The sequence below is a fragment of the Neobittarella massiliensis (ex Bilen et al. 2018) genome, assembly GCF_014269355.1.
GTDB lineage: Bacteria > Bacillota > Clostridia > Oscillospirales > Ruminococcaceae > Neobittarella > Neobittarella massiliensis.
In genome coordinates this window covers 1,207,694-1,669,066 of sequence record NZ_JACOGI010000001.1, presented here as the reverse complement: position 1 = coordinate 1,669,066, position 461,373 = coordinate 1,207,694, and the positions used below count along the sequence as shown (strand labels likewise).

The following is a 461,373-nucleotide window of genomic DNA, read 5'->3' as shown; positions in this document are numbered from 1 at the left end:
GGTCAGTCGCTGCAAATGGGTGGATGGTGCGGCGTTGAGATGGGTGAGTTTATTGAGGTGGAGAGGTAGGGGCACAGGTGGTTTTGCTGTATGGTCTTGTGCGGGAAGTGGCGACTTTTGGTGTGGGGAGAAAGGGCTCATGGGGACTTACTGATTGTGTGTGGTGGGGGAGAGCTGGGCTAGGTATCGGTGTTGTCGATGGCCTGAGAGTATGGGGCTAGCGGTCGTGGACGGGTGCGCGGTGGGGCTGGGGGGATACCGGTCGGTGCTGAGGGTCTGGAGAGTATGGGGCCAGTGGCCGTAGATGGGGGAGGGGCACGACGCTGGAGTGCGGGTGGTTCATTGTTTGTGTGTAGCGGGAAAGCAGTTGGATCGAGCGCTGGGATTGCCAGTGGTCGGAATAATTAGAGGAGTAGCGGCTGATTGGCGGGAATGGCAGAACAAGAGGGTGGCAGTTTCTTGGGATGGTAAGATAAGGCGGTGTGTGAGGGGCTATGTTGTTTATGCGCGATGGGAGAGAACTGGGCTGTAGTTGGCGCTGATAGTCTGAGGATATGGGGTCAGTAGCTGCAAATGGGTGAAAGGTGCGGCGTTGAGATGGGTGAGTTTATTGAGGCAGAGAGGTAGGGGCACAGGTGGTTTTGCTGTATGGCCCTGTGCGGAAAGTGGTGACTTTTGGTGTGGGGAGAAAGGGTTATATGGGCACTATACTGCTTGTGTGCGGTGGGAAAGAACGGGGCTGGGTAACGGTGTTGCTGATGGCCTGGGAGTATGGGGCTAGTGATCGCGGACGGGTGCGCGGTGGGCCTTGGCGTGAGAGTGGCTTATTGGGAGAGAGGTGGTTCTGATGGTGTGAGAATATATGGTTGACGGCGACTATTGAGGTGGGGATGGGAGCTCTGTTACTTGTGCGCGGTAGGAGGATAAGCCGAATGCTGGTTAGCGCCGATGGCCTGGGGATATGGGTTCAGTAGCTGCAAATGGGCGGTTGGTGCGGCATTTGTGTGGGTGGGCTTATTAAGGTGATAAGGTAGGGGCACAGGCGATTTTGCTGTATGGGTCCTGTGCGGTCGGTGGTGACTTTTGGTGTGGAGAGAAAGGGTTATATGGGGACTATACTGCTTGTGTACAGTGGGGGAGAGCTGGGCTAGGTACCGGTGTTGCTGATGGCCTGGGAATATGGGGTTGGTGGTCGCGGACGGGTGCGCGGTGGGGCGTTGGGGTGCGAGTGGTTTATTGGGGTGGAGAGGTAGGGGCACAGGTGGTTTGGCTGTATGGTCTTGTGCGGGAAGTGGTGACTTTTGGTGTGGGGAGAAAGGCCTATGTGGGAACTATACTGCTTGCGCGTGGTGGGAGAGCGGCTGGATCGGGTGCCGGGGTCGCTGGTGGTGTGGTGGTCTGGTGGCCTGGTGGCCTGGTGGCCGGGGCGGTTGGAACAAATGGCGGCGGACCGGCAGGAATGGCAGAATAGGGGTGTGGTGGTTTATGGGGGTAGAGGGATAAGGGGCACAGGTGATGGGGCTGTGTTGCTTTATGTGCGGTGGGGGAAAAACGACCGGTCGATGCGGATGATCTGGGGATATGAGGACAGTGGTTGCGGATAGGTCGGTGTGGCGGATTTAGGGGAGAACTATTTAGATTGATAAATAGGGGGATGGGGATTTGTGGGATGAGTTTGACCGGAGAGTGCGGTTGAAGGTCGTGGTGGAAATATGGCGAGAGTTGAAACATGGGGACCGATAGCAGAAGAACAGGCGATCGTTTGGGACGGCTATCTGCTGCGGGCGGTACAAAAAATGGGGCGGGTGAGGAAAGCTGACAGGCGGCTGTCAACTTTGGGGGTGTATACTGAGAGCAGAAAGGATGGGTGGTACAGATGGAGAAGGTGGATTTTAAGAAATTGGAAAAGGCGTTTTACCTGCCGGGGAGAGAGCCCGAACAGATAAAGCTGCCGCAGATGCCCTACATAGCGGTGGACGGCACCGGCGCGCCGGACGGGGAGAGCTACCAGCAGGCCATGGAGCTGCTTTACGGGCTGAGCTTTACCATTAAGATGAGCCGTATGGGCAGCTGGCAGCCGGCGGGATATTACGATTACGTAGTGCCGCCGCTGGAGGGGATGTGGTACGCCGACAGCATGGCGCTGGAGCGGGAGCAGTGGCGCTGGACCTCGATGATACGGCAGCCGGAGTTTGTGGACCAGGCGGTGTTTACATGGGCGGCGGCACATCTGGCGGCCAAAAAGCCGCAGCTGCCGGTGGCGCGGGCGCGCTTTTTGTACCACAGCGACGGGCTGTGCGTGCAGATGATGCACCGGGGCAGCTATGCCAGCGAGGGGAAGAGCTTTGCCGCCATGACCGCTTTTATGCAGGAGCGCGGGCTGGTGCAGCGGGAGAGCTGGCACCGGGAGATCTACCTGGGGGACCCGCGGCGGACCCGGGAGGAGAACCTGCGCACAGTGCTGCGGCTGCCGGTGCGGCAGGTGTAAAATAGCAGATACGATAATGGTTTATATCGATAAAAACGCGCCGGACCGCGAGAGCCGGCGCGTTTTTTGGCATTTTAAATGTGAAATACCAGGCTTTATAAAGTGGGGGTGTTGGCGGCGAAGAGCGGACAAAAGATACCGGTCGGGATACTGCCCCTGTCCCTGTCTGTTTGGGCTGGGCGGGTGTGGGTGGGAGCGGGCGGCGGACCGGGGGCCTTGTCGGTAGCGGCGTGGTGGGTAAAGCTGTTATGCGGCAATTTTTCTCTTGCGGCGGTGCCCCGGAGCGGACTGTACAACTGACGACCGGGAGCGGTAATGACCCTGCCGGCTTTGCCCTGCTGGGCGCTGGGCGGGGGACTTGACGTAACTATATGCGGGTGTTGCGGCGACATGAGACAGCTGGGAGCGGGTGGTGTGGATGCGGCACGGATACAGCGCGATCTGGCGGCTGAAGTGACTGGCTTTTACTAGTATGGCCGTTTGGTGACGGTACAGTTGGGACAGCGGAGCGGGCGACTTTATTTTGCGGTGGTTCGCATTACCGGTGATTGGGAAAGCGTTGCTGGCGGCTTTAGCCGCGGCGGGCAACCGGTGGAAAGAGTGGCCCAGTGACGGGCGACTGGTTGGTGACAGCCTACAGCCGGTGCTGGGACCGCTGCTGGCGGCTGTGGGGCAGCGGCTGTAGAAACTCGTATGCAGAGAGGAGGCCCGGTGGGAGATAAAACAGCCCACTGAAACGTGGGAGGTGTGTGCTGTAAAAATTGGCGCTGCTGATGGAAAAGATAGCTTTTGGTGCGGTGGTGACCGTACTGGCGGCGTGTGGTTTGACCGGGTGCTTGCAGTGGGAGAGCTGGCTTTGACAGGTGCTGGTGGAGATGGTGGCGGTGTCTGCTTGGCGACCGGAACGCCAGCGGTTTGGACAGTTCCCCCAGTACGCAGGGGGCGGCAGTGCGGCACTGGGGTGCGAGCACGGCCGCCGAGGACTTTGCCTACCAGAGCGACTGCCTGCTGGCCGGTACCCAGCGGGAGGACTTTGGGTGCTGGGTGGCTGTTCGACAGCAAGATGGGTGATTTTGTGGCGGGCGGGGGCTGTTTACTGACGAGATGCAGTGGCAGCTGGATACCGGACAGGTCCGCTCTGGGCAGGGAGATCTGAAGTTGGTGTTGACTATGATGAGCCGGTACAGTGTTTGCATTTGACTGTGCAGCGGCTGCCGGTGAAATGACCGGCAGCCAGTGGCGCCGTGGGTGGCGGTCATACGGCGTTCAGTTTTAAAACAGAGACTGGGAGTGCGGCGCTGCGGACAGAAAAAAGAGAGCCCCCTGTGCTGGGGGGCTCTCTTTTTTGGACGGCTGGAGCCGGGATGTCAGTACTCCTCTTTGCGGCGCTGGCGGCGCAGGCTGTCGCGGCGCAGGGCGGCCTGAAACTCGGCCTGTTCCTCGGTGGTCTCGCACAGCAGGGCGGGGACCGGGGTGGGTCGCCCCTGCTTATCCAGCGCCACCAGCACCAGATAGGCGGTGTTGATGCGCTGGCGGTCGCCGGCCAGCGACTCGACAAAGCTGTCGACCCGGACCTCCATAGAGGTGCGGCCGGTGTAGGTGACTTTAGCGGTGAGCAGTACCGTGTCGTTTTGCACGGCGGCCCGGTGGAACTGCAGGTTGTCGACCGAGGCGGTGGTGACGTCGCACCCGCTGTGGCGGCGGCCGGCCACGGCGGCAATGACATCGATCCACTGCATGAGCGTGCCGCCAAAAAGGCGGCCGGAGCCGTTGATGTGGCTGGCCATGACGATACAGGTCTGCTCGGTATAGGAGAGCCGGGCGGGCTTTTGCGCGACGGCGGGGGTGCTGGGCGTTTGTGGGGACATACTTTACCTCCTGTATGCTGTATGCAAAATAGGGCAGCGGCCCTGTTTTTTAGTATGAGCTGATCTACTCTATGATAGCACACCCCGGGCTGCGGGAAAAGCCCCGGCCGCGAAAAGAGCGCCGTCACGGTGGCGGTCTGAAAGCTGGGACAGCCGGTCGGGGCGGCAGCTCGGCGGCGCGGGCAGTGTTGGGGGACTGCACGGTCTTGTGCGGGGCTGCAGCGGCGGTGTGGGGATGGGCCATCGGGGCGTTAGAACGCTGTAATACTAAAATACCGGCGTTACCGGCGGGGCTGGCGGTACAAGCGGCAGCGGGGGGCGACCGGGCAGACAGCAGCGCCGGTAACTGATGGACTGGTGCACCGGTGGACTGGCGGACTGGTGGAGCGGGGAGAATGGGGCAAACTGTGCAGCTGTGCCAGAGTGGGGCTTTGCCCGGGGGCAAAAAGCGGCCAAATGAGAGAAAATGGCCGCGCAGGCCCCCATTTTTGTGCGGATAGCGGTATAATGGGAGATGGATATACACAGGAGGCGAGAGACTTTGAAACAGAAAAAGACGGTGCGCGCAGTGGCACTGGGCCTGGCGGTACTGCTGGGTTTGGGGGCGCTGGTGGGCGCGCTGCTGCCGCTGATCTACTAGGCGGACACATACAGCACGGCCGGAGCGGGCCCGGGGCCGGCTGCCGGGGGAGAGAGACGAGAGGGAGGTACGCGGTGATCAAACTGATCGTGACGGATATGGACGGCAGTCTGCTGGACGACGACAAAAACCTGCCGGTGGGCTTTATGGACACGCTGGAGGAGCTGCGGCGGCGGGGCGTACATTTTGTGGTGGCCAGCGGCCGCTCTTACGTGAGTTTGCAGCACTACTTTTCGCACATGGAGCACCCGCCGGTGTGCATTTGCGACAACGGCGGGTGTATGGTGTACCGCGGCGAGGTGGTGCGCGCGCGGCTGCTGCCGGAGCAAAAGGTGCAGAAGATACTGGCGCTGCGGCGGCGGTTGCCGGGGCTGCGCATGACTCTGTGTTGCGAAAACGGCACCTTTTACGAGTCGGCCGGGCCGGTGCACGACGAGCGGATGCACTTTTTCTACCCCAACGCCACGGCGGTAGAGGACCTGGAGCAGGTGCGCGATCGGGCCTATAAGATCGGCATGAGCGATGAGCTGGAGCCGGAAAAAAACTCGATGCCGGTGCTGCACGAGATGTTTGGCGACAGCTTGAGCTTTGCCATGTCGGGCGAGCGGTGGGTGGACATTGCCGACGCCGGGGTGTGCAAAGGGGAGGCGGTGGCGCTGCTGCAGCGCCACTGGGGCATCTCGCGGGAAGAGACCATGGCTTTTGGCGACCATTTTAACGACCTGAGCCTGCTTGAGAGAGCCCATTACGGCTATGCTATGGAAAATGCGGTGCCGCCGCTTTTGGCGGCGGCGCGGTACACCGCCCCCAGCAACCAGGTGGGCGGCGTGCAGCAGGTCATCTGCCAGCGGGTGCTGCAGACCGGCGCTGTGCGGAGCGTGGCTGCCGGCGGCGAGTAGGTGCGCGGGCGCTGCCCGGTGCCAAGAAGATGAGATGAGCAGGATAGAGAGCCACTGTGCCCTATGATGGCACAGTGGCTCTTTTGCGCAGAAAGCTAAAAGGACCATAGCGCAGAATATGGCCGGCCTGTGCCGAGAAGGGCGCGGCGGTGGGCGGCCGGAAAAAGGGGCATAAAAAAACGGGCCGGCATGGAGCCGGGCCCGTTTTTTATGTGGACAGAGACCGCTTTTAGTAGATGACGATCTGGGAATCTTTGATGTGGCTGGAGCCCTCTTCGGTCTTCCAGACGCTGCCCTCAAAGGCGCGGAACGCGGGGATGCCGGTGAGCTCGCTGAGGAAACCGGCGATGAAGTTAAAGTGCACGTGCTGCAGCATGGGCTTGACCCAGTCGACATCGGCCTCGGGCAGGCTGAGCACATGGGCGCCGGCGGGGAAGATGGCGGGATCGGCGTCGGTGACGACGAACGGATCGCGGCCGATGTTGACCATGGTGCCGATGACTTCCAGCGTGCGGGACATGGACTGGGAATCTTTGTCGATGATGACGAAGGTGCCGATCTTCTCGGGCTCGTTAATGAAGTAGTTGATGTGGCACCAGTCCTCACAGTCGTCGATGGAGTTGCAGGCGCCGATGAGCTCGACGAGTTTAGCAGCCCCGAAGTGGCTGGTGGCGGCGGACAGGCCGTCGGCTACGAAATCGAAAGCCTTTTTGTCTTTGAGGGCCAGCGCGGCCTGATAGGAGGCATCTTCGATCTCCTCCATCTTGGCGGCTACGGCGTCGCAGTAGTCGGTGATGTGTTTTTCGAAGGTGGAGGTGTACTCGAGCGTGTGCAGGCCGCGGACGATGCCGATGCGGTTGGCCAGGCACATGAGGGCCAGCGTGGAGGCCACATAGGAGCAGACGCCGGCGCAGGGCTCGAGCTGGGGCATATCCAGTGCCAGCGTGTGCGCGGCGGCCTGACCGACGATGCTCTCGGGGTGGTCGGTGATGGCCAGCGTGTTGGCGCCGTGTTTGGCGGCGCGGGTGAGGGCCTCGGCCACGCGGCTGACGGTGCCGGAAATGGAGATGCCGATGACCAGCGGCTTGGGATCGGTGCCGAAGGCCTTGGCGTCCATATGGCGGGCCAGCTCGGAGCATTTGGTGGGCACGCACTCGACGCCGGACAGGGTCTCGAACGCCTTTTTGGCGGCCACGCCGGCCAGGTAGGAGTCGCCGCAGCCGGTGATGTAGACCCGTTTGATGCTCAGCAGTTCTTCCATCGAGATGCAGTCGATGAATTTTTGCAGGGTCATGCCGGCGAGGATCTTTTTGCCGAACTCGGCGGTGTAGCGGGCCTGACGAGCCATGGCGCAGTCTAAGTTTGCTCTTTCCATAGTGTTTTGCCTCCTATTTTGTGGGTTGGGTGAAGTGGTGGGTAGACGAATTTATCAGTATGCGCTCGGGTGCGCATGACGGCGGTGAGAGTGGGCCGCTTGGGGTCGATTTGTCACCGCGGCGGCTGACCCTGGGCGATGTACTGCTTGGCCAGCTGGTCGTACTGGGTATGTACCATCTGCCGCACCTCGGCCATGAGCTCGGGCGAGAAATCCTGCACCGGGCCGTATTGGCGGACGTTGAAGTGGGCGGCCACCGAGCCCATGACCCCGCACATGAGCGGGTCGTGCCCCTCGCAGAAACCGACCATGGAGGCCGAGGTGGAGGAGTTGCCGCAGCCGGTGGGATCTTGTACTTTGCCTTCGTAGCGCAGGCAGGGCACGAAGAAGTGCTTGCCGCCGGAGATGGCGTAGAGACCGCGGTCGCCCACCCGGAAGAGGACGAAGGGCAAATTTAGGGATTTGAGTTTATCGATGCACTGCTGCTCGGTCTCGAGGCCGAACAGGCGCTTGGTCTCGGGCAGGTTGATGGAGAACATGTCGACGTACTGCAGCACGTTCATCACCCGGTCGAGCCGGTCGGGGAAGGTGTCCATGTGGATGACTTCGTACATGATCTGGAAGCCGTAGCGCTGTTTGAGGGCGTAGAGCTCGCGCCAGAATACCGGGTCGGTGCCCAGGGCCACGTACAGGCCTTTGAGCCCGTCGGCGTAGGGGGCCACGTTGCGGTGGTCGGGAGTCATGACGCCGAAGTTGAAGCGGAACTCGTCATAGCTCTCGCCGTGGCCGGGGATCTCTTCGTAGGTGCCGTCGGCGGCGTAGCGCACGATGTCGTAGATGGTGTACTCGCCCACCGTGGCGATACCCGCCCGGGGGATGCGGTTGCGGTCCATCCAGGGGCCGTAGTCCCGCTCAAAATCGTCACCCACGTTGCCAAACAGCTGGCAGCTCTCGTCGTAAAAGCGGATGCCCTCCAGGCCGTAGACGGTGCCGCCCATGATGCCGTCGATCTGGCTGCCGTCGGTAAAGTCGATGCGGTTGGTGATGATACAGCCAACAGCTCCGTAACGCATAACAAGTCCTCCTCAGCTCGCATATTTGGGCCGGACAGAGCCGGCGCTCACACAACTGTATTATACCATGGTACCCCTTTTTGCGGACGACAAACTTTGTGCCGGTTTTTTGGAGAAGCTCGATAATTTTCGATTTTTGATTTGGGCAAAATCGGGAGAAAAACCGGTAAGATACACGAAATGTGATGTGATATTTTAGGAATATCGACATGTGTAAAACAGCGGCGGGGCAGGTTGTATATCCTGCGGGGGGAGGGGTGCGGTATTGGCGGGAGCACCGGGGCGCAAAAAGACCGCCGCACGGGTGGGTGCGGCGGCCGGGTAATGCGCTGCAGCTAGTACAGTGTTTGCTGGACGGCGCCTTCGTCGGCGGGGAGAAACAGGTTCTCGACGGCCAGGCCGTGCTTTTTGGCCAGGCCGACGGTGTAGGCGGTGCCACCTTTTTTGCCCGAGTAGTAGCAGATGAGCAGGCTGGAGTGGCTGATGAGGTAGCGGTTGCGCACGTGCAGGCAGCCGGTGTAGTAGCGGGGGGAGAGCACCACCCGCTGCCAGGCGTTTTGACAGAGGTGATCGAAATCTGCCTGGCCCTGGGCGGCCCAGCAGCTGCTCTGCCCGGCGTAGGGCAGCACGCAGACCAGCCGCAGCGGCAGGCCGGTGCTTTTTTTGGCGCGCAGCACGGCCATGCCGCAGGCGGTGTCGAAGCCCTGGGCCATGCCGCAGAGAAAGGTGTCTTTGCCGTGCATGACCGCGAAGAGGATGGCCTGGTCGAGATCCTGCAGGATGCGGTGGTAGGCGGCGTGGCCGGGGGAGAAGGGGAAACCGAATTTTTCGGGCCGGTAGCCGGAAAAGCTGACCGACTTTTGCGGGTCGATGGGCTGGCCGGCGCCGGGGCCCTGAAACTGGGGGTAGCCGGCCAAAAAGTCTGTTTTGGCGGACACGGATACCGCCTCCTTTTTTGGGGATGAGAGCGCCTTTAGAGATAGATGTTGGGGGAGGCCCGGCGGCTGCGCGCGGCCGGGGCGGAAAAGACCTGAGACAGTGGCGCGCCGGCCAAGTAGTTCTCGATAGGGCCAGACAGCGTGTGCAGCCGATTTTGCAGCACGGTGGGGCTGACCCCGAAACGGGGGGCCAGCGACAGAGCCAGCGCGGCCGGATCTTGCCGGTAGGCGGCTTTTTGCCGGCGCACCAGCGGCAGCAGCTGCTGGTAGGGGACCAGCAGCTGGGCGGCGCCCTGATTGGCCTGCCACTCGTCGTTTTCGGTGCGGGCGCTGGCCGGGCGGCCGGCATGCAGAGAGAAGTGCACCAGCTCGTGGGCCAGCGAAAAGCGCTGGGAGGCCGGCGGCTGGGAGGCGTTGACGATGATACACTGCCCCTCTAAGAGCAGAGCGCCGAGCTTTTTGCTGTCGAACCGGTGAAAGTGCACCGGGCAGATGGCACCGGCGGTGATGAGCAGGTCGCCGGGCGGGAGACAGCGCTGCAGCTCGCGCAGCTGCCGGTACAGGGCAGGCAGCGATCTACCGCTCATCTTCGCGTTTGCGGCGGGCGATCTTCTGCGCCATGGAGGTGAGAAAAGCCACGTCGTCCTCGGAGAGGTCGAGCTCTTGCAGGGTGGTCTTGAGTTGGTAGTAGGTGTCGGACTCCTTTTCCTCCCACCCCATGAGGTAGCCGGGAGAGACCTGCAGCGCTTTGGCCAGTGCGTCGACCTTATCCAGCCCGACGCTGCGGGTGGCCTCGGTCTCGTAGCGGTAGACGGTGCTTTTGGCGACACCGATCTGGCGGGCCACGTCTTCCAGCGACATGTGCAGCTCGAGCCGGCGCTGTTTGATCTTCTCCCCGATGTTTTGCGGCGTGTTGCTATTCATAGTGGGTCCTGCCTTTCTGCGCGGATTTCTATATGTGATATCAGTATACCACGACAATTTTATTTAAGCAACGAATTTTTAAAATATTTTGCAAAAACGTTGACAAAATGAAACGATAGTGTTAGACTGGGTTGCAACAAGTGAACGTTTGTTTTTTTGAGACAGTGGGCGGACGGATCAGGGTCCGGAGGGGAAAAACAGGCAGCAGACCGGCAGAGTAAGCGGATCTGGCGGCCATTTGTTGGCCGGGGATCGTCTCCGGGCGGGCGAAGGGTCTGCTTTTGGTTTAAAAGATACAGGTTTTGAGACCGAGTTCAGGACAGGCTTTATGCTGGAGAGTAGACAGAGGGGAGAAGAGACCGGAGGATGCACCGAAGCGGGACGGAGGAGATGTACTCTTTTTTTACATCTATCGTTTTGAAAACGAAACGACTGTGGTGTGTGGTGTGGGAGAGATGGCGGAGCAGTGCGCAGTTATCATGCACTGTGTGCTGTATACAGTATACAGTGCGCAATGGGCAGCGAGGGGAGAAAGTGGTTTGCGGCGTTGAGGTAGGGACGGCGGATGTGCTTATTGTGGCGGGGGGCAGGCGGCCGCCGGCAGCTGACGGATGTGTGGTTTTGTAAAGGCGGACAAGACGCTGTAGACAGGCGGCCAGACAAGGTGGTGTACAGCAGGGTAGAGGTGGCAGCCGACAGCTGGCAGTGCCGGAATGGGGACAGCAGGGGGGAACAGAGGAGATGGTAACGCTTGGCGTTTGAGAGATCGGGTGGACCTTTTGGGGGCGGGAAGTGAGACATTCTGATAGGGGAGCGGGTATGAAGTAGCTTAGCTGGTGCGGCGTGGCTTGGGGGGGTGGCCTGGTGTAGTACGACTCGGTGTGGTGCGGCTTGGCGTGGTGTGGAGGAATAAGGGGACTGGTGCGGGGCTGGATGGGGGATGTAGTTGGAGACGGGGACAGATGGGTGTTTGTGGTGCTGGGATGCTGGGTAGTTTTTGGGGGAATTGCGGTGAACGGTAGGTGCGGCCTGGTGTGTGTGCGGGGAGACTGGTGCGGGGCTGGATGGGGGTGTAGTTAGAGATGGGGACAGATGGGTATTTGTGGTGTTGAGATGCTGGGTAGTTTTTTGGGGAATTGCGGTGAACGGTAGATGTGGCCTGGTGTGTGGGAAGCGGGGAGACTAGTGCAGGGATTGGATGGGGAATGTAGTTGGAGATGAGGGCAGATAAGTGTTTGTGGAACTGGGGAGTTGGACAGTATTTTTGGAAGTTACGGCGGACAGTTGGTGTGGTGCGGCTTGGCTTATGGGGAACGGGGGACTGTCGTGAGGGCTGGTTGGGGGATGTAGTTGGAGACGGGGACAAATGGGTGTTTGTGGTGCTGGGATGCTGGGTAGTTTTTTGGGGAATTGCGGTGAACGGTAGGTGCGGCCTGGTGTGTGGGAAGCGGGGAGACTAGTGCAGGGATTGGATGGGGAATGTAGTTGGAGATGAGGGCAGATGGGTGTTTGTGGGGCTGGAGAGTTGGCGGTATTTTTGGGAGCTGCGGCGGGCGGTTGGTGTGGTGCGGCTTGGTATGTGGGGGAACGGGAGACTGGTGCTGAGGTTAGATGGGGGATGTAGTTGGAGACGGGGACTGATGGGTGTTTGTGGTGTTGGGATGCTGGGGCTTTTTGGGAGTTACGGCGGACGGTGGGTGTGGCGTGGTCTGGTGTGTGTGCGGGGAGACTGGCGCGGGGGGCTGGGCGGAGAGGGCAGCAGGTGGCTTTTGACTGGTGGGCGGGCGGTGCGGCTGTGCAGCAGTGAGGAGCTACCGAACAGAGAGATGGGGACAAGGCGCTGCTGACGCGCCGGAAAAGAGGGAGAGAGATGGCTTTAAAGAGAGAGCGGAGCTGGCGGGAGCTGCCCATTGCCGGGCTGCGGATGTTGGGGATGAGCTGCGGGGAGATCGGCGCTTTGACGGGGCTGCCGCCGCGGGTACTGGCCCGGCGCATAAAGGAGGAGCCGGAGCTGGGTGGGGCCATGGATATGGAGCCGCAGATCGCGGCGGGGCAGGCCATGGAGCACCTGTTGCGACAGGCGGCGGGATATGTGCAGCCGGTCGTGCGGCCCATAAAGGTGAAGGAGACGGTATTTGGCGAGGACGGGCGCAAGCAGAGCGAGAGCGAGCGGGTGGTGGAGGCGGTGGAGGAAAAATACTGCCCGCCCAGCGCCACGGCAGCGGCGTACCTGCTAAAGATACTGGGCCGGCAGTGCGCAGAGAAGCAGGAGACATCGGTGCAGATCGTCCACCACCTGGCCCGGCCGGAGGGGGAAAGTGGCGCAGTTTGAACTGGATTACCAGCCCACGGCCAAGCAGCAGCTCTTTCACGCCAGCGGGGCGTATGAGCTGCTGTACGGCGGGGCGGCGGGTGGCGGCAAGAGCCGGGCGGTGGTGATGGAGGCGGTGGTGGACGCGCTGGAACACCCGGGGGTACACAGCTACCTGTTTCGCCGCAGCTACCCCCAGCTGCGGGACACGCTGATCCGCGAGGCGCTGACGGTGCTGCCGCGGGGGCTCTACCAGTACCGGCAGCAGACCCACGACCTGTTTTTGCCGGGGGGCTCGGTGCTGCATTTTCGCAGCTGCCGCGGGCCGCAGGACGCCTACCAGTATCAGGGCAGTGAGTTCAACCGCCTATTTATCGACGAGCTGACCCAGTTTGAAAAAGAGACCTATGACTACTTAAAGACCCGGGTGCGGGCCAAAAAGGCGCTGGGGGTGCGGCCGTTCATACGCTGCACGGCCAACCCGGGCGGGCTGGGACACGGATGGGTGAAGGCCTATTTTATCGACGCGCTGGAGCCGTATGTGGTGCGGGCGTTTTCCACCTATTCACAGCTGTTGGGGGAAAACACCGTGCAGACCCGCCAGTACATACCGGCCACCGCCAGAGATAACCCCCACCTGCACCCGGGCTACATCGCCGAGCTGGAGCAAAAGCCCGAGGCGCTGCGGCGGGCGCTTTTGCTGGGGGACTGGAACGTGTTTGACGGGCAGGTGTTCGGCGAGTTTTGCGACGACGCCAGCGGGTATGAGAGCCGGGAGCTGACCCACGTGATACGGCCCTTTTCGATACCGGAGGACTTTACCATTTACCGCGGCTTTGACTGGGGCTACACCCGGCCCTACGCGGTGGGGTACTGGGCTAAATCGCCCGACGACGTTTTGTACCGCTTTGCCGAGATCTACGGCTGTGAGCCGGGACAGGCCGACCGGGGGCTGCGCCAGGACCCCCGTACGGTGGCCCGGCGGGTGGCGGACTTTGAGCGCCGGGAGCTGCCGGGGAGAAAGATACTGGGCATTGCCGACCCCAGCATTTTTGACGAGAGCCGGGGCGAGGACGGGTGCATCGCCGCTATTTTTGCCAGGGAGGGGCTGTACTTTGCGCCGGGGGACAACCGGCGGCTGTCGGGCAAGATGCAGCTGCACACCCGGCTGCGCTTTGACCAAAACGGGCGGCCGGGACTGTATGTGTTTTCGAGCTGTACCGAGTTTATACGCACGCTGCCGGCGCTGGTGTACGACCGGCAGGCCCCCGAGGACGTGGACACCCGCGGCGAGGACCACATTTACGACGAGAGCCGCTACGTGTGTATGGCCTGCCCGATGGTAAACCCGCCCCCGCCGCCGCGGGCGCTGCGCCCGCCAAAGGACGACCCGCTGGAACTGGCGCCGGCGCGGCCGAGACCCCAAAACCCCTATGACCGGGCGCTGTTTGCCAGCGGACCGTGACAGAAGATAAGGAGCGAGCGAATGGAAAAACTGGAGAAGATGCGCGCGGCGCTGGCGCGCTACCGGGAGGGGCTGCGCCGGGCCCACAGCGAGGCGATAGAGTGGGAGGACTACTTTAAGGGGGCGCACTGGAAGTACATGAAACAGGCGCCGCTCTCGGGGCGCGAGCCGCACACGCCGTTTTTGCTTAATGCGGTGTGGAACAAGCACGCCGACGCCATGGACGCCTGCCCCAGCCCGGTGTTTTTGCCCCGTCAGCCCCAAGACGAGCGGGGGGCCGAGCTGCTGGGGCGGGTGGTGCCGGTGCTGCTGGACAAGCTGGATTTTGAGCAGGTGTACAGCGACCTGTGGTGGAAGAAGCTGAAGGTGGGAGCGGGCTGTTACGGGGTGTTTTGGGACCCGGCGGCCGGCGAGATACAGGTGCAGCTGGTGGACCTGATGCGGCTCTACTTTGCGCCCGGCTGCGGCGATATACAGCGCTCGCCCTATGTGTTTTGCCTGTCACTGCAGCCGGTGGAGGATATGCGGCGCAGGTGGCCGCAGGTGCCTTTTACCGCCGACAGCCTGACGGTGCGCGACAGCTTTCGCGACTTTGGGGCCGACGAGCTGGCGGGCAAGGTGTGCCTGTGCGACTGCTATTACAAAAAGCAGGTGGGCGGCCGGCAGGTGGTGCACCTGTGCAAGTTTTGGAACGAGCACCTGCTCTATGACAGCGAGGCCGACCCGGCCTATGCCGGGCGGGGCATCTACGACCACGGACAGTACCCCTTTGTGCTGGATGTGCTGCTGCCCAAGGAGGGCTCGCCTTTGGGGATGGGGCTGTGCGAGGTGGGGGCCTCGTGTCAGGGGTACATCGACCGGCTGGACTACCTGATCGAGGAGAATGCGCTGATCGCCGGGCGGCAGCGGTTCCTGGTAAAAAACGGGGCCGGGGTGGACATGGGGCAGCTGGCCGACCTGCGGCAGAATTTTGTGCAGTGCGACCTGTCGGTGGACGACAGCGCGGTGCGCCCGTTGCAGGCGGCGCCGCTGCCGGGATTCGTGCAGACCCACCGGGACCAGAAGATCGCCGAGCTCAAGGACATATTGGGCAACAAGGACTTTATGACCGGCGGGGTGACCGGCGGCGTGACGGCCTACGGGGCCATTGTGGCGCTGCAGGAGGCGGGCAACAAGCTGAGCCGGGACATTATTGCCGGCAGCTACCGCGCCTTTAAGCAGGTGACCTGCCAGCTGGTGTGGCTGATCAAGCAGTTTTACCGCCAGGAGCGCACCTTTTATGCCGACGGGGAGTTTTTGCAGCTGGGCCGGGAGGACATTACCCCGCACCTGGATATTCGGGTGATCGCCCAGAAGAAAAACCCCTTTACCACCGCCGCCCACAACCAGCTGGTGCTGGACCTGTACAAGCAGGGTGCCTTTGCTGCGGACGGCGCCGAGGCGGCGGCGCGCTGCGTGCAGGCCATGGTGCTGGAGGGCAAAGAGGAGATACTGAAGATGCTGCAGACCGCGGGCGGCGGGCCGGGCCCGACAGAGGAGAGGGACGGTGTGCCGGCGGGAGAGAGCGGGCACACCGGGACAGTGCCGCCGGAAGTGGCGGCGAGAGGGGGCATATGAGATGCAGGAGAGCGAACAGGTGGCAAAAGAGCTGCCGGCGGCAGAGGCGGACACAGAGGTACAGCCGCCGGTCGAGGAGCAGCCAGAGACGGCGGCGGAGCCGGGGCCGCCGGATGACTGGAGGGCAAAAGAACAGCGGCTGAAGGAGCACTTTGGGGTGGAGGAGATCGAGGAGCTGTTTGACATGCCCAACCCCCATTTGGTGGAGCAGGTGCAGGAGAACCTGCGCCAGCCGCTGGCGGCGCTGGCCGCCGAGTACCCCCAGCTTTTGGGGGAGGTGCAGGCCGGAGAGCTGGCTGCCGACCGCGGCTATGTGCAGCTGTTGGCGGCGGGGTACAGCCCGCTGTCGGCCTATCTGTGCCGGTACACCGACCGCTGTATGCAAGCGATACAGGCGGCGGGACGGCCGGTGGAGAGCGCCATGCAGCGGGGCGGCGGGCTTATTGGCGAGGACGTGCAGAATTTTACCGACGAGCAGCTGCTGCGCATTCGCGAGGCGGTGCGCCGGGGCGAACGGGTCGTTTTGTGAGCGGCGGTAAAAGCAGAGATGGAGCCGGTGCAGACACCGGCAGAGGGAGGACATGATGGAAGTAAACACCACCAGCCAGAGCGGACAGGGACAGGAGATACTGTCGGCCCAGATGAAGACCTATTACGACAAGGAGCTGATCCGCAATGCCAAGCCGCGGCTGGTACACGACCAGTTCGCGCAGAAAAAGCCCATCCCCCCCAACCGGGGAAAGACGGTGGAATTTCGCAAGCTGAGCCCTTTTGCGCCGGCCACCGAGCCGCTGCAGGAGGGGGTGACCCCGGCGGGCAAAAAACTGGACTGGAGCACCCTCAGCGCCACGGTGAGCCAGTACGGCGACTATGTGAGCGTATCGGACATGCTGGAGATGACGGCCATCGACCACAACCTGCTGGAGGCCCAGGAGATACTGGGCGACCAGGCCGGGCGCACCCTGGACACGGTGACCAGGGAGATCATCAGCGCCGGGACCAACGTGATGTTTGCAAATAAAAAGCTGGCCCGGCATACACTGACAGGTGGCGGCGGGCAGGAGGGCGATTTTTTGCGGGTGGAGGACATCAAGCGGGCGGCCACCTGCCTGAAAAACAATCTGGCCACCCCTATCGGCGGCAGCTATGTGGCCATCATCCACCCCAACGTGGCCCACGACCTGACGGCAGACCCGCTGTGGGAGGCGGTGAAGAGCTACGACCCCAAGGACCTGTACGACGGCGAGATCGGGCGGCTGTTTGGGGTGCGGTTCATCGAGACCTCGGAGGCCAAGGTGTTTAGGGCGCAGCCGTTCGGCGCGTTTGGCACGCTGCACGTGGCTGGCGCCAGCGGCACCGCTTTGACGGTGAAAGAGGCGGTGGAAGGGCAGGACCTGGAGGGGCGGATGCTGCTCATCGACGGGCAGGTATACACGGTGACCGCCCAGGCCGGCAAGGTGCTGACTTTGGACGAGAGCTGTGCGGCGGCTGCGGACGCGGTGATCTATGACGGGGGCGCCGGGGCGGCCGGGGCCGACGTGTACGCCACGCTGGTGTTTGGCCAAAATGCCTACGGGGTGACCGAGATCGAGGGCGGCGGGCTGCAGACCATCATCAAGCAGCTGGGCAGCGCCGGCAGCTCGGACCCGCTGGACCAGCGGGCCACGGTGGGCTGGAAGGCCACCCGCACGGCGGCGATCTTGTCGGAGCCGTTTATGGTGCGGCTGGAGAGCTGCTCGAGCGCGGTGGGCGAAGGGGGGATGCTGTGATGCGCAGAGACCCCCTGTTACAGCCGGTGACGGTGACGCTGTTTCGCGACGAGGGGCGCTACCGGGACGACTGCGCGGTGATCGTAAACGGGCGCAGCTGGGTGATACGCCGCGGCGTGCAGGTAAAGCTGCCCCGCTATGTGGCGCTGGCGCTGCAGCACGCCGAGAACCAGCGCCGCTACGCCCAGCGGCTGTGCGAGCAGTACCGCGGCTGAGCGGCGGCGAGCGCACATATACGGGCCGGCGGCGGGCGCTGATGAGCGCGCCGCCGGGCAGAGAGGGGGTGGACCCCGATGCGGCGGCCCGCTGCGGGCGGGCCGGTAAGGAGGAAGAGATGACCGGAAAAGATATGATCGCGCGGGTGCGGGAGGGCTATGACACCCCTTTGCCGGAGAGCACGCTGTACCAGTTTTTAGAGGAGGCCGAGGCCGAGATGGTGGCCGACGACCCGCTGCAGCGCACCACTGCGGTGCTGCCGGTGGGAGAGGACGGCAAGATCGCGTTGCCGGAGCGGGTATACCCCTACATGGTACTGGCGGTACAGGGCTACAAGATGGGCCTGGGCCTGCCGCTGCCGGGGGTGGCGGGCAAGTGCGCCGCCGGGGTGTTTTTGCCCCCGGCGGGGCGGCCGGAGCAGGTGGCGGTGACCTTTCGCACCCCGGCGCCCAAGGTGGGGCCGGATACCGTATTGACCGCCGGTGAGGGGCACAGCGGCTGCTATTTGTACTACCTGCTGGCCAAGCTGGAGCTGCTGCAGGGAAACATCGGCGGGTACAACAACTTTGCCGCGCTGCTGGAATCGGCCCGACAGAGCTACCGGCGGCAGGCGGTGGGCGGCGCGGCGGCAGAGCGCTTTCACAGCGAGCTGCGCCCGCTTTAGGGGGCACCGGTATGCGCTATGTGCGGCTTTACCGGCCCGGCGGACAGCAGGTGCAGACCGGGCGCTTTTACGGCCTGAGCGGACTGGAGCCCCGGCTGGGCTATTACGACCGCGGCGTGGGCTGCGAGATAGACCCCCAGGGACACCTGGTGGGAGCCAGAGCGCCGGCAGAGGTGCTGCGCCGCCCCGGCCTGCGCCAGTACGGCGACGGCTGGACCATTGAGGGGGACGGCTTTTACGTGGGCGGCGTGAAAAAGGGGACTTTGAGCGCGGGGGAGAAGTGTGTGGTGCGCTTTGGCGACAAGTGGCTGATCTTCCCCGACCGGATGGCCTATGACCGGGTAAAAAACACCTTTGCCGGCTTTACCGCCCCGGCGGGCATGCAGCGGGCGGTGGTGTTTGGCAACCGGGTATTCGGCATCGTGGGGGGGCTGCTGCGGGCCTCGGCGCTGGGGGACGAGGGGGACTGGGAGAGCTACCAGAACCCCGACGGCTCGCCCAAAGAGAGCGGCAGCTACCGGGTGGCGGTGGCCGGGGGCAGCTTTACGGCCATCACCGCCTTTTTAAACCACGTGACGGTGTTTACAGACGAGGCCATCTACGAGCTGTACGGCAACCGGCCCTCGAACTTTACTTTGACCCAGTGCGCCACCCTGGGGGTGACGGGGCCGGGACAGGCCGGCTGCTTTGACAAGACGCTGTGGTTTTTTGCCCGCCAGAGCCTGTACAGCTACCGCGGCGGCGCGGTGCGCGACGAGCTAGCGGCGCTGGGGATCACCTTTGCCGATATGCAGCTGTGCTGTACCCAGCGGGGAGCCTATTTTTTGGCCGACGGCGGGGTGTACCGCTTTGACGGGGCGCTGGTGCAGCTGGGGGCGGGGGACTACACCGCCCTGACTACCTTTGGCGGGACGGTGTACGCCACTGCCGCCGACGGCGCCTGCTACGCGCTGGAGCGCGGGGCGCGGCAGGGCTTTTGCGTGCAGCTGCGGGGCGGGCTGGGCGGCGGCAACCTGCAGCAGTATGAGCTACTGTACAGGGGCAGCATCGCCGCCTACCAAAACGGGCGGCTGCTGGGCAAAAAACAGAGCCGGGAGCTGGACCGGATGCGCTGTTATGTGCAGCTGGGCGGCCGGCAGCCGCGGCCTTTGCAGCTGCGGCTGGGACCCGACAGCGCGCTGTGCGGGCTGCGCTACAGTTTATACGGGGGTGATGACAGATGATGATGGCGGGGGTGCCCGACTTACAGGGCCAGACGACAGAGGAGAAGGTAGAGACGCTGACTGACTACGTGATACGGCTGCAAAAGGAGCTGGACTGGCTGCTGCAGAACCTGGACAGCGGCAACTTGAGCGCCGCCTTTGCCGCCAGTATCGGCAGCGGCAGCGGCGGCGGGGACACCGGCGAGCTGGCCGGACAGATCGCGGCGCTGCAGCAGCTGCTGAGCAGCGACAAGGTGACCTTGAACGGGGCCGGGCTGGCGGTGCACGCCGGCTCGCTGCGGGCCTATGACGAGGAGGGGCAGCTGGCGCTGTGGTTTGACGGCGGGCTGCAGCTGGCGCCCCGGCAGAGCTACACCGGCAGCTTTCAGTGTGGAAACCTGCTGGTGCGGGTGCAGGGGGGCATCGTCAGGGGGGTGGAACCGAACTTTGAGCTATCGTGACGACCTGCAGGCGGTGCTGCGGCAGCTGCGGGAGAAGAAATTCACCTACCGGGTAGACGAGGACGCCGGCTACCAGAGAGAAAAGGGGCGCGACGCCCAGCAGACCGCCGGGCGGCAGGACGACTACCGGGCGGCGGCCGCGGCGCTGGTGGGGGGACAGCAGTCGAGCTATGGGGAGGCGGCGCGGCAGTACTTGCAGCGGCAGATGACCCAGCGCGACGAGGACCGCCGCCAGCAGTACACCGACGCGGCCTACAGCAGCTACCAGAAAGAGACAAAGGCGTTAGAGCGCCAGCGGGAGAGCCTGCAGACCAAGGTGGAGCGCGAGGAGCGCCAGCGACAGCAGGCCGAGGAGCGGGCCCGCAAAGAGCGCCAGCGGGAGCTGGAGAGACAGCAGAAGGCGCTGTTAAAGGCGCAGCAGCAGAGCCGCACGGCCGGCAGCGGCGGCAGCGCCCGCCGCAGTGGGAGCACGGGCAGCGGCAGCGGGGGCGACAGCGGCAAGGCGGCGGGGCAGACGGCGGCTTTTGACGAGAAGAACAAGGATTTTCGCGCGATCGCCGCCCAGTCGCGGCAGTACTACACCATGGGGCACAGCCGCGGTGTGAGCGAGACCAAGAAAAAAGACGGCAGCTATAACCGGGTGTACGCCGAGGGGCAGGCCTACCGCCAACAGGCGCGGTACTTGTACGGCGCGGTGGACGGCGACATGCAGAAGGTATACGCGCTGGCGGCCTATTTGGGCATACCGGCGTACTACACCTCAAGCGACGTGCTGCACTTTATGAAGTAGGGGGAAGGGACATGCAGTACGTGTTGACACTGGGGGAAAACAAGCAGCTGACGGCGGCGCAGGACGGCGGCGAACCGGTGTTGGTGGCGGGGGAAAAAGGGGTGGACAGCCTGCTTTTTTGCCTGCCGGCCATCTACCGCGGCCTGGATATGACCGGCTTTAGCTTTTATCTGAACGCCGAGACGCCGACCGGCAGCCACAAGCTGGCGCTTTCCCGGGAGGACGCGCCGGGCCGGGTGTGCGCCCGACTGGATTTTGACGGCAGCAGCACCGGGCTGTGCGGGCCGGTGGCCATAAGTCTGGAGGCCCGCGACGCCAGCCGGGTGCTGTGCAGCCGCCAGTACATGCTGCAGGTGTACCCGGCCCCCGACCTGAGCGAGGTGTACCGGGCGGGGCAGAGCCTATTTGACACGCTGTTTAACCAGGTGAACATTTTGCACGGCGAGACGCGGGGCTACAGCGAGGCGGCGGCGACCAGCGCCACGGCCGCCGCCCAGAGCGCGGATGCGGCCAAAGAACAGGTGGTGGCGGTGCAAAACAGCGCCCAGCTGGCTGTGGACGCTAAGGGAGCCGCCCAGCAGATCGCGGAGCGGGTGAACGTACAGCTGGCGGCGGCGCAGGACGCGGCCACGGTGAGCCAGGGGGCCAGCGACCTGGCCGCGCGCGCGGCACAGACCGCCGCCGAACAGGCCGACCGGGCCCACAGTGAGGCCGACCGGGCGGAAAACGCCGGTGGCGGCACGGACAGCGGCGCGGTAGAGGACCTGTTTTTGGGCACCGGCACGCTGGGGCCCAATTTGCTCAAAGACCCCAGTTTTGAGGGCAGCGGCAGCTATATCGGCGGGGCGCACCGGGTATTTGCCGACGCGCTGCACGGGCGGCAGGGCATGCAGGTGAGCCGGGTGGCGCCGCTGGTGAGCAGCTATAGCGTGCAGCTGACGGCCGGGCAGAAATACCTGTTTTGTATGGTGGCGCGGGGGCGGGACACGGTGGTGCTGGCGGTGGGGGACGAGCAGTTTGCGCTGGCCCAGCCGCTGGTAAACGGGCAGCCCATGGCCCGGCACCTGCTGCTGTTTGCCCCGGCGGGGGACTGCAGCGGGCCGCTGACGGTGCGCAGCGGGGCCCAGTTATATGTGGACTGCATGCTGCTGCTGGCGGTGCCCGACAGCTTGGCGGCGGTGGACGAGGCGGGGTGGCTGGCGCTGCTGGCGCGCTACCCCTACACCTGGGGGGCGCACCCCCAGCCGCCGGCGGTGGCGGCGGCCCGACAGGCCGACACGCTGCGGCCGGACTTGGAGGGGCTGGCGGTATTTCACGGCGGCGTGCCGGTGGCGGCAGTGCCGGACGTCGACTACCCGGCTGCCCAGTACAGCCGCTATACCGGACTGGCGGCGGTGGGCGACTGGCTGGAGATGGGGGCGGCCAACCTGGCTTTTTGCTACAAGCTGGGACGGCTGGTGCACCTGGACGGGGTGCTGGACTTTGTGCCCCGGGGCGCCGGGGACTGCCTGTTTGGCGGGTTGCCCTACCCGCCGGCGGGGCTGGTGGCCGGGCCGGCGTGCCACGGCGAGGGGCTGCCGCCGGGCTTTGGCGACCTGGCGCTGTGCAGTGCCGGCGAGGGGGCGCTGCAGTTTGGGCTGTACGGCACCGCTGCCGACGGGCATCGCCGACTGCTGACGGCGCAGGACCTGCCGGCCGACGGCTGCCGGGTGATATTCTCGGTAGATTATATTGCGGTGTGAGGGCGGTATTTTACCGTGGGGCCGGGCGTGTACCGTAGCTTGCGGCATAGAAAAAGAGCGGTGCGCGGGGGCGCACGGCTCTTTTTTGATCGGCCCTTTGACCGGGGCGGACAGCGGCGGAGAAGGGAAAAAGACGGTGGGATGGGGGGCGCTGCGCGCGGGGCAAATAGGGCGATGTGGTTGTGGACTATGGGCGATGCCGGGGCGATACGCCGCGGTATCGGCCGACAGGCAGCGCGGGGCGCGCGGCGATAAGGGCGGCAGCAGAGCGCACGGGACTAGCCCAGCACCTGCAGCGGGCCGGAGGCGGCGTTGCCCGCCTTATCGCCGACTTGTAGAGTGTATCGGCCCGGCGGCAGCGCAAAGCGGGCGGTGCCGGTGCCATCGTCGACAGATACGGGGCGGTAGAGCTGGCCGACAGAGCTGCTCACCGATAGAGTGGACCAATCGATGCCGGTATCTTGATCGACGACGGTGAGCAGGGTGTCGCCCCCATCGCGGCAGACCGCTGTGAGCTGGGGGGCAGCAGTGTCGAGCCCCTGCACGGTGAGGGGGCGGGTGACTACTTTTTGACCGGCGGCGGCCTCGACGAGATAGCCGCCGTTTTGGCTGACCGCGGCGGTGTAGCGGCCATCGCGCCGGCGGACAAAAGGCTGCCTACGCCCCTGGGGGCCAACGAGGGTGAGCGAGTCGGCGGTGCGGCCGGAGAGCGAGACCTCGACCGCGGCGGTGTTGGCCGGGTACTGGGCCAGCACGCGGGCGGTGCGGATGGTGGGGGACTGGGCCGACCAGACGGCGGCGGTGAGCAGGACCGTAGAGGCCACGGCGGCCGCGGCGACTTTTTGCCGCCAAGGAGGGGAGAGCGGGGGCTTTTGGGCACTGCGCAGCACAGCGCCCAGGGGCAGCACGGCCAGCAGCCCGCCGCCCAGCGACCGGCGCAGCGCGGCGTGCGCGTCTCGCAGCAGGCGCTGGACGGTGCTGCGGGAGCACTGCATACTGTGGGCGACCTGATCGAGCTTTTGGCGCTGGTAGTAGCGCAGCTGTACCGCCTGGCGCTGGCGGGGCGACAGCTCGGCGAGAGCCGCCTGTAGGCGGTGGCGGCGGTCGGCGGTGAGGACCTGCTCTTCGGGGCCGTTTTCGGGGGCATCGGGCAGCGCGAACAGGTCGGTATCCTCTTCGGGGGGGCGCTTTTCGCGGCGCAACAGGGCCAGGCTGGCGTAGTGGGTGGTCTTGTTGAGATAGGCCACCACCGCCTGGCTGGACTGGATACGGCCCATGGAGCGGTAAAAGGAGAGATAGCTGTCCTGCACCGCCTCGCGGGCCAGCTCGGGGTCTTTTACAACGGCCAGGGCCTGGCTGTACTGGGCGGGCGCGGTGGCGTCGTAGAGCGCGCGAAAGGCCCGCTCGTCGCCCCGGCGGGCCTGCTCCAGCCACTGGGCCAGCTGCTGGTGTGATACCTTTTTCATGTGTGTTGCCCCCTGCTTTCGACAGCTTTACTTTTCTGCCTATTATAGCAAAAATAAATTTATTTTCAATTTGACCACTTTCCGATCTCCTGTGCATCTTAACTAATGGAGTTTGTCAAAATCCGCACTGCAGTGCCCTGTGTGGGAGGGCAGACCAATTTGCGTGTGGCGGAAAATGACTGCCCTGGAAAAGTTTACATATAGAGGAGGAGCGCGTTTTGAAACACGAAAAATTGCGTGCAAGACTGGGGGCATGGGGGCTGGCAGTCTCTCTGCTTATTGGGACATTATCGGGCAGCGGACAGGAGATCCTGCCGGAGCAGGAGGTAGAGACGCCGGTCCAGACGACAGACTTCAACCAGATCTTTACTGAGCAGCAGGACCCCGCGCGCAACTGGGGAAACCCGCTGCACATCGAGGGAAACTATATGCGGCTGGCCGATGGCGGGCACCAGCAGAAGGTCGATGCAGACTATATCTCTGCCAGCGCGGTCATAAGCAAGCAGCCCATATCGACCAGCTCAGATTGGGAGATACTGGCGGATTTTACGGTGGATGACTTCGGTTTTGACTGCTGCAATTACGGCGGCTATTCCATCACCAATGGGCGCACGAATGAGTACTACAACTTTACGACGGGGTATAACGGGAGAGCGCTCGGCCTTATGGTGCGCACGGGCTTTACCAAGGACCCGATAGTTGCCATGGGAGATAAAAAGTACGGTTACGGCCAGAAGCGGTTATACCTGCGCTACCGCGCCCAAAACAGGATGTTTTATTTTTCCATTTCTGATCTGCGCGATGTAGACGAAAACGGCTACCCCGATGCGCAAAAGACACCGGATAGGGGAGGCAGCTATTTTGAACTCTCGTTTGCCAACCCCATACCCAGCGGCGATGATCTCTATTTGGGCATTACTGCCGGGGTGGATAGCGGACAGCAGGATGTGCGCCTTGATGCAAATAAAAAAGTTGAGGCGACTTTTATAAAGGCGTCTTATCTGGACTACCGCCCCCATTTTATCGAGACCAAACTGCTGGATGAAAATGGGGACCCGTTCCCCGCCGATGCCGAAATAAAAGAGGGGGACATCGTCACCGTTCAGGCGCGGGTCAAAAATAACCAGCAGGACGGCGGCGCAGTGCTGAGCCATCTGATGATCTCGGATGACAGCGAGACATACCCCACCTCGGGCCTGGACTTTGACCCCGAGAACTGGGACGGCACCCGGCAGGAGGTGACCGTTGACGGCCGGGTAGTAGACGCTGTCAATATCACCGGTGGGGGCATCCCCTTTAGCTGCTCGCCCACCGAGACGGTGATCACCTACCGGGCGATGGTGAAAAACCCCAACGGCGGAGCGGTGACAGTAGGGCAGATGATGGTGGACGACTTGTTTCAGTCTAAGCGGCATTCTGGCGCCGAGCTGATACCGCCGGTAGAGCTGGTAGCCGCCGACCCTCAAAAGCCGCTGGAGGAGCAGGGCAACGCGGGGACAGACTACCACTTTACCCGCACCCCCGCCAACGAAAACGGCTGGAACCGGGAACCGGTACAGGTGACCTTTTACCCGGGGGATTTTGACCGTTTCAACGTGCAGGAGGACGGAGTCCCGGCCGACACGCTGAAAGCAGACAAGCCCCAGCGGGTATACCCCGACGAGACGGTGGGACTGGCCGCCGCCTACCAGGCGCAAAACAGCGAGACGAAGAAGGTGTCGAACAAGGTGGCGGACACGGTGAAGATAGACCGCACCCCGCCGACGCTGGCGACGGCGGAGGATGGCGCACTGACTTTGCACGACGGGCTTTCGGGGGTGTGGAAACTGGAGCGGTCTGACCCGGACAGCGGTACGTGGGGCGCGGTACAGACCTATGACCTGAACGACGGAAACGGTGCTGCCAGCCAGGCGGCAACGACAGACCAAAACGGCAAGTACCACACCGTAGACGCGGCGGGCAATGTGTCGACACCGCTGGCAGTTACAGTAAACAGTGCCCCGGACGTGGCGCCCACCGACCCAGCCGACACGCTGCCCCCACCAGAGCAGCAGATCGACCAGAACGCGCTGGCCCACGCAGTGGTGTACGACAGCATGCAGGAGCACCTGGATGCGGCCGACCCGCTGTACGGCGGTCACTTTACTGCCGAGGATGCACAAAAGCTGTTTGAGGAGCGCTACGGATTTACTTCTAATGTGGGCCGGGACGACAAGTTGACCTATGTGTATACCATCAGCCGAGACGGCGTGGATGTGACCGCCCAGGGGGTAGACAGCACCAAAGCCGGCAGCTTTACGGTAACCTGTGTGGCCACCGACGCCGACGGTAACACCACCACAGTGGTGCTCGCCGACACGCTGATCGACCGCGACCAACCGCCGACGGTGGTGTGGGGCGAGGACCCCGAGCCGCCGGTGGGACCCCCGTTTGACCCGCTGGCACCGGCGCCGCGCCCCACTGTAAAAGACGACCCCGAGACTGGGAGAAAGCACGCCTACGTGTACGATGCGATCACCGAGCCGGTAAAAGACCCGGCAGTTTACGGCGGCCGGTTCACGGCAGAAACGGCTGCGCAGATACTGGCCGGGCGCTACCAGATACACACCGCCCAGGGTGACGACGTGCTGGTGTGCGGGCCGGTGCAGGTGACGGTAGACGGAAAAGAGGTGGGGGCCGGGGGCTTTGATACCACCAGGCCCGGCAGCTGCCTGATCGCCCAGACGGTGACCGACAGTCGGGGCAACAAGACCACCATCTACCTGACCTATACCCTGATAAGCAGCGGCGGTGCGCCGGCGGTGGGCTACGACCCCGGCAACGACACGGTACAGCCCGGCGAGAAGCTGGCCGACCCCGAGGTGATCACCGACTGGCAGAGCGGGAACCAATACGCCACGGTGCGAGACCGGCTGGTGCAGCCGGTGAGCGACCCGCCGCTGTACGGCGGCAGCCTGGACCTGGCCGGCGTGCGGGCGCTGATCGGCGGCCGGTACCGCTTTACCTCGGCCCAGGCGGACGGGGAGCTGCGCGAGGTGCGGCTGACGATAGAGAGCGGCGGCGAGCCGGTGACGGCCATCGACACCACCCGCGCGGGGCAGTACCTCATCACCTATACGGTAGAGGACAGCGCCGGAAATCGCACCACCCTGTTTTTGCAGTATATTTTGACCCCGGGCGGTGCGGGCGGGCTGTACCCCGAGGAGGAAAACGGACAGCCGCCTGCCGGTGAGAGCCCGTACACCGGCGCCGACGGCGCCGGTATCGACGGCAGCTGCCGGATACATTGGCTGGCGCTGCTGGGCGCGCTGATGACGGCACTTTACTGCCTGTGGGCGAGAGCGCGCCGCGCTGCCGGGTCCCGTCCCGGCTGGGGCGGGGTGTTGGTACTGAGCCTGTTGGGAGCGGCGGCGGTATCGCTGTGGTATACGCGCTGCTGTGCGCTAGACGCCCCGCTGCTGTGGTGCTGGGCGGCGGTGCTCGCCGCCGGTCTGGGGCAGTTTATGGCCCCGGGCAAAGAGGAGCGGACGGACTGACGGGTGCGGTTATACTGCCCGGTAGGAGAAACACGCAAAAAGAGAGAGGCTATCGGGCCTCTCTCTTTTTTAGGCGGGACATATGCGTTTGGGGCAGCGGGAGCGAGTGGCTCGGGGGATGTGCGCACGGTACGGTGTACAGAATGCAGTGTACTGTGTACTGTGTACTGTACACTATGTACTGGTTACTGGGGGTAGTGCTCTGTGCACAGGGCGGAAAAACAGGGCTTGCGCGGGTAGGAGACCGGCGGCGACAGAGGGGGCGGCGAGAATGGTGGCGGTGCACCGCCGGTGATACCAGTTGTGCGTGCGTACTATCGGGCAGCGGGGGCAGGTGGCCCGGGGAATATGTGCGCGGTACGGTGTACAGAATGCAGTGTACTGTGTACTGTGTACTGTGTACTGTACACTATGTACTGGTTACTGAGGGTAGTGCTCTGCGCACAGGGCGGGAAAACAGGGCTTGTGCAGGTGGGAGACCGGCGGCGACAGAGGGGGCGGCGAGAATGGTGGCGGTGCACCGCCGGTGATACCGGTTGTGCGTGCGTACTATCGGGCAGCGGGGGCAGGTGGCCCGGGGAATATGTGCGCGGTACGGTGTACAGTATGCAGTGTACTGTGTACTGTACACTATGTACTGGCTACTGAGGGTAGTGCTCTGTGCACAGGGCGGGAAAACAGGGCTTGCGCGGGTGGGAGACCGGCGGCGGAGACGGAGGGGGCGGCGAGAATGGTGGCGGTGCACCGCCGGGCGGCTGACCCGGAAAAGTGAGCGGTGGGCCGGGTAGGGCGGCGTGGGCAAAAAAACACCGCGCCGAGCGGGTGCTCGACGCGGTGAGATAGCCAGGCAGGGGTACAGATCATTTTTTGTCGGGGACCAGCTCGATGGGGGACTGGGTCTTAAACTTGTTGACCGCCACGGTGGCTTTGTTAATGGGCTGCAGGGTGCCGGCGCCGGCGACGCAGCCGCCCACGCAGGCCATGCCCTCCAGCAGGTAGCCCTCGCGCTTGCCGGCCTTGGCCAGCGCCAACATCTTTTTGCAGTTTTGTAGTCCCTCAGCTTTATCCATCTTTACATCGACATGGGGATAGAGCTTGTGCACCGCGCTGGCGATGGCCTGAGCCACGCCGCCGGACACGCCGTAGCCGCGGCCCTCCTCGGCGGCGTCGCACATGGGCAGGCCCTCGATCTGGCCAAAGTCGGTGCCTTTGGCCACGAAGATGCCCATCAGCTCCTCGAAGGTGATGACGTAGTCGACGTCGCTGCGGATAGAGCGGCGCATGGCCTCGAGCTTTTTGGCTGAGCAGGGGCCGATGAAGCAGACCTTGGCCTTCTCGTCTTTTTTCTTGATCTCGCGGGCGGTGGCCACCATGGGGGTGAGCGCCTGCGACATGTACTCGCCGATCTCGGGGAAGGTGTTTTTGGCCATGACCGACCAGGCCGGGCAGCAGGAAGTGGCCAGGAAGCGGGCCTCGCCGGTAGAGACCTCTTTGGCGTAGTGGTGCGCCTCTTCTAGGGTGCCGATATCGGCGCCGACAGCCACCTCGACCACGTCGGCAAAGCCGACCTCTTTCAGGGCCGCCTTGACCTTTTCGGGGGTGGCGGCGGGGCCGAACTGGCCGACAAAGGCGGGGGCCACCTCGGCGATGATGTTCTCGCCATTTTTGAGGGCGCAGGCCAGCTGGAACAGCTGCGACTTGTCGGAGATGGCGCCGAAGGGACAGCTGACGATGCACTGGCCGCAGGCCACGCATTTCTCGGGGTCGATCTTGGCGCGGCCCAGGTGGTCGCTGCCGATGGCGTTTACGCCGCAGGCGGCGGCGCAGGGGCGCTCGTACTTGACGATGGCGCTGTAGGGGCAGGCGTCGCGGCAGCGGCCGCACTTGAGACACTTTTCTTTGTCGATGACGGTGCGGTCGCTCTGGAAGCTGATGGCCCCCACCGGGCAGACCGACACGCAGGGGTGAGCCAGGCAGTGGCGGCAGTTGTCGGTGACCATGAAGCTGGTCTCGTCGCAGGCGTTGCAGGCGAAAGGAATGACATTGACCAGCGGCATCTCGTAGGTCTGGTTGATGAGCATGTCGTCGTCGAGCCCCTTGGATACGGGGGCGTTCTCGTTGACGTCGCGCAGCGGCAGGCCCATGGCCAGACGGATGCGCTCGCCGACGATGGCGCGCTCTTTAAAGATGCTGTCGCGGTACTGGGGCACCTCGCCAGTGATGATCTTGTAGGGCAGCTCCTCTACCTTGTCGTGGTCCCAGCCCTCGAAAGCGAGGCGGGCGATCTCGGAGAAGACCTGACGGCGGATTTTGGTGACGGGCGTATAGATACCTCTCACAGATGGCTCACTTCCTTATAATTGACAGAATTTTGGACATGACTTGCTCGTTGGTGGCTCTCTCGATGACCTCGCCGTCGATCTTGACCACGGGACAGGAGGCGGTGTGATCGTGCTCGGTGTGCAGCACCTCGGTGTCGACGCCGATCTTGGCGTTGTGGCGGATCTCGTACTTGAGTTTCTTCAGGCTCTCGACGCTCTCGATGATATCCATGGCGCCGTTCATGATGCAGTGGGTGCAGACACATACCGTTACTTTGATGGACTTCAAAGCGATCACTCCTGTTTACGCAGATTTTTTTCGCCCCCGGTGGCCGCGCGCCAAAAAATGGCGGTGGGTAGCGGCCGTGCTGAAATTGGGTGCTCTGGTTGTGAGAAGGGCGGTCTTGTCAATTCGTTAACAATCCTATTTATTATACTATGTGCTACAGCCAGAAATCAATAGTATTCTTCGACAGTTTAGGAGAAAATTTTTAGGTGCCGGCAGTGGGCGGTTGGGGGTGTTTTGCGGCGGGCAAATGCATTATAATATAGTGGGACCGGTATGGGGAGCACCCGCCGGACCCGACGCCAGGACAGCTGCGACCCAGGCGGCCGGTCCAGTTTGGCGGCCGACAGCACCCGAGTGAGCGCCGGATGGGCGCGCTGCGGCAGTGAGAGAATGCGCTGCATATTTGCAGATAAAGGAGACGATTCCATGGTAGAAGTGACGGTATGTGTGGGCAGCAGTTGCCACATGAAGGGTTCGTACCAGGTGATACAGACCTTTCAGCAGATCATCAAGGAGCGGGGGCTGGAAAACAAGGTGGCACTGAAGGCCTCGTTTTGCATGGGGCGCTGCCTGACCGGCATCTCGATGGCGGTGGACGGCGAGCCCATCGAACACGTGGGCTTTGCCAACGCCGCCGATGTTTTTTACGAGCACGTACTGCCCAAGATAGAGGAGGACTAGCCCCATGAGCAGCATCATCAAGTTAAATGAAGAGGGATGCCAGAACTGTTATAAGTGCATCCGCCACTGCCCCATCAAGGCCATCAGCTTTCAAAACGGCCGGGTGCAGATCATAGAGGACCAATGCGTTTTGTGCGGCACCTGTGTGGAGGTGTGCCCGCAAAACGCCCGCTTTACCAAAGACCACCGCCCCAAGGTGCTGGAACTGCTCGCCGGCAGCGAGCCGGTATATGCGACCATCGCCCCGTCGTACAAGGGATTTTTTGAGGACATGACCTTTGAGCAGATCTCGGCCGCCCTGAAAGCGGTGGGCTTTGCCGGGGTAGAGGAGACGGCGGTAGGGGCCTACGAGACCTCTCGCAGCTATGAGCAGCACCTGCTGGAGGGCAAAATGGAGAACATCATCACCACCGCCTGCCCCTCGGTGGTGATGATGATCGAGCGGCACTACCCGGCGCTCACCTCGCAGCTGGCGCCCAGCTACTCGCCCATGATGGCCCACGCCAAGATGATGAAACAAAAATACGGCCAGAACATCCACGTGGTGTTCATCGGCCCCTGCCTGGCTAAAAAGGCCGAGGCGCAGGACCCTCTGGCCGGCGGCGACGTGGATTACGCGTTGAGCTTTCAGGCGCTGCGGGCGCTCATCGAGAACGTGCCCCACGACGTGATCGACGAGCAGGCGCTGGGCACCTTACATACCGAGAGCCGGCTGTACCCCAAGCCCAGCGGCATTTTAAAGACCATCGAGCCGGCGAGCTACGGCAGATACAAAAAGGTGTGCGTGGACGGGATCGAAAACTGCATGGAGCTGTTTGACTGGATGGAGAAAGAGCGGCCCACCGGCCTGTTCGTCGAGGCCAACATGTGCGCCGGCGCCTGCATGGGCGGGCCGGTGATGCGGTCGGAGAAGAAGTCGAGCTTTAAGGGGCGGATGTTCATCGACGACGCCCGCAAGCCCCGCGACGAGCGGCCGGCGCCCAGCGCCAGCTGTGAGATTCTGCACGACCGGGTGTACCGCTCGGCCCCCAAGGCGCTGCCGCTGCCCACCGAGGAGCAGATCCGGGCGATCTTGTCGCAGATCGGCAAGAACGACCCCAGCCAGGAGCTCAACTGCGGCGGCTGCGGGTACGACACCTGCCGGCAGAAGGCCATCGCCGTATTTCAGGGCAAAGCCGATGTGAACATGTGCCTGCCGTTTTTGCGCGAGAAGGCGGAGAACACCTCGGCGGCGGTGCTGCAGCACTCGCCCAACGGGACCATCGCCCTGAGCGCGGACATGGAGATACTGGACATCAACCCGGCGGCGGAAGCGATGCTGGGCATGGAGCGCAGCCAGGCGGTGGGCGAAGTGATGCCCGAGTTTTACGGCGACGACACCTTTGACACGGCCCGGGAGAGCGGCAAGCCGGCCATGAAGCGCGGCGTGCAGTTTGCCGGCGACCTGACGGTGGAGGAGACGGTGGTACACATCCCCGAGAGCCAGATGTACGTGGTGTTCTTAAAGGATATGACCGAGGATTACAAGAACAAAGAGCGGCTGGAAGAGATGCGCATGCAGACGGTGGACACTGCCCAGAAGGTCATCGACAAGCAGATGCGGGTGGCCCAGGAGATCGCCAGTTTGCTGGGCGAGACCACTGCCGAGACCAAGGTGGCGCTGACCAGCCTGAAAAAGTCGATGGAGCGGGAGGACTTGTAATGAGCATTTTTGCAGACGCCGCTTACGAGAGCATCAACCACTACGGCGAGGAGCTCTGCGGCGACACGGTGGAAATGACCCGCGACGACAAGGGCTTTTACCTGGTGCTGGCCGACGGGCTGGGCAGCGGGGTGAAGGCCAACATCCTCTCGACGCTGACGGCCAAGATCATTGTGACCATGATGTCGGAGGGGGCGAGTTTGACCGAGTCGGTGGAGACCATCGCCTCGACGCTGCCCAAGTGCTCGGAGCGGGGGCTGGCCTACTCCACCTTTACCATCGTGCGGGTGGAAAACGACGGCGGCATCACCACCGCCGAATTCGATAACCCCATGCTCATCTACTTCCGCGACGGCAAGCGCATGGACATACCCCGCGGCGAGGTGGAGGTAGACGGCAAGAAGATCTACGTCTCGAAGTTTCGCGCCCAGGTAGACGATATGCTCATTACCTTTTCTGACGGGGTGGTGCACGCCGGGGTGGGCTCGCTTTTGGACCTGGGGTGGCAGTACGACAACATCGTCAAATTTATCGAGGAGGCCATGGAAAAGGACATCTCCCCCCGGGTGATGGCCAAAAAAGTGGTGTCGACGGTAAACACGCTGTACATGAACAAGCCCGGCGACGACTCCACCGTGTGCGCGCTGCGACTGCGGGAGAGCAAGGTGGCCACGGTGATGGTGGGCCCGCCGGTAAACCCCGATTTAGACCAGACGGTGGTCAACAAGCTGATGTACGCCAAGGGCCTGAAGGTGGTGTGCGGCGGCACCACCAGCCAGATCGTGAGCCGGGTGACTGGGCGCGAGGTGAAGGTGCTTTTGGACTATGAGAACCCGGCCCTGCCCCCCACGGCGCAGATACCGGGGGTGGACCTGGTGACCGAGGGTGTGCTGACGCTGCGCAAGGCACTGGAGAATATCCGCCAGATGAACGAGGTGGACGGCGGCAACGAGGTGGTCAACTACCGCAAAAAAGACGGCGCCACCCGCATTACCCGCCTGCTTTTGGAGGACTGCACCGAGGTGCATTTTCTGGTGGGGCAGGCGCTCAACGAGGCGCACCAGAACCCGGGCATGCCGGTGAGCTTGGGGCTGAAGCTCAACTTGATCAAAGAGCTGGCCGCCGAGCTGCAAAAGACCGGCAAGCGGGTGACGGTGGAGTATTTTTAGTGACTGTAGCAGTGTACGAAGAGACACGGTACTAAAAAAATAGAGCAGTGAGATGCCCGGCGGGTCGTTTGGCCTGCCGGGCATTGTTGACGGCTACTTTTCAGGGCGATGATGGTGAGATATTACTGGAAATGAGACGATACGATATATAGGATCATGTGATTTTGGGGATATTTGTGATTTATCTCAAAAAAGTGATCAGTGAATACTATTATAAATATTTACATAGAATTACTTTACAAATTGTAAGAAATCTAGTAAAATATATACAATATAAGGGAAAGTGTAAGTCCAATGAATATTGTAAGGAGCTTGCACAATGAGAGAACTGAATAGCAGCTGTGTAAGCTAATCGAGCGCACGCAGAGAAACCTGGATGTTTAGAACTTTTCTAAAAAGAGAAAAGGAGGACATTATAAACGGTTTTTGGCGCTGCTCTGTGCAGTGGGTATGTTTCTGGTGGTCGTAGTGCCGGCGGCAGCGGAGTCGTATTCGGCATCGGTAAATGGAACTTCGGCTTATACTCGTTTGACAAATGGCAGTTATGGTGCAGCAACGGTGTCGGGCAGTAACTCTCCACAGTCCGGTAAAATGAGATATTATGGTTATAGTACAAACAATGGGTATACAGATACAGGAACTGCCTGGGCTGGTGAAAACTTCTCCAGATACTATCAGGGTAGTGGACAATGGCGCGCCCATGCGGAGCGCAATGCCAACTACCCGGTATATGGAATAGTAACAATTACAGCGTGATAAAACGGTATAGACCTTAGAGTGGGTAAAGGCGGGCGGGAGCTCGCCTTTACCTGTAATAGGAGACTGGGAGAACATGGGGGTGTGGGGTATGCGGCTGCTGAAGAAAAACATACAGATATTTTGTGGCAGTGCGGTGACGGTGCTGGAGCTGGGAACGGTGCTGGTGCTTTTTACTTTAAACAACGCCCAGATCATGACCCGCTATGTGGACACCATCCGCTGTGTGACCAAGATGCTGGCCCCCCAGGTGGCGGTGTTCGTGGCCTTTTTGTTTATGAGCTACGAGTTCTTTTTTAAGATAAACGATACGGGGGCGGGAGAATTTTTACAGAGCCTGCCCGGCGGCCGCGCCAGACAGCTGCTGAGCGGCCTGGCGGTGATGGCGCTGGCGGTGGGGCTGGTGTTTTTAGACTTTTTGGGCTTTGGCCTGGCGGCGATGGGCCGGGAGGGTATTTTGTACAGCGGCGTGATGGCCCGGCATGTTGCGGCGGTGTTTTTTCTGGACATTTTTTTGGTGGGCTTTTTTGCCTGTGTGCTGGGGTGTTTGGTAGCCCAGTTTCAGCGGCGCATTACCGGGTACAGCCTGCTGTTTGGCTGCTGTATGCTGTTTACGCCGTTTTTGCAGCAGATACTCTCCTCCCTCTCTAACGAAAAGCTGCCGATCATCAACTTGGGAGATCTGTTTGAGCTGAAATACCCCCTGACCCTGGAGATGTTTGAGCCGGTATACGGCTTTGCCAACGAACCGGAGCGGTGGGGGCGGATGGTGTTTTGGCTGTTGCTGGCGCTGGCGGCGCTGCTGGTGTACATGCTGTGGCGGCACCTGCTGCGGCTGCGCTGGCTGCCAGCGGCAGCGGTGTGCGCGGTGCTGGCGGGGTGGGGCCTTTTGACCTATGCCCAGGGCGGCTGCGTGATGTATATGGGCGAAAACAACCTGCGCGGGAGAGACGAGGACACGACCTTTTCGGGGTCTTCTTACTACGAGTATAACAAGGGCTTTATAAAAGACGAGCCGGAAAGTTTTGCGGTGACCGACTACCAGATGCGGCTGCGGCTAGATAACCAGCTGGAGGCGGAGGTGACCATGGCACTGGCGGGCACCGAGGGCCGCAGCGAAGAGTGCTACCGCTTTACGTTGTACCGGGGCTTTACGGTGACAGAAGTGCGCGACGAGACGGGGCGGGCGCTGCCGTTTTACCGGGAGAGCGACTATTTGGATATAGAGACCGAGCAGCCGCTGTCGGCGGTGACCATCTGCTACCGAGGGTACAGCGGCAAGTTTTACAGCAACCGCCAGGCAGTGAAGCTGCCGGCGTTCTTCCCGTACTACCCCATGGCGGGGTACCGGCCGCTGGTGCTGCGGGAGAGAGGGATGGAATATATCAATACCTGCCCGGAGGGAGAGCGCTTTTTTGACATTACCATACAGGGCGGGCCGGAGGCGCTGTACTGCAACCTGCCGGGTGAGGACGGCCATTTTTACGGCGTGGCGGAGGGCCCCTCGCTGCTGGGGGGGCTGGTGGAAAAAAAAGAGATCGACGGTATTCAGGTGGTCTACCCCATTTCGCAGCGGTTTTTGTACACGATGACATACGGGTACGAGAACACGCGGGTGGACGCGCAGCTGCCCATGGGCCAGGCACGGGCGCAGTATGACCGGCTGTGCGAGCAGGTGGGACAAACCCCACAGAGGCTGGCGGAAAAGACGGTGTTTTGCTGGTATAGCAGCAGTAGTATGACGGTGGGAAATGAGACGGTAGCCAGCTTTGCCGACCATGTGTTGCTGGAGATATGGTCGCTCTCTCCGGAAAAGATGGCGGCGTATCTGTTGGCCGGCGAGCTGCAGGACAAGATGACGGATGATTATCCGCTTTTGCGCAGTACCTTTACGGTATCGTATTTGTCGGATAAGAGCATTTTTAACAGGAGCGCCCGCAGCGCACTGAAGGACATACGGCAAAACCCCGACACGATCAGCGGCAGGGAGGAGACGGTGTACCTTTACCAGGCAGCTGAGAGGTGGGGAGACCAGGCGGTGAGCCGGGCGGTGTACGAATTTTTGCGCGACCGCAGCGACCAGCGGCCAGCGGCGGAGTTTTTAAAACAGCTCGTAGAGGAGGGACCGGCATGATCGAGGTAAAGGGACTGAAAAAGCGCTTTGGGATAAAGACGGCGCTGGACGCGGTGGAGGTGACCTTTGACAGCGGGATCTACGGCTTGCTGGGACCCAACGGCGCGGGCAAGACCACCCTGCTGCGCACGCTGCTGGGGCTGTACCCCATTCAGTCGGGCGATGTTTTTTACGATGGAAAGAGCCTGCGCAAGAGCAATGATCTGGCGCAGAATGCCGGCTACCTGCCCCAGCGCTTCGGCATGTTTTACGAGCTGACGGTGCAGGGAGTGATGGCGTATATCGGCACCATGAAAAAAATGCCAATGGCACAGGTGCGGCAGGAGACGGAGCGCTGCCTGGCGCGGACCAACCTGAGCGAGCTGAAAGACCGCAAGGTGGGCGCTCTCTCCGGCGGAATGCTGCGGCGGCTGGGCATCGCGCAGACGCTGCTGGGGGACCCGGATGTGCTGATCTTCGACGAGCCCACGGCGGGGCTGGACCCGGAGGAGCGGATGCGCTTTAAAAATATCGTGGCGGATATCCGCCGGGACCACACGGTGATCATCTCGACGCATATCGTGGACGATGTGGATGCGCTGTGCGACCAGGTGGTGGTGATGATGGCCGGCAAGGTGGCGTTTACGGGCACCCGCCAGCAACTGAAAGCGGTGGCGGAGAAAAAGGTCTACGAGATACCGGTGGAAAAGCAGGCGCTTTTGAGCCCGGGAGCTTTTCTGGGCAACCGCTTTGAGCGGGAAGGTACCGACTATATACGCATACTGAGCACTGTGCCCCAGCCGGCAGGCGTTTTGGTGCCGCCCAACATCGAAGACGGGTACCTGTGCATAACGAAGGGGATGTGAGCGATGGCGGCGAGAGCGCGGTTGCTGCTGCGGCAGTTTCGCAACATGGGCTGGAAGTACTTTGTGCCCTGGGTGCTGCTATTTGGCCTGATACCGCTGCTCACCTGGCGGTATATACAATCTTCCGGTCTTACGCCGGACGTATATGATTATATGCGGCCGGGCGTGTACAACGATTTTGAGCGGTATATTCCCATGGCGCTGGTGTGGTATTTGGTGCTGCTCTTTTACGAGTTTGTGGACAACCCCGCCTGCGAACTGCTGTACGCCTATGACGGGGTAAAAAAGACGAGGCTGATCGATCTGCTGGCGGTACATCTGCACATCGTCTTGATGGCGGCGCTGCTGCTTTTTGGCTACCAGTTTATTTTGCCGGGACTGTGGCAGGAGTTTGGCCGGCTGTGTATCATTTTGCTGGTGTACAGCTGTACCATGTACGGGCTGATGTATTTGGCAAAATCTACCCTGTTTGCGGCGATGGCAGTGGTGATCTACCATTTGCTGGGGGCTTTTATGTGGTCTGATGGGGCACTGTTCGACCTGTTTTCGGAGATGCGTATTGACGGTACCCAGCCGCTCCCGACCAATTACACGCCTTTTTTGCTGTGGGCGGCCATATTGTTGGGGCTGGGCGTATTTTTGAACCGGCGCTATGTGAAGTGAGGTGAGCGGACGTGGAGATGCTGCGGGAGTTTTGGTATGGGAAATACCGCAAGTGGCTGCTGCTGTTGCTGGTGATCTTCGCGGTGGCGGTGGGGGCGGTGCTCACGGTGTATATGGGGGACAAAAAGACCACGTACAAGCTCTCGGAGGGCAAGACGCTGGCGCAGGAGCAGATGCGGGAGCTGGGCTTTTCGTTTGCGGAGGACAGCGAGGAGTATTACTACTACGCTGAGCGGGGTGCGGCAGGTCTATATGCACGGGAAGAGTATTTAATGGCGGAGGATCTGTCGGTGCTTCACCGGGAAGACGCGAAGAGCACCTATTTACGGACGTGGTACTGGACCCACAGCTATATGCTGTTTAAAGAGCCGGAGATGAAAGATTGGGATATGCAGCCGTACTGGGACCAGTCCTACCATACTTTATCGTCTGCCTGTTACGAGCAGCAGCCCATCAAGTGGTATACGGCGAAGAGCGACCACACCTATTTTCGCCAGGAGCTGTGCCAGGAGGCGGCGAGGCTTGGATATGAGGGGCAGCGGCAGTTTTACCGGGAACAGGTGCTGAACCTGCCCTTTGAGACGCTGGAAAACCGGGCGCTGGAGGCGCTGAAAGAGGCCCAGATCGAGCTGCCGGATGATGGGCAGGGAATGTGGGAGCAGTATACGCTGGACAGGGCCCAGGTATATGTGCTGGCAGACCTGACGGTGGCGCAGCGGCTGGAGATACTGGAGTGGGCGCGGGTGTGCTACACGGTGCTGCGGGCGCAGCAGCTGGGGATAGACTGCCCGGACATGGAGCAGCTGCGGGGGCTGGCCTGCGAGCAGGTGGAGGAGCAGCTGGCGCCAGCCATTGAGCAGATAAACGCCACAGAGAGCCAGAAACAGATCAACGCGGGCTATGAAAATGCCTATGCCCATTTGGGGATATGGCCGGCGGAGCTGATGAACAAATAGGCGGATACCGGTGCGGCCTGATGGGGCGGCGCCGGTATTTTTTTACAGGGGGCAGGTGGGGAGCGGCACTAGGCAGGAGCGGGGGCGGGGTGGTATAGTAGAGGTGACTGTTTTTAGGAGGTGTGCGCGGTGGAGCGGATACTGGTGATCGAGGACGACCGGACCATTAAAGAGGAGCTGTGTGCGCTGCTGACTGTCAGCGGCTACCTGCCGGTGGAGGAGGAGCCCTGCGACTTGGCGCTGCTGGACGTGAGCTTGCCGGGGGAGAGCGGGCTCACGATCTGCCGGCGGCTGCGCCAGCACTCGGACGTGCCGGTGATCTTTTTGACGGCGCGGGTGTCGCCGGAGGACGAGCTGCTGGGCTTTGGTGTGGGGGCGGACGACTATATCCGCAAGCCGTACAACTCGTCGGTGCTGCTGGCGCGCATTGCCCGGCTGCTGCACCGGCGCCCGGGCACGGTGTTGACGGTGCGGCAGCTGACGCTGGACCTGGCCAGCATGACGGTATATTTTGGCGGCGCCAGCCGGGAGCTGACCAAAAATGAGACCCGCATTTTGGCCTGTCTGATGCAAAAAGAGCTGTGCACCCGGCAGGAGATCATCGAGGACCTGTGGCAAAACAGCCTGTATATCGACGAGAGTACCTTGTATGTGAACATCGCCCGGCTGCGGGACAAGCTGCGCCAGCTGGGGGCGGGCGACTACATCCGCACGGTGCGGGGCGTGGGGTACCGGCTATGAGCTTTGGGGAGTACGTGCGCTCGCAGGGGGTGACGCTGTGCTTTTTGGGCATCGGTGGGCTGCTGCTGGCGGTGTTTTTGCTGTTTGGCGGGGCGGAGATCGCGCTGCTGGCGGCGGCTGAGGGCTGCTTTTTGCTGGTAGTGCTGTGCTGGCTGGCGGGCAGCTTTTGCGCGGCATGCCGCCAGCTGTTGCAGTTACAGCAGCTAAAACAGGGGCTGGAGGACGCCTATTTACTGGGGGAGCTGCTGCCGCCGCCGACCGGGGCGGTGCAGCGGCAGTACTACCGGGTGATGCGCGCCGTGTCGCGGTCGGCCATCGACCGGGTACAGGCGGCCCAGAGAGAAAAAGAGGACTACTGCCAGTATGTGGAGAGCTGGGTGCACGAGATGAAGACCCCGCTGACGGCCTGCTCGCTGATCTTGGCCAACGGCGGTGACCGGGACAAGCTGCGGCGGGAACTGCGGCGGGCGGACAACCTGACCGAGAGCATTCTGTATTACGCCCGGCTGCGCAGCGCCGACCGGGACCGGGTGGTGCGCCCCTTTTCGGTGGCGGCGGTGATGGGAGAGGCGGTGAAGAGCCAGATGGAGCTGCTGATCGCCGCCGGCATCAGCGTGACGGTGCAGGGCGATTTTACCGCCCACGGCGACGACAAACAGCTGACTTTTGTGCTGGGGCAGCTGCTCGTCAACTGCGCCAAGTACTGCCCGGGGGGAAAGGTGGCGCTGACGGCGGCAGCGGGCACCGTTACGGTGCGCGATAACGGGCCGGGCATTGCCGACTACGAGCTGCGGCGGGTGACCGAGCGCGGCTTTACCGGCCGCGCCGGACGGGCGCTGGGCGGCAGCACCGGCATGGGGCTGTACATCGCCGACCAGCTGTGCCGGCAATCGGATATGCAGCTGACGGTATCCTCCCGCCTGGGGGAAGGAACGTCGGTGCGCATCACCTACAGCAACCTGACAAAACTGTAAGGGAAGGCGCCGACTGGCGTTAGAACAGGTCTCTTCGTCTCGTGGTATAGTGGTCAGCGAGATGGGGGGCCTTTTTTAGGGCGGCCGTTTAGAGCGCACGGCGCCAGCAGCGCCGCCGTGGCCCCGAAGATACCTACAGAGGAGCTGACTTTTATGGATCGACAACTGTTAGAGGTGCGGCAGGTCACCAAGTATTTTGGCAGCGGCAGCGTGGTCACCAAAGCGCTGGACGGTATTTCGCTCTCGGTGCAGCGGGGGGACTTCACCGCCATTATGGGGGCCTCGGGTTCGGGCAAGAGCACGCTGCTGAATGTGATCGCCACCATCGAGCAGCCCAGTTCGGGCGATATTTGGGTGGCGGGGCAGAACATCGCCGAGATGCGCGAGCGGCAGCTGGCCGACTTTCGCCGCGACCAGCTGGGCTTTGTGTTTCAGGAGTATAACCTGCTGGACACCCTGAAGGTGGGGGAGAACATCACCTTGCCGCTGGAGCTGCGCCGGACCGGCCGCGCCGAGATGCGCCGGGAACTGCGGCGGGTGGCCCAGACGCTGGGCATACAGGACCAGCTGGACAAGTACCCGCGGAAGCTTTCGGGCGGGCAGCGGCAGCGGGTGGCCTGCGCCAGAGCACTGATCGCCGGGCCGGCGCTGATCTTGGCTGACGAGCCCACCGGGGCGCTGGACTCGGCCAACTCACGGGGGCTGATGCAGACCTTTGTGCAGATGAACGAGCAGCTGGACTCGACCATTTTGATGGTGACCCACGACGCGGTAGTGGGCTCGTACGCGCGGCGAGTGCTGTTTTTAAAAGACGGCCGCATATGGAGCGAGGTGGACCGGGGCAGCCGCGACCGGCGGGATATGTACCGGGAGATCTTGGCGGTGATGGCGGCGCTGGGGGGTGAGCGGGATGTATGGTAAGCTGGCACTGCGCAACGTGCGGCGGCAGGTGGGGAGCTACCTGATCTACTTTATCACCGTATCGCTGACGGTGGCCATGATGTTTGGCCTGCACAACGTGCTGTACAGCCCGCAGCTGCAGGAATTTGCCCGCACGGTGGACTCGATGCGCACCGGGCTGCTGGTGCTATCGATCTGCATAGCGCTGGTGGTGGCCTTTGTGCTGGGGTACGCCACCTCGTTTATGCTGCGGCTGCGCAAGCGGGAGTTTGGCACCTACCTGACTTTGGGCATGACCCGGGGCAGCATCCTGCGCATTTTTGTGACCGAGACCATGCTGCTGGGCGCGGCGGCGCTGGCGGTGGGGCTGCTGTTGGGCCTGTTTTTATACCAGGGAATGATGATGGTGCTCTCGGCTTTGATGGAGCTGCCGTTTGCTCTGGCCAGCTACTCGGCCAGAGGGCTGTGGCTGACGGTGGGGCTGGTGGGCGGCATTTTTGCGCTGTCGGCCCTGACCTCGGCGCTGTACCTGAAGCGGGTGCGCATCGGCGCGCTCATCCACGGCGACCAGGTGGTGGCCAAAGAGGTGCGGCACCCGTTTTTATGGCTGGCGGTGGCGCTGGCGGCGCTGGGGACCATGGGGTATGCCTGCTTGGCGTTTACCCGGCAGGTGCAGTACGAGTTGACCGCCAGCGGCGAGCCGGCCGGCAGCATGGTGGTGAGTTTGACGCTGCTGGCGGCGGGGATGGTGCTCTTTCACATTGCGGCGGCCCGCAGCCTGACCCAGCTCATTTTGCGGCGGGGCCAGCGCCGGGGCGGCCGCGGCACCAGCACCTTTTTGCTGCGGCAGCTGGCGGCCAAGCTGGGCAGCAGCGCCGTGATGGCCGGGGCGCTGGCCTTTTTGATGACCTTTGCGGTGATCGGGGCCAACAGCTCGTTTATGCAGAAGGTGGCCGAACAGCTGTCGCTGCAGCAGCAGTACCCCTTCGATATCGCCGCCAGCCTGGACGCCGGCGAGCAGGTGCCCTACGACCTGGAGGCGGCGCTGGAGATCATTGGCCGGTACGCAGAGGTGCGGCAGGTGCTGCCCTACCAGCTGTACGACAGCGGCGGCCGGGCGCTGCAAAAGAGCGATTACCTGGAGCGAAACGACGGTGTGATGCCGCTGAGCCAGTTTAACGCGCTGCTGGCCGAGCTGGGGGAGCCGCCGCTGACACTGACAGAAGACGCGTTTTATGTGTGCCTGGGCGCGGAAGTATACCAGAAAGGCGAGCGGGAGCTACAGCCGGTGGAGCTGGTATTGGGGGGAAAGACCTACCGCTTTGCCGGGGCCACCGACCGGCTGCCCATGCTGCAGGACATCTTTTCGTTTGCGGTGGTGCCCGACGCGGCGGTGACCGGGCTGCCGGTGCTGGCCGACTGCGCGGCCATACAGCTAAAACAGGAGAAGTACGACGCCCGGGGCCTGCACCAGGCGCTGACCTATACCAGCCGCAGCGGCATCTACGAATTTGAGCGCTGCGACTACCGCATTCGGGAGTACAGCCGCATGGAGCGCGGCAGCACCACGGCGATCTTGGTGGAGGGGGCGCTTTACATGGCGGTGGTGTTCGTGTGCCTGGGGCTGGCAATGCTGGCACTGAAGGTACTGGCCGAGCTGGATCAGGACCGGCAGCGGTATGCGGTCCTCTTTCGCCTGGGGGCCAGCCGGCGGCAGCAGCAAAAGACGCTGTTTGGACAGATATTTTCCTTTTTCATCTTTCCCTTTTTGCTGCCGGTGGGCATGAGCGTGCCGGTGGCGGCTATCTGCGGCAAGATCATGAGCCTGGGCGGCTATCCCGCGCAGCGGGGGATCGTCTACCGCACCGCCGGGGCGGTGGCGCTGGTGCTGACGGCCATCTATATCCTGTACTTTTCCGCCACCTACCTCATCGCCAAAAAGAATATTCTGCCGCCCAGACAGTGAGCGGCCAAGGGACCTCGCTGGAGAGGTCCCTTTTTTGATGGGGAGGATGGGGGCGCCGGGGGGAGTATAGGAGCGCGCGGCGTGGCAGTGGCGGCGTGGGCCCGTCGGTGTTTGGAGAGGCGGCGGTACTGGGGCGCCGGGTGCTGGATGCTGGATACCGGGGGGCGAGCGGGCGGGCGCGAGCGGCCGGGCGGGCTGGGGCTGTGTGCTGGAGCGCAGCGGGGCGCCGGGGGCGCGAGCGGTAGAAAAGCGGCGCGGCGTGCGCAGATGTTCGGTGTTTCGACGGGTTTTTTGCTTTTTCTGGCTTAAGCGATTGACTTTTTGGCCCCGCTGCTGCTACAGTCTTTATTATAGAGAAGAGACAGGAGGTCGTGACGCGATGGAAGAGATGTACGGCGAGGGGAGCCGCTTTGACGAGCAGAATATCGTGCTGGTAGACGCCCAGAACATCGTGCGGGCGGCGCGGGAAGTAAAGCAGTCGAAAGAGGCCTTTGCGGCGCTTTTGGAGCAGGCTGAGCTGGGGGATACGGCGGTCCAGTACGATCTGGGGCGGCGCTATGCCGGCGGCGACGGCGTAGAGACCGATTACGAGCGCGCCTTTTACTGGTTTTCGCGGGCGGCCGAGGACGGCGACCTGCGGGCCATAGAGGCGCTGGGGCGCTGCTACCAGGAGGGCCACGGCGTGGAGCGAGACGAGCAGCGGGCGCTGGACCTGTTTCGGCAGGCGGCCGACCAGGACAGCTGCTCGGCCCAGTGCGAGGTGGGCCTGTGCTACGAGTACGGCAAGGGGTGCGACCGCGACCTGGGCGCGGCGGTAGAGTGGTATCGCACCGCCGCCCAGCAGGACTATGCCCCGGCCCAGTGTAACCTGGGCTACTGCTATCTGTGCGGCATCGGCTGCCCGGAAGACGCCCAGCAGGCCGTGTACTGGTTTAGGGCCGCGGCCGAACAGGACTACCCGCGGGCGCTGGACCTGCTGGGGAGCTGTTACCTGCGCGGCAGCGGCGCCGAGCGCGACCCCCAGCAGGCGGTGGCGCTTTTTGCGCGGGTGGCGGAGCAGGGATACCTGCCGGCCATCTGCGACCTGGGGCTGTGCTGCGAAAACGGCGACGGGGTGGAAAAAGACCCCGTGAGAGCGGTGCACTACTACCGGCAGGCGGCGGAGCGGGGCTTTGTATCGGCCCAGTGCAACCTGGGCTTTTGCTATATGGAGGGCATCGGCTGTGCGGTAGACGGCGAGCAGGCGGTGTACTGGCTGGAGCTGGCCGCCGACCAGAACTACCCGCGGGCACTGTCGCTGCTGGCCTGTTGCTACCGGGACGGGACCGGCGTAGAGGTGGACTTGAAAAGGACGATCGCCCTGCTGGAGCAGGCGGCAGAGCAGGACTACGCGCCGGCGCTCTGCGACCTGGGGCTCTGCTATGAGGTGGGCAACGGGGTGGAGCAGGACCGGGAACAGGCGGTGCGCTACTACCTGCGCTCGGCCGAGCTGGGCAACAGTACCGCCCAGTGTAACCTGGGGTGCTGCTACCTGCGGGGCATTGGCTGCCAGCGGGACCCCAAACAGGCGCTGCCCTGGCTGAAAAAGGCCATAGAGCAGGGGCACCCGCGGGCCATGGGCCTTTTGGGCGACTGCTATTTTTACGGCGACGGGGTAGAGAGAGACCGGGAGCGGGGGGCCGATTACTACCGGCAGGCCGCCGAGCTGGGCTACGCCCCGGCCATCTGCGACCTGGGGCTGTGCTATGAAAACGGCACCGGGGTAGAGATGGACAAGGCCAGAGCGGTGGAGCTGTACGCCCGCGCCGCCGAGCGGGGCAGCTTAGACGCCCGGTGCAATTTGGGCTACTGCTACTTAAAGGGCATCGGCTGTGCGGTGGACTACCCGCGGGCGCTGCCGGAACTGGAGCAGGCCGCCGAGCAGGGGCACCCGCGGGCGCTGGACCTGCTGGGCGACTGCTACCTGCACGGTGAAGGGGTGGAGAAAGACGAGCGCCGGGCGGCCGACTATTACCAGCGGGCGGCCGACCTGGACTACGCGGTGGCCATCTGCGACCTGGGGCTGTGCTATGAGTACGGCACCGGGGTGGAACCCGACAAGGATAAGGCGCTGCAGCTGTACCGGCGGGCAGCCGAGATGGGCAACGTGCTGGCCCAGTGCAACCTGGCTTACTGCTACCTGAGCGGTATCGGCTGCCAGGAGCAGCCGCAGGAGGCGGTAGTGTGGCTGGAGCGGGCGGCCGAGCAGGGGCACCCGCGGGCGCTGTACCTGTTGGGGGATTGCTACCTGTACGGCACCGGCGTGGAGCGCGACGAGGCGCGGGGGGCCGACTACTACCGGCAGGCCGCCGACCTGGGCTACGCGGCGGCGGTGTGTGACCTGGGGCTGTGCTACGAAAACGGCACCGGGGTGGAGATGGACAAAGAGAAGGCGGTGGAGCTGTATGCCCGCGCCGGCGAGATGGGCAACGCCGGGGCCCAGTGTAACCTGGCCTTTTGCTACTTAAACGGTATCGGCTGCCAAAAGGAGCCGCAGCGGGCGATCCCATGGCTGGAGCGGGCGGTAGAGCGGGGCCACCCCCGGGCCATGGACCTGCTGGGGGACTGCTACCTGTACGGCGAAGGGGTGGCGGTAGACCAGCAGCGGGGGGCCGACTACTACCGGCAGGCCGCCGACCTGGACTACGCGGTGGCGGTGTGCGATCTGGGGCTGTGCTATGAAAACGGCACCGGGGTAGAGATGGACAAGCGGCGGGCGGTGGAGCTGTACGCCCGAGCCAGCGAGCTCGGCAACCTGGATGCACTGTGCAACCTGGGCTACTGCTATTTGAGGGGGATCGGCTGCAAGCCGGCACCCAAAAAAGCGGTGACCTATTTGGAGCGGGCGGCCGAGAGGAACCACCCGCGGGCTCTGGACCTGCTGGGGCTGTGCTGTGAAAACGGCGACGGCGTAGAGGAGGACGCCGCCCGGGCGGTGGCATACTACACCCGCGCTGCCGAGCTGGGTCGTGCGGCGGCCCAGTGCAATTTGGGCTACTGCTACCTGGTGGGTATTGGCTGTGAGCGGTCGCCCGAGCGCGCGGTGCCTTGGCTGGAGCGGTCGGCCGCCCAGGGCTATCCCCGGGCCATGGACCTGCTGGGCGACTGCTACCGCAAGGGCTGGGGCGTGGAAACCGACGGCGCGCGGGCGGTGGACTATTACCAGCAGGCGGCCCAGCAGGGCTACCTGACGGCTATGGTGGACCTGGCCCAGTGCTATGAGCGGGGCATCGGCGTGGCGGCGGATATGGGCCGCGCCGCCCAGCTGTGTACCGAGGCGGCCCAGCGCGGCAGCGCCAGCGCCATGCTGTGGCTGGGCCGGTGGCACCGGGATCACAAGCCGGAGCGCGACAGCCGCAAAAAAGCCCGCTACTGGCTGCAGCAGGCGGCCGATCAGGGCAGTAAACAGGCCCAAAAGGAGCTAAAGGAGCTGGGCGGATCGGCCCTGCAAAAGTTGGCCGGCCTGTTTCGGCGCTCATAGGACTGTCGGCGCGCACAGGCAGCGCCGCGGCAGAAGGACAGAGATAGAAAGAAGAGACCGCGGCGGCGGTCTCTTCTTTTGCGTTTATGTGTACGGAGGGGGATAGCGCCGGGCGGTGGCGGCGCCAAGGCGGCCGGGGCGGTGGCGCTGGGGATGCGGGGGCGACCCCACACTGGCCGGGGCGCTACAGCCGGTCGCTGCGGCGCTTGTGGTGAAAGGCGAAGATGGCGGCAGCCAGCACCGCCACCGCCCAGCAGAGCACCACCGCCAGGTGGGGCCAGATGGCGGCGTAATCGCCCCGCAGCGCGGCGCGGCCCATGTCGACGGCGTGGGCGAACGGCAGCAGATAGGCCGCGCTCTTAAACCAGCCGCCCACCAGGTCCAGATCGAACCAGGTGCCGCTGAGCCAAGCCGAGAGGTTGGTGAGCAGCGCGCCGCACACCCCGCCCACCTGTTTGTCGGTCAGCAGGCTGCCGCACAGCAGGCCGATGCCGATGAACAGCAGGCAGCAGGGCAGCATGAGCAGCAGCAATATGAGCAGCCGTGGGCTGAGAGACAGCCCCAGCGGCACCGACGCCGCCAGGCAGACGGCACACTGTACCAGGGCCATGGGTACCAGCGGCAGCGTGTAGCCGCCGATAAAAGAGGAGGCCGAAAGCGGCGAGGCCAGCAGCCGCACCAGGAAGGAACTGCTGCGGTCTTTGGCGATGAGCGTGCCGGAAAACAGAGCCACGAACGACAGGCCAAACACCACAATGCCCGGCGCCAGCTGCTCGATAGCAAACAGCTCTACCGGCACGTTGGCCTGAATGGCCGAGAGCAAAAACAGCACCACTAGCGGAAAGCCCAGGCCAAAGGCCAGATTTAGCGGATCGCGGAGCATCTCTTTGGTGTTGCGCGCGGCAAAGGCGTTCAAATCGCCACCTCCTCGGGTGCGGCCAGGGCCACAAAGGCGTCTTCAAAACGGGTGGTACCGGTCTGGGCCATCAGCTGGCCGGGGGTGCCCACTGCCGTGAGACGGCCGCCGGCCATGATGCCGATGCGGTCGGAGAGAGTTTGGGCCTCCTCCATGTAGTGGGTGGTGAGCACCACCGTGACGCTGCCCTTGAGCGACTGGATGAGCGCCCACAGCTGGCGGCGGGCCAGCACGTCGAGGCCCAGGGTGGGCTCGTCTAAAAAGAGGATCTGCGGGCCGGAGATGAGCGCCATACCGATGCTCAGCCGCCGCTGCATGCCGCCCGAGAGCGTTTTGGCGAGGCTTTTTTGCACCGGCTGCAGCGACAGGCGGCAGAGAATGTCGCCGGTGCGCGCGGCGGCCTGCGCGCTGTCGGCGCCGTAGATACGGGCCATCATCTGCAGGTTCTCGGCCACCGTCAGGTTGGGGGCCACAGCGGTCTCCTGCGGGGAGAGGCCCAGCTTTTGTTTGGCGCGCTGAGGGTGCTCGACGATGCTGTCTCCCAGCAGCCAGGCATTGCCGCCGGTGGGTGCCGTGAGACCGCAGAGCATTTTGATGGTGGTGGTCTTGCCGGCGCCGTTGACCCCCAGCAGCGAGAACAGCTCGCCGGGAAAAACGGTGAGCGACAGCCGGTCTACGGCCAGCGCCTGCCGGTAGCGCTTGGTGAGCGCCGCGGTCTTTATAGCCTCCATATCACGCCTCCTCGGGTGGGGACTGCTGGGCCTCGAAGATGGCGCCGGCAAAATTGAGATAGTCCTCGTTGCGGACGATGGCGATGCCCTGCTCTACGTCGGCCAGCAGGAGCAGCGTGTCGCCGGGCTTTATGTCAAACAGCTCGCGGGCGCCTTTGGGGATGACGATCTGCCCCTTTTCGCCCACCTTGACGGTGGAGATGAATTTGCCTTTGGGGACCTGGATACCCATGTAGATACCTCCTCTGCACAATAAAATAGGTCATACAAAGTAAGAAAAGTATAACTTGTATAACTAATTATACGACAGTGGCGGCGGATGTCAAGCGGTGGAGGCAGGTTTGTGACCGGGCGCCGCCGATGGGAGAGTAAAGACGGCACCGGCGGGGAAACGTGTTACCGGGGCCATAATGTGCCGCACTGTGCGGTCAGGTGGTGGTATACTGCCGGTGCCGGGGTCAGTCTGGGACCAGCATGGAGAGCCGGGCTGGGGCTTGATCTGGGGCGGGTGTGGGGCCGGAACTGGACTGCGTTTGGACTGGATCTGGCCGAGTTGGAGCCGGGTGTGGGCCAGGTTTAGGCAGGGTTTGGGCAGGGTTTGGGCAGGGTTGGGGCCGGTGCTGTGGGCCGAAAATGGCGGGGTCGGGGATGGTACTGGCCGACCTTGGTACACGCAAAAAAATTTTGCCGGCGGGCGTGACCTTTGTGGGGGGCCAGCCGTCTAAATAGACAGGGCCGGCCGGTGACAGCCGCCGCCCGACCGCACACAGAAAATAAAACCGAGTAAACAGCACAGGAAAAAGAGGACGGCGATATGGCCTTTAGCGATCTTGCATTTTTATTTCTATTTTTGCCGGTGGTGCTGGCGGGCATCTACCTGCTGCCCAGACGGTACCAGGACGGGCTGCTGCTGGCAGCCAGCTTGATATTTTACGCGCTGGGGGTGCGGCAGCGGCCCTGGGCCATAGCGCTGTTTTTGGGGCTGTGTTGGCTGTGCTGGTTTGGCGGCCGCCTGTTGGGGGCCGCCACCCGCTACCGCCGCCAGCTGTTGTGGATGGCCGTGGCGGTGCCGGTGGGCTGCCTGCTGGGCTTTAAATACGCCGGTATCTTTACCGGCACGGCGGTGTGGTTGCCGCTGGGCATGAGCTTTTACACCTTCTCGATGGTGGGGTATCTGTTCGACGTGTACCGGGGCAAGGTGGATGCCGAGCGCTCGCTGGGCCGCTTTTTTACCGCTCAGTGCATGTTTCCCAAGCTGATATCCGGCCCGCTGACGCCGTACGGGCAGATCGCCCCCCAGCTGGGGCGGCGGCGCCTGGACCTGCGTCAGCTGGACACCGGGCTGCGCACCTTTATTTTGGGACTGGGCATGAAGGTGCTGCTGGCCGACCGCATCGGCGGGCTGTGGCGTCAGTTGGGGGCCATTGGGTACCAGAGCATATCCGGCCCGCTGGCCTGGATGGGGCTGGTGGCCTTTTCGCTGCAGCTGTATTTTGACTTCCACGGCTACTCGACCATGGCGGTGGGGCTGGGGCAGATGCTGGGCCTGTCGCTGCCCCAAAACTTTGCGCACCCCTACGCGGCCAAGTCGATGACTGATTTTTGGCGGCGCTGGCACATCACCCTGAGCAGCTGGTTTCGCGACTATGTGTACATCCCGCTGGGGGGCAGCCGCCGGGGGCGGCCGCGGCAGATATGCAACCTGCTGGCGGTGTGGGTGCTCACCGGCATGTGGCACGGCTCGACGGTGAACTTTTTGCTGTGGGGACTGTTTTTGTTTTTGCTGCTGGCGGCCGAAAAGCTCTGGCTCTACGAGCGGCTGCAGCACAGCCGGGTGTGGGGCCACCTGTATATGGCGCTGTGTATCCCGCTGAGCTGGATGCTGTTTGCCATTCCTGATCTGGGCCAGCTGGGGGCATACGCGCAGCGGCTGTGGGGCGGGTTTTCGGCGGCGGCGCTGGCCGGGAGCGACTTTGTGCGCTACGGCGGCCAGTACGGCCTGCTGCTGGTGCTCGGGCTCATCCTGTGTATGCCGGGCCCGGCCCGGCTGTGGCGGCGGGTGCGGCACACGCCGCTGGCCACCGGCTTTTTGCTGGTGGTGTTTTGGGCCTGCTGTTACTGCCTGTCGGCGGGGCTCAACGACCCGTTTATGTACTTTAGCTTTTAGAAAAGAGGTCTATCGATGAGGCGATCATCCCCCCGAGCACTGCTGTGCTACCTGCTCATCTCGGCGGTGGCGGTGAACCTGACCGGGCTGGTGTTGCAGAGGACCGTCTGCCGCGCCACCGGCCAGCTGCAGGATAAATTGCCGGTGGCGGTGCCGTTTTTGCTGCTGCAAGACCCCACCTTGTTGCAGGTGGGAAAGGCAGGCGAAAACGGCGGCCCCAAGGCCCCACCGCCGGGCGGCGCCGACAGCCAGGGCCCGGCCCAGCAGGAGGGCGACGCCGGCAGCGACAGCTCCCAGCTGCAGCCGGCACCCAGCCCGTTTCACCAGGTGGAGCCCAGCTATTTTGACGACGCGCTGTTTATCGGCGACTCGCGCACCGAGGGGCTGTGGGAGTACGGGCGGCTGGGGGCGGCCGACTACTTTTGCGGCTCGGGCATGACGGTGTTCAATGTGTTTGAGCAGCAGAGCTACGTGGACAGCGCCGGCGGCCGCACCGACCTGTTGAGCCTGCTGGCGGCGCGGACATACGGCAAGGTGTACCTGATGCTGGGCATCAACGAGCTGGGGTACGACTTTGACCGGCTGATGGAGCGCTATCAGGCGCTGCTGGGCGAGGTGCGGCGGCTGCAGCCGTCGGCCAAGGTGTTTTTGTGCGGCAACTTACATGTGAGCCGCGAAAAGGTGCAGCGGGTGCAGTGGCTGCACCCGAGCAACATTGAGAACCTGAACGCCCATATCGCCGCGCTGGCCGACGGGCAGCAGGTGTTTTATTTAGACGTAAACCCCGAGTTTTGCGACGGTGAGGGCTATTTGCGGCCCGAGCTGACCGGCGACGGCACCCACCCATTTGCCGCCATCTACCAGGTGTGGGCCCAGTGGCTGTGTAAAAACGGCGTGTAGCGCTGTGACTGACGGCGCCGAAATAACGACATCAAAAGAGGCGCTGGCCCCGACGGGTCAGGCGCCTTTTTTGGCGCCTGTGCGCTGACAAAATTTACAGAATGCCCGAAATTTGGCGACAAACGACACTGTACAAACTGCCCGCCGGTGGAGTATACTAAATAGACATAAGGGCCGCTGCCGAGCGGCGGACCACACGCGGCAAAATACAGAAAAAAGCGCGCGAGAAATGAGGGATAAGCATGAGTTTGCAGGATACACCCCGGGCCAACCGGCTGCATATCGGCATTTTTGGCCGCCGCAACGCCGGCAAGTCCTCACTGCTCAACGCCATAACCGGGCAGCAGCACGCTATCGTCTCGGAGGTGGCGGGCACCACCGCCGACGCGGTGTACAAATCGATGGAGATACACGGGCTGGGGCCCTGCGTGCTCATCGATACTGCCGGTTTCGACGATGAGGGAGAGCTGGGCCAGCTGCGGGTACAGGAGACCGAGAAGGCCGCCTTAAAGACCGACGTGGCGCTGCTGGTATTTGCCCCCGGGCAGGACCTGGCGCTGGAAAAGGCGTGGCTGGAAAAGCTGCTGGGGCACGGCATCCCGGTGATCCCGGTGCTCAACAAGGCCGATATCGCCATGGGCGGCCCCGCCCAAGAGGCGGCCCGGGCCAAAAAAGAGCTGGGCCTGTCGCCGGTGCTGGTGAGCGCCGGCACCGGGGCGGGCATCTCGCAGCTGCGCCAGCAGATCATTCGCGTGCTGCCCGAGGACTACGAGCAGCCCAGCATCACCGGTGAGCTGGTGGAGCCCGGCGACCGGGTGCTGCTGGTGATGCCCCAGGATATCCAGGCACCCAAGGGGCGGCTGATACTGCCCCAGGTACAGGTGACCCGCGACCTGCTGGACCGGGGCTGCGTGATCGTGAGCGCCACCGCAGACCTGCTGGACGCGGCGCTGGCGGCGATGGCCGCCCCGCCGGACCTGATCATCACCGACTCACAGGTGTTTCCGCTGGTGTACCAGAAAAAGCCGCCCGAGAGCCGGCTGACCTCGTTCTCGGTGCTGATGGCCGGCTACAAAGGGGATATAAACACCTTTGTTGAGGGGGCGGCCGCCATTGAGGCGCTGACGGAGAAGAGCCGGGTACTCATTGCCGAGGCCTGCGCCCACGCCCCGCTGGCCGAGGATATCGGCCGCGAAAAGCTGCCCCGCATGCTGCGGCAAAAGGCGGGCCAGGGGCTGGCGGTAGACTTTGTGCGCGGGGGCGACTTCCCCGAAGACCTGACCGGCTACGATCTGGTGCTGCACTGCGGCGCCTGCATGTTCAATCGGCGGCTGGTGCTGGAGCGCATCCGCCAGGCGAGAGAGCAAAAAGTGCCCATCACCAATTACGGGGTGGCGCTGGCGGCGCTGGCCGGTATTTTGGATAAGATCTGCTACTGACCGGCGCGCGGCCTACCGGCTGCACGGCGCCGACAAAAAAAGAGAGAGGACCGCTGCCCGCCGGGGCCGGTCCTCTCTCTTTTTTATGGTGGTGCTGGCGGCGCTGCCGGACCTGTGGGGGGCAGAGCACCGCTGAGGTGCGCCGGATGCCGCCGCCTTTCGCGGTAAAAAATACCGTGTTGGGGGAAAGCCCCCCTCCCGACCGGGTAGCGGTGGCCGCCGCCGGGGAGATGCGCCCGGCGGCGCTAGTCCAGCTCGCCGGCGCGAAACAGCTCGATGAGCCGGTTGCCGATAGAGATGTCGGAGGTGCTGGGGGGAATATCGGCGCGGGCAAACCAGCGGGCATCGGTGAGCTCCTCCTCCTGCAGGGTGATCACATCGGGCCCGTCGAGGTGGGCGACGAAACCGACCATCTCGGTCTCGGAGAAGGGCCAGGGCTGGCTGCCGATATAGCGGATGTCTTTGACGGAGAGGCCCACCTCTTCTCTGGCCTCGCGGGCGACGGTCTGTTCGAATGTCTCGCCGAACTCGACAAATCCGGCCACCAGCGCCCAGTTTGGATAGCTGCTGCGGTCGTTTTTGACCATCAGCAGACGGTCGCCGTCGGTGATGGCGGTGATGACGGCGGGGGAGATCTTGGGGTACTCTACCTGGTGGCAGTTGGGGCACACCATACAGCGCTCCCAATCGCCGCCGCGCATGGGGCTGCCACAGCTGCCGCAAAAGCGGTGGCTGTGCTTCCACCGGTACAGCTGGCCAGCGGTGATGCCGGCAAAGGCCAGGTGCCCCGGCTGCAGGGTGCGAAACTGCAGGGTGGAGCAGGCGCTCAGCGCACCGCTGTACACACCGGGCTTGGCGAGGAGGTAGACGCCCTGATCGTCGATATCGAACAGATGGTCGGCCCCCTGCGCGGCGACGGGGGAAAAGTCGGCGAAGGTGGGCAGGGTGAGCCCGTTTTCGCCGGACTTGAGCAGCACCTGGTCGGGGGCGGGAAAAAACAGCGCAATGTCGCCGGGGACGGGGTCGCGGCGCACAAAGTCGTTGCAGAAGACGTGGGGGTAGATATCCTGGAGCATGAAGAAGGCCTCTTTTCCTGTAACAGTTTAAAAGAGCCCGCGCGGGGCCGGTACGGCATCGGTGGCAAAGAGAATACCGCTTGCCTGCAGGCAAGGCTCGGGCCTGAGCGCGCGGCGGGGCGCGGACAGACGGCTTACAGCGGCGGCTGGGCCATGGCCAGCGTGTCGCCGGTGGGGCGGGCGGTGAGCTCGACCCAGGCGGGGCCAAAACCGGCCCGCAGCGCATTTTTTACCGAGGGGATGTTGGACCAGGCGGCGCAGTAAAAAGGCACCTTGCCGCGGGACAGGATCTCCTGCGACAGCAGGTGGGTCAGCGCGGCGGCGACACCTCTTCGCCGGTAGCCGGGCTGCACGTCGATGCCGATCTGCCACATCGTGTCGCAGTCGGCCGAGCAGCCGGCCAGACCGATGAGATGGGGGCCGTCATAGGCGCCGACGGCCAGCACGTCGAGCTCCCGCCTGGCGTCGCACAGTGCGTTGGGCCAGCGGCCGCCGTGCAGCGGCGCCAACTGTGCAGCTGTCAGCAGCCGCACCGGGTAGGGGCACCCGGCCGGGGCTGAGGCCGAGAGCTGCGGCAAAAAGTATGCGGCCATAAAACAGGGCAGCTGGCCGCGGGGCGCCAGCAGTTGGGTGAGCCGGTGCAGCTGCGGCGTCTCAAAGCAGTGCTCGGGCGGGCAGCTGTTTATGTACTGGCGCACCGGCTGCTCTACCGCCGGGTCGACCGAGGCGACGATGCCGCCGCCGTAAGAGACCAGCTGGCAGTAAAAGGGCAGCTGCAGGTAGCGCCGCGCCCGGGGATGGGGCCGGGAGCGCACCACCGTGTTTTGCCCGCTGACAAGGTCCTCCGGGCGGCAGCCCAGTTCAGTGGCCGACTGGTACAAAGCCGTGTTGAGCAGCTCCTGTTGGGTCACAGAAATACCTCCCCTAAAAGCTGGTGGGCGGGCGTATACACCTATTGTAGCACGAAACAGGTGGGGAATAAAGTGGCGCCGACGGGCACTTGTAAGGCGGCGGGTTTTGCAGTAAACTGAAGGGGTTATAAACGATAAGACGAGGGAGGTGGCGCGAATTGAAGATCATCGACGCGCACATGCACGACTATCAAAACAGCCCCTATTTTGACCAGATCGCCCGCGACGCGGGACACGAGAACTCGGAAGAACACCTGCGGCAGGTATACCGGCAGCTGGGCATTGTCGGCGGGGTGGTGATGGGCAACGGCGGGCTGTCGCTGCAGGAGCACTGTTACCCCGACTTTTTGCACTACTGCATCGGCCTGGACAGCAGCTGCTTTGCCGACGGCCGCCTGCCCGACTGCGCCGACCTGGTAGAGGCGCATCTGCAGCGCCAAAACTGTGTGGGCATCAAGTTGTACCCGGGCTACAGCTACTACTATGTGTTCGACAAGGTGTACGACCCGTTTTACAGGTTGGCCCAGAAGTACCAAAAGCCGGTGGCCATCCACACCGGCGACACCTCGATGGAGACGGCTATTTTAAAGTACGCCCACCCGTTGACTTTAGACGAGGCGGCGGTGCGCTGGCCCAAGGTGCAGTTTGTGATGTGCCACTTTGGCAACCCCTGGCTGACCGACGCGGCTGAGGTAGTGGCCAAAAACCCCAACGTGGCGGCCGATCTCTCGGGCTGGGCGGTGGGGCGCTTTTCGCTGGGCGATTTTGCCGACCAGTACAGCGGCTACCTGCAGCAGCTGCGCACCTGGACGGGGTATGTGGGCGACTACAGCCAGCTGATGTTCGGCACCGACTGGCCGCTGGTGAACCTGTCGGATTACATCGATCTCATCCGCTACCTCATTCCCGAGCGGGCGCAGGAACAGGTGTTTTTTGAAAATGCCAACCGCATCTGGGCACTGGGGCTGTAGAGCGGCGGCACAGGACCCGGGCGGGCGAAAAAAGTGGGCGGCGCGATAGAGAGCGCCGCCCACTTTTTTGCCGTTGGCCGTCAGGTGATCTTAAACCGTTTCCAGCGGCCGGAGCGGTAGCGCCACACCACGAACAGGCAGGCGATGACCCAGGCCGGCGGCATACTGACGTAATAGCAGCGAAAACCCACGGCGGTGCCGGCCAGCGCAAAGGAGAGCGCCAGCCGGATGCCCAGGCTGATAAATCCCGATGCGGCGGGGACCTTTACGTCGCCGGCGCCCTGCAAAAAGCCGCAGGTGATGGTGGAGATGGTACTGACCCAGATAAAGAGCATGAGCAAATCGAGGTGTTCTTTGCCCCGCAGCAGAGCCTGGCCGCTGATGCCGAACATGCAGAGCAGTCTGCGGTCGAGCAGGATGATGAGCACCGCCAGTACCGCACTGATGCAAACGCCCATCTGCACGGTGACGCGATAGCCCTTTTTGGCCCGATCGACCTGACCGGCACCGATATTTTGCCCCACAAAGCTGGCCATGGCGGCACTAAAGCTCTCGGAGGGAATATGGGCCAGCTGTTCGATGCGCTGCAGGGCCGAGAAGCCCTCGATGCTGGCGGTGCCGAAGGAGTTGACCAGCCGCTGCAACACGATAAAGCCCATCGAGCTGACCATGCCCTGAAACATGATGGGCACGCTCAGGCGGGTGAGCTGCCACGACCGCCGCCGCCAGCTGCGCAAAAAAAGCCGGCCGGGCAGCAGGTCGGGGAACAGGCGGCGCAGGTAGAGGATGCTGGCGACAGCCGAACCGGCCTGCGAGATGACGGTGGCCGCTGCCGCCCCCACCACCCCCCAGTGCAGAGCGATGACGAACAGGCAGTCGAGCGCGACGTTGAGCACGGCCGAGATGAGCAAAAACAGCAGCGCCCCCTTGGAGTTGCCATAGGCCCGCAGCGCCCCGTAGGTGACGTTATACAGCAGCTGAAAGATGAGCCCGCCGCAGTAGACCAGGTAGTAGCCCAAGCTGTTTTGCCGCATGGCCGCCGGCGTTTTCATAAAGCCCCAGATGAGCGGCTTGGCGGTGAGCGCACAGAGCAGCGTAACGGCGATACCGGCGGCTGCGGCCAGCAGATAGGCGGCGGTGATGACTTCGCGCATCTCGCGCTGGCGGCGGGCGCCAAAATACTGGGAGATAGCGATACAGGTGCCCGAGCCCAGACCGGTGCCCACCGCGCCCAGCAGCCAAGCCATAGGGGCGGTGAGCCCCACTGCCCCCAGCGCTGACGAGCTGACGAAGTTGCCCACGATGATGCTGTCGACCAGATTGTAGAGCACCTGCAGCAAGCTGGCCCCCATAATGGGCAGCGAGAACAGCAGGATGGTCCTGCGCGCGGGGCCGGTGGTCATATCGCTGTGCATACGCGTCTCCCCTTTTTTACGAGAGATCTCCCGTTTCTATAGGTGTTTCTGTACACATTGTACGCGGTCATGGCGGAGTTGTCAATTGCTAACTGCATGCGGGAGCGGCGTGCAGCCGACGAAGGAGGAGCTGCGCGGCTGGGGGCGAGGTGAAGCTGCCGCCGCAGACGGACCGGTGGAGCTCTCTGTTGGTGCCTGGTGGGGGGCTGCCGGGCCGGTGAAACGGGTGTAACGAGCCTGGGGCGGGACAGCGAGTAATGGCCCGGCACCGGCAGACGCCCGGCGACAGCAGGCTGACAGTCGCCGACGGTGCGCGATAGGTCGGCCCGCTGGCGGCCGCGCGCTGATGTGTGGTTGGTGTGCGGCCGGGTCTTGGGCGCAGCTGCACGGTAGGAGCAGCGGTGGCCGGGCCTTTTTGGGAGAGGAACGCCGGTGTACCCACTGTAGACGAGAAGGCGGGTCCTGTGATAAAATAGAGCAAAAGGTGTAGATTTATAGGATAAAGGAGGGGTCGTGGTGAACAAGATACAGGTCTATCACAGCTCCGACACCAACATTTTGGTGTGGGATATGCTGGTGAGCGTGCTGGTGCTCACCTTGGCGCTGTCGCAGTTCACTGCGCTGCACACCGCTTTTTGCCTGCTCATCGCCATCAGTATTACGGTGGTCATCGTGGCCGTGTGGCACACGCGGGTGGGGTTTTGGCTGGTGTCGGCGGTGTTCAGCGCCTTTTGGGGCGGCTTGGCTTACGGCATCACCGCCCTGTTTACCGAGGACGCGATCTGGCAGTGGATGGTGTTTGGACTGGCGGTGCTGGTGGCGCTGGGCAGCCACCTGTTGGCCCGGCGTTACACCCAGAATATCGAGGAGGTATAGCGGGCCCCGGGCGCCAGACCTCACCGGCCCAGTGCCGGCAGAGAGAAAAACAGAGGACTACACAGCCGATCGGCTGCGCGGTCCTCTGTTTGATTTTGCCTGTTGTGCCCCGAGCAGCGCTTGGCACCGGCACCGCCGGGGCCGTTTGCGGATCATTTGGGTCCCAGAACGCCGCACCGATCACTGGAAAGCTGCCGCCAGCAATCAGAGTTTGGCGGCGATACCGGCGGACGGCTGTCGGGGCAAAAGCCCCGCCGGCAGTGTACAGGCGCTGCCCAAAACGGCGTCAGACCGGCCGTCTTATTGGTGCAGGCGGGTAAAGATACCAGCTGCCGAAAACGCACCTCACCGATGGATAGCGAGGACCGGCGCGCCGCCGCGATACCGGCCGCCCATCATCGCACCGCCACGGCAGCGGCAGCACGTGGCACAGCGGCAATGAGCGCGGCAGCGGCCAAGCTGACGGAGGTCTGGCCGCTGCCGTTTACACCATACAGCAGATATGCTGCTGTAAACGGGGGCGAAAACAGCGGCGGCTCCCGCCAGACAGGTTCGGGTGATACCGCCGGGCCGGTGGCGCACAGACGCATCTCCTGGGCGGCAGCGGGGCGGATCGGTGCTGCCGGGCTACTGTTCGGGCGGGCTCTCGGGGGTGCTACCGGGGGCGGAGGCCGCCCCATGCTCGGCCCGCGTGGCAGCCGGCAGGTGGGCGCTGTGCCACTGGGCGATCTGCTCCATGCGCTGTGCTACCTTTTTTTCGCTGCCCTGGTCGGTGGGGCGGTAGTACTGCCGCCCCTGCAGGTCGTCGGGCAGGCACTGCATGTCGGTGAGCTTGGCGGCGCTGTCGTGGGCGTACTGGTAGCCGGCGCCGTAGCCCAGGTCTTTCATCAGGCCGGTGGGGGCGTTGCGTATCTGCAGCGGTACCGGTTGCGCCAGCCGCTGCAGCGCGTCTTTTTTGGCCGACTCGTAGGCCGTATACAGGGCGTTTGACTTGGGTGCCAGAGACAGATAGGTCACCGCATGGGTCAGGTGGACGCTGCACTCGGGCATGCCGATAAAGTGGCAGGCCTGGTAGGCGGCCACCGTGACTTCCAGCGCGCGGCTGTCGGCCATACCCACATCCTCGCTGGCAAAGCGCACCAGCCGCCGGGCCACGTACAGCGGGTCCTCGCCGGCCTCCAGCATGCGGGCCAGCCAGTACACCGCCGCTTGCACGTCGCTGTTGCGCATCGACTTGTGCAGGGCCGAGATGAGGTTGTAGTGCTCCTCGCCGTTTTTGTCGTACAGCAGCGACTTTTTGCCGATACATTGGCCCAGGCTCTGCGGGGTGACGACCGTTTTATCCTGGGTGCGCTGGCCGTTGAGCACCGCCATCTCCAATGTGTTGAGGGCCACCCGTGCGTCGCCGTTTGCAAACTGGGCGATGGCGGAGATGCAGTCGTCGCTGATCTCGATATTCTGGCGGCCAAAGCCCCGCTCATCGGCCAGCGCCCGGCGCAGCAGGCCGGATAGGTCTTCGGCGGTCAGCGGCTCGAGCACGAACACCTTGCACCGCGACAGCAGCGCGGCGTTTATCTCGAACGACGGGTTTTCGGTGGTGGCGCCGATGAGGATGATGCTCCCCTTTTCTACAAATGGCAAAAAAGCGTCTTGCTGGGCCTTGTTGAAGCGGTGTATCTCGTCGACGAAGAGGATGGTCTTTTCGCCCATGCGGCGGCTCTGCTCGGCGCTCTGCATGACGGTGCGGATCTCTTTGATGCCGCTGGTCACGGCGCTGAAGTCGACGAACTCGGCCTGGGTGCGGGCGGCGATGATGCGCGCCAGCGTGGTCTTGCCCACCCCCGGCGGGCCCCAGAAGATCATGGAGCACACCTGGTCGCGCTCGATGAGCTGCCGCAGCACCTTGCCCGGCCCCAGCAGCTGCCTTTGGCCCAGGTACTCGTCGAGGTCGCGCGGGCGCAGCTTGCTGGCCAGCGGGTCGTGCAGCTGGCGGTCGTCAAACAGAGACTGCTGAGACATGAAATTCACCCCTTAAAAAATAAACATCTGTTTTTATTGTAGGGCTGTCGGCGCCGCCCGTCAAGCGGCTGCGCTCAAATAAAAAGGCGCCCGGCCCAGCAGGGTCGGGCGCCGGTAGCGCGCCTTTGGGTATTAGACCACGGCGATCTCGTCCTGCCCGGTGACCGGCAGGCCCTGCGCCTTTTGTAGACAGGCCTGGTATTGGCCCATGGGCATGGGGCGGGCGCAGTAGTAGCCCTGGATGTAGTCGGCCTGCATGGTGTGCAGCAGGTCGTACTGGTCTTTTTGCTCGACCCCCTCTACAACGACTGCCAGCCCCAGCGAGCGAAACAGGGCCAAGCTGTTTTTGAGGATGAGCCGGGTCTTTTCGTCGTCGACCAGGTGGTCGACCATGCTCTTATCGATCTTCACCGCGTCGATGGGCATGGTACAGACCGACCCCACCGACGAGAAGCCGGAGCCGAAGTCGTCCATGAGGATCTGCACCCCGTGGCGGCGAAAGCGGCCCAGGCTCTGGGCCAGAATGTCGCGGTTTTCAAAGAGGGCCGTCTCGGTCAGCTCGATCTGGATCAGGTCGTGGGGGAGGTGATAGCGGTCGATCACCGCCAGATAGCGGTCGACAAAGTCGAGCCGGTACAGGTGCAGCTGCGAGGCGTTGACCGAGATGGGGCCGGGCTGCAGCCCGGCGTCGAGCCAGCGGCGCATCTGCCGGCACACCGCGGCGAACACTCGGCGGTCGAGGTCGATGATGCCGCCGTTTTGCTCTAAAACGGGGATGAACGCGCCGGGCGAGATCCACCCATTTTGCGGCGAGTGCCAGCGCACCAGCGCCTCGGCCCCGTGAAAACTGCCGGCATGCAGGTCGTATTTGGGCTGAAAGTACAGCTGCAGCTGGCCGCTCTCCAGCGCCCCGTCAAAGTGGTTGGCGAGCTCCTGCTGCCGCACCAGCTGCCGGCGCAGTGCGCCGTCGTACAGGCCGCAGGGCTGGCTGGCGTTTTGGCGGCTGTGGTCCATGGCCAGCTTGGCCCGGTCGATCATCCCCTCGAGGGTGAGCGTACGGTCCTGCACGGGGTACACGCCCGCCCGCAGCCGCACCTGGTAGATGAGATCGCCGTCGCGCTTGTCGGCCCGGGCCTGCACCTTGTGCAGCAGCTCGGTCACCCGGTTTTGCAGCAGCTGTACATCGCGGCAGTGCAGCAGCAGAACAAATAGGTCGGCCTGCATGCGGGCGGCATACTCGCCCCCGGCAATGTTTTCGCCGATGCACTCGGCCACGGTGCGCAGCACGGCGTTACCCTCGTCGTAGCCGTAGAGGTCGTTTATATACTGGAACTTTTTCACGTTGAGGCACACCAGCGCATAGGGGGTGCGGTCTTTGCCGCCAAACAGCGCCGCGGCGTCGAGACGAAACTTGGCAAACGAGCCCTGGCCGGTGACCTCGTCGACCATCACCAGCTGTTCCACCCGGTCGCGGTAACCGCGGTACATGGCGACGATGCGCCAGATGAGGTAGCAAAACAGCAGCACGCTGCCCAAAAGCAGCAGGTAAGTGGGCACCAGCGTGCCGTTTATCGACTTGTCGATCACCTCGGAGGGGACCACGCTGAGTAGATACCAGTCGCCCACCTCCAGCGGCTGGTAGTACAGGTAGCGCTGGGTGCCGTCCTCCCGGTCAAACAGCATCACCCCCTGCTCGCCGTTTTGCACCGCCTCCTGCAGCCGCTGTACCTTCTCCTCGTTTTGCCGAGAATAGGCGGCGGTGGCGCTGTAAAAGTTGCTGAACTGCTGGCTGAGAAGGTTGGTAGAGCCGCTGATGCAGTCGCCGTTTTGACGGATGATGTAGGAGTAGCCGGCCCCCTTAAAAGAGGAGACCGACAGCAGATTTTTATAGTACTGAGTAGAGTAGGTGCCAAACAGCACGCAGCGGCTGCCGTCGGCAAAGGTGAGCGGTGTGCTGTACACGGTGACGCTCTCGCCATCGACCAGGTCGCGCACGGTGTTGGTGACCGAGGTCTGCCCTTCCATGGCGCTGGCAAAGCGGGCGTAGCCCTCGTCGTCGAGCACCACGTCTTTATGGTCGGTCGAATAGGAGGTGTGGTCGGGCAGCACGATGCCCATGCGCTTAAAGTTGTTCTCTTTATCCACCGGGATGAGTTTTTGCAACAGTGTGGGCGGGTCGAGCGTCTCCTCCTGTCCCAGCAGCACGGCCAGATTTACCAGCAGCGTCTTGTTGCGGGAGATCTCTTTTTGCATCACTTCCACGCTCTGGCTGGAGATCTCGGACAGCGTGGTGAGCACCCGCTCGCGGGAGTCTTTTTGCACCTGAAACGAAAAAAAGGCAGCAAAAAGAACGACGATCAGCACCGTGAGACCGACGTCGAAGTATATTTTTTTAACGCTTTTCGTGCGGGGCTGCATAGAGGCACCGTCCTGTACGGCCAGCGGCACTGTTTGGGCAGTGAGTGCTTTTGTGCACACCAGCATATAGTCTGTTTAAAAACAGTATAGCATCAGTGCCGCCAAAAGTCGACTGTTTTTGTGCGTTGTACAGCGCCCCGGCACTGCGCCCGGTCGCCGTGCCGCCCGCGGCGCTTGCAGCAGCACACGGCGGCTCGCCCCGCGGCCCCTGTATGCCGGTTGCGAGCAGAGACCGAGCGGCGGCTCGGCCGCCCGGCACATACAAAAAGCCCCCACCGTGCGGTAGGGGCTTTTTGCGTAAAAACAGAAAATAGGAAAATAGGATACCCACAGTGTAAAATGAACAGTATAAAACACTGTGCGCAGGTCTTTTAGCAACTCCAGTATAGTACAGCCGGCAGCCTGTTGTAAATATCTAAACGACACGTATTTTCTGTAAAAATTTTAGATATATCGCTGGTTATAAATCGTCGGCGTCCTGGACCGGGCGTTCGTTGGGGTCGGCGGGGACGCCGGTGTACGAGCCCTGGGGATCGGTGACGATGTGGTCGTCAAAGTTGGCGATCGTATCCGGGCCCAGCTGGCCGGCCCGCGGCGACTTTTTGCTGTGGCGGCTCTGGCCGCCCTGACGGTGACAGTTTTGCATGGTGTGCCTCCTCGCTGTGTGCGGCCGGGACAGGAGCCCGGCCTGTGGATATAAAAATTACCGGTGTTTTTAGTGTGCCCGCCGGCGCGAAAATATTGTGACCGCACCGGATTTTTGCCGGTGACAAATTGCCGCCGGCGCTGGATTTATGGGCGCAGATACGCTATACTGGGGACGTTAGACAAATTGTGCGCACCTGCGACGATTTTTTTGAGGAGGAGACCCGGTCATGGACATACAGAAGATGGATCTTGCCGGCAGCTTTGCCGACGCCGCCCAGCGCATCCAGGGGCAGCTGGCGGCGCTGCCCAGCGCGGCACTCGACGACTTTGACCCCCAGGAGACGGTTTTGGCGGTCATCGATATGAACAACGGCTTTGCCAAAGGCGGCGCGCTGTACAGCCCCTATGTAGAGGCCATCATCCCCGCGGTGCGGGCGCTCACCACCCGCTGCCGGGAGAAGAATATCCTCTCGGTGCTGTACACCGACTGCCACGGCCCCCAGTCGCCGGAGTTTGCCAGCTTTCCGCCCCACTGTGTGCGGGGCAGCGGCGAGGAGCAGATCATCGACGAGCTGCGCGATATCGAGGGCGTGCAGATCGTGGAGAAAGCCAGCACCAACGGCTTTTACAACTGGTACATCAAAGAGCTGCTGGACACCTACGAGATCAAAAAGCTCATCGTCTGCGGCTGTGTCACCGATATCTGCGTGTACCAGTTCTGCCAGGCGGTAAAGACCTACTGCACCCAAAACGACCGGGAGCTTGCCGTGGTGGTGCCGCTGGATTGCGTCGACACCTACGACATTCCCGGCGTACACGGGCGCGACTTTGCCAACGCGGCCGCCTGCGCCTCGCTGCTGGCCGGTGGCATCACGCTGGTGCGGCACATCGACTGATCGGCTGCGCGACCCAAGGAGGATAGAGAAGAGATGGAGAAAAAGATCGCCCCGGCCCCCAAGCGGCGGGGCCCGTTTTACGGCTGGGTGGTGGTGGGCGCCGCCTTTGTGCTGATGGCGGCGGCCATGGGCATCACTTATAACTGCAACAGCGTGTTCATCAAGCCCATCTGTGCGGACATGGGCTACACCCGTCCCCAGGCGGCCATGATCCAGACCATCATGTCGGTGGGTATGGTGGCGGTGTCGCTGTTTGCCGGCAAGCTGTTCGAAAAGTTTTCGCTGCTGGCGCTCATGCGCATAAGCAGCGTGGTGGTGGGCGCGGCCTACTTCTGCTACGCCTTTGCCCAAAACCTGGTGCTGTATTACGCGCTGGCGGTGGTGGTGGCGGTGAGCTCCACGCTGCTGACGATACTGCCGCTGTCGATCATCATCAACAACTGGTTTTACGAGCGCAAAGGGCTGGCTATCGGGCTGGCCTTTATGGGCAGCGGCGTGGGCGGCATGCTGTTCAACTCACTGGCCGGGCTGTGGATCGAGCAGCTGGGCTGGCGTGCCGCCTACCAGATACTGGGCGTCATCATGCTGGTGCTGCTGGTGCCCTGCACCTTTTTTGTCATCAAGGTGCACCCGCGCGATATGGGGCTTTCCCCGCTGGGTGCCGAGACCGAGGCCGGTCAGCCGGCGCGGCCCGAGCAGCCGGCCCTGGGCGCCCCCTTTAAGCGCCCGGCCTTTTGGGGGGTGTGCATTGCCGCCTGTGTAATGGCGGTGGGCGGCAATACGATGGTGCAGATCGTGGCGCCCCACTACTCCGACGCGGGCTACTCGGCCACCTTTGCCGCCAATCTGTCGGCGGCGGCGCTGGGGGCGCTGGCAGTGGGCAAGCTCATCGTGGGGCAGATGTTTGACCGTCTGGGCCCCAAAAAGACCACCATCATCTGCAGTGTCGCCACCGTTATCGGCCTGGGGTCGCTGTTTTTGCCGCGGTTCGCCCCGGCCATCGGCGGGCTGATGCTGGGGGTGGGGCTGGGCAGCGCTTTTGGCTCGGTGGGCATCCCCATCCTCACCCATTTTGCCTTTGGCCAGCGTCGCTACCAGGCGTCGTATGCCATCGTCAACGCCTTCAACTCGGTGGGTGGGGTCATCGCCCCCATCCTCACCAACGCCATTTTCGACGTCAGCGGCGGGTATGACCTGTCGTTTTGGGTGTGTATCATCTTTGCGGTGTTCTCGGGCGCGGTGTATACCCGTGTGCTGAGCGGCCGCGCGCAAGAGAGCTAGTTTCTTATTTCGTTTATCGCCGGCGGTACCACTTGTGTGCCGCCGGCTATTTTTTTGTAAAATGCTGTAATGAAACCATCTATTTTTGCACCAACAGGTATAGGAGGTGAAGAGGTGCCGGATTTTTTAGAGCTGTACACCCGGTATTACCGGCAGGTATATGCCTGGTGCATGGCGCTGTGCCGCGACCCGCATCAGGCACAGGACCTGACCCAGGAGGCCTTTTGTCGGGCGATGCAGGCCATGGGCAGTTTTCGCGGCGACTGTACGGTGGCGACCTGGCTGCGGGGTATCGCCAAAAACTGCTACCGGGAACAGCAGCGGCGGCAGGAGAGCACCGCCGCCCAACTGCCGGAGATGGCCGACCCCGGTCGGGGGCCGGAACAGTCGCTGTGCGACGGCGACGGTGCAGTGGAGGTGTACCGCATCCTGCACCGGCTGTCCCAGCCCTATCAGGAGGTGTTTTATCTGCGCGTTTGCGGTGAGCTGTCCTTTGCGGACATCGGCCGCATATTTGAAATGAGCCCCAACTGGGCCCGGGTCACCTTTTACCGGGCTCGCCAGAAGATAGCGGAGAGGATGAGTAGAGATGGATCAAGTGAGCTGTGAAGTGGTGGCCGACTTGCTGCCACTGTACGCCGACGGCGCCTGCAGCGGCGGCAGTCGAGCGCTGGTAGAGAGCCATTTGGCCGGCTGCGCACAATGCGCCCGCAAGCTGGCCGAGATGGGGGATGATCGGGCCGAGCAGCTGGTGGAGGCGGATGCCCAAAGACAGCTGAAAGAGCTGGCGAGGAGACATACTCGGCGGCGGGTATCGGTGCTGGCGGCGCTGGTGGTGTTGGTGGGGCTTTTGTGCACCATGTGGGTATTTTACCGCCGTGCCGAAGCCGAGGCGGCCAGCTTTAGCTGCCAGATATCGCGCAGCAGCACCTATGACCAGATTATGGATGGGCTGCTGGAGGGGATGCATCCCCGATTGCCCAAAAAGGGGCGTTACCGGCTGCGCATCAGGGCCGGTGCCAGCAGCGGGGCAATACGGGTGGCGCTGACCTCCGGTACCGGGTACAAGACCTACTACACCGTTTCCGGCAGCCAACTGGATGAGGAACAGACACTGCAACTGGATGAGGGAAGCTATGTGCTGGCGATTTATCTGGATGGAGATACCGCCGGTTCTGCGGTGGATTATGCGGTGACGCTGGAGGCCGTGGGGAAAAAATGACCCCGCAGCCGGGGAAAAAGGTCGGTGATACAGCAAAAAAGGCAGGCGGCGAAAAGACCGTCTGCCTTTTTGGGTGCATGCTTGTATATGTCACGGATAGGGAAAAGGCGTGTTAGATGCGCCACTCCTGGCTGTCGTCGGGGCTCTGGATGTGCAGCTGGGGCGGCTGGATGCGCACCTTGGCGTCACTGGGGATCGAGCGGGTGATAAAGGCGTTGCCGCCGATCACCGCATTTTGGCCAATGACCGTGTCGCCGCCCAATATCGTGCAGCCGCAGTAGATAGTCACCCCGTCCTGCACGGTGGGGTGGCGCTTTTTGCCCCGCAGGCTCTGCCCGCCGCGGGTCGAGAGCGCCCCCAGCGTCACCCCCTGATACAGTTTTACCCCGGTGCCGATCTGGCAGGTCTCGCCGATGACGATGCCGGTGCCGTGATCGATGCAGAAGTAGGGTCCGATCTGCGCCCCGGCATGGATGTCGATGCCGGTCTTCTGGTGGGCGTACTCGGTCATGATGCGGGGGATCAGCGGCACCTGCAGCGCGTAAAGCTGGTGGGCCAATCGGTAGATGGAGATGGCGAATATCCCGGGGTAGCACAAGAGGATCTGGGCCTGGCTCTCGGCGGCGGGGTCGCCGTCAAAGGTGGCCTGCACATCGGTGAGGATGGTGTCGCGGATCTGCGGCAGCTGGGCCAAAAAGGCGGCGGTGCGCTCGTCGGCCTGCGGCTGTAGCTGAGCGGCCGGGCGGCCGTCCTGTTGCGCCAGCGCCAGTGCGATCTGGGCCGATAGCTTTTCGGCCAGCTCGGCCAGCGTGTTCTCGGGCCGGTCCGACACCGCCGACAGCCGGGGGTACAGGCAGGGGAACAGCAGATGGCGCAGCCCGGTGACGATCTGGACCACCGCCGCCTTTTGCGGCAGGGCAGACATGGCATCACAGAGCACGCCCTGACCACCGGCCCCCAGCCGGCAGCCGGTATCCAGCGCGCCGGCGGCCTGCAGTGCAGCTTCTCTCAGGTCAGTCATCCTGGTCCACCCCCTCTATATCAAACAGCGGGGTCGAGAGGTAGCGCTCGCCGGTATCCGGCAGCAGCGCCACGATGGTCTTGCCGGCGTTCTGCGGCTCGGCAGCCAGCTCTAGCGCCGCATACAGCGCCGCCCCGCTCGAGATACCGGCCAGTATCCCTTCGCTGCGGGCCAAGTCGTGGGCGGCCTGCATGGCGCTGTCGCCGGTCACCTGCACCACCCGGTCCACCGCGCTGCGGTCGTAGTTGCCGGGGATAAAGCCGGCGCCGATGCCCTGGATCTTGTGGGGGCCGGGCTTACCGCCCGAGAGCACCGGCGAGTCGCTGGGCTCAACGGCCACCACCTGCACGCCGGGCTTTTTGGCCTTCAGCGCGCGGCCAACGCCGCTGACGGTGCCGCCGGTACCCACCCCGGCCACAAAAATGTCCACTTCGCCGTCGGTGTCGCGCCAGATCTCCTCGCCGGTGGTCTGCAGGTGGGCGGCGGGGTTGGCCGGATTTTCAAACTGCTGGGGGATGATCGACCCCGGTATCTGCCGCTGCAGCTCCTTTGCTTTGGCGATCGCGCCGTTCATGCCCTGCGCGCCGGGGGTCAGCACCAGCTCGGCGCCGTAAAAGGCGATGAGCTTGCGCCGCTCGATGCTCATGGTGTCGGGCATGACGATGATGAGCCGCAGCCCCAGCGCGGCGCTGGCCATAGCCAGGCCGATACCGGTGTTGCCGCTGGTGGGCTCGATGAGCGTGGTGCCCGCCGGCAGCCGCCCCTCTTTTTGAAAGGTGCGGATCATGTTCAGCGCCACCCGGTCCTTGACCGAGCCGCCGGGGTTGCGGCTCTCTACCTTTACCAGCACGCGGGCGCCGGCGCCTTTGGCGGCGGCCAAGCGGTCCACCGCCACCAGCGGGGTGTTGCCTATGGTCTCGAGAATGTTTTTAGAGATATTTTTCACAGTTGGTTCCTGCCTTTCTGCATGTCGGGGCACAAAAATAGCCCCGGCTGATCGTTTTCTGCTTACAGTGTGTGCCCCTATAGGGGGCAGGTATGCGCACAAAAAACAGCCGCGGCGGCAAAAAGACGAGAAATAGACACCCGATGCGGTGCTAGCGGGGGGCTGCCCCGGCTGCCGCACAAATGCCGTGACCCGTCGGGCCGATCGCGCGGTGGTGCGCGGTCAGCATACATCGCCAGGCCCAGTTGTAACGCCCGTGGTAAGGGGCATGTTGTCTATACAGCATAGCCGTCACTTCTCCTACTAGTTTTGTATGAGTATGCTGGATGTGCGTCCAAATGTCAACCGACTTGGTGGATATTCGTGGGTTTGCCCAAAGTCGGGGCGGCGCGGGGCAAAAAACAGCAGCAGTTGTACCAGCCCGGCAGTACGCCGCTCCACCGGATCACCAGTTCCCGGCGGGGCGACCGGCAGCTCGCCGGCGGATACCGCACCGGGGCGGATGGGGCCGCTGCCGACGGGCCCGGCCTTTAAACTGTGCGCCAGCTGCACACAGAAGGCGCCGGGCATCCCCGGCGGCCAGATGGGGTGACAGCCGCCGGCCTTCTGTGCTACACTGGTAAAAATACGGATAGGGGGGAATGTGCTATGAACGGCGTCTTTGCCCAGGAAAAGACCCTTACCGGCCTGCACTGCAGCGGCGAGACCTTTGCCGACTGCGAGTGGACCGACTGCACCTTTGTGCGCTGTACCTTTGAAAACTGTCAGCTGCAAAACTGCCAGCTGACCGACTGTACCTTTACCGGCTGCCGGGTGCGCGAGCTCACGGCCCGCTACAGCCAGCTGCGTGAGGCCGTCTTTGATAACTGCGACCTGTTGGGGGTAAACTGGGGGGACCTGGTGCCCAGCGGCCGCTTTGCCGCCCCCATCGCCGCGCTGCGGGGCTGCCGGCTCAAGTACAATACCTTTACGGCTATGGAGCTCGATCGCTTTTGCTTTGATGAGTCGGCTATCACCAGCTCGCTGTTTGCCGAGTGCCGCCTGGCCGGCAGCGATCTGAGCGGCTGTCAGCTGGATGAGACCGAGTTTTTCAAATGCGATCTGCGCCGGGCCGACCTGCGCCGGGCTGTGGGTTACCGGGTCGATATCATGAGCTGCCAGCTCAAAGGGGCCCGCTTCACCCACCCGCAGGTGCTCTCCCTGCTGGAGGCACTGGAGATCGAGGTGGAGTGACCGCCTCGCCGCCCGCCCGGCAGGACCGGGATACACGACAAAAAAGAGCGCCGGCCCTGGTGTGGGGCCGGCGCTCGATCTATTTGCCGGATGGCCTCTAGCAGTCGATGACCTTTACGTCGTACGAGCGGTGGCGGGGGCCGTCGAACTCGGCGAAAAAGATGCCCTGCGAGTGGCTGAGCACCATCTCACCACCGGAGATGGGCACCGTTACGCTCACGCCCACGATGGCCGATTTCACGTGGCCGGAGGCGTCGGACGGGGAGTCCTGATGCAGCATGTTCACCCGGGTGGGCACCAGCCGGTCGAGTTCCTGCATGATCTCGATGTGGCCCTTCACGTCCCAGTGTGAGGTGCACAGCAGCGCGGCGGTGGTGTGCGAGATGTGCACCACTACAATGCCTTCCTGCACGCCGCTCTCGGCCACGATGGCCTTGATCTCGGGGGTGATATTGACGATATCGTCTTTTTTAGTCTGTAGATTGCGTACTACCATGGGTCTGCCCATTTTCTGTTCCTCCTTGTTTGCAGCGGGGTCTGTACCGGCGCGGCCTCCCGCCCAAAGACCCGGTGGCCGGTGCCGGTTATCTGCCACCAAATATGGTACACGATTCGCCGTTGCCGCACAACCGGTTTGGCCTGCTGCCCGCCAAAATCCAGAGATGCGCACAATTCGCCGCTGTAAAAAATGGCGAAACTGCTGCTATAAAAGTAGCGCTGCCGCTAAATATTTGACGGCGCAGCGACAGTGCTGCGCTGCGGGCATACCGTGTGCCGCCGGTTCATACAGTTTTTAGAAGGGCCGCCGCCACTGCTCACCGGGTGCAGTAGTGGTAGCTCGATGGGAAAAGACAGAACCGCCGGCAGCTTTTAGGCAGTCTGCGCGGAAAAAAAGAGTAAGGCCGGGCCGTATTGGCCGGCAGGCGGCCAAAGTGGCAGAACGGTGGCGCGGCAGTCGGGCGGATACGCGGCGGCCGGCGCCTGCTTTTAAACAGGGGAGGAGATACAGAGGTGACAGAGTGGCTGCGCGCGGCGGGAAAAGCCGTAGACGGATTTGTGTGGGGGCCGGCCATGCTGGTGGCCATGATCGGTATCGGGCTGTATTTTACCTTGGGCACCCGGGGGCTGCAGCTGCGCCGCTTTGGCTACATGCTGCGCCACACGGTAGGCAGCTTGTTCGGCGGCGCCAAAAAAGGGCGCGACCGCAGGCAGGTGAGCCCCTTTGGCGCCATGACCACCGCGCTGGCCGGCACGATGGGGGTGGGCAACATCGCCGGGGTGGCCACCGCCATGACCCTGGGGGGCCCCGGCGCCATTTTTTGGATGTGGGTATCGGCCCTGGGGGGTATGATGACCAAATACGCCGAGGTGCTGCTGGCCGTGCACTACCGCGAAAAAACGCCGGACGGCTACCGCGGCGGCCCCATGTACTACATGAAAAAGGGGCTGCACAGCCGCCTGCTGCCGGTGCTGTTTTGCCTGCTGTGTGCCTGCGCCTCGTTTGGCATCGGCAACATGACCCAGTCCAACACCATCGCTCAGTCGCTGCAGCAGTGCTTTGGCCTGCACCCGGCCATCACCGGGGTGGCGGTGATGGCCGTGGTGGCCATGGTGGTGCTGGGCGGCATCTCGCGTATCGCCGCCTTTACCGAAAAACTGGTGCCGCTGATGAGCCTGTTTTATATGGGGGCGGCCATCTGGGTGTTGGCCGTCTGCTGGCGGCAGCTGCCGGCGGCGCTGGGCAGCATTTTTAAAGACGCCTTTTCGGCCGCTGCGCTGGGCGGTGGCGTGGTCGGTTTTTTCACCAGCCGGGCGGTGCGCTTTGGCATCGCCCGCGGCGTGTTCACCAACGAGGCCGGCCTGGGCTCGGCCCCCATCGCCCACGCCAGCGCCGATACCGCCAGTCCGGTGCAGCAGGGCCTGTGGGGCATGTTCGAGGTGTTTGCCGATACCTTTGTCAGCTGCACGCTCACCGCGCTGGTGATCCTGTGCACCGGCGCTTTAGATACCGGGCTCGACGGCGCCGCCCTGACTACCGCCGCCTTTGGCCGGGTGCTGGGCAGCTGGGCGCCGCCGTTCATCGCCATCTCCATCCTGTTTTTTGCCGTATCCTCCATGTTGGGCTGGTGCTTTTACGGCGAGAGCGCTCTGCGCTACCTGAGCGGCGGCCGCAGCTGGGCGGTGTGGAGCTACCGGATCTTGTTTTTGGTGCTGGTGATGGTGGGGGCCACGGTGCAGCTGCAGCGGGTGTGGCAGCTGGCCGACACGCTCAACGGACTCATGGCAGTACCCAACCTCATCGCGCTGGCCGCGCTCTCGGGCACTGTATTTCGATTGACAAAAGACTTCTTTCGGCGATAGAATGAATCTAGACGAGACGACTGCCGGCCGGGCCCTGCCTGTGGCGCCGCCGGCCAGACCAGATAGAGGAGGTCAATCATGAACGAAGTGCTGCAAAACATGCTCACTCGGCGCAGTGTACGGGCCTTTGCCGATACCCCGGTCGAGAGCGAAAAGCTAAAGACCATCCTGCAGGCGGCCACCTATGCCCCCAGCGGAATGGGCAAACAGAGCTGGCAATTCACAGTGGTACAGAAAAAAGAGCAGATCCAGAAGCTGGCTGCCGTCATGGCCGAGGCACTGCAAAAGCCGGAGTACGATCTGTACCGGCCGGCCTGCATGATCCTGGTCTCGGGCGAAAAAGAAAACGGCAATCACCTGGCCGATACCGGCTGCGCTATGGAAAACATCATGCTCATGGCCCATGCGCTGGGTCTGGGCAGCTGCTGGGTCAACCAGCTCAAAGAGCTCTCTGACGTGCCGGCGGTACGGGCGGTGCTCGACGGCTTTGGAGTGCCCCAAGATCACGGGGTGTACGCGATCGCGGTGCTGGGTTATCCGGCCGGCGACCTGCCCCAGCCCAAGCCCAGAAGAGAAGGCGTCGTCCACTACGCCTGACGCCGACGCGCAGACAGAAATTAAAAAGGGGAGCACCGGCGCAAACAGCCGGTGCTCTTTTTTCTTCTGCCTGCCGGTCGCCGATACTTTTGGCCGAGCGTGTGTACCGGCCTGCCACATTTTTTGCATGGGTGATCGGTGTACCATTTATATACAATTCTGTTGGCGATCGGTGTGTTCTCGCCTGTTTTTTTACCCCCGCTCGCCAGCTGTCGCCGGCAGCTTACGGTTTTGTCATATTGGTCACATCTTGTTGACAAACGCGGGGGCATACACTACACTAAAGTAACAGAGATGTACGGTGCGGTGCCAATCAGTGGTGCCGCACTTTGTCAGGAGGTCACACCCCATGCAGAACACACAGTATACCGGCGAGCGCTGCGCCCACTGCGGGGCGGCTGTCGCTCCGGGGCAAAACTTCTGCCCCGCCTGTGGGTCCTTTCTAAAAGGCACCCAGATCCAGCAGAAGAAAAAGTCCACCAAAACGGTGGTCATCGCGCTGGCCGCCGCCTGGGGCGTGGTGCTGCTGCTCATCATTGGCGTGTGGGCGGCGGCAGCGCCCAGCTTGGCCTCGCACGTGCAAGACTTTTTCCGCTCCCGGGCCGACCGCTACCGCTACCGCTACAACCACGGCAGCCAGTCACAGCAGATAGAGCCCGGCGACGCCGGCGACTGGTTCGACAACGAGCAGCCGCCCGATGAGACAGTCTACCAAAAAGACGAGACTGCCTTTTTCGGCGACTTCGCCTTTACCCTTAAAGACGTAAGGCCCGGCAGCGACTACGGCATCAAGGACGATGCCGACGAGCAGACGGTGGTGGTGCTCTTAGAGGTAGAGAACACCGGCGACGAGAACGTCTATATCGAGGGCTCACGCCTGATGGCCTATAGCGGCGGCGATTTTGCCACCTACGAGGACAGCGATATCAGCAGCTCGATCTATGCCCGGTCTGAGGCGGTGCCGCTGGACGAAGACGAGCGCTTAAAGCTCACCCCCGGCCAGACGCAGGTGGTGCTGCTGCAGTACCAGTTCGATCTCGACGAGGGCGACCCCGCCCAGCGCGAACTCCACTATTGGGACCCCACCTATGCCCAAAACCCGCGGGTGATCTTCTCGCTGGCCCAGTAATATATCAATAAAAGAGCCCGGCCACCGGCGTCTAACGCTGGGCCGCCCGGCTCTTTTTTTGCTGTTTTATCTCCGGGACAGCCACCCACCCGCGCCCCAAATGTTGCCGGGCCCCACCGCCATCTGGCCGGTACCCGGCGGCAGTCGCCCGCCGCTTTCCGGGCGCCAGAGAGCCGGCCACCCCGCCGTCGGCCGGCCCGGTACTGGCTTCGGCTCCCGCTATTTACCGCCGTTCACAAATTTCTCATGAAAAGAGCCGGCGGATGCGCTATACTTATCTATATATAGAACTGTGTGCTGCCCACCGGCCCTATCGCGGCCACCGGCGCCCGCACAGGCAGGAGGAATCGATCGCATTGAACAGCTTTGTGCAATTTCGGGACGTGATGAAACGCTATAAGATGGGTGAGGTGACCATCGCCGCCGCCAACGGTATCACCTTCGAGATAGAAAAAGGGGAATTTTGTGTCATCGTGGGCCCCTCAGGGGCGGGTAAGACCACTGTGCTCAATATGCTGGGGGGGATGGATACCTGTGACGGCGGCGAGATCATCGTCGACGGCAAAGTAGTCAGCGCCTTTAACCGCCGCCAGATGATCGACTACCGCCGGTACGATATCGGCTTTGTATTTCAGTTTTATAACCTGGTGCAAAACCTTACCGCCACCGAGAACGTAGAGCTGGCCGCACAGATCTGCCGCGACCCGCAAGACGCCGCCGAGGTGCTGCGCCAGGTGGGGCTGGGCGAGCGGCTCTCGAACTTTCCCGCCCAGCTCTCGGGCGGCGAGCAGCAGCGGGTAGCCATCGCTCGGGCTCTGGCCAAGCGGCCCAAACTGCTGCTCTGCGACGAGCCCACCGGCGCCCTGGATTACCAGACCGGTAAAGAGGTGCTGGCCCTGCTGCAAAACACCTGCCGCGAGACCGGTACCACGGTGGTGGTCATCACCCACAACACCGCGCTCACCCCCATGGCCGACCGGGTCATCAAGATCAAAAATAGCCAGGTGCGCTCGATGGTTGAAAATCCGTCCCCCACCCCGGTCGAGGAAATCGAGTGGTGAGCGGGCAGCAGGGGCCCCAGGCCAAAAAGCGCCGGCGCTCGCTTTTTGGCCCGCTGGCCAAAGATACTCTGCGGGAGATCAAAAAGACCCGCAGCCGTTTTTTGTCCATCTTTCTCATCGTGGCGCTGGGGGCCGGCTTTTTTGCCGGTATCAAGGCCACCGGGCCGGATATGAAACTCACCGGCGACACCTATTTCGACGATCAGGATCTCATGGATGCCAAGGCGCTTTCCACCTACGGCATCAACGGCGACGACCTGGCTGCCCTGCGCGCGGCCGAAGGGGTCAAAACGGTGCAGCCGGGCTACTCGCTGGATGTCATCGTGAAAATGGGCGGCAAAGACACCGTCGTCAAGGCCCTCTCTTACGACCCCGGCGATACCCTCAACCGGCCGCTCGTCGTCGAGGGGCGGCTGCCCCAAAACAGCGGCGAATGCGCCATCAACGCCACCGAGATGTTCGGCGACGGCTACCAGATCGGCGACAAGCTGGTGCTGCAGTCCGACTCGGGCAACACCCAGGTGGAGGATAACCTGCGCACCGCCGAATACACCATCGTCGGCCGGGTGCAGAGCCCGCTGTATGTCACCTACGAGCTGGGCTCCTCCTCCATCGGCAGCGGCAAGGTGTCCGACTATCTCTATATCCCCGCCGACGATTTCACCACCGAGGTGTACACCGAGGCCTACATCACCTTTACCGGCGCCAAGGCGCTCGACTGCTTTTCCGATGCGTACAAGACCCTGCGCGACGACGGGGTAAAAACGCTGGAGGCGGTGGGTGAGGAGCGGGCGCAGATCCGCTACGACGAGGTGTTCGGCGAGGCTGAGAAACAGCTCGACGACGCCCAGAAAGAACTCGACGACGGCCGGGTAGCCGGCGAGGCCGAGCTGGGGGCCGCCAGGCAAAAGCTCGACGACGCCTATGCCCAGCTGGAGTCGGGCCGCCAGCAGCTGGCCGAGAACCGCCAGCTCTACGAGTCCGGGATCACCCAGGGTCAGGCGCAGATCGACGAGGTCAAAAAGACCCGTGACGACCTGCAGGTAAAATACGACCAGCTGGCCGCCGCCGTGGCCCAGATGGGCCCCAAAGTAGAGGGGCTCAAGGCGCAGATCGACGCCATGGGCGACCCGGCGGCACTGCCGGCCGAGCAGCAGGCGCTCTACGCCCAGCTGACGGCCCAGTACGACCAGCTGCAGCCCCAGTATGCGCAGCTGCAGCAAAACGCCGCCCAGGTAAAGGGCTATCTCGACCAGGCGGCCTCCGGCTACGCCCAGGCAAAAGCCCAGTTTGACCAGCAAAAGGCAGAAGGCGAGGCGCAGCTGCAGCAGGCCGCCCAGCAGATCGACCAGGGCCAAGCCGAGTACGATCAGGGCATGGCCGACTACCAGGTGGCGTTGGCGGACTTTGAGCAGCAGATGCGCGACGGCCAGCAGAAGATCGACGACGGCCGTGCCGAGCTGCAGAAGATCAAGGTGCCGGTGTGGTACATCAACTCCCGCCAGCAAAACACCGGCTATGCCGGTTTCGAGCAGGACGCCGACCGCATCAACAACATCTCGCTGGTGTTCCCGGTGTTCTTTATCCTGGTGGCGGCGTTGGTGTGCATCACTACCATGACCCGCATGGTAGAGGAGCAGCGCACCCAGGCCGGCACCATCAAGGCGCTGGGTTACGGCTCCTGGGCCACCGCCGCCAAGTACCTGGTGTACGCGGTGTCGGCGGCGGTGCTGGGCGCAGTGGTGGGGCTGCTCATCGGCTTTAAGCTGTTCCCCGGCATCATCTTCGGCGCCTACGGCATCATGTACCGCATGATCGACGTCGTCGCCCCGTTCCGCTGGAACTACGCTCTGTGGATCACGCTGGGGGCGGCGGCCTGTGCGGGGCTGTCGGTCATCTCGGTCTGCCTGGGCGAGCTGCGCGAGCAGCCCAGTCAGCTGATGCGCCCCAAGGCGCCCAAAGCCGGCAAGCGGGTGCTGCTCGAGCGGGTGAACTTCATCTGGCGGCGCCTCAGCTTTACCGGCAAAGTGACCGCCCGCAACCTGTTTCGCTATAAAAAGCGCATCTTCATGACGGTGCTGGGCATCGCCGGCTGTACCGCGCTCATGCTCACCGGCTTTGGGGTAAAAGACTCTATCTCCGGCATCGTCAAAAATCAGTTCGGCACGCTCACCCGGCAGGACACCACCATCGTCTTCGACGAGGATCAGGTCAAAGGCGACCGGGCCCGCTTTGCCGATATGCTGCAGGGCCGCGACGAGCTGCAAAAAAGTCTGCTGGTGCGGCAGAAAAACAGCACCGTGGGCCACGGCAGCCGCGAGTACGACGCCTACCTCTTCGTGCCTGAAAAGGTCGAGCAGCTCTCTGATTACGTGCTGCTGCGCCACCGCAGCGACAAAAAACCCTATGCGCTGGGCGACGACGGCGCCGTCATCGACGAGAAGCTGGCTCAGCTGCTGCACGTCTCAGCCGGCGACGAGATCTACCTGGTGGGCGACGAGAACGTGCGCTACACCTTAAAGATCGCCGACATCACCGAAAACTACGCCGGCCACTACCTGTACATGAGCCCCAGTTACTACATGAAGGTGTTCGGTGCCGCCCCGGCCTACAACGCGGCGCTAGGTATTTTGCAGCAAAACGGCGGCCAGCAGGCCGAAGAGAGCCTGTCGGCATACCTGCTGGCGCAGGACGGCGTGCTCACCGTCAGCTACACCTCCGGCATCGAGGACAATTTCGACGACACCATCGGCTCGCTCAACTACGTGGTCATCGTGCTCATCGTCTGTGCCGGGCTGCTGGCCTTTGTGGTGCTCTACAACCTCACCAACATCAATGTGGGCGAGCGCATCCGCGAGATCGCCACCATCAAGGTGCTGGGCTTTACCGACCGCGAGGTCTCGGCCTATATTTACCGGGAAAATATCTTCCTCACCGTATTTGGGGTGGCCGCCGGGCTGCTGGTGGGCATCGCTCTGCACCGGTTCGTCATCACCACCGCCGAGATCGATTCCATCATGTTCGGCCGCGATATCAGCGCCCTGAGCTACCTGCTGGCTGCGCTGCTGACGGTGGTATTTTCGCTGCTGGTAAATTTCGCCATGCACTATAAGCTCAAAAAAGTGGATATGGTAGAGTCGCTCAAGTCGGTGGAGTAAACCCCCTGTACTGTCTCTATCGGTCCTCAAAAAGCAGGGCCCGCACCGTGCTCGGTGCGGGCCCTGCTCTTATTTTACCGGGGCGGCCGGCGGCGATGGGGCCGCTGCGCTCACCGGCCCAGCAGCGCCTGCAGGTCCTGCTGGGGGGTGGTGATGGGGGCGATGTGGTAGTGCTTTACCAGGTACTGCAAAATGCCGGGGGAGAGGAAAGCCGGCAGCGTGGGCCCCAGGCGGATGTTTTGCACCCCCAGGTGCAAAAGCGTCAGCAGTATGCAGACCGCCTTTTGCTCGTACCAGGAGAGCACCATCGACAGCGGCAGGTCGTTGACGCCGCAGCCCAGCGCCTCGGCCAGCGCCAGCGCCACCTGGATGGCGCTGTAGGCGTCGTTACACTGGCCCATATCCATGATCCGGGGCAGCCCCGCCACCTGTCCCAGGTCCAGGTCGTTAAAGCGAAACTTGCCGCAGGCCAGCGTGAGTACCAGCGTGTCCGGCGGGGTCTGCTGTACAAATTCGGTGTAGTAGCTGCGGCCGGGCCGGGCGCCGTCGCAGCCGCCCACCAAAAAGATGTGGCGGATATCCCCGCGGGAGATGGCCGCCAGCACCTCGTCGGCGTGGGCCAGCACTGCGTCGCGGCCAAAGCCGGTGGTCAGCTTGCTGCCGCCGTTTATGCCGGTAAAGGTGTGGGGCTGCGCATAGCCGCCCAGCTGCTTGGCCCGTGCGATGAGCGGCGTAAAGTCGCGCTCGGGGCCAATGTGCGCTGCCCCGGCAAACGACACCACGCCGGTGGTGAACACCCGGTCGGCATAGCTCGACTTAGGCGGCATGATGCAGTTGGTGGTGAACAGGATGGGCGCCGGCAGATCGGCGAACTCCCGCTGCTGGTTCTGCCAGGCGGTGCCCAGGTGCCCCTTCAGCTGGGGGTAGGCATGCAGGGCCGGGTAGGCGTGGGCCGGCAGCATCTCGCCGTGGGTGTAGACCGATACCCCGGTCCCCACCGTCTGCTCCAGCAGCAGTTTCAGGTCGTGCAGGTCGTGGCCCGATATCACGATAAACGGCCCCGGCTGCACCGTCATGGTCACCTCGGTGGGTACCGGTGCGCCGTAGGCGCCGGTATTGGCCCCGTCTAAAAGCCCCATGCAGCGCAGGTTCACCTCTCCCAGCTGCAGCGCCAAAGGCAGCAGCTGGGGCACCGTCAGGTCCTCGCCCAGCGCGTACAGCGCCCGGTAAAAAAAGGTGTTTACCTGCTCGTCGCTGTGTCCCAGCGCCCGCGCGTGGTGGGCGTAGGCGGCCATGCCCCGCAGCCCGAATAAAATAAGCGATTTCAGCGAGCGCACATCTTCATCCGGCCCGCCCCACAGCGCGGCCAGATCATAATTTTCCACCTTGCCGCAAGGGGCGGCGCAGCCGGCACAGCCGGGCTGCAGCCGCTCTTTTTCGCGCTCTGCCCGCGCGAGCAGCTGCTCTAGCGCCCGGTCGTCAAAAGAGACGTTGGTCAAGGTGGCAAACAGCCCCTCGATGATCAGGCGGTCGGTATCGCTGTCGGCGCCGCCATCCATGGCCGCCCGCGCCAGCCCGCACAGCGCCCCGGTCAGCGCGTCCTGCAGCTGGGCGGTGGCAGCGGTCTTACCGCACACCCCGGCGCTGCCGGTGCAGCCGGCACAGCCGGCGGTCTGCTCACACTGAAAACAAAACATCTTGGTATCCATCTCGCGTTCCTCCTTACGGCGCGGCGCGCACGCCGCGTCTGGCGCCGGCCGGCTCATGTGACCGCCCGATGCATTGACTTGGTGTTTTTAGGGTACTATAATAAAACAAACAAGTATGTTGTTTATCCAACAAAAGGAGCGCTTATGCAGCCAGATATCACCCCTTATTTTCCCATCGTCCAAAAGTCGGTGCTGTTTTCCGGTGTACAGGCCGACGAGGTCGCCGCCATGCTCGGCTGTCTGGGGGCCCGTGCCGCAGCCTTCGCCAAAGGTGATTTCATCCTGCGGCCGGGCGAGCGGGCCACCGCGCTGGGCCTGCTGCTGGGAGGCACCGCCCACATCGCCCAGGAGGATTTTTGGGGCAACCGCAACATTCTCTCCCGGGTACAGCCCGGCCAGCTGTTTGCCGAGTCTTTTGCCTGCACCCCCGGCGCGGTGCTGGATATCGGGGTGGTTGCCGACAGCCCCGCCACGGTGCTGTTTTTAGAGGTGGGGCGGGTGCTCACCACCTGCAGCGCCGCCTGCGGCTTTCACAGCCGGGTGGTGCGCAATCTGCTGGCCGATATGGCCGGCAAAAATCTGCGCTTTCACGAAAAGCTCACCCACATGGCCCAGCGCACCACCCGCCAAAAGCTGCTCTCTTATCTCTCGGCCGAGTCGGGGCGTCAGGGCAGCGCCCAGTTCGATATCCCCTTCGACCGGCAGCAGCTGGCCGATTACCTGTCGGTCGACCGCAGTGCCATGTCTGCCGAGTTGAGTCGCCTGCGCCGCGAAGGTGTGCTCGATTACTGCCGCAACCACTTCACCCTGCTGCAACCGCCCCCGGCCTGATCTTCTCCCGGCCGCCAAGCTCCCGCCCCGCAAAAAGAGAGGTCCTCTGCACGCAGAAGACCTCTCTTTTTTTAGTTTAGCCCGTTTGGTTTTACCGTCTAACGGCCCTCGAGCGGCTGGCCCGCTTTTTGCCGGTCCTTGTCGCGGTACATCTGCCGGTCGGCGATCTCCAGCAGCTGATCGATGGTCAGCTGGGGAAAGGTGCGGCTGCTGGCGCTGCCCATAGCGATCGTAAAGGCCGGCTGGGGCAGCTGGCGGTTGTGGTCGGCCACCGCTTTTTGCAGCAGCCGGGCATAGTGGCTGCGGGGGTGGCGGGCGTCCTGCAAAATGGCCACGAACTCGTCGCCGCCGATGCGGTACAGCGTGCCCAGGCCCCCCAGCACCGCGCGGATGATGTCGGCCGCGTCGCGAATGACCTGATCTCCGGCCTGGTGCCCCTGCTCGTCGTTGACCGATTTCAGGCCGTTGATGTCAAACATGTACACCTCCAGTGGCGGCTGGTCCGGCCCGCCAGCCCGCCGCTCCTCCAAAAAGGTCTCGAAGGCGATGCGGTTTTGGGTGTGGGTCATCACGTCGGTATAGGCCAGCTTGCGGTACAGCACCATCTCGGTGTGGCTGCCCTGCAGGGTAAACAGCCACCGCACCGAACTGTAGCACAGTATGAGGATGAACACCATCAGCCCCAGGCAGAATACGGTGCTCTTGTCCAGCGACAGATCGATATAAAACATGGCCAGGCTCACCAGTGCCGACGCGCCAAGAAAGCCCAGCGCCAGCAGCATATCCCGCGCATAGGGGGAGCGCTGCCGCCGCACCTGCCGCACCAGCAGCCAGGTCATATACCCGGCGCTGAAAAGCAGCAGCAGGTGGGTGACGGGCAGCAGTACCGGGTAGTCCACTACATTGAACAGGTACAGCGCCGTCTGCACCAGTATGTTGCCCAGTATCAGGTCCTGCAGCAGATGGGTATAGCGTTTGGCGCTGGGGCAGGTGGTGCCCACCATGCCCAAAAGCGGCGCCGGCAGCAGCATAAAGCTGAAAAACGAGACCAGGCACACCCCCACGCTGTTTGAAAAGGCGAGCTGCCCCAGCAAACTGTCGCTCCACACCCATACCGCCGCCAGCAGCACAAAACAGCCCAGGTACAGCAGGTTCTTGTAGCTCGATACCGCCTTTTTACACAGCTGCAGCACATAGCCCGCGCACAGCGCGACGCCCACCAGCAAAAAGATAGAGATACACAGGATCTTGGGCAGTTCCTTTTGCAGCAGGTAGCTGTACAGCGTGCCCTGCTGGTCGAGGTACATCTCCGCAAGCCCCGCCCGGTTGGGATACCGGCCGTCCAGCTCCAGCCGCAGCGTCAGCGTGTGCCCGCTGTGCCCCGGCGCCAGCGGCACCTGGCACAGCACGTCTCCCAGCAGAGCGCCCAGCGGCGCTGGTTGGCTGTAGCCGTAGTCCAGCAGCACCTGCCCCTCTACCGATACCTGTACCTTCTGAAAGCGGCTGGGGAACAAGAGCATGTCCCCGGCCTTTAGCTGGGGCAGCTCGATCTTGAGGAGCACCTCGTCGCCGTCCACTTCCAGCGGCAGCGCCGCCGGCCAGCTGTCGCCGTCGCGCACCAGCCGCCAGCCGCTGCTTAGCGTGTGCGGCGCCGGCGCCGACAGCTTCATCCCCGGCAGCTGTGAGCGCGCTCCCACATATGCCAGCAGCCCCACCAGCGCCACCGCCACCGCCGTGTAGAGGACCGGCAGCAGGCGGCTGGTCAGGGTGCGCGGTCTCTCTTTTTCCATCCCTGCTCTCCTCTCTGCTCCCGGTGTCGTCCGGCGCCGTCTACAGCTTTTGGCCGCCGCTGGCGATCACCTGCTGGTACCAGTAATAGCTGTCTTTTTTTATGCGGTCCAGCGTGCGCAGGTCCTCTTCGCCCCGGTCTACATACACAAAGCCATAGCGCTTCTGGTAGCCATTTTCGGTGCTGAGCAGGTCCATGAACGACCAGGGGTTGTACGAGAGCACCTCCACCCCGTAGTGCATGGCCCGCTGTACCGCCCGGATGTGGCTGCGCAGATAGTCTATGCGGTAGTCGTCGTGAACAGTCCCGTCGTCCTCCAGCTTGTCAAAAAAGCCCAGGCCGTTCTCGGTGATCATCAGCGGCTTGCCGTAGCGGGTGTAGATGTCGCGCAGCAGGCACTCCAGCCCGGTGGGGTCAATGGCCCAGTCCCAGTCGGTGGTGTCGCAGTTGGGGTTGCGCACGATCTGGAAAAAGTCGGGCATCGTCTCGTACGAGTCGATCTCGCCCTTTTTGCCGGTGTAGTTGACCCCGCTCTCGGTGCGCTGGGCGTCCGGCGGGGGGAACTTGGCGCAGTCGCTGGAGTAGTAGTTGAGGGCCAAAAAGTCCGAGTATCCCTCCCGAAACAGCTCCAGGTCGCCCGGCTCTATCTTGGGGGCCACTCCCATCTCCTCCAGGTAGATGAAGGCGGCTTTGTTGTACTGGCCCTTAAAGTACACGTCCAGGTAAAACAGGTTGCGCACGTCCAGCGCGTTCTGGGCGGCCATCACGTCGCAGGGGGTGCTGGTCAGCGGGTAGATGGGGGCGGTGTTGATGGCCGCCCCCACCATGCCGCCCGGCACCAGCTGGTGCACCAGCTTGCAGGCGGTGGCGTGGGCCAGGTTCATGTGGTGGTTGATCTGGTAGCGCACCTGCGGGTCATCCAGGTATTTCTCGGGGATCAGGTTCTTCTTGGTCCAGTACTGCACGATGATCGACTGCTCGTTGATGGTCAGCCAGTACTTTACCTTGCTGCCGTACTCCCGCAGCACAAATTCGGTGTAGTAGGCAAAGTCGGCCACGCTCTGCCGGTCTATCCAGCCGTCGTATTTTTCCACCAGCGCCAGCGGCATGTCGTAGTGGTACAGCGTCACGATGGGGGTGATGCCGGCCTTTTGCAGCTCGTCGAGCAGGTGGTGGTAAAACTGTACTCCCTGCGGGTTGGGGTCGCCCACCCCGTCGGGGAAGATGCGCGCCCAGGCCAAAGAAAAGCGGTACGAGCGCAGCCCCAGCTCTTTCATCAGGGCCACATCCTCTTTATAGCGGTGGTAGTGGTCGCTGGCCACCTCGGCGTCGGCCACGCCGGGGCGGCGGTTGATCACATCCTGCTGCGAGAGCTTTTTGCCCTCCAGCTGGGCAGCCCCCTCCACCTGATAGGCGCTGGTGGCGGCCCCCCACAAAAAGTCTTTCGGAAATGGTCTCAGCGTTTTCATTCAGCAGTCCTCCAACTCGTCTATCTGCGCGGCGATACGCGCAAAATCCAGTTTATCCAGGTCGGTGGCGTCCACCACCAGCCGGCGCCCCACGCAAAATTCCCGCGAGCCCCAGCTCTCTACCATGTCAAAAAACTGGTCTCGCTGCATCAGCGGCGCGTCGGGCTTTTTCTTCTGTCCGCCGGGGGCGGGGTAGCAGTCGGGTATCGCGTGGGCCGGGTGCCGGTCGGGGCTCAGGTCCCGCCGGCACACCCGCTCAAATACCGCGTCCAGGTCGCCGTCAAACAGCACCGTCACCGGGCGGTAGCCGTATCGGTCGCACAGCGCCTGCACGTCCGGCACGTCGGCCCGGGTAAAATTGCTCTCGATCATCACGTCGCCGCCGGTCTGCATCTGGGCGGCAGCGGCGTAGTAGAGCAGCTGGGTGCTGGCCACGTCCAGCTTTTGTTTGGCCGCCGGCGAGGCAAAGCCCACCGTGTCGAACAAGAGCTCCTTCATGGCGTCTTTGCAAAATAGCGGCATGTGCCGCTGCCGGGCAAAATGGGTAGAAAAAGTGGTCTTTCCAGTGCCGGGCATACCGGCGATAAGGTAGATGGTGTGCATAGCAGGCCTCCTGTGCCGGGCGCGCATTTTAGCGGGCCCGATAAAACCGACATATATACTTCATTTTAACACAGTTGCCGCCCGGCCACAATGCGTATCTGCCGCCGCCGGCCAAAAAAGGGCCGCTCCACAGCTGTGGGACGGCCCTTTTTTGGCTAGGTCTTTTTTATAAATTTGTGCTGGCACTTGGGGCAGGTGATCTCTATCTTGCCGCGCCCCCTGGGCAGGCGCAGCTTCTGGCGGCACTTAGGGCAGGTAAAGTAGCGGTAATTGGCCCGGTCGGCCGCCTTTTTCTGCGCCTGCTGCTGTTTGCGCTGCCACCAGCTGCCCGCGCTCTGCACGGTGCCCTGCGCCCGATCTTTAAAGCCGGGGAACCATGACAAAAACCAGTCGTTCTCCCGCTTGCGGGCGTCGATATTGCGCGACAGAAAGCGCAGCAATATGATCAGCGGAAAGATCAGGATGAGCAGCGCGTACACCGCCGAGTGCCAAAACGCCCCGATCATCGAGAGCACCATATAGAGCACCAGCAGGGCTATACCCAGCGGGTCTACGCCGTAGCGCCCGTACATAAATCTCTGCAGCCAGTTCACGGTATCGTTGCCTCCTTTATGGGGTCGTCGCCACCGGCAGCCAGCCGGCGCTGTATCTGGTCGTATTGGTGGTAGTAGCCGCCCAGCACACCGCGGTAGCCGGGCTTCCAGGGTTTGTTTTTGCCAAAGTAGTGGATGATGACCCCGTGCCGGCGCACCCAGTCGGCGTCAAAGCGGCGCCGGCGGTTTTGCGGGTTTAAGTTGTAAAGGCGCAGGTAGCGGTCGCTCACGTTGTATGCCCGGCCGTCCAGCTCTTTGATCTCGCCGCCGTAAAGCACCGCCAGCAGGTCCTGGTCGGGCAGCCACAGCCGCCACCGGCCCAGTCGGGCCATGGCCGCGTACACCTGCGGCGGCGTCTTTTCGGCCCCGGCGCGCAGCGCGTCCAGGTCCATGAGCAGCACGCCCGAGTTCAGGTACGGCACGTCGCGCCCCAGGCCCAGCCGCAGCTGATTTATGCGGGTAAAAAAGCGGTGCAGGTGCCCGGCCGCCGCCAGCGGGCAGCCGCCCATATCCATGCGGTAAAGCGGGCCCAGCGGGCCGATCACCACCGTGTCGGGGTCCAGGTACAGCACCCGGTGCACCGCCGGCGGCAGGTACTGGGCGGCAAACAGCCGGTAGTACATCTCCTTGGGGTAGCGCTTTTGGGTGGGTGCCCCGGCAAACAGCGCCGGGTCCAGGCAAACGGGCAGCAGCTGCAGCCGCTGCCGGTCAAAACCGCGGGCGATCGCGGCAAAGTCGCTGTCGGTCAGCCCGGTGTGGGCAATGTGCACCGCCAGCTCGCCCGGCTCGTTTTGCAGCGCCGAGCACAGCATCACCCGCAGCTGGGGAATGTAGCCGCGGTCCAGGCAGCACAGCAGGTGGATGGCAGACATAGCGGGCACCTCACTTTTTTAAAGTTGGGTCACCTGGCCGGCTGCGGCCCGGTCTTGGGGCTGTGCAGGCTGGGGTCGTTGCGGGCCAGTATCTTTTTAAACTGCACCGAAAAGGTGATGACGGTGGTCAAAGTGGCGATGATGTCGGCCACCGGCTCGGCAAAGAACACCGCAAACACCTTGTCAGACAGCAGCGCCGGCATGATGTAGATGAGCGGGATGAGCAAAAAGATCTTGCGCAGCAGCGCCAAAAACAGCGAGATCTTGGCCTGCCCCACGGCGATAAAGGTCTGCTGGCAGGCGATCTGCGCCCCCAGGATGAACCCGGCCCCCAGGTATACCCGCAGGGCCGACACGGTGGCCGCCGCCAGCGCCTTATCGCTGGTAAAGATGGCGATGAACGGCTTGGGCGCCAGCATCATCAGCCCCCAAAACAACACCGCGTACCCCATCGAGCTGATGAGCAGCAGCTTAAAGGCCTTTTTCACCCGGTCGTTTTGCTGGGCGCCGTAGTTAAAGCCGATGATGGGCTGGGCCCCCTGCGTCAGGCCGGTCAGCGGCAGCATCAGCACCTGCATCAGGCTCGAGAGGATGGCCATCGAGCCCACGGCGATGTCGCCGCCGTAGCGCTGCAGCGACGAGTTGAGCGATACCGATACCATGCTCTCGGTGGCCTGCATGATAAACGGCGAGCAGCCCAGCGCCAGCACCGGCAGCAAGATCTTGGCCCTGGGTTTTAAGCTGTGCGGGCGGATGCGCAGCTTCGAGCGCCTGCTCGACAAGAACCACACCACCCAAACAGCCGATACTGCCTGCGAGATGATGGTGGCCAGCGCCGCCCCCTGCACGCCCATGTCCAGCCCAAAAATAAGGATGGGGTCGAGCACGATGTTGGTCACCGCACCGATGACCACCGTCAGCATGCCGGTGGTGGCAAAGCCCTGGGTGGTGATAAAGGGGTTGAGCCCCAGTGCCAGCTGCACGAACACGGTGCCGCAGATGTAGATGTCCATGTACCCCAGCGCATAGGGCAGCGTCACGCTGCTGGCGCCAAAGAGCAGCAGCAGTTTTTCTTTAAAGAAGAAGAAAAATACCGTCAGCACCACCGAGATGAACAGCAGCCCGGTCACGCAGTTGCCCAGAATGTTCTCGGCCTCGTCGTCGCGCTTTTGACCCATCTTGATCGAGGCCCGCGGCGCGCCGCCCATACCGATGAGCGACGAAAAGGCCGAGATGATCATAATGATGGGGAAGGTGACCCCCACCCCGGTCAGGGCGGTGGCCCCCACTCCGGCCATGTGGCCGATGTAGATGCGGTCGACGATGTTATAGAGCATGTTCACCAGCTGGGCGGTGATGGCGGGCACGGCCAGCTTAAAAAGCAGCCGGCCCACACTGTCGCGGCCCAGATCATTTTGCGTTTTTGCCATAAAGTCTATTCCTCCTGCTCTCCTGTTTTCCTCTTTTGGGGTGCTCCCCCCGCACGGGGGCGGCGCGCCGTCAACTGCGGCGCAAAATATCCATGAACTCCTCGCCGGTAATGGTCTCCCGCTCCAGCAGGTAGTGGGCCAGCTGGTGCAGCTTGTCGCTGTTTTGCTTGAGGATGTCGATGGCTTTCTGGTGCGCGCTGCGAATGATCGCCAGCACCTCGGCGTCGATCTCGGCGGCCGTCTGGGCCGAGCACAATAAGCTGCCGTCGCCCCCCAGGTACTGGCTGCCGCCGGTCTCCAGGGCCATCATGTCAAACCGCTCGCTCATGCCCAGCCGGGTCACCATGGCCCGGGCCAGCTTGGTGGCCTGCTCAATGTCGTTGGATGCACCGGAGGTGGGGCTGCCGAATATCAGCTCCTCAGCGGCCCGCCCGCCGGTAAAGGTGGCGATCTTGTTAAAGGCCTCCTCCTTGGTGGTCAAAAAAGTCTCCTCCTGGGCCACCTGCATGGTGTAGCCCAGCGCGCCGGAGGTGCGGGGCACGATGGTGATCTTGTGCACCGGGGCCGACTCGGTCTGCATGGCCGCCACCAGCGCATGGCCGATCTCGTGGTAGGCCACGATCTCCTTTTCGCGCGGCGAGATAACGGCGCCTTTGCGCTGGTAGCCGGCGATCACCACCTCTACCGCCTCTTCCAGGTCCGACTGCGACACCGCCCGGCGGCCCAGGCGCACCGCCCGCAGCGCGGCCTCGTTTACGATGTTGGCCAGCTCCGCGCCCGAGGCGCCCGAGGTCGCCCGGGCAACAGCGGCAAAGTCGATGTCCGGCCCACAGCTCACGTTTTTGGCGTGCACCTGCAAAATAGCTATGCGCCCCTGCAGGTCGGGCAGCTCCACCGGTATGCGCCGGTCAAAGCGCCCGGGCCGCAGCAGCGCCGGGTCCAGCGTCTCCGGCCGGTTGGTGGCCGCCAGGATCACCACCCCTTTTTGCCCGTCAAAACCGTCCATCTCGGTCAGCAGCTGGTTGAGGGTCTGCTCCCGCTCGTCGTTGCCGCCGATGCCGGCGCCGTCCCGCCGCTTGCCGATGGTGTCTATCTCGTCGATGAACACGATGCAGGGGGCCTTCTCCTGGGCCTGCTTAAACAGGTCGCGCACCTTGGCCGCACCGGCGCCCACAAACATCTCCACGAACTCCGAGCCCGAGATCGAGAAAAACGGCACGCTGGCCTCACCGGCCACCGCCTTGGCCAGCAGCGTCTTGCCGGTCCCCGGCGGCCCCACCAGCAGCGCGCCTTTGGGCAGGTTGGCGCCGATCTGGGCGTACTTCTGCGGGTCGTGCAAAAAGTCCACGATCTCGCTCAGCGCCTCCTTGGCCTCCTCCTGCCCGGCCACATCGGCAAAGGTCTTGCCAGTCTGCGACTGCACGTACACCTTGGCGTTAGATTTGCCAAAGCTCATGGCGCCCGGCCCGCCGCCGGCCCGCTTGCTCATGGCGCGAAACAGCAAAATGCCCGGCAGCACCAGCAGCAGCGTGGGCAGCACCCAGGTCAGCAAAAAGTTTACCAGGGGCGAGTTCTCCTTGGGCACCACCCGGTCAAAGGTGATGTCTTTCTGGCTGTGCAGCCGCTCGGTCAGCTGGGGGTCGTCCATGCGGCCGGTCACGTACACCAGCTTTTCGCCGTCCTGTTTTGTCAAAAAGGCGATCTGGTCGTCATCCACCTCCACCCGGCTGATCTCGCCGCTTTCCACCATATCTAAAAAGGTGCCGTAATCCACCTCCTTGGTGCGGCTCTGGCGCAGTGCCGGCACCACCAGTGCATTGAATAAAAGCAGCATCAGCAAAGCCAGCACAGCGTAGTAGATCAGCGGCTTTTTAGGCGTCTTTTTCACTTCAGTCACGGCGCGGCCTCCTCTAAAGACGGGATGCGCAGCGCATCCAGGTCATCGGGCATGGGCAGTGCCCGTATCTCGTCCAGCAGCGCGTCCAGCGCCCGCAGCCCGTCCACGATGGTCTGCAGCGTGCCGGGATCTACCCGGTATAAGAGCGGGCCGTACACCCCCTGCAGCAGCGACTCGATGGCGTCTATGGTGTCGCGTCCCTTCTGCGACAGGTCGATCTGCACCACCCGCTCGTCCTCCCGGCTGCGCCGCCGCTCCAGCAGCCCCAGCCCGGCGATCTTTTTGGCCAGGGCCGAGCCGTTGGCGCCGGCCATGCCCATGCGCTCACTCAGCTGTCCCACGCTCAGCGGCCCGGTCTGGCGCAGGGTCATCAGCAAAAACACCTGCATGGCCGTCAGCCCGTAGTGGCTGTACAGCGGCTGTAGCGCCCGGTCCATGCTGTCGCGCATGCTGCGGTCCAGGTCCCACACGATCTGCTTAAACTGGGTAAATTCCATGGCGGCACCTCCAATTACCTATACTACATATATATTATTCAGGATAGATAAATGCGTCAAGAGCCAATTTGTAAACAATTCTAAAAAACTGTATCTGTTTTTGGGCCAGTTCACAAAGTCATCCACCTTCCCGTATAGCGGCGTGTCTCATCGGCCAGATCATGCGCCTCAAAAAAAGAGGTGCCGGGCCCCACCCGCCCCGCACCTCATTTATAAAACGGGCCCCGCCGGGTCCCCCTCGCTGCGCCGCCACCGCCCGCGTCCTGCATCCGCTGCAGCACCACCAGCCCTCTTTTCTGCCGGTCGCCTGTCCCGATGAGTCCGCCGCCGTCTCACACCACCTGCATACGCCCGTCTCCCGGGTCCTATGGGGCAGCCCGTCTCACCGCTATCGGGCTGGCTAAAAAACAGTGGCCCCACCAACAGGCAGGGCCACTATGTGGTCAGACTGATCCCAAGCAGGGGCGGGGAGACCGTGTCATCAGGTCACCGGGTCACAGGCAGCTCTCTAAAAAGGCGCGCACGTCCGCATATACCTCCTGCCGGTTTATCTCGTTGAGCATCTCGTGGCGGCCGCCGGGGTACAGTTTCAGCTCTACCCGCCGCAGGCCGGCTCTCTGCAGCCGGTCATATACCGCCTTCACCCCCTGCCCGTAATCGCCCACCGGGTCCTCTTCGCCGGCAAATAGCAGCACTGGCAGCTCCTTGGGCACACAGCCGGCCCACTCCGGCTGCGACACCCGCCGCAGCACGGTAAACAGGTCTAAATATCCCCGTGCGGTAAACATAAAGTTGCAGTACGCATCGGCTATATAGGCGTCCACCACCGCCTCATCACGGCTCAGCCAGTCGTAGCGGGTGCGCTTTTCAAAGCGCTTGTTGTAGCTGCCAAAAGCCATAGCCGTCAGCAGCCGGCTGGGTCTTTTACCGCCGGTCAAAAAGATCAGCGCCTTGGCCACCGCAATGCCCAGCCCGGCCAGCGAGTTGCCGCCGCTGGTGCCGCTGATCAGCGCCCCCTGCAGCTTGTAGCCGTACTTGGCCAAAAAGTCGCGGGCCACGAACGAGCCCATGCTGTGCCCCAGCAAAAAGTAGGGCAGGTCGGCAAAGCGGCTGCGCATCAGGTCACACAGCAGGTTCAGGTTCTCGGTCAAAAACAGGTGGCCGCTCTTTTCACCTAACAGCCCCAGCGCGCTCTTATCCGGTGCGGTCTGGCCGTGGCCCAGATGGTCGGCCCCGCACACCACAAAGCCCGCTTGGGCCAAAAATTGGCAGAACGGCTCGTAGCGGAGGATGTACTCGCACATGCCGTGGCTGATCTGCACCACCCCGCGGTAGGGGCGCTGCGGCGGCAGATACACATAGGCGGCCACCGGCTGGTGGTCCTGATAGGAGGGAAAGCTAAACTGTTCGCGGGTCACTTCCATAAGCGCGCTCCTTCGCACATTTTTTCACATACCGGCCCGCCCCGCACACCGGCGGAGCAGTTTCACCTCTATCTTACCAGATTTCCGAGAAACTGCAAGCCGTATGCGCCCCACAGCGCCAAAAGCACAAAAAAGTCAACTCGGTCCCGCTCAGTCCAGCCCAACTCAGCCCAACTCAGCCGCTGTCACGTCTTCCCAACGCATTAGAAGCTTAGCTCTTTATCAAAGTGGTATGTACCGTGTTTTTATGAGCAGCTGCCGTTGCCCAGTTGATCGTCCTCATTTTTAAAAATAAAAATGGGACGGCGGGCAATGTGCTGGCCCTGATCACCGGCCAGCCTTACATGTCCTCTGCATGGACATCAGCGACCTAGTAGACACGAAACGTGCTCGGGCGTGTTTTCCGGTAGGTAGAAATAGCGAGACATCTAGCGCTGTCTTGCACAGAAGATCGCTGTGACCTGTCGACCAGCCCCAGTAATGGGAGGTGGGTATCCAGGTATTAAGAGATCTTCTCCAAAACACAGATCACCGCCACTATACCGATCGCCGACTCATCGGCAACAACAGTCCAATAGCAGTCTATATTAAAAAGCTACATGTAAAAAAGGTCGCTCAAACGAGCGACCTTTTTCGTGATGTTTTGTACTCAGCGCTTGATGTTCATGTCGATATTGCCATTTAGGCCGGGTACCTGGCCCTCACTGCTGTACTGCCAATAGGTGTAGTTGACATTGATAGAGGGCTTGCTCGTATCATAATGGGCGACCCACACCTGGTGTTCCCCAACGATATTGGGATCGATATAGCTGTTGTAAAAACTGGATGAGGCATAGATCATCGGCGTATAGCCCTTGGCGCGAACAGCATCGCAGAAGATCTTGGCATTCTGCGAAATGACAGCCTTAGTGGGGACGAACCCTGCCTTGTCCCATACATCGTTGAGCTCAATATCGTATACGACCGGCATGTCCATGGGCCGTCCATCGATCGCCTTCAAAAAGGTCTGAACCTCAGCAGTGGCCTCTTTGGCCGTTGTTGCATAGCTAAAATGATAGGCGCCAACTTTCAAGCCAACAGCTTTTGCTGTCTCATAGTTTTTATTAAAATTAACGTCTTTTTGTTCGTACAGATCATTGGGATCGTTTAGATCATCCATCCAACCGTAACTGGCACGGATGAAGACAAAGCTCAGGCCACTATTCTTTGCCTCTGTCAGCATGTCTTTATTTATAGTCCCCTGATGTTTAGAGATATCGATCCCTCTCTCACTGCCACTTGTCACATGGATCAGACAGGATGTGGTGAGACCAGTGCTGCTCTCTACAAAGATGGTGGCGGTACCGGAGGAGAGCGCCGTGATCTTTAATTTTGTACCGCTGGGCTCTAATTTTAAAACACTGTTGTTGTTGGTGTACCAGCGCTTTACGGTCATGGCCCCGGCAGGGGTGATATAGGCGTTAAAAGTGCGGGTCTCACCGACTGCTAATGTACTCACGTAGGAATCGATGCTAATGGAGGAAGAACTATTTTTCACCTCAAAATCGATCCATTGGCCGACCTCTTTTCCGTTTTGCATAGATACGACCCGGAAGGAATACTTGCCGTCAGATAAAGTGCTGGCAACGATCCAAGATACGGTGTTCTCCCCGGCATTGTACGAGGTGTCGATGGTCGCGTAATCTACTAGCCCGGTAGAACTCCATATCTGCACAGAGCATACGGCAAGCTTATTCAGAGTAAAGGTACAATAAATTTTTTCACCAGGATTGACAGGGTTGGCACTCACAGAACCATTTGATATGATCAGGCTGCTGTTTTTGGCCGTGAAATCCATCCATCTGTCAGCAGATTCTTTCCCGTTTTCCATAGCGACAACGCGGAACGAATACTTACCGTCGACAAGATTTTGAGGCACGCTCCAGGATACAGAATTGCTGCCGGCCTTAAAGTTGCCGTTGGTAACGACATAACCGACTAGACCAGTGGCGTTCCACACCTGCACAGAGCAGGTAGCAGCTTTGTTCAAAGTAAAATTGCAAGATACAGAGCCACCTTTAGAGGGGTCAACGGTCGTTGTACTGAGCGAACCACCAGTAACGGCAAGAGATTCTATTTTAGCGGTAAAATCTACCCAGCGATCAGCGACCTCGCGGCCGTTTTCAATGGCTACGATGCGAAAAGAGTACTTGCCGTTGGCGAGGTTTTGGGGTATGTTCCAGGCCACCGAGTTGTTGCCGGCCGAAAAGCTCCGGTTGCCAGAGGCATAGCCGACTAGTCCGGTAGAGCTCCACACCTGTACTGCACAGGTAGCAGCCTGGTTGAGCGTGAAATTACAGGTGAGCTTGCCGCCTTTAGAGGGGTCGATGGTGGTCGCACTGACCGAACCGGCGGTGATGGCCACCTGGTTTTTCTGGGCGGTAAAATCTACCCAGCGATCAGCGACCTCGCGGCCGTTTTCAATGGCTACGATGCGGAAAGAGTACTTGCCGTTGGCGAGGTTTTGGGGTATGTTCCAGGCTACCGAGTTGTTGCCGGCCGAAAAGCTCCGGTTTCCAGAGGCATAGCCGACCAGTCCGGTAGAGCTCCAAACCTGTACTGCACAGGTAGCAGCCTGGTTGAGCGTGAAATTACAGGTGAGCTTGCCGCCTTTAGAGGGGTCGATGGTGGTCGCGCTGACCGAACCGGCGGTGATGGCCACCTGGTTTTTCTGGGCGGTAAAATCGACCCAGCGATCAGCGACCTCGCGGCCGTTTTCGATGGCTACGATGCGGAAAGAGTACTTGCCGTTGGCGAGGTTTTGGGGTATACTCCAGGCCACCGAGTTGTTGCCGGCCGAAAAGTTTCGGTTGCCGGAAGCATAGCCGACCAGTCCGGTAGAGCTCCACACCTGTACTGCACAGGTGGCAGCCTGATTGAGCGTGAAATTACAGGTGAGCTTGCCGCCTTTAGAGGGGTCGATGGTGGTCGCACTGACCGAACCGGCGGTGATGGCCACCTGGTTTTTCTGGGCGGTAAAATCGACCCAGCGATCAGCGACCTCGCGGCCGTTTTCGATGGCTACGATGCGGAAAGAGTACTTGCCGTTGGCGAGGTTTTGGAGGATACTCCAGGCCACCGAGTTGTTGCCGGCCGAAAAGCTCCGGTTACCGGAGGCATAGCCGACTAGTCCGGTAGAGCTCCAAACCTGTACTGCACAGGTAGCAGCCTGGTTGAGCGTAAAATTACAGGTGAGCTTGCCGCCTTTAGAGGGGTCGATGGTGGTCGCGCTGACCGAACCGGCGGTGATGGCCACAGCTGACCTCTTTACAACAAAATCTGCCCACTTGTCGGTAGCTTCTTTTCCGTTTTCAATAGAGACGACACGGAAAGAGTACTTGCCATCAGCAAGGCTTTGGGGGACATCCCAGGAAATGGTCTGGTCACCGGCTTTATACGGTGTGTTTATCGTTATTTGACTGACGAGTCCCGTGGTGCTCCAAACTTGTACGGTGCAATTAGCATCGCGAGAAAGCGCGAACCGAAAAGTCAATTTGGGTTTGGCGACAGGGTCCACCTCGGTTTGACTGAGAGAAACTCCAGTAAACAGATCAGCGGTACCCGCATACAGTGCGGGTTCAGATGCATTCTGTGAAACAGACGGTTCGTTGAGAGGTTCCTCTGCGTATGCCGGTGAGAGAAAACCGGCCATACAGCTACTGGCCAATATGGCAGCAGAGAGGAAGAGCGAAATGATTTTTTTCATAGACATACTCCTCGATATGAACATTTTATATACGTGATTTATGTTTCAGCAGGCACACCACATAGCGCACACAATTCCAGCTGTAATGCGCTGGAGATACCGGCCATCGGTAGTGGCAGCAAATGCTCCTGCTTATATTTAAAAAACTGAAGATAGAGTTTTTTTTCAGTTTCGACAGAGCTCTCCTGATAGGGTTTTTGCAGGCGTTCCAGCGCAGAGTCACAGCCAAATTTATATAGCAGACACCAGTTCTCCCAAACTTCACCAAGACCTTTCAAGTCGTCATCACCGCGGTCTGGAAAGACAGGTTCCTGAAAAACAGAATGGTCGCTTATATATACCGCACGATACTGATTAGATCGCAATCTTATAGATAAATCGATCATTGACCGATATTGGGGAAAATGTTGGTCGTCAAATCCACCGAGCTCTGTAAAGATCGAGCTCTTAAATACCAAACAACTGTCCGATATACAAGAGATCGTACCAGTTTCGGCATCAAAGTCGTGCTGAGCGCCCCATGGGATCGTGCGCACCTCAGCGCAGGCTACATCAGGATCGGTAAGCCAGCCCGGCAGCAGCAGAAAAAAATCTGCTGGAAAAACGGTGATCGCGGAGCAGAAGACCAGATGATCAACCTGCACATTCTGCGCTGCTAGATTATATATCTGGGCATTTGAAACGGTACTGGAAAACTTATATTTTATATCGATCCAGTCATATGATTGTGTTGACGCCACACGAGCTGCCGGCACCTGCGCGCGCGAACAGTCGCTCATGCATACATCCACCTGTACCAGCATGCCTTGGTCGTGCGCAAATTCTACTGCCCGATCTAACGAGGAGAGCATGCGTTCTACCTGCCGAGAGTCCCCGTCAGCCAAGACGATCTGCACCAAAACAGATGCTTTTCTCATAGCCAATCACCTCCTATCCCCGCGCAATTTAAAGCGGGAAAAGAAACTTTTTTTATTTACCGGGGGTGGGGGATCGCTACAAAGTGGCAGGTCGGTTGGTCTAGTTTCAGTTTCAGCTTCAGGTCCAGTCTTTTCTACTGACGGCGGCGAATCTTCCTTAATGCCTTCTTCTGCAGCCATGTGTTCTGCCCACTGGCACAGCTCGTCACTAAGCGGCTCTATGCGACAAGTGAGCTCCACTTTTATTGGTGTACCGATCACCAGGTCCTCAGGAAAAAGGAGCTGCGGATCTGGTTGCGTAAATATAAAGACACTCTCTTCCGATAAAAATGCACCGTTGCTTTTGAGCGCAGCAGCAGTAATAATTCGGTCTTCCCCCTGTGCATAGTGCAAAATGACACAGGGCTCCCACACGCCGACATTTCCGTCCTCACCGGGATCTATGCGCAGGTGGATTAGCGGGGAACGCTGTGGGAGAGGAAAGATAAAGCGCAGGAGATCGGCCTCTATTTTACCACTGCTGTCCACAACACATTTTTCAGAAAAACCATGTCCCAAGTCGTAGTACAGGCGGGAAAAGTACTGGCTGTCGGGTTCAAACGAAAAAAGCTGCCCTGGTTTGGCGACCAGCACCTGCTGCTCGATCAGACTCTTCATCACAAATTGTCTGTTTTCATCCCATTCACGCCTAGAGTGCGCATTACGAGAGCTGTCAGCTTGCCAGAGGCGGTAGATCGAGGTACAGCGATCACTGTCGACGACTCCGCATATAAAGACCGCCCGCATCAAAAGCTCCCAATCTTCATTGGTGGTGAGGTCTTCGCAAAAGCGCAGTCCACATTGGGAGAAGATGAATGCGGGTATGGCATAAACGGTAGTGGGCGAATTGTTGATCCGCAAATGTTCCACTAGATTAAAGGGGACACAGTGTCCATCCTCTAACGGGCCCACGGCGATAAGCCCCATCCGGCCACATTCTCCCAGTGCCACCTCTCTCCACGGCTGCGCATAGCCGTAACAGTGCAGGATGGCCCCCGGGTTTTGCTTGGCCAGATCATAAAAAGTCTCTACCCAGTCAGAGGTGACCAGGTCATCGTCGTCGAGCGTACAGATATAAGCGCCGCCTGCCGCAGTATAGCCCACATTGAGCGGGGTGGTGCGGTTCCCATACGATACCTCGATCAGACGAATACGCGACTGCAGCCAACCCGGCTGCCGTTCGATCAGCGCCTGTGTATGCTGCCTGCCCGTCTCGTCCATCTTGTGGCCGATGAGCAGCACCTCAAAATCCGTACAGGTCTGGGCGCTCAAGCACAAAAGCACCTCTGCCAGCTTGGCCGGGCGTGTCCCCTGGGTGCGCATGACGATCGACAAAAACGGCGAAACGACAGCCTTATCTTTTAGTGCGTACGGCGCAGCGGGGCGACACATCCAGCAAAACTGCTCAGTATACAGCTCCTGGTCGCTCACCGCTTTTAGCTTTTCTATAAATGAGAAAGCGTCGCTGCCCGGCGATAGAAAAATGCTGTCGGATGCAGTGAGACGCGCCCGCTCACTCTCGCGGTCAAAGGTCAGCCCACTTTTTTCTTCACAGGTGAACCCGCAGGCAGCTAAAAGATCCAGCAGCGCTTTTTCTGAAAACCCTCTTAAGCAGTAGCGGTCTTCTTCGCTGAGCCGACCGTCAAGTAGGCGGGCAGCGGTGAACAGATTACCGGCATTGGGGGTGCCGATCAGCAGCACGGTATCGCGGCAGAGGACATGTTCAGAAAATATTTTTAGCAGGGGACTTATCCAGTCGTCCTCCGCCAACAGGGGTTCTACATAAATCACCGCTATCGGCTTACCGCCGGTAGCTTCGCCCAATAGATCAGCATCTTCAAAAAACTGGGCGCAGTCGATACACCCCTTATTGCCGCCGGGGGCTACAGCTAAATAGTGCAGGCCAAAAGACGCCGCCAACTCTGCCTGCGACATGCTCTCCCGGGTGTAAAGCTGCATAAAAAAATCGCCTTTCTCAAGAGGTACACTCTCTAAAAAAGACTCAAATATCGCTTGTCCACCACCGGTCAATGCCGCCATTTGCTATCCTCCGTGCCGCAAACAGAAGGTATTTCTGCACAACATTCTTACATGTACAGTATATAGAAGTAGGTACACAAAGTCAATTTGTGACAAATAATTTGTGACTCTTAAATAGGAAGTAATAACTGGAAACAGCCATAACGAAAAAGAGCATAGAGGCGTACTTTGCCGCTCTTTTGGTACGGGCGTTGTCAAGAGCTGCTGGCAGTGTCTGTTAAGATCTCCCAAAACTGTACCCCGGCAAGCCGCGCTGAATGGCCCCTCTAAGAAGTCGCAACAGCAAAAGCATACCCGGCCTTTGACCGAAACATGTCGTATGCCTGCGGACACATATATTTTAAGCCGTACCGACCAAACGCCCCGCCCCAAACACAGGCACAAAATACAGCGCGACCTAGCACACCGAAACCCTCAACGGTGCTTGTGTCTATAAAAATAAATATCCGTTTCGCGCTGGCAAAAAGAAAACGCACCCCACAAAGTGAGGTGCGCGTCTTGCATGCAGGCTCACCCTGCTGAGAAACGTTGACAAAAAAGATACCCTCGAATCTAAAAGAAAACGTTCAGTCTTTAATGCTCCCCAGTATTTGAGTTTGAAAAACGCTTTAGTCCGCATAAACACTGGATTTTCTGTGCATCCAAACGCCCTCAAACGCCGCCCCAAACGGCATAATACGAAAACTTTTTTGCCTATGCCTATATTTCTAATAAAATAGGCATATGATCTGAGTAATCGAGCCACGATCGACTATGCAGGACCTGATAGTTCTTTATTCGATCTTCTTTTATAAAACAATGATCAATATGGTATCCCTTATCCAAGTGCCGATATAAGAAAAATGTGGGTTGTTTTTCCTCACCCTGTTTTTCATGGTAGATATAATGATAAGCGGAGGTTAAGTTTTTTCTTTCCAGCTCTTTTACGACATGCGTATGATTTTTCACACTATGTGTTTTGTCCCATATTTTATTGCTGTTAAAATCTCCGATTATAATTGTTTTGTCATTAAATTTCTCTATATGCATACATTGATAGGCATAATATTCTCGAATATAGGGTTTACAGGCCCAAACTCCAAGCAAATCAAAATCCTGATTTACTTTAACGGAAAGAAAAATTCTTAAGCAATTGGACTCCCAACCATTACGCTCGATTGAGATATTTTCTTTTGCAAAAATACCCAAACCCTTATTTTTTTCACCATTCCAGATATAGTTCTTGGCAAAGTCGCTATACGCAGTGTCAATGTAATTCTGCGGGTTTTCGCATTCTTGAATGACATATATATCTGCATTCCATTCTTTTATTTTCTTAAATTTCTCACGAAACTTGCCGTTGCAGTTCCAACTTATGATTCTCATAAATAATTCCTTGTTCTCGCGGCAGAGAGGGGAAAGCCGTTGTAAAAAAATCACCGCAAACAACGTTTGCGGTGATTTGGGTTTGCGCTACAAAAAAGATACCCCAAAAAGGAAAGTTTCTAATTTAAATATAGATAGCTTTCCTTTTGGTATTAAGATTTTTGGGTGGTAGAGATATATGTATTGTTCTCTTAAAGAAGATATAAACATTACTCTGCTTTATTACGAAGGAATAAAGCCTTTGTGAGCATTACCTTCGTGGTTGAATTCTACATAGTTATATTGATAGCCATATTTGATATCTTTATTCTCAAATATAATGACTTGATGCAGGCAATCTTCTTCCAAAATATCTTCAACCATTTTCTTTTCCATATAGTCATCAATCCATTCACCACTTTCATCCTTCTTGCGCTCCTTTAAAGAGACAAGCGGTGAATCTAGTATAACAAATCCGGGATGTAGGCGATTGTTCTTAAAGCAATAGCGCATTAAGCCGATGACCATGGCAGATAGAATGAATGCTCGATAGCCTTTTCCCCAATCAGAGCGAGCTTTTCCATCAATCGATAGATCCAGCGTTTCAGCATCAAAAGTCACATCTACATTTTCCGGAAATCCCCACTTCTTTAAAACGCTTTCAATTTCACTGCAATAATCGTCATAAAGAGATGAAACAGACTTGTTCTTTGATTCCTTTGATTTCCTGACTTTTTCGCTATACGCAATAATATCAAGTTCAACGGAAGATAAATCTTGCTGATAAATTTCAAGGGATTTTTTCATTGCATCGAGTTGTCTAATTGTTGCAATATTCCTGTTAAGCTTGGACAATGATGCTTGTTTTTCAGCAATCGTCTCCGATAATTGCTTGTTTTCTTCTAGTAAGCGTCTGATTGACTCTTTGTTGCTTTCAAGTCGCTCTTTGATGTCATTTATGGAGTATGTTAGATCTTGAATTTTACTTTTTAGTTGAACAGCATGATCTTTAAAATATTCAAATAGAGCTTTACTACTATCTGAGTCTATTACACCTGCTGTAATTAGCTGGTGACAAACTGGACAGTCCAAGTGCGGAAGCTGCTCAAGGAAATCAGTATATGTTGAAACCATACTGTTTCGTTTCAGTTCTTCCGCATAATGTTGTTTTAGTATTTCAAATTCGGCAATTTTGGCATCATCTTCGAAGCACAGCTTTTTTAATTCATCAACTTTAGTTTGATTTTGAGTTATCTGTGCACTTAAAAAAGATATACTATTTCTCAGTTGACTTATCTCCTCAACCATCAACTGCGTTGTCTCAGCTTTAGTATATAGTTGATAGTTCGAGTCTTCTTTTATTTCTGTAATTTTTCTTTTTAATATATCTTTTTTCTTTACAAGGAACTGTACAACACCTGCTCGCCGAATGTTTTCGTTTTCTACATCATCAATTTCCTCAATGTTTTGATCATCTGAGCCGGTTATTATATATTTGAGAATAGATTTTCTGGCGGTTTTTTCTGTGTATTGAATCGACTGAAACGATGACCCCTCTGCAATAATATCTGTTTCATCAACTGTTATTAAATGAACTATATCGCGAAACGAAAGTGTACGCTTTTGTTTCTGCTTATTCTTTATCAAGTGAGCATTCTCAGAATGACCTTGTAACAATTGCAGTAGATACCTAGAAAGGTTCTTAGTGTTTGCGGGGTCATGCTTATAAGGCATTATTAGGTGTTCACCATTGTGCACAATGCAAACTTTACTTGAGCCAATCGTTCTTTCAATTCTGTATAATTCATCATTGATAGTGAACTCCAAGGTAATCGCATTATAATCTTTGGCTTCAGTAATATTCTTGGGGGGATTTTCACCACCTAGTATATAATTGATACATTGAAAGGCAAATGTTTTACCTGTGTCGGAATCACCAGTAATTACATTTAAACCTCTTTCGAAGGTCAAGACAGCATCTTTTTTTCCAACTCCTGAGAGAGTTAGTTTTGTAAGTATCATTCTTCTCATAACAGATACCCTCGTACTTTCTCACACAGTTCTCGTGCATATATATTTGTCTGACAAACCGTGTTAAAAAAGTATCGTCCGAATTCTGTGATCTCGTAACACACATTTTGTTTGTCATCAATATGAGCAGAAATAATACCATGAGACACAAGGTCTGCAGTTGCGACAAGTGGTGACAATTTTGAAATTTTCTCTTGCTTACAAATTTGCTCAATAGTATCGAGGGTCAATGTATTTGGGTGCGTGAAAAAAATCATTCCAACAACCATGTGTTCAAAAATCAGGTCGGAAATATGCTCTAGTTTGTATTCGCCCATACGATATCACTTCTTTCATTAGCTAACTGATGACATATTCCCTGCCTGTCTTGCGGGTGGACTAAATCATACTTTGACAAAAGATTATGTTTTAAATCTATCCGGACTACTTGTGCCATAACATCATTTAGACGCTCGTAGCCATCAATATAGAGTTTCCCAAGCAAATCATATATTCCGTAATAAATATCGTCAGCCAAGTCCTTGAAATAGTCATTAGTTAATAAATGCTTAGATGCAAATGTTTTTAAGTTTTCAGCTGAATAAAAGCGCTCTCGCTGAACTTTTAAATTCGCCATGTATTTTGGGAATTTTTGTGCTAACTCTGAAACAGTATCAATAGACACCTTTTCTCTTTCAGAAACTGCGGAAAGATATTTTTGGATATATATTGTTTCGTGTTTTTCTATTACATCGGGTACGGTGATATGTCTATCTCGTGTTACTGTTAATCCTCCGCCAAAACGAAATGCATAAAATGCGGTAGATCTATGTTCTTCAATTACTTCCAGCATGGATTTTGTCTTTATAATACTAAAGTCGAAACTTTCGATATACGACTTCAATTCTGGGCTGAGATCTATTGGCTCTTTGGTAATCTTAGTACGACAATTGCTACCCCATTTTTCAATGAGCATTATGTTTATGCTAGATGGGGTATCAATTAAGTCATTAAGCTTAGCCCCAATATCCATTGGAGCTAAAATATAGTATTCGTGCGGGAGAGGAATCTCTCCGGAGTATGTGTAATAAACCAGCTTGCCGAACTCTGGCAACATATCACTGGGAGTTAAAGGATGATCATAGTGCTTACATTGATAATATGAGTAGTGATTGTCTTCGTCTTTGGCTACAACATCACGACCTTTATCACCTGCACCCCCGAAACCTCGAACTTGATATCTACTTTTTATCGATACAACCCATTCCCGTATAAACAATTCAAATTCCTTATCATCATAACTTTTTACTCGTTCGTAAGGAACTCGTGTGTCGCCATCTACATCTTTAATGATAACCTTTTCTGGGGCAGGGAACGGAGTTAAACATTCAAAACTCATATTTTTACCCCCTATATTTCGAGGAGCACGAATTTAATTTAAAAGCATCTTTTACAACTTGTTTATTTTTAAAATTATATCACAAATTAATCAATTTCTCAACGAAAAAAGCAGGTACAGAGAAACACCGACAGCACATGGTCTGCCAACATTTCTCTACACCTGCTTCTTAGCGAAGTGGCTGTGTGATCTCAAATCCCTGCACTCCTTGTGTTACCATGTCCCTATAAAACACACGAGGAGGTAACCCCATGAAATACACCAAAGAAGAGAAGATAGCCTTCGTCAAACGCTACCAGGACGGAGAAACAGTAATTTCAATTTGCAATGAGAGTAAAATTCCCCGCAGCACTTTCTATCACTGGATGCAAGAATACCAACAAACTGTGACCAATACGGGCACAGTAGTTACTCCACAGGAGTTCCTATACTTAAAAAGAAGAATCAGCAAATTAGAGGATATGATTCAGGTCTTGAAGACGGTCAGTTGTACTGTTTCCTCGCCTTTGCAGGAAAAGCTCAAGGCTATGGAGTCGCTTTACGGGCAATTTAGCGTTCATACCCTGTGTGACGCACTGGAGGTCTCACGTGGCACTTTCTACAACCATATTTTCCGCAATAAGAAAGGCGACACACTTGCGGCTAAGCGGCGGGCAGAGTTAAAAACGCAGATTCAAAGCATTTATGACGATAGCGGACAAATCTATGGGGCGGGCAAGATCACCGCTATCCTCCAAAATCAAGGGGTCAAAACCAGTAAAAAATATGTTTCTCAGCTTATGAAGGAGTTGGGAATCAGCAGTGTCAGCACTACGGCAAAGAAAGAATACAAAAAATGGGAGAAAGGACAGAATAGAAATTTCCTGCAGCAGCAGTTCCAAACCGAACGGCCGAATCAAGTCTGGGTTAGTGATATCACCGTTTTTAAATTCCATAATAAGTATTATTATCTCTGCGTCATCATAGACCTGTTTTCACGGAAGGTAATTTCCTATCGAATCTCGCACAAAAGCAGCACCCAACTGCTTACAAAAACTTTTAAACAGGCCTACGCAGATAGGCAACCAAAGGCAGAGCTCATGTTCCATAGTGATCGTGGAACGCAGTATATGTCCCATACGTTCGTTCACCTATTGGAGGATTTTGGGGTAGAACAGTCTTTTTCCCGGACAGCGTGCCCCCATGACAATGCAGTCTCCGAAGCGTTCTTCTCCGTTTTAAAAAAAGAAGAACTATACCGCAGGCATTATACGTCGGAGACAGATATGATAAAGGGAATCGCCCGTTTTATTGCCTTCTATAATACCGAACGTCCTCATTCTACCCTGAAATATAAAACTCCGGAACAGGCAGAGCAGGATTACTGGATAAAAGAAAAGGAATCCTCAAGCATGTGAGAATTCCGGGTTCGGATTTGATCTTTTTTCATTTTTACATTGCGATTTTTCGATTTTTGCTTTTGGATGTCCCATTTCTACAAAAGAGGGCAATCACGAAAACGTGGCTTGAATCCTCGGCTTTCGGCATAGAAAAAGAGGCCGAAATCTGGATGTCTCATTTTTGAGTTCCAAATTTCGACCTCTGTTCACATGGTGCCGGTGGCCGGACTCGAACCGGCACGGTATCACTACCGGTGGATTTTGAGTCCACTACGTCTGCCAATTCCATCACACCGGCGTCTGGTGCATTGATAGTATACACAATCCACAGCCAAAATGCAACCCTCTGCCGCCGCCTTTTTTCTCGCCGCAATACCCGCACCCGACGCCGTCCCCACTACCCGCCGAACACCCGCCAGATACCGCCCTTCACTACAAGTCACAGTATAAGGCAAAGTGATAAAAAGCAGAGTAAAATAAAACCTATCACCACAAAAAGTACAATACAGCTTGTTTTATATGCCAAAAAATTATATAGTAGATACAAAACAGTCTGTATCGCTCCTACTCGCACCGTATGGCCGGCAGCGGCTCTGCCTCTTCGCCGCCGCATCCACGGCGCAGCCAGTATCAGCCCATAATGGCCGGCAGCACGGCTCTCCATGCTGCCGGCCCGTACAGCGCCAACACCAGAGAGCACAGAGGGGTCTCCCATGAAAAAGCAGTGGATAAAACGCCTGACCGCGCTCGCACTGTGCGCAGCGATGCTGCTCGCCGGCAGCGCCACCACCTGGGCCGAAAGCGCCGGCGATCTACCCGCCGCGGCCGAAGAGTCCGAGATGTTCTCGGTCTCCGCCTACGGCGACGGGGTCCGTATCGACAGCTTCAGCAGCGCCTATATCCAGTCGCTCACCGCTGCCGAGCGGCAGCATATCGCGGTGGTCATCCCGGCCACCTACCGCGGCCGGCCGGTGCGGGCCATCGGGCGCAAGGCGTTCTCCACCTTCAGCTCTCCCTTCGCCTTTTACGAAGATGTCAACTTCACCTCGCTGGATATGTCCGCCGCCACCGAGCTGCGCCACATCGAGGACTATGCCTTCTACTCCTCCAAAGGCGCCGCCGGCTTTCAGGGGCCGCTGGTCCTGCCGGCCGGCCTGGAGTCCACCGGCTCGTTTTGCTTTGCCTTCTGTTCCGGCTTCACCGGCGACCTGCTGCTGCCCAACAGTCTCACCGACATGGGCGGCTCCACCTTTTACGGTTGCAGCGGCCTAAATGGGGCGCTGCGCCTGCCGCAAGACCCGTCCTTTACCACCGTGGCCGACCAGCTGTTCGACGGCTGCGCCTTTACCGGGCCGCTGGTCATCCCCAGCACCGTCACCAGTATAAAAAAGCACGCCTTTTTGGGCAACCACTTCAGCGGTGCCCTGCAGCTGCCCGCCGGTCTCACCGAGATCGGCGCCGCCGCCTTTTCCGGCTGTAGTTACCTGACCGGCGCGCTGGTGCTGCCGGAAAGTCTCACCGCCGTGGGCGACCAGGCTTTTCAGGATTGCCGCGGTCTTGGCGGTGTGCTGCACCTGCCCGATGCACTGGTGCAGATCGGCAGTCAGGCCTTTTACGGCACCGGCGTGCAAACGGTGTATCTGCCCAATAACGCTGCCACCCAGCTCACAAACGGCGGCTCGGCCTTCAACTCCTGCAGCGCGCTCACCGCCATCGTCTCACCGCCCGACCTCTACACCGCCTACCGCGAAAAGATCACCGCCTCGGCGCCCGGCAAGCTGCTGTCCTACCCGCTGCAGGTGCAGTTCGATACCGGCGCCGCCCCGGTCTCCTGCCTGTTCGGCCGCCCCCTCAATTACCGTCTCGACCCCGCCACCGGCATGTGGGGCCCCGACAGCAGCTATACGCTGCCCTCGGCCGGCGCCGATCCGGCCCCCGGCTACAAAATGGGCTGGCGCTTCGAGCAGAGCAGTGTGCCCGACCGCGACGCCGTCACCCCCAACACGCTGGTCACCGGCGCCACCCTGTACGCCCAGCAGCTCTACAGCTGGCCGTCCATCACCCAGCAGCAGGCCGATATCGACCAGGTCTACGACGGCCAGCCGGTCAAAATGACGATGCAGGCCAGCGGCAGCGCCCCCAGCCCCTACCGGGTGCTCTACTGCTGGTACCGCTTGCAGAGCGACTACACCCTCAAAAACATCAAAAACAGCACCGCCACCAGCTACCCGCTGCAAGAGCCCGGCGACAGCGGCACCTATGTGGTGTACCCCCGCGCCTACGACACCAGCACCGGCAAGATCGGCAAAGTGCTGGGTGAGTTCGAGTTCCGGGTGCAGATCCGCAAGCGCCCCGCCGACCTGCACCCCAGCTGCAGCGCCCGCGGCCAGCTGGAAGACGGCCTGCCCGCCCTGTCTCTGGTCGAGTCGGATACCGCCGGCACCATCAGCTGGGACCCGGACCAGACCCCCGCGCTGGGCAAAAACAGCTACCGCTGGACCTTTACGCCCAGCGACCCGCAGCACGACGAAGGTGCTGCCGGCCAGCTGGAAGTCGAGCTGGTGCAGACCCGCACCATCACCGCCACCGCCGGCGACCACGGCAGCATCAGCCCCGCCGGCCCCAGCGAGGTGGACCTGGGGCAGAGCGGCAGCTACACCTTTTGGCCCGACCCGGGCTACCGGGTAGACAAACTGCTGGTAGACGGCGCGGCGGTGCCAGCGGCAAACAGCTACACCTTTACCGATGTGCAGGCCCACCACACCATCGCCGTGTTTTTCGCCCCGCTGCAAAAACAAGAGGTACAGCAGATGATCGAGGAGCTGCCCCAGCTGCCGCCCGACGCCACGCCCCAGCAGCAGGCCCAGGCCACAAAACAGGTGCTGGAGGCCAAAGTCGCCTATGAAGGGATCTCTGACGGGGGAGGGGAGCTGTCCGACGAGCACACCCAAAAACTCTGTCAGGCGCTGGCCGCGCTGCCCCAGGTGGAGGTGGTGCTCGAGCAGAGCGAGACCGTGCTCTCGTCCCCCAACGCCCCGCTGCTGCTGCGCGCCATGACCGCACAGGAGGCCCGCGCACTGCAGAGCGGCGAGATCACCCACTACCAGGTGGCGCTGGTGGTGGGCCAGCCGTCGGTCGACAGCGCCCAGCAGCAGGCCATCACCCAGGCGCTGGGCAGCTACCGTGAGGGCAGCCGCTACGGCGTCACCGTGCACAAGCGGATGTATAAAAACGACCTGCTGCAGACCGAGCAGATCTCGTCCCTGCCGGCCCCCATACAGCTGGTGCTGGCAGTGCCCGAGCAGCTGCAGGCGCCCCAACAGGTGGGGCGGCAGTTCGCCGTGCTGCGGGTGCACCAGCTGCCCGGCGGCAGCTATACCGCCCAGCTTTTGCCGGCGCACGCCGTCGACGGGCAGCAGATCGCCGTGTATACCGACCGCTTCTCCACCTACAGTCTGGTCTACCGCGACGACCCGCAGCTCTGTCAGGTCACCTTCGTCACCGGCGGTAGCCACATCCCCGGGCAAACGGTGGCCTACGGCGCCAACATCCCCCGCCCGCAGTCCCCGGTGCGCAGCGGCTGGCAGTTTACCGGCTGGTACACCGATCAGGCCGGTACCCGCCGGTGGGATTTTGATGCCGATACCGTCAACGGCGACACGGTGCTCTACGCCGGCTGGACCCAGCAGGCCGCCCCGGCCCCAGATGGCCCTGCACCGGCCGAGCCCGGCAGCCGTCCCGCCGCCACCGGCGACCGCTGTGCCCACCCCATTCTGCCGCTGCTACTGGCGGCACTCGCCGCCCCGCTGTTCGCCGTCTGTCGCCGCCGCTCTGTCCGGTAGCGGCGCCAAAGCGGTAGCCCTGAGTTCCCCCAAAATACAGGCAGCCCTCTCTTGGCAGAGGGCTGCTTTTTTGTCCTAATATTCCGCCGCCCCACTGCCGCCGCCCGGCCGCCTGTCGGCAGGCCCGTCGATCTGCTCTCTGCCGACCGCCAAATGTGCAAGATATGTCGCAAAACGCACAAATATCGCTTTACACCTGCCCGCCCGGTGTGCTATACTAAAAAGGTCTGAAAAGAGACTTTTGTTATAAGGTGTTGCCCTGGCGGGGCTGAGGGCCGCCGGTAGCACTTTCTATTTTTTTGCCTGCCGCCTTTCGGGCCGGCAGCGCGCGCACCACAAAAGAGGAGGAATGTGACCGTGCTCAAATTAAAAGACAAGATCATCACCGACCGCGGCTTTTACAAGGCGCTCATGGCCGTGGCCATCCCCATCGCGCTGCAAAACCTCATCGGCTTTGGCGTCAACATGATGGATACCATCATGCTCGGCCAGCTGGGCCAGGTGCAGCTGTCGGCATCGTCGCTGGCCAACCAGCCGTTTTTCGTGTTCAGCATGTTCTCTTTCGGCTTTGCCGCCGGCGGCTCGGTAATGATCAGCCAGTACTGGGGCAAAGGCGATACCGACGCCATCAGCAAGATCATGGCCATCGGGCTCAAGTTCGTGGCGGTGCTGTCGCTGGTGGTCACCGCGCTGGTGGCCCTTTTTCCCAGCCAGATCATGGGCCTTTTCACCGCCGATAAACAGGTCATCGCCGAAGGGGTGCGCTATTTAAAGATCATCGCCTACTCCTACTTTTTCTACGGGGTCTCCAACTGCTACATCACCTCACTGCGCGGGGTAGAGCAGGTCAAGATCTCGGTGGCCATCTACGGCACCTCGTTTTTTGTCAATGTCATCATCAACTATATCTTCATCTTCGGCAAGTTCGGTGCCCCGGCCATGGGGGTGGCCGGCGCCGCCATCGGTACGCTGGCCGCCCGCGTGTCCGAGCTGGCCATGAGCGTGGTGTACATGGAGTTCTTCGAAAAGCGCACCGGCTTTCGCTTTAAGCACCTCTTTGCCCCCATGGATAAGGCCCTGCTGGGCGACTACGTCAAGACCAGCCTGCCGGTGGCCTTTAACGAGATCGCCTGGGGCTTTTCCACCTCGGTGCACGCGGCCATCCTGGGCCGTATGGGCGCCGCAGTGGTGGCGGCCAACAGCATCGTCAACGTGGTCACCCAGCTGGCGTTCGTGTTCCTGTTCGGTATCGCCAACGCCACCGCCGTACAGATCGGCAAAGCCGTCAGCTCCAAGAGCGAGCACTATGTGCGCCGCATGGCCCACACCATGCAGCTCACCTCGGTGGGCATCGGCATCCTGGGGGCGGCCATCGTGCTGCTCATCAAAAATCCGGTCATCGGGCTGTATAACATCCCCGCCGCCACCGCCAAAATGACCGGGCAGATGATGAGCGCCGCCGCAGTCATGGTGTTCCTCATCTCGCTGGAGGTCATCTCCACCATGGGCGTGCTGCGCGGCGGCGGCGACACCAAGTTCGTCTTTTTTATCGACGTGTTCTTTATCTGGGTGGTCGCCACCCCGCTGGGGGCCTATTTTGGCCTGGTGGCCAAGGTGGCCGCCCCCATCATCTACCTGCTGCTGCGGGTCGATTCGCCCATCAAGGGCATCATCGCCTTTTTCCGCATACGCAGCGGCGCCTGGATGAACAACGTCACCCGCGACCGCAGCGAGGTGCTGGAGCAGTAGCGCCCGGCCCCGGAGCCACCCGCCCTGCCGATATCTAAAAAAGAGGAGCAGTCCCACCAGTTGGGACTGCTCCTCTTTTTCCGCGTTTAAGCAGCGGCTCACCCAACCGCCCGGCGTCCAGACCAGCGCCGAAAACATCTGCCGCCCGATACGGACGCAGCCGCCTTAGCCGCTCGCCCCAGGCGGCAGATGTCCGCCCGGCCCTGCCGGTCACCGCCAAAGGCGTACCACTGTGCGCCCCAAACAGCCCGCGCGTCAAGGCCGCTATAGTCGGTGGCCCGCATGCGCACACAGCGTGGCTGCCGCCGGTCATCGGTAAAGGCGTATCACTGTGTGCCCCAAACAGCCCGCGCGTCAAAACCACTATAGTCGGTGGCCCGCATGCACACACAGCGTGACTGCCGCCAGCCACCGCCAAAGGCATACCACCGGCGTCCCAAGGGGCCCGCGCGTCAAGGCCGCTATAGTTGGTGGTCTGCATGCGCACACAGCGTGACTGCCGCCGACAAGTAGCCCCTTATCGGCGATCCGGGCTCCTTTCCGCCATCGCCGAGAGAGAACTCCCCATCGGCCGCCCCCACTGCTGCCGGTCATCGGCAAAGGCGTATCACTGTGCGCCCCAAACAGCCCGCGCGTCAAGGCCGCTATAGTCGGCGGCCCGCATGCACACACAGCGTGACGGTCGCCGACAAGCAGCCTCTCATCGGCGACCTGGGCTCCTTTCCGCCGTCGCCGGGAGAGAACTCCCCACCGGCCACCCCCACTGCCGCCGGCCACCGCCAAAGGCGTACAACCGGCGCCCCAAACAGCCCGCGCGTCAAGGCCGCTATAGGCGGTGGTCCGCATGCACACACAGCGTGGCTGCCGCCGGCAACCGCCAAAGGCGTACCACTGTGCGCCCCAAAGAGCCTGCGCGTCAAGGCTGCTATAGTCGGTGGCCCGCATGTGTACGCAACGTGGCTGCCGCCGGCAAGCGGCCCTCATCGACGACCTGGGCTCCTGTCCGCCGTCGCCGGGAGAGACCCCCCCACCGGCCGCCCCCACTGCCGCCGGCCACCGGCAAAGGTATACCACTATGCGCCCCAAACAGCCCGCGCGTCAAGACCGCTATAGTCGGTGGCCCGCATGCGCACGCAGCGTGGCTGCCGCCGGCAATCAGCTCCCTATCGGCGATCCGGGCTCCTTTCCGCCGTCGCCGGGAGAGAACTCCCCACCGGCCACCCCCACTGCCGCCGGCCACCAGCAAAGGCGTACCACCGGCGCCCCAAACAGCCCGCGCGTCAAGGCCGCTATAGTCGGTGGTTCGCATGCACACACAGCGTGGCTACCGCCGGCAATCAGCTCCCTATCGGCGACCTGGGCTCCTCTCCGCCGTTGCCGGGGGAGAGCCCTCACCGGCCGCCCCCACTGCCGCCGACCACTTTTTTCAAGGCGTACACGTCTCTCAAAACAGCAGGGCCCGCCGGCGCAAACGCGCGGCGGGCCCTGCTATCATTATTTTGCGGCATGCGATCATTAAGTCACGCAGTCAGCGCCCTTTTTTGCCGTCCGGCGCGGCGTGACCAGCCAGTGGGCAGCTGCCGCAGCTGCACCCCCGGCACCCCTGTGTACGCCGTTTTATCTTGCGGTAGATCACCAGACAGGCATACCCCAGCAGCAAGGCGAGGATCAGCAGTTCCATCTCTCTTACCTCCCCATCACCAGCGCCGCTACCTGGTATACCACAAAGGTCACCGCCCAGGCGGTGCCCAGCTGAAAGGCAGCTACCTGCCACATGCGCTTAAAGCTGCCCATCTCTTTTTTCACCGTGGCCAACGTGGCCGCGCAGGGGATGTACAGCAGGCAAAACAGCATCATGCAAAAGGCGTTGAGCGGCCCAAAGCCGATCTGCCCCAGCGCCGCCGTAAGCGCCGCGCTCTCGGCCGCCGTGGCCGTGCCCTGAATGCCAAAGAGGACGATAAAGCTCGACACCACCACCTCTTTGGCCGAGATCCCGGCGATGAGCGCCACCACCACCTGCCAAAAGCCCAACCCCACCGGGGCCAGCACCGGCACCAGCAGCCGCCCCAAATAGGCGGCAAAACTGACGGTGGCGTCGGCAGTGTAGCCGCTGGGGCCAAAGTTACACAAAAACCACAGCGCGATCGAGGCCACAAAAATGGTGGTCCCCGCCTTGGTCAGGTAGTCTTTCACCTTTTCCCACACGTATATGCGCACCGTGCGGGCGCTGGGCAGCTTGTATTCTGGCAGCTCGATGAGCAGCATGTCAGACTTGGGGGCGCGGTCCCACTTACTCAGTACAAAAGCCACCAAAATGGCCACCAAAATACCGATGAGGTACATCGAGTAGGCCACCAGCATGGCGCAGTCGGGAAAAAATAGACCCGAAAACAGGATGTAGATGGGCAGCCGCGCCGAGCACGACATAAACGGCGTGATGAGCATGGTGCGGTAGCGGTCCTTCTGGCTCTCCAGCACCCGCGAAGCCATCAGCGCCGGTACCGTGCAGCCAAACCCCAAGATCATGGGGATAAAAGCCCGCCCCGAAAGGCCCAGCTTGCCCATCAGGCCGTTCATCACGTAGGTCACCCGCGACATGTAGCCGCTGTCCTCCAAAAAGGCCAGCGCCAAAAACAAGATGAAGATGTTGGGCAAAAACGACAGGATACCGCCCACCCCGGCGATCACCCCATCCACCACCAGCGAGATGACCGTCGGGCTCACCCGCAGCGCGCCCAGACCGGCCGCCGCCCCGTCCGACAGCCATCCCACCGCCATCTCAAAGTAGCCCTTCATCCAGTCACCGATGGTAAAAGTCAAAAAGAACACCAGCGCCATAATGCCCAAAAAGGCCGGTATGGCCCAGATGTTGTGCAGCAGCACCCGGTCTATCTTGTCGGTCAGGGCGGCCTGCTTTTGCTTGCCCATCAGCACCTCGGCGATGATCTCCTCAATAAAGTCGTATTTCTGGTTGATGATGTCGCTCTCATAGCTGCGGTCCAGCACCTGCGGCATATCCAGCGGGTAGCTCTCGGTGATCTCCCGGTCCCGCTCCAGCAGTTTGATGGCGTGCCAGCGGAAGTTTTCTATCTGGGGGTAGCGCGCTTTGAGCGCATCGCTCACCGCGGCGATCTTCTCCTCCAGCTCGTCGCTGTACACCATCGCGTACTGCTCGTGCAGGTGCGAAAATCTGCCGGCGCGGTGGTGGTGCTGCAGCGGCTCCCGCGGCCCGCCGTCCCGGTGATGGGCGATGGTATGGATGAGGATATCCAGCCCGGTGCGCTTCTGGGCCGATACCGGTATCACCGGTACCCCCAGCATCTCCGGCAGCCGGTGCAGGTCTATCTCCATGCCCCGCTTCTGCACGATGTCCATCATGTTGAGCGCCACCACCACCGGCTTGCCCAGTTCCAGCAGCTGCAGAGTCAAATACAGGTTGCGCTCCAGCGAAGAGGCGTCCACCACGTCTACCACCACGTCCACGTCGTCGCTGAGTATGTACCGCCGCGCCACCTGCTCCTCCATGGTGTAAGAAGTCAGACTGTAGGTGCCCGGCAGGTCCACCAGCTGGTAGGTGTGGTCGTGGTAGCGCATGGCGCCCTCCACCTTTTCCACCGTCACCCCCGGCCAGTTGGCCACCTTTAAATGCGCGCCGGTAAAGGCGTTAAACAGGGTGGTCTTGCCGCAGTTGGGGTTGCCGATAAACCCCACTTTCATCTCCTGTTCCATTTTAGCGGGCCTCCTTTACCGTGATCTTGGTGGTGATGTCGCGCCCCACGGCAAAGCGGGTGCCGCGCAGCTCCATCACCGCAGTGCCGCTGCGCTTTTTGCGCAGCAGCGTCACCAGCGTGCCCCGGGTCATGCCCAGCGCCTCCATGCGCTTGTCTATCCCCGTGGGCAGGTCCGCGCGCTCCACCGTGTAAGGCCTCCCTATGGTCCCCTCATCCAGCGTCATATACAAAACTCCTTTTTACACCTGTCCCGCTGTCAAATAGCCCCGCCGGTACCTCTGGCCCCGCCGAGACAAAATGTTAACGACAGCTAACTGTTTTGATTATAGCAGCATTTCAAAAAAAAATAAACTCTAAACAGACAAAATTTTGCGCCCCCATAACTGCACCGCCCGCCCCACCACTTTCTGCCACGCCCCTATATATAAAGAAAGATACCCCCGCGCCCCGCCCAAATAGGGGAGCCCCCCCTGAAAAAGATACATCTGTGTTCCCCCCGACCCCCCCAAGTCCCCAATCCACCCAAGTCCCCGACCCACCCAAGTCCCCAGCCTACCCAAGCCCCCGACCCATCCAATCCCCCAACCCATCCAAGCCCCCAACCCACCCAAGTCCCCAACCCACCCAAGTCCCTGACCCACCCAAGTCCCCAACCTACCCGAGTCCCCAACCCATCCAAGCCCCCAACCTACCCAAGTCCCCAACCCACCTAGTCCCCAACCCACCCAAGTTCCCAGCCCATCCAAGCCCCCGACCCATCCAAGCCCCCAACCTACCCAAGTCCCCGACCCATCCAAGTCCCCAACCCATCCAAGTCCCCGACCCATCTAAGTCCCCAACCCACCCAAGTCCCCAACCCATCCAAGACCCCAACCCACCCAAGTTCCCAGCCCATTCAAGTCCCCAACCCATCCAAGTCCCCGACCCATCTAAGTCCCCAACCCACCCAAGTCCCCAACCCATCCAAGTCCCCAACCCACCCAAGTTCCCAGCCCATTCAAGTCCCCAACCCACCCAAGTCCCCAGCCTACCCAAGCCCCCAATCCACCCAAGACCCCAACCCACCCAAGACCCCAACCCACCCAAGTCCCCAATCCACCCAAGCCCCTGACCCACCCAAGTCTCCAATCCACCTAGGCCCCAACCCACCCAAGCTCCCAATCCATCCAAGTCCCCAACCTATCCAAGGCCCCAACCCACCCAAGACCCCAACCCACCCAAGCTCCCAATCCATCCAAGTCCTCAACCCACCCAAGGCCCCAACCCACCCAAGACCCCAACCCACCCAAGCTCCCAATCCATCCAAGTCCTCAACCCACCCAAGTCCCCAACCTACCCGAGTCCCCAATCCATCCAAGTCCCCAGCCTACCCAAGCCCCCAACCCACCCAAGTCCCCAATCTACCCAAGACCCCGATCCATCCAAGTCCCCGACCCATCCAAGTCCCCGACCCATCCAAGTCCCCGACCCATCCAAGTCCCCGACCCACCCAAGTCCCCAACCCATTCAAGTCCCCGTCCCACCCAAGTAACCTACCCGAGTCCCCAACCCATCCAAGCCCCCGACCAGTTCATACCCCCAACGCATCCAATTTCCAATACGCTACCCATCTGGCAGTACCTGTCAGCATTCGGCATTGCCTGTGCACTTTGTCTCCAAAGTCCGCCCGTACCGTCCGCAATTGCCCATTTTGGGCCTGAATTTACAATTTCGTAACATTTTCAGACCCGCTCAAATAGCGCGGTCCGGCCCATTTTGCTGCCGCTTTTACCACCGCCGCACAAATTTTCTGCACAGCCGGTGATGATCGCCATCCACCGCCCGCCGCACCACTGCGCAGAGGCGACAAATATCCGTGATTTTCAGCAAAAGATACAATTTTTAAAATCAAAAAACGCTCTTGACAGAACAGGTTTTATAATGTACGATGATATCGTCGACAGCAGATGCGGAGAATCAGTCTATGGCACCAGTGCAAAAAGCGTTTACCACCCAGCAGGAGGCATCGCTTTTCTATGCCGCCCGGCAGGGCAGCAGCAAGGCGATGGATCAGCTCATCAGCAGCTATATGCCGCTGGCGGTCTTTCTGGCTAGCCGCATCTCTGGGGTAGAGCGCGACGACCTGGTACAAGAAGGTCTGGTCGCCCTGCTGTCTGCTGTGCGCGGTTTCGACGAGGGGCGGGGCATCCGCTTTGCCACCTACGCCGGCCACTGCATCGAAAATGCCATGATCACCGCGCAGCGCCGCCAACTGGCCAAAAAGCGGGATGGCGACGGCCATCTGTCTTTTGACGATGCCGAGACCAGTCAGGCCGCGCTCGCCCAGCCCGATGTGGGCGACCCGCAGCAGATCGTCGACCAAAAAGAGCACATCCGCCTGCTCATGCAGCAGGTAGATACCCAGTTATCACCGCTGGAAAAACAGGTGGTCCTACTTCGCCTGGATGGGTACAGTTATAAAGCTATTTCCGACATGTTGGAAAAACCGGAAAAGTCTATCGATAACGCCCTGACCCGAGTGCGGAAAAAATTGAGATATGCCCAGTAGCTCAGGGTGAGCGTTTAGACATCTAAAAAGATCGGTTCAATTCCGGTACGGGGCCAAACAATTCATTTTTATTTTCCAAAGTGAGGTACCAACATGTTCGAAGACAAGACCTTAGTGTGCAAAGAGTGTGGCAACGAGTTCGTGTTCACCGCCGGTGAGCAGGAGTTCTACGCAGAGAAAGGCTTCGAGAACGAGCCCCAGCGCTGCAAAGATTGCCGCGACGCCAGAAAGAAAAACCTGAGAGGCCCCAGAGAGATGTTCGACGCCGTTTGCGCTTCCTGCGGTGCAGAGTGCAAAGTTCCCTTCCAGCCCCGCGAGGACCGTCCTGTCTACTGCAGCGATTGTTTCGCCCGCATGAGAGGCGAGCAGTAAGCTCTATCTGAGACGACCAAAAGACCTGCCCACCGGGCAGGTCTTTTTTTGATCTGGTAGAGTTTCATATATGAGCGTTTCTCCTGTTTCGCTTATACCTCAAAGCGGTGCTTTGACAAAAGCCCGGCTTTCTGGTATAGTAGAGAGACCATACAGTTCTAGAGCGTGTGACTTTTGCTGAAAAGCGGCCCAATGGCCGTACAGGATAAGACAGTTTGGCGGGAACGGCGTGTACGTTCCCGCCTTTTTATGCCCATTGCCGGGCAGGCTGAAAACAGGAGCGGGCCCTAAGTGCCCGCAGTCTGTGCCGGCGCGGTTGGGGGCACCTTGCTGTCTTTTGCGCGCTGTAGCACACAAAAGACAGTGAAACGAGGTTTTTATGAACGAGATTTTATTTGCCGACCTGGGCCTTTCGCCCGAAGTACTGCGCGCCGTCGAGGAGATGGGCTTTACCGCCGCCACCGACATTCAGGCCCAGTCCATACCGCTGCTGCTGGCTGGCCGCGACGTGATCGGCCGCTCCCAGACCGGCACCGGTAAAACGGCCGCCTTCGCCATCCCCGCCATCGAGCAGATCGAGACAACCGGCGAGCTGGCCACCGCCGTACAGGTGCTCATTTTATGCCCCACCCGCGAGCTGGCCATGCAGGCCTGCCAAGAGGTGGAGAAGCTGGCCGTACACAAGCCGGGCGTGCGCCCGGTAGCGGTGTACGGTGGCGCTCCCATCGAGCGGCAGATCGTAAAGCTCAAGCGGGCCAACATGGTCATCGGCACCCCCGGCCGGGTGATGGACCACATCCGCCGCCGCACCCTGAAGCTCCAAAACATCCGCACCGTAGTGCTCGACGAGGCCGACGAGATGCTCAACATGGGCTTTCGCGAAGACATCGAGGAGATCCTGCAGTACGTGCCCGAGCAGCGGCAGACGGTGCTGTTTTCCGCCACTATGCCCCCGCCCATCCTCGAGCTGACCGGCCGCTTTCAAAACGACCCGCAGATGGTGCAGATCAACAAAAAGCAGGTCACGCTCGACAGCATCAAGCAGCTGTTTTTCGAGGTGCCCATGGGCCGCAAGCAGGATGCGCTCAATCTGGTGCTGCGCTACTACGCGCCCCGCAGCACCATCGTGTTTTGCAACACCAAGCGCATGGTCGACGAGCTGGTAGAGTACTTAAACGACCACGGCTTTAAGGCGGTGGGCCTGCACGGCGACATGAAGCAGTCCCAGCGCACCCAGGTGATGGAGCAGTTCAAAAAGGGCCGCAGCACGCTGCTCATCGCCACCGATGTGGCCGCCCGCGGCATCGATGTCGACGACCTCGACGCGGTGGTCAACTACGATCTGCCCCAGCAGAGCGAGTATTATGTGCACCGCATCGGCCGCACCGGCCGTGCCGGCAAAAGAGGTAAGGCCTTCTCCATCGTCAGCGGCCGGCGCCAGGTGTTCGCCCTAAAAGATATCGCCCGCGCCACCCGCTCGCAGATCGAGCAGCGCCCGGTGCCCACCCCCGAAGAGATCGGCGAGGCCCGCCGTGAAAAGCAGCTCAAAAAGATCGAAAAGCGGCTGGCCGCCCCCGAGGAGCGCACCATGCTGCCGGTAGTCGAGCAGCTCGTCGAGCACGGCTACGAGTTGAGCGATATCGCCGCCGTGGCGCTCGAGATGCTCTTTAGCAAAGACAAGCGGGTGCTGCCCCAGGTGGTGCGCAGCGGTATGCCCGGCCCCGGCCGCGACATTAAGGGCGGCGACCGCCGCCCAGTGGGCCGCATCGCCATCGATATCGGCCGCGACGCCCATATCGCCCCCAACTTTTTGGTGGGTGCCATCGCCGAGCGCACCGGCCTCATCGGCAAAGAGATCGGCAAGATCGAGATATTCGATTCCCGCTCGGTAGTCGAGGTGCCGCTGGCCCGGCTCGACGAAGTAGTCGAGCAGATGCAGGGCTGTAAGATCGCCGGCCGCGCCACCCACACCCGGGTGTATACCGACCGCCCCCGCAAAGACCGCCCCCGTTTCGACGACCGGCGCAGCCCCCGCCCCCGCAGCCGCGGCAGCCGGCAGGGTTTTGTCCCCAAAAAGAAATAGCGGCCTCTCAAAACTAAAAAAAGAGCACCTGCCCGCCGCACGGCGAGCAGGTGCTCTTATATTTCTCTATGCCGGTTTTCTCTGCCTATTCCCAAAAAGCAGTGGGGGAGACCACCCCGGCAGATACTGCTGTGCATACCAGTACGGCGCCGCATAGTCCGGCGGTTGGGCCAGCAGCGGCGCTGCGGCCTACAGCGAGGCGCGGTAGATAGCCAAAATGTCCTCGTAGCGCAGCGGCACAAAGGTCCCTGTAGCCAGCAGCGGCGCTGCCTTGTGGGCCATCTCTTCCAATCTGCTCCCGTCGATGCCCACCTCGCCCAGCGTGCCGGGCAGACCCAGGTCCTCTTTAAAAAAGCGGCGGGTGTTGTCGATCGCCATCCGGGCAATGTCCGCCTGGGGCAGATCCCGGTCGATGCCCCACACCTCGGTGCCGTAGACGGCCAGCGCGTCGGCCCGGCCGCTGCGCAGCACGTGCTCCATCCAGGTCGGGGTCAGGATGGCCAGCCCCGCTCCGTGGGTGATATCGTAAAAGGCGCTCAGCTCGTGCTCCATAGCATGTACCGACCAGGCCACCTCGGCCCCGTACGAGAGCAGGTTGTTGATGGCCAGGCTCGAGGTCCACATCAAATTGGCGCGGGCCTCGTAGTCGTCCGGCTGGGCCAGCGCTATCGGCCCGTAGTGGATGCAGCTGCGCAGCAGTCCCTCACAAAAACGCGCCTGTACAAACGCGCCCTGCACACCGGTAAAGTAGCTCTCTAAAATATGGCTCATAATGTCGGCAGTGCCGCAGGCGGTCTGCCACTTCGATACGGTGTAGGTGTAGGTGGGGTCGAGCACCGAGAACTTGGGCCGCATATCCGGGTGGTGGGTGCCCAGTTTTTCGTGGGTCTGCAGGTTGGTGATCACCGCGCCGCAGTCCATCTCCGACCCGGTAGCCGCCAGCGTCAGCACCGAGGCCACTGGCAGCACATGCACGATCTTTGTCGCATCCAGCACGATATCCCAGGTGTCGCCGGGGTAACTCACACCGGCGGCCACCACCTTGGCGCAGTCGATCACGCTGCCGCCGCCCACTGCCAGCACCGCCTGAATGTCGCCGGCGCGGCACAGCTCCACGCCCCGCTTCACCGACTCGATGCGGGGGTTGGGCTCAATGCCCGCAAGTTCGGTCACGGCGATACCGGCCTGCTGCAGCTGCTCGAGCACCTGCTGGTACAGGCCGCTCTTTTTAATGCTGCCGCCGTAGCACAACAGTACCCGGCTTCCCAGCGCGCGCATCTGCGCCCCCAGATTCTGTATCTGCCCCCGCCCAAACAAAATGGTCGTGGGGATAGAGTAGGTAAAGTTTTGCACAATAAGTCCCTCCTTCGATCGGGTCCAAATGATCTGTCCACTGCCAGTATAGCAGAATCGTGGCCGCCGTAAAAGGTACCTGGGCCACCATCTGTTTGCGCGCAGTTGCCCACTTGGGGAAAAGTTAAATTTTACACAGCTTTTACCTGTTCTTGATAGCGGCCATACCAGCCGCTTTTATCCGCTTGCTATACTGAAGGTACAGACGAGACGGCACACCGCCGGCTCGTGCCACCAGAGGAGGAAAGACCTATGCGCCCCAAAACGAGGATCCGCTACACCACCCGCGGCGACATCGTGCGGGTGGATCAGATCGATGGCCGGCACTATCCGGTGCTGGCGTTCTGCACTGCCGACGGCCGGCAGATCACCAGTCGGGTGCGCACCTCACTGCCGCTCGAGCAGGTGCTTAATCCGCGGTTGACCCAGCGCTTTCTGCAGCGCCCGCTGCCTATTTGTAACGTGCTGGTGCGCTACTGCCCCGGCGACCCCTGGGACTTCTACGCCGCCTATCTGTAAGGCGGGCGCCCAGTGGTAGTCCTTCTAAAAAACAGGCCAAACATAAAACGAGACGGCAGTGCCGTCTCTTCTCATAAACCACAAGCGGGCAGGCCCGGCGGATCGATCCGCCGGGCCTGCCCGCTTTATACCGTTTGGTATGTAGGGCCGCGCTGCCGCACAGGCCCGTTACAGGCTGTCAATGTACTGCTGCACCCAGTCGATGTACTTGGCCACATGGTACCCGGCCATCAGCGCGTGACTCACCTGGACCGAAAAGGGCAGCAGCGTGCGCCCGTTCTGCACAAAATATTTGCCCCACGATACCTGCGGCACACAGCTCTCGGGGTCCAGCGAGATGGTGTGCCCCAGATCGGTAAACGAGATCCAGGGCAGGCAGGTGATGAATATCATGTCGTCCGGCTCCGGTTCCCGGGGCAGCATCTGCTGTTGGCTGGCCGAGGCCTCTTTGGCCCGGCGGCAAAACTGCTCCATACTCAGGCCGTGATGGCCCACCGAGCGGACCATCTTAAAAAGCCCGCCCTCGCCGGCAACATCGGTAAAGCCGGGATGCAGGTAGTCGTGGACGATGACCCGGTCCGGACCCCGGGTGCGGTAGCGAAACTCCTCGATCTCGTCGGTGCCCCGCATGGCCGCGTAGATCATAGCGGGGTAGAAGGGGAGGCCCCGCTCTTTGGTGTACCGCAAAAAGTGGGTCACATCGATGTTGACGCAGATGTGAAACATCTGAAAGTCCATCTGCCGAAAAAAGCGGTAGTGTTCCTGAAAGGGCCAGCTCGCCAGGTCCAATTCACGCATAACATGTCCTGCCTTTCCTGTTTTTCTGTGAGGTCTGCCGCCTCATCGCGGCAAAGAGCCGCGGCCGGGTATTCTGCCCGCTGCCGCGGCTCTCTCTTGTCTTTTTGGTCTGTCGCCGATCGGCGTCTTTCCGGCGGTGCCCATGCGGCGCCGGCGTCGATATAGGCGATTAAACGCCCTGCCTGTACCGCGCTCTTTTGGGCCTGCACACGCCGGCAGCCGAGCCGTTAGCCCAGCTTTTTCAGGGCGTCGGTGAGCAGGTCCACATAGGCCTGCCGGTCCACTTTGGTGACTACGTAGCAGTTTTTCACAAACTCTTTGTGTTGGGTCTGATAGTAGCGGGAGATCGAGCCCTCGTTGGTGCGCATATCGGCCACCGTCTGCCCGCGGGTAAACTGCCCCACCAGATCCACCTCCACATAGGTGTGGAAAGTCTCGTAGATAGAGGGATCGATCAAGTAGGCCACCGCATGGGCGTCACAGATATTGTAGCTGCTAAAGCCCCGATCTTTCGAGCTCAGCTTGTAAAAATCCATCAGTTCACCGGCAAAGTTGCCGGCATTGGTGCCCAGCTCGCGCCATACCTGAATGTCGTCATCACTCACCCGGGCCGAGCCGGTCGAGCCGATGGAGTGCATGATCACCGGTATCCCGCTGGAAAACACCACCTGGGCGCTCTCGGGGTCTACAAAGATGTTGTATTCGGCGCTGGGGGTCACGTTGCCCGAAAATACCGACCCACCCATGATGGAGATGCGCTCGATCTTTTGGGTCAGCTCGGGATAGCACAAAATAAAGGCGGCGATGTTACACAGCGGGCCCAGCGGCGCCAGCGTCACTTTCTCTTCGCTCTCCCGCACGATCTTGGCCATCAGGTCCACTGCGTGCATCTCTACCGGCTGGCAGGCCGGCGGGCCAAACACCGGGCCGTCAAGACCCGATTCGCCGTGTACCTTGATGCCGCCGCTGCGGTCCAGCGGCTGCAGCATGGGCTTGCCGATACCTTTGGCCACCGGTATGTCGGTGCGGCCCAGCAGGGTTAGAATGTTCAGGGCGTTTTGAGTGGTGTTTTCCACCGTGGAGTTGCCGCACACGGTGGTGATGGCCTTTACGTCCAGCTTGTCGCTCGAGAGCGCCAACATAATGGCAAAGGCGTCGTCATGGCCGGGGTCGGTATCGATAATGAGCGGTATCTTGCGCATAAAACTTTACTCCTTTCAGTGCCCGCAGTGGGGCCGGACGGGCCTAGCCGCAGTAGTGGGTAAACATCTCTCTGAACATCTCGAAGAACAGCACCCGGTCGGAGGTGATGGCCACCTTTACCTTGGGCCGCTCGTCGCCGTCGCCAAAATAGCGGTAGGAGCCGTTTTTGTCGCAGATGGTAGCGCCCCAGGTCAGCGGGGAGCGGGTCTCGATCTCCACGCCGTACTCGGCCCACTCGGCAAAGCGGTCATCCATAATGGCCGCCACCGTCACCGCGTCGCAGAAGGGGTACCCGCCGCGAAATTCCACCAGATCAGTGCACACCGCGCGCACGTCGCTGTCCAGGCACTCGGGCATCAGCTTGAGCATATCCTCTTTGGTCATGGCGCAGGGGGCCAACGCATTGAGGCCTACCATCACGATGGGGATGCCGGTGTCAAATACGATCTTGGCTGCGTGGGGGTCGTGATAGATGTTGGCCTCGCCAAACGGGGACATGTTGCCCTCTTCGGTGGTGCCGCCCATCACCGTGATCTGTTTGATCATCCCCTTTAAGTCGGGGTATTTAAAAAAGGCGATGCCCAGATTGGTGAGCGGGCCCACCGCAATGAGCTCCAGCTCGCCGCCGGCCTTAACTGCCTCCTGGTAGATCACGTCCCAGGCGCGGTACTCGTCGAGCTCTACGCCGGTGGTGTCCAGAGTGATGTTGCCAAGTCCGGTGGGGCCGTGGCCGCTGTGGATATCCAGCGCCTTGATCATGTGCCGGGGCGAGCCCTGGGCCAGCCGCACCCCGTGCATGTTAAACAGCTTGTAGATGCCTTTGGCGTTGCGGGTCACCGCCTCCAGCGTCTGGTTGCCGGGCACGGTGGTCACCGCCTTGATGTCAAACTGGTCGCTCGCGTTTAAGAGCATCCAGGCAAAGAAATCGTCTACGCCGGGGTCGGTGTCAAAGATCACGGGTCGCTTGTTCATTAACTGCACCTCCAAATGTACACAGAAAAAGCGGCTGGCCGCCCCGGCTCTCTCTGCGGGGAGGCGGCTGTTCGCTCTGCCAATATACCCCTATCATATCACAGTTTTTTTGGGACTTCATTATATAAAAGACAGAAAAAAGCAGCAAACGCCTGTGTAAAACGCATAGACACTGGCGGGCAGGCAGCAGGTGGGCAGTCTGCCGACACGCTGGCGGATCACCGGACCGGCGCCAAATGCGGACGAGCAGGCATAACCGGCGGTGGCCTTTTCATAAGATGGGGTATGGACACGCTGTGGGCGCAGCCCTACAGTGCAGAAACTAGGGAAGCCCGGTAGGCCGGGTATAAAATGGAGGGACAGTCATGATCGCATCGAGGAGCTACCTGAACCGGGGCCTCACGCCTCAGCAGGTGTCTGCGTCCCGGCAGAAATACGGCGGGAACACCTTGACCGAGATGAGCCGCAAAGGCTTTTTCGGCCAATTTATCCAGAGCTTCGGCGACCCCATCATCAAGGTGTTGCTGGCGGCGCTGTGCATCAACGTGGTGTTTTTGTTCCGGGATTTCGACTGGTACGAGACCGTGGGGATCGCTATCGCCATCTTTTTAGCCACCTTTGTCTCCACCTTGTCCGAGTACGGCAGCGAGTCGGCGTTCGTCAAGCTGCAGCAAGATGCCGCCAAGATCAGCTGCCGGGTGCGCCGGGCGGGTATGGTCGTCGAGGTGCCCATCGGCGAAGTGGTGGTGGGCGACATCGTGCTGCTGCAGGCCGGCGAGCGGCTGCCGGCCGACGGGGTGCTGATCACCGGCAAGCTGCAGGTCGATCAGTCGGCCCTAAACGGCGAGAGCAAAGAGGCCGAAAAGCTGCCCATCACCGGCGGCTACACCTGGTCGCAGCAGGTCGACTTTTTAGATAAGGGGCGGCTGTTTCGCGGCAGCATCGTCACCTCTGGCGAGGGCTGTATGGAGGTCCGCGCCGTGGGCGACAGCACCTTCTACGGCAGCATGGCCCGCGAGGTGCAGGAGGAGACTCGCGAGAGCCCGCTGCGGCTGCGGCTGGGCAAGCTGGCCGGTATCCTCTCCCGGCTGGGCTACTGTGCGGCGGCGCTGGTGGCCACCGCCGATTTGTTCAACGCCTTTGTGCTCGACAATAACTTCTACTGGCCCGAGATCTTGCAGACGCTGCAGTCTCCCCATCTGGTAGTGGCCCACCTGCTGCACGCGATCACGCTGGCCATCACCGTGGTGGTGGTGGCGGTGCCCGAGGGGCTGCCCATGATGATTACCGTCGTGCTCTCCTCCAATATGCGGCGCATGCTGGGTGACCACGTGCTGGTGCGCAAGCTGGTGGGCATCGAGACTTCCGGCAGTCTCAACATCCTTTTCACCGACAAGACCGGCACTCTCACCAAGGGTCAGCTGGAGGTGGTGCGCTTTTTGGCCGGCGACGGCGAGGAGTACACCAGCGCCGCTGCCCTGCAGGGCCAGACCGGCCTGTGGGAGCTGGTGCGGCTGTGCGCCGGCTACAACACCGGCAGTCAGCTCTCGGGCGGCCGGGCACTGGGGGGCAACGCCACCGATCGGGCGCTGCTGGATTTTATCGCTGCCCAGGGCCCGCAAAAGGGGTATACCCGCAGCGCGGTCGTGCCGTTCGACAGCGCCCGCAAATACGCCGCCTGTAGGGTCAGCGGCCCTAAAAACCTGTATCTCGTCAAAGGTGCGCCCGAAAAATTGCTGGCAAACTGCACCCGCTACTACGATGCCACCGGTACCGCCCAGCCGCTGCGCCGCGAGAGCACGCTGCGCCTGCGCATCGGCGAGATGACCAGGCGGGCGGTACGGGTACTGGCTCTGGCCACCTCCGACGCCCCGGTGGACGAGAGCGGCGTGCCGTCTGGACTCACGCTCATCGGCCTGGTGGGTATCCGCGATGAGGTGCGCCCCGAGGCCAAAACGGCGGTGCGCCAAATACAGCGGGCCGGGGTGCAGGTGGTCATGATCACCGGCGACAACCGCGACACCGCTGCCGCCATCGCCGCCGAGGCCGGTCTGCTGGGCAAAAGCGAGGCCGACACCGCCGTGATCGACAGCGCCCAGCTGGCGGCCATGAGCGACAGCGAGGTCAAGCGCCGGCTGCCGGGGCTGCGGGTGGTGGCCCGGGCCCTGCCCACCGACAAGAGCCGGCTGGTACAGCTGGCCCAGTCCTGCGGGCTGGTGGCCGGTATGACCGGCGACGGCATCAACGACGCCCCAGCCCTCAAGCGGGCCGATGTGGGCTTTGCCATGGGCAGCGGCACCGAGGTGGCCAAAGAGGCGGGGGACATCGTCATTCTCAACGACAACATCGCCTCTATCGGCCGGGCCATCCTCTACGGGCGCACCATTTTCGAGAGCATCCGCAAGTTCATCGTCTTTCAGCTCACCATGAACCTGTGTGCGGTGGGGGTGTCTATCATCGGGCCGTTCATCGGTATCGACACCCCGGTAACGGTGATGCAGATGCTGTGGATCAATATCATTATGGATACGCTGGCCGGTCTGGCCTTTGCCGGCGAGCCGCCGCTGGATGAGTATATGGAGCAGCCGCCCAAGCGCCGCGACGAGCCCATCCTGAACCGCGCTATGGCCGGGCAGATCCTGTGGATGGGGCTCTATACCGTCGGCCTGTGCGTGGCCTTTTTAAAGGTGGAGCGGGTGCGGCCGCTGTTTCGCTTCGCCACCGACCCCATCTACTTCCTCACCGCCTTTTTTGCCCTGTTCATCTTCTCGGGCATCGCCAACTCCTTTAATGCCCGCACCCACCGCCTCAACCTCACCGCCCATCTGGGCAAGAACCCGGCTTTTATCACCATCATGGCCGCGGTGTGCGCCATACAGATGCTGCTCATCTACTTCGGCGGCAGCATGTTTCGGGTGGCCGGCCTGCAGTTTAAAGAGCTGGTGAGCATTTTGCTGCTGGCCCTGACGGTGGTGCCGGTAGACATGCTGCGCAAGCTGCTGGTCCGCGCCGCCCGCCGCCGGTCTGCCCGCAACTGATCTTTCCTGCGGGCCTCTATCTCCCTGCAAAGAGCAGAAGAGACGGCACAAATTGCCGCCTCTTCTGCTCTTTGTGGCGGATACCTCTGTAAAGGATACAGAGCCCACCTCTTTTATATTGCCAAACGCCCCCGACTCCTGTAGGATAGAAAAGAGCAAACGAGGGGAGCTTTTTATCATGCGCACCATGCACACCGCATTTATCATCAATCCCGTCGCGGGCCGGCAAAACGCCACCGAGCACATCCGGCAGATGATCGCCAGCGAGGGGTTGGACCCGGCTGCCGTCAAGCTGTACATCACCCGCCGATCCGGCGACGCGCAGGAGATCACCGCCCGTCTGGGCCAGCGGGGAGAGCCCTGCCTGGTGTTTGCCTGCGGCGGCGACGGCACGCTCAACGAAGTGGTGAACGGCGCTTTTGGCTACCCGTGTCTCACGGTGGGGGTGCTGCCTTTTGGCACCGGCAACGACTTTATCGCCGCCTTTACCAGCCTGGACGCCGCCCGCGACCTGGGCCGCCAGCTGGCCGGTGAGGACCGCCTGGTCGACCTCATCCAGGTAAATGGCCGGGTGGCCTGCAACCTGTGTTCCTGCGGGTTCGATGCCGATGTGGCCTATCAGGTGGGGGCGTTCAAACGCCTGCCCTTCGTCGGGGGCGCTATGGCCTATATCCTGTCGGTACTGTGGCGCCTGCTGCGCAAAATGCCTATGCAGGTCCAGTGCACCGTCGACGGCCGGCAGGTGTTCTCCGGCAGCTGTACACTGGCGGCCATCGCCAACGGCCGCAGTTACGGCGGCGGTTTTTTGGCCGCGCCCCACGCCGATCTTGCCGACGGCCAGCTGGAGCTGGTGCTGGTAAAAAAGGTGGGGCGGCTCAAATTTTTGCAGCTGGTGGGCAGCTACCGCAAAGGGCTGCACATCCAAAACGGGCAGGTGGGAAAAGAATACGCCCAGCTGGTCGAGGCCCACAGCGCCCGCAGCTGCACCATCACCGCCAGCACGAAAATGCCGTTCGTGCTCAATATCGACGGCGAATGCGCCCCGGTGACCGAGGCCACTTTTCAGGTGCTGCCGGGGGCGCTGCGGGTGCGGGTGCCGGCCCGCTAGTATAGGCGTGCACACCGGGTTATGTAAAGGGCCGCGCGCACGGCCCCTTTTTGTGTGTTCCCGCTCTCTACTCAAATTTGGGCGGTTTGCCGGCCACCTGGCTCAGGTCGCTCTGGGGAGATGGCTCCGACATGCTAAAATACATCTTCGCCGCCTTGGTGGTGCCAAAATCCCGGTTGGAGCCGGTATCCTGCACCTTGTTGAAGGCCTCCCTGAACATGGCGTTGTGGGCCTCTTCGCGATTGAGTAGAAAATCGATGGTCTCGCGCACCTTTTTGTCCTCGATCTGGCGGTACAGGTACTCGTATACCACCTTGGCCCGCTGTTCCGAAGCGATATTCGAGAGCAGATCGGCGCACAGATCGCCGGTCACCGTCACGTAGTCGCCGGTCCAGGAGTAGCCCGAGGCGTTGATAAGGCCCGGGTTGAGCCCCAATATCACGTGCGACTGGATCTCGCCAGCGCCCACCGCGGCATAGTCTACATCGTGGCCGTTGAGCATGCTGATCGTCGTCGCCACCATCTCCATGTGGCCCAGCTCCTCGGCTGCGATGTCCAAAAACAGGTCTTTGATCTCGGGGTCCTTGATGCGAAAGCTCTGGGACATGTACTGCATAGCCGCTTTCAACTCGCCGTTACCGCCGCCCAGCTGCTCCTGCAGCAGAACTGCGTACTGGGGATTGGGCTTTTCCACCTGTACCGGGTGAAAGAGCATCTTTTCGTGTTTGAACATTGCGGTCGCCTCCATTTATATTTGAGTATACCTAAATTGTGCCCACGGTCCTCAAAACCCATACGCCGGGCAGCAAATTTGCCCACCGACCGCCCTTCTAAACGCCGCTATGCGGGTATTTTTGTATAAATTGTTAATTTTTTTGACTTTCTCTGATTTTTACTTGATTTTTTCTGAAAACTGTATAAAATGATTATTAGCACTCGGGGTTACAGAGTGCTAAAACACAAAGGAGGAATTATCCATGACAATCAAACCCTTAGCAGATCGTGTTCTGATTAAAATGACCGAGCCCGAAGAGACCACTTCTAACGGCATCATCCTGCCGGGCGCAGCAAAAGAAAAACCCCAGGTAGCCGAGGTGCTGGCCGTGGGTCCCGGCGGCGTGGTCGATGGTAACGAAGTCGAGATGATCCTCAAGGTGGGCGACAAAGTCATCGCCAGCAAATATGCCGGTACCGAGGTCAAGGTAGACGGCGAGGAATGCGTACTGGTCCGTCAGTCTGACGTGCTGGCCGTCGTCGAGTAACAGCCATCTCTCCGGGGCGCCGCCCCGCTTTCACCATACATCTTAACGATTCGGGCCGGCCCTACTGCGCCGGGCCCAACAGCCGCATAACAGGAGGTTTTACACATGGCAAAAGAGATCAAATTCGCTGAGGAGGCCAGACAGGCCCTGCAGTCGGGTATCGATCAGCTGGCCGATACCGTCAAAGTCACTCTGGGCCCCAAGGGCCGCAACGTCGTGCTCGACAAAAAGTACGGTGCCCCGCTGATCACCAACGACGGCGTCACCATCGCCAAGGAGATCGAGCTGGAAGACCCGTTTGAGAACATGGGCGCCCAGCTGGTCAAAGAGGTCGCCACCAAGACCAACGACGCTGCCGGTGACGGCACCACCACCGCTACCGTACTGGCTCAGGCGCTGGTGCGTGAGGGAATGAAAAACGTGGCTGCCGGCGCCAATCCCATGGGCGTGCGCCGCGGTATCCAAAAAGCGGTCGACGCAGCAGTCGACTACATCGTCGAGAACGCCCGCCAGGTAGACGGCTCGGCCGATATCGCCCGCGTCGCCTCCATCTCTGCCGGCGACGATTTCGTGGGCCAGCTGATCGCCGACACCATGGAGAAGGTATCCTCCGACGGCGTTATCACCATCGAGGAGTCCAAGACCGCCGACACCTATTCCGAGGTCGTCGAGGGCATGCAGTTCGACCGCGGCTATATCTCCCCCTACATGGTCACCGACACCGACAAGATGGAGGCCGTGCTGGACGACCCCTACATCCTCATCACCGACAAAAAGATCTCCAACATCCAGGATGTACTGCCGCTGCTGGAGCAGATCGTACAGTCGGGCAAAAAGCTGCTGATCATCGCCGAGGACATCGAGGGCGAGGCGCTGACCACCCTGCTGGTCAACAAACTGCGCGGCACCTTCAACTGCGTGGGCGTCAAAGCTCCCGGTTTCGGTGACCGCCGCAAAGAGATGCTGCGCGATATCGCCATCCTCACCGGCGGCGAGGTCATCAGCGACGAGCTGGGTCTCGACTTAAAAGAGACCACCATCGACCAGCTGGGCACTGCCAAGCAGGTCAAGGTGATGAAAGAGAACACCATCATCGTCGACGGTGCCGGCGACAGCCAGGCCATCAAAGACCGGGTCGCCCAGATCAGAAACGAGATCGCCAATTCCACCTCCGACTTCGATCGCGAGCGGCTGGAGGAACGGCTGGGCAAACTGGCCGGCGGCGTAGCGGTCATCAAAGTGGGCGCTGCCACCGAGATCGAGATGAAAGAGAAGAAGCTGCGCATCGAGGACGCCCTGTCTGCCGCTAAGGCCGCTGTAGCCGAAGGCATCGTGGCCGGCGGCGGTACCGCTTTCTTAAATGCCACCAACGCCGTCACCAAACTGGTGAGCGCCACCTCCGGCGACGAGAAGACCGGCGTCAACATCGTGCTCAAAGCGCTGGAGGAGCCCATCCGCCAGATCGCTGCCAACGCCGGCTTAGAGGGCTCGGTCATCATCGATAAGATCCGCCGCTCCAGAAAAGTGGGCTACGGTTTCGACGCCTACAACGAGCAGTACCTGGATATGATCGAGGGCGGTATCGTCGACCCGACCATCGTCAGCCGCAGCGCGCTGCAGAACGCCGCTTCGGTCGCCGCTATGGTACTGACCACCGAGAGCCTGGTCGCCGACAAAAAAGACGAAAACGAGCCTGCCATGCCCATGAACCCCGGTATGGGCGGCATGATGTAACCCCGAAAAAATAAGAGCCGTGATCGAGTCGCGGCCCCCCGCACCGGATCGGTGCTGTACCGCGTGGAGCAGATATGCCCCACGCGGTATATTTTTTGTCCCAAAGTACGGTCCTCAGCTGGCGCTGCCGCTATATTTTTGCCAATTGCGCACTGCCTGTGCTATAAGCTATAATAAAAGTAGAAGTCGGGCCGCGGTGTGGTAACTTTGTCCGGCAGTCCGGCACCCCGGCTCCGGTCTAAACGCCGGCGATCGACAGATATGGATAGGGGAGATAGCTGTGTTTCACGCCCGCGCGTATAAGATCGGCTTTGACTGTGGGGGCCTGCTCCTGTTCGCGGCAGTCATGGCGCCCAACTTTATCTGGTTTGTCGTCCCGGCCCCCCGCGATATCCTGCGCCACACATCGGCCACACCGGCGGTGGACACTGCTGCCGCCGTCTTTCAGGTCATCATGGTGGCGACTCTCTGTGGGATCAAAAATATTGAGGGGTCAAAGTCGATTCGTCGGGCGCTGCTGGTCGGCATCGCCGCACTGGTGGCGCTCTACTATGGCGGGTGGTCGCTCTACTACACAGGCACTACCGGCACAGCGGTCATTTTGGACCTGTGTATCGCCCCTTGCCTGGCGTTTTTGCTCTATGCAGTCGCGCGGAAAAATGCCCCTGCGCTCGTAGCTGCCGGTCTCTTTACCGCCAGCCACCTTCTATCCAGTGCCGTCAACTTTATCTTTTAAAGGCGACAATTGCTGTCGTGCCGCCTGCCGATGTTTTTCGGTGAACATGCGTGTCAGCGATCACCGGCGGTCGATTTATCTGGTAGGACCTGTGTTTTAAAAATACAATAAAAAATAGCCGCTCTGCGGCTTGCCGCGGCTGGCGCCGCTCTCCCTGTATGGAGCCAAGTCCCCATACAGGATATTTTTTGAAAACGCCGGTAGCTGGCTGCCGCCAGCTGTGCTGACGCACCCAAGATCTGGCGATTTTGGACCGGCTATTATAAAAAATAGCCGCTCTGCGGCTTGTCGCGGCTGGCGCCGCTCTCCCTGTATGGATCCAAGCCCCCATACAGGATATTTTTTGAAAACGCCGGCAGCTGGCTGCCGCCAGCTGTGCTGACGCACCCAAGATCTGGCGATTTTGGACCGACTATTATAAAAAATAGCCGCTCTGCGGCTTGCCGCGGCTGGCGCCGCTCTCCCTGTATGGATCCAAGCCCCCATACAGGATATTTTTTGAAAACGCCGGTAGCTGGCTGTCGTCAGCTGTGCTGACGCACCCAAGATTTGGCGATTTAGGGCCGGCTATTATAAAAAATAGCCGCTCTGCCGCTCATCTGCCGTAATTGCGGCAGGTAGATGTACAGCAGCCGGCGGCGCCAAGGCACTTTAAAATAGAATATAAAAACAACAGAGGTGACAGGTGTGGAAGACAAGCTCTTTTGGGCGGCGATCGCGCTATTGGCGCTGGTCATTTTGTGGGCGGCGTGGCGGTACTGGCGCTTTTATCAGCGCGAGCACTTCGTCTGCCCGCAGTGCGGCCACCGCTGGAAACCGCCGCTGGGGCAGATGGTATTTTCGGTCAATGCAGTCGAGGGCAAAGTACTGCGCTGCCCCCACTGCGGTGAAAAGGTGTACGTAGAACCGGTAAAAGACAGGTAGGTGCCGCGGTCTGTCGATCTTATACCCAGTACAGCTCATAGCTGCCGGCTGCGCACCCCGTCGGCCAGCCGCCGCAGCGCATCCGGGTCTACCAGCAAAAAGCGCCCCCGCCCCGCCCGCTGCAGCAGTCCGCGCTCTACCATCTGGCTCAGGCAGCGCAGCAGGTGCCGGTAGCTGACGCCCATGATCAGCGCCAGCCGCGACAGGTTCTGGCAGTATATCCCGTCTTTTTGCCCGGCCAGCAGCTTGCCCGCCAGCCGCTGCGGCAGAGGCAACAGCAAGTTCTGGGTGCTGCTCTGGGCGGTGGCTGCCAACTTGTGGGCCAGATTCTGGCAGATCAGCCGCAGCATCGCCTGGTCCTGCCGCACCGTATCGCGGTAAACACCCAGATCGATGCGCAGACAGCGGGTGCGGCAGGTCGCCTGCATCTGGGCCATGCAGCACCCCCCGCTAATGAGCTCCAGTTCGCCGGCCATATCGCCCGGCCCGCACGAGAGGTACGATACCGCCCCGCCGCTCGGCGCTGCGATACTGCCCATCAGCTGGCCCAAAGTTACAATATATAGGTAGGGCAGGGGCTGCTGCTGGCCGCACACCACCTCTCCTCTATAAAAGGTACAGAGTACCGGCTGGTAGCTGTCGATATGCGGCAGCTGGGCGCGCAGTCCAATACGCGCGATCTGGGCCTGTATCTCTTTTTGATCTCGGGTGCACTGCACAGCGATCCCCCATCTCCATCTGGCCGCTCTCGCGGCATATTTTTGTAAGATCATGACACATGTCATTATAGCGCACCGTGCCCCGGCGGTACAATAGGGGCGTAGAACAGCGGCGGTACCGCATACAGGGAGGTATAGATACAATGACAGAAAATACAGCGGGCAGCATCTTATCCATCGGCAACATCAGCGTCGACGTCATCATCCCCTACGGCCGCGCCAAACAGGCCTTGGCCGCTGTCGAGCGGGGCGAGAGCACCGGTCAGGCCGACAGTCTCTATGCCACCATGCAGCCGGGCGGCACGGCCTCCAACTCAGCGGCCACCATGGCCCAGCTGGGCTGCCCGGTGGTGCTGGGGGGTACCATCGGCGGCGATATGTACGGCGATTTTCTCATTCGCGCCATGCAGCAGCGGGGGGTAGACTGCCGCCACGTGGGCCGGCAGGGGGGCACCTTTCTCTGCCTCACCGTGCTCGACGAGGAAGGTGAGCGGGTGATGTTACCGCTGCAGGTGCCGGGGCAGCAGTCCGGCTGGGATCTGCCGGTCGATATTCCCCCCACCGGCTGGTCCTGGGTATTTGTAAACGGCGTGGGCAGCGAGGACCGGGGCTTTGCCCAAAAGGTGGGGCCGTTCGTGCGCGCCTGCCGGCAGGCTGGGGCCAAGGTGGCGCTCGATCTCAACTTGCGGGCCGAGCTGTTTGGCTATAGCGCCCAGCGGCGGGCCATCTTCGAGGAGCTGATACAGCTCAGCGATGTGGTGTTTGGTTCCGGCAGCGATGAGGTGTGCACCGTCACCGGTCAAAAAACGCTGGCTGCCGCCGCGCTGGCACTGGCCCAAAACGGCGGCGCCGCAGTGGTGCGCGACGGCACCGGTCCGGTGCTGCTGGCCCAAAACGACACGCTGGAGCAGTTTGCCGTGCAGCCGGTGCAGCAGGTGCGCAACAAAGTGGGGGCCGGCGACTGTTTCGACGGCGCCTTTTTGGCGGCGCTGTACCACGGCCGTACTCTAAAGCAGGCCGTGGCTTGGGGCAACGACTGCGCTGCCGACGCTATCAGCCGCCCGGGCTACCTGAATATACGCCGGCCGGAGTAGACAGTAACAGCACCGCCGAGAGAAAAGATAGGCCGGTACACGGTGCTCATTGCCCGTGTACCGGCCTATCTCTTTTTTTATCGCACTCTCTGTACCCCCTACAGCGGTGCCGCCCGCTCCAGAATGCGCTGCAGGGGGCGGTACAGCACCAGACACAGCACCGCGTTGCCCGCACAGTGGGCGATATCGTAGGGGATGCCGGTCACAAAATAGCCAAAGGCGGCCCCCGGCCCGCCGGCTACCAGATAGGGCAGAGCACAAAGCGCCCCAAAACACAGGCCAAACGCCCCGTTGATCAGCGCCCAAAACACCGGTGACCGGGTCCTCAGCAGCAGTGCCAAAAAGGCGGGGATAGCCCAAATATACAGGTAGCTCACCCACCAGATACCAAACCCGAAAAACAGCCCCTCCAACAGCACGAACAGATAGATGGGGAAAAACGCTTTCTTGCCCCACACCTGTACGTACAGCACTACCAGCAGCGTCACCAGCTCAATGTTGGGCAAAAAAGATAGCCCCACCTGTGCGGCAAACAAAATAGCCGCGCCAAATGCCAGCGTACACAGCGCCTTGATCTGTATGTTCGGCCGCCCCTGCCGCGGCCGCTGGGGGCCGGTCAATACCCCTCGGTCAGGGTCAGCTCAAAGGTGTCGCCGTCGGCAATGGGCGTCTGGTCGGCCGAGGTGTTCACCTGCTCCCCGCCTTTGGTCAGACACCACCACTGCTGGCGGCTCTGGTCGGCCGCCACCCCGTCCACAGTGGTGATAAACAGGCCGTAGGCGCCTTCTTCTCCCGCCACCAGGTGATTGGCGGTCAAAACAGCGCCCAAATAGGCCTCATCGGTGCGGTAGGTGTGGCTGTCCCGGTCGCCGTCCAGCTGTATCACCTGCACCGTTATCTGTTTGTCGCCGGTCTGGCCCTGGGGGGCGTATCGCCGGTACAGCAGCCAGCCGCCCACACAGGCGGCCAACAAAATAAAGGCGCTCACGGCCAGTATCAGCTTTTGTCTGAGCGTATGTTTCAAAGTGTCCTCCCTCTAATATCGAAAACAGGTCTAATCGGCTCTATCGGCAGTGCACCCGGGTCATGGCATATTTCCGCTGTTCGGGGCTGGCCCGCCGAATCTGTCATAAAAAGCACCGCAGCAGGCAGCCAAAAAGGCAAAAACTGTGGTAAAAGGTATTTGGCAGCCGCCGCAAAGGGGTCCTGCTGCCCGGGTCCTCTCCCGAAAATCCCATCTGCCGCCGCACAGCGCCTACAGTCGGCCAGCAGCCGTTTTTTATAGTAGCACAGCGCTCGATTTGGTGTCAACACAGCGGCTCTGTCGGGCACTGTCAGATCAGCCTCCCACAGCGGCAGTTGACAAAATAAGGCAGACCGTATATACTATAAAGGTACAATATTAGACTAAAAGAAAGAGGGAGATACCCGCCGACAGGAGCACTGCGCTCCGTGTGCTGGGCGGGGCACAGAGGTATATGCAAAATAATAATAGGTCTATAAACAGCTGCGCATCAGCTGCCCACAAAAAAGGCAGTGGCGCCCCGGTGCCGGCAGATGTGCGCCGCAGCCACACTGCGGGCGGCGACTTGCAGGCAGCGCCGTCCCGCGATACCAGGCGGCTGTTTTTTCAAAATGTGTTACCGGCCATGTTGGCGTTTGCCTTTTCCGGGGTGTACGCGATCGTGGACGGGCTTTTTATCGGCCAAAATGTGGGGGACATCGGTCTGGCGGCCATCAATGTGGCCTACCCCATTACCGCTTTTATCCAGGCGGTGGGCACCGGTGTGGGCATGAGTGGGGCCATCTGGGTCTCTACCGCCATGGGCCAAAAAGATACCGCTGCCCAGCGCCGATACCTGGGCGGCGCGCTGCAGCTGCTACTGGTGTGCTGTGCGGCGGTGACAGCGCTCACCAGCCTGTTGGCAGTGCCGCTGCTGCAGATGTTCGGTGCCAGCGGGTCTATGCTCGCGCTGGCCCAGCAGTATATCCGGGTCATCGCTCTGGGGGCCAGTTTCCAACTGCTGGCCACCGGCATGGTGCCGCTCTGCCGCTGCTTTAATGGTGCTGGGGTGGCCATGGGCGCCATGATCGCCGGCTTTCTCACCAACACCGTGCTCGACTGGCTGTTCGTCTCGGTGTATAGCTGGGGCATGACCGGCGCCGCTGTGGCCACCGTTCTCGGTCAGGGGGTCACGGTGCTGCCCTGCCTGTGGCACCTGGCCCGCAAAAAGGCCCTAAAGGCGCTGGCAGTGCGCCCCCAGCCCGGGGCGGTGTGGCTGCGGCTGGGGCACGTGGGGCTCTCGCCGTTTGGGCTCACCATGTCGCCCAATATCGTCATCATCATCATGAACCGCGCGGCCCTGCATTATGGCGGCAGCGAGGCAGTGGCCTGTTACGCCGTGGTCAGCTATGTGGCCTGCGTGGTGCAGCTGCTCCTGCAGGGGATAGGCGACGGCTGCCAGCCGCTCATCAGCCGCAGCAGCGGCGCCGGCGATCACCATTCGGTGGTGTCTTTAAGAGGCATGGTCTACCGCTTTTCCTGCCTGGTAGCGGTGCTGGGGGCGCTGGCGGTATTTTTGCTGCGCCGCCAGCTGCCGGCCCTGTTCGGGGTGTCGGGCGGTCTGGCGCCCCAGGTGGCGTCGGTGCTGTCGGTGTTCTGCCTGGGCTTTTTGCCCATGGCCCTGTTGCGGGTCAGCACCTCCTACTTTTATGCCGTACAGCAAAACCGCAGCGCCTACCTGCTCATCTACAGCGAGCCAGTCCTGCTGGCATTGCTGGCCGGCCTGCTGCTGCCCGGGCTGTTGGGTCTGGGGCTCACCGGCGTCTGGTGGTCCATTCCCGCCGAGCAGCTGCTATTGGCAGCGCTGGGCCTGTGGCTGGTATATCGCCGGCAGGTCCTGTCAGGGCAGCAGTGATCTGCCGGCAAAAGAGCTGTGCGTTAAGCACAGCTCTTTTTGTATGCCTTCACACGCGGATAAACAGGTCCAGCACTACTACACTCGGTTTTATGCACCCTGACGTGAACTGCCCATCGTTCGTTGTAAAAAGCGCCAAAGGCCTATCCCGGCAGGCAAAGTTGTGCAATCCTGACAAAGTTGCCCCCTACGGCAGGCGCCCCGCCACCCCCAGAACACCGCCGCAGACAAAAGACATACGGATTTTGTGCGGGGGGTACAGAGAATTTTGGGCAATAATGACAAGCCTCATTTAACGAAGTCGATAAAAATGCCTTGTTCCACCTGTAGCCGGCCCACACAAAACCACCCCCTAAAACCGTCTAAAACCGCATAGATATGCGGCTGTGTCGGCTTGCTCGGCCCATTGGCTGGGGCGCCGCTGTTGTGCAATACGCCAAAAATAGGGGTCCATAAAAAACATGATTTGTCAAATACAACTGTGGTCTCCTTGACAGAAACGGTGGTCCATTGTACAATTGTTAATGGGAATATGCACCCAAAGTGTACATTGTGCACAAATGCAGTGTGAAAATTTTGTTAGGAGGCAAATTATGAACAAGAAGGACTTTGACAATGCTCTTCGGCAGGAAGTCTATGACTTGCTGGACATGGCAGCAGCACTGGCGGAGCAAGACGACGGGGACCTGCGCATGGCCCTGTCCACCCCTGAGCTGTTCGCGTCCAGAAAGGCGATTTTGACCGGATGCGGCGACTCCTACTGTGCTGCTTTGGCGGCCAGACCCGTGTTCGAGAAACTGGGCCACATCGGCACCTCGGCGCTGCCGGCCATCGAGGCCGCCCGCCACTTAGACAGCAGCGTGCTGGGCGGCGAGCCCCACAACCCGCTGCTCTACTGCATCTCGGTATCCGGCACCGTATCGCGGATGATCGAGATCGCCAAGCGCGGCAACGAGACCGGGGTGGGCGCCCACACGGTAGCCGTCACCGGCAACCCCGACTCGCCCCTGGCGCAGGAGTGCCAGACTACCATGGCTGTTCCCATGCCTCCGTACACCAACAATTTCGACGAGCACTCGCCGGGCCTGCGCAGCTACTACGCCTCTATCTACGCGCTGATGACCTCGGCCATCCGCATGGGCGAAGTCAAGATGCACTACCCCATGAGTCAGGCCGGCCAGTACCGCAAAGATATCGTCGATTACATCGAGTCTTACAAAGACTGCATCGACGCCATGGACGAGCAGATGTTCGCTCTGGCCGAGGAGTGGAAAGATATCGACAGCTTCGAGTTCGTGGCCGCCGGCGACGACATGGTCACCGCCTGGTTCGATTCGGCCAAGATCTACGAGGCGACCGGCGACGTGTGCACTTACGAGAACGTGGAGGACTGGTGCCACATCAACTTCTTCGCCCGCGACTACAAAGGCATCGCCACCGTGCTCATCGCCGAGAAAAACAACCCCGCCATGCCCCGCATCATCGAAGCGGCAGGCGTCATGGCCCGCATCGGCCGCCCCTGCATCGTCTTCACCGACGCCGACGAGAGCCTGTTCCCCGCCGGCATGAAAGTATGCAAGCTGCCCAGCGCAGCCCACAGCTGGATCACTCCCGCCGGCAACTACATCCCCTTCGCACTGTTTGCCGGCTACCTGGCCAAGTTTAAAAACGTAGGCATGTTCCGCCAAGGTATGGAGGCTTTCGCCGTACAGGACGGCAACAAGATCAAGACCAGCAAGATCGAAATCGTTTGATGTGCGAAAGGAGCGCTTGCAATGAAGTTTTATGAGACCAAGATAGACTGCCAGAAAAACGGCGTCCACCAGATCACCGACTGGGTGCGCCAATGCATCGCCGACAGCGGTGTAAAGAGCGGTATCGCCGTGATCTCCGCCCCCCACACCACCTCCGGCATCTCGCTGACGCCCTACATGCTCCACGACTACGACCTGCAGGACGTGCAGATCCAGCTGGACGTGATCGTCCCCCAGAGAGTCGACTACACCCACCAGTTCGACACCCCCGCCGACGCTGCCGGCCACACCAAATCGGCCATGATGGGCACCAACACCACCCTCATCGTGGAAGACGGCAAGCCGGTGCTGGGCCACAGCCAAGGCATCTTCTTCTACGAGTTCGACGGCCCGAGACTGCAAAAGTGCTACCTCTCGGTGTACAGCGACTAACTCACAACCCGTGATTTTTGTATTGAAATGGAGGATTTCCTTATGAATCAGGCAGTGGACAATGCTGTGATCCGGCAGTCTCTCAGCTTAGTAGACCTGGCCAGGCCCCTTATCGGCGACCTGCAGAAAAAAATAGATGCGCTCTTCACCAAAGAGGAGATCTGCGCGTTCGACAAACTCATCCTCACCGGCTGCGGCGACTCGTACATAGCCGGTGTTGCCGCCAAGCCCGCCTTCCAAAAGCTCGCTGGCCTGGCTGTCGACGCTCTGCCCGCCCCCGAAGTGGCGTACAATTACAACAACAGCAAATTTAACTACGGCAAAACGCTGTGCATCGGCATCTCTATCTCCGGTAAAGTCGCCGCCACCGCCGCCGCCATGGAGGCCGTGCACCCCTACGGCGCCTTTACCCTGGGCATCACCGAGAATCTCGAGGCCCCGCTGGCCCAGCACGTAGACCGCGTGCTCAAACACGACAGCCCCGAGGCTGAGTTGGCCCCCGGCACCGCCACCTACTTCACCAGCGTCATGACCCTTCTGCTGCTGGCCATCAAGATGGGCGAAGTCAAGGGCCGCATCTGCGCCGAGCAGGCAGAAGCTTACCGTGAGGGCCTGGCCGCCTACTGCGAGGCTTTCCGCCCCCACATCGACGAGATCATCGCCAAGGCCGAGAGCCTGGGCAAAAAGCTGGCCCCCTGCACCCATTACGACTGTGTGGGTTCCGGCCTCGACTACGCCTCGGCCTGGTTTGCCAGAGCCAAACTGTACGAGGCGATCGGCAAAGTCACCGCCGTCGAGAATACCGAGGACTGGTGCCACGTCAACTACTTTGCCAGAAATCCGCAGAATATCGGCACCATCGTCTACGTCACCGCCTCCAGCCCGGCCAAGTACCGCTGCATCGAGGCCATGCAGAACATGGCGCGCCTGGGCCGCCCCACCGTCGCCATCACCGACGTGTGCCAAAGCGAGATCCCCGCAGGTATCGAGGTCGTCTCTATCCCCACCGCCGCCGAGAGCTGGATGGCCCCGCTGATGCAGTTCATGCCCCTCACGCTGCTGTGCGGCTACCTGCAAAACGAGCTGGGCGAGACCCCGCTGCGCGGCATCACCGAGTCGCCCTGGGGCGACGGCGACCGCAACTGCATCTACGCCGACCAGAGCCACCAGATCGAGATCGTGATGGACAGAGAGAAGGAGGGCAAATAATATGTTTGAAGTCATCAAGCTGCAAACTCAGCACAACAGAGCCATCGATGTCACCCCCAAGATCAAAGAGATCATCGCCGGCGCCGGCGTCACCGACGGCATCCTCACCGTGTCCATCCCCCACACCGATGCGGGCCTGGTCATCCACTCTTTCTGGGACCCCAAGGGCTGGGACGACTCGATGGAGGAGATCCGCCGCGCTTTCCCCTCTAAGGTAGACTACGAGCAGCGCACCAACAATGCGCACGAGGCCGCCGCGCACTCCAAAGCCGCTTTTGTGGGCAATGTAATGTCGCTCATCATCAAAGATGGCGAGCTGCTGTTCGGCAATTCGCAGGGCATCCTGTTCTGCGAGTTCAACGGCCCCAAAAACGACCGTGAAGTACACGTCAACATCATGTAGGGAAGAGGAGGGAAAGCGCTATGTATGAAGTGATCAAGCTGAAAACCGACTATATGACCGTCACCGACGTGACCGATAAAGTCAAAGCTATCGTGAAAAAAAGCGGCGTGAAAAACGGCATCTGTGTCATCTTTAACGCCCATACCACCGCCGCTGTGGGCATCGCCACCAAAGAGGAGGCCGCCCAGAGAGACTTCCAGGCCGACCTGGACCGCATCTTCCCGCTGCGCGCCAACTACAACCACGTCGAGACCCCGTTCGACGCTGCCGGCCACGTAAAATGCGTGGTGGTGGGCGTGGATGTCACCCCCATCATCAAAGACGGCGAGCTGGACCTGGGCGACGATCAGGCCATCCTGTTCTACGAGTTCGACGGCCCCCGCCCCCGCGAGCTGCACGTAAAGTGCTACGGCAAATAAAAAGCGGCCGGCATAGCCATCACCGCATATCCACATAGGCAAAGCGCGGCAGATCCGCCCCACAAAAGGGCAGGTCTGCCGCGCTTTTTGCTTTTTCGCGCAGCTCGGGGCGGCGCGGTAGATGCTCAGTTTCACAACAGCCCCACCAGCGGGGCGTTTATGCGGTGGAGCAGAGAACCCTCTCCAGCCCCCCGCACCGAACACATCGGAAGTATCGAAAATAGGGGAGCGGACACCTGCCACCATCTACCTTCTCAGCGAGCTGCCTTTAGGACCGATAGGATCCACTGAAAGAAGAACTCGTTGTCGGCGCCGTAGGCAAAGCGGCAGTTTTTCTCCTGGGGCGCATCATATTTATAGTTGCGGTCGATCACCGTCTCGCCATAGCAGTAGCCGCGCCCCAGGTCTACATGGCAGCTGACCTGCCTTACATCCGTCAGCACCTCGGGGTGCAGGGCGGCACACATCGCCAGCGCGTCGTGTATGGGCTCTCCTGTCGAGAGTCCATGTACCGCTTCAAAATCGACGCTCGCATCCAGTCGCTGGTCGATAAGGTCGGCGATCAGCTGCGCCGGGGGCGTCCCCACCTGGCGAATTTCGGCGGCCTGCTCGCGGGTGAGCGCCGCGAATACCGTGGCGTCAAAAGGCACCATCGTGACCGGCGCCCCGCTTTGCAAAACGATCTCCAGCGCCTCCGGGTCACACCACACGTTGAATTCGGCGGCCTGGGTGGGGTCGATGACCCGGTCGGAACCGCCCATCATCACTATCTCGCGGATCTTGGGGATGATCCGCGGATCGGCCTTTAGGGCGATGGCGATGTTGGTGATGGGCCCGACCGGCACCAGCGTAATGCTGTGGTCCTCGGCCGCCAGCAGCGTCTCGATCAGCCATACGGTGGCACATTGTGGCCTGGCGGTAATGCGCGGTGCCGGCAGCGGCAGGTGCTCGGGGTGAAAATCCAGTGTCAGCTCGCGGACCCCTTCCTTGCGGCACAGCAGCTCAGCCTGCAGCCCCCACGGCACCAGGGTCGAGGCCAGCGGCGAGGCGCTGCCCACATATACCCCCACATCTTCCCGCCCGCAGCACTGTACCACCCGCAGTGTGTTGTCCGTTACATTTGCCAGCGGCAGGTTTCCCCCCACCGTGCAGATCCCCAGCACATCACACGCACTGCTCAACAGTGCACAGGTGATCGCCACCGCATCGTCACTGCCGGTATCCACATCTAAAATAATCTTTTTGCGCTCGTCCATCACAAGTAGGCCCCTTTCAAAAACAGCCGGTATCTCTACCGGACCACACGGCAAAGCAGTGCGCTCATCAGTTTATCAGCGTATCACAGCGGCTGCCGCCGGGCAAAAAGTAACAGGTGTAAAGTGATCGATACCCAAATTTTACGCTCTGATGTAAAACTCTGTCAAGCGCTGTAACTGCCCTGCCGACGGTGTCCTCGGCAGCGCCATCCCGCCGGCACGGCTGTTCTGGCTGTGCTCGTGCTCACGCCGGCCAGATGCTCCCTCCAGCATCGAAGTACCCAATACCTTGATCCGCCCGCAGATCTTTGTCCCTTTACCGCTCTGCCCCTTGTCGTCGGTTGACGCTGAGCGTACAATGGGTACAGCAGAGATAAAAACACAGCCCGGTCGGTAGTCCGGGCGCGGCCCAGTGCCGTCAGTAACCTGCCTCCTTGGTTGTCCGTTCTCTGCGGGACCATTTTTAAGGAGGAGTCTGCTATGGACCGTATCGAATGTACCTTCACCGTGTTTTTTGAGGACTCATTTTGGGTCGGCGTCTACCAGCGCCAGTACCGGGGCCGGTATCAGGTGTGCAAAGTCACCTTTGGCGCCCAGCCCAAAGACTATCAGGTGTACGACTACCTGCTCAAAAACTGGCACCGCCTGGCCTTTAGCGCGCCCAGCGCGCAGCAGGGTCCGGACGAGCGCCGGCAAAATCCCAAGCGGGTGCAGCGGGCCATCGCCCGCCAGCTCGAGCAGACCGGGGTAGGTACCAAGGCACAGCAGGCGCTGCAGGCCCAGTACCAGCAGCAAAAGAGACAGCGCGAAAAACAGCAGCGCTGCCGGCGCCAATGTGCACAGCAGCGGCAGTTTGCGCTGCGGCAGCAAAAGCGCCGCGAAAAGCACCGGGGGCACTAGCGCCACACTCCGCCCCCAAAAAAGGGAGGGGACCGGCATCTGCCCGGTCCTCTCCCTTTTTATAGCGCTTTAGCGCGCATCCAGGCGCCGGCCGTCGGCAGGTCAGCCGCGCTGCCGGTCAGTTTGCCGTCTCTGCCAGCTTTTGCAGCTTATCCGCCGTCAGCCGGTAGGTCGACCACTCGTCCATCGACACTGCGCCCATCCCCCGGTAAAAGGCGATAGAGGGCTGGTTCCAGTCAAGGCACACCCACTCCATGCGGCCGCAGCCCTCTTCCACCGCGATCTTGGCCAAGGTGGCAAAAATCGCTTTGCCCAGCCCTTTACCCCGGTACGGGGGGTACACGAACAGGTCCTCCAAATAGAGACCCGAGCGCCCCAAAAAGGTCGAGTAGTTGTAAAAATACAGCGCAAAGGCCACCGGCTGGCCCTCCAGCTCACCAATGAGCACCTTGGCGCGCCCCTGCTCGAACACCGAGCGGCGCACCGAGTCCACGGTGGCCACCACCTCGTCCGACATCTTTTCGTATGCAGCCAGCGCCTTAATAAACTGCAGCACCAGCGGCACGTCATCCTCGGTGGCGGCGCGCAGTGAAAAGCCGGGAACGGTCGTCGTGTAGATCATGGCAGGTCCTCCTGTAACAGTTGGGTATCGGTCTGTGGCCCCTGGGGGCCAACATCTGCCATTTTACCACAACTGCCCGCCCGCGAAAACCCCCGTCTCTCCCTGCGCCGCTGTGTCAGCCCGGTATCCCGCTAACCGCAGATAGCGGCCACCAGCTCATCGCTGATCTTCTGCACCGCCTCAAAGTCGATGGCCGGGCGGTACAGCGCCTCGGCCGCATCGTGGTGGGCAGCCGCCTCTTTTTCCACCTTTACTGCCTCGGCCAGCAGCTCCTTGGCCGCCTTTTTGTTGAACGAGAGCCGGTTGCGGTAGGCGTACAGGCCATCCAGGTCCAAAAAGCGGCGGCTGTAGATGTGGCGGTACGGCCGTGGCAGTTCCCGCGACAGCGTGTTTTGCCGCTCCTGGCTCACAAAGGCCAGCCCCAGCTCGGGCACCAGCAGGTGCTCCAGCTTGTCATACGGCGATAGCGGCCAGTAGCAGCAGGTCACATCGTATCCGGCGGCCAGAGCGCTCTCGGCCAGGATCTTCAAAAAGGCGGGTGCCACCGCGCGGTTGGCGTCCTCGATCAGGTAGATGTCGGGGCACAGTGCCCGCACCGTGTCGGTAAAGGTACGCGGTCCCTTTTGCCCAATGGTCGAGAGCATGCGGCAGCTGCGCACCCCGGCCCGGCCGCCGGGCTTTTCGGCAAAGTGCCGCCGGGCCACCGACTGGGCGTACCGCTGCAATTTGGGCCAATCGGTGTAGCGCGATACGATGGCCCGGTCGTCGGCCAGCAGTGAGGCCGCCGCCGAGAGGAACTTGCAGGTGCGCGCGTGGCAGGCGGTAGCGGCGTCCAGGTGGGCGACGATGTCATCGCGCACCGGCTGCAGCGCCCGGGCGTCTATACAGCCGTATAAGCTGATCACCTGTTCGTGGGCCCCGGGGTATTTGGGATCCTGCAGGTGCGGGGCGGTGGCGTCCATCACCGCCACCCCTTTTTCCCGGCACACCACCGCGTCCAGCGAGTCCGGGTCGCTGGAACAGTGGATGAATTCCACGGTGTGCCCCGCGTCGACGAGCGCGTCGCCCACCGCCTGCAGTATGGTGGATTTGCCGCCTCCCGGAGCCCCTTTGATGAGGTAGGGCCGGTAGCCCGAACCGGTGGCGGTGAGGTGGCCAAAATAACTGGCAAAGCCGGTGGGGCTGCTGGCCGACATAAAGTAGCAGAGCCTTTTCGCTGTTGACATACAAGTTCCCCCTGTCTTTTTTCGCTGTGTTACACCAATGTATTCGGCAGCGGGTCTTTTTGTCACCCCCGCCGGGCAAAAGCGGCCTGTTTGCCGCCAAAAGCAGCGCCGTCTCGTCCGGCGGACAAAATAGCCCCAGCCCCTGCCCGGTACGGCAGCTTCACCGCTTCACCAGTGCTCCGGCGCGCCCGCCGGCGTTTGCCCCCTTGAAAACGCGGGCAAATGTTGGTACAATGAAAACGGCCCGGGAGGGCCGGCTCGTCCGGCGCTGCCGGCAGCCAGTCACACAGTGTTTGGAGGCGTTTTATTGGCCGGTAAAAATATGCGCGTGCGCCGCTACAAGAGCGGCAAAAACTACTTTTGGCGGCGGGTGCTGGTGGCCGTGTTGGCGCTGGCCCTGCTGGCCGCGCTCATCGTCGGCGCAGTGGCGCTCATCCGCCACTTTTCCAGCGGCGGCGACCGGGGCGGCGCCTCCAGCACCAGCACCAACACCAGCACACCGCCCTCCTCAAGTGCGGCTGCGGCGGGCGGCTCTGCCGCCGGCAGCTCTTCCCAGACCGCCAGCGCCCCCACCATCGACAAGAGCGATTGGCGCCTGCTTTTGGTCGGCCCAAACGACCCGCTGCCCAGCGGCTACGTGCCCCAGGTAGTCGATACCGACTACGAGGGCTATCAGTTCGACAGCCGGGCCGTCGACGCCTTTAACCAGATGATGGCCGATGCCGCCGCCAGCGGCAATCGTTTCTGGGTGGTCTCCAGCTACCGCACCGTGGCCCGCTCCAAAGAGCTCTATGAGGGCAAGGTGCAGGAGTATGTCGACCAGGGCTACAGCCAGCAGGAGGCCGAAGAAGAGGCCGCCCAGTGGATCGCTCCGCCGGGCACCAGCGAGCACAATGCCGGCCTCTCGGCCGACCTGGTGCCGGCGGCCTACTTCGACGGCGTCGGCCTGGAGCAGGTGCTGGAAGATGAGCCGGAATACCAGTGGCTGTGGAGCCACTGCGCCGACTACGGCTTTATCCTGCGTTTCCCCAAGGGGAAAGAAGATGTCACCGGCATCCACTACGAGCCGTGGCACTTTCGATATGTGGGCGTAGAACACGCCAGAGAGATCACCCGCCGGGGCATCACCCTGGAGGAGTATCTGGCCCAGGCGTGATCGATGGAAGTACCGGGCCTGTGCCCGGTCCAGCCGCGCGGCCGGTAGCCGCGCGAATGCAGAGTATGGAGGATATTTAAAATGGCAAAATTTTTAGTTGAGACTTCTGCCCGCCACGTACACCTGTCCCCGGCGGACCTCGAGACCCTGTTCGGCAAAGGCGCCGAGCTGACGGTAAAAAAAGAGCTCTCGCAGCCCGGTCAGTACGCCTGTGAGGAGCGGGTCGACGTGGTGGGCCCCAAAGGCACGCTGCCCCGGGTCTCCATCCTGGGCCCCACCCGCCCCTCCACCCAGATCGAGGTAGCCGCTACCGAGGCCCGCAAACTGGGCGTGGCCGCGCCGGTGCGCGAGTCGGGCGATATCGCCGGCAGCGCCGGCTGCAAGCTGGTCGGCCCCTGCGGCGAGGTAGAGCTCTCTGAGGGCGTCATCATCGCCAAGCGCCACGTACATATGACCCCCGAAGACGCCGCCAAATTCGGTGTGGCCGACAAAGAGATCGTCGGCGTCAAGGTCGAGACCGCCGACCGCTCGCTCATCTTCGGCGACGTGGTCATCCGCGTCAGCGACAAATTTGCCACCGCCATGCACATCGATACCGACGAGTCAAACGCCGCCGGCGGCCCCACCGAGGGCGAGTTCGTCAAGTTCTAAAAACACATACTATCTATAAGCGTGCGCAGCAGTGGGCGGTGACCTGCCGCTGCGCATTTTTCTGCCCCGCCCCAACCGTGGGCGCAGAACTTAGGCAGAACTGAAAGGGAGAGGAGCGCACAGCATATGGCCAGATTTGTTACGGAGATCGCCACCGGCAACCCCGATGACATGATCCGCTTTATCGCCGAAGACTTTTTTGCCAAAGAGGGCTTTGTCCTCACCAGCGACGGCGGCCAGATGGTCTGGAAAAAGGGGAGCGGTTTCTTTACCGCCCCCCAGTATATCCAGATGTACTTTCAAAACGGGGTGGTCCACCTGGAGGCCTGGCTAAAATTCGCCATCCTGCCCGGTGTGTACGCCGGTGAGATGGGCCTCACCGGCTTCTGGGGCTTTGCCGTCAAACAGCAGCTCAAGGGCCGGGTCGATATGCTGCTCTACCTGCTGCAGCAGCCTAACCCCGCCGTGGCTGCCACTGCCGCCGCCAGCTCGCCGGGCTGGGGCCAGCAGGCGCCGGGGGCAGCACCCGCCGTGCCAGCCGACCGACCGGCGGCCCCGCAGCCCATTCCCGTGCGGGTACACGACCCTGTAGACAAAGCCAAGCTGGCCCTGGTCACCGGCATCTTCTCGCTCGCCGCCGCCTGGTTCATACCGCTGGCGGGCGTCGTGCTGGGGGTGGTGGCCATACCCGCCGGCAATGTGGGCCGCAAGTCCAGCGCTCAAAATATCGGTCTGGCCGGCTTTATCTGCGGTATCGCCGGCACGGCGCTGTCGCTCATCATCTGGCTCGCACGCCTGATCAGCATGTTCAGTTACCTGTAGCGTATAGCGGGCAGCCGGCAACTGCGCTGTGCGCTATGCGCTATGCCGTTTAAAGGCAGCTGTCCTGAGCAGGAGCAGCACGTATGCTGTTTTTTATGGAACGGACTGTCTATCAAAAATAAGGGAGCAGCAGCCCGCTGTCCGACGGCGGGCTGCTGCTCCCTTATCTTATCGTCAACGGGGCCTCTGGCAGCGGGGGCCGGTCCCGTCAGTCAAACTCCTCATGTACCACCACTCGCCGCTGTACTGCATTGCCGGCCAGATCAGCAGCGTGCAGCTGGTAGTCTCCCGCCGGCAAAGAAAAGCCGTACTGGCAGCCCTCCTGCCAGACAGGAGCAAATACCCGGCCATCGGCCCCCACACAGCTGATCTGGTCTACGCCGCTGCCCCCGTCGTCGACGGTGAGCACGGTATCCCGTCCCCGCACGCCCACCTCACTCAGCACCGGGGGCTGTGTGTCGATGCAGTCCACCTGCAGCGCAGCGCTCCGGCTGCGCCCACTGGCGGCGGTAGCCGTTACGGTATAGTGGCCATTCTGTGCGATCTGCAGTAAAAAACGGCCGTCTGAAACCTGTTGCAGCGGCATGATCTGCCCGCAGCTGTCGGTCGCCACCACCGTTTGGGCCGCTATCGGCCCCGATATCTGTATCTGCGCTGTGAGCGGCGTGTTGCGCAGCAAGGTGCTGTCGGTCTCCATCTGTACTCGAGGGCTGCCTGCGAAGTACAGCCCAGCAGCAGAGAGCGCCGCCGCCCCGGCCACAGCTGCCAGTACTTTGGCCGGGTCAAAGTGAAAGTGCCGCCGGCCGCCGAACGGGCCCCCTGCGCTTATACCAGATCGCCGCAGCCCCAATCCCAACAGCCCGGCGGGTACCACTGCTCCCAGCTGCCCGCGCAGCTTTTTGAGTGCCGCCCGCAGCGTGCGCTTAACGGTGCTCTCAGATAGGTGGGTCGCTGCGGATATCTCCCGCACCGTCAGTCGCCGGTCGTAGCGCAGCAGGATGAGCAGCCGCTGCTGGCTCTCCAGTGCGGCGCAGGCCTCCCGCAGCCGTCGGTAGGTATCGCGCTGTTCAGCCTGCTGCTCGGGCAGGCTCACGCCCGCGTCCGCCTCCTGCCACTGTCTGTCCAAGATCGCCTCACACAGCGGTACGGCGGACCGGCGACGGGCTCGGTCTACATGCTGGTAACACTGCAGCTGGGCGGTGCGGTTCAGCCAGGCGACCACCGTCTCGGGGCGCTGCAGCCCGTCCAGCTTTTGCCACAGCAGCAAATAGGTCTGCTGTACGATGTCCTGCGCTGCCTCCTTGTCCCCCAAAAAAGACAGCGTGCGGTAATACAGCGGCAGTACAGTGGCGTGATACAGCGCCTCAAAGGCGGCGCGGTCGCCCTGCCTGGCCCGGCGTACCAGTTCGCCCAGCTCCTGATGTGACTGTGTCGATGACATAGAGATCCCCCCGGTAACGGCCGCCTGATTTATACGGCCTAACTCACAAGTAAGTATACCATCCCCGCTATCGACAAAAAAGGGCAAAATTTGGTGACCCGTTTTGCCCCCTGAGCGGACTTAATGATAAGGCTTCTTGTAAGCTGTGCTGACACAACACAAAAAAGGAGAGGATAGTCACCATGAGACACAAAAAAGTCCGCCATCAGCGGCCGCCGCGGCAGCTGATGTGCGCAGTGTTGGCGGCAGTGCTGTTGTGGGGCAGCCTGTCGGCGGTACCGCTCATAACGAACGAGGTGCGGGCGGCGGCCGCCGTCACGCAGCTGGAGGATCTCTTTACCCTGCGCGAGACGATCGGCTCGCCCACCCAGGTAAAGGGCAATCAACTCACTCTGGCGCGCATCGACACGCTGCCCCATTATGTAGAAAATGGTCTTACCAACAGCTCGGTAGGCGGGGTGATCACCAAAAAAGCCATCCCCCTCACCGCCGACTGGCAGTTTACCGGCACCTATCAGGTAAATGTGCCCCCGTCAGCCGCCTCGGTCGATACCGGTCTGGCCCTCACGCTGATGAAGTCCCCGCAGGCCAACGAGGGGTTTACCGCCGCCATCTCGCCGGCTGTTCGCAACGCCGAAGGTATAAGCGGCGAGGGCAGCCTCCTGCGCTTTGCCTACCACACCGACTTTGCCACCGGCATCTACGATGAGTGGGATCGGCAGGAGATAGAGCCGTCCGCCTTTGCCCCGCAGGGCGATCTCATCATCACCTATACGGCGGTCGACCGCACGCTCACCATCACCTGTGCCGGTAAGACCATGTCCTCCAGCATCGACCATCAGGGCAGAAAACTCGAGGACGAGGCCTACCTCTATTTCTGGGGCGTCACCCATGTCAGTCTGGACGTGCCCCCCGCCGCCGATAACGCGCGGGTAGAGGCAGAATTTAAAAATTTTGGCTTTTCCAAATACGATCCCGGATTTTTAAAAATGCAGGTCACTGCACCGGCGTCTGGAGAGGTGCTCAGCGGCCAGGTGGCCCCCGGCACACTGGTCAGGGTAGAGACCACTGTGCGCAATAATTTCCAAAATGGCGCCGGCGGAGATCCGGTCGACTGCCATCTGCAGATCAGTGCCCTTAACGGCCTCGACTACCTCACCGGGGCCCAGGGCCAACAGGTGACGGTGGGCGGCGCGGTCTACAGCGGCGATCCGGCCGCGCTCATCGCCCCGGGCGGTATCCCGGTCACCTGCCCGCAGGCACCCGGCACCAAGGTCACCTTTTTGGCCAGAGTAAGCAGCCGCGTACAGGGTAAGGCCAGCCTCACCCAGCAGCTCACCGACGACTTTTTTGGCGCCGCCAAAGAGGAGAGCATCCAGCTGGCTTTCGCCCCCAAAGAGCCGGTGGCCGGTGACCCGGATAATCCTGCGGCCCCCTGTGACTACCGCATGAATCCCCTGGGTGAAAACGGCTGGTACAGCGGCGACCGCCCGGCCGGGCTCACCTTTTATCCCAGTGCCGATTACGACCGCTTCTATGTCGAGGATGCGCTGCTCCCCGGTACCAACAGCTGGCGCGATGATGCACAGACATCCGGTAAGAGCATATCGCTGCAGGCCGGCCACAGCGACTCCAATAAGCCGGTATCGGCTATCGTGCAACAGCAGTATCGGCAAGACAGTCAGCCCCCCACCGCCTCTCTCACCGCCGATCACAGAGGTATCGCGGCGGCGGACGAGCGCTCCGGCCTGTGGCGTATACAGCGCAGAAATACCGCCGGTATCTTTGATGACTGGCAGGTATTCGCGCTGCAGGATGGGGTCGGCCCATCCGGGCAAACAGTCTTTCTCCCCAACGGTATTTACCGCGTACTCGACGCGGCGGGCAACGCCGGCGGCCAGCTCTCCGTCAGCGGCACCCGTCCGCCCGCTGTACAGCGCCCCGACCCCGGCTCGGTCGGTCCCGCCGGCCCACTGTACGATCCCACCGTATCACCGGTCCCGGCGCCCGCTCTCACCGTCGACCCCAATACGGCGCTCTGCCACGACACAGTGTACGAAAAGGTGCGCCAGCGCACCAGCCGTTCAGACCCGCCTTTTGGCGGACATCTCACCGCTGCCGGTGCGCAGCAGATGATTTACTACCGCTATCAGATCACCGCACAAACGCAAGACGGCGCCATCAGCGGCAAGCTGGTGCTGCTCGACGGGTTGGGCCGCGACATCACTACGGCCGGTTTCGACACCGTCCAGCCCGGCCGCTGTACCATCCTGTATCGAGCTGCCGACAGTCAGGGCAACACCACCACCATCCAGCTGGATTATCAGCTGCTGCCCAGCGATATCCCGGTAGTCGACTACCCCGAGGACGGCGTCGATTTTGGCCCGGAATTGCCCGAAAATGCGGTGGTGCCGACCCCCGGCATCCAGGTAGACCCCGACACCGGCGCCCAGCACGGAACACTGCGTGACACAGTCACCGAGTCGGTGGCCACCCCGCCTCTCTATGGCGGCCACATCAGTGCCCAAACAGCCCGGCAGCTGCTTCACAGCCGCTACCGTTTCACCTCTCTGCTGCCCGATGGCTCGCTCACCTTTTCGGCGGTGACCATACTCGACGAGCGCGGCGCCGACATCACCGCCACCGGTATCGATACCACCCGCCCGGGCCGCTATTTTCTGTTGTGTACGGCGACCGATTCTGCCGGCAACAGCCTTACGGTATCCCTCGCCTACACCTTAAAGCAGGGCACCATCACTGCCGAGGGGGAGACCGGCGGCCAAGGACCCGGCGATGCACCGACCTATAAAAAAGGCGGCAGCCAGGCTCCCAACACCGCCGACAGCGCGTTCTCAGCACCTGCGGGCAGCTGCCGGGTGCAGTTCTACCTCTGGCTGCTGGCGGCCCTGGCCGCCCTCTTCACCGTCCTGCGGCTGTGTCAGCTGCACGGCAGAGGTGCCGCCCGGCGCACGAAAACTGCCATAGGGGCAACTGACCTGCTCTTTTATGGCAGTGTGCTGCTGGCCGCAGGCCTGCTCTTGGCCGCCGGGATCTGCAGCTATGACCTGCCCGCTTTTCTGGCGGTGCTCACCGCCTGCGCCGGCGGTGCAGCGGCACTGGCAGCTGCCGGCCGCCGCGCCGCCGGCCGATAGGCCAATCCCATAAAAATAGCAGCTCCTGGGTAAAACAGGGCGGCGTGGTGATCTGCCACGCCGCCCTGTTTTTAAAAAGTCTTGACTGCACACGAATGTAGAGGTAGTATTTAGTCAGTCAGTTGACTGACTAAATACAGGATAAACAGATAAACAGGGAGAGAGGTCGGCAGAAATGAGGAAACAATTGGCTCTGAGCAGGACCGTTATGCTGGGTATGCGGGAGTACCGCGCCCTGCTGTACGGCGAAGCGCCTGTGCAAAACGGCTTTATCGTGGGGCTTGCCTACAACAACTTGCAGCCCGATCTGGGCGATATCGACTGGGTCCGGGTAAATTTGTACGAGCGCGAATTTTTGGCCAAGTACGGCGATGCGGGCACACAGAGGGTCAAAACGACGATAAATATCCGGGCAGATGTGTCCGCGGGGCTGGAGACCCTGCGCGCAGCACTGATCGAGGAGAACATTTTCGGCACCGCGCGGATATATCTGCCCTTTGTGATAAAGCTTTTGATCCTGGGGGCGCTGCTGCAGGCCAAAGGCGCGCTGCCGCTCAAGGCAGATGGCCGGCACCCAGGTGCTGCCCAGCCGTCTGGACGGGCGAAAGAATAGAGTGCTCTCACCTTTGTGGGGCGGACGGGGGGGGGGCAACTTATGACCTATGTGATGTCGGACGTACACGGCTTTTATGACAGGTATTCAGCCTTTTTGCGCGGCGTCTCTTTCTGTGGCGCAGATAGGCTCTACATCGTCGGCGACCTGCTCAACAGGGGGAGCGACGGCATACGGCTCCTGCAGGACGTAATGGGGCGAAAAAATGTGACCGCCATTTTGGGCAACCACGAGTACATGCTCCTGCCCACTTTGCAGGAGCTCTCATGCAGCGACCCGCAGTCACAGAGGGCGGTCATCAAAAGCGAGCTGTCCACCATGCCCATCGGCCAGGAGGACACCCTGCTGGATTTTTGCCGCCAGGACCGGACCGAGCAGCTGAAGCTCCTCGCGTATATCCGCTCCCTGCCGCTGTATCAAAAAATAGAGGTGTGCGGCAAAAAGTACCTGCTGGTCCACGGCGGCCTGCCGGATTTTAGCGATATGGATATGCACTACTACACCAGGGAAGAGCTGCTTTTTGGGCCCCATGACTTCTGTGCCGGCCACTTTTCTGGCACCACCACCGTTGTCGGCCATTTGCCCACCCGCTTTATTCCCGGGGCACAGCCGGACGAGATCTTCTGGGCAAACGACAGCATCGCGGTGGATTGCGGCCTGGGCTTTGGCGGGCGGCTGGGCGTTTTGTGCTTAGAGACAGAAGGGGCGCTCTACTTTTGACTGCCGTCGGTCGGGTCCGGATCGGCGGGCAAAAACCCGCCTCTGGGGCTTGTGTTTTGGGGACAGATATGCTAAACTATCACTGTTATGTAAGGCAGGGCAAACGCGCACCTCGATATGCGAGCATGCGGGTCCTGTGCGACAGGGCACCGTGAACCATGTCAGGCGGGGAACCGAGCAGCATTAAGCGGAATTCTCTGTGTGCCGCAGATCAACCTGTATGCCCGCATATCTAGCTGCGCGTGGCCCTGTCTTTTTTGTACCCATTTGTCAAAAAACACCGCCCCCGCCGGGGCGCCGAGAGAGGGGAGAACACGCCCGTGTACCTGGCACTCTACCGCAAATATCGCCCCCGCACCTTCGACGACGTGGTGGGCCAAGAGCACATCGTCACCACACTCAAACACCAGGTGCAGACCGGCAAGCTCTCCCACGCCTACCTGTTTACCGGCTCCCGTGGCACCGGCAAGACCACCTGCTCCAAAATACTGGCCAAGGCCATCAACTGCCCCCACGTGCACGACGGCCAGCCCTGCGGCGTGTGCGATATCTGCACCGGTATCGACGGCGACTCCATCACCGACGTGGTCGAGCTCGATGCCGCCAGCAACAACGGCGTCGACAACATCCGCACCCTGCGCGAAGAGGCCTACTTTGTGCCCACCCAGTGCAAAAAGCGGGTGTACATCATCGACGAGGTGCACATGCTGTCCATCTCCGCCTTCAACGCCCTGCTCAAGATCATGGAGGAGCCGCCGGAGCACGTGGTGTTCATCCTCGCCACCACCGAGATCCACAAGCTGCCGGTCACCATCCTCTCCCGCTGCCAGCGGTTCGACTTTAACCGTATCACCGCCCAGCAGATCGCCGACCGCCTGCAGTACATCGCCCAAAAAGAAGGGGTCGCACTGCCGTCCGATGCCGCTATGCTGCTGGGCCGCCTGGCCGACGGCGGCATGCGCGACGGCGTCTCGCTGCTGGATAAATGCATCTCCACCGGCGAAGAGATCACCCTGCAGCTGGTCAAAGACCTCTGCGGCGTGGCCGACAAGAGCCACGTGTTCGATCTGTACGACTGTGTGCTCGCCGGCGACGTGTCCGGCGCCATCCATCTGCTCGACGATCTGGCCGCCCACTCGGCCGATATGGGTCGCCTGGCGCAGGAGATGCTCTCTCACAGCCGCGACCTGATGCTCTGCAAGGTGATGGCCGATTTCGATACCGTCACCGCCTGCGCCCCCGACGAGCGCGACCGCTATCTGCAGCAGGCAGCCGGTATCGCCCCCGAGCAGATGCTCAGCTTAGTACAGGCGGTGGCCGGTGGCTGCGAGCAGGTCGGCCGCGCGCAGGACCCGCGCATTGCCCTGGAAATGCTGCTCATCTCTCTGTGTACGGCAGGGGGGCAGTTCGGCAGCCAACAGTCGGTCCCCGCCGTTTCGTCGCGCCCGGTCACTGCCGCGCAAAATACCGCCCCCGCCGCCAGCCCGGCCCCGGCTGCTCCCGCGCAAAAATCGGTGTCATCGGCTCCGGCATCTACAGCGACTGCTCCGGCACCCACCGCACAGGCCGCCCCGTCGCCCGAGCCGGACGACTGGCAGGGCATCATGAGCGCCGCCCCGCCCCCGTCCGAGGAGGAGATGGTTGCCCCGCCGGTTGCCGCCGCGCCCCCGGCCCGCCCGTCACCGGATGTAGAGGCCCCAACCCCTCCGGCTGCTGTCCCCGACAGTGCGGCGGATGGGGCGCTCACCGCTTTCGAGCCCTGGTCCCAGGTGCTCGCTGCTCTGGGCGACTGCAACAAGCTGGCGTACACGGCGCTGCAGGGCTCTCAGGCCTATCTGTCCGGCGACGCGCTGCTGCTCATCGACTCGAAAAACGAGCTGTTTTTAACACTGATGCGCTCCAGCACCCAGACCAAAAAAGATATCCGCCAGGCATTGGTCCAGGTGACCGGCCAAAACTACCGCCTGGGCCCCTACCGCAGCGAGTCCCGGCAGCAGCCCACGGGCAATCCCCAATTAGAAAAGTTTATCGAGCACACCCGCGCACAGGGAATACCAGTAGAGATCAAGGAGTAAAGAGATTATGAAAGCCAGACTGCCTAAGGGCTACGGCCCCCAGAACATGAATCAGATGATGAAACAGGCTCAAAAGGTGCAGGAGGAGATGTCCCGTATCCAGCAGGAAGTCGAGGAGACCGAGTTTGAGGTCGCCACCGGCGGCGGCATGATCAGCCTGTCGATCAACGGCAAAAAAGAGATCACCAAACTCGAGATAGCCCCCGAAGTGGTGGACCCCGACGACATCGAGATGCTGCAGGACCTGCTCATCGCCGCCTTTAACGAAGGGGTGCGCCGGGTCGAGGACGAGACCAATACTCGGGTGCAGGCAGTCACCGGCGGCATGAATTTGCCCGGCTTTAATCTGTAAGCCCCCATGTCCTACCACATCACCGCCCTGGACGAGCTGGTAGAGCAGTTTGAAAAGCTGCCCGGCATCGGCCACAAAACTGCCCAGCGGCTGGCCTTTTACGTGCTGGGCATGGACCTGACCGACGCCCAGCTCTTTGCCGATACGATGGTACGGGCCAAAAAGACCATCAAGCGCTGCCAGGTCTGCCAAAACCTCAGCGACAGCGATACCTGCGCCATCTGTGCCGACACGACCCGCGACAAGTCCACCATCTGCGTGGTGGAGGACCCGCGCGATGTGTTTGCCTTCGAGCGCACCAAAGAGTATTTTGGTTCCTACCACATCCTGGGGGGGCTGCTCTCGCCCATGGATGGCATCGGCCCCGAGCAGCTGTTTATCAAACAGCTGCTGGCCCGCCTGTCCAGCGGCCAGGTAAAAGAGGTCATTATGGCCACCCCGCCCACCGTGGAGGGGGAGGCAACCGCCATGTACATCTCGCGGCTGATCAAACCGCTGGGGGTCAAGGTGACCCGGCTGGCATACGGTATCCCCGTCGGGGGCACACTGGAATATGCCGACGAGGTCACGCTGTACCGGGCCCTGGAGGGCCGCAACGAGCTGTAAAGTTGCTTCAAAAGCGCAAAAAAGGGGCGTTTTTACAGTTTGTTCACAATTTGAACAACGCGAAAAGAGGTGACAGCGGTGGAGCAGAAAAAACAGCTGCGGACCATAGCACAGAACAAAAAAGCCCGGCACGACTACTTCGTCATCGAGAGTATCGAGGCCGGCATATCACTGGCCGGGACCGAGGTGAAGAGCCTGCGGGCCGGCAACGTGAACCTGAAAGACAGTTGGTGCGATATCTACAAAGGCGAGGTCTTTTTGCGCGGCATGCACATAAGCCCCTACGAAAAGGGAAATATCTTTAACCGCGACCCGGTGCGCGAGCGCAAGCTGCTGCTGCACAAGCGCGAGATCTACCGCCTTTTGGGCCAGATCAAACAGGAGGGCCTTACCCTCATCCCGCTGTCGCTCTACTTTAAGGGCCAGCACGTCAAGGTGCAGTTGGGGCTCTGTAAAGGCAAAAAACTCTACGACAAGCGGGCCGATATGGCAAATAAGGCCGCCAAACGCGATATCCAGCGCGCTTTAAAAGAGCGCAGCCGATAGCGGAAAAATTGTATAGTGGCATTTTATCAGCCGCTGTGGTATACTAATAAGTGAGTGGGCAGCTGGTGCCAAAAGCTGCCGCTGTACCGTCTTTACGGGGGCGTATTTGGCGTTCGACGGGGACTGTGCAGTACGGGAAGCGAGTAGCGGCGCGGGACCGCTTCAACAATCCGCACCTTAAATTTAAACGCAGATTCTAACGATTACTGCTTAGCGGCTTAAGCCGCTCATCCTCTGTCGGGGGACCACGACCGGCTGTAGGGTGTCACTTTAGTGGTGCACATGTATACGCGAGGGCTTCGTAGCGTATCAGGTATACGAAGATACTGGTTTTTTGAGCTTGGCCATCAGCGCCTGAAACCGGGAATGTAAATGACGGCCTGCACTCGGAGATGCCCGTATGAATCGGTTTTCGGACAGGGGTTCGACCCCCCTCGCCTCCACCAAAAACACCGCATAGATAAGCCATCTATGCGGTGTTTCTTTATGTGCCCACAACTTTTGTCGGCACAACCCCTCATTTGCCCGCGTACATGGTCAAACACCTCCCGGTGCGGATACTTATAGAAAGGATCAAACAGGCTTTTGACGGTCAAAAGCCGCATGCTAAGAGGAGGAGCTAAAATGTACGGGTACACAGAGGACAAGCAGGACAAAAAGGAACAGCAGATACAGGATTTTATTTACGAACACAATTTATCTTCCCTGAGCGAAAAAGATGCCGCTACTGCGCAGGAGATCATCAAAAACCTATCGGGTATCGGCACCTTAGGTCACTTGAACTCTCTTTTGTCGGGAAAATTTGAAGATGTGGCTAAAATCGCTTACCTGCGGGCTATATCAGAACAAAACTGGATCATCATCAATCAACTGGACCGCCTTAACAAAAAACTACTGAAAGCCTTTGATCTGGAAGAGGAGGAGACCCCCGTTTTTGTAAAGCCGGTCACGGTCATAGCCAAAGGTGGGGACTTCACCGATACAACGCTCCTCATCGGCAAAAATCTAGAGCCGGGCAACTATACCATCACTGGCAGCGGCCAAGTCACTTTATATGGTGTAGCCGGTACGGCGCTCTCCAAATCCAATTTATCTGCTGCTCCGGTGAGCATGGCGCTGCGCTCCGAGCAAAAGATTGAGTGTATCGGGCACATGACTCTTCAAAAATAGCGCGCCCAGAAGTACACGAGTCTCCCCTTAGATCGCTTAGTTGGAGCAGATCAAATAGCTGATGATCTGTACAGATATGGTCGTTCCCGCAAAGCTGCGGGAAAGCTCTTTTACATAGAATACGTCGAAGGATAAAGGAACTATTATACAGTTTTCGACAGACTGTGACAATCGCCAACAGAAATTGTAAAATATTGGTAATAATAAGGGTAGTCACAGGCATCTGTCTGCTGTAAAATAAAGATGCGTTTTATGAGTGTATTGTCACCTGATATAGCAAGTTCAAAAGATACAGCTTTATACGTGTACAGTACCCAAATATTAAAAACAACAGACAACAGCACTCAAACGGCAATCTATGTATACCAAGGAGGACACCGTGCGAGGAATCGAACTGAAAGACTATAAGCACCGGCCGGCAGAGGATCTGGTGAGCGCTATGGAGCGCGCGCTGGGCCAGCCTTTAGATGATAAAATGCAGCAGGTCTTTTTAAACTGCGCCCAGGCGCTGCTCGGCGCATACCATCAGGGCGTGCGCGACGGCCAAGAGCAGAGCCGTACCAAAAATTGTTGATCGACGGCGTCATCGGCTGTCATCGTGGCCGGGGTAGGTACTGCTTGCCCCGGCCACACTTTATATCACGGCGGCAAAACGGCACTTTTCCCTTACAACCCGGCAATCGGGCAAAAATGCCCCGTATTTACACTTTAGTAACAACTTTGTTGACACGCCTATGCCCCTTATTTTATCATAAATAGAGTGTGTTGGCCGGCGCTCGCCTGGCCATGACCGCACCCAAAAATGCTGTGCATACATGCTGATAATTGCTTACTGGAAGGGGAGATGTGCCATGTCGAGTACCGTAGTGGGCCGCTTCGCCCCCACCCCCAGCGGCAGGCTCCACCTGGGCAACCTGTTTTGCTCACTGCTGGCGTGGCTCTCGGCCAAAAGTCAAAATGGGCGGGTGTTGCTGCGCATAGAGGATCTCGATACCCAGCGCACCAGCGAGCACTACACCCGTCAGCTGCAGCGCGATCTGCATTTCTTGGGGCTCGACTGGGATGAGGGCGGCGACTTGGGTGGCCCCAATGGCCCCTACTGGCAGTCACAGCGCAGCAGTTACTACCAGCAGTGTCTCGATACATTGTCATCTATGGAGCTTACCTATCCCTGTTTTTGCAGCCGCGCCCAGCTGCATGCCGCGCAGGCCCCCCACCTGGACGATGGGCAGGTACTATACCCCGGCACCTGCCGGGACCTTACACCTCAGCAGATCGCGCGGCGTACGCAGCAGCGCCCACCGGCAGTGCGGCTGCAGGTGCCAGATCGCACGATCTCATTTACCGACGGCCATTACGGAAAGGTCCATCAGCACCTACCCACCCAGTGCGGCGACTTTATCCTGCGCCGGTCTGACGGGGTATTCGCCTATCAGCTGGCAGTGGCTGCCGACGATGGCGCCATGGGGGTGACCGAGGTGGTGCGGGGGCGAGACCTGCTCTCGTCCACACCGCGCCAGCTGTGGCTGCTAAAACTGCTGGGCTTTCCCGCGCCCCGTTACGCCCACACGCCGCTACTGCTGGCCCCGGATGGGCGGCGGCTGTCAAAACGCGACGGCGACGTGAGCTTGTCCGCCCTGCAAAAAAAGGGCTATACGGCAGCTGATATCATAGGCCGGCTGGCTTGGCTGGCCGGGCTACAACCAAGGCCTCAGCCGGTTCTGCCCGCGCAGCTGGCAAAAGATTTCAGCTGGGACAAGGTGCCGCACGAAGACATCCTGCTGCCGCCTGACCTGTTTTAGCGCCGACGCCACAGCTGCCAAAATACAGCTAAAATAGTCGGCAGCCGATTATCCATCCGGCCCAGTATGTACCAGCACATGCCCTATAGGACCGGTAGTGCCTTTTAACCGCATCATATCTCGGAGTCAGAGCCAAAAGGGGAGAAATATGAGCATGACCTGCCCAACAGAGCTATATGATAAATTGTCCGCCGGCGCATATGATCGGCAGTTGGCCACACTGTACGGCCCGCAAAAGAGCAGCGCGGCACGCAAACGAAGTCGTTCCCGTGCCCGGCAGGTGGTAAATGGATTTTTACGGCTGTGGCCCCAGCTGGCTGGTGTTCCTGCTGCTCTTTTTAGCTCGCCTGGCCGCACCGAGCTGGGCGGCAATCACACCGACCACCAGGGCGGGCGGGTGCTGTGCGCCAGCGTCGATATGGATATGCTGGCCTGTGCGGCCCCCAACGGCACGAATACAGTAGAGCTGTACGCCGAGGGGTACGGTCATTTTTCGGTCGACCTGTCTGATCTGTCTCCACGCCGGGAAGAGCTGGGGACGACCGCTGCTCTGGTGCGTGGAATGGCAGCCGGATTTGTCCAGGGTGGCCACCCCGTACAGGGGTATTGTGCCTACGTTACCTCCAACGTCCCAGCGGGTTCAGGTCTCTCTTCCTCGGCGGCTTTAGAGGTCCTGCTGGGCGTGATACAAAACCACTTGTTCTGCAATGACATTTTGTCTAATACCCGTTTGGCGGTGCTGGGCCAGGCGACAGAAAATCGCTATTTTGGCAAGCCCTGCGGGTTGATGGACCAGATAGGCTGTGCGGTGGGCGGTACCATAGCTATCGATCTTGGTGACCCAGAGCTGCCGCGCATCCGGCAGATAGATTTTGATTACACAGCCAGCGGCTACCAGCTGTATATCATCGATACCGGCTCGGATCACCGCGACCTGACCGATGCCTACGCCGCCATCCCCGCAGAGATGGGGCAGGTGGCAGCCTTTTTTGGTCAGCAGGTGTTGAGCCGGGTGGAGAGAGACGTATTCTGGCAGTCTATCCCCATTCTGCGGGCAAAAGTGGGCGACCGGGCGGTGCTGCGGGCCATACACTTTTTTGAGGAGAATGCCCGCGTGTGCCTACAGACGGCGGCACTGTCCGCTGGTGACTTTGAGGTGTTTTTAAAGCTGTGCCGGCAGTCCGGTCGCTCCTCGGCTATGTATTTGCAAAACAGTACCGTCCCGGTCGCCCCGCGGCATCAGGCAGTGATGCTGGCGCGGGCAGTGGTGCAAACGCTGCTCGGTGATCGAGGTGCCGTGCGGGTACATGGCGGCGGGTTTGCCGGCACGGTGCAGGCCTTTGTACCTATTGATATAGAAGATACTTTCACCCGCACCGTTCAGTCGGTATTCGGTTCGCACAGCTGCCGTCTGCTGCATATCCGCTCGCAGGGCGGTTGTGTGGTGGTATGATCGGCTGATGAGAATGTGGCCCTAAATGAGTGGCTGTATTGCCGCCCGTCCGCTGTAGTGCCGATAAGATGGGGATACAAAAAGATGTGTAGAAGGAGGACTGCAAGCATGAACAAGGTAAAGATCACTGTACTCAAAACCACATTAGATGGTGAATTGGCCGCCCAGTACGGGGTACCGGGGCTCTCGGCTTGTCCCATGCTAAAAGCTGGCCAGGTGTTTTACGCCGACTACGCCAAACCAGACGGCCTGTGCGACGAGGCGTGGAAGGCGATCTATCAGTACGTTTTTGCTCTGGCTCACGGTGCTGGAGAAACGCTGTTTTATTACGGCGACTGGATCAAAGAGCCCGGGGTGGCCATCTGCAGCTGCAACGACGGGCTGCGCCCGGTCATCTTCAAACTGGAAGCCACCGCTCTGCCGGCGCAGATGACCTACCAGCCGGTGCGGTAATTATATTTTGGGAAAGCTGGCAAAACAGTGCGGCAAATGCCGGATCGCCACTGCCGCCGGTGCGCCGGAGCTGCCAAAATAAAAAGCCGGGCCTGTCTGTTATGCAGACAGGCCCGGCTATGATCTTCATCATTCACTCGTGTGGTCGAGCCCCATGTTGAGGATCTGACACACGTGGTCGTCATCCAGCGAGTAGAAGATGTTTTTTCCCTCCCGCCGGCTGCGCACCAATTTGGCGCTCTTGAGGATCTTTAGCTGGTGCGACACCGCCGATTTGGTCATGTTCAGCAGCACCGCCAAGTCGCACACGCACATCTCGCTGATCTCCAGCGCCCACAGCAGGCGTATGCGGGTGCCGTCGCCCATCACCTTAAAAAAGTCCGACAGACCGGTCAGCTTTTCCGCAGCGGGCATGTGCGGTGCCACGCGCTGTATCGTATCGGGGAAGATGGCCACACAGTCGGTCTCTCGTGCTTTCATGGGGGCAGCTCCTTTTTTGTCGCGGGCCGCGGGTACGGTCCCGGCCCAAGTCGTGTATCCTATATTGTAGTAGCAGCGGGCGGCAGTTGTCAAGTGCCCGGGGCAACTGGGCCGTGCGTGCGGCCCGCCATGTGGCGCATATCGGCACGCATGCGCTGCCTTGATGTCATGGCAGGGGAGAGGCTTTCTCGGCGAGTAGCTATTGTCGGCAGCTTTTGGTGCACTCTGGCCAAATATTTACAGTGCAACCCCCTGATCCGTTGCCTTTTTGCTCATTTACCAGTATAATCATAAATAGGTAAAACGTACAGAATACGCGCTGCACATCGCGCCAGTAAGGGCTGTTATGCGGCAATTTGCGCCCAGCTACAGCGCCCGGTTACAGCGGTGACGGCACTGCGGCTAACAGAGTCGGGATAAAGGAGACAGTGCGATGAGCGGCCAACAGTATAAAACGCCGGATGGGCGGGGCCAAAAGGTATATTTCAGCGAGCGGTTAAGCAGCGCACTGCACCAGCAGGCCAGGCAGGAATGTATGGCCTTTTTAACCGAAAACCTGCCCGGTGGGATGATGGGCGGCTACATAGAGCCGGGCTTTCCGCTGTATTTTATCAATCAGCCCATGCTCGATTATCTGGGTTATAGTGACGCCGACGAATTTGCCGAAGATATCGGCGGTCTGGTGCTCGGCTGTATGCACCCCGACGACCGTCAGCGGGTCGACCGCGAGGTGGACAGCGCTATGGCCGCCGGCAGCAGCTACGAAGTGGCCTACCGCATGCGCAAAAAAGACGGCTCCTATATGTGGGTGTACGACCGGGGCATGCGCACCCAGTCGCCTGACGGGCAGGCGGTCATCGTCAGTGTGTGTCTGGATATCACCGGCCAGATCGAGGCCGAGCAGGAGCTGCAGGCTATTGCCCAGGGAGATCTGGGCGGTGTGTTCAGCGCCCAGCTGGACGCGGGCTTTACCGTCCAGTACGCCAACGACCACTACTTTGCCATCCACGGCTACACCCGCCAGCAGATGCACGACGAGCTGGGCGATCGGGCGGCGCTGCTGGTCTGCCCTGAAGACATGCCGCGCCTGAGCCGGCAGATCGAAGAGGTCATCGCCGCCGGCGGCGGCCGGGTCAGCAGCGAGTACCGGGTGCGCTGCCGCGACGGCAGTGTGCGCTGGCTGCACGTCAGCGCCGCTGTCAGCCACGACCCTACTGCCAGCAAGATCAGCGGTCTCGTCATCGACATCACCACCGAAAAAGAGGTCCAACAGCAGCTGGTCTACAGTGAGCAGCGCTACCGCATCGCCCTGAAACAGACCGGTATCAACGTGTGGGAGTACGATATTGCCCGCCGCGAGCTGATACTGGATAAGGAGTACGCCGACCGAAATGGGCTGGACACGGTCATTCCCGACATCCCTCAGCGGCTGCTGGATATCGGCTATATCCCCGCCACCAGCGCCGACGCGCTGCGCGAGCTGTACCGCAGCATCCATCGGGGTGATCCCACTGCCCACTGCACGCTGGAGGTCCGTGCCGCCGACGGCAGCTACCAGTGGGAAAAGGTCCACTACACCACCCTGTTTGACGACCGGAGCCAGCCGGTGCGGGCCGTGGCGGTATCTGAAAACGTCACCGCCCAAAAAGAGGCCGAATACCGGGTGATGCAGGAGGAACAGCTGCGGCAGATGCTCTCGGTCGACACTTTGGCTGTGGGCCAGGTGGATCTGACGGCCGGCATCATCAGTCAGCTGTGGCTCAAGGGCCGCCCCGGCAGCTGGGAAGGGGCCGGATACGAGAATTTTCTCGACCAGCTCGTCGCCATGATGTCTGGCCGCACCTATCAAAAGCAGTGCCGCGAGCAGATGGACCGTAAAAATCTGCTGGCGCTGTACCGCCGCGGCCAGCGGCAGATGACGTTTGAGTACCGGGGCCAAAACGGCGAGGGGCAGATCCACTGGATCGCCGCCACGCTCACTTTATCGCCCGACCCCGCCACCGGTCACGTGCACATGACCGGTTATATCCGCGATATCGACGAGCGCAAAAAGACCGAGCTGGCCCTCAAAGAGCGGGTAGAGCGCGATGTGATCACCGGTATCTACAACAAGCAGACCGCGCGCCTGATGATCGAGGAGACGCTGAAAAACAGCACGCCCCGCTCGCTGTGTGCGCTGCTGATGATCGATCTGGACAACTTTAAACAGGTAAACGACACCTATGGCCACCTGTATGGCGACTACGTGCTGGGCGAGGTGGGCAAGCTGCTGCAGTCGACCTTTGCCGCCGGCAGCATCGTCGGGCGCTTTGGCGGCGACGAGCTCATAGTGCTGCTCACCGGCGTCACCGACCGCCAGCGGGTGGTCGATCAGGTGCAGGACTTTTGCCAGCAGGTGGCGGGCTTTTATCTGGCCGGCAACCGCCGGCTGCAGGTCTCCTGCTCGGTGGGGGTGGCCTTTGCGCTGCAGATGGGCAGTGACTTCGAGCGCCTTTACGACCAGGCGGATATCGCCCTCTACCGGGCCAAGGCGCAGGGCAAAAACCGCTGTGCCGTGTACAGTTCCCAAATGCAGGCCCAAAAGCGCTCTCTGCAAGAGATCGCCGGCGAATGTGTGGCCAAAGAACAGCTGCACCAGAGCTGCCTGATGGATGTGATAGACGACCCCATGTACGTCATCGATACCCAGAACTACGAGCTCCTGTACATGAACCCGGCGGCCAGGCGGGCTTTTTGTGCGCCAGAGGAGGGATTTGCCGGAAAGAAGTGTTACCAGCTGATCCAAGGCTTTTCGCGCCCCTGCATCTTCTGTAAAAACCACATCCCCACCGCCGAATATTTCCAGCTGTGGAAAAATCAAAACGCCAAAAATGGCCGCCGCTATCTGCTGCGCGACAAGTTGGTGGTGTGGGGCGGCCGACCGGCCCGCATGGAGATAGCCACCGATCTGACCGGCAGCGAGGACACGCTTTCAGGCGAAAATGGTGCCGATCAGGTGCTGCTGCACTGCGTGAGCGCGCTGCTGGCCGCCAAAGACGATACAGAGGCGCTGGCTGCCGTCACCGGTGCAGTGCGCCGCTTTTACGGCGCTGACCGCGCCTACGTCACCACCATAGATAAAGACGGCGGCTGGACCGTGTCCCATCAAGACCACCGCGAAGGCGCCGAGCCGGTGCCCCCAAAAGGTATGGCAGACATAAGCAGCAACTACACCGACTGGGTGCAGCGCTCTTTTACCGGGCGGGAGGTCATCGCCGTCAAAGGCGTGCAGGACCTGGCTGAACGCGTGCCCGAGGCTAAAAATATGCTGCTGCGCGGGGTGCAGACGGTATACTGTGCAGCTATGGTACAGCACGAGCAGATCACCGGCCATCTGGTGGTCGAAAATCCGCGCCAACACCTGGGCGACAGCGACCTGCTGGGCTCACTGTCCTACTTTTTGACGGGGGAACTGGTCCGCCGCCACCTTTTGGAGAAGCAGCGCTATCTGGCCGTACACGACGAGCTGACCGGCCTGCGCAACCGCACCAGCTTTATCAAGTACCTGCGCGGCTTTAAGCCCGATGCTGTCTCCTCGCTGGGGGTGCTCACCGCCGATATCGACGGTCTGTCGCTGCTCAACCAGAAGTTGGGCTACGACCGCGGCGATCAGGCCGTACAGGAGGTGGGCGACCTGCTGCGCACAGTGTTCAGCGCCGACCGCGCCTACCGCCTTGCGGGCGACGAATTTTTGGTGCTGTGTCAAGATGTCACCTACCAGCACTTTATGGAGATGACCTACGAGACGCAGTACCGCGCCGCCGGTCTCAAAGACTGCCCGGTGTACATGGGCTTTAGCTGGGCCGATGCCGATATCGATATCGCCCGCATGATACGCCATGCCGACGAGATGCTGGCGGTGCAAAAAGAGCAGGGCAAACGCGATGGAAATTCGCTCGATCAAAAGCGCCGCCTTCGCGCCCAGGTGCGCCGCGACGTGGAAAACGGCCTGCAGCAGGGGCGGTTCACCGTCTACCTGCAGCCCAAGGCCTGTTTGCGCACCGGGGCTATTGCCGGGGCCGAGGCGCTGGTGCGCTGCTTTGACGACCGGCAAAAGCTCATAGCGCCCGCCCAATTTATCCCTCATCTGGAGCGCGAGAACCTGGTGGCCCTGATCGACTTTTTTGTGCTCGAACAGGTGTGCCGCATACTGCGCGACTGGGAGCGGGCGGGCTACCGGCTGTTCCCCATATCGCTCAACTTTTCCCGCTCGACTGTACTGGAGCAAGAGCTGGTAGAACACATCGACCGAGTGTGCGACACCTATGGCGTCGCCCACCACCTCATCGAGATCGAGATCACCGAGAGCATGGGCGAGCTGGAGCGCCGCACGCTCACCGATATCGGCGAGCGCATCCGCGCCGGTGGGTACCGGCTGTCACTCGACGACTTCGGCGCCCAGTACAGCAACATCTACCTGCTCTCCAGCCTGCCGCTCGATGCCCTCAAGCTCGACAAGAGCGTCATAAGCGACCTCTACGCCAGCCAGAGCGCGCAGGCCATCGTGCAAAACCTGGTCGACCTGTGCAAAAAATTGGGGGTACAGAGCGTGGCGGAAGGTGTGGAAACGGTGCAACAGCAGCAGATATTGGCGGCCATGGGCTGCGACTTTGTGCAGGGGTATTACTACAATAAGCCTATCCCAGTACCCGATTTCGTCGCCAAATACATGCAGGGCCCCGCCCCGCTGTCGGCACAGCAGTGACCGCGGGCAGACCGCAAAATCGTTGTTGAGAAGCGCTGCCGGATCATTCCGGCGGCGCTTTCTTTGTAAAATACCCGCCTGACCGGCACCTGGGCCCGGCCCCGGCCTTCATTTATTTGGTTACCCCGCCGCTCGGTCGCCCATACTCTAAACAAGAGGCGCTGGTGCGCAGACGGTGAGGAGGCGGTAAAGTGGATCGTGGAGCGGTGGTGCTCTGGTGGGCGCTGGCAGCGGCGGCGCTGACCGGTACGTTGCTGGTGCTGTGGATATCGCGGCAGCGCGCCCGGCGGCAGGCGGAGGCACTGGCCTTCGAAGACCCGGTCACCGGCGGCGACAGCGCGGCCAAATTTGCCCTGTTGTGCCGGCACTTGGTGTTTCGTGCGCCGCCGGGCAGCTACGTGCTGGTCTCACTGCACATCGATGATTTTGACCTGATCGACGAGTTCCTGGGCAGCTTGCAGGGCGACAGAGTGCTGCGCCAGCTATACGACTGCCTGCACGCACAGCTCGAGCCGGGCGAGCTGTGCGCCCGGGCGGCGGGGGAGCACTTTCAGCTGTTGCTGCACTGGCGGGGGATGGGGGCGCTGCGCGCCCGCCTGGCGCGCGCTGCCATACGGCTCGGCAGCGGTACCCCCAGCTGGTACCCCCCCTGGCCGCTGTCGCTCAGCGCCGGCGCCTATCCGCTGGGCGATCTGCGCTGCGGGGTGGTCACCGCGCAGGACCGTGCCGCTGCTGCCTGCCGCGCCGCAGCCAAACTGCCCCGCACGGCAGATAGCTGCCGCTGTGCGCTGTATGCACCACAGGATCTGGCGCAGGCGCTGGCGCGCAAGCAAAAACTCGATCGGGCTGCCGCAGCTCTGGCAGCGGGGGAGTTTCGGGTGTATCTGCAACCCAAAGCCGACCTGCAGACCGGAAAGATCTGTGGGGCCGAGGCACTGGTGCGCTGGCAGTTGGGAGAAAAGCTGCTGCCGCCGAGCGACTTTATCGAGCTGTTTGAGCGCAGCGGTTTTATTGCCCAACTGGACCGCTGGGTGTTTTGCCGGGTCTGCGCGCTGCTGTGCAGCTGGCGACAAAACGGATGGCCGCTCTTGCCGATATCGGTCAATCTCTCGCGGCGCCAGCTGACCGAACCCGATTTTTTGCAGCCCTACCTGCAGATGCTGCAGCGTAGCGGGCTGCCGCCGAGCTGTACACAGATCGAGCTTACCGAGACTGCCGCCCAGGATATGGACGCGCTGTGTCGCGCCGCCGCCGCGATCCGACAGGCCGGTCTGGGTCTGGCTATCGACGACTTTGGCGCCGGCTACTCCTCGCTGGCATCGCTGCGCCGGTTGCCGGCAGACACACTCAAGCTCGACCGGGCCTTTTTTGTGGGCGGCGACCATCGGCGGGGCGAGCAGGTGGCCCACTGGGCCGTACAACTGGCGGCCCAACTGGGCATGTCCACCGTGGCCGAAGGGGTAGACACAGCCGCACAGGCCCGCAAACTGCGCGGCTGGGGCTGTACCGAGCTGCAGAGCTATCTGCTCTCGCCGCCGGTACCGCCGCCGGTCTTTGAGCAGATGGCCTTTACCGCCCCCAGGAAGCTGGTGCTGTGAGCAAAAGAGATATCGCCCGTCCCGCTAGTGCGGGACGGGCTTTTTTGTGTGGCCGCTTTCATACCGCCGCCGATACTGGTATAATCGGTATGGGCGCCGTACAGCGGGGCAAAACGTCGGGGACATTTTGCCCCGCCGGCGCATAGGATGGCAGGTACGGCCGCGGTATGGTTCTGGCCGCACCGGCAGCCCAGCCGCTGTCAGCTGCAAAAATGGGGGCTTATCCCTTACTACTTTCTGGGCCGTCGTACCGGCCCCGGCGCGCAGCAGTGCCCGGCTGCGCCCACCCGAGATTTGGGCATGGGGAGGAATTCGTCCTTGATCATTCAAATTCTCTTGTTTTCGGTCTCTATCTGTACCGATGCTTTTGTGGCCAGTCTGGCCTATGGTGCGGGCGGTATCCGCATCCCGCTGCGCTCGGCGGCGGTCATAGGCGGGGTGGGCAGCTGCGTGCTGGGGGTGGCGGTGGCCGGCTCCGGGCTCATCGCCCGCATTTTGCCGCCGGGCGTTCCGGCGGCGTTGGGGGCGATTTTGCTGCTGCTCATCGGTGCGGTCACCCTGTGCGAGAGCACCGTAAAGCGCTACCTCGAAAAGCGGCAGCAAAAAAAACGGCTGCGATTTAAGCTGGCCGGCATCCAGTTCATGTTGGAAGTCTACCTCGACGAGACGCGGGCTGACCGCGATCAGTCCAAGGCGCTCAGCGCCAAAGAGGCGCTGTATCTGGCGGCGGCCCTGTCGGTCGATTCGCTGGGGGCCGGGTTGGGGCTGGGGCTTTTATCGGTGCCGCTGCTGCCGCTGATGGGCGCCGCCTTTTTACTGGGCTGCGCCGCCGTACTGGGCGGTCACTGGCTGGGCGGCCGGGTGCAGAAGATCAGTGGGCGCGACCTGTCGTGGCTCAGCGGCGCTATCCTCATCCTGCTGGGGGCGCTGCGCCTGCTGGCCTGGGCTTAGAGCCTGCCTGTGGTAACACAAAACATGTGCGCCGAAAAAACAGCGGTAGACCGGTGCTTTTTTAGGGCATTGTGCCAGCTGGCCGGGTCTCATATTGTACATATTGCGAAAGTTCATAAAATTGTAAACTTTTATTGCTGTCCTTTTTAGGGGATATTTGCTATAGTAGAATAGCCGTATGGGGGACCTGTACCAGGTCCCCGTCGGTATTTTCACCCGCCCCGCGCCGGGGCAACTGATCAAAATAAAAAGGAAACGGTGCGCATATTGAAACGAGTCAGGAAGTATCTGCGGCGCTTTCAAAACGCCCGAAAACAAAATACCACCCGGCACCGGCGGGCAGGCATGGTCTTGCTGGCCTTGTTCCCGCTGTTTGCAGTGCTGATAACCGAGTGCAATCAGGCCCAACACCTGGGCGATTTTATCGACTTTGTGGTGCAGCGGCCCGGCATTTTGGCGTTCGATGTGCTGCTGGTATCGCTCTTTTTCTGGGGCTTTACCCTGCTGGTGCGCCGCGGCTGGATATCGGTATTCCTCACCGCCGGTACGCTGTATGCCTTCTCCTGCGTAGAGTTCTTTAAGTGCTCCACCAGCGGCACCCATTTTTTGCTCTCCGACCTGGTGATGACCGCCAACGCCTCCGACATCGCCAAGTTCGCCTATATCAAGATCACCTGGCCGCTGGCGCTGTGCCTGTTGGCAGTGCTGCTCTATTTCGGGGCCGTATTTTGGCTCAATCCCAAGATCGGCGGTCGCTGGTACGTGAGCGCGGGGGTCGGGGCGGTCATGTTGGGTCTGTTCGTGGGTTTCTTTTTCATGTCGGGGGTCAATACCGCCATCCTGCGCACCTTCGGGGTGGATGTCGAGACCTCCTATAACACCTTTAAGACCAACGAGAAATTTGCCCACAACCAGATGATCGCCAATGTGGTCGAGAACGCCGTCTCTAAAGCGCCGGGCAAAAAAGAGCGCGCCGGCGACTACGAGACCTACGACGTACAGCCGCAGGACGTCTCCTCCTACAAACAGAGCGCGGGGGACTTCGTCCGCCCCAACGTCATTATGATCATGAACGAGTCGTTTGCCGATTTCCGCATCTTTGAGCAGCTGGGCATCTCTGATGAGGTGTACCAGAACTTCGACCGCATCGGCAGCGAGGGATATAAAGGCACGACCGTGGTGCCCACCTTTGGCGGATTTACCGTCAAGACCGAGTTCGAGCTTAATTTTGGCCTGCCCATGCGCGGCCTCAAAGACGAGCCCACCCCGCAAAAACTGCTCAAGGACCGCGAGCAGGATACCTTTGCCTATTTTTATAAAGATCTGGGGTACGAGACCAGCTATATCCACCCCTTCAGCGCCACTTTTTACGGCCGCAACCAGACCTATTCCCGTTTCGGCTACGACAACCTGGTGTTCGAGGGCGACTTTACCGTCCCCACCTACGACTATAACGCCTACATAGACGACGACGTGGTGTACACCCAGATCGAGCGCATGCTGCGCGAGCAGGATAAGCCCGCCTATATCTACACCACCACCATGCAAAACCACCAGCCTTACAAGTTCCCCGAGACCGGCATGACCGAGCTGGAGTACTACCTGAGTGAAGTGCAGCACTCCGACCAGGCGCTGGGCCGCTTTATCGAGAGCATCAAAAAACTCGATGAACCCACCATCGTCTTTTTTGTGGGCGACCACTTCCCATTTTTCTCGGCCGAAGACGATCTGTATGAGTCGCTGGGTATCAGCAGCGAAAACTGTGCCAAACTCTATCAGCAGAGCTATTTGGTATGGGCCAACTACGATGCCGACCTGAACGTCATCCCCCAAAAGCCCATTTCGGCTTTTTACATCCCCTATGTGCTGGCCGACGTGATACACGCCCCGCTAGACCCGGTGCGCAGCGCGGTGTTGGGCCTGATGCAGACCACGCCGGTATACTCGTATAACGCCAGCCAGCCGGTCCCCGAGAACCAGTACCTGAATATGCTCACCTACGATATCGTCGAGGGCGACCAGCGGCTCACCGCCACGCCCCGCCACCGGGAGACCGAGCAAAAAGAAAAGACCCAGCAAGAAACCGATGACGACGACAGCTAGGGAATATCACCTGTACCGAAAAAGAGCGCCCATAGGGGCGCTCTTTTTAATGCGCGATGTTGGGGGCCCGCCGCAAACACCCGGCGGTCCGGTCTTTTGGTACCGGCAGGGCTCCGCTTTATCTGCCCCTGCCAAATACTGCAAAACAGCACACGGCACAGGTCAAAAGTCTTGCTGGCGCAGTGCTCTATACAGTGCTCTGGCGGCGGGGCTCAGCGATCGGCGCGGGTCGGTCAGCAGCCACACCTGGCGCCGGGGCAGCGGTTGGGCCAGCGGTATGCGGACCACCTGCCCGCTCTGCAGTGCCGGCCGGGCGATCGGCAGCGGCACAAAGCCGATCCCCAGGTCATGGGCGATGGCCGGCAGCACCAGGTCCGAGGTGGACAGCTGCACGTCAGGGGAAAAGTCCAGGGCGCTCTCGGCGTAGATATCGCGGTAAAAGGCATAGGTGACAGTGTCGCTAGACAGACCCACCAGCGGGTACTGGGTCAGTTGGGACAGCGTGTGGCTGCCGCTGGCCAGTGCCGCAAAGCGGGGACCGCCCACCATGACCTCTTCAAAATCGCCCAGCGCCGTGCGGCGCAGCCCGGCCGGCAGCTGGGCGGGAGTGGTAATGGTGGCCATGTCTACGCTGCCCGCCTGCAGCGCCCGTATGGCCTGCGGGGTCGAGTAATCAGATATGCGCAGCCGTATGCCCGGAAAGGCGGTGCAAAAGGCCCGCAGCCGGTGCAGCAGCAGGCAGTGCAGGGCCATGCCGGTGGTGCCCAGATAGGCAGCCCCCTGCGACAAACTCAGCGCCCCGGCGATCTCCTCCTCGGCCCGCACGATGCTCTCGTAAGCGGGGGCGATACGGCTGTAGAGCAGCTGGCCCTCAGCTGTCAGCTGTACCCCGCGCCCCGAGCGCACAAACAGCCGGCAGCCCAGCTCGCTCTCTAGGTTCTGCATGGCCCGGGTCACCGATGGCTGGCTCGAGAGCAGCACCTCGGCCGCCCGGGTAAAATTTTGGTACTTGGCCACGTGATAAAAGATGCGGTACAGGTCGAGATCTGCAGCCACGGCGATAACCTCTCCTTTTTCTGCCATGCGATTTTAACATGACAGGCATATCAATAAATCATTTTCCAAATCTCTCGTCTCCTAGTATACTGATATTGCCGAGAAGATACAAGAGCCCTGAAAATGGGTGTTTGCCAAAAGGCAGGGGAGGGAAGACAGATGGAGAACAGGCGACAGATGGCCCAGTCACTGCGCACCGGTGTGCTGCTGGCCGCAGTGGGCGGATTTTTAGAGTCCTACACCTATCTGGCCCGGGGCGGCGTGTTCGCCAACTGCCAGACCGGCAATCTGGTGCTGCTGGTACTGTCGCTGGCCCAGGGCAATATGGCCGCCGTGTGGAAGTATCTGGTGCCGGTAGCCGCCTTTTTTGTGGGCAGCTTGCTGGCACTGGAACTGCGCCGCCGGGGTGACAGCTTGTTTTTACACTGGCGGCAGGGCCTGCTCTGTGCCGAGGCAGTCTGTTTGGCGGGGGTGGCTCTGTTGCCCCAGGGCAGCGGCGACATGGCCGCCACCACACTGGTCTCTTTTGTGTGTGCACTGCAGGCCAGCGGCTTTCGCGTCCTGCACGGCAAGACCTATGCCAGCACGATGTGTACCGGCAATCTCCGCTCGCTCGCCGACTGCACGCACCGCCTTTTACACGGCGGCAGCAGTGAGGATCGCCGCAGTGCGCTCCGGTACGCAGCCATCGTGCTCTGCTTTATGGGTGGCGCCGTGTTGGGGGCGGCGCTCAGCTGGTGGCTGGGGCGGCTGGCAGTGCTGTTTAGTTGTGTTTTGCTGGCGCTGGCCTTTGTGGCGATGGCTGCCGGCACGGTCAGCCAGCCGCCAGCTGCTGCCCGGCCCGAGTGATCGCGGCTGATCTGTGTAAAAAGCTCTCCTTTCAGGGCGCTGGCGGCAGCAGTTTAAAGCGTGCCGATCAGGGGACCCTTTATTTATAGATGGCGCACTGCGCACGCCTATCTGCGAGCGGGCGTGCCGGGTAAGTCGCCAGCTGCGGCCCAGTAGAGACTGCACGCTGGGCACCGTCAAAAGAGAGCGGACCGATCTTGATCGGTCCGCTCTCTTTTGACAGTTTCACCGGTGTATGCTGCCACTCGTCCGTAAAATTTTTGGACTGGGCAAAAGTTTAGTTGACACACAGCTGTCTGGTATAGACTGCTATACTGGACCCACACCCAATAAAAACAGATAAAGGAGCACAAGTATGCAACAGAAATTTTGCCAGAGCTGCGGTATGCCTATGACCGACGATCTGTACGGGACTGAATGCGACGGCAGCAAGAGCACCGACTACTGCCACTACTGCTACCAAAACGGCACTTTTGCCCAAGACTGCACTATGGAGGAGATGATCGAGGCCTGTATCCAGCCCATGGTAAAAGCCGACAGCCACATCACCCCGCAGCAGGCCCGTACGGCAATGACTCAGTTTTTCCCCACGCTCCGGCGCTGGCACAAGTAGCCCCACAATATTTGCCGGCACAAAAAAGCAGTTCTCCGCTATCTGCGACCGGCGGGGAACTGCTTTTATCTTGTAGAAAAAAGAAATGGGGAGACGCAAAAACAACGAAAGCCGCGATATGTAAGTAGTGGTCAGTGGATAAGCAGTGGCAAGTTACGACCTGGCCGGCTCCTCGATATCCACCAGCGAGCACACTGCGTGTTGCAGCTTGGTGTCAGAGGAGGCAGGCACTTTTTGGTAGAACTCCTTCTGGATGCGGGCGGCGATGTGGCCGGCATCCTCACTGCTGGCGCCGATGGCCATAATGAGGAACTGGCAGCTGCTGTAGCGGGTGAACACATCTCCTGCCCGCAGCGACAGCGATACGGTCTCCTGCAACAGGTCCATCTCCCGCTGGCGGCGGGGCAGCGGCGCCAGATCGCCCTGCCCGTCGGTCAGGGTGATGAGCAGTATACAGCAGTGGCGGTGTGTCCGCTGCAGGCCCCGCTCCACAAAGCGGTATATGCTCTGAAAGGTCTGGTAGTCCTGGCAGTACGCACCCGGCAGGCGCTTTTGTTCCCGCAGGTCCTGCCGCACCTTGTGGATATCGGCGTCCAGCCCCTGTACCGGGACTAAGGGCCCGCTGGGGGGCGACCGCCTCCGCTTGCGGCGCAGCAGCTGCTGGTCGGTGCGGTCAAACAAAGTGAGGTAGTCATCACCCGGCTGGGCCGCACTGCCCGCCACCGATACCGACAGGTAGACCCCGCTGTCAGGCTGTATCGGCACGGCCGCCAACCGGTCACGCACCCGGCGCACCGCGGATGGCACAAAATCAGGGCCTTTTTTACCCGGGAAATACAACACAAATTCGTCGCCGCCAATGCGCCCCACCACCGGCTCCTCCACCAAAAACAGCAGCCCCAGTACCTGGCCGATCTGCTGTAGCAGCCGGTCGCCGGCCAGGTGGCCGTACTGGTCGTTCACCTGCTTAAAGCCGTCGACGTCCAGCACCAAAAGGGCCCCATCGCCGGTCTGGCGCAACAGTTGTTCCACCTTTTCCTGGGTGGCGCCCCGGTTGTACAGCCCGGTCAGGTAGTCGTGCTGGGCGAGCTGCAACAGCCGGGCATTCTCTCTCTCAAGTGATCTGACGCGGTCCAATGGTATCCCCCTCTTCGCTCGTAACACTGCCGCCCGGGCCGGCGTCCGGCAAAACAGCTGTGCGCTCTATTCGTACTTTTATTATAGAGGAAACAGCCCTCGCTGCCTAGTATAAGAATGGTCAAAATTTCCACCTCTCTTTTTGTACAGGCGTCAGGTACCGGCCGCCAATAGACCGGCTGCCGCCAGAAAAAGCAAGTTCCCGGCACTGGTAACCTCCAGTGCCGGGGACTCATGGCGAGCGTATCGATATTTTATACGGTGCGCGTGCGGCGGCCAAACAGGTGGGTCAGCTGCCGGCCCAGTCGGCCGGCGGGACGTTTGGGTGCTGGTCCCTGGCGGCGGAACTGCCGTCCACAGCGGCCGGTGCGCCGGGCACTGCGCACGCTCAAAGGGGCATGTCTGCTTTCCATACGGGCACTCCTTTTACATAGTGGTCAAAATTACAGGGCCTCACTCGCTGCGCAGCGCCTCCACGGGGTCTTTCTTGGCCGCCAGCCGGGCGGGGATCATGCCCCCCAGCATGGTCAGCGCTACGCTTACGACCACCAGCAAGATCGCGTGCACCGGGTTGAGCTGTGCCACGTTCGAAAGGTCGGTCAGATTCTTGAGGATGTGGTTGACCGGGAAGGTGAGCAGGTAGGCGATGCCAATACCCATCAGCCCCGAGCAGGCGCCGATGATAAAGGTCTCGGCGTTAAACACCCGGGTGATATCCTTCTTGCGGGCGCCCAGCGCGCGCAATACGCCGATCTCGCGGGTGCGCTCCAGCACCGATATGTAGGTGATGATACCGATCATGATCAGCGACACCACCAGCGACACCGCCGCAAAGGCCACCAGTACCAGTGTTATGGCGTCCATGATACCGCCTGAGAGCGAGGTGAAGGTGGCGGCCATATCGGTGTAGATGACCTGGTCGGCACTGTCGCGGCCCTGGTTGTAATCGGCCAGATAGGTGGTCACCTTTTCCTTGGCAGCAAAATCTACCGGGTACAGGGCGATCATATATGGGGTGCTGTCACCGCCCAGGGCGGCGAGTATCTGCTCTTTGGTGGCGGCATTCTGGCTGCCGCCGTGATTGCCGGCTGCGGCCGCATCGTCAAAGCGCTGGCCGGTGAGCACGTTGTAATCTGCTTCCTGCTGGGCCTTTACGATGGCCGAGTCTTGGGCGCTATCGATAAAGCGCTGGGTCAACTTATCCGAGTAGGCTACCCCCGCCGAGAGCACCTGCAGCTTGGTATCCTGATCGGCGCGCAGGATACCGGCGATCTTCACCGTGATGCAGTCCTCGCTGTCATAAATCTGGCGCAGGTGCTCGGCGCTGCTATCCACCGTGAACCAGCTACCTATCTGGGTGTAGTACAGGTCGTTGGGGGCGATCTTAAAGGTCTTGCCCACAATGTCGTCAAAATCTACCGGCCCGCTGCTGTCTATCCCCAGCTGGGTCAAAATATTCTGGTCGATCTGGTTGTAGCTGTCGACGATGAGCACCAGGTCGGTATCCTCCTGGGGATAGCTGCCGGCCAGCAGGTCATAGCTCGACTGCAGGTAGTCCTCGCCGCCTTCCTTGAGAGAGGTGGGGTAGGCGGCAAAATTCAGATTAGAGGTGCTGGCCGCCGTCACGTCGCCGCTGTCGTCCTGATGCAGCAGGTTCATGTTCACCGTGCGGGTGTACGAGATGCCCGACAGCAGCGACCCGTCGATGTGCTCCACGTAATCCAGGTACTCCTGGGTAAAGGTGTTCTGGTGGACCATGCTGTTTTGCGCCGGGTCATAGGGCAGAACCTGTTTTTTATCCGGGTACTCGTCCGGCCGTTTTTGACTGCCCATCATCTGGCTGTGCTGCTCGATCATGGTGTCCATGTCCATCTCCACCGCCTGCTGGGTGATCATCACCGGAAAGCCCGACAGCGTATCCGACTCGAATAAGCTGATCTGCTTGTCAAACCCGTTAGACAGCGACAGCACCAGCGCGATGCCGATGATACCGATGCTGGAGGCAAAGGCGGTCAGGGCCGTGCGCCCCTTTTTGGTAGAGATGTTTTTGCCCGACAGCTTGAGCGCGGTCAAAAAGTTCATACTGGTCTTTTTCAGCGTGTAACCGCGCTCGCTCTCGCCGGTGTGCACCACCGGGTCAGAGTCGGCGATCACCTGTCCGTCGCGAAACTGCACGATGCGGTCGGCGTAATCTTCGGCCAGCTGCGGGTTGTGGGTGACCATGATGACCAGCTTGTCTTTGGCGATCTCGCGGATGAGCTCCATGATCTGTACGCTGGTGTGAGTGTCCAGCGCACCGGTGGGCTCGTCGGCCAAAATGATGTCCGGGTCACCCGCCAAAGCTCGGGCGATGGCCACCCGCTGCATCTGTCCGCCCGAGAGCTGCCCCGGCCGCTTGTGCAGGTGATCGGCCAGGCCTACCCGCTTTAGCGCCTCGGTGGCTTTCTGGTGTTTTTCAGCCCGCGACACACCGCTCAGCGTAAGGCCCATCTCCACGTTGTCCACAATGCTCAAATGGCCGATGAGATTGTAGCTCTGAAAGATAAAGCCCACGCTGTTGTTGCGGTAGGCGTCCCAGTCGCGGTCTTTAAAATCTTTGGTGGAGCGGCCGTTGATGACCAGGTCGCCGCTGTCGTACTGGTCCAGCCCGCCGATGATGTTTAAAAAGGTGGTCTTACCCGAGCCGCTGGGCCCCAGCACCGCCACGAATTCCGACGGGCGAAACTCTAGGTCGATACCGTCCAGCGCGGTCTGGGTAAAGGTGCCGGTGGTGTAGCGTTTGGTAATTTTTTTCAGCTGTAACATAAAGTCTCCTCTGTGGTGGCTTTTAGGCGTTTTTCACACCAGGGCAAAACCCCGGCGCACCAGTTCCAGCCGGTGCAGGTACTGGCGGCGGATCTCTTCGCAGCGGTCGATATCGCGGAAGATATGGGTCATGGCGTCTTTGGTGAGCAGCGCCATGATCTCGATCATCTCGTAAATGTCGTCACGGGTGCGCACCCGCAAGGTCTGCCAGTTCACACCGTCGGCCAGCGCCTCCAAGATCTCCTGGGGCAGGTGTTCTTCCGGTGGGGCCAGTACAAAGCCGCATCCCAACTTGGCGTCGGCGAACAGGTTCTTGCAAAATCCGTAGGTCTTGGGGTCGGTGCCGAACTGGATGCAGAAGTCCAACATGCCGGCAAACAGCACGAACAGATCGCCGTCTCCGTCCTGCAGGCTGCACAGCACGTGGCGGGTCATCTGTTGCCGGTAGTCGTCCAGCACGTACAAAAGCATATCCCGCTTATCGCTGAAGTACTGGTAAAAGCTCCCCCGCGAGATACCGGCGTTCTGCACGATCTGGTTGATCGAGACCTGCTCGAACGGCACGCGGGCAAATTCGTCGACGATGGCGGCGGTCAGCCGGGCCCGCTTGGGGGCGGGCAGATTGTAAAAAGTAGTAGTGGGCATAGCGCTCCTCGCACAGCAGTCAAGTGACAGTATGTCATATATGGGTGAAAACGCTTTTTATCATACCGGTGCACCCCCCGCCATACAAGGTCCAAAAGCTGAATAAACCGTGAACAAATTGCGAATACCGGCAAAAGTACAGAAGATCTGGGTACCGGCTGCTGCCGCTTTCACCGGTATGGTCTGCGCCGCCGCAAAGGTGCCCACTGGTTTCTTGCCCCGTGTCACGGTCCCGCCTTGCCGGCCACCGGCAAAAATATCATTTACCGTGGGGGCGGCACCCCTTTACAAAATAAAAAAGGCGCTGCACACATCGGTGTGTACAGCGCCTTTTTAAACGGCGATCGGCCGCACGGCTACAGCTGCTCGAGCAACTGCCGGTAATCGGTAATGGCGATGTCGGCGGTCCGCTCAATGGCCGGCCAGTCCAATTTCGAGGTGTCGTCGTAAATGCCGCAGACGGTAAACCCGGCGGCTTTCGCGGTTTTTACAGCGTAATAGGCGTCCTCAAACACGGTGCAGTCAGCCGGGTCCAGACCCAGTTTTTCACAGCACTGAAAGTAGATATCCGGCTCGTGCTTGCTTTTACCTGCCTCGGGCACGGTGATGATAAATTCAAACAGGTCCCACAGCCCCAATCGTCTCAGTACCGTCTCGGCCTGAGGGCGGTCGGTCATGGTGGCGATGCACATCTTTATCCCCCGCGCCTTTAAGGCGTGCAGGTACTCGGGCACCAGCGGTTTAGGGGCGATCACCGTGCGGTACGCCTGCCAAACCATCTCCTCCCAGTTCTCCATGATCTTTTCCGGCTCCAGGTGGGGCAGGTAATTGCTCGAGAGATATTCGGCGGCCTGCTGTGAGTTCATGGTCACGATCTTTTGGCCCAGATCCTCGGGTACGGGCACACCGTTATCGATTAGTATCTGCTCGTCGAGCCCCCGCCACATCCACATCGAGTCCAGCAGTGTGCCGTCCATATCAAAGATCGCGCCCCGCATCACAGCACCTCCGCAATAGCCGCCGCCGTAGAAGAGAGGTCCGCCGGCATAGCCTGAGCTAAAAAGCCCACGCCATTGATGCCGCAGCCATGCAGGGCGGCAATGTCCTTCGGCTCATAGGCCACCACCGGAATACCCACCGCCGCACAGATGGCCTTTAACGTCTCTAAGCCGGTACGCTGTACCGGTACGCCCAGATAGTCGGCCCCCGCTTTTTGCGCCTCTTTGGCCTCGCCGGCACCAAACACAGTGCAGCCTACGATCGCCTTGGCGCCCAGCTTTTGCCGCATGTCGGCGACCATGTCTACAGTGGGCAGGTACGCCCCGTCGCCGTCGCCAAATTGGGTGACGCAGGGGAGACCGTGCTCGATCGCCACCTGCTGTACAGCGGCGATACGGTCTTGGTCACTGCCCAAAATATCCAAACAGGTGACACCTTGCTCTACGGCTTGCCGGCAGCGCTGCGCAAGCTCACCGGTAGTCCAGCTCTCGTCGATGACCAGATAAAAGGCCAGGTGTTTTTTGATCTCGCTCATAGTCGTTGCTCCCCTCTATCGCGCGCCGCCAGTTTAGCAGATATTTCGGCAGCGAATATCACACATATATTAAATGTACAGGCCCCAGCGCCATAAGTCAAGAGATGTATCCTATCAGCAGCGCTTTTGGCAAAGAGATCTCTATAGCAGTGCTCGATAATTAAGTTTGACTCACATAAATAAGTAAATGCTTATATTTTTACAGCCGAGACAAATCTACTGGAAGATTAAAAATCGATTGAAGCAGATTGACAAATTTTCGCTATTTTGCCGTGTTTTTAAAAAATATTTTATGAAAAATGCTGGTTTTTCTCGAGATTCTTTGGCACCTATTGGCCGGCAAACCGCTCTGTTTTTGGTTGCGGGGGGCCAAAGATAGATGGTATAATTAAACAAAGTGCGGCCCGTCTGCGGTGTAGGCGCCATGTGAAGCCTGCGCGCCCGCAGTGATCGGGTATGCTCTTATGAGGGATAAAAAATCTGCGTACGTATCGCTGTACCCATTAAAATAAGTCGGGCGTCCGCCCGACATCATCCATGGTGCCAAAGGCACCATGCAGAGAGATTTCAAAGAGAGAGTACCCAGAGCAAGGCAAGCAGGCGAAGCCTGCGCGCCCGCAGCGATTGGGTATGCTCTTTTGAGGTAATAAAACACCTGTTTTACACAATAAGGAGGACATCATCATGATCGTTCAGCTGTATTCCATCAAATCCCCCGAAGAGGCCCTGAAAGTCATCGAGCTGGGCTGCGACTATCTGGGGGTCTCCCCGGTGTCGGGCGCCAACCTGCCCAACGAGCTCAGCTACGACGAGATCAAAGAGATTTTTGCCACCATCAAGGGCAAAGGTAACGGCGTGCTCATCTCTATCGACGACCCCGAGGACCTGGTGGTCGAGCGGGTGCGTGAGCTCAAACCCGATGTGATCCACATGTGCGGCGGCGAGGTGTTCTCCACCCCTGAGCTGGCTAAGCGCATCAAAGAAGCCAACCCCACCACCCGCCTGGAGCAGGCTGTCGGCGTGTCCGGCCCCGAGTCCATCGAAGAGGCCAAAATGTACGCCGAGTGGTGCGATATCCTCATCCTCGACTCGGTCACCGAAAACATCCCCGGTGTGGGCGCCGCCGGTGTCCCCCACGACTGGAATATCGACGCCGAGATCGTCAAAGCCGTCGCCGGCAAAGCCGATGTCATCCTGGCCGGTGGTCTCACCCCCGAGAACGTGGCCGAGGCGGTGCGCATCGTCAAACCCTGGGGCGTCGACTCGCTGACCCACACCAACAAGTTCCTGCCCGATGGCACCCGCATCAAAGATCTCGAGAAAGTCGAAAAATTCTGCCGTGAAGCCAGGAGTGTAAAGTTCTAATGAAAAGTTTAAAGACCGATAAGGCCATCTTGTGCCTGGGCGATATCAACCCCGACATCATCATCCCCTACGGCGAATCCCGCCAGATCATGGACGCGATCGCCCGCGGCGAAGAGGTGGACAACACCTATCGCCCCGACCCCACCATCCAGTCCGGCGGCGCCACCGCCAATACCGCGTCCGGTCTGGCGCGCTTGGGCATGCCCGTCTACTTTGCCGGCAAAGCGGGCAAAGATTACTACAGCGACTTCTTAAAAGAGGATTTTCACAAAGACGGCGTCATGACCGACTACATGGCCTGTGACCCGGCCATCTCCACCGTGGCAGTATTCGCCGTGGTGTCGGAAGATAAAAACCGCATCCTGTACGCCTTCCCGCCGGTGCACCCCAGCCACCTGCAGCTGGTGCCTGAAGACCTGCCCGACGAGCTGATGGACAAGATCGGCTGGGTACAGACCACCGGTTTCATGCTGCGCGAGAACCCCGCCGCCGACACAGTCATCGGCTTTTTAGAGAAGTGTAAGGCCCACGGCGGCATCACCATCTCCTTTGACCTCAACCTGCGCATCGAAGTCTCTCCCTTTACCGACGAGTTCAAGGCCCGCGTAAACCGCTGCGTAGAGCTGGCCGACGTGCTGCTGGGCTCGGGCAAAGAGGAGTATGTGCCGCTCAGCGGTAAGGCCACCCCCGAGGAGGCCTGCAAGTACTATGCCGATCAGGGTAAAGTCGTCATCTGCCGCGCCGGTGCTGCCGGGGTAGATTACTACCAGGGCAATGAGCACGGCTTCCTGCCCACCTTCGATGTGGAGGTGGTCGACACCGTGGGCGCCGGCGACGCCTTCAACGCCGGTTTTATCGCCTCGGTGGCCCGCGGCCTCGACTTGCACGACGCCGTCATGCACGGCAACGCCGCCGCCTGCTACGCCATCGGCAAAGTGGGCGCCCGCACCGTCCCGTCCTGGGATGTGGTGGAGGAGTTCATCGAGAAGACCCCGCTCATCGGGCAAAAATAAATACATACAGTAAAAGGGGCCCGAGGCCCGGCTCAGTACCGCCCAGACGGTCAGCCGGTGCCTCTGGCCCCTTTTGGCACCTGTAACTGCGCAGCGCCCTCAAACGGGCGGCGGTGCGGTCCCGTGTGCCGTCAAAGCGAGAGGAGAGATCTGTTTGCTCATCAAAAATTGCCTGCTGGAAAATGCCGTCACCCCCACCGATATCCGGGTGCAAAACGGCCTGTTTGCCGAGATCGCCCCCGACCTGCAACCCACCCCCGGCGAAGAGGTGCTCGACTGTACCGGCAAATTGGTGCTTCCCCCCTTTATCGAGAGCCACGTCCACCTCGACACCTGTCTCACTGCCGGCGACCCGGTATGGAACATGTCGGGCACCCTGTTTGAGGGCATCGCCTGTTGGGGTAAGCGCAAAGAGAAACTGTCCCCCCAAGATGTAAAGGACCGGGCCCGCCGGGCCTGTAAGATGTACGCAGCCAACGGCGTACAGCATATCCGCACCCACGTAGACGTCACCGAGCCCACTCTGGCGGGTATGAAAGGCATGCTGGAGCTCAAGGAGGAGCTACGCGACCTGATCGATATCCAGATCGTGGCTTTCCCCCAGGACGGCATCCTAAGCGTACCCCACGGCAAAGAACTGGTGGAGGAGGCGGTGAAGATGGGCGCCGACTGCGTGGGCGCGATCCCCCACTTCGAGTTCACCCGCGAGTACGCCGTAGAGAGCGTCAATTTCTGTATGCAGCTGGCCGAGAAATACGATAAGCTGGTGGATGTGCACTGCGACGAGATCGACGACGAGCAGTCCCGTGGGCTGGAGGTGCTGGCCTGCCGGGCGCTGGAGAGCGGTCTCTCCGACCGGGTCACCGCCAGCCACACCACCGCCATGCACAGCTACAACAACGCCTACTGCGGCAAACTGTTTCGCCTGCTCTCTATGAGCGGCATCAACTTTATCTGCAATCCGCTGGTCAACACCCATTTGCAGGGCCGGTTCGACACCTACCCCAAGCGCCGGGGCGTGACCAGAGTAAAAGAGCTGTTGGCCAACGGCTGCAACGTGTCTATGGGCCACGACGACATCTTCGATCCCTGGTATCCGCTGGGAAACGGCAACATGCGCACGGTGGTGCACATGGGCCTGCACGTCTGCCAGATGATGGGCTACCAGGAGATCATGGACAGCTACCGGCTCATCACCCACAACGCTGCCCGCACCCTGCACCTGGGCAAAGATTACGGCATCGAACCCGGCCGACCAGCCAGCTTTATCGTGCTGGACGCCGCCAACTTCTACGACGCCCTCAACCGGCAGAGCGCCGTGCTCTACAGCTATAACCGCGGCCGCCTGCTGGCAGCCACCCAGCCGGCCAAGACCGAAGTGCTGCTTTGACCGCAGTCAAAAAAGGGGAGGAGTGCCACATGCGCGCGGCCAAACTGCTGGCGGTGGCAGTGGCGCTGACCGCCCTGCTTGGCGGGTGCAGCCACGCCAGTGAAGGTGCAAAAAAACTGACAGCACCCTCAAAAAAACCGGCCCCGCCCAGCTACGGCAGTCAGCTGTCCTATCAGGACAACAAGTATCAAAACAGCCGGGTGCGCCGGGGCGCCGACAATACCTATGTCTGCAGCTACCACGAGATCTATCAGATAGATGCGCAGGGGGCTGTTAAAGTGCTGGTCTCCATGCCCGATACACAGCTGTATGGCCTGCGTCTGTATCGGGAAGATCTGCTTTTGTTTACCAGCCGCGACATGACGCCGCGCGGTGATGCGCTGTTTGCCCTGGGCTTTTGGAGCTGCGACCTGCACACTGGCGCCTTGCAACAACAGCCGTTTTTTCCGCAGTATTACGAGATCATCGGCGATGTGCTCTACACCGCAGAGGGGGGGCAAGACATGCTGCGGGCAAACGGTGCCGATACCTACAGTCTCCCCGATCTAAAGCCGCTGAAAAACGGTGTCGTATGCCCGCTGTCGGCTGTGTACACCGGGTTGGGGGCGCTGGATCTCGACAGCGGCATTTATGCCGCTGCCGAAAACCACGAGGTATTGGGCTATGAGCCCCAGGTGACGGTGCGGCAGGATATCGTGCTGTCACAGCTCGGCGGCGGTGAGAGCCAGCACATCTGCACCTACACCGGCACCATGTACGACGGATGGCTGGCCACCCATCGCGGCGTCTATTACCAGCAGGCCGATGCGCTGTGGGTGGCGGATTACCAGAGTAAAGATCCGGTGCAGCTGTGTGCCAAACTGCCCGAAGGCATGCGCCTTTTCACCTACGACGAAAACTGGCTGTACCTGATAGACAGCGACAGCTATCAGACGATGGCGCGGGTACACAGCCAGACCGGCCGGATAGAGACCCTGCCTTTCACTGTAAAAGACGATCCCTTCGCCAGTCCTCTGGACACCTGCGGCGGTTATCTGTATTTTACTGGCCCCGACGATCTGCTGTACCGCTGCCCGCAGAGCGACCCCTCGGCCATACAGGTCGAGCCGTTTGACGGGTAGAGCGCAGAACGATAAAACGGCCCCCTCAGCTTTAGCTGAGGGGGCCGTTTTGGCACCATCACGGGTACATGATATCCGAGATGATCTTCATGATCTTATCGTGGCAGCCACCGCAGCCGGTAGAGCAGTGGGTGATCTTCTGCACACCTTCAAACTGCTGTTCTACAGCGGTCATGGTGGGCAGCTGATGCAGCGCGTTCTCAATGTCGGCGTAGGTCACCTTTTTGCAGTTGCATACCAGCACGTTTTCCATAGATTCCATGGTGGGCATCCCCTTTCTAAACGAGTATGTGGGCAGTTCCTGTCCCCATTATAAAGTCTGTTTTATCAGAATGCAAGTACAGCCGGGCGGCTGTACGGCATCTCCGGCAGCAGCCATAAAAGCTGCCGCTACCTCCTATCCAGCCTGCCGGCCAACAGCAGCATCATGGGGCGGCGCAGCTCATCTTGCATACCGGGCAGGTCCATCATCGATGGGTCGGGCCGCGGCTCAACAAAGTCGGTCAGCACAAAACCATTTTGCAACAGCCCCTGTACAAAGCTGGTGGCGGTGTGGTGGTATTTCTGTACCGGATGGCCCAAAAATATCGCCTGGCGCTCCCCCTCGATATAGTAGCCGTCCACTGGCCAGTGCAAAATCTTCCCCTGCTCGTCGCGGTACCAGTCCTGGCTGCCGTAGGCGGTAAATACCGGGTGCTCCACCGACAGGATAAACTGCCCGCCCACCGTCAAGCAGCCGGCCACCCGGCGGCAGATATCCTGAAAATCGGGCAGATAGTGCAGCGCCAGCGAACTCAGTACCACGTCAAAGCTGTCGGCGGCAAAATCGATCTCGTCTATCGACTGACAGCGGTACTCCACCTGGTCAAATCGGTTTTTCTCCCGTGCCACCTGCAGCATCTTCTCCGAAATATCCAAGCCCAGCACGTAGCTGGCGCCGCCCTGGGCGGCATACTGGCAGTGCCAGCCGTACCCACAGCCCAGGTCCAGCACGCGCTTACCGGCAAGATCGGGAAGCAGCTCTCTGAGCGCATACCACTCGCCGGCCCCAGCCAGCCCTTGGGTCGAGCGCCCCATCTGGCTGTAGGCCTCAAAAAATTGGGGGTCGTCATAGGGGTTGTTCTTGCACATGCTTTACACTCCTTTTTATATTCGGCACATACCGCTCGCAGCGGGTCCCGTCGGTCTCATCTGTTTTTTGCGCTGTCGGCGGCAGGGGTCGGTGCGCTGTTTTGCCGCCGGCCGCGCCACCACTCGCCGCCAAAGGCGGCGCCCAATATCAGCGCCGCCCCCGCCAGCTGCCACAGTCCGGGCTGCTCGCCCAAAAACAGCGCCGAAAAAAAGATGGCCGATACCGGGTCGATATAGCAAAAGGTGGCAGCAGTCTGCCAGCTTAGGGCCGGCAGCGCCGAGAAGTACAGCCAGTAGCCAACGCCGGTGTGCACCACTGCCACCAGCAGCGCCAAAAGCAGGCTGCCGGTCCCCGCAGACGCGATGTCCAACCCGTCGGTAGCCAGCACATAGGGAAACAGCACCACCGCCGCCACCGCCAGCTGTATCAGCGTGCTCTCCAGCCCGGTCAGCCCGTGCACAAAACGTCCCAGCAGCATCACACAGGCATACAGCGCCGCCGCGCCCAATCCAAAACCCAGGCCCAGTGCAGCGCGGGGCTGCCCGGCGGCCGATGGCCCGGCCCCCGCCACCAAAGCCATACCGGCAACGGCGGCCAATGTGCACGCCACCGCCGACAGCTGCAACCGCTCTCTCAGCACCGCCGGGGCCAGCAGCATCACCAGCACCGGGGCGCAGTAGTAGCTCAGGGTGGCCGCCGCTATGGTGGTGTAGCGATAGCTCTCGAACAGCAGGATCCAGTTAAAGCCGATAGCCGCCCCCGAGCAGAGCAGCACCTTCCAGTTTCGGCGCACCGCCGACATCCGGGGCCGCCGCCCGCTCAGAAAGCTCACGGCCAGCAGCACCGCACTGCCCACCACCGCCCGCACCAGCGCCAGTTGGCCCGAGGTCAGGCTGATGTGCCGCACAAACACGCCCAGGCTGCCAAAAAGCAGCATGGCCGCGATCATCTGTACCTTGGCCCGCATCGCTCTTTCCCCCCTATTCACACACTGTTTTATCACCATAGCGCAGCGCGCGCAAAATGTCAATGTGCCACCGCCGTGCAGACTGTGCGCTGCACACACAGGTCTTTTGCGCAACAGATGCAGCCCAGCCCAACAAAAAAAGAGCCCGCCCCGTATATCCTGCCCGGGGCGGGCTCTTGGCCCGTTATCTGTGGTGTGCGCTAGAGGCGGCGCTCATTTTTTTTGCCCCCTAAAAAGGCGGCGCCGCCCAGGGCCGCGGCGGCTGTAAACACAACGGCCAGCCGTATGCCGTGGTCGCCGGTGTAGGCGATAGTCCCGGTCAGCTCGCCGTCCTCCGGCCGGCTGGGGTTTTGGTGTCCGTCGTCAGAGTCGCTGTCCACGCCTAGCTGCGGTGCTTTCAGCGTGTAGTCCAGCAAGATGGTCGTGGTGTTGCCCAAACTGTCGGTGGCGGTGATCGACAGTAGGTAGCTCCCGGGCTGTGTCAGGTCCACGCGCTCTAGCAGTGCGCCGCCTTTAAATATGGTGGCGGCCGAGTAGGTCAGCAGCCCGTCAGGCAAGACCGAGCTGATCTGGTAGCGCTCTCGGAGCAGCTGCGCCACCTCGATTCGCGACAGGCTGCCGCTGGGCTGTACGTTTACCGTTACCGCGTCGGTGATCGTAGCGTGCACGGTGCCGTCCGGCTCGGTGCTGACGGCATCGGGGACCAGGTATTCGGGCTGGGTGCCACCGGGGTCGCTTCCGCCACCGGTATCTTGCTCCTCGCCGGGGCGCACCTGCGGCGCTTGCCGCTGGCGAATAACGATCTGGATAGGGGAGTAGGTGATCGCGTAGTTCTGTCTGGCCAGTGCAGTGCTGTCGGGAAAATCCACCGCCAGCACATAGGTCCCGGCCGCCGGGTTGCCCCGGTCCAGTTCTATATCTCCTGCCCGGCAGCTGTACACCGGGGCACCCAGTGTATCTTCTACGCGGTCGCCGCCCGCCAACATGCTCCCCCAGCTGCCGTCGGGGTCGTAGCCGGTGACGCTGTGCCCGTATGTATCTGCCAGCGGCACACCGGCCCAGCTGTCCGTCACGGCAAAGGTGGGGCAGACCGCCAGCGGCCGCGGGGTGATGGTCCCCGGTACCGTCACCTTTCCATCTGTCAGGCCGGTCAGCACATAGTCGCCGGCATCTTCGCCGGTCAGCGCCACCTCGGTAAGGGTTATGGTATCGGCCTCGGCCACATTTTTGCTGTTGTAGGTGGCAGTGCAGCTCAGGCCGACCTTGGCCCCCTCGGGCAGCCCGCTCAGCACAAAACCGCCGCTGTAGTCTGTGCCGCCGTCATAGATCTTGGTATAGGCCTGTCCATCTGTATCGGCGGGGGCCACGCTCAGCTCTATCGGCAACACCGAAAACGTGTCGCTGTCGCCGTTATACCCCTCCTTGACAGACTCTACCCGGTACTCTCCCACGTGGGTCGGCAGCCCTTCAACAGGTGCCCAGGTGCCGTCGGGGTCCCGCTCATAATAGACATGGGTCACCGCGTCTACCTGGCTGCCGTTGGCCTTGCTGCTCACCTCGGGCTGCTGCCCCACAAAAATGTCTTTGGCGCTGGTAGACAGGCTCTTTCCGGTGGGGTCGAGGTTGACGTCGACGACCGAAAACCCGCTGCCGCCGCCATCGGTGACCGGCTTGTCGCCGGGCATGCCGCCGTACTCGATGATATAGCCGGCCTTCACTGCCGGGGTCCCGTCATTCCAGGTGCCGATCAGGTCCGAAGTGCCCCACATGTGCAGGCAGTACTCGGTCCCTTTGTTCTGCCCGTTGTTGGGCTCTCCGCCGTTCCAGTTGCTGTAGATCACTGTACTGCTGGGGTTATTGGCCTGCGACTGGCTAAAAGCGCCCTGCCAAAACAGGGAGGGGGCAAAGTTCCCCGCGCTGTCCAGGCTCTCGGGCCCGGTCACCCAGTAGTACTTTCCGTACGATATCGTGTAGCCGGCGGCGTCACCGGTATAGTCGGGGTGGCAGGTGCCGCCCATCCAGGTGTTTTGCTTCACCAGCGAGGTGATGATGTCGTTTTCATGCTTGCTGGTCACCGTCACCAAGTAGCCCTGCATGCCCATATAGGTGGCGTCGGCCGCCTCGGTGAGCGCCTGCGCCCACACGATCTCGTCCTTTACCGCCTGGTAGTAGTGCCCGCTTTCAGCGTCGTAGTCGTAGATGTCGGTGGTCTCTTCGTAGCTGGCTACCAGCCGCAGCTTTTTCATATCGTCGCCGGCCAGCTTCACCTTCAGGTTTTCGCGCAGATACCGGCTCCAGTCGTCGCAGCTCTTGCCGCTGGCATTGATCGATACGTTCACCTCTTTGCTGCCGCTCAACCTGGTAAAATCCCCCAAAGTGGGCAGCGTTATCGTGTCGGCAGCCTCTACGACGCTGGTAAACTGCACCGTCACGCTCTTGACCTCCTGCCCGGCAGGTGCGTGCACCTGCAAGTCGGGAAAGGTAAAGTTGCCGTCGCCGCCTCTGACCGCGGCGCCGGTATCGATATACAGCGCCGTCTCTTCGGCAGCCGCTACCTGTCTTGGCGGCAGCAGCACCGCCGACAGAGTCATAGCCGCCGCCAGCAGCAGCGCCGAGCACCTGCTGCCGGCTCTCCTCTTGTGTCCCATATAGTCCAGCCCTCCCAATCGTGATGTAAATGCCTTCGCTCCAGGTGCCAGATACTGCGCATCTAGGCGATGGGCTACTTAATAATTGGCATCTTTTGCAGAAATGGGTCACATTTTGCCGAAAAATTTTTTCCACTTGTCGCCATTTATACGGTCGTGCTATAGTGGCTAGAGATATGGCGACAAAAATGTCGCAAAAAGGGGCGATATTATGCCGTATACCCACCGCCAGCTGGGCCAGCTCGCCCAGCGCGCTGCCGCCGGAGACCGCACCGCCTTTGATGCGCTGTATGCCGCCACTGCCCGGTTTCAGTACTACCGCATCCTGCACCTGGTGGCCAGCCCCCAGGTGGCGGAGGACCTGCTGCAGCAGACATACCTGCACCTCTGGCAAAAAATAGATACCGTCGATCCCCCCGAGCTAGTGGCGGCGTATCTCAGCGGGATCAGCCGCAACCTGTGCCTGCAGTATCTGCGCCGCCAGCGGCAAACGCCGGCTGACCTGTCGCTGGATGACAGCGCCGCCGGCGATCTGGCCGATACCGCGCCCACACCCCAGCAGATGATCGATCGAAAGAGCGACCGCGAGCGCCTGCGCACCGCTCTGGCCGCGCTGCCGCCCGACGAGCGTGAGGCGGTGCTGCTGCGCTACGGCCAGCGGCTCAAAATACGCGATATCGCCATCGTCATGGCCCGGTCCGAGAGCACGGTCAAGCGCCTGCTAAAGCGGGCCCTCGGCAAGCTGCGGAGCCAGATGGGCCTTGGCAGCCTGCTGGTGTGGCCGCTGGGGCCGCGTATCGAGCAAACAGCCGAGCAGAGCTGGCGGCAGCGGCTGGCGGCAGAGAGCGGCTCCGGCCGCTCCCACCGCCGCCGTCCCCTGCGCCTGCTCACCGCCGTATCGGCAATTTGCGCGCTGCTGCTGTTGGGGGCGGCCACCGCCGCCCCGGTCGCGATCGTCGACGCACGGTGGCCGCAGACGGCGCCCCAGGCCCAGCCGGTCACCCTACAGGCGCAGGTCGTCTGCCCGGCAGGCGTGCGGGAGGTCTATCTGCAGGGGGAGGAGGATCGCTGGCCGCTGGAATACAGGGACGGCGCCTACGCAGTCAGCGTGCCCCACAGCGGTGTGTACACGCTCGTTGCGCGGGGCAAAAACGGCAGTGTCGCCCGGCGCCGGCTGGTGGTGAGCTGCATCGACGATCAGCCCCCTTCGCTGCAGAACAGTACTGTAGAGGGGGGCTGCACCGTGTTCACCTTTGCCGACCCCAGCGGCGTGGCCGAGATGTACTGCGTCGACGCCGCCGGCACGCGCATCGACCCGCTGCTAAAAGATCTCGCCGCCGGCCGCTTTGTTTTTGCCCTGCCTCCCGGCAGCTACACCACCTGTGTGCGCGATGCGCTGGGCAACACCGGATCGGGCTGTACACAGGTCTACGAAAAATAGCATCTCTTGCCGGTATCCCGGCGGCCGCGGGTGTTCGCTGTCGACCCCCGCCGGCCGCCTTTTTTGCCGTTCCCGGTCTTTTTCTTTTGCCGCTCAAGGTGTATAATGGCGGGGAGAGGTAAACTACCGATGAGGAGGAGCGACCATGAGACCCTTTGTATTTGACAGCCACACCCATTCCCAGTATTCGCCCGACGCCGATACCGACCTGCGCGAGATGTGCGAGTATGCCATCGCCCACGGTATCGACGGCTTTTGCGTCACCGACCACTGCGACTGCAACCACGACCGGCCGGAGCAGGAGGCCCGTATGGCCGCCTGCCGGCAGGAGGTCCAGCAGCTGCGGGAGGAGTACAGAGGCCGCCTGCTGCTCTGTTACGGCATGGAGCTGGCCCAGCAGAATTTCGACCCGGCCATCGTGGCGCGCATCTACGGCTCGTTCGAGGGCGATTTCATGATCGGCTCGATGCACAGAGCCGACAACCAGCCCGATTTCAGCGTCATCGACTTCTCCACCATTGAGTTCGAGCCGCTGCTGGAAAAGTACTACCACGAGCTGCTCGAGACCGCCCAGATCAATAAGCTCGATATCCTGGCCCACATCACCTACCCCCTGCGCTACGCCGGGGCCGAGCGGCTTGCCGGGATGGACCTGCACAAATACGACGACATCACCGACGAGATCTTCAGGACCCTCATCCAAAACGGTAAAGGGATAGAGATAAACGTCTCCGGCCTGCGCCAGCCCTACGGCAAGCCGTTTCCCACCGGCGAGTACCTAAAGCGCTTTCACGATCTGGGCGGCGAGATCGTCACCATCGGCTCCGACGCCCATTTCCCCCAGCACGTGGGCGCCAACTTCGCCGACGGGGTGGCCATCTTAAAAGCGGCGGGCTTTGACCACTACTGCTACTTTGTCGAGCGCAAGCCCCGCTATGTAGATATCTGATGGCTGCCCTGTTTGACAGCCATACCCACTCGGTCTACTCCCACGACTGCGACACGCCGCTGCAGGAAAATCTGGCGGCCGCCGCCAAACAGGGGCTTTTGGGCCTCTGCACCACCGACCACTGCGAGGTCAACTGTTTCGACGCAGTCTGGCTCCAGCGGCTGCAGAGCGGCCGGCAGCAGCTGGCGGCGCTGCGGCCGCAGTGGGCGGGGCAGCTGGTGCTCACGCAGGGCATCGAGCTCGCCTATCCCCAGGCCGACCCGGTGCTGGCCCGGCAGATCATCGCCGCCGCCCCGTACGATTTTGTGCTGGGCTCTATGCACGGCTCGCCGGCGAAAAAGGGAATGTTCGACCCCGCTACCGGTCCCCGCCGCTTTGCCCAGATCCTGCGCACCTATTTCGGCGAGCTGCTGCAGGTGGTGCAGCTAGACTGCTTCGACGTGCTGGCCCACCTCACCTATCCGCTGCGCTACGCCTCACCGCAAACGGCCGCCGCACTCGACCTGTTGGCTTTTGACCGCCAGATCGATGAAATATTTGCGGTGCTCATAAAAAACGGGCGCGGGCTGGAGCTCAATGTCTCCGGGCTGTATCAGTCCTACGGCAAGCCGTTTCCCACCGTCGGCTATCTCAGGCGTTTTTACCAGCTGGGCGGTCGCATCGTCACGCTGGGCTCCGACGCGCATCACAGCGCCGATATCGGCCGTCAGCTGGCGGCCGGGGCGCAGCTGTTGCGGCAGGCCGGCTTTACTGCCTACTGCTATTTTCGCGGCCGCCGGCCGGTATTTTTAGATCTGTAACAGAGCTCATATCTGCGAGGAACATCTATGCGACAAGTTACCCTTTATACGCAGCACGACTGGGTCGACCCCGCTGCGGTCACCGGCCAGTGGGCGGTAGTCATCGACACCTTTCGCGCCACCACCACCATCACCGCCGCCCTGCAAAACGGCTGTCTCAAAGTGCTGCCGGTCATGCACACACCCGACGGGCTGGCCCTCAAACAACAGCTGCTCACCAAAGATCCCGGCACCCCGGTGCTGCTGGGCGGTGAGCGCCACACCCAGATCATCCCCGGTTACGACTGCGGCAACTCCCCGCTGGAGTACACGCCGGCGGTAGTGGGCGGCAAGGTGCTGGTGCTCTCCACCACCAACGGCACCAAGGCCGCCCTCAAAGCCGTCCGTGCCGGTCGGGTGTTTTTGGCCTGCCTCAATAACTGCACGGCAGTGGCGCAAAAATTGCTGGGCGGCAGCGCCGATATCTCCTTTATCTGCGCCGGCACCCGGGGCAAGTTCTCGCTGGAAGACGTGATCACCGCCGGCGGTGTGCTGCACGCGCTCTCCCGTATGGGTGGGCGCTTTCACCCCGACGATGCCGCGTATATGGCGCAAAAGATGTTCGTGGCCTACAGCGCCGATATCGATGCGCTGCTCTGCCAAACCGCCCACTATAATACGATGCGCAGCCACGGTCTCACCGGCGATCTGGCCTACTGCCAGCAGATCGACAGCACCGCGGCTGTGCCGGTGTACAGCGGCGGTGCCATCCAGCTGGCTGCCGATACATAATCGCCCCGCCCCAAACATCTATCCTGTAAATAAAAAGACAGAGCCCGCCACTCGGCAGGCTCTGTCTTTTTATCAAGAGAGAAAAAAAACATATTTGACCGGGCAGGCGGCGCCCCATTTGGCAGTCGGTGCTAAAGTGCCGGCTGCTACCAGCAGGTGAGGTCCAGCAGTGCTGTGGGCAGCGGGTACAGCAGCGCCCAAAATACCCGTAGCACCTCCCAAATGATCTGGCGGCAGGCACGCAGCGCGTCTGGTGTTCCCGGCGCGCCGCAGGTCATCTGGCGGCGGCAGTCGGTGGCGGCGCGCTCATTCGGCGGGTGTTTTGCCACCGTCACCGCGCTCATAGCCGGGGTGGGGGCCCGGTGCGCAGTGGTCGGTACCGGGACAGGCGCGGCCTGCTGCCAACACAACAGCAGCACCACACATATCGCCCACACCCATTTTCTGCCCACCGTAGACGCGCCTCCTCCTGCATTTCGACAGTTTTTGCGAACAGGTACAGTGTAACACGATAGCAATTATTTTGCAATTAAAATAGATTGCAAAATAATTCTATATTAAAATAAATTGTTCGTGCATACTAGGACCAGGAGGTGTGCCGCGATGTTAAAGATACAAAAGGGTTATGACTCCGAGAGCAAGACCTTCCGCCTGCCCACCGATATGGTCAGCAGGCTCAGCGATCTGGCGGCCAAAAACAAGCTGTCGCTCAATCAGCTGGTCATCCAGTGCCTGCAGTACGCACTGGACAATCTAGAAGAAGACGAAAAGGCGTGATACACCGCCCATTTTATAAAAAAGGGGAGGGGCGCGGTCCGGCATGGCCGGTCGCGTCCCTCCCTGTTTTTGTCGGCGCGCTAGCAGCCGGCGCCGTAATCGGTCTGGTAACCGCGGTCCACCGTGATCACACAGTACAGGTGCGGGTCGGTCTTTTGCACCTGCTCCTCGATCTGGTGGCACAGCTCGGTATTTTGCAGCGGGCAGTCGATGGGCACCGCCACGTCAAAGATCAGGTTCGAATGGCTCTCGCCCAGCACCGCGCGAAAGTCGTGTACGCTGCAGGCGGCATACACCTGGCGGGCGCTCTCTAATACCAGCTGGCGCAGCGCGTTGATGCGCGCGTCGTTGACCACCAGAGGGTCGAGATGCGCTACGAGGAAGATCCCTTTTTTCTGCGCAAAGTCGCGCTCAATGTTGTCGATGCGGTCGTGGCTGACCAGTATGTCCACCGAAGACGATACCTCCACATGTACCGAGGCGAAAATGCGCCCCGGCCCGTAGTTGTGCACCACCAGGTCGTGCAGCCCCAGCACCCCCTCATAGCCCAGTATCGTGCGAGAGATATCGTTTACCAGCGCCGTGTCCGGGGCCTGCCCCAGCAGCGGGTCCAGGGTGTCTTTCACCACCCCAATGCCCGAGTACAGGATAAAAGCGGCCACCAAAAGGCCCATCCAGCCGTCCAGCTCCAGCGGCGTCAGGGCCGATACCACCGTGGCCACCAGCACCGCCGCCGTGGCAACTACATCGTTTAGGCTGTCCTGCGCCGTGGCCAAGATCGCCGGCGACTGGATGCGCCGCCCCACCTGGCGGTTGAAGCGAAACAGCCACAGCTTCATCAGGATAGAGAAAAACAAAATGCCCACCGCCAGCCAACCGGCATTTACCGGCTCGGGGTGCAACACCTTCTGCAAGCTGCTCATCCCCAGCTGCACACCCAACAGCATGATCAAAAACGCCACGATCAGCCCGGCCACGTACTCGGTGCGGCCGTGGCCGAACGGGTGGTCCTTGTCGGCGGGTTTTTCGGCCAGCTTAAAGCCCAGCAGCGAGATGACCGAGCTCCCCGCATCCGACAGGTTGTTGATGGCGTCGGCCATGATGGCCACACTGCCCGAGAGCAGGCCGGCCAGCAGCTTGCCGGCAAACAGCAGCACATTCACGCCAATGCCCACCCCGCCCGAGAGCGCTCCATAGCGGGTGCGCACCCGGTGGTCCTGGGTATCTTCGCTCTGGGGCACAAAGTGCCGGATCAAAAAATCAGTCAAGTCCCATACACCTCTTTTTGTATGCGGGCGGTACCGCCTGTGCGGCGCGCCCGGGTAGATAACGCCTATTATAGCAGCCTTTGCCGTCTTTTTCCAGTGCCGCCGCCCCCGGTGCGTAGACAGCCGTCCCGCTGGGCGGTATACTATTTAAGAATAGCGGTCCGCCCGGGCCGATATAACTAGAGTATCCGCCGCTCTGCCGGCTGGTTTTCAGCGGGCGGTAACGGGCGGGCGATAGGGGAGGGGCACAACCATGAGTACAGAAAAAGAGCGCGGCGGTACCGCCGCGGGCGCACCGCAGTGTTTTTGGCGCCGCTACGGCGCGCTGGCTGCCGCTGTCGCACTCTACCTGCTCTCTGCTGTCTCGCTCTACGTGCTGCAGGTGTACGGCTTTGGCGGCGGGCTCAAAACAGGCTTTGGCCTGGTCGCACTGCTGCCGCCGCTGTACGGCTGCTGTTGGCTGCTGGCCGACCGCCGCCAGCCCCCGGCCAAGCCCCGCCGCAAAACAGATCTTTTAAATGGGTTGCTGCTGGCAGCCCTCACGGTGCTCGTCGCGGTGTTTTTGCTGCAAGATCGCTATCTGCTGCGCTGTTGGCAGTATTTTGGGGTGCTTTTGGGGCTGGGTGGCCTTATGCTGTACCAGCGCCGCCATCCGGTCAACAAGCTGTCGGCAGTGGCTGTCGCCTCCTTTTTGGGGCTGCTGCTCAGTACCGGCCTCTACTTTGCCGTACTGCGGCCCACCACCCTGCCCGGCGCCCGGGCCCTGCTGGCCGCGCAGGGCTACCGCAACTTGCAATTTGGCACCCACTGTATGGCCGCGCTGGCCGACCAGGTAGACTATACCGGCGGGCAACAGACCACAGGAAAACAAGACGAGGCACTGGGCCTGTACCTGTTCACCGCCCGCCGCGGCAGTCAGCAGTACGGTGTGTTTGTCAGCGTGGCCCACGGCCGGCCGGTCGGCAGTTATCTGCGAAAAAACAACCCGGCGATGGATTATTTCGAGCGCCAAGGCGTGCGCTGGCGCTAATGGGAAGGAGGAGACAGACATGCCCCACCCCAAAAAGAAGAGGCGCCGCCGTTGGCTCGCAGCGGCAGCACTGCTGGTGTTGGCTGTGGCGGTGTGGTACGGCGGCACCTTTTGGCTAAAGACCACCGAGGTACAGCTGTACAGCGGCAAGATAGCCGATCCGGTGCGCATCGTGCAGCTGACCGACTTGCACGGCTCCCGCTTTGGCGCCGATAACGACCGCCTGGTCCAAAAGGTGCGCCGGGCCGAGCCCGACCTGGTGGTCTGTACCGGCGACATGTACACCAGCGGCGACGAGCAGGGCCGCCAGGTGGCGCTGGATCTGCTCACCCGCCTGGCCCAGAGCTGGCCGGTGTACTTTGTCAACGGCGAGCACGATGACGACGGCGGTTTTGCCGTGGAACTGCAGGAGAGCGGCGTGCAGGTGATGGATTACGAGCAGTGCATCGTCACTGTGGGTAGTACCCGCCTGTGCCTGTACGGTATCAACAATCAGTACTACTCCGCCACCTTCGATCTGCACAATGCCTTCACGCTGGATACCGGCTGCTATACCATCCTGCTGGCCCACAGCCAAAACCTGGCCGCTTTTGCCGAGTTCGGCGTCGACCTGGCCCTGTGCGGCGACTCCCACGGCGGACAGGTGCGGCTGCCCGGCGTCGGCGCCCTGCAAAATCAGGGCATCTGGTTCCCCGAGATCGCCGGCCCCGACTCGGTGCGCTACACCAAGGGCCTGTACCGGCAGGGCAATACAGATCTGTTTATCTCCAGTGGTCTGGGCAACTACCCAGTCCCCATACGCTTTCTAAACCGGCCCGAAATAGCGGTGATCGAGCTGCTGTCCCCGACATGATCGCCCGCCCAAAAGCGTATTTAAATGGTGCCTATGTACTGTATAAAAAGTGCGAAGGTGCTGCTGTTCACGAAAACAGCAGCACCTTCGCGCGGCAAAACACCTGTTTGGCCGCTTTTAAACGTTACAATAAAGAGCCCAGCCCAGCCTAGCTTAGCCCAGGCCGAATTTGTCCACTGCCAGGTCCGGTTTGGTCGCCCACGGGTAGCCCCTCGGCCGAGGGGCTCTGGGCGCCTTGACTTATTTCGCCGTACGCGCGCTGAAGTGCATCCTCTTTATCAAGGCGGATTTCACAGCACACAGCACACAGCATACAGAACACAGCACGCAACATGCAGCACAGAGCATATTCAAAACCGGTCCCGGCCGTTTTGCCCGGGCCGATCGGTACCTTTATACCGCAGTTATCCATTCTACTGTGGATGCTATCGCTGCCTGGCGGTGTGCTCTTTTTGGACAGTTTTTTGGCCTTAAAAGCGCGGTGATGGGTCGAAAAAACTTCTAGCCGCTCCTGATCGGTGGTGCCTATACGAAAAGACATGACAGATCGCGGGTGCCCTGCCGTTCGTTTTGCCCCTATCGAATTAAATAGCCTGCAGTGCCAGACTATACTTTCAGCTCGACTGGCCCGACACATCGCAGCAAAATATCCCCCAGGCGCAGTCCCGCCATAGACGTCGCTGTGGTGGTCCATGCCTAAACGCCGTCACTCTTTTCTAAAAGCAGTACAGGACGGCAAGCGGTGCGGGTCGCCACACTGCTGGGCACGCTGTATCGACGGCCCGATATGCCCATTTGCTAGATCTGCTCTGGATCAAACGCGCGGTGGCCGGCCGCGACGAGCTCCCGGTCAAAATCGGCCCGCGCGCGTTTCATGGCGTCTTCCATGTTGCCCTGTACTACCGTAAACGGCACGCCAAAGTACAGGTTCAGCGGCAGCCCGCGGTCCTCGATCACATAGCAGTTTTCATCTGCCCAACGCCCCTCGGCACTGCGGTGCTTAGCGGCCGAAAAGCGCTCGACCAGGGGCCGGATATCTGTCAAAAAGGCGTAGCAGCGCAGGCCCAGCGCCCAGGCTGCCCCGCACTCAAAAGCAGTGCCCGAGTCCGGCTCCTGCCCGCGCCGAAAGTCGTTCAGGTTGGCAATGATCATGTCCGAGCGGTAGATCTGGTTCATGTCGTGGGTAAAGATCTTTTTTTCCAGCTCCTCTTGCGAGTTGTCTTGCGGCGTGTACTCGCGGTACTGGTCCTCGCGGGCCGGGTCGGGCGGAAAAATGCCGTCGATGCCGTAGCGGTGGCTCATCTCAACATACCCGGCGCCGATCTCCATACCGTCCGGCCAAAACATATCCGGCCCCGCCAAATAGGCTACCGGCCGGCGCACGATCCCGTTTTTGTCAATAAACATCTACCGCACCCCCTCTAGGTCTTGTTTGGCCCGCCGCAGTGCATCGGCAAATCCGCCCTGCACCATAATGCCGTGGGCCGACATCATCAGGTTCAGCGGCCCGTTTTCCAAAACGATACCGTCCCGGTCGCGCCATCCTTTCGAAACAGTGCCTTTTTTCTGGTTCTGGGGGTCGGTTATGTCCATCTGCTCCCGGTCCTGGTCGGGGTATTTCTCCTCGGTGAATTTCTCCACGCAGCTGCGCAGATCGTCCAGGTAGAGGTAGATCTTTTTGCCCCACACATACCCGGCGCCCAGCGCAAAACAGGCGCCCGAATCGGGCTCCCAGCCCCTGAAGTTATTCATATCGGCGATCAGCAGATCGCAGCCGCGCACGGCGTCCATCAGGGCGGTAAAATCCGCGCTGTTGTCAGTGCCGCCCAGCGGTGCCTCCAACAGCAAAAAACCCTGTTCGCGGCAAGCGTCCCGGCAGGCGGCGAGCTGCGCCTCCCAGTTCGGTGCATACCGCTGCGGGGTACACAGGCAGACCTTTGGTGTCGACATATCCCTGCTCCTCTCTGTGTCAAACGTTTCTGTCCCGCACCGCCCCCAAGGCTCTCTGTCGGCGGCGCCTGGTTTCAGTATAGACGATTGCCCTCAAGGCGTAAAGGCGCAAAACAGCCAAAGGCATACCGGCGCCTTTGGCAGCTGACACAAGAATGTCCCCACTGCCTTGACGCCCCCTATCTTCTCCGATATAGTGGGCTGGAAACACTTTTTACCGGTATCTTTTATCAGGCCTTTTGCCCCGTCCCAACAGCCATAGAAAAAAGCAGGACAGTCTTAAACTGTCCTGCTTTTTTCTTATTTGTCCTGCTCCGGCTCCTAGCGTTCTCCTCTCACCGCAAGAACAGCGCCGCCGCGTATGCGGCGCGAGGAGCAGCGCTCCGAGAGTGGTTCTTGCCCTTTTTGCGCTGCTCAGTGGGGACCAGAGATAGACCATTTTTGACCAAGCCCCACTGACCTTTTGCGCATGGGCTCTACAAAAGTCTCTCTCTCACCGCAAGAACAGCGCCGCCGCGCATGCGGCGCGAGGAGCAGCGCTCCGAGAGTGGTTCTTGCCCTTTTTGCGCTACCTGGTGGGGACCAGAGATAGACCACTTTTGACCAAGCCCAACTGACTATTTGCGCATGGGCTCTACAAAAGTCTCTCTCCTACCGCAAGAACAGCGCCGCCGCGCATGCGGCGCGAGGAGCAGCGCTCCGAGAGTGGTTCTTGCCCTTTTTGCGCTGCTCATTGGGGACCAGAGATAACCCATTTTTCACCAAGCCCAACTGACCTTTTGCGCATGGGCTCTACAAAAGTCTTTCTCCTACCGCAAGAACAGCGCCGCCGCGCATGCGGCGCGAGGAGCTGTGCTCCGAGAGCGGTTCTTGCCCTTTTTGCGCTGCTCATTGGGGACCAGAGATAACCCATTTTTCACCAAGCCCCACTGGCCATTTGCGCGAAAAGCTATGCTCTTTCCGACCTGGCCATCGCCGCCTTGATGATGCCCACAAATTTTTCCCGATCGGCGTTCAGCGCCACCGCGGCGTTGCGCACCGCTTTTTTGTCGCGGAAGTTCACGTCGCAAACGGTCATGCCGTCAGCAGACCCACCCGAAAAATCTACGTCCACATGCAGCTGGCGCACGTCTTTGAGCACGGTGGGATCGATGATGGCGGCCACTGCCAGCGCATCGTGGATGGGGCCCCAATCGTCCTGCTCCATGGGCTGGAACACCCGGTAGCCCTTGATGCGATAGCGGGCAAATTCCGAGGTGGCCAGCGCCGCCTTGGTGCCCATTGCGTCCAGCTCGTCACACTCCGCCAGCGAGATGCAGGCCCGGTGGGTGGCGTCCAGCGGGATGAGCGTGATCTTGGCCCCACAGTCCATCACGATCTTGGCCGCCTCCGGATCGATCCAGATATTAAATTCCGAGGTGGCGGTGATGTTGCCGTACTCGTACGCGCCGCCCATGATCACGATCTCCTTGATCTTGTCGGCGATGGCCGGCTCAATGCGCAGCGCCACGGCCAGGTTGGTCAGCGGGCCCACCGGCACCAGCGTAATGTCACCGTCCGAGGCCATCAGTGTGTCGATCAGCCAGGTGATAGCATTTTGCTTCTGCGGTTTGATGGTGGCCGGCGGCAGGTAGTCCAGATAGTCGCTGTGCACGTTCTCCTCCGGGTCCTCCTGGCCGATAAACGGCATATGGGGGCGGCGGCCCGGCTGCAGACTGCTCACCAGCGGCATGGCACAGCCCTTAAACACCGGCACGTCGCTGCCCAGGTATTCCACCACCCGCAGCGTGTTCTCGGTGGTCATCTCAATGCAGCGGTTTCCGTTTACCGTGCAGATGCCCAGCACCTCCAGCTCGGGCGAGAGCAGAGCGGTCATAATGGCTACAGCGTCATCCGACCCGGTGTCCACGTCTAAAATGATCTTGGTCTTCTCCATAACAGCAAGTCCTTTCTCATCACAGGTGTACAGTTTTTTACCGTCACACATATCCAAATCTATTGTACCTGCTGCAAAGCACCGGGTAAAGAGGCGCTCGCTTTTTCTGCGGCCTGTACAATCCGAGCGGGCAAACATTGGGCAGTTTACCGGCGGCTCGGGCGGTATCAGAGCGTTAGGTACCCCCGGTTTCCAGCCCACGGCTCTGGGGCGTTCAGATCACCTGGCAAACCGCCGCCAACTGCTTTAAAGCTGCCCGCCGGTGCAAAACGCGTCGAAAATTAAGGGTTTCTTCATGGCATTTTGTCACCGCCACCGCTATACTATGTTATAGGGGGGACAACCTCCCGGCCTTAAACCGGCCCTGGAGCAGCTGCCAAACCAGCTGTCAAACCATAAAAAGTGAGGGATCTACCTTTGACGATACTCTTTACTCTGCCCAAGCCCCGCCGCCGCTCTCCCGCTGCAAAGCCCCGGCCGCGCACCCGGCCCCGCAGCGCTGCTGGCCGCCGCCCACCGCGCCCGGGCAAACGCCGCCCGGGCAAAAACTTTTTTCACACGCCGGCCGGCCGCCGCACACTGCTGGCGCTCATATTGGTAGTGCTGGTGGCGGCCATGGCCGGGGTCAGCTGGTGGCGCTATAACGGCAAAAATAAAGAGCCCAGCCAACCCGATGAGGTATTGGGCGTCCCGGTACACACCGATTACCTGCCCGAGGGGATCGAGGGCCGCCCGGGCATCCAGCGTCAGGTCAAGTGGGTGGTCATCCACGAGACCGGCAACCCCGCCGCCGGCTCCAACGCCGCTGCCCACAACACCTACATACACAAAAAGGCCCAGACCGACAGTCTCTCCTGGCACTACACCGTCGACGAGAGCGAGATCTACCACCATCTGCCCGATAACGAGGTCGCCTGGCATGCCGGCGATAAGCTCACCAAAAACGGCGGTAACCTGAACGGTATCGGCATCGAGATCTGCATCAACGAAGATGGCAATTACGATCAGGCGGTCGACAACGCCGCCAAGCTCACCGCCTACCTGCTGCACTACTATAAATTGGGGACCGACCATATCAAGCAGCACGGCGACTTTATCAGCAAAAACTGCCCCGAGATCATGCGCAATGCGGGGGCGTTCCCCGCTTTCGTGCAAAAGGTGCAGGGGTATCTCGATCAAATGTAGCCCACTGGGCGGCCCCGATCAGGGCCGCTCTTTTCTTTTGTATAAAAAAGTGGTATACTTTTTGTATACAATAGCAAACGGATAAACCGCTGCCGGGGTCGCCTGGTAGGGCAGCAGTGGTGCGCCGTGCGCGTTAAAAATGTGGCCCGCCCGCCGCAGTCGGCGCGGCAGCGGCCCCGTAGGCCCGGCCGGGGCAGCTTTGCCGCCGGGCCATTAGCAGGGAGTTTTCTTTATGGAAGTTATCAGAGATCAGCACCGCAACCTGAGCATGCTCACCGACTTTTACGAGCTGACCATGTCCAACGGCTTTTTAGAGAACCACATGCAGAACAAAGTCGGCGTGTTCGATATGTTCTTTCGCAAGATACCCGACGGCGGCGGTTTCGCCATCTTTGCCGGCCTGCAGCAGCTGGTAGACTATCTCAGCGAGCTCAAGTTCACCCAGCAGGATATCGACTACCTGCGCACCAAGGGCCTGTTCTGCGAGGAGTTCTTGCAGTATCTGCTCGATTTTGATTTTGCCTGTGACGTGTGGGCCGCCAAAGAGGGGACCCCCATCTTCCCCGGCGAGCCGGTGGTCATCGTGCGCGGCCCCATCATCCAGGCTCAGCTGGTCGAGACGATGGTGCTGCTCACCATCAACCACCAGTCGCTCTTGGCCACCAAGGCCAACCGGGTGGTGCGCGCCGCCGACGGCCGCAGCGTTATGGAATTCGGCTCCCGCCGCGCCCAGAGCTACGACGGCGCCATCCTGGGGGCCCGGGCGGCCTACATCGGCGGCTGCGACGCCACCGCCTGCGCGATCGCCGACCGCGACTACCAGATACCGGCGGTGGGCACGATGGCCCACAGCTGGGTGCAGATGTTCGACTCCGAGTACGAGGCCTTTAAAAAGTACGCCGAGATCTACCCCGACAGCTGCACGCTGCTGGTAGACACTTACAACGTGCTAAAATCCGGTATCCCCAACGCCATCAAGGTGTTTAACGAAGTCATCGTCCCCCAGGGCCATCGCCCCAAAGGCATCCGCATCGACTCGGGCGATATCGCCTACCTCTCTAAAAAGGCGCGCAAAATGCTCGACGCCGCCGGCTTTGCCGACGTGGGCATCGTGGCCTCCAACTCGCTGGACGAGTACATCATCCGCGACCTGCTCACACAGGGTGCCAAGATCAACTCCTTCGGCGTGGGCGAAAACCTCATCACCAGCAAGTCCGATCCGGTGTTCGGCGGGGTGTACAAGCTGGTGGCGCTGCAAGAAGGGGATACCTACATCCCCAAGATCAAGATCAGTGAAACGGTAGAGAAGATCACCAACCCCGGCTTTAAGATGGTCTACCGCCTGTACGACTGCGACACCCACCAGCCCATCGCCGACTATGTCACCTGCCACGACGAGCAGATCAATGTGCGCGACGGCATCACCATCTTCGACCCCAACGCCACCTGGAAGAAAAAGCACCTCACCGGCGTGTACGCCGAGCCCATCCTGCACCAGGTGTTCAGGGGCGGCAAGTCGCTGCACCAGCCGCTGCCCCTAAAAGAGATACAGGCCTACTGTCTCCAGCAGGTCGACAATTTGTGGGATGAAGTCAAGCGGTTCGAGTACCCCCACCGCTATTATGTAGACCTCTCGCCCAAACTGTGGCAGATCAAACACGATCTGCTCGAGGAAGTGTCCAAGTTTTAGTTCGCCGCGCAAATGTCCGGCCCGCGTGCCGGCGGCAAAACATACCCGGCAGCGCCCGCTCTCTGGCGGGCGCTGCCTTTGCCTTGCATCTTGCCGGTATTTTTGCTAAAATTATGCTTATACATGCCATCTGCTGTGCCGGGTGGCGCCTTACCGCCTTTTATACAGTGACCCGCGCGCAGGCGGCGCGCACAGTGATTTGCCGACAATACTTTCACTTTGCGAAAAAGCAGACCGCTTTTTGATTGTGCTGGTAAATTGGGACGGATGTAGGATCCACTCTATTTACGGGACGGGGGAGAGCCCCTCTTCTGTACATGATCAAAAAAGTGAGGGAACGTTTTGTCTACAAAATTAGCGAGCAACAAAAAACTCTTCAACGCCATCATCTACCTGGCCTCTTTCGTGTCCGGCAGCTGTCTGGCCGCCCATCAGGCCATGGTGGGTAAGATCTGCGCCGACTTTGGCGCCTCCAGCACGGTCATGGGCACCGTCATCGGCGCGCTGTACACCGGCAGCTTTCTCATGGTGGTCATTTTCGGCGAGCTCAGCGAAAAGATCGGCAAAAAGCGGGTGGTGCTCATCACCGGCCTGGCGGTCTCTACCGGTGCGCTCACGGTGGCGCTGGCCCCCTCGGTGACGGTGGTCACAGTGGGCTACTTCCTATACGGCTGCGGGGTAGGCGCTTTCGAGAGCACCATCTACGCCGCCTTTACCGACGCCAACCCCGAAAATTCAAACCGCTACATGTGTATCGCCCAGGCCATCTACTCGCTGGGCGCGGTGGTCAGCCCCATCCTGGTGGGCCAGTTCTTCCTGGGCCAGCCCTTCGCCTGGAAAAACGCCTACATCGTCATCGTGGCGGCGTTCGTCTGTTCCACTACGCTGGTGTTCACCCGCAAAAATATCACCAACCAGGTCAGCCCGGCCGCCAAGGGCGAAAAGCTGGTCTTTTTAAAGCTGCTGCGCTCGCCCACGCTGGTGGTATACATGTTGGTGATGCTGTGCTACCTGGGCTTCGAGAGCGGCATCACCTACTGGGCCGTCAACTACTTCGACGAGCTGGGCGCCTCCGAGCTGGGCACCTATGCCATCTCGGCCTACTGGCTGGTCAGCATTGCCGGCCGGGTGGTCGGCAGCTTTATTAAACGCGAGCGCGAGGCGCTGTGTCTCTCGCTGGGCATCGCGGCGGTGGGTATGGGCCTCACCGCATTGGCCCCCTCACCGGTGATCAAGCTGGTGGGCATCGGCATCGTCGGTCTCGGTTTTGCACCGGCTTATCCCACGCTGCTGGGAGCCGGTGTGCGGCAGTTCCCGCAGTTTTCGGGGGCTACCTTCTCGGTGATGACCTTCTCCGGCGCTCTGGGCGGGTCGCTGTTCCAGCCGCTGTTCGGCTCACTGGTGGCGGCCACCTCCACTCAATTCGTGTACACAGCTATCTTTGTGGGCATCATCGTCATGGCGGTGGCGCTCACCATCAATGTAAAGTGCGAGGACCGGCTGCTGGCCCGGCGGGCAGCGGAATGCGCACTGGAAAAATAACCCCCATACGGGGCGGAGAGTGACATATGGAACTGGAAAACAGGTTTGCAGTGCTCATCGACGCGGACAACGTGTCGGGCAAGTACATCAAGTACATTTTAGACGAGATATCCACCGACGGGGTGGCCACCTACAAGCGCATCTACGGCGACTGGACCAGCCCCAGCCTGGGCAACTGGAAAACGGTGCTGCTGGATAACTCCATCGTCCCCATCCAGCAGTACAGCTACACCACCGGCAAAAACGCCACCGACTCGGCCATGATCATCGACGCCATGGATATCCTCTACTCCGGCAATGTCGACGGTTTCTGCATCGTCTCGTCCGACAGCGACTTCACCCGGCTGGCCACCCGCCTGCGCGAGTCGGGCATGATGGTGGTGGGCATGGGCGAAAAGAAAACGCCGCAGCCCTTTATCTCGGCCTGCAATAAGTTTCGCTATCTCGAGATCCTGGCCAAATCCGACGCCGCCACCGATACCGTCGCCGCCAAGACCGGCGGCAAGACCCATGCGGCTACCGTGGCCAAAGAGATGACCAAGCTCACCACCATCAAAAAGGCCATCCGCCTCATCATCGAAGAGATCTCCGACGAGGACGGCTGGGCCTCTGCCGGCGATATCGGCAACCTGCTCAGCAAGCGCTACCCCGATTTCGACGTGCGCAACTTCGGTCACAAAAAACTCACCCCGTTTTTAAAATCGCTCAACATCCTCGAGCTCAACCCCATCCGCAATTCCGACGGCTCCAGCCGCGTGGTGTATGTGCGGGTGAAGTGAGATACATTTGTGGGTTGCGTTCAAAAGGGGGGTGTCAATCGCGGCGGACTCACTGCGTTCGCCTTGCTCTGACACCCCCCTCTTTGCATTCTCCCGCATGGAGGTAACAACGCGCCCAAGCCGCATTGTTACCTCCATGATAGGAGCCGGGCGTGCGCCCGGCGGAATTTTAACGGGTCCAGTGGCACGTGGGTAGTTGTTTACCGTGCTCAAAAGAGGACAGCCAGCCGCGGCGGACTCACTGCGTTCGCCTTGCTCTGACATCCCCCTCTTTGCGATCCCCCCGCATGGAGGCAACAACGCGCCCGAGCTGCATTGTTACCTCCATGATAGGAGCCGGGCGTGTGCCCGACGGGATTTTAACGGGTCCAGTGGCACGTGGGTAGTTGTTTACCATGTTCAAAAGCGGGCAGCCAGCAGCGGCGGACTCACTGCGTTCGCCTTGCTCTGACATCCCCCTCTTTGCGATCCCCCACATTGCGGGAACTATGCACCCGAGCCGCATGTTTCCTGCAACGATAGGAGCCGGGCGTGCGCCCGGCACGATCTCAATGACTCCAGAAACACGCGATCAGTTGTCGGCCGCGTTCAAAATAGGGCGGCCAACCGCGGCAAAGCAGCGCCCCCGATAGCGGCGGTCTCCTGCGCAAAATGCGGCAGCTGCCGGCCTGTATAGAGGGCCATCTTTGTGCAACATAGCCTTTGCCGGCCGCGGCAAAAAAGGTATACTCAATATACAGCGTGTGGCCTAACGGCATAAGTCCAGTTGGGGCCGCACGCTGTTTTTTTGCGCTCAGTCGGCCCCATCCGTACCGGCTGCGCCCGCCAGTCTCCGCACATCTCTAAAAAGGGGAGAGGTCTCGCCCCGCCTGTTTACCGGCCGGGGCGCCTTTTGCCGGCAGCCGGCGGCGACAATTAAAGAGTTCCGGCCTGAAAAATTCCCCCGGGACGGGCAGGTAAAACAGTGTGTAGCCAGGAAGCGGCGTAAATCCAGCTCCCGGCCGCGCGCTGTTTTTTTGTGACAGAGGAGGTCACCCGCATATATGCAAGAGAGATCCAATACCTTTTTAGAGACCGAGAAGATCAGCCGCCTCATGTGCCGGTACGCCGTGCCGTGCATCATCTCGCTGCTGGTGGCGGCACTCTACAACATCGTCGACCAGATCTTCATCGCCAACGCCAGTTATCTGGGCTCATACGGCAACGCCGCCAATACGGTAGTGTTTCCCCTCACTGTGGTGGCGCTGGCACTGGCAGTCATGATCGGCGACGGCTGCTGTGCCTTTGTCAGCATCAGTCTCGGCGCCGGGCAAAAAGAGCGCGCCCACCGCAGCATCGGCAGCGCCGTGGTGCTCTGTGTGCTCTGTAGCCTGGCGCTCACCGCCGTCTACTTCGCCTTTTCCCGCCAGCTCCTCACCGCCTTTGGCGGCCAGGTCAACCGCCAGACCTATAGCTGCGCCAAAGAGTACTTCACCTACATCACCGCCGGCCTGCCGTTTTACATGTTCGGTCAAGCTATGAACCCCATCATCCGCTCCGACGGCAGCCCCAAATTCGCCATGGTCTCTACACTGGCCGGGGCGGCGGTCAACATCGTGCTCGATCCGCTGTTCATCTTCGGCTTTCGCCTGGGCATGATGGGCGCCGCCGTGGCCACCGTGCTGGGGCAAATGCTCACCGCCGGTCTGGCGGTGTGGTACCTGTGCCACATGCGCACAGTCAAGCTGCAGCGGCAGAGCTTTGCGCTGCGTCCCAAGTTGATGGCGGGGTATCTGCCGCTGGGCGTCTGCAGCTTTCTATCGCAAATATCGCTGGTGGCGGCCATGGCCGCCATCAACAACATGATGACCAGGTACGGCGCGCGCGACCCGGTGTTCAGCCAGGCCCCCTACGCCCAGATCCCCATGGCCGTGGTGGGCATCGTCATGAAGTTTTTCCAGATCGTCATCTCGGCGGCGGTGGGCATGGCCGCCGGCTGTATCCCCATCGTCGGCTACAACATCGGCGCCGGCCGGCGCGACCGGGCCCGCGCGCTCTTTGGCCGCCTGCTGGCCGCCGAGGCCATTCTGGGCGCGCTGGCCACTATGGTCGTGGAGCTCTTTCCCCGGCAGCTCATCGCCGCATTCGGCGCCGCCGGCGAGAGCAGCTACTACACCGCCTTTGCCGTCAAGTCCTTTCGCATCTACCTGTGTATGATGGTGCTGGCCTGTGTCAATAAGGCCACCTTCATCTATCTGCAATCACTGGGCAAGGCGCTGCTCTCCACACTGCTGTCCATGGTGCGCGAGGTGGTGTTCGGCGTCGGCTTCGCGGTGCTGCTGCCGGTCTGGTGGGGCCTCGACGGCGTGCTCTGGTCCATGCCGGTATCCGATCTGCTCACATTTGTGATCTCGGCGGCAGTCATCGCCTATACCCTGAAAATGCTCACTCGAAAGGAGCGCCCATAATGGATAAACACATCCTCACCGTCAGCCGCGAATTCGGCAGCGGCGGCCGCAGTATCGGCCGCGCCGTGGCCGAGCAGCTGCACATCCCCTACTACGACAAAGAGGTCATCCGGCAGGTGGCCCAAAAAACCGGGTTCGACGAGCAGTTCGTGGCCGAAAACGGCGAATACGCCCCCGGCAAGACCACGCTCTCCTACATCTTCAAGGCGCTTGGCCGGCCCGAGGCACTGGGCCGCGCCGACGCGATGGATGGCCTCAGCACCACCGATTTTCTCTGGGTCATCCAGCATCAGGTCATTGCCAATCTGGCCGATCACGGCCCCTGTGTCATCGTCGGCTGCTGCAGCGACTTTATCTTAAAAGACCGGGACGACTGCCTGCACACCTTCATCCACGCCAGCCAGCAGTACCGCGCCCAGCGCATACTGCGCCTGTATGGGGAGGGGGAGAAGTCCCCTCAGCAGCGCCTGGCCGATAAAGACGGCCGCCGCCGGGCCAACTACAAGTACTTTACCGGGCGCGACTGGGGCCGCTGCCAAAACTACCACCTGTCGCTCGACAGCGGCACACTGGGCGAGGCGCGCTGCGCCGAGCTGCTCGCCTCGCTGCTCACCGCCCCCGGGCGGTAGAACAGCTGTTAAAAAATGCTCCCGCCGGGCCACCGGCGCCGCTATCTGCCCCTGATGTGCAAAAAAGGGACCGGTAGTTTTCTGCCGGTCCCTTTTGTCGCCGCTACAGCCGCTCAAACGCCACCAACCCACACAGGTAGGGATGGTCCAGATACACCGCGTCGGCCGTCTGCGGTCGGTAGCGCCACAGCTCCAGCAAAATACACAGGTCTCCGCCCCCGGCCAGGATCATCAGTGCCCCCATCAAAAACAGCGGCAGCCACCCGGTCACCACCGCCATCGCCGCCGGCAGCACGCCCAAAAGCAGGGTGGGCATCAGCGCCCCCACCGCGTACGGCATCCGCCCCAACGGCTGTTTGCAGCAGCAATACGGGGTCAGGTACTGCACCATCAGCCCAAATTCTATGGCCCTAAACCGGTCCGGAGCCACCAGGCCCCAAAACAGGCCGTGGATCAGCTCATGTACCACCACCAGCACCAAAAAAAGCGCCAAAAATACCAACAGACCCTGCGGGGCAAAGTGGCCCGGCCACGGCCCCCGCACCAAAAAGGCCAGCCCCAGCACCAGTACCACCGGCAGGCCCAACACCAGCGCCATCATGTTGGCGTAGCCCACCGATATCGTCAGGTCGGTCTCGCGGTATCCGGCCTGCAGCAGCGCCTGCCGCTGCTGTAAAAACTGCTAGTAGCGGCGCTGCTCGGCGCCGGTCAGCCGCCGGTCCCGCTCGCTGTCGGGCACCCGCTTACCCATGGGATACGCTCCCCGGGCCCTGCTCGATCGCCTGCAGCGCGGCGGCGATATCTCTTCTGATCAGCGGCTGCATGCTGTCGGCGTATTGGCGCCAGTCGGCCGCCCGCAGCGCCGCACAAATGCGGCCGGCCAGGTGGGGCTTGGCCGCCGCCACGGTCGGCAGCGCCTGAATGCACTGCCGCGCAGCGGTGGGCTTGTCGTCGGTTATGTGCAGAAGATAGCGCTCCAGCACCGCGTCCAGCTTTCCCGCCCGGTCCCAGCGGGCGTTGTCGGCCAGCAGCAGTAGCCCCCGCACCCGCACATACGCGCTGCGGTCTGCCAGCATCTCGACAAAGTCCCCGTAAAAACCATACACCTCGTCGCCCGCGGCGCTCAGCTGCCGCAGCTGCTTTAAGCAGCTGTAGGCGTAAACGGCGTCTTTGTCCCGCAACCCGGTTACCAGTGTCTCGGTCGCCCCCATATCTTTGCCACCTCTCTGTATTTCAAATGGTCTCGTCGTCCACTCTAATCATACTGCATCGCCGCCGCGCCGTAAAGGTACCGGCGGCACATCTCTCATTTTGCGGCACATAAGGTGTGGCCCACATGCTGCCGGTGTAGTACACTGGTCCTGTAAAGGGGGCCCCCGCTCAGGGCGCGCTCCCTAAAAAGGAGGTGTGTTCATGGCCAAGTGGGACCCCTGGCGCGGCTGTCACCGCCACAGCGCCGGCTGCAAGTACTGCTATATCCACAAAGGCGATGCCCGCCGCGGGGTAGACACCGGCGATATCCGCCGCAGCGAGAGCGGCTTTGATGCCCCCCTGAAAAAGACAAGCACCGGCGCCTACAAGATGCGCGGCGGGCAGACGGTATACCTCTGTTTCTCCTCCGACTTTTTGCTGCCCGAGGCCGACGGCTGGCGCCCGGCCTGTTGGCAGATGATGCGCCGGCGCCCCGACCTGCACTTTCTGTTTTTGACCAAGCGCATCGAGCGGCTGCCCCACTGTCTGCCGCCCGACTGGGGCAGCGGCTACCCCAACGTGACGGTGGGCTGCACGGTCGAGGACCAGTCCGCCGCCGACTTGCGGCTGCCCATCTTTTCCGCGCTGCCCATCTGCCATAAAAACATCATCTGTCAGCCGCTGCTGGGCCCGGTAGATATCTCCGCCCACCTCGCCGGCGTCGAGCTAGTGGTGGTCGGCGGCGAGTCCGATCCCCGCGCCCGCCCCCTCTACTACGACTGGGTGCTGGCGCTGCGCGATCAGTGCGCCGCCGCCAAGACCCATTTTTCCTTCCGTCAGTGCGGCACCCATTTTGTAAAAGACGGCCGGGCCTACACGCTGGCTACCCGCGACCTCGGGCGGCAGGCCCGCTGCGCCGGTATCGACTTTTAGCACCCACCTTCTACACAGCTTTTGTAAAACGACAAAAAGGCAGTGCCCGGTATTCACCTTTGGCACTGCCTTTTTGTTAGATTATCTCGCCGTCTGCTGTCGGGTCTCCAGCGCCCGGTTTATGCGGTCGGTCACCTCGCTGGCCATCTCAGGGGTAAAGCGGTCGCCGGTAGCTCCGTCCAGGTGTTGGGCCATGCCCCAAAAGATCACCTTAAAGTGCTCGGTCAGCTCCGCAGATATCTGCTCCCGCTGCAAAAGTCCCTTCTCCACCAGGTAGTCATAAAACACCTGGGTGGCCACCGGGTCGTCAAACAGGTCCACATAGTGGGTGTCGGTGGTCATCACAAAAGGTGCCGGGCGGTCGCTTATCACCGGCAGGTCTATGCGCAGCCGAATGTCCGCCGAGGAGGCGCCGATGAGCAGCTCAAATACCCCGCTGTCCGCCACCCAGCCGCAGGCCGGGTCGTAGTAGCAAAAGTCGCGGGTCTCCAAAGTCAGCTGCACCTCACGGCTCTCGCCGGGCTGCAGATACACCCGGGTAAAGGCCTTCAGCTCCTTTTCGGGGCGGGCCAGCTTGGCGTGGCGGTCGGCCACGTACAGCTGCACCACCTCGGCGGCGGGCATCTGGCCGTCGTTTTGCACCGTGCAGTACACCGTCACCTGTCCCGGCAACATCAGCTGTGGCACCGATACCCGCGGTGCCGAGTAGGTAAAGCGGCTGTAGCTCAGTCCGTGTCCAAAGGGGTACAGCGGCTCGATCTTCTTTTTCTCGTAATAGCGGTAACCGGCGTAGATGCCCTCACAGTAGTAGTGGTAGTCGCCCTCCCCGGGGAAGTTCAGATATGCCGGGGTGTCCTCTATGCGCACCGGCATGGTCACCGGCAGCTTGCCGCTGGGGCTTATCTCCCCCCACAGCAGCTGCGCTGCCGCATGGCCCGAGCCCTCGCCCGAAAACCACAGATCCAGTATCCCCGCCGCCCGGTCGGCCCACGGCATCGCCACCGATTCGGCGTTGTACACCACCACCACCGTGTTTGGCTGTACAGCCAGCACCTCCTCTATAAGCTCCGCAGTGGCCGGCTCCAGGTCCAGGGTCCGGCGGTTAAAGTCGTCGTCCTCCGGCGGCAAAAAGGCGCCGGCAAACACCACCGCTGCCTGCGCGTCCCGGGCCGCAGCTACCGCCTCAGCCAGCAGTGCGTCGTCGTGCCGGTAGTCGCGGGTATAGCCGGGGGCGTAGGTCACCGCACAGCCCTCGGGGGCCAGCGCCTTTATCTCCTGCAGCGGGATATCTGAACACTGGGGGTTCATGGCCGCACAGCCGGTGCCGTTAAACTGCGGGTACTGGGCCAGCGCCCCCAGCACTGCCAGCGAGCGGGTGTCTTTTGCCAGCGGCAGCACACCGGTATTTTTTAGCAGCACGGCGCATTCGGCGGCGGCTCTGCGGGCCAGCTGGTGGTGGGCGGCAAAGTCTACCGGCTGGTGCTCTTTGCCCTCCTGGCTGTAAGTCAGCGCCAGTTCGATCAGGTGCCGGCAGCAGTCGTCTACCCGGCTCTCGGGTATACTGCCGTCCTGCACCCCGGCCACAATGGCCCGCACACAGCTGGCGCTGGGGGGCATCTGCAGGTCCAGTCCGGCCCGGCAGGCCTCGGCCGGGTCTTTTACCGCCACCCAGTCGCTCATGGTCACACCGTCAAAACTCCACTCATCCCGCAGCACATCGGTCAGCAGATAGGGATTCTGGCAGCTCTGCACCCCGTTTACCTTGTTGTAGGCGCCCATCACCGCCCGCGGCAGGCCCTTTTTAATGGCCCGCTCAAATCCGGCCAAATAGATCTCGTGCAGCGCCCGCGGGTCCACGATCGAGTCTATCCAGGTGCGCTTGTAGTCGGCGTTGTTGCAGGCAAAATGTTTTACGCAGGCCGCCACTCCTTGGCTCTGGATGCCCCGCACCATACCTGCGGCCATCTCGCCCGATAGTACCGGGTCCTCGGCGTAGTACTCAAAGCCGCGCCCGGCCAGCGGGTGCCGGCGCAGGTTCAGCCCCGGCCCCAGCAAAAGCCCTACGTCATGGGCCTTGCACTCCTTGGCAATAGCTGACCCCACCTCCTCGATAAGCGCCGTGTCCCACGAGCAGGCAATGGCCGACCCGGCGGGGAAACAGGTGCTGGGCAGCGTGCGGGCGATCGCCTCCGGGCTGTCAAACGAAAAAAACATCACGTTTTCATACAGGTCGTTTTCCTCTTTGTCCTGGCTGCCGGCCTGCAGCCGCAGTCCGCTGGTACCGTCGGCCACGATCAGGCTGGGTATCCCCAGTTCGGGAAAGGCGGCGGTACGCCAATGGGTGGCGCCGGTGCACAGGGTGGCCTTTTGCTCCAGCGTCATCCGCTCAATGATCGCCTCGATCTTTCTTTTCAATGTGTCTTCCTCCTCACTTCAGTCGGCGGCCGGTCGGCCGCCGCTGCCCACAGCGTTTTTTTCAGCATACAGCCGCCGGCCCCCGGCTGTCATTACTGTACTTGCACAAAAGTTTGCAATTTTTGATATTTTTCTTGCGCTGTCGGGCAAAGTCTGGTATATCTAAAAACAGAATACCATACTAGAGAGGGGGGAGAACATGCAGCCGGTCTTCGAGCAGGTGCGCCCCACCCAGCAGCTCATCGCCAATCTGTACCGCCACCGGCAAGAAGGGGTGCACCCGGTACCCATACATTGGCACCCCGATCTCGAGCTGTTCTGGTACCGCTCCACCCCGGTGCGCTTTTTTTGCGGCGGCCGCACTGTGCTGCTGCCCGCCGGTACCCCGGTGCTGCTCTTCGGCGGCGAGATACACGGGCTCGAACCGGTCGAGCAGGCCGCCCCCAGCGGTCTGTCGGTGCTGTGGCCTCACAGCTTTCTGTCCCAGGCAGTGCCCGGATACGCCCGGCTGGGCGGCCCCAGCGGCCCGGTACAGAGCGAGCGGCTCACCGCCCTGCTGCAACAGCTGCTCGAAGTCTGCGACGGGGAGCAGACGCCCCTCACGCCGCTCTTGCAAAATGCCCACCTGTACGGTCTGCTTCACTACCTGCTGTCCACATACGCCGCACCGCAGGCAGCTATGCCCCCATCCAAGTCACTGCAGCACTGCCGTTCTGCCCTCAGCTACATGCAGCAGCACTTTCGCAGCCCCATCACCCTCGAGAGCACCGCCCGCCACGTGGGCGTCTCGGCCGAGCACCTCTCGCGGCTGCTGCGCCGGTGTCTGGGTCTGGGTTTTCGCCAACAGCTGCGCGATCTGCGCCTCGACTGGGCCACCAGTCAAATGGCTGGCTGGCAGCAGGGCCTGCTCCAGATCTGTCTGGCCGCCGGCTTTCCCGACTACCGCGCCTTCTGCGCCGCCTTTAAAGAGCGCTATGGCCTCACCCCCCGCCAGTACCAGAGTCGGCTGTAAGCGAAAGAGCCGCCGCCCCTCTCACCATGCCGCACCGCCTGTCCGGGTGCGCGCTCCCGTACGGGCAAAAGCGTAGAGAAGAGCGCATATCCGTATCGGGCAGCCGGTCAATACCTTCGGAGGTAGAGAAGATGCTCAAAAAAATATACGGTCTTATCGGCGTGCTCATGGGGTGCTCTACCGGCGTATTCATCGGCGGGGCGGCTTTTAGGTTTGCAGACTACAAAAAGCATCCCGGCCTATATGCCATGCAGTCCGCACCGTGGTATACAGGCATTCAAATAACGGGTATTGCCCTCGTGGTATTGCTGCTCCTCTGTGTGGCGGTGCGGGCCCTTATCCGCAACAAGTTAAAGCGGCAGTCGCGCGTATAAAAACAGCCGCTAAAAAAGAGAGGTCCCCGCCTGATCAGGCGGGGACCTCTCTTTTTGCCGGTAAAAGCTGTGTAGTTACCGGGTCAGGTGCCGGCCAGCAACCGGTCGCCCCAGCGCGATCGCCTGTAGATGATCACGCCCACGCAGTTGGCCACCATCCAGCCGATGGGCACCGCCCAGTAGATGCCGGTAAACGACATGGCCGTGGCCGCCAGCAGGTACGAGAGCAGCGTGCGCGTCCCCAGCGAAGCCACCGACAGAACCACCGTGGTGCGCTGCATCGAGAGCCCCCGGTAAAAGCCGTAAAACAGGCACTGCACGCACATGAAAAAGTAAAAGTAAGCCTCCACGTGCAGGTAGTCGGCGCCGATCGAGATGGCCTGTACATCGCCGGCGTCGATAAAGATGCCGATCATCTGCCGCGAGAACAGCAAAATCACCGCCGCCACCACCAGCGAAAAGCCCAGCAGGATAAAAAGACAGGTGCGCAGCCCCTGCTTGATGCGCTGGGGCTTTTTGGCGCCGCTGTTTTGTGCCACGAACGTCGAGAAAGCATTGCCAAAATCGGTCGCCGGCAGCGAGGCGAAGGAGTGGATCTTGCTGGCGGCGGCAAACGAGGCCATCACCGTCACCCCGTAAGAGTTCACCAGCCCCTGCACCAGCACCATGCCAAAATTGAGCACCGACTGCTGCAGCGCCGTCAGCAAGCTGTTCGAGAGCACGGTGCCGCCCACCGGCGCGCCGCTGTCATACACCTCGCCTTTGGGTATCACCTGCTGCCGGTAGCAGTACAGGCAGCACCCCACCGCCGAACAGAACTGGGCGATCACAGTGGCCCAGGCCGCCCCGGCGGCGCCCATGCCAAAATGGGCTACGAACAGCAGGTCCAGCAGCACGTTGATGGCCCCGGCCGCCGCCAAAAAGTACAGCGGCGCCCGCGAGTTGCCCACCGAGCGCAGCAGGCAGGCGCAATAGTTGTATAAAAAAGTGAACAGCAGCCCGCCAAAGGTGATCTGCAAATAGCTCTGGGCAATAGGCCGGGTGTCCTGCGGCATCTGAAACAGGTGCAAGATCTGCGGGCAAAACACCACCGCCAGCACCGACAGCCCCACCGTCACCCCCAGGATCAGAAAAAACGAGAACTTGGCCGAGCGGGCCAGCCGCCCCGGGTCGCGGGCGCCAAAGCACTGGCCAAACACCACTCCCGCACCCATGCACATCCCGGTCACCACCGATATGGCAAAAGCCATGATGCTAAAAGACGACCCCACTGCCGCCAGCGCGGTCTTGCCCACAAAGCGGCCCACAATGGCAGTGTCAGCCACGTTGTAAAGCTGCTGCAAAATGTCGCCCAAGATCATCGGCAGGGCAAAAAATATCAGCTTTTTGGCCATTGGCCCCTCGGTCATATCGTAGCGCAAAGCGCTCCCCTCTTTTCTACTTCGTCGTATTTTGTCCGCCGTCGTCGGGCGCTCTTTCAAAGACCTGTCCCAGCGCCGGCCTGCTTTAAAAACAGGCACAGTTAGCAGTATACAACGATTTTGGCGCCAGGTAAACGGCAAATTTGCCGATACCTGCCCGGCAGCTGTCATGCGGTTTTGTGCGTACCGCCATCCGCCGGCCTGGCAGAGCAGGGGAGGGGCGCTGTCCGCCCGCTTTGTCCCACCGCCCGCGCAGCGGCGGCCGCGGGTCAGATCGCGGGCGCCGTTGCGTGTGCCTCACCGGCCGTGTTCTCAGCCGGGGCGCCGCCAATCCCGGCACCCGGTCGGACGCTTATTTTTTTAAGATCCGCTGCAGGTAGGCCGCGTCCAGCAGGTTTACCGTCTCAAACCGCCCCTTGTAAAACACGCCCCAGTTGTTAAACACTCCCGGCAGCTCCTTGGCCTTTTGCAGGGTGTCCACCAGCTCCAGCTTCAGCAAAACGCCGTTTTCTGCACAGTACTGCTTTACTCTCTCCACCGCCCGCGCCACATAGGGGCACTGCCAGTCATAGTAGATGGTCAGCTCCTGGCTATCTATCTGCTGGCGTTTGGCAGCCGGGGCAAACGCCGGCGTCGTCCCGTCAAACGACAGCGCCAGCAGCTCGTAGCCGTCCTCGGTGCGGTCGGCCACCTCAAAGCCAAATTTCCGGGCAAATTTCTGGTCCGAGAGCCAGGATCTCTGCTTTTGGGCCCCCAGCATACACACGCCCGATCGCCCCTGTCGCCGGGCGTCGGCCAGACAGTACTCCATCAGCGCCCGCCCGTAGCCTTTACCCTTATGGCCGCTGTCTACCCACAGGCAGTACAGGTACAGGTAGTTGTCGCCCACCACCGGGGTCCAGGCCGTCTCTAGCGGCGCATACTCGATAAATACGGTGGCCTTTTCGTCCAATTTGCGAAAGACGTGCCCCTCTTTCAGCCGTTCGGCCAGCCACTGCCGCTTGGCGTCCACGCCCGGGTGGCCCTTTTTGCTGCGGATGATGCAGCTCAAGTGCTCATCGGCCAGGTTCTCTTCGGTCAGGTTTATAAAGCGTTCCATATGCGCCTTCCTCTCTGTTCGCGCCGTTTTGCCCCACGGCGCTGCGCGCCCGCGCCTTTCGGCCGCAGCGGTGACCACTGGCCAAAAAAGGGCCGTGCAAGACGTCCGTCCCACACGGCCCCACTGCACAGTGCCGGCCGCCCGGCGGCTGCTGTCACGGCGCGTCGGGCATCTTTTCAAACACCCCGCTGATGGTGTCGAAGTTTTTCTTGTCGCTGTCCGTCTGGGGCGTTGCAGTGTACTCCTGCCAGCCGGTGTTATAGCTCAGCACCTTGTAGCTCTGGCCCTCCAGCGTCTCGGTGCCCACCGTCACATAGCCGGCAGTGTAGGTCCCCAGGTTCGAGTTGTAGCGCATCACCCGCATCGACTGTCCCACCTGGTAGTCGGCAATGTTCTCGGTGGTCCAGTACAAAATGTACCTGCCGCTGCCCTGTCCCTGGTACGACCAGGTGTTCACCCCTTCGCCCTCCATGTCAAAGCCCTGCTTTTTCAGCGCCGCCACCACTTTTTTCACGTTGGTGCCGTTGGGGCTCGAGGAGTCGATGTGCTTGTTCATGGCGGTAAAGTTTTTAAGCACCGTCTGCAGCTCGCTGTCGCCGTTTTCAAACAGGCCGCTCAGGGCCCCGGCCATGTCAAAACCAAAAGACGAGATGTTGTGCACCACGCACTGGATGCGCACATCGCCCCCCGCACTGCGCGACACCTTGTACGGCCCGCCCTGCGCGCACACAAAATCCGATACATCGGCGATCTGCTGCAGCTCGGGGCTGGTCAGCTTGCCCTGCCCGCCGGTCTGGTAGATCTCCTCGGCCATCAGCTCCCGCCGCAGTCCACTTATGTTCACCTGGCAGGCCCGCTCCTGGGCGGTGGTGATATAGCCGGTCAGCGCGGGGATGGCAATGGCCGCCAGTATGGCCAGTATCACCAGCACCACAATGACCTCCACCAGCGTAAACCCGCGCGCTCTGTCTCTGCGCCGCACCATAACGGCCCCCTCCTATCGGCCTGCCGCACCGGGGTGGGGCAGGTGTCTGTTCTCTATCCCCACTATACCGTTTTTTGGTCACATCTGCAACCGTATGTACACAGCTCGCTGCCGCGTCGTTACAGCCGCAGATTTTAAAAGGCAGGAGCGACAAATTTTTTATCCCTTTTTTGTGCGCCTCTCTTTTAATTTGGATGAAATTGGTGTATAATGCTCCCTGGGTAAAAGAGACAGGCTCTGTTTCCATAAGCCGTGACCAAAACGGCGGTTTTGGGGCATACTCCCGTTGGGTTTGGCTCTTTTAGGCCCGAATTTACAAATTCGTAACATTTTTATACACGGAGGGGACGCAATGCTACAGCTCAAACATATCTCCCTCACCGCGCCGGAAGACGGCAAAAAGGTCATTTTACACGATATCGACCTGACGGTGGGCGACAACAAGTTCGTAGTGGTCACCGGTCCCAATGGGGGCGGCAAGTCCACCTTGGCCAAAGTCATCGCCGGCATCATGACGCCCGAGAGCGGGCAGGTGCTGCTCGACGGGACCGATATCACCGGTCACAATATCACCCAGCGGGCCAACGAGGGCATCACCTTCGCCTTTCAGCAGCCGGTCCGCTTTAAGGGCATCACCGTGCGCGATCTCATCATCACCGCCGCCGGCCGCCAACTCGACGAGCCCGAGATCTGCGGCTATCTGCACCAGGTAGGCCTGTGCCCCCGCGACTATATCGACCGCGAGGTCAACCAGAGCCTCTCCGGCGGCGAGATCAAGCGCATCGAGATCGTCATGGCCATGGCTCGAAAGACCAAGCTCACCATCTTTGACGAACCCGAGGCCGGCATCGATCTGTGGAGCTTCACCAACCTCATCGACGTGTTTAAACAGCTGCGCCAGCAGGTCAGCGGCTCCATCCTCATCATCTCCCACCAGGAGCGCATCTTAGAGATCGCCGACGAGATCGTGGTGCTGGCCGATGGACACATCACCGCCCACGGCCCCAGAGAAGAAATACTGCCCGCGCTGCTGGATACCGAGGGCGGCAGCTGCGCATACTGCCCCAGAACGGGAAGGGAGGCCTGATGACATGAATATGAACCCCATCACCCAAGAGCTTTTGGGCCAGGTATCCGACCTGTTCGGCGGCCCTATCGGCGGCGCCTACAACATCCGCGAAGACGGTGATTGCGCCGGCCGCCAGTCCACCGAGCATGTCAAGATCGAGTCTAAGCTCACCCAGCCGGGCATCGATATCCTGGTCGACCCCGACACCGTGGGCGAGACCATCTACATCCCGGCGGTAGTCACCCACACCGGCGTAAACGATCTGGTGTACAACGACTTCTATATCGGCGAAGGGGCCGATGTCACCATCGTGGCCGGCTGCGGCGTGCACAACGACGGTGGGTCCGAGGCCCGGCACAACGGCGTCCACCGCTTTTTCCTGCAAAAAGGGGCGCGGGTGCTGTACATCGAAAAGCACTTGGGCATCGGCGACGGCAGCGGCAAGCGGGTCATCGACCCCAAGACCCATATCGAGATGGCTGAAGACAGCTATATGGAGATGGACACCACGCAGATTAAGGGCGTCGACTCCACCAAGCGCGAATCCACGGCGGTGCTGGGTAAAAACGCCAAGCTGGTCATCAAAGAAAAGATCATGACCCACGGCGACCAGTACGCTGAGACCAACTTCGTAGTCGACTTGAACGGCGAGGGATCAGGGGCCGATCTGGTCTCCCGCTCGGTGGCCAAAGGCACCTCGCGGCAGCTGTTTCGCTCCCGCATAAACGGCAACGCCGCCTGTAACGGCCATTCGGCCTGCGACGCTATTATCATGGATAACGGCGTGGTCAGTGCCATCCCCGAGCTCACGGCCAACCACGTCGATGCCGCCCTCATCCACGAGGCAGCCATCGGCAAAATAGCCGGTGAACAGATGACCAAGCTCATGACGCTGGGCCTCACCGAACAGCAGGCCGAGGAAAAGATCATCGAGGGCTTTTTAAAATAGACACAGTATAAAATAGAGAGCGGGCGCCACGCGGCGTCCGCTCTCTATTTGTGTCGCCATCCGAGCTTTTGCCGTTTAAGGTACGATCATGAGAGCGCCGGGCAGGAAGGTGCCCCCAGATGCGGTGCCAGCCAAAAGCGGCGGCGTGCAGCAGGGGAGACCGGGATAGCGATCGCCCCACAGGTATAGGGCCATACAGCGTGTGACCGGGCACCTGGGTGATCGTATAAACACCGCTGCGATACTGCCCCCGCGCTTTTCTCTGCTCCTGAGTTTGTCTCCGGCCGCCGTATCCCTACCCGCCCCAGCAGATACTTTTATCGTATAGGCGGCTGAGACACAGATAAAAAAAGAGCCCCTACCGCCGCCGGGCAGTGGGGGCTCTTTCTACGCCTATTCTTTAGGGGTGTAGGTGGGCACGATCTTTTTCACCATCTCGGTCACGCCGCGGCGGTCGTTGTCCTCGGCCACGGTGCGCAGCCGCTCTAGCTCCTGGTAAAAGGTGGGCACGTCCAGCTCGATGGGCTTGCCCACAAAGATCTTTTTGTGGGCGGTCTCGCGCATTCCCTCCTCGTCCATAAGCAGCTCCTCAAACAACTTTTCGCCGGGGCGCAGGCCGGTGTACTCGATCTGGATATCCACCCCCGGCTTTAGGCCCGACAGCCGTATCAGGTTCTCGGCCAGCTGGCGGATCGGCACCGGGTCGCCCATGTCCAGCACAAAGATCTCACCGCCCCGGGCCATAGCTCCGGCCGACAGCACCAGCGACACCGCCTCGGGGATGGTCATAAAGTAGCGGATGATATCCGGGTGGGTCACCGTCACCGGCCCGCCGGCCTTGATCTGCTTTTTAAACAGCGGGATGACCGACCCGTTAGACCCCAGCACGTTGCCAAAGCGAACCGCCACGAACTCGGTCTCGCTCACCGCGTCCATCGACTGGATGATCATCTCGCAGATGCGCTTGGTGGCCCCCATCACGTTGGTGGGGTTCACCGCCTTGTCGGTGGATATCTGCACAAAGCGGTGCACGTGGTAGCTGTCGGCCAGCTTTACTAAGTTCAGGGTGCCAAATACGTTGTTTTTCACCGCCTCCTCGGGCGAGGTCTCCATCAGCGGCACGTGCTTATGGGCCGCCGCATGGAACACGATGTCCGGCCGGTAGCGGTCAAAGAGGATATCCATCTTCTCAAAATCGCGGATCGAGGCGATCTCCACCGCCAGGGCCAAACTGTCGTGATACAGCCCCACCAGCTCCTGCTGGATGTCGTAGGCGTTATTCTCGTAAATGTCCACGATGACCAGCCGCTGCGGCGAGTATTTGGCGATCTGGCGGCACAGCTCCGAGCCGATAGACCCGCCGCCGCCAGTCACCATCACCGTGCGTCCGGTGATGTACTGGGCGGCGTCTTTTAAGTTGAGACTGATGGGGTCGCGCCCCAGCAGATCCTCCACCTCCACCCGGCGAATGCTGCTCATGGGCACGTTCTGCCCGGTCATCACCCGGTACAGGTCGGGGATCAGATTCACCTCGCACCCGGTCTGAGCGCAGATGTTGAGGATGCGCTTTTTGTCGTTCTTGCCCAGGTTGGCGATGGCAAATAAGATCGCGTCCACCTTGTAGTCCCGGCACACCTCGGGGATATCTTCAGTGGTGCCGCACACCCGTATACCCTGGATCGAGCGGCGATTTTTCGTCAGGTCGTCGTCCACGATGCACACCGGCAAAAACTCGTTAGACACGTTGCGTTTTAACTCCGACAAGATCATGGCACAGGCCTCGCCGCCACCCACGATGAGCAGCCGCTTGGTGCGCTTGGGTTCGGGCTTTGAGAACTTGGCGTCCACTACCTTGTTGATCTTGTAGACGATGCGGCACATGAACAAAAAGAAGGTGCTGAGGATCGCGCTCATCATGTAGGTGCGCACGCCGATGTTCAGGTGCAGAAAAAAGCTGACTACAAAAAAGAAGATGTTGCCCACCACACTGGTGATACCCACATACAAAAATTCCACAAAGTCGGCGTACTGCCACATCTGGTCGTAGATGCGAAACAGCAAAAAGGCGGCCAGACCACAACCCAGATAGGTCAAAAAAGTGGTGACGAACACGTGCTCGTACCCCAGCAGCGAAAAGGTGTTGCGGATCATGGCAAACGAGAAAAAGTAGGCACAGCCCCACAGCACCAGGTCGAAGGGCAGAAGCACATACTTTTTCAGCCGCAGCAAAAAATTGTACAGTTGGCTCATATCGTTAAAACTTCCTTTTTATTCACAGCGCAAACAGCGCAAACCAGCGCAAACGGGCACAGCTCTCAAACAGCAACTATCGGGCCGGCGCGGTGCGCCCAGCCCGCATCCACATTTTACTCTATTTGTCTTGGCCGCGCAACTGTACGGCGGCGCGGCAGGCAGCCAGCGCGTCCTGCCGGGTGGTCGCCGCGATCAAAAAGCGGTTGTTGTGGCAGAAAGTCAGGCCGCCGATACCGCTGGTGCGCTGCAGTACCTCATCTTCCAGCCCGGCCCACTGCGGGGGAAACGGGCACTTCAGCTGCCCGCCGCCGTCCTCGATGGGCACCCCTTGGGCGCACCAGCCGCCCCGCTGAGAGGGATACACGCAAAACACCGCCTCACTGGGCGACAGCACAGATTTCCAGGGGGCAAAGCGCGGCAGTATCACCACCCCGTCCTGCATCTGCTGCAGCGCCTGCTCCACCAGTGCCTTGGCGCGGCAAAAGCCGGCGATGCTGTGCAGCCGGTTGCGCAGCACGGTATCGGCAAACGCCACCGCCCGCCAAAAGGCGCTGTCGGGCCCGCTGTCCTCATCCCAGGCGGGGTTGAAATCACCGATCAGCGCTGCCAGCTCGCTGCCGCAGCCGGTGTTGTCATCCAGGTCCAGTGGCTGTACGAACTTCTCGTCAAAGCGCAGTGCCTCGCGCCGCCGCTGCTCTGTAGGCATGGGGGGCAAAAAGCGCTGCAGCAGTATTTCACCATAGGCGTGCCACAGCAGACCAAAAGCGGCGTAGGGCACCCCGTCGGGGCGCACCGGGGCCCCTTTTTGGTGGTGGTCGAACGGGCCGCCGCCAATGTCGTACACCAGCCCCGCAAAGTCTGCCGGCACGCGAAAACTGCGCCGCACCTGTATGTCGGGGCGCAGCAGCTGCAGCAGCGCGGTGCCAAATACATCGTCGGCGTGAAATTTGCCGCCGTGGGTCAGGGCCTCGGCGGGTATGGGCGGCGCTGAATGTGTATCGTAAAAAGGTCCCATCATCAAAAGTACCTGTCTTTCTACCGGTATGTGCGGCGGCCGAGGTCGCCGCCGTCTCTATAGTATAGGCGCTGGGGCGTGCGGCAGTCAACTGCCGCCTGCCGGCACCTGTCTCCACCGCCCGTACCAAATACAAAAAATGCGCCGGTGCGTGCTCGCACCGGCGCATAGCTCCTATCGTCTGTCTCTCTTATTTGGTCAGGGTCTCGAACAGGTCGCCCATGATCTTGTCGCGGTTGAGCGCGTAGACATAGCGGATGGGGTAGCGGGACTTATCGATGCTGTAGTGGCCGTCGTACGACGGGATCGGTGCGGGCTCCAGGCGGTCCATCACCGCATCGCTCAAAAACCACGCCACCGGCGCCACATCCCAGATCGCCCGGCTCCAGTACGGGCCTTGGCCGCACTCCTCAGCCTCGGTGCAGGTGATGTCGCACAGGTAGTCGCACAGCGCATTTTTGCCCTTCAGCCAGTGCTGCAGCTCCGGCCCGGTAGTCGCCAGCGACGATACCACGCCCATACAGGGGAACAGCACCACCGGCACGCCGCAGGTCAAAAGCACCCGGGCCCCGGCAATATCCTGTACCATGTTGAATTCCATGGTGTCCGGCCAGTCCAGCGAGTGGCCGCCCAGCCACACCACCACGATCTTTTTGGCGATCTCGGGCTTCATCAGCAGGGCCGAGGCCACGTTCGAGATAGCGCCGATCGCAATGACATACAGCGGGTCGTCGTCGGCGCGCAGCATGGCTTTTTCCACCAGGTCTTTGGCCGCGTCCGAGATGACCGGCGTCTGCTCGTCGTGCAAAAAGCTGGTAGAGCCGCGGTACACCTTGTCAAACATGTCCTCCCGGCCCAGCAGCTTTAAGATGTTAAAGATCTCGTCGTAAGATTTTTCCATGCCCACCGCGGCGGTGGGGGCCCCCTTCATCTTCTCGTTGACAAAAGGCGCGGCATAGATGGCCTGCACGTTAAATTTCTCGTCGTGCTTCAGCATGTAGGAGATAGCGTACTGGTCGTCGATCTCGTTAAAGGTGTCGGTGTCCATCACCACATCCACCTTGCCGGCGGGTTTGTCCAGCCGTCTGGCCACGAATCCGTCGGTCAGCTCGGGGTAGGGCTGGTGCTTGGGCAGGTTGAAGCCCGTGTCGATCAGGTTTTGCAGCAGTTCATTTTTGGGCATAAAAAGCTTCCTCCTTTAGCGGCCATATGGCCATGTAGGGATTATTTAGCCGAGAGATACCAAAAATACAACCCTATTTTAGCACACCTGAGCCGCGGTCTATATGCTTTTGGTAAAATTCGCCGTTATGCTAAAAAACACCGCTGTGTCACTGGACACTTTTCCCACAGCCCCTCCGACCGCTGCCGCCGTTTTTCTTGACACCCCCCAGTAAATGCCATAAAATAGGTACATTATAGATCGGATGAGGTCCCTGCGCACCGGCCGGTCTTTTATCAGCTGCCTGCGCGCCGCGTGGCGGCCGGGGCGGCACTGTCCCCAGCGGACACAAAACAAAAAGGAAGCAGGTCTTTGTCATGATGCAGATACCGTTTTCACCCCCGGATATAGATGAGCAGGATATACAGAGCGTGGTAGAGGCGCTGCGCTCGGGCTGGATCACCACCGGTCCCAAAACCAAGGAGCTGGAGCGCCAGCTGGCCGCATACTGTCAGGCCGACCGGGCCGCCTGTCTCAACTCGGCCACCGCCGCGCTGGAACTGGCGCTGCGGGTGCTGGGCATCGGCCCCGGCGACGAGGTCATCACCAGCGCCTACACCTACACCGCCTCGGCCAGCGTCATCTGCCACGTGGGGGCCACCCCGGTGCTGGTAGATACCGAGCCGGGCAGTTTTCACCTGTCGCCCGAAAAAATGCGCGCGGCCATCACCAGCCGCACCAAGGCGGTCATACCGGTAGATATCGGCGGCGTGCCCTGCGACTACCGGGCCATCTTTAAGGCTCTGGAGCGCGAGCAGGACAGGTTCGTGCCGCAGACCCCCCTGCAGGCCGCTATCGGCCGCATCGCCGTGGTGGCCGATGCCGCTCATGCCATCGGCGCCACCTACGGCGGGCAGATGGTGGGCAGCGTGGCCGACTTTACCTGTTTTTCTTTCCACGCCGTCAAAAACCTGACCACCGCCGAGGGCGGATGTGCCGCCTGGCGCCGGTTCGAGGGCGTCGACAGCGACGAGATATACCGCCAGTTCATGCTGCTCTCGCTGCACGGCCAAACCAAAGACGCACTGTCCAAGACCAGGGCCGGTTCCTGGGAGTACGACATCGTCTCCCCGGCCTACAAGTGCAATATGACCGATATCATGGCTGCACTGGGTCTCAGTCAGCTGGCGCGCTATCCCGCGCTCCTGGCCCGCCGCCGCCAGCTCATCGAGCAGTACGACCGCGCCTTTGCCGGCCAGCTCGAGTCGCTGCGCCACTACGGCGACGACTACACCTCCAGCGGGCATCTGTACCTGGCGCGGGTACCGGGCGCCGGCCGCATCCAGCGCGATGCACTCATCGAGCGCATCGGCCAGCAGGGAGTGGCCACCAACGTGCACTACAAGCCGTTGCCGCTGCTCACCGCCTATAAAGACATGGGCTATTCCATCGCCGACTACCCCTGTGCGCTGGCCCAATTTGAAAACGAGATCACGCTGCCGGTCTACACCACCATGACCGACGCGCAGCAGCAGTACGTCATCGAGGTGGTAAAAAACTGTCTGGAGGATCTGCGCCCGTGATGCTGCCCAAACAGCTGCCCCCAGCGCTGGATAATCCGGCCGTGCGCCGGTACTGGCAACTGCTGCGCCACAAGCGGGTGGGGCTCTTTTGCAAGCGGGGGTTCGATATCATCCTCAGCGCCGCCATGTTGCTGCTGCTCTCACCAGTCTTTCTGGCGCTGGCGCTGTGGATCAAACTCGATTCGCCCGGCCCGGTATTTTTTCGCCAGCAGCGGGTGACCACCGGCGGCCGCATCTTTCGCATCTTCAAATTTCGCACTATGGTCCAGGGGGCCGAAAAACTGGGCTCGCTCATCACCGAGCCGGGGGATATGCGCATCACCCGGGTGGGCAAACGTCTGCGCGACCTGCGCATCGACGAGATCCCCCAGCTGCTCAACGTGTTGCTGGGCGATATGAGTTTTGTGGGCACCCGGCCAGAGGTGCCCCGCTATGTAGAGGCCTATACCGACGAGATGCGGGCCACCCTGCTGCTGCCGGCGGGCATCACCTCCAACGCCAGCATCAAGTTTAAAGATGAGCAGCAGATGCTCGACTCGGGCAGCGATACCGACGATATCTACATCCACCAGGTGCTGCCGGCCAAAATGGTCTATAACCTCCAGTACCTCGAAAATTTCTCCTTTTGGGGCGATATCGCCATCATGTTGCGCACCGCTGTCGGCATCTTCCGCTGAGCCAGCCGCTCTTTTTATCCTGTATCCAACGCGCCGTGTCGGCCCGCTTCTGTCGGGCCGGTGCGGCGCGTTTTCCTCTCTGGTGTCCCCGGCGATACCGCCCCGGCGGGCCCTCTAAAACTTTCCATCTATTTTTTTATCGATTGTATTGACAATAGTTCATACTGTATATATACTATATATACAGTGTACACTTGACAAAGGAGATGAAGCGGTTGCACATCATCATCCGCAATTCCAGCGGCACCCCCATCTACGAGCAGATCGTGGCGCAGATCAAAGACGCCATCCTCACTGGGGGGCTGGCACCGGGGGAAGCGCTTCCCTCGATGCGGCTGCTCGCAAAAGAGCTGAAGATCAGTGTCATCACCACAAAGCGCGCCTACGAGGAGCTGGAGCGGGAGGGTTTTATCTCCACCCAGCAGGGGCGGGGCAGCTTTGTGGCCGAGCGCGATCTGGAATTCGTGCGGGAGGAGAAGATGCGCCAGCTGGAGAGCCAGCTGGAACAGGCTGCCGCCACAGCCAAGGGCTGTGGGGTCGACCGGGCCGAGTTCGTGCAGCTGGCCGCGCTCTTGTACGACGAGTGACCGGCTGCGCGCTGCCCGGCGGCAAAACGATACCGTGAGATAGAGAGGCGACATAGATGGAATATGCGTTAGAGGTACAGGGCCTGGAAAAGCATTACAGCGGTTTCTCGCTGCAAAAAGTCGATCTGGTCCTGCCGGCCGGCTGTGTGCTGGGCCTGGTGGGCAAAAATGGGGCCGGTAAGAGCACCCTGCTCAATTTGATACTGGACGTGGTGAAAAAAGACGCCGGCACCGTGCGTCTGTTTGGCAGCGAGGTGTGCGGCCCACTGCAAAAACAGGATATCGGGGTGGTGTTTGACGAGAGCTATTTCCACGACTTTCTGCAGCCGCGGCAAATATCCCACATTATGCAAAACATCTACCAAAATTGGGACCAGGACCAGTTTTTTCACTACCTGCAGCAGTTTGCGCTGCCGCTGGATAAAAAGGTAAAGGCATTTTCCCGCGGCATGAAGATGAAATTGTCCATTGCCGCGGCGCTGTCGCACCGCGCCCGGCTGCTGCTGCTCGACGAGCCCACCGGCGGGCTCGATCCGGTGGTGCGCGACGAGATCCTCGATATCTTCGCCGACTTTATGTTGGAGGAAGACCACTCCATCCTCATCTCCTCCCACATCACCAGCGACCTGGAGCGCATTGCCGACTACATCGCACTCATCGACGACGGCCGGCTGCTGCTCTGCCAGGAAAAAGACCAGCTGCTGGAGCGGTACATGCTGCTCAAGGGCTCGCCCGAGCAGCTGGCCGCCATGGACAGCACCCAGCGGTCTGCGCTCATCGGTCTGCAGCAGGGGGCATTCGGTTTCGAGGCGGTGTGCGATATACAAAACGGGCTGCCTGCCGGCGATGTGGTGTGCGAGCCCGGACGACTGGAAGAGGTGCTGTTGCACTTCATCCGCGGCAGCGAGAGGGGGGACCGGCAGTGAAAGGCCTGATCTTAAAAGATATCTATATCTTCGGCAGCAACATCAAACTGTACATCATCTACTTCGCCTTTTTTGGTGTGTTCTCTTTTTTCAGCGATGCCTCTTTCTTCTACGGTATCGTCATGATGATGCTCACACTGCTCTCGATCACCGCCGCCAGCTACGACGATATGGCCCACTGGCCGCGGTTTGCAGTGAGCATGCCACTGTCCCGGGGGCAGATCGTCACCGCCCGCTACCTGTTTATGTTCATCATGACCGGCAGCGCCGCTGTTTTGCTCTCTATCTTCAATGTGGTGTTCAGCTTTTTTAAGACCGGTATCTCTCTTATCGAGGGGTTTGCCGTCATCGGCGCCACCGGGTCTGTAGGTCTGCTGGCCGGTTTCGTCATCCTGCCCATCCTCTACAAAATGGGGGCCGAGCGCGCCCGCATCCTCATGATCTTAGTCATGATGGTGCCCTACGCGGCGCTCATGTTGGCAAATGCTTTGGGTGTCAAGCTGCCTGCCTGGCTCATGCACATGCCGCCGGCGGTATACGTGGCGCTGGTACTGGCACTGCTGGTGGGGGGCGGCCTTATCTCCTTTGGCGTCTCCCGCAATATTTTCGAGAAAAAAGATCTCTAGCAGCTGCGGTATCTACCCAGTCGGCAAAAAAAGAGGTGCGGACCTATCCGCGCCTCTTTTTTGTCAGCCATACAGTTTGCCCAAAATACACAGGATGGTACCAGCAAATGAGAGATTATATCTGGATAGTCTTGAGAATATTTGTCGAATTTTGTAGAATACATACAAGGAGGTGCTGGATATGAAAAAGTATCGGCCCTGCGCATATGTGTCATTATGGTACTGCCCTCCACAATTTTTCTCTCTAAGACACCGGGGAGTTTCCGGCGCTCGGTGAGGCACCGGCTCTGTCACTCTATGTCGACAATACCACCGGCCAGGTAATCAGCATAGATGCAGCCGGCGGTAAAAAAGATATGAGCGCGCAGGTGTTCAGAGCGGTTCTCTCCAGTATCGGTAGCATAGACGATGGGAGCGGACCCTGGCTGACATACAAGATCAGCCGCAAAAGGAGGTGCGAAGTGGTGGTCTCTGTTCCCAATACGCAAATACGGCCGTCTATCAGCGCTATGTAGTCAAGATCCCCATTGCCGATCTCAGTTTCTGATTGCAAAAATAGCCAAAGTAGCGATACTTTTAGGCAGATGCCTACATGAAAAAGTTACTGACACCGCGCCGGTGTGCACGGTCAGCACGGTGGACATTTCATGGAGAGCAAACCCGGTCACCGTGTTGGACAAGGCGAACTGCTATACAATTATGACACGACAGATGAACATCTCCACTATGTAACTCGTGTATCCACATAAAAGGACTAGGTTAAGTAGGCCAGATAACAATTGCTGTTTTATTCAGAGAGCGTTTGCTTTTAGACCATAGATGGCCTCATCGATTTGGTCACCGATGTCCAGAACGTCATAAATATTTCATGCCCGCCGACCGGTGTAACGAAACGTCTGTGCCCATCCGCCAGAGGGAGCACAGGAACAGGAGGTTTATTATGAAACGCTTTATCGCCATAGCGCTCTGTTTACTACTGACGCTTTCCACACTGTGTAGTTGCGGCGACGACTCTGACATGGGGAAAGAACCTGTACGCACAACATTGACAGAGGAAACACCTATCCTCATTGACAGCGATGGCAATATATCCGATTTTTATGCGCTGGGCTTAATTGGTACCTGTGATAAGCTGCAGCTAAAGGGGCTCACCGCCACCTATGGCGCGGTCACAGCCAAGCAGGCGGGAAAAAATCTGCTGGGAATGGCCAATCTCTACGGTTTTGACTGCCCCGTTTCGATGGGGAGATCAGAGCCTCTGGTAAAGCTTTTTAGTGCTACAGGCTCTGCTGATGGAAAATACGGTTTGGGAGGCGTTTCGTTGCCGGCGGGGAAAAAGAAACTCTCGGATAAGCCCGCGTGGGAAGTGATGTATGAGGCGGCAAAAGAGTCGAGTGGCAAGCTGCAGATCATCTGTATGGGGCCTTTGACAAATGTGGCCATGGCGGTGAATACCTATCCGGATTTTGCCCAAATGGTAGCGGGCATCAGCACCAACGCCGGGGTGAGCGATTTGGAGGTTGCACAGCAGGAGGGAAATGATGTGGTGGCGAGTATCGGCAATGGAGAGATTGACCTGCTCGCTGATCCGGACGCATTTATCACCGTTGCAAATAGTGGGATCCCTATCTACTGCATCGGTGACAGGCTTGCCAATCAAACTCGTTTTACATTTAATTACCAAGAAAACGAACACACTTTGGATATGTGGCTAAAGCCTAAAAGCAAGTATTCCGACTATTTTATGAAGGTGCGCGAGCACTATAAACGGGAGGATGAGGAACTGGTAAGTGTCGCCTTTCCCAGCACAGTATCTCTGGGTAACGTCATCGACGATACGATCTTAAGCTATGACAGCTTTTCCGCTGTCTCTCTGGAAAATGACACCTTGCGCCTCACAAAGCCTGCGGCTGAAACTGAGGGCACCATTCATATTGCCACGACTTTTAAAGACTTTTCATTCATTGTAGAGGACCCCTATGACACGAATGAAACTGGTGCAATGCGGTTTTTCTTAATGATTTTGCAGATGCCTGCATATTACAGCAAACACAAATGACGATCCCTCTTACAGCTCCCTCTGTCGATATGGGAAGGCCTTTTAAGCCCTGTTATATGTTTAGCAGCAAGATTGCAGCGGCAAAAATCAATCATAATACAGTGGTACAGCCCACAGTAAAAGACCTGGAGACACTGCTGGAATAGGACTAAAAAGCATAAAATTGTCGAGAAAAACCTGCCAGCGTAGTTTTTAAAGTGCTTTATTTAGAGTTTTTTTACAGGAAATTGGCGCTGGCTCTTTTAACAAACGGGGAGAGCAAGCCACCGAATGTTTGTTAGTCTTTGCCGCGTTTGCACCGCGATCACCGGGTGTGGCCTGGCTGTCCGCCAAGGTGACAGGAAGATCTACGGCCTCAGCTGACTGATGCCCCTGGGACAGAGTCCATAAAGGGATCCCCCAGCGTCTGTTGTGTAGATATGACGAGGCGATAAAAATCGGGCGGAATACGTTCCGCCCGGTTTTTTGTTGTCCGGCGGCAGTTTGGGCCTTTCCGATGGTATTTGCTACTTGTTATTTTCCGGGTGGCGTTGTATAATTTATTTGATTTTGGTTTTGTGATGCCAAACTGCCTTGGCGCCCATTTGTGGGCCAAAACAGAAAAGGCTATCATTTTTTCGGCGGCGGTTTTACCGGCGGGTCTTTGCCCGCACGCCGAAGATATTGCAGAGTATGGAAATGGAGGAACAGAGATGAGTCTTAAAAGCAGGCTTGAGATCCTTGCGCAGCAGGGCGGCAGTCTGGACCGCGGTACCAGCGCCTACAAGCGGCTGGTCGCACTGTTCGACGAAGGCACCTTCGTCGAGCTTGACGCCTATGCCGGGTGCGGGGAGGACGCCGCAGGCGTGTGTACCGGTTACGGCATGATCGGCGGCGGCATGGCCTACGCCTTTTCGCAGGGCGGTGCCGTGGGCACCGTCCACGCCAAAAAAGTGGCCAAGGTGTACGAGCTGGCCGCCAAGGTGGGCGTGCCGGTAGTCGGTATCTACGACTCGGTCGGCGCCCGCCTGGAAGAGGGCCACGACGTGTTGGCCGCCTACGGCCAGATGCTCGGCTGCGCCCAGTCGCTGTCTGGCGTCGTGCCCCAGGTAGCAGTGGTGGCCGGTGTCTGTGCCGGCACTGCCGCGGTGATGGCCGCCTCGGCCGACGTGGTCATCATGGCCAAAGACGCCCAGCTGTTCATGACCGCCCCCTTTGTGACGAGCGCTCTGGGCGATAAGGTCGCCGGCGCCGGCAGCGCCGAAAACGCCGCCAAGGCCGGTGTCTGCCACCTGGTAGCTGGTGACGTCGACGACGCAGTAGAGCAGGCTAAAAAGATCGTCTCGCTGCTGCCGCTCAACAATCTGTCCGAGGCCCCCTATGTCGAGTACGAAGAGGCCGATGGCACCGCACTGCGCGGTATCTGCGAGAACATGCAGGATTACGACGTGGCCGCAGTGTTGGCCGGTATCTTCGACGCCGGCAGCGTCGTGGAGCTCTCGGCTCAATTTGCCTCGCACGTGACCACTGCGCTGGCCACTCTGGCCGGTCAGGTAGTGGGCGTCGTTGCCACCGCCGGTGCTGCGTACCAGATGTGCTCGTCCTGCACCGCCAAGATCGCCCGCTTTGTCTCGGTGTGCGACAGCTTTGGCATCCCGGTGATCACTCTGGTCGACACCGACGGTTTCTACGAGAGCGCCTCCGACGAGCTGGCCGGTGCCGCCCGCAGCGCCGCCCGCCTGGCCCACGTGTACGCCGAGGCCACCTGTCCCAAGATCACCGTGGTCACCGGCAAGGCCTGTGGCAGTGCCTATGTGGTGCTGGCCGGCAAAAATGCCAGCGCCGACCTGACGCTGGCCTGGCCTAGCGCCGTCATCTCCACCCTGTCGCCCGAGGCAGCGGTCAACATCCTGTGGGCCGACAAGGTCAAGGGCTCCGATAAAGACGCCCAGGCCGCCCTAGTACAGGAGTACATCGATACCTTGGCCTCGCCTTTTGAGGCGGCCAAAAACGGCTATGTAGATGATGTGATCGATCCGGCCTACACCCGCAGTGCCCTGATCTCCGCCTGCGAGATGTTAGCTGGCAAACGGGTCACCAACCTGCCAAAAAAACACGGCAACATGCCGCTTTAAGACCTGACTAAAGGGGGATATATCAACATGAAAAGATTTAGCATAACTGTCAATGGTACCGCTTACGACGTAGCTGTCGAGGAGCTGGGCGCCGGCGCTGCTCCGGTAGCTGCCGCTCCCGCCCCGGCCGCTGCTCCGGCTCCCGCTCCCGCCGCCCCGGCAGCACCTGCTGCCCCCGCCGCTCCCGCTGCGCCCGCAGTGGCCGGTGGCACCAAGATCGAAGCCCCCATGCCCGGCACCATCCTCGACCTCAAGGTCGCTGCCGGCGACGCGGTGAAAAAAGGTGACGTTCTGGCCATTCTGGAAGCCATGAAGATGGAAAACGAGATCATGTGCCCGGTCGACGGCACCGTTGCCGCTGTGAACGTGGCTAAGGGCGACTCGGTCGAGACCAGCACACTGATCATGACCATCCAGTAATCTTTAAAAGAAAAGAGGTGCCGGTTTTATGGCAAAAGTAAAAATCACAGAGACCGTATTGCGCGACGCGCACCAGTCTCTGTTCGCCACCAGGATGACCATAGACGATATGCTGCCCATCCTGGATGAAATGGACAAGGTGGGGTATCACTCCATCGAGTGCTGGGGCGGCGCCACCTTCGACGCCTGCATCCGCTTTCTGGATGAAGACCCCTGGGAGCGCCTGCGCATCCTGAAAAAGCACATGCCCAACACCCCGCTGCAGATGCTGTACCGCGGGCAGAACTGCCTGGGTTACCGCCACTATGCCGACGACGTGGTCGAGTACTTTGTCGAGAAGTCGGTCGCCAACGGCATCGACGTGCTGCGCATCTTCGACGCGCTCAACGACATCCGCAACCTGCAGTCCTCTATCCGCGCCACCAAAAAGGCCGGCGGCCACCTGCAGGCCTGCCTGTGCTACACCACCTCTCCGGTGCACAACATCGAGTACTTCACCAAGTACGCCAAACAGCTGGAGGATGAAGGCGCCGACTCTATCTGCATCAAAGATATGGCCGGTCTGCTCACCCCCTACGGCACCTACGACCTGGTGAAGGCCCTCAAAGAGACGGTCAAGATCCCCATCCAGCTGCACACCCACTACACTTCGGGCCTGGCTTCCATGGCCGAGCTCAAAGCGATCGAGGCCGGCGTCGACATCATCGACACCGCTATGTCCCCGCTGGCGCTGGGCACCTCCCACGCCCCCACCGAGTCGATGGTCGCCGCCCTGCAGGGCACCGAGTACGACACCGGTCTGGACTTAAAGCAGCTCGATAAGATCCGCGCTCATTTTGCTACCATCCGCCAGAAATACGTGGATAACGGCATGATCAACCACAAGGTGCTGGGCGTCGACGCCAACACCCTGCTGTACCAGGTACCCGGCGGCATGCTCTCCAACCTCCTGTCGCAGCTCAAGCAGGCCGGCAAGGAAGAGCTGTACGAAGAGGTCCTCAGAGAGGTCCCCCGCGTGCGCGAAGACGCCGGTTTCCCGCCGCTGGTCACCCCCAGCTCGCAGATCGTGGGCACCCAGGCGGTGTTCAACGTGCTAAACGGCGAGCGCTACAAGATGGTCACCAAAGAGTTCAAGGGCCTGGTCCGCGGCGACTACGGCCAGACTCCGGTCCCCATCAAGCCCGAGTTCGTCAAGCAGATCATCGGCGACGAGCCGCAGATCACCTGCCGTCCGGCCGATAATCTGGAGCCCGAGCTGGATAAGCTGCGCGCCGAGTGTGCCGAGTACATGGAGCAGGAGGAAGACGTGCTGACCTACGCCCAGTTCGGTCAGGTCGCCGTCAAGTTCTTCGAGAACCGGCGCAACAAAAAACTGCACATCGACGGCGAGCACGTAGATGTGAAAAACAAGGTCCATCCCCTGTAAGGGCTTATCCTTGTCAGTTCCCATTTCCATTTAAAACACCGATGGCTTTCGTTGGCCACCGGTGTTTTTGCGTCTTTAACAAAACGGTCTATCTCCCAAGTTCCCAGACCTATTTAAACTCCCCGAAAGCACACCTGCTACCGTTGCGAACTGTGTGCGGCTACCCTGCCGGTATAATATCCCCATTTCAGCACCATAAAAAGGCCGGGCCAGATTAAGCGTTCTGGCCCGGCTTTTCCTATTTATACCTGTGTATCGACCTGCGGTGTTTACCGGCCAACTCTCGCTCAGACCTTTACCGCCGCCCCCAATGCGTCTAGTACAATGTCGGCGCAGGTCTCGTCCGGCAGCTCGTGCCGGGGCGAGAGCAGGGTGGAGAACTCCTCGGTCAGCGCCTCGTGCAGCTGTCGGTCGCTCAGTTCCAGCGCGCGCTGTACCGCCCGCAGTGCCCGTAGCGTCCCGGTGGGCAGCTTTGCCCGGGAAATGGCCGCGGCGTCTGCCCCCAGCTGGTACAGGTCGCAGTACAGCACCTCCGCCAACAGCCGCAGTGCCCGGCGCTGGTCGTCTTGGTCCTGGGCGATCTGGCTCATGCCAAACCGGGTAGTGCGATAGGCGGCCCAATCCTGCTGTTCCAGCTGCTGCCGGGCTTTCTTTTCCAGCTGGGCGTACAGGGCCGTCAGGTGGTTTTGCGGCCCGGCGCACAGCTGGTGCGCGGTGCAGATATCCACTCCGCAGTTGGGGTGGGTGTGGGCGTAATAGATGCCGGGGTTCTGCGCCACTATCTGTCGGCCCTTCTCGGTCAGGCAAAAGCGCCGGTGGGGAAAAAGCTGCTGCAGCGCCTGCGGCCCTACCGAGTCCAGCAGCCGCTGCACCAGTACCTGTTTGTTGCCCGAGGTGGGCAGCCCCTGCCGCCGCAGCAACTGCCGCAGGTTGGCCGCTGTCTCGCGCTGCAGTGTGCCGGTCAGATCGCCCAGCTGCAAATACCCCTGCTCCCAGAGCATCTGCAAGGTGGGGTAGGGGTCCTGCAGCTGATAATCGTAGTACCAAAACCCCTCAAAAAACTGCTGGTCCTGGCTGTAGTTCTCGGCGTAAAACAGCATCAGGATCTCGGTGGGGGAGAGCACCTCTGCCTGCCCGCCGCCTGCGGCCGCTTTTTCTATATCTGTCTCACCCTCCACTGTGGTGCAACTCTCAGCAGCAGCTTCCTCTGCCTTGTCGGCATCGGCGGTTGGGGCAGCTACAGCGCCTGCTGCCGGTATATCCCCTGTGGCAGCTTCGCTCTGTGCAGCAGTTTTGCACGCAGCGGGGGGCTCGTCCACTGCCGCAGTCGGCGGCGCGTCCTCTGTCGGCGCCTCCCGGCTCGGTTGCTGGTCGGGTGTATCTGCCGCGGCAGCAGGTGCGTCTTTATCCCGCTTTTTTCGTCTAAACAGGTCCAATATTCCCAAGGTTTCTGCCTCCTTATTGCACTGACCCTACCAGTTTACCTATATTCGCCCTTTTTTTCAACCCCTGTCCGCCACCGACCCTGCCGGGCACTATCATCTGGCTCTGCGCGCAGGTATCGGCGGTCAAACAGCCGTCGCTGCCATAAAAATAGGACGGCAGGCGACCGGTATCGGTGCCCACAGCCCTAAAAAGCAGTCAAACAGTACCCGGCTGCTATCGTCTCGCGGCAAGCGGCCGGAGCGGCGGCAAAATTTTAGTATTCCTGGTTATCCAGCACCACCTGTTCCACTGCCTGCAGGTTCAGCGCCCGGTTGACAGCGCTCTCCGACTGCAGCGTAAGGATAGAGCAAGCCATGGCAAACTGCACCGTCTCGGTCAGCGACAAGTCGTAGATGGCCCCGTACACGATCCCGGCGGTGTAGGCCTGGCCCACGCCGGTGGTGCTCACCGGCCGCCGGGCGCGGGTGTGGAAGAACCCCTCCTCGCTGGGGGTCACCACCGCACAGCCCTTTACGCCCAGCGTGATGAACACCCGTTTGGGCCCCATCTTGCTGATGTGTTTGGCCGCGCGGATGGCATCCTGCGCCGTTACGATCGAGATCCCCGAGATGAACTCCGCCTCGATGCGGTTGAGCTGTAAGGTACACATGCGGTCCAGCAGATGGACAAAGCGCTTGCATTTACCCACCGCCCCCACATCCATAATGATCTCCTTTTGGGGGAAGTTTTCCAGCACGTACTGCAGCGTCTCCGGCGGCAGCCCGCTGCCCAGCACGATGACCTTAGAACCGGCCAAAATGCCCGATTTGCGCTGTACGTATTCGGGGGTGATGTTGTCCTCGATACGCATGTCCGACAGGCCCATAGCCATGTCGCCGCCGGAGTTGATAAAAGCCATGAACAGTGAGGTAGAGGCGTTGGGCAGCAGCAGGCAGTCGGAGGTATCTATCCCCAGCGCCCGGCAGTCGGCCACAATCTTTTCGCCGAACATGTCGCCGCCAATGGGGGCCATCAGCTTGGCGTTGATGCCCAGCCGAGCCAGGTTCTCGGCCAAGTTGCGGGCCTCGCCCCCCGGCACCAGCGAGATGCGCCCGGGGTTCGAGCTGCCGGCCACCATGGGCTCAAACGAAAACCCGTTGATATCCATGTTGGCCGCGCCGATGATGGTGGCGTAATTGGGCTGCTCAAGTATGTAGCCGCGGCCCTTGATCTTGCCTTTTTTGGTGAGGTTCGTCAGGTGCACCGAGGCCGCAGACCGGGTAATGCCCAGCATGTCGGCCAACTCCTGATGGCTGATCATGGGGTTTTTGCGAATGATGGCCAGGATCTCGGCTTCTCTCTTGGTGATGGGTGCGCCGTATTTTGGGTTTTTTGCTGTGTCTTCAAAGTCAGAATGCAAGAGCTAAGACCTCCTCTAAATTTAGATCGGGATTGACCGGCAGGGGGGAGCGGATGGTCAGATTGGCCACCGCCATCCCAAAGCGGACCGACTGCTGGATCGAGTACCCCCGCTCCCGCCACAAGAGCACCCCGGCAAAAAATGAATCGCCGGCGCCGGTAGCGCTCTGCACCCGGCGCACCGGTATAGCCGGGTGCATACCTATGCTCTCGCCGTCGGCGCAAAAGGCGCCCCGCGCGCCGCAGGTGATGAGCACCCGCCGGCACCCCATGGCCAAAATAGCCCTGGCCATGCGCTGCAGGGCCGCAATGTCCTGCGCGGTCTCGCCGGTCACCGCCATGGCCTCCAGCAGGTTGCACTTCACGGTGTGAAAGCGGCCCAAAATGGGCCTGATAGCCAGCCCGCGCGATACCGACGAGGTGTCGATCCACAGCGGCACCCGGCAGTTCTGGGTGACGAACTCCAGCGTCTCCATAGGCAGCCCGCTGCCCAGCACCACCGCCCGGGCCCCGCACAGCACCGGCAGCTTCGCAGCCATAAATTCCGGCGTCAGCCGCTGCTCGAGCTCCACATCCGAAAGCGCCACGGCCATGTCGCGCTCCTCGTCCATCAGGGCGATATAGGCCGAGGACATCGCTCCCGGCACCGTCAGGCAGTGCGACATGTCGATGCCCACCGCCTGGCTGTCCTGCACCAGTTTTTGGCCAAAGGCGTCGTCGCCGATCGCCCCGATAAATTTCACCTCGCCCCCCAGCCGGGCATAGCACTCGGCGCTGTTGCGGGCTCCGCCGCCGCTGTACAGCCGTATCTTGCCGGGGTTCGAATTGCGGGGTATCAGGTCACCGGTAGCAAAACCGGTAATATCCACGTTGGCGGCGCCTATATACACTACATAGCCCATGGCACAAAGACCTCCTCGTCACTGGTGGCGAAATTCTCGAAAACGATCGACAAATGGGAGCGATTTAAGAGCACTTGGCTACTATTATACGGTTTGGCGGCAACTCCTGTCAAACAGATCCGCCCAGATCTATCTGGTAAAATATGGCGTTTTTATCCGGGTCGGTGCGGCTGTAGTCAAACAGTACCGCCACCGGTCCGCCCGCCGTCTCCCGGCTGTCGGGCCACACCGGATAGGGGAACACGTGGATGTACACCGACTTGGCAATAGCCGCCGGGTGCATGCCCACATGGCCGGGCAGGTAGTGGGCCACCTGCGCCTCATCGCCGTAAAAGTCGCGGATCTGCTGGCGGTAGCGGGGCGTCAGGTCACCGCCGTCTAAAAAGGGGAGGTGTTTTTTTGGCCGCTCCTGCCGCAGCCGGTCAAACTGGATGCACTGCCGCAGCCGCGCGGCGTCGGCCCCTGGCAGCCCGGTGCCAAACGCCAGCAGCAAACGCCACTTGTCCTCTTTAGAAAGTGCCGCCGGCATGCCCGATACCTGCTCTTTTTGCCGCTCCAGCTGCATATACTGGGCCAGCTGGCAGTAGAGCGCAAAGGGGCTATCCAGCAGCTGTTCCAGGTACCCGATCGCCGTGCGGTAGCGGCCGCAGTTGTAAAAGGTATCCACACAGTCCTCCACCTGCTCCAGCAATAGCAGGTCCGCAAAAGACAGCCAGCGGGTGCGCAGCACCTGATAGGGGGGCGCCTCGCTGCACACGATGCCGTACCCCTCGGCCTCCTGGCGCAGCAGGCTGCCGTGCAGCAGCTTTAAAAAGCCCAGCTGTAGCTGGTGGGGGTGCAGCCGGTAAACATCGTCAAACGAGCGGGAAAAAGCCTTCAGGTCCTCGTGGGGCAGTCCGGCGATCAGGTCCAGGTGGATGTGGATGTTGCCCGGCGCCAGCAGTGCGCCCACCGCCTTGGCGATCGCCCTGAAGTCGTGTACCCGCTGCACGGCAGCCACCGTGGCCGGATGGGTGGACTGCACCCCGATCTCAAACTGGAACAGACCCCGGCGGGCCCCCTCGAGCAGCGCCGCGTCCTCGGGCCCCAGCAGGTCGGCCCCCAACTCAAAGTGGAAGTTGGTCACCCCGTTATCGTGTTCCATCAGGTAGCGCCAGATGGTCCGCGCCCGCGCCCGATTACAGTTAAAGGTGCGGTCGACGAATTTTACCTGCCGCACCCGCTGCGCCAAAAAGAAGTCGAGCTCGGCAAATACCTTCTCCAGGCTGCGAAAGCGCACCTGTCCCCCCGCCCCCGACAGACAGTAGTGGCAGTGAAAAGGGCAGCCGCGGCTGGTCTCATAGTACAGCGTGCGGTCGCGGGGCAGCGTGTCCGCAGTGTATACAAACGGCAGCTGGTCCATGTCCGGCACCGGTGCCGGACCGTTTTGCACCACCCGTGCCCCGTCTCGCCAGTGCAGGCCGGGCACCTCCGGCAGCGGCGCCCCCGCCGCCAACAGCGGCACCGGTATCTCTCCCTCACCGGTTAGCACCCCGTCGCACCAGGGGTACTTGCTTAAAAAATCAGGGTCGTATCCGGCCTCCGGGCCGCCACAGAATATGGGGCAGTGGGGCAGTATCGCTTTCAGGTCCGGCCCCAACCGGGCGATCGTGGCCACGTTCCAGATATAGGTGGAAAACAGCAGCTGTGTAGGGCGTGCACAGCGGCGGTAGATCTCGCTGAGCAGTTGGTGGGGCAGCTGGTTGATGGTGCACTCCAGTACCTGGCAGCTGCCCCCCGCCCGCCGGATGGCCGCCTCCAGGTAGCGCACAGCCAGCCCGGTGTGGCTGTATTTAGAGTTGATCGAGATGAGCAGTGTGTCCACGGATAGGGCCTCCTCTTACTTGATGGTGCGATCAGCTGCTCTATATTGTACCACATCCAGCCGAGTAGAAGTATCCCCACCGGGCACCAAACAGGAACTGTTGCGCAGCCGGCTCTGTTTGGTGCCCGGCAGGAAAATTATTGAAAAAATTTTGTCGGAGAGGTGTTGACAAATGTGGACTAAGGTGGTATAGTTTAATTACACCAAGAGAAACTGACCCAATACCAGTTAAAACTTGTGAGAGAATTTTGATTAGGGGGAATTTACGAATGAAAAAATTTATCTGCACCGTTTGTGGTTACGTACACGAGGGCGACGCCGCGCCCGAGAAGTGCCCGGTCTGTGGCGCTCCCGCCTCTAAGTTCAACGAGCAGGCCTCCGAGGGTCTGGTTTTCGCTGACGAGCATGTAGTGGGCGTGGCCGAAGGCGCTCCCGCCGACATCATCGAGGATCTGCGCGCCAACTTTAACGGCGAGTGCAGCGAGGTCGGCATGTACCTGGCCATGAGCCGTGTGGCCGAGCGTGAGGGCTATCCCGAGATCGCCGAGGCCTATAAGAGATACGCTTTTGAAGAGGCCGAGCACGCCGCCAAGTTCGCCGAGCTGCTGGGTGAGGTAGTGACCTCCAGCACCAAGAAGAACCTCGAGATGCGCGTAGCCGCCGAGCACGGCGCCTGCGCCGGCAAAAAAGACCTGGCCACCCGCGCCAAGGCCCTCAATCTCGATGCCATCCACGACACCGTACACGAGATGGCTAAAGACGAGGCCCGCCACGGCTGTGGTTTCGCCGGCCTGCTGAAGAGATACTTCTGATCTCCTCTACATGCTACATAGCTGACTTCTTTACTCCCAACTATAAAACAGAGAGACAGGATGGCTTTAAGCCATCCTGTCTCTCTGTTTTGGCGCAGGCATCCGTCTTATATAAAAAGTACCTGCCGGATCTCCCCAGTGGCCAGATCTATCCGGCAAGGGGCGAGATAGGTGAACCAGTGTGGTCACCCGTCCAATACGACGGCGCCTGCTGTAAAGTCTCGCTCCGCAGCCCCGCTCTCCTCACCTGTCAGCAGCCCCCGGCTCTCCGCCGGCCATAGGCAGCTGGTAGATACCGGACTGCTCTTGCTCTGCCGTCTCGGCCGCTGCATACAAATAGAGGTCGTTTTCACCGCAGGTCAAAAAATAAAACTCTGCCGAGAAGGGGAGACCAACCATACAGATCGGGGCTCTCCGGTCATCAGATCGGTCTGTTGGATACGATCCGGCCGATAGCTGGCCACATAGACAGACTTGGCGGTGACCAGTGGCCGGCGGCTCGGCCCAGAAGATAAAAGCGCTCTGCTGCACTGTCTGGTCTAAAAAGTTTCAGGCCATATTTGGCCTCGGCGGTGTACTCTACACAACAAGCGGCGCCGGGCGCATCGCACAAAGTGCCGACAGGTTCTGTTCGCTCTTCGGGTTTGGCATCACTGCCTTTAGACAGCGCCGTACACACGTCTGTGCGCGTCTGTGCGCACCTGCGCGCGCTGTCCCGGTCTTGCCGTGTTTTCGCCCGTGAACGGTGCGCATAGAGGGGGCTGCCCTCTCCCCACCAGATGGATATCCCCGTCCGCTCCAAATGGGCTCCGGCTCGCTGCCGCCGATCAAGTCTTTGCGGCAGAGCGTACAACCCATCCCGTCAGAACCGGCCGACCAAGAGGAATAGACGAGACCGCAGAGCGTACTTTCGCGCAGGACCGATCCGTTGATGCTCCTCCTTTCGGCGATAACGGGCTCATCGCTGCCCGCGCGGTAAATGGACGTATTTCACGTAGTATACCGCATCGCCGCCTTGGCGCACTTTGCGCATGGCGGGGCGCTCTTCCGTATAGCCCACATAAAATGGGAGAGGAGCGGGCCCGCTAGCGGTATTTTTATCAGAGCTTTTATCGTATATGGCGCCGTCTTAGCCCCCCGCAGACAAAAAGGCGCTCGGGGCCACGAGACCTACAAAGCGCCGACGATCTTTCGCGGTCAAACACCGTTTTTATAGAAAATATTTGTGTGATACTTTACGATAGTTATTTATCAGATCTCGATAAATTATCTGTAACAGAAAACAGAGAGCCTCTCATTTCAGAAAAATTTCTCTGTCACCCAGACAAACGTCCAAACAAAAAAGAGCCGCCTGCTGGCAGCTCTTTTTGCCTATGTACCCGCACTATCTCTCTTTTTCGCTCTCGTCCTCGTCCTTTTCTTCCACTGTCGTCTCTTCTTCTTTTTCTGCAGTCTGGGTATTTAGGGTAATGCTCTCAGGTATACCGCTCACCGCCACATTGCGGTTCACTTTGGCGTCATAGCTGCCGGCGCGCACGATCTCGTTCAGGTCGATGCCCACCGTCTCGCGCATGGTCTCAAACAATTTGGCCATCACCGCCGGCACCCCGTCCGCCACACTGCTCACGCCTTCACTGCCAGAGCCGATAATGGTCACCTTATCGATGGCCGCCATGGGCTCGGCGATCTTCTGAGCAATATCGGGCAGCACCCTGATGAGCATCTCGCCCATAGCGGCGCTGTTGTACTTCTGGTAGGCCTCGGCTTTTTTCTCCATGGCCTCGGCCTCGGCCAGTCCTTTCTGGCGGATGGCCTCGGCTTCAGCCTCGCCCACCCTGCGAATACCGGTGGCCTCCTGCTCCTTGGCAAACAGGGCGGCCTCGGCGGCGCGCTGCATCTCAAACTTTTGGGCCTCGGCCTCTTTCTGGCGGCGGTACAGCTCGGCGTCGGCCTGCTTTTTCACGCTGGCGTTTAGCGCCTCTTCCTGCACCTCGGCCTCGCGCTTTTTGATGACGATCTCTTTTTCCTGCTTGGCGATGTCGGCGTCCGAAGTGGCGATCTCGATGGTACGGCGCTGTTCCTGCTCCTGGATCCGGTAGGCGGCGTCCGCCTCCGCCTTCTTGGCGTCCGATATGCGTTTGAGCTCAGCCTGCTTTACCGCCAGATCGTTTTGCTTGATGGCGATCTCCTGCTGGGCGGCTACCTGGGCGTCGTTGGCCTCTTTTTGGGCCATCGCTTTGGCCTTGGCGATCTCTTTTTCACTCTCGGCACGGGCGATGGCCGCCGTTTTCTGGATCTTGACGATGTTGTCTACACCCAGGTTCTCGATGACCCCCGAGTCGTCGATAAAGTTCTGCACGTTGAAGCTCACGATGTCCAGCCCCATCGAGGCCAGGTCCGGCTCGGCGTTCTGCTTTACCAGCTCGGCAAACTTCTGCCGATCCGATACCATCTCCTGCAGGTCCATCTTGCCCACGATCTCGCGCATGTTGCCCTCCAGCACCTCACGGGCCACGGCGCAGATGTAGGCGGTGGGCTGGTTCAAAAAATTCTGGGCGGCCACCCGCAGCAGTTCGGGCTGGTCGCTGATCTTTACGTTGACTGCCGCATCCACGTTGATGTTGATGTAGTCGGCGGTGGGCACTGCGTTGGAGGTCTTTACATCGATGGGGATGAGCTGCAGGTTGAGGATATCTTTTTTCTCTAAAAACGGGATCTTTACGCCCGCCTTGCCAATGAGCACCTTGGGCTGCCGCCGCAGGCCAGAGATGATGTACGCCGTGTCGGGCGACGCTTTCACATAACCGGTGAAAAACAGTGCCAAGATCAAAATTACCGCAATACCAATGGGGATGAGTAGACTGAGGGGAGGCATAAAGACCATCCTTTCCATAATAGGGCCGGCGGGCAGATAGCCCGGTCCGCCGGCAGTTTTGCACATATCCAAGTTCACTATACCACACCGCCGGCGCCGGAACAACTGAGCCCATCTCCCAAAACAGCGGCCGGGCACCTCCCGGGCGCCGGCGCACTGTCTAGCGTGGCAGGTACCGCTGCATCTCGCGCAGCATGACCGGTATATCCAGCGGTTTGGCAATGTGGCAGTTCATGCCCGCCGCCTTGGCCGCCTCGATGTCCTCGGCAAAAGCGTCGGCCGTCATGGCAAAAATGGGGATGGTCACCGCGTCCGCCCGCCGCATGCGCCGTATCTGGCGGGCGGCCTCATGGCCGTCCATCACCGGCATGTGTATGTCCATCAGGATCAGGTCAAAATAACCCGCCGGCATCTGCGCAAAGCGCTCCACGCAGGCCCGCCCGTCGTCTACCGTCTCGACCTGGGCCCCCACCTCCTGCAGGATCTCCCGGGCGATCTCCTGGTTAAAGGCATTGTCCTCGGCCAACAGGATGCGCCGGCCGCTCAGGTCGGCTGTGTCGCCGCCGACCGGGGCGCTGGGCTCCTGCCGCAGCACATACTGCCGCAGGCAGTGGTACAGCGTCGACCTGAAGATCGGCTTTTGGATAAAGCCGTTGGCGCCTGCCGCCACCGCCTCGGCCTCGATCTGCGCCCAGTCGTAGGCCGAGAAAATGACCACCGGCACCTCGGCCGGTATGCGCTCCCGTATCCCGCGCACAGCCTCGATCCCACTCAGGCCGGCCATCTTCCAGTCCAAAATGATCAGGTCGTAGTCCGCTTTTCGGCCGTGGGCCGCTACCGCCATCTCCACGGCGGCCTGTCCGCTGTCGGCGATATCGGCTGCCGCCCCCAGCTCCCGCAAAAAGGCGGCTGCCGACTGGCGGGTGGCTGCGTCATCGTCGGCCAGCAGCACGCGCATGGGCGGCAGCGGGTCCTCGGCCGGCAGCTGGCGGCCGGGCAGGCGCATATCCAGCTCCACGGTAAAGGTGCTCCCCCGGTCCGGCTGGCTCTGCACGGTGATCTCGCCGCCCATCAGGTCCACGATCATCTTGGTAATGGCCATGCCCAGCCCGCTGCCCTCGATCTTGTCTACACGGCTGTCCTGCTCGCGGCTGAAGGTGTCAAACAAATGCTCGCGAAAATCGGCCTTCATGCCGATACCGGTGTCGGCCACACGAAAAACCAGACGGGCACAGCCCTCTTTGACCGCGGGCTGCTCAGCCACCTCTACGGTGATAGCGCCCCCCGCAGGGGTAAACTTTACCGCATTCGAGAGCAGATTGATGAGCACCTGGTTGAGCCGCAGCGCGTCAAAACACAGCGTCTCGTGCTGCACCTGCAACAGCCGCACCTCAAACTGCTGCTTCTTTTCCGTCACCATAGGCTGTACCATCTTCACGATGCCGGTCAAAAGCTCCTCCAGCGAGGTGTCGGTCTCGCTGAGCACCATCTTTCCGCTCTCGATGCGCGACATGTCCAAAATGTCGTTGATCAGCCCCACCAGCATCCGCCCCGACAGATCGATGTTCTTTAAATACTGCCGCACCTTGTCCGGCTGGTCGGCTTGGTCGGCGGCCAGCTTGGTCATGCCGATGATGGCGTTCATCGGCGTGCGGATATCGTGCGACATGTTCGAGAGGAAGCGGCTCTTGGCCACGCTGGCGCTCTCGGCGGCCCGGCGCGCCTCCTCTTTGGCCGCCACGATCCGTCTGGTAGAGTAGCGGTAGAACAAAAAGAACGCCGTCAGCACCAGCACGCCTGCCGCCACCAACAGCAGCAGTATCTGCGACTGCTCAATGATCTCGCCGGCCTGCTCCATGATCACCTGGTTGGGCACGATCGAGATCACGTCCCAGCCCGGCACGCTCTCCAGCGGCACGTAACAAAATACGTATTCCTGCTCCTGGTACTGAAAGCGCGCCACCCCTTTTTTGCCGTTGCCCAGCGCCGCGCGAAAGGTCTCCACTGCGCCCGACTCGTTGCCCTGCAGGTCGACGATGTCAAACAGGTTTTGAAAGGTGCGGTTGCTGTTTTTGTGCAGGGAGCGGATGAGGATATCCCCCTCGCGGTCCACCACGTAAGAAAACCCCGTGTCGTCGTAAAACGAGAGCGAGAATCGCTGCGCCACCTCCGCCAGCGGACGGGTTTTCTGCACCAGTCCCACGGTGCCGTCGGCAAACGTAAAGCGCTCGTAGTTGCCCAGGGTCCACACCCCGGTATAGCCGTCTAAAAAGGGGCGGCGCACCCCACTTTCCGCCAGTGCCAAAAAGGTGTCCAGCTGCTCCTGACTCAAAACATACCCCGTCTGCTGCCGGTCGGTATACACGGTACCGGTATCCAGTACCACGCAGATATAGCTGGTGCCGCTCTCACTAAAAAGGCGCACCTTTTTTAGCAGCGTGGCCCCGTCGGCGGGGTCCTCGCCGCTCAGGTCGGCTGCCAGCAGGTGCAGCGTCTCGGCGTCTTTTTCCATATAGGTGTCCAGTGCGTGCCGCCCCTGGGCGGTCACCTCCAAAATATCGGTCACCGCCTTGGTCCACAGCGCCTCCTGCACATGGGCGATATAGTAGATACCGCCGCCCAAAAGTCCCGCCAGTGCCAGCAGCACCAGCGCAACGATAGCCCACTTGTGCCTTCTCTTCACGGTGTACCTACCTCCGTCTGCTGTGCGCGCCACTGGTCGATCAGCAGCTGCATGCGCGCTGTGGCCTGCTCGGCGCTGTCCCCCTGCAGCATCCCCACCGTGCACTGCCGCGCGAGGTCCCAAATGGGCAGCTGCAGGTTGTCGTCGGCGCCAATGACGCTGCGCCCGTTGGTGAGGTAGGGGCTGATAGACTGTATCGCCTGGTCTTCAGAAAGGCGGTTGTCTTTGAGTGGGCTAAACGAGCATTGGCTGTCCACAAATTCCCACATCACATCTTTTTGGGTCAAATACTCCACAAACTCCTTGGCCTTCTCTACATGGGGGCTGTCGGCGTTCACGCTCACGCGGGTGTCGATGTTGATGACCAGCACGCTGCCGTCGTCTAAGATCGGATAGGGCCGCACCTCAAAAGAAAAATCCGGCTCCAGCTCCCGCAGGCGGGGCACCGCCCAGACACCAGTCAGCATAAAGGGCCGTTCGCCGGCGGCAAACAGCGCCAGGTCGTCTTTGGTCTTGGCGGTGTTCAGCGCCTCGTCGGCGTCTATCCAACCCCGGCGCAGCATCTTTTCCACCAGTGAAAAGCCGGGGGCCAACACCTGGGTCAGGTCGTCCTGGCCGCTGCTCAAACGGGCGATCCGGGCGGCGGGGTCCGCGCTCTGGTATACCGGCAGCAATCCCTTGGCCAGCACTACCGTCTTTAGCGATATATCGTTGTTGGCCACGATGGGGATGATCTTCTGCGACACAAAGTAGTCGCACACCGCCTCCAGCTCAGCCAGGTTCTCGGGTATCTTTTGCCCGTGCTTTTTAAGCAGCGCGGTGTTGCAGTACAGGCCAAAAGCCGAGATAGAGGTGGGCAGGTAGTCGATGGTCCCGTCGGCGGCCATCTGGCTGCGGGCCAGATCGCTAAAGTTTTCCAGCGTCGACAGGTCCGACAGATCGGCCAGCTGTCCCTGCCCCGACAGCTTTAACACCCGCTCGTGGTCCACCATAAAAATGTCGTCGCCGTTGCCGGTGGACAGCCGCTTTTCCAGCACGCTAAAGTAATCCGGGCTCTTGATGCCGTCATAGGCAATGTTCACCCCGGGGTAGTCGTCCATGTAACCGTGCAGCGCGTCCTCAATGGCCATCACGTTCAGCGCCTCGTATTTGTAGCCAAAAAAGGTCAGGTCGGTCTGGTGCTGTACCGCTCCAGTGTCGGCCTCAAAAACAATGTTCTTGCTCTCATTACACCCGCTTAAAACACCCAGCAGCAGTGCCGGCAACAGCAGCAGTGCCCACACCCGTCGCCCCATCCTCATAAAAACGCCCCCACCTCCGCACAGATCGCTATAACAGGACCTGTTTTCACCATTTTGTACAGTATACTCTATATCGGTCAAAAGAAAAAGGTTTCCCTTTAACAAACTGTGAAAAGCGTGACAGTATCTGCGATCAGTTTACCGGCACTTTGTGCCCCTCTTCTATCCCCCAAAAACAGCCGGGCAAAAAACTGCCTGCCAACTGTCCGCCGCTGCTAAAAGCTCGCCGGCGCCCCAAAATAAAAGACCGGTTGGATCGGTGTGTGCACCAGCGCTGTAAAGCGGCAAAAGGTGATAGCCGGTAAACACGCTCCCAGCAGCGGCAAATACCTAAAGTGGCGCCCAATACCGCCCAAAATGCCCGAATTTACAATTTCGTAACATTTGTGATGTCGGCATAAAAAGGGCGGACCGCTACTTTGGCAGCGGTCCGCCCTTTTTAAAACACAAGCTGAGCTGGAGAGATCACACCGCCTGCCGCGCCAGCTCAGGGGCGCATTGCAGCAGCTTGGCGGCCTGCTCGACCGGTGCGCTGCACCAGCTCTCCAGCTGATCTGGCGGCAGGATCACCGGCATGCGGTGGTGGATATCCCGCATCCAGCTGTTGGCGGCGCGGGTGAGAATAACGTACCGCGGCTGCCCGTCAAACACGTTATAGAGCCCCGCCATATAGAGCGCGCTGTCGCCGGGGCGGGTGAACAGGTACTTCTGGTGGGCTCTGTCCTGCGACCACTCGTAAAAGCCGGTACTGGGCACCACGCAGCGGCGAAACAGCAAGCTGTTGCGAAACATGGGCTTGTCCTGCGCGGTCTCACTGCGGGCGTTGATGATCACGCCCGCCGAGCCGCCAAATTTGGGAAAGCCCCAGCCAAAAACATCCGCCTGAATATGCGCTCCCTGCCGCAGGAGCACCGGCGCCGCATTGGTGGGGAAGATCTCACCGGTCTTTACCTCTCTTTCGGGGTGGCGCCTGCTCACCTCCTGAATAATGCGCATGATCTCGCGGCTGTCGGTATCGGTAAACAGCGTGTATCGGCCGCACATAACGTCGTCCTCCTTTGCTTTTTATAGAACTGGTACAGTCAGTTTGCCCCGCCCACGGCCGGTCTATCAAACCGGCCCTAGACTGTCGCACACAGCAGCTGGTGGTATTTCCCTGTAGATATCGGCGGGGGAGCGGTATACAATAAAAACACAGAAAAAAGAACAAATGTTTATTTTTGGCGCTGTATACGCCGGTAATGACTATGGAAAGGACCATCTTACACGCCGATCTCAATAACTTTTACGCCTCGGTGGAGTGCGTATATCGCCCCCAGCTGCGGGGCAAGCCGGTGGCGGTGGCCGGCGACGCCCAGCTGCGGCACGGCATCGTGCTGGCCAAGTCCTACGAGGCCCGCGCCTGTGATGTGCAGACTGGTGACCCACTGTGGCTGGCCCGGCAAAAATGCCCCGAGATCGTGTTCGTACCGCCCGATTATGGCCGCTATCTGCACTATTCACAGCTGGTGCGGCAGATCTATTTAGACTATACCGATCTCGTCGAGCCCTACGGCCTGGACGAGTGCTGGCTGGATGTGACCGGCAGCGCCCGCCTGTTTGGCCGCGGCAGCCAGATCGCCGCCCAGCTGCGCCAGCGGGTAAAAAAAGAGCTGGGCGTCACCATATCGGTGGGGGTATCTTTTAATCGGGTATTTGCCAAACTGGGCAGCGATTTAAAAAAGCCCGACGCCACCACCGTGCTGCCGCCCAACTGCTGGCGGGAGCGGGTGTGGCCCCTGCCCGTGCAGGACCTGATCTACGTGGGCCACGCCACCGAAAGCAAGCTGGCGCGTATGGGCATACACACCATCGGTCAGCTGGCCGCCCAACCGCCGGCACTGGTGCAGCAAAAGCTGGGCAAGGTGGGCGTTCTTTTATGGGGCTGGGCCAACGGGTGCGACCGCTCACAGGTGCGGCCGGCCCACATCTCGCTGCCGGTCAAGAGTATCGGCAACAGCACCACCGCCCCGCGCGATCTGGTCACCGACCGCGACGCCCGCATCACACTGTATGCACTGTGCGACAGCGTAGCTGCCCGTCTGCGGGCGCAGCACCTCACCGCCCGCACCGTGCAGCTCACCATTCGCGACTGCGACCTGTGGAGCTATCAGCGCCAGACGACGCTAAAAGAGCCTTGTCAGGATTCGCAGACGCTGTTCGATGCCGCGCACCGGCTATTTTGCCGCCACCGGCTGCCGGGCCGTCCGGCGCGGGGACTGGGGGTAAAGGCCTGCAATCTGGCCCTGCAAACGCCGCCACAGCTGTCGCTTTACGGCGAGATCCAGCGCGCCCAGCGCCAGACCGATCTGGAGCGCGCGCTGGATGGGATCCGCGCCAAGTACGGAAATTTCGCTGTGCGCCGGGGCATCATGCTCACCGATCCGGCTCTGGCGGCAGTAGATCCGCAGCGAGACCACATCATCTATCCGGTGGGCTTTTTAGGAGGTTGAGAGCTGTGCGCAAAGTAGTCGTGCCGGTGGTGGTACACATCGATGAAAAGGGGCGCATCACCCCGCTGTCGCTGGAGTGGGAAGACGGCACCGTGTACCAGATAGACCGCATTTTGCAGGTAGAGCGCGCCGTGGCCCAGCAGGTGGGGGGCGCCGGCATACGCTATACGGTGCGGGTACTGGGCCGAGAGCGGTATTTATACCACGACGATCTGGAGGGCAACTGGTTCGTCGAGGGCCGGTAGTGCCCCTGCCAGTACCGATCATCCCACCGTGTGGATAGCAGCCCGGCCCCAACCCTGAAGTTTCCAGCCGCCATGCAGATCAGTAGAAGTAAAGGTAACCTTGGCATTGGCGGCATCGCCTTGACCCAACACCAGCGTGTACTGGCCGCCGGCATATTGGAAACTGTCTATATCGGTGAGGTACTGCACCTTTTCGGCCGGAATCTGGTCGTAGGGCAGCTCGATCTGAGCCCAGCTGTCGCCGGTGTCATCGGTGACGAACAGCAGCGGGTAGTACACGTCGTTGCCGGCGTCCAGGGCAACAGCTCCCACCTGCTCGGTAGCCATAGCCATGTCCCGCAAGTAGCGGCTGGAGCCCTGCATGGGCAGCGCCTTTTCCTCCCAGCTCTGGCCGCCGTCACGGGTAAAATAACAGGCCTTGTGTTCACCGCCGCCCATCGACCAGTCGGTCCCCAGCGCGGCCCAGCCAAAGCTGGAGGAGACAAACCCCACTGCCCGTTTGTTGACAGACCGCTCAAAGCTGTCCGACAGGGGCAGCTGTACATTTTGCCAGCTGCCGCCCTGACCGGTAGAGATCGTCAGCACCGGCGTTTTGCCCCAGAAATAGGCGGTAGGCAGCGCCGGATCTACCGGCATGAACAGGCTGGTAGAGGGCAGAGCCAAACGGTCCTGATAAAAATCCATCGTCTCTTTTAGCTCTTGCTCGGTAATGGGGGCTGGTACCCAGGTGGAGCCATAGTCGTAAGAAAAGCGCAGCTGCCCGCCGGTGATCATGTAGTCACACTGCATATGACTGGTCCGGTCGCCCAAAGCGGTATCGGCGTCGGCCGGCGCAAATACATACTGAAACAGCTGCCCAGAGACCATACTGCTGCCGTCGTACAGAGTGATCACAACGCTGGTCTTGCCGTCACTCACGCCACCTTTTCCGTCGGCGTAGTCTTGCGGACCCAGCACCTGGGGAGCGTCTCCCGCACGCAGGTCAAAAATAGGGTTCCCCTGCCGCACCACTGTGTGTGGGCGGTAACTGACAAAGTAGCGGGATAGTCCGCTGACGGCGATCTGTTTTTTGATAGGGATCTGTTTAAGTAGTCCGTCTAGGTAGCTTAAAGTCGCGTTTTGGTCGTAGAAAAATGCCAGCTGTTGACCCAATTTGGCAGAGGTGGTCTCGGTATAGGTGATGGTCTTGTCGCGGTACAGATAGCTCACCCCGCCGTAGTAGGTACCGCTCTCATCGTAGGTGTCGAGCGACAGCGTGAACGATTGCACCAGGCCTCTGCGGTCCAGCTCGGCATTAAAGTACGACATATTGTACTGTGGCGGCAAACCCTTCGTTGCCCTCAGTATCTTTTCAAGGCCGGCAAGCCCCTCTTTCTGCAGGTCGTAGCGCCCGAGATTGTAGGAAGTATCGCCGGCCTCGATGACCGGTACCTTTTGTGGTCTCAGTAGCACAATAAAAGTAACGATGCCGGCGAGCAGCAGTACTGTGGCAGCGACAAGAGCAATGAGCAGCGGCTTTTTCTTCATGGGAAGGCCTCCTATAAATAAGCGGTCATACCTGAGCTTTCAGTATAACACCCACCGGGGAAAAAGTCATATACCGGCTGGCGTATACGGTGCTCGATCACCGGTGAAACAGCCACTTTTATCTTGACACCCACCGCCCGGTATTGTATTATAATAAAGTCGTTTCTATGTGCCGCTGTGGTGGAATCGGCAGACACAAGGGACTTAAAATCCCTCGCTGGCAACAGCGTACCGGTTCAAGTCCGGTCAGCGGCACCAACAAGGACCGCATGGATAAGCCATCCATGCGGTCCTTGTTTTTGTCAATAACCCACTTTATAACCCACTTTTTAAAAAACTATTTTATCAGGCGGCGAAAAACATCGTCTACCATACCTGCTGCTCTTGCTGCATCGCCGTCTAGTTCATGCCCATATATGCCGAAGGTGTCCATGCTGGTACTGTGTCCCGCTATCAGCTTTACGAGCTCTCCGGGCATGTCCGATTTTACTACAGAGATAAACGTATGCCGCAAACCGTGTAGAGTAGTCTCTATCCCGTATTGTTTACGGTATGTATCCCAGCGATCATACAGCGTATTAGGGTTCAGTCTTGTACCGTCTTCAGCAGGGAAGAGGTAAGGGGAGATAATATGTAGGCGTTTCAGCATGGCAGACTGGTCATCCAAGATCCTTAAAGCAATTTGGGACAGAACAAAAGACCTTTCCGCATTTTGATTCTTACCGCCAGTGACCTCACCAAATCTGTTTATAGACCGACTTACGCATAATATGTTGTTGTCCAGATCACTGCTGCATAGCCCACACAACTCACCTCTACGTAATGCGGTGACAGTAAGAAAGCGCCAGGCATGAATATAGAATGCTTCTACCTCTTGATTATGTACACGCACAGTGTCACATGAAAATAGTGTTTTGATATCTTGGGGTTGTAGGATCTTTTTAGGTTTTACCGGAGCATCTTTGGGGATGTCCAAAAATTCAGGACGGACGATGGGCACCCCTCGTTTAAAAGCATAGCGATAAAAAGCAGTTATAGATCCCCTTATATTCTTAATGGTCTTTTTGGCCAGCCCACTTACATAAGCATCTAGGAGGCAGTTTTGCCAATCTTGTAAAGTGATCGCAGCCACTCGTTTTTTAGTAAGCCTGGGGAGCAGCCATTTACGCCCATATAGCTCATGAGATTTGTAATTAGATAGGCTAGTGGTTAACTGCACTTCTGCGAGAAAGTCGCTCCATAAAGACCCAAACCGAATATTTTCGTCACAGCTGCCAACTTCAAGCCAATGGTCTGCTTTGCGCTCTGCTTCCACCTTGCCGCGGCGGCTGGGGTTAGAGCTATAAAAAGTACGGCGCTGGCCGTCCTTTTGTACCTTGATCTGCCAGCGCTGCTGCTTTTCCATCCACTGCGCATCATTTTTGCGTGTAGACATAATTGTACCTCCTATAAAATTATGCTATTATAAGAGGGTAGATGGTCTTGCTGATTATCTACCCTTTACAGACCTGTCTTATGCGCCAACATGAGACAGGTTATTTTGTGCATTAGTACACATTGCGTGTATAGAATTTGAGTGGTATAATACGGATGTAGGTTTATTCTTCCTGTAACCTACCAAATTTCGACGTGCCCGCCTCTTGCCTTTGTGTAAGGGGCGGGTTTTATTTTGCACGATCTATATCTTTATATTGAAAATAAGAGTATAGTAGACTTGTAGGTGGTTAACGCTACTTACATCTCCTCGGGCCAGTCAACGGATGCAGCTGTTGGCTGGCCTTTCTCTTTTTCCATCAAATCTAGCATATGGTAATAGCTGATGGCTTTCTCCATAAATGGCTGTGACACATTAAATAGTTCAGCGAGTTCCCACGGTGCTACTTCACCAGATCTAATAGCAATATCGAAATTCTCTTTAGGCACTAGACGTTCGATAGCCCATCGATCTGCTCGTACCTCATGCCTTTCGATTAGGTCAAAAGGACTCCCAACTCGGTGTGTAGCGCCAGTATAAAAGTGGCCGCACTCATGTGCTATGATCTCAAGCTCTTCTGTAGATGACTCAATTTTACACTCATCAACAAAGATGCCATAATTTTTGTCCATTTCTAAGGTCATCGATTTTAAATCTTTTGGTAGGTTAAATCTGTTGAAAAATAGAGCCCCATCCGCATATGCAGAGGTATATAGCTCTACAAGCCTCCTCATAGTTGCCCCTCCCGGACACTATTCCTTTTCCTTTATCTTTTTCTTTAAAAGCCTTGCCATATTTAACAATGCCTGTTTATCCTCATTGTCTAGCTCGCGGCTTTCATGATACATGGCATAGGTGAAATCATCAAACGTAACATCATCGGCCTCCGCTTTTGCGGGGGCTTTTTCTTTTTGATCTGTGTTACCTAAGAGATAATCCACCGACACGTTGAAATAGGCTGCTATTTTTGAAAGTTTATCAGCGGATAGGGTCTTAATTCTTCCTGCCTTGTAATCTGAAAGCGCGGAGCGGGGCACGCCAGCCTCTTTACACATGACAGTAATATTTATCTTTGAGCTCTTGCACAAATCTTCTATGCGTTTGTATATCTCTCCCAAAGTGAAGACCTCCATTTTGGGCTCAATGCCATATTTGCTAAATTTAGTAATTTTATCTTGACTTTAACTGAATTCAGCAATATACTAAGCACAGGCCAACGGAATTTAGTAATTTGTTTTTGTGATTTTAGTATATTGCTGTTTTCCGTAATAGTCAATACGTGTAAAGGAGGTTTTTACTGAATGGCAAAAACTTGTGAATTCGGCAAAGAAATCAAAAAGCGCCTTGTCGATATTGAACAAACACAAGAATGGCTCATCGCCGAAGTATCGAAAGACACGGGAAAGTACTTTGATAGTGGCTATCTACATCGCATTTTACGCGGCGAACTAGCCACCCCGGGTATCGTCGCCAGCATCAATCGTATCCTACAGCTAGATAATAACACAGACACTGTCCGATAAACCGGATAGTAAAAAGCCCGCCTGATGGCGGGAGAAAGGAGTAGCCATGAAACATAAAATTAAATTTAAGATTGACCTCGCAGAAGTAATGACCACACCACAGCCAGATACCATTTCCATTGATGGTGTTGAGATAGCATCAAACCAACGAGTGCGCAATTTGTACTTCAAAAACGTAGAGGCAGTAGAAAAATGCCAACTGGTTATAAAAGCATTTTTCATATGGTTAACGCTTATCACGGTTGCGGTTAGTGTTCTAGTAGTAGTGCGGTGATAGAAATAGCAAGTGCTCCCACAGATAGGATAAGAGCAAAGAAATCTATCCATTTTTTAGCAATATAAGCTTTGACTTTTTGTCTCTCGAAATATTTATAGTGTTTACCTTTATGAGTAAGCTTTACTCCAATTACGATTTTTTCACCGTCGCTTTTGTCGACATATAGACGTTCCAGATAGCCATCTACTACTAGATAGTCTATAGCATCAACTGTATATGACATACTGACACCTAACGATGCAGCAACTGTTTTAGCATCAGTCGAGCAATCGTTTTTGAAATCAGGCAAATAAGCACATATAAATTCACTTGTACTATTTATTGCTGTTTCTGAAAATTTTTCAAGTATTGCTTTGCACAGCTTATCCATACGCCCACCCCTATAGAGCTTAAAAAACTGTCTGGAGCTGCAACTCCCGATACGTCCAAAGGATAGCATAAACCAACTTCACAGGCAAGAAAAAGCCCGCCTAACGGCGGGCGGGAGGTAAAGATGCAACAAGGTGTATTTGTGAACGGAAATCTGATTGACGAAAAAGTTGCAGAAGAAACTGTAAAGGACATATGCCAGATACTAGATGGCAACTCCCTAGACTACGCAATGTACGTCTTGGACATGTGTCGTGAGAAAATAGGATCTTTAGCAATTATTAAATCAAACGCTCTGTAATTTCCTGCATGGTGTAAGAAATGTCGCGAAGATGATCCGCGTTACCATTGATCTTACGAGTAGACCGAGCTTTAAACTGCTCTGCTATCCGCGTGTTGATCTCTTCGTGATATGACCTTGAAGATGAATGATAGGCAATAGAAAAATGAATGGGGCCTTTGATTTCCCCGGAACTAGAAACATGGAATGGCAAAGGGATTTTTTGACTAGGAGCTAAAAACACTCCCTCAATGCTGCTGATTTGTGGGATTAACAAATCCTTGGCTTCGTCACCGAGAGAATCAAAAGAATAGTCGATGTGGTCTATAGTTGCTCCTGTTTGGCCAAAGTTTTTCACGACTAAGTAATTAACCGCTGTGGCTGCGTTGGTAAACTCAAAAAATATGACAATATATGGCCTCGTGCTTTCCTCTATCAGTTTTGAATTTTGCCGTAACGTCGCTACTGCTATACACACAGAAATAATTCCAACAGCAGATGACAGTATACTACCAATCACTGCAATTACCTGCTCCACCACAATGATCAACCCCTTTTTCCACAATTATACAGCATCTTGCGAAAAAGGCAAAGTAAAAAGCCCGCCAAATGGCGAGCAGAGAAGGGAGAAAGACAATGATCCGTAGAAATAAACGCAGATATATTTGGGCCTATCTCGATGGCAAAAAGCTAGTGGAGGTAATCCAGGCAGCACTTGATAATAACATGACAGTAGCAGAGATGAAAGAGTGTTTAATCAAAGAGAACCCAGGCCACGAAGTCACTTTTAAAGTGGTCTAAAATCTCTAACAAAGGGTAGAACTCGTCGGGAAACTACCAGCGGCCCCAACTGTGCCCGCGAGAAACGAAACGGAGGCTTAAAAGGTGAAAGGTAAAAAGTATACCCTACTACAAAAAGAAATGAGGAGACAGGGGATAACCCGTAAGGAGCTGAGCTACGAGCTGCAGCTGTGTGAATCATCGGTAAATAACCGTATGCAGGGCACGATCGACTGGAGCACAAAAGAGCAGTATAAGGTGCTCGATTATCTAGGAGTCCCACATAATGAGCTGCACCTGTACTTTCCGCCAAACGGAGAGGCGGAGTCGACCCCCGCTCCCATAGACGACAGTTTATCACCAAATGAGCAGTTTATCATCATGGCCGAAAGGTGCATACAGCTTGCTCGCCATTATGGCAGGGAGGCGACTCTATGATACATAACATTGCCATAGTCGCCGGCAGTATCGGCTTGCTGCTCTCCGTAGCTATGTGCAGCGCCGGTAGTGTAACCACTGGACAAGCCCTGATTGCAGGACTGTGCTGCACAGCCGGGATAGTAACCGCGATCTGGTACAAGGCCCTGACCCGTCAAGACAATAAGGAGTGATACTGATGGACGCACCGTGCAAGGACTGCGCGTATCGCCAGCCAAACTGCCACTCGATATGTGCAGCTTACAAGGATTATCGGCAAGCCTGCGATGACCAGATAGCCGCCCGGATGCGCGAGCACATGGCGCAAACAGATATGTTCGCGCACCATGCGGCTCTACACCAAAAGATAAGGAGGCATACCCATGCAAAACAGTAATGAGGCTATTAGCAAAGTTAAGATACTAATCGCACAGTCATGCATGACCATCGGAGAGGTCTCTCAGAAGTCAGGGCTAGCAGTGTCCACCGTGTGCAACGCCGTTCAGGGTAAAAAATTGTCACTAAAAACTGTTGGCAAATTGGCTCGGGCGTTGGGGGTAGACGTGACTGAAATCATGTAAGAGATAAGGAGGCAAGCCCATGCAACTAAGTGATGCCCGCAAACAGCAGGGGCTCAGGCAGTCGGACGTAGTGATCGAGCTATGGCGTAGAGGCTACCGCTGGATGAACCAACCGGCGCTGAGCAAGATCGAGCAATGCAAGCTGCTCCCTACACCGCCCCTGGCAGAAGATTTGAGCAAGATATGTAACTTCCCGGTAAGCCAGTTTTATGGTCCACACGGGCTGAAAATCGTAAATACATACGGAGATAGGAGCAGGGCAAGACAGACGCCCGAAACCGTGTATAAGCCGACAGCCTGTGTGCCCATGGATATTATCGGAAGCCGCGAAAAGCTACACGAGGTGCTGCATCGCAATGGTTATCCATCTTACAACCAGTTTGCGATAGAGAAGTTGGCTGAACTCTACAACGAAGATGCCCGCAAACAAAAAAGCGCGCCCGCCTCGGTTGCCGCCGAGACAGACGCAGTACAAAAATCCACACCCCAAGTATACCACGTCGAGGGAGGTTGTCAAGTTGAAAGCATATAAGGGCTTTAATGAGAAATTCAAGCAAAAAGAGCAGGGCGACCCCTGCTCTTTAAAGACTACTTTTTCTTCGGTTTCGTTTGTGAAAGAGCGCTACCTGCGGCAGTTTTGCTGGCTTTTCCAGTGCGCTTGTCCCGAAGGACCTTAGATGCCGCAGTGGCGGCACGACGGCTGGTCTGTTTCGTGTTTTTCATTTGTTTTCCTCCTGAATAGACGGGCTGCCAGCTATAACAACACGAAAGGAGTGAACCACATGTCACAGAGAAAATATCCTGTCCTAGAAAGGCTTATCTGGGAGAAGGGGCTTTTCAAAAAGGATATCGCCGAACAGCTTGATGTCTCCGTGGCGCAATTCTTGCGAAAGCTAAATGGCGAATACCGTTTCTGGTTAGACGAAGCCTTTATTCTTCAGAAGAAATTTTTCCCGGATATTACTGTGGAGGAACTCTTCCGCAATTAACCGGCAGTAATGTTAGTGACCTACTTGAATCTGATGTACTTAGTCTTTGTTTTGGTGGAAGAACCGTTCGAGACGGAAGTCCGTATTCTGAGACTGCGGCCAACAATCTTAGAAGACGATCGTATACGTAATTTCTTTACCAAGACGACACCTCCTTCGTTGCGATTTCAAATCGATTTGATGAACAGATTTTATCTCATAGAATAAAAAATGTCAACTCTATAATCGCATATATATGGCTGTGTTATATTTTATAACACTATATATTGTGGTGTTTCTGGATTTTGACCATAGGAGACCAAAAGTGCATAAAGTGCAATAATGGACTGCAAAACAACATTGGATATAGTTATTTACGTTTCGTTTTATACTTTTTGTATATTTTAAAACAGCTACTTTCGGTTAGAAATTACCACGATATGTAGATTTTTGTTCGGTATAAAATTTTTTTATTTTTAATGCTAAGGGAGAAATATCCATGTGTGATTTCTGTTGGCATACACCGTGTGACCCGCGCTGTCCTAACTCAGGCAGCACATACGACCCACCGCTTTGCTCCGTTTGCGGTGATATGGCTGACCGCGAGATCGGCGGTGTGCTGTACTGCTCTACCTGCTGCGACCGGGCAGTGTATCAAGACGCCTGCTGGCTGGACAAGGTTGACTATATCAAGCAGGACTGGCCGCACTACATAGCCTATCTGACCGAGCACTACCAAGGTGATCTGATCGTAGGCAGCTACAACGGCTCGGAGATGCTGGAGGAGTACATACAAGGCGATCTGGACGGCTTTGCCACCTGGATGCACAACATGGACCGCGCGATACAGCGGCCCTTGTGTTAGGAGGGAGAGACATGGAGGGGTTAAGTTTTCGGGCACTGCGGGCCGATGAGGTCGAGTGCCGTGTATCTACTATCAGCGAAAAAGGGCTGTCTTTGCTCCTGTACAAAGACGCCCGGTGCGACATGAACATACTGGATGAGACCGTCGGCCCTATGAACTGGCAGCGCACCCACAGCAGAGACAACGCTAACTGCGTGATCAGCATTTGGGACGATGAAAAAGAGCGCTGGGTGGGCAAAGAAGACACCGGCACCGAGAGTTACACCGAAAAAGAGAAAGGGCTTGCCAGCGACAGCTTTAAACGGGCGGGCTTTAACTGGGGCATTGGCCGAGAACTTTACACAGCACCGTTTATCTATGTACCAGCGGTAGGGAAAGACGGCAAGCCCAACTATAATGCAGTACAGAAAAACGGTAAGCCAACTACCTACGACAGGTTTACATGCACCTATATGCGGGTGGAGAACAGCAAGATCGTCGCTCTCAACATCGAAAATACAAAGCTCCGCCGGTCGGTCTACGTATTTGGCGACATTTTTGCCGACATGCGCAGTACCTCACCGATATTGTGTCCGATTTGCGGCAAAGAGGTCAAGGACGTGAAAAAAGACGGCAGAACAGTCACTGCTAAAGAGGTGTATACCTCCTGCGGCGGGATGTGTATTGCTTGCTACAAGACCCTCAAAGCAAAGGAGGACCGCGGTGCAAATTGAGTTTGACCGGGCCCGCTGGCAGCAGGACAGTGATGGCCACTGGATGGCGTTACATATCAACAGCCCGGTGCTGGCCCGAGAGATCGTGGACAAGCTCACCCCAAGTAAGCAATATGTCGCGCACATCAAGCGCAAGGGGCGATCTAAAGACGCCAACGCCTACATGTGGGTACTGTGCCAGCGCATTGCCGAGGCAGTACACGGTATGACCAAAGAGGAGGTATACCAGCGGGCGGTAAAAGACGTGGGACAGTTTGATATGGTCCCTATCCGCGCTGACGCTGTATCCACCTTTATCCGACACTGGGAGGCTGGCGGGATAGGATGCCAAGCTGTAGACGATGGCGAGAGCCCTAAGCTGCCCGGATATCATCGAGTGGTCGTATATCACGGGTCCAGCGGGTACGACACCCGCGAGATGTCCGTACTACTGGACTATATCGTAGCCGAGGCAAAGGCTCTGGGCATCCAGACCGAGACACCAGAGGAGCTGGCTCGGATGATGTCAGAGTGGGGTGGTACACATGGATAAATGCTTCTTATGTGGCAAGAACGGATATAGTGATCCACTGGATACGCACCACATTTTCGGTGGCCCTTATCGCAAGAAGAGCGAAAGATACGGTCTTACCGTCAAGCTGTGCCACCATAGCTGCCACATATTTGGTCCGCACTCCGTACATCAAGATGCAGAGACGGCGCAACGCCTACACGAGTACGGGCAGCGCAAATGGATGGCAGAGCAGAATAAGACGGTAGACGATTTCCGCCGGGAGTTCGGGCGGAATTACCTATAGGAGGACATGACATGCTGAATATCGTGGCAATACAGGGGCGGCTTACTGCCGACCCCGAGATGAGACAGACACCGGCAGGGGTACCGGTGGTAACGGTCACGCTGGCCTGTGATCGTTCTTATGCCCCCAAGGGGCAGGAGCGGCAGACCGACTTTATCCCGGTAGTGGCCTGGCGGGGCACAGCAGAGTTTATCTGTCGGTACTTCCGCAAAGGCCAGATGATGATCGCCGATGGATCTCTACAGACCCGCAAATACACCGACAAGAGCGGCAACAACCGTACTGCATTTGAGATCGTGGCAGACGGCGTGCACTTCTGTGAGAAGAAGTCGGCTGACGTATCCGGTGCACCAGTATCAGCATCTGCCATGATCTTTTCTGCGGGCAACGCAGCCGATTTTTTGGAGATGGACATGGATAATGACCTGCCTTTTAGCTAATGAGGAGATACTGTGAAAAATATCAGAAGAGCTCGATGGAGTGAGGAGCTTATAGGGGAGAAATTGCAGGAATGTGTTTTAGCATTAGGAATTGACCGGATGCCGACCCGATCCGAAATTGACAAATACTGTGGTGACTATGCGTTATCAAATAAAGTGGCTAAAACGTATGGCTATTATGGATGGGCAAAAAAGTTAGGACTAGAAATGAAAAAGAGCGATACAGAAACAGGCAAATTTGGAGAAGCATATGCAGCACAGTGGTTAACCCATAGGGGATATAAGGTGGAAAGGATGACCACAAGACATCCATACGATTTACTGATAAATGGAACCATCAAAGCCGACGTGAAATACTCCCATTTATATAAGACTAAGGAGGGGTTCGCCTTTTATTCATTTAGGCTAGAAAAGATATATCCGACTTGTGATGTGTATTTAGCAATCTCTGAGGATCCACATGGAAATAAGGCTGTCTATATAATCCCAGCTAAAAACGTAAAACAGAAACAGATGTCTATGGGGCAGAAGTCGTCAAAGTACGATAAATATCTGAATCGTACAGATATCCTTGATCGACTATTGCAAGCATATTCGGATGTGGGGTGATGAGATATGCCGAACCGTATCATCAAAGAAAGCGTGTGCACCAGTGATACCTTGGATGAGTTGAGCTGGTTTGAAGAGGTGGTCTTTTACCGCCTGCTGGTAAATTGTGATGACTATGGTCGGATGGATGGACGAGCGGCAATTGTAAAAAGCAGATTATTTCCCCTGAAAAGTAATGTGACAGAGCGCAGTATAACGGAGGCTCTTAATAAGCTATCGACTGTAGGCTTGGTAACCATGTACGAGTATGATGGTAGGCCGTACCTGCAACTGGTAACTTGGGAGCGGCACCAGAGCATACGCGCAAAAAAGAGCAAATATCCGTCGCCTGAAAGTGGTGTGAAAACATCTGCAAGCAATCGCGTGCAAGTGCAAGCAAATGCCCCCGTAATCCAATCCAATCCGAATCCAATCCAATCCGAATCAGAATCCAACGCGCGCACGCGCGAGAACACCCCAAAAGAGGGCTTTGAACAATTTTGGACCGTATATCCCAAGCAGTACGGAAAACCAGAGGCAATGCGAGAATGGACCGCGTTATCGCCTGATACTGCCTTGTGCAGCAAGATCGTCGCTACTGTTGAGAGACAGTGCCAGAGCAAGGACTGGCAGCAGGAAAATGGCAAATATATCCCCAATCCAGCCAAGTACCTGCGTGAGCGGCGGTGGGAGGGTGTCAAGTTGCCCACAAAGAGAGACCAGGCCAGCTTTAACGCTATGGATCTGGACAACGATATCAGGCCGTTACCGCTGATAAGTCGAGGCGATGAACATGGGTAAAGCCAGTAGAGATAAGGGCAAGCGCGGAGAGCGGGAACTGGCCGGTAAGCTGCGCGAGTACGGTTACGACTGCCGCCGCGGACAGCAGTATGCAGGCACAAACGGAGACGCCGACGTGGTGGGGCTGCCTGGGATACATATCGAGTGTAAGCGCGTGGAGCGGCTGGACCTGTACGGTGCCGTGCAGCAGGCGCACAGCGATAGCCGCCCTGCGGAGATACCTGCGGTCATGCACCGGCGAAATAACCGCAACTGGCTGGTTACCATGGAGCTAGAGGACTGGATGGAGATATACCGAGAGTGGGAGGCATCTCAGGATGAATTTGCAAGAACTTATCCAGATACACAGTATACGGGAGGCTGCTAGTGCGGCTACGGGAAACGCTACTGAGCAGCGCGTCGAGAAAGAGACAGTGGCCGCCTTAGAGGAACTAAAGGCCTACCGCCGGGTAGCAAGAGAGTGGCAGAGGCAAGACGGTGCTCGCTAACCTGTCCGCCCTGATCGTGTCCGCTGCGCTGGCCATGCTACAGCCGATAGGCCAATTTGAGGTGGTGGCCTACTGTACCGAGCAGTACCCGCACATATGCGGAGGCAATGCCTATACATACACAGGCACACCGGTACAGGCTGGACTTACGGTAGCGGTAGACCCCGATGTGATCCCGCTGGGCAGCTGGCTGTACATAGATGGTGTAGGCTGGCGACAGGCACAGGACACTGGCGGAGCGATACAGGGGCGGCGCATAGATATGGCGGTTGAGACGCATGGAGAGGCCCTGGAGTGGGGCGTGCAGGACAAGCAGATTTGGATTATGGAGGTACAATGATGGAATTTCAGGAATACATGAAAATCAAGCGCAGGATGGTTAACTACAATTTAGAAGAGAGCTATTGTGATATGAGATGCTCTGATTGCGCTCTTGGCCAGATGAAGAACGGGTTAGGCTGCTTTTGTGGAGATTTTGAAATGAAAGACCCAGAAAAAGCTGAAGAAATTGTTAGACAGTGGGAAGCAAAGCACCCGCAAAAGAAGTATGCACAGGATTTTTTCGAGAAGTATCCGAAAGCGCCGAAAGACAACTATGGGACACCGGCGGCGTGCCGTAAAACCATTTATGGGGGAAGTTGTATAGATAACGCTGATTGTGAAGACTGCTGGAACGAGCCAATGGAGGAGGACCCCGCCCATGACTGACGTCCTGCGCATATTGGGCTGCGTATTGCTTGGGGTATTGTTACGTTTGTGCACAGATGCGGCCATTGCCGCACACAAAACCAAAAAAGGAGAAAAACATGACTGACCTAGTACGCCGCGCCCTGCTAGGCGACCGAGAGGCACAGGAGGAGTGCACCAGACAGGGGATTGTGCTGCCGTGCCCGTTTTGCGGTGCCAAAGCGGAGATAGACGTTGTGAAAAAGGGCTATAAATCAATTATCAGTTGCAAGACACACTGGTGTGGTTTTTTGCGGCACTCATACAACAATGGCGACACAGATGTTAATGTGGCAAGAAGGCTACTCTCCATCTGGAACACCCGCCAAGCCCCGCCAATTGTGCGGTGTCGGGAGTGCGTAATACACAACAACTGTTTAACAGAAGATACCTTTAAAATAGCACGAATAGATGACCCATTTTGCTGTGCAGGAAAAAGGAGAACAGACCATGAGGCTGATTGACGCAGACGGGCTCGTGCACCGCTTAAGTGGGTGCGCTATAAAAAGCAGAAAACTAGAAGACTGGGATCGCGTTCAGTTTTGGCATAAAGCAATGGCAGAAGTGAAGTCATCCCCGACCATCGAACCTGATATGATCCGCCCCATTGCTTATTGGATTTTAGGCCAAAAAGAGGATGGCACATACTACCTAAGCTGTTCGCACTGTCAATATGAGGCAGATAAGTACTATGATTTTTGCCCACAGTGCGGCTATGAAATAAGCCATCCCAAAGACGACTAGGAGGCATACCATGAGGCTGATTGACGCAGACGCCGCCGTTGACCGCTACTATACGGAGTGGGAAAAGGTGGATATTTGCGACGGAGCGCAGGATAGAGATTGGCTGAAACAGTGCATTGATGAGGCTCCCACCATCGACCCCGAAGACCTGCGACCGCGTGGGCGGTGGATTGAAAAGCCGTATCTGCTTGGAATAACACGCTACTGCTCTAAGTGTGGCGAAAACTATGGTATGCCGCACGGCGTGTTTAACTACTGCCCCAACTGCGGCGCCAAGATGATAGAGGAGGTGCCAAATGGATAGAGAACCGAACGGCAGAATGTGCGCACACTGCGGGGCCGCACTTTTTGGAGATCAAAAGAGATTTTGTAGCGCAATATGTAAGTCCAGATACTGGAATGGGTACTACAAAAGCAATAGGCCAGAACAACGCAAATGCATAAATTGCGGAAAAGAGTTGCCAGCAGGCCACAGAAAATTTTGTAGTAAGCGGTGCAACTCGCACTACTATGGATGCAAAAATCCGAAAAAGAAGAGGGTTGTAATGCGTAAAAATGATACTCGATACCCTGGCACGATGGCGGAGATAGTCGAGATCACGAGGGACAATCCCAATTATGGGCGACTGGTCAAGGAGGTGCTCAATGCCTGATATAGCAGCTCAACTGGCTCAGCTGCCACACCTGCGCAGAGAGATATCACAGCTTACAGCGGAGATAGAGCGACTGCGTGATGCCATGCCTCATGCGACTGATGTAGTCAAAGCGTCTGCTCGGGAGTATCCGTACACTGAGGGGTGTGTAACTGTATCAGGGATAGACCTGACGGCTACTGAGGCACGCAGGTACAGCCTAGAGATATCTCACAAATTATCAGAGAGATCAATCCGCAGAGATCAACTGCTGGACCTAGCAGACAGCCTAGAGCGCGAGATCAATAAGCTACCAGACAGCAGACACAGGCAGGTGCTACGGCTGCGGTACATAGAGGGGCTGACAATTGAGGAGACAGCCGAAGAGATGAAATATAGTGTCCCGCAAGTATGTCGTTTGCAGAAAGCCGCTCTACATGATATAGAATGATAAGGTGAAGCTAATGTAAAATAGTAATGTAAAGTAGTGCGCGAAAGCGGACTGCAGTAAAGTTATCCTGCGTAGTAGACACCGCACCATAGGCGGACCGCCGAGACGCAGAGTATTAAACAGGACCTCCCACACCTCTCAACGATGTGGCCCAGTGGAGGACAATATATTGAGAGCTTACACATTTCGTGTAGGCTCTTTTGTTTTACGGGTGTGCTGCCGCACGCGATACGCATATACGGCAGAGGGATGGGATCGGGGTAGAAGAAAGGAGGGTGGTGCGTGGCAAAACAGGACAAATCGGGCTTAAGCCCCAAACAGCGGCAGGCGGCGGAGATGTTGGCCAATCCGGATTTCACCGGTACAGTGACTGATCTGTGTAAAACGATCGACATTTCGCGCACCACCTTTTACCGCTGGATGGATAGACAGGCGTTTAGGACTTACCTCAACGAGTTGATCGATAAGTTTACAGACAGCGAGCTCTCCAGCGTCTGGAAAGCACTGGTGCGCAAGTGCTGTGGCGGAGATACGCAGGCGATACGGCTGTTCTTTGAGCTCAAAGGCAAGTACGGCAAACCGGTAGAGCAGGAGAACGACGGGCTTGTGGACGCATTGGCCGGGGCAGCTGCCGATGACTGGGGTGAGTAGCTGTGTTTAAGTTCGCCCCGTTTTCACGCAAGCAGCGGCAACTACTCAACTGGTGGACAGATGGCTCGCCAGTCAGAGACTATGACGGCATTATCGCGGACGGGTCCATCAGGGCGGGCAAGACCCTCCCTATGAGCCTGTCTTTTGTTTTTTGGTCGATGACGCGATTTGACGGCCAAAACTTTGCCATGTGCGGTAAGACCATAGGCAGCTTTCGGCGCAACGTGTTGCCGACGCTCAAGGAGATACTACCCAAACACGGCTATCGGGTAGAGGACAGGCGGGCGGATAACCTGATACTGATCTCCAACGGCCAGACCAGCAACTACTACTATCTGTTTGGCGGCAAGGACGAGCGCAGCCAAGACCTGATACAGGGTATTACCCTGGCGGGGGCCTACTTTGACGAGGTGGCCCTCATGCCGGAGAGCTTTGTCAACCAGGCCACCGCCCGCTGCTCGGTGGATGGATCTAAGTGGTGGTTTAACTGCAACCCCGGGGGACCTTATCACTGGTTTAAAACTGAGTGGATAGACAAGGCCGCTGACAAGCACGTGTTGCACCTACACTTTACCATGGATGACAATCTGTCTCTGTCTGAGCATATCCGTCAGCGGTTTGCACGCCAGTACACCGGCGTATTTTACCGGCGCTATATCCTGGGCGAGTGGGCGGTAGCCGAGGGCCTCATATACGACTGCTTTGACGAGGCGGTACACGTCGTGCCGGACGAGCCGCGCGAATACAGCAAGTACTACATCAGCTGCGATTTTGGTACCTACAACCCGACCACGTTCGGCCTGTGGGGCCTCTGTGAGGGCGTCTGGTATCGCATCAAAGAGTACTACTACAGCGGCAGGGATAAACAAAGACAAAAGACACCGGAACAGTACGCGGATGATTTGATGGCTTTTGCGGGAGACTTACCGATAACGCAGGTCATAGTGGACCCGTCAGCAGCGCCGCTTATCGCGGCTATACGGCAGCGCACGCCGTACAGGGTGCGTAAGGCCAACAACGATGTTATCAAGGGCATAACGAGGGTTGCAACCGCGCTTTCAGGTGACAAGGTCAAAATATGCGGCTGCTGCCAGCACAGCCGCAAGGAGTTTTATACCTACGCTTGGGACGACAAGGCGGCCCAGCGAGGCGAGGATAAGCCCATCAAGACCAATGACCACTGTATGGACGATATACGCTATTTTGTGAGCGCTGTGATCTATGCGCCACGGTTATAGGGGGAAGCAATGGCAACAGGAGTAGGAATATTGGCGCCCACCATAAACTGGGCGCAACAGCTCAAAAATAACGGACTGGACGACCGACAAATCATTATGGAGGAGGTTGGCACTTTTGAGCGCTCCCCCAAATACCATTGGATGATAACGGGCGAGCGATATTACCTGGGCGACAACGAGGCTATCGCCAGAAAACAAAAGTACAAATACGACGCCAAAGAGCAGCGAGTAGTGGATGAGGACGCCATCAATAATAAGCTTGTGCACAGTTTTATGCACAACTTGGTGGATGACAAGGTGGCCTATCTGCTTGCCAAAGAGCCGACTATCAAATGCGGCAACGAGGCGTACATAGAGCTAATACGCGAGACCCTCGGGCAGCCGTTTTTCGAGCAGCGGCTTGAGACACTCTGTGAGGAAGCCAGCAACAAGGGCATTGGCTGGCTGTATGTGTACATCAACGAGCAGGGTGAGTTTAAGACGTTGGTATTCCCAGCTCAGCAGATCGTACCCATCTGGTCAGACGACGACCACACGCAACTGCAGGCGGTCATACGTACCTACGAGCAGACTGAGTATATCGGGTCTCGAAAGGAGAATATCAAGCGTGTTGATCTCTATACATTCGATGGTGTGTACCACTACGATCTGCGGGGCGGGGCGCTGGCAGCAAACACCAATTACAAGGATTTCCCCACGCCTTATCTCAAACGAGGCAAGGGCGGTGCGCCTACAAGTTGGGGAACCATCCCCTTTATAGCTGTTAAAAACAACAGTTATGAGTACCCAGACATCAAATTTGTCAAGAGTCTTATTGACGACTACGACGACAAGCGCTCAGAGAACTCCAACTTTTTGGACGTCGCCCGACGGCTGGTGTGGGTGCTTAAGGGATATGGTGAGGAGGACCTGCACAAGCTTGCAGGCAAGATCGCACACTACAATGCCATCAACGTGGATGACGCCACTGAGGGCGGTGTAGAGGCGATAAGCCCCAGCATAGACCTGGGCGGGTATGACACCCACTTCGCCCAACTCAAGCGGGATATATTGGAGTTTGGGCAGGGAGTCAACAAAAATTTGGATGACATCGGGACCGCGCCGTCAGGTGTGGCCCTTAAATTTTTGTACTCAGGGCTCGACCTCAAATGCAATAAACTGGAAAAATCCCTCAAGACTGCCTTTCGAAAGCTTCTGGAGTTTGTGGATACCTACCTATCGCTGACTGGCAAAGCTGTGCCCAAAGAGCCGGTGGAGATCATCTTTAACCGATCGGTTATGGTCAACGAGAGTGAGGCCATCCAAAATGTGGCAGCGTCCACTGCGATCATCAGTCGTAAAACGGCGATCTCCCATCACCCATGGGTACAGGACGCCGAACAAGAGATGTCGGACGTGGCAGAGGAGCAAGAAGACGAGGAGCGGCGCCTATACAACAAGGCTCCGGTAACGAATAATGCCCAGCAGGAGTAGTGCTGAGTATTGGGCTGACCGTACGGCGGCCCATACGTGGGACGCATACAATACTGCTGTGGATGAGTGTAGGGCTCTGCAGGATGTTTACAGCAAGGCCCAAAGAGATATAGACGCCCATCTTATGCAGCTGCTCAAAAAGAGCCAGAGCGGTAAGCTATCGCTGACTGATGGATACACGATCAAGAGACTAAAGGCCATTAAGGCAAACATTCAAAAGACTGTAGACCAGCTTAAAGAGGCGGAAAAACAGCAGCTGGGCGAGGTATTAATAGAGGCATACCAGACCAACTACGAGACGCTGCGGGCTGAGCTGCCAGACAGAGCGTTCACTACCGTCAACAAAAAGGCGGTGGAAAAAGCGCTGAAATATCCCTGGTCCGGTGCTGATTTTAGTGACCGCATCTGGCGGGATAAAGCGTCACTTACCTTTGCACTCAATGAGATATTGACCCGCGGGCTGGTGCAAGGCCTGGGTGTTGGAGAGCTGGCACGGCAGATAGACGGGAAAATGCAATCGGGGTACAAAAACGCTTTGAGGCTTGCCCGCACCGAAACCATCCACTACCTCAATGACAGCGCCCTAAAGGCCTACAAGGATAGCGGCGTCAAAAAGGTCCAGTTCTGGGCGGCGGAGGACGAGAGGACATGCCCTGAGTGTGGGGTGCTGCACGGAAAAGAGTATCCGATCGACAAGGCGCCGATCCTGCCGGTGCACCCCAATTGCCGGTGTACCTACATACCGGTTGTGGATTTACCCACTGAAAATACACAGGACACACAAAATCGTGATATAATTAAGCAGGAGGAGCAGATTCGGCAAGCTAGCTCAATTAAAGACGCAAATACCTACGCCGAAAAAATCCTAAAGGTGCCACATGCAGGGTACAAGGGCGTGGATATTGAGATTGCAAACGCATGGAACGGAGGCCTGGCGGATAATCTTAAAAAATTTCCAGAGCTACTAGATAATTTTGATTTTGTAGGGACCTGCCAGGAGCGGAACCGATACATCAAGAAGAAATACATCGAAACAATCATGCCAGAATTACGGGCCAGGAACCCCGGAGTAACAGAAAAACGGCTTCTTGATTTTGCCAAGCAACAGGCCAACAAACGGGTGCCACGAGTGTCTAAAAATGTAATCGCGCAATCCTACAGGTATAAAATTGGCAGGGGCATTACGGTCAATGCTGCTGTTGGTTCGGCAGAGGAATTGGTCCAAGAACTCCGTTACTGCGTAAAAATGAAATTCCACCCGGAGGGGTGCGAAACTATCCGAAGTGTTTTAGACCATGAGATCGCACACCAAATAGACGACTTAATTATGATTTCTGGGAGACCAGAAGTCATAGATTTGTTCCAGTCCTTAAAAGGCCCCAAAATGACGGAGGCACTGTCTGAATACGCCTGGAAAAACAGCAATAAGGACCCCGTGCGAGAGTTTGTGGCAGAGGCGTGGGCAGAATATTGCAACAACCCCACACCTAGACCTGTCGCTAAAAGGATAGGAGAGATTATCGAGGAGGTGTATAGCGAGTGGAAGAAAAAATAAATTGGGATAGCATGGAGGAAGCACCGGAGCTAATCAAAGACCCTCCCCTTACCATTGACGGTGGAGATGTGCCGGTGGAAGATTGTACACCTGAAGATCACCAATAGAGCACTGGGATTTCCCAGTGCTTTTTTGCGCCCTTTGGCCGCTGGGCATAAATGCAGCTACTCCCTACTGTGAGAGACAGTATAATAATCTATGGAGGTAGAAGTATGGAATGGCTTAGGAAACTACTGAGAGACGCACCTAAAACCGAGGACGGCAACCTTGATATTGATACTGTAGTCGACCAGATCAATAAGGAGCTGCCCAAGTACACGGTGCCCAAGGAGGTGTATAACACCATCAAAAGGGAGAGGGACGAGGCGAGCGCCAAGTTAGCCGATGCCCAAAAGGTAGACGTGGCTGCTCTGCAACAGCAGCTAGAGGACGAAAAAGCTGGCCGCGCCGTGGATAAGGGAAAATACGCCTTTTTGACCGCCGCTACCAAGCGCGGAGCCAAAGACCCCGATTACCTGCTGTACAAATATGGCGCAGACAATATCAAGCTGGACGAAAAGGGCTCTCTCGATGACGAGGAGGGCCTTTTTAAGTCCCTGCAGGAGAGTTATGCCGGCCAGTTTGAGACTGATACTGGCGTGATCGGTACCTCGCCCAACACCCTGACAACCCAAACCACGCAGCCTGTATTTACTCCCGAACAGCTGCGTGGTATGACTGTAGACCAAATCAACGCCAACTGGGGCGATATCCAGAAGTCATTATAAGGAGGATTTTTAAATGGCAGTAACCAATTTTATCCCCACCATATGGGAGGCGCGGCTGCTGGAAAACTACCACAACCGCTCTCTGGCAGATGTCATCACCACCGCCCCTACCCGCATCGAGGGCAACAAGATCGTGTTTGGCACTGTGGGCGCGGTAGCGACCAAAGACTATGCCGGTACCGTCGAGTGGGACGAGATCGATGTACCCAAAGTCGAGCTCAACATGGATCAGAAAAAGTACTTTGCCTTTAAGGTGGATGATGTAGACAAGGTACAGGCCGCAGGTAACCTCGTGGACCCCACGGTAGCCGAGGCATCGGCGGCCATGAACGAAACCGTAGACAAGGCGGTGCTTAAAGCTATTGCCGATGGCGTCGCTGCCGGCAACAAACTGGGCGTTAAGCAGGTTCACCGTAAAAACGCCTATGACCTGCTGGTCGATATGGCCACCAAACTCAACAAAAATAAGGTGCCCAAAGTAAACCGCTACGCTGTTATTGATAGCGAGTATTTGGGCCTGCTCTCTAAGGATGTGCGTTTTACACCCAATCCCAAGGTGTTGGAAAACGGTGTCGTAGAGGGCCAGACTGTTTCCGGCCTGCAGATCTGCGTGTCTGAGGAGCTGCCTGTAGCGACCAGCAAAACTACGATTATAGCGTTGTCCAAGGCAGCCACTGGCCACGGCAAACAGCTCAACGAGATGGAGGCCATGCGCCTAGAGGGCAGCTTTGCCGACGGCGTGCGCGGCCTGATGGTATATGGTACTGGCGTCCTGCGCGACAAGTCGGCTGTCACCGCACAGATCGAGTACGTGGATGAGCCCGCCACCCAGGTCAACGTTATCAACACCACTGCCGCTCCGGTCAATACCAAAGAGGTAGCAGGAGCCTAATGGACACCGTCAAGGAGCAGGTTAAGAGCATTGTTGTAGGGCTTGAGTCGAGTGCAGAGGCTAAGTTTGACACACTGTACGCCTTGGAAAGCGCCGCACTTATCGAGTACTGCGGTATGCCGGAGATAACGGGAAAGCACGTGGCGCTGCTGGCCGACTTGCTGCTGCACCGTTACAACACACTGGGGCGCGACGGCATATCGGCAGAGAGCTACTCGGGGGTGTCCTACACATATAGCACAGACCTGCCCGCTACGCTGCACAGGCGTCTCAATAGAGCGAGGAGGCTTAGCTGGTGAGCATTATGAGTAATTTGCAGCGCGTGTCGCTGCTGCGCAACGTGCCCATTCGGTCCCCTACCACGGGGGCCGTGGAGCAGCGTTTGCAATCGGTCGGATCGATTGATATGGCTATCTATCAGGACGATACTCTGAGGATATCGCAGACTGTACAGGGCGATGTGACGAGCCATATCGGCATATCTGCGGAGACTGCGGCCAAGACCGACGATGTAATAGTATGCGCCGATAACCGGCAGTACAAGGTGTGCACCATGCCTGTAGGTGGCCGCTATAAGATGGTACGGCTAAAGGAGCTGACCGGCAGTGATGGATGACCAGAAAGCGTTTTGTGATAGTGTAGACGGAGCTGCTACACAATTGGTTCAGCTGGCGGCTCGTAACGCCGAAACATGCGGGCTGTATCTAGAGGGACAAACCAAAAAAGAGACGCCGGTAGACATGGGCCTATTACGAGCGGCGAACGGCCATCAGGTGGACGTAGACAATGGGCAGATCACACTGACCCTGTACAACGTCATGGAGTATGCCCCATATGTCCACCAAGGCACTGGCATATATGCCGAGGACGGAGATGGCCGCAAGACACCATGGGTGTATACCGACGCCAAGGGAAACACGCATAAGACAGCAGGCCAAAAGCCCAACCCGTTTATGCGGCGAGCCATCGAAAAAAATAAGGGCAAGATCAGCAAGCTATTGGGAGAGGGGAGCACGAGTGGAACTTGAGATATATGGGCTGCTGTGCGAATATCTCGCCGGAATATTTGTGCCCAACGCTATCCATCCCATCAAAACCGGTGATTTGAGCAAACCTAATCTGGTGTATGAGTATTACGACGACAGCGCTGGCACAGTGCACACGGGTATGCTTACACTCAAGATCATATCGCCATCTTATGATGAGGCAGCCTGCTTGTCCGCGCAGGTAAAAAACAGGCTGAATACCGATGTGCAAGGCCAGTCCCTACTTAGTGACAGTTACGCTGTCAGGTGCCTGCTTGCTGGTGGCGGCTGCCTGTATAACAGCGATTTTGACCGGTACGAGTATCAGCAGATATACACCATCAGATATGCAAGGAGGTAATGATTTGGACAAAAAAGATGAGATCATCTTTGGTGCTGGCGAACTGTATATGTACGAGTTTGCGGACAAAGAGATCCCCGACCATGCGGTCATCGAGACCGAAGACCACAACGTAGGCCACTGCTCGGGGGGCTTTTCGGCGGAGTACAAGCCCGACCGATACGACATCAAAAACCAGTATGGCAGCACTGTTAAAACAGTTATCAAAAATGAGGAGATCACCGCCAAAACCGGTATCTTGTCGTGGGACCTGAGCAAGCTCGCGCTGCTCTCTACGGCAGTGTTTGCCGAGGATACGGCCACCGGGACCCGCAAGTTGACGTTTCGCGGCAAAGGCTCTCTGCGCAACGTAATGGTGCGGTTTGTCCACACCAAAGACGACGGGCGCAAGCTGCGGTTTACGATGATCGGCCAGGGCGGCAACGGCTTTTCGCTACAGTTCGGTGAAAATGAGCTGACTGTCGACGCCACTCTCAACGCCATCAGCTATATCAAGGACTTTTTGGCTGAAATTGAGGAGGAGATTGCCATAGAGGCAACCGGCCTGACGGTACAATCCGCTGCGGGCACCGCCACTGGTGATACCAAGATCACCGTCACGCCGGCGGCCGGCGGTAGTAATACTCAGGCCTATATTGCCGGTCCTACTGTCAATGTGCCTTGCGTAGGTGATAACTGTACCGGTTATACTGAGTTGCCCAGCGGCGGCAATATCTCGGGTCTCACCGCCGGCGAGACCATCGTTGTGGTGGAGCGGGATGCAGAGGGCAAAGCCGTTAAGGCGGGCTCGGCAAAAATTGTCGTGAAGACTGCCTAAAAGGTTGTACATATCCTCTAATTGTGATATATTTTGTTTATCATAATATGGAGGTTTTGTGAAATGAAAAAGTGTTTGTGTGCGGTGTTGGCGCTTTTTATGGCGCTGTCACTTGCGGGATGTGGTGGGGATAATGACAAGACCAACGGGGCAAAGCCAGAAAAGCCCAACTCTAGTAGTTCTGTCCCGGAAAAAGATATGTATAAGCGGTATGCTTTGGGGGAAGCAGGCGTAAGTGGGGAATACCAATTAAAAACAGTGTCGTTTGAAACAACAACAGAGATTCCAAAGCTCAGAGACGAAAAATATACTACAAATAATGAATTCGTAGTAGTGGAAATCGAGATAGCAGCGATAGACCAGGCATTAGATACGGGTTATAGCTTGCTTGATTTCCTGCTAGTTGACACGGATAAAAAAACTTATGCTGCTGATGATAAATCGATAGAGCTAAATGTAATACTGGGTGATGATGGGTATGTCGGGCCATATGACGCCTTAAATCCTGGCCTGTTTAAAAAGGCAAAGTTGGTTTTCGAGGTGCCGAAAGGAATAAAACCGGCGCTTATCGCAAACAGCAATGGTGGCTCTGATACTTACGTTGAGTATAGCTTAACGTAGAGGGAATTAACTGGCATTTTCAGTGCACGACTGATAGAAAATGAGAGATCGCTTCGGCGGTCTCTTTTCTTGTGAAAACTTTTAAGGAGGGCAAAAATGCTAGACTTAAACAACTACCTGAACAAAACGCTCGAAATAAAAGTCGGTGAAGAAATCGTCCACGTAAAAGACCTGTCCTATGCAATGTGGCAGGAGCTAGGCGGCAAAGCGACCACCTTAGACGAACAGCTTGACTTTGTTGCCCGAGCCATGAGCAACAACACCGAGGGTAGAGACTTCACGGCAACGGAGCTAGCCAAGCTACCCAAACCCGCCGTAGAGGCCATTTTGGGGGCACTTATCAAGTCGGGCAGTGCAGCCGTCAGCGACCCAAACTAAAACTGCCCATCCCTGACGGTCCCGTGGGCGATGCAATCATCAAAAAGTATTTTGCCTGCGAGGAATGGGAAAAAGAAATGGACTGCAGGACCCGTGAGTTAAAGCGTATGCAAGATTACACGGGGCTAAATTTTAACGAGCTGATGGCGTTACCGCTGTCGGCTTTTTTGTATCTGCGTAAAGAGAGTTGGGTACACAGTTTTTTGGTGTCGGAAACGGGCCGCGAGACGCTAAAAGACATATGGCGGCTATCCCAGACCAAAGCGGATATGACCGCCGTAAGGCGGCACAGTAAGGTGGTGGTACATTGAGCGCATTAACAGGCGGCATTGAGCTTGCGCCGCTGCTCACACGGATAGCGGTAGATCTAGACAGCTTTAAGACCGAGATGGAAAAGGCAAAGCAGACTGCAAAAGAGCAGGCTGACGGTATTAGCCAGCAAATCAAAAAGGCCGCACAGGTGGGCCAGGACCTACAGAAAGTAGGGGGTACGCTCACCAAAGCCATAACAGTGCCATTGATGGGTGCAGGAGCCGCCTCGGCCAAATTCGCCATGGATTTCCAAAAGGATATGGCCCAAGTAAAGACCCTTTTGGATGGCAATGCCCAGCAGGTTGAGGCCCGCACAAGAGAGTTGTCCGAAAATGTACTACAGGTATCTAACGACGTAAACATGTCGTCCAGCCAGATCGCTGAGGGCACGTATCAGGTCATTTCTGCCTACGGTGACAGCGCCGAAACGATGGATCTTGTCACCATAGCAGCCAAAGGAGCTAAAGCTGGCGGTGCGGAACTAGTAGATAGTGTTAACCTGTTGAGTGCGGTTACTAAAGGGTATGGTGATACATCAGCTGCGGCTAACGAGAAGGTGTCTGATCTCGCTTTCCAGACAGTCAAGCTGGGGCAGACCACTTATCCAGAGCTTGCGGCTAGTATGGGGCGCGTGGTGCCTCTGGCGGCCACACTCAAGGTGTCGCAGGAGGAGCTTTTTGGCGTCATGGCCACCGGAACTGGCGTAACTGGTAACGCAGCAGAGGTATCTACCCAGTTGCGCGGTGTGCTACAAGCCTTGATGGCACCAACCGATAGTATGGCCGAACTCATGGCTAATCTGGGGTATGAGAGTGGACAGGCTATGATAGAGGGGCTAGGCCTACAAGGCACTATCGACGCCATCGTCAAGGCAGCTGATGAGAGCGGCATGCCGCTGCAGTCCTACATCGGCTCTATCGAGGGACAAACTCTCGCCCTGACCTTGAGCGGTGAGCAGAGCGACGTGCTCCGCGAGAAGATAGCAGCCATGGGTGAGGCTACCGGATCGGCGGCCAAGGCGTTTAAAGCAGCCACTGAGAACGAAGCGGAGGACTTTGACAGCTCCATCAACAAGCTCAAAAACTCCGCTATCGCGTTCGGCGACGCTTTGACTCCACTCATTTCTAAGGTAGCCGATCTGGTGAGTGGGGTAGCTGATTTTATCAACGATTTATCCCCTGCTCAAAAGGAAATGGCCGTTAATTTCGCCTTGGTAGCCGCCGCTGCTGGCCCGGCTATCAGTGCAGTGGGCAAGGGTATCACTACATTTTCAAATGTTGCCGGGGCATTAAAAGGCTTGGGAGGTGCAGCGAGCACCGCAGCAGGTGCCGGTGGACTAGGCTCGCTGTCTCCCGCTATTGGCGGGGTGCTCCCATCACTTGGCGGCCTTGTGAGCGCTGCGCTGCCAGTAGCAGCGGCGGTTGGCGGTATTGCCGTTGTGGGTGGTACGGTCGCGCATGTATTGAGCCAAGAGGTAGTGCCGGAAGTTGATTTCTTTAAGTCAGCTTTCGTAGACGCCTCTGGGAATGTGGTGGATAGCAACATAAAAATGGGCCTCGCAGCAAAAGACTGCACGGTTACGATAAGCGAGGAGACCAAAAAGGCGGTTGGCGCTTATATGGAGATGGATGAAAGCATACGCTCAAATCTACTCAATCTAAAGATTAACGGTACTACCATTACTACAGAGATGACTACAGGGATTGCAGGAGATTACCACAGTATGGTGGACCAGGTGGTAGCGAAGATTGATGAGGGAACACAACAAAGCTTACAGGTATACGAAGAGAATTTTGTAAAGACCGGTCTTGTTACTCAAGAACAGTACGACTCGTTCCATCGTGCCCTAGTTGCCGACGCAGATAGAAAAAAGCAAACTTTAGCGGACAATGAAGCAAAAATAACTGAGATCATGCAGACGCATGTAGATGAAAACGGTACTCTCACTGATGAGGGGTGGAAACAGATCAACCAGATACTTGATGAAAGCGGTAGTATTGCGATAGGGGAATTGTCCGGCACTGTACAAGAGTCAGAACTGCTGATGAATAGATGGAAGACCTCTGGAGTTACAATTACGGCAGATATGGCAGCAGAGCAGGTACAGCTTTTAAACGACGAGAGGGACGCTGCCATAGATGCAGCATACAAGAAAAAAGAGGAAACGCTTGCAACTGCGGAGCAGTGGAAAAAAAGCGAAAATGATATTATACGAGCCAATGGGTATAAGCTTGAGCAGCTGGCTGAACACGATTACGAAGTGGCTGTGGACAACGCAGAAAAGATCAGGAAAGACGGCCTAGACAAGCTTGAGGACGGCTATCATGACCTCTACAAAAATGTGGACACCGATAGTGGGAAAATCTATACGTGGTGGGGCAAGCTGAAAAAATGGTGGAAAGATAATACTTTCGAGGAGAAAGACATGAGTTTCGGGCTCGGAATAAATGTTACAACATCTGGCGACTGGAGTAAGCTGGAATACGCCACAAGTGTTATAAATCGACACTCTAATGGAAATAACCCATATGACCCGAGGTATTCGCACTATACTGGCCTGGACTACGTGCCGTATGATGGTTATACCATCCGAGCCCACAAAGGCGAGCGCTTGTTAACAGCAGAAGAAAACAAAGATTTCATGCAAAACAAAAACGGTCCCGCGCCCGACGGCGAAGAAGTCGCAGTGTATACCCAAATAAACCTGGACGGCAAAGAAATAGGATATGCGGTAGCACCACACGTATCTGTGCAGCAGGCCCGCAATGCTAGGAGGATAAGATGATACAGAGCATATATACCTCCGGTGTGGAGGTGGTTCTTGGCTATTTTTCGGCGGCGTGCACGGCGTATAAAGTGGAGGATTCCATCTTATCCCCCAACACCTATCAGGGCGGCGGAGCCTTGTTGCCCACCTATACGGACACCAAAGAGGGCTTATATAGCTTATCTATCGATCTGCTGATAGAAACCCCCGATGTGCAGGCGGCACGATCTCTAGCATTAGAACTCAAACAGCGGCTGCTTAAGTGTAACGTGATATTCGAGGATGACCTCCAAAAAGAGTACGATTGCATACTGCACAGCTACACCCTAACCGACCTGTTGCCAGGCATGATACTGCTTAACTGCGTGTTCGATGCGGTGATATGGGGGCCAGAAGTTTGTGTTGTGCTCTCCGAAAGTCTGCAAAATATAGCAATTGACGGCCCGCAAAAAACTTACCTTACAATTTCGGTAGAGGCGTTACAAGATTTAACCGAATACGCTGTGTGCGGCATGATCATACACAGCCTGCCACAGGGCAAGACACTGGTTGTAGATGGCGCTAGGCGTACAGTAGAGATAGATAGCGTAAACGCCTTTGACACGGTGTCTATCATAGATTTTCCGGCCGCGCAGGGCGAGTTTACAGCAGTCGCTGATGACTTATCTCGAGCCACGGTGACCATAAGTTATAGAGGGAGGTGGTAATACTGGGCATCAGATATACAGGCCCGGGTGGACTGGTAGATATAGATGTAGATCATCATATAGACTACCAATCAAACGGATTACAGAAATTAAGTTTTTCCGTGCCGCTTGAACATCCGTCGTATCCCCATATCAAAGAGGAACTGCCGGTAGAGTGCCAAGGGCAGAGATACATCGTCAAGTCTATAGACGAGCAGCTGGTACACACAGATTTTGTGGCCGAGCTTGATTTGGACGTTTTACGGCAGAGGGTGTTTGCACCCGCGTTTGTGTCCACAACACTAACCCTTAGTGACACGCTTATGCTTTTGTTGGCAGATACCGGCTGGTACGCGGTCGGCGCCGACCTAGTATCTATTAAACGCAGCATTGAACTGTCTGACAGCACCCCATATGATGTGGTAATGCACTGCCAGTCGGTATACGGCGTTACCTATCGTTTTGACACTGCCACCAAGTCCATCACCGTGCTGAAACCAGAAAACGAGCAGCCTAAAAATCTGTACATCACCGACCAGCTCAACCTGCGGCGAGTGGATATGAAAGGTGACACCTACGAAATGGTGACCCGCTTATACCCCTATGGCAAGCCGGATGAGGAGACAGGCGAAGCGATGAACATCGCCTCAGTCAACGACGGTGTACCTTATATAGAGGACCACACATACAGTGATAAGGTCATATCTGCCGTTTGGAGGGACGAGCGGTACACCAACCCACAATCGCTTAAAGACGACGCAATATTAAGGTTGGCCAAGTTGGCTGTGCCGAACCGCAGCTACGAATTGGACGTAGCCGATCTGGCAAAAATCGACCCGTCATACAGCGGACTCGCTATAGGGCTGCACGACAAGGTCAAGCTGATAGACCGGCGGCGAAAGACGATAGAGGTCCATCAAGTAGTGGCTTATCGAGAGTATCCCAACGCACCAGAAAGCAACGTTATCACCCTATCGACCGTCCCGCTCACTATCGAGGGCGAAATTCGCGGCAGCATATCTGCGCTGGACGAGGCCAGTATACAGACCGCCGGCAAAGTCAACGAGATCAAGCGTGATTTGGACACCACCGTGTCGAGGGTGGAGCAGACTTATACCCGAGGAGAGACCGACGAGCTCATCGGCAGCAAAGTGACCCAGTCAGCGGACGTGTTGCGCAGCGAGATTGCTCATACCTATATTACCGGTACAGAATTAAAAGAAGTAAAAAGCGAGCTAGAACAGAGTATCGAGCATATCCAGTTGTCCATGCAAAAGACTGGCGGCGACAACTTGGTATTCGGCAGTTCGGCTCGTCTGGGACTAGAGGACTGGACAACCGATGGTGCAGTAATGTGCGATACTTCTACGTCGGTGTATAACGCCACCTCCGCCGGTGGGGCATTTGTACTGGCTGATGAGGTGACCCATACTGGCAGGCTGTCGCAGACCATCAAGACAGTGCCCGGCGGGCAATATGCCTGGTATTTTCGGTACAAGCTACAAGCCGGACTGCAGACAGAAGCAACAGTTCATATTGGAGGTAGTCAGCTAGAGTTGCCCATGAGCGATCAATGGGTAGAACGTACTGGCAACTTTACCGCCCAGGATATCACTGCCAAAGTGGAGTTTTGGGTGCAGGACGGCATTCTCACAGTGGCCGATATCACCGTGAAAGAGGGACTGGTGTGCACTGCTTGGCAACAGGCACAAAATGAGATACAGGCTGGTGGGGTCACCGTTACTCAACGGGGGCTTCAGGTAGATGCAAGCGGGGATCCATTCGCAGTTAAAATAGACAACCAGCAATTTTTAGTACGTAACAAGGATACTGGACAGGACGTAGTATATTTGACCAAAGACCAAGCTCTGATATCGCGCCTTACTGCTCAGGATGAGTTGACAGTGCGAAGATATGGGCAGCCCTCTAAAGCGCTGCGTATTATACCGGTGGATACCGGCGCATTTTTTGTGGTCAATGACTAGGAGGTGAGATATTGGCACGTATCAACGGATCAGTATCCAACTATGCAGGCAACTATGCCTATTATCTGGACGTATACGAGATACAGACCGATGTAACCAACAACCGCTCCATCGTGCGGGTGGATGTGTGGCTGACCTCGGGTACCCGCAGCTGGGACAGTATCAGCGCTGTGGGCGGCACAGTTACCATCAACGGCGGCCAGCAAAATTTTAGCAAGGTCGTGAGTATCGGAGCGGGCGGCAAGGTGGTACTGGCCACCTGCGACGCCTGGGTATACCACAACGCCACCGGCGGCGGCAGTATCGGCATATCGTCCACTTTTAGCCCCACCAGCTCCTACTCGCCCGGCTACTGCCAGGCCAGCGGTACTTATACGCTGTCTACTATACCCAGAGCTAGCACCCCCTCCATGGGGGCGTTTAAGGCGGGCGATAACGTGACGGTGTCCATATCCCGCGCCAGCTCGTCTTTTACCCACTCGTTGACCCTCAAAGTGGGCAACACCACCATCAAGACGGCATCCGGCGTGGGTACCAGCCAGACATGGAGCTTTTCAGAGGCCGACGTAAAGTCTATCTACGCTGCCATGGGCAGCGCCACCAGCGCCACCGCTACGGTGACCTGCGTCACCTACTCGGGCAGCACCAATATAGGTACCAAGTCGGCCACTGCCACCTGTAGCCAGGTGGGGGGCAGTACTCTGACCACTACCCCCAACACGACGGTGGGGGACAGCCTGGCGCTGTCCATCACCAGAGACCGGGCGGCGGTGACCCATGTACTGCGGTTTTACGCCGGCAGTACCCTGGTGCGCACCGCCTCCGGCGTGGGTGCTGCTTACACCTTTACCCCGACCACCGCCGAGATCGGCACCATTTATGGGGCTATGGGCAGTGCCAATAGCGTGACGTTTAAGGTGACCTGCGCGGCAGCCCACTACGCCCGGTCGCTGGGCACCTCGGAAAAATCCGGTACTGCCTCGGCGCCGGGAGTGAGCACCATCACCTCCTCGCCGGCCCATACTATCGGCAATGGGTATACGGTGACCCTGACCCGTACCCGGTCGGCGGTTACCCACACCGTGGAGCTGTACGTGGGCAATGCCAAAATACGCACCGGCACCAACGTGGGCACCAGTTATGCCTACACCCCCACCGCGGCCGAAATCTCCGCCGAGTATGCCGCGACACCCAACAGCAATACCGCCACCGCCAAGATCGTCTGCCACTGCTATCACTATGACCATCTGTGCGGCACGGTCCAGGCCACCGGCAATGCCACGGTAGACGCAGCCGCAGCCGCCCCGGTCTTTACTGGATTTGTTTTTGCGGATATCAACGCAGTCACCACCGCGCTGACCGGCAACGATCAACAGCTGATAAGCGGCTACAGCACCTTGCGGGCCACGGTGCCGGTGGGCAGCAAGGCCACCAGCACCACCGGCGCCACCATCAAGCAGTATATCTTGTACTGCGGTGGCGCCTCAATATCTGGCACATACTCGGCCTCCGCTGACGTATCCATGCAGCTAGCGGGAGTGACCTCCGGCAGCATACGGGTGGCAGCGGTGGACAGCCGCGGCAATCAGACAGTGGTAGAGCGGCTGGCAGTGCTGGTGCCCTATACCCCGCCCCGCATTACCAAGGTGACCCTACGCCGGGACAGCGGTGTGGACGCCAAGACCCAGCTGGAGCTGCAGGGGGTGTGGTGGACCGGATCATTTGGCGCGGTCGATAACGCGGTAAGCGCCTCCTATCAGTACCGCGGCACCGCGGACAAAGACCTGTCGGCCAGCATTACTATACCCATCACCACCGAGGGGGCGGAGTTTAAATATATCGGCTATATCGACGGCGATCTGGGTACCGGCGGTTTTACCTTTGACAGGTCCTTTTATCTGCTCTTTACCACCGCTGACCTATTGGCCAGTGCGACGGCAGAGGGCACCATAGACCGCGGTGTGCCCACCATGCACATGACCCAGACCGGTATCGGCATTGGCAAAATGCACGAGAGCGGGTCCATCGACACGGTGGACAATATCGTGGAGGCGGGTACAGCGCTGCCGGACAAATACGCTGCCAAAGCACACAGTCATACAGCCCTTACCAGCTTAGGCAGACAGACGCCAGAGAGCGGGCGCACAGCCAACAGGGGCGGCGTCTATAGCTATAATGTGGCGGCCGACGTATCAGGTGCGCCGGCTGACTACTTGTCGGTGCTTGGGTTTGGCCTCGGCGCTGGTGGATCAGTAGAGATTGCAGGACAATGGACCACCGGCCAAACCTTATACGCAAGGGCATTGCGGGACTGGCAAGACAACTGGTGGCCGTGGATTGAGATAATCACCAGCAAAAACCTGCTCAACAAGGTATATCCCGTCAACAGTATCTATATATCATACAGCCACACCTCCCCGGCCTCCTTGTTTGGCGGCACATGGATGCGCATTAATGGTTATTATCTTTACGCAGGTGCTGCTAGTAGTACCATGGGGACTACTTTCGGGTCGTGGGACAATGCCATTGCACAGTCTAATTTGCCGGCTAGAACAGCGGTGCGACTGAATTTAACTGGTCAAGGTGGATCGAACACATCATTCGGGGCGGTTAACGGTTGGGCTTTTACGTCCATGCAGGACAGCAACCAACCATACGGCCAAGCGCTGACAGTGCAACCCCCGGGTATTAGACTTGCGGTTTGGCGCAGGACTGCCTAAAGGAGGTCAAAATGCGAATTTTAGATGAACAGGGCAACGAACTAGAAACCTACGACAACACAAAAGGCTATCTGGTCAATGACAAGGTGCTCATAGCGCACCACGAGGCCGTGGAAGCGGTGGAAGAACAGGGGCATTTTGAAACCATAGCCGAATACCCCAATGGTGGAAAAGATGTGGAGTGGGTCGTGGACAAGCCAGGTGTAGAAGCAACGGAGGCCTGGGACGAATACGAGGACATATACCGCTATATCCCCTACACTGCCGCCGAGCTGGAAGAAATAGAGACGGCCCGCAAAAAGGCAGAAGAGGAAGAGGAGCTGCAGGCGAGGATACGGGCGCTGCCCGATAAGGCAGTGACCTGGGACGAGCTCGCCGCCGCACTCAAACAGGGGGTAAATAGTATATGACCCAAAAAGATATTGTACTGGACGCCATGCGTCGGCAGGGCCAAGCCCTTGCTATCGATCTACAGGACCGAGCTGTCGACATGTCGGGCACCGAGTTATACGCCGAGGACGGCTACATACCGAGTTTTGCAGCAGCCAAGGCGACCCAAAACATGCTGGCCCGTCCTGCTGGTTTTGTGTGCCGCTCTACTGCCGGCCGCGTCGTGCGGCTGCTGCAGCCTTATGACAGCGATATCTACAGCGCCGAGCCAGAGGAGCTGCCGGCACAGTGGGGCTTTGTGTGGTCTACCGACCCAGCCAAAGCATTGCCATTTATGGCGTTGGCCACCAGCCCCTACATGACGGGGGACTGCTGTACCGAGGATGGACAGGTATACCGGTCAAAGATAGACCACAACGTACACTTCCCCAGCGCATACCCGCAGGGGTGGGAGCTGCTGGGAGAGATCCCAGTACAATAAAAAGGAGGTACATAATATGTACAGAGGTATCGACGTATCGTATGCCAACGGATTAGTGGACTGGCCCACGGCCAAAGCGGCAGGGGCAAAGTTTGCCATGCTACGCTGTGGCTATGGCAGCGACCGGGCCAGCCAGGACGACGCGCAGTATGAGCGCAATGTAGCCGAGTGTGACCGCCTGGGTATCCCCTGGGGGCCATACCTGTATAGCTATGCCATGTCTATGGACGAGGCCGAGAGCGAGCTACAGCACATCTTGCGGCTGCTGGCTGGCAAGCGGCCCCGTATGCCCATCGTCATTGACATGGAGGACGCCGACGGCTACAAAGCCGCCCGCGGCGGTATCAGCCGCCAGCTGGCCACAAATATCATCAAGCATATCTGTGCCGGCCTGGAGGCTGCGGGATATTATGCCATGTGGTACGCCAACAAGGATTGGTGCCAAAACCGTCTGTACCCCGACCAACTGACCAAATACGACCTGTGGTACGCCCGCCCCGGTCTGCTGGCGCCTGACCGCGAGTGCGGTATCTGGCAGGACCAGATCGGCAGCACCGGCGGCAGCTGGCCGGGCGCCAACACCTCCGGTGGCCACTGCGACACCAACATTGCCTACAAGGACTATCCCACCATCATCAAGGCAGCGGGTCTCAACGGCCTGGGCGGCTCGACCCCGGCTCCCGCCCCGCAGCCGACGCCACCGCAGACGCAGACCTACACAGTGCAGGCCGGCGACACCCTGACGGCTATTGCTGGACGATATGGCACCACTGTGGCGGCACTGGTGGGCGCCAACAACATCGCTGACCCCAACCTGATCTATACCGGTCAGGTGCTGACCATCCCCGGCGCTGGTGCTGCCGGCGGGCAGGTATATGTCGTGCAGTCTGGTGACACCCTGTCTGGTATTGCGGCCAAGTATGGCACCACCTACCAGGCGCTGGCGGCCAAAAATGGTATTGCTGACCCTGACCTGATCTATCCGGGCCAGCAGATCCGGGTATAGGGGGCGACATGGTGGAGACTATCAACAAGATCAAGGTAGCCATTACCGCCGGTATTGCCGGCTTGACCGCAGTCTGGGGCTGGTTTGGCTGGCTCGCTGTGTTGTGGATCGCTGTCATGCTGGTGGACTATATCACCGGCACCATGGTAGCGGTCAAAAACGGCGCCTGGAGATCTGCAGCCGCTCGGGCAGGCCTGTGGCACAAATCCGGCATGATCGTTGCAGTAGTGGCTGCCGGCGGTGCTGACCTGGTGATCGCGCTGATTATCGGCAACATACCATCCATACACTTGCCATTTGAGTACCCGGCATTACTTTGCACAGTGGTGATGGTATGGTATATCATCACCGAGCTGGGCTCGATCGTCGAGAACGCCGGAGACCTGGGCGCACCTGTGCCCAAGTTTTTGCGCCGCTGCCTGGCGTCGCTGGCTGATACGGTGGACAAGACCGCCCCCATGGGCGGTGCGGATGAAGATAAAACCGAATAGTACACAACAAAAGCCCCCGGCTGTCCTCTCTCATGGATGGCCGGGGGCTTTTTTCTTCTAGCATAATATCATATTTTTGAAATAGAAAATTGTGTAGTTGACAGAACTTTAACTATTTTTACAAAAGCGCACTATAAGACGTTGAATATACATATATAGAACTTAAAATTTCCATAAAGGAGGTTTTTTATGGAAATATTAGTCGAATTTTCAAGGACAATGAAAACCCATAGAAAGTTGTTACGTTGGACGCAAGAAAAGGCGGCTTTTGAATGCGAAATATCTATAGAGCATTACAAAAGAATCGAGTTGGGTAAGTCAAATCCAGGCCTGATAATAGCTGTGCGTATAGCTAGGATACTGGATATTGACCTAAACGCTCTCAAGTGTTTAGAGAACGAGCCTAACTAAGGAGTAAATAAAAAGCCCCTCGGCCTACCCTTTTGGATAGTTGGGGCTTTTTGATATAATTACTATTGCTCTATGTTTTCAAGTTCGTTCCTATACTGTCTAACTAATCTAAAAAATGTACTTACACTCACACCTAAAGCTCTTGCTGCTAATGTAGATGATAGCATTCGTTTAGAGTACAGATCATATACCTTATTAAACCCTTTGGGTATAGGGTTTTTGGGTCGGCCAAATCTAACTCCGTTTTCTTTGGCTTTTTCTATACCTTGTCTTTGGGCTGCGCTACGACTTTGGCGATATTCGGCTTCAATCCCTAAAAGCACATTCATCACTTGATCAGTCTTAGCTGAGTCGCCAATAATCTCTTGCAACTTCATCCATAATTTCTCTTTGTCCAACAATTATAAAGCATCCCTTTCTGCGACTAAATGAAAAATATGTGGATTATTGCTTTATATATTAGCAGGATATTTTTAGATTACAACATAATTGTAATAAAATCTACGCTTTTATAAAATGAATGATAACTCTAATCGTGTTGTAAATTGAGTGTGTTTATGCGTGTTGAGTTTGATATTGAAACACAAAATGACCTTGATATTTAAGCAATAAAAAGCTGTTGTTTTGCTGGTGCGAAGTATAAGCACACAGAGAATACCCATTATGTTCGCACCTGTGTTTTATCTCTTTTGTCGAGAAGATCTGCTGTATGAGCAATGGGCATGTTGACATCAGACAGCAATATAGCTACAATAAATACAAGCAATCTCCTATCTTTTGGTAGTGATTGCAGTCACCACCCACCCGGGTGGTGTGGATTGAAATTACGCTTTAGACAAAGCCCTGATCTGTGACGGCCCCGGTCACCACCCACCCGGGTGGTGTGGATTGAAATTTTGAGCAACTGGGCGATGAACTCAGCAGCACGCGTCACCACCCACCCGGGTGGTGTGGATTGAAATTGGGAGAACTCCGAGAAGATGCTGTACACCTCGTGTCACCACCCACATGGGTGGTGTAGGTAAAACCGGAAATTAAGAATAACCCTGGCTATATTTAGTCAGGGTTATTCTTATACTTGTCATGCGGGCTTAACATCTGAAAATCAATAATGTTAGAGAGGATTATCCATGCACAAAGTGATCGTGCTCGCTGTCGTCCGCTATGATACTGAGGGTAACATGGCCTCGATAAAATAACCCACTTTGTAACCCACTTTACTGCCAAAATAGCGATTTTAGATAGCTAAACAGGAAAACAGAAAATGTTAATATTTCGCGTAGATAAGCCGTTTTTTTAAGTTTCTGCGTAAGTGGAAAACTAGGTGTTTTGAGTTCAAGTCCGGTCAGCGGCACCAACAAGGACCGCATGGATAAGCCATCCATGTGATTCTTGTTAAAGAGGTCTAGATATGGGTGGAGTGGGCCAGGTGGCAAAATTGGCGGACTTTGCTGATATCTTTGTACAGAAGTTTGCCGCTCGCATTTTTTACACTGGTCTTGGTGAGCGAGTCGACGCCGAAGGGGTGTACGGTGTGGATGGCGTTAACGACGTTGTCAGGACCCAAGCCGCCGGCCAGGATGACCGGGATGTCGACTGCATCGACGATCTTTTTGCTGATGCTCCAGTCGTGGGGAACGCCCACAGCGCCGATGCCGCCATTTTGGGCGTTGGGAGAGACTGAATCGAGCAGCAGATAATCGGCGTATTTTTGCCGCTGTAGCGCTTCGTCGTAGGCCTCGGGGCCCGACATGCCGATGGCCTGCATGATCTTGGCGCCGGGCAGAGCAGCCTCGAGTTTCGCCTGGAAGGCGGCGCTGGACTTAAAGCTGCTGCTGAGATGGACGATATCGGGCTGTGCGGTGCGCGCATAGTGGAGGATATTTTCTTCCCGGTCGGAGGCGGGGATCATGACCCGGGTGGCTTTGCCGGCCAGCGCGCGGAAGATATCGGCGGCAGTCTCCAGAGGGACCGCACAGGGGCAGCCGCGGCCCGCGTCCTCTACCAGGACACCGATGTAGTCGGCGCCGGCCTCGACGCACTGCAGGGCCTCCTCTACCGAGATGATCGAATAAATTTGTGTGATCATGAACAGCACCCCTTTCTTGTTGCATTGTTGCGGTAAAGTGGCGGTTTAATGACAAAATATTGAGCTTTGGGAGCGGGTAGAGGTAAAAATAAGTGGAAAATACAGCTGTTTTGACCCAATATCTACCTGTATTATAGAGCGAGTGTGGTGATATTTCAATGTTTAAGGCCCTATACAGACAAAATGAAGCGGCGGTACGGATAGAAAAATTGAGGGACGTAAATGTTACGAAATTGTAAATTCGGCCCTTTTTGGGGGAATTGGCGGTACGATTTGCCTTTTTTGACTGCGTTGACATAATGGGAGCACCTGACTGCTGATTTTAGAAATGGAAATATTTTGATAAACAGGGGGACAAAGGACCCGCCGCTGCGGTATAATGAGAGCGACCCAAAAAGAAGTGGACCGGGTGACCGGACCAGCAGACCAAAAAGGAGAGAGAAGATCTATGAGCCCATCCAAGGTGTATTACACAGACTTTCATGCTACGCTGGAGGAAAATCTGCTGCAGAAACTGGCCCGGTTGGTGAGAGCGGCGGGAATGGAACAGATCGACTTTAAAAATAAGTTTACCGCTATCAAAATACATTTTGGCGAGCCGGGCAACTTGGCGTACCTGCGCCCCAACTATGCCAAAGTGATCGCCGACATCGTGAAAGAACAGGGGGGACGGGTATTTTTGACCGATTGTAACACCCTGTATATCGGCCGCCGCAAAAATGCGCTGGACCATCTGGACGCCGCCTATGAAAACGGCTATAACCCGTTTGCCACCGGTTGCCAGGTGATCATTGGCGACGGGCTGAAGGGGACCGATGAACAGCTGGTACCCATTGACGGCGAGTATGTAAAAGAGGCCAAGATCGGCCGCGGCGTGATGGATGCGGATATCCTTATTTCGCTGACCCATTTTAAGGTGCATGAGTGTACCGGTATCGGCGGGGCGCTTAAAAATATCGGTATGGGCTGTGGCTCGCGGGCAGGCAAGATGGAGATGCACTCCGCCGGCAAGCCCTATGTGGAGACGGAGCAGTGTATTAGCTGCGGCGCCTGCCGCAAAAACTGCGCTCACGACGCGATCTCGTTTGTGGAGAAAAAGGCGTGTATAGACCATGATAAATGCGTGGGCTGTGGCCGCTGTATAGGCGTGTGCCCGGTGGACGCTGTTCAGCCGGCCCAGGATGAGGCCTTTGACGTGCTGAACAAAAAGATATCGGAGTACACGCTGGCGGTCATTGGCGACAAGCCCAGCTTTCATATCAGTCTGGTGGCGGACGTATCTCCCTACTGTGACTGCCATGCGGAAAACGACATGCCCATCGTGCCGGATGTGGGGATGTTCGCCAGCTTTGACCCGGTGGCACTGGATACGGCCTGCGCCGATATGGTAAATGCCCAGCAGCCGCTGCCGGACAGCCTGCTTGACAAAGTGCCCCACACCGGCGACTATTTTACCGATATCCATCCCACCACCAACTGGCGTAGCGGCGTGGAGCACGCTGAAAAATTGGGGTTGGGCAGCTGTGCTTATGAGCTGGTGAAGATCTAGCGCTGCCCGGGTGATAGCCGGTGGGGCGTGTTCCCACTACGACTGGTATCTGTGTAAAAGGCGCCGACAGCAGTGTTTGCAGTAGTGGGAAAGTATACACAACAAATTGATATACATGCTGACAATAAGATGTGAGATAAAAACGAGTGAAAGCTGGACTTTTCACTCGTTTTTATTTTTTTAGATCTATTGGCTATTGCGGTAATGTTTAGTAGATCCTGGAAGATTCGGGATGACCGGTCAACTATGGCGACAGAAATTTAATCATGACAGTGCCCGTAGATCCTTCTTTTTTACATGACTTAGGTGGGTCTGTATGACTGCTTACATAGTTGCAGCATCTCTTTTAGTTATCAGTTCTTTGCGTTCGGGAATAGAGTTTTGGATTTGATACAAAACGTGTTTGATCTCTTGGGCACGCTGTAAATCAGTTGGATCATACGCAAGTGTTCTTATTGTGTTTACATCGGACGGTATACCGGCTCCTTTCTTTTTTAGGCGGATGATCAGTCGACCAGTCTATCTGTATATTTTCTATCATTCATCTATAAGAGTACATTTGCATTAGCTCATGTTCCATAACGACCAACACGAAAACGCCGCAAATAAGCGGCTCATAGCAGTCGGCCAGTGGTATTTAACCCGAAGGGCGGGCGAGCACCGACGAGTTGTGGGACGCGTGCGCCAGAGGGGCTGGTGGAGATGCCGGAGGAGCTGAGCACTGGGAGCGGTTGGACCTATGAAGAGAAATGCCTGGAGGAACTGGAACAGAGAACAGGGAAACGGAGGACGCAGTAAAGAAAACAGATTAGAAAAGACAGCTGCCGCAGTTATGGGTATGTGAGCCGCACAGACTCGGATTTAGGCCAGATACAGCGCCCGGGCAAGCCGCAAGGACCGCATTACCTCGTCCACCAGACGGAGGACTGTGACCACGGAGTGATTCCTGGTGTCACGGTGACACCGGGCGACACCCACGACCCCGTGACGTATCTGGAGCCCCTGGAGCGGACCCACCAAAACATTCTCCCCCATCCGGACCGCCACGGCGAATGCAGCCCCGCATTTTTCCACTGACTTACAGGGAACTGGAGAAGCTCGGCATCACCTTCTGCGTCGGGCTGCAGCTCTTTGCCGACAGAACGAAAGTGGAGTTCAAACGGTACACATTTGTCTACGACGAGGTGCAGGACCTATACCGCTGTTCCAATGGGAAGGCGCTGCATGTGGGGACCTGTACCGCAAACGCCGGCGGCGTAGACCGGAAATATTGGGGCGGAGCGGGCGGACTGCCGGAGCTGTCCCTTTTAGGCCAAATGCCTAGGTGAATATGACAAGCGCGGGGCGAGGAAGCCGTTCGATATCTATTTTTGCCTTGTTGTTCGGCAGGACCTGACATGGCAGAACGAGCCGAACTATCTGGACGCCCTATTTGAGAGACAGATTTGGTGTAACGGTGCCTTTGCCGCCCAGAAAGGGGGACACAGTGGAAACGTATATTTTGCGGTGAAGTTTGGAGGCAGCGGAGAACCACTGACTCCTCTTGGCGACAGCGCTGAACCTCAAACGGATGGTGAAGTATATGTGTTACGCCTAAGAGCGTCTTTTTTCTTGTTTGACGTTGTACGGACATAATTTTGCACGTTGTCAACAGCTCCAATCTGGCCCGAAGTCCGGGGGTGGAGGAGACTCACCGACAGGTGTTTTGCAGGGCTGACCAAAACGGACCAGACGCAAAAAGTGGCTGACAACATACACAGCTTGCCACTTTGCGAAAGTCGTGAAGCGCACAGAAAAGGAGAGGGATCTATTTGGCCTTTTTGACCTCCGGAATACAGCTTTTCTTTTGCGTGTGTTGACGGCTTTAAAAAGAAATGCCATAATGATAACAAATGTTGCGCAACTTAAGTTGCTAAAGGAGATTACAGGATGCCACCAAAACCGATTATTAGCAGACAAGATATTATAAACGCAGCGATGCAATTGGTGCGGGAGGATGGGATGGATGGTGTCAATGCCCGCAGTTTAGCGAGCGCGCTTACCTGCTCTACAAAACCGCTCTTTCGTATTTACAAAAATATGGAAGAACTAAAAAGCGACATCCTTACACAACTTGACGCCTATTACAATGCTTTTATGGAGTGTAGGATAACTGAAAATAATCGATTATTAAGTCAGGGGATCGCGTATATCGAATTTGCACGAACTGAGAAAATGATCTTTCATACGCTGTTTATGAATAGGAACATGGAGGGGTCATCGCTGCGGGATATCGTTTGTGCAGAGTGGAATAGAAGGTCGATAGAAAATGCTCGGGCAATAACCGGGTTACCCATAGAGAAGGCCGAAATGCTCTTTATCAATATTTGGCTATATGCACATGGAATCGCTACTCAGATCGTGTCTAATGGTATAGATATTTCCTTTGATACCGTAAGGGAATTGCTGGATCATGCGTTTGAGCAGTTTTCGATCGATCTATCAGAATGAAAAATGAGGTTGAGTAAAGATGCTGGAAAGCAAAACTAGAACAAAAGAAGAAACTGAAAGGTATATGTATGAGCTTAGAGATTGGCTGAAACAGGAACGGAATACACCAATAGAAGAAATGACAGATTTCTTTTCTAAGCGAATGGATATTTATGAGAAGGTCCATCTTGAACACTGGGAAAAAGAATATGCCCATATCGCTGACTATTTTGATGGAGCGTTACACGCTTTGTTGGATATTGGTTGCGGCACGGGATTAGAACTTGAGGCGATTTATCAGCGATTTCCCAAAGCCAGGGTGACCGGGATCGATCTGTCGGAGGACATGTTAAAAAAATTACAAGCTAAGTATAGGGACAAGGACGTTGAATTGATCTTATCCGATTACTTTGAATATCCATTTGGAAGAGAACGATACGACGCGGCCCTGTCTTTTGAAACGCTCCATCACTTTAAATATGAAAAGAAACAAAAAATTTATGACAAGCTCTTTCAGGCGATCAAGCAAGGCGGGTATTATATCGAATGTGATTATATTGCCTGCTCGGATGAAGAAGAAACGCTTTGCCTTGAACAGTGTGCGTATAAACGCAGAGTAAACAACATACCTGATGATGTTTTTATACATATCGATATCCCGTTGACGCTCGAACATCAAATAGAACTGATGGGAAATGCCGGATTCAATGACATAAAGGTACTTTATGAAAACTGTGGGACCATGATAATCAAGGCTAAAAAATAGTATTAGAAATTTTGCCATTGAAAAGCCTTGAACGGTGAAAACGATCGCCAATAAAGGCTTTTCCCGCCGATTAGGACACGCATAACAACATTGTGCCTATATAGTACCCCAAATTCCTGTGGCGATATAAAAAGATATAGGCAGATATAAGGGAAACCAGACTATGTAAGGGCGAAGGTAGCAAATGCTTTTGACCTCTTGTCTGGCATACCAGCAGGGACAGGTGTACTTGTCGGCGGCGCATTTATGCGCTGTTCATGTTAAACGTTGACGGGGGCGGCTGCCGAAAGGCTTTGACGGGAGTATGCTTCAAGCTACACCACCCGTGTGGGTGGTGACGGGCACCAGTACAAATCGGGCAATGACTACTGGGTATTTCAATCCACACCCCCCACATGGGTGGTGACTCAAGCCCTCTGATAATTTGTTTCAGCCAACTTTTATTTCAATCCACACCACCCATGTGGGTGGTGACTAAAGTCGATTTTATAACGCGGGCCATGCTATACATTTCAATCCACACCACCCGGGTGAGTGGTGACGGTGATCTTGACGACCTGGTTGTTGGAGGTAATGCTATTTCAATCCGCACCACCCGGGTGGGTGGTGACCTGTATATTTTCGACATGATACAGGGATAATGTGATTTCAATCCACACCACCCGGGTGGGTGGTGACGGCAATCATTGCCAAAAGATAGGAGACTACTTATATTTATAGTAGCGATATTGCTGTCTGGTGTCAACATATCCATTGCTCATACAGCAGATCTTCACGCCAAAAAAGATAGAATACCGGTGCAAACATAGCAGGTATTCTCTGCGTGCTTATACTTCGCACCAGCAGAATAGTAGCCATCACTTAGGTTGAGGGCTATTGCACCTTACTCGCCAGGCTCGTCCTCTGAATACCTGAGAGCATTCAGATCCATATCCAAGTACCGGGCTATGCGGTTATGCGCACAGCTATTATCAGGACTGGATTTGACTTGCCCAACTCAATCTTTTGTAACGCTCTAATGATATTTCGGACTCAAAATATGAGGTTTGAAAAACAGCCCGCTCTACAAGAATTTGACCGTTTGAAAAATGCGATTGATGAGCTTTATCACGAAATATGCGTGCTGCAGGGACTATTCGACAGTGCGAATGCTATTTTGCAAGCCATTTTGGCACTTGGTAACGGCTGTACTCAAACAGAAATTTATAAGTACACACTTTTGAATAAGCAGGTTGTAGATTCATCTGTAAAAAGACTTGATCAAGAGGGCGTGATCGAATTTTAAAGCAGGTGCTGGGCGAGAATTAAAAATCTATTTGACAGCGAAAGGCAAAGCGCTGGTTCGGGGAAAAATATTACCTATGAAATAAGCGGAAAACAAAGCCTTTGAGGAAATGACAGAAAAGGAACATCAGAAGATATTGCGTTTGATGGAAAAATATCTAACATCTTTCCGCAGTAGAACGAAAGATCTATAGGGGAAATACTGATGACACATAAAATAATCAGCACGATCGGGTTAGGCATTTTAGGTGTTGACCCATTTACAGCGGTCTACCTTTTGTCTATGGGGCTGCGGCAGGAAAAAAAGTCGAATATTACGCTGTTCTTCCTCTCCTATGCGGGATTTAGCATTTTTATCGGTGCTATACTCTCCTCTATTTTTGGTGCGGCGGCGGTGGATATTCTCAAAAGCATGGTACCCGGGGACAATAGCCCAGTTTGGGCGGTTTTGGAGTTTGTAGTATTTGTTTTTATTCTGGTGTGGGTGCTGCGAAGGCTTTTTAGTGCGCGCAAGAAAAAAGGGGAGAAGGAGAAGAAAGCCGTTGATGGGCGTTGGATCAAGTACCTAAGTACTGGCTTTGTGTTTGCGATCTCTTGTTTTACTGACCCCACTTACTATGCTGTTATTCTCATGGGCGGCGAAACAGAAAATTTTCTGACCGCAACGCTGCTTCTGACGATTTGGTTTGTGGTCAGTCAGTTTATGGCGCTGATCGTCTATGCTGCCAACGGCCTGAATCTTTTGGACAAGCTGGTTGCATGGGTGGATAAACTGAAAGCGAAAAATAGAAAGCCTATCACCTATACCTTTTATGCCGTATTCGTAATCATTGCTGTTGTGTTGCTGATGGATATAGGATCTTATTTGTTTGACGGCAGATACCTGTTTTAGTTGCTTTTTTGTGTTTTCAGTGTTCTGCCCGTGATGTGAGACAGAGGACAGTTGTTGCGCTTTTTCTCCTTTAGTTACTAAAGGGCTCATACGGATCTATTATAGAGGTAGAAAATAAGGCAAAAGGCGTTGGGTACTTCCCAATACCGAAAAATGTTTGCATTTTCTGAAAAGGATGCCCCTTGGCAATGCTTGCTAAGGAATGGATACTCTAAACGAGTAATATCCTCTTTAAAATGCTACGCAGTTAGCGTGCATTTTTGAGGGAAACGGCATAGACACCTTACTCTGTTGGTTTTAGTGCCTGTAATGCCTTTCTTGCAAGGCTTACCGAGTTTCTATTGCGCAACAAAAAACGTAAATACAAGAGCGTTGCGAAACTGTTTTTGCGCGTGAGGTAAAGTTGCCCTATACTTGTGGTCGTTGCCCTGTTTGTGGTGCTAGAAATGATCTTCGGGCCAGGTCGACTCAAAGTCCATGAGATCCCCGTCGCTTTAGCGGCGAAAGAAAAAACGCTGTTGCGGGGATGCGCGGTGTTGACTGCTATTTTGGAAATCTGGTTTTACGAGCTTTTTGTATCTTTTAGCAGTTGCCCCTACGTGGCAGCAAAAGGGCGACAGCCGGTTTAGATGTTTTGATACGGGGACCTACCGGATCGGGCGAAAATAGAAGGGGTGAGACGGGGAACCCTGTTTGCCCGGGTCTGCTGCCGATGGGCGGGCAGTACTTACGGAGCTGGGCAGAGGAACTTGGGAACATTGGCTGCGGCACGCTTTATGGTGGAGTGTCGCAGTGATATCGTGTATTATATATTGGAACGGCCCGGGGAGTGAAAGAGCAGCCGTAGGTGATGGAGATAGGGAAAAGAAGTTATAAAAGACCGGGTGCGTGTGGCGGCTGAGAAAAATGGAGCGGTATGTGTTTTAGACCGGGAGACAGATCTTGTGGGCATAGAGCGGTGCGAAAGCGGAAAAGCGCTGATGCAAGATGGAGGAGAGGGGGACCTACACTTTGCAGGGCTTGGGGCGGTGTATAGATGGTAGGCAGTGAGGGGTAGACGGTACATAGATGGTATTTCGTACTGGGGCTTATTCACTGCTGTACCATGGTGCGGTCAAAGACTGTTTTATCGGGCGCGGAGATAGCAGCCGAGACCGGGTGACTGTAGGGTGGAAAAGCAGGTGGTCATTGCCGGCCGGCTGCTCTGGAGCAAAGAGAGGATGCCGGATCTATCTTGTAATCTTGCCGGCCGACGATCGGAACAGCTGTGGCGGAAAAAGACAGCCTGGAGCACAGAAGACCGACTTGAGAAACGGGAACCTGTGAAGGGGGCCTGGTATGGCTGTACAGCAAAACGATAGCTGTACTTTGTGTGTGTAATGTATGTGCGGGCAGAGGGGCGGGGAGATCCTGGCGGGTAAAACGGTACCTGCCAGATGACCTGTACCCAGAAAAGCAGTATCTGCAAAAAACAGGTGTGAAGGCGGGCGAGGATCGATGAAAATTAAAAGGGGCAGCCGGAAAAGCGACAAATGATGCTATTGTGTAGAGGTTAGAGGCGCTGCTTAAAAAGGGGCGTGCCTGTATGCGCATGGGAAAGACAGCGGACAGGCGGTGAGATCGAGGTGGGGACAGCGGCTGATTATGGCCGTATAGCAGGGGGAATTGCCTACCGGTGAAAAGGACGGCTTCTATATAGGGCGTTTACTGATGATCTAGCATGTGCTGCTGTGCGAAAAAGCAGGGCTTTGATGTGCGCTGACGATAAGGGGCACATAGAGGGCGAGAGGAGGACAGAGAGATGACATTTTTCTATATGATGGCGTTATTTGCGGTGGGGCTGGTGCTGATCATCAAGGGCGGCGACTGGTTTGTAGATGCCGCGGTCTGGTTGGCCGGGGTGCTGGGGGTGCCCCAGTTTTTGATCGGCGCCACGGTGGTGAGCGTGGCCACCACACTGCCGGAGCTGACCGCCTCGGCTATTGCCGCCTTTGAGGGAAAGGTGGATATGGCGGTGGGCAACGCAGTGGGTTCGGTGACGGTGAACGTGAGCCTGATATTGGGGGTAGCGGTGTTGGGCGCCCCGTTTTTGATCCGCCGCTCGCAGCTGTGGGGGCAGGGGGCGCTGCTGGCTGCCGGTTGCCTGGTGGCGCTGCTGTGCAGCCTGCGCGGCAGTTTGTCGGCGCTGGGGTGTGTGCTGTTGCTGCTCCTGTTTTTAGGGTATGTGGCCTTTAACATCTACACGGCTAAAAAAGAGCGCAGTGCAGAGCGGCCAGCGGCCCGGCCGGGGGACAGGCGGCGGCAGATAGCGGGCTTTTTACTGGGTGCGGCAGGCATTGTTGTGGGGGCTAAGCTGCTGGTGTACAGCGGCAGCGGGATAGCCCGGATGGCCGGTGTGCCGGAGGCCTTTATTGCGGTGACCATCATCTCGTTTGGCACCTCGCTGCCGGAGTTTACCATCGCGGTGACGGCAGCGGTGAAAAAGCACACCGGGCTATCGGCCGGCAACATCGTGGGAGCGGGGGTCATCGACATCACGCTGATCTTGCCGCTGTGTGCGGTATTCTCGGGGCGGGCACTGCCCATCTCGCCCCAGGGACTGCTGCTGGATATGCCGGTGAGCCTGGTGGCGGTGCTGGTCTGCTGTGTGCCGGCACTGCTCACCCAGCGCTTTCGCCGTTGGCAGGGAGCCTGTATGGTGGGGGTGTATGTGCTGTATGTGGCGGCGCTGCTTTGGCTGTTTGTGTGAGTGCGCAAGCGGTGAGAATAAAGGGTGCGCCCCGTGAAACAGGTCCATGAAAATGGGCAGTAACCAGAGAGACCTCCTGCTACAGGGCAACTGTGGCAGGAGGTCTTTTGATGTACAGAAAAAAGAATGCCCGGCATTTTACCAGGTATGGGGGATGAGATCGCAGAAAGGTACGGGCGGGGGACAGCAGGCCGGGAGTGGACAGAAGAACAGGGGAAGACATTTATGAGACCACAAAAAGGACCGTTGTATCGGGAAGGGCGAAAGCGCCAGAGTTTACCCAGGTATAGAGGGCGGAAGGCGGCTGTGACGCCGCAGCGGTACAGATAGGTGTGGGAACGGTTCCGGATGAAAAATGAGTTGCCGCCGGACTTTTTTATCTCGCTGGAAGGATGTGTGTTCATGCACCAAATATCCCCGGCTATTTACCGGTAGGGGCGAACACATCCGGCAGCCACCATGTGTAAATTTTTGGTGTGTCCAGAAGCGGGCAGTAGATCTTGTAAAACGGCTGGGCAAATAAACCCCTGATCTCTCCTTGATGCGAGCGATACAGCCGTGCAAAACGCCAACGAATGTATCTATAAATACCGAAAAGTGGAGGTATGGTGGTTGGAGCGCGGCGGTATTTTTTGCATGTTAAAGGCCGATTTTGGTGTTCTGTGTAAAAAAATACGGGCCGATCTTTAAAGTTCGTAGGTGCAGAAAATACAGGGAATTGGGGCAGCGGTTTCATCGTTGCCCCAAGTTGCCGGGCCGATGGCTTTGGGCAGGAGCCCCCCCCCGAGCGGTAGGGGGTAACGGGCGTTTTTGGTATTTAGACAAGATGCGGTAATTTGTATCTGCCGGTAATAGGAGATCTGTGCGGCAACAGAACAGCACTGCTTTCTACCGAGCCGGAATAGTACAGACCGTAGATCTGGTTTTAGATCCGATTTGCACCGCTGTGAAAAAGGAAAGAAGTCGCTGCAGTGCCACAGCACCACAGCGACTGGGGACTTGGATACGTTGCCCATGCGTATTTTGATCCGGCCAAAAAACAGGCTAGGACACCATCTGGACAAAGACACGGTAACTGCCCTGACGGCGGTATAGCAGAAATAATTTTGAGGTGGGACGACAGCGTGCATTTATCACTGGAAAATGTAGACGACCCAACAGGCTAATACCTTATTGGCGAATATATCCGGTCCTTACAAAACGACCGCATTGCGCCCAGAGTCAAACGGTATATTTGACAGCTGCCGCTGAGGAAAAAGGGGAGAGAAGAGCGGCGGATCTTTTTGCCGGTGCGGTGGAATCGGAGCGCCTGAAATTTAGAAAGGCCTGATCTGACTGTGTATGGGCCCGTATTTTTTAAAGTAGGCGAGAGGTGTGTCACCGTGCAGAGCGACGGGCGGGAGATAAGAAAAAAGAGGGTCGGCACCGGGTAGGCGCTGACACCTCTTTTTTACTTTGGTGCCCTGCACATGTGCTGCAGCTGCTGTTGCGGCGGTATTTACAGGTCGTCGATGAGGGCGGTGCTTTTGGCGTAGGCAGTACTTTTGGCCTCGAAAAAGTCGGTCTTGACCATGTTGGCGCTCGCGTACTGACTGACCCAGACCATGCTGGCGGGCTCGTTCTCGCAGCCGGGAAAGAGCGGCTCGAAGCCCAGGCTGGTCCAGCGCAGATTGCCCAGGTAGCGTATATAATCGGTGAGCATATCGCGGGTGAGGCCGGGGATATCGTCGCCGATGACGTAGTGGCCCCAGGCGATCTCTTGCCGTACGCCCTCGAGCAGCATGTTTTTGAGGGCGGCGACCTGCGGCGGGGAAAAGAGGTCGGGCTCCTCTTTTTGCAGCTCGAGCAGGATGCTGCGAAACAGCCACAGGTGAGTGTTCTCGTCGCGGTTGATGTAGCGGATCTCCTGGGCGCTGCCGGGCATTTTGCCGTTGCGGGCCAGGTTGTAAAAAAACATGAAGCCGCTGTAGAAATAGATCCCCTCGAGGATGTAGTTGGCCATGAGCACCCGCAGCAGCGTGGGGGCGTCTTTTTTTTGCTGAAAGGCGTTATACTGCTCGCCGATAAAGGTGTTGCGCTGCAGCAGGTGCTGATCGGTCTTCCACTGATAGAGGATGTGGTTGCGCTGGTCGGGGCTGCAGATGCTGTCGAGCATATAGCTGTAGCTCTGGCTGTGCACACATTCCTGAAAGGCCTGGAGGGAGAGACAGAGCCCGACCTCGTTGGCGGTGATGTAGGCGCTGACGCTTGGCAGGTTGGCCGTTTGGATGGAGTCTAAAAAGACCAGAAAGCTGAGGATCTTGTCGTAGGCGGTGCGCTCGGCAGTGCTCAGCTGGGGATAGTCCTTGATATCCTGGGAGAGGCTGATCTCCTCGGGGACCCAGAAGTTGTTCATGGCTTGGCGGTACCAGTCGCTGACCCAGGTGTAGCGCAGATTATTGAAGTCGTTTAAGTTGGTGGTGTTGCCGCCGATCATGCGGCGGTGGCGGATGTCGGTATCACCGCCGGGATTAAAGAGCGGTTTTTTTACCAGTGTACGCATGAAAAGGTCACTCCTGTCAGGAAGAGCAGCTCTCGCAATCATTTACTTCCAGCGATCTGCTGCGGACGTAGTAGATGGTCTTGACGCCACATTCCCAGGCCTTGATATATAACCCGAGCACCTGGCGCATGGTGTAGTCGTTGGTGATATACAGGTTGACGCTCTGGGCCTGATCGATGTGGCGCTGCCGCACGCCGCAGGCGCGGACGGTATAGGTCTGGTCGATCTGGTGGGCGTTTTTGTAGTACCAGTAGGTGGCGGGGGAGAGCTCCGGCGCCACCCGCGGCAACATGTGGCCCTTTTTCTCCTCCAGGAAGAAGCGGCGCATCAGCGGGTCCAGCCCGGCGGTGGTGCCGGCGATGATGGAGGTGCTGGAGGTGGGGGCGACCGCCAGCAGATAGGCGTTGCGCATGCCCTGAGCGGCCACTTTTTGCGCCAGTGCCCGCCAGCTGGGGGAGGTGTATCCGCGCTTTTTAAAGTAGGCGCCGGTCTGCCAGTCGCTCCCCTCGAAGAGCGCATAGCGGCCCTTTTCGGCGGCCAGGTCGCTGCTGGCGGCTATGGCGGCGCGGTTTATGCGCTCGAACAGGTCGTCGGCGAATGCCAGGTGCTGCTCGCTCTCCCACTTGATCTTGCGCTTGGCCAGCATGTGGTGGTAGCCGCTGACGCCCAGGCCGATACTGCGGTACTTTTGGTTTGTGAGCTGGGCGTAGGGCAGGGGGTAGAAGTTGAGATCGATGACGTTGTCGAGGGCGCGCACCGCTGTTTTGACGACTTCGCGCAGATAGGCGTCGTCCTCGACGGGCAGATTGCCCAGCGAGAGGCTGGCCAGGTTACAGACCACGAATTCGCCGGGGCGGGTGGTGGTGACGACCATGGTGTCGCCGTCCTGGGTCTTTACCTGGGTGTGCACCGACTGGATGGGGGCCATGTTCTGGGCGATCTCGGTGCAGAGATTGGAGCAGTAGATCATGCCCTGATGGCCATTGGGATTGGCGCGGTTGACGATATCGCGGTTAAAGGCAAAAGGGGTGCCGGTCTCGACGGCAGAGCGCAGGATGAGGCGCACGATATCTTTGATGCGCATCGTCCGCTTGGTGAGGCGGGCGTCGCGCACACAGTCGAGATAGCGCTTTTCCCACTCCTCTCCCCAATAGTCCTCGAGGGCATAGCCCTTGACGGCGAGCACCTGGTGGGGGCACAGCAGGTGCCAGGGCTGATCGAGGTCCCCGCTGGCCAGACGCCAGAACAGATCGGGGTAGCAGACGGCGGGAAAGACGTCGTGGGCCTTCATGCGGTCGTCGCCGTTATTGGTGCGCAGCTGCAAGAACTCGGGCAGGTCTTTGTGCCACACGTCGAGGTAGACGGCGACCGCCCCCTGACGCACGCCCAGCTGGTCCACCGCCACGGCGGTGTCGTTTACCAGCTTGATCCAGCGGATGATCCCGCCGGCGGCGCCCTGAAAGCCGCGGATGCTGCTGCCGGTAGCCCGCACCTTGCCGAAGTAGAGCCCCATGCCACCGCCAAATTTGCTGACCTTGGCGAAGTTGTCGATGCTGCGGTAGATGCCGTCCAGGCTGTCGGGCACGGTGTCGATAAAGCAGCTGGACAGCTGGTGGTAGGGTTTGCGGGCGTTGGCCAGCGTGGGGGTGGCCATGGTGACTTCCATTTTGCTGAGCAGGTCGTAAAAGCGCTTTACCCAGCCCAGGCGGTCGCTGGTCTCGGCCATGGCCAGGTGCAGGGCGATGCCGAGAAACATCTCTTGCGGGGACTCGAGGGGGATATGGTCGTGGGTGGAGATGACGTACCGCTGCAGCAGCAGGTCGAGCCCGGAATAGGTGAACAGGTCGTCGCGCTCGGGACAAAGGAATGCGGCGGCGGCCTCCAGCTCAGGCGCGGTGTAGTGCTCGCTGATGTAGCGGCCGTAGAGCCCCTCCTCGGTGAGGTAGCGAACCTTTTGGGAGAAGGTGTGCAGGCCGCGCTTATCCATCTCGCGCGCGAGGCGCTGTGAGAATTGGTGGCGCAACAGCCGGGCGGCGATCATCTCCCACTGGGGGGCCTCTTTGGTGGTGAGCTCCACCGCCGCTTTGATGAGCGCCGTCAGGCGCTCATCTGCGGGCATATCCGCCTTGAGAAAGCTGGTGAATTTGATCTGCAGCGCCTGCAGGCTGTAGGCCTGCTCGGGAAAGTCGCGCTGGATCTTTTCCAGGCAGGGCAGCAGCTGGGGATCGCCGGCGGCAGTGGCGAGACTGGCGCGCAGATCGCGCAGTGCGGTGCGCTTTTGGCGGTAGAGGATGTAGCTTTTGGCCTGGGGGTAAAAGCCGCTCTCCATGAGTGCCTGCTCGACTTTATCCTGTATCTGCTCGACCGGGCGGTCGGCCCCTGGGCCCAGGAGGGCCTCGATTCGGGAAAGCAGGTCGTTTAGGACAGACGGCGGCGCCGGTTGGCCGGTGCTGACAAACACCTTTTGGATGGCGGCGGTGATCTTGCCGGGGGCGTAGGTCTGTTTTTGTCCGCTGCGCTTGATGATCTGCATGTGCTCTGACTCCTCTTACTGGCAGTGTTTTGATTAAAGTATACTAAAATAGTCGTGTTATGATTATAGGGGATATCCACTCAAATAGCAAGAGAAAATACATGCTGCGCGGCGATCTTTTGCGCGGCGGGGGCGGTAGTGCGGGAAGCGCGCAGACATAAAAAAGAGAGACGGCCCCAGGTGGGGCCGTCTCCTGCTGTATTGGCTATTTTATAACGGTGTGCCGGTGGGGCGCGCTCACTGCAGGCTGCTGGAGCAGACGATGCCTTTTTCGGCGTCGAGCTTGACGGTGGTGCCGCTCTTCAGCACGCGGGTGGCGCTGTGGGCGTCGATGATGACCGGGATATCCAGAGCGGCGCCCACCACGGCGGCGTAGCAGTCGTCGCTCTTGTCTTCGGTGATGATGCCGGAGGCCATTTTGAGCAGGTGGAGGATGCCGGCAGAGGCCGAGGGGATGACCAGGATATCGTCGGGGCGGAATTTTTGCAGCGCCTCCTCTTCGGTTTTGCACACACAGAGGTTGCCGACCACGCTGGATTTGCTGGTGCCGGCACCGGAGAGCAGCACATTGCCCACGATGTGCACCTTGAGCAGGTTGGTGGTGCCGGACTGGGAGAGAGGGGTGCCGGCGGTGATGACCACCAGGTCGCCATCGGCCAGCAGGCCCTCTTTTTTGGCCACCGACACGGCGTGCTCGAACAGCTCGTCGGTGGATTTACAGTCGTGCAGCAAGATGGGCTGCACGCCCCAGGACAGGCTCATCTGGCGGCAGACGCCGGGGTCGGTGGCGCAGCCGATGATGGGGTGGCCGGGCCGGTATTTGGAGACCATGCGCACGGTGGAGCCGGAGTTGGTGACCACGATGATAGCTTTGGCCTGCAGGTCGTAGGCGGAGGTGCAGGCGGCGTGGGAGATAGCATCGGTGATGTTGAGCTTATCGTCGATCTTGCGGGCCTTGAAGCGGCTGTCGTAGCGGATGTCGTGCTCGGCCCGGCGGGCGATGCGGGCCATGGTCTTGACGGCCTCTACCGGATAGAGACCGGCGGCGGTCTCGCCGGAGAGCATGATGGCGCTGGTGCCGTCGTAGATGGCGTTGGCCACGTCGGTGGCCTCGGCCCGGGTGGGGCGGGGATTTTGGATCATGGAGTCGAGCATTTGGGTGGCGGTGATGACCTGCTTGCCGGAGATGTAGCACTTTTTGATGAGCATTTTTTGCAGTACCGGGATCTCTTCCAGCGGGATCTCGACGCCCATGTCGCCGCGGGCGACCATGATGCCGTCGGACACGCGCAGGATCTCGTCGATGTTGCGCACGCCTTCGGCGTTCTCGATCTTGGAGATGATCTTGATGGTCTTGCAGTGGTTGCGGTCGAGCACCTTGCGGATGTCGAGCACATCTTCGGCGCAGCGCACGAAGGAGGCGGCGATAAAGTCGAACCCGGCGCCGATGCCGAACTCGATATCGGCGCGGTCTTTCTCGGACAGGTAGGGCATGCTGAGGCTGACGCCGGGCAGGTTGATGCCTTTGTGATCGCCCACCGGCCCCTCGTTGCAGACGGTGCAGACGATGTCGGTCTCGTCTACGCTGGCTACGGTGAGCTCGACTTTGCCGTCGTCGATGAGGATGGTGGTGCCCACCTGCACGTCGCGGGGGAGGTCTTTATAGGTGACCGAGACGATGTTCTCGTCCCCCTCTACCGGGCGGGTGGTGAGCACGAAAGTCTGCCCCTGATGCAGGGTGACCGGCCCGTTTTTAAAGGTGACGGTGCGCACCTCGGGGCCGCGGGTGTCGAGCATGGTGGCGATGGGCAGGCCCATCAGTTCCCGCAGGGAAAACAGCATATCCAGCCGCTTTTGGTGCTCCTCGTGGCTGCCGTGGGAGAAGTTGACCCGGGCCACGTCCATACCGGCTTTGAGCATCTCCTCCAGCACGTGGGGGCGGTCGGTAGCCGGACCCAGGGTGCAGACGATCTTAGTCTTTCTCATAGTGTGCGCTCCTTTTTTACTCGTTACTCGACAGATATATTGGATGCGGGCCCGGCGGCGGCGCGGGTACACCACTGGGCTTGACAATTGGACAGTTGGATAGTTCCTATTAAAAAAGGGACTGGTGCCCCAGTTTCCTCTGTATTATAGCATGACGGACAGGGGCAAAACAGCCGCATTTTGAAAATTTTAGGTGACCGGCCATGATTTGTTTTGTGCAACCTGTGAAAGGCGCTCACCTTTAGACGGGGTATCGGACAGGTATTTTGCAGGCTGCACGACGGCGGGTAGGGCAGTGGGGAGAGCTCTAGTCAGGCCGCACAAAAAAACACCCGTTTTTTGCCGAAAAACCGCCGGCCGATTCATTGACAAAGCGGCTTTAGATGGTATGATATTCAGTGAACGAGCGGGCGGCTGGCTCCGCGTGCCGACAGGCGGGGCGGGGCTGGTGGCGGCGCTTTGGGTCTGGGCCCGGCAGTTTTGCCGCGCGGGGGCCCGGTGAGGGAGAATGTGCGGGGCGGCAGGGCTTTGCCTGCGGCGTGAGGATGTGGGGGAACAGAGTATGTGGCGCAAGATCATAGACGATAAATTTGGCGGGCTCAGCGGTAAGGACATGGCGCTGAAAACGCTTTTGAGCATTACGGCCAACCTGCTCATTGCCATTGGCGTGGCGCTGTTCGTGCGCAGCCAGCTGGGATCGGACCCGATCTCGGTGTGGCTGGACGGGCTGGACCGCACGCTGCACTGCGGGCTGGGCAACGCCTCGATGATCAACAGCTCGATCACGCTGACGGTGTCGATCATCTTTGCCTTTAAGTTCATCAATGTGGGGACCATCGTCTCGACGGTGGGCTTTTCGCTGCTGCTGGGTTGGGTAGACCCCATCATCGGCCTTATCATCGGCGGCAACGATACGCTGCTGGTAAAGGGGATCATGATCGCCGTCGGCATGGTCGTTATGTGCATGGGCTGCGGGCTGAGCGTGGCGCTGCGCTTTGGTTTTTCGAGCACCGACTCTATTATTTTCCGCATTCTCGACTTTCACCCCACCTGGCAGTACCGTTACATGAAGATCACGGTGGACGGCTGCTTTATCGTGGCCGGTTTTCTGCTGGGCGGCATCGTGGGCGTGGGCACCGTGATCGGCTTTTTGTTCACCGGCCCAATGGTGAGCTTTTTCGTGCCGATCTGGGATAAGCTGGTGCTGCGGCCGCTGCACCTGGACCACCCCTTTAACCAGATGATGAGCGGCAAGAAAAAGAAAGAAGTGGAGAAAAAGACGCAGGAGGCCGAGATCGAGGCCTTTGAAGAGGTGCTGGAGGAGACCCGCCAGACCGAACAGGCGGACCGGTAGGCCCGGTGCGGGAGTCCACTTTAACATACTGGGACAGCAGCGGGGCCGGATATACAGGTCCGCGGCAAAAAGTACAGATACAGGACCGGGCGGGGCCAGAAGTGGCCGCCGCCCGGTTTTTTGCCTGCAGCCGACGGCGGGGGCGGCTATCGCCGTGGAGGTGGCCGAACAGAGTGCGGCGGTCAGCGGCGGCCGCGGGGGATGTGGAGACCGAGACGGCACACCGGCAGGGGCCTGCGGACCTGCCGGGTTCTGTGAACTGTGAGCTGTGAGCGGGAGGGCAGTGATAGACTGGAGAGCGATGCCTGGAGCTGTTACCAGCGCTGGTTTGTCTGCCTGGGGCGGGGCGTTTTGAGTGGCTTGGGACGGGGTGAGACAGCCGCGGAGCACAGGGGAGTTAGCTTTTGCTATTTGTGCGCCGGCGGCGCACAAAAAATGCCGGCGCACCGCAGGATCTGCTTGTACATCTACAGGATCCGTGTTACAATAATACTGCATATACATGTGCGTCAATCTCTATATAAAGGAGTCTTTTTTATGGCTAAAAGAGCATTCATGATCGTTTTAGACAGCTTTGGCATCGGCGCTGAGCCGGACGCTGACAAGTTCGGTGATGTGGGCAGCAATACGCTGGGCGCGATCGCCAAATCGGACAAGTTCGATACCCCTAACCTGCAGAAGATGGGCTTTTTCAACATCGAGGGCGTGACCTGCGGCGAGAAGGCCGCTGCGCCTATCGCCAGCTTTGCCCGCCTGCAGGAGAGATCTAACGGCAAGGACACCACCATCGGCCACTGGGAGATCGCCGGCGTGTCGTCGGCCAAGGCGCTGCCGACCTACCCCAACGGTTTTCCCCGCGAGATCCTGGACAAATTTGAGGCCGCTACCGGCCGCAAGGTACTGTGCAACCTGCCCTACTCGGGCACCAAGGTGCTGGACGATTACGGCAAGCAGCACCTGGAGACCGGCGACCTGATCGTGTATACCTCGGCGGACAGCGTGTTCCAGATCGCCGCCCACGAGGACCTGGTACCGGTGGAGAAGCTGTACGAGTACTGCGAGATCGCCAGAAATATCCTCACCGGCGACCACGCGGTGGGCCGCGTCATCGCCAGACCGTTCGTGGGCGAGCCGGGGAACTTTACCCGTACCTCCCGCCGGCACGACTACTCCATCAAGCCCCCCCGCAAGACGGTGCTGGACTACGCCAAAGAGGCCGGACTGGAGACTATTGCCGTGGGCAAGATCAACGATATCTACGACGGGCAGGGGATCACCGACACCACTCGCTCGGTCTCGAATAACGACGGCATGGAGAAATTCACCGCGCTGCTGGACCGGGATTTTAACGGTATCGCTTTCCTCAACCTGGTGGACTTTGACATGGTGTACGGCCACCGCCGCAACATTGACGGGTACGCCCAGGCAGCTACCGATTTTGACCGCGGCCTGACGGCGTTTTTGCCCAAGATGAAAGAGGACGACATTCTGATCATCACCGCCGACCACGGCTGTGACCCCTCTTACACCAAGCACACCGACCACACCCGCGAGTACGTGCCGATGATCATTTATGGCGCGCACATCAAGGGCGGGGTGGACCTGGGCACCGAGCCCACCTTTGCCACCATCGCCGCCACTGTGGCCGATTATCTGGGCGTTGACGCCCCCGACATCGAGGGCGAGAGCGTACTGCCCAAAGTGCTGAAATAGGCCCCTTAGGCCGTACTACCCGGTGAGCGGGCGGACAAAATAAGAGGAGTTTGGAGTTAACCGCAATGAGCGACAGAATGAAAGACATCATCCGGCGCACGCTGGTCATGCTGCCGGATATCCCGGTGATGGCGCTGGGGGTGGCGATGTACACCTTTGCCAACCTGGGCGGCGACCCGTTTACCAGCTTTCAGCAGGGCATCAGCCTGCGCACCGGCATCCCCATGGGGTATTCCTCCATGGCCTGCAACATCGGTATTTTGATCATCTTTTTGTTTATCAACCGCAAGATGATCCACGTGGGCTCTATCGTGTTCTCGTTTGGACTGGGGCCGTTCATCAACCTGTGGCTGGCGCTGTTTGAGAAGATCTTCCCCAACGGGCTGGAGGGCAATCCGGTCGTGCGCTACCTGTTCCCGATCATCGGCACGCTGGTGATCATCGTGACGCTGGCTTACTATCTGCCCATCGACCTGGGCATCCAGGCGCTGGACATGATCGCTATCACCATCGGCGAAAAGCTGCTGCACAAGACTTATGGCTGGGGTCTGTACATCACCTACGGGGTGATGTTCGTCATCGCCATCCTCATGGGCGCACCCTGGGGCTTTGGCACGCTGGTGGCCACCTTCTGTGTGGGTAAAGGGGTGGACATCGTCCGCCCGCGTATAGCGCCCACTATTCAGAAGTGGTGTGGGATAAAACCCGCCGCGAGCACAGCTGAAAACAGCTGAGCGCGGTTGAAAAAACGACCAAATCAAGTAGAGCTCTGCCCGGACGTATGTGCCGGGCAGAGCTTTTTTGTGTGGGCAAATAATGGCGGTGCGGACAGGAGCTGGGGCGCAGCCGGGCTGGGGCGGCAGTAAGGGCTGAGGAAGACCCGGGGCGCTGCGAGACGGGAGACCTTTATAAAAAGAGAGCAGATGATATTTAAAAACGGCCTAGACGGATGGGCCGCGGTGCAGTGGTGCAGTGGCCCGGGGGAGATGAGACCGAGTCAGGTGCACAAAAGTGATGCTTCATTTTATATACGTAGGGGACTGAATGGCGCCGGCAGCTTCAAATAGCGGAGCTGTGCAGGGGGGACAGACGCAGATAAAAATGACAGCCAGCAGGGCGGCGTTTTGGTGCGGTGGATTGTGCGGTGACCTGATAGAGACGGCGGACCACAGAGGAGGGGCGCCTTGTCTGTGTGCTGGTTTTGGGCTGGTTTTGGGCTGATTTTGGACTGGTTTTATGCTGGTCTCGTGTGGGACGCGTGCTGACTGTGCGCCGGCTGCCTATTGACTGTGTGCAGACTGCGGGCTGGTAAAAACCGATGTAGTCACAATAGAATAGATAAAATGAATGGATTTTTGTTAAAACTTGACATTTTTAGTCATAGTGCTAAACTGTATACAAGTAAATTATGGGTTTTCGTTCATAATACCAATTACAAATCAGTGCGAGATTTTTGGCTGACCTGCATAGTGCAGGTCAGCTTTTTTGCATTTATTGACCAAAATAGATCTGTGAACGAAAACCCATAGATTGTCAGTATAGACAAAAAATGAGGAGTGGACAAAATGAAAAAACGGACTCTGTCACTGTTGATGACGCTGTCTTTGGTGCTCTCTCTTTTTGTGCCGCTAGTACCGGTGACTGCCTGGGCAGCCGACAGCGGGACTGTGGGCACAGCGGAGGACGTGCCGGAGGGATATGAGCCGCCCCAGTATGAGCGGGGAGCGATCAACCTGAACGGCTACTACACGGTGGGCAGCGACGGCAAGCTGTCGCAAAAGCTGGAGTGGAGCTTTCCATTTGAAAACCCGGAGCGGCCAGGTCAGGGGATGCCCGACCCGACCCGACTATATTCCTACCAGCTGTGGCAGAGCAAACAGAGCACTGACGGCAGCTGGACGACCTGGGCTACTCGTTCTACAGTGGATATTGATGACACCAACTCGACGGTACGGGTGCTCAACATTTACCTGGATACTGGAAATAATTTGAAAGGCTGGATGGAGACGGTGGATGCCACCACTGGCCAAAAAATTGGCCGGGGGATCATCCAGGTAGACGAAATCAGTATCACCAACTTTAATGTCGATCCCGAAAAGACTTTGCGGGACGGCAGTGGTGCCTATAAATATGACGTGTTGATGTTCGGTACAGCTGACAGCAATAATGGCAGAGGCTTGAGTGGCAATGCGCCAACAGCTGTAGCTGATTTTTTGCGCGCTGGCGGAGGTGTCCTATTTGGACACGATACTGTTCTTTATCAGAGCGGATTTGAGCTCTTTGGCGGCCAGGAATTCTTGGATTTCCGCGGAAAAAATGACATCTATATAGGCTCCACTGCGCAGAGTGGGATGATCAATGTCAAGGTCACCAACACGGGTTTTTTGACCAGTAGGCCCTGGGACTTGGAGGGACGGACCCTCGTTGTACCGACATGTCATACACTGGGTCAGCTAGTGGGTGGTGCTGATGCCAACGGTACGCCCCGCAACACGGTGTGGATGCAGTTTGCCGATTACGGCGGCTTGGTAGAGCCGAATTCGACCGAAGAAACGGGGAATTTTTACCTGGTGACCCGCAACAATACAGCCATGATACAGACCGGCCATTCCGGTGGCAGAGCCACCGAGGACGAGATGAAAGTCATCGCCAACACCCTGATCTACCTGGCCCAGACCACCTCGACCAACGAGACCAAAGATATCTCGTTTACAGATGATGCGGCGCCGGACAAGCCCCAGGGAGAGGTGACGGCCATCGCACCCAATTCGGGGCTGACCGGGTATTCGGCACGGGTGACGCTGAGCGGTTCGAGCGACAACGGCACAAACTACGCCTACCGTGTAAAGGGGCTGCCGCAAAATACCTCTTCTGATGCGGAGTACGTGGCGAAGTGGTCCTCTGCTAGCGAAGACAGGCAGGATGCCTTTCAGCAGACAGCGCTGTCGGGACTGAAGGGATACATCGTCACCGGGGTGGACCAGAGCGGTGCGGCGGCTGCCAAACCGGCAGTGGCGGGAAGCGACCTGCTCAGGGCATCTAACGCCGGCGACAAGGTGACTTATGACACCGGGGAACTGGTGCCGGGCAAGACCTATTACATGCATGCTTTTGCGGTGGACTGGTCGGGCAATGTGAGCGAGGACCTGCTTTTAAAGATCGATGTGAGCGCGCGGCAGGTGAATTTTTACCGCAATGACGGCAGTGACGAAAAGACCAGTACCCTGCTCACCAGCGAGGGGAGACCGGTCGGGTTTACTGATAGTCTCTCGCGCGCGGGCTATGCGTTTGGCGGCTGGTATGAGAGCGCCGATGGCAGTGGCGAGGTGGTGACCCGCGAGACCGTGTTCCCCCTGATGCCCGAAAAAGAGGCGGTAGAGCTGTACGCCAAATGGATAAAGACCTGGCAGGTGACGCTGGGACAGCGGGGTGAAGGGACCGTGACGGCCCAGACGGCCGCGGGGCAGAGCAGCCCCTTTTTAGTGGGCAGTGACGTGGCTGTACAGTGGCAGCCGGCCCCGGGTTACCACGTAAAAGGGGTATGGCTGGACGACCGACTGCTGACGCCGGACGACAGCGGGCAGCTGACGATCGCCGCTATCGACGCCGACCACCATGTGTTGGTGGAATTTGAGCGGGATGCCGCCGCGGAAGAAAAAGTGTACTACCGTGTGGACACGATGCTCATTGGCGGCGGCAGCGCCAGCAGTATCACCCCCAGCGCACGGCTGGCGAAAGACAGCCCGCAGACGGAAGATTATCGGGTGAGCTGGAAGGTGGCCCCCGGCTATTTTGTAAAAGCGGTGCGGGTAGATGGCGCCAGCCGCCCCGACCTGCAAGCGAAAAGCAGCGTGACTTTTGACAAGGTGGCGAGCGACCACCGGGTTGAGATCGAACTGGCAAAGGAAAATGAGGCGCCGAGCGCCTACCGCGTGACCACGGAACTGGTCGGTGGGCCGGGGAGCATCACTCCATCGGCGTGGGTACCGGCGGGCGGAACATATGCGGTAAAGACCGTGCTGGGGGACAGCAAGAACTACACCGTCAGATCGGTGACGGTATACGACGCCCAGGGAGACCGAGTGGACAGCTTTGCCGTGGATGCCGCTGCCGGCAGTGCAGACCTCACCGATATCGGCCAGGACTACCGGGTAGTGGTGCAGCTGAGCGGCAAGGAGCAGACCGGTGTAGTCACCATACCGGAGGATGAGCTGATCCGCGTGGACACCTCGAAAGAGGGGGGCGGCAGTATATCGGAATCTAAGGTGGTCAAGAAAGGGGAGGACTATACGGTAGAGTGGTCGGCCCAGGAGGGGTGGACCGTTTTGGATGTGACGGTGGACAGCACCAGAACCTATTACCCCGAAACGGGGACTGCTCGCCGAGCCGCTTACCGCAGTGCCCGCAGCAGTGGGAGCATCGTTATCGGCACCCCGGGCGAATACCCCTTTGAGCAGATACAGGAGGACCACACCATCCACGTGACTTTTGTAAAGGCCAAATACGAGGCCCCGGCGGGGACCTTCAGCGTGCAGACGGCCATTACCGGTGACTGCGGGGCGACCATCACCGCCGGCAACGGCGCTTTGGACCCCGGCAGCGATTACCCGGTGAGCTGGACGGTGCCGAAGGACTACCGGGTGGTGGGCGTGTTGGTAAACGGGACGGCGCGGGACGATCTGCTGAAGGCCGGCAGCTTTACCATTACAAATATCGACCAGAATTACCTGGTGGAGGTGGCGCTGGAAAAGGACGACGGCACCGAACCAGAGAAAAAAGAGATATACACAGTGTCTACTGCGGTATACGGGCTGACAGACGCCGCGATGGCCAACATGACCCCCACCACCATCGTGCAAAAAGGGGCAGATCACAGTGTGCACTGGACGGCGCCCAGCGGTCACCGGGTGGAAAAGATCGTGATCGACGGGGTAGAGAGTGCGGCAACGGCGGCCAACTTCCCCAACATTGGCCGGGACCACACGGTAGAGGTGTATTTTGCCGCCGACAGCGGTGCACAGCCGGACCTGCACCGGGTATCGGCACAAATCGTCGGCGGGTTGGGGACCGTTACTGCCGGCGGTACTGTGGCCGACGGAGACAGCTTTACAGTGCGCTGGGAACCGGCCCCAGGCTACCACCTGGCCAGCGTGATCGTGGATGGACAGGTGCGCGATGACCTTCTGGGCGCCGACAGCCACACGCTGGAAAACATAACCGCCGACCACACGGTCGGGGTAGTGTTTGCCAAGGACGGAGAGAGCCAGGGGCCGAAGCACCCGGAGGACGGCAGCTTTGTGGTGGAGACCGCACAGACGGGGGCCGGGAGCATTACCCCCAGCACGACGGTAAAGGAGGGAGACGACCACACAGTGACATGGCAGCCGGCGGATGGCTGGCATGTAAAAGAAGTGCGGGTGGACGGATTGATACAGCCCGATCTGCCGGGCAAGACTGAATTTTTGACGATTGGCGCCGACCACAAGGTGGAGGTGATATTTGCGCGGGACGACGCGGGGAGCGAGCCGGAGAGCGGCGAAAAGTACCGCGTAGATACAGCTATCGACCGGGTGAAAGGCACGATAACCGGCTCGGCGGTGCTGGAACGCGGCAGCGACTACAAGGTGCAGTGGCAGGCGGCCGAGGGCTATGAGGTGTACCGGGTGACGGTGGACGGCAAGGAATACCCCGATCACCGGGGCAAGACGGCGGGCAGCCACGCTTTTGCCGATATCAAGCAGGACCACCAGGTGGTAGTGGAGTTCGTGCGGGTGGACACGGTACAGCCGGAGCTGGGAAAAGGTGTGGTGAATGGAGACCGCAGCGACGGCAACGAGACCGGAGACCGGCTGACCTATACGCTTACGGCCAAAAACAACCAGCAGAATTCACTGTGGAAAGACGTGGTGATGAAAGACCGCATACCCAGGGGGATGACGCTGGACACCGACACGATCTACCTGTCGAAAAACGGGGAGGAGGCGGTGCAGGTAGACGGTTCGTGCTATGATGAGAGCAGCCGGCTGCTGTGTGTGCCGATCGGCTCGCTGCTGGGCGGCGACACCTATGTGCTGACCTTTGAGGTGCTCATCAACCAAGTGTCTATTGAGCCCGGGGCCACAGAGGGGCGGGACCTTTCGAACACCGCCCAGGCTGCGGGCAGCAACGGCAGCGCCACCTCTCCCACGGTGACCCCGAATGGAGACGACAGCGCCAAGCCGATCGCCTACCCCAACGGGCACCTGACCAAGACCGCGGCAGACCTGACCGACAGCGGCGGCAAGGTGCAGATCGGCGACCGGATACGGTATGTGCTGCGGGCTGAAAATAGCCGCGACGGCTCGGTATGGACCGGTGTGGCGATCACAGACACGCTGCCCCAGGGGTTGGATATCGACCTGGACAGTATTTACCTGACAGGCCCTGACGGCAGCAGAAAAATGCTGGACGGCGGGGCGTACAACACCGATGACCGCACGCTGACAGTGTTTGTGGGCGATATTTACGGCGGCGAACGGTATGAACTGGCGTTTGAGGTGACGGTGACGGCCGACGCCTTGACCGGCGATATCGGCAATACCGGTAAGGCCTATGGCGGCCGACCCGCCGCGGACGGCGAACCGGGCCACTGGGGGGATGCAGAGGAGTACCCCTATGAGCCGGGCGATACGCTGAGGCCGGGCGAGTGGCCGATAGAGACAGATGAGCTTGCCGCCAGCGACAAGGTGTACCCTGGGGACGAGCAGGTATTGCCGGCCGACCCTGAACCGATACTGGATAAGACGGTGGAGCAGCCGGGGCGGCCCGATGGGGACACGCACCTGGGTGATACGCTGATATATACCGTGACTTTGGAGAACCCCACCAGCTACTCGACCTGGCGAGACGTCTCGATCTTTGATTATTTGCCGGCGGGTCTGGATCTGGACAGGGGGAGCATGTGCCTGACCTACCCGGACGGCCACACCGAAAAGGTGCCGGCTGACTGTTACGATATCTGGGAGCGGACGATCGAAGTGCAGGTCCCGCTGCTGCGCGCCGGAGAAAAATACACCTTGACCTACAAGACGACGGTGTATGACCCCGGCGACGCCGAGATGCAGGAGAGGGGAGAGCTGGTGAATACCGCCGAGGCGGTGGGGACCGACCCGGATGGACAGCGAAGCGATACCGGCCCCACGGCCAGTGCCTCTGTGCGCTACCCGGTAGACGCCCAAAAAGGGGTAGATACCGGTGACGCCGGGTGGCAGGCAGCGATTTTGTGGGCGGCTGTTGCCGCTGGTGCGGTGTTCTTTTGGATAGCTGCACGCCGAAAAGAGCGCGAGAACTAAGTATTAAGTAGGAAACAGATCTTTACTGACTGAAGAGCGGGGAGAGCGGGTGCTCTCTCCGCTCTTTTTGGGCTCTCTGTCGGGGCGGCGATCTCGGCACGCTACAGATGCGCTGGTAGAAAAGTTGGAAAAAAGCCCATGCGATACGGCAGCGGCTTTCAGGCGGCTTGCCGTGGGGACTGGCCGGTCAAGTAGCAGATAACTGCCGGTGCGGGGGCCTGCGAGAGCGGCAGGTCGGAAAAAAGCGGCCATTTGGATGGGGCGGCGTTATAGGGAGAACCTGGCGGGGCGGTTTGATCTGGCTGCGGGGCAGTGGATACGGTGGGAGAGATACGGCTTATGGGGAATTGGCGGGTGGGAGACCGGCTATAGGATGGGGGCTGTGGGGCGGCACCGAGGTAGCCTGATGGGGAGCGCGGGGGATGTAGTGGGGATGGGCGACTTTTATCGGGTGCGGTGCGGACAGAGTCTGCGGCCCTGCTGAGCTGAAGGGAGGGAGAGGGCTGTGTGGGAGGGTAACGTGGGGCAGTTTGCCGGTTGGCCGGGGCGTGATGGAGGCTGGATATTTTGGGGAATGTGATGTGTGTGTAGGGTGTGGGGGCAGGCAGGGGATGTTGCCGGGAGAGTGACCGGTAGCAGAGCCGGTGTTGGGGGAAAGAGCTATTTGGGGGCTGGCGAGAAAGCGACTTTGCAGGTGGGCGGGGATGACGGAAAAAGAAAACACCGGACGGCTACGGGCCGCCCGGTGGAGGGTAGACGATCTAGACTGTGGTGGGGGGAGCGGGTTCATCTTCGTTGGGGATGGTGCGCATGGTGCGCACATAGAAAATGCACAGCAGCACGGCGGCGCCGATCCAGGCCAGGGGAGAGGCCAGGCAGACACCCAGATAGCCCAGCGCCTTGGCCAGAGTGAAGCTGGCCACCACCCGCAGCACCAGTTCGGTGACGCCGGCGGACATGGGCACCAGCGCCCGCCCCATCCCCTGCATGGTGTTGCGGAAGATAAACAGCAGGCCGAGTACCCAGTAAAACAGCGAGACCGCCGTGAGGTAGGTGCGGGAGAGGGAGATGACCTCGGCCGCGGCGTTGCCGACGAACAGCCGGGTGAGCGCCCCGCCGAAGATGATGACCACGGCGGCGCCCAGGATGCTGGCGGCGATGGTGACCACCACACATTTTTTGACCCCTTCGCGGATGCGGTGAAAATGGCCGGCACCGTAGTTTTGGGCGGTAAAGGTAGCCATGGCCACCCCGAAAGAGAGCAGCGGCTGGGTGGCTACCTGGTCGATCTTAGAGGCGGCGGTGAAGGCGGCCACCGAGGTGGAGCCAAAGCCGTTGAGCACGCTCTGCACCACCACCACGCCGATGGCGGTGATGGAGAACTGGAAGGCCATGGGCAGCGCCACCCGCAGGTGCTCCCAGGCAAAGGCGGGATCGAATTTCCAGTCTGATTTTTTGAGTTTCAGGATGGAAAAACGGCGGAACATATACACCAGACAGCAGACGCCGGAGAGCAGCTGCGCGGCCACGGTAGCCACTGCCGCCCCGGCTACCCCCATATGTACGTTGACGATGAGCACGAAGTCGAGCACGATGTTGACGATACAGGCGATGATGAGAAAGATGAGGGGGGTCTTGGAGTCGCCCAGCGCGCGGATGATACCCGAGAGCAGGTTAAAAAAGACGGTGGCCCCGATGCCGAAAAAGATGCACACGATGTAGGCGTAGGACTGATCGATGATGTCGGACGGGGTCTGCATCAGCTCGAGCAGCGGGCGGGCGCCCAGCACGCTGATGGTGGTGACCACCGCGGTGGAGGCGATGCTCAGCAGGACCGAGGTGGCAAAGGAGCGGCGCACCCCGGCCTCGTCACCGGCGCCGAAGCGCTGGGCGGTGATGACCGAAAAACCGCTGGTGAGCCCCTGCACGAAGCCGAGCACCAAAAAGGAGATAGAACCGGTGGCGCCGACCGCCGCCAGCGCCGTGACGCCGATGGTGCGGCCCACGATGACGGTGTCGGCCATGTTGTAAAACTGCTGGAAGATGTTGCCGATGAGCAGTGGGATGGAAAACAGTAAAATGAGTTTGATGGGGTTGCCCCGGGTCATGTCTTTGGTCATAGATGCACCTCCGTTTTTTATGTGCTGCGCCAGATCGCAATAGGACTTATTATAGCAAAAAATACCGCCGGCGGCTAGGGGCAACGATTAAAAAAACGCACAAAATCGCGGGCTGCTGGAGCCGGCTCGAACAGGGCAGACCTACAAAAATGTACTGCTTTTTACCGCGATATGACCGCGGGGGGCCAACCCTTGGAGAAAATACACGGCGCTGCCTGCCGGGCGGCGGGACCGGCTGACCTGTAGGCGGGGCGGCGGACATTTGCCACAGCGCCCGCGCTCTGTTATAATACTGCCTAAAGGATGTGATCGTACATTGAAATGGCTCAACAAATTGGAGCGCCGATTTGGGCGCAGCGGAATCCAGCGGCTGATGCTCTATATCTCGGGGCTGATGCTGGTGGTCTATCTGATCGACCTGTTTATGCCGGAGCTGGCTTTTAGCTCGTACCTGTATCTGGATATGCACCTGGTGGCGCAGGGGCAATTTTGGCGGCTGTTCACCTTTGCCATCTTGCCGCCCTCCTCGTCGCCGCTGTTTGTGGTCATCAGCCTGTATTTTTACTGCATGATCGGCGACGCGCTGGAGGCCCAGTGGGGCAGTTTTCGCTTTAATATCTTTTACCTGTGCGGGATGCTGGGCACGATACTGGCCGGCTGTATCACCGGCACCGGTGTCAACCAGTACCTGAACCTGTCGCTGTTTTTCGCCTTTGCCATGCTCTACCCCGACTTTGAGCTGCTGCTGTTTTTCTTTTTGCCGGTGAAGGTGAAGTACCTGGCTTTTTTGGACGCGCTGTACTTTTTGTATGCGCTGGTCATGGGCAGCTGGGCCACCAAGGCGGCCATCGTTATCAGCGTGCTCAATATTTTGCTGTTTTTTGGGCCGGACGCGATGCAGCGCATAAAAAATCATCTGGCCTACCGCGACAGCCGCAAGACATTTCGGCAGTACCAGAATAAAAACCGCTGGTAGCGCGACCGCGCTGCCCGTGCTCGACGCAGTGCAGAGAGCCGCGGATTGGCGGCGACAAGAGGAGGAATCACCATGGCCAAAGACGAGCTGGATATTGAGTATTTGTGGCGTGACCGCCGGCGCATTTTAGGGATGCCCATCACCTTTACCAAGTACCTGATGTCGGATGACCGCATTTTTTTGGAGCAGGGACTGCTCAGCACCGACTTGGAGGAGGTGCTGCTGTACCGGGTGCGGGATATCAGCCTGCGCATCAGCTTGGGACAGCGCATTTTTGGGGTGGGGACTATTACCCTGAAGTCGTCGGATAAGACTATGCCCATTTTGGTGCTCAAAAACATCAAGGACCCGCGGCGGGTCAAAGAGCTCATCCACCGTCAGGTGGAAAAGATGAAGGCCGAGCGCCGCATGCGGGTGGGCGAGATACTCGACGATGGCGACAACGACGAAGACGACTACATGGACGGCGAGATGGGTTCGTGAGTGCGGCGTGACCGCGTAGAGAGAAAAGAGAGCGCCCCTGCCGGGTAAAGCGGCGGGGGCGCTCTCTTTTTTGCTGTGTGGCGCGATGTGGCGGTGAACAGGACGGTAAGGGGCTAAAGTGCCGGGGAGAGGCTATTCCAGCGCCTGCAAAAACACCTCGAGCAGTTGCCGGGCCAGGGGGCGCTTTTGCGGGGGACAGTGCTGCAGGATCTGCTGTATCTGCTGCAGATCGCCGCTGGAGCCGTGGCCGAACAGCAGGTAATCGGCCGAGAGGTGCAGCACCTCGGTGAGGCGGCAGAGCGTGCGCAGGCTCATCCCTTTTTTCCCCAGCTCGATATCCGCACAAAATTTGGGGGTGACCCCCAGCTTTTCAGCCAGCTGCTCCCGGGTGTACCCGTGTGCGATGCGGCTGTTGCGCAGACGGGCACCCATCTGGACCAGATCCAATTCCATAATGGCAGGTCTCCATTCAACATGATAAGTCTAGTCTACCTTTTCACACCAAAATCATAAATGAACGCACAGGGTTGAATTATCGGAACTTATAGGGTATAATTTGATTGGATAAGAGGTAGTTTTGACAGATCGCGCGGCACCTATACTGCGGACAGAGTACCGGCAGCAGCGGTGTGTGGCGCTGTGAGATGGGGGAAAGGCACTTGGAGAGGCAGTTGCTTGAGGATATAGCCCGGCAGGCCGGTTGCCTGTACCTTTCTGACCTGCGCTTAAAAGCCCACCGCACGGCGGTGCGGCAGGCAGTGGAGCAGTGTGAGCCGGCCCAGTACCCGCTGCGCCAGTGGGCAGACCTGGCAGCTTATCTGCTGGGTGAGGAGCGCAGCTTTGCCGACTGTGACCAGGCCAAGGAGCATTTGCTGGCGGCGCTGTGAGCCGGTGTGACGGCATGTATCATTGAAAATAGAGCGCTGTATACAGGCGCCCCGCAGAGGTTGCGGGGCGCTTTTTTTGTGGTGGATATACAGGTCGGGCCGGGAGGGCCGCGGCGACAGACGGGCATGCGGTGGGGAGAGGAGCGCGGGCAAGAACGTTTTTGCCGCGCTGCCGGCACGGTGCGGCGATGCTGTGGCTGTGAACGGCGGCGCATTACCGGGCGAAGGAGGAGTGGTGCGTACCGGTGGGATTTGGTGGAGGTCCGGTGGGGCTCTGGTGGGACTCTGATGGGATCGAAAATCCGGCCTGCTTTTCCACATGGCAGCGGCGCGCAAGGCGGTATTGGGCGCGGGCGTTTGGGGCGGCCGGGGGGCATGTGCCCTGTGTGTGGGGGCACAGTGACGGCGGGGTATGACCGGTCGGGGGCCACCGACCGGGGCAGGGAGGCATTTGGCAGATGGTGGGGCTGGTGGGCAGAGTGACTGGCCGGCACGACGGCGGTATTTTGGCGGGCAGATGGGGCAGTATCGGCGCCGGGGGCGGGGGGCTTGGGGGACTTGCCAGAGCTTTTAGGGGGCTATATATCCGCTGACACGGGTGGAAAATAGATGGGCGCCACACCGGCGGAGGGGGCGGTGCATAGTATGGGGCAGCCCCTGGCCGGGCCGTGCTGTGTGGCGCGGGCCGGTGAGAGGCGACTTCTCACTTTTATGGGAGGCCCTATCTATGAAAAAAATAGTTAAAAAATGGGCGGCGGGCGTGCTGGCGGCGCTGCTGACCATGATATTTGCGGTACCTGGTGCGGCGGCGATAAGCCCCTCCAGCCCCAATCAATACCCCGGTATCGACGTCAGCAGTTATCAGGGCGATATCGATTTTGCCGCGGTGCGCGCCGCCGGCATCCAGGTAGTGTATATCCGCTCCAGTGTGGGCAGCGGCTTTGTGGACGCCACCTTTGCCCAAAATTATCAGCGGGCCAAGGCAGCCGGACTGCAGGTGGGCTTTTACCACTATGTGACGGCCCGCTCGGAGGCCGAGGCGCGCCAGCAGGCCCAGTTTTTTGTCTCGACCATCTCGGGTACCCAGCCGGACTGCCGATTGGCTATGGACTTTGAGAGCTTTGGCGACCTGTCGGTAGCGCAGATCAACGCGATCGGGCAGGCTTTTATCCAGACGGTGGCCGAACTGTCGGGCAAAGAGGTGGTGCTCTACTCCAACGCCTATACTGCCCGCACGGTGTGGTCGCCCCAACTGGCAGCCAGCTACCCGCTGTGGGTGGCCCACTACGGTGTGGACGCGCCCGGCGACAGCGGCGCCTGGCAGAGCTGGGTGGGCTGGCAGTACACCAGCACCGGCTCCGTGCCCGGCATTAGCGGCAACGTGGACCGCGACCGCTTTACCGACGGGATACTGCTCTCGGGCTCGAGCATCATACCTGACCCCGGGCTGCCCGAGGAGGTGCACGACACCTGCGACTACACGGTGCAGCCGGGTGATACGGTGTGGGGCATAGCCAGGTACTTTGGCACCACAGTAGCCTGTATCGCCGAGATAAACGGCCTGCAGGACCCCAGCTTGATCTACCCCGGGCAGGTGCTGCGCATCCTCTGTGAGGGCGGTGGTACCGGCAGTGGCGGCAGCGGCACTTACACGGTGCAGGCGGGCGACACGCTGTGGGACATCGCCCGGTATTACGGCACCACCGTATCGGCGCTGGCGGCGACCAATGGCATAGAAGACCCCAGCCTGATCTTTCCCGGACAGGTGTTGATTATCCCCGGTGGCGGTACCGGCAGTATCGGGAACGGCTACTATACCATCGTGTGGGGCGACACACTGTGGGACCTGGCCAGGCGTTTTGGCACCACGGTGTCGTATTTGGCGGAGCTAAACGGTATCCAGGACCCGAACCTGATCTATGCCGGTGAGACGATCCGCATTTAAGCGGTGGGGCCGGGATAAGGAGACTTTATAAATAGCGGACCTGGTGGGGCCCGGGAAGCTGCGGTTTTTTATAGGCAGTCGCGGGCGGTAAAAAATAAAAACGCGCCGCGGCGGTCGCAGGAGAGCCGGGCTGTTTTGACTCGTGGCCCCACAGACAAAGGCGCTCGCTTGCAGGGGAGGGATGCCCCCAACACTGTAAACGGGCGCTTTTGGGGTGCGCCTATACACAGTGCGTCGTGCCCGGAGATTGCCGCAGCTGGGGGCGCGGCGGGGGAACAGGTGCGCAAAAAGGCGGCAGTAGGAGGCGCTGGATCGAGGTCGACAGGCGGACCGAGGATCGTTGCGACTGCCTGCACGGTGCCGGCTGTACTGCGGAGCCCGGGCCGGAAACAGCGCGGTGCTCTGTCTGAATGAGCCGGCGCCGGCGGCAGAAAAAGTGCGGGGCATGTATTACTTTTGACTGGCCAAACAGGGCGCCGGTGCGGTATACTACTAGCAGAAGAGAAAAAGGGGGATGAGCGCGGTGATCGAGATCGATACCGAGCGCTGTACCGGCTGCATGCAGTGTGTACAGCTGTGCGTGACACAGGCGATAGACGTGGTGGGGGGCCGGGCGGCACCCAGCGCGCGGGGGTGTATCAGCTGCGGGCACTGTGCGGCTATCTGCCCTGTGGGGGCGGTAAAGCTGCCCCAGTATCCCCAGTGGGACCCGGAGCCATATACCTCCCAGCGATATGACGTGGACCCCGACCAGCTCTTGCGGATGATGCAGTTTCGCCGCAGCATCCGCCGCTTTACCGGGGAAAAGGTGAGCCGCCGGCAGATAGACAAGCTGCTGCAGGCGGGGTGCGCAGCCCCTACCGGCTCGAACCGGCAACAGGTGCGCTATGTGGTGCTGGATGAGCAGCTGCCCCAGATAGAAGAGCGGATATTTGCCAGCCTGGCGCGGTATGCGGCCCGGCGGGGCATAGAGGGGATGCAGCGGCGGTACGAGGACTTTTTGCAGGATCGGCAAAAGGACACGCTGTTTTACGGCGGCAGCCAGATGATCGCCGTGTTGGCGCCCCAGGTAGTCGACGGGTGCTTGGCGGCGGCCAACATAGAGCTGATGGCCCACGCCATGGGTCTGGGGGCGCTGTACTGTGGATTTGCCCAGTGTGCGATCGCCGAGGATGACGCGTTGCGGGCATTTTTCGGCGTGACGGATGACCTGCAGCTGGCCACCTGCCTGGTGCTGGGGCACCCGGCGGTGCACTACCGACGCCCGGCCCCCAAAAAACCGGCGGAAGTGGTGTGGCGCTAGAATTACCCGATATGGGTGAAAAAAGAGCTGTGCGGCCCCTGGTGAGGGACGGCACAGCTCTTTTTATATCTGTATCACAAAAAACGCCGGAGAGCGGGTCACGACTCGTTCATGCCGAACTCGGCCAGCTCGAGACCTTTGTTGTGCTCCAGCGACCAGCGCACGTTCCACTCGCTGGTGAACAGCAGCAGATAGCGGTCGCGGTAATCCTGCACCAGCTTGGTGTCGGTGCTCAGGTGCAGGTCGTCGGGGCGCTCGATCTCGCTCTCGATCCAGCGCAGCGACTGGTAGGGCAGGCGCTCCATGCGGATATCCACCCCGTACTCGTTTTTGAGGCGGTATTCCAGCACGTCGAACTGCAGGGTGCCCACCACCCCCACGATGACCTCTTCCATGCCGGAATAGGGCTCGTGGAAGATCTGGATGGCACCCTCCTGGGCGATCTGGTCCATACCTTTGACAAACTGCTTGCGCTTGAGGGTATCAACTTGGCGCACCCGGGCAAAGTGTTCGGGCGCAAAGGTGGGGATGCTGGAAAAGCGCACCTTTTTTGAGGGGGCACAGACCGTGTCGCCGATGGAAAAGATGCCGGGATCGAACACGCCGATGATGTCGCCGGCGTAGGCCTCGTCGACGATGGCGCGCTCCTGGGCCATCATCTGCTGGGGCTGGGCCAGCTTGATCTTTTTGCCCTGCTGTACGTGCAGCACTTCCATCCCCTTAGAGAACTTGCCCGAGCAGATGCGCATGAAGGCCAGACGGTCGCGGTGGGCACGGTTCATGTTGGCCTGTATTTTGAACACGAAAGCCGAGAACTCGGGATCGAACGGGTCGATATCCCCCTCGACGGTGGTGCGGGGCAGCGGCGGGGTGGTCATCTGCAAAAACTGCTCCAGGAATGGCTCAACCCCGAAGTTGGTCAGCGCCGAGCCAAAAAAGACCGGCGAGAGCTTGCCGTGGCGCACCAGCTCCATATCGAAATCGTCGCCGGCGCCGTCGAGCAGCTCTACGTCGTCGCACAGTGTTTGATACAGCTCCTGCCCCAGCATATCGACCAGGTGGGGATCGTCGAGACCGGCCTCGGTGGCCTGGACCCGCTTGGCGCCGCCGGTGGCGCTGAAGGCCAAGATATCGCGCTTTTTGCGGTCGTACACGCCTTTAAAGGATTTGCCCGAGCCGATGGGCCAGTTGATGGGGCAGGTGCCGATGCCCAGCTCCTCCTCGATCTCCTCGCAGAGCTCGAACGGGTCGCGCGCCTCGCGATCCATTTTGTTGATGAAGGTGAAGATGGGGATATCGCGCAGCAGGCAGACTTTAAACAGCTTGCGGGTCTGGGGCTCGACGCCTTTGGCGGCGTCGATGACCATGACTGCCGAGTCGGCGGCCATGAGCGTGCGATAGGTGTCCTCGGAGAAGTCCTGATGGCCGGGGGTGTCGAGGATGTTGATGCAGCAGTCGCCGTACTCGAACTGCAGCACCGAGCTGGTGACCGAGATACCGCGCTGCTTTTCGATCTCCATCCAGTCGCTCACTGCATGGCGGGAGGACTTTTTGCCCTTGACTGTCCCCGCTTGGGTGATGGCGCCGCCATAGAGCAGCAGCTTTTCGGTGAGCGTGGTCTTGCCGGCGTCGGGGTGCGAGATGATGGCGAAGGTGCGCCGGCGCCTGATTTGCTGGCTATAGTCTGGCATATACAGTGAGCCTCCTGGTCGATGGTGTAAAACAAACAATTTATTTTACCATTTTTGGCAGGTCTGTGCAACTGTATTCTAGTGTTGCAGAGATCGCAGAAACGGGGAAATGTGCAGGAGGGGACAGTGCCGCCCAGCAGCCGCCAGCAGCCGGCAAACTGTCCGGCAGGCACTTTTTGGCGGTGCTGCCGGGCCAAGAGATAGGCGGCTATAGGGCGGTGAGTTCCCGGCCGGCGCAGTAGCGGCGGGAGATGTGGCGGTCGTCGCCGCAGTAGAGAAAGCGCTCTAGCCGCTGGGCGGGGGAGAGGTGCAGCGGCGACAGCTGGCCCAGATCGCGGTCGTCGATGACCAGTGCGTCGAAGCTGTAGCCGGGCTCGAAACTGCCGACGCGGCCGAAAAAGGCGCCGCCGCCTTTGGTGGCCAGGTAGAGCGCCTCGACTTCGCTGAGGGGGGAGAGCTGGGGCTTTTGCTGTACCACCAGCTTGGAGATCTGCACGGCGGCCACTATGACCTGCATCATGTTGAGGGTGTGGCCGCCGGCGATATCGCTGCCCAGCCCCACGGGAATCCCCTCGTTTAGATAGCGGCGGATGGGGGGCAAGCCGCTGCCGGCCAAGTCGAGACTGCAGACCGGGCAGTGGGCGACAAAGCTGCCGTGCTGTTTGAGCAGGGCGATCTCCTCCTCGGGGCTGGTGAGACAGTGGGCCATGACCGAGGGGCCGCTGCCCATGAGGCCAAAGCGGGCGTACACCCCGGCGTAGCACCCCTCGCGGGGAAAGCGACGCCGCACCAGTTGCAGGTCGCTCTCCCCTTCGGACATGTGGGAATGGACCGGCAGCCCGGTCTCGCGGGCCAGCTGGCCCAGAGCGGCCATCAGTTCGTCGGAGCAGCAGGGCACGAACTCCGGCGAGATGGCATAGCGGACCCGGCCGGGTCCACCGTAGCGGTGGGCCAGCTGCACGGTCTCGGCGATGGAGGGGGCGGTTTGTTCGTTTTGGACGCCGTAGCCGGGATAGTCGGAATTCATTTTGCCCACATAGGCCCACATGCCGCTGCGGCGGTACTGCTCTAGCAGATCGGCGGCGGCCGCGGCGGAGGTGGAGCCCATGATGACGGCGTGCAGCGAGCCGTAGCGCCGCAGCTGGCTGATGAGCGCCGCATTGAGCTGGTGGGCGTAGCCGGGGTCGGCGTACCGGTGCTCGACGGGGTAGGTGTACCGCTCCAGCCAGCCGCCCAGCCCCTCGCTGTAGCCCAGGCCCATGTTGGGCAGCTGGGGCGCGTGCAGGTGCAGGTCGGTAAAGGCGGGGAGGACCAGCGCGTCGCCAAAATCGGCGGTGAGCGGACCGGCTGCGGCCGGTTGGCGCTGGGTGAGTGAGCGCACCAGCCCGTTTTCGGTGATGAGCCAGCCGCGCTCGACCACCTTTAGCTGGCCCAGTGCCGGCGTGTAGAGAAAATTGCCCCGATATACAGCCATAAAAAGTACTCCTTTTTTGTAGTGTAGACCCCGCGCTCGCATCGGCGGAGCCGCTAGAAAAAACGCTCTGCCGAATGGCAGAGCGGCTACACGGTCACTGCCTGTATCATAGTGCAGTGAACGGAACTTTGTCAATACGTGCCGCCCCTTGTAAAATAGGGGCTTTTTTGATATGGTAGACACAGAAATGAGCTGCCGCACGGTGCTGTTTGAGGCGCCCGGCAGAAAAAAGAGGAGGAGTATACAGGTGAAGAGTGTGCGCAGACTTTTAGCGGTGCTGCTGGCTGGCGGTGTACTGCTGGCCGGCTGTTCGCTGCCGGGCAAAAAAGACGGGGCTAAGAGCGGGGCCCAGAGCAGTGCGCCGTCATCTTCGGCGGCCAGCAGCAAAGAGGAGGAGACGTTTGTATTTGCCCGGGGCAGTTGGGCGGGCGAGCGGTTTGAAAACCAGTCGCTGGGAGTGGTGTTTACGCTGCCGGCGGGCTGGTCGGCCTACACTGACGAGCAGATTGACGCCATGATGGACAGCGGCGCCGACAATTTGTCGGACGGACAGCAGCAGGGGTATGAGCAGTCGAAGCAGCAGACCATATTTGATATGGTGGCCACTGCGGCCGAGGGACTGCCGGCGGTACAGCTGGCGGCCGAGAAGATGCCGGTGGCGGCGCTGACCGAGAAAAACTACCTGCAGATACTGAAAAAACAGCTGGAGGCGGTAGCGGCGCCCCAGTACGATACCAGTGCTGATGTTTTTTCGCTGGAGGTGGCCCAGGAGACTTTTCAGGTGCTGCCGGTTACGGCGGAAGGGGTACACCAGTGGTATATGGTGCGCCAGCAGGGAGATTACATGGTGACCATCATCGCCACCTTTGCCGAGGGGCAGGAGGAGACGATGCGTCAGGTACTGCAGCAGAACTTTGCCGCCCTGTAAAGACAGCTAGAAATAAAAGGCGCCGAAGAATGGCTCTTCGGCGCTTTTTGTTTACAGGAGCGCGCGGGTGCGGCGGCTATTTTAAACACCACCAACAGCCGCTTTTTTGCGGGTAGGGCAGAAATCCGCAGCGCTTGAGCACCCGCTGCGAGGCGGCGCCCTGGGGGAGCGGGTCGGTCTCGGCCAGCACAGAGGTGACAGCGGGCTGATCGAGTGCCCAGCGGCAGAGTTCGGACACCGCCTCGGTCATGTAGCCCTGGTGGTAAAACGCCTGTCCCAGGCCGTAGCCGATCTCGACCCGGCCGCTGGCATCGGGTGCTCCTTTCCACACGGTGGAGCCGACGATGCTGCGGTCGCTGCGGCGCATGAGCAGCCAAAAGCTGTGCCACATATAGTTTGTACCGGCGTCCGCGGCCGCTGACGCCTGGGCGCACACGATCTGCAAAAAGGGGCCGGACAGCGGCTCGCCCCGGTAGGTGCAGCCGAGCGCGGCCTCCAGCGCGGGCAGATCGTGTACCCACAGCTGCATTTGGGCAGGGGAGAGGGGAAAGATGGAGAGCCTTGGCGTGAGACGGTGCATAGCAGTGCTCCTTTTACCTGTGGGGCGAGGTTTGGTGAACGGCGCCGGCAGTTGACTGGGCAAACAGGTGCAGCTGCTCGCCGTTTTTGATGACCGACTGCACCCGGATATCGCCCAGCTCGTTGGGGCGCACCTTGAGAGGGTTGTCGCTGAGCAGCACCAGATCGGCCCGGGCACCGGGCTGGAGGATGCCTTTTTGATCCTCCTCGAAATACAGGTAGGCCGGGCGGTAGGCGGCGATCTTGAGCGCCTGCAGCGGCAGCACCTCGCCCAGTATGAGCCGCCGCATGGCCGAGAGCGGTCGGGGCAGCGCCTCGGGCAGGGGGGAGGGGGCGCCTGCGAACTGCAGCGCGCTGCTGGAGAGCGCTCTCACGTCGAGCGGCTGGGGGCAGGTGATGACCGGGCGGTAGGTGCAGCACTCGGTGCTCTTTTGCAGGGCGGCGGCGAAGTTGTCGGCAAACTGGCGGGCCAGCTGCGGGCTTTGGCAGTGGGCCACCAGCTGCATGTGCCTGGCCAAGCTGTACTGGACGATGCGCCGCAGCTCCTGATCGCGGTAGCGGTCGGGCCGGTCGAGCACGATATACAAGCTGGCGATGCGCAGCCGCCCCAGCCCACAGCGCTGCCCGCTGCCTAGGTACTCGGCATTTTGCGGCAGCACCTGCTCGGCGATATCAATATGTATACTGGCCTGTACGTCGGTGCACACCAGACCCTGCCCGGCGGCGGTGCGCAGCAGGGTAAAGTCGGCCGGGGTGCGGCAGCAGCTGCCCACTGTGGTGACCCCCCGCAACAGCAGTGCCCGCTGGGCCCGCTGCAGCTGAGCCACCGACTGCAAATAGCCCGGCTGGGCCTGGTGCCCGGCCAGGTGCAGCAGGCTGGCCTGCCCGTCGACAAAACCCGGGAGCAGGGTGGCGCCCTGCAGGTCGCAGGGCTCGACATCGTCGCCGGCGCGCTGGATGAGCGCATCCGGCTCGCCGACGGCCAGCACCCGCCCACCGTCGGTAAGCAGGGCGGCGGCGTATACGTCGCGGTCGGCAGTGATGATATCACCGCCGTAGTAGAGGACTTTTCGTGCCATGATGAGGTGGCGTTCCTTTCTGCTGTGAGCCCGCGTACAGGTGTGCGGGCAGCTGTGTTTTTTAGTGGGGACTGCCCGCCGCCGGCGACAGAGCCGGGATACGGACCACCGGGGTGTGGGGGGCAGGATCAAAACAAGACACAGTGTACTATACCGGCGAGAACGCGCCGCGAATAATTTGTGAATTTTTGTAAAACACCGCCCCACACAGGCCCGAAAAGGGATGTGGAGCGGTGCTTTATATCTGCAGGCCGACTGGCTTTAGCGCAGGGTGAGCAGGATCACCTCGGGGCGATTTTGTACCCGCAGGGGAAAAAAGCTGTTGCCCAGCCCACGGCTGACCAGCAGCGCCGGCCCGTGCGGGCGGCTGCCGCTTGGCAGACGCTGGCCGCGGCAGGTGAACAGCCCGGCGGTGTAGCGGGGAAAGAGCCCCTGGCCCGGGGCGATGAGCCCTTGGGGGAAAGGAAAGCGGATCTGCCCGCCGTGGGCGTGACCGGACAGCTGCAGCGAGAACGAGTGGCGGCTGTGGCCGCCACCGCCTTTTTGGCAAAACTGCTCGGGGTAGTGGGTGAGCAGGAGACGGGGGCCGGGGCGCTGCGCCAGCGCGGCAAAGAGCTGGGAGTAGGGGTCTGGCGCCGGGCCGCCGCGCCGGGAGAGGTACTGGCCGTAAGTGACGCCGCGCCGCTCGTCGAGACCCAGCAGGCTCACCGGGCCGACGGCGGTGTGCAGGGTGAGCAGGTCGTCGCACAGCACCTGTACCCCGCCCCGCTCCAGATAGGGGCGTATCTGCGGCCAGCGACCGCTGCGGTGCTCGTGGTTGCCGGGCACGAAGACCACCGGTGCGACGGCGGTGAGCTGGATGAGCGCGTCGGCGGTGCGGCGCCAGGCGCTGTCTTTGGCGTCGATCCAGTCACCGGTGATACAGATGAGCTGGGGCTCCAGCTGGACAGCCATCTGGTACAGCGCCCGCCCGCCGCGGCCAAAGCTGGCGCTGTGCAGATCGGAGAGATGCAGTACCCGCAGCGGGGCGTCGAGCCCCAGATCGAGTACCGGCCGGCTGACCTGCAGGCAGTGGTTTTGGCAGTAAAAGTAAAAGGCCGCAGAGCCCACCAGCGCCGCGGCCAATATACCTGCCCATAAACTGTACGGCACTAGGGGGCGAAGGTGATGGTATCATCGGTCATGGACTCGATGATGGCCAGCGACTCCAGCCGGACGCCTTTTTCGCGGATGAGCTGGCCGCCGTCCTGGAAGCCCTTCTCGATGACGATGCCACAGCCGGCCACTTTGGCCCCGGCCTGCGCCACGATCTCGAGCAGGCCCAGCAGCGCCTGCCCTTTGGCCAGAAAGTCGTCGATGATGAGGATGTTGTCGTCGGGCGAGAGGAATTTGCGCTCCATCTGGATGGTGTACACGCCACCGCGGGTGTAAGAGCGGACCTGTGCGGTGAGCAGCTCGCCGTCGAGATTTTTGGAGAGCGTTTTTTTGGCGAAGACTACCGGCACGTTGCCGAAGTGCTGGGCCACGATGGCGGCGATGCCGATACCGGAGGCCTCGACGGTGATGATCTTGGTAATCTTTTCGCCGGCGAAGCGGCGGGCAAATTCGCGCCCCAGCTCGTTAAACAGCGCCACGTCCATCTGGTGGTTCAAGAAGCTGTCGACCTTGAGGATATGGCCGGGTTTGACCTTGCCGTCTTTTAAAATGCGCTCTTTTAGCAGTTGCATACGTTGACCCCCTACGTGCTGTGCCGCAGGCGACGCGCCGCCCGCGGGTCGAATTTTGTCGTGCAACTATCATACCACATCTCACGGGCCGGTTCCACCCCTTTGCTGTTCTGTAGTTAAAACGAACTATTGGTATATGTACACATATTGCGTTTTGTGACAAAAACTAGTATACTTATTTTTTAGTAAAATACTCCAATTTTAAAGCTTTGCGGGACAGGGTTGAGGAGAGGCGGGGGAGAGCGGGTGGACCGGAGAAAAAAGCGGCATGTGGGCTGGACCATCGGTCTGTTTTTGGCTTTTTTACTGTTGGCGGCGGTGCTGATGAGCGGGCTGTTTGCCGGTTACCGCGCGCGGGTGCAAAAGCTGTTTGTAGATATGGCGGTGCAGGACATGCGCGGCAGCGCGATGGCTCGCCGGCAGGTGGTGCAGGCGGATATCGACGATGCCACCGACACGCTGCAGAGCATGGCCGCGGCTATCCAGACGGCCGACAGCGCGGACAGAGCGTGGATCGACCGCTATATCGGCGCGGTGTGCGGAGAGCAGGGCAGCGGTGCCGTGACCTATTTGACTGCAGAGGAGCTGGTTGCCGGCGCAGCGGACTACACCCCGCAGGAGCAGGAGGGCCTGGAGGAGCTGCGCCGGGGCCAGACGGTGGTGACCCCGCTGTATGCGGGCCGGGGCGAGGCGGGCGGCTATACCTTTTATGTGGCGGCGCCGGTACTGCGGCAGGGGCAGCTGACAGGGGTGCTCTACTGTTCTATCTGCGGTGAGATGCTCACCGGGCCGACGGGGGAAAAGACCATCTACGGCGCCGGAGAGAGCTACCTGGTGTACGGCAGTGGCACGCTGGTGGTGCTGGCGGGAGACGGCGCCCCCAGAGAGCTGGACCTGGTTGCCGAGCTGCGGCGACAACAGGTGCCCGACGAGCAGGTCGCGCAGCTGCAGGCTGCCCTGGAAAGCGGCGAGAGCACAGTGGTGCGCATTGCCCAGCCGGGTGGGCAGGGTTCGTATGTGGCGGTGGAGGACCTGGGCTATAACGGCTGGCGGCTGTTTTGCTGTATGCGCACCACCCGCATGACCGGGCACCCCACGGCGATCTTGCGCTACACGGTGATCTTGGCGGTGGCGCTTATCGCGCTGCTGGCACTGCTGGGCGGCGTGGGCGTTTGGCTGTTTTGGGGCCAGCGCCGCCGGCTGCGGATGGAGGAGGAACGGTACGCGCTGCTGGCCCGCTTTTCGGACACGGTGCTGCTGGAGTACGATCACCGCGACAAGACGCTGCAGTTTACCCCCAATATACAAAACCAGTTCGCCGTGGCGCAGCTGAACATGCGCTATACCGGCCGGGGGCAGGGGGGACTATCGGTACTGCACCCGCAGGATGCGGTGCTGTTTGACTCGCTGCTCAAAAAGGCGGCCAGTTTGGCACCGGGCCAAAACGACAGCTGCCAGCTGCGCATGTGGGGCCGGGATGGGCGCTACCACTGGATGCGCTGCCAGTACCAGACGCTCTATGACGCGCGCACCGGCCGGCCGGAGCGCAGCATCGGCAAGCTGATGGACATCAGTGAACAAAAGCGCAAGGAGGAGGCGCTGCGGCGGCGCTCGGCGCTGGATCGGGCTACCAGCACCTTTAATAAAGCGGCGCTGGAGGAACAGGTGGAGGAGCTGCTGCAGGGCGGCACCAAGGGATTTTTGTTCATGATCGACCTGGATGATTTTAAGCGGGTCAACGACTGCTGCGGCCATGCGGCCGGCGATGCGCTGCTGCGCGCGGTGGGCACCGGCCTGCGCCACTGCTTTCGGCAGGAGGACATGGTGGGCCGCGTGGGCGGCGACGAATTTGCGGTGTTTATGGTGGGGGCGCACAGCGACGAGATCGTGCAGCGCCGCGCCGCCCGCATCATCAGTTCTATCAGCACCATCCACCTGCCGGACCTGCCCGGCCACGCGGTGACTGCCAGTGTGGGCGTTGCCCGAACTGCCGACCGGGACGATTACCAGGCGCTTTACGGCCGGGCCGACCAGGCGATGTACCGGGCCAAACGCGGTGGCAAGAACCGCTTTTGCTTGTATAGAGATACCGGAGAGACCGAGTGAAGGGAAAAGTGAAAGAAAAAGCAGCCCCGGCCACCCCCGAAAAAGGGTGGCCGGGGCTGTTTTGACGGCGGGCAAGAGATCACTTGACCCGAAATGTTTTGGGGGCAAAGCGGTAGACCAGCAGGAGCGCCACGGTCATGTAGACGACGGTGGAAAGACTGACCACGACGGCAAAGCCCCGGGGCTCGACCTTTATTTGCAAACAGAGGTAGCACAGCAGGTAAACGGCCATGTTGACCAGCTTGTAGAAGGGGTTTTTCATGTTGAGATCGGTGGTATAGGGCTGGAAGATATAGTAGCAAAACAGGTGATGTACCGCGAAAAACAGCGACAGGCAGAGCAGTGAGAGCATGAAGGGGATCATCTGGTCGGGCGGCCAGTGGTAGCCGGCCAGCGCCACGAACCCGCCGACGGCGGCGCACATGGCCGCGCCCACCAGCAGATTGAACCCGCCGACGTAGAGCATGCGTCGGCGGAAGGTCTCGAGCACGGCGCGGCGGGAGCGGTAAAAGCTGTAGCGCAACAGGGCGATATCGCAGTTATAGAACATGGCGCGGGTGATGCGCTCGCACTGACTGGTGGCCATGTACATGCAGAACACGAACACCGGCAGGATACCGGTGACCGCCGCCGCCCCGGTGTAGGCCAGCTGGGGAGACAGGATGCACAGCAGCACCAGCAGTAAAAACAGGGCACCGATGACCGCCAGCTCGATGAGGATGGGCTTTAGCACCATGCGGCGGTGGCGGTCGAAAAACAGGGCGTTGAGGTAGTCGAAGCCGTGGCGGTGGGCAAAGCGGCCGGGCTGCAGGCTCTCTTGCCGCAGGTCTTCATCTTTGAGCTTGACCCCGGCAAACAGCGCCTGGCTCTGGGCCTTTTTGGGGTCGAGCACCGCCTCGCTGAGGTTGGTGGTGGCCTGCGACAGACCGGTGTAGACGCTGTAGGTCTTTAAGTAGTGCAGGCCCAGACCGCCCAGCACCAAAAACAGCAGTGCGCCCGGCAAACTGACTGCCCAGTGGTGGCGCACCAGCGGCGCCAGGCCCGGAAACAGCAGCGGCAGATAGCCCAACAGCAGGCACAGACCGGCAAAGCCCCAGGTGATGAGATGCTTTTTGACCAGTACGATACCGCACTTGTCGAACAAAAACAGATGCAGGGCCTCGCCGGCCAGATGCAGCCCCACCACCATGACCGGCAGCACCAGACAACTGACCAGCGGCAGACCGGCCAGCAGACCGAAGATGAGGGAGGCCGGCAGGAAAAATACCAGGTCGGTGAGGTGATCGAACACCACCGTACTGTAGATGAAACGGCCCGGCTCCATGCCCAGCAGTTTGATACAGGTATAGCGCAAAAAGTCGGTATTGGCGGTGTGGGCGTTCAGCACTGCGCCGCCGATGCTCATCATGAGCAGGACCCATACGAACAGGCCTTGGCGGGTGGCTTTGGCGGCGTTTTCGAGCATGAGAAAGGCGGGCAGATAGGCGACAAGGCCGATGTAGAGCGCCTTGTAGAAAAAGCGCATGAGCTGCTTGAGAATGGCAAACACCCCGCACAGCGCTGTTTTCAGGCTGCCGTCGGCGTAGATGCTGTCGCCGGCCAGGCGGCCCAGCAGGGGGATACGCTTAAAATAGTAGATAAATTTGTTGGCGGTGAGCGCTGCCTGCACAGTGAATACGGTGATCAGCGTGCTGGCGAAGTCGCTGTTTTTTTGCGTTTGCTCCACGCCCATCACCTCCTTTTGCCGCGCAGGGAGAAGGCGCTTTTGGGGCTGGCGGCAGCGGCGGGCGGGGTCTCGGGCTGGTGGGGCGGATCGCGCAGGATCTCGATGATCTTCTCCTCGAACTCCTTGCTGTGCAGCAGGGCGGTGTCCATCTGGGAGAGCGCACCGCCGTTTAGAATGACGATCTCGTCGCACAGGTCGGTGGCCAGCTGCAGGATGTGGGTGGAGAAGATGATGACGTGATCTTTTTTGATATCGCGCAGCAGGTTCTTCATCTCCAGTGCAGCCACCACGTCAAAAGAGGTGAGCGGCTCATCCAGCAGGATGATAGGCGGCTTGGCGATGAGGAAGCAGAGCATCTGCACCTTGTTTTTCATGCCGTGGGAGTAGCCCTTGATGAGGCGGTGGCGGTCTTGCGGCTCGATGCCGACCAGTTCGAAGTAGTCGTCGATGCTGGCGGTCTGGGGGATGTTTTTGTGGATCTCTATGTAGAATTTTAAGAATTCGTAGCCGGTCATGAACTCGGGCAGGATGGGGGTGGAGAACACGTAGCCGATGTCCTCGGGCGTCAGCGGCTTTTCGGCGTCGCCGAACTGGACGACGGCGGCGCCGCTGTCGGGCGGCAGCTCGCCGCTGAGGCAGTTAAACAGCGTGGTCTTACCTGCTCCGTTGCGGCCGAGCAGGCCGTAGATCTTTCCCTTTTCAAAGGTGAAGCTGGCGCCGGTGAGCACCGATTTTTCGCCAAAGGCCTTGGTGATATCTTGGAGTATCAGCTGCATGTGTGTGCCCCTCTCTCAGTGCCGCGGTGAGGCTGGGAGGCCCGCCCGCAGAGAATTTTGTACTAGATGTTTAGTACAATAGTACAGATATGTGAGAATTTTGTCAATCGAAAAAGGTGTAAAATCGTCTGGTAGCGGCAAAAAAGTGGCGCTGCCGGGGCTAGCGGTGGTATAATCGTCAGGAAAAACAGAGGGGAGCGGTGAACATGGGGGAGGACTACCGGCAGCTGCTGGAACACTGTACGCTGTGCCCGCGCCGCTGCGGCGCCGACCGGCTGCGTGGAGAGACCGGGTACTGCGGGGCCGGAGCGGCGGTGCGCGCCGGGCGCGCAGCACTGCACTTTTGGGAGGAGCCCTGCCTGTCGGGCGACAGGGGCTCGGGCGCGGTGTTTTTTAGCGGCTGTACGCTGGGCTGCGTATTTTGCCAGAACTACCAGATCAGCGCCGACGGGCAGGGAGTAGAGGTGACGGTGCCCCAGCTGGCCGAGAGCTTTTTGTCGCTGCAGCAGCAGGGAGCACACAACTTGAACCTGGTCACAGCCACCCATTATCTGCCCCAGGTGATCGCGGCGCTGGACCTGGCCAAGAGCCGGGGATTGGCGCTGCCGGTGGTGTATAACTGCGGCGGCTACGAGCGCAGGGAGACACTGCGGATGCTGGCGGGGTATGTGGACATCTACCTGCCCGACTGCAAGTACCTGGATGCGCAGCTGGCGGCGCGCTATTCGGGGGCGCCGGATTACCCGCAGGTGGTGCGGGAGGCCCTGGACGAGATGTTTTTACAGGTGGGGGAACCGGTGTTTGACGACTGCGGCATGATGCGGCGGGGGATGATCGTGCGGCACCTGCTGCTGCCCGGCTGTGAGGCGGACAGTCGGGCGGTGCTGCGCTATCTTTACGGGCGCTTTGGCGACAGCGTGTACCTGAGCATCATGAACCAGTATACCCCCCTGCCCCGAGTGCGGGTGCGCTGGCCCGAGCTGGGCCGCTGCATAACGGCGGCGGAGTACGAGCGGGTGATCGATTACGCGCTGGAACTGGGCATTGAGAACGCCTTTGTGCAGGAGGGGGGAACTGTGAGTGAGAGCTTCATTCCCGATTTTAGCGGGCAGGGTCTTGCACGGTAGGGGCGTTTTTGCTACAATGCCTTTAGCAGAGTAAGACCCTGCGCGTTAAGTGCCGGCTGAACGGGGAGTTGACAGCCGGACGAAAAGAGCGGCGCTGCCTTTTTGCTGTGGCCAGGTCCGACGGGCCGGCCGCGGTGGACGAGCGGCACGACTCTTGCGGTGCGCGGTCTGCATCCCGCTGCCACGGCTATTCTCTGTGAGAATAGCTTGAAGAAGAGCCTTGTCGGGCACAGCGCTCCGTTTTGCTGGCGCAAATAGTTGCCTTTTCCTCCGGCCGGTACCCGCCTGTAGGGGGAATGGGTAGAAGTACCTTTTCGGGCCTTTCTCCTGCTTAGGGGGATGGCTAGAGGTGCGGTGCAGGCGCGGGAACTGTTGGCCGCGGCAAATTGGCTTTTTCTTCTGAGAGAGACGTTAGAGCATCTCCTTATGTGGCTGCATGCACACTACTTTGCAGAGATAAGGAGGTTTTTTTTATGTCATCGAATGCCAACGCAAAATTGTCACTGGGCCAATGTGTGGCCCGCTCGGCGCAGGAGCTGCGCTCGCCTTACAGCCTGACCGGGCTGGCCATGCTCACGGCGCTGAACGTGGTGCTGCACTTTTTTACCATCGTGCCCAACGAGTTTTTAAAGATCGGGCTCACCTTTTTGGTGATCGGCACCAGCGGGTACCTGTACGGCCCGGTGGCAGCCGGAGCGGCCAATGGGGTGGCCGATATCATCAAGTATCTGGTGCGGCCCACAGCGGGGGGGTTTTTCCCCGGCTTTACGCTAAATGCGGTGGTCACCGGCTTTTTGTACGGGCTGGTGCTGTACCAGAAAGTGCCCACCATCTGGCGGGCGCTGGCGGCCAAATGCGCGGTGACCGGGATGGTGAACCTGCTGCTGACACCGCTGTGGCTGTCGGTGATGTACGGCAGTGCCTTTTGGGCGCTGATGAGCGTGCGCATCACCAAAAACCTGATCTTGCTGCCCATTGAAACGGTGATGCTGCTGGCCATGTTAAAAGCGGTACAGCGCATTAAAAAGCCGCATTGGCAGCCGCGCCGATAGGCGGATATACCGCGTCGGCAAACTGTTTTTACGAGACAAGCGAGCGCCCGGGACCAGTGCCCGGGCGCTCTTTTTTTGTGCGCAGCGGCTGGGTCACTTCCATGGCGCCGTTGTCGGCAACCACTGCCAGCTGATAGGCGAATGATTCGTCAGACCGGCGCAGGATAAATGGAAGACAGGTCATAATTGCGAGCTTGGATATGTGCGTCCAAAAAGAATGTGGCGATGTTTTTGGCAAACGTCTAAAAATGCAAAAAAGAATTTGGCTTCTTTTGTAGAAAATGGTATAATGATGATATGTGTAAAACGGGGAGGTGAGGCGGCGATGAAAAGGCGGTGGCGGTACGCGCTGTTCGGCTTTTTTGTGGGGATGATCTTGCTGGGGTGTGTGACGCTGCAGTCTATCCACAGCGTGCGCTCCCACGGGCAGCTGATCAATTATGTGGGCATCGTACGCGGCGCCACCCAGCGGCTGGTGAAGCTGGAACTGGCCGACACGCCGAGCGACGAGCTGATCGTGTACTTAGACGATATTTTGGAGAACCTGACCACCGGCAAAGGCAAGTATGGGCTGGCGCTGATCGAGGACCGGGACTACCACCTGCGCCTGGAAGAGCTGGACCAGCAGTGGGGAGACCTGAAAGAGCTGCTCTACGCCCACCGCACCGACGCGGCGGTGGCGCCTGCTTTTTTAGATAAGAGCGAGCAGTATTTTGACTTGGCCAACCAGACGGTTTTTGCCGCCGAGGCCTATTCCAGCCGCCAGACAAGAGACCTTACGGTGCTCATCATCCTGCTTTTTGTGGGGATCTTGGCGGTGTGGGCGGTGTTTTTCCGCTTTAATTTTAAGGAGATGCTGCACCTGAAAAGCGCCAACCAGGACCTGAGCGACCAGGCGGGCCGCGACCCGCTGACCGGCGCTTATGACCTGGGCCGCTTTCAGAGAGAGGCTCAGCTGCTGCTGGACGGGGCGGCAGAAGAAAAATACGCGCTTTTTTATGTGGATTTTGCCGACTTTAAGTACCTGAACGACCTGCTTGGCTACGCTTGCGGCGACAACATCTTAAAGCGCTATGCGGCGCTGCTATCGGCTGATATGGGCGACAGCGAGGTTTTTGGGCGGATAAATGCCGACAACTTTGTGATCTTGCGGCAGTACGACGCCAAGCGACACCTGCTGCAGCGCCAGCGGTATGTGGACGCGCAGATCGTGGACTATGTGTACACCACCTATCAAAAGCAGTCGCTGCCGGTGCGGTGCGGTATCTGCTGTGTGGAGGACACGGTGGAGCAGCTGAAGGTAGAGGGGCTGATGGACCGGGCCAACTTTGCCCGCGGCGACGTGAAGAACGGGACGGTGAGCGGCCAGTACTGCTTTTATGACGAGGGGATCCGCCGCCGGCTGTTTGCCCAGAAAGCCATTGAGAGCAGCATGGCCGACGCGCTGAAGGCCCACGAATTTGAGGTGTATTACCAGCCCAAGGTCGACCCGAAGAGCGGACAGATCGCCTGCGCCGAGGCGCTGGTGCGCTGGCGCCGCGCCGACGGGACGGTGATCCCGCCCGACCAGTTTATCCCGGTGTTTGAAAAGAACCGGACCATCCCGCTTTTAGACCGGTATGTGTTTGAGGAGGTCTGTATTTGGCTGCGGCACATGCTGGACAGCAAAAAGCGGGTGCTGCCAGTATCGGTGAACGTGTCGCGCATGCAGTTTGGCGGGGCGGATTTTGTGCCGGCGTACACGGCTATCCGCGACAAGTACCACCTGCCGCCGCAGCTTTTGGAGATAGAGTTTACCGAGACGATCCTGTTTGAAAACTGGGACCAGCTGTCAGAGATCGTGGACGATCTGCAGGCGGCGGGTTTCAGCTGTGCCATCGACGACTTTGGTAAGGGGTATTCGTCGCTGAGCACCATTAAGAATCTGAGCATCGATGTGCTGAAGATCGACGCGCTGTTCTTTCGCGACATGGTGCACGCCGACAAGGACCGGCTGATCGTGGAGGGCATCATCAACCTGGTGCGCCAGTTTGGGATCGTGACGGTGGCTGAGGGGATAGAGGACCCGCAGCAGGTGGAGTTTTTGCGCCGCGCCGGCTGCGACCTGATACAGGGCTATGTGTTCTATCGCCCCATGCCCCAGCCGGAGTACGAGGCGCTGCTGGCCAGTGTGCCGCTGGCGGCGAACTGAAAGGACATGCACCGCGTGAGCGGGTATTGGGCCACAAAAAGGGGCGCCCCGGTGACTTGAGTTGCCGGGGCGCCCCTTTTTGTTTTATAAAACTGGTGTGCCCGGGAGAAGTAGCGGGCAGGCTATTTAAGGATGAGTGCCGGATAGCTAGTGGCTGGCGCTGGGAGTATACTGCTCTAAAAAGCGCTGGGCCACCGAGGAGAGGTAGCGGTCTTTGACCCAGACGGCGGCGATGCGGGTGTAGAGGCTGCGCTCTTTGAGCACCTTGAAGCTGACCGGCAGACGGCCCATCAGCTGGAGGGCCGACCGGGGCATGATAGAGACGCCGGCACCGGTGGTGGCCCACAGCAGTGTGGTGCGGGCATCGTCGTTTTTGCAGAGGATATCTGGCTCGAAACCCGCGTCTTCGCAGCAGCCCAGCAGCAGAGTTTCGAACCGGCGATAGAAGATGAGCGGCCGATCGCGAAGCTGGCTTATGAAGAGCGCTCCCTCGGTGGTGGGCCAGTGGTAGTCGGCTGACGCCACAGCCACCATGGGCTCCTCTTCTAAATAGATGCAGCCCAGCCCGGCATCTTTAAACGGGGTGCGGACGATGGCCACCTCGATAATGCCGGCAAACAGCAGTTCCAGCAGCTCGAAGGTGTTTCCCTCGCGCAGTTCAAAACGCACCTGGGGGTATTGGCGGCAGAAATTTTGCATGCGCTGCTGGAAAACGGCGCTGCCCGACGAGGAGACGGTGCCCAGACTGAGGATGCCGATCTGGCCGCGGCCGTAATCGGACATTTCCTTTTTGGCGAGCTGTGAGAGCTCCAGGATGTGACAGGCCCGCTTATAGAGCAGACGGCCGGCCGCCGTGAGCCGCAGCTGGCGCGGGCCCCGCTCGAAGAGGAGCTGGCCCAGCTCCTCTTCGAGCAGGTGCAGCTGTCGCGAGAGCGGCGGCTGGGAGATATGCAGTTTTTTGGCGGCGGCGGTGATCGCGCCTTCGTCGGCGATGGTGACGAAGTAGTGCAGTGCTTTTAGATCCATAGATACGCTCCTGTTGGGAATGAGAGGCCTGTTACTGCCGTCAGCAGAGACCGAGACGGCGGGCAGACCGCTGTGCAGAGGGACGATCTGAACCGTATCTGCTGTAAAGATTTGCACAAATGCCATACGATTTAGGTATGGAGAGGATATAAAACAAATAGTTTTCATATAGATATCCAGTTGTTATAATAATAGTCGATATCGGCGGCGATTACAAGTAGAGCCCCGCCCGGCCGCGAGCTGAAAAGACAGCCGGGGCAGAGAGCTGCCGACCCCCGGACTGGGGAGGAAAAGAGAGGTCTTATCGATTGAAAAAACTACTGCGCTACCTGAAGCCATTTAAAAAGCAGGTGATATTGGGCCCGCTTTTTAAACTGACCGAGGCGATCTTTGAACTGCTGGTGCCCACGCTGATGGCCCACATCATCGACCGGGGCGTGGGGCGGAGCGACCTGCCCTACGTGTGGAAGATGGGGGCGCTCATCGTGGGGCTGGGCGTGGTGGGGCTGGGCTGTGCCCTGACCTGCCAGTACTTTGCCGCCCGGACCTCGCAGGGGGTGGGGACGCTGCTGCGTCAGGACATGTTTAAAAAGATTGGCCAGCTGTCGCACCGGGAGCTGGATCAGTTTGGGACCGCCACCCTGATCACCCGGGTGACCAGTGATGTGAACCAGCTGCAGGTGGCGGTGGCCATGCTGATACGGCTGGTGGTGCGGGCGCCGTTTTTGGTGATCGGTGCCACGGTGATGGCCATGACCATCGACCTCAAGATGTCGCTGATCTTTTTGGCGGCCATCCCGCTCATCGGACTCACGCTGTATGTGGTGATGAAAAAGACGGTGCCGTTTTACCGCACGATACAGAAAAAATTAGACCGTATCGGCACCGTATCCCGCGAGAATTTGGAGGGGGTGCGGGTGATCCGCGCCTTTTCCCGCCAGGAACAGGAAAAAGCGCGCTTTGACGACGCCAGCGGCGATCTGGCCGGTACCTCGGTGCGGGTGGGGCGGGTCTCGGCGCTGCTCAATCCCCTGACATCGATCATTATGAATTTTGGCATCATCGCCATCCTGTATTTCGGCGGCTACCAGGTAAATAGCGGGGCGCTGAGCCAGGGGCAGATCATCGCGCTGGTCAACTACATGACCCAGATCTTGCTGGCGCTGGTGGTGGTGGCCAACCTGGTGGTGATCTTCACCAAGGCCTCGGCCTCGGCCACCCGGGTGAGCGAGGTGCTGGAGACGGTACCCTCTATCGCCCAGCAGCCGGGTGCGGCGGTGCCCGCCCCGACTGCCGGCTGCCCCAAGGTGCAGCTGCGCGATGTAGATTTTCGCTATTTTACCGGTGAGAACGCGCTGACCGATATCAGTTTTGCGGTACAGCCGGGGCAGACGGTAGGCATTATCGGCGGCACCGGCGCCGGCAAGTCGACGCTGGTCAACTTGCTGCCCCGCTTTTATGACGCAGTTGCCGGCACAGTTGAGATAGACGGACAGGATGTGCGGCAGTGGCCGCTGGATGCCCTGCGGGCCCAGTTTGGCCTGGTGCCGCAGCAGGCGCGGCTGTTTACCGGCACGATACGCGAGAACCTCTTGTGGCAGGTGCCGGACGCCACCGACGAGCAGCTGTGGCGGGCGCTGGATATCGCCCAGGCCAGCGAATTTGTGCAGAAGCTGCCCCAGGGGCTGGATGCGCCGGTGCAGCAGGGGGGAAAGAACCTGTCGGGCGGGCAGCGGCAGCGGCTGACTATCGCCCGGGCACTGGTGGGCATGCCGCCGATCCTGATCCTGGACGACAGCGCCAGCGCACTGGATTTTGCCACCGATGCGGCCCTGCGGGCAGCGCTGGCCCGCATAGAGGGCAGCACGGTATTTATCGTCTCGCAGCGGGTGTCGGCCATTAAAAATGCCGACCTGGTGCTGGTGCTGGACGACGGGCAGCTGGTGGGCAGCGGCACCCATCACCAGCTGATGGACAGCTGCCAGGTGTACCGGGAGATCTGTCTCTCCCAGCTGAGCGAAGAGGAGGCGGCACAGTGAAAAGAGATACCAGAAAAGAGAGCCCGGTGCTGGGCCGCCTGCTGCGCTATATGCGCCCACATCTGCTGTTTTTGGTGCTGGCGCTGCTGACGGCTGCGGCCAGTGTGGGGCTGACCCTGTACGGGCCGGTACTAATTGGCCGGGCGATAGACATGATCGTGGGGCCGGGGCAGGTGAAATTTACCGGCGTGCTGTACATCCTGCTGTGGCTGGCCGGCGTGTACCTGCTGGCGGCGGTATTTCAGTGGGCGATGACGCTGTGCACCAACCGGGTGGCGTTTTTTACCGTGCGCGACCTGCGCCGCAGCCTGTTTGACAAGCTGCAAAAGGTACCGCTGCGCTTTATCGACCAGAGCGCCCACGGGGACCTGATCACCCGCATGGTCAGCGATATCGACCTGATCTCGGACGGGCTGCTGCAGGGCTTTGCCCAGCTGTTTACCGGGGTCATCACCATTGTGGGCACGCTGCTGTTTATGCTGTCGATCAACGTGAAGATCGCGCTGGTGGTGGTGCTCATCACTCCGCTGTCGCTGTTTGTGGCCAGCTTTATCGCCCGCCACTCGCACGACCAGTTTCGCCGGCAGTCGGCGGCGCGGGGCGATATGGGAGCGCTGGTGGAGGAGATGGTGGCCGGCCAGAAGGTGGTGCGCGCCTTTCGCTATGAGAGCCGCGCGCAGGACACCTTTGACGGCATCAACCAGCAGCTGTACCAGTGCGGTGTGCGGGCCCAGTTTTACTCCTCGATGACCAATCCCTGCACCCGCTTTGTAAATGGGCTGGTGTATGCCGGGGTGGGCATCATCGGGGCGGTGGCGGCCATTGCGGGGCATTTGACGGTGGGGCAGATCTCGGCCTTTTTGACCTATGCCAACCAGTACACCAAGCCGTTTAACGAGATATCTGGCGTGGTGACCGAGCTGCAGTCGGCTTTTGCCAGTGCCAGGCGGGTGTTTGCGGTGCTCGACGAGCCCGATGAGCCGACCGAGGCCCCGGCTGTTTTGCCCCGCAGCGACGGCAGCGTGGGGCTGGAGCAGGTCTCGTTTCGCTACAGCCCGCAAAAGCCGCTCATCGAAGACTTTTCGCTGGCAGTACAGCCGGGGCAGCGCATAGCCATTGTGGGACCCACCGGCTGCGGCAAGACCACCATCATCAACCTGCTGATGCGCTTTTACGATGTAAACAGCGGCCGCATCTGTATCAGCGGCACCGATATTCAGGATGTGACCCGACAGAGCGTGCGCCAGCAGTACGGGATGGTGCTGCAGGACAGCTGGCTTTTTTCGGGCACGGTGCGGCAGAACATCGCCTACGCCCGGCCTGACGCCACCGACGAGGAGATCGTGGCGGCAGCCAAATTTGCCCATGCCCACAGCTTTATCAAGCGGTTGCCCCAGGGATACGACACGGTGATCGGTGAGGACGGCGGCAGTATATCGCAGGGCCAGCGGCAGCTGCTGTGCATCGCCCGCATTTTGCTGGTGAGCCCGCCCATGCTCATTCTGGACGAGGCCACCTCCAACATCGATACCCGCACCGAGCAGCGCATCCAGCGGGCACTGGCTAAGCTGATGGAGGGGCGGACCAGCTTTGTGGTGGCCCACCGCCTGTCGACCATCAAGGAGGCCGACAACATTTTGGTGATGCGCGATGGGCACATCGTGGAGCAGGGCAGACACCAGCAGCTGCTGGATGCCGGAGGCTTTTACGCCAAGCTCTACGCCAGCCAGTTTGAGGTACAGGAGACGGCGGTCCAGTAGCGGATATATGCCCATGACCGCCAGAAATGATCGCAATAAAAGATCCCCCCACGCAGGCGGTATGCTGCCTGCGTGGGGGGATTTCTGCCTGTTTTTAGAGGGGGAGACCGACCGGTGGTTTGACCGCCCGGGTGGCGATGAGCGTAGGGGTATAGCGGTCTAGCTGGCGCTGGTCGTCGGAAATATCTTCGTAGAGATCGGTGAGCAGGAAACCGGCGCGCAGCTGGCCAGCGATCTGCTCTTCCAGCGAGTGGCTGTACTCCAGCGGCTGTGCATCCTGCACCCATTTTTCCAGCACATCTGCCGGCAGGTGGCGGATGTCGGCGTAGGGCAGCGGGTAGGTGACCTTTAACTCGTCGGCTTGGGGCGTGAGCGTATCGAACAGATAGACCAGCGGGTTGGCAAAACCGGACAGCAGCGCCCCGCCCGGGCGCAGTACCCGATAACATTCCCGCCACACCGGTTGGATATCGTCGACAAAGCAGTTGGATACCGGGTGGAAGATGAGATCGAAGCTGGCGCCAGCAAAGACCGAGAGATCGCGCATGTCGCCCTGTACGGTAGCCAGAGAAAGGCCTTCACGGGCGGCGACCTGCCGGTCTTGCTGCAGCTGCAGATCACTGCCGTCGAACACGGTGACGACGGCACCCATCGCCGCCAGCAGCGGCCCCTGCTGCCCGCCGCCACCGGCCAGGCACAGCACCTGTTTGCCCCGCACATCGCGGTACCAGCTGGCGGGGACGACTTTTTTGGCGGTGAGCACCAGCGGTGGGCGGCCGGCGCGGGCCTGGGCGATCTGGGCGCTGGAGACGCCGACGGTCCAGCGGTCGTGCCGGAGAACCTTTTCGTCCCAGGCGGTGCGGTTGTGTTGGGTGACATCCATGGCGGTCTCCTCTCTGCCGCGGCGTGGGCGCTGCGGTCAGTCGCGAGCGGTGGGCGGGTCGTTTGGCGCCCGCACGGTGCTCTGGTTATAGGTGTGGCTGAGCTCGTCGTAGAAGAGCCTGTCTTTGCCGGTGAGCAGGCCGGCGAACACGTGAAAGGTGAACAGGATAGGGATGGCGATGAGCCCTCCACAGAGCAAAAACAGGGCGGTGTGCGCCGGACCGTTGGTGTTGGGGAGCACCCCGGTGAGCGCCGCGGCCAGCACGGGGGCCGGCAGCAGCACAAAGTACAGCAGGCTGTAGCGCAGTGCCAACTGCCCCAGATGCGGCGGCTGCCCGTCGCCCCCCACCAGCTTGATGCCCACCAGCAGCTTGCCCAGCGTGCGGCCCCCGCTGGACCAGGGGAAAAAGAAGTAGTAGAAGACCACCGCGCAGATGTAGAGCAGGGCCAGGTTTTGCGGCTTTTGCACCACTGCGGTGGGCAGACCGGTGCCCCGGAGAAGCAGGGCGCCGGCCAGCATACAGCCGCCGATACCGGCCCAGTCTACGGCCAATGCCACCAGGCGCCGGGTGTAGGATACCCGGCGCCCCTTTTGGTAGGAGCGGGCATCCAGCCGCTCGCGCGGGGGCAGAAACCAGCAAAAAAGCGGAGTGATGCCCCAGCCGATGACACCGCCTATGGTGTTGAGCAGCAGATCGTCTACATCGAACAGACGGTAGGGGCGGGGATACATGCCAAACAGCGCTGAGAGCTGTATCAGCTCGAAGGAGAGACTGAGGAGAAACGAGAGCAGAGAGGTGCTCCAGAAGCCCCGGTCAAAATAGTAGTGCAGGTACACCCCAAAAGGCAGAACCAGCAGAACGTTGAATACCGCCTGGTAAAAGGTGCTGGCTTTCATGGCCGGCAGCCAGGTGTGTACGTCGCCGGGGACAAAGCCGCTGCCGGCTAAAAAGTCGCGCACGAACTGAAAGGGGCGCAGCTGGACGATGGGGCGGGTGTACTGAGCCACTTCGCCTACCGGCGGCAGCGGCAGAATCGTGAGAAAATAGGCGCACATCAGGTACAGTATAAACGAGTACACCACCGCCACCCGCAGCATGAGCAGCGCCCCGTAGCGGCGGTACTGCACCAGGATATAGGGCAGGGTGAAGACGGCGGCCAGCAGCGGAAACAGCAAAATAGCCGCCTTGATGGGGAGGAGATAGGAGGACATCAGCGGCACCCCCTACCGGGGTAGAGCCGGTCACTTACAGACATCGATCCACTCCAGGCTGTGGGCGTAGTCGGCCAGCTCCTGGCAGGTGAGCTCGATGGCGGAATTGGCGCTGCCACAGGCGGGGAACACGGTGCTGAAGCGCTGCAGCGACTTGTCGCAGTACACCCGCACCGGCTGATCCTGGGGCAGACCGAAGGGGCAGACGCCGCCCACGGCGTGGCCGGTGAAAGCCAGCGCCTCGTCGGGGGTGAGCATTTTGGCTTTGGTGCCGAACTGGTCTTTGTATTTGCGATTATCGACTTTGCAGTCGCCGGCGCAGCAGATGAGGATCGCGCTGCCATCTTTATCCTTAAAAGACAGTGTTTTGGCGATGCGGGCCGGCTCGACCCCCACCGCCTGCGCCGCCAGCTCGACGGTGGCGCTGGATACGGGGAACTCCAGGATATCTTCGGCCCGGCCCAGCGGGGAAAAATATGCGCGAACAGCTTGTATCGACATGAAAAAGACTCCTTTTTATACAGTTGTGGGAAAGCCCCCAATGCGGCGCCGGTGCACAGCTATGGCCACAGCGGTGCGAGCTCTGCTGCCGGCGCCGTCTGCGCCCCATTATAGCAAATTTTGCCGCCAAAGAAAAGTGGCGGCCGGCGGCCGCAGCAGTGGGGCGATGGGGAGAAGAGGTATTTTAAAACTTCGGAAACGTTGCTGGCAGTGCGGTGGGCGGCGATACAGGGCCGCTTTTGTCAGCATCAATGATAGCATAAATGACGGCGCAAAAGACCGCCGGGGAAACGCAGTCCCCGGCGGCCAGAGTGTTTTTGCTTTTATTAATTTTTCCGTGCGCCCGTCAGCCCAGCAGCGAGTGGCGCAGCACCTCGATCTCGTCGTCGGAGAAACCGATGTGTGACAGATAGCCGGTGGCGCCGCCATAGGTCTCCTCCAGGTGGCAGAGCGTCTTTTGCATCTCGGCCGGGTTGGAGGCAAACAGGTAGGCGGGCACATGATACTGGTCCAGCTGTTCCTGCGCGCCGGCGATCAGCTGGCGCAGATTGTCTTCGCTGACGGCGTAGTCGGCCTCAACACATTCGTCGTCGACACCGGCCAGCTTTAAAAGGAGCATGGCGATGACGCCGGTGCGGTCTTTGCCGGCTGTACAGTGGAACAGACAGCAGCTGCGGCGGTGATCGATAAACTCCTCGAATACGCGGCGGATAGCTTGACCGTGCTCATCTAAGAGGGAGATATACAGGTCTGACATGCTCTCGGGCAAAGTGGCCGGATCGAAAGCGGTGGCGTGCATATTATCAGACATGGAGATGTGGTGGTAGCAGATATCTTTATAGCCGTCGAGCACACAGGGGTGGCGCTCTACCTCGGAGTCGGAGCGCAGGTCGATGACACAGCCCACGCCGTAGCGGTAGAGGGCCTCTTTGCTGCTCTCGGGCAGGTTGTGCAAGCTGTCGGAGCGCAGGTAGGCGTGCAATTTGAGGCGCTGGCCCTGGGTGTTGGTGTAGCCGCCCAGCTCGCGGATATTGCAGCTGCCGGCTATGGGGAGGGGAGAGTTGGTGTAGATATCAGTCAACATAGGAATTACCTCGTCTGTTCCTGTAAAAGATCTTTATAGTACGAATTGGCGGTATAGAGGGCAGCCACGGGATTGTGCCCCAGCACCCGGTCTTTGACCACCAGAGTGGTGGTGACGGCTTTGCTGTAGCGGTAGAACAGACTGTCGTGGCCCACGCACAGGCCGATGACCACGTTCAGGTCGGTCCCGGCCCGGTTCAGCAGCTCGGCTTGCAGTACGGGATTGCAGCAGCTCTCGCCCGGTCTCATCTGATGGGCCTCATCGATGCCGATATCGCTTTTGGGCGTGCTGCCCACCTTGCAGGCCACACCGTATACCTCAAAGCCGTTTTTGCGCAGGATCTTGGCAAATATACCGGCCTCGCGAACCAGACCTACACAGGTGGCGATACCGATTTTTTTGGCGCCGATCTTGCGGGCGAACACCACCGTCTCTTTGACCCGGGGCCACTGGCGGTAGCCCTCTGCCTCCACCTCGGCAGAGGCGACAGCCAGGCGGTGGATGAGCGCGTCGTTTTGATACAGCGCCAGCACCTGCTGGTGCAGCTGCGGATCCAGGCCGGTGGTGAGGCAGAAGTCGGGGTTTTTGCCGTCGTGAGCCGAGCAACTGGTGGTAAAACAGTCCACGCAGCTGTGGGCGGGAATGTGGTCCATCTCTATCAACTCCACTGTGCGGGGCGGTCACCGGGCGCTCTCGACCGAGAGGGAGGTGGCCTGTCCTGCAAAAATTGCGCTATGACCAAAGCATAGCACTATAACACTGCAAGAATTTGCCGCAATCTGTTGCGGGTCGCTGTGCGCGTGACTATTTCCCATTGTGCACAAAAGTTGTGATTTGTTGTATAAATATTGTAGACAACCGGGCAATATGCGCGGTTACATGTCGAATTGATTCGTTTATATATATAATTTTACCATGGAACGTTTCTGAGCACAAGAGAATTGTCTGATAAGAATGTACTTAGGTTTTGTGAGCTTTTTCAAATGCCAGCAGGCGAGGGGAGAAGTAGCGGTCACCGAGCGGGCACGGCGAGGTGCAGCAGGTTGCAGAGGGGCGGAACGGACAGGTGGCGGTGTGCTGCTGCTTGATCGTACGGCGCTTTTGGTGTTCTGGGGTAGTTTGGGGTAGATAGAGAGGAGCACAAAAAGAGCACCGTCTGCCCCGTGGGGGGGGAGACGGCGCTCTGATGGCGCGTTGGAGGGGGCTACTGTATGTCGGCAGCGCTCTCGGCGTGTTGCAGCAGGTCTACCGCCTGGTCTACGCTCATACCGCTGCTCTGTACGACTTGGTACAGCTTATCGATCTCTTGGCGCTTTTGCGCCGTCTGCAGCTCGCCTTTCTTCTCCATCAGTTCCGCTTTGGTCTTGTCGCAGCGCAGGATCTGCATCTCTACTTTTTGCAGCTCGGCTGCGTAATCTACCGGCTTTTTGGGTCTTGGCATCTCCCGGATCACCTCCCGCATTTTTAAATACAGTATACGCCGCTGCTTTTGCGAAGAGTGGCGAAAAAGGCGGTCTCTGCCCAGTGGAGTCGACAGCGGAGGAAGCCGCTTGCACGGTGGGGCTGATAGACACCAAAGCGCCCGCCCCACCGGGAGTGGTGGGGCGGGCGCTGACAGCACGGCCGCTTAGCAGAGCGGAGGGATGGTGCGGTGCGACTAGCGGCGTTTGTCGAAGGCGGGGTTCATGCTGTAGAAGTTGCGGCAATCCAACTGGTCCTGCACGTAGCGAAGGGCCTCGCCAAAGCGCTGGAAGTGAACGATCTCGCGCTCCCGCAGGAACTTGATGGGGGCGATGATATCGGGGTCGTCGAGCATGCGCAGAATGTTGTCGTAGGTGGTGCGGGCCTTTTGCTCAGCGGCCATATCTTCGTGCAGGTCGGTGATGATATCGCCTTTGGACTGAAACTCGGTGGCGGTAAAGGGGACGCCGCCTGCGGCCTGCGGCCATACGCCGGTGGTGTGGTCGATATAGTAGTCGGCAAAGCCGGAGGCCTTGATCTGTTCGGGGGTGAGGTTGTGCGTGAGCTGGTGCACGATAGAGCCGACCATTTCGAGATGGGCCAGCTCCTCGGTGCCGATGTCGGTGAGCACGGCCGATACCTGGCGGTAGGGGCTGGCAAAGCGCTGAGACAGATAGCGCAGCGAGGCGCCGATCTCGCCGTCGGGGCCGCCGTACTGGGACATGATCATCTGGGCCACCTTGGCGTCGGGCTTTTTGATATTTACAGGAAATTGCAGTCTCTTTTCATATTGAAACATTTCTCAATACGCTCCTTCCCAGGGCCAAGGGGTATCGACCCAGTCCCACCGGTCGCCTTTGGCGGTATCCATAGACAGCGCGCCGTAGCGCTGGGTATAGGCCTGCAGGGCTTTTTTGCGCAGGGCACTGTAGCGGCGGAAGTATGCCAGCGCTTCCTCATCGTGTGGATGTGTATCTAAAAACAGCTTGACGTCGTCCACGGCAAAGCTGTACTGGTCTATCTGTTGCAGGAGCAGTTTTCGCTCGTCTCGCTGTTCGCCCATGAACGATCCTCCTCTCTCTTTCTGCCAAAGGGTAGATCTAACTGGCTGAAGATGGTGCCTCGTCTCAAAGCAACATCAGACTTGTATATCTCGCGCCAAACTTGCCACGGCACATAGGACATGCCGATGGGGAACTTGCCAAAGGCGTCCCGGTCGCGGTGGGTGCAACGGGTGCAATCAGTCAACGTGATGGCTCCTCTCTATATCGTCTTTTTGGTGCCTCGCCGGTAGCGGCGGGCTCGATTTATTTTATGTGACTGTCGGCAGCGGGGTTCGGCATCGCTGCCGGCAGCGACGGGCTGGACGGGCGATGGCGGCGACAGCGCAACAAAATAGCGAGAACAGCGGCAGATTTGTGACTGGACAGCGGCGGAACATGCGGGCTGTGTTTATCGCACCTGGGGGCCGACTAGCCGCCGGGCCAGCGGCCCACACTGAAGATGGGCCAGTAGGCGCAGACAGCAGTGTGCTAAAATTTGGCCCCTGTGGGGAGAGGTTTTGTGCACGGCGCATGGGCGATGACAAAAAGTGACCGCTCGAAACAGCATCTTCACAAAATCTTCAGAATTTAGCAACAGTTGTTAAGAGATAAAAAGGGTACGATAGCAATTGTAAAAAGGACCCAGTGACCGGCCATGAAAAAGAGGGGCGGGCCCACGGGACAAGAGGAGGACCTGACCGTGAAAAAAGAGAGATGTGCGCTGGTGCGCCGCCGCCCGCTGTGGGCCGATTGGCTGGTGATCGCGCTGGTGGTGCTGGCGGTGGTGGCCATTACCTGTGCGGGCGGTATGTTTTTTGGCTCGAAGACCGACTGGCTGGGCCAGCACACCGCTTTTCCCGATTATTTTCGCAAGCTGTTTTACCAGACCGGCGAGCTGCTGCCCAATTTTGCCCTGGGTATAGGGGCGGGGCAAAATATCTACAATTTTTCGTATTATGGGCTGCTGAGCCCGCTGGTTTTGTTTTCTTATCTGCTGCCGTTCGTGCCTATGACCATTTATATGGCGGTGGCCAATGTGGTGGGGACCATTGTCACCGGGATCTTGTTTTACCAGCTGCTGCGGCGGGAAAAATTCAGCCAGAACGTGTGTCTGGTGACGTCGCTGCTGCTCATCACCTCGTCTTCCCTGATCTTTCAGGCCCACCGGCACTTTATGTTTGTCAACTACATGCCGTTTTTGCTGCTGGCCCTGCTTGGCGCCCACCGCTATTTTGAAAAGGGGAGCCGCTGGCTGCTGTGCCTATCGGTGTTTTTGATGGTGATGACCAGCTATTACTACTCGGTGGCGGGTATCGTGGTGGTGGTGCTGTACGGGGTATACCTGTGGCTAAAGGTGTTGGAGCGCCGGGACCGCCGCTTTACGGTAAAGAACTTTTTAGCGGATGGACTGCGCTTTTTGCTGCCGGTCATCTGCGGGGTGGCGATGGCGGCCGTGTTGCTGCTGCCCACCTTTTGGGCCATACTGGGCGGCCGGGAGAGCGGCGTGAGCAAGACGGCCGAGCTGCTGGACCTGCTGGTGCCCAAAGCTAACCTGGACGGGCTGCTCTACAGCCCCTATTCGCTGGGGTTTGGCGCAGTGGCGGTATTGGCGGTATTGTGGGGCTTTTTTGCCCCCGGCCGACCCCGCAAATTTTTGCACATTACCTTTGCTATGATCTTGGCGCTGCCGCTGTCGCTCTACCTGTTTAACGGGGCGCTGTATCTGCGCAACAAGGCACTGATCCCGTTTGCGCCCATCGTGGGGTTGATGCTGGCCGGTTTTTTAGCCGATCTGGCGGCCCGGCGGGTGCGCTGCCGGCAACTGGCACTGCTGTTTGTACTGGCCAACGCAGTATTTTGGCTGCTGGGGTACAAAAACCTCATCTATTACGCCGAGGCGGCGGTGATCTTGACACTGTGCTTTTTTTGCGCCCGGCCGGCGGTGCGCCGCTCCTTTTACGCGGTCATACTCTGCCTGTCGTTTGCGACCTGCCTGATCGCCAACAGCACCGACGAGCTGGTCAGCGAGGAGATGTACGAGCGGGTGTTCCCCGAAGAGAAACAGCAGCTGGTGGACGCCGCCCTGGACGCTGAAGATGGACTGTGGCGTTTTGGCAACCTGGACGATACCCTGTACAACGTGAATTACGTGTACCGCCCGGATTACCTCAACACCTCGGTGTACTCCTCTACCCAAAACGCCGATTACAAGTCGTTTCGCGACGATACCTTCCGCATGGCACAGCCCTACCGCAACAAGCTGGTCAGCGCCCAGACGCCCAACGCGCTGTTTCAGCTGCTGATGAGCACCCGCTATGTGGTGACCGATGGCGACCCCGGCGCCGGTTACCAGCCGGTGCAGACAAAAGGAGACTATACCTTGTACCGGTCGGATTATGCGCTGCCACTGGGCTACGTGACCTACCGCACCGTGAGCCAGTCGGCCTATAACCGGGTGGGGTACCCCTACAGCCTGGACGTGATGCTGCATCAGACCGTGGTGCCCGACGAGAGCGACCTGGCCGGCGACAGCCCCATCAGCTGGGTGCTGCCCACCGACCTGCCCGACGGATGGCAGATAGGCCCCTACACCACTATTACCCCCACCGACGACGGCTGGGACCTGCAGGTGACTAAGAGCGACAAGCTGCACTTGGACCTGGGTCAGGGGTACCAGGACAACCTACTGCTCATCGGCTTTAACGTGAAAAATATCGGCACCCACAAGGACATTAAGATCGGGATCAACGGGGTGGAGAACAAGTTGGCCTACAACAACGAGTACTATCAGGCCCACCACAACCAGTTTGAGTATGTGATCTCTTCGAGCGAGCGCCTGACGGCACTGGATGTGACTCTGTCGCCCGGCAACTACCACATCTCGAACCTGCAGGTGCACATGCTGCCGGTGGAGACGCTGCGCAGCGCGGCGGCCCAGGTGACCCCGTTTACATTTGATAAGCAGAAGTCGCTGGCGGGCAATGTGTCTGGCCAGGTAACGGCCCAGCAGGATGGCTACTTTGTCACCAGCATCCCCTATGATGAGGGCTTTACCGCCTATGTGGACGGCAAAGAGCAGAAGATCGAGAAGGTCAACCAGGCCTTTGTGGGCTTTCCGCTAAAGCAGGGGTCGCACACCGTGGAGCTGCGCTACACGGCCCCGCTGTTTCGCGCCGGGGCGGCCATCAGCGCCGCCGGGCTGGCCGGGCTGGCTATCATGGTGCTGCTCGACCTGCGCGCGGGGCGCAAACGGCGTGCAGCAGCCGGGCAGTGACCGGCCACAGCGCAGACAGTACAGGAAATTTGCAGGAAAAAAAGCGGCAGCCGGTTTATTACCGGCTGCCGCTTGGCGCCCAGGGGGCAGAATACTAAAGAGGCCGGCATCGTGCCGGCCTCTTTTATGTTTTATGTAGGGACAGGTACGGTGCGGCTACTGCCGGCGGGCAAAGACGATGCCCACGGTGTTGGGGCCGCAGTGGCTGGAGATGGTACAGCCGGCCTGGGTGGTGATGACCTCTTTAAAGTCGCCCAGCTTGCGGGCCTCTTTTTCGATGGCGGCCAACAGGTCGGGGCTGGCGGTGGTGTGGACGATGAACAGCCGCTCGTAGGATATGTCGCTGCGGCCGGTAAGGCGCTGCTGCACGTATTGCAGCACACACCGCTCGAACTGACCGCGGAACTTTTTGCCCACGTGCATCTTGCCCTCTTTGACCTCGATACAGGGCTTTAGGCTGAGCAGATTGGCCCCCAGCGCCGCAACCGATGAGCAGCGCCCGCCACGGCGCAGATAATCGAGCTTGTCGAGGATGAAACTGGTCTCCATCTTGGGCACCAGATGGTTGAGCCGGTCGCAGATATCCGCAGGAGCCATACCGCTCTCGGCCATCAGCGCGGCCTCCAGCACCAGATAGCCGATACCGGCAGTGAGGTTTTGGCTGTCGATGGGGAAGACGTTGGAGAACTCGTCGGCGGCCACCAGCGCATTTTGGTAGCAGCTGGAAAATTCAGAGCCGATATTTATGTGGATGACGGCATCGTACTGCTGCGAAAGCGGCTCGAAATAGCGGATATAGTCGGCGATGTTGATGGCTGCCGTCTGGCAGACACGACCATCTTTTTCGGTGCTGTCGAAAATATCCTGCGGCTTTATCTCGATACCGTCGCGATAGCTGACCCCGTCGCGTACGATATACAGTGGTGTGATGTCGATCTGGTGCTTTGCGATCAGCTCTGGCGAGAGATCGCAGGTGCTGTCGGCGGTGATCTTGATGCGCATAGGGCCTCCTTTACCAAAAACACGGGGGGCGCCGCACGGTGCTCTTACAGCTGGTGGCAGCCCTTTATGGCTGTCACGGCTTCGGCGCTGACTGGCTGTGGCAGACTGGTAGGCCGGCCGAGGTAGAAGCCCTGCAGGTAATCTACCCCCTGACTGACCAGGGTACAGACCTCCTGCCGGGTCTCGACACCTTCGGCGATGACCCGGATATTCTGCTTGTGGCAGAAGTCTACCAGGCTCTGCAACAGGTGCTGCCGCGAGTAGTCGCGGTCGATGTTGTGAATGATGGACATATCGATTTTAACATAATCCGGCGTCAAATCCAAGAGCAGGCTCTCGCTGTTGTAGCCGTTGCCAAAATCGTCGATGGCCAGCTGCGCATTCTGCTGCTGGATGAACTGCTGTTTTTGCCGGGTGAGCTCCTGATCGAGTTTGTCCTCCTCGGTGAGCTCGAGCACGATGTTTGGCAGCAGGTCGCTGTAAAGCGCCTGCAGACGCTGCATCTCGGCGGTGGTGAGAGCCTGGTTGGGGATGGAATTCAAGAAGATGCGGCAGCCAGAAAAGTCCTCCTGCCGGCGGCGCACCGAGGCCAGCACCCCGAACCAGGTCATCTGTTCGACCAGGTGCAGCTTGGACTGACTGCGGGCGATGGTGAGGATCTCCTGTGGGGTGTGCAGCGTTTTGGAGTGGCTGCGCATCAGCGCCTCGTAGCCCAGTACAGAGCCGTCGGCAGTGCTGACGATGGGCTGGAAGTGGTAGCTGACCAGCTGATTTTCCAGCAGCAAGTTGAGCTCCTCTTTGGCGTGCAACAGGTAGGAATCGCGGTTGTAGCTGACGATATCGAACTCGCGGAACTCGCCTTTGATGGTGTTTTTCACCTGGTACATGGCGAAGTCGGCGTATTTGATGAGCATCTCGAGATCCCGGGAGTCGTCGGGGTACCAGGCGACACCAGCTGAGGCGCGGACTTTGAACTCCGGGTTGTCGGGCAGGGGGAATACCGCCTGACGGATGTCGTTTTGGATACAGCTGATCGAGACCCGCAGTGCATCTTTGCTGGCAAAGCCATAGAGGAAGACGTAGAACTCGTCGCCGGACATGCGGGCGGTGACGATACCGTCGCCGCTGTGGCCGCGCAGGATCTCGGCCATGCAGCGGATGTAGCCGTCGCCCTGATCGTGGCCGTAGGTGTCGTTTATGTATTTGAGATTGTCCAGATCGAGCATGATGAGCGCCGCCACCTGCAGCTTTTCGGGCTCCTGGCCGAGCTGTTGCAGGGTGGTGTGGAAGGCTCGGCGGTTCAACAGGTTGGTGAGCAGGTCGTAGTCGCGCTCGTACTCGATCTTATTTTTCTCGACGATCTCCTGGGTGACGTCGATGAGCACGCCCAGGATGCGGCCGCCGTCATCCACCGCCTTGAGGCGCAGCCACTGCTCGTGGCCGCTGCCGTCTTTGCGGTGGTAGATGCACGAGCCGTCCTCCTCGGTCTTTTCCAGATCGGTCTGCAGCTGGGTCATGAGCGCGTCGAAATCGTCGGCGTCGATATAGCGGTAGGGCTCACTGATGTCGATGCCCAAAAAGCGCAGCATCTGATCGGAGCAGAACACCTGCCCCCCCTGCTGCACATCGGCGCGCTCGAAAGCGCCCACCGACACGCCGGAGAGGTTGATGATGGCCGCCAGTTTGGCCGAAGACTCGGCCACATTTTGGCTGAGCTGCTGGATGGAGCGGATGAGATCGTCGATCTCGGCGATGCCGATGCTCTCCAGCGACAATGCGGCCGGGGAAGTGCTCTGCCGCACCTTGCCCGACAGGCGCACCATGGGCTGAGAGAACTTGCGGGCTACCGCCCACACCCCCACCACGCCGATGCCCAGCGAGAGCACCAGAGAGATGAGCAGTGTGGCGTGCAGCTTGGAGGAAAAGCCCAATAGAGCTGTTTTGGGCACCACCCCGATGAGCGCCCACTGATCCTGCTCAAAGGGGGAGTTGCGGTCGTACAGGTGCAGGTACTGCACACAGCCGAACACCTTATCACCGGTCTGCAGGCTGCCGGCGTCGATCTGATAGCTGTTGCCGGAGATAGGGGCGGCGGCCAGATCGATCTGGCTGCGGGAGCCGAACTGCTGCAGACAGGTGGGGCCGGACATGAGCACCTTGTCGAAGCGGTTGCTCTCGGACTGGCCGACAGCCAGCAGGTAGCCGCCCTGATTCTCGGTCGCCAGCTCGCTGTAGTTTAGCTGGCGGGTGAGGTAGTCGCAGCTGAGCTCGATGCCCATGACCCCCAGCAGTGTGCCGCTCTCGTCGCGCAGCGGGATGGAGTAGGTGATGACGGGGATATCGTCCTGGCTGAGGTAAAACGGGCGGCTCCAGTAGCAGAGCTCGTCATCGTCGGCGTCGGCGTAGTTGATGGTGGCCGTGTAGGGGTTTTTAAAAAAGGCAAAGCTGTCGGGGTCCTGCTGGGGAGAGAAGGTGAACTGGGGGCTCCAGCGGGTATCGGTGGAGATGCCCAGCTCTTTGGAGAGCGCGATGGGACAGCGCTCCAGCAGCAGATCGGAATTGTTGGCGTTGTTGGTGCTGGGGTCCAGATCGCGCACGTACAGCCCGGGCAGCGACAGCGTCTCTGCTTCGAGCTGGGCGGTGGTGGGCTGGCCCAGCACCACAAAGGCGCCGGTGACCGCATTGAGCCGCAGCAGGTAGAGGAGCTCGGGCGACAGCGTGCGCAGCACATCGGTAGAGAGGTCGAGATCGCCCATGAGCTCGTCGGCACTGCGGCCGCCCAGCGCCTGTTTGACGCTGGCGGTGATGGTGTCGGGGGAGGAGCGCAGGTTGCTCCAGCGCTGGATCATATCGTTTTGCAGATAGTTTTTGCGGTTGATGACCCGCTCGTTTAAAATGTCAAAGGAGTTTTGGTCCAGCTGCGTCAGCGTGCCGCCCAGCAGGATGACACTGTAGAAGATGACCGCCTGCACCACCATCACCAGGATGATGGGCAGCAGCATCTTCCTCATGACGGTGATCCGCCGGGGCGCTTTTTGCCGCGTGACGCTCTGTGTCATAGCCGTACTCCTTTATTATCTGCGGTGGGTCGCTTGGCCGGGTGATGGCCAGAGAGATCAGCCTTTGTTGACGGCCGACTCTACCTGCTGGCAGAAGCTATCGTACCAGCTGTCGAAATTCTCGTCGGTGCAGAAACTGTCGGCGGCCTGCTTTTGGCTCTGCCCGCCGGCCACCGCGGCCTGGACTTTTTTGAGGTCTTCGTCGGCTTTTTGCTGCATGGATTTTTCGAGCACGTTGCGGGCGTCGTTGCCGTTTTCAAAGCCTTGGGTGGTGTAGAGGGTATAGTTTTGCACCATGCCAACTGCCACCGGCAGCGACAGCTGCAGGTTCTGGGTGACCGAGGAGTCGTCGCCGGCGGTAGACTGCAGCGCTTTGTCGACCGAGCTGACCTTGTTGGCGGCGGTCTTGACCGGCAGGTAGCCGGAGGAGACCGAGAACTCCAGATTGCGCTGGCTATCTGTAAACCATTTCAAAAACACGGTGCAGGCGTACTCGGTGGCCTCGTCGGATTTGGTGACCACCATGCCCGCCCCCTGCTGGACCGCGTATTTTTCACCGCCGGCAAACACCGGCGGCTCGAGGACCATAGCGTCGATGGGGTAGCTCTCGGTGTCGCTGGTGACCACCTGGCCGGGGAAATAGGCGGCGCCGGAGGTGGAGCCCACCAGAGCGATGAGATCGCCGGTCTTGGCGTCGTCGGAGCGAAAACGCCCCTTGGCGGCAAAATAACCGTGCACATAGGGGACATAGTAGCCGTCCCACAGCTTTTTGAGCACCTCTTTATCCAGGTCGAGCTTTACATTGCCGTTTTTGACCGAAAACAGCTCACAGCCCAGCTGTCTGGCGCCGATGAGCATGTAATTGGCCATTGCGTCGCGGCCGAAAAAGGCTTTGCCGCCGGAGTAGTCGTAGTACTTTTCGGCCACTTCGCACAGGCCCTCGACGGTGGAGAGCTGATCGACGGTGACCCCGGTGGCAGCCGAGAATTTGTCCCAATCGGTCTTGTTGAGCATCATCAGCTCGGTGGACTTGGCGGTGGGGAAGATCTTGAGCGGGTCGCCTTTGCCAAAACGCCCCTCCTGGATGTAGGAGGCGACGTACTCATCGAGCTCGTCGCCGGTCAGGTACGGGTCGAGATCGGCCACCAGGCCCAGCTGGTCGATGGCGTAAGCGGTGTCGGTGTAGGCGGCGAAGATGTCGGGCACCTCGTCGGCGCCCACCTTTTTATTGGCCGCATCGGTAACTTTTTGCATCAGGTCGTTGACGTTGCCCTGACTGACGGCATTGACGACGATGCCTTTCTCCTGGCCGACGGTCTCGTTGAATTCGGCCACCAGATCGTCGAAGGCGATTTTCTGCGGGCCGTTGTAGTAGTGCCAGATCTCGATCGAGACCGGCTTTTGCGGGTCGAGCAGTTTGTCGTACTTGCTGGAGGATTTGCCGTCTTTGCCGGTACAGCCGGTAAAGAGCATGGCGCCGGCCAGAGCCAGAGCGGTCAACTTTTTCAGAGGTTTAAACATAAAAACCTCTCCTTTCGCAATAGACGACGGCCCACTGGCCGCCGCCAAAATATACCATGCGGTATCTATTAGACATTATGCCACAAAAATTTGCAAATTCCAAACAGAAAAATGCGAGAATCTGCTGACTTGTGACAGAGTTTTACAGGTAAAACTATTTGCTTTGCCAAGAGAGCGGTACTTTTCTACAAGTGGAGACGGCGCCGCAGCTCGGAGAGCATCTTCTCGCCCTCGAACACTGCCAGCGCAGTGAGGCTGAGCACGCTGCCGCCGGCGCACAGCAAGCTGGGCCAGCGCACACTGACCCAGCCCAGAGCCAGGCTCAGGATGGGCAGGATGCCAAAGCCGCCGCAGACACACAGGTAGATGAGATAGTCGCTGATGGGCAGACGGATGACTTTGGCCACCACGGCCATGGCCGCCATAGCCAGCAGGCAGATAAAGGGGATAACGAAGGTAATGGACCAGCCCCGCCAGCCGGTACACAGATCCCACACCAGGGCCAGCAGCCCCAGCAGGATGACCTGATTGAGGATGCCCCGGGGCGGGTTGCGGCGGCGGTGCACCGCATCGGCCAAACTGATCCACAGACAGCCGGCGCCGCCGGCCACGAAGAGCGACCACAGGCCGCTTTGGGGCAACAGGTAGTTGATGCCAAAGCACACCACCACCGCCGCCACGGTACAAAACACCAGCAGCCTGTAAAACAGATTGTACTTTTTATATACCATGGGTACCGCCGGAAAGGCGCTGCGGTGTGCCGGTGCGCCCGGTTGCGGCGCGGGAGATACCGGGCCCTGACACAGCGGGCAATGGGCGGCGTCGTCGGGCAGGTGGACCTTGCAGGCCTGACAGTAGCGCATCACGGGACCTCCTTTTCAGGGCCGGTGGGGGATGGGGGCAGCAGCCAGCTATCGGGGGTGGAGCAGTCGAGCTGCACGGCGGCCCCCATGCCGGTGAGGATGCGGAAGAAATTTTTCTCGATCTCGGTGCTGGCAAAAGGGGAGGTAAAGCTGGCGGTGAGCGCGTCGCCGCAGGAGCACAGGCACACCTGTACTTTTTCGGTGCTGACGAACACCGAGAACAGGCGCACATAGGGCTGCAGCGCCGGCGGCAGCTTGACTTTGCCCACGTTGGAGATAGCCACCGTGTTTTTTTGACCGCTGGCCCAGCCGGCCAGGTGCAGGACCGGGTCTTTGAGCGAGAGCGGCACCAGCTTGATAAAGGGGTTGCGCTCCAGCGCGCCAAAGCTGTCCATGCGCTGTTCCAGCTTTTCACGGGTGAGCTCGCGGGCAAAGTCGGCCTTCAGGCTGGCGATGATGGCCGCGAGCTGGTCGCTGCCGTGCAGAAAGTCGTACCCCACGTTGATGACCCCGAAAAAGTTGCGGGCCGACTGGCTGTGGAAATACTGGCGCAGGTTGACCGGAACGCTGGCCACCACCGGCTTTTTGAGCGCCTTTTGCGGGATCTCCCAGCTGGTGGCCTGCAAAAATACGGCGGTGAGAAAGATGGTGAGCGTGCAGTCGTACTGGTGGGCGAGATCGAGCAGCTGCCGCACCGAGAGTACGCCTTCGGTGACCCGTATGCGGTTCTCGGCCAGGCGGGAACCGGATATCTGGCAGGCGTTGGGCTCTTTTTGGCGGGGGTGACGCCGGCCGCTGTAGTACTTGTAAAAGCTGTCGTCCATGCGCTGGGCCATCGAGGCGTCGTAGGGGATGGCTGCCCGCCCGTGGGGAAAGTCTTCCGGGTGGCGCAGGGCCAGATAGTGGCTGACCAGCAGCTGCAGCATGTTCATGGCGCCGGTGCCGTCGGTCAGAGCGTGGTAGATCTCGAGATTGATGCGGCAGCGGTAGTAGGTCACCGCGAAGAGCAGATTTTTTTGCCCCTTGATATAGAGCGGCTGGCAGGGGGCGGCCAGCTCGGGCTGGACGGTGGCGGGCAGATCGCTCTGTTCGAAATAGTACCAGAAGAGCCCCCGTTTGAGCACCGCCCGGTACAGGGGAAAGCTCTCGAGCGTCGCCTCCAGCGCCGGCTGCAGGAGCACCGGGTCGACCGGTTCGGTGAGCTCGCAGCAGAAGCGAAACACCTTGGTATCGCGCTTGGTGCTGTTGGAGGGAAAGATCTTGGCGGCGTTATCCAGACGCTGCCAGCCGTTATTTTTTTTAAAAGACAAGTGCAGTTCACCTCGCAGAGATAGAGATGCGGTGTTACAGCGCCCCGGTATCGGAGAGGAACTCGCCGATGATGCGGTAGCAGTCTTTGACCATGGCAAAGCCCAACGGGAGCGAGAAAAAGCCGTGCAGTGCATCGGGGATGCGCTCGGTGCGCACCCGGGCGCCGAACTGGCTGAGCTTTTGCCCGTAGGCCTCCCCCTCATCGCGCAGAGGGTCGTATTCGGCGGTGATGATGAGCGTGTCGGGCTGGCGGCTCAGATCGCCGCACAAAAGCGGGGCAAAATAGGGGTTTTGAAAGTCGCCTGGCCGCCCGGCGTACAGCTGCAGGTAGTCGTCGACCCGCTTGGAGGTGAGCAGGTAGTCCTGCCCGTTTTCGCGGGTGGAGGCAAACGGAGAGCCCGCCCCGTGGGTGGGGTAGGTGGCCGGGTAGATGAGGATCTGCCGGCGGGGCAGGAACTCGCGCCGGTCGCGGGCCAGCAGGCTGACCGCCGCCGCCAGATTGCCGCCGGCGCTGTCGCCCACCAGCACGATCTCGTCGGGGCTGGTATCGAACAGGCTGTCGTCTAAAAAGATCTCGCGGGTGACCTGATAGCAGTCTTCCAGCCCGGCGGGGAAGGGGTATTCCGGCGCCAGGCGGTAGTCTACCGACACCACGATACAGTTGGTGAGCTGACACATGTCGCGGCAGACCCGGTCGTAACTGTCGATGTTGCCGGTGACCCAGCCGCCGCCGTGGAAAAACACCAACACCCGGTGGCGGCCCACGGTGCGGGGGGTGAAGATGCGCACCGGTACCTGGTGGTCGCCGGCAAAGACCTGGTGGTCCCAGCTGGTGTAATAGGGGCTGGGCACCTTGAGCTTGGGCAGGCTCTTGAGCTGCCGCTCGATCTTATAGCTCTTTTTGATGTCGATATCGGGGTAAGACAGCGCCTTGAGCGCCGCCATCAGCACTTTGTTGATCGCCACGTGTTCTCCCTATACATACGTTATATATACGTCGTTTGGGTGCGCCGAGCTCTGTTCATGTCTCGGCGTACAGTGTATCGAGCCCGACCGGCGCGTGGTAGAGCGCCTGGATGCGGGCGGGGTCGCAGGTCTGCCCCAGTATCCACATCAGCTTGGTCACGGTGGCCTCCAGCGTCATGTCGTAGGATTCGAGCAGACCCAGCTGCCGCTTGGCCAGATGCCCCACCTGGTACACGGCCATATCGCTGCCCTCATAGGGGACCTGGGTGGTCATCACTACCGTTTTGCCCCGACCGGTGAGCTGGGTGAGCGCGGCGGTGAAGTCGCAGCCGGGGTCGGCCGGCAGACCGCCGACGCCAAAGCTCTCGATGATGATGGCGTCGCAGCTGTCGGCCATGGCCAAAAGCAGCTGTGGGCCCATGCCGGGGATGAGTTTAAAAAGGCCCACCCGGCAGCTGAGCTGGTTATAGAACACCGGCCCGCCATCGGGCACCGGCACGGTGAAAAAGCGGGTGATGCGGCCGTCTTGGATGGTGGCCAGGTAGGGGTAATTGATGCTGGAAAAGGCGTTATAGCTCTTGGTGCGCTCTTTGCGGGCGCGGGTGCCCAGGATCACCTTGCCGTCGAAGACGATGACCACCCCGTGGGAGCGGCTGCTGCTGGCATAGCGCAGGCTGTCGAGCAGGTTGGTACGGGCGTCGGTCACGTCGAGATCGATGGGCTTTTGGGCGCCGGTGACCACGATGGGTTTGGGGCTTTTTTGGATGAGATAGCTCAGTGCGGCGGCGGTATAGGCCATCGTGTCGGTGCCGTGGCAGACGACGAAGCCGTCGTAGCGCTGGTAGTGCTCGCGGATGGCGCCCACGATCTGCAGCCAGTGGTGCGGCTGCATGTTGGTGCTGTCGAGATTTAATAGCGGCAGCGTGTCTACCCGGCAAAATTCGCGGTGGGCAGGGACGTAGCCCAGCAGGTCATCTGGCCCTATCTGCGGGGCCAGCCCCTGACTGGTCTTGACCGAGGCGATGGTGCCGCCGGTGGAGATGAGCAGGATGTTGCGCAAGATACCCCTCTTTTCTGTATACATACTGTGCCCATTGTAACACATTTGTCGGCGGCTGCAAACGGCGAAAAAGGTCAGCAAAAAGGCGGGGGCGGCCGTGACCGTCCCCGCCCGGTAGAGCGGGGGGCGCCCGAGGGGAGAAAAAGGGCACCGAAAAAGGGGCTTGAGCTGAGCGGCAAACGCCGGGAAACTAGTGTTTTTGGTACACCCACCGGCCCTCTTTGCAGGTGGCCAGCACCTGCAGGCGGCGCAGTTCATCGCCGGGCAGCTGCAGCGGGTCTTGGCTGAGGATGACCATATCGGCCAGTTTGCCCGGGGCCAGCGTGCCTTTTTGGCGCTCCTCAAAATACTGGTAGGCGGCGTTTTTGGTGATGCCCTCCAGCGCCTGGTAGGTGCTGAGCTTTTGGTCGGGGCCCAGCACGACGCCGGCGCGGGTGGTGCGGTTGACCGCGCACCACAGGGTGTCTATCATGTCCGGCGGCAGCACCGGGGTATCCTGGTGAAAGGTGTAGACGACCCCGTTTTCGATGGCCGAGACGGCGGGGGTGATATGCCCGGCGCGGGCGGGCCCCAGATTTTTCAGGTGCACGTCGCCCCAGTAGTAGGTGTGGGCGGTGAAAAACGAGGCGATCATGCCCAGCGGGGCCATTTGGGCCAGCTGGTCGTCGCGCACCGTCTGGGCGTGGATCATCACCGGGCGGGTGGGGCAGGACTTTTGCCCCAGCACGGCCTGGAAGGCCTCGATATACTGCTGGGAGGCGGCGTCGCCGTTGCAGTGGCACAACAGCTGACGGCCGTCGTCGAGACTTTTTTGCACCAGCCGGCGCACCTGCTCGTCGGTGTGGATGGGGTAGCCGCAGTAGTGCCCGTCCCCGCCCAGATAAGGGGCCGACAGCCAGGCGGTGCGGCCCTGGGGAGAGCCGTCTAAAAAGATCTTGTACCCGCCCAGGCGCAGGTGGTGGCGGTAGCCGCCGCTATAGGCGGGGGTCTGGGCCAATAAGTCGGGGAAATTTGCCAGGTCTACATAGCCCACCACGTCCAGTTTGAGCTGCTGCCTTTCGGCCAGCAGGCGCAGCAGCGCCAGTTCTTTTTGGCCGGTCATGCCGTCCTGGGCGGTGGTGATGCCGTTTTGCAGGTAGATCTCCTGCCCGCGCAGCAGGCTGCCCACCAGCAGGTCTGCCGCGGGCGGGGGGACGGCGGCGCCGGCGGCGGTAAAGGCGCGCTCCTCCATATAGCCGCTGAGCTGGCCGTCGGCGGTGCGCCCGTAGAGACCGCCTTCGGGGTCGGGTGTGGCGGCGGTGAGACCCATGGCGGCCAGCGCGGCGGAGTTGGCGGCCCCCATATGCCCGGAGGCGTGGGAGATGAGGACGGGCACTGTGTACGAGACCTGATCGAGCAGCTGACGGGTGGGATGGGCCGCGCCCGGCAGCAGATTGTTGTCGTAGCCGAAGCCCACCACCCAGCCGCCGTCGGCCGGCGGGTGCTGCTGCAGAAAACGGCGCAGCCGATCGACGATCTCGCCGGGGCTGGCGCTGCCGGTCAGGTCGCAGGAGGTGAGGGCTGTGCCCAGCGTGGTGAAGTGGCTGTGGGGGTCGATAAAGCCGGGCAGCAGGCAGTGGCCCTGCAGGTCGACCTGCCGACAGTCGCCGGCGAGGACCGTGAGCTCCTCCAGACTGCCGACGGCCAATATCTTGCCGCCCTGCTCCAGCAGCGCATGGCGGGGGACCGGGTCTTCCATCGTGAGGATCGGCCCGCCGAAATACAGTGTTTTTGTCGTGTTCTCTCTCAATCTGCTCACCTTTTTCTCGTCTTGGTAGGGGCTCTGCGCCGCCTGTCGCCTGTTGCCTGTTGCATTTGTGAACTGGCCGGGGAGGCGCACCTTGCCCCCGGCGGTAGGGAATAATGGTCTACTGGCAGTTTCGCCGCTGAAAAAAGAGCGTATGCAACTGCCCGATAAATATAGTATACTATAATCGTGCCGCCAAAAAAGCGGCGAAATGTGAACAGTGAACAGTGGACAAAACACCGGCGGGGGCAAACGCCGCCGGCGGAGCATAAAAGGAGCGACCCCATGATGAAGACCCGCGACCTGCCCGGCGTGCAGCTGAGCAAAAAAGGCACCCAGTGGGTGCAAAACGGCCACCCCTGGGTGTACGAGACCGAGGTGACCGCCACCACCGGCAGCTGTGTGGACGGTGAGCTGGCCGATGTGTTCTCGGCCAAAGGCAGCTATTTGGGCACCGGATTTTATAACAGCCACTCGAAGATCAGGGTGCGCATCGTCTCGCGCAACCGCAACGACACCTTTGACGACGCCTTTTGGGCCCGGCGGCTGCGCTACTGCTGGGAGTACCGCAAGACGGTGATGGGGCACCAGGCGAGCTGCTGCCGGCTGATTTTTGGGGAGGCCGACCAGTTCCCCGGACTGACGGTAGACCGCTTTGGCGACGTGCTGGTGTGTCAGGTGCTGAGTTTGGGTATCGAGCGCATCAAGCACCGGCTGCTGCCGCTGCTGGTGGAGGTGCTGCGCCAGGATGGACAGGTCATCCACGCGGTGTACGAGCGGGACGACGTGGCCATTCGCCAGTTGGAGGGGATGGAGCAAAAGACCGGCTACTTTCCCATCGACGGGGAGGTGCGGCCGCCGGATGACCGGGTGCAGATCGTGGAGAATGGGCTGCACTACACGGTGGATATTGCCGGCGGACAAAAGACCGGCTTTTTTTTAGACCAGAAGTTTAACCGCCAGGCGGTGGCCCGCTACGCAGCCGGCAAGCGGGTGCTGGACTGCTTTACCCACACCGGCTCGTTTGGCATGAACGCGGCCATGGGCGGGGCCTGCCACGTGACCTCGGTGGATATATCGCAGCAGGCAGTGGAGATGGCCAGAGAGAACGTGCATCAAAACGGGCTGGATGAGCGGGTGGACCTGGTGTGCGCCAACGTGTTTGACCTGCTCACCGAGCTGAGCGCCGCCAAGTGCCGCGACTACGATTTTGTGATCCTCGACCCGCCGGCGTTTACCAAGTCGCGCGCCACGGTAAAGCAGGCCTACCGGGGGTATAAGGATATCAACCTGCGGGCCATGAAGCTGCTGCCCCGGGGCGGATACCTGGCCACCTGCTCCTGTTCGCATTTTATGGGGGAGGGGCTGTTTCGCAAGATGCTCACCGAGGCTGCCCGCGACGCCGGGGTGAGCCTGCGACAGATCGAGTGCCGCCAGCAGTCGCCCGACCACCCCATCCTCTACGGGGTGCCGGAGACCGATTACCTGAAGTTCTTTATTTTCCAGGTGGTGTGAGCAGTGGGCGCGCCCCGAAGTGCCGGCCAGCCTAGCTGTTGTGACGGGGGTCGACCGGCGCTTGCTTTTTGAGCATATACTACAAAAAAATGCGGTGCAGCAGGGGGAAAATGCCGGTATTGCGCGCGGTATCTTTTCGGCGACCGGGGTGCAGTGGTATAGTAGAAATATGATAGGCATTTAAACTGCTAAACCAAAAAGAGGAGACTGTACATATGGACAAGATCGAACAAAAGATCATCGAGACCATCGAGCAGAACCGCGAGAAGATCGTGGAGTTCGGGCGGGACATCTGGCACCACGCCGAGCTGGGTTACCGCGAGTTCCGCACGGCAGAGAAATTTAACGCCCTGCTCAAAGAGCTGGGGATGCAGGTGGACGAGGAGCTGGCCATCACCGGCGCCAAGGGCTACTTAAAACCCAAGGGAAGCGAGGGCCCCACCGTGGCGGTCATCGGCGAGCTGGACGCGCTGCCCATCGCCAACCACAAGGACACCAACCCCGAGACCGGCGCCGCCCACTGCTGCGGCCACCACGCCCAGCTGACGGCCACCATCGGCGCGGCGCTGGCGCTGAGCGTGCCGGAGGTAAAGGAGGCGCTGGGGGGTAATGTGGTGTTCATGTCGGCCCCGTCGGAGGAGTTTGTGGACATCGACTACAAAAACGGCCTGCGCAAAGAGGGAAAAGCCCGCTACGGCGGCGGCAAATGCGAGCTCATCCGCATTGGCGCCTTTGAGGATATCGATGTGGCGCTGGGCCACCACAGCGATACCGACAATTCGAATGACGCCATCATCATGAACTGCTCGTCGAACGTGTTCGTCAACAAGACGGTGAAATTTAAGGGCAGAAAGGCCCATGCCGCCGGTTTCCCCCACAAAGGCGTAGACGCGCTCAACGCCGCCGAGCTGGCGCTGCACGGTATCGCCCTGCAGCGGGAGAGCTTCCGCGACGCCGACACGGTGCGCTGCCACGGCTATTACCTGAAAGGCGGCGACGCGGTGAACATCATCGCCGACGACGTGGTGCTGGAGTACTGCGTACGCGCCAAGACCATGGAGGCAGTTATCGACGCCAACGCCAAGGTGGACCGCTGCTTTAAGGCCGGGGCCATCGCCACCGGCTGCGGGGTGGAGATCGAGACGCTGCCGGGCTACTTCTCGACCCAGCCCTGCCCGGACGTGTCGGCGCTGGAGGCGGCGCTGGCTGCTGCCGGCGAGAAAAAGCCGCTGCGGGTAAAAGAGGTGCCGGCCAGCGCACATATCACCGGCTCCACCGATTTTGGCGATGTATCGGCCATCATGCCGCTGATCCAGTTTTACACCACCGGCCTGACCGGTGAGCTGCACAACAACAATGTGGAAGTGGTGGATGAGGATATCGCCTACATTTTGCCGGCCAAGCTGTTTGCCCTGACTGCCTACCACCTGCTCAAAGACGGCGCTGCCGGCGCCAAGCACCTGGTGGACATCTATGAGCCCAAGCTGACCCGCGAGACCTATGTGGATTACATGGAGAAGATGCTGGGCACCACCACCGTGGAGATGGACCCGCTGCCGATCTTAGAGGATTAGTTTTTACATCTGCAAGACACATAGAAGATAAATAGAGCGCCCCGACCAGCTGCTGGTCGGGGCGCTTTTATCGTGGGCAAAATATGTGGTGGGCAGCGGCATTTGTTGCCAGGGGCTCGGTCTTAGCGCGGGGGACCGCCGACCTCGCCCAGCAGGGCGGCGCTGCCCCAGCGGTAGAGGCGGCACTTATCGCCGATGGGAGAACCGGCGGGCAGCTGGTGGGGCGGCAGCTCTCGCGAGAGGTAGCGCTGGGTACAGCCGATGAGATCGCCCAGCACGCCGGCCGAGACGGGACAGCTGCCGTGGGCGGGGAGGACGGTATCGAAGCTGCCGGCCAGGTGATACAGCCGCTGCAGGCTAAACAGGTAGCGCCCCGGCTCGCGCCCGGGGCCGAAGAGATAGACCGGCTCGGTCTGCAGGGTGTCGCCGCTGATGAGAAAGCGCTTCTGGCGCTCGAGCAGAGCGATGCTGCCGGGGGTGTGTCCGGGCAGGTGGAGGACTTGAAAGCGATATTTACCGGCGGTGAGCGTATCCCCGTCTGACAGGAACGTCACGGTGAGCGACCGGGTAGACACACGGCTCTGAAAGCGGGGCAGGTCGCCGCGGTGTAAGAGGACCCGCTGGAAAGCGGCTGTGCCGCCGATATGATCGGGGTCGGCGTGGGTATGCACCACGGTGACCGGCAGCGGGGTGACCGCGCGCACCGCGGCGGCAATATCACCGCGGCCAAAACCGGTGTCGATGAGCAGTGCCCGCCGGGTATCGATAAGCAAAAAGCAGCGCACCCCCGGCTCTTGCAGCACAAAAAAGTCGTCGTACAGTTGGGTGATGGCAAAGCCGCCAACAGTCACCGAGAACACCTCCCAGTAAAGACAGTGACCGGCCGATGTCCGCCGGCCCGACGGGGGCAGACATCGGCGTCGCAAACAGCCGTTTATACAGTTTTATTATAGGCGCTTGGGGGCGTGGGCACAAGCGTTGGCGGCTATATAGGGAGTGGCCGCCCGACGAAAAAGACATAAAAAGAGCCGCCCCGTGTGGCGGGGGCGGCCCGAAAGCGTTTTCTTGACAGGCAGGTGCTGCTACAGCACCCCGGGATGGAACAGTTTGCCAAAAAAGTTGGCGATATGTACCAGCAGGCCGTAGGTGCCCAGCGTGGTGAACAGCCCGGACAGGATGACCCCGCCAAACAGCGCCCACAGGCTCTGCCGTCGGTCGAGCCCGGCCAGGTTGGCGATGAGACAGCCGGCCCAGATGCCGATGCCGGTAAAGGGCAGGGAGGTGATGAGCAGCAGTGCCAGCCAGCCGTGCTTGGCGAAAAATTGTTGATGGCTGTCTAAAAACTGGTCGATCTTGCGCATGGGACCGCTAAAAAAGCGGGAGTTGTGGGCCCAGACACGTATTTTTTCGCCGCTGCCCAGCAAGAACGGCACCGGCAGGATGGCGCCGGCGCTGCTGGTAAAAAACGACAGATACCACTTTAGGTTCATCGTGGCGCCCAACATGATAGAGCCCTTGTTCTCGCAAAACGGCGTCAGCGACACCAGAAATACAAACAGGTTGCGCCCCAGCGTACCCAGGCCCGAGACCAGCGATTCCACCATTGCACACACGCCTCCATCTACATCCGCGACCGCAGGTTGCTGCCGACTGGACAGGCTGCTGATCGTCGATGCATCATTATAGCACTTGTGCCGATATTTGTAAAGAAAAACTGTACAGGCCTCACAGTTTGTGACCAGCCTATAGACCGGCCTGCAGACTGGCCAGCTCGTCGGCCATCTGCTGCAAAAGGCGGGTGTGCGCCTCGGCCCCGTCTTCGGGCGGCCGAGTGTTTAAAAGAGTCTCGGCCCGGGCCAGGGGCTCGGTCCAGCTCTCGGGCTGGGGAGAGACGGCTCGCAGCGCCTTATAGCGCCCCTGCAGGGCAAAGTAGGCGTTCATCAGCTGGTGCTCGCGGCCGATCTCGCCGGCCAGGCGGCAGAGCGGCCAGCGCTGGTTTTGGGGCGTGACCACCGCCTTGAGGTCGACTTGCAGGTCGTGCTCGCGCATGGCCTGCAGCAGTTTGTCCATCCGCGGGCGCTCGAGCCCCTGCATCAGCATGAGCGGGGCGGCAGGCGGCACGGCGTCGTCGCCGGTGACTGCCACGCCGGGGGCGCCGGTGAACACCTGGGCCACTGTGCGGCCGAAATCATCGGCGGTGAGCTGCCGGCAGTTGATGCGCAGGCTCTGCAGCAGGCGGGGCAGTGGAGCGCCGGCAAAATCGTCGGCGCCGGTGTCGGGCAGATATAAAAGTACCAGTTCTCGCTGTGTTCTCGCACGCATAGGGTATCCCTCCACTTATCGATCTCTGCCTATCAGTATGCACCAAAAAAACCGGCGGTACAAGCCCGGGCGCCCAAAGCAGCACACTTTTTTTGACCGGGCGGCAGTTCTCGCGCCGGGGGAGATCACCGCCCGCCGCCCGTACGGGCGATACCGGCTTTTGGTGGGCCGGGGCGCGGCGGAGAGATATGCCCGACGGCACGAAAAAAGCGCAGCAATCGCTGCGCCGGAAGGTATGGGGAGCAGTGGGCCGGTGCTAATCGGCAAAGTCGTCGCCGGTGAGCAAAAACAGATTATACTGGTACAGCCGCTGGGGATCCTGCAAAAAATTGTCGCGGATGCGCTGGGCCTGGGCCTTGGTGGGGGCAAAGATGGAGACGGCGAATAAATCGGTGCCGATATCCAGCACGCTGCAGCGCACCACATACCCGTCGGACACCTTGAGGATGCGCACATCGGTCTCGCTCTGACGGCGCAAGAGCTCCATCTGCCGGCCCAGCAGCTCCTCGGCCTTTTCGCGCACCGAGAGCGGCACCTGGGCGGCCAGGAGCTCGGCCGAGTCGCGGGCGCCTTGGCCGAGCAGCAGCAGATCGCCCTGGACGCGCAGCTGCCCGCCATCGATGAGCGCACCGATGGCCGAGGTGAGCTCGAAGTAGTTGGCGATCCCCTCGACGGTGAGACTGTCGACCAGCAGCTTTTGCGGCACGCCGGTGGGGTGCTGGCCGCACAGGTGGCACAAGAGCACCTTGATCTCGGTGGTGGTGGTGAGTCCGCCGGGTTCGGTCCCGTGGATAAATGCACTGTTTTCCATGAAAGCATGGCTCCTTTGCTACGATAGTGCGGTGGGGGCGCTGGCGGTCACACCACCGAGCCCCGGCGCTTTTTCATCAGCCGCGCCAGCAAGAGCAGGCAGATGATGGCCAAAAAGCCGATAGAGAGCAGGATCTTGTAGCCCCAGTCCATGCCCAGGGCGGTGTTTACTTTGCCCATGCCCAGCTGCAAGAGACTGCTGACCATGGGGCAAATGGCCAGGATGGCCCCCGAGGCCACCCCCGAGTCGTCGCCGAACACCCGCAGTGCAGCGGCGATGAGGGTGGGCCAGAGCAGCGCCAGCGGCAGCCCCGAGATGGGGATGAGCCACACCCCGCTGCCGCCGATGATGAATGCGGCGGCGTGGATGAGCAGCGCGGCCACCACACAGCAGACCAGCGTGCGGATGTAGCCGACCTTTTCGATAAGGGAGCCCAGCAGCAGCCGTGAGGCTGAAAACAGCAAAAAGAACAGAGACAGGAAGGTGGCGCCGGTGGTGGTGGGATCGAACCCGTGCACATCTTGCAGGTAGAAGATGCCCCAGGAGGAGGGGGCCATCTCGATCATGGAGATAAAGCCCAGCGACAGCCCGAACAGCCAGACCATCGGCTCGCGCAGGGCCCCTTTGAGGGTCATGGCTGCTTTGGGCGGCGGCGCATCTTCACTGTTGACCGGCGGCGGTGGAGCGGCGGGCATCTTTAAAAAAAGCAGTGCGGCAAAGCTGCCGAGCATCAGGGCCAGGATCACTAAAAACACCTGCCGCCAGCCCATACCCAGCGTCTGCATACAGAGCCTGGAAAACATGGGGCCAATGGTGGAGCCCAGCCCGTAAAAGCCGTGGAAGAGATTCATCATCACCGCCAGCTTGCCGGCGAAAATGACCGCCGACATAGCGTTGGAGCCCACGTTGTAAAAGCTGTAGCCCACCCGGTAGATCATAAACGACAGCGTGACGAACAGGAAACTGGGCGAAAAAAAGACCGAGACCATACAGGCGGCCATGAGCAGAAAGCTGGCGAGCACAGTGGCTTTGGGCCCGCGGCGGCCGACGAACATGCTGCCGCAAAAAGCCGCCCCCACCGAAGTGAGCGAGGTGAAGAACATGAACATGCCCTGCGCGCTGTAGTCGGTGCCGAACTCGGCTTTCATTAGGGGCATGGTGACGCTGCGCACGCTGTCTACCATGCCTAAAAAGCCCATCGAGATAAAGAGCAGGGCAATGAGCCCTACCCGATGCCACTTGCTTTTTGCCATATGTGATCCTCTCTCAAAAGCGGGCGGCCGCCCCGATCGCCGCAGGGGGCAGGCGCCCAGACCGACCCGCTCGCGCCGCGCGAAAGGGGTAAAAAACAGTCGAACGAACTATTTTCTATAGTACGATAGAAAACGGCAAAAGTAAAGATGGCAAATGCGTACAAAAAGCGGCAGACCTATCGGTGAGAATGCACGTGCCGGAAAAGGGACGGCGGCGGGCCCGGCAGCGCGGGAGAAAACCGCTTTTGTGGGACAGCGCAGACTGACCGATATACCATAAATTGGAAGTGCTTTGTGCGCAGAGGCAGCCGGATGAAGGAGGGATCGGCTGGTTGACTGCTGCGGGGCGAGGCGGCCCGGGCACGACACGGCAAGAGATGAGCAGATGGCTCAGGCGAGCCGGGGGTGCTATGTGTGCCAGGTGGGTCGGGTAGGTCGAGTGGGCGGGCGATCATCTAGAAAGACGGGTACAGCAGTTTGGCGGGGGAGAGAAAGCCCCGTTAAATAAAGACGGCCGAAAGCGACTGTGCGGCCTACGGAGAGCCGGACGGGGGAATACTGAATACCGGCGGACTGGTGGGACCGGGTCGCGCAGATCGGTGCTGGGCGGGGGCAGACGGTATGTATGCCAATAGCTGAGGATGGCAGAGCGAACAGCGAACAGAGACGAAAAAGGAGAGAGCTTGTACCTTTTTGGCGGGTATAAAAAGGGCAGAACGGCGGACCTGCTGCCCATTTTTATAAAAGAGAAAAAGAACGGTCAAAACTGGGTGTGTACCTGCTTGAGACAGCCGGCGGGGGAGTAGCAGAACTGATCCATGTGGCTGCCGGTAAAATAGTAGCGCAATTTTTCCCGCGGGGCGGGTGCGGGGGAGAGCGTATCGATGATGATGAGTTTGATCTTCATCTTCTCGGGGATGATGCTCTTGATGTATACCGATACCCGGTCGCCCACCTGCACGTCGTCTTTGAGCTCGGCCAGACCGGCCAGATTGGGCCGCAGCTCGACGAATACGCCGTAGTTCTCGATCGAGCGCACCGTGCCGAATACCGTGTCGCCGGCGGAAAAATCGGCGGCGTTTTGCTCCCAGCTGCCCAGGAGCTCTTTGTGGGAGAGCGTGATGCGGCCCAGCTGGTCGCGGCCGGTGACCACCACCCGGATGTGCTGGCCGGGGTAAAAGCGATCTTTGGGGTGGGAGATGCGCGAGACCGAGATGCAGTCGATGGGCAGCAGCGAGACGATGCCGCAGCCGATGTCGACGAACACGCCGAACGGCTCGAAGTGGGTGATGACGGCGTCGATGACGTCGCCGGGGACCAGCGCATCTAAAAACTCCTGCTGACAGCGCAGCTGTACCTGCCGCCGCGAGAGCAGCGCCCGGTACTGGCCGCCGGTAGTTTTTTGCAGCTCGGTGACGGCAAAGCAGACGCTGCGCCCCACCCGGGTGATGACCGATATCTCCCGCACGCGGCCGCAGTCGGCGCCGATGGCGCTCTCGGCGAAGGGCAGCACCCCCTGCGCGGCCCCCAGATCTAAAAGCAGGTTGTAGGCGCTGTCGCATTTGAGCACCGGGCCCTCGAAGATGGCGCCGGTATCGATGGCGTCGGTGATTTGGGAGAGGGAGGAAAAGGTGCCGACCTCGCGGGCGCCGGGCGTTCCCTCCGGTGAAAATCTATCCAATTTTTTCCCTCCTTGTAATTTTACTCTGACGTTGATGGCTCAAAAAAGGCGCCCACAGCGCCCGCCACGCGTTTAATCTATCTGTATGTGGGCGACGGCTGCATTATGCGGCGCGGCGCCGGCGCCAGCGGCGGCAAAAGCGGGGCCCTGCCGGTTGCGCTGCGGCCAAAAAGCGGGTATAATATACCAGTTAGGCGGCCTGTTTTTGGCAGGTGCCGCCCAAGAGAGCATTGCCTTTGGGCAGAAAGGGGCAGTATAGGCGTGGACGTACAAGTGGGCGACAAGCTCATCATGAAAAAAAACCACCCCTGTGGCTGTAACGAGTTTTGGGTCCGCCGGGTGGGCATGGATTTTAAGATCGAGTGTGCCGGCTGCGGCCATCTGGTGATGGTACCCCGGGCCAAGGTGGAAAAGAACATCAAAAAGATCCTGCGGGAAGAGAGCCAGGACCACGAGTACTAGCTGCCGGCAACAGGTGGTGGCCCCGCCTGTTGCCGCCCGCGAGAAGAGGGCCGGGCAGAGACTATGAGCCCCCGCCCGGCCGCGATATACGAGATGATCTTTACTGTGAGGAGACCCGGATGTTTGATAAATTAGAGGCCGCCCAGGAGCGGTATGAACAGATAAACGAGATGCTGATGGACCCGGCGGTCATCGGCGACCAGGACCGCTACCGCGATCTGATGAAAGAGTACAAAAACCTGACCCCTATCGTGGAGAAGTTCAAGGAGTACACCGCCGCCAAAAATGACCAGGAAGAGGCGCGGACCATGCTGGACGAGGGGGGGCTGGACGCCGACTTTAAAGAGATGGTGCAGGAGCAGCTGGAGGACGCCAAGGCGCGGCTGGCGGTGCTGTCGGAAGAGCTGCGGGTGCTGCTTTTACCCCGCGACCCCAACGACGACAAAAACGTCATCATCGAGATACGGGGCGGCGCCGGCGGCGACGAGGCGGCGCTGTTTGCCGGCAGCCTGTACCGCATGTATACCATGTACGCCGAGAGCCGCGGCTGGAAGACCGAGATCCTGTCGCAGAGCGAGACCGAGCTGGGCGGCTTTAAAGAGGTGAGCTTTCTCATCACCGGTGACGGGGCGTTTTCGCGCTTTAAATACGAGAGCGGCGTGCACCGGGTGCAGCGTGTGCCGGAGACCGAGACCCAGGGCCGCATCCACACCTCGACGGTGACGGTGGCGGTGCTGCCCGAGGCCGAGGAGGTGGACATCGATATAAACCCCACCGACCTGCAGATCGACACCTACCGCGCCAGCGGCGCCGGCGGCCAGCATGTAAACAAGACCGAGTCGGCCATCCGCATCACCCACCTGCCCACCGGGCTGGTGGTGGAGTGTCAGGACGAGCGCAGCCAGTTTAAAAATAAGGATAAGGCTATGAAGGTGCTGCGCTCGCGGCTGCTGGAGCAAAAGCAGCGCGCCCAGGAGGACGAGATCGCCGCTGAGCGCCGCAGCCAGGTGGGCACCGGCGACCGCTCGGAGCGCATCCGCACCTATAACTTCCCCCAGGGGCGGGTGACCGATCACCGCATCGGCCTGACGCTGTACAAGTTAGACAGCATTTTAAACGGTTCGCTGGATGAGCTGACCGACGCCCTGATCACCTACGACCAGGCCGAGAAGCTGAAATCTGCCGGTTGAGCGTGCAGACAGCGTGCATATAATAAAGAAGGCAGAGAGCTATGCAGCAAAAACACACGGTACATTTTACCGTAAACGACATAAGTACCGACCGGGCCGATCTCGAGGCTGCCGCTGACCTGCTGGCCGCCGGAGGGCTGGTGGCCATCCCCACCGAGACGGTGTACGGGCTGGGGGCCAGCATCTATTTTGACGATGCGGTGCGGGGCATTTTTGCCGCCAAGGGCCGCCCCCAGGACAACCCGCTCATCGTCCATGTGGACACGGTGGAGATGGCCAAAACGCTGTATGATGGCTGGCCGTCGGCGGCCCAGAAACTGGCCGACGCCTTTTGGCCCGGCCCGCTGACCATCATCTACAAAAAGAGCGATAGAGTCTCGTCCATCGTGAGCGGGGGGCTTTCCACGGTGGCGGTGCGCATGCCGGTGCACCCGGTGGCCCACGCGCTCATCAGCCTGTCGGGCCAGCCCATCGCCGCGCCGTCGGCCAACCTGTCGGGTTCGCCCAGCCCCACCACCGCCCGCCACGTAGTGGCCGATTTAGAGGGCCGGGTGGACGGGATCGTCTTGTCGGGCGACTGCCAGGTGGGGGTGGAGTCGACGGTGGTATCCATCGATGGGCCGCGGCCCTGCCTGCTGCGGCCCGGCGCGGTGACCCCCCAGCAGCTGCGGCAGGTGCTGGGCGAGATCGATATCTCGCCGGCGGTGCTGTCGGCCCTAAAAGAGGGGCAGACAGCCCAGTCGCCGGGCATGAAGTACAAGCACTACGCCCCCAAGGCGCAGGTGTACATTTTGGGGGGCGGCTTTGACAGCTACCGCGATTTTGTGGCCGCCCACGCCGGTCCCGGCGTGTTTGCGCTGTGTTTTTCCGGCGAGGAGCAGCGGCTGCCGGTCCCCTGTGTGACCTATGGCGCGCAGGACGACCCCGACAGCCAGGCGGCGCGGCTGTTTACCGCGCTGCGGGAGCTGGACGAGCGCGGCGCTAAAACGGTATACGCCCGCGCCCCGCAAAAGGACGGCGTGTCGCTGGCGGTGTATAACCGGCTGCTGCGAGCGGCGGCTTTTCGGGTGCAGCAGCTTGGCTAGCGCCGGGCGGGCGGTCATCGGCCTGACCGGGCCCACCGGGGCGGGCAAGTCTACCCTGGCGGCGCATCTGCGGTCGGTCGGCTGCGCGGTGATCGACTGCGACCGCTTTGCCAGGCAGGTGATGGACGGCGACCCGGACTGCGTAGCGGCTATAGACGCCGCTTTTCCCGGCTGCGTGCAGGGGGGTGCCATCGACCGGCGGGCGCTGGGGGCCAAGGTGTTTGCCGACCCGGCGGCGCTGGCGGTGCTGGACAGCATCGTCAACCCGCGCATCGTGGCAGCGCTGCGGGCCGAGGTGGAGCGCGCCGATAAAGCGCTGTTTTTAGACGGCGCGACGCTGATCCAGAGCGGGGCAGTGGACCTGTGCGACCGGCTGCTGGTGCTGCTGGCGCCGGCTGGGACCCGCACCGGGCGCATTGCCGGGCGCGACGGGCTCACCGATACGGCGGCCGGCCAGCGAGTGGCCAGCCAGCCGGATGATCTCTACTACCTGCGCGCGGCCGACTTTGCCCTGTATAACGGCGGGACCCGGCGGCAGCTCTGTGCCGCCGCCGACGCGCTGCTGGCAGAGATACTGCCCGGCGGGTGCCGGTAAAAGACCTGCTTTTGTGCCGCACGGGCAGCTTTACACTGATTATAAATCGAGAGAACGCCCCATCATCTATGACAGAGGAGGTACCAGATATGAACGAGATGACAAATGGCCAGCTGTTGGCCAAAGAACTGCTGATACAGGAGAAAAATTGCGGTGAGGTGCTCAGCCAGGAAGAGCTGTACCAGGCCGACTTGTTCTGCGAGAGGTACAAGGACTTTTTGGATGTGGCCAAGACCGAGCGGGAGGCGGCCACCGCCGCGGTGGCGCTGCTGGCGGAAAACGGCTACCAGTCGTTCGTGCGGGGCGGCAGCTACGCCCCCGGCGACAAGGTGTATTTGTGCAACCGGGGCAAGGCGGTCATTGCGGCCACCATCGGCCGCCAGCCCCTGAACATGGGGGTACACATCGCCGCGGCGCACATCGACTCGCCCCGGCTGGACTTAAAGCCCCGGCCGCTCTATGAGTCGAGTGAGCTGGCGCTGTTCAAGACCCACTACTACGGCGGCATTAAAAAGTACCAGTGGACCGCTATCCCGCTGGCGCTGCACGGCGTGATCGTGAAGGCCGGCGGCGAGGTGGTGCGGGTGAATATCGGCGAGCAGGAGGGGGACCCCATCTTCTGCGTCACCGACCTGCTGCCCCACCTGGCCGGCGAGCAGCTCAAGCGCAACCTCAACGAGGGGATCAAGGGCGAGGAGCTCAATATCCTCATCGGCAGCCGCCCCTTTAAAGACGACAAGGCAGCGGAGAAGGTGAAGCTCAACATCATGCAGCTGCTGGCCCAGAAATACGGCGTAAAAGAGGCGGATTTTCTCTCGGCCGAGCTGGAGATGGTGCCGGCCTGGAAAGCCCGCGACGTGGGCTTTGACCGCAGCATGATCGGCGCTTACGGCCACGATGACCGGGTGTGCGCCTACACCGCCCTGCGGGCCGAGATAGACGCCAAAGACCCCACGTATACCACGGTGACCATTTTGGCCGACAAGGAAGAGGTGGGCAGCGACGGCAACACCGGCCTAAACTCCTCCTACCTGCGCTACTTTATTCAGGACCTGGCCGCCTGCTTTGGCCTGACCGGCCGCGAGGTGCTCTCGGCCTCTAAGTGCCTGTCGGCCGACGTGAACGCCGCCTTTGACCCCACCTTCCCCGACGTCAACGAGCCGCTGAACACCGCCTATATCGGCCGCGGGGTGGTGGTGACCAAGTACACCGGCGCCCGCGGTAAGGGGGGCACCTCCGACGCCTCGGCCGAATTTGTGGCCACTGTGCGGGATATGCTGGATAAAGACGAAGTGGTGTGGCAGATGGGCGAATTGGGCAAGGTGGACGCCGGCGGCGGCGGAACGGTGGCCATGTATATCGCCAACCTCAATGTGGACGTGGTAGATGTTGGGGTGCCGGTGCTGTCGATGCACGCGCCGCTGGAAGTGGTCGCTAAGACCGACGTGTATATGGCCTACCGGGCGTTTGAGTCGTTCTTTAAATAGAGGATAAGCGTACGCAGTCTGCCGCTGACCGGCCCGGTGTGTGTGACCGAGCGGGGCGAGGCAGGACCGCGACAAGAGAATAGAAGCAAAAAATGCGCTGTACACTGTACTGGATACTGGGTATTGGGCGCATTTTTTGTGGCGTGGCCGCCGACAGGATCTGACAGAGTCCGGCGGCGATAAGAGGAGGAGACCTTTTGAAGAAAAAAGCGAGCATCCCGCTGTTTTTGGCGCTGTTTAGCATATTGACCGCCTGTTCTAACTTTATCCATCCGGTGACTCCGGCTATGTTTCAGAGTTTGGGATATCCCGACTACATGTTCGGGGTGGCGTTTGCCGCCATGAGCTTTTCAAACTTTCTATTCTGCCCGGTATGGGGCGCCTTGGGTGACCGTATCGGCCATCTGAAGGTATTTGCCATCACCGGGGTGGGATATGCGCTGGCCCAGCTGCTGTTTGGCGTTGCCGATACGATACCGTTCACCATCGCCGCCCGAGTGATCGCCGGCGTGTTTGGCGGCGGCTGGCTGGTGGCGGCTATGGCCTACATCGTCAACAACAGCCCGGCGCACAAGCTGGCGTCGTACATGTCGGTATTTGCGGCGGTGAGCTCGGTGTCGATCGCCATCGGCTACCTGCTGGGCGGGGTCATCGGCCAGGCGTCGCTGTTTTGGGATTTTGCCTCGCAGGTCATCGGCATTATCGTCATCGCCCTGATCACGCTGCTGGTGGTGGGCGAAAAGCTGCCCGCGCCCGACCCGCAAAAGCCGCAGCAGAGCTTTAACCCCTTTAAGGCGTTTGGCTCGATGGCGGTGGGCATGACCAAACCGTTGGGCGTGTTTTTGCTGGCGGTGTTTTTTGCCAACTTTGCCACCTTCAATTACGATAACTCCTTTAACTACTATATCAAGGCAGAGCTGGGCTTTCCCCCGTCGTATAACGGCATCATCAAGGCGGTCATCGGCATTATCGGCCTGCTCATCAACCTGACGGTGAACGTGTGGCTGGCCAAAAAGACCGATATGCGCCGCAGTATCATCCCGGTGTTTGGGCTGTGTACCGCCACGCTGATCGCGGTGTGCCTGGTCAGTGGCGACGCGGTGTTCATCGCCGCCAACGTGGTGTTTTACCTGTTCAACGTGATGTACATACCTATGCAGCAGACGCTGGTGACCAGCGACACCACCGCCGGCAAGACCAGCGGCGAGCTGTCGGGCATCTTCAACGCCGTCAAAGCGGTGGGCATGATCGGCGGATCGCTGTTTGCCGGGTTCATCTACACGGTGGACAGCAAGCTGCCGTTTTGGTTTGCGGCGCTTTCGTTTGGGCTGGCGGCGCTGGTGAGCGCAGTGAGCTACCGGGCGTACCGAGCTGTAGAGGGCGAGAAGGCCGAGCAGCCGGTGCGGTGAGCCGTCTGTACCTATAGCACCGTAATACAGCCGAGCAGCTGGTGCACCGATAAAATGCGGGCATTTAGATAGATGGTGTAGTGCCGCCCAGCCGGATGCCGGTTGTGTTTGGGCGGCCGACTGGACGCGGCGTGCCGATTGACTTGTAAAGATCTGGAGCGGCACCGGAAGAAACTAAAAAATACGGCGAGATATTGCCTTTAAAGGGGCGGTCTGCGGTGGCGGACCGCTCTTTTTTATGAAAAAAACGGCATAGATAAGCGGTTTGCGGGCAGGCTAGTGAGGGGAGAGACAGACCGGGAAAATATTTGTAAAAAAGTGTTGACAACCTCTATACCGTTTGCTATAATAACATTCGTCGGGTGAGACCGGCAGACAAAATACGGGGCGTTAGCGCAGCTGGAAGCGCACCACACTGGCAGTGTGGGGGTCAGGGGTTCAAATCCCCTACGCTCCACCATAAGAGACCGCATGAACATTGTGTTTATGTGGTTTTTATTTTTGCTTTGAACACACTTTTTAGCATACCTCTGGAATGAAAAGAGCGGCCCACTGTATTTGTGGACCGCTCTTTTTTTATTTTAGAATATCCTGAAAGACGATATCGAGATGACCCGCCGCCTTTTGCAGTTCGCCGTCGATCTGATGGCCATATACTCCACAGGTATCCATGCTCTCACTGTGCCCTATAGCCGGTTTGAGCAACTTCTCCGGCACCTTGCTTTGGGTGTATGAGACGAAGCGCATGCCGTAACGCGTACAGACCGCATGTAGGCCTGTGTTGCCTGTAATCGGTCTGCCATGTACGGGTACATGCTCTTTTCGCCGCCAGAGCCGCCGTTGGGGGAGGAGAATACTCATTTTGTGACGATGCTTAAAGACTTTAGCAAGGCGGATTGATCATCTCCTATACCCGGCGGTTTTTTGTCGCCAGATAAAAGGATCTATCCGCATTTGTGTTTAAACCACTGTGATCTCACCGCCCGCATTGATCGACCGGCTGATTTTCATGATAGCACCTTTCCTGTCTCGCTTATCCAACTCGTGCATTTCACCCGCACCCGTCACCCGGGCGCATACCGGTCAACACTTGGAAGCGCCATGCATGGGGATATAGCGGCATTTATTTGGTCGCCCATACCCCCCGATACGGTCTTCTGTATACAAGATTTCAAGGCATTTGGCGGCAAGATCTTGCGGGTGCCAACAGGGGCGCCATCAGGGCTTTCTATTTTTGGATGTCCCACACGGTATCCGTTATGCCCGGCGCATTTGCAGAAAGCCGTTATGGACCTCGTATATTGGCTAAAGTCTTTTTAGATAGCCCCGCCTATATTGTGCGTCTACACATTGCGGCCATAATCTGTCTGTAATGGACAAAACCTCTTTATGGTGTCCCTAACACGGGGGGCAGGTAACAGCTCCCCACCTGCTCGCTTTTTTGGAGTTGGCGGTTTACTTCTGGCGGGTGCCGCCTTTCGATCTTTGCGGGGTATTAGGTGCAGATTTGCTCTACCGGCAAGCCTACCGTTTCGGCGCGCCCGCTTCTTTACTTAGTTTGAGGGGCGGGGGTTATTTTGCGCGATCTGTATCTTTACCCCAAATATAGGGGTATAGTAGACTTGTGGGTGGTTAACGCTACTTACATCTCCTCGGGCCAGTCAACGGATGCAGCTGTTGGATGGTCTTTTTTCCATCAAATCTAACAGGTGATCATGGCTTGTGGCTTTTTAATAAATGGCAGCGTGACGTTGAATGGCTCGGTGAACCCCCACGGTGCTACGACACCGGACCGAATAGCGATATCCAAATTCTCTTTGGCACCAGTTGGGCACTGGATGGGCTCTAGGCATTTGATAACCCACCGATCTGCTTACACCTCGTGCCTTTCAATCGGGTCAAAATAACTCCCATTTGCTTTTTATCAACAAAGATGCCGTCTTGTCAGAGTCGAAAAGAACATAACCCGTTTTAGTACGGACTTTATTCTGAAACCCTGTTTTTGGTAGATACCGATCAAAAAGTACACCAAAACTGCTTATCATCCCCCTAAAATAATGAGTCTCTACCATTGATCTGAGCGCTCTCAGGTATTTAGAGAACGATTTCAGGGAGTAAACCAAAAGCTCCGGCTGTCATTGAGAAAAGAGGTGGGCCCATGTCAACGACTAAAGAGCTATCTAAAATGCTTAGCGAGTACAGGAGCGCCCACGATTTAAGTCAGGTAGAGGTGGCAAAATTATGCGGCATATCTGTAGAGTAGTATCAGAGGATAGAAATACCCAGTAAAATCTAAAGTGGAATAGTCTCTGATTGCTGTTTTGCTGGTGCGAAGTATAAGCACACAGAGAATACCTGTTATGTTCGCACCGGTGTTTTACCTGTTTTGCCGCGCAGATCTACTGCATGGGTAATGGATATGTTGACAACATACAGCGATATAGCTACAATAAATATAAGCAGTCGGCTATCTTTTGGCAGTGATTGCTGTCACCACCCGTGTGGGTGGTGTGGATTGAAATAAGGTTGAAAAGATGATGCCCGGGGAGAACGCAGGTCACCACCCGTGTGGGTGGTGTGGATTGAAATATAAAGGGGGTGAATGTATGGAGCAATCACCAGCAAGTGGTCACCACCCGTGTGGGTGGTGTGGATTGAAATGATTGTAGGCCTATACCCGCCGGTAGCTCCGCAGCCGTCACCACCCGTGTGGGTGGTGTGGATTGAAATAAAAGCCCCGTTGCGCTCCTCCGTGACTGTACATGTCACCACCCGTGTGGGTGGTGTGGATTGAAATCTCCACATTGCCGTCGATGGACACGGAAAAGCTGTCACCACCCGTGTGGGTGGTGTGGATTGAAATTGCCACAGGCGCTGCGAAAAATTGGCGCCCGACCGTCACCACCCGTGTGGGTGGTGTGGATTGAAATTCATATAAGTGGTATCAAATACCACTATAAACTAGTCACCACCCATGTGGGTGGTGTGGATTTGTAATATGTGTGTTATATCCACGCTTTTCAAGAGGTCTTGTCAAAGTGATGTTGCTCTGACTGGTTTTGAGCGTATAGAGATCGCTTTGGTAAGCTGTTTTTAAAGTGGGGCTTGTCTGTGTATTCATCATTGCTCGGGGCCAGATCCTCTACATTTCACTGGGAATAACCGCATAGGCGATGGCCTATGCGGCCTTTTGCTTTTATCGGGACTTTTTCACCTGCTATAAAAGAGCGGTCTGCGGTCAGACTGCTCTTTTTTGTGGCGCTCGATACGGCGGGATGTTCGCGGTGGGCGGTGGGAAGGTGAGGCAGGTGAGACGGGTGTGCACAAAATGTAGAGGAGATGGACGGGGGTGGGCGGCATGCTGCCGGCTGGTGGGTCGACCGGGCGTACGGGGGATGAGATATGGGAATGATCGGCTTTGCCCACTATATGAGTTGAGCCCGGGAGTTGGGGGTGGTGGAGGAGCGGCAAAAACCCGAAAAGTATGCTTTACAGCGGTGGTATAATGGTAACAAAAACCATCAGACAAAAATGGAGGAAAGATCTATGTCCTATATCACCGAGGGGTTAAAGCCCGAGCTGGCCCTGCGCTACTTTGAGGATCTCTGTGCGATCCCGCACAATTCTGGCGACGAGGCGGCAGTAGTTTCTTATCTGCAGCAGTTTGCCGAAGAGCACGAGCTGTGGTGCCGAGTGGACGAGGCGCGCAATGTGGTGATAAAAAAGCCGGCCACGCCTGGATATGAAAACAGCCCCACCGTTATGCTGCAGGGACATACAGACATGGTATGTGTGAAGCTGCCCGGCGTGGAGCACGACTTTGCCAAAGACCCGCTGACTTTACAGCTGAAAGACGGGGTGCTCACCGCGAGCGGCACCACGCTGGGCGCTGACGACGGCACGGCGGTGGCCCACATGTTGGCCCTGCTGAGCGACGACAGCTACGAGCACCCGGCGCTGGAGTGCGTATTTACCTCGATGGAGGAGATCGGCCTGATCGGCGCGATGAAGCTGGATACCGGCGATCTGCAGGCCCAGTATCTCATCGCTATGGACAGCGGCGCCGGCCGCGAAGACGTGACCACTGTATCCTGTGCCGGCGGGCTGGTGCTGGATATTCGCCGGCAGCCCCAGTGGGAGCCGGTAGACGGCGGCCTTTTGACGCTGACGATCGAGGGCCTGCTGGGCGGGCACTCGGCTATGGCTATCGACCGGCAGCGGGGCAACGCGATCAAGCTGATGGGCCGTATTTTACACGATATGGCGGCGGTGAGCCCACTGCGCATCGCGTCGCTACGGGGCGGCTCGAAGATGAATGCTATCGCCGCCGACGCGGTGGCGGTGGTGTGTGCCGAGGACCCGGCAGCCGCCGGTGCGGCGGCCCGGGCGACTGCGGCGGCGATAAAAGAGGAGCTCTCGACCAGCGACGCCGGTTTTACCTTTACCTGCACGGACGGTGGCGGGGAGCAGAAGGCGCTGACTGCGGACTGCACGGCGGCGCTCATCGACCTTTTGTACCTGCTGCCCGACGGAGTGCGCGCCATGAGCATGGATATGCCCGGGCTGGTAGTGGCTTCCTCTAACGTGGGCGTACTGACGGTGGGCGAAGACGAGATACTGGTGCGCGACTTTGTGCGGAGCGCCGAGGACAGTCTGCGCGATCTTATCGGCGGCGAGATAGACCGGCTCTGCGCGCTGCTGGGCTTTGCGGTGACGGTAGACGCCAAATTTTCGGGCTGGAAATTCGACCCCAACTCGCGGCTGCGGGCGCTGGCTACCGACCTGTACCAGCGCACCTTTGCGCGGCAGATGGAGCTAAACGCCGTGCACGGCGGGATGGAGATCGGTGAATTCAAGGCCAAGATGCCCCACCTGGATATCGTGTCGTTTGCCCCCGACTGCGGCAACCCCCACACGCCGGAGGAGTACCTGAACATCCAGTCGTTTGACAACATCTACCGCTTTTTGCAGCTGCTGCTGACGGAGATCGCCCACCAGCATTAAAAGACCTGTCTACTGAAAAAACCGCCAAACTTTTAAGGGGCGGTTTGTGCCGGGTGCCATAAAAGAGGACGGATGTCCGCAATCGGTGCAAAGTAGATTGACAAGCCAAACTGCCTGTGAGTACAATGTAGCTGTATGAGGTAAAAAACGGGAGCGCTGCGCTCTCGACAATAGAATTTGGGAGGTAAAAACAGTATGTCTATGTTTAAATCTCTGGATGGCAAAAAGCTGGCCATCGGTCTGGTCCACTTAAAACCCCTGCCCGGTACACCGCTGTACCAGGAAGGTGACCTGGAATTGTCGATCGAGAAGGCGCTCAAAGACACGGAAGCGCTGATCAAAGGCGGCGCCGACGGCTGCCTGGTGCAGTCGGTCGACAAGATCTACCCCTCCACCGACGATACCGATTACGCCCGGGTGGCGGGTATCGCACTGGTCACCAATGAGGTGCGCAAGCTGGCCGGCCCCGACTTTAAGATCGGCATCCAGCTGATGTGGAACTGCATCACCCCGTCGCTGGCGGTAGCCAAGGTCTGTAAGGCCGACTTTACCCGCTGCACCGCCATGCTGGGCACCACTTCCTCGAACTTTGGCACCATCGAGGCCAACCCCATGAAAGTACAGAGCTACCGCCGCTACATCGGCGCGCAGGATGTGGATATGATCGCCGAGATCTCGGGTTATCACTTCCACGCCGGCGAGTACGACAAGGGCCACATCCAGACTTTGGCCCAGAGCGCCATGACCGTGGGCGCCGATGCGGTGGAGATCATGAGCCGCGACGAGGAACTCAACAACCGCATGGTGGAGGATATCAAGGCTCTGCCGGGCAACATCCCGGTGGTATTGGGCGGCGGCACCAACCTGGAGAACGTAAAACGCCGTATGAAATACGCTGACGCGGCGCTGGTGGGCGCCTGCTTTGAGGGCAACAACTGGGGCGGCAACATCGACCCCGAGATCGTCAAGGAGTATGTGGGCCTGCTGCGCTCTATCTAGAGAGCGGGCGGCACAGTGCAGGGCGGGTCGAGAGGCCGGTCGTGCGCGGCGCCACAGAGCGTACAAGTAAAGAGGGGCACGGCTGTTTATGAGGGGCAGCTGTGCCCCTTTTTTATAGGGCGGATGTTTGGCGCGTCGGCCCAGGCGGCTGGGAGCACCGGACTGAATGGGCGGGAGAGCAGTGGCGGCAGCGGCGGATTGCGGGCGATAGGGTCGGCGGGGAGGACGGCGAGCAGGTCTGGGAGATCGCTATGCGCAGGGGGGAGCGGCAGATCGGGCTGTTTGGTGGGACCGCGGGGATGGAGGTGTGCCGGGGCAGCGCATGGGGCCTGGAAATAGGGCCGTTTGGCGCAGTATGATCGTATATATTACCGCTGATCGCCGCAAAAATAGCGCGGCGACACGGCAACAGGAGAGGAGCAGAGAGATGAGAGAGATCACCGTGCGGGCCGCACAGAGGAGAGATGCGGCTGAGTTGGCAGCGCTCAACCGGGCGTTTAACGGGGCGACAGGCACCTGCGGGGCAACGAGATGGCGGCGCTGCTGGAAGAGCCGGCAGAACAGGTATTGGTGGCGGTGGTAGACGGTGCAGTGGCTGGCTTTATCTGCGGGCATGTATGGCGCTCTATCTGCTACTCCGATATACAGGGGGAGATAAAGGAGCTGTATATCGGCAGCGATTACCGGCGGCTGGGGTTGGGGCAGCGGCTGATGGCGGCTATGGAGCAGTATTTGCGGGGGCGGGGCGTGCGGGCAGTGACCCTGTTTACCGGGCTGCAAAACACGGCGGCACAGGCTTTTTACGAGCGCTGTGGGTATACCGACCAGCAGCAGATGGAGTACGAAAAAAAGCTGTAGGACCAGCCGCTGCCAAAGATAGAGGGAATACGGGCAAATTATGGACCGATGCACCGCGCCGGCAGCACAGAGGCGGGACCGGCAGAACAGCCGCGGTGGAGATAAGAAAGCTTGTGCCGGAGCGGGAACACCAGACCGCCAGACGGCATAACGGCTACTGGTACCGCGGCGGCCGGCAGCTTGAGCAGGGCGCGTTGGAGACGGCGGCACATCGGAAGATTTGGCGGCAAAATTGACGGACGTATTTTGTTGTTGTGGCCCTCTGCACCGCCGAAACTGCCGCTTTGTTTTGAATGGGCGAAAAGATAAATGCAGGGCGCGGCGTGAGCTGCGCCTTTTTTGCGGTGGGGTGGCAGCGCCGGTGAGGTTATTGGGGGATGGCACGATCTGGCGGCGATGGGGGATAAAGGATATAGACGCGTAGGGGATATATAGCAGACCGGCGAAAAGACGGCAGCTTTGGACGGGTATAGCAGTCTCTGGGCCCGGTGATGAGACGGAGGATGATCGGGGGATTTGGAAGCTGCCTGTTCTTATTTGTGGCGGTGAAAAAGAGATCTGGGTTTGGCGGTGGCGCAGTGGAAAAATGGCCGGCAGTGGCTGATGGCGGGGACAAGAGCGGCGTTTTTTATTCTCCGCCCCCAATATTCTGGTTTACATGTATGATAAAAAGGGGAGATGTGTTTTGAGGTGGCCGGCGGTGTTGCTGCTTTGCGGCGCGGTGTGAGGGGTGACCGACGCAGTCTGGAGAGTGGGGGGATAAACTGCGGGCGGGGTGGTGGGGCGCGGACAGAGCGGGGCAGCGGTGCGCCTTGGCGCAGCAGGCGGCGGAGTAGAGTTGCAGGGAGGCAAAAGCAGGGGCGGCGGGGAGACAAAAAAGGCGCCCGGCAGGTGGTGCCGGGCGCCTTTTGGTATGTGTAAAACAGGTCCGATCAGTTGCTGATAAGGCCCATGACGAAGATGATGCCGATGAGTACCGGCGCCACCCAGCGAATGAGAAAGCTGTACGCCCGCCGGATGGCAAAGCGTTTGCCGCAGCGCTCTACCTCGCTGGTGACGTTGCCGACGCCCCAGATGTGGCCCACAAAGATACAGGTGGCCAGAGCCGCCAGCGGCATGAGGATCTTGTCGGTCAAAAAGCCCATCGCGTCGAACAGGTTCATGCTGCCGATGGTAAAGCCGGCGAGCGGGCCCATAGACAGGCTGGCAAAGACCCCGATGGCCGCCATGATACCGCCCATCACCAGCGTGGCGGTGCGGCGCTTCCAGTGGAAGGTGTCGATGAAGAACGAGGCCACCACCTCCAACAGGGCGATAGCGCTGGTGAGTGCGGCGATGAACACCAGGAAGAAAAAGGCCAGCCCGAATATGCGCCCCAGGGGCATAGAGTCGAACACTGCCGGCAGCGTTTTAAAGATGAGGCCCGGGCCGCCGGTGGGCTCCATGCCAAAGCTGAACACCGCCGGCATGATGGCCATGCCCGAGAGCAGCGCCATGAGCGTATCCAGCCCCACCACGGTGCAGGTATCCTTGGTGATGTTGGTATCCTTTTTTAGATAGCTGCCGTAGGTGATGGCGATGCCCAGCCCCAGGCTGAGACTGAAGAACACCTGGCCCATGGCCAGCACCACGGCGTTTATGAGCGCCTTGGGGTCGGATAGCAGCGAGGTGTCGGGCACAAAGAGAAAGCGCAGGCCTGCGAAGGCGCCGGGGAGCGTGACCGCGCGCACCACCACCCCGATGAGCAGCACGAACAGCAGCGGCAGCAGCCATTTGCTGCAGGTCTCGATGCCTTTTTGCACCCCGCCGATGACCACCAGCACCGCCACGGCCATAAACAGCAGGTGCCACACCACCGGCTGCACCGGCGAAGCGACAAAGGTGTCGAAAGCGGCGGGGTCACTGACGCTGGCGCCGGTGAGATAGCTGCCGATGTACTTCATGACCCAGCCGCCCACCACGCTGTAGTAGGAGAGAATGATGAAGGCGCAGCTGATCTCGATCACGCCGACGAAGGACCACTTTTTGTTGATGCTGCGAAAGGCGCCGATGGCATTGAGCTGGGTGTTGCGGCCGACGGCCATCTCGGACAGCATGATGGGGATGCCCAGGATCAGGGCGAACACCAGGTAGAACACGATGAACAGGCCGCCGCCGGAGATGCCCGCCACGTAGGGGAATTTCCAGAGATTGCCCAGACCGATGGCCGACCCGGCGGCGGCCATGATGAAGCCCAGTGAGCCGGTGAAGTGGCCCCGGCTCGGTTTTTTCTTGTTGTCCATGATCGATAACACTCCTCTTTTGTTGGCGGTGCGACCGGCCCCGGCTGCCCATAGGGGGCGTTGGCGGCCGGTGCTGGTCGCTGCTGCTGATACTGTTTTTTTGATGCTGGCGGAATGTGCGGGGCAGCGCCGGCTGGGGCGCGCCAGAGATACACAAAAAATGGGCCTGCCCCCACGCGGTGTGCGAAGGGACAGGCCCAAGTAGCCTGCGGTACCACCCAACTTGGCGCGCGGCGGCGCGCCCAACTCGGCGGGATGCGGTGCATCCCCGGCGGATAACGGTGCCTGCCGGGAGGTGCTAGTGGGGGCAGAGGCCCGGTTCACATCTCCACTCAGGGGCGACGGCGGCCCACTCCGCCGGACGCCGTGCTCTCACCTGCTCACGGCTCTCTGTAGGGGCGGAAAAAAGGGGGCGCTCTCCCCGTCGGCGTTTTGCCAGCGGTATTTGCCGCCGGCCCGGTGCAGCAGCCCGCCCGGGCCGGCGAGATAGCCCCTATTATAGCAAGGTGGGGGAGAATTTGTCAAATAGCGGTGCCGCCGGCGGCGGACGGCGCAGATTTCCCGGGAAATTATGGAGGGGCGCGCCGGCCGGGGGCGTGACCGGGGCTATCCAGCGCGGGGCGCATATGGGGGACACAGACGGGCCCCGGGCAGCTGCCGGGCTTTGCGGCAGTGGGGGCTGTGGTTGTGGTTGGGGCCGGAGTTGGGGCGGTGCTGCTTGTCAGAACGGGGCAAAAAAGGTATAATCTACTCCATGGACAGGCGGCACAAGGCAAAAAGTGACACTGCTGCCGGGAAAGGAATTTTAGATGATGGAAAAGATAAGAAAGCTCTTGCGATCTGACCGGCTGTGGGAGCTGTTTCGCTTTGGCGTGACCGGCGGCCTGAGCTTTGTGGTGGATTACGGCATCATGATCGCACTGACCGAGCTGGCCGGGGTGCACTACCTGCTGTCTTCCGGCATCAGCTTTACGGTGTCGGTGGTGGTAAACTACCTGCTGTGCGTGCTGTGGGTGTTTAAGACCGACAAAAAGCAGTCGGCCAAGGCGGTCATCGTGTTCGTTGGCTCCAGCATCGTGGGGCTGGGGCTCAACCAGCTCATCATGTGGCTGCTGGTGGATATCGGCCACATCATGTACCAGCTGTCAAAGATCGCCGCCACCGCCATCGTTATGGTGTGGAACTACATCGCCAAGCGCAAAGCGGTGGAGATGTGAGCGCTGCCGCACCTTTTTAAAAGAGACTTAGAGTTCCCGGCGGGGCGGGGGCACATACAGGCTGGCCCGGTGGGGCGCTGCTCGGGCGCTGCCGCGGGGCAGCGAGCCGGACGGAGCACAGGCGCTGCGCTGCCCGCCGGCAGCAGAGAAGGACCGCCCGCAAAAAGCGCCGCCGGGCACGACACAGGAGGGGCATACCATGACTACACTGATAAAAAACGGCATCGTCATCACCGAGGACCCCGAGGATCGGGTGTTTTTAAAGGGCTGGATGCGCATCGACGGCGACCGGATCACCGGCCTGGGGGAGGGGGACCCCGGCGATGCGGTGACTGCCGACCGGGTGATAGACGCCACCGGCAAGGCGGTGCTGCCGGGCATCGTGGACGTGCACACCCATGTGTGCGGCTCGCTTTTTAAGGGCATGACCGAGGACCCGGAGGGGGCCTTTTACGGTCTGGCGCTGCCCATGGAGCGGCTGCTGACCCCCGAGAGCACCTACACCCTGAGCATGCTGGGCGCCGCCGAGTGCTTAAAGGGCGGGGTGACCTGCATAAACGACATCTACCACTACATGCGCGACACCGCCCGCGCCATCGACGAGATCGGCATGCGCGGCGTGCTGGCCCATAAGATCATCGAGACCGACCTGTCGACCATCCAGTATCACGACTACACCCGCATCCCCAAAGAGGGGGCGGCCCGGGTGGAGGAGAACTGCCGCCTCATCGAGGAGTACCACGGCAAAGACGGGCGCATCTTCTGCCGCTTTGGCCCCCACGCCACCGACACCGTATCGATAGAGCTGGCCCGTAAGATCGTGGAGCTGGGCCACCACTACCAGGTGGGCTTTCACATCCACGTGGCCCAGAAGGTGCAGGAGGTGAACTTTTTAAAGGAGACCTACGGTCTGACCCCGGTGGAGTACCTGTGCGAGACCGGGCTGATGGGGGAGGACCTGGTGGCCGCCCACTGCACCTACATCACCGACCGCGACATCCAGCTGCTAAAAGAGGGCGGGGCCACCATGGCTCACTGCGCCGAGATGTACGGCAAGCGCGGCAGCTTTCCCCCCATGGAGAAGATCTATGGGAGCGGGGTGCGGCTGGCCTACGGCACCGACTGGGTGACCATGGACCCCTGGACCAGCATGCGCATCGCGGTGATGGCCGCCCGCATGGCCGGCTGCAAGCTGAATGATCCCAGCGCCCACACCGCACTGCGGCTGTCGACCATCGTGCCGGCCAAGTCGCTGGGGCTGGGCGACCGCATCGGCTCGCTGGAGGTTGGCAAGCAGGCGGATATCCTGCTTTTGGATATGCAGAGCCCCAACCTGACCCCGGTGTTCGACGACCCGGTGGCCACCATCGTCTACAACGCCAACCGCCATGACGTGCACACGGTGCTGGTGGCCGGCAAGGTGCTGGTGGAGGACCGGCAGCTCAAGACGGTGGACGAGGCCCAGGTGCTGGCTGAGGGCCAGCGGGCGGCCACCGCCATCTACCGCGACTATAGGGCCGGAAAATAGCGGCCGGCCCGGCATCCGTTACCCGTTTGCAGAGGAGGACCCACGATGAAAAAGCTGATGAAAGAATTTAAGGAATTTGCCCTGCGGGGCAACGTGGTGGACCTGGCCGTTGGCGTGATCATCGGCGCCGCCTTTCAGGGCATCGTCAAGTCGCTGACCGACGACATCATCTCGCCGCTCATCGGCCTGTTTGCCAAGACCGATTTCAGCGACCTGAAGGTGGCGGTGCTGGGGGTGGACATCCGCTACGGCGCCTTTGTCACCGCGGTGATCAACTTCGTCATCATGGCCTTTTTGATCTTTTTGCTGGTAAAAGGCATGAACCGGCTGGCCGGACTGGGCAAAAAGAAAGAGTCGGCGCCGCCCCCGAAGGAAAAGCGGCGCTGCCCGTTTTGCTTTGGCGAGCTGGACGACCGGGCCACCCGCTGCCCCCACTGCACCTCGCAGCTGGCCGGGCCTGAGCCGGGACCCGAGACAGAGCCCGACCCGGCGGTATAGCCGTTTTGCGGGGCCGGCCGGCAAGAGACGGCAGGATAGAGGAGAGGTGCGGCGGCACCTCTCTTTTTTTGCGACTTTATGTGACAAAAAGCGGTGCGGCTGGGGAAACGTACCGGTTTTAAACGGCGCCTATTTGCAGATACTAGAGGTAAATAACTGCAAATGGGTGATGACGTGAGAGAGATCGAGCCAAGAGTAAAAAAGAAGACGAGAGACGACGTAAAGGTCTTTTTGATCGGCTGCGTGGGCTACAGCGCGCTGGAGATCTTGTGGCGGGGCTTTACCCACTGGAGCATGGCCCTGACCGGCGGCGGGTGCATGGTGGCCATCTATGAGCTGAACTGCCGCCACCCCCAGCTGCCGCTTTGGAAGAAGTGCCTGGCCGGGGACGGCATCATCACCGCCGCCGAGCTGGCGGTGGGCTGCGTGGTGAACCTGTGGATGGATTGGCACGTGTGGGACTACTCGGACCTGCCGCTCAATTTTTTGGGGCAGATCAGTTTGCTGTATTCCTGCCTGTGGTTTTTGCTGTGTATGCCCCTGTGCGGCATGAGCCGCAAGCTGCAGCAGGTTTTTGCCGGCGCCCGCAGCGGACGGCAGGCGGCGTCGCGGCTGGAGGGGCAGAGCCATTCGTAACAGCGGGTGGGTGACCGGCAGATGGGGCGCGGCCCCGCGTACATAAGAGCGCCGGACCGGGTTTGGCGGGGCGGCAGGAGCGGGCGAAAACACGCGGTGTGAACGGCCGGCGGATGGACCGCAACTTTTTATAAAAATGGGGCTTGCATTTTCTGGGAGATATGCTATAATAACACTTGTCGATAGCGAGGGGTTAGCGCCCGGCAGCTTATTTTTTTGACACTTGGGGTTTTAGCTCAGTTGGTAGAGCGCTGCGTTCGCATCGCAGAGGTCAGGGGTTCGACTCCCCTAAGCTCCACCACATTTTCCTGGAGGCGTAGCTCAGCTGGTTAGAGTGTTCGGTTCACATCCGAAAGGTCGTGGGTTCGAGTCCCTCCGTCTCCACCAAAAACACTGCACAGACAAACCGTCTGTGCAGTGTTTTTTTGTTGTGATCCACTTTATAGCCTGCTATTTTCTTTGGGTAAGATCTGGTCGTGGGCGGCCGCCGATCTTTGCGCGCCGTGAGCGGGTCATCTGTTCACGCCGCGCTCCAGGGTCTGTTTGGGCGGAGGTTTTCGCTGCGGCCAGCTAGGTGTTGGTGCGCAAGCCGCTGCCGGTATCGATGGTCTGCGGCTGCTGTGTCTGAGGTCCAGAGGGACAAGAGAGCTGGCAGCTGTCCTATCGACAGCTATTATAGAGGTGCAGAGCATGCGTATGGGTGTGCAATATGAGCGCACGGAGGACTGCCGCTGCCTTCGCACCTGCTTTTTATTATATCGTATTTGTGGTGGAGACCTGCCGCGTGAGTTCTCGACATGTCGACACCGGGCAGCGACATAGCTACAGTGTTTACAAACGATCGGCTGTTTTTTAGCCGTGATCGCGGTCACCGTTCGAGCGGGTGGTGTGGGCCGAAATTGGTATGAAAATTGCTATGTACGTGTTTGACAACGGTCACCGCCCACACGGGTGGTGTGGGTCGAAATGCTTCTGACTTGTCGATTGTCATTACATCTATGGGTCACTACCCACATGGGCCGAAAGGACTGTTGGCTCTGCCAGCGGTCTTTTTGTCTGTTAAAGTGAGGTCTGACATGGGCGGCGTGGGGGTGCTGGAACTGCCTGCCGCGGCCGATGGGCGGTGGTGTAAACTGCTGCGGATAGCGGTGAACGTTATGGGCGGGCACTCGGCGGGAAATACATCTTTCGGGAGGTGCGGTGCTGCTGCGCACCGGGGCGGTGGGCAGCGCTTTTTTGATAGCGCGGGAAGGACCGGCGTGGTTTTGGACTCTGTTTGGGGGCTTATTACAGGGAACTGCGGGTGGGGACATGTGCGGTACAGGGCGGGCTGTGTGCACGTGCAGACGCTGTCAACTGGCTTTTTCAGGTACCGCTCGAGCAGGCTTTTGGTGGGCGGGGGCGCCGTTTTATGTATGGCCCGACCCTGGCGCCCGGCAGGCAGCAAAGGCGGCGGGGGCACAGTCGGCAGAGAGCCGCCGACAGCGCCGGCGGGTTTGCTGCTGGGGCGGGACTGGGGGCGCAGTTTGGCGCGGCGGAGCGGCAGCGGCCCTCTGTGTACTGCGCACCCGATTGACAAACTGCTGTGCGGGGCGATAAGATAGAAGAAGCGAATACATACAGGAGACATCTTACAGGCCGCGGCGCCGGGCTCCGACCGGGGACGGCGGGCGGCGAAAAAGGAGACGTGTGTTATGAGACAGTATGACCTGGACGAGATCATCGACCGCAAAGGGACATTTTGCTCGAAGTGGGAGTTTATGCCCGGAGACGACCCCTCCGCGCTGCCCCTGTGGGTGGCGGACATGGATTTTGCCTGTGCCGACCCCATCATCGAGGCGCTGCACGCGCGCATCGACCGCAAGATCTTCGGCTACACCGTGTACAACAACCCCGCCTATAAAGAGGCGGTCACCGGCTGGTTTCGGCGCCGCCACGGCTGGGAGGTAAAGGCTGACGACGTGTTTTTCTCGCCTGGGGTGGTGCCGGCCATCTGCTACCTGATCCAGGCGCTGTCACAGGTGGGGGACGGCATCGTCATCCAGCGGCCGGTCTACTACCCGTTCACCAACAGCATCGTCGGCAACGGCCGCAAAGTGGTCAACAATCCCCTGCGGTACGAAAACGGCCGCTACACCATGGACTATGCCGACCTGGATAAAAAGCTGGCCGACCCCGGCGTGAAGGGGATGATCCTCTGCAGCCCGCACAACCCGGTGGGCCGGGTGTGGTCGCTCGACGAGCTCAAAAAAGTGGTGGAGATCGCCAAGAAGTACGACAAGTGGATCATCTCGGACGAGATCCATTTCGACCTGGTGCGAAAAGGGATCGAACACACCCCGCTGCTCAAGGCTTGCCCCGAGTACAGAGACCGCATCGTCGTCTGCACCGCCCCCAGCAAGACCTTTAACCTGGCCGGTATGCAGCTGTCGAACATCGTGATCGAGAACCCCGAGTATCAGAAAAAGTGGCTGCACGTCATCGGCGACCAGAACTCGGTGGGCTTTGCCAACCCGTTTGGCATCACCGCCATGATCGCCGCCTACAACGAGAGCGAGGACTGGCTGGACCAGGTGAACGCCTATATCGACGGCAACATTGCCATGTGCAGAGAATTTGTGGCCGAACACCTGCCCCGGGCCACGATGGTGGACTGTGAGGGGACCTACCTGGTGTGGCTGGACCTGCGGGCCTACTGTGCGGACAAAGAGGAGCTGGAGGAGATGATGCTCCGCCGCGCCAAAGTGGCCCTGGATGAGGGCTACATGTTCGGCGAGGAAGGCATCGGATTTGAGCGCATCAATGTGGCTTGCCCGCGTTCGATCGTTCGGCAGTGCCTGGAGCGGATGGCCCAGGTGCTGGAGGGAAAATAGAGAAGAGTTACCTCTGTGCGGCGAGAGCCGGGCAGCCGGGGAGACCGGCCGCCCGGCTCTTTTTTTACTGCCGGCCGGGCTGTGGAGCAGATGGAGGTGGTGGGAGAGCGGAGAGAACGGCTGCGGGACGGCGGCCTTATGCCGGTAGATGACCAGCGGCGGCATGGGTTGGGCATGGGTTGGGCATGGGTTGGGCATGGGTTGGGTATGGGTTGGGTATGAGCCAGGCATGAGCCAGGCGTGTAGTGGAGAAGATGCCGCCGCGGAGTGGGAGCGGTGTGGGACCTGCCGCCGGCTGAGGGGCGGCGCGGCGGGGGCAGTCTGCGGAAAAGCGGGGCCTATTGGGCGCATATAAGCGGGACTACAGGCGCCTATAAGATGCAGCCGGCGGTATACGGGGGAAGCGGCCGTTGGGGCTGCCGCTGTGATTGCGACCTCGGCCGCTGTTGACGAAACTGCTGCTTTGGGTGTTGGTGGGGCGGGGTTTGACTGTGTGCCCGAGATAAGCGGGAGCTATATAGAGCGCGGCGGGGCGGGCGGTAGAGCACTGTGTTGGGGAGAGGTGGCCGGCTGTGGCTGCACAGTCTTGTTGTAGCTTTCGACGCTGTTTGAGACCCGGGGTGAAGATGGGGAGCGCACCGGAGTTGCCCAAGGCCCGGCGGCGGGAGCATCTCGTAACAGAAGACGGAGCGCGGGAGCGGGGCGACCAGCTGTAGGGGCGCGCGGACAGCGGCGCCACGGCAGGCGCATGGTGAAAAGGTGGGATATAGTGGACTTGGCGGAGAGGCGTTCTTTTTTTGGCGTTCTGCCCGGCGGCGGTTTGGCGCTGAGCAGGCAGAGCGCGGTGGTCGCCAGGAATCTGAGGGAGGAGATCTTGCGGGCAGCGGGAGGAGCAGTGTTTTTTAGATGTAATATAATGTGTATGTTTACTTAATAATTCTGGTATATATGTGCGTGAAAATTTGAGATAGAGAGAGGATCATATAAAAAAACAGCCGAATGAAATAGCGTTTGCTAACTTTGTATCAAAAAGAATACGATAGGACCTTGATGGCGGACATATAAGACATAAAATCTCTACATAGGAGGGGTTTTATGGGAATTTTAGAAGCGTTTATCCGCCAGATGCGCGAGCATCGAGAGGCCCGACACTGGACTCAGGAAAGAGCAGCTTTTGAGTGTGCTGTTTCGGTGGAACACTACAAAAAAGTGGAGCGGGGCGTATCGACGCCCAGCTTGACCATCGCCGTGCGCATGGCCAGAGTGCTGGATATCGATCTAAACGCACTCAAAAAATTAAAAGATGACAAGAGCGAAGAGACGCGATAGCCGGCTGTCGCGGTCGTAGGGCTGCCGGCCGGTACTGGCGGCGCCAGCGGCGATGCGTAGAGCGCAGAGCGGCGGGGCGAGAAAGCTCTGCTGCCGGCACAATAGAGCTGCAGTGGGCTACCTATTACCCGGCACTGCGTGGAGCGGGGTGAGGTGGCCTGTTTGGCATACAGAGATATAACTTACTGGCAGGTCCTTTTGCCCGGCAGATCAAGGGGGCCGGCTGCCCACACTTTAAAAAGAGCGGAATATATGCAGCATGCATGCTGCTACTGCCTGCCGCAGTTTGGCTGCCACCCTTGATGTGTCCGAAACGGATGAGCGCATTTTTACTGATAGCACAGCGTTTGATCGTCGGCAGAAAATCTGCCCTGAACAGAGAAAATAGCGATTGGTGGTGAGCGCGGTGACAGATATACGAGAGCTGTTTTTACCAAATAGGACGTGCGACAGCAGGGATGAGCTGCTGCGGTGTAAAATCGTCCCCCATGTTTCCCCCATGCCCCCACCGCCATAATGAGCACGGCGCGCGAAGGCGGCGACCGCCCAATAAAAAAGCCCCCGGCTGTTTCACTGTGAAACAGCCGGGGCTTTTTTTGCGGTATGCGGCGGGCGCGGCGCTACCGGTCCGGCTCGCGCTCCTGTTCCCGCTCCTGTTCTTGTTGGAGTTCCTGCTCCTGCTGGAGCTTTTGGCGCATAAAGCGGGCCATGTTTAAGAGCACCTCTTTGTCGTGGGCGGTGAGCTGGCGGCTCTCGTGCAAAAAGGCGTAGGTGAAGTCGTCCAGGGTGACGTCGCCGTCGGCGGGCGCGGCGGCGACATCGGGCCCGGTCTTGCCCAGCAGGTAGTCGGTGGTGACGCCAAAGTAGTCCGACAGCTTGGACAGCGTCTCGGCCGAGGGGAGCACCTCCAGACCTTCCTCCCACTTTTTCTTCCAGTTGGAGACTGCCGACTTGGGCACCCCGGCCTGCACCCCCACCGCCGACGGCTTTACCCCCGCCTGCTGGCACAACTGTACGTATCGGTCATAAAACATGGCAGCACACCTCGCAAAACTGGCAAAACAGAGAAGTTCTAAATATAAAACGAAAATCACTTGAATAGTTCTATAAAATGAACTATCATAGAAATACAGAGTTCATCAAAATGAACTTATGGCAACACCGGCGCGGACGAACTCCGGCGCTGACACACAAATACAGTATAACACACCCAAAGCGTTAGTTCAATATACTGAACAGAGAGGGAAGAGCGATGCCGGCACAGTGGACGGGGGACGTGGTGCGGCGCATGCATCTGGCTGGCGTGCGCAGAAAGGAGCTGGCCCGGGCGCTGGGCTACAGCCAGGAGTATTTGGGGAAGATCCTAAACGGCCGCCGGGCGCCCCGCGGCGCGCAGCAGACCATCGAGCGGGCGCTGGATGCGCTGCTGGCCGGGCGCGGCGGTCTCGGTGCGACAGAGGGGGCAGAGAGGGGAGAGAGACATGCTTGATCGGGTAGTGGGCGCCTTGGCGCTGGCGGGACTGGTGGCGGCGATACGGCTGTGTGCCAGCCAAACGCTGCCGCCGGCCCAGGCGCTGTTTTTGGGCCTTGTTAGCCTGGCGGGGCTGGTGGTGGCGGTGGAACATTGCTGGTACTGCCGCCTGCTGGGGCGGCAAAAGCGGCGGCCGGCAAAGAGAGACCGGCCCATGATGTGAATTTTTGAGGAGGAGGTAAGGCGAGGTGGAGGAGCGCACAGCGGTGCTGTTAGAGCGCATTTTACTGATGAGCGACCTGCTGGCCGACCGGGTGCTGGCCGACCGGCCCTGCTGCGTGCTGGTGGATACCATCCAGGACGCGGCCCGAGAGATCCAGCTGGTGCAGGAAGACGGCGATGTGTGACCTCTGCCGCCGCAGCCCCTGCCACCCGCGCTGCCCCGGGTCTGGCGCGCGCTACTGCCCGCCCCGGTGCGCGGTGTGCGGCGAGCCGGCCAGCCAGCTGCAGGGCGGCACCGCCTACTGCGGCGTGTGCGGCGACTGGGCGGTGTACCGCGCCGCCGACCGGTGCGACCGGGACGACTACCTGCACCACTGCGGGGCGCAGTACCGCTCGTTTGCGGCGGCGCGGGGAGAGGACTGCCGCGGCACAGCCGCCCAGGCAGCTTTTATAGAGGGGGACCTGGACGACTTTGCCCGCTGGATGTACCAAAACGGCCGGGCACAGCCGCCGCAGCGTTTCGAGTAAAAAAGTGAGAGATCCACAAAACAGGAGGATAAGACCTATGGCAGAGTGCAAAAGAACGCCCTGGAGCGACGCCCAGCTGGAACAGCAGTTGCGGGAATGTGTGGCGGAGATGCAGCTGGAGCGGATGCCCAGCTGCAGAGAGCTCAACGCGCATACCGGCAGCGGCGGGTTTTCGGCGCGGCTGGTAGCGGCGGGCGGGATGTACAGCTGGGCCCGGCGGCTGGGGCTGCCGCTGAAGCAGAGCGCCACCGAGATCGGCCGGCAGGGGGAGGAGTACGCCGCGCTGTGGCTGCAGGCGCGGGGCTACACGGTGGAGCGGATGAGCGCCCGCCACCCCTACGACCTGCTCATCGACCGGGCGGTAAAGGCAGACGTGAAGTTTGCCCACCTGGGCGGCCGCCGACAGACGGGGAGGTATTCCTTTGAGCTGCGCAAGATATACCCCACCTGCGACATCTATCTGCTGGTGACCGAGGCCGAGGAGGGCTGCCGGGCAGTGTATGTGCTGCCGGCCCAAAACGCCATGCACCGCATGCTGAGCATGGGGTCGATCACCAGTAAATATCAAAAATACCGGGGCCGCACCGACATTATCGACCGTCTGCTGCGCGCCTTTGCCGAAGTGGGGTGAAAAGATGCCGAACCGCATCATTAAAGAGAGCATCTGTACCAGCGACACCGTCGACGAGCTGGACTGGTTCGAGGAAGTGGTGTTTTACCGCCTGATGGTCAACTGCGACGACTACGGGCGCATGGACGGGCGGCCGGCCATCATCAAGAGCCGGCTGTTCCCGCTAAAAAGCAGCGTGACCGAACACAGCGTGTGCGAGGCGCTCGAGCGGCTGGCGGCGGTGGGCCTGGTGCTCATGTACGCCTGCAGTGGCCGACCGTACCTGCAGCTGGTGACCTGGGAGCGGCACCAGCGCATCCGCAACCAAAAGAGCAAGTACCCCGCCCCCGGCGCGGCGCCGTCGGCCCCCGGCGAGCTGCGGACCACTGACAGCGGCTGTCAGCCGACGGCGGTCGGCTGCGGGCCCAATCCAATCCAATCCGGATCTAAATCCGAATCCGAATCTAAATCTAAATCTAAATCCATATCCGAATCCGGATCTCTATCCAATGCCGAGGGGGAGAGCGGAGCGGATGCGTGCAGCTGTGCGGCAGAGGAGGCGGGGTTTGCGCAGTTTTGGCAGATCTACCCCAAACAGCACGATGAGGCGGGAGCGCGGCGGGCATGGGCCAGACTGGCGCCGGATGCGGCGCTGACCGCCCGCATTTTGGCAGCGGTGCGCCGCCAGAGCCACAGCAAACAGTGGACCAAGGAGGACGGCCTGTACGTGCCCCACCCGGTGCGATACTTGGACGAGCAGCGCTTTAAGAGCGTGCGGCTGCCCGCCAGTGGCAGCTTTGACGCCGCAGTGCTGGATGACTGGGAGAACCGCTACCCGCTGCCCGCCGCCCCGCAGGAGCAGGTCGGGGCCGCCGGCAGCTGACCCGGCGGCCGGGGCGTGAAAGAGCGGGGCAGCAAAACAGCGGGTAACGGACGCGGTATTTGGCTGGCGCGTTGCCTCGGCGGCGCAGCGCTTGGGACTTGTGCCGCGCAGATGAGCGGAGCTCTGCGGCGGTGGTATGGCCGTGTTGTGGTGGGGCTGTGGTGGCTGCACCTGTTGAGCAGGTCGAGCTGCAGCCGCTGGGCCTGCGGTGCGGGTGAGCCAGCAACAGGGTTATCTGCGGGGGGCCGCGATGCGGCGCGGCGCTATTGGGCGACCGGCCTGTACATCCAAAGCGGTGGCGCTGGAAGGTGGGGGCTACCGTGCGGGAGCCGCATAGGGCCATTTTGGAGATATGCAGGCCGTGGCAGTCGACCTGGCCGGCCGGGCACACATCGGGCGGTAGTTGGGCAGTGGTTGGGCAGTGGTTGGGTAGTGATTGGGTTGTGGTGGACGGTCGCGGCGGGGGTGACCGGGTCGGCACGGACAGCGGGCAGGCGGGCAGGACTGAACGGGGGCTGCTCGGGGTGGGGCCTTCGGCCGAGAGCGGGCGCAAAGCTGGTGCGGCGGGGTGCAGGCGGGGTGCAGCGCGGCCCGATGTGGCTCGGTGCTGCCTAATGCTGCCCAGTGCCCCGACTGGCTGTGGGTGGCGATGCGGGGCATGTGGCTGGGTGGCGGCGCGGCACTTGGTGGGGCTTTGCGGGGACCTGGTGGGGCTGTATCGGGTGGACACGGCGTGTGCTGTCTCTGGTGGGTCTTGGCGGGACCTCGGCGGCCCGGGCGCGGTGGTGGAGCGGCGATACATACGGGCAACAGGTCGCCACCGCGTGTAGCCGGGGCAGGAGGTAGCGGCTAGAGGACAGTGGAGAGAGAACCGCGCAGTGCGAGCAGCGGGGGCAGGCGGGCAGGGCTGAACGGGGGCTGCTCGGGGTGGGACCTCCGGTCGAGAGCGGGCGCAAAGCTGGTGCGGCGGGGGGCAGGCGGGGTGCAGTGTGGCTCGGTGTGGCCCGGTGCTGTCTGGTGGCTGCCCAGTGCCCCGACTGGCTGTGGGTGGCGATGCGGGGCATGTGGCTGGGCGGCGGCGCGGCACCTGGTGGGGCTTTGCGCGGCACCTGGCGGGGCTGTACCAGGTGGACACGGCGTGTGCCGTCTCTGGCGGGTCTTGGCGGGACCTCGGCGGCCCGGGTGCGGTGGTGGAGCGGCGATACATGCAGGCAACAGGTCGCCACCGCGTGTAGCCGGGGCAGGAGGTAGCGGGTAGTGGCTAGCGGCTAGAGGACAGTGGAGAGAGAACAGCGCGGTGCGAGCAGCGGGGGCAGGCGGGCAGGGCTGAACGGGGCTGCTCGGGGTGAGACCTTCGGTCGAGAGCGGGCACAAAGCTGGTGCGGCTGGGGGCAGGCGGGGTGCAGCGCGGCCCGGTGCGGCTCGGTGCTGTCTGGTGCTGCCCAGTGCTGCCCAGTGCTCCGACTGGCCGTGAACGGCGATGCGGGGCATGTGGCTGGGCGGCGGCGCGGCACCTGGTGGGGCTGTACCGGGTGGACACGGCGTGTGCTACCTTTGGCAGGTCTTGGCGGGACCTCGGCGGCCCGGGTACGGTGGTGGAGCGGTGATACATGCGGGTTGCAGGTCGCTACCGCGTGTAGCCGGGGCAGGAGGTAGCAGGTAGTGGCTAGCGGCTAGAGGACAGAGGAGAGAGAACAGCGCGGTGCGAGCAGCGGGGCAGGTGAGCAGGGCTGAACGGGGCTGCTCGGGGTGGGACCTTCGGTCGAGAGCGGGCGCAAAGCTGGTGCGGCGGTCCGACTGGCCATGAACGGCGATACGGGGCATGCGGTTGGGTGGCGGTACCCGACGAGAGGTGCCTGTAAGAGCGGACCGCCCTGCGCCAGCTTGGGGGGGCGGGCGGCAGCGGTGCGGCGTGATACCGGCTGCACAGTGCACAGCGGCAGACATATGGACAGGCAGCCAAGCTACATGGCCCGGTCCGGCGGCGGTTATTGTGCGCGCCATGAGCGATAAGCAGTGAGCAGTGAACAGTGAACAGCGGACCGACGCAGCGGGATGGAGCTGCGCACCGGCGGCGTCCAGGCGCCAAAACCTGCGGGATACAGACACGGGCCGCAGGCGCTCTCCGTCAGGACCCGGCAGAAGGCGGCCGGCTGGCCGACTGGCTGCGCCGCCACCGCACGGCATAGAGCGGTACAGAGAAGTGCCGAACAGATACCGGCGCCGCCGATGCACAGCGCCCGAAAACAGCTGTAAAGGGATAAGACTTGTAAGGTGAGAGATGTATACCGGGACCGGGCGGGCAGGCACCGCCGCGGCCCGGCCGAGAAACAGAGGGGGAGCATATGTTGCGTTTACAGGAGCTGCTACAGATACACCGCACCCGGGCGGCGGCGGGAAACGCCACCGAGCGCCGGGTGGCTCTGGAGACCATTCGCGCGCTGGAGGAGCTGCGCGCCTATCGGCAAAAAGAGCCGCCGGGGGCCCACCGTGCTCGCTGAATTGGCGGCGCTGGTGCTGGCGGCGGCCGCGGCGGCACTGCCCCCGGCCGGCAGCTTTACCGTGTACGCCTACTGCACCGAGCGCTACCCCCACATCTGCGGCGGCAGCGCTTACACTTATTCCGGCGAGCCGGTACAGGCCGGGCACACGGTAGCGGTGGACCCCGCGGTGATCCCGCTGGGCAGTTGGCTATATATTGAGGGGCTGGGCTGGCGGCAGGCGGCCGATACCGGCAGCGCCATAGACGGCCGCCGGCTGGACCTGGCGGTGTGCACACACGAGGAGGCCCTGACCTGGGGCGTACAGCACCGACAGGTGTGGATATGGGAGGGAGATACATGTTTACAGCGGCCGACCAATTGAGCCAGCTGCCCCATCTGCGGCGGGAGATCGGGCAGCTGCAGCGGCGCATCGAGACGCTCAGAGACCAGGTGGTGTACACCGCCGACCGGGTGCAGAGCTCGCAGCGGCAGTTTCCCTACCGGGCGGGCACCGTGCGCATAGTGGGGCTGGATATGCAGCACAGCGAGAGCCGCCGCTACCAGCAGCAGATCGCCGGGCTGTTGGCGGTGCTGCGCCAGCGCCAGCGGCGGCTGCTGCAGCTGGCCGCGGCGCTGGAAAAACAGATCGCCGCGCTGCCCGACAGCCGCCACCGGCAGGTGCTCACACTGCGCTTTATCGAGGGGCTGACCGCAGCCCAGACGGCCCAGGTGATGGACTACAGCCACCGGCAGGTCGACCGGCTGCAAAAGGAGGCCGCCGCCCAGCTGCGCCGGTAGCGCGGCCGCAGACACGGCGCAGATCGCCGCGGGGACCTGATGCGTGATGAGACGTGGGCGCAGCCACCTGCCGGGCGGGCTGTTGGGCCGCCATCTGTGCTGCCGTGTGCGCCGGCTGCGCGCGAAGCAACGGCCGGGTCCCTTTACAGCCAGCGTGTTCCCCCTGTGCCGCCAACAGGGCCTGGAACGCCGGCCCGGCCCATCCCCCCAGGGGCGCTGACCATCTGGTAAAAGAGTTGCCCGATACCCGACCGCTGTAGGCTGAGCGCTGTTTTTTATGGTATCGGTGCGGCAGTGCGGGTGTAAGCAGTGCCGCGCCAAACCGCAAATGGGGCGTCGGCGGCCACTGCGGCTACGCTGCCGCCATTTTGTCCGCCGGGCATGTTATAGATGCTGTTTTGTCAGCGGCAGGAGATTTCTTTTGCCTGCGCGGCGGCCGGACCGGGGCCTGTGCACGCTTTGGCGTAGGGGGAAGCTGCGGCGGGGCTGCTGCAGCTGTTTAAACAGCTCGCACTGGGCGCAGGTGTCGGCGATCGCCGCCGACGAGAAACAGGCGCAGGGCCAACAGATACAGGGCAAAAGCGCCGATCTCTTGTGCGTCCCGCCGCAGAAGGCGCCTGTTTTGGTGCGGCACAAAACAGCCGGGGCCGCAGGAGGGAAATACCGGCTCTAAAAATAGAGACCGCGGCCGCGGCCGGGCCCGCAGTGTGCCCCCGCCAACAGCCACCAGCCACCGGCCACTGCGGCCTGATGGTTGCCCCGCGTTTAAGAGAGAGGAGGACCTGTATGGATTTTGACCCCCAATTTTGGGTGCAGATACTCATCTACGCCGTGTCGTTCGGCGTGGTGTACGGGCAGATCACCACCCGTATCAAGTATCTCGAGCAAAAAGTGGACAAGCACAACGAGGTGGTGGAGCGCATGGCGATGGCCGAGCGCGACATCAAGAGCGCCCACCGCCGCATCGACGAGATGAGGGAGGAATTGCCGTGAAGATCAACTGGAGAGTACGGCTCAAAAATCCGGTGTTTTGGGCGCAACTGGCGGCGGCCATCGTGCTGCCTATCCTGGCCTATCTGGGCCTCGCCTGGGGCGATATGACCAGCTGGGCGGCACTGGGCGGCATTTTGGTGCAGGCGGTAAAAAATCCGGTGATCCTGGTGTCGGTGGTGGTGTCGGTATGGGGCATTGTAAACGACCCCACCACCGCCGGCCTGGGCGACAGCAAAAAGGCGCTGGGTTACCAGCGCCCCAAACAGGAGGAACAGTGATATGGCTCAGCAGCTCATCCAACCGGTAAACGATATGACCGTTACCGCCAGCTACCGGTGGGGCGGGGCCTACCGCGCCCGCTTTGGCAGCGACCACTACGGCCAAGACGTGGTGGGCAGCACCACCGTGTACGCCCAGGGCAGCGGCCGGGTGCTGTTTGCCGGCTGTGACCGTGTGTGCGGCTACGTGGTGGGCATCCTCTACGACGAGGTGCAAAACCACTTTGACGGCGGCAGCTACCCGGTGGTGGGGCGCTACTTCCACCTGGCCGGCGCGCAGGTGCAGCCCGGCCAGCGGGTAGACAAAGATACCGTCATCGGCATCATGGGTGACATCGGCGCGCTGACCACCGGCCGGCACCTGCACATCGAGCTGGACCGCGACACCGCCTACCCGGCCTATACCCCCACCCTGACCGGCGATTCGAACATCCTAAAAGCCGGCCTGCGCGGGGCGAAAGACACCACCCTCGACCCCATGCGCCTGACCCACTGCAAGACCTCTGGTCCTGATAACCAGCGCTGCGCGGTGGGGGACGGTATCGCCTGGGTCGACCCCCGCGACGGCGCTATCCCCCGCATTCGGTAGCGGGGGAGCGGGCCGATGAGTAAATGAGGTAGATAAGCAGCAGAGGAACGTATTTAGAGGACGTTCCTCTGCTGTTATGTGTATATGTTGTAGGCGTATTTAATAAAAAAGTGATAAAACATTGATTTTTATTAAGATATTTGCTATGATCAAATGCGGGGAACAAATTATATAAAATAACATTACTTAGAATGGAGAATTGTCATGCCGATCATGTTGACCTTTTCACGTGCTGTATATCAGTATAGGAAAGCACATCATTTATCACAGGAAAAAATGGCCGAGCGATGTGGTATATCTGTTGCACACTATAAAAGATTTGAAAAAGGGGAGACAAATGTAGGACTGGATATCGCACTGCGTATTGCTGAAGTATCGGAGGTCCGCCTGGATGGGCTGAATAAGAGAGAAGTAGGGACGATAGAGGCGTGATTTTATTTGACGTCTCGGCTACGTTGTGTGTATAGTGTAAGGTACAGTACCGATAGCGCATATCGCAATATTTTTTGACGCCTGGTAAAAAAGGCGCACTGGATTGAAATGAAGTTCTGTTTTTTTAGAGACCCGTGTCGCCGGGTTCGTCGCCCCCGTATAGGCGGCGTGGATTTTTGGCTATCGGTACAACAAAACAGGGCGGTCACTGCAGTGACCGCCCTGTTTTGTTGTCTCTACGCCCGTCCACCAAGTCTGCCTGGCAGCAGCATCTGCCCGGCTCGTACCCGACAGCCGCCACCCCGCCCGGGAATAGCTGGGCGGGGCCTTTTGCGGTGCGGCGGCTGGGGGAGCCGGTGCCCGGGGCCGCGACACGCCCGGCCGGGGCACCTTACCGCCCGCATCTCTGCCCCGCAAAGAGGGCCTGCCCGCCGCCGCTCAAAAAAAGGCGGGCCGCCCCGCCGGGCAGCTCGCCGCAGATCGCCGAGGGATATAGGGGCCGGAGCTCACACCCGCCAGCGGTTGCCGCAGGTCTGGCACACGGCGTAACCGCGGGTGACCGACCGCTGGCCCCGCAGCAGGCAAAACAGCGCGATCCAGCCGACGATGGGGATAAACAGTAAAATGATATACAGCAGCACCGTAAAACAGCCCCGCCGCCGTGTCTCGGCCACCGCCTGCACCTGTACGTTTAAACTGCCGCACCGCCCACACTGCATAAAAAAACCTCCCGGTAACAGGCTGCCGCCGCCCCGGCGCCCACAGCCCACTAAAGATCATATCTCTATCATACAGGATATGCCCGCCCGGCGCAACCGGTCCCGTCCGCCCACACCCACCACCTGCACACCGCTCCCCACACCCACCACCTGCACACCGCTCCCCACACCCACCACCCACCACACACCGCCCCGCCGCTCTGTCCCGCCCCGGTGTATGCCGCCCCGCTGCCGCTGGATTAGGCACTGCCGCCGCGGCAGAGCACATCAGCAGCACCAGCAGCACGGGTGCTGCTGGTCTCAACTAGACGAAAATAGAGAGTCTCAGCCGTCCCGATGACCGGTGGGGCAGATGATTTGGTTTCAGTGTGTGGGTATCGGTGCATATGGCGGGTGAGGCAGTCATGTCGCTACCTATCCGCACCGGTCAGTGTCAAAGCGGGCAACAGCAGCGGTCTCTTATCGGCGGGGGAGGAGCATAGTGCGCCGTCACCCGTTCGGCGCAGACGGTACCCCACCTTTGCCCCCACAAGCAGCTATGGCAGCAGCGTCCGCCCGATTATCGGAAGCTGCTCCGGGCGCTCTGGTCGTCATGGCGGTGTGCCCATCCGGGGCGGCGTGCTATCCCTCTGCACCGCCCCAGCATCGCGCTCCCCCAAAGGTGACGGCCGGCTTATCGCACTGCCTGGTAGTCGCCGGCGCCCCGCTGCGGTGTTAAACCGCCCCACTGCTCATAGGGCTGCTTGTCCACTTTTTGCCTGCCTGGACGATATGCCTGCAGATCGCGCTCGTGCTCGTGCTGTGAAAGAGTTACAGAATATTGACAAATGTATACAAAATAGTAAAAAATGTTCTGTATTACTGTCAGATATGTTAGGATGTTTCTTGTAAAGAGTACAGACTACATAGCAGAGCATGTAAATTTTCGACAGAAGCCTTGCCGGGTGCTGTGCCCAATGTTTGCCCCGGTAGCAGTTTTACAGTGGTGGCCCGGCGAAGGCGCAGAGAGGAAGGTGCAGCTGCCATGACCAGAGGTAAGAAGATACGACAGCGGGTGTTACAGGAGATCAAAAAGGCGGTGGTGGGCAAAGAGGAGATCGTCGATAAGATCCTCATGGCCATGACCGCCGGCGGCCATGTGCTGCTCGACGATATCCCCGGCGTGGGCAAAACTACCATGGCTCTGGCTTTTTCGCGGGCGCTGTCGCTGGAGTATAAGCGCCTGCAGTTCACCCCCGATGTGACCCCGTCTGATGTGACCGGGTTTATGATGTATAACAGAGCTACCAGCCGGTTCGAGTATAATCCCGGGGCTATCCTCTGCAACCTGTTTTTGGCCGACGAGATCAATCGCACCAGCGCCAAGACCCAATCGGCGCTGCTGGAAGTGATGGAGGAGGGCCGGTTCACCATCGAGGGAGAGACTCGCCAGGTGCCGCAGCCCTTCACTGTTATCGCCACCCAGAATCCCATCGGCTCTATCGGCACCCAACAGCTGCCCGAGAGCCAGCTCGACCGCTTTATGATCTGCCTGTCCATGGGGTATCCGGCCTTAGAAGAAGAGTCGCTCATCATGAAACAGCGCCACACGCAAAATCCGCTGGATACGATCTGCCCCGTGCTCACGCAGCAGGATATCCTCACCATGCGCGCCGAGGCGGCCGCCACCGCAGTGCACGATGCGGTGTATGACTATGTCTCGGCCCTGGCCGCCAAGACCCGCGCCTGCGAGATGGTCTCTCTGGGTATCTCGCCCCGCGGCTCGATGGCCCTGATCCGCATGGCCAAGGCCCGTGCCTACTTGGATGGGCGCGCCTTTGTCATCCCCGACGACGTGCAGGGCTGCCTGTTCGATGTGGGCTGTCACCGTCTGCTGTTGGGCACTAAGGCCAAAGTGGGGGGGATCACCGCCCGCCAGGTATTGCAGGATATCTTAAAGCAGGTCGAGGTGCCGCAGATCAGCGAAGAGCTGCTGGGTGACGAACCGACAGATCGAGGTGAAAAAGCATGCGCAAAAGCCGCATCTTATACGGGATAGTCTGCCTGGGGGCACTGGTGTTCGCCGGCGTTTACTGGGATTACCTGTCTTTTCTCATTTTTGTAAGCTGTCTGCTGCTGCCGCTGTTTTTGTACCTGCAGCTGCGGCTGACAGCAAAAAAGGTGGCGGTGGAGCTGCAAGTCTCGCCGCCGGCACTGCCCAAAAAAGACCCGCTGCAGCTCACTTTTGCAGTGCACAACCGCTCTTTTATACCGGTGGCCCAGCTGCGCATCGACTACCAGCTGCGAAATGTGCTCTACCCACAGGTCACCGGCCATCGGGTATATCTGCTGGCGCCGGGCAAAAATACCCAGCGGGTGACGGTGAACATGCGTCCCCAGCATATGGGCACGCACCAGATAACGGTGCAGCGGGTGCTGCTCTACGATTTTTTGCGCCTGTTCTGTGTGGCCGTACCCTGCAAAAATGACAGCTGTACCGTTGCCGTACAGCCCCGCTTTTTAAACAGCAGTCTGCAGCTGAGCGACCAGCACTACTACCGAGCCGACGAGAGCGAGCTGTTTTCCCCCACCCGGGTGGGCAGCGACCCGTCCGAGATCCTGCGGCTGCGGCCCTACCAGCCCGGCGACCGTCTCAGCCGTATCCACTGGAAATTGTCGGCCAAAGAAGGGGAGCTGGTCGTCAAAGACCCCAGCCAGCCCATCCATAGCGAGACGTATATACTGCTGGAGCTGTATGCCCCCTGGGGCCGGCAAAAAGCGGATATCGACGGGGTGGTGGAGTCGGCCTGCATGCTCTCAATGCTGTTTTTAAAAGAGGGGGTGCCCCACACCGTATTCTGGTATGACCGCCCCCAAAAAGCGCTGCTGCACCAGCCGGTCGCCGACATGGCCGACCTGTACCTGCTGGTCGAAAAACTGCTCGGCTCCAGCCCTTACGGCGACGACGTGCAGGCCCTGAGAGCGTACAGAGACCAGTTCGCAGCCGTATTTGCCCCCTGTGGCCGAGTGCTCTATGTCACCTCCCGGCTGCAGCAGCGGGATATCGATCGCCTGGGCGCGCCGCACCGGCGCAAGATGACCGCCTTTTTGGTGGGGGATTTCAGCCGCCAGAGCATACCCGATCTCGGGCGCGACGAGCTGCCGCTCCACTTTGTCGACAGCCAAGACCCGGCGGCCGCCTTTAACGAGATGATTTTATAGACCGGGGACAGGAGGGGTCCGCCTTGAAACACCCGATCAGTTTGCCATCCTGGCTTAAAAAACGCCTGTCGCACCGGGCCGCCCCCCAAGACCGGGCCCCGCTGCTGCAAAACGAGGATTTCGTGCTGGATGAAGAGCCCTGCGACACCAGTGAGAAAAAGCTGCCCCGGTGGCGCTTTTTCATGGCGCTGGCGCTGTATCTGTACTGTGCGGCCAGCTTTCTGTGCACCTTTTTTTCACTTTACGATATCGCCGACTGGCGTCTGCCGCCGCAGTGGCTGGCCGCCGCCACCGCCGGGGCAGCGCTGCCGTTTTGCCTGCCGGTGGTGCGCCGCCACCCCCACATCACCGGCGCAGTGGTGATACTGGTCGCTGGCGGCGCCACCTGGTATTTTGGCGCCGGCACCCAGACGGCCCGCTGGGGCCTGTATGCCATAGTCAACGATGTGATCGACCGCATCAATCTCTCTACCACCCGCTTTATAGCTCCGCTGCGGCTGCCGGCCCAGCACGACACGCTGGAAAACATCCACATCTGCCTGTTCTACCTGCTCGCGCTCTGCCTGCTGTTTACCGCCTTTGCGGTGCTGTGCCGGCCCAATATCTTTTTCTTTGCGCTGCCCACCGGCGCCTGCCTGATGGTGGGTATGTCTTACGATATGCAGCCCAACTACATCGCCTTCGTGGCGCTGATCATCGGCTGGGTCCTGGTGGGCTTTTTGCAGATCTCGGTGCACGGCAGCCGCCGCCGCGCCCAGTTTTGCACGCGCCTAAAAAAGGGCGGCACCTATTCTTCGCTGTTTGTCAGCCGCTTTGTGCAGGAGGAGGTCCGCTACGGGGCGGGTCTTACCTGCTGTGTGTTTCTCATGGCGCTGTTTGCGCTCTCGGTGGGGGCCGGCCTGGCGGTGTTCTCGCCGCCGGTGTACCAGAGCGCCCCGGTGCTGGCAGTTCGGCAGCGGCTGGGCAAAGCGCTGGTGCCCAGAAAGGCGGGCCAGCGGGCCTGCGACCTGTATAATGGCCAGGTGGCCATGACCACCAGTTATACCTCTATGCTGTACATGCAGGAGCCGCGCGACCTGCGGCTGCGCGCGGCCAATACGGGGCAGACACAATACTTCAAGGGCTTTGTGGGCGCCGCGTACCTGGGTGACCGGTGGCAGAGCTTGGCCGAGGACCGCGCTGCCAGCGAGGGCCGTCAGTTTTCGAGCAGCGGCCGCCACGTGCAGAACATCCCCGCCGACTACCTGGCCCTAAACGGCCCGGTCATCAAAAACCCGGCACTCGATACCGTGTACCGCGGCCAGACCGATATTTTGCTGCTGGACGTGATGGAATTGGCTACCCGCCGCTTTACCTATATCCCGTACCACGCCAGCTACCGCGACACCACTACCCTCGATATGGGCCGCGACAAGATCACCGGTGAAAACGTGTATATCGACGTGCCCACCGAGGTGGACCCAGACGCCACCATGTTTCCCCGCACCGACCGCTACGCCGGCAGCTACTCTTTTGATTACTGGGCCACGCCGTCGCTGCTAGACTGCGATATGCTGGGCCCGCTGCAGGCGGCGGCAGAGCAAAATAGCAGTGCTGCGGTGCTGCTGGCAGACGAGAGCTGCTACCGCGATTTCGTATACGACTACTACACCCGCCTGCCCGAAAACAGCCTCTGGCAGATCCGGTCCACTTACACCCCGCAGGCGCGCCAGCAGGCCGGCAGTCTCTCTGGCTTTGTGGAGCGGGTACGCGCCGATCTGGCGGCTACCGCCACCTTTTCGCTCATTGAAAATCCGCGCCCGCCCCAGGGGCAGGATTATATCGAGCACTTTTTATACACGACCAAACAGGGGCATTCCGCCCATTTTGCCTCGGCGGCCACCGCCATGTTTCGCGCTGCTGGTATCCCCGCCCGCTATGTAGAGGGCTATCGAGCTGACCCCGACGACCTGCAGGCCGGCACCGCCGACTTTGTCACCCAGCTCGCCGCCGCCGACGGCAGTCAACTGCCGGCACAGGGCTATACCTGCACGCTCACCGAAAAAAATCACCACGCCTGGGTAGAACTCTATATCGATGGTTTTGGCTGGGTACCGGTAGAGGTGTCGCCGGGTTTTGTGCAAAAGACCGATTTTGATCCCTCGCTGTACACGGGCCAGCCACTGACCGCCAAAGAGAGCGGCGGCACTCAGCCTCAACAGGTACAGCAGCAGGCCGAGAGCGCCGCCGGCCCCAGCATCGGCCAGGCACTCAAAAAATACGGCACCTTCTCCTCCCGGGTGTATAACCTCAGCTTTCTCACCATCGGCTGGGCGCTCATCTATCTGCTGGTGCTGGCGCTGGCCTGCTGGCTGCTGTATCTGGGCCTGCGCCGCTATGTGCGGCTGCACCGGGAAAAACGGCGCTTTTACACCGGCGATGCCCGCCGCGACGCGGTGGCTCTGTACCGCTACACCCGCCGGGTACTGGCCTGCGCGGGGGTACAGGTGGCGGCTGGGGCCTCCTACCAGGCCTACTACCAGGCGCTGGCCCGGGCGCTGCCGCCCCAGAGTGACCGCCAGCGGGAGGATTTTGCCCAGCTGCTGCAGCGGGTGCTGGCCGTCGGCTTTGGCGCACAGCCGCTCACCGCTCAACAGATGGCCGACTGCCTGGAAAAGACCCAGGGCCTCGTCGAAGCGCTGTATCGCACATTGGGCCCCATCAGGCGACTGCGGCTGCGCCTCATACAGGCGCTGTGGTAAAAAGGGGGGAAGTACCGTGAAAAAACTGCTGGCTGTGCTGCTGGCACTGGGGGTGGCGGCCGGCCTTCTCAACGGCTGCAGCGAATCCCACAGCATCGGCTGGGTACCGCCGCACATCACCACCTCGCTCGAGCAGCGCACCCCACTGCTCATCGATAGCGACGGCAATATAGCCGACTTTTATGCTCTGGGCTATGTATACACCTGCGACAAGCTCGACCTGCGGGCCATCACCGTCACCCACGGGGTAGTCGGCCTGGAACAGGCGGGGGTCAACCTGCTCTCGGCGGCTGATCTCTACGAATTTTCCTGCCCGGTGGCCCTGGGGGAGAGGCGGCCGCTCGACCAGTATGCGGTGCTGCAGGATGGGGCCGACGGCGAAAATGGACTGGGCGAAGTGGTGCTGCCTACTCCCGCCAAAGATCTTGACCCCCGCCCCGCCTGGCAGGTGATGTACGAGATAGCCAAAGAGGAAGGAGGGCGGCTGCAGATCGTGTGTATGGGGCCTCTTACCAACGTGGCCAAGGCCCTCGACACCTACCCCGACTTTGCCCACTTGGTGGCCGGTATCACCACCACTGCCGGCTTTGGCAATTACGACCAGATGCCCGAGCGCGACGGCTGGACCACCGCCTCTATCATGCGCGGCGAGCCGGACCTCTTTAACGATCAGGCCGCTTTTATAAAGGTGTTCGGCAGCGGTATCCCCATCACCAGTATCGGCGCCTCGGGCGCCGAGCAGTACCGGCTCGGTTACGTCCCGCAAAAGGGAAAAAAGAACTCGCTGGATTCCTGGCTGTCCCCCGACAGCGTCTACAGCGACGTGTTTCGCCTGGTGCGCCAGCAGTATAAGGCTTCGGGCAAGTACCGCGACCGGGCCACGTTCCCCAGCGTGATGGCCCTGCTCAGCCTGATCGATGACCGGCTGCTCACCTACCAGACGCTGCATATCCAGCAGATCGCGTTCGATATGGGCAGCGTGGCGGTGCAGCGCGCCAACAGCGGCGAAAATGCCATGGGCAGCGTGCGCCGCGTCACCGGCTTTGCCGACTATCGGGGCTACGACGACGCATTTTTCTACATGCCCCGCTACTACCGCAAGTACAAATAGGAGGCCCCACCATGAAACTGCTCAAAAAGCCGCACTCGCCCCGACGGGTGCTCATCCAGTGTATCGCGGTCGCCTTGGCGCTGGGCGCTATGCTGGCCGGCGGTGCCTGGCTGGCAGTACAAAAGGTGCGCGCTGTGCCCGAATACGCCTCCAGCGCCGGTGTGCTGCACGTAGAAGGGGTGTTCGTATCGCCTCGGGGCCGGGCTTATGCCGTGGTGCGGCGCAGCTACCAAAACCCGTTTTTACAGAGCTTTGACGAGATGGAACTGGCCTCTATGCAGCTGGAGGCGGCCGACAGCCAGCTCACTGCCACCGCCTGGGTGGAGGGGGCCCCGTTCACCGCCTCCAGCGCCGGCTACCCCACCTTTTACAGCGGTCAAAACGGGGTGTTTCACACCTATTACACGCTGGCTTTTAAGGAGCAGCTGCCCCCCGGCGCCACCGAGGTGCAGATGGCCATAGACGGCCATCGCCAAAAGCCGTTTGCCCTGCAGCGGCTGCAGACTCGGCAGGCGGTGAACAAGAGCTGGCAGTTGCCCGACGGCGCAGTCCAGGTGTCGGCCTGGTCGCTGAGCGACGAACGCCGCGAGATACTGGTGTACTGCCAGAGCGACAACGCCGCTGAGCTGCCCAGCCCCAGTCTCAGCCGGGTACAGCTGGGCGGAGAGGACACGAGCCGCCAAGCGGTGTATGAGCAGGTGCTCGAGAGCGGGCCCGACTACACTCTGGTGCTCTACCGGCAACAGCTAAAAAAGACCAGCCGCGCGCCGTTTGAGCACTATCCCGAAATCGGCGACCTGGTCTATCAGGGGCTCGAGTTCTCGTACTACCTGGACCCCCCGGCCCAGATCGAGTTTCCCATCCTGCGCGAGCAGGGCAGACAGGTATCGCTGGAGCGCCAGCTGGACCTCTCACCCACGCTGAGCGCCACCGACCTGGGCGCGGTGCGCAACGAGCAGGGCTTTTTCTTCACCCTGCACCTGCCGGCGCTGTCGGAGCACCTGAGCCTGTGCACGCTGGAGTACCGGGCCCCCGGCAAAAAAAGCACCGAGAAGCTGGACTTCAGCGACCCGCTGCTGGACCTGCACCAGTCAGATGTGGCGATCTCCTGCGCCGTCGAGCGGGATAAAGAGACCAGCATTATCGAGATCCACCGCCTCTCTTACTTCTATCCGGTCATCGGCTGGGCATTCCGTCCGGATACCTGATATCCGCCGCCACCGTTCGCCCCGTTTTTACACCGTTTACGGATGGACACTTTTTATAGAATATGGTACACTGATAAGGCTTTTGGGCGGCCGCCATAAGGCGGTGCGCCCGCTGCCGCCCCGGCGAGGCGCCCGTCTCAAACAGGCCCAAAATAAGGCCCAAACAAGGCCCGCCCGCGGCGGCAGCACCTGTTTTAAGCTGTATACCGCCGCTGTCTGCCGGTCTCGGGCTTTTCTTTTGGCCCGGCCGGCCCCGGCGGCTTTTTACCCGCATAAAGTCACAAAAAAGAGGTGCCCCATGAACGAAAAAGAGATCGCCGAGATCCGCCGCCGCTTTCGGCCCGAAAAGTCCAACATCAGCCACATCCGCGGCTGCTACGTCAACGAGAAGCGGGAGGTCATCTCCCAGTTCGACCAGCCGCTGTCGATGATGAGCGAGGAGGACGCCGAGAAGATCCTCTCCATCCTCAAAAAAACGCTGTCGGGCACGCTGGGCAAAAACCTGATGGATATCGAGTTCATGACCCAGCAGGTGCTAGACGGCCCCGAGCACAAGCAGCTCATGACCCTGCGCAGCAGCGCGCTCAAAGACGAAGAGGCGGTGCAGGCCTTTTTCGACACCGCCATCCAGTCGCTGGATATCGAGGGCAACTACCTCATCATGCTGGCCTACGACGTGTACGACGTGCCGTACCGCTCCGCCGACGGCCAGCGGCTGGAAGATGCCGCCTCCGACACCTTCTCCTACATACTGTGCAGCGTGTGCCCGGTAAAGCTGACCAAGCCCGCGCTGAGCTACTACGTGCAGGACAGCCAGTTCCACAGCCGCGAGCCCGACTGGGTGCTCGCCGCGCCCGAGCTCGGCTTTATGTTCCCCGCCTTCGACGACCGCAGCGCCAACATCTACAGCGCGCTCTACTATACCCGCAGCGCCGCCGAGGTGCACGACGGCTTTGTCGACGCGGTGTTCTGCTGCCAGCCGCCCATGCCCGCCGCCGCCCAAAAAGAGACCTTTGGCGCCGTGCTGGGCGAGACGCTGGCCGAGGACTGCAGCTTTGAGGTGGTGCAGGCGGTGAGCGACGAGCTGTGCCAGATGATCGAGACCCACAAGGTGAACAAAGAGGAGGAGCCGCTGCGCATCTCCAAATACACCGTCAAGCGGGTGCTGGAGGGCTGTGGTCTGCCGCCCGAGCGCACCCAGGCCTTTGTGCAGCAGTACGACGAGGCGTTTGGCAAAGACGCCGACCTGAGCCCCAAAAACATCGTCGACGTCAAGCAGTTCGAGATCCGCACCCCCAACGTGGTGGTGCGCACCGCCCCTGCCTGCAGCCACCTGGTCGAGACCCGGGTGATCGACGGCAGCAAATATATCCTCATCCGCGCCGAGGACGGGGTGGAGGTAAACGGCGTCAACATCACCCTACATGGCGGCCCCGCCGAGCAGTGACCGGCAGCCGCCCCCCAAAAAAGGAGGACCGGCCATGATCTTATCCGACAGAACCATCCGCCAGCTGTTGCGGCAAAAAACGCTGGGCATCCAGCCGCTCGACGACGGCCAGATACAGCCGGCCAGCGTCGACATCCGCCTGGGCGACACCTACAGCATCGCCGAGGAGACCAGCGCCGGCATCGTCTACCTCGACAGCGAGGTGCGCTACCGCACCATCCGCGCCCAGAGCTACCTGCTGCTGCCGGGCCAGTTCGTGCTGGCCACCACCATGGAGTACTTTCGCCTGCCAAACGATCTCACCGCCTTTGTAGAGGGCCGCAGCTCCATCGGCCGGCTGGGCCTGTTCATCCAAAACGCCGGCTGGGTCGACCCCGGCTTTGAGGGCGAGATCACGCTGGAGCTGTATAACGCCAGCCGCAGCGCCATCGAGCTGCGCGCCGGCCGCCGGGTGGGGCAGCTGGTGTTCGCCCGCATGGACGCCCCCGCCCAAAACCCCTACCGCGGCAAGTATCAGGGCCAGCGGGGGGCCACCGGCTCCCGCATCGCGCAGGATCTGGAGCTGCAAAAGTAGTACTGCCCCAAAATTTCCCAAAACTGCTCAAAAACTGCCCGCGAACTGCCAAAACTCGATCAAAACGGCTCAAAGCTGCTCAAAACAACTCAGAACGGCCCCCAAACTGTCCTCGATCTGTCCTCAAATCGCCCCTAAATTGTCCCCCTCAACTGGCGCCGCCCGATTATTTTGGGCGGCGCATATCTTTTCCCGCCCGATCGTGGTACTATGAAAAAAAGGGCTGCCGTACGGCACCGGCCCGGCGCACCCGCCGAGCGCGGCCGGCTCCCGGGGGAGGGGCGCGCAATGAAACACAAAAAGAGCATGCTGCTGCGGACCAATCTGCTGGTCTGCCTGGTCATTCTGGTGGGGTTCGCCGTCACCGCGGCGCTCAGCTACCGCACCAACTACGGCGCCTCGATCCAGCACATCGAGCAGGTCTCCGACCTGACCAGCGAGGATATCTACCACCAGCTCTCCACCGCCTTTACCAAGCCGGTGCACGTGTCGCTGACTATGGCTGGCGACCGCCTGCTGCAAGATTTTTTGACCCGGGAGCCCGATCACCTGCAAGACCCCGCCTTTACCGAGACGCTGCGCCGCTACCTCGACGCCTACCGCCAAAAATACAGCTACGACTCGGTGTTTTTAGTCTCCACCGCCACCGGCCGCTACTATAACTTTGAGGGCCTCGACCGGGTGCTGGCGCCCGGCGACCCCGAGAACGACTGGTACTACCAGCTGCTGGCAAGCGGCGACGACTACGCCATGAACGTCGACAACGACGAGGCCGCCCAAAACGAGATCACGGTGTTCGTGAACTGCAAGATCAGCGACGGGCAGGGCCAGGTGCTGGGCATCGTGGGGGTGGGGGTGCGTATTGAGGGGCTGCAGGCGCTGCTGCGCAGCTACCAGGAGACCTTTGGCGTCAGCGCCTACCTGATCGACGACAGCAGCGACATCCAGCTCTCCACCGCCTATACCGGCTACCAGAAGCAGTCGTTTTTTGCCCTCTGTCCCTACAGCGCCGGCGTGCGGCGGCAGCTGCTCGGCTGGCGCGAGGAAGGGGAGGCCCTCAGCCTGTGGAGCGATACGAAAACAGGCCGCGACTACCTGGTCGCCCGCTACCTGCCCGAGCTGAGCTGGCACCTGGTGGTGCAGCGCAACACCGGCCCGCTCATGCAGGGCCTGCAGCGGCAGGTGGGGCAGACGGCGGCCATCATCGCGGTGATCATCGGCTTTATCCTGCTGGTCATCACGCTGGTGATACGCAGCTACAACCGCCGCATCGTCGAGCTGCTGCAAAAAAACGAGCAGGAGCGGCGCTCGGTGTTCCAAAAGGCCACCGAGCAGCTGTTTGAAAACATCTACGAGCTGGATATCACCGGCGACCGCCCGGCCAACCAGGCCACCGCCGACTACTTTGACAGCCTGGGCGCGCCGGCGGGCACCCCCTTCAGCCAGGCGCTGCGCATCGTGGCCCAAAAGCAGATCAAAGAGGAGTTCAGGCAGGGCTATATCGACACCTTTTCGCCGCAAAACGTGCTGGACTGCTACCGCGCCGGCCGCGACACGCTGCAGTACGAGTTCATGATCTCCACCGGCGGCGACTACTACTGGATGCGCATCACCGCCCGCCTCATCGAAAACCCCGGCGACGGCGCGGTGCACATGCTCACCTACCGCCAGAATATCGACGCCGAAAAGCGCCGCCAGCGCCGCATGCAGCGGCTGGCCCACACCGACGAGATGACCGGCCTGTACACCAAGACCGCCACCCAGCTCGAGATGCAGCAGCGGCTGGCCCGCAGTGCCGACGGCCCCTTTGGCTTTTTCATCCTCGATATCGACAACTTTAAAAACGCCAACGACAGCTTGGGCCACGAGTTCGGCGATACCGTCATCCAGAGCTTCGCCCATAAGCTGGTGGAGCACTTTGGCCCCGAGGCGGTGGTGGGCCGTATCGGCGGCGACGAGTTCGCCGCGCTGGTGCCAAACTGCGACTATCAGCGGGCGGCCCAGCTGGCCGGCGAGCTGGTGCAGGCGCTCAGCTATCAGCACCGCACCGCCAGCGGCAGCTGGCAGGTGTCGGCCAGCGTGGGGGTGTCGCTGGCCCCGGCCGACGGCAGCGACTTTTTAAGACTCTACCGCCGGGCCGACGCCGCCCTCTATAAGGTCAAAAAGCAGGGCAAATGCGGCTTTGCTCTCACCGGAGAGCCGCCAGCATAGCCGCCACCCATAAAAGAGCAGAGCAGGGGACCGCCTGATCGAGTAAGGTCCCCCTGCTCTGCTCTTTTGCGGACCGGGGCAGACCAAGACAGACCGGGGCAGGGGCCCGTATGCCTGTGTGGGGCTTATGGCCTGTAGGGCCTGTATAGAGCTTGTGTAGAGTTGTATGGGGTCATATGGGCTGTATGACCTGGGTGGTCGGGCGCGGTCTTATACGCGACATCGACGGCCCGCCGCGCGATCTCACCGACCGCGCGAGCGGCGGCAGACGAGCCGCCTACCCGCCGGGAGAAGCGGCAAAACAGGGGCCGCTGCCGGCGGACAGCGCCGCCGACTTCCACTCTTCACCGCTCACCGCCATCACCGCAAGCATGGTCCGCGGCCGCCGCCGCTTTGGCCGCCGCCCAAACGCTGCCTAAACGCCGCCCAGCTGCCGACCGGCCGCCGAGCAGCGTTTGCCGCCGCGTACAGCCCGCCGCCGCTGTTATTCGGATAAAATTTCTCTAATTCGCTTGACAAAACAAACTGTAACCAGTATGATTACAGTAATGAGAAAAAGGAGGTGTGCCCCATGCAGCAGGTAAAGATCGCCGCTGTGGCGCTGCTTGCCGCGCTGGTACTGTGCAGCTGCGGCGCCGGCAGCCAGCCATCCACCGGCGGCAGCGCCCCGGATGGCCAGAGCTCGAGCGGCGAGAGCGCCCAGCCCGCTGGCACCTATCAAAAGATCACCCCCCAGCAGGGCCGGGAGATGATCGACGCCGGCGGCGTCACGCTGGTCGACGTGCGCACCGCCGGGGAGTACGCCCAGGGCCACATCCCCGGGGCGATCCTGGTCCCAAACGACATTATCGCCAGCCGCCCGCCCGAAAAGCTGCCCGACAAGTCGGCCCCTATCATCCTCTACTGCCGCAGCGGGTCGCGCAGCAAACAGGCGGCCGACAAGCTGCTGGCCATCGGCTACCGGCAGGTATACGATATGGGCGGCATCATCGACTGGCCCTACGACACCGTCACCGGGGGCGAGAGCGCCCCCCAGTAAATACTGCAAACAGCGAGGTATCAGCACTTTGAACGGAGATCTCTCACTGGCCGTACACGCGCTGGTGTTTTTAGACCACAAAAACTGCACCCAGTCCAGCGAGCAGCTGGCCCAAAACATCTGCACCCACCCGGTGCGGGTGCGGCGGGTGCTGGCCAAGCTGGCCCGTGCCGGACTGGTGCGCACCCGTGAGGGCGGCGCGGGCGGCTACCTGCTGGCCCGCCCGGCCGCCGACATAACGCTCTGCCAGGTGGCGGCGGCGCTGTCGGTGCACTTTGTCGAGGTCAGCTGGCGCAGCGGCGACGTGGATATGGACTGTCTGGTCGCCTCGGGCATGGGCGCCGTCATGGACGGCATCTACCGCGAACTCGACGAGCTGTGCCAAAAGCGGCTGCAGAGCATCGCCATCGGCGATATCACCGCACAGATATTCGGCGGCCCCGCCGCCTGACGAACAGAAAGAAGGCTTTTCTTTTGAAACGATACGACGATATCATCATCGGCTTTGGCAAAGGCGGCAAAACGCTGGCCGGCGCGCTGGCCGGGTCCGGCCGCCGGGTGGCGCTCATCGAGCAGTCTGCGCAGATGTACGGCGGCACCTGCATCAACGTGGCCTGCATCCCCAGCAAATCGCTGGAGCACAGCGCCCGCATGTCCGCCGCCCAGGGCGGCAGTTTTGCCGACCGGGCCGCCCGCTACGCGCAGGCCATCGCCAAAAAGCGCCGGCTCACCGCGGCGCTGCGGCAAAAAAATCTGGCCAAGCTCCAATCCGCCGGGGTCGAGGTGATCCTGGGCCGGGCCGCCTTCACCGGCCCCCAAACGCTGTCGGTGGCGCTGCCCGACGGCGGCATCCAGCAGCTGCAGGGCGGCCACATCTTTATAAATACCGGCGCCCAGCCCAACCTGCCCGCCATCCCCGGGCTAAAAGAGAGCCGCTACACCTATACCAGCCAAACGCTGATGGAGCTGGATGCGCTGCCGGCCGAGCTGGTCATCATCGGCGGCGGCTACATCGGGCTGGAGTTCGCCTCCTACTACCAGAATTTCGGCGCCCGGGTCACGGTGGTGCAGAACACCGGCGACTTTATGCCCCGCGAGGACGCCGAGGTGGCCGCCGCCGTGCGCCAGAGCCTGCAGGACCGCGGCGTACAGCTGCTGTTTGGCGCCCAGGTGCAGCGGGTGGAGGACGGCCCCGACGCCGCCACCGTGTACCTGCAGCAGGCCGGCGAGCGCCGTGCACTCAGCGCCCAGGCGGTGCTGGTGGCCGTGGGCCGCCACCCCAACACCGAGGGCCTTGGCTGCGAGCGGGCCGGGGTGGCCCTCACCGATCGCGGCGCCGTACAGGTAGACGAGCAGCTGCGCACCACCGCCCCCGGCGTTTGGGCCATGGGCGATGTGGCCGGCGGCCTGCAATTCACCTACATCTCGCTGGATGACAGCCGCATCGTAAAGTCGCAGCTGCTGGGCGACGGCGGCCGCACCACCCAAAACCGCGGCGCCGTGCCCTACAGCGTGTTTTTAGACCCGCCCATGGCCCGGGTGGGCCTCACCGAGCAAGAGGCCAAAGACCGGGGCCTGTCTGTGCAGGTGGCCCGGCTGCCGGTGGCGGCCATCCCCAAAGCCCAGGTCCTGGACCAGACTACCGGCCTGTTCAAGGTGGTCATCGAGGCCGCCAGCGGCCGCATTTTGGGCGCGCACCTGTTCGGGGCCGAAGCCCACGAGCTGATAAACATCTTTAAGCTGGCTATCGATATCGGCGTGCCGTACACGGTGCTGCGCGACAATATCTACACCCACCCCACCATGGCCGAAGGCATCGGCGACCTGCTGGCCGCCGTCCGGTAGATGCCACCTCGGCAGCACCTGCACCCGGCGGGGGCAATTTGGAGCAGTTTAGGATAGTTTAGGGCAGTTTGAGGCGGTGTGATACCGCTCTATATCCGCCGGTACAAAATGTAACAGCCCGCGCCCCGCCCCAGCTGCCTGCCGGTGCGGGGCGCGGTGTGTGCCGCCCTTAAAACAGCGCCGCCACCGGCTGAAAAGGCCCGCCGCCCGGTGATATCAAAAAAGGAGAGAAGAGACAACGCAATGGATATCTATCAGCAGATCAAAGAGGAGTGCCTGCGCTCCACCGAGACTAGCCCTATAAAGCACCTCTGCCAGATGATGCAAAAGGACTATGTGCATATGCACGGCCCCGAGCACCACGTCCTCGACGGCGCCTGCTTTTTGTCGGCGCTGCACAGCGCGGGGGTGGATTTCGATCTCGATGCGGCGCTGGACGAGATGATCCGCCGCGGCCGGCAGATGCCTGGGGCCACCTGCGGGCAGTGGGGCGTCTGCGGCTCGGCGTCCTCGGTCGGCGCGGCGCTCTCCATCCTGCACGGCACCGGTCCGCTCAGCAGTGACCAGTACTACAGCGACAATCTCAGCTTTGTCTCGCAGGCGCTGCAGGCGATCGCTGCAGTAGGGGGGCCCCGCTGCTGTAAGCGCAACGCCTTTTTGTCGCTGTCGGTGGCGATCGACTTTGTCGACCGGCAGTACGGCATCAAGCTGCTCAAAAGTAAGCCCCGCTGCACCTTTTCGCCCCAAAACCAGCAGTGTCTCGGCACCGACTGCCCCTTTTTTGGGGAGTGAACCGCCGGGCCACCGCCCACTTACGCCGCCGCCCACTACTGCATAACAAAGGCCCCCGGTCTCTGCCGGGGGCCTTATTTTGCGCTGTGGGCCGTGGCTGCGTCTGTGCTGTGCCGGACGGCATCGAGAGCCGCCGCCCGGCATAGTCAGGCGCTTTTTGCCCGCGCCCACCTGCTATAGGCCCCAGCCGCCGCGCCCGAATAGCCCGTTTACTTCGCACCTCCCCACAGGGACAGCTTTTCTGTGCTCTCCCAGCTCTCACCACCCAGACTGCCCGCCCGCAGTCGCGCTGGGCAGGGGAGGGCCGCTGCTACGCCGTCTGTCACCCACCGGCATCCCCGCCGCGCCTGGATGACCCACCTATCCCGCACCTCCCCACAGACGGATTCTCCGCGCTCTCCCAGCTCCCGTCGTCCAGACTGCCCACCCTCCGCCCCCCAAACAGCAAAAGAGAGCAGCGTGAGGTAACTGTTACCGCGCGCCGCTCTCTCTCTATTTTGCCGGGCGCCGGCCCGCCCGCAGGGGACACAGGCCGAAAATACGCCGCTCTTTAGCCGATGTACGCCTTGCCGCCCATGTACATGCGCAGCGGCTCGGGGATGGCGATGCGCCCGTCTTGCTGGGGCAAACAGCCCGGCCCGCTGTCTTTCTAGCTGATTAGCTAGCGCCCCCGCGGCGGCCATCTTCACACCTCACTACAAAAAGCGGCGCGCAGAGCAGTTCTGTACGCCGCTTTTCTATTTTTGACCACCGGGCCCGCCCGGAGCATGTTTAGAGCCATGTCTAGAGCGCGTTTCGGGTTCGTCTCAGGCACGTTTTGATCGCGTTTAAAGCGCGCTGAAAGTATGGCCAGAGCCCACCGGTCCACCGGTCCGCCATCCCATCGGGGCCGGGCGCTCAGCGCCCAGCACCCGGCCCCGACAGGCCCCTCTTTTGCACCGGACCTCTTTAGCCGATGTACGCCTTGCCGCCCAACAACATGCGCAGCGGCTCGGGGATGGCGATGCGGCCGTCCTGCTGGGTCAAACAGCCCGGCCCGCTGTCTTTCTAGCTGATTAGCTAGCGCCCCCGCGGCGGTCATCTTCACATCTCACAACAAAAAGCGGCGCGCAGAGCAGTTCTGCACGCCGCTTTTCTATTTTTGACCACCGGGCCCGCCTGGGAGCATGTTTAGAGCACGTTTCGAGTTCGTCGCAGGCACGTTTTGATCGCGTTTAAAGTGCGCTGAAAGTATAGCCGGAACTCACCAGCCTACCAGCTCACCGGCACCCGGCGCTCAGCGCCCGGCCCCGACAGGCCCCGCTTTTGCACCGGACCTCTTTAGCCGATGTACGCCTTGCCGCCCATGTACATGCGCAGCGGCTCGGGGATGGCGATGCGGCCGTCCTGCTGGGGCAAACAGCCCGGCCCGCCGTTTTTCCGGCTGACCGGCTGGCGCCCCCCGCGGTGGCCATCTTCACACCTCACTACAAAAAGCGGCGTGCAGAGCAGTTCGGCACGTCGCTTTTCTATTTTTGCCCACCGGGCCCGCCCAGAGCAGGTTTAGAGCATGTTTAGAGCGTGTTTCGGGTTCGTCTCAGGCACGTTTTGACCGCGTTTAAAGCGCGCTGAAAGTATGGCCGAAACTCACCGGTCCACCGGCCCGCCAGCCCACCGACGCTCAGCACCCGGCCCCGACAGGCTCCGCTTTTGCACCGGACCTTTTAGCCGATGTACGCCTTGCCGCCCATGTACATGCGCAGCGGCTCGGGGATGGCGATGCGGCCGTCTTGCTGGGGCAAACAGCCCGGCCCGCCGTTTTCCGGCTGACCGGCTGGCGCCCCCGCGGCGGCCATCTTCACACCTCACTACAAAAAGCGGCGCGCAGAGCAGTTCTGCACGCCGCTTTTCTATTTTTGCCCACCGGGCCCGCCCGGAGCATGTTTAGAGCCATGTCTAGAGCGCGTTTCGGGTTCGTCTCAGGCACGTTTTGACCGCGTTTAAAGCGCGCTGAAAGTATGGCCGAAACTCACCGGTCCACCGGCCCGCCAGCCCACCGACGCTCAGCACCCGGCCCCGACAGGCCCTGCTTTTGCACCGGACCTTTTAGCCGATGTACGCCTTGCCGCCCATGTACATGCGCAGCGGCTCGGGGATGGCGATGCGGCCGTCGGATAGCAGGTTGTTTTCCAAAAAGGCGATGAGCATGCGCGGCGGCGCCACCACCGTGTTGTTCAGGGTGTGGGCGAAGTAGTTGCCGCCCTCCTTGCGCTTTACGCGAATGCCCAGCCGGCGGGCCTGGGCGTCGCCCAGGTTGGAGCAGCTGCCCACCTCGAAGTACTTTTTCTGGCGGGGGGACCAGGCCTCCACATCGATGCTCTTGACCTTTAAGTCGGCCAAATCGCCCGAGCAGCACTCCAGCGTGCGCACCGGGATATCCATCGAGCGGAAGAAGTCCACCGTGTTCTGGTACAGCTTTTTAAACCAGTCGGCGCTGTCCTCGGGGCGGCACACCACCACCATCTCCTGCTTTTCAAACTGGTGGATGCGGTACACCCCCCGCTCCTCGATGCCGTGGGCCCCCACCTCTTTGCGGAAGCAGGGCGAGTAGCTGGTCAGCGCCTGGGGCAGCTGGTCCTCGGTGAGCATGGTGTCGATGAATTTGCCGATCATCGAGTGCTCGCTGGTGCCGATGAGGTACAGGTCCTCGCCCTCGATCTTGTACATCATGTTCTCCATCTCGCTAAAGCTCATCACGCCGGTGACCACGCTCCCGCGGATCATGTAGGGGGGGATGTAGTAGGTGAAGCCGCGGTCGATCATAAAGTCGCGCGCGTACGACAAAATGGCCGAGTGCAGCCGGGCGATGTCGCCGCACAGGTAGTAAAAGCCGTTGCCGCTGGTCTTGCGGGCGCTGTCCAGGTCGATGCCGCTCAGCCGCTCCATGATGTCCACGTGGTAGGGGACCTCAAAATCGGGCACCACCGGCTCGCCAAAGCGCTCCACCTCCACGTTTTCGCTGTCGTCTTTGCCAATGGGCACCGACTCGTCGATGATCTGGGGGATCACCAGCATCCGCTGGCGGATCTGGGCGCTCAGCTCGGTCTCTTTTTCGTCCAGCTCAGCCAGCTCTTTGGCGATGGCAGCCACCTGGGCCTTGGTGGCCTCGGCCTCCTCTTTTTTGCCCTGACCCATCAGCGCGCCGATCTGCTTGCTGATGGAGTTGCGCTGGCTGCGCAGCTCGTCACAGCGCGATTTTACCGTGCGAAATTCCCGGTCCAGCGCCACCACTTCGTCCACCAGCACCAGCTTTTCATCCTGAAATTTCTTCTTGATGTTCTCCTTCACCAGTTCCGGGTCGGTGCGCAACAGTTTGATATCCAGCATCGTATCTGCCTCCTCAATATACTTCTGGGCGGGGCGGAAAAGCGCTCTTTTGCGCGCTGCGGGCCACAAAAAAAGCCTCCCGCCCCTGTTTTTACACATGGGACGGAAGACGTTCCGCGTTGCCACCCAAATTGCCGGCAGTCACTTTGCCGGCCACTCGTCTGGTACGATAGAGGGTACCGTCCTTCGGCTCGTCGCCGAGAGCTCCGGGAGCGGACCGGCCCGCCCCTCTCTGCCGGCTCTCAGCTGCCGCCGGTTCTCTGTAAAAGAGGGGAGTAACGCGTACAGGCCATCTTTCCCATCATCGCCCAGTCGGCGCGGCAAACCGCGCCGCGCCACATAACATGTTTTTATTATAACCACTTTTGCGCCCACATGCAAGTAAAACCTGCCGCCCGGCGCGCCACCTGCCGCCCGCACGTCGGTTTTGCCCCGCCAAAAAGCTGCGCGCAGCCCCGGTACACGCCCCGCCGACCGGTGACGCATCTGCCGCCGGCCGGTTGCATTTTTTCTGCCGGCGTGTTACAGTACAAAATTGTCGTATCTAAAAACAAAAATACAGAAGATAGAGAGGTTACAAGCCATGCCGTCAGATCAGTCCACACAGCTGCAGCGCTACAGCGTCATCCCCGGCCACCACGCCCGCGAGCTGGTGCTGCTCAAAGGCGGCCCCTGCGCCTGGGGCCGCTGTGCCTTTTGCGACTATATCCGCGACAACTCCACCGACGAGCTGCTCTGCGACCGGGTCAACGCGTCGGTGCTGGCCCGGGTCACCGGCCAGACCGGCCAGCTGGAGGTCATCAACTCCGGCAGCGTGTTCGAGCTCACCCCCGGCACAATGGCCGCCCTGCGCCGGGTCGTCGAGCAAAAGCAGATCAAAAAGCTGTATTTTGAGTGCCACTGGTCCTACCGCCACCGCCTGCAGGAGGTGCGGGACTACTTCGGTGTCCCCATCGTATTCAAGTGCGGTATCGAGACCTTCGACGACGATTTTCGCAACCGGGTGCTCAAAAAGGGGATCGTCTACGACGACCTGCAGGAGGTCCGCCGCTACTTCGACTCGGTGTGTCTGCTGGTGGGCATCCAGGGCCAGACCAAAGAGATGCTCGACCGCGACGTGAAGATACTGCTCGAGCATTTTCCCCTGGGCTGTATCAACGTGTTTTGTGAAAACAGCACCGACGTGCGCGCCGACGCCCAGCTGGCCCAGTGGTTCTGCCAAAAATACGCCCACCTGCAAAACGACCCCCGCATCGACTTCCTGACCGACAACACCGATTTCGGCGTGGGCTAAAGCTCCGCCAGGCGTGCAGTCCCCCGCGCAGATACAATGCGCGGGGGACTTTTTAGGTGCTTTTTGATATGTGTCCTGTGTCCTCTACCCTCTACCCTCTGTCCTCTCTCCCGGCCTATTTTTTGCGCAGCCATGTGTTCGTTAAACTGTTTAACAGCAGTACGCGCCATGTGCACAATAGGTACATAAACTGAGACAAAAAGTGAGACATAGACCGGTCAGACGATAGGATCCTGCTGCTGAAATCTTGCGGTTTACGGTGTATTGTGTTATATTATTTGATAAATGATATATGTTATGAAAAAATATATATTCGTGAAATATTATTGGCACATATAGACCAAAAGGCAGGGGGCGCTCAGGTGAAAAGTCTTCTTAATCTAAAAACGAACGCGTTTGGCAATATAGACGCTCTGCAGGATATCTTGCTGGAAGAGTGCTTTGAGGAGCACCAGGCGTATAAAGATCTGATCTCCTTTTCGCGCTTTTTGGCTATCGGAAAAAAAGGGTCGGGGAAAACCGCGATCTGCAAAAAGATATTGGAATTGCCCAAGACAAATCCCTGGTCTATGTCTGCCGGTTATAACTTAAATGACTATCCTTGGCACCACCATCATTTACAGGCGAGCATCGGGGTACCGGAAAATGAGAAATACATACAGAGCTGGATGTATCTATTGCTCATTGCCAGCGCAAGACTTATGAATATCGATCAGGAGCTGCCCTACGACAGCGACTCTTCCAGGGCTCAAAAACTGCTGGAAAGATTTTTGATCGATACCTACGGGACCAAAGACCCCGATATCACCAATCTCTTTACGCCGCGAAAAAAAGTAAGGCTCACTTCTATAAAAGCGGGTTTTCCAGGTCTGGAGGTCACGATCCCATCGGTCATTGCAATGGATAAACTGCCGACGGTGATCCAAGACGTCAATAAAACACTGTTGCGCCAGGTGTTGCTCTGCGCGCATCCCATGCACAAATACTATATTTGTTTTGATGAGCTGGATATAGGCTTTGAGGCGAAAGACGAATACTACTGCCAGATCATCGGCCTTTTAAAAGCGGCCAGAAAATTCAACATAGCGGCAGCCGAGCAGGGAAAACAGATAGAGATATGTGTATTTTTGCGCGATGATATCTACGACGTCTTAAAATTTGAGGACAAGAGAAAGTTCACCAGTAACTGTGTGGCCCGTGTTGAATGGGATACCAACAGGACGAAAAACACATTAAAAGAGATGATGGAGAAGAGATTTCGCACGGTCCTGGCTGATGGAGATGAACTCGTCAGATGGGAAGACGTTTTTGAAGACAGTTCCATCAATGGCAGGTACAGCAAATATAATTATATCACAGAAATGACTTGTCTTCGCCCAAGAGACATCATCGACTTCTGTAACCTGATCTTGGAAGCGTACCAGGAGCGGGCGCAAAACGGCGTAAACAACCAGTTTGAAAATGTTGATATCGTCGCGGCAAGAGCCATGTACAGCACCAATCTTTTATATGAATTCGACGATGAAGTACACAAGCATATCCCGCGATACGAGGACTTTCTCGAGGTCATTAAAAAGGTCGGCAAAAGTAAATTTTTATTACGCCGCTTTTAAAGACATTTACGATGCGCACTTAAAAAATATAGACATTGATGCAGAGACATGCTTATCTCGTCTATACGACTTTTCTATGATCGGAAACTATATCGTCGGCGGCAATAAGGGGGGCTCTCAAAAAGTGTTCAAGTATAAAAATGCCAAAAATAAGCTCGATCTGGAGATGCCCATCATCGTTCATCCCGGTCTGGTCCCAACCCTCGGTATCAAAGAAAAATAGACTGATCTTCCAACTTAAAAAGGCGCCTGTTATCGGGCGCCTTTTTACGGTCCAGTTAAATATAAGTAGATGCACTTGAATGCTTTCTCACGATCACGGCAGTATTCATGCAGTGTGAAGTATGCCGCTTTGCACCGATACCACTGATACCTACACCCAATAACCGGCACAGCGGTAGCGCTATCCGTACTTTCTGCCGCCCCGCCCGGCAGTTTTTTGCTGGGAAAATGTAGAAAATTGCGTTCGGCGCCCGGCGGTGCCCACGACCGCCATATTTGGCCGCTCACAGCACCTTTTTTGGCAAAATCTTCTTAGTAGTGAGTATAGCACAGCAGAACGATTAAGTCTGCTTTATCGGTCGTTGCCGCCCTGCGCGGCAAGCAGCGGCCCGCCCGAACGTGTTCTCCCGCCCGCCGCCCCCGTGCGGCCCCGGACACGTGGGGGCCGCTGCCGGTCTGGGCGGGGCGGAAGAGCGGAGCCCGCTGCCGGTCAGTGCACCCCAAGGCGCCAACAGGAGGAGATAGATGTTTCATGAGATCTGCCGCTAAAGACCAGCCGGGGCTGCTCGCCTACCTGGCGCAGAGGGCCGGCTATCTGTACATATCCGACCTGCGGTACCGCGTCGACCGCGATGCCGATCTGCAGCAGGCCCTGCAGGAGGTGCGCCCCGCCGCCTACAGCCGCGCCGAGTGTATCGATGCCGTCACCTATATCACCGGCCGCGCACACAGCTTTTACACCGCCGCCCAGGCGCTGCAGTACCTGAAGCGCTACCTGGCCGCCGGCCGCCCCGAGAGCGACCGCGACATCCGCTAGGCCCGGCAGCCGCCCCGCTGCTATCTGCTGCTATCTGCTGCCCCACCGTCCCGGCAACAGATGAAAGAGACCCCCTCAATACGCCCCAGCACCCCAAAAAACATCCTAGAGAGCACCCGCCCGGGTGCTCTTTTTTACCGCAAACGCGCACCGCCCTGCATTTAGCCGCCGGCCACTGGTATCGGCCCGCCCCACCGGCGCAAAAAAGGCGCGCAGCCCAAAACAGCTGTGCGCCTTTTTTATCACGGTAGGGGAGAGCCTCACAGCTCATCACACGTGCAAAAATTTTTCCACCAGGTGCGACAGCCCGGCAAACAGCCCGGCGGCCAGCAGTCCGCCGACGAGCGCCGCCACCGAGATGGGCAGCGTCAGCGCCGACATGGAAAACAGCGGCCCCAGCAGCAGCGATCCCGCCAAAAAGGCGGCCACGATGAAGATGAGCAGCGCCGCCCGCAGCCAGTCGAAGGGGAGACACAGCACCGCGATGAGCGAAAAGCCGACCACGGCGGTGAAGAACACGCACAGCGTCGATACCTGCGCCGCGGTAAAGCCCAGCAGCGGCCCCAGCAGCGCGGTGGCCACCACCATCAGCACCGTGGAAAAGCCGCCCGGCAGCGCCCGGTACAGCACGTTCTTCAAAAAGTCGCCCTGCACCCGCTCGTGGTTGGGCTCCAGCGCCAGCACGAAAGAGGGGATGCCGATAGCCAGCGCGCTGATGAGGGTCAGGTGGATGGGGGCAAACGGGTAGGGCCGGTGCAGCAGCAAAAACAGCGCCACCAGCAAGATCGAGTAGATGGTCTTGACGATGAAGATGGCCGCCGAGCGCTGCAGGTTGTTGATGCTGCGCCGCCCCTCGGCCACCACCCGCGGCATGGACGAGAAGTCGTTATCCAAAAGCACCAGGTGCGACACGTTGCGCGCCGCCTGCGCGCCCGAGGCCATCGCCACGCTGCAGTCGGCCTGCCGCAGCGCCAGCACGTCGTTGACCCCGTCGCCGGTCATAGCCACCGTGTGTCCCTGCTGCTGCAGGGCCGCCACCATCTTCTGCTTCTGCTCCGGCGACACGCGGCCAAATACCGTGTACTGCTGTACCGCGGCGGCGATGTCGCCGTCGCTTTGCAGGGTGGTGGCGTCTACATAGCGCTCAGCCCCCGGCAGCTGCACCCGCTGGGCGATAGCCGCCACCGTCTGTGCATCGTCGCCCGATATCACCTTCAGCGCCACCCCCTGCTCGGCAAAGTAGCGCAGCGTGTCGGCGGCCTCGGGGCGCACCACGTCCTGCACTAGCACCGCCGCTACCGGCCGCAGTGCAGCCGGCAGCGCGTCGCCGGTCAGGGGCTGTGCGCTTTGGCACAACAGCAGCGTGCGGCTGTGGCGCGGCCGGTCGGCCAGCCGGCCGCCAAAGGCGGTGTCCAGCGCCCCGGGCAGCACGATCTCCGGAGCGCCCAGCACCAGGCTACCCCAGCTGTCAAACTGCACCGCCGAGTACTTGCGCTCCGACGAAAACGGCACCACCGCCACCGGGTCGGCCGCCAGCTGCCGGTTGCAGTGCACCGCGGCGATCGCGTCCAGGGTGGGGCTGTCGCCGGCCATCACTCCGCAAAAGTCCGCCAGCATCTTTGCCGCCCGGTCGCTGTCCTGCCCGTCGGCGCACACCAGCTCCTCCAGCTTCATCTGCCCCTGGGTGATGGTGCCGGTCTTATCCAGGCACAGCACGTCCACCCGCGCCAGCTGTTCGATGCACACCAGCTCCTGCACCATCACCCGGTGCCGCGCCAGCCTGATCACCCCCACCGCCAGCACCGAGGTGGTCAGCAGCACCAGCCCCTCGGGGATCATGCCCACCAGCGCCGCCGCGGTCGAGACGATGGCCTGCTGCACCGTGGCCCCGTCGATCGAGAGCTGACTGTACAAAAACAGGGCCCCCACCGGCACGATAGCCACCGAGACCGCCTTGATGATGCGCCGCACCGAGCCGTATATCTGCGACTGGGGGCGCTCGGTGCGGGTTTGGTGCCCCGATATGCGCGCCGCGTAGCCCGCTTGGCCCACCTCGGTCACCAGCGCCCGGCCGCCGCCGCTCACCAAAAAGCTGCCCGACAGCAGCGTGTCGCCCGGCTTTTTGTGCACCGGGTCACTCTCGCCGGTGAGCATCGCCTCGCTCACCTCGCAGGCGCCGGTCAGCAGCTGGCAGTCGGCCACGATCTGGTCGCCCCGGCACAGCTCCATCACGTCTCCCAGCACCACCTGCTCGCGGCCCACCGGCTTTACTGCGCCGCCGCGCACCACCTGTACGCGCGCCGCCGACAGGATTGACAGCCGGTCCATCACCCGCTTGGTGCGCACCTCCTGCACGATGCCCACCAGCGTGTTGACCACCATTATACCCATAAACAGCGCGTTTTTGTACGAGCCCACCGCCAAAATGGCCCCGCCCAGCACCAGAATGACCAGGTTAAACAGGGTAAAGGTGTTGTCCAGTACGATGCGCCCGATGCTCTTGGTGGGCGGGGTGGCGTCTTTGTTCAGTAGTCCCTGACGGGCGCGCTCGGCGGCGCTCTCTTCACTCAGGCCCTCACGGGCCAGCAGGTCGGTATCGGCTCGGCTGCTCGGCATCTGTCTGTTTCCTCTCTTTTTGTAGTCTGTAAAGTAGACTACCACCCCGGCCGCCGCTTGACAAGGCAGCGGCTGAAAGCGTCATAAATCTTTCACTTTTTGGTAAGAATTGCGCCGCTGCACCGCTTGTTTGGCCCGCTGGTCAGGGGCGGTCGCACACCGCGCACAAAAGTGCCGCCGCCGGGGCGATCTTCTCGGGCGGCAGCGCGCAAAAGCCCAGCAGCAGCCGCGGCCGCTGACTGCTCTTTACCGGCACCGCCTGGCAGATAAGGCCGGCCTGCCGGCAGCGGGCCTCTATTTCCGGGCCGGGCCGGGGGCAGTCTATCTCCACCAGCAGCTGCAGCCCGCTGTCAAAAGGCAGCACCTTTATCCGGCGGCCAAAAGCGCTGCGCAGCGCCTCTTTTAACAGGCGGCTCTTCTGCCCGTACAGCCGCCGCAGCCGCCCGATGTGCCGGTACAGGTGCCCGTCGGCGATAAAGCCGCTCAGCGCCAGCTGCTCGGTGGAGGAGCAGGTCTGGTTGTAGGCCCGGCCCAGCGCCCGGTAGTCCGGCAGCAGCGTCGGCGGCAGCACCAGGTAGCTCACGCGGATGCTGGGCAGCAGCAGCCGCGAAAACGAGCCCATGTAGATCACCTGGCCGTTTTGCGGCCGCATCCCCTGTAGGGCGGGTATGGGCCGCTGCAGGTAGCGAAATTCGCCGGCGTAGTCGTCCTCCAGCAAAAAGCACTGCCGGGCGTCGCAGTGGCGCAGCAGGGCCAGTTTCTCCGCCGCGCCAAAGTGTCCGGCGTGGCCGGGGCTCTGCGGGTCGCAGTAGAGCATGGCCACCGGCGGCAGCGCCCCGGCCAAAAGCTGGTCCAACTCGTACTCACACACCGCAAAGCCGTGGTCGCAGAGCACCTGCCGGGCCTGCAAAAAGCCCGGTTTCTCCAGCCCCACAGCCAGCGGGGTGCCGTCCCCGCGTGCGGCGCGGCGGCGAAATACGGCGCACAGCAGCGCCAGCAGGCTCTGCACGCCGGCCCCCACCACGATCTGCTGGGGGCTGCACACCACCCCCCGCGAGCGGTAGCTGTAAGCCGCCAGCTGCTGCCGCAGCGGGTACTCGCCCTGCGCGTCACCGTAGCCGCCGGCCGGCGGCGCGTCGGTCAGCGCCCGCCCCAGGTAGCGCTTCCACACCGCGGTGGGGAAGCTCTGCGGGTCGATGGTGCTGCCGCTCATGTCGTAGGTCACCGGCGGGCCGCCCCCACCCTCGGCCGCCGCAGCCGCCACCGCCGCGATGGGGGGCAGCGCCTGCAAGCTGGCGGTGCGGTGGCCGCTGCCCGGCCGGCTCACGATGTAGCCCTCGGCCAGCAGCTGGGCGTAGGCGCTCTCCACTGTGGTCTTGCTCACCTCCAGCATGGCCGCCAGCCCCCTGATCGAGGGCAGCGGGCTGTCACCCGGCAGCGCCCCGCTCAAAAGCGCCTCCTGCACCTGCTGGCACAGCTGGGCCTGCAGCGGCAGGTCCCGGCTGCGGTCTATCTGAAACATGTAGTTGAACATAAAACTGTCCTTATCAAAAATATAAAAATTGTATATTTCTATACGTACACTCCTGTTGTACCATACTTTCATACCCAGCGCAACCGGCAGCTGACGGTCCGCTGTATCCAAGGCCCCGCGCCCGCCGCCCGATCAGCGGCCCGGCGCTCATGGGCCGGCTGTACTGTCACCGGCGCTGTGCGCCAGAAAGGAAGATCACCGTGGACGACAGAAGCACACTCAACCGCAATCTGGCCCAAATGCTCAAGGGCGGGGTCATTATGGACGTCACCGACGCCGAGCAGGCCAAGATCGCCCAGGAGGCGGGTGCCGTGGCCGTTATGGCCCTGGAGCGCGTCCCCGCCGACATCCGCCGCCAAGGCGGAGTGGCCCGCATGAGCGACCCCAAAATGATCAAAGAGATACAGGCCGCCGTCACCATCCCGGTCATGGCCAAGGCCCGCATCGGCCACATCGCCGAGGCCCGGGTGCTGCAGGCGCTGGGCATCGATTTTATCGACGAGAGCGAGGTGCTCACCCCCGCCGACGACCGCTACCACCTGGACAAGCACCAGTTCGCGGTGCCGTTTGTCTGCGGTGCCCGCGATCTGGGCGAGGCGCTGCGCCGCATCGGCGAAGGCGCGGCCATGATCCGCACCAAAGGCGAGGCGGGCACCGGCAACATCGTCGAGGCGGTGCGCCACCAGCGGCAGATGCAGGCCGATATCCGCCGCCTGCAAAACCTGCCGCCCGAGGGGCGCATGACCTTTTCAAAAGAGATCGCCGCCCCCTACGATCTGGTATGTCAGGTGGCGCAGAGCGGCAAGCTGCCGGTGGTCAACTTCGCCGCCGGCGGCGTGGCCACCCCCGCCGACGCGGCGCTGATGATGCTCCTGGGCAGTGAAGGGGTGTTCGTCGGCTCGGGCATCTTCAAGTCTAAAGACCCCGCCCGCCGCGCCAGAGCCATCGTTCAGGCCACCACCTACTATAACGACCCGGAGGTGGTGGCCCGGGTGTCCGAGGGGCTAGGTGAGGCTATGACCGGCATCGAGCTGCGCGACATCCCCGACAGCCAGAAAATGGCCGATCGGGGCTGGTAGCGTGGGCGGCAGGATACCGGTCGGCGTGCTGGCGCTGCAGGGCTCTTTTGCCGAGCACCTGCAGGCGCTGGGCCGCCAGCCGGGGATAGAGCCGGTCGCCGTCAAGACCGCCGGCCAGCTGCAGCGGGTGGCGGCCATCATCCTCCCCGGCGGCGAGAGCACCACCCTGCGCCGCCTGCTGGATGAAGCCGGCCTTACCGGTCTGTTAAAAGCGCGCATACAGGCCGGGCTGCCGGTGTGGGGCACCTGTGCCGGGGCCATCCTGCTGGCCGCCCGGATAGCGGGGGAAACGCCCCACCTGGGGGTGATGGATATCACCGTTTGCCGCAACGCCTACGGCCGCCAGATCGACAGCTTCAGCGCCGCGGCCACTATCCCGCCGGTATCGCCCGACCCGGTGCCGCTGGTCTTTATCCGCGCCCCCGTCATCGAGGGGGTGGGCCCCGGCGTGCAGGTGCTCTGCCAGCTGGACGGCCGTATCGTGGCCGCGCGGCAAGAACACATGCTGGCCACCTCTTTTCACCCCGAACTCACCGATGACGACAGCTTTTACCGCTATTTTCTCAGCTTTCTCAGCTAGAGCGGGCCGCTGCCGCCCAGCCGATAGCAAAAAAGCGCTCTGCCTCTGCGGCAGCGCGCTTTTTTTATTACAGCTGGTCCAAAATCGCCAGATCTTGGGTGCACCGGCACAGCTGGCAGCAGCCAGCTGCCGGCGCTTTCAAAAATATCCTGTATGGGACCAGACCCCCACAGAGAGCGTTCGCAAGGCAGCGCAAGCGGCCCTTGCCGGAGAACTGGGGCGGCCCCCAATGCAGATCTCCCCGGTATTCGCAGGGATGAAAAACGGGAAAATCGCAAAGTGCACACCACTTTGCCCTGCTCGCCACTACTGAAAACGGCCAAAGAGGAAATACGTCCTATACCGAGAAGGCGTATTGGATCAGCCCAACAAGTATTAGTTTGTGTGTTTAATTTTTCTTATCAAGTACGCCCCAAATAGCGATGGCAAGACCAATAACTGCTAAGCCGCAAAAAATATATATAATTGGCATAAGACCATATTGCTGAATATTCCACCATGAAGAAAATCGTCCATTTACCGTCCATTCATTCGCCATTGAACCAGCTAAAACCAAAGCAACAGAAATTGCTCCTGACAAAAACATTATGGAACCTAAAATTACTTTTTTCACGTATCTGTCTCCCTGCAAATTTAACTTTGTGAGTGTATTTTCTTTGCCCAAGCTTTGCCCAAGGCACACAAACTTATAGCTGTCTTTTTCACTGCCGCCGGCGGTAGCCGGTGCTCGCATTCATGAAAAAATATTCTGTGGGAGCCAGAGCCCCCACAGAGAGCGGCGTCAGTCGCGCTCAGGCCGCCAAGCGGTTGTTTTTTATGTGCCCGGCAGGGGAGAGAGCCCCCTTCACAGCACCCGCACGTAGTACAGCTTTACCGCTACCGCCACCACCAGCTGTATCAGCGCCGCCCCGATGAGCGTCATGAACACCACCGCATTGAAGTACCCGGCCACCACACCGGCTACCACCATGCCCAGCGAGGTCACCATCAAAATAGGCATGCCCGCCTTTTGGCGGATCAGCCGCATGCGCTCGTCGTGTTCGCGGTTGTAGAGCAGCTGCAGGTGGCGCTCGTCGCCCAGCGCCCGGTTGTAGCGGATGATCATCACCGCCAACAAAATACACAGTGTCGACAGCAGTCCGCCCTGAAATTCGCGCACCGCCGCCACCGGATGGCCCGGCAGATGCACCAGCTCAAACTGGTGGTTGAGCAAAAACAAAAGCCCCACCAGCATTACCGCCCGCAGCAGCCACATGCGCCGCCGCAACACCTTTTTAAAGTCCTCCATCGGTCGTTACCTCCCTTTTTCGTCGATCTCCCCAAAGTCGAACACCTCTTCGATCTGCCGCCCAAAGTAGTGGGCGATCTTGTAAGCCAGCACCAGCGAGGCGGTGTAGCGCTCCACCTCGATGGAAGTGATGGTCTGGCGGGTGGTGCCCACAGCCAGGGCCAGCTCCTCCTGCGAGAGCTTGCGCTCCTTGCGCAGCTGGCGGATGTTGTTTTTCACCAGGTCCCTCCTCACCGCCGATAAATGTACAGTTTACTTTGCAAATTTAGTATAGTTTGCTTTGCATAAAATGTCAAGCTCGCTTAGCAAAAAAACTGTCTGTCGGCTCTTGCATTTTGTCCCCATATCTCCCATACTGTAAGGGATGATACCCACCGGCGCCGCGCCGTGCGGCACCCAGCATGCAGAGGGAGGTCCCGCCATGCCCGCCTATACGGTCCGCTATCTCTATCACAGCAGCTTTCTGCTCGAAACAGCCAGCCACTACCTCATTTTCGACTACTACCGCAACAGTCCCCACGGCCGGGGGCTAAATAGCGGCGTTATCGATCCGGCTGCGCTCACCGGCAAACCGGTGCTGGTGTTTGCCTCCCACAGCCACGGCGACCACTACGACCCGGTCATCTTCCGCTGGCGGGGGCAGCTGCCCGGTATCCAGTACATCTTATCGAGCGATATCGCCGCCCCCGCCGCGGCCGACACCCACTTCATCGGGCCCGATGCTTCGCTGCAGGTAGGTGGCGCCGCGGTGCGCACGCTCCCCTCTACCGACCTGGGGGTGGCCTTTGTCATCGAGGTCGACGGGCTGCGCATCTACCACGCCGGCGACCTCAACTGGTGGCACTGGGAGGGGGAGCCCGACAGCGACAACCGCGATATGGCCCGCGCCTACTGCGCCCAGATCGACCGCCTGCAGGGCGAGCATTTCGATGTCGCCTTCGTCCCCCTCGACCCGCGCCTGGGCCGGCCCGGCTATCTGCTGGGGCTCGATTACTTCGCCGCCCACACCGACGCGGCGGTGATCTTTCCCATGCATTTCGGCAGCGACCGGCGGGTGTTCGACTGGCTGGCACAGGACCGCCGGGCAGATGACTACCGCCCGCGGGTAGCGCGTATCGAACACCGCGGCCAGCAGTTTTCTGGCCCTCTGTCCCGCTAGCACCCGCCCGCCTTACCGCCCTGACCGGCGCACATGCCAAAACGGCCCCATCCCTCTGCCACCGGCCGGGGCCTCGTTCTTCACAGCCGCTATAATAAGCGGGGAGCAGACCATTTTTGTAGTCTGCTCCCCGCTCTTTTTCTGCCCGTATATCACCACCATAAAACGGCGTTTTTTCAAGTCTTGTTCCGGCCGGCCAGCGGGTGGATAGGTATATACAGTAGCAGGAAGTGCTTTATGAACGATGTCACAGAGTCACAGAGCGAGCGAACAGACCTGCCGCCGGGCATACTGCTGACCGCCCAGGATCAGTGCCGGCAGCTGCGAGAGATCACCCACGCCGCCGTGCGTACCGCCCGCTATGGACTCAGCCGCACCCGCCCGCAGATGCCCGGCTTGCTAAAGGGCCGCACCCGGGCTCTGCGCAACACCGGCCGTATCGAGCTGTGCGGCAGCGCGTTCATCGCGCCCATGGCCCGGCAGTATAACGGGCCTGCCGTCGGCCCTCTGCCGTACCTGACCGACCGCCTGCTGGCACTATACCGCGGCGGGGTTTGCAGCCTGTGGTGATGCCGCTGCCCATACCTACGGCAGTGAAGGGAGCCCCTTCGCACACAGTGACCTGACGGCGGCCCACCAGCAACAGGTACCGCCCGGCGGTTCGGCTGTCGTAGGGTTGGGCCAGCTGGCGCCGCTCAATTCGCTGCGCTACACGTTCAGTTTGGCCCCGCTCCAAAGCGACTCCAAAGCGATCTGTGGGCGCAGTACCGGCCGGGCCAGCGCCCCATCGCCCCAGCTGTCGCCGCGAACCGGGCACTATAGCGGCAGCTGTGTGGCAGCGCGCCGCCGGTACCGTGTTGGGCACGCACCGATACGCTGGCCGGTATGGGCCGCTATTATGCCGCCTGCGGCCGGCGCTACCTCACCCACCGCCGGCCGATATCGACTATCAGCTGCTGTTGCCGGTGCCGAAAACGTCGGTCGGCGTCCGCCGCCTGGCCCGGCTCACAGCCGGGCGGGCCTTTTTGTCGGCGCTAGATCCCGCCGCTCTGCACCGGCCGCTGGCCCGCTGCAGACCCCACTGTCCACAGGCGCTTATAGGCGGAGGTAGCGCCGCCGCCCCGGTCCCCCTCTGCGCCGCCGGGCTCCCGCTTTCGGGCCAAAACACACCCCGTCGGCCCTGGTCTGGAGGGCAGGGGAGCCCCCAAAAAAATGAGCGCCGCGCTTTAAAGCCCGCACAAAAAAGCAGAGGACAGCACCGGCCGATCGGCCTGCTGTCCTCTGTTTTTTGCGGTGTTTTGGCCGGCGCTGGTGGTCCAGTGGCCTAGTGGTCCAGTATCTCGATCCAGTAGCCGTCGGGGTCGTTTATGAAGTAGAGACCCATATCGGTGTTCTCAAAGCAGATACAGCCCATCTGCGCGTGCAGCTGGTGGGCGGCGTCCCGGTCGGGCACGCGCACCGCCAGGTGTATCTCGTTGTCGCCCAGGTCATAGGGTCTTGTGCGGTCGTGGTAGTGGGTCAGCTCCAGCAGATGATCGGTGTTGCCGTCGCCCAAAAAGACGATGGTAAAGCCGTCTCCCTCTATGCGGCGCACCTCGGTAAGACCCAGCGCCTGGCGGTAAAAATCCAGGCTCTTTTGCAGGTCTAGTACGGTCAGGTTGGTGTGTAAAAAGCTACAGGTCATAAAACAGGTCCTCCCAGCATCACAAATGCGTGTACAGGTCCTATTTTACCACAGCGCACCGGCGTTTGTACAGCGCGGGAGGTGCTAGTCGATCACGGTAGAGGTGCGGCCGATGCCCACCACCGCGTTGGTGATGCGCCGCCAGGTATTGCAGCCGCAAATGCCGTCGGCGCTCAGGCCGTTGGCCCGCTGAAAAGCTACCAGCGCATTGGTGGTGTTGCCGCCAAAGTAGCCGTCCAGGGTACGGGTGGTGTAGCCCAGCGCGTTCAGGGCGTCCTGTAAAACCAGCACGTAAACGCCCACCGAGCCGTTTCTGATCAGCGGGTACCCGGCCGAGCAGGCGGGGCTGCCGTAGCGCTTGTCAAAATGCACCCAGCTGGGGGTCATGCTGATGGGCTCCACATAGGTCCACACCCCCAGCGACTGGCACAGCTGGTGAAAGCGGCGGCGGGTGGCGGAGGTCTGGTTTTGCATCGTGTCAAAGCTGGTGCCGGCGTAGTGCTGGCTCTGCAGGCCGTGGCCGCCCTCCCAAATGCGTTTGTAGGCGTAGCCCACGTAAATGCCGCTGCCCCAGTTGCGGCGGGTGATGTTCCAGGACTCCATCGCCGTAGTGGTGGTCCACATTACCGACGATCTGGAAGATCCCCGGAACTCGCGTACCAGCAGCGTTCTGCCGTACGAGTAGGGCATCGGGTCTGTCTCTGCCCGGGTGTAGCGCTCCATTCTATTGGTGTATAAGTTATAGACGAGTATCGTAGCCATAATCGATCCATGCCTTTCTGGAAAGTATTACAAATAAAGGGGTATCACCACATTGTATGCACCGGCACCAGTTCGGTGCCTGCCACCCGCCGCTCCTCTGTTTCCCCCCAAAAAATACCTATGCGAACCCCGCCCCGCGCGCCACCGCCCGCCCCACATCCCGCCGCCGCTCCTCTTTACCATGCATCATGACCGGCCACCTCCAGTCAGTCTCCAGCCCACCCCGCCCCCGGCGCCCCACAGCATCTCGCCAAGCGCCGCCAGCCCCCCTCTGTTACCTCATCCCAAGTAGCTATGCACACCCCGCCCCGTGCACCACCACCCGCCCCACATCCAGTCTCCGCTTTTCTTCACCATTCATCACGACCGGCCACCTCCAGTCAGCCCTTAACTCACCCCGCCCCCCGCACCCCACAGCATCTCGCCAAGCGCCGCCAGCCCCCTCTGTTACCTCACCCCAAGTGCCTATGCGCACCCCGCCCCGCGCGCCACCGCCCGCCCCACATCCCGCCGCCGCTCCTCTTCGCCATTCATCACGACCGGCCACCCCAGCCAATCCCCAGCCCACCCCGTTCCCCCGGCGTCCCACAGCATCTCGCCAGGCGCCGTCAGCCCCCTCTGTTACCTCATCCCAAGTACCTATGCGCACCCCGCCCCGCGCGCCACCGCCCGCCCCACATCCCGCCGCCGCTCCTCTTCACCAGCCACCACAGCCGCCATCCGTCCCATCCATCTATATAGATCCTGTATAAGCCCTGTCCGTTCTCCACCCATCCCAACCATCCCGCCCACAGCCCCGCACCCGGGTCCCCCTACCGCCGGCTCGCCCCTCTACCTATACCCGGCTTGGGCCCGTCCATCCCCTGCACAAATTGCACAATCTGCGCTGTCGCATTTTAGCAGATGTCGTGCACACTATAGAAACTGACTAAAAGTCATTTTTTAAAGTTGACGATTGGTCAGTTTTGCAATATACTGTGGGTGTCAAACAAAATGACGAACGGTCATTTTTGATAAACTGCCAGCCGTCACCGGCTCCTAACGCGAGGTGTACACCATGCTCATCGGCAAGATAGAACAGAAAAAAAAGAAGAAAGAGCAGGCCATCGAACAGGCCGCTTTCGAGCTGTTCGATGAAAAGGGGATAGCCGGCGTGTCCATCGATATGATCGCCCGCCGGGCCGGCATCGCCAAAGGCACCTTCTACCTCTATTTTAAAGACAAAGATGCCGTGCTGGCCCACGTGGTGTTCCGCCGCGGGGCCCAGGTGCTCGCCCAGGCCATGCAGCAGGCCATGCAGCAGAACATCGAGGACCCCATCGAGCGCATCATCTACGTCACCGACTACGCCATCGACCTGCTCAAGAACGATCCGGCCGTGCTGCGGGTCATCCGCAAAAACCTGTCCTGGAGCCTTATGCAGAGCGGCCTGCAAAGTGCCGACGACACCGGGGCTGACAGCGAAGTCACCCAACTTTTGCGCCAGTACCTCAGCCAGCTCGAGAGCTGGGGCTACACCGCCGAGGAGGCGTTTCAGCTGGTATTTATGGTGGTGGAGCTCATCGGCTCCACCTGCTACTGCTCCATCGTGCTGGGCCAGCTGCCCGATATCGATACGGTAAAGCCCATGCTCTTTACCGCCATCCGCAAAATGCTGCGCCCCAGCTGAGGGGCGCGCCCATAAAAAAACAAAACACGGCGTACGATGCCCGCCCGCCAGCCACCGAGCGGGGCGGGGGAGAGACGCTGTTTTTTGCGCCCAAAACCCCGCCCGGCCCGCTCTTTTACAGCTAAAACAGCGGCCGGCGCCCGGGCTGGGGCCCACACATGCAACACCAAATCACAGAAAAGAGGTCATGCACATGAACCGGTCCGAAAAGATGGCCCGCTTTATCGTCAAAAAGCGGATACCCATCCTCATCTTGGCCGTGCTGCTGCTCATCCCGTCGGTCTTGGGGTACGTATCCACCTTTGTCAATTACGATATCCTCTCCTACCTGCCGGCCGACGTCGAGTCGATGATCGGCCAGAAATACCTGGAGGACGACTTCTCCATGGGCTCCACCACCATGCTCGTCGTCGAGGGGATGAACACCCACCAGGTCTCGCAGCTCAAAGAGAAGATCGCCGCCATCGACGGCGTCAAATCGGCCCTCTGGGCCGACGATATCTTCGACGACGGCTTCCCCCAAGAGATGATGCCCAAAGATGTCCAGCAGCTGTTTTACAGCGATAAGGGCTCCACCATGATGGTCATCAGCTTTGAGGAGTCCACCGCCGCCAACCGCACCGTCAAGGCCATCCGGCAGATCAAGTCGACAGCTGGCAAGCAGTGCTTTTTGGGCGGTATGGCCGCCATCGTCGAGGACACCCAGACTTTGGTCGGCCAGGAGATGCCCCTCTACGTGCTGGTGGCGGTGGTGCTCTCCATCGTCGTGCTGGGGCTGGGGCTGCGCAGCTGGCTGGCGCCGGTGGTGCTCATGCTGGGTATCGCTTTCCCCATCGTCTACAACTTCGGCACCAACGTGTTTTTGGGGCAGATCAGCTACATCACCCAGGCGCTGGCGGCGGTGCTGCAGCTGGCGGTAACCATGGACTTCTCCATCTTCCTCCTGCACCGCTTTTCAGAGGAGGAGGCCCACTGTGCCAGCAAGGAGGAAGCCATGGCCAAAGCCATCACTGCCACCATGTCCTCCATCACCGGCAGCTCGCTGACCACCATCGCCGGCTTTCTGGCGCTGTGTACCATGCGCCTCACGCTGGGCCGCGATATCGGCCTGGTCATGGCCAAAGGCGTGCTGCTGGGGGTCATCTGCACGGTGGTCATCCTGCCCTCACTCATCATGGCTTTCGATAAGCCGCTGCAGCGCTGGCAGCACCGGGCCATCATCGTCGAGCCCAAGCACCTGCCCAGCTTTGTCCTCAAACACTATAAAGGCATTCTGGTGGCCTTCGTGGCGCTGTTTATCCCGTTTGCCGTCGCCCAGGCCAAAGCGCCGGTGTACTACGCGCTGGACCAAACGCTGCCCCAGGACCTGACTTCCATCATCGGCACCAATAAGCTAAAAGATGATTTCAACATGACCAGCACCCATTTTCTCATCCTCGACGACAGTCTGCCCGCCTACCAGTACCAGCAGATCGGCGACGAGATACAAGCCCTCGACGGCATCGATCTGGTGCTCTCCTACGACAAGTACGTGGGCGGCGGTATCCCCGCCGAGGTGGTGCCCGACAGCGTCAAACAGATCATCCAAAACGGCGGTAAAAAAATGATGATGGTCAACTCCACCTACCGCGCAGCCAGCGACGAGGAGAACGCCCAGATAGACCAGATAAACACCATCCTCAAAAAGTACGACAAGAACGCCGTGGTGGCCGGTGAGGGAGCGCTCACCAAAGACCTCATCGAGGTGGCCGACGTCGACTTTAAAAGCGTCAACATCACCTCGGTGCTGGCCATCCTGCTCATCGTCGGCATCTGCTTCAAGTCCTTTAGCCTGCCGGTGCTGCTGGTGCTGGCCATCGAGTTCGCCATCAGTCTCAACATGGGGCTGCCGTACTTCACCGGTACGCAGCTGCCGTTCGTGGCCGGCATCGTCATCGGCACCATCCAGCTGGGGGCCACCGTCGACTATGCCATCCTCATGACCACCCGCTTTCGCGAGGAGCGCCGGGCCGGCCGCACGGTGCATGACTCGGTCTACACCGCCGTGCAGAAATGCGCCCCCTCCATCATCACCAGCGGGCTCACCTTCTTCGCCGCCAACATCGGCGTGGTCTGCATCTCCCGCATGGATCTCATCAAGAGCCTGTGCACACTGCTGGCCCGCGGCGCCGTCATCAGCATGTTCTCCATCCTGCTGGTGCTGCCGGCCATCCTGCTGGTCTGCGACAAGCTCATCTGCAAGACCACCAAAGGTTTTTTGCGGCCGGCCGCCGGCAGTGTGCCGCGCCCCCACCCGGTAAACGAGCCCCAACACTAGAGAAAGAAGGTCTTTACACATGAAGCACCCCAAAACCTTTGCCCGCCGGGCCGTGTGCGGCCTGCTGGCTCTGTCGCTGGCCGCCGCCCCCAGCCTGTCCGGCGCGGTGCTGGCCAGCGATAACAGCGCCATCACCAAACAGGAGACCGTCTACATGTTTTTGGCCGCCGACGGCAGCTTAAAGAGCACCACCGTCAGCAGCTGGCTGCACGCCGACAGCGGCGTGCGCGGCCTGGGCGAGCCCACCTCGCTGACCGATATCAAAAATGTCAAGTCCGAGACCGCCCCCACCCTAAAAGACGGGGTCCTCTCCTGGGATATGGACGGTAATGACGCCTACTATCAGGGCGCCAGCGACACCACCCCGCCCATCGCCGTGTCCATCACCTACAAGCTCGACGGCAAAGACATCGCCCCGGCGGATCTGGCCGGCAAGAGCGGCAAAGTCGAGATCACCGTCGCCTTTAAAAACAACTGCCGCTCCTCGGCCACCGTCGGCGGCGTCAGCCGCGAGATCTACACCCCGTTTGCCACCACCGCCGTGCTCGACCTGCCCACCGACACCTTCCAAAACGTCAAGTGCTCTGGCGGCTCGGTGCTCTCAGAGGGCACCAATCAGGTGGTCACCATCCTGGCCGTGCCCGGCTTAAAAGACAGCCTGGGCAAAGACGCCGACACCTTAAAGCAAATCAGCGACTTCTCGCTGCAGGACACCTTCACCGTCACCGCCGAGGCCAAAAACTTCAAACTGGGCTCGGTGGTCATCGCCGCCACCCCCAGCCTGCCGCTGGATAAACTCAAGGGCGATATCTCGCTGGGCGAGCTCTCCAGCGGCCTGAGCCAGCTGCAGTCGGCCACCGAGCAGCTGGCCAGCGGCACCCAGCAGCTGTCCGAGGCGCTGGCGACCTACAGCGGCAAGATGGAGGAACTCGACAGCGGCATTTCCGATCTCAGCGCCGGCGCCGGCGACCTGCTGGCCGGCGTCACCCAGTACACCGACGGGGTGCAGCAGCTCTTTGACGAGATAGACCAGCTGCTCCCCGGGCTGGAGGCACAGATGGGCCAGAGCGGTCAGGCCATCGCCCAGGATCTGCAAAACCTGGCCGGTAAGGGGCAGACCGCCTCGCAGGAGATGCAGGACATCACCCAGCAGATGGGCGCTCTGTACCAGCAGATCCTGGCCATCAAGCAGGCCGACCCCAGCGCCGATATCACCGCCCTGCTGGGCGCTTTCGGCGCCCTCAAGCAGCAGCTGGAGGAGCACGGCGCCACCCTGACCGCGCTGGGCCAAGATATGCAGACGCTGGCCACCGACGCCGGCAGCATGCAGACCGACCTGGCAACCGGCCTGCAGACGGCCAAAGAGCAGCTGGCCCAGGCCGAGGCGCAGCTGCGTCAGGGCAGCACCGATCTGCGTCAGGGAGCCAAGGACCTGTCCGACGGCGCCGCCGGAGCCAAAGACGCCACCGGCCAGCTCTCCGGCGCGGCCAGGACCATCAGCGAAAAGAGCGGCGAGCTCGATCAGGGGATGAACACCTACAAGACCACCGGCATCGACCCGGCCAAGGGCCAGATAGACGAGCTGGTGGGCGACGCCGACAACCTGCTGGCCCTCAAAGACGCCCTCATCGCCCAGAGCGAGTCGTACCAGAGCTTTGCCGGCTCTCCCGAAGGCTGCGACACCACCACCGCCTTCGTCATGAAGACCGACGAGATCTCCGCCCCCAAGACCGAGAAAAAAGGCGGGGAGAGCAAAAAGGCCGAAAAAAAGACCGGCCTGTGGGACCGCATCAAAGGCCTTTTCAGCTGATCGGGCCGGTGCCGCACCAAACTTTCAGTTGACAAATAAGACCTGTGTGTTTATCATGATACACATGGGAGAGAGGCGACGGGTGCTCTGCCCGCCGCCTCTTTTTATCGCCGCCTCTCTCGGGGCGGCACAGCAACACGGGGGCTACCACCATGCCAAACCACATCGCCGTTTTCTTTTTTAGCTTTATCAGCCTGGGCCTGTTTTTTAGCGGGTTCGGGTTTATCTGGCGTGAAAAGAGAATAGGCCGGTCTGGGGCTGTGGCAACCGCCATGTGATACGTGTATTTTTCTGTGGGCACCCCGACGGCTCGTCGGGGTGCCCCTTTTTTGTCGGCCGCGGCCGCCCCGGCAGCCGGCCGGTGCCGCAGCGGTAAAACAGGAGGAGTAAAAACATGATCGTCATTTTAAAACCCGGCGTCTCCAGAGAAAAGGTACAGCAGTTCACCCAGTGGATCGAGTCGCAAAACGTCTCGGTCAACGCCGTCTACGGCACCCAGACCACCATCCTGGGCCTGGTGGGCGACACCTCGGTCATCGATATCGACGCGGTGCGCTCCCAGGATATCGTCGAGAACGTCAAGCGGGTGCAGGAGCCGTACAAAAACGCCAACCGCAAGTTCCACCCCGACGACACCGTCATCGATTTGGCCCCCGGCCTCACCATCGGCGCAAAACAGGTGCCCATCATGGCCGGCCCCTGCTCGGTCGAGAGCGAGGAGCAGATACTAGAAGTCGCCCGCCGGGTCAAAGAGAGCGGCGCCACCGTGCTGCGGGGCGGCGCCTTCAAACCCCGCACCAGCCCCTACGCCTTCCAGGGCCTAAAGGCCGAGGGGCTGGAGCTGTTGCGCCTGGCCCGCAAAGAGACCGGCCTGCCCATCGTCACCGAGATCATGTCGCTGGCGCACATCGACCTGTTTAGCGACGTGGACATCATCCAGGTCGGCGCCCGCAACATGCAGAATTTCGAGCTGCTCAAAGAGCTGGGCCACTGCCAAAAGCCCATCCTGCTCAAGCGCGGGCTGGCCAACACCATCGAGGAGTTCCTCATGAGCGCCGAGTACATCATGGCCGGCGGCAACCACCGGGTCATCCTCTGTGAGCGGGGCATCCGCACCTTCGAGACCTTCACCCGCAACACGCTGGATATCTCGGCGGTGCCGGTGCTCAAAAAGATCTCCCACCTGCCGGTGGTGGTCGACCCCTCCCACGCCACCGGCATCACCTGGCTGGTGGAGCCGCTGGCCAAAGCGGCCATCGTCGCCGGGGCCGACGGCCTCATCATCGAGGTGCACAATGACCCCGCCCACGCGCTGTCCGACGGCGCCCAGTCGCTGACCCCCGACCAGTTTGGCGGCGTCATGTCCACCGTCCGCCGCACCCTCGAGTTCGAGGGCCGCACTCTGTGAGCGGCCAGAGAGAGCCGCTGTCGGCGCTCATCCAAACAGCCGGTGTCCAGCTGCCCCCGGCGCCGGCGGCAGTGGCCGCCCAGGGGGTGCCCGGGGCCTACTCCCACCGGGCCTGTACCCAGCTGTGGCCCCAGTGCCGCCCCCAGTTCTACCGCCAGTTCGACGACGTGTTCGCCGCCGTCGAGAGCGGCCGGGCCACGGTGGGGGTGCTGCCCATCGAGAACTCCACCGAGGGCTCGGTGCTGCCGGTGTACCGGCTGCTGGGCCTGCACCGGCTCTACATCGTAGACACCACCCAGGTGGCCGTGGAGCATTGCCTGCTGGGCCTGCCCGGCGCCGCGCTCGACGCGGTGGCCGAGGTCTACTCCCACCCCCAGGCGCTGGGCCAGTGCCGCCGCTTTTTCGAGGAGCACCCCCACCTGCACCCCCACGAGTACTCCAACACCGCCGCCGCCGCCGAGATGGTGGCTGCCGGCGGCGACCAGAGCATAGCCGCCATCGCCTCGGAGGTCTGCGCCGAGCTGTACGGTCTTTCGGTGCTGCGCCGCGGCGTGCAGGACCAGGGCCGCAACCGCACCCGCTTTATCGCCGTCATGGCCCAGCCGGTCATCGCCCCGACGGCCGACCGGGTCAGCGTCTGCGCGGTGCTGCCCCACGTGCAGGGTTCGCTGTTTCGCTTTCTGGCCCAGTTCGAGAGCCAGGGCCTCAACCTGCAAAAGATCGAGTCGCGCCCCATCCCCGACCGGGATTTCGAGTTCCTCTTTTACCTCGATTTTTCCGGTAACCTGCGCCAGCCCGGACTGGCCGACTTTCTCGACCAGCTGCAGAAGAGCTGTGAGTACCTGCAATTTTTGGGCAACTACCCCGACCGGGGCCACCCCCTTTAAACTGCCCCACCGCGATCTATAAAAGGAGACGATACCGTGAAAAAAGGCGAAAGACTTCCCTTTACCCGCACCCAAAAGTGGTGGGAGCTGGGCAGCATCACCGTGCTGGTGTTCTGGGCGGCCTACCTGCTGCGGGTGTGGGATCAAATACCCGCCACCGTGCCCACCCACTTTGGCCTTACCGGCCAAATAAACAGCTACGGCGAAAAGTCGAGCCTGCTGGTGCTGCCGGCGGTGGCGCTGCTGCTGTACGCGCTGCTGCTGGCCGCCGAGCTGCTGCCGGCGCTCTACACCATGCCCGGCCGCTGGTCGGGCCGCAGCCAGATCTTTGCCGCCCAGTGTTTGCGCACCGGCCTGTGCGCCCTCAAATTTTTGCTGGTGCTGCTGTTTTGCTACCTGGATTTCTGCGCCGCCACCTACCAGCCGCTGGGGGCCTGGTTTTTGCCGGCGGCCGCCGGCGTACTGCTGCTGCCGGTGCTCGTCACCGCCCTGCGCATCTATCGCGGGGTAAAAAGGCGGGAGGCCGAGCGCCATGACGCCTAGCCCTGTCAAAACGCGAACCGCCCCCGGCGTCAAAACAGCCGCCCTGCGCGCCGCCTGGCCCAAAACGCTGCCGGTGCTGGCCGGCTACCTGTTTATCGGTATGGCCTTTGGGGTGCTGCTCACCAGCGCCGGCTGGCACCCGCTCTGGGCGGTGGTGATGAGCGTGTTCATCTACGCCGGCAGCATGCAGTTCGTCACCGTGGGCATGCTGGCTGCCGGGGCCGGCCTGCCCACCGCTGCGGCCATGACGGCCATGGTCAACCTGCGCCACCTGTTTTACGGCCTGCCCATGCTGCGGCGCTTTGCCGCCGCCGGCGCCAAAAAGATCTACCTGGCGCTGGGCCTCACCGACGAGACTTTCTCGCTTTTGTGCGGCACCCGGGCGCCGGATGGGGTAGACCCCGGCTGGTACGACTTTTTCATCACCCTGCTCGACCAGTGCTACTGGGTGCTGGGCAGCGCGCTGGGGGCGGTGGCCGGGTCGCTCTTGCCGTTCGACACCACCGGTATCGACTTTGCCATGACCGCCCTGTTTGTGGTGGTGTTTATCGACCAGCTGCGCGAGCGGCAAAACCGGCTGCCGGCGGTCATCGGTCTGGCCGGCTCGGCGGCCTGCCTGCTCCTCTTTGGGGCCGACAGCTTTCTCCTGCCGGCCATGGCGCTGATGGTTTTGCTCCTATGCTTTTTGCGGGGCCGGGCCATCGCCGATAGGGAGGAGGAACACGCACCGTGAGCCAAAATGATCTGTACACGCTGTCGGTGGTGGCGGTGGTGGCCATCGTCACCTGGGTGCTGCGGGCGCTGCCGTTTTGGGTGTTTCGCGCCGGCCGCCCGGTGCCCCGTACCATCGCCTACCTGGGGCGGGTGCTGCCGCCGGCCATCATGGGCATGCTCATCATCTACTGCCTCAAGGCCATCACCCCCACCGCCTACCCCTTTGGCCTGCCCGAGCTCATCGCCGTGGCCATCACCGCCGGGCTGCACCTCTTTAAGCGCAATACGATGCTCTCCATCTTCGGCGGCACCGCCGCCTATATGGTGCTGGTGCAGCTGGTGTTCGCCTAACGGCCGGGCCCCCGGCTCAAAAATAAATACGCCTTTTTGGAGCAGCCGGCCACCGCCGCCGGGCTGCTTTTTTTGCTGCCCGCCCGGCTGTCGGCGCAAGACCGCCACCGGGCGTTTTGCCGCGCCGCCACCGATATCTCGCGCCCGACCGCCCCGCCGTGCCCAGTACCGGCCGCCCGGCCACGTCTCACCGCCAGCCGTCTCCGCCACATTACGCCCCATCACCAGCGGCCAGCGCAACTTATCTCCAGCGCTCCCACGCCGCCCCACCGCCAGCAATTCCACCGCACGCCGCTTTTACCCGCCGCCTGGGCTCCGCCCCACCAGCCACTCGCTGCCCGACTGCGCCGCACGCCTGACCGCCTTACCGTGCCCAGTACCCGCCGCCCGGCCACCTCTCACCGCCAGCTGTCTCCGCCGCGCCCACTGCCAGTCGTCCCCGCCACGTCACGCCCCATCGCCGACCACCTCGCCGCCACCGCGCCCCATCTTGAGCCGCTATGCCCCCCAGGCGGCCCATCTTCGTCTTGCCGCCCCTTTTTTGCGCCCCCGTATTGACCCCGGCGAAAAACCGTGGTAAACTGTCGGTAGTCCACTAACACACTTTAAAGCACAAAATTGCTTTTGAACACATTTTTATGAGGTGAGTTTATGCAGTACACACTGGTGACCGGCGGCAACATCGTCGACATCGTAAACAAAAAGGTATTCCCCGGCCAGATCCTCATCGAGGACGGCATCATCAAAGAGGTGGGCGAAAAGGTCGCCGCCCCCGACGGCTGTCAGGTCATCGATGTGGCCGGCAACACCGTGCTGCCGGGTCTCTTTAACTGCCACGAGCACATGACCATGGCCCCCGATCCCAACCCCGAGGCGGTGGCCGATACCGACGCCCAGATGACCATGAAGGCGCTGCACCACCTGGAGCAGTACATAGAGACCGGCGTCACCTACGTGCGCGACGTGGGCTCCTCTCACTTTATCGATATCGATATCCGCGACGCGGTCAAGTCGGGCCTGGTCAAAAAAGCGCCCGACATGCAGGTCTCGGGGCAGTGTATCTGCATGACCGGCGGCCACGGGTGGAATGCCGGCGGCCGTCAGGCCGACGGGGTAGACGAGCTGCGCAAAGCTGCCCGCGAGCAGCTGCGCGCCGGCGCCGACTGGCTCAAGATCATGGCCACCGGCGGGGTCATGACCCGCGGCGTCGAGCCCGGCAGCCCCCAGCTCACCGAGGAGGAGATGCGCGCCGCCATCGAGGAGGGCCACAAGGTCGGCGCCAAAAGCGCCACCCACGCCCAGGGCAACATCGGCATCAAAAACGCCATCCGCGCCGGTATCGACTCGGTGGAGCACGGCATCTACCTGGACGACGAGGCCATCGAGCTGATGCTCAAAAACGGCACCTGGCTGGTGGCCACCCTCTGCGCGCCGTACTATATCAACAAATACGGCATCGAAAACGGCATCCCCGAGTACGCCGTGCGCAAATCTAAAATGGTCATCAAAGACCACTACGCCTCGTTCATCAAGGCCTACCGCGCCGGCGTCAAATGCGCGCTGGGCACCGACAGCGGCACCCCCTTCAACTCCCACGCCGGCACCGGCAACGAGCTGGTGCTGTCGGTAGGGGAGGGCCTCACCCCGCTGGAGGCCATCGAGCTGGCCACCATCAACTCGGCCACCATGCTGGGCGTCGAAAAAGAGCTGGGCAGCATCGCCCCGGGCAAAAAGGCCCATCTGGCCGTGTTTGCCGGCAACCCCGCCGACAACATCCAGGACATTTTAAACTGCGTTATGACCATCAAAAACGGCGAGGTGCTGTACAACAAGCTGTAGCCGCCGGTCGCGGGTTCTCCCAGCCGTTGGCGGCGGGTCAGCCTTTGCAGGTCCCTATCTACCGTTTTCACACATAAAAAAGGCGAGCTGCCGGTCACCCTGGCCGCCCGCCTTTTTTGTTTTCTCTCTTGCAACTGCCGCCCCGCGGTCACCTGCCGTGTCCGTTACGGCCCATAGCGGCAGCTGCCGCTTTAAGTCTCCGCGCCGGGCCACCATCCTGCCGCCCGGTGCCGTACAGGCCTCCGCCGCGGCCCGCTGGTCAGCGGCCCGGCGGGGGAGGTGGGTCCCCCTGCAAAAACGATACGATCATCGACTGTTCCTCCTCGGTGAGCAGGTGCATGTGGCCGCGACCAGTCAGCTGGTAGGTGCGGCAGCAGGGCAGGATCTTCGGCGCCCGCCGCAGCACCTTGCGCGCCGGGAACAGGCAGTCCCGTTCGCCGGCCAGTACCAGCGTAGGTGCATGGCAGCGCCGCATGCGCCGCGCCCCCACATTGGTGGGCATGCCCACCTTGGTCTTTACGTGGTCAAAGCTGTTTCGCAGCGTCTCGATGGTGTCGCTGTCTAAAACGTCTTCGGTCATCGCCATGTACAGCGCCGTCTGCCGCAGATAGCGCTCATCGCCGCCGTGGCGGTAGCGCAGCAGCGGCACCAGCATTTTTACCGCCCCAACAGGCAGCGCGTTGCCAATGCCCGCCGGCACCACCAGCACGCTCTTTTCCACTTTTTCCGGCGCCACACACATCAGCTTGGCCAGCACCCCGCCGCCAAACGAGCCGCCAAAACAGCGCATATGCGCAAAACCCAGCGCGTCGATCACCTGGCTGGCCCAGCGCCCATAGGCGTAGCCGTAAGGCGGCAGGCAGCGCTGGTCGCTCTTGCCCGGGTGGCCGATGATATCTACCGCGTACAGGTGAAAATGGGGCAGCAAAAAACGGCACAGCAGCAGGTTGTAGGCGGTGGTCGAGTTGCCGCCGTGAAACACCAGCACCGCCGGGCCGGCAAAGTTTCCGGTCTCCACCAGGTGAGTGCGGCCAAAACCGGTGTCTACATACCGGTCGCGCCAGCGGCACCCCAGCGATCTGAGCTGCCGGTCGTACAGCGCCAGCGTCTGGCGGCGGCTGTCCGGTGTCTTATAAATGGTCCCCATCTCTATCAGGCCCCTTCGCGCTCTGTTTCCCCCATTCTAACACCGCCCGCCCCTGATGTCCATCGCCCCCCGCGCCCACGTTTCACGTTTTAAGTTTTAAAACGTGCCCTCCAATATGCTAAACGGTTCTGGGGCGCGGCATTTGCGCCCACTGCCGTCCAGCTTATCTAAAGTAGGGTTGTCTGCGCTGCCGCCACAGACTGCATCAGGGCAAAAAAGTGCTCTGGCGCTCCGGTGCAAAAATAGGCGTACCAGGCGGCGAGCGTATCGGCCTCAAAAACGCCCAGATGGGCAATGATCTGCCGGGCCCACAGCAGTGCTCCGGTGCAGCTGGCCGTAAAAAGACCGCCGTTCGCTACAGACGGCGCATCTACATAAAAGCGCTGTCCCCTGTAGCCGGGCACTGCCGCCTCCAAAAATCCCGGCCCGTTGCTGGTGTGGGGCCGATCGTCCAGCAGCCCCGCGCCGGCCAACGCGGCAGTGGCCCCGCAGATAGCGCCCACCGCCGCGCCCGCAGCTAAAAATTCGCCGGCTTTTTCGACGATAGCGCCGTGTCTGGGGTCGCTCCACGTGTTTGCGCCCGGCAACAGCAACATGCTCTTTTCACCAGTGGCGATATCGCCTACCGCGCAGTCGGGCAAGGCGGTCAGCCCGCCCATCGTGCGCACCGGCTCCCGGCAATAGCCGACTGTTTTCAGTTCCAGGTGCGGGGCGTCCTTTTTAAAAAAGCGCCGCGACTGCAACTCGGCGGTGATATGTCCCAGTTCCCAGTCAGCCAAAGTGTCCGGCAGGTAAATATAGATGGTAAACATGTATTTTCCCCCAATTCTGTCTCGCCCCTGGCAGAGGGGCAGATTGATTTGTTTGCCTTTTCATTGTACGATAAGATCGTTGACAACGGTGTGGCCACGATTGGCAGTAAATAGTTAAAGGCGGTATTCTATGAAAGTAGACAGGCTGGTCAGCATGATCCTGGTCCTCCTCCAAAAAGAGCGTATCGGCGCACAGGAGCTGGCGGATATGTTCGAGGTCTCGCCCCGCACCATCTACCGCGATATAGACGCCATCAACATGGCCGGTGTCCCCGTCCGGGGGGTGTCGGGCGCCGGCGGCGGCTTCGAGATCATGCGGGGGTACAAGATCGATAACAAGGTCTTTTCAGCCGCCGATCTCTCCGCGCTCCTGACGGCGCTCTCCGGCCTTTTCAGCATGGTAGGGGGGAGCGAGCTGGCTACTGTCCTCGCCAAAGTCAAGAGCTTCATCCCCGCCGACAGAGCAGATGATATTTTCAAAAAGGCCGGCCAGATCTGTATCGACCCGGCCCCCTGGACGGCAGACAGAGCCGTACAACCCTGTCTGGAAACGGTGCGGGCAGCACTGCGACAGAGCAGGCTGCTCCAGTTTGGGTACACGGCCCACCGCGGGGTAAAGACCCGGCGAACGGTCGAGCCGTATCAGCTGGTGCTCAAAAACAGCCAGTGGTATTTGCAGGGGTACTGCCGCACAAGAAACGACTTTCGGCTGTTTCGGCTGTCCCGCATCTCCGATCTACAGCTGCAACAAACGTCTTTTACACCCCGAGATCACCAAAAGCCGGTTTTAGACTTTACGGATACTTTAAAGACCATGCAGACCGAGATCAGGCTCCGCATCCACCGCTCTATCGCCGATATCGTCCTCGACTATTGTCCAAACGAGTACTTTTCGCCGGACGGCGACACGCATTACCTCGTGCGTTTTCCCTTTGTAGAAAACGAGTACTACTACAATATCCTCTTGCGTTTCGGCGATAAATGCGAATGTCTGGAGCCGCCGCATATCCGCGCCGAAATAAGGCGCAGGGCTCAAAAGATAGCCGCCATCTACGGGGCCCCATAGCGAGGAAAAAAGAACTGCTTGACAACCTTGTGCGCTTGACGATAAAATGTAAAAAGTCCACCATGTGCCGGTTTGTCTCGGGCAAGTCATGTGTCGTGTACAGAACAGTAGATTCTATTTATAGGAGGGCTCAAAATGAGGATCACAGAAATAACGGATAGAGATCCGGCGCTGCTCGAGCAGCTGCTGGAGGTGTGGGAGAGCTCTGTAAGGGCCACACATCTCTTTTTGTCAGAGCGTGATATACAGGATATCAAAAAATACGTCCCCCAGGCACTCAAAGAAATTCCGCATTTGGTCATCGTGGAAAACCAAGACCGGGTCCCGGTGGGATTTATGGGTATCGTAGAGCAGCACCTGGAAATGCTCTTCATCTCCGGCATGGAGAGAGGAAAAGGATCGGGTAAAGCACTGCTCAGGTACGGCATAGAAAAATATGCGGTCAACGATTTGGCAGTAAACGAGCAAAACCCCTTGGCAAAAGGCTTTTATGAGCACATGGGTTTTAAAATTTATAATAGAACAGATCGTGATGAGCAGGGGAATCCTTACCCGCTTTTGTACATGAGCAGGCCGTTTCGGTCCGGCCGCGTAGCAGATCAAACAGATGCACAGCCATAAAAGGCGCGCCGGAACACCCGCAAAAGGGGTGTTCCGGCGCGCTGCCGTTTTATCGGTAAAGACCGGGTCCCGCTACACCGGCGGAGGCCCGCTCGGTCACTCCATGCCCAGTATGGCGATGCCGATCACCGCCAGACCAATGACCGCGTAGTACTTCCAGTTGAGTTTCTCCTTTAAAAACAGCCGGCTCCACAGCACGCTGAACACACAGTAGCTGCTGATGAGCGGGGCTGCCACCACCGCATTGGCGCCGATGGCAAAAATATAGGTGAACTGGCCGGCGGTCTCCACCAGCGCCGCCGCCATCTTGGGCTTTTCGTCCCACAGGCGGATCTTCTGCTTTTTAATGATCACCACGTAGACAAAGGCGCAGATGGCCATAAACAAAAAGGTGAACTCATAGGCGATGTTGGCCTGCTCCTCGGCAATGGCCACATCTAAAAGCATCGCGTCGGCAAAGGTGCCCAGCCCGTCGATCAGGCAGTATAAGATGGGGAACAATATGGCGATAAAGCTCTTTTGGTACTTTACGTTGGCCACCTGCTGGCGCAGCTGCCGCGCCGCGTCGTCCTGCCTTTTTTCCAGCAGGCTGAGCAGCAGCACCGCCAGGCAGATGAGCAGCACTGCCGCCAGCTGCAGGCCGGTCATGGCCTGTTTTAAAAACACAAAGCACAAAAGTGCCGCCACCGCACCAGACGAGTTGCAGATGGGGCTCGAGACCGACAGCTCGATGTACCGCAGCCCCACATAGCCCAGTA

General features: G+C 59.9%; 395 protein-coding genes, 5 tRNA genes, 2 other RNA genes, 1 CRISPR repeat array and 1 riboswitch (1 of these 404 running past the window's edge). Of the genes, 252 read left to right on the top strand and 150 right to left on the bottom strand.

Annotated elements, in window-relative coordinates; all coding sequences use genetic code 11:
* The first annotated feature begins 1,876 nt into the window (after nt 1-1,876).
* On the top strand, nt 1,877-2,488 hold the full coding sequence (locus tag H8K20_RS07590) for a GyrI-like domain-containing protein (RefSeq protein WP_186487977.1): 612 nt from the start codon (nt 1,877-1,879) through the stop codon (nt 2,486-2,488).
* Between the two features lie 948 nt (nt 2,489-3,436).
* Complete coding sequence (locus tag H8K20_RS14040; protein ID WP_279287433.1) at nt 3,437-3,559, top strand: hypothetical protein; 123 nt, start codon at nt 3,437-3,439, stop codon at nt 3,557-3,559.
* A 296-nt stretch (nt 3,560-3,855) separates the two neighbouring features.
* Here the strand turns inward: H8K20_RS14040 and H8K20_RS07585 are convergent, their stop codons facing one another.
* A complete protein-coding gene (locus tag H8K20_RS07585; protein ID WP_186487976.1) occupies nt 3,856-4,356 on the bottom strand; it encodes an acyl-CoA thioesterase in 501 nt (166 codons plus the stop codon).
* 714 nt (nt 4,357-5,070) lie between these two features.
* Here H8K20_RS07585 and H8K20_RS07580 point away from each other — a divergent pair.
* On the top strand, nt 5,071-5,895 hold the full coding sequence (locus H8K20_RS07580) for a Cof-type HAD-IIB family hydrolase (protein WP_186487975.1): 825 nt from the start codon (nt 5,071-5,073) through the stop codon (nt 5,893-5,895).
* 229 nt (nt 5,896-6,124) lie between these two features.
* Here the strand turns inward: H8K20_RS07580 and H8K20_RS07575 are convergent, their stop codons facing one another.
* From H8K20_RS07575 to H8K20_RS07555, 5 genes are all read right to left on the bottom strand, one after another.
* Nucleotides 6,125-7,270, bottom strand: coding sequence for an SIS domain-containing protein (locus H8K20_RS07575; protein ID WP_186487974.1), 1,146 nt, complete (start codon nt 7,268-7,270; stop codon nt 6,125-6,127).
* A 113-nt stretch (nt 7,271-7,383) separates the two neighbouring features.
* Entirely contained in the window at nt 7,384-8,343 is a 960-nt protein-coding gene (locus tag H8K20_RS07570; RefSeq protein ID WP_105204713.1) for a carbohydrate kinase family protein, read from the bottom strand.
* Between the two features lie 335 nt (nt 8,344-8,678).
* Complete coding sequence (locus H8K20_RS07565; RefSeq protein WP_105204712.1) at nt 8,679-9,281, bottom strand: SLOG family protein; 603 nt, start codon at nt 9,279-9,281, stop codon at nt 8,679-8,681.
* Between the two features lie 35 nt (nt 9,282-9,316).
* Nucleotides 9,317-9,868, bottom strand: a complete 552-nt coding sequence (locus tag H8K20_RS07560) for an ImmA/IrrE family metallo-endopeptidase (RefSeq protein ID WP_105204711.1) — start codon at nt 9,866-9,868, stop codon at nt 9,317-9,319.
* A complete protein-coding gene (locus H8K20_RS07555; RefSeq protein ID WP_105204710.1) occupies nt 9,858-10,205 on the bottom strand; it encodes a helix-turn-helix domain-containing protein in 348 nt (115 codons plus the stop codon). The genes H8K20_RS07560 and H8K20_RS07555 overlap by 11 nt, the downstream gene beginning before the upstream one ends.
* Nucleotides 10,206-12,075: 1,870 nt before the next feature.
* Between H8K20_RS07555 and H8K20_RS07550 the strand changes: the two genes are divergently transcribed.
* The 11 genes from H8K20_RS07550 (at nt 12,076) to H8K20_RS07500 (ending at nt 22,442) form a co-directional block, all read left to right on the top strand.
* The gene (locus tag H8K20_RS07550) at nt 12,076-12,537 is read left to right on the top strand and encodes a hypothetical protein (RefSeq protein WP_105204709.1); all 462 of its coding nucleotides are present in this window, start codon (nt 12,076-12,078) and stop codon (nt 12,535-12,537) included.
* The gene (locus H8K20_RS07545) at nt 12,524-13,981 is read left to right on the top strand and encodes a phage terminase large subunit (protein WP_186487973.1); all 1,458 of its coding nucleotides are present in this window, start codon (nt 12,524-12,526) and stop codon (nt 13,979-13,981) included. The genes H8K20_RS07550 and H8K20_RS07545 overlap by 14 nt, the downstream gene beginning before the upstream one ends.
* 21 nt (nt 13,982-14,002) lie before the next feature.
* Complete coding sequence (locus tag H8K20_RS07540; protein ID WP_186487972.1) at nt 14,003-15,598, top strand: hypothetical protein; 1,596 nt, start codon at nt 14,003-14,005, stop codon at nt 15,596-15,598.
* Between the two features lies 1 nt (nt 15,599).
* On the top strand, nt 15,600-16,127 hold the full coding sequence (locus H8K20_RS07535) for a hypothetical protein (RefSeq protein ID WP_154867316.1): 528 nt from the start codon (nt 15,600-15,602) through the stop codon (nt 16,125-16,127).
* Nucleotides 16,128-16,179: 52 nt separating this feature from the next.
* Nucleotides 16,180-17,367, top strand: coding sequence for a N4-gp56 family major capsid protein (locus H8K20_RS07530; RefSeq protein ID WP_186487971.1), 1,188 nt, complete (start codon nt 16,180-16,182; stop codon nt 17,365-17,367).
* Nucleotides 17,367-17,582 carry a hypothetical protein gene (locus tag H8K20_RS07525; RefSeq protein ID WP_105204704.1) on the top strand — a complete coding sequence of 72 codons (216 nt, stop codon included), beginning with the start codon at nt 17,367-17,369 and terminating at the stop codon, nt 17,580-17,582. The genes H8K20_RS07530 and H8K20_RS07525 overlap by 1 nt, the downstream gene beginning before the upstream one ends.
* A gap of 119 nt (nt 17,583-17,701) precedes the next feature.
* Nucleotides 17,702-18,247 carry a hypothetical protein gene (locus tag H8K20_RS07520; RefSeq protein WP_129589414.1) on the top strand — a complete coding sequence of 182 codons (546 nt, stop codon included), beginning with the start codon at nt 17,702-17,704 and terminating at the stop codon, nt 18,245-18,247.
* Between the two features lie 11 nt (nt 18,248-18,258).
* The gene (locus tag H8K20_RS07515) at nt 18,259-19,470 is read left to right on the top strand and encodes a hypothetical protein (protein WP_186487970.1); all 1,212 of its coding nucleotides are present in this window, start codon (nt 18,259-18,261) and stop codon (nt 19,468-19,470) included.
* Complete coding sequence (locus tag H8K20_RS07510; RefSeq protein ID WP_186487969.1) at nt 19,467-19,910, top strand: hypothetical protein; 444 nt, start codon at nt 19,467-19,469, stop codon at nt 19,908-19,910. The genes H8K20_RS07515 and H8K20_RS07510 overlap by 4 nt, the downstream gene beginning before the upstream one ends.
* A complete protein-coding gene (locus tag H8K20_RS07505) occupies nt 19,897-20,700 on the top strand; it encodes a hypothetical protein (protein WP_186487968.1) in 804 nt (267 codons plus the stop codon). Before H8K20_RS07510 ends, H8K20_RS07505 begins: the two co-directional genes overlap by 14 nt.
* A gap of 11 nt (nt 20,701-20,711) precedes the next feature.
* On the top strand, nt 20,712-22,442 hold the full coding sequence (locus H8K20_RS07500; protein ID WP_186487967.1) for a hypothetical protein: 1,731 nt from the start codon (nt 20,712-20,714) through the stop codon (nt 22,440-22,442).
* A 278-nt stretch (nt 22,443-22,720) separates the two neighbouring features.
* Here the strand turns inward: H8K20_RS07500 and H8K20_RS07495 are convergent, their stop codons facing one another.
* A complete protein-coding gene (locus H8K20_RS07495; RefSeq protein ID WP_186487966.1) occupies nt 22,721-23,908 on the bottom strand; it encodes a sigma-70 family RNA polymerase sigma factor in 1,188 nt (395 codons plus the stop codon).
* 218 nt (nt 23,909-24,126) lie between these two features.
* Here H8K20_RS07495 and H8K20_RS07490 point away from each other — a divergent pair, with 218 nt between their 5' ends.
* On the top strand, nt 24,127-27,444 hold the full coding sequence (locus H8K20_RS07490) for a DUF5011/hyalin repeat domain-containing protein (protein ID WP_186487965.1): 3,318 nt from the start codon (nt 24,127-24,129) through the stop codon (nt 27,442-27,444).
* A gap of 860 nt (nt 27,445-28,304) precedes the next feature.
* Here H8K20_RS07490 and H8K20_RS07485 read toward each other — a convergent pair.
* Nucleotides 28,305-29,783, bottom strand: coding sequence for a 4Fe-4S dicluster domain-containing protein (locus H8K20_RS07485; RefSeq protein WP_105205462.1), 1,479 nt, complete (start codon nt 29,781-29,783; stop codon nt 28,305-28,307).
* A 7-nt stretch (nt 29,784-29,790) separates the two neighbouring features.
* Entirely contained in the window at nt 29,791-30,054 is a 264-nt protein-coding gene (locus H8K20_RS07480; RefSeq protein WP_105205463.1) for an NADH-quinone oxidoreductase subunit NuoE family protein, read from the bottom strand.
* A 426-nt stretch (nt 30,055-30,480) separates the two neighbouring features.
* On the opposite strand from H8K20_RS07480, the gene H8K20_RS07475 reads away from it, so the two are divergent.
* From H8K20_RS07475 to H8K20_RS07420, 12 genes are all read left to right on the top strand, one after another.
* Nucleotides 30,481-30,735 carry a (2Fe-2S) ferredoxin domain-containing protein gene (locus H8K20_RS07475; protein ID WP_105205464.1) on the top strand — a complete coding sequence of 85 codons (255 nt, stop codon included), beginning with the start codon at nt 30,481-30,483 and terminating at the stop codon, nt 30,733-30,735.
* A gap of 4 nt (nt 30,736-30,739) precedes the next feature.
* Nucleotides 30,740-32,437, top strand: coding sequence for a [Fe-Fe] hydrogenase large subunit C-terminal domain-containing protein (locus H8K20_RS07470; protein ID WP_186487964.1), 1,698 nt, complete (start codon nt 30,740-30,742; stop codon nt 32,435-32,437).
* Nucleotides 32,437-33,606, top strand: a complete 1,170-nt coding sequence (locus H8K20_RS07465) for a SpoIIE family protein phosphatase (RefSeq protein WP_105205466.1) — start codon at nt 32,437-32,439, stop codon at nt 33,604-33,606. The genes H8K20_RS07470 and H8K20_RS07465 overlap by 1 nt, the downstream gene beginning before the upstream one ends.
* A gap of 832 nt (nt 33,607-34,438) precedes the next feature.
* Nucleotides 34,439-36,496, top strand: a complete 2,058-nt coding sequence (locus H8K20_RS07460) for a hypothetical protein (protein ID WP_186487963.1) — start codon at nt 34,439-34,441, stop codon at nt 36,494-36,496.
* Nucleotides 36,493-37,341, top strand: coding sequence for an ATP-binding cassette domain-containing protein (locus H8K20_RS07455; RefSeq protein ID WP_105205468.1), 849 nt, complete (start codon nt 36,493-36,495; stop codon nt 37,339-37,341). The genes H8K20_RS07460 and H8K20_RS07455 overlap by 4 nt, the downstream gene beginning before the upstream one ends.
* A 3-nt stretch (nt 37,342-37,344) precedes the next feature.
* Nucleotides 37,345-38,004 (top strand): hypothetical protein, encoded by a 660-nt coding sequence (locus H8K20_RS07450; RefSeq protein WP_186487962.1) that lies wholly within the window; start codon nt 37,345-37,347, stop codon nt 38,002-38,004.
* Nucleotides 38,005-38,015: 11 nt separating this feature from the next.
* Nucleotides 38,016-38,960: a hypothetical protein gene (locus H8K20_RS07445; protein ID WP_105205470.1), complete on the top strand. Its 945-nt coding sequence runs from the start codon at nt 38,016-38,018 to the stop codon at nt 38,958-38,960.
* 129 nt (nt 38,961-39,089) lie between these two features.
* Nucleotides 39,090-39,701 carry a winged helix-turn-helix domain-containing protein gene (locus tag H8K20_RS07440; RefSeq protein ID WP_186487961.1) on the top strand — a complete coding sequence of 204 codons (612 nt, stop codon included), beginning with the start codon at nt 39,090-39,092 and terminating at the stop codon, nt 39,699-39,701.
* Complete coding sequence (locus tag H8K20_RS07435) at nt 39,698-40,675, top strand: sensor histidine kinase (protein ID WP_186487960.1); 978 nt, start codon at nt 39,698-39,700, stop codon at nt 40,673-40,675. Before H8K20_RS07440 ends, H8K20_RS07435 begins: the two co-directional genes overlap by 4 nt.
* Nucleotides 40,676-40,828: 153 nt before the next feature.
* The gene (locus H8K20_RS07430; protein ID WP_186487959.1) at nt 40,829-41,596 is read left to right on the top strand and encodes an ABC transporter ATP-binding protein; all 768 of its coding nucleotides are present in this window, start codon (nt 40,829-40,831) and stop codon (nt 41,594-41,596) included.
* Nucleotides 41,586-43,541, top strand: coding sequence for an FtsX-like permease family protein (locus H8K20_RS07425; RefSeq protein WP_186487958.1), 1,956 nt, complete (start codon nt 41,586-41,588; stop codon nt 43,539-43,541). Before H8K20_RS07430 ends, H8K20_RS07425 begins: the two co-directional genes overlap by 11 nt.
* Nucleotides 43,542-43,920: 379 nt before the next feature.
* Nucleotides 43,921-47,061: an SEL1-like repeat protein gene (locus H8K20_RS07420; RefSeq protein ID WP_186487957.1), complete on the top strand. Its 3,141-nt coding sequence runs from the start codon at nt 43,921-43,923 to the stop codon at nt 47,059-47,061.
* A gap of 184 nt (nt 47,062-47,245) precedes the next feature.
* Here H8K20_RS07420 and H8K20_RS07415 read toward each other — a convergent pair whose 3' ends face one another.
* From H8K20_RS07415 to H8K20_RS07405, 3 genes are read right to left on the bottom strand one after another with little or no spacing between them, the layout of a single operon-like run.
* Nucleotides 47,246-47,977: an ABC transporter permease gene (locus H8K20_RS07415; RefSeq protein WP_243206196.1), complete on the bottom strand. Its 732-nt coding sequence runs from the start codon at nt 47,975-47,977 to the stop codon at nt 47,246-47,248.
* Nucleotides 47,974-48,708, bottom strand: a complete 735-nt coding sequence (locus H8K20_RS07410; RefSeq protein ID WP_186487956.1) for an ABC transporter ATP-binding protein — start codon at nt 48,706-48,708, stop codon at nt 47,974-47,976. Before H8K20_RS07410 ends, H8K20_RS07415 begins: the two co-directional genes overlap by 4 nt.
* A 1-nt stretch (nt 48,709) precedes the next feature.
* On the bottom strand, nt 48,710-48,940 hold the full coding sequence (locus H8K20_RS07405; protein ID WP_105205477.1) for an AbrB/MazE/SpoVT family DNA-binding domain-containing protein: 231 nt from the start codon (nt 48,938-48,940) through the stop codon (nt 48,710-48,712).
* 582 nt (nt 48,941-49,522) lie between these two features.
* On the opposite strand from H8K20_RS07405, the gene H8K20_RS07400 reads away from it, so the two are divergent.
* The 3 genes from H8K20_RS07400 (at nt 49,523) to hydF (ending at nt 53,214) form a co-directional block, all read left to right on the top strand.
* Nucleotides 49,523-50,875 (top strand): MBOAT family O-acyltransferase, encoded by a 1,353-nt coding sequence (locus H8K20_RS07400; RefSeq protein ID WP_186487955.1) that lies wholly within the window; start codon nt 49,523-49,525, stop codon nt 50,873-50,875.
* A gap of 15 nt (nt 50,876-50,890) precedes the next feature.
* The gene (locus H8K20_RS07395; protein WP_186487954.1) at nt 50,891-51,775 is read left to right on the top strand and encodes a GDSL-type esterase/lipase family protein; all 885 of its coding nucleotides are present in this window, start codon (nt 50,891-50,893) and stop codon (nt 51,773-51,775) included.
* Between the two features lie 242 nt (nt 51,776-52,017).
* Nucleotides 52,018-53,214 carry a [FeFe] hydrogenase H-cluster maturation GTPase HydF gene (hydF, locus tag H8K20_RS07390; protein WP_105205480.1) on the top strand — a complete coding sequence of 399 codons (1,197 nt, stop codon included), beginning with the start codon at nt 52,018-52,020 and terminating at the stop codon, nt 53,212-53,214.
* 245 nt (nt 53,215-53,459) lie between these two features.
* Here hydF and nudC read toward each other — a convergent pair whose 3' ends face one another.
* The gene (gene nudC, locus H8K20_RS07385; RefSeq protein ID WP_186487953.1) at nt 53,460-54,290 is read right to left on the bottom strand and encodes an NAD(+) diphosphatase; all 831 of its coding nucleotides are present in this window, start codon (nt 54,288-54,290) and stop codon (nt 53,460-53,462) included.
* A gap of 134 nt (nt 54,291-54,424) precedes the next feature.
* Nucleotides 54,425-55,201, bottom strand: coding sequence for a GNAT family N-acetyltransferase (locus tag H8K20_RS07380; protein ID WP_186487952.1), 777 nt, complete (start codon nt 55,199-55,201; stop codon nt 54,425-54,427).
* Nucleotides 55,202-55,359: 158 nt separating this feature from the next.
* Here H8K20_RS07380 and H8K20_RS07375 point away from each other — a divergent pair, with 158 nt between their 5' ends.
* Nucleotides 55,360-56,172 carry an amidohydrolase family protein gene (locus tag H8K20_RS07375; RefSeq protein WP_186487951.1) on the top strand — a complete coding sequence of 271 codons (813 nt, stop codon included), beginning with the start codon at nt 55,360-55,362 and terminating at the stop codon, nt 56,170-56,172.
* An 80-nt stretch (nt 56,173-56,252) separates the two neighbouring features.
* On the opposite strand, the gene H8K20_RS07370 is transcribed toward H8K20_RS07375, so the two are convergent.
* Nucleotides 56,253-57,587: an MATE family efflux transporter gene (locus H8K20_RS07370; protein ID WP_105205484.1), complete on the bottom strand. Its 1,335-nt coding sequence runs from the start codon at nt 57,585-57,587 to the stop codon at nt 56,253-56,255.
* A 516-nt stretch (nt 57,588-58,103) separates the two neighbouring features.
* Here H8K20_RS07370 and H8K20_RS07365 point away from each other — a divergent pair.
* Nucleotides 58,104-58,463, top strand: a complete 360-nt coding sequence (locus H8K20_RS07365) for a hypothetical protein (RefSeq protein ID WP_186487950.1) — start codon at nt 58,104-58,106, stop codon at nt 58,461-58,463.
* A 627-nt stretch (nt 58,464-59,090) separates the two neighbouring features.
* On the opposite strand, the gene H8K20_RS07360 is transcribed toward H8K20_RS07365, so the two are convergent.
* The 3 genes from H8K20_RS07360 to H8K20_RS07350 all read right to left on the bottom strand — a co-directional run bounded on the left by H8K20_RS07360 (nt 59,091) and on the right by H8K20_RS07350 (nt 63,546).
* Nucleotides 59,091-60,482: a replication-associated recombination protein A gene (locus H8K20_RS07360; RefSeq protein WP_186487949.1), complete on the bottom strand. Its 1,392-nt coding sequence runs from the start codon at nt 60,480-60,482 to the stop codon at nt 59,091-59,093.
* Nucleotides 60,483-60,614: 132 nt separating this feature from the next.
* Nucleotides 60,615-62,900 carry a bifunctional diguanylate cyclase/phosphodiesterase gene (locus tag H8K20_RS07355; RefSeq protein ID WP_186487948.1) on the bottom strand — a complete coding sequence of 762 codons (2,286 nt, stop codon included), beginning with the start codon at nt 62,898-62,900 and terminating at the stop codon, nt 60,615-60,617.
* Nucleotides 62,901-63,360: 460 nt separating this feature from the next.
* Nucleotides 63,361-63,546 (bottom strand): hypothetical protein, encoded by a 186-nt coding sequence (locus tag H8K20_RS07350; RefSeq protein ID WP_186488238.1) that lies wholly within the window; start codon nt 63,544-63,546, stop codon nt 63,361-63,363.
* Between the two features lie 229 nt (nt 63,547-63,775).
* Between H8K20_RS07350 and H8K20_RS07345 the strand changes: the two genes are divergently transcribed.
* The 4 genes from H8K20_RS07345 to H8K20_RS07330 all read left to right on the top strand — a co-directional run bounded on the left by H8K20_RS07345 (nt 63,776) and on the right by H8K20_RS07330 (nt 66,947).
* Nucleotides 63,776-64,444, top strand: a complete 669-nt coding sequence (locus H8K20_RS07345) for a cysteine hydrolase family protein (protein ID WP_154867271.1) — start codon at nt 63,776-63,778, stop codon at nt 64,442-64,444.
* A gap of 33 nt (nt 64,445-64,477) precedes the next feature.
* Nucleotides 64,478-65,725, top strand: coding sequence for an MFS transporter (locus tag H8K20_RS07340; RefSeq protein WP_186487947.1), 1,248 nt, complete (start codon nt 64,478-64,480; stop codon nt 65,723-65,725).
* A gap of 114 nt (nt 65,726-65,839) precedes the next feature.
* Complete coding sequence (locus tag H8K20_RS07335; RefSeq protein WP_186487946.1) at nt 65,840-66,334, top strand: sigma-70 family RNA polymerase sigma factor; 495 nt, start codon at nt 65,840-65,842, stop codon at nt 66,332-66,334.
* Nucleotides 66,315-66,947, top strand: coding sequence for a zf-HC2 domain-containing protein (locus H8K20_RS07330; RefSeq protein WP_186487945.1), 633 nt, complete (start codon nt 66,315-66,317; stop codon nt 66,945-66,947). The genes H8K20_RS07335 and H8K20_RS07330 overlap by 20 nt, the downstream gene beginning before the upstream one ends.
* Nucleotides 66,948-67,059: 112 nt before the next feature.
* Here H8K20_RS07330 and H8K20_RS07325 read toward each other — a convergent pair whose 3' ends face one another.
* Both H8K20_RS07325 and cysK read right to left on the bottom strand, forming a co-directional pair.
* Nucleotides 67,060-67,968 carry a serine acetyltransferase domain-containing protein gene (locus tag H8K20_RS07325; protein ID WP_186487944.1) on the bottom strand — a complete coding sequence of 303 codons (909 nt, stop codon included), beginning with the start codon at nt 67,966-67,968 and terminating at the stop codon, nt 67,060-67,062.
* Nucleotides 67,961-68,914 carry a cysteine synthase A gene (gene cysK, locus H8K20_RS07320; protein ID WP_186487943.1) on the bottom strand — a complete coding sequence of 318 codons (954 nt, stop codon included), beginning with the start codon at nt 68,912-68,914 and terminating at the stop codon, nt 67,961-67,963. Before cysK ends, H8K20_RS07325 begins: the two co-directional genes overlap by 8 nt.
* Before the next feature lie 648 nt (nt 68,915-69,562).
* Here cysK and H8K20_RS07315 point away from each other — a divergent pair.
* Nucleotides 69,563-70,147 carry a pentapeptide repeat-containing protein gene (locus H8K20_RS07315; RefSeq protein ID WP_186487942.1) on the top strand — a complete coding sequence of 195 codons (585 nt, stop codon included), beginning with the start codon at nt 69,563-69,565 and terminating at the stop codon, nt 70,145-70,147.
* Nucleotides 70,148-70,244: 97 nt separating this feature from the next.
* Here the strand turns inward: H8K20_RS07315 and H8K20_RS07310 are convergent, their stop codons facing one another.
* Entirely contained in the window at nt 70,245-70,655 is a 411-nt protein-coding gene (locus H8K20_RS07310; RefSeq protein ID WP_243206195.1) for a secondary thiamine-phosphate synthase enzyme YjbQ, read from the bottom strand.
* Nucleotides 70,656-71,158: 503 nt separating this feature from the next.
* Here H8K20_RS07310 and H8K20_RS07305 point away from each other — a divergent pair.
* The 5 genes from H8K20_RS07305 (at nt 71,159) to H8K20_RS14205 (ending at nt 78,453) form a co-directional block, all read left to right on the top strand.
* Nucleotides 71,159-72,508, top strand: a complete 1,350-nt coding sequence (locus H8K20_RS07305) for an alanine/glycine:cation symporter family protein (RefSeq protein WP_341480831.1) — start codon at nt 71,159-71,161, stop codon at nt 72,506-72,508.
* A 78-nt stretch (nt 72,509-72,586) separates the two neighbouring features.
* Nucleotides 72,587-73,105, top strand: a complete 519-nt coding sequence (locus tag H8K20_RS07300) for a nitroreductase family protein (protein WP_105205499.1) — start codon at nt 72,587-72,589, stop codon at nt 73,103-73,105.
* Nucleotides 73,106-73,454: 349 nt separating this feature from the next.
* Nucleotides 73,455-74,234 (top strand): zinc-ribbon domain-containing protein, encoded by a 780-nt coding sequence (locus H8K20_RS07295; RefSeq protein WP_186488222.1) that lies wholly within the window; start codon nt 73,455-73,457, stop codon nt 74,232-74,234.
* A gap of 356 nt (nt 74,235-74,590) precedes the next feature.
* Nucleotides 74,591-75,295 (top strand): ABC transporter ATP-binding protein, encoded by a 705-nt coding sequence (locus H8K20_RS07290; RefSeq protein WP_279287430.1) that lies wholly within the window; start codon nt 74,591-74,593, stop codon nt 75,293-75,295.
* Nucleotides 75,292-78,453 carry an FtsX-like permease family protein gene (locus H8K20_RS14205; RefSeq protein WP_186487941.1) on the top strand — a complete coding sequence of 1,054 codons (3,162 nt, stop codon included), beginning with the start codon at nt 75,292-75,294 and terminating at the stop codon, nt 78,451-78,453. Before H8K20_RS07290 ends, H8K20_RS14205 begins: the two co-directional genes overlap by 4 nt.
* Before the next feature lie 110 nt (nt 78,454-78,563).
* Here H8K20_RS14205 and hcp read toward each other — a convergent pair whose 3' ends face one another.
* Nucleotides 78,564-80,162 (bottom strand): hydroxylamine reductase, encoded by a 1,599-nt coding sequence (hcp, locus tag H8K20_RS07280; RefSeq protein WP_186487940.1) that lies wholly within the window; start codon nt 80,160-80,162, stop codon nt 78,564-78,566.
* A 144-nt stretch (nt 80,163-80,306) separates the two neighbouring features.
* Between hcp and H8K20_RS07275 the strand changes: the two genes are divergently transcribed.
* Entirely contained in the window at nt 80,307-80,993 is a 687-nt protein-coding gene (locus tag H8K20_RS07275; RefSeq protein ID WP_105205504.1) for a Crp/Fnr family transcriptional regulator, read from the top strand.
* Nucleotides 80,994-81,091: 98 nt separating this feature from the next.
* Here the strand turns inward: H8K20_RS07275 and H8K20_RS07270 are convergent, their stop codons facing one another.
* The 16 genes from H8K20_RS07270 to H8K20_RS07195 form a co-directional block, all read right to left on the bottom strand.
* Nucleotides 81,092-82,783, bottom strand: a complete 1,692-nt coding sequence (locus H8K20_RS07270) for a GGDEF domain-containing protein (protein WP_186487939.1) — start codon at nt 82,781-82,783, stop codon at nt 81,092-81,094.
* 40 nt (nt 82,784-82,823) lie between these two features.
* Nucleotides 82,824-84,251, bottom strand: coding sequence for a glycoside hydrolase family 1 protein (locus tag H8K20_RS07265; RefSeq protein ID WP_186487938.1), 1,428 nt, complete (start codon nt 84,249-84,251; stop codon nt 82,824-82,826).
* Entirely contained in the window at nt 84,252-84,854 is a 603-nt protein-coding gene (locus H8K20_RS07260) for a P-loop nucleotide/nucleoside kinase family protein (RefSeq protein ID WP_164998263.1), read from the bottom strand.
* A 155-nt stretch (nt 84,855-85,009) separates the two neighbouring features.
* Nucleotides 85,010-85,447 (bottom strand): zinc ribbon domain-containing protein, encoded by a 438-nt coding sequence (locus H8K20_RS07255; protein ID WP_186487937.1) that lies wholly within the window; start codon nt 85,445-85,447, stop codon nt 85,010-85,012.
* Nucleotides 85,444-86,319: a glycosyltransferase family 8 protein gene (locus tag H8K20_RS07250; RefSeq protein WP_186487936.1), complete on the bottom strand. Its 876-nt coding sequence runs from the start codon at nt 86,317-86,319 to the stop codon at nt 85,444-85,446. Before H8K20_RS07250 ends, H8K20_RS07255 begins: the two co-directional genes overlap by 4 nt.
* A 29-nt stretch (nt 86,320-86,348) precedes the next feature.
* Nucleotides 86,349-87,749: an MATE family efflux transporter gene (locus H8K20_RS07245; RefSeq protein WP_105205510.1), complete on the bottom strand. Its 1,401-nt coding sequence runs from the start codon at nt 87,747-87,749 to the stop codon at nt 86,349-86,351.
* Between the two features lie 70 nt (nt 87,750-87,819).
* Nucleotides 87,820-89,646 (bottom strand): ATP-dependent zinc metalloprotease FtsH, encoded by a 1,827-nt coding sequence (gene ftsH / locus H8K20_RS07240; protein WP_341480830.1) that lies wholly within the window; start codon nt 89,644-89,646, stop codon nt 87,820-87,822.
* Nucleotides 89,643-90,143: a MarR family winged helix-turn-helix transcriptional regulator gene (locus H8K20_RS07235; protein WP_105205511.1), complete on the bottom strand. Its 501-nt coding sequence runs from the start codon at nt 90,141-90,143 to the stop codon at nt 89,643-89,645. Before H8K20_RS07235 ends, ftsH begins: the two co-directional genes overlap by 4 nt.
* A gap of 494 nt (nt 90,144-90,637) precedes the next feature.
* The gene (locus tag H8K20_RS07230) at nt 90,638-91,567 is read right to left on the bottom strand and encodes an alpha/beta fold hydrolase (protein ID WP_105205513.1); all 930 of its coding nucleotides are present in this window, start codon (nt 91,565-91,567) and stop codon (nt 90,638-90,640) included.
* Nucleotides 91,568-92,216: 649 nt separating this feature from the next.
* A complete protein-coding gene (locus tag H8K20_RS14200; protein WP_186487935.1) occupies nt 92,217-94,862 on the bottom strand; it encodes a GH25 family lysozyme in 2,646 nt (881 codons plus the stop codon).
* A 488-nt stretch (nt 94,863-95,350) separates the two neighbouring features.
* Nucleotides 95,351-96,229, bottom strand: coding sequence for a glycosyltransferase family 2 protein (locus tag H8K20_RS07220; RefSeq protein WP_186487934.1), 879 nt, complete (start codon nt 96,227-96,229; stop codon nt 95,351-95,353).
* Between the two features lie 6 nt (nt 96,230-96,235).
* A complete protein-coding gene (locus H8K20_RS07215) occupies nt 96,236-98,308 on the bottom strand; it encodes a glycosyltransferase family 2 protein (protein ID WP_186487933.1) in 2,073 nt (690 codons plus the stop codon).
* Between the two features lie 699 nt (nt 98,309-99,007).
* Entirely contained in the window at nt 99,008-99,673 is a 666-nt protein-coding gene (locus H8K20_RS07210; RefSeq protein ID WP_186487932.1) for an endonuclease/exonuclease/phosphatase family protein, read from the bottom strand.
* A gap of 222 nt (nt 99,674-99,895) precedes the next feature.
* Nucleotides 99,896-101,683, bottom strand: a complete 1,788-nt coding sequence (locus H8K20_RS07205) for a hypothetical protein (protein ID WP_186487931.1) — start codon at nt 101,681-101,683, stop codon at nt 99,896-99,898.
* Nucleotides 101,680-102,000: a hypothetical protein gene (locus tag H8K20_RS07200; RefSeq protein ID WP_186487930.1), complete on the bottom strand. Its 321-nt coding sequence runs from the start codon at nt 101,998-102,000 to the stop codon at nt 101,680-101,682. Before H8K20_RS07200 ends, H8K20_RS07205 begins: the two co-directional genes overlap by 4 nt.
* Nucleotides 101,982-103,061, bottom strand: coding sequence for an ABC-three component system protein (locus tag H8K20_RS07195; protein WP_186487929.1), 1,080 nt, complete (start codon nt 103,059-103,061; stop codon nt 101,982-101,984). Before H8K20_RS07195 ends, H8K20_RS07200 begins: the two co-directional genes overlap by 19 nt.
* 251 nt (nt 103,062-103,312) lie before the next feature.
* Here H8K20_RS07195 and H8K20_RS07190 point away from each other — a divergent pair, with 251 nt between their 5' ends.
* Nucleotides 103,313-104,458, top strand: coding sequence for an IS3 family transposase (locus H8K20_RS07190; RefSeq protein WP_186487928.1), 1,146 nt, complete (start codon nt 103,313-103,315; stop codon nt 104,456-104,458).
* Between the two features lie 193 nt (nt 104,459-104,651).
* Here H8K20_RS07190 and H8K20_RS07185 read toward each other — a convergent pair.
* Nucleotides 104,652-104,738: transfer RNA gene (locus H8K20_RS07185), tRNA-Leu, on the bottom strand.
* 415 nt (nt 104,739-105,153) lie between these two features.
* On the opposite strand from H8K20_RS07185, the gene H8K20_RS07180 reads away from it, so the two are divergent.
* Complete coding sequence (locus tag H8K20_RS07180) at nt 105,154-108,282, top strand: leucine-rich repeat protein (RefSeq protein WP_186487927.1); 3,129 nt, start codon at nt 105,154-105,156, stop codon at nt 108,280-108,282.
* 357 nt (nt 108,283-108,639) lie between these two features.
* Nucleotides 108,640-110,031: an MATE family efflux transporter gene (locus H8K20_RS07175; RefSeq protein ID WP_186487926.1), complete on the top strand. Its 1,392-nt coding sequence runs from the start codon at nt 108,640-108,642 to the stop codon at nt 110,029-110,031.
* A gap of 1,528 nt (nt 110,032-111,559) precedes the next feature.
* On the opposite strand, the gene H8K20_RS07170 is transcribed toward H8K20_RS07175, so the two are convergent.
* From H8K20_RS07170 to H8K20_RS07160, 3 genes are read right to left on the bottom strand one after another with little or no spacing between them, the layout of a single operon-like run.
* Nucleotides 111,560-111,712 carry a FeoB-associated Cys-rich membrane protein gene (locus tag H8K20_RS07170; protein WP_105205519.1) on the bottom strand — a complete coding sequence of 51 codons (153 nt, stop codon included), beginning with the start codon at nt 111,710-111,712 and terminating at the stop codon, nt 111,560-111,562.
* A 5-nt stretch (nt 111,713-111,717) separates the two neighbouring features.
* Nucleotides 111,718-113,760, bottom strand: a complete 2,043-nt coding sequence (feoB, locus tag H8K20_RS07165; RefSeq protein WP_186487925.1) for a ferrous iron transport protein B — start codon at nt 113,758-113,760, stop codon at nt 111,718-111,720.
* 1 nt (nt 113,761) lies between these two features.
* Complete coding sequence (locus H8K20_RS07160) at nt 113,762-113,986, bottom strand: FeoA family protein (RefSeq protein WP_186487924.1); 225 nt, start codon at nt 113,984-113,986, stop codon at nt 113,762-113,764.
* 1,739 nt (nt 113,987-115,725) lie between these two features.
* Here H8K20_RS07160 and H8K20_RS07155 point away from each other — a divergent pair.
* The 3 genes from H8K20_RS07155 to H8K20_RS07145 all read left to right on the top strand — a co-directional run bounded on the left by H8K20_RS07155 (nt 115,726) and on the right by H8K20_RS07145 (nt 118,765).
* Nucleotides 115,726-116,310 carry a sigma-70 family RNA polymerase sigma factor gene (locus H8K20_RS07155; protein WP_186487923.1) on the top strand — a complete coding sequence of 195 codons (585 nt, stop codon included), beginning with the start codon at nt 115,726-115,728 and terminating at the stop codon, nt 116,308-116,310.
* 93 nt (nt 116,311-116,403) lie between these two features.
* The gene (locus H8K20_RS07150) at nt 116,404-116,682 is read left to right on the top strand and encodes a zinc-ribbon domain containing protein (protein WP_105205524.1); all 279 of its coding nucleotides are present in this window, start codon (nt 116,404-116,406) and stop codon (nt 116,680-116,682) included.
* A gap of 379 nt (nt 116,683-117,061) precedes the next feature.
* Nucleotides 117,062-118,765, top strand: a complete 1,704-nt coding sequence (locus H8K20_RS07145) for a DEAD/DEAH box helicase (protein WP_243206194.1) — start codon at nt 117,062-117,064, stop codon at nt 118,763-118,765.
* A 189-nt stretch (nt 118,766-118,954) separates the two neighbouring features.
* Here the strand turns inward: H8K20_RS07145 and H8K20_RS07140 are convergent, their stop codons facing one another.
* Entirely contained in the window at nt 118,955-120,118 is a 1,164-nt protein-coding gene (locus tag H8K20_RS07140; protein WP_186487922.1) for an iron-containing alcohol dehydrogenase, read from the bottom strand.
* Nucleotides 120,119-120,370: 252 nt separating this feature from the next.
* Here H8K20_RS07140 and H8K20_RS07135 point away from each other — a divergent pair, with 252 nt between their 5' ends.
* Entirely contained in the window at nt 120,371-120,637 is a 267-nt protein-coding gene (locus H8K20_RS07135; protein WP_186487921.1) for a hypothetical protein, read from the top strand.
* Between the two features lie 168 nt (nt 120,638-120,805).
* Here the strand turns inward: H8K20_RS07135 and H8K20_RS07130 are convergent, their stop codons facing one another.
* The 3 genes from H8K20_RS07130 to H8K20_RS07120 form a co-directional block, all read right to left on the bottom strand.
* A complete protein-coding gene (locus H8K20_RS07130; protein ID WP_186487920.1) occupies nt 120,806-121,435 on the bottom strand; it encodes a CatA-like O-acetyltransferase in 630 nt (209 codons plus the stop codon).
* Between the two features lie 227 nt (nt 121,436-121,662).
* A complete protein-coding gene (locus H8K20_RS07125) occupies nt 121,663-122,637 on the bottom strand; it encodes a nucleoside hydrolase (protein WP_186487919.1) in 975 nt (324 codons plus the stop codon).
* Nucleotides 122,638-122,680: 43 nt separating this feature from the next.
* Nucleotides 122,681-123,610, bottom strand: coding sequence for a nucleoside hydrolase (locus H8K20_RS07120; RefSeq protein WP_105205529.1), 930 nt, complete (start codon nt 123,608-123,610; stop codon nt 122,681-122,683).
* 365 nt (nt 123,611-123,975) lie between these two features.
* On the opposite strand from H8K20_RS07120, the gene H8K20_RS07115 reads away from it, so the two are divergent.
* Both H8K20_RS07115 and H8K20_RS07110 read left to right on the top strand, forming a co-directional pair.
* Nucleotides 123,976-126,648 carry a calcium-translocating P-type ATPase, PMCA-type gene (locus H8K20_RS07115; protein ID WP_186487918.1) on the top strand — a complete coding sequence of 891 codons (2,673 nt, stop codon included), beginning with the start codon at nt 123,976-123,978 and terminating at the stop codon, nt 126,646-126,648.
* 178 nt (nt 126,649-126,826) lie between these two features.
* Nucleotides 126,827-127,756 (top strand): diacylglycerol/lipid kinase family protein, encoded by a 930-nt coding sequence (locus tag H8K20_RS07110; protein WP_186487917.1) that lies wholly within the window; start codon nt 126,827-126,829, stop codon nt 127,754-127,756.
* 67 nt (nt 127,757-127,823) lie between these two features.
* Here the strand turns inward: H8K20_RS07110 and H8K20_RS07105 are convergent, their stop codons facing one another.
* Nucleotides 127,824-128,489: a manganese catalase family protein gene (locus H8K20_RS07105; RefSeq protein WP_186487916.1), complete on the bottom strand. Its 666-nt coding sequence runs from the start codon at nt 128,487-128,489 to the stop codon at nt 127,824-127,826.
* A gap of 244 nt (nt 128,490-128,733) precedes the next feature.
* Here H8K20_RS07105 and H8K20_RS07100 point away from each other — a divergent pair, with 244 nt between their 5' ends.
* The 4 genes from H8K20_RS07100 to H8K20_RS07085 all read left to right on the top strand — a co-directional run bounded on the left by H8K20_RS07100 (nt 128,734) and on the right by H8K20_RS07085 (nt 132,412).
* Nucleotides 128,734-129,018: a co-chaperone GroES gene (locus H8K20_RS07100; protein ID WP_105205533.1), complete on the top strand. Its 285-nt coding sequence runs from the start codon at nt 128,734-128,736 to the stop codon at nt 129,016-129,018.
* Nucleotides 129,019-129,123: 105 nt separating this feature from the next.
* Complete coding sequence (gene groL, locus H8K20_RS07095; RefSeq protein ID WP_105205534.1) at nt 129,124-130,752, top strand: chaperonin GroEL; 1,629 nt, start codon at nt 129,124-129,126, stop codon at nt 130,750-130,752.
* 280 nt (nt 130,753-131,032) lie between these two features.
* Nucleotides 131,033-131,488 (top strand): hypothetical protein, encoded by a 456-nt coding sequence (locus H8K20_RS07090; protein WP_186487915.1) that lies wholly within the window; start codon nt 131,033-131,035, stop codon nt 131,486-131,488.
* A 687-nt stretch (nt 131,489-132,175) separates the two neighbouring features.
* Nucleotides 132,176-132,412 (top strand): excinuclease ABC subunit UvrA, encoded by a 237-nt coding sequence (locus H8K20_RS07085; RefSeq protein ID WP_186487914.1) that lies wholly within the window; start codon nt 132,176-132,178, stop codon nt 132,410-132,412.
* Nucleotides 132,413-132,447: 35 nt separating this feature from the next.
* Here H8K20_RS07085 and H8K20_RS07080 read toward each other — a convergent pair whose 3' ends face one another.
* A complete protein-coding gene (locus tag H8K20_RS07080; protein ID WP_186487913.1) occupies nt 132,448-133,131 on the bottom strand; it encodes a cyclic nucleotide-binding domain-containing protein in 684 nt (227 codons plus the stop codon).
* A 143-nt stretch (nt 133,132-133,274) separates the two neighbouring features.
* Between H8K20_RS07080 and H8K20_RS07075 the strand changes: the two genes are divergently transcribed.
* A complete protein-coding gene (locus H8K20_RS07075) occupies nt 133,275-134,225 on the top strand; it encodes a carbohydrate kinase family protein (protein WP_186487912.1) in 951 nt (316 codons plus the stop codon).
* Nucleotides 134,226-134,323: 98 nt separating this feature from the next.
* On the opposite strand, the gene H8K20_RS07070 is transcribed toward H8K20_RS07075, so the two are convergent.
* Together H8K20_RS07070 and H8K20_RS07065 are read right to left on the bottom strand one after the other, a co-directional pair.
* Complete coding sequence (locus tag H8K20_RS07070; RefSeq protein WP_243206192.1) at nt 134,324-134,845, bottom strand: hypothetical protein; 522 nt, start codon at nt 134,843-134,845, stop codon at nt 134,324-134,326.
* Nucleotides 134,842-135,249, bottom strand: a complete 408-nt coding sequence (locus tag H8K20_RS07065) for a DUF4430 domain-containing protein (RefSeq protein ID WP_186487911.1) — start codon at nt 135,247-135,249, stop codon at nt 134,842-134,844. Before H8K20_RS07065 ends, H8K20_RS07070 begins: the two co-directional genes overlap by 4 nt.
* Nucleotides 135,250-135,784: 535 nt before the next feature.
* Here H8K20_RS07065 and H8K20_RS07060 point away from each other — a divergent pair.
* From H8K20_RS07060 to H8K20_RS07035, 6 genes are all read left to right on the top strand, one after another.
* Entirely contained in the window at nt 135,785-137,143 is a 1,359-nt protein-coding gene (locus H8K20_RS07060) for an MATE family efflux transporter (protein ID WP_341480829.1), read from the top strand.
* Between the two features lie 593 nt (nt 137,144-137,736).
* Nucleotides 137,737-138,897: an SIS domain-containing protein gene (locus tag H8K20_RS07055; protein ID WP_186487910.1), complete on the top strand. Its 1,161-nt coding sequence runs from the start codon at nt 137,737-137,739 to the stop codon at nt 138,895-138,897.
* A 21-nt stretch (nt 138,898-138,918) separates the two neighbouring features.
* Nucleotides 138,919-139,329, top strand: coding sequence for a secondary thiamine-phosphate synthase enzyme YjbQ (locus tag H8K20_RS07050; protein ID WP_105205541.1), 411 nt, complete (start codon nt 138,919-138,921; stop codon nt 139,327-139,329).
* 42 nt (nt 139,330-139,371) lie between these two features.
* Complete coding sequence (locus tag H8K20_RS07045; RefSeq protein ID WP_164998269.1) at nt 139,372-140,538, top strand: SIS domain-containing protein; 1,167 nt, start codon at nt 139,372-139,374, stop codon at nt 140,536-140,538.
* A gap of 1 nt (nt 140,539) precedes the next feature.
* Nucleotides 140,540-140,941, top strand: a complete 402-nt coding sequence (locus H8K20_RS07040) for a secondary thiamine-phosphate synthase enzyme YjbQ (RefSeq protein WP_105205543.1) — start codon at nt 140,540-140,542, stop codon at nt 140,939-140,941.
* Nucleotides 140,942-140,961: 20 nt separating this feature from the next.
* Nucleotides 140,962-141,360: a secondary thiamine-phosphate synthase enzyme YjbQ gene (locus H8K20_RS07035; RefSeq protein WP_186487909.1), complete on the top strand. Its 399-nt coding sequence runs from the start codon at nt 140,962-140,964 to the stop codon at nt 141,358-141,360.
* A 254-nt stretch (nt 141,361-141,614) separates the two neighbouring features.
* On the opposite strand, the gene H8K20_RS07030 is transcribed toward H8K20_RS07035, so the two are convergent.
* Nucleotides 141,615-142,616, bottom strand: a complete 1,002-nt coding sequence (locus H8K20_RS07030; protein ID WP_186487908.1) for a nucleoside hydrolase — start codon at nt 142,614-142,616, stop codon at nt 141,615-141,617.
* 480 nt (nt 142,617-143,096) lie between these two features.
* Between H8K20_RS07030 and H8K20_RS07025 the strand changes: the two genes are divergently transcribed.
* Complete coding sequence (locus tag H8K20_RS07025; protein ID WP_186487907.1) at nt 143,097-143,516, top strand: YjdF family protein; 420 nt, start codon at nt 143,097-143,099, stop codon at nt 143,514-143,516.
* A 118-nt stretch (nt 143,517-143,634) separates the two neighbouring features.
* Here the strand turns inward: H8K20_RS07025 and H8K20_RS07020 are convergent, their stop codons facing one another.
* Both H8K20_RS07020 and H8K20_RS07015 read right to left on the bottom strand, forming a co-directional pair.
* Nucleotides 143,635-144,138: a GNAT family N-acetyltransferase gene (locus H8K20_RS07020; protein WP_186487906.1), complete on the bottom strand. Its 504-nt coding sequence runs from the start codon at nt 144,136-144,138 to the stop codon at nt 143,635-143,637.
* Nucleotides 144,139-144,269: 131 nt separating this feature from the next.
* Nucleotides 144,270-145,364, bottom strand: coding sequence for a hypothetical protein (locus H8K20_RS07015; RefSeq protein ID WP_186487905.1), 1,095 nt, complete (start codon nt 145,362-145,364; stop codon nt 144,270-144,272).
* A gap of 307 nt (nt 145,365-145,671) precedes the next feature.
* Here H8K20_RS07015 and H8K20_RS07010 point away from each other — a divergent pair, with 307 nt between their 5' ends.
* The 3 genes from H8K20_RS07010 (at nt 145,672) to H8K20_RS07000 (ending at nt 147,993) form a co-directional block, all read left to right on the top strand.
* A complete protein-coding gene (locus H8K20_RS07010) occupies nt 145,672-146,520 on the top strand; it encodes a M15 family metallopeptidase (protein ID WP_186487904.1) in 849 nt (282 codons plus the stop codon).
* Nucleotides 146,521-146,601: 81 nt separating this feature from the next.
* Complete coding sequence (gene pduL, locus H8K20_RS07005) at nt 146,602-147,171, top strand: phosphate propanoyltransferase (protein ID WP_105205550.1); 570 nt, start codon at nt 146,602-146,604, stop codon at nt 147,169-147,171.
* 126 nt (nt 147,172-147,297) lie between these two features.
* Nucleotides 147,298-147,993 (top strand): DUF4190 domain-containing protein, encoded by a 696-nt coding sequence (locus H8K20_RS07000; protein WP_186487903.1) that lies wholly within the window; start codon nt 147,298-147,300, stop codon nt 147,991-147,993.
* A 208-nt stretch (nt 147,994-148,201) separates the two neighbouring features.
* Here H8K20_RS07000 and H8K20_RS06995 read toward each other — a convergent pair whose 3' ends face one another.
* Nucleotides 148,202-149,434, bottom strand: a complete 1,233-nt coding sequence (locus tag H8K20_RS06995; protein WP_186487902.1) for an RNA polymerase sigma factor — start codon at nt 149,432-149,434, stop codon at nt 148,202-148,204.
* Between the two features lie 182 nt (nt 149,435-149,616).
* Between H8K20_RS06995 and H8K20_RS06990 the strand changes: the two genes are divergently transcribed.
* From H8K20_RS06990 to H8K20_RS06925, 14 genes are all read left to right on the top strand, one after another.
* Nucleotides 149,617-152,586: a hypothetical protein gene (locus H8K20_RS06990; RefSeq protein ID WP_186487901.1), complete on the top strand. Its 2,970-nt coding sequence runs from the start codon at nt 149,617-149,619 to the stop codon at nt 152,584-152,586.
* Between the two features lie 175 nt (nt 152,587-152,761).
* Entirely contained in the window at nt 152,762-153,199 is a 438-nt protein-coding gene (locus H8K20_RS06985; RefSeq protein ID WP_186487900.1) for a hypothetical protein, read from the top strand.
* 42 nt (nt 153,200-153,241) lie between these two features.
* Complete coding sequence (locus H8K20_RS06980; RefSeq protein WP_186487899.1) at nt 153,242-153,919, top strand: metallophosphoesterase; 678 nt, start codon at nt 153,242-153,244, stop codon at nt 153,917-153,919.
* A 125-nt stretch (nt 153,920-154,044) separates the two neighbouring features.
* Nucleotides 154,045-154,144: signal recognition particle sRNA small type (gene ffs / locus H8K20_RS06975), an RNA gene on the top strand.
* Between the two features lie 95 nt (nt 154,145-154,239).
* Nucleotides 154,240-155,994 (top strand): DNA polymerase III subunit gamma/tau, encoded by a 1,755-nt coding sequence (gene dnaX / locus H8K20_RS06970; RefSeq protein WP_186487898.1) that lies wholly within the window; start codon nt 154,240-154,242, stop codon nt 155,992-155,994.
* Nucleotides 155,995-155,998: 4 nt separating this feature from the next.
* Nucleotides 155,999-156,346, top strand: a complete 348-nt coding sequence (locus H8K20_RS06965) for a YbaB/EbfC family nucleoid-associated protein (protein WP_407938507.1) — start codon at nt 155,999-156,001, stop codon at nt 156,344-156,346.
* A 6-nt stretch (nt 156,347-156,352) separates the two neighbouring features.
* Complete coding sequence (gene recR, locus H8K20_RS06960) at nt 156,353-156,952, top strand: recombination mediator RecR (RefSeq protein ID WP_105205553.1); 600 nt, start codon at nt 156,353-156,355, stop codon at nt 156,950-156,952.
* Between the two features lie 78 nt (nt 156,953-157,030).
* Nucleotides 157,031-157,498 (top strand): SsrA-binding protein SmpB, encoded by a 468-nt coding sequence (gene smpB, locus H8K20_RS06955; RefSeq protein WP_154865198.1) that lies wholly within the window; start codon nt 157,031-157,033, stop codon nt 157,496-157,498.
* A 96-nt stretch (nt 157,499-157,594) separates the two neighbouring features.
* Nucleotides 157,595-157,944: a transfer-messenger RNA gene (ssrA, locus tag H8K20_RS06950) on the top strand.
* Between the two features lie 178 nt (nt 157,945-158,122).
* Nucleotides 158,123-158,668, top strand: coding sequence for a hypothetical protein (locus tag H8K20_RS06945; protein WP_186487897.1), 546 nt, complete (start codon nt 158,123-158,125; stop codon nt 158,666-158,668).
* 379 nt (nt 158,669-159,047) lie between these two features.
* Nucleotides 159,048-159,242, top strand: coding sequence for a hypothetical protein (locus tag H8K20_RS06940; RefSeq protein WP_178089639.1), 195 nt, complete (start codon nt 159,048-159,050; stop codon nt 159,240-159,242).
* Nucleotides 159,243-159,519: 277 nt separating this feature from the next.
* Complete coding sequence (gene gluQRS, locus H8K20_RS06935) at nt 159,520-160,470, top strand: tRNA glutamyl-Q(34) synthetase GluQRS (RefSeq protein WP_186487896.1); 951 nt, start codon at nt 159,520-159,522, stop codon at nt 160,468-160,470.
* A 154-nt stretch (nt 160,471-160,624) separates the two neighbouring features.
* Nucleotides 160,625-161,923 (top strand): galactokinase, encoded by a 1,299-nt coding sequence (locus H8K20_RS06930; RefSeq protein WP_186487895.1) that lies wholly within the window; start codon nt 160,625-160,627, stop codon nt 161,921-161,923.
* Nucleotides 161,924-162,031: 108 nt separating this feature from the next.
* Nucleotides 162,032-162,376: a TIGR04076 family protein gene (locus tag H8K20_RS06925; RefSeq protein WP_105205558.1), complete on the top strand. Its 345-nt coding sequence runs from the start codon at nt 162,032-162,034 to the stop codon at nt 162,374-162,376.
* A 129-nt stretch (nt 162,377-162,505) separates the two neighbouring features.
* Here the strand turns inward: H8K20_RS06925 and H8K20_RS06920 are convergent, their stop codons facing one another.
* The gene (locus tag H8K20_RS06920; RefSeq protein WP_105205559.1) at nt 162,506-162,856 is read right to left on the bottom strand and encodes an ArsR/SmtB family transcription factor; all 351 of its coding nucleotides are present in this window, start codon (nt 162,854-162,856) and stop codon (nt 162,506-162,508) included.
* Between the two features lie 433 nt (nt 162,857-163,289).
* Here H8K20_RS06920 and H8K20_RS06915 point away from each other — a divergent pair, with 433 nt between their 5' ends.
* The 4 genes from H8K20_RS06915 (at nt 163,290) to H8K20_RS06900 (ending at nt 172,252) form a co-directional block, all read left to right on the top strand.
* Nucleotides 163,290-167,600, top strand: a complete 4,311-nt coding sequence (locus H8K20_RS06915; RefSeq protein WP_186487894.1) for an EAL domain-containing protein — start codon at nt 163,290-163,292, stop codon at nt 167,598-167,600.
* Nucleotides 167,601-167,791: 191 nt separating this feature from the next.
* Complete coding sequence (locus H8K20_RS06910; RefSeq protein WP_186487893.1) at nt 167,792-169,198, top strand: EAL domain-containing protein; 1,407 nt, start codon at nt 167,792-167,794, stop codon at nt 169,196-169,198.
* Nucleotides 169,199-169,516: 318 nt separating this feature from the next.
* A complete protein-coding gene (locus H8K20_RS06905) occupies nt 169,517-170,149 on the top strand; it encodes a manganese efflux pump (protein ID WP_186487892.1) in 633 nt (210 codons plus the stop codon).
* Nucleotides 170,150-170,500: 351 nt separating this feature from the next.
* Nucleotides 170,501-172,252, top strand: a complete 1,752-nt coding sequence (locus H8K20_RS06900; RefSeq protein WP_186487891.1) for an LTA synthase family protein — start codon at nt 170,501-170,503, stop codon at nt 172,250-172,252.
* A gap of 162 nt (nt 172,253-172,414) precedes the next feature.
* Here H8K20_RS06900 and H8K20_RS06895 read toward each other — a convergent pair whose 3' ends face one another.
* Nucleotides 172,415-173,308: a LysR substrate-binding domain-containing protein gene (locus H8K20_RS06895; RefSeq protein ID WP_186487890.1), complete on the bottom strand. Its 894-nt coding sequence runs from the start codon at nt 173,306-173,308 to the stop codon at nt 172,415-172,417.
* A gap of 159 nt (nt 173,309-173,467) precedes the next feature.
* Here H8K20_RS06895 and H8K20_RS06890 point away from each other — a divergent pair, with 159 nt between their 5' ends.
* Together H8K20_RS06890 and H8K20_RS06885 are read left to right on the top strand one after the other, a co-directional pair.
* Nucleotides 173,468-174,157 (top strand): YoaK family protein, encoded by a 690-nt coding sequence (locus tag H8K20_RS06890; RefSeq protein ID WP_243206190.1) that lies wholly within the window; start codon nt 173,468-173,470, stop codon nt 174,155-174,157.
* Nucleotides 174,158-174,512: 355 nt separating this feature from the next.
* Nucleotides 174,513-174,770 (top strand): zinc ribbon domain-containing protein, encoded by a 258-nt coding sequence (locus H8K20_RS06885; RefSeq protein WP_105205565.1) that lies wholly within the window; start codon nt 174,513-174,515, stop codon nt 174,768-174,770.
* 153 nt (nt 174,771-174,923) lie between these two features.
* Here the strand turns inward: H8K20_RS06885 and H8K20_RS06880 are convergent, their stop codons facing one another.
* From H8K20_RS06880 to H8K20_RS06855, 6 genes are all read right to left on the bottom strand, one after another.
* On the bottom strand, nt 174,924-175,907 hold the full coding sequence (locus H8K20_RS06880) for a GGDEF domain-containing protein (RefSeq protein WP_186487889.1): 984 nt from the start codon (nt 175,905-175,907) through the stop codon (nt 174,924-174,926).
* A 254-nt stretch (nt 175,908-176,161) separates the two neighbouring features.
* Nucleotides 176,162-176,320, bottom strand: a complete 159-nt coding sequence (locus H8K20_RS06875) for a hypothetical protein (protein ID WP_164998274.1) — start codon at nt 176,318-176,320, stop codon at nt 176,162-176,164.
* A gap of 40 nt (nt 176,321-176,360) precedes the next feature.
* Nucleotides 176,361-178,712, bottom strand: a complete 2,352-nt coding sequence (locus H8K20_RS06870) for an ABC transporter ATP-binding protein/permease (protein ID WP_186487888.1) — start codon at nt 178,710-178,712, stop codon at nt 176,361-176,363.
* A 33-nt stretch (nt 178,713-178,745) separates the two neighbouring features.
* A complete protein-coding gene (locus H8K20_RS06865) occupies nt 178,746-179,357 on the bottom strand; it encodes a TetR/AcrR family transcriptional regulator (protein ID WP_105205568.1) in 612 nt (203 codons plus the stop codon).
* Between the two features lie 356 nt (nt 179,358-179,713).
* A complete protein-coding gene (locus H8K20_RS06860) occupies nt 179,714-180,355 on the bottom strand; it encodes an HAD family hydrolase (RefSeq protein ID WP_105205570.1) in 642 nt (213 codons plus the stop codon).
* Complete coding sequence (locus H8K20_RS06855; protein ID WP_186487887.1) at nt 180,355-180,891, bottom strand: thiamine phosphate synthase; 537 nt, start codon at nt 180,889-180,891, stop codon at nt 180,355-180,357. Before H8K20_RS06855 ends, H8K20_RS06860 begins: the two co-directional genes overlap by 1 nt.
* A gap of 684 nt (nt 180,892-181,575) precedes the next feature.
* Here H8K20_RS06855 and H8K20_RS06850 point away from each other — a divergent pair.
* The 4 genes from H8K20_RS06850 to H8K20_RS06835 all read left to right on the top strand — a co-directional run bounded on the left by H8K20_RS06850 (nt 181,576) and on the right by H8K20_RS06835 (nt 185,780).
* Nucleotides 181,576-182,256: a phosphoribosylanthranilate isomerase gene (locus tag H8K20_RS06850; RefSeq protein WP_105205572.1), complete on the top strand. Its 681-nt coding sequence runs from the start codon at nt 181,576-181,578 to the stop codon at nt 182,254-182,256.
* On the top strand, nt 182,256-183,269 hold the full coding sequence (locus tag H8K20_RS06845; RefSeq protein WP_105205573.1) for a carbohydrate kinase family protein: 1,014 nt from the start codon (nt 182,256-182,258) through the stop codon (nt 183,267-183,269). The genes H8K20_RS06850 and H8K20_RS06845 overlap by 1 nt, the downstream gene beginning before the upstream one ends.
* Nucleotides 183,270-183,423: 154 nt before the next feature.
* On the top strand, nt 183,424-184,659 hold the full coding sequence (codA, locus tag H8K20_RS06840; RefSeq protein WP_154865246.1) for a cytosine deaminase: 1,236 nt from the start codon (nt 183,424-183,426) through the stop codon (nt 184,657-184,659).
* Nucleotides 184,660-184,688: 29 nt separating this feature from the next.
* Nucleotides 184,689-185,780 (top strand): hypothetical protein, encoded by a 1,092-nt coding sequence (locus H8K20_RS06835; RefSeq protein ID WP_186487886.1) that lies wholly within the window; start codon nt 184,689-184,691, stop codon nt 185,778-185,780.
* Between the two features lie 58 nt (nt 185,781-185,838).
* Here the strand turns inward: H8K20_RS06835 and H8K20_RS06830 are convergent, their stop codons facing one another.
* The 4 genes from H8K20_RS06830 to H8K20_RS06815 form a co-directional block, all read right to left on the bottom strand.
* Nucleotides 185,839-186,042, bottom strand: coding sequence for a (2Fe-2S)-binding protein (locus tag H8K20_RS06830; protein WP_243206189.1), 204 nt, complete (start codon nt 186,040-186,042; stop codon nt 185,839-185,841).
* 128 nt (nt 186,043-186,170) lie between these two features.
* Complete coding sequence (locus tag H8K20_RS06825; RefSeq protein ID WP_186487885.1) at nt 186,171-186,911, bottom strand: class I SAM-dependent methyltransferase; 741 nt, start codon at nt 186,909-186,911, stop codon at nt 186,171-186,173.
* A gap of 56 nt (nt 186,912-186,967) precedes the next feature.
* On the bottom strand, nt 186,968-187,879 hold the full coding sequence (locus H8K20_RS06820; RefSeq protein WP_186487884.1) for a DMT family transporter: 912 nt from the start codon (nt 187,877-187,879) through the stop codon (nt 186,968-186,970).
* Nucleotides 187,880-188,079: 200 nt separating this feature from the next.
* Nucleotides 188,080-190,527 (bottom strand): YDG domain-containing protein, encoded by a 2,448-nt coding sequence (locus H8K20_RS06815; RefSeq protein WP_186487883.1) that lies wholly within the window; start codon nt 190,525-190,527, stop codon nt 188,080-188,082.
* Between the two features lie 211 nt (nt 190,528-190,738).
* Between H8K20_RS06815 and H8K20_RS06810 the strand changes: the two genes are divergently transcribed.
* The 4 genes from H8K20_RS06810 (at nt 190,739) to H8K20_RS06795 (ending at nt 194,488) form a co-directional block, all read left to right on the top strand.
* A complete protein-coding gene (locus H8K20_RS06810) occupies nt 190,739-191,968 on the top strand; it encodes an RNA polymerase sigma factor (RefSeq protein WP_186487882.1) in 1,230 nt (409 codons plus the stop codon).
* A gap of 145 nt (nt 191,969-192,113) precedes the next feature.
* Nucleotides 192,114-192,917 (top strand): histidinol-phosphatase HisJ family protein, encoded by an 804-nt coding sequence (locus H8K20_RS06805; RefSeq protein ID WP_186487881.1) that lies wholly within the window; start codon nt 192,114-192,116, stop codon nt 192,915-192,917.
* Nucleotides 192,917-193,717, top strand: coding sequence for a PHP domain-containing protein (locus tag H8K20_RS06800; RefSeq protein ID WP_186487880.1), 801 nt, complete (start codon nt 192,917-192,919; stop codon nt 193,715-193,717). Before H8K20_RS06805 ends, H8K20_RS06800 begins: the two co-directional genes overlap by 1 nt.
* Nucleotides 193,718-193,744: 27 nt before the next feature.
* Nucleotides 193,745-194,488 carry a 2-phosphosulfolactate phosphatase gene (locus H8K20_RS06795; protein WP_186487879.1) on the top strand — a complete coding sequence of 248 codons (744 nt, stop codon included), beginning with the start codon at nt 193,745-193,747 and terminating at the stop codon, nt 194,486-194,488.
* A gap of 146 nt (nt 194,489-194,634) precedes the next feature.
* Here the strand turns inward: H8K20_RS06795 and H8K20_RS06790 are convergent, their stop codons facing one another.
* Nucleotides 194,635-194,940, bottom strand: a complete 306-nt coding sequence (locus tag H8K20_RS06790; RefSeq protein WP_186487878.1) for a hypothetical protein — start codon at nt 194,938-194,940, stop codon at nt 194,635-194,637.
* A 151-nt stretch (nt 194,941-195,091) separates the two neighbouring features.
* Between H8K20_RS06790 and H8K20_RS06785 the strand changes: the two genes are divergently transcribed.
* A complete protein-coding gene (locus tag H8K20_RS06785; protein WP_129589449.1) occupies nt 195,092-195,265 on the top strand; it encodes a toxin-antitoxin system HicB family antitoxin in 174 nt (57 codons plus the stop codon).
* Between the two features lie 80 nt (nt 195,266-195,345).
* On the opposite strand, the gene H8K20_RS06780 is transcribed toward H8K20_RS06785, so the two are convergent.
* Nucleotides 195,346-196,533: a cation diffusion facilitator family transporter gene (locus H8K20_RS06780; protein WP_186487877.1), complete on the bottom strand. Its 1,188-nt coding sequence runs from the start codon at nt 196,531-196,533 to the stop codon at nt 195,346-195,348.
* Nucleotides 196,534-196,786: 253 nt separating this feature from the next.
* On the opposite strand from H8K20_RS06780, the gene H8K20_RS06775 reads away from it, so the two are divergent.
* Together H8K20_RS06775 and H8K20_RS06770 are read left to right on the top strand one after the other, a co-directional pair.
* On the top strand, nt 196,787-197,563 hold the full coding sequence (locus tag H8K20_RS06775) for a hypothetical protein (RefSeq protein ID WP_186487876.1): 777 nt from the start codon (nt 196,787-196,789) through the stop codon (nt 197,561-197,563).
* A gap of 19 nt (nt 197,564-197,582) precedes the next feature.
* The gene (locus H8K20_RS06770) at nt 197,583-198,416 is read left to right on the top strand and encodes a metallophosphoesterase (RefSeq protein ID WP_186487875.1); all 834 of its coding nucleotides are present in this window, start codon (nt 197,583-197,585) and stop codon (nt 198,414-198,416) included.
* A gap of 798 nt (nt 198,417-199,214) precedes the next feature.
* Here the strand turns inward: H8K20_RS06770 and H8K20_RS06765 are convergent.
* From H8K20_RS06765 to H8K20_RS06755, 3 genes are all read right to left on the bottom strand, one after another.
* Complete coding sequence (locus H8K20_RS06765) at nt 199,215-199,823, bottom strand: nucleoside 2-deoxyribosyltransferase (RefSeq protein ID WP_186487874.1); 609 nt, start codon at nt 199,821-199,823, stop codon at nt 199,215-199,217.
* On the bottom strand, nt 199,824-200,366 hold the full coding sequence (locus H8K20_RS06760) for a nucleoside 2-deoxyribosyltransferase (RefSeq protein WP_105205589.1): 543 nt from the start codon (nt 200,364-200,366) through the stop codon (nt 199,824-199,826).
* A gap of 949 nt (nt 200,367-201,315) precedes the next feature.
* Nucleotides 201,316-202,302: a nucleoside hydrolase gene (locus H8K20_RS06755; RefSeq protein WP_186487873.1), complete on the bottom strand. Its 987-nt coding sequence runs from the start codon at nt 202,300-202,302 to the stop codon at nt 201,316-201,318.
* A gap of 417 nt (nt 202,303-202,719) precedes the next feature.
* On the opposite strand from H8K20_RS06755, the gene H8K20_RS06750 reads away from it, so the two are divergent.
* From H8K20_RS06750 to H8K20_RS06725, 6 genes are all read left to right on the top strand, one after another.
* The gene (locus tag H8K20_RS06750; RefSeq protein WP_154865258.1) at nt 202,720-203,487 is read left to right on the top strand and encodes a peptidoglycan recognition protein family protein; all 768 of its coding nucleotides are present in this window, start codon (nt 202,720-202,722) and stop codon (nt 203,485-203,487) included.
* Between the two features lie 232 nt (nt 203,488-203,719).
* Nucleotides 203,720-205,177 carry a nicotinate phosphoribosyltransferase gene (locus tag H8K20_RS06745; protein ID WP_186487872.1) on the top strand — a complete coding sequence of 486 codons (1,458 nt, stop codon included), beginning with the start codon at nt 203,720-203,722 and terminating at the stop codon, nt 205,175-205,177.
* Nucleotides 205,178-205,519: 342 nt separating this feature from the next.
* Entirely contained in the window at nt 205,520-206,719 is a 1,200-nt protein-coding gene (locus H8K20_RS06740; RefSeq protein ID WP_105205592.1) for an MFS transporter, read from the top strand.
* 26 nt (nt 206,720-206,745) lie between these two features.
* Nucleotides 206,746-207,498, top strand: coding sequence for an NYN domain-containing protein (locus H8K20_RS06735; RefSeq protein WP_105205593.1), 753 nt, complete (start codon nt 206,746-206,748; stop codon nt 207,496-207,498).
* Nucleotides 207,499-208,541: 1,043 nt separating this feature from the next.
* Complete coding sequence (locus H8K20_RS06730) at nt 208,542-209,945, top strand: MATE family efflux transporter (RefSeq protein ID WP_186487871.1); 1,404 nt, start codon at nt 208,542-208,544, stop codon at nt 209,943-209,945.
* Complete coding sequence (locus tag H8K20_RS06725; RefSeq protein WP_186487870.1) at nt 209,945-210,574, top strand: cytidylate kinase-like family protein; 630 nt, start codon at nt 209,945-209,947, stop codon at nt 210,572-210,574. The genes H8K20_RS06730 and H8K20_RS06725 overlap by 1 nt, the downstream gene beginning before the upstream one ends.
* Before the next feature lie 103 nt (nt 210,575-210,677).
* On the opposite strand, the gene H8K20_RS06720 is transcribed toward H8K20_RS06725, so the two are convergent.
* On the bottom strand, nt 210,678-211,190 hold the full coding sequence (locus H8K20_RS06720; RefSeq protein WP_186487869.1) for a metalloprotease family protein: 513 nt from the start codon (nt 211,188-211,190) through the stop codon (nt 210,678-210,680).
* A gap of 127 nt (nt 211,191-211,317) precedes the next feature.
* Nucleotides 211,318-211,785 (bottom strand): SufBD protein, encoded by a 468-nt coding sequence (locus H8K20_RS06715; RefSeq protein WP_105205597.1) that lies wholly within the window; start codon nt 211,783-211,785, stop codon nt 211,318-211,320.
* 202 nt (nt 211,786-211,987) lie between these two features.
* Here H8K20_RS06715 and H8K20_RS06710 point away from each other — a divergent pair, with 202 nt between their 5' ends.
* Nucleotides 211,988-212,698: a DUF5131 family protein gene (locus tag H8K20_RS06710; RefSeq protein WP_186487868.1), complete on the top strand. Its 711-nt coding sequence runs from the start codon at nt 211,988-211,990 to the stop codon at nt 212,696-212,698.
* A gap of 81 nt (nt 212,699-212,779) precedes the next feature.
* Here H8K20_RS06710 and H8K20_RS06705 read toward each other — a convergent pair whose 3' ends face one another.
* On the bottom strand, nt 212,780-215,113 hold the full coding sequence (locus H8K20_RS06705) for a beta-glucosidase (protein WP_186487867.1): 2,334 nt from the start codon (nt 215,111-215,113) through the stop codon (nt 212,780-212,782).
* A gap of 199 nt (nt 215,114-215,312) precedes the next feature.
* Here H8K20_RS06705 and H8K20_RS06700 point away from each other — a divergent pair, with 199 nt between their 5' ends.
* Both H8K20_RS06700 and H8K20_RS06695 read left to right on the top strand, forming a co-directional pair.
* Nucleotides 215,313-216,125 (top strand): helix-turn-helix transcriptional regulator, encoded by an 813-nt coding sequence (locus H8K20_RS06700; RefSeq protein ID WP_105205600.1) that lies wholly within the window; start codon nt 215,313-215,315, stop codon nt 216,123-216,125.
* A gap of 131 nt (nt 216,126-216,256) precedes the next feature.
* Entirely contained in the window at nt 216,257-216,499 is a 243-nt protein-coding gene (locus tag H8K20_RS06695; RefSeq protein WP_186487866.1) for a hypothetical protein, read from the top strand.
* Between the two features lie 83 nt (nt 216,500-216,582).
* Here the strand turns inward: H8K20_RS06695 and H8K20_RS06690 are convergent, their stop codons facing one another.
* The 3 genes from H8K20_RS06690 to H8K20_RS06680 all read right to left on the bottom strand — a co-directional run bounded on the left by H8K20_RS06690 (nt 216,583) and on the right by H8K20_RS06680 (nt 220,004).
* On the bottom strand, nt 216,583-217,920 hold the full coding sequence (locus H8K20_RS06690; RefSeq protein ID WP_178089644.1) for an MATE family efflux transporter: 1,338 nt from the start codon (nt 217,918-217,920) through the stop codon (nt 216,583-216,585).
* Nucleotides 217,921-218,272: 352 nt separating this feature from the next.
* A complete protein-coding gene (locus H8K20_RS06685) occupies nt 218,273-219,019 on the bottom strand; it encodes a GNAT family N-acetyltransferase (protein WP_186487865.1) in 747 nt (248 codons plus the stop codon).
* A 154-nt stretch (nt 219,020-219,173) separates the two neighbouring features.
* Nucleotides 219,174-220,004 carry a prepilin-type N-terminal cleavage/methylation domain-containing protein gene (locus H8K20_RS06680; RefSeq protein WP_186487864.1) on the bottom strand — a complete coding sequence of 277 codons (831 nt, stop codon included), beginning with the start codon at nt 220,002-220,004 and terminating at the stop codon, nt 219,174-219,176.
* A 352-nt stretch (nt 220,005-220,356) separates the two neighbouring features.
* Here H8K20_RS06680 and H8K20_RS06675 point away from each other — a divergent pair, with 352 nt between their 5' ends.
* Nucleotides 220,357-221,091, top strand: coding sequence for an ABC transporter ATP-binding protein (locus H8K20_RS06675; RefSeq protein WP_105204128.1), 735 nt, complete (start codon nt 220,357-220,359; stop codon nt 221,089-221,091).
* A gap of 10 nt (nt 221,092-221,101) precedes the next feature.
* Nucleotides 221,102-222,022: a SufB/SufD family protein gene (locus tag H8K20_RS06670; RefSeq protein WP_154867044.1), complete on the top strand. Its 921-nt coding sequence runs from the start codon at nt 221,102-221,104 to the stop codon at nt 222,020-222,022.
* A 393-nt stretch (nt 222,023-222,415) separates the two neighbouring features.
* Here the strand turns inward: H8K20_RS06670 and H8K20_RS06665 are convergent, their stop codons facing one another.
* From H8K20_RS06665 to H8K20_RS06655, 3 genes are all read right to left on the bottom strand, one after another.
* Entirely contained in the window at nt 222,416-224,272 is a 1,857-nt protein-coding gene (locus H8K20_RS06665; protein WP_243206188.1) for a nucleoside-diphosphate sugar epimerase/dehydratase, read from the bottom strand.
* A gap of 121 nt (nt 224,273-224,393) precedes the next feature.
* A complete protein-coding gene (locus H8K20_RS06660; protein WP_243206187.1) occupies nt 224,394-225,293 on the bottom strand; it encodes an MYG1 family protein in 900 nt (299 codons plus the stop codon).
* A gap of 187 nt (nt 225,294-225,480) precedes the next feature.
* Nucleotides 225,481-226,473 carry a nucleoside hydrolase gene (locus tag H8K20_RS06655; RefSeq protein ID WP_105204130.1) on the bottom strand — a complete coding sequence of 331 codons (993 nt, stop codon included), beginning with the start codon at nt 226,471-226,473 and terminating at the stop codon, nt 225,481-225,483.
* Between the two features lie 356 nt (nt 226,474-226,829).
* Here H8K20_RS06655 and H8K20_RS06650 point away from each other — a divergent pair, with 356 nt between their 5' ends.
* From H8K20_RS06650 to H8K20_RS06610, 9 genes are all read left to right on the top strand, one after another.
* The gene (locus tag H8K20_RS06650; RefSeq protein ID WP_341480827.1) at nt 226,830-228,035 is read left to right on the top strand and encodes a DegT/DnrJ/EryC1/StrS family aminotransferase; all 1,206 of its coding nucleotides are present in this window, start codon (nt 226,830-226,832) and stop codon (nt 228,033-228,035) included.
* The gene (locus H8K20_RS06645; RefSeq protein ID WP_105204427.1) at nt 228,035-228,712 is read left to right on the top strand and encodes a sugar transferase; all 678 of its coding nucleotides are present in this window, start codon (nt 228,035-228,037) and stop codon (nt 228,710-228,712) included. Before H8K20_RS06650 ends, H8K20_RS06645 begins: the two co-directional genes overlap by 1 nt.
* Before the next feature lie 215 nt (nt 228,713-228,927).
* Nucleotides 228,928-229,299, top strand: a complete 372-nt coding sequence (locus H8K20_RS06640; RefSeq protein WP_154867050.1) for a GntR family transcriptional regulator — start codon at nt 228,928-228,930, stop codon at nt 229,297-229,299.
* A gap of 56 nt (nt 229,300-229,355) precedes the next feature.
* Nucleotides 229,356-230,225 carry an ABC transporter ATP-binding protein gene (locus H8K20_RS06635; RefSeq protein ID WP_186487863.1) on the top strand — a complete coding sequence of 290 codons (870 nt, stop codon included), beginning with the start codon at nt 229,356-229,358 and terminating at the stop codon, nt 230,223-230,225.
* Nucleotides 230,222-230,851: an ABC-2 transporter permease gene (locus tag H8K20_RS06630; protein ID WP_105204136.1), complete on the top strand. Its 630-nt coding sequence runs from the start codon at nt 230,222-230,224 to the stop codon at nt 230,849-230,851. Before H8K20_RS06635 ends, H8K20_RS06630 begins: the two co-directional genes overlap by 4 nt.
* 940 nt (nt 230,852-231,791) lie before the next feature.
* Nucleotides 231,792-232,910, top strand: a complete 1,119-nt coding sequence (locus H8K20_RS06625) for a nucleoside hydrolase (RefSeq protein WP_186487862.1) — start codon at nt 231,792-231,794, stop codon at nt 232,908-232,910.
* A 692-nt stretch (nt 232,911-233,602) separates the two neighbouring features.
* Nucleotides 233,603-235,024: a carboxyl transferase domain-containing protein gene (locus tag H8K20_RS06620; protein WP_186487861.1), complete on the top strand. Its 1,422-nt coding sequence runs from the start codon at nt 233,603-233,605 to the stop codon at nt 235,022-235,024.
* A gap of 27 nt (nt 235,025-235,051) precedes the next feature.
* Nucleotides 235,052-235,444, top strand: a complete 393-nt coding sequence (locus H8K20_RS06615; RefSeq protein WP_186487860.1) for a biotin/lipoyl-containing protein — start codon at nt 235,052-235,054, stop codon at nt 235,442-235,444.
* A gap of 28 nt (nt 235,445-235,472) precedes the next feature.
* Nucleotides 235,473-236,870, top strand: coding sequence for an oxaloacetate decarboxylase subunit alpha (locus H8K20_RS06610; RefSeq protein WP_105204145.1), 1,398 nt, complete (start codon nt 235,473-235,475; stop codon nt 236,868-236,870).
* 287 nt (nt 236,871-237,157) lie between these two features.
* Here H8K20_RS06610 and H8K20_RS06605 read toward each other — a convergent pair whose 3' ends face one another.
* The 4 genes from H8K20_RS06605 to H8K20_RS06590 form a co-directional block, all read right to left on the bottom strand.
* Complete coding sequence (locus H8K20_RS06605; protein ID WP_186487859.1) at nt 237,158-238,048, bottom strand: SAP domain-containing protein; 891 nt, start codon at nt 238,046-238,048, stop codon at nt 237,158-237,160.
* Between the two features lie 521 nt (nt 238,049-238,569).
* The gene (locus tag H8K20_RS06600) at nt 238,570-239,715 is read right to left on the bottom strand and encodes a PfkB family carbohydrate kinase (RefSeq protein WP_186487858.1); all 1,146 of its coding nucleotides are present in this window, start codon (nt 239,713-239,715) and stop codon (nt 238,570-238,572) included.
* Complete coding sequence (locus H8K20_RS06595) at nt 239,705-240,616, bottom strand: carbohydrate kinase family protein (protein ID WP_186487857.1); 912 nt, start codon at nt 240,614-240,616, stop codon at nt 239,705-239,707. The genes H8K20_RS06600 and H8K20_RS06595 overlap by 11 nt, the downstream gene beginning before the upstream one ends.
* Before the next feature lie 109 nt (nt 240,617-240,725).
* Nucleotides 240,726-242,480 (bottom strand): DUF4080 domain-containing protein, encoded by a 1,755-nt coding sequence (locus H8K20_RS06590; RefSeq protein ID WP_186487856.1) that lies wholly within the window; start codon nt 242,478-242,480, stop codon nt 240,726-240,728.
* Nucleotides 242,481-242,749: 269 nt separating this feature from the next.
* Here H8K20_RS06590 and H8K20_RS06585 point away from each other — a divergent pair, with 269 nt between their 5' ends.
* Complete coding sequence (locus H8K20_RS06585; RefSeq protein WP_105204155.1) at nt 242,750-243,292, top strand: NADH peroxidase; 543 nt, start codon at nt 242,750-242,752, stop codon at nt 243,290-243,292.
* A gap of 1,384 nt (nt 243,293-244,676) precedes the next feature.
* Here the strand turns inward: H8K20_RS06585 and H8K20_RS06580 are convergent.
* The 4 genes from H8K20_RS06580 to H8K20_RS06565 form a co-directional block, all read right to left on the bottom strand.
* Nucleotides 244,677-246,167 carry a flotillin family protein gene (locus H8K20_RS06580; RefSeq protein ID WP_186487855.1) on the bottom strand — a complete coding sequence of 497 codons (1,491 nt, stop codon included), beginning with the start codon at nt 246,165-246,167 and terminating at the stop codon, nt 244,677-244,679.
* A gap of 160 nt (nt 246,168-246,327) precedes the next feature.
* Nucleotides 246,328-248,850 carry a response regulator gene (locus H8K20_RS06575; protein ID WP_186487854.1) on the bottom strand — a complete coding sequence of 841 codons (2,523 nt, stop codon included), beginning with the start codon at nt 248,848-248,850 and terminating at the stop codon, nt 246,328-246,330.
* Nucleotides 248,847-250,151: an ABC transporter substrate-binding protein gene (locus tag H8K20_RS06570; RefSeq protein WP_186487853.1), complete on the bottom strand. Its 1,305-nt coding sequence runs from the start codon at nt 250,149-250,151 to the stop codon at nt 248,847-248,849. Before H8K20_RS06570 ends, H8K20_RS06575 begins: the two co-directional genes overlap by 4 nt.
* 465 nt (nt 250,152-250,616) lie before the next feature.
* Nucleotides 250,617-251,195, bottom strand: a complete 579-nt coding sequence (locus H8K20_RS06565; RefSeq protein ID WP_105204162.1) for an SOS response-associated peptidase — start codon at nt 251,193-251,195, stop codon at nt 250,617-250,619.
* Between the two features lie 203 nt (nt 251,196-251,398).
* Between H8K20_RS06565 and H8K20_RS06560 the strand changes: the two genes are divergently transcribed.
* Nucleotides 251,399-252,643 (top strand): DNA polymerase Y family protein, encoded by a 1,245-nt coding sequence (locus tag H8K20_RS06560; protein WP_186487852.1) that lies wholly within the window; start codon nt 251,399-251,401, stop codon nt 252,641-252,643.
* A gap of 5 nt (nt 252,644-252,648) precedes the next feature.
* Nucleotides 252,649-252,888: a hypothetical protein gene (locus tag H8K20_RS06555; protein ID WP_105204164.1), complete on the top strand. Its 240-nt coding sequence runs from the start codon at nt 252,649-252,651 to the stop codon at nt 252,886-252,888.
* An 18-nt stretch (nt 252,889-252,906) separates the two neighbouring features.
* Here the strand turns inward: H8K20_RS06555 and H8K20_RS06550 are convergent, their stop codons facing one another.
* Nucleotides 252,907-254,415, bottom strand: a complete 1,509-nt coding sequence (locus H8K20_RS06550; RefSeq protein ID WP_186487851.1) for a WD40/YVTN/BNR-like repeat-containing protein — start codon at nt 254,413-254,415, stop codon at nt 252,907-252,909.
* Nucleotides 254,416-254,586: 171 nt separating this feature from the next.
* On the opposite strand from H8K20_RS06550, the gene H8K20_RS06545 reads away from it, so the two are divergent.
* Nucleotides 254,587-254,673 (top strand) — tRNA-Leu (locus H8K20_RS06545).
* A gap of 79 nt (nt 254,674-254,752) precedes the next feature.
* On the opposite strand, the gene H8K20_RS06540 is transcribed toward H8K20_RS06545, so the two are convergent.
* From H8K20_RS06540 to H8K20_RS06530, 3 genes are all read right to left on the bottom strand, one after another.
* On the bottom strand, nt 254,753-255,850 hold the full coding sequence (locus H8K20_RS06540) for a tyrosine-type recombinase/integrase (protein WP_186487850.1): 1,098 nt from the start codon (nt 255,848-255,850) through the stop codon (nt 254,753-254,755).
* A 299-nt stretch (nt 255,851-256,149) separates the two neighbouring features.
* A complete protein-coding gene (locus H8K20_RS06535; RefSeq protein ID WP_186487849.1) occupies nt 256,150-256,623 on the bottom strand; it encodes an ImmA/IrrE family metallo-endopeptidase in 474 nt (157 codons plus the stop codon).
* Nucleotides 256,624-256,641: 18 nt separating this feature from the next.
* Nucleotides 256,642-257,007 carry a helix-turn-helix domain-containing protein gene (locus H8K20_RS06530; RefSeq protein ID WP_186487848.1) on the bottom strand — a complete coding sequence of 122 codons (366 nt, stop codon included), beginning with the start codon at nt 257,005-257,007 and terminating at the stop codon, nt 256,642-256,644.
* Between the two features lie 183 nt (nt 257,008-257,190).
* On the opposite strand from H8K20_RS06530, the gene H8K20_RS06525 reads away from it, so the two are divergent.
* Both H8K20_RS06525 and H8K20_RS06520 read left to right on the top strand, forming a co-directional pair.
* On the top strand, nt 257,191-257,412 hold the full coding sequence (locus H8K20_RS06525; RefSeq protein ID WP_186487847.1) for an XRE family transcriptional regulator: 222 nt from the start codon (nt 257,191-257,193) through the stop codon (nt 257,410-257,412).
* Between the two features lie 46 nt (nt 257,413-257,458).
* Nucleotides 257,459-257,686: a hypothetical protein gene (locus H8K20_RS06520; RefSeq protein ID WP_186487846.1), complete on the top strand. Its 228-nt coding sequence runs from the start codon at nt 257,459-257,461 to the stop codon at nt 257,684-257,686.
* On the opposite strand, the gene H8K20_RS06515 is transcribed toward H8K20_RS06520, so the two are convergent.
* Together H8K20_RS06515 and H8K20_RS06510 are read right to left on the bottom strand one after the other, a co-directional pair.
* Entirely contained in the window at nt 257,661-258,059 is a 399-nt protein-coding gene (locus tag H8K20_RS06515) for a hypothetical protein (protein ID WP_186487845.1), read from the bottom strand. The genes H8K20_RS06520 and H8K20_RS06515 overlap by 26 nt on opposite strands.
* 280 nt (nt 258,060-258,339) lie before the next feature.
* Complete coding sequence (locus H8K20_RS06510) at nt 258,340-258,879, bottom strand: hypothetical protein (protein WP_186487844.1); 540 nt, start codon at nt 258,877-258,879, stop codon at nt 258,340-258,342.
* A gap of 344 nt (nt 258,880-259,223) precedes the next feature.
* Between H8K20_RS06510 and H8K20_RS06505 the strand changes: the two genes are divergently transcribed.
* The 3 genes from H8K20_RS06505 (at nt 259,224) to H8K20_RS06495 (ending at nt 260,648) form a co-directional block, all read left to right on the top strand.
* Entirely contained in the window at nt 259,224-259,556 is a 333-nt protein-coding gene (locus H8K20_RS06505) for a helix-turn-helix domain-containing protein (RefSeq protein ID WP_186487843.1), read from the top strand.
* A 362-nt stretch (nt 259,557-259,918) separates the two neighbouring features.
* On the top strand, nt 259,919-260,116 hold the full coding sequence (locus H8K20_RS14310) for a helix-turn-helix domain-containing protein (protein WP_186487842.1): 198 nt from the start codon (nt 259,919-259,921) through the stop codon (nt 260,114-260,116).
* Between the two features lie 19 nt (nt 260,117-260,135).
* The gene (locus H8K20_RS06495; protein ID WP_186487841.1) at nt 260,136-260,648 is read left to right on the top strand and encodes a hypothetical protein; all 513 of its coding nucleotides are present in this window, start codon (nt 260,136-260,138) and stop codon (nt 260,646-260,648) included.
* 56 nt (nt 260,649-260,704) lie between these two features.
* On the opposite strand, the gene H8K20_RS14035 is transcribed toward H8K20_RS06495, so the two are convergent.
* Nucleotides 260,705-260,839: a hypothetical protein gene (locus H8K20_RS14035; protein WP_279287427.1), complete on the bottom strand. Its 135-nt coding sequence runs from the start codon at nt 260,837-260,839 to the stop codon at nt 260,705-260,707.
* A 59-nt stretch (nt 260,840-260,898) separates the two neighbouring features.
* Here H8K20_RS14035 and H8K20_RS06490 point away from each other — a divergent pair, with 59 nt between their 5' ends.
* The 37 genes from H8K20_RS06490 (at nt 260,899) to H8K20_RS14295 (ending at nt 289,356) form a co-directional block, all read left to right on the top strand.
* Complete coding sequence (locus H8K20_RS06490; protein WP_186487840.1) at nt 260,899-261,105, top strand: XRE family transcriptional regulator; 207 nt, start codon at nt 260,899-260,901, stop codon at nt 261,103-261,105.
* Nucleotides 261,106-261,676: 571 nt separating this feature from the next.
* A complete protein-coding gene (locus H8K20_RS06485) occupies nt 261,677-261,949 on the top strand; it encodes a hypothetical protein (protein WP_186487839.1) in 273 nt (90 codons plus the stop codon).
* 11 nt (nt 261,950-261,960) lie between these two features.
* Nucleotides 261,961-262,662, top strand: a complete 702-nt coding sequence (locus tag H8K20_RS13800; protein ID WP_243206186.1) for a hypothetical protein — start codon at nt 261,961-261,963, stop codon at nt 262,660-262,662.
* Nucleotides 262,652-263,194, top strand: coding sequence for a hypothetical protein (locus tag H8K20_RS06475; RefSeq protein ID WP_186487838.1), 543 nt, complete (start codon nt 262,652-262,654; stop codon nt 263,192-263,194). The genes H8K20_RS13800 and H8K20_RS06475 overlap by 11 nt, the downstream gene beginning before the upstream one ends.
* A gap of 276 nt (nt 263,195-263,470) precedes the next feature.
* The gene (locus tag H8K20_RS06470) at nt 263,471-263,899 is read left to right on the top strand and encodes a single-stranded DNA-binding protein (RefSeq protein WP_186487837.1); all 429 of its coding nucleotides are present in this window, start codon (nt 263,471-263,473) and stop codon (nt 263,897-263,899) included.
* Nucleotides 263,900-263,911: 12 nt separating this feature from the next.
* Nucleotides 263,912-264,508 (top strand): hypothetical protein, encoded by a 597-nt coding sequence (locus tag H8K20_RS06465; RefSeq protein ID WP_186487836.1) that lies wholly within the window; start codon nt 263,912-263,914, stop codon nt 264,506-264,508.
* Between the two features lie 6 nt (nt 264,509-264,514).
* Nucleotides 264,515-265,288, top strand: coding sequence for a hypothetical protein (locus tag H8K20_RS06460; RefSeq protein WP_186487835.1), 774 nt, complete (start codon nt 264,515-264,517; stop codon nt 265,286-265,288).
* Nucleotides 265,281-265,655: a putative PDDEXK endonuclease gene (locus tag H8K20_RS06455; RefSeq protein WP_186487834.1), complete on the top strand. Its 375-nt coding sequence runs from the start codon at nt 265,281-265,283 to the stop codon at nt 265,653-265,655. Before H8K20_RS06460 ends, H8K20_RS06455 begins: the two co-directional genes overlap by 8 nt.
* A gap of 110 nt (nt 265,656-265,765) precedes the next feature.
* The gene (locus H8K20_RS06450) at nt 265,766-266,116 is read left to right on the top strand and encodes a 3D domain-containing protein (protein ID WP_341480825.1); all 351 of its coding nucleotides are present in this window, start codon (nt 265,766-265,768) and stop codon (nt 266,114-266,116) included.
* A complete protein-coding gene (locus H8K20_RS06445; RefSeq protein ID WP_186487833.1) occupies nt 266,116-266,484 on the top strand; it encodes a hypothetical protein in 369 nt (122 codons plus the stop codon). The genes H8K20_RS06450 and H8K20_RS06445 overlap by 1 nt, the downstream gene beginning before the upstream one ends.
* Nucleotides 266,485-266,540: 56 nt before the next feature.
* The gene (locus tag H8K20_RS14305) at nt 266,541-266,966 is read left to right on the top strand and encodes a Lar family restriction alleviation protein (RefSeq protein ID WP_407938506.1); all 426 of its coding nucleotides are present in this window, start codon (nt 266,541-266,543) and stop codon (nt 266,964-266,966) included.
* Complete coding sequence (locus H8K20_RS06435; RefSeq protein ID WP_186487831.1) at nt 266,953-267,246, top strand: hypothetical protein; 294 nt, start codon at nt 266,953-266,955, stop codon at nt 267,244-267,246. Before H8K20_RS14305 ends, H8K20_RS06435 begins: the two co-directional genes overlap by 14 nt.
* Nucleotides 267,247-267,256: 10 nt before the next feature.
* Nucleotides 267,257-267,550, top strand: coding sequence for a hypothetical protein (locus H8K20_RS06430; RefSeq protein WP_186487830.1), 294 nt, complete (start codon nt 267,257-267,259; stop codon nt 267,548-267,550).
* Between the two features lie 314 nt (nt 267,551-267,864).
* On the top strand, nt 267,865-268,329 hold the full coding sequence (locus tag H8K20_RS14300) for a sigma factor-like helix-turn-helix DNA-binding protein (protein ID WP_407938494.1): 465 nt from the start codon (nt 267,865-267,867) through the stop codon (nt 268,327-268,329).
* Nucleotides 268,330-268,611: 282 nt separating this feature from the next.
* Nucleotides 268,612-268,980 (top strand): phBC6A51 family helix-turn-helix protein, encoded by a 369-nt coding sequence (locus H8K20_RS06420; protein ID WP_186487828.1) that lies wholly within the window; start codon nt 268,612-268,614, stop codon nt 268,978-268,980.
* Nucleotides 268,981-268,982: 2 nt separating this feature from the next.
* Nucleotides 268,983-270,218, top strand: a complete 1,236-nt coding sequence (locus H8K20_RS06415) for a PBSX family phage terminase large subunit (RefSeq protein ID WP_186487827.1) — start codon at nt 268,983-268,985, stop codon at nt 270,216-270,218.
* Between the two features lie 9 nt (nt 270,219-270,227).
* On the top strand, nt 270,228-271,691 hold the full coding sequence (locus H8K20_RS06410; protein WP_186487826.1) for a phage portal protein: 1,464 nt from the start codon (nt 270,228-270,230) through the stop codon (nt 271,689-271,691).
* A 124-nt stretch (nt 271,692-271,815) separates the two neighbouring features.
* A complete protein-coding gene (locus H8K20_RS06405) occupies nt 271,816-273,246 on the top strand; it encodes a minor capsid protein (protein WP_186487825.1) in 1,431 nt (476 codons plus the stop codon).
* Nucleotides 273,231-273,353 carry a hypothetical protein gene (locus H8K20_RS14030; RefSeq protein WP_279287426.1) on the top strand — a complete coding sequence of 41 codons (123 nt, stop codon included), beginning with the start codon at nt 273,231-273,233 and terminating at the stop codon, nt 273,351-273,353. The genes H8K20_RS06405 and H8K20_RS14030 overlap by 16 nt, the downstream gene beginning before the upstream one ends.
* A 105-nt stretch (nt 273,354-273,458) precedes the next feature.
* Entirely contained in the window at nt 273,459-274,013 is a 555-nt protein-coding gene (locus H8K20_RS06400; protein WP_186487824.1) for a phage scaffolding protein, read from the top strand.
* A gap of 13 nt (nt 274,014-274,026) precedes the next feature.
* Nucleotides 274,027-274,905: a phage capsid protein gene (locus tag H8K20_RS06395; protein WP_186487823.1), complete on the top strand. Its 879-nt coding sequence runs from the start codon at nt 274,027-274,029 to the stop codon at nt 274,903-274,905.
* The gene (locus H8K20_RS06390; RefSeq protein WP_186487822.1) at nt 274,905-275,204 is read left to right on the top strand and encodes a head-tail connector protein; all 300 of its coding nucleotides are present in this window, start codon (nt 274,905-274,907) and stop codon (nt 275,202-275,204) included. Before H8K20_RS06395 ends, H8K20_RS06390 begins: the two co-directional genes overlap by 1 nt.
* Nucleotides 275,201-275,521, top strand: coding sequence for a hypothetical protein (locus H8K20_RS06385; protein ID WP_186487821.1), 321 nt, complete (start codon nt 275,201-275,203; stop codon nt 275,519-275,521). The genes H8K20_RS06390 and H8K20_RS06385 overlap by 4 nt, the downstream gene beginning before the upstream one ends.
* Nucleotides 275,514-275,933 (top strand): HK97 gp10 family phage protein, encoded by a 420-nt coding sequence (locus tag H8K20_RS06380; protein WP_407938505.1) that lies wholly within the window; start codon nt 275,514-275,516, stop codon nt 275,931-275,933. Before H8K20_RS06385 ends, H8K20_RS06380 begins: the two co-directional genes overlap by 8 nt.
* Complete coding sequence (locus H8K20_RS06375) at nt 275,923-276,291, top strand: hypothetical protein (protein ID WP_105204543.1); 369 nt, start codon at nt 275,923-275,925, stop codon at nt 276,289-276,291. The genes H8K20_RS06380 and H8K20_RS06375 overlap by 11 nt, the downstream gene beginning before the upstream one ends.
* Nucleotides 276,292-276,295: 4 nt before the next feature.
* Nucleotides 276,296-277,108: a hypothetical protein gene (locus H8K20_RS06370; protein WP_186487820.1), complete on the top strand. Its 813-nt coding sequence runs from the start codon at nt 276,296-276,298 to the stop codon at nt 277,106-277,108.
* Between the two features lie 63 nt (nt 277,109-277,171).
* Nucleotides 277,172-277,729 (top strand): DUF4352 domain-containing protein, encoded by a 558-nt coding sequence (locus H8K20_RS06365; protein ID WP_186487819.1) that lies wholly within the window; start codon nt 277,172-277,174, stop codon nt 277,727-277,729.
* A gap of 96 nt (nt 277,730-277,825) precedes the next feature.
* Nucleotides 277,826-278,107: a hypothetical protein gene (locus H8K20_RS06360; RefSeq protein WP_186487818.1), complete on the top strand. Its 282-nt coding sequence runs from the start codon at nt 277,826-277,828 to the stop codon at nt 278,105-278,107.
* A 307-nt stretch (nt 278,108-278,414) separates the two neighbouring features.
* On the top strand, nt 278,415-281,204 hold the full coding sequence (locus H8K20_RS06355) for a phage tail tape measure protein (RefSeq protein WP_186487817.1): 2,790 nt from the start codon (nt 278,415-278,417) through the stop codon (nt 281,202-281,204).
* A complete protein-coding gene (locus H8K20_RS06350; RefSeq protein ID WP_154865309.1) occupies nt 281,201-281,893 on the top strand; it encodes a hypothetical protein in 693 nt (230 codons plus the stop codon). The genes H8K20_RS06355 and H8K20_RS06350 overlap by 4 nt, the downstream gene beginning before the upstream one ends.
* On the top strand, nt 281,887-283,857 hold the full coding sequence (locus H8K20_RS06345; protein ID WP_186487816.1) for a phage tail spike protein: 1,971 nt from the start codon (nt 281,887-281,889) through the stop codon (nt 283,855-283,857). Before H8K20_RS06350 ends, H8K20_RS06345 begins: the two co-directional genes overlap by 7 nt.
* Before the next feature lie 11 nt (nt 283,858-283,868).
* Nucleotides 283,869-286,577: a DUF859 family phage minor structural protein gene (locus H8K20_RS06340; RefSeq protein ID WP_186487815.1), complete on the top strand. Its 2,709-nt coding sequence runs from the start codon at nt 283,869-283,871 to the stop codon at nt 286,575-286,577.
* 11 nt (nt 286,578-286,588) lie between these two features.
* Nucleotides 286,589-286,987, top strand: coding sequence for a hypothetical protein (locus H8K20_RS06335; RefSeq protein WP_186487814.1), 399 nt, complete (start codon nt 286,589-286,591; stop codon nt 286,985-286,987).
* Entirely contained in the window at nt 286,984-287,448 is a 465-nt protein-coding gene (locus tag H8K20_RS06330) for a hypothetical protein (protein ID WP_186487813.1), read from the top strand. The genes H8K20_RS06335 and H8K20_RS06330 overlap by 4 nt, the downstream gene beginning before the upstream one ends.
* Before the next feature lie 16 nt (nt 287,449-287,464).
* Nucleotides 287,465-288,454 (top strand): LysM peptidoglycan-binding domain-containing protein, encoded by a 990-nt coding sequence (locus tag H8K20_RS06325; RefSeq protein WP_186487812.1) that lies wholly within the window; start codon nt 287,465-287,467, stop codon nt 288,452-288,454.
* A gap of 11 nt (nt 288,455-288,465) precedes the next feature.
* The gene (locus tag H8K20_RS06320) at nt 288,466-288,945 is read left to right on the top strand and encodes a phage holin family protein (RefSeq protein WP_186487811.1); all 480 of its coding nucleotides are present in this window, start codon (nt 288,466-288,468) and stop codon (nt 288,943-288,945) included.
* 189 nt (nt 288,946-289,134) lie between these two features.
* Nucleotides 289,135-289,356: a helix-turn-helix domain-containing protein gene (locus tag H8K20_RS14295; RefSeq protein ID WP_186487810.1), complete on the top strand. Its 222-nt coding sequence runs from the start codon at nt 289,135-289,137 to the stop codon at nt 289,354-289,356.
* A gap of 62 nt (nt 289,357-289,418) precedes the next feature.
* Here H8K20_RS14295 and H8K20_RS06310 read toward each other — a convergent pair whose 3' ends face one another.
* Complete coding sequence (locus H8K20_RS06310; RefSeq protein ID WP_186487809.1) at nt 289,419-289,733, bottom strand: recombinase family protein; 315 nt, start codon at nt 289,731-289,733, stop codon at nt 289,419-289,421.
* A 1,028-nt stretch (nt 289,734-290,761) separates the two neighbouring features.
* Nucleotides 290,762-291,445 carry a phosphoribosylanthranilate isomerase gene (locus tag H8K20_RS06305; RefSeq protein WP_186487808.1) on the bottom strand — a complete coding sequence of 228 codons (684 nt, stop codon included), beginning with the start codon at nt 291,443-291,445 and terminating at the stop codon, nt 290,762-290,764.
* 448 nt (nt 291,446-291,893) lie between these two features.
* On the opposite strand from H8K20_RS06305, the gene H8K20_RS06300 reads away from it, so the two are divergent.
* From H8K20_RS06300 to H8K20_RS06275, 6 genes are all read left to right on the top strand, one after another.
* Nucleotides 291,894-292,994, top strand: coding sequence for a DUF362 domain-containing protein (locus H8K20_RS06300; RefSeq protein ID WP_154865318.1), 1,101 nt, complete (start codon nt 291,894-291,896; stop codon nt 292,992-292,994).
* A gap of 1,929 nt (nt 292,995-294,923) precedes the next feature.
* On the top strand, nt 294,924-295,484 hold the full coding sequence (locus H8K20_RS06295; RefSeq protein WP_186487807.1) for a TetR/AcrR family transcriptional regulator: 561 nt from the start codon (nt 294,924-294,926) through the stop codon (nt 295,482-295,484).
* Nucleotides 295,485-295,503: 19 nt separating this feature from the next.
* Nucleotides 295,504-296,229 (top strand): class I SAM-dependent methyltransferase, encoded by a 726-nt coding sequence (locus tag H8K20_RS06290; protein ID WP_186487806.1) that lies wholly within the window; start codon nt 295,504-295,506, stop codon nt 296,227-296,229.
* A gap of 1,039 nt (nt 296,230-297,268) precedes the next feature.
* The gene (locus H8K20_RS13645) at nt 297,269-297,514 is read left to right on the top strand and encodes a MarR family transcriptional regulator (RefSeq protein ID WP_207721465.1); all 246 of its coding nucleotides are present in this window, start codon (nt 297,269-297,271) and stop codon (nt 297,512-297,514) included.
* A 204-nt stretch (nt 297,515-297,718) separates the two neighbouring features.
* Nucleotides 297,719-298,405, top strand: a complete 687-nt coding sequence (locus tag H8K20_RS06280; protein WP_207721464.1) for a hypothetical protein — start codon at nt 297,719-297,721, stop codon at nt 298,403-298,405.
* Between the two features lie 1,801 nt (nt 298,406-300,206).
* A complete protein-coding gene (locus H8K20_RS06275; protein WP_186487805.1) occupies nt 300,207-301,154 on the top strand; it encodes a calcium/sodium antiporter in 948 nt (315 codons plus the stop codon).
* Nucleotides 301,155-302,652: 1,498 nt separating this feature from the next.
* Here H8K20_RS06275 and H8K20_RS06270 read toward each other — a convergent pair.
* The 3 genes from H8K20_RS06270 to pyk all read right to left on the bottom strand — a co-directional run bounded on the left by H8K20_RS06270 (nt 302,653) and on the right by pyk (nt 308,215).
* Nucleotides 302,653-303,696 (bottom strand): ribonucleotide-diphosphate reductase subunit beta, encoded by a 1,044-nt coding sequence (locus H8K20_RS06270; RefSeq protein WP_186487804.1) that lies wholly within the window; start codon nt 303,694-303,696, stop codon nt 302,653-302,655.
* A 16-nt stretch (nt 303,697-303,712) separates the two neighbouring features.
* Nucleotides 303,713-306,229 carry a ribonucleoside-diphosphate reductase subunit alpha gene (locus H8K20_RS06265; protein WP_186487803.1) on the bottom strand — a complete coding sequence of 839 codons (2,517 nt, stop codon included), beginning with the start codon at nt 306,227-306,229 and terminating at the stop codon, nt 303,713-303,715.
* 237 nt (nt 306,230-306,466) lie between these two features.
* Nucleotides 306,467-308,215, bottom strand: coding sequence for a pyruvate kinase (pyk, locus tag H8K20_RS06260; protein ID WP_186487802.1), 1,749 nt, complete (start codon nt 308,213-308,215; stop codon nt 306,467-306,469).
* Nucleotides 308,216-308,777: 562 nt separating this feature from the next.
* Between pyk and H8K20_RS06255 the strand changes: the two genes are divergently transcribed.
* The 4 genes from H8K20_RS06255 (at nt 308,778) to H8K20_RS06240 (ending at nt 318,613) form a co-directional block, all read left to right on the top strand.
* The gene (locus tag H8K20_RS06255; protein ID WP_105204260.1) at nt 308,778-309,569 is read left to right on the top strand and encodes a YczE/YyaS/YitT family protein; all 792 of its coding nucleotides are present in this window, start codon (nt 308,778-308,780) and stop codon (nt 309,567-309,569) included.
* A gap of 537 nt (nt 309,570-310,106) precedes the next feature.
* On the top strand, nt 310,107-311,282 hold the full coding sequence (locus tag H8K20_RS06250; RefSeq protein ID WP_105204261.1) for a phosphopentomutase: 1,176 nt from the start codon (nt 310,107-310,109) through the stop codon (nt 311,280-311,282).
* Nucleotides 311,283-311,347: 65 nt separating this feature from the next.
* Nucleotides 311,348-312,016 carry a YczE/YyaS/YitT family protein gene (locus tag H8K20_RS06245; RefSeq protein ID WP_129589387.1) on the top strand — a complete coding sequence of 223 codons (669 nt, stop codon included), beginning with the start codon at nt 311,348-311,350 and terminating at the stop codon, nt 312,014-312,016.
* An 831-nt stretch (nt 312,017-312,847) separates the two neighbouring features.
* The gene (locus tag H8K20_RS06240) at nt 312,848-318,613 is read left to right on the top strand and encodes an isopeptide-forming domain-containing fimbrial protein (RefSeq protein WP_186487801.1); all 5,766 of its coding nucleotides are present in this window, start codon (nt 312,848-312,850) and stop codon (nt 318,611-318,613) included.
* Between the two features lie 761 nt (nt 318,614-319,374).
* On the opposite strand, the gene H8K20_RS06235 is transcribed toward H8K20_RS06240, so the two are convergent.
* Nucleotides 319,375-320,733: an MATE family efflux transporter gene (locus H8K20_RS06235; RefSeq protein ID WP_186487800.1), complete on the bottom strand. Its 1,359-nt coding sequence runs from the start codon at nt 320,731-320,733 to the stop codon at nt 319,375-319,377.
* Nucleotides 320,734-321,049: 316 nt separating this feature from the next.
* Between H8K20_RS06235 and H8K20_RS06230 the strand changes: the two genes are divergently transcribed.
* Nucleotides 321,050-321,709, top strand: a complete 660-nt coding sequence (locus H8K20_RS06230; protein ID WP_105204265.1) for a hypothetical protein — start codon at nt 321,050-321,052, stop codon at nt 321,707-321,709.
* A 72-nt stretch (nt 321,710-321,781) separates the two neighbouring features.
* Nucleotides 321,782-322,192 (top strand): PH domain-containing protein, encoded by a 411-nt coding sequence (locus H8K20_RS06225; RefSeq protein ID WP_186487799.1) that lies wholly within the window; start codon nt 321,782-321,784, stop codon nt 322,190-322,192.
* 132 nt (nt 322,193-322,324) lie between these two features.
* Here the strand turns inward: H8K20_RS06225 and H8K20_RS06220 are convergent, their stop codons facing one another.
* Nucleotides 322,325-322,645, bottom strand: a complete 321-nt coding sequence (locus H8K20_RS06220) for a helix-turn-helix domain-containing protein (RefSeq protein WP_105204267.1) — start codon at nt 322,643-322,645, stop codon at nt 322,325-322,327.
* Between the two features lie 206 nt (nt 322,646-322,851).
* On the opposite strand from H8K20_RS06220, the gene H8K20_RS06215 reads away from it, so the two are divergent.
* The 3 genes from H8K20_RS06215 (at nt 322,852) to H8K20_RS06205 (ending at nt 326,327) form a co-directional block, all read left to right on the top strand.
* On the top strand, nt 322,852-323,079 hold the full coding sequence (locus H8K20_RS06215) for a hypothetical protein (RefSeq protein WP_186487798.1): 228 nt from the start codon (nt 322,852-322,854) through the stop codon (nt 323,077-323,079).
* A gap of 727 nt (nt 323,080-323,806) precedes the next feature.
* Nucleotides 323,807-325,024 carry a LysM peptidoglycan-binding domain-containing protein gene (locus tag H8K20_RS06210; RefSeq protein WP_186487797.1) on the top strand — a complete coding sequence of 406 codons (1,218 nt, stop codon included), beginning with the start codon at nt 323,807-323,809 and terminating at the stop codon, nt 325,022-325,024.
* A 514-nt stretch (nt 325,025-325,538) separates the two neighbouring features.
* Entirely contained in the window at nt 325,539-326,327 is a 789-nt protein-coding gene (locus H8K20_RS06205) for a nitroreductase family protein (protein WP_186487796.1), read from the top strand.
* A gap of 98 nt (nt 326,328-326,425) precedes the next feature.
* Here H8K20_RS06205 and H8K20_RS06200 read toward each other — a convergent pair whose 3' ends face one another.
* Nucleotides 326,426-328,018 carry a peptide chain release factor 3 gene (locus H8K20_RS06200; protein WP_105204272.1) on the bottom strand — a complete coding sequence of 531 codons (1,593 nt, stop codon included), beginning with the start codon at nt 328,016-328,018 and terminating at the stop codon, nt 326,426-326,428.
* A gap of 208 nt (nt 328,019-328,226) precedes the next feature.
* Nucleotides 328,227-329,492 carry an amidohydrolase family protein gene (locus H8K20_RS06195; protein ID WP_186487795.1) on the bottom strand — a complete coding sequence of 422 codons (1,266 nt, stop codon included), beginning with the start codon at nt 329,490-329,492 and terminating at the stop codon, nt 328,227-328,229.
* A 247-nt stretch (nt 329,493-329,739) separates the two neighbouring features.
* Here H8K20_RS06195 and H8K20_RS06190 point away from each other — a divergent pair, with 247 nt between their 5' ends.
* Entirely contained in the window at nt 329,740-330,420 is a 681-nt protein-coding gene (locus tag H8K20_RS06190) for a hypothetical protein (RefSeq protein ID WP_154865331.1), read from the top strand.
* Nucleotides 330,421-330,496: 76 nt separating this feature from the next.
* Here the strand turns inward: H8K20_RS06190 and H8K20_RS06185 are convergent, their stop codons facing one another.
* The 4 genes from H8K20_RS06185 to H8K20_RS06170 all read right to left on the bottom strand — a co-directional run bounded on the left by H8K20_RS06185 (nt 330,497) and on the right by H8K20_RS06170 (nt 333,805).
* On the bottom strand, nt 330,497-331,000 hold the full coding sequence (locus H8K20_RS06185) for a GNAT family N-acetyltransferase (protein ID WP_186487794.1): 504 nt from the start codon (nt 330,998-331,000) through the stop codon (nt 330,497-330,499).
* Between the two features lie 13 nt (nt 331,001-331,013).
* Nucleotides 331,014-332,078 (bottom strand): amidohydrolase family protein, encoded by a 1,065-nt coding sequence (locus H8K20_RS06180; protein WP_154865333.1) that lies wholly within the window; start codon nt 332,076-332,078, stop codon nt 331,014-331,016.
* A gap of 261 nt (nt 332,079-332,339) precedes the next feature.
* Nucleotides 332,340-333,203 (bottom strand): metallophosphoesterase, encoded by an 864-nt coding sequence (locus tag H8K20_RS06175; protein WP_186487793.1) that lies wholly within the window; start codon nt 333,201-333,203, stop codon nt 332,340-332,342.
* A gap of 26 nt (nt 333,204-333,229) precedes the next feature.
* Entirely contained in the window at nt 333,230-333,805 is a 576-nt protein-coding gene (locus H8K20_RS06170; RefSeq protein WP_105204278.1) for a xanthine phosphoribosyltransferase, read from the bottom strand.
* 246 nt (nt 333,806-334,051) lie between these two features.
* On the opposite strand from H8K20_RS06170, the gene H8K20_RS14195 reads away from it, so the two are divergent.
* On the top strand, nt 334,052-335,911 hold the full coding sequence (locus H8K20_RS14195; RefSeq protein WP_186487792.1) for a diguanylate cyclase domain-containing protein: 1,860 nt from the start codon (nt 334,052-334,054) through the stop codon (nt 335,909-335,911).
* A 79-nt stretch (nt 335,912-335,990) separates the two neighbouring features.
* Here the strand turns inward: H8K20_RS14195 and H8K20_RS06160 are convergent, their stop codons facing one another.
* Together H8K20_RS06160 and H8K20_RS06155 are read right to left on the bottom strand one after the other, a co-directional pair.
* Nucleotides 335,991-337,637, bottom strand: a complete 1,647-nt coding sequence (locus H8K20_RS06160) for a hypothetical protein (RefSeq protein ID WP_186487791.1) — start codon at nt 337,635-337,637, stop codon at nt 335,991-335,993.
* A gap of 5 nt (nt 337,638-337,642) precedes the next feature.
* Nucleotides 337,643-338,413 (bottom strand): ABC transporter ATP-binding protein, encoded by a 771-nt coding sequence (locus H8K20_RS06155; protein WP_186487790.1) that lies wholly within the window; start codon nt 338,411-338,413, stop codon nt 337,643-337,645.
* Nucleotides 338,414-338,619: 206 nt separating this feature from the next.
* Here H8K20_RS06155 and H8K20_RS06150 point away from each other — a divergent pair, with 206 nt between their 5' ends.
* The 3 genes from H8K20_RS06150 (at nt 338,620) to H8K20_RS06140 (ending at nt 342,783) form a co-directional block, all read left to right on the top strand.
* The gene (locus H8K20_RS06150; protein WP_186487789.1) at nt 338,620-339,540 is read left to right on the top strand and encodes a radical SAM protein; all 921 of its coding nucleotides are present in this window, start codon (nt 338,620-338,622) and stop codon (nt 339,538-339,540) included.
* 24 nt (nt 339,541-339,564) lie between these two features.
* Nucleotides 339,565-339,723: riboswitch (THF riboswitch) on the top strand.
* A 290-nt stretch (nt 339,724-340,013) separates the two neighbouring features.
* The gene (locus H8K20_RS06145; protein WP_186487788.1) at nt 340,014-340,592 is read left to right on the top strand and encodes a folate family ECF transporter S component; all 579 of its coding nucleotides are present in this window, start codon (nt 340,014-340,016) and stop codon (nt 340,590-340,592) included.
* A gap of 325 nt (nt 340,593-340,917) precedes the next feature.
* The gene (locus H8K20_RS06140) at nt 340,918-342,783 is read left to right on the top strand and encodes a putative bifunctional diguanylate cyclase/phosphodiesterase (RefSeq protein WP_186487787.1); all 1,866 of its coding nucleotides are present in this window, start codon (nt 340,918-340,920) and stop codon (nt 342,781-342,783) included.
* Between the two features lie 147 nt (nt 342,784-342,930).
* Here the strand turns inward: H8K20_RS06140 and H8K20_RS06135 are convergent, their stop codons facing one another.
* A complete protein-coding gene (locus H8K20_RS06135) occupies nt 342,931-343,809 on the bottom strand; it encodes a LysR family transcriptional regulator (RefSeq protein ID WP_105204285.1) in 879 nt (292 codons plus the stop codon).
* Nucleotides 343,810-344,117: 308 nt separating this feature from the next.
* Between H8K20_RS06135 and H8K20_RS06130 the strand changes: the two genes are divergently transcribed.
* Nucleotides 344,118-345,848, top strand: a complete 1,731-nt coding sequence (locus H8K20_RS06130) for an ABC transporter ATP-binding protein (protein ID WP_186487786.1) — start codon at nt 344,118-344,120, stop codon at nt 345,846-345,848.
* A 50-nt stretch (nt 345,849-345,898) separates the two neighbouring features.
* Entirely contained in the window at nt 345,899-347,608 is a 1,710-nt protein-coding gene (locus H8K20_RS06125; protein WP_186488213.1) for an ABC transporter ATP-binding protein, read from the top strand.
* A gap of 94 nt (nt 347,609-347,702) precedes the next feature.
* On the opposite strand, the gene H8K20_RS06120 is transcribed toward H8K20_RS06125, so the two are convergent.
* From H8K20_RS06120 to H8K20_RS06080, 9 genes are all read right to left on the bottom strand, one after another.
* Nucleotides 347,703-348,491: a class I SAM-dependent methyltransferase gene (locus H8K20_RS06120; protein WP_186487785.1), complete on the bottom strand. Its 789-nt coding sequence runs from the start codon at nt 348,489-348,491 to the stop codon at nt 347,703-347,705.
* 36 nt (nt 348,492-348,527) lie between these two features.
* Nucleotides 348,528-349,703 (bottom strand): VanZ family protein, encoded by a 1,176-nt coding sequence (locus H8K20_RS06115; RefSeq protein ID WP_186487784.1) that lies wholly within the window; start codon nt 349,701-349,703, stop codon nt 348,528-348,530.
* Between the two features lie 30 nt (nt 349,704-349,733).
* Complete coding sequence (locus tag H8K20_RS06110; protein ID WP_186487783.1) at nt 349,734-350,204, bottom strand: YbaK/EbsC family protein; 471 nt, start codon at nt 350,202-350,204, stop codon at nt 349,734-349,736.
* Between the two features lie 346 nt (nt 350,205-350,550).
* Nucleotides 350,551-351,288, bottom strand: coding sequence for a tyrosine-protein phosphatase (locus tag H8K20_RS06105; protein WP_105204290.1), 738 nt, complete (start codon nt 351,286-351,288; stop codon nt 350,551-350,553).
* 5 nt (nt 351,289-351,293) lie between these two features.
* Nucleotides 351,294-351,941 carry a DUF1847 domain-containing protein gene (locus tag H8K20_RS06100; RefSeq protein ID WP_154865343.1) on the bottom strand — a complete coding sequence of 216 codons (648 nt, stop codon included), beginning with the start codon at nt 351,939-351,941 and terminating at the stop codon, nt 351,294-351,296.
* A 551-nt stretch (nt 351,942-352,492) separates the two neighbouring features.
* Nucleotides 352,493-352,729 (bottom strand): hypothetical protein, encoded by a 237-nt coding sequence (locus H8K20_RS06095; RefSeq protein ID WP_105204292.1) that lies wholly within the window; start codon nt 352,727-352,729, stop codon nt 352,493-352,495.
* A gap of 216 nt (nt 352,730-352,945) precedes the next feature.
* Complete coding sequence (locus H8K20_RS06090; RefSeq protein ID WP_105204293.1) at nt 352,946-353,548, bottom strand: manganese catalase family protein; 603 nt, start codon at nt 353,546-353,548, stop codon at nt 352,946-352,948.
* A gap of 3 nt (nt 353,549-353,551) precedes the next feature.
* Nucleotides 353,552-353,812: a spore coat protein CotJB gene (locus H8K20_RS06085; protein ID WP_105204294.1), complete on the bottom strand. Its 261-nt coding sequence runs from the start codon at nt 353,810-353,812 to the stop codon at nt 353,552-353,554.
* Entirely contained in the window at nt 353,767-353,934 is a 168-nt protein-coding gene (locus H8K20_RS06080; RefSeq protein WP_105204431.1) for a spore coat associated protein CotJA, read from the bottom strand. Before H8K20_RS06080 ends, H8K20_RS06085 begins: the two co-directional genes overlap by 46 nt.
* Nucleotides 353,935-354,492: 558 nt before the next feature.
* On the opposite strand from H8K20_RS06080, the gene H8K20_RS06075 reads away from it, so the two are divergent.
* Complete coding sequence (locus H8K20_RS06075; RefSeq protein WP_186487782.1) at nt 354,493-357,066, top strand: YfhO family protein; 2,574 nt, start codon at nt 354,493-354,495, stop codon at nt 357,064-357,066.
* Nucleotides 357,067-357,222: 156 nt separating this feature from the next.
* On the opposite strand, the gene H8K20_RS06070 is transcribed toward H8K20_RS06075, so the two are convergent.
* The 8 genes from H8K20_RS06070 to H8K20_RS06035 form a co-directional block, all read right to left on the bottom strand.
* Nucleotides 357,223-358,068 (bottom strand): DegV family protein, encoded by an 846-nt coding sequence (locus H8K20_RS06070; protein WP_105204296.1) that lies wholly within the window; start codon nt 358,066-358,068, stop codon nt 357,223-357,225.
* 44 nt (nt 358,069-358,112) lie between these two features.
* Entirely contained in the window at nt 358,113-361,127 is a 3,015-nt protein-coding gene (locus H8K20_RS06065; protein ID WP_186487781.1) for a bifunctional diguanylate cyclase/phosphodiesterase, read from the bottom strand.
* A 57-nt stretch (nt 361,128-361,184) separates the two neighbouring features.
* On the bottom strand, nt 361,185-362,648 hold the full coding sequence (locus tag H8K20_RS06060; RefSeq protein WP_154865348.1) for an extracellular solute-binding protein: 1,464 nt from the start codon (nt 362,646-362,648) through the stop codon (nt 361,185-361,187).
* Nucleotides 362,649-362,833: 185 nt separating this feature from the next.
* Nucleotides 362,834-363,511 carry a DUF6320 domain-containing protein gene (locus H8K20_RS06055; protein ID WP_154865349.1) on the bottom strand — a complete coding sequence of 226 codons (678 nt, stop codon included), beginning with the start codon at nt 363,509-363,511 and terminating at the stop codon, nt 362,834-362,836.
* Entirely contained in the window at nt 363,511-364,821 is a 1,311-nt protein-coding gene (locus tag H8K20_RS06050) for a hypothetical protein (RefSeq protein WP_186487780.1), read from the bottom strand. Before H8K20_RS06050 ends, H8K20_RS06055 begins: the two co-directional genes overlap by 1 nt.
* A gap of 34 nt (nt 364,822-364,855) precedes the next feature.
* On the bottom strand, nt 364,856-365,788 hold the full coding sequence (locus H8K20_RS06045; RefSeq protein ID WP_243562550.1) for an alpha/beta hydrolase: 933 nt from the start codon (nt 365,786-365,788) through the stop codon (nt 364,856-364,858).
* A 55-nt stretch (nt 365,789-365,843) separates the two neighbouring features.
* A complete protein-coding gene (locus H8K20_RS06040; RefSeq protein WP_186487779.1) occupies nt 365,844-366,848 on the bottom strand; it encodes an asparaginase in 1,005 nt (334 codons plus the stop codon).
* A gap of 190 nt (nt 366,849-367,038) precedes the next feature.
* Complete coding sequence (locus H8K20_RS06035) at nt 367,039-368,646, bottom strand: amidohydrolase (protein ID WP_341480823.1); 1,608 nt, start codon at nt 368,644-368,646, stop codon at nt 367,039-367,041.
* 273 nt (nt 368,647-368,919) lie between these two features.
* On the opposite strand from H8K20_RS06035, the gene H8K20_RS06030 reads away from it, so the two are divergent.
* Both H8K20_RS06030 and H8K20_RS06025 read left to right on the top strand, forming a co-directional pair.
* A complete protein-coding gene (locus tag H8K20_RS06030) occupies nt 368,920-370,149 on the top strand; it encodes a class I SAM-dependent rRNA methyltransferase (RefSeq protein ID WP_186487778.1) in 1,230 nt (409 codons plus the stop codon).
* 215 nt (nt 370,150-370,364) lie between these two features.
* Nucleotides 370,365-371,723, top strand: a complete 1,359-nt coding sequence (locus H8K20_RS06025) for an amidohydrolase (protein WP_105204301.1) — start codon at nt 370,365-370,367, stop codon at nt 371,721-371,723.
* A 122-nt stretch (nt 371,724-371,845) separates the two neighbouring features.
* Here the strand turns inward: H8K20_RS06025 and H8K20_RS06020 are convergent, their stop codons facing one another.
* The 6 genes from H8K20_RS06020 to H8K20_RS05995 all read right to left on the bottom strand — a co-directional run bounded on the left by H8K20_RS06020 (nt 371,846) and on the right by H8K20_RS05995 (nt 377,790).
* The gene (locus H8K20_RS06020) at nt 371,846-372,574 is read right to left on the bottom strand and encodes an MBL fold metallo-hydrolase (RefSeq protein WP_186487777.1); all 729 of its coding nucleotides are present in this window, start codon (nt 372,572-372,574) and stop codon (nt 371,846-371,848) included.
* Between the two features lie 231 nt (nt 372,575-372,805).
* Nucleotides 372,806-373,327: a COG2426 family protein gene (locus tag H8K20_RS06015; protein ID WP_186487776.1), complete on the bottom strand. Its 522-nt coding sequence runs from the start codon at nt 373,325-373,327 to the stop codon at nt 372,806-372,808.
* Between the two features lie 139 nt (nt 373,328-373,466).
* Nucleotides 373,467-374,045 carry a DUF3783 domain-containing protein gene (locus H8K20_RS06010; RefSeq protein WP_186487775.1) on the bottom strand — a complete coding sequence of 193 codons (579 nt, stop codon included), beginning with the start codon at nt 374,043-374,045 and terminating at the stop codon, nt 373,467-373,469.
* A gap of 256 nt (nt 374,046-374,301) precedes the next feature.
* Nucleotides 374,302-374,856, bottom strand: a complete 555-nt coding sequence (locus tag H8K20_RS06005; RefSeq protein WP_105204305.1) for a DUF4364 family protein — start codon at nt 374,854-374,856, stop codon at nt 374,302-374,304.
* Nucleotides 374,857-374,903: 47 nt separating this feature from the next.
* A complete protein-coding gene (locus tag H8K20_RS06000; RefSeq protein ID WP_186487774.1) occupies nt 374,904-376,109 on the bottom strand; it encodes an MFS transporter in 1,206 nt (401 codons plus the stop codon).
* Nucleotides 376,110-376,869: 760 nt separating this feature from the next.
* The gene (locus tag H8K20_RS05995) at nt 376,870-377,790 is read right to left on the bottom strand and encodes a S1 RNA-binding domain-containing protein (RefSeq protein WP_105204307.1); all 921 of its coding nucleotides are present in this window, start codon (nt 377,788-377,790) and stop codon (nt 376,870-376,872) included.
* Nucleotides 377,791-378,051: 261 nt separating this feature from the next.
* Between H8K20_RS05995 and H8K20_RS13790 the strand changes: the two genes are divergently transcribed.
* The 10 genes from H8K20_RS13790 to H8K20_RS05945 all read left to right on the top strand — a co-directional run bounded on the left by H8K20_RS13790 (nt 378,052) and on the right by H8K20_RS05945 (nt 390,879).
* Nucleotides 378,052-378,252, top strand: coding sequence for a DUF951 domain-containing protein (locus H8K20_RS13790; RefSeq protein ID WP_105204308.1), 201 nt, complete (start codon nt 378,052-378,054; stop codon nt 378,250-378,252).
* A 119-nt stretch (nt 378,253-378,371) separates the two neighbouring features.
* The gene (gene prfA / locus H8K20_RS05985) at nt 378,372-379,442 is read left to right on the top strand and encodes a peptide chain release factor 1 (protein WP_105204309.1); all 1,071 of its coding nucleotides are present in this window, start codon (nt 378,372-378,374) and stop codon (nt 379,440-379,442) included.
* A 41-nt stretch (nt 379,443-379,483) separates the two neighbouring features.
* Nucleotides 379,484-380,527 (top strand): L-threonylcarbamoyladenylate synthase, encoded by a 1,044-nt coding sequence (locus H8K20_RS05980; protein ID WP_186487773.1) that lies wholly within the window; start codon nt 379,484-379,486, stop codon nt 380,525-380,527.
* A complete protein-coding gene (gene coaE, locus H8K20_RS05975) occupies nt 380,520-381,122 on the top strand; it encodes a dephospho-CoA kinase (protein WP_186487772.1) in 603 nt (200 codons plus the stop codon). The genes H8K20_RS05980 and coaE overlap by 8 nt, the downstream gene beginning before the upstream one ends.
* A gap of 89 nt (nt 381,123-381,211) precedes the next feature.
* Nucleotides 381,212-382,609: an aminopeptidase gene (locus H8K20_RS05970; protein WP_105204312.1), complete on the top strand. Its 1,398-nt coding sequence runs from the start codon at nt 381,212-381,214 to the stop codon at nt 382,607-382,609.
* Between the two features lie 197 nt (nt 382,610-382,806).
* A complete protein-coding gene (locus tag H8K20_RS05965) occupies nt 382,807-384,018 on the top strand; it encodes an MFS transporter (RefSeq protein WP_164998142.1) in 1,212 nt (403 codons plus the stop codon).
* A gap of 384 nt (nt 384,019-384,402) precedes the next feature.
* Nucleotides 384,403-384,478 (top strand) — tRNA-Ala (locus H8K20_RS05960).
* A gap of 2,029 nt (nt 384,479-386,507) precedes the next feature.
* A CRISPR array of direct repeats spans nt 386,508-387,015; the repeat unit is 33 nt; unit sequence GTCACCACCCGTGTGGGTGGTGTGGATTGAAAT.
* Nucleotides 387,016-387,564: 549 nt separating this feature from the next.
* A complete protein-coding gene (gene pepD / locus H8K20_RS05955; protein ID WP_186487771.1) occupies nt 387,565-389,022 on the top strand; it encodes a beta-Ala-His dipeptidase in 1,458 nt (485 codons plus the stop codon).
* A 195-nt stretch (nt 389,023-389,217) separates the two neighbouring features.
* Nucleotides 389,218-390,021 (top strand): BtpA/SgcQ family protein, encoded by an 804-nt coding sequence (locus H8K20_RS05950; RefSeq protein ID WP_243206184.1) that lies wholly within the window; start codon nt 389,218-389,220, stop codon nt 390,019-390,021.
* 531 nt (nt 390,022-390,552) lie between these two features.
* Nucleotides 390,553-390,879, top strand: a complete 327-nt coding sequence (locus H8K20_RS05945) for a GNAT family N-acetyltransferase (protein ID WP_186487770.1) — start codon at nt 390,553-390,555, stop codon at nt 390,877-390,879.
* A 932-nt stretch (nt 390,880-391,811) separates the two neighbouring features.
* On the opposite strand, the gene H8K20_RS05940 is transcribed toward H8K20_RS05945, so the two are convergent.
* Nucleotides 391,812-393,161 (bottom strand): sodium-dependent transporter, encoded by a 1,350-nt coding sequence (locus H8K20_RS05940; protein WP_186487769.1) that lies wholly within the window; start codon nt 393,159-393,161, stop codon nt 391,812-391,814.
* 812 nt (nt 393,162-393,973) lie between these two features.
* Here H8K20_RS05940 and H8K20_RS05935 point away from each other — a divergent pair.
* From H8K20_RS05935 to H8K20_RS05900, 8 genes are all read left to right on the top strand, one after another.
* Nucleotides 393,974-394,378, top strand: a complete 405-nt coding sequence (locus H8K20_RS05935) for a GtrA family protein (RefSeq protein ID WP_178089659.1) — start codon at nt 393,974-393,976, stop codon at nt 394,376-394,378.
* Between the two features lie 199 nt (nt 394,379-394,577).
* Nucleotides 394,578-395,906, top strand: coding sequence for an amidohydrolase family protein (locus H8K20_RS05930; protein ID WP_186487768.1), 1,329 nt, complete (start codon nt 394,578-394,580; stop codon nt 395,904-395,906).
* A gap of 45 nt (nt 395,907-395,951) precedes the next feature.
* Nucleotides 395,952-396,404 (top strand): large conductance mechanosensitive channel protein MscL, encoded by a 453-nt coding sequence (gene mscL / locus H8K20_RS05925; protein WP_186487767.1) that lies wholly within the window; start codon nt 395,952-395,954, stop codon nt 396,402-396,404.
* A gap of 162 nt (nt 396,405-396,566) precedes the next feature.
* On the top strand, nt 396,567-397,040 hold the full coding sequence (locus tag H8K20_RS05920) for a putative ABC transporter permease (protein ID WP_154865360.1): 474 nt from the start codon (nt 396,567-396,569) through the stop codon (nt 397,038-397,040).
* Between the two features lie 225 nt (nt 397,041-397,265).
* A tRNA-Ala gene (locus H8K20_RS05915) sits at nt 397,266-397,341 on the top strand.
* Nucleotides 397,342-397,350: 9 nt separating this feature from the next.
* Nucleotides 397,351-397,427, top strand: a tRNA-Val gene (locus tag H8K20_RS05910).
* 1,307 nt (nt 397,428-398,734) lie between these two features.
* Nucleotides 398,735-399,913: a MalY/PatB family protein gene (locus H8K20_RS05905; protein ID WP_154865361.1), complete on the top strand. Its 1,179-nt coding sequence runs from the start codon at nt 398,735-398,737 to the stop codon at nt 399,911-399,913.
* Between the two features lie 1,095 nt (nt 399,914-401,008).
* Nucleotides 401,009-401,242 carry a helix-turn-helix domain-containing protein gene (locus H8K20_RS05900; protein ID WP_186487766.1) on the top strand — a complete coding sequence of 78 codons (234 nt, stop codon included), beginning with the start codon at nt 401,009-401,011 and terminating at the stop codon, nt 401,240-401,242.
* A 620-nt stretch (nt 401,243-401,862) separates the two neighbouring features.
* Here the strand turns inward: H8K20_RS05900 and H8K20_RS05895 are convergent.
* Entirely contained in the window at nt 401,863-402,276 is a 414-nt protein-coding gene (locus H8K20_RS05895; RefSeq protein ID WP_186487765.1) for a helix-turn-helix domain-containing protein, read from the bottom strand.
* A gap of 218 nt (nt 402,277-402,494) precedes the next feature.
* On the opposite strand from H8K20_RS05895, the gene H8K20_RS05890 reads away from it, so the two are divergent.
* From H8K20_RS05890 to H8K20_RS05830, 13 genes are all read left to right on the top strand, one after another.
* Nucleotides 402,495-402,731 (top strand): helix-turn-helix domain-containing protein, encoded by a 237-nt coding sequence (locus H8K20_RS05890; RefSeq protein WP_186487764.1) that lies wholly within the window; start codon nt 402,495-402,497, stop codon nt 402,729-402,731.
* Nucleotides 402,724-402,936: a hypothetical protein gene (locus H8K20_RS05885; protein WP_186487763.1), complete on the top strand. Its 213-nt coding sequence runs from the start codon at nt 402,724-402,726 to the stop codon at nt 402,934-402,936. The genes H8K20_RS05890 and H8K20_RS05885 overlap by 8 nt, the downstream gene beginning before the upstream one ends.
* 25 nt (nt 402,937-402,961) lie before the next feature.
* Nucleotides 402,962-403,120: a hypothetical protein gene (locus tag H8K20_RS05880; protein WP_164998145.1), complete on the top strand. Its 159-nt coding sequence runs from the start codon at nt 402,962-402,964 to the stop codon at nt 403,118-403,120.
* Nucleotides 403,113-403,463: a hypothetical protein gene (locus tag H8K20_RS05875; protein ID WP_186487762.1), complete on the top strand. Its 351-nt coding sequence runs from the start codon at nt 403,113-403,115 to the stop codon at nt 403,461-403,463. Before H8K20_RS05880 ends, H8K20_RS05875 begins: the two co-directional genes overlap by 8 nt.
* A 37-nt stretch (nt 403,464-403,500) precedes the next feature.
* Nucleotides 403,501-404,094, top strand: coding sequence for a PDDEXK family nuclease (locus H8K20_RS05870; protein ID WP_186487761.1), 594 nt, complete (start codon nt 403,501-403,503; stop codon nt 404,092-404,094).
* A gap of 4 nt (nt 404,095-404,098) precedes the next feature.
* Nucleotides 404,099-404,956, top strand: coding sequence for a hypothetical protein (locus tag H8K20_RS05865; RefSeq protein WP_186487760.1), 858 nt, complete (start codon nt 404,099-404,101; stop codon nt 404,954-404,956).
* Nucleotides 404,957-407,301: 2,345 nt separating this feature from the next.
* Entirely contained in the window at nt 407,302-407,457 is a 156-nt protein-coding gene (locus H8K20_RS05860) for a hypothetical protein (RefSeq protein ID WP_186488237.1), read from the top strand.
* Entirely contained in the window at nt 407,447-407,821 is a 375-nt protein-coding gene (locus H8K20_RS05855; protein WP_207204810.1) for a 3D domain-containing protein, read from the top strand. Before H8K20_RS05860 ends, H8K20_RS05855 begins: the two co-directional genes overlap by 11 nt.
* Nucleotides 407,797-408,237: a sigma factor-like helix-turn-helix DNA-binding protein gene (locus H8K20_RS05850; protein WP_178089660.1), complete on the top strand. Its 441-nt coding sequence runs from the start codon at nt 407,797-407,799 to the stop codon at nt 408,235-408,237. Before H8K20_RS05855 ends, H8K20_RS05850 begins: the two co-directional genes overlap by 25 nt.
* 786 nt (nt 408,238-409,023) lie before the next feature.
* A complete protein-coding gene (locus tag H8K20_RS05845; protein WP_105204333.1) occupies nt 409,024-409,230 on the top strand; it encodes a hypothetical protein in 207 nt (68 codons plus the stop codon).
* Entirely contained in the window at nt 409,227-409,508 is a 282-nt protein-coding gene (locus H8K20_RS05840) for a phage holin (protein ID WP_186487759.1), read from the top strand. Before H8K20_RS05845 ends, H8K20_RS05840 begins: the two co-directional genes overlap by 4 nt.
* A gap of 1 nt (nt 409,509) precedes the next feature.
* Nucleotides 409,510-410,097, top strand: a complete 588-nt coding sequence (locus H8K20_RS05835) for a M23 family metallopeptidase (protein WP_186487758.1) — start codon at nt 409,510-409,512, stop codon at nt 410,095-410,097.
* A gap of 204 nt (nt 410,098-410,301) precedes the next feature.
* Nucleotides 410,302-410,529, top strand: a complete 228-nt coding sequence (locus tag H8K20_RS05830) for a helix-turn-helix domain-containing protein (RefSeq protein WP_186487757.1) — start codon at nt 410,302-410,304, stop codon at nt 410,527-410,529.
* 506 nt (nt 410,530-411,035) lie between these two features.
* Here H8K20_RS05830 and H8K20_RS05825 read toward each other — a convergent pair.
* On the bottom strand, nt 411,036-411,248 hold the full coding sequence (locus H8K20_RS05825) for a hypothetical protein (protein WP_129589394.1): 213 nt from the start codon (nt 411,246-411,248) through the stop codon (nt 411,036-411,038).
* Nucleotides 411,249-412,272: 1,024 nt separating this feature from the next.
* Between H8K20_RS05825 and H8K20_RS05820 the strand changes: the two genes are divergently transcribed.
* From H8K20_RS05820 to H8K20_RS05760, 13 genes are all read left to right on the top strand, one after another.
* On the top strand, nt 412,273-413,286 hold the full coding sequence (locus tag H8K20_RS05820; RefSeq protein WP_105204337.1) for an AAA family ATPase: 1,014 nt from the start codon (nt 412,273-412,275) through the stop codon (nt 413,284-413,286).
* A complete protein-coding gene (locus H8K20_RS05815) occupies nt 413,256-414,449 on the top strand; it encodes a DUF58 domain-containing protein (protein ID WP_186487756.1) in 1,194 nt (397 codons plus the stop codon). Before H8K20_RS05820 ends, H8K20_RS05815 begins: the two co-directional genes overlap by 31 nt.
* 23 nt (nt 414,450-414,472) lie before the next feature.
* Complete coding sequence (locus tag H8K20_RS05810; RefSeq protein ID WP_186487755.1) at nt 414,473-417,190, top strand: transglutaminase-like domain-containing protein; 2,718 nt, start codon at nt 414,473-414,475, stop codon at nt 417,188-417,190.
* Nucleotides 417,191-417,206: 16 nt separating this feature from the next.
* Nucleotides 417,207-418,301, top strand: a complete 1,095-nt coding sequence (locus H8K20_RS05805) for a nucleoside hydrolase (RefSeq protein ID WP_186487754.1) — start codon at nt 417,207-417,209, stop codon at nt 418,299-418,301.
* A gap of 11 nt (nt 418,302-418,312) precedes the next feature.
* Entirely contained in the window at nt 418,313-419,509 is a 1,197-nt protein-coding gene (locus H8K20_RS05800) for a hypothetical protein (protein WP_186487753.1), read from the top strand.
* 298 nt (nt 419,510-419,807) lie between these two features.
* Nucleotides 419,808-420,956, top strand: coding sequence for a DUF4317 domain-containing protein (locus tag H8K20_RS05795; protein WP_105204343.1), 1,149 nt, complete (start codon nt 419,808-419,810; stop codon nt 420,954-420,956).
* Between the two features lie 34 nt (nt 420,957-420,990).
* Nucleotides 420,991-421,530, top strand: a complete 540-nt coding sequence (gene dcd, locus H8K20_RS05790; protein ID WP_105204344.1) for a dCTP deaminase — start codon at nt 420,991-420,993, stop codon at nt 421,528-421,530.
* Between the two features lie 288 nt (nt 421,531-421,818).
* A complete protein-coding gene (locus H8K20_RS05785) occupies nt 421,819-423,741 on the top strand; it encodes a sensor domain-containing diguanylate cyclase (protein WP_186487752.1) in 1,923 nt (640 codons plus the stop codon).
* Nucleotides 423,742-423,917: 176 nt separating this feature from the next.
* Nucleotides 423,918-424,160: a hypothetical protein gene (locus H8K20_RS05780; protein WP_186487751.1), complete on the top strand. Its 243-nt coding sequence runs from the start codon at nt 423,918-423,920 to the stop codon at nt 424,158-424,160.
* Nucleotides 424,161-424,312: 152 nt separating this feature from the next.
* On the top strand, nt 424,313-424,780 hold the full coding sequence (locus tag H8K20_RS05775) for a rhodanese-like domain-containing protein (protein WP_186487750.1): 468 nt from the start codon (nt 424,313-424,315) through the stop codon (nt 424,778-424,780).
* A 28-nt stretch (nt 424,781-424,808) separates the two neighbouring features.
* Entirely contained in the window at nt 424,809-425,231 is a 423-nt protein-coding gene (locus H8K20_RS05770) for an RrF2 family transcriptional regulator (RefSeq protein ID WP_186487749.1), read from the top strand.
* Between the two features lie 23 nt (nt 425,232-425,254).
* Nucleotides 425,255-426,625, top strand: a complete 1,371-nt coding sequence (locus tag H8K20_RS05765; protein WP_186487748.1) for an FAD-dependent oxidoreductase — start codon at nt 425,255-425,257, stop codon at nt 426,623-426,625.
* A gap of 243 nt (nt 426,626-426,868) precedes the next feature.
* Nucleotides 426,869-427,417, top strand: a complete 549-nt coding sequence (locus H8K20_RS05760; RefSeq protein ID WP_186487747.1) for a DUF5714 domain-containing protein — start codon at nt 426,869-426,871, stop codon at nt 427,415-427,417.
* A 1,320-nt stretch (nt 427,418-428,737) separates the two neighbouring features.
* On the opposite strand, the gene H8K20_RS05755 is transcribed toward H8K20_RS05760, so the two are convergent.
* The 3 genes from H8K20_RS05755 to serS all read right to left on the bottom strand — a co-directional run bounded on the left by H8K20_RS05755 (nt 428,738) and on the right by serS (nt 430,783).
* Nucleotides 428,738-428,884 carry a hypothetical protein gene (locus H8K20_RS05755; RefSeq protein ID WP_186487746.1) on the bottom strand — a complete coding sequence of 49 codons (147 nt, stop codon included), beginning with the start codon at nt 428,882-428,884 and terminating at the stop codon, nt 428,738-428,740.
* 236 nt (nt 428,885-429,120) lie between these two features.
* Nucleotides 429,121-429,252, bottom strand: coding sequence for a hypothetical protein (locus H8K20_RS14025; protein WP_279287424.1), 132 nt, complete (start codon nt 429,250-429,252; stop codon nt 429,121-429,123).
* 250 nt (nt 429,253-429,502) lie between these two features.
* Complete coding sequence (gene serS, locus H8K20_RS05750) at nt 429,503-430,783, bottom strand: serine--tRNA ligase (RefSeq protein WP_186487745.1); 1,281 nt, start codon at nt 430,781-430,783, stop codon at nt 429,503-429,505.
* A gap of 607 nt (nt 430,784-431,390) precedes the next feature.
* On the opposite strand from serS, the gene H8K20_RS05745 reads away from it, so the two are divergent.
* The 4 genes from H8K20_RS05745 (at nt 431,391) to H8K20_RS05730 (ending at nt 434,729) form a co-directional block, all read left to right on the top strand.
* Nucleotides 431,391-432,077, top strand: a complete 687-nt coding sequence (locus H8K20_RS05745) for a radical SAM protein (protein ID WP_105204439.1) — start codon at nt 431,391-431,393, stop codon at nt 432,075-432,077.
* Between the two features lie 362 nt (nt 432,078-432,439).
* Entirely contained in the window at nt 432,440-433,690 is a 1,251-nt protein-coding gene (locus H8K20_RS05740) for a P-loop ATPase, Sll1717 family (RefSeq protein ID WP_186487744.1), read from the top strand.
* A gap of 76 nt (nt 433,691-433,766) precedes the next feature.
* On the top strand, nt 433,767-433,913 hold the full coding sequence (locus H8K20_RS05735; RefSeq protein ID WP_186487743.1) for a hypothetical protein: 147 nt from the start codon (nt 433,767-433,769) through the stop codon (nt 433,911-433,913).
* 531 nt (nt 433,914-434,444) lie between these two features.
* The gene (locus H8K20_RS05730) at nt 434,445-434,729 is read left to right on the top strand and encodes a hypothetical protein (RefSeq protein WP_154865377.1); all 285 of its coding nucleotides are present in this window, start codon (nt 434,445-434,447) and stop codon (nt 434,727-434,729) included.
* 270 nt (nt 434,730-434,999) lie between these two features.
* Here the strand turns inward: H8K20_RS05730 and H8K20_RS05725 are convergent, their stop codons facing one another.
* Together H8K20_RS05725 and pdxR are read right to left on the bottom strand one after the other, a co-directional pair.
* Nucleotides 435,000-437,345, bottom strand: a complete 2,346-nt coding sequence (locus tag H8K20_RS05725) for an HAD-IC family P-type ATPase (RefSeq protein WP_186487742.1) — start codon at nt 437,343-437,345, stop codon at nt 435,000-435,002.
* Nucleotides 437,346-437,487: 142 nt separating this feature from the next.
* The gene (pdxR, locus tag H8K20_RS05720; protein ID WP_186487741.1) at nt 437,488-438,879 is read right to left on the bottom strand and encodes a MocR-like pyridoxine biosynthesis transcription factor PdxR; all 1,392 of its coding nucleotides are present in this window, start codon (nt 438,877-438,879) and stop codon (nt 437,488-437,490) included.
* A 200-nt stretch (nt 438,880-439,079) separates the two neighbouring features.
* Here pdxR and pdxS point away from each other — a divergent pair, with 200 nt between their 5' ends.
* Both pdxS and pdxT read left to right on the top strand, forming a co-directional pair.
* Entirely contained in the window at nt 439,080-439,958 is an 879-nt protein-coding gene (pdxS, locus tag H8K20_RS05715; RefSeq protein ID WP_186487740.1) for a pyridoxal 5'-phosphate synthase lyase subunit PdxS, read from the top strand.
* 1 nt (nt 439,959) lies between these two features.
* Nucleotides 439,960-440,538 (top strand): pyridoxal 5'-phosphate synthase glutaminase subunit PdxT, encoded by a 579-nt coding sequence (gene pdxT, locus H8K20_RS05710; RefSeq protein WP_341480821.1) that lies wholly within the window; start codon nt 439,960-439,962, stop codon nt 440,536-440,538.
* Between the two features lie 388 nt (nt 440,539-440,926).
* On the opposite strand, the gene H8K20_RS05705 is transcribed toward pdxT, so the two are convergent.
* From H8K20_RS05705 to H8K20_RS05695, 3 genes are all read right to left on the bottom strand, one after another.
* Nucleotides 440,927-441,151, bottom strand: a complete 225-nt coding sequence (locus H8K20_RS05705; RefSeq protein WP_129589396.1) for a hypothetical protein — start codon at nt 441,149-441,151, stop codon at nt 440,927-440,929.
* Nucleotides 441,152-441,382: 231 nt separating this feature from the next.
* Nucleotides 441,383-441,826: a hypothetical protein gene (locus tag H8K20_RS05700; protein ID WP_186487739.1), complete on the bottom strand. Its 444-nt coding sequence runs from the start codon at nt 441,824-441,826 to the stop codon at nt 441,383-441,385.
* A 6-nt stretch (nt 441,827-441,832) separates the two neighbouring features.
* Nucleotides 441,833-442,045, bottom strand: a complete 213-nt coding sequence (locus H8K20_RS05695; protein ID WP_105204355.1) for a helix-turn-helix transcriptional regulator — start codon at nt 442,043-442,045, stop codon at nt 441,833-441,835.
* Nucleotides 442,046-442,247: 202 nt separating this feature from the next.
* On the opposite strand from H8K20_RS05695, the gene H8K20_RS05690 reads away from it, so the two are divergent.
* Entirely contained in the window at nt 442,248-442,985 is a 738-nt protein-coding gene (locus tag H8K20_RS05690; RefSeq protein WP_186487738.1) for an MBL fold metallo-hydrolase, read from the top strand.
* A 237-nt stretch (nt 442,986-443,222) separates the two neighbouring features.
* Nucleotides 443,223-443,555, top strand: a complete 333-nt coding sequence (locus H8K20_RS05685; RefSeq protein ID WP_186487737.1) for a hypothetical protein — start codon at nt 443,223-443,225, stop codon at nt 443,553-443,555.
* A gap of 754 nt (nt 443,556-444,309) precedes the next feature.
* On the opposite strand, the gene H8K20_RS05680 is transcribed toward H8K20_RS05685, so the two are convergent.
* Entirely contained in the window at nt 444,310-444,669 is a 360-nt protein-coding gene (locus H8K20_RS05680; protein ID WP_154865383.1) for a VOC family protein, read from the bottom strand.
* Nucleotides 444,670-444,753: 84 nt separating this feature from the next.
* Nucleotides 444,754-445,431, bottom strand: coding sequence for a peptidoglycan-binding domain-containing protein (locus H8K20_RS05675; protein ID WP_105204359.1), 678 nt, complete (start codon nt 445,429-445,431; stop codon nt 444,754-444,756).
* 1,057 nt (nt 445,432-446,488) lie between these two features.
* Between H8K20_RS05675 and H8K20_RS05670 the strand changes: the two genes are divergently transcribed.
* The 9 genes from H8K20_RS05670 to H8K20_RS05630 all read left to right on the top strand — a co-directional run bounded on the left by H8K20_RS05670 (nt 446,489) and on the right by H8K20_RS05630 (nt 456,969).
* Nucleotides 446,489-447,100: a TetR/AcrR family transcriptional regulator gene (locus tag H8K20_RS05670; RefSeq protein ID WP_105204360.1), complete on the top strand. Its 612-nt coding sequence runs from the start codon at nt 446,489-446,491 to the stop codon at nt 447,098-447,100.
* A gap of 193 nt (nt 447,101-447,293) precedes the next feature.
* Nucleotides 447,294-449,417, top strand: coding sequence for an efflux RND transporter permease subunit (locus tag H8K20_RS05665; protein ID WP_186487736.1), 2,124 nt, complete (start codon nt 447,294-447,296; stop codon nt 449,415-449,417).
* A 19-nt stretch (nt 449,418-449,436) separates the two neighbouring features.
* Complete coding sequence (locus tag H8K20_RS05660; protein WP_186487735.1) at nt 449,437-451,227, top strand: coiled-coil domain-containing protein; 1,791 nt, start codon at nt 449,437-449,439, stop codon at nt 451,225-451,227.
* Nucleotides 451,228-451,621: 394 nt separating this feature from the next.
* Nucleotides 451,622-452,635 carry a 3-deoxy-7-phosphoheptulonate synthase gene (gene aroF / locus H8K20_RS05655; RefSeq protein WP_105204364.1) on the top strand — a complete coding sequence of 338 codons (1,014 nt, stop codon included), beginning with the start codon at nt 451,622-451,624 and terminating at the stop codon, nt 452,633-452,635.
* Nucleotides 452,632-453,522, top strand: coding sequence for a prephenate dehydratase domain-containing protein (locus tag H8K20_RS05650; protein ID WP_186487734.1), 891 nt, complete (start codon nt 452,632-452,634; stop codon nt 453,520-453,522). The genes aroF and H8K20_RS05650 overlap by 4 nt, the downstream gene beginning before the upstream one ends.
* A 36-nt stretch (nt 453,523-453,558) precedes the next feature.
* Nucleotides 453,559-454,065, top strand: coding sequence for a DUF1648 domain-containing protein (locus H8K20_RS05645; RefSeq protein ID WP_186487733.1), 507 nt, complete (start codon nt 453,559-453,561; stop codon nt 454,063-454,065).
* Nucleotides 454,055-454,798 carry an AzlC family ABC transporter permease gene (locus H8K20_RS05640; RefSeq protein ID WP_186487732.1) on the top strand — a complete coding sequence of 248 codons (744 nt, stop codon included), beginning with the start codon at nt 454,055-454,057 and terminating at the stop codon, nt 454,796-454,798. The genes H8K20_RS05645 and H8K20_RS05640 overlap by 11 nt, the downstream gene beginning before the upstream one ends.
* Nucleotides 454,795-455,130 (top strand): AzlD domain-containing protein, encoded by a 336-nt coding sequence (locus H8K20_RS05635; RefSeq protein WP_186487731.1) that lies wholly within the window; start codon nt 454,795-454,797, stop codon nt 455,128-455,130. The genes H8K20_RS05640 and H8K20_RS05635 overlap by 4 nt, the downstream gene beginning before the upstream one ends.
* A gap of 651 nt (nt 455,131-455,781) precedes the next feature.
* Nucleotides 455,782-456,969 (top strand): metal-dependent hydrolase family protein, encoded by a 1,188-nt coding sequence (locus tag H8K20_RS05630; RefSeq protein ID WP_186487730.1) that lies wholly within the window; start codon nt 455,782-455,784, stop codon nt 456,967-456,969.
* Nucleotides 456,970-457,228: 259 nt separating this feature from the next.
* On the opposite strand, the gene H8K20_RS05625 is transcribed toward H8K20_RS05630, so the two are convergent.
* Both H8K20_RS05625 and H8K20_RS05620 read right to left on the bottom strand, forming a co-directional pair.
* The gene (locus tag H8K20_RS05625) at nt 457,229-458,116 is read right to left on the bottom strand and encodes an alpha/beta fold hydrolase (protein WP_186487729.1); all 888 of its coding nucleotides are present in this window, start codon (nt 458,114-458,116) and stop codon (nt 457,229-457,231) included.
* Nucleotides 458,117-458,283: 167 nt separating this feature from the next.
* Nucleotides 458,284-458,928: a DJ-1/PfpI family protein gene (locus tag H8K20_RS05620; protein WP_186487728.1), complete on the bottom strand. Its 645-nt coding sequence runs from the start codon at nt 458,926-458,928 to the stop codon at nt 458,284-458,286.
* A 130-nt stretch (nt 458,929-459,058) separates the two neighbouring features.
* Here H8K20_RS05620 and H8K20_RS05615 point away from each other — a divergent pair, with 130 nt between their 5' ends.
* Complete coding sequence (locus H8K20_RS05615; RefSeq protein WP_186487727.1) at nt 459,059-459,994, top strand: helix-turn-helix transcriptional regulator; 936 nt, start codon at nt 459,059-459,061, stop codon at nt 459,992-459,994.
* A gap of 135 nt (nt 459,995-460,129) precedes the next feature.
* Complete coding sequence (locus tag H8K20_RS05610; protein ID WP_186487726.1) at nt 460,130-460,615, top strand: GNAT family N-acetyltransferase; 486 nt, start codon at nt 460,130-460,132, stop codon at nt 460,613-460,615.
* A 96-nt stretch (nt 460,616-460,711) separates the two neighbouring features.
* Here H8K20_RS05610 and H8K20_RS05605 read toward each other — a convergent pair whose 3' ends face one another.
* Nucleotides 460,712-461,373, bottom strand: the 3' portion of a protein-coding gene (locus H8K20_RS05605) for an EamA family transporter (protein ID WP_186487725.1). It continues 232 nt past the right edge of the window; 662 of the gene's 894 nt are visible here — the last part of the coding sequence; its start codon lies beyond the right edge, outside the window — the gene reads right to left on this strand; its stop codon occupies nt 460,712-460,714.

Coding starts and splice junctions, on each gene's coding strand:
- H8K20_RS07325 (WP_186487944.1), bottom strand. CDS start 67,968: ATGACTGACCTGAGAGAAGCTGCACTGCAGGCCGCCGGCGCGCTGGAT.
- H8K20_RS07420 (WP_186487957.1), top strand. CDS start 43,921: ATGGAAGAGATGTACGGCGAGGGGAGCCGCTTTGACGAGCAGAATATC.
- H8K20_RS06635 (WP_186487863.1), top strand. CDS start 229,356: ATGGAATATGCGTTAGAGGTACAGGGCCTGGAAAAGCATTACAGCGGT.
- H8K20_RS07340 (WP_186487947.1), top strand. CDS start 64,478: ATGGAGAAAAAGATCGCCCCGGCCCCCAAGCGGCGGGGCCCGTTTTAC.
- H8K20_RS06235 (WP_186487800.1), bottom strand. CDS start 320,733: ATGACCAAAGACATGACCCGGGGCAACCCCATCAAACTCATTTTACTG.
- H8K20_RS06985 (WP_186487900.1), top strand. CDS start 152,762: ATGAGGAAACAATTGGCTCTGAGCAGGACCGTTATGCTGGGTATGCGG.
- H8K20_RS05875 (WP_186487762.1), top strand. CDS start 403,113: ATGTGTGACCTCTGCCGCCGCAGCCCCTGCCACCCGCGCTGCCCCGGG.
- H8K20_RS05890 (WP_186487764.1), top strand. CDS start 402,495: ATGCCGGCACAGTGGACGGGGGACGTGGTGCGGCGCATGCATCTGGCT.
- H8K20_RS06540 (WP_186487850.1), bottom strand. CDS start 255,850: ATGTCTACACGCAAAAATGATGCGCAGTGGATGGAAAAGCAGCAGCGC.
- feoB (WP_186487925.1), bottom strand. CDS start 113,760: ATGGAACAGGAGATGAAAGTGGGGTTTATCGGCAACCCCAACTGCGGC.
- H8K20_RS07100 (WP_105205533.1), top strand. CDS start 128,734: ATGACAATCAAACCCTTAGCAGATCGTGTTCTGATTAAAATGACCGAG.
- H8K20_RS05685 (WP_186487737.1), top strand. CDS start 443,223: ATGAACGATGTCACAGAGTCACAGAGCGAGCGAACAGACCTGCCGCCG.
- H8K20_RS05690 (WP_186487738.1), top strand. CDS start 442,248: ATGCCCGCCTATACGGTCCGCTATCTCTATCACAGCAGCTTTCTGCTC.
- H8K20_RS07115 (WP_186487918.1), top strand. CDS start 123,976: ATGATCGCATCGAGGAGCTACCTGAACCGGGGCCTCACGCCTCAGCAG.
- H8K20_RS07330 (WP_186487945.1), top strand. CDS start 66,315: ATGGATCAAGTGAGCTGTGAAGTGGTGGCCGACTTGCTGCCACTGTAC.
- hydF (WP_105205480.1), top strand. CDS start 52,018: ATGAGTTTGCAGGATACACCCCGGGCCAACCGGCTGCATATCGGCATT.
- H8K20_RS06865 (WP_105205568.1), bottom strand. CDS start 179,357: ATGCCCACTACTACTTTTTACAATCTGCCCGCCCCCAAGCGGGCCCGG.
- H8K20_RS07530 (WP_186487971.1), top strand. CDS start 16,180: ATGATGGAAGTAAACACCACCAGCCAGAGCGGACAGGGACAGGAGATA.
- H8K20_RS06435 (WP_186487831.1), top strand. CDS start 266,953: ATGAGGCTGATTGACGCAGACGGGCTCGTGCACCGCTTAAGTGGGTGC.
- H8K20_RS07295 (WP_186488222.1), top strand. CDS start 73,455: ATGCAGAACACACAGTATACCGGCGAGCGCTGCGCCCACTGCGGGGCG.
- dcd (WP_105204344.1), top strand. CDS start 420,991: ATGATCTTATCCGACAGAACCATCCGCCAGCTGTTGCGGCAAAAAACG.
- H8K20_RS06675 (WP_105204128.1), top strand. CDS start 220,357: ATGCTACAGCTCAAACATATCTCCCTCACCGCGCCGGAAGACGGCAAA.
- H8K20_RS07465 (WP_105205466.1), top strand. CDS start 32,437: ATGAGCATTTTTGCAGACGCCGCTTACGAGAGCATCAACCACTACGGC.
- H8K20_RS05950 (WP_243206184.1), top strand. CDS start 389,218: ATGTCTATGTTTAAATCTCTGGATGGCAAAAAGCTGGCCATCGGTCTG.
- H8K20_RS06430 (WP_186487830.1), top strand. CDS start 267,257: ATGAGGCTGATTGACGCAGACGCCGCCGTTGACCGCTACTATACGGAG.
- H8K20_RS06290 (WP_186487806.1), top strand. CDS start 295,504: ATGCTGGAAAGCAAAACTAGAACAAAAGAAGAAACTGAAAGGTATATG.
- H8K20_RS07265 (WP_186487938.1), bottom strand. CDS start 84,251: ATGAAAACGCTGAGACCATTTCCGAAAGACTTTTTGTGGGGGGCCGCC.
- H8K20_RS07120 (WP_105205529.1), bottom strand. CDS start 123,610: ATGAACAAGCGACCCGTGATCTTTGACACCGACCCCGGCGTAGACGAT.
- H8K20_RS06665 (WP_243206188.1), bottom strand. CDS start 224,272: ATGAGCCAACTGTACAATTTTTTGCTGCGGCTGAAAAAGTATGTGCTT.
- hcp (WP_186487940.1), bottom strand. CDS start 80,162: ATGGATACCAAGATGTTTTGTTTTCAGTGTGAGCAGACCGCCGGCTGT.
- H8K20_RS06120 (WP_186487785.1), bottom strand. CDS start 348,491: ATGGATGTCACCCAACACAACCGCACCGCCTGGGACGAAAAGGTTCTC.
- H8K20_RS07560 (WP_105204711.1), bottom strand. CDS start 9,868: ATGAGCGGTAGATCGCTGCCTGCCCTGTACCGGCAGCTGCGCGAGCTG.
- H8K20_RS06280 (WP_207721464.1), top strand. CDS start 297,719: ATGACACATAAAATAATCAGCACGATCGGGTTAGGCATTTTAGGTGTT.
- H8K20_RS06745 (WP_186487872.1), top strand. CDS start 203,720: ATGGAAGTTATCAGAGATCAGCACCGCAACCTGAGCATGCTCACCGAC.
- H8K20_RS07035 (WP_186487909.1), top strand. CDS start 140,962: ATGTATGAAGTGATCAAGCTGAAAACCGACTATATGACCGTCACCGAC.
- H8K20_RS07040 (WP_105205543.1), top strand. CDS start 140,540: ATGTTTGAAGTCATCAAGCTGCAAACTCAGCACAACAGAGCCATCGAT.
- H8K20_RS06775 (WP_186487876.1), top strand. CDS start 196,787: ATGAGTACAGAAAAAGAGCGCGGCGGTACCGCCGCGGGCGCACCGCAG.
- H8K20_RS06400 (WP_186487824.1), top strand. CDS start 273,459: ATGGAATGGCTTAGGAAACTACTGAGAGACGCACCTAAAACCGAGGAC.
- H8K20_RS07170 (WP_105205519.1), bottom strand. CDS start 111,712: ATGGAACTGCTGATCCTCGCCTTGCTGCTGGGGTATGCCTGTCTGGTG.
- H8K20_RS06625 (WP_186487862.1), top strand. CDS start 231,792: ATGAAACGCTTTATCGCCATAGCGCTCTGTTTACTACTGACGCTTTCC.
- H8K20_RS05895 (WP_186487765.1), bottom strand. CDS start 402,276: ATGTTTTATGACCGATACGTACAGTTGTGCCAGCAGGCGGGGGTAAAG.
- H8K20_RS07585 (WP_186487976.1), bottom strand. CDS start 4,356: ATGTCCCCACAAACGCCCAGCACCCCCGCCGTCGCGCAAAAGCCCGCC.
- H8K20_RS06060 (WP_154865348.1), bottom strand. CDS start 362,648: ATGTTTAAACCTCTGAAAAAGTTGACCGCTCTGGCTCTGGCCGGCGCC.
- H8K20_RS06025 (WP_105204301.1), top strand. CDS start 370,365: ATGGACAAGATCGAACAAAAGATCATCGAGACCATCGAGCAGAACCGC.
- H8K20_RS06535 (WP_186487849.1), bottom strand. CDS start 256,623: ATGAGGAGGCTTGTAGAGCTATATACCTCTGCATATGCGGATGGGGCT.
- H8K20_RS07125 (WP_186487919.1), bottom strand. CDS start 122,637: ATGCGCAAGATACCGCTCATTATCGATACCGACCCCGGCCATGACGAC.
- H8K20_RS06805 (WP_186487881.1), top strand. CDS start 192,114: ATGAGACCCTTTGTATTTGACAGCCACACCCATTCCCAGTATTCGCCC.
- H8K20_RS14310 (WP_186487842.1), top strand. CDS start 259,919: ATGCAAAACAGTAATGAGGCTATTAGCAAAGTTAAGATACTAATCGCA.
- H8K20_RS05945 (WP_186487770.1), top strand. CDS start 390,553: ATGGCGGCGCTGCTGGAAGAGCCGGCAGAACAGGTATTGGTGGCGGTG.
- H8K20_RS06945 (WP_186487897.1), top strand. CDS start 158,123: ATGTACGGGTACACAGAGGACAAGCAGGACAAAAAGGAACAGCAGATA.
- H8K20_RS06185 (WP_186487794.1), bottom strand. CDS start 331,000: ATGCACCGTCTCACGCCAAGGCTCTCCATCTTTCCCCTCTCCCCTGCC.
- H8K20_RS07055 (WP_186487910.1), top strand. CDS start 137,737: ATGAACAAGAAGGACTTTGACAATGCTCTTCGGCAGGAAGTCTATGAC.
- H8K20_RS07370 (WP_105205484.1), bottom strand. CDS start 57,587: ATGCACAGCGATATGACCACCGGCCCCGCGCGCAGGACCATCCTGCTG.
- H8K20_RS06570 (WP_186487853.1), bottom strand. CDS start 250,151: ATGAGGATGGGGCGACGGGTGTGGGCACTGCTGCTGTTGCCGGCACTG.
- H8K20_RS07525 (WP_105204704.1), top strand. CDS start 17,367: ATGCGCAGAGACCCCCTGTTACAGCCGGTGACGGTGACGCTGTTTCGC.
- H8K20_RS05930 (WP_186487768.1), top strand. CDS start 394,578: ATGACTACACTGATAAAAAACGGCATCGTCATCACCGAGGACCCCGAG.
- H8K20_RS07590 (WP_186487977.1), top strand. CDS start 1,877: ATGGAGAAGGTGGATTTTAAGAAATTGGAAAAGGCGTTTTACCTGCCG.
- H8K20_RS06565 (WP_105204162.1), bottom strand. CDS start 251,195: ATGTGCGGCCGATACACGCTGTTTACCGATACCGACAGCCGCGAGATC.
- H8K20_RS06610 (WP_105204145.1), top strand. CDS start 235,473: ATGGCAAAAGTAAAAATCACAGAGACCGTATTGCGCGACGCGCACCAG.
- H8K20_RS06000 (WP_186487774.1), bottom strand. CDS start 376,109: ATGGCAAAAAGCAAGTGGCATCGGGTAGGGCTCATTGCCCTGCTCTTT.
- H8K20_RS07540 (WP_186487972.1), top strand. CDS start 14,003: ATGGAAAAACTGGAGAAGATGCGCGCGGCGCTGGCGCGCTACCGGGAG.
- H8K20_RS06460 (WP_186487835.1), top strand. CDS start 264,515: ATGCCGAACCGTATCATCAAAGAAAGCGTGTGCACCAGTGATACCTTG.
- H8K20_RS05825 (WP_129589394.1), bottom strand. CDS start 411,248: ATGCAGTGTGGGCGGTGCGGCAGTTTAAACGTACAGGTGCAGGCGGTG.
- H8K20_RS06825 (WP_186487885.1), bottom strand. CDS start 186,911: ATGTGCAAGAACAACCCCTATGACGACCCCCAATTTTTTGAGGCCTAC.
- H8K20_RS07470 (WP_186487964.1), top strand. CDS start 30,740: ATGAGCAGCATCATCAAGTTAAATGAAGAGGGATGCCAGAACTGTTAT.
- H8K20_RS06330 (WP_186487813.1), top strand. CDS start 286,984: ATGACCCAAAAAGATATTGTACTGGACGCCATGCGTCGGCAGGGCCAA.
- H8K20_RS06310 (WP_186487809.1), bottom strand. CDS start 289,733: ATGAAGTTGCAAGAGATTATTGGCGACTCAGCTAAGACTGATCAAGTG.
- H8K20_RS05900 (WP_186487766.1), top strand. CDS start 401,009: ATGGGAATTTTAGAAGCGTTTATCCGCCAGATGCGCGAGCATCGAGAG.
- H8K20_RS05820 (WP_105204337.1), top strand. CDS start 412,273: ATGACCAGAGGTAAGAAGATACGACAGCGGGTGTTACAGGAGATCAAA.
- H8K20_RS07345 (WP_154867271.1), top strand. CDS start 63,776: ATGGACATACAGAAGATGGATCTTGCCGGCAGCTTTGCCGACGCCGCC.
- H8K20_RS06065 (WP_186487781.1), bottom strand. CDS start 361,127: ATGACACAGAGCGTCACGCGGCAAAAAGCGCCCCGGCGGATCACCGTC.
- H8K20_RS05640 (WP_186487732.1), top strand. CDS start 454,055: ATGACGCCTAGCCCTGTCAAAACGCGAACCGCCCCCGGCGTCAAAACA.
- H8K20_RS06785 (WP_129589449.1), top strand. CDS start 195,092: ATGTTAAAGATACAAAAGGGTTATGACTCCGAGAGCAAGACCTTCCGC.
- H8K20_RS05800 (WP_186487753.1), top strand. CDS start 418,313: ATGAAACTGCTCAAAAAGCCGCACTCGCCCCGACGGGTGCTCATCCAG.
- H8K20_RS07435 (WP_186487960.1), top strand. CDS start 39,698: ATGAGCTTTGGGGAGTACGTGCGCTCGCAGGGGGTGACGCTGTGCTTT.
- H8K20_RS06930 (WP_186487895.1), top strand. CDS start 160,625: ATGACCTGCCCAACAGAGCTATATGATAAATTGTCCGCCGGCGCATAT.
- H8K20_RS06765 (WP_186487874.1), bottom strand. CDS start 199,823: ATGTTTATTGACAAAAACGGGATCGTGCGCCGGCCGGTAGCCTATTTG.
- H8K20_RS07350 (WP_186488238.1), bottom strand. CDS start 63,546: ATGCAAAACTGTCACCGTCAGGGCGGCCAGAGCCGCCACAGCAAAAAG.
- H8K20_RS06390 (WP_186487822.1), top strand. CDS start 274,905: ATGGACACCGTCAAGGAGCAGGTTAAGAGCATTGTTGTAGGGCTTGAG.
- H8K20_RS06335 (WP_186487814.1), top strand. CDS start 286,589: ATGCGAATTTTAGATGAACAGGGCAACGAACTAGAAACCTACGACAAC.
- H8K20_RS07145 (WP_243206194.1), top strand. CDS start 117,062: ATGAACGAGATTTTATTTGCCGACCTGGGCCTTTCGCCCGAAGTACTG.
- H8K20_RS06870 (WP_186487888.1), bottom strand. CDS start 178,712: ATGTTACAGCTGAAAAAAATTACCAAACGCTACACCACCGGCACCTTT.
- H8K20_RS07245 (WP_105205510.1), bottom strand. CDS start 87,749: ATGGCAAAAACGCAAAATGATCTGGGCCGCGACAGTGTGGGCCGGCTG.
- H8K20_RS06210 (WP_186487797.1), top strand. CDS start 323,807: ATGAAAAAAATAGTTAAAAAATGGGCGGCGGGCGTGCTGGCGGCGCTG.
- H8K20_RS07520 (WP_129589414.1), top strand. CDS start 17,702: ATGACCGGAAAAGATATGATCGCGCGGGTGCGGGAGGGCTATGACACC.
- prfA (WP_105204309.1), top strand. CDS start 378,372: ATGTTTGATAAATTAGAGGCCGCCCAGGAGCGGTATGAACAGATAAAC.
- H8K20_RS06795 (WP_186487879.1), top strand. CDS start 193,745: ATGCGACAAGTTACCCTTTATACGCAGCACGACTGGGTCGACCCCGCT.
- H8K20_RS06920 (WP_105205559.1), bottom strand. CDS start 162,856: ATGAAAGCACGAGAGACCGACTGTGTGGCCATCTTCCCCGATACGATA.
- H8K20_RS05920 (WP_154865360.1), top strand. CDS start 396,567: ATGGGTGATGACGTGAGAGAGATCGAGCCAAGAGTAAAAAAGAAGACG.
- H8K20_RS05850 (WP_178089660.1), top strand. CDS start 407,797: ATGTTTACAGCGGCCGACCAATTGAGCCAGCTGCCCCATCTGCGGCGG.
- H8K20_RS07515 (WP_186487970.1), top strand. CDS start 18,259: ATGCGCTATGTGCGGCTTTACCGGCCCGGCGGACAGCAGGTGCAGACC.
- H8K20_RS05830 (WP_186487757.1), top strand. CDS start 410,302: ATGCCGATCATGTTGACCTTTTCACGTGCTGTATATCAGTATAGGAAA.
- H8K20_RS06085 (WP_105204294.1), bottom strand. CDS start 353,812: ATGGGCGAACAGCGAGACGAGCGAAAACTGCTCCTGCAACAGATAGAC.
- H8K20_RS07275 (WP_105205504.1), top strand. CDS start 80,307: ATGCAGCCAGATATCACCCCTTATTTTCCCATCGTCCAAAAGTCGGTG.
- H8K20_RS07495 (WP_186487966.1), bottom strand. CDS start 23,908: ATGAAAAAGGTATCACACCAGCAGCTGGCCCAGTGGCTGGAGCAGGCC.
- H8K20_RS07475 (WP_105205464.1), top strand. CDS start 30,481: ATGGTAGAAGTGACGGTATGTGTGGGCAGCAGTTGCCACATGAAGGGT.
- H8K20_RS06055 (WP_154865349.1), bottom strand. CDS start 363,511: ATGCGCTACTGTCAGGCCTGCAAGGTCCACCTGCCCGACGACGCCGCC.
- H8K20_RS05610 (WP_186487726.1), top strand. CDS start 460,130: ATGAGGATCACAGAAATAACGGATAGAGATCCGGCGCTGCTCGAGCAG.
- H8K20_RS14025 (WP_279287424.1), bottom strand. CDS start 429,252: ATGGCCGCCGCGGGGGCGCCAGCCGGTCAGCCGGAAAACGGCGGGCCG.
- H8K20_RS07235 (WP_105205511.1), bottom strand. CDS start 90,143: ATGGAATTTACCCAGTTTAAGCAGATCGTGTGGGACCTGGACCGCAGC.
- H8K20_RS07180 (WP_186487927.1), top strand. CDS start 105,154: ATGAAAAAGCAGTGGATAAAACGCCTGACCGCGCTCGCACTGTGCGCA.
- H8K20_RS07130 (WP_186487920.1), bottom strand. CDS start 121,435: ATGCGTGAATTGGACCTGGCGAGCTGGCCCTTTCAGGAACACTACCGC.
- H8K20_RS07025 (WP_186487907.1), top strand. CDS start 143,097: ATGGACCGTATCGAATGTACCTTCACCGTGTTTTTTGAGGACTCATTT.
- H8K20_RS06255 (WP_105204260.1), top strand. CDS start 308,778: ATGTGGCGCAAGATCATAGACGATAAATTTGGCGGGCTCAGCGGTAAG.
- pdxR (WP_186487741.1), bottom strand. CDS start 438,879: ATGTTCAACTACATGTTTCAGATAGACCGCAGCCGGGACCTGCCGCTG.
- H8K20_RS06195 (WP_186487795.1), bottom strand. CDS start 329,492: ATGGCTGTATATCGGGGCAATTTTCTCTACACGCCGGCACTGGGCCAG.
- H8K20_RS06875 (WP_164998274.1), bottom strand. CDS start 176,320: ATGGAAAGCAGACATGCCCCTTTGAGCGTGCGCAGTGCCCGGCGCACC.
- H8K20_RS06325 (WP_186487812.1), top strand. CDS start 287,465: ATGTACAGAGGTATCGACGTATCGTATGCCAACGGATTAGTGGACTGG.
- H8K20_RS05940 (WP_186487769.1), bottom strand. CDS start 393,161: ATGGACAACAAGAAAAAACCGAGCCGGGGCCACTTCACCGGCTCACTG.
- H8K20_RS07425 (WP_186487958.1), top strand. CDS start 41,586: ATGTATGGTAAGCTGGCACTGCGCAACGTGCGGCGGCAGGTGGGGAGC.
- H8K20_RS07210 (WP_186487932.1), bottom strand. CDS start 99,673: ATGAGAATCATAAGTTGGAACTGCAACGGCAAGTTTCGTGAGAAATTT.
- H8K20_RS07020 (WP_186487906.1), bottom strand. CDS start 144,138: ATGATCTACACGACGACCGTTCCCGGCTTTTCACTGCGCGCCGCCACC.
- H8K20_RS06250 (WP_105204261.1), top strand. CDS start 310,107: ATGGCTAAAAGAGCATTCATGATCGTTTTAGACAGCTTTGGCATCGGC.
- H8K20_RS06670 (WP_154867044.1), top strand. CDS start 221,102: ATGAACCCCATCACCCAAGAGCTTTTGGGCCAGGTATCCGACCTGTTC.
- H8K20_RS05795 (WP_105204343.1), top strand. CDS start 419,808: ATGAACGAAAAAGAGATCGCCGAGATCCGCCGCCGCTTTCGGCCCGAA.
- H8K20_RS06700 (WP_105205600.1), top strand. CDS start 215,313: ATGCAGCCGGTCTTCGAGCAGGTGCGCCCCACCCAGCAGCTCATCGCC.
- H8K20_RS07430 (WP_186487959.1), top strand. CDS start 40,829: ATGGATCGACAACTGTTAGAGGTGCGGCAGGTCACCAAGTATTTTGGC.
- H8K20_RS06110 (WP_186487783.1), bottom strand. CDS start 350,204: ATGTCGATACAAGCTGTTCGCGCATATTTTTCCCCGCTGGGCCGGGCC.
- gluQRS (WP_186487896.1), top strand. CDS start 159,520: ATGTCGAGTACCGTAGTGGGCCGCTTCGCCCCCACCCCCAGCGGCAGG.
- H8K20_RS06760 (WP_105205589.1), bottom strand. CDS start 200,366: ATGTCGACACCAAAGGTCTGCCTGTGTACCCCGCAGCGGTATGCACCG.
- H8K20_RS05630 (WP_186487730.1), top strand. CDS start 455,782: ATGCAGTACACACTGGTGACCGGCGGCAACATCGTCGACATCGTAAAC.
- H8K20_RS06200 (WP_105204272.1), bottom strand. CDS start 328,018: ATGCCAGACTATAGCCAGCAAATCAGGCGCCGGCGCACCTTCGCCATC.
- H8K20_RS07050 (WP_105205541.1), top strand. CDS start 138,919: ATGAAGTTTTATGAGACCAAGATAGACTGCCAGAAAAACGGCGTCCAC.
- H8K20_RS07045 (WP_164998269.1), top strand. CDS start 139,372: ATGAATCAGGCAGTGGACAATGCTGTGATCCGGCAGTCTCTCAGCTTA.
- H8K20_RS06225 (WP_186487799.1), top strand. CDS start 321,782: ATGGCCAAAGACGAGCTGGATATTGAGTATTTGTGGCGTGACCGCCGG.
- H8K20_RS07205 (WP_186487931.1), bottom strand. CDS start 101,683: ATGAGAAGAATGATACTTACAAAACTAACTCTCTCAGGAGTTGGAAAA.
- H8K20_RS06405 (WP_186487825.1), top strand. CDS start 271,816: ATGCAGCTGCTCAAAAAGAGCCAGAGCGGTAAGCTATCGCTGACTGAT.
- H8K20_RS06135 (WP_105204285.1), bottom strand. CDS start 343,809: ATGGATCTAAAAGCACTGCACTACTTCGTCACCATCGCCGACGAAGGC.
- H8K20_RS07360 (WP_186487949.1), bottom strand. CDS start 60,482: ATGTCTCAGCAGTCTCTGTTTGACGACCGCCAGCTGCACGACCCGCTG.
- H8K20_RS06845 (WP_105205573.1), top strand. CDS start 182,256: ATGAAAAGTTTAAAGACCGATAAGGCCATCTTGTGCCTGGGCGATATC.
- H8K20_RS06855 (WP_186487887.1), bottom strand. CDS start 180,891: ATGAGCGAGATCAAAAAACACCTGGCCTTTTATCTGGTCATCGACGAG.
- H8K20_RS05620 (WP_186487728.1), bottom strand. CDS start 458,928: ATGTTTACCATCTATATTTACCTGCCGGACACTTTGGCTGACTGGGAA.
- H8K20_RS07500 (WP_186487967.1), top strand. CDS start 20,712: ATGCAGTACGTGTTGACACTGGGGGAAAACAAGCAGCTGACGGCGGCG.
- H8K20_RS05780 (WP_186487751.1), top strand. CDS start 423,918: ATGGGCTGTATGACCTGGGTGGTCGGGCGCGGTCTTATACGCGACATC.
- H8K20_RS06685 (WP_186487865.1), bottom strand. CDS start 219,019: ATGGAACGCTTTATAAACCTGACCGAAGAGAACCTGGCCGATGAGCAC.
- H8K20_RS06835 (WP_186487886.1), top strand. CDS start 184,689: ATGCGCGCGGCCAAACTGCTGGCGGTGGCAGTGGCGCTGACCGCCCTG.
- H8K20_RS05860 (WP_186488237.1), top strand. CDS start 407,302: ATGTTGCGTTTACAGGAGCTGCTACAGATACACCGCACCCGGGCGGCG.
- H8K20_RS07395 (WP_186487954.1), top strand. CDS start 50,891: ATGAGGCGATCATCCCCCCGAGCACTGCTGTGCTACCTGCTCATCTCG.
- H8K20_RS07015 (WP_186487905.1), bottom strand. CDS start 145,364: ATGTCAACAGCGAAAAGGCTCTGCTACTTTATGTCGGCCAGCAGCCCC.
- H8K20_RS07510 (WP_186487969.1), top strand. CDS start 19,467: ATGATGATGGCGGGGGTGCCCGACTTACAGGGCCAGACGACAGAGGAG.
- H8K20_RS06815 (WP_186487883.1), bottom strand. CDS start 190,527: ATGGGACACAAGAGGAGAGCCGGCAGCAGGTGCTCGGCGCTGCTGCTG.
- H8K20_RS05775 (WP_186487750.1), top strand. CDS start 424,313: ATGCAGCAGGTAAAGATCGCCGCTGTGGCGCTGCTTGCCGCGCTGGTA.
- H8K20_RS13800 (WP_243206186.1), top strand. CDS start 261,961: ATGGAGGGGTTAAGTTTTCGGGCACTGCGGGCCGATGAGGTCGAGTGC.
- pepD (WP_186487771.1), top strand. CDS start 387,565: ATGTCCTATATCACCGAGGGGTTAAAGCCCGAGCTGGCCCTGCGCTAC.
- H8K20_RS05970 (WP_105204312.1), top strand. CDS start 381,212: ATGAACGAGATGACAAATGGCCAGCTGTTGGCCAAAGAACTGCTGATA.
- groL (WP_105205534.1), top strand. CDS start 129,124: ATGGCAAAAGAGATCAAATTCGCTGAGGAGGCCAGACAGGCCCTGCAG.
- pyk (WP_186487802.1), bottom strand. CDS start 308,215: ATGAGAAAGACTAAGATCGTCTGCACCCTGGGTCCGGCTACCGACCGC.
- H8K20_RS06820 (WP_186487884.1), bottom strand. CDS start 187,879: ATGCGGGCCAAGGTACAGATGATCGCGGCCATGCTGCTTTTTGGCAGC.
- H8K20_RS07535 (WP_154867316.1), top strand. CDS start 15,600: ATGCAGGAGAGCGAACAGGTGGCAAAAGAGCTGCCGGCGGCAGAGGCG.
- H8K20_RS07110 (WP_186487917.1), top strand. CDS start 126,827: ATGCGCACCATGCACACCGCATTTATCATCAATCCCGTCGCGGGCCGG.
- H8K20_RS05815 (WP_186487756.1), top strand. CDS start 413,256: ATGCGCAAAAGCCGCATCTTATACGGGATAGTCTGCCTGGGGGCACTG.
- H8K20_RS06990 (WP_186487901.1), top strand. CDS start 149,617: ATGAGACACAAAAAAGTCCGCCATCAGCGGCCGCCGCGGCAGCTGATG.
- H8K20_RS06655 (WP_105204130.1), bottom strand. CDS start 226,473: ATGCCCAAAAATGAACTGCTGCAAAACCTGATCGACACGGGCTTCAAC.
- H8K20_RS06410 (WP_186487826.1), top strand. CDS start 270,228: ATGGCAACAGGAGTAGGAATATTGGCGCCCACCATAAACTGGGCGCAA.
- H8K20_RS06560 (WP_186487852.1), top strand. CDS start 251,399: ATGGAAAGGACCATCTTACACGCCGATCTCAATAACTTTTACGCCTCG.
- H8K20_RS07000 (WP_186487903.1), top strand. CDS start 147,298: ATGGCCAGATTTGTTACGGAGATCGCCACCGGCAACCCCGATGACATG.
- H8K20_RS07250 (WP_186487936.1), bottom strand. CDS start 86,319: ATGTCTGCCATCCACCTGCTGTGCTGCCTGGACCGCGGCTACATTCCC.
- H8K20_RS05870 (WP_186487761.1), top strand. CDS start 403,501: ATGGCAGAGTGCAAAAGAACGCCCTGGAGCGACGCCCAGCTGGAACAG.
- H8K20_RS06240 (WP_186487801.1), top strand. CDS start 312,848: ATGAAAAAACGGACTCTGTCACTGTTGATGACGCTGTCTTTGGTGCTC.
- H8K20_RS07270 (WP_186487939.1), bottom strand. CDS start 82,783: ATGGAAAAAGAGAGACCGCGCACCCTGACCAGCCGCCTGCTGCCGGTC.
- H8K20_RS06105 (WP_105204290.1), bottom strand. CDS start 351,288: ATGTTGACTGATATCTACACCAACTCTCCCCTCCCCATAGCCGGCAGC.
- H8K20_RS07155 (WP_186487923.1), top strand. CDS start 115,726: ATGGCACCAGTGCAAAAAGCGTTTACCACCCAGCAGGAGGCATCGCTT.
- H8K20_RS05665 (WP_186487736.1), top strand. CDS start 447,294: ATGAACCGGTCCGAAAAGATGGCCCGCTTTATCGTCAAAAAGCGGATA.
- H8K20_RS05625 (WP_186487729.1), bottom strand. CDS start 458,116: ATGGGGACCATTTATAAGACACCGGACAGCCGCCGCCAGACGCTGGCG.
- aroF (WP_105204364.1), top strand. CDS start 451,622: ATGATCGTCATTTTAAAACCCGGCGTCTCCAGAGAAAAGGTACAGCAG.
- H8K20_RS07200 (WP_186487930.1), bottom strand. CDS start 102,000: ATGGGCGAATACAAACTAGAGCATATTTCCGACCTGATTTTTGAACAC.
- H8K20_RS05730 (WP_154865377.1), top strand. CDS start 434,445: ATGAGATCTGCCGCTAAAGACCAGCCGGGGCTGCTCGCCTACCTGGCG.
- H8K20_RS06360 (WP_186487818.1), top strand. CDS start 277,826: ATGCTAGACTTAAACAACTACCTGAACAAAACGCTCGAAATAAAAGTC.
- H8K20_RS06010 (WP_186487775.1), bottom strand. CDS start 374,045: ATGCGTGCGAGAACACAGCGAGAACTGGTACTTTTATATCTGCCCGAC.
- recR (WP_105205553.1), top strand. CDS start 156,353: ATGTCCTACCACATCACCGCCCTGGACGAGCTGGTAGAGCAGTTTGAA.
- pduL (WP_105205550.1), top strand. CDS start 146,602: ATGGCAAAATTTTTAGTTGAGACTTCTGCCCGCCACGTACACCTGTCC.
- H8K20_RS05885 (WP_186487763.1), top strand. CDS start 402,724: ATGCTTGATCGGGTAGTGGGCGCCTTGGCGCTGGCGGGACTGGTGGCG.
- H8K20_RS06980 (WP_186487899.1), top strand. CDS start 153,242: ATGACCTATGTGATGTCGGACGTACACGGCTTTTATGACAGGTATTCA.
- H8K20_RS07410 (WP_186487956.1), bottom strand. CDS start 48,708: ATGGAGGCTATAAAGACCGCGGCGCTCACCAAGCGCTACCGGCAGGCG.
- H8K20_RS06090 (WP_105204293.1), bottom strand. CDS start 353,548: ATGTTTCAATATGAAAAGAGACTGCAATTTCCTGTAAATATCAAAAAG.
- H8K20_RS06080 (WP_105204431.1), bottom strand. CDS start 353,934: ATGTCCTATGTGCCGTGGCAAGTTTGGCGCGAGATATACAAGTCTGAT.
- H8K20_RS06095 (WP_105204292.1), bottom strand. CDS start 352,729: ATGCCAAGACCCAAAAAGCCGGTAGATTACGCAGCCGAGCTGCAAAAA.
- H8K20_RS06115 (WP_186487784.1), bottom strand. CDS start 349,703: ATGTCCTCCTATCTCCTCCCCATCAAGGCGGCTATTTTGCTGTTTCCG.
- H8K20_RS07315 (WP_186487942.1), top strand. CDS start 69,563: ATGAACGGCGTCTTTGCCCAGGAAAAGACCCTTACCGGCCTGCACTGC.
- H8K20_RS06125 (WP_186488213.1), top strand. CDS start 345,899: ATGCGCCCACATCTGCTGTTTTTGGTGCTGGCGCTGCTGACGGCTGCG.
- H8K20_RS06005 (WP_105204305.1), bottom strand. CDS start 374,856: ATGGAAAACAGTGCATTTATCCACGGGACCGAACCCGGCGGACTCACC.
- H8K20_RS06660 (WP_243206187.1), bottom strand. CDS start 225,293: ATGATGGGACCTTTTTACGATACACATTCAGCGCCGCCCATACCCGCC.
- H8K20_RS06680 (WP_186487864.1), bottom strand. CDS start 220,004: ATGGTGCGGCGCAGAGACAGAGCGCGCGGGTTTACGCTGGTGGAGGTC.
- H8K20_RS06525 (WP_186487847.1), top strand. CDS start 257,191: ATGGCAAAAACTTGTGAATTCGGCAAAGAAATCAAAAAGCGCCTTGTC.
- H8K20_RS06305 (WP_186487808.1), bottom strand. CDS start 291,445: ATGATCACACAAATTTATTCGATCATCTCGGTAGAGGAGGCCCTGCAG.
- H8K20_RS06735 (WP_105205593.1), top strand. CDS start 206,746: ATGGAACTGGAAAACAGGTTTGCAGTGCTCATCGACGCGGACAACGTG.
- H8K20_RS06645 (WP_105204427.1), top strand. CDS start 228,035: ATGCTGCCCAAACAGCTGCCCCCAGCGCTGGATAATCCGGCCGTGCGC.
- H8K20_RS06015 (WP_186487776.1), bottom strand. CDS start 373,327: ATGGTGGAATCGCTGGTCTCGGGCCTGGGTACGCTGGGGCGCAACCTG.
- H8K20_RS06800 (WP_186487880.1), top strand. CDS start 192,917: ATGGCTGCCCTGTTTGACAGCCATACCCACTCGGTCTACTCCCACGAC.
- serS (WP_186487745.1), bottom strand. CDS start 430,783: ATGCTGGATATCAAACTGTTGCGCACCGACCCGGAACTGGTGAAGGAG.
- H8K20_RS05760 (WP_186487747.1), top strand. CDS start 426,869: ATGGATATCTATCAGCAGATCAAAGAGGAGTGCCTGCGCTCCACCGAG.
- H8K20_RS06830 (WP_243206189.1), bottom strand. CDS start 186,042: ATGGAATCTATGGAAAACGTGCTGGTATGCAACTGCAAAAAGGTGACC.
- H8K20_RS06030 (WP_186487778.1), top strand. CDS start 368,920: ATGATGAAGACCCGCGACCTGCCCGGCGTGCAGCTGAGCAAAAAAGGC.
- H8K20_RS06380 (WP_407938505.1), top strand. CDS start 275,514: ATGGATGACCAGAAAGCGTTTTGTGATAGTGTAGACGGAGCTGCTACA.
- H8K20_RS05980 (WP_186487773.1), top strand. CDS start 379,484: ATGCAGCAAAAACACACGGTACATTTTACCGTAAACGACATAAGTACC.
- H8K20_RS07300 (WP_105205499.1), top strand. CDS start 72,587: ATGAACGAAGTGCTGCAAAACATGCTCACTCGGCGCAGTGTACGGGCC.
- H8K20_RS07310 (WP_243206195.1), bottom strand. CDS start 70,655: ATGGGCAGACCCATGGTAGTACGCAATCTACAGACTAAAAAAGACGAT.
- H8K20_RS06580 (WP_186487855.1), bottom strand. CDS start 246,167: ATGCCTCCCCTCAGTCTACTCATCCCCATTGGTATTGCGGTAATTTTG.
- H8K20_RS06220 (WP_105204267.1), bottom strand. CDS start 322,645: ATGGAATTGGATCTGGTCCAGATGGGTGCCCGTCTGCGCAACAGCCGC.
- H8K20_RS06145 (WP_186487788.1), top strand. CDS start 340,014: ATGTCATCGAATGCCAACGCAAAATTGTCACTGGGCCAATGTGTGGCC.
- H8K20_RS06245 (WP_129589387.1), top strand. CDS start 311,348: ATGAGCGACAGAATGAAAGACATCATCCGGCGCACGCTGGTCATGCTG.
- H8K20_RS06395 (WP_186487823.1), top strand. CDS start 274,027: ATGGCAGTAACCAATTTTATCCCCACCATATGGGAGGCGCGGCTGCTG.
- H8K20_RS06140 (WP_186487787.1), top strand. CDS start 340,918: ATGAAAAGGCGGTGGCGGTACGCGCTGTTCGGCTTTTTTGTGGGGATG.
- H8K20_RS06850 (WP_105205572.1), top strand. CDS start 181,576: ATGATCGTTCAGCTGTATTCCATCAAATCCCCCGAAGAGGCCCTGAAA.
- H8K20_RS07215 (WP_186487933.1), bottom strand. CDS start 98,308: ATGGCGGCATTGACCGGTGGTGGACAAGCGATATTTGAGTCTTTTTTA.
- H8K20_RS13645 (WP_207721465.1), top strand. CDS start 297,269: ATGAGGTTTGAAAAACAGCCCGCTCTACAAGAATTTGACCGTTTGAAA.
- H8K20_RS05935 (WP_178089659.1), top strand. CDS start 393,974: ATGGAAAAGATAAGAAAGCTCTTGCGATCTGACCGGCTGTGGGAGCTG.
- H8K20_RS07260 (WP_164998263.1), bottom strand. CDS start 84,854: ATGCACACCATCTACCTTATCGCCGGTATGCCCGGCACTGGAAAGACC.
- H8K20_RS07220 (WP_186487934.1), bottom strand. CDS start 96,229: ATGAGAAAAGCATCTGTTTTGGTGCAGATCGTCTTGGCTGACGGGGAC.
- H8K20_RS14300 (WP_407938494.1), top strand. CDS start 267,865: ATGGGCGACTGGTCAAGGAGGTGCTCAATGCCTGATATAGCAGCTCAA.
- H8K20_RS05725 (WP_186487742.1), bottom strand. CDS start 437,345: ATGCCGAGCAGCCGAGCCGATACCGACCTGCTGGCCCGTGAGGGCCTG.
- H8K20_RS05700 (WP_186487739.1), bottom strand. CDS start 441,826: ATGGAGGACTTTAAAAAGGTGTTGCGGCGGCGCATGTGGCTGCTGCGG.
- H8K20_RS07105 (WP_186487916.1), bottom strand. CDS start 128,489: ATGTTCAAACACGAAAAGATGCTCTTTCACCCGGTACAGGTGGAAAAG.
- H8K20_RS06615 (WP_186487860.1), top strand. CDS start 235,052: ATGAAAAGATTTAGCATAACTGTCAATGGTACCGCTTACGACGTAGCT.
- H8K20_RS07075 (WP_186487912.1), top strand. CDS start 133,275: ATGACAGAAAATACAGCGGGCAGCATCTTATCCATCGGCAACATCAGC.
- H8K20_RS05845 (WP_105204333.1), top strand. CDS start 409,024: ATGGATTTTGACCCCCAATTTTGGGTGCAGATACTCATCTACGCCGTG.
- H8K20_RS06490 (WP_186487840.1), top strand. CDS start 260,899: ATGTCACAGAGAAAATATCCTGTCCTAGAAAGGCTTATCTGGGAGAAG.
- H8K20_RS06150 (WP_186487789.1), top strand. CDS start 338,620: ATGGGGGAGGACTACCGGCAGCTGCTGGAACACTGTACGCTGTGCCCG.
- H8K20_RS06595 (WP_186487857.1), bottom strand. CDS start 240,616: ATGGGCTATGTAGTGTATATAGGCGCCGCCAACGTGGATATTACCGGT.
- H8K20_RS06585 (WP_105204155.1), top strand. CDS start 242,750: ATGAAAAAATTTATCTGCACCGTTTGTGGTTACGTACACGAGGGCGAC.
- H8K20_RS06925 (WP_105205558.1), top strand. CDS start 162,032: ATGAACAAGGTAAAGATCACTGTACTCAAAACCACATTAGATGGTGAA.
- H8K20_RS14295 (WP_186487810.1), top strand. CDS start 289,135: ATGGAAATATTAGTCGAATTTTCAAGGACAATGAAAACCCATAGAAAG.
- H8K20_RS06715 (WP_105205597.1), bottom strand. CDS start 211,785: ATGGGGGCGACCGAGACACTGGTAACCGGGTTGCGGGACAAAGACGCC.
- H8K20_RS06265 (WP_186487803.1), bottom strand. CDS start 306,229: ATGCAGATCATCAAGCGCAGCGGACAAAAACAGACCTACGCCCCCGGC.
- H8K20_RS06275 (WP_186487805.1), top strand. CDS start 300,207: ATGACATTTTTCTATATGATGGCGTTATTTGCGGTGGGGCTGGTGCTG.
- H8K20_RS06455 (WP_186487834.1), top strand. CDS start 265,281: ATGGGTAAAGCCAGTAGAGATAAGGGCAAGCGCGGAGAGCGGGAACTG.
- H8K20_RS05675 (WP_105204359.1), bottom strand. CDS start 445,431: ATGGCTACGATACTCGTCTATAACTTATACACCAATAGAATGGAGCGC.
- H8K20_RS06995 (WP_186487902.1), bottom strand. CDS start 149,434: ATGTCATCGACACAGTCACATCAGGAGCTGGGCGAACTGGTACGCCGG.
- H8K20_RS06725 (WP_186487870.1), top strand. CDS start 209,945: ATGGATAAACACATCCTCACCGTCAGCCGCGAATTCGGCAGCGGCGGC.
- H8K20_RS06170 (WP_105204278.1), bottom strand. CDS start 333,805: ATGCAACTGCTAAAAGAGCGCATTTTAAAAGACGGCAAGGTCAAACCC.
- H8K20_RS05680 (WP_154865383.1), bottom strand. CDS start 444,669: ATGACCTGTAGCTTTTTACACACCAACCTGACCGTACTAGACCTGCAA.
- H8K20_RS06550 (WP_186487851.1), bottom strand. CDS start 254,415: ATGAAGAAAAAGCCGCTGCTCATTGCTCTTGTCGCTGCCACAGTACTG.
- H8K20_RS07230 (WP_105205513.1), bottom strand. CDS start 91,567: ATGGAAGTGACCCGCGAACAGTTTAGCTTTCCCTCCTATCAGGACCAC.
- H8K20_RS06365 (WP_186487819.1), top strand. CDS start 277,172: ATGAAAAAGTGTTTGTGTGCGGTGTTGGCGCTTTTTATGGCGCTGTCA.
- H8K20_RS07160 (WP_186487924.1), bottom strand. CDS start 113,986: ATGACGCTGGATGAGGGGACCATAGGGAGGCCTTACACGGTGGAGCGC.
- H8K20_RS07460 (WP_186487963.1), top strand. CDS start 34,439: ATGGGGGTGTGGGGTATGCGGCTGCTGAAGAAAAACATACAGATATTT.
- H8K20_RS06890 (WP_243206190.1), top strand. CDS start 173,468: ATGGAGAACAGGCGACAGATGGCCCAGTCACTGCGCACCGGTGTGCTG.
- H8K20_RS06100 (WP_154865343.1), bottom strand. CDS start 351,941: ATGGACCACATTCCCGCCCACAGCTGCGTGGACTGTTTTACCACCAGT.
- H8K20_RS06915 (WP_186487894.1), top strand. CDS start 163,290: ATGAGCGGCCAACAGTATAAAACGCCGGATGGGCGGGGCCAAAAGGTA.
- H8K20_RS07455 (WP_105205468.1), top strand. CDS start 36,493: ATGATCGAGGTAAAGGGACTGAAAAAGCGCTTTGGGATAAAGACGGCG.
- H8K20_RS06485 (WP_186487839.1), top strand. CDS start 261,677: ATGGCTGACCGCGAGATCGGCGGTGTGCTGTACTGCTCTACCTGCTGC.
- H8K20_RS05785 (WP_186487752.1), top strand. CDS start 421,819: ATGAAACACAAAAAGAGCATGCTGCTGCGGACCAATCTGCTGGTCTGC.
- H8K20_RS07135 (WP_186487921.1), top strand. CDS start 120,371: ATGCGCCCCAAAACGAGGATCCGCTACACCACCCGCGGCGACATCGTG.
- H8K20_RS06710 (WP_186487868.1), top strand. CDS start 211,988: ATGGCCAAGTGGGACCCCTGGCGCGGCTGTCACCGCCACAGCGCCGGC.
- H8K20_RS06885 (WP_105205565.1), top strand. CDS start 174,513: ATGCAACAGAAATTTTGCCAGAGCTGCGGTATGCCTATGACCGACGAT.
- H8K20_RS07570 (WP_105204713.1), bottom strand. CDS start 8,343: ATGCGTTACGGAGCTGTTGGCTGTATCATCACCAACCGCATCGACTTT.
- H8K20_RS07555 (WP_105204710.1), bottom strand. CDS start 10,205: ATGAATAGCAACACGCCGCAAAACATCGGGGAGAAGATCAAACAGCGC.
- nudC (WP_186487953.1), bottom strand. CDS start 54,290: ATGCTCCAGGATATCTACCCCCACGTCTTCTGCAACGACTTTGTGCGC.
- H8K20_RS06770 (WP_186487875.1), top strand. CDS start 197,583: ATGCCCCACCCCAAAAAGAAGAGGCGCCGCCGTTGGCTCGCAGCGGCA.
- H8K20_RS06300 (WP_154865318.1), top strand. CDS start 291,894: ATGAGCCCATCCAAGGTGTATTACACAGACTTTCATGCTACGCTGGAG.
- H8K20_RS07405 (WP_105205477.1), bottom strand. CDS start 48,940: ATGGGTATCCAGGTCCCCAAAGGCAAATTCATCTCCACCGTCAAGGTG.
- H8K20_RS07575 (WP_186487974.1), bottom strand. CDS start 7,270: ATGGAAAGAGCAAACTTAGACTGCGCCATGGCTCGTCAGGCCCGCTAC.
- H8K20_RS07400 (WP_186487955.1), top strand. CDS start 49,523: ATGGCCTTTAGCGATCTTGCATTTTTATTTCTATTTTTGCCGGTGGTG.
- H8K20_RS05670 (WP_105204360.1), top strand. CDS start 446,489: ATGCTCATCGGCAAGATAGAACAGAAAAAAAAGAAGAAAGAGCAGGCC.
- H8K20_RS05735 (WP_186487743.1), top strand. CDS start 433,767: ATGATCGGAAACTATATCGTCGGCGGCAATAAGGGGGGCTCTCAAAAA.
- H8K20_RS06445 (WP_186487833.1), top strand. CDS start 266,116: ATGGAATTTCAGGAATACATGAAAATCAAGCGCAGGATGGTTAACTAC.
- H8K20_RS07550 (WP_105204709.1), top strand. CDS start 12,076: ATGGCTTTAAAGAGAGAGCGGAGCTGGCGGGAGCTGCCCATTGCCGGG.
- H8K20_RS07195 (WP_186487929.1), bottom strand. CDS start 103,061: ATGAGTTTTGAATGTTTAACTCCGTTCCCTGCCCCAGAAAAGGTTATC.
- H8K20_RS06155 (WP_186487790.1), bottom strand. CDS start 338,413: ATGCAGCTGATACTCCAAGATATCACCAAGGCCTTTGGCGAAAAATCG.
- H8K20_RS07030 (WP_186487908.1), bottom strand. CDS start 142,616: ATGGACGAGCGCAAAAAGATTATTTTAGATGTGGATACCGGCAGTGAC.
- H8K20_RS06730 (WP_186487871.1), top strand. CDS start 208,542: ATGCAAGAGAGATCCAATACCTTTTTAGAGACCGAGAAGATCAGCCGC.
- H8K20_RS06495 (WP_186487841.1), top strand. CDS start 260,136: ATGCAACTAAGTGATGCCCGCAAACAGCAGGGGCTCAGGCAGTCGGAC.
- H8K20_RS06295 (WP_186487807.1), top strand. CDS start 294,924: ATGCCACCAAAACCGATTATTAGCAGACAAGATATTATAAACGCAGCG.
- H8K20_RS06470 (WP_186487837.1), top strand. CDS start 263,471: ATGCTGAATATCGTGGCAATACAGGGGCGGCTTACTGCCGACCCCGAG.
- H8K20_RS07150 (WP_105205524.1), top strand. CDS start 116,404: ATGTTCGAAGACAAGACCTTAGTGTGCAAAGAGTGTGGCAACGAGTTC.
- H8K20_RS07450 (WP_186487962.1), top strand. CDS start 37,345: ATGGCGGCGAGAGCGCGGTTGCTGCTGCGGCAGTTTCGCAACATGGGC.
- H8K20_RS05835 (WP_186487758.1), top strand. CDS start 409,510: ATGGCTCAGCAGCTCATCCAACCGGTAAACGATATGACCGTTACCGCC.
- H8K20_RS06860 (WP_105205570.1), bottom strand. CDS start 180,355: ATGCGGGGCGCGATCTTTGATATGGACGGCACACTGCTGGACTCGATG.
- H8K20_RS06810 (WP_186487882.1), top strand. CDS start 190,739: ATGCCGTATACCCACCGCCAGCTGGGCCAGCTCGCCCAGCGCGCTGCC.
- H8K20_RS14305 (WP_407938506.1), top strand. CDS start 266,541: ATGCGGCCATTGCCGCACACAAAACCAAAAAAGGAGAAAAACATGACT.
- H8K20_RS06650 (WP_341480827.1), top strand. CDS start 226,830: ATGATGCAGATACCGTTTTCACCCCCGGATATAGATGAGCAGGATATA.
- H8K20_RS06180 (WP_154865333.1), bottom strand. CDS start 332,078: ATGGCACGAAAAGTCCTCTACTACGGCGGTGATATCATCACTGCCGAC.
- H8K20_RS06350 (WP_154865309.1), top strand. CDS start 281,201: ATGATACAGAGCATATATACCTCCGGTGTGGAGGTGGTTCTTGGCTAT.
- H8K20_RS06270 (WP_186487804.1), bottom strand. CDS start 303,696: ATGCGTACACTGGTAAAAAAACCGCTCTTTAATCCCGGCGGTGATACC.
- mscL (WP_186487767.1), top strand. CDS start 395,952: ATGAAAAAGCTGATGAAAGAATTTAAGGAATTTGCCCTGCGGGGCAAC.
- H8K20_RS06205 (WP_186487796.1), top strand. CDS start 325,539: ATGAGCGCGGTGATCGAGATCGATACCGAGCGCTGTACCGGCTGCATG.
- H8K20_RS05865 (WP_186487760.1), top strand. CDS start 404,099: ATGCCGAACCGCATCATTAAAGAGAGCATCTGTACCAGCGACACCGTC.
- H8K20_RS06070 (WP_105204296.1), bottom strand. CDS start 358,068: ATGCGCATCAAGATCACCGCCGACAGCACCTGCGATCTCTCGCCAGAG.
- H8K20_RS05905 (WP_154865361.1), top strand. CDS start 398,735: ATGAGACAGTATGACCTGGACGAGATCATCGACCGCAAAGGGACATTT.
- H8K20_RS05660 (WP_186487735.1), top strand. CDS start 449,437: ATGAAGCACCCCAAAACCTTTGCCCGCCGGGCCGTGTGCGGCCTGCTG.
- H8K20_RS14035 (WP_279287427.1), bottom strand. CDS start 260,839: ATGAAAAACACGAAACAGACCAGCCGTCGTGCCGCCACTGCGGCATCT.
- H8K20_RS07190 (WP_186487928.1), top strand. CDS start 103,313: ATGAAATACACCAAAGAAGAGAAGATAGCCTTCGTCAAACGCTACCAG.
- H8K20_RS07355 (WP_186487948.1), bottom strand. CDS start 62,900: ATGCAGCCCCGCACGAAAAGCGTTAAAAAAATATACTTCGACGTCGGT.
- H8K20_RS06515 (WP_186487845.1), bottom strand. CDS start 258,059: ATGGATAAGCTGTGCAAAGCAATACTTGAAAAATTTTCAGAAACAGCA.
- H8K20_RS05615 (WP_186487727.1), top strand. CDS start 459,059: ATGAAAGTAGACAGGCTGGTCAGCATGATCCTGGTCCTCCTCCAAAAA.
- H8K20_RS06520 (WP_186487846.1), top strand. CDS start 257,459: ATGAAACATAAAATTAAATTTAAGATTGACCTCGCAGAAGTAATGACC.
- H8K20_RS06620 (WP_186487861.1), top strand. CDS start 233,603: ATGAGTCTTAAAAGCAGGCTTGAGATCCTTGCGCAGCAGGGCGGCAGT.
- H8K20_RS06755 (WP_186487873.1), bottom strand. CDS start 202,302: ATGGAGAAGACCAAGATCATTTTAGACGTGGACACCGGGTCGGATGAC.
- H8K20_RS06695 (WP_186487866.1), top strand. CDS start 216,257: ATGCTCAAAAAAATATACGGTCTTATCGGCGTGCTCATGGGGTGCTCT.